A 368196-nucleotide genomic window follows, 5' to 3' on the forward strand; every position below is an offset into this window, starting at 1 on the left:
TCTTGACGCAATTTCGCCGGGCTTAAATCAAAAAGATCCGAAAACATTACTTCAAGAATACTTACAAGCGCGCAAATTATCGTTACCTGGCTACACTGTAATTGATACAAAAGGCCAAGCGCACAATCAAACATTCACGGTTGAATGTATTGTTGAAGGGATGGATAGCATTATCTCAGTAGGTAGCTCACGTCGTAAAGCTGAGCAAAAAGCCGCTGAAAAAGCCTTAAAGATACTTAAAAATGAATCTTGATGATTTAATTAGCAAAGAACCTGCAGAGCTAGATACGCACTGCGGTATGGTTGCCATTGTTGGCCGCCCAAATGTAGGTAAATCAACCTTACTTAACTATATTGTTGAGCAAAAGGTGTCTATTACCTCACGTAAGCCACAAACCACACGACACCGTATCATGGGTATTCATACCGAAGGTAAATACCAAGCTGTTTATGTTGATACACCAGGCTTACACGTCGAAGAAAAACGCGCTATTAACCGTTTAATGAACCGTGCTGCATCAAGCTCAATTGGCGATGTAGAACTGATCATCTTTGTGGTTGAAGGCACACACTGGAACGAAGACGATGAGATGGTACTAAATAAAGTACGTCAGAGTGGTCGTCCAGTATTGTTAGTGATGAATAAAATTGACCAAGTTAAAGACCGTGATTTAGTGCTTCCGCACATGCAGTTTTTAGGTGGTAAATTTGATTTTGTGGCTATTATGCCGGTCTCTGCGAAGCAGGGTAAAAATATTGATTTAATCAAAGATGAAGTGAAAAAGCGTTTACCGCTTTGTGAGTTTTACTTCCCTGAAGACTACGTAACAGACCGTTCAATGCGCTTTATGGCGGCTGAAGTGATCCGTGAAAAGCTGATGCGCTTTATGGGTGATGAGCTACCATATTCAGTCACCGTAGAGATCGAGCAGTTTAAATGGCAAGAAAACGGTGTCTGGCAAATTAATGGTTTGATCCTCGTTGAGCGTGAAACACAAAAGCGTATGGTGATCGGCAATAAAGGCGAAAAGCTCAAAGTGATTGGCCGTGAAGCTCGTAAAGACCTTGAAGACATGCTTGATAACAAAGTGTTTTTAGAACTTTGGGTAAAAGTGAAGTCTGGCTGGGCTGACGATGAGCGTGCGCTACGTAGCCTTGGCTATGGTGAAGACTAAGTAAAGCCTTACACGCCATGGATAGCGAATTCTACACAGCATACCTGCTGCACCGACGTCCATTTAGCGACTCGCAAGTCATGCTCGATATGCTGGTAGAAGGCGTAGGTCAGCTTAGAATGCTGGCCCGTGTTAGTGGTCGCCAGGCCACTAAACATAAAGCACAATTACAACCTTTCCAATCTCTGCTCGTACAATATAGCGGCAAGTCTGATTTAAAATACATCAATCGTTTTGAGCCCCATGGCGGGCAAACTATGTTGCAGGGCACCGAGCTTTATTGCGGCTTCTATATGAACGAATTAACCAATCGTATCGTACCTATCAATGAGCCGATGGAAAGTGTATATCATCTTTATAAACAGCATCTAGACGAGTTATCAACCACTAAAAACCTACAAGCTGTGCTGCGCTCTTACGAGTTTCAACTGTTAGAGATGCTGGGTTATGGCGTTGATTTTACTGTTGATGCCGAAGGTGATGAAATTAACGATGCAGCAAATTACCAGTACTTTGCTGAATACGGTTTCTTGCTGCATGACGACCCCAATAGTGGCTTTTCAGGAAAGCAATTAAATGCCATAGCAGCTCATGACTTTAGCGCCCCTGATGTGTTATATATGGCAAAGCAATTAAGTAGATACCTACTCAAGCCTTTACTTGGTAAAAAGCCATTAAAAAGCCGTGAGTTATTTATTAAGTAGGCTGATGTTCAGCCTTGAATCGTTGTATTAAACAGGTAAAAAAATGAAAGATATTCTTCTTGGTGTAAACGTTGATCACATTGCCACTTTACGCCAAGCGCGTGGCACGAGTTACCCAGATCCTGCGCATGCTGCAGCTGTTGCAGAGCATGCTGGTGCAGATGGTATCACCATTCATTTGCGTGAAGACCGTCGTCACATTCAAGACCGCGACGTATATGTGATGGCAAAAACGATTCAAACACGTATGAATCTTGAGATTGCAGTCACCGATGAAATGATCGACATCGCCCTTGAAGTGAAACCTGCTTATGTTTGTTTAGTGCCTGAAAAACGTGAAGAGCTCACCACTGAGGGCGGCCTAGATGTTGTGGGTAATTTTGAAAAAGTAAAAGCAGCAACAGAAAAGCTAACAGCTGCGGGAATTAAGGTTTCGTTATTCATTGATGCCGACAACGCACAACTTGACGCTGCAAAAGCGTGTAATGCTCCATACGTTGAAATTCACACAGGTGCTTATGCTGATGCTGAAAATGACGAAGAGCTTCACACTGAGCTTGAGCGTATACGTAGCGGCGTACAATATGCTGATAGCTTAGGTTTAATCGTTAATGCCGGCCATGGTCTTCATTATCACAATGTAAAACCCATTGCGGCAATGCCAGAAATTTATGAGTTAAACATTGGCCATGCGATTATTGCCCGTGCAGCGATTGATGGTTTAGAAAAAGCAGTCAGCGATATGAAACGTTTAATGATTGAAGCAAGACTTTAGCTGACGCCTTTAATAAGAGCCAGCAAATTTGAATACTGAACGCGGTGGAGATAATATCCATCGCGTTTTTATTTACTCAGATAAACAATAAATTGTGCAAGCAATGAAGATAGCCAAGGCGAAAGGCAGAGTAGGGCCACTAAATATTGATGTTTTTTCTTAAAGCTTTTTAAAACATCATCATCTACGGCCGACAATTCACCTTTTTTAATTGAATGAAAAACCATCGAGTTAGGTTTTGCCTTCATCAAACGGGCTTGGCTTTCGTATGTTTGCCACTGCTCTGTGTAATTGGTTTTTACGTAATTATTAGCTTCTATACTTAGTTTTTTATAGCGGAGGAAAAACCAAGTGAGTGAAATAGCACTAAAGACGATAAGTAAGATAAAATACAAAGCAAGCTCCCTTTAATACTTCACTACGCGTGTACCCGTGGAATAAATAATATCTGAACTAGGGCATGAATAGTTAGGTTTTAGCTCTTTGCAAGATTGCTCAGGTGTGTCAAAACAAAAGTCAAAGCGAGTTTGGGTTTTCACCGCTTTATCAGTAATATTTTTCGCCAGCTCATTCCAGTGCCAATTAGTGATTACATCTTTTGCTGCGTCGGCAAATACAGAGTTAGTTGAGGCAACTACCTGAATATCTCTAATCTCATTTTGTGGCGTAATGACATACTCAATAGTTGCGCAACCTTCTTTTGCTTGGATAACTGCTTTTTTTGGGTATCTGGCAGGAAAGCGTTCAAGCTGTTGCCATTTTGCTGACTCCATTTCATTATAGCTAACAGCTAAATCCGCATACTCTAATTTTACTGGTTTGTCTGAGGTTGATGCGCAACCAAAAACAAACAAACTGCCAGCTAGTATTAAAGAGTTTTTCATTAATATATTCCTTTATATAATTTATTGGGTGTTCTTTTATCTTTGTTGCTCAACCATACCTGCATCACTTAACAAATTATTCAGCTCATCAACAAGCTCAAATAGTTCAGGCTCAATGTAATTTAAATCGCAATCGCCTTTTAAAGCTGTCTCGAGTGTTTCGGCAAGTGATTTTAGTTTTGGTACGCCTGTGTAACAACATGCTCCATGGAACTTGTGCACTATGCTAAGTACATGTTCACAATCTTCTTTTTCTATAGCTTCATTGAGTAGGCGCAAGGTTTCAGGCACGCTGAGTAATAGCATGTTGAGCATTTCTAGTGCTAGTTCTTCTTTACCGCCTGCGCGTTGAAGTGCCAGTTGCCAATCGAGGCGGGCACTTTCAAATGGAGGTTCTGAGTCAACTGCGGCAGTTTTGCTACGTTCACGATTAATTGGCGATTGCGGGCTATGATCGCTAATTATTTGTTTTAGCATGTCCTCATCAATAGGCTTAGTTAAGTAACCTTTAAAGCCATCTTTAAGCAGTTGCTCTTTTTCACCTGCGAGGGCGTGAGCAGTCACTGCAATGATAGGGGTATCTTCATTGAGAGATGACTCGCGAATAAGTTTACATGCGGTAATACCATCCATAATTGGCATTTGGATGTCCATAAAGATCAAGTCATATTTATGGCTTTTACTTAAACTGTAAGCTTGTGAGCCATTATGTGCGGTATCAATTAGCTCAATTTGTTCTTCAAGCAAGGTGCAAATCAGTTTTAGGTTGGCATCGTTATCGTCAACAACCAGTACTTTAAGTGGTAATAATTTTTCATCACCTTGCTCAATGTTATGCACCGGGTGGTCAAGACGGTAAGGCGCAGCAAGTACCTCACATAATTTACGGTGGTTAAGCGGTTTACTTAAGCAAGCATCTGCACCGCTACCGACAAAGGCTTCACGCATATTATGCGAAACCGTATTAAGCATTATGTATAAATAATCAGTGACAGGGCGGACTGCTTTTACATAACTCTTAAGTTGCTGCATATCGTCAATAGTAGCGGTATGGCCAATAATACAAATATCGTAGCTGAAGTCTTTGTTGATCTCATTTAAGAAGCTTTCTTCATCCATGCAGGCGGTAACGCGAGTTTGCCATTCATGTAGTAGCGATAACGTTGCTTGATGGGTATGCTCATGAGGCTCAAGATACAAAATACGTTTATTGATCAGTGATTGAGTCGGTAAGTCACTGGTAATTGAGTTACTTGGCGTTCTGAATACGGCATTGAACGTAAAGCAGGTACCATTACCAGGTGCTGAGTTTAGGGTAATGCGGCCATTCATCGCTTCAACAATATGTTTAGTGATGATTAAGCCAAGACCTGTGCCACCAAATTTACGGGTGATACTAGAGTCTGCTTGGCCAAATGGTGTAAACAACGCATCTTGTTTATCCATTGGGATGCCCACACCGGTGTCGGTGACAGACACCAAAATCGAGGCGCGCTCTTCATCCAGTAAACGGTAGCCAACATCAACCTTGATTGAGCCTTTTTCAGTAAATTTAATGGCATTGCTTAACAGGTTTATCAAAATTTGTTTAAAGCGGGTCGGGTCGCCAGTTAGATTGTCTGGTACTTGTGGATGGATAAATATTGAAAGCTCAAGTTGCTTTTCGTGAGCACTCGGTGCCAACAAGGTCATAACTTCATTAATATTGTCACGGAGCTGGAATTGCATTGACTCAAGTTCCATGGCACCGGCTTCTAATTTCGAAAAGTCTAAAATATCACTGATAATTGTAAGTAAGCTATTGGCCGACAGTTCAATGGTATCTAGATAATCTTTTTGATGCTTATTGAGCGGGGTTTTATAAAGCTGGCGCGTAAAACCTATTACACCGTTTAAAGGTGTACGTAATTCGTGACTCATTTTAGCTAAAAAGTCTGATTTTACTCGGTTCGCATCTTGTGCATCTTTTTTAGCAATACTTAACTGAATATTTTGGGTTTCGTATTGTTCGAGTGTTTCGCGGTAATCAGAGGTTGCTTGGTCAATGTGCTTTTGCATCTCATCACGTTGCACAACCATAGTTTCTGAAATGGTATTTAAACCTGTGCGTAATAGCTCAAATTCGCCAAACATTTTTTGATCGAGCCCAGTGTCGACTTTACCTTCAATGAGTTTGTCGGTAGCTAGTACTAACTTATTAAGAGGCTGAATAAACATGCGGGTTAATCTGAACGCTAATACGGTGGCAAGTATGAGCGCGAGTAAAATTACCACGCCACTGACTAATAATGCCCGTTGCTGGCCAATAATGGCTTGTTGTTTGTTAAGCATGATCACCACAGTGCCCAGCGATGCTTGGTAGCTGTGATGATTCCAAATCATGTCTTGGCGGCTATGATTAATTATGGCAGTAGAGAATGTTAGATAGTGCTCAGAATTTTGTACTTGAATGCCATCCATGCTGTTTGCATTGCTGCTAACAATTTCTTTGAATTCACTTTGGTATTTACTAAAAATCACTAACTCATTGTTTTCATCAAAAATAGCAATTGATTGGATAGCAGGGGAGTGTTTGTTATGTGTATGACTAACTAAGCGAGTTAATAAGGCTTTATCACGCTTTATTAATGGTTGCTCAACAGCAATGGCGAGGGGCTCAATAATAGTCACGCCCTGTTGATATAAAATTTCATCGAGCTCAATGTAACGATTTATTGTAAAATAACCGCCCAGCAACAAGCCTATGATCACAGTCGGTATAAGTGTAAGGGTTAAGACTGAGTCACGTAAGCCAAATTTAGTCATAAAGAATGTTGTTATCATTATTATCGTTGTTTAAGAGTATATACTTACTCCCGCTTTATCAATAATTAAGGTGTTGCCCGATGGCACAGATTTTCAAAGCCAAAAAGAAATCCGTTTCGCAAAAAATGCTAACCCTCAATGTCACTGCTATGGATCACCAAGGGCGGGGCGTTGCTAAGCAGGGAAATAAAGTCTGTTTTGTTAATGGTGCTTTGCCGGGTGAAGAAGTAAAAGCGTTATTGATTGAAGATAAGGCACGTTTTGCCAGTGCTGATTGTAAAAAAGTACTATCAGCCTCAGCGCATAGGGTTACTCCTTTTTGTCAGCATTATCAGGTTTGTGGTGGTTGTCAGCTACAGCATCTTAATGCAGAGCAACAATTGGTTGAGAAGCAAGCTGCGGTTAGCCAGCTGTTTAGCAAGTTTGCTAAAGCTGATGACTTAAATTGGCAAGCACCTCTGCTTAGTGAAGAGCACCATTATCGTCGCTCTGCGCGTATTGCTGTAATGCATGACAAAGCCGCAAAGAAAATGCGTGTAGGGTATCGAGCTCAAGGCTCTAAACAATTGGTGAGTATTGAAAGCTGTGATGTGCTGAGCGGCACATTTAAAGACGTTTTTTCAGTTTTTGATGTTCTTATCAACAGCCATTCAGGTCTTAGTAGTATTAGTCACTTACAATTATGTGAAGCTGATAATGCGGCCTTTGTGGTTATTAGGCATACCAAAGCTATTAATGCAGAGTTAAAAGCCATAGTCGTAGCGGCGTGTGATGAATATAGCTGGCGTGTTGTGTGGCAATCACAAAGTGGTGAAATTGATCACAGTGACCATCCAATGCCGTACTACCAGATACCAGCTTATGATTTACGCTTTGAGTTTGGCCTTGAAAACTTTATTCAAGTTAACCCACAAGTTAACCAAGCTATGCTACATCAAGCAAAACAGTGGCTTGATTTACAAGGTCATGAGCAGGTATTGGATTTGTTTTGTGGTATTGGTAACTTTTCATTATTGATTGCAAAGTATGCTAAATATGTTATTGGTGTTGAAGGGGTCGATTCTGCGGTTGCATTAGCAAAACAAAATGCGCAAACTAACTCATTGTCGAATACCGATTTTTATTGTTTTGATTTAACAAAATCAATGCAATCAGCTGCTTGGTTTAGTGCCGAACTTGACGTGTTAGTTCTTGATCCATCACGTACTGGCGCAATGGCTATTTTAGAGCAGTTACCACTTACTCAGTTTAAAACGATTTTATACGTCTCTTGTGATCCTGTTACTTTAGCCCGTGACAGTGCAATTATTTTACAAGCAGGCTTTAGCATTGAAAAAATTGGGCTTATGAATATGTTCCCGCATACCGGGCATATTGAAACGATGGCGTTATTTCACAGGAGGTAAAGCGCACATGGTAGCCACTAGACAGTCACATCAGCTAACTAAGCCGAGTGATTTTGCCAGCCGTATCGAGCTGTTAGCGCTAACAGAAGACAAACATACCTTATTAGAGCAGGCTCACCAACTGTGCCTGCATTGCGATGATGCAAAACGTGAAAACACAGCCATTGAAATGGTGGAGATTTTAGCTGAGCTAAATTTAGATGCAGACTCTCTTGCCACTGCTTTTTTAACGCCTTATTTTTTAGCCGAAAAAATTTCAATTGAGACAGTCACCGAAAAGCTAGGTAATCACGTTGCGTTATTACTAACAGGCGTAAGCCAAATGGCTACCATCAGTACCTTAGCCCACCAAGGTAAAGGCACTGTACAAATTGATAATATCCGCCGCATGTTACTAGCTATGGTTGAAGATGTGCGCGCTGTAGTGATTAAACTTGCAGAGCAAGTGTGCCACCTGCGTGATGTTAAAGATGCCAGTGAAGAAGAGCGCGTTATCGCCGCTAAAGAAACACGCGACATTTTTGCGCCCCTTGCGAATCGTTTAGGGATTGGTCAGCTTAAATGGGAACTTGAAGATCTTTCGTTCCGTTATTTGCACCCAGATACCTATAAAAATATCGCCAAACAGCTGGATGATAAGCGCCTTGCCCGAGAAGCTTATATGGAGAACATGGTTGCTTTAGTCAAAACACGCTTGACTGAAGCAGGTATTGAAGGTGAGGTGTATGGCCGCCCTAAGCATATCTACAGCATCTACAAAAAAATGGCACAGAAGAACTACGAGTTCGACCAGCTTTTTGATATTCGCGCTATGCGCATTGTGGTAGAGCGTCTGCAAGATTGTTACGCGGCATTAGGTATCGTGCATACTAACTGGCGCCATTTAAATAAAGAGTTTGATGATTACATCGCAACACCTAAGCAAAACGGTTATCAGTCAATTCATACCGTGGTATTTGGCCCAGAAGGTAAAACCGTTGAAATTCAAATTCGTACGAGCGAAATGCACCAAGATGCTGAGCTAGGTGTTGCTGCGCACTGGATGTACAAAGAAGGTGCATTGCCAGGACGTGGTTCAGGCTACGAGCAAAAAATTAGCTGGTTACGTAAGTTACTGCAATGGCAAGAAGAAGTTGTTGATGGCAGTGACCTAGCGGAAGAGCTTAAAAACCAAGTAGTAGAAGACCGTGTTTATGTGTTTACGCCAAAAGGGGATATTTTCGATTTGCCGCTGGGTGCAACACCACTTGATTTTGCTTATTACATTCACTCAAATGTAGGGCATCGTTGTATTGGCGCAAAAGTGTTTGGCAAAATTGTGCCATTTACTCACCAATTAAGCACCGGCGATCAGGTTGAAATTTTAACTCAAAAGCAACCTAACCCAAGCCGTGATTGGTTAAACCCATCGCTAGGTTATATTAAGTCTTCACGAGCACGCTCTAAAATCCATCATTGGTTTAAGCAGCTTGATCGCGATAAAAACTTAAGTGCCGGTAAAGAAATACTTGAGACCGAGCTGCAAAAACTAGATTTAACAACCAAAGATCTAGCGCCAGCAATCGAGCGCTTTAACCTTAAAGGCCTTGACGACCTTATGGTTGCGGTAGGTGCTGGAGATGTTCGCTTAAACCAGTTATTAAACTTCATTAGTGACCGTGAGCATGACGAACCACAAATTAAGTTTAAAAAGCCAAAAAGTGTCACCGGCGATAAGAACGGTATTGTTGTTGATGGGGTAGGTAGCTTAATGAGCCATGTTGCTAAATGCTGCCGACCTGTGCCGGGCGATGAAATTATTGGCTACATTACGCAAGGCCGAGGGATTGCAGTTCACCGTGAAGATTGCGATTCGTTTGAGAAACTTCGCGAGAAGCATCCTGAGCGGGTGATATCAGTAAGTTGGTCAGACGATGTCAATGGCTCTTACTCATTAACGATTAAAGTTGAAGCGACCGATCGCTCAGGCCTTATTCGAGATATCAGCTCAGTGCTTGCAAACGAAAAAGTGAATGTGCTGAACATGAACGTCAACACGGTTGAAGATAAGCAGCTTGCGCTGTTTTCAATGCAGGTTGAAGTACATGACTTATCAAGCACCAACCGCTTATTGTCTAAGTTACACCAAATAGAAGGTGTACATGATGCAAAGCGTGGTCATTCGTAATGTGTGATAAACAGGCAATTGAGCAGTCGCTTGCTATTATGGCCAAACTACGGGACCCAGAATCTGGGTGCCCGTGGGATTTAAAACAAGACTTTAAGTCAATAGTGCCGCATACACTTGAAGAAGCTTACGAAGTAGCAGATTGCATTGAAAAAGGTGAGCTTACTGAGCTTAAAAGTGAGCTTGGCGATTTACTGTTTCAAGTCATCTTTTATGCTCAACTTGCCAAAGAGCAAGGATTATTTGATTTTACCGATGTGGCTAATACGCTTAATGATAAGTTAGTTCGTCGTCATCCCCATGTCTTTGCAGAACAAAGTGAGCTGACTGACGCTGAGCTTTCTGAGCAGTGGCAGGCTATTAAAGCACAAGAGCGAGCAGAAAAAGCAGCTTCACCACAAATGAGCCTGTGGCAAGACATTCCTGATGCTATGCCGGGGTTATCAAAAGCGAAGAAGATTCAACAGCGTGTAGCAAGCTTAGGGTTTGATTGGCCAAGTTATCATGGTGCGCTCGATAAAGTTGCTGAAGAAGTAGACGAAGTAAAAGAAGCGCTGGCTCACGACCCTTATTCAGAGCACAGTGCAGAAGAGCTTGGTGATTTACTGTTTGCAACAGTGAATGTTGCCCGTCATATTAAGCGCGATCCTGAGCAATTATTACGAAGTGCCAATGCTAAGTTCGCGTCACGCTTTGAAAAAGTGGCTGCTTACTTAGATGAACGTGGCCAGAGTTTAGAAACGGCTAGCCTTGAAGAAATGGACAACGCATGGGAAGCCATAAAAAAACAAGCCAGGTAAGTGCATTGTAGAGCAGTTTGGGTACAGTGTAACCAAGCTCGTTTTTTGTGCACTTATTTGCTAATTTTATCTGGATTGATAGCAGCCCCTTTGCTATAATATCGCCCCGTCTTGATTCTATATTATTCCTTTTAATTCCTGATATTCTAGGGTTCGCATGAGTACAAAATTTATCTTCGTAACTGGCGGGGTTGTTTCTTCGTTGGGTAAGGGTATTGCAGCAGCGTCATTAGCCGCTATTTTAGAAGCACGTGGTCTTAACGTGACTATTTTAAAGCTGGATCCTTACATTAACGTTGACCCAGGCACTATGAGCCCAATTCAGCACGGTGAAGTATTTGTAACTGAAGACGGTGCAGAGACTGACCTTGACTTAGGTCACTATGAGCGTTTCATCCGTACCAAGATGACTAGCCGCAACAACTTCACACAAGGTCGTGTTTATGAAGATGTATTACGACGTGAGCGTCGTGGTGAGTACCTTGGTGCAACAATTCAGGTTATTCCACACATCACAAACGACATTAAGCAACGTGTATACGACGGTGCTGAAGGTCGCGATGTAGCAATCGTTGAAATTGGCGGTACAGTTGGTGACATCGAGTCACAACCTTTCTTAGAAGCAATTCGTCAGCTTGGCACTGAAATTGGCCGTGAGCGCGCATTGTTTATCCACCTAACGCTAGTGCCATTCTTAGGCCCTGCAGGTGAAGTTAAAACTAAGCCAACACAACATTCTGTAAAAGAATTACGTTCGATTGGTATCCAACCAGATATCTTGATCTGTCGTTCTGATCGTAAATTACCAAATAACGAGCGCGCGAAGATCGCACTTTTCACTAACGTTGAAGAGAAAGCTGTTATTTCATTACCAGACGTAGAAAGCATCTATAAGATCCCTGCGTTACTTAAGTCACAAGAATTAGATAACTTCGTCTGTCGTCGTTTCTATCTTGAGTGCCCAGAAGCAGATTTATCTGAGTGGGAACAAGTGTTATACCAAGAGTCTAACCCAACAGGTGAAGTGACAATTGGTATGGTTGGTAAGTACATCGAACTACCAGATGCATATAAATCAGTAAACGAAGCATTAAAGCATGCAGGTTTGAAAAACCGTTTAACTGTGAACATCGAATACGTTGATTCACAAGACTTAGAAAGCAAAGGTACTGAGTTACTCTCTCATCTTGATGCTATCTTAGTTCCAGGTGGCTTCGGCGGCCGTGGTGTTGAAGGTAAGATCTTAGCGGCTAAATATGCACGTGAAAATAAAGTTCCTTACTTAGGCATTTGTTTAGGTATGCAAGTAGCGCTTATTGAATATGCGCGTAACGTTGCAGGCCTTGAAGATGCAAACTCAACAGAGTTTAACGCTAAATCAGCACACCCAGTTGTTGGTTTAATCACTGAATGGCAAGATGCTGACGGTAACGTTGAAATCCGTGATGAGCAATCTGACCTAGGTGGTACTATGCGTTTAGGTGCACAAAAGTGTCATTTAACACCTGGTTCTAAAGTAAGCGAAGTGTACGGTAGTGACGAGATTGTTGAGCGTCACCGTCACCGTTACGAAGTGAATAATCACTACGTAGAGCAGCTTGAAAAAGCAGGCTTAAGTTTCACTGGTTTATCTGAAGATAAGAAACTAGTCGAAATTATTGAGAATAAAGATCACCCTTGGTTTATTGCCGCGCAATTCCACCCGGAATTCACGTCAACACCACGTGATGGTCACCCGCTATTTGAAGGGTTTGTTGCAGCTGCACATACTCACCAAAAAGCGTCATCGTAATTTAAATAGGCCGTGCTTTATGCACGGCTTATTTGTTTTAATAAGCCAATGGCATTAAGGATAATTAATAAAATTGGCACTAACTCACCATTTTCGGGAAAAGAGGAATCAAGATGTCAGAAATCGTAAAAGTGATTGGTCGCGAAATCATGGACTCGCGTGGTAACCCAACTGTTGAAGCTGATGTACATTTAGCTGATGGTTCATGGGGCCGTGCTGCAGCACCATCTGGTGCATCAACAGGTACTCGCGAAGCGCTTGAATTACGTGATGGTGATAAAGCACGTTACCTAGGTAAAGGTGTTTTAAAAGCAGTAGGCTATATCAATAACGAAATCGCTGAAGCGCTTAAAGGCCAAAACGCAGTTGACCAAAAAGCGGTTGACCAAGTAATGCTTGACTTAGATGGTACTGAAAACAAAGAAAAACTAGGTGCTAACGCTATCTTAGCTGTATCTTTAGCAACGGCTAAAGCGGCTGCTAACTCTAAAGGCGTTGAGCTTTATGAGCACATTGCAGACCTAAACGGCACACCAGGTGTTTACTCAATGCCATTACCTATGATGAACATCATCAATGGTGGTGAGCACGCTGATAACTCTGTTGATATTCAAGAGTTCATGATCCAGCCAGTTGGTGCTACAAACTTCCGTGAAGCGTTACGTATGGGCGCTGAAGTATTCCACAGCTTAGCAAAAGTACTTAAAGCTGAAGGTCACTCTACATCAGTAGGTGATGAAGGTGGTTTTGCTCCTAACCTTGAATCAAACGAAGCGGCACTTGCTGCAATCAAGGTTGCTGTAGCAAATGCAGGTTATGAGCTTGGTAAAGATATCACTCTAGCTCTAGACTGTGCTGCATCTGAGTTCTACGACAAAGAAGCGAATATCTACGACCTTAAAGGCGAAGGTAAAAAATTCACTTCTGAAGAATTCAACCACTTCCTTAAAGGCCTTACTGAGCAATACCCAATTGTTTCAATTGAAGACGGCTTAGATGAGTCGGATTGGGATGGTTTCGCACACCAAACACAACTAATTGGCGACAAAGTACAATTAGTAGGTGACGATCTGTTCGTAACTAACACGAAGATCTTAAAGCGTGGTATTGATAACGGTATTGCTAACTCAATCCTAATCAAATTCAACCAAATCGGTTCATTAACTGAAACGCTTGCTGCTATCAAAATGGCTAAAGACGCTGGCTTCACTGCTGTTATCTCACACCGTTCAGGTGAAACTGAAGATGCGACAATTGCTGATTTAGCAGTAGGTACTGCAGCTGGTCAAATCAAAACGGGTTCATTAAGCCGTTCTGACCGTATTGCTAAGTACAACCAATTACTTCGCATTGAAGAAGTATTAGGTGAGAAAGCACCTTACAACGGTCTTAAAGAGGTTAAAGGTCAGTAATCTGGCTTAGCTCATCAAGACTTTAAAAAACCTCCTTCGGGAGGTTTTTTTATAGCTGAAATTGTTGTTTTAGGATTTCGCCGGTGAAGCTGGTTTTAAGATAAAAGCCGCGAGGTAAAGTTTGTACTATCTGGCCATTCGGGCCAATTGCATCAGTCAGCGCTTTGCTATTGGCAGCTTTTGGCCTTATTTGCATTACATCACCTAAATGACCCGAAATTTCATCTACGCGACCAAGGGCGATTAGCTCCATTTGTTCTTCCCAATCACGCTGTAAAAGGGCATCTTGCTCTGCGCTTGGTTGCCATAAAAAGCCACTGCCTATGGTACGGTGAAAAGGCAGTATCTCGCGTTCGCCTAAAATAGGTAACCACAAAACATGATTCAACTTTTTACGAACCGTACTTTGCTGCCAAGTCATTCCGGTTACATTTAATAGTGGTGTTACCGAAACAAAGGTTGTTTCGAGAGGTTTCCCTTTAAATGAGATAGGTAAGGTTTTTAGCTCAATGCCTAACTCTTCAAAATCAGGTGTTGGTTTTGAACCCGCTGTTGCACCAAGTACATATTCGATAAGTTGCCCGGTCCAGCCTTTTTCACGTAGTAAATCGTCAGGGGTTTTAAACTTACATTGCTCGGCTAGCTGCCCTAGGGTTAGGCCAGCAATAGCATCAACACGTTGCATTAATTCGTTTATAGAAGCGGGTTTTATTGGTCGCATAAGGCGTTTATTTGATTGTCTAATTAACCGTATCATGATAGCAAATGCGTGCCTTAGTGGATATCTTTGTGTTTGGGTGTTTTTTGCGCACGTTAAGGGTGGGCTAAAAATAATCAGTTTTACTTTTCGATGTTTTAGTCTAACCAACTGATATTTAATTGTTTTACTGTTTTTTTATGTTGTTTCTATTTCATTAATTAAACAGTTGTTTGTATAAATACAGATATATAAACATGTTTATCCACAGTTTCTGTGGAGAAAGTGGATGTTTCAACTGTGGATTGTGGATTTGTTTGCGATTTAGGCATGATTTATAAAAGTTATGCACAAGCTGTGGGTAAGGTGATAAAAATACGGTTGTAAATAGTTATTTTAATCAAACAGCACATTTTTATAATAATTACTTCGTAACACCTTGATTAAACATGTTTGTTAAAAAATAATTTTTCAATCTAATTTAGGCTTAGGTGTAAAGTGTTTGCTGTATCGCAGGTTATGTGGAACAATCAATAAAAATCGACTTACAAATGAGGCACTAAGGTGATTGATGCCGAAGGTTTTCGTGCCAATGTCGGAATTGTAATTTGCAATAATCAGGGACAAGTATTTTGGGCTCGTCGCTATGGTCAGCACTCTTGGCAATTTCCCCAAGGTGGTGTTGATGACGGCGAAACAGCAGAGCAAACCATGTACAGAGAATTACACGAAGAAGTGGGCTTGCTTCCTGAAGACGTTGAGATCGTCGCAAGTTCTAAACATTGGTTACGCTATAAATTACCCAAACGTTTAATTCGCAGAGACTCAAGTCCTGTGTGTATTGGGCAAAAACAAAAATGGTTTTTACTGAAACTTCGTTGTAAAGATGAAGATGTAGATTTACTTAAAACTCATCACCCCGAGTTTGATGATTGGCGATGGGTGAGTTATTGGTATCCGGTTAGGCAAGTTGTTTCGTTTAAGCGCGATGTATATCGTCGAGTAATGAAAGAGTTTGCTCCGTTTGCAATGCCGTTTAATAAACGAGAGCAACACAAAGATCATTGGCGACATAAACGATAAGGGCAACCTTATTTAAATCAAAGGAGCAGCATCATGTTAGCCACGCTCAGATCAATTGCTGAGGCAGTGTCGCAACAGGCGGACTTGAATAGTGCGCTGGGGTGTTTTGTGCAAATGGTAAAAGATGCCATGCAAACACAGTGCTGCTCGATTTATTTTGCAGATTATAGCCAAGATAACTTTGTATTGATGGCCACCCAAGGCCTCAACCCAGATGCAGTGGGTAAGTTTCGTATAGGTTTTACCGAAGGCCTCGTGGGTCTTGTTGCTCAGCGTGAAGAGCCTATCAATATTGCTTTTGCTAAGTCTCACCCTCGTTTTAAACTCTCACCTGAAGTTAATGAAGAAGGCTATAACGCATTTTTGTCAGTGCCAGTCGTGCACCAGAAAAAGGTTTTAGGCGTTATTGTTGTTCAACAAAAACTAGCCCGTGTTTTTAGCCCTGACGAGGAATCATTCTTAATTACGCTCTCGGCCCAGCTAGCTTCTCAGTTAGCTCATGCAGAAATAAAAGAAATATTACGCGTCGATGAGTTTTCACACCAAACCTCAGTACTAAAAGGGGTATCAAGTGCACCAGGTATTGCCATAGGTGAAGCCTTTGTGGTGATCCCTAAACTTGACTTTAGTTCTATTGAACTGCAAAAAGACGACGATGTGAGCACCCAGCGTAAGCTATTTACCCAAGCTGTGGCTGCGACGCGTAACGAGTTTAATACCTTATCTATGACTCTGAGCGACTCTATTCCGCAAGAGGCACTGGCTGTATTTGATGTTTATCAGCAGTTACTTGATGCCAAAAGTCTTGGTCAAAATGTTGAAGCGCAATTACAACAAGGCTGGAATGCTAAAAGCGCCCTGAAAATTGTAATTGAGAAATTGGTGACTCAATTCAATGCCATGCAAGATCCTTACATTAAAGAGCGTGCTGTTGATGTTAAAGATATTGGTTTACGGGTTTTACATCACTTAGTTAATACTGAGCATGCGGCAAAACCTTACCCTAAAGACACTATTTTAATTGCCGGTACATTAACTCCCGCAATGCTTGCTGAAGTACCTAAAGGGCATCTTGCTGGGGTTGTGAGTGTTAATGGTGCAGCAAATAGCCATGCTTCAATTTTAACTCGTGCTATGGGGATCCCTGCAATTTGGGGCATTGAAGATGTGCCGTTATTGCAGTTTGAAGGCAAGCAAATGATTTTAGACGCCTATGCAGGGCGTTTATATATTTCTCCTTCACAAATGCTGCAAGAGGAATACAGTCAGCTCAAATATCAAGAAGCCTTATTGAACGACCGTTTTGTAGCAGAGCAAAACCTAGATGCCATCACTAAAGATGGCGAACACATTAGCTTATTACTTAACGCGGGTCTTGAATTAAATACCGAGCATGACAATAAGCCATTTTGCGATGGGGTAGGTCTTTATCGCACCGAAGCCTGGTTTATGCAAAAAGGCCAATTTCCTTCACAGTCAGAACAAGAAAGCTGGTATCGCGAAGTGCTTACTAGTTACCATCCTAATCCTGTGGTGATGCGTACACTCGATATTGGTGGCGATAAAGTTTTAGATTACTTCAATATAACAGAAGAAAATCCATTTTTAGGTTGGCGTGGTATTCGCGTGACCTTAGATCACCCAGAGCTATTTTTAGATCAGCTCAAGGCAATGTTAAAAGCCAATATTGGTTTGGGTAATTTAAAAATCATGCTGCCGATGATCAGCGGCTCAGAAGAAGTGGATGAATCGTTAAAATTGCTCGAACAAGCCTATTTTGAGTTAAGTGAGCAATACCCTGAACAAGCCATTGAGCGCCCTGAAATTGGTGTGATGTTAGAAGTACCTTCAAGTGTATTTATGCTTGAAGAGTGGTCGCAAAAAGTCGATTTTTGCTCTGTAGGTAGCAACGATTTAACCCAGTATATGCTGGCAGTTGATCGCTCTAATGCCCGTGTTGCTGAGCTATTTAACCCTTATCACCCAAGTGTACTTAGAGTGCTGTTAAAAATAGCACAAGAGTGTCAGCAACATGAGTTGCCATTTAGCTTGTGTGGTGAGTTAGGGGGCGACCCCGAAGGAGCGTTACTGCTTATTGCGATGGGGTATCGAAGCTTGAGCATGAACTACGCTTCGATTAGTAAAATTAAGTTCGTGCTTAGGCGATTAAATGTCAGTGATATGGAAAAGTTACTTGCAGAGTGTTTATTACAACCCACTGCAAAACATGTACTTAGGTTAACGCGTAACTTTATGATTGAACATCAACTCGGTGAGCTATTTTACACCCCAAGCCAAGGTCAATCATGAGGGAAAATTGTGTTGTGAAGCACTTATACCCAAGCCACCTCAAGATGTAGAATTCAGCGTTTCACAGGTGCTTAATATCAAGGCGTTACTTTGCAAGAATGGCCATCCCTTTTAAGAAGTAACAACGATGAGAGTAAGTGCCTGTGAAACGCCCAAAGGGTTGGTTTAAAAGCGATTTATACTGCGTTATTGATTTTAACAATAGAACCACTATTACTTGCAATCAATGCCTTGCCTAAATCGCTTTTAATTCCAACTGAAACTCGCATCTTGAGGTGGTTTGGGTATATATATTAGTTTAGTATATGTATATAACAAATTGAATATATGAGTGTGCTATGCATGACGTGATACTTTTAATGGTGTACTGCGCAATTTTGGGCAGCGTGGTTGGATTTTTAGCTGGGTTATTAGGTATTGGTGGCGGTCTGATTATCGTGCCGGTACTTAGTGCGTTATTAGTATCGTTCAATGTTGCCGACCCAAGCCATGTATTAGTCATCGCGATAGCAACCTCGTTAGCATCCATTATTTTTACCTCGACTTCTTCAGCCCTTGCTCATCATCGTAATGCTAACGTGCCTTGGGAAATTGCCCCATGGGTTATGACTGGTGTTGGCCTAGGCGCATTGATCAGTGGCTTTGCTGCAAGCTTTATCCCAGAGCAGCTACTGCGCTTTGTTTTTGCCGGTAGCGTGGTGTTTATCGCGATCAGAATGGTGTTATCGACACGAAAAAAAGCAGCCAGTGAAAAGCCGCTTCCATCAGGGCCTATTCTTGGCTTTTTATGTGCCATAATGGGGGCGCTGTCAGGACTAATTGGTATTGGCGGCGGGGCGCTTATTGTGCCGCTACTGCATTATTTTTCTGTTGATATTAAAAAGGCCATTGGTTGTGCTGCTGCATGTGGTATTGTCATTGCCCTGTTCGGCTCGGTGGGTTACGTATCTGCCGGGTGGCAATTAACATCTTTCAGTGATGGATTTGCCGGATTTGTGTATTTACCTGCGTTAGTCGGGATTGTGGTTACCTCGTCGCTTATTGCGCCAATAGGTGCCAAAGCCACGCATTACTTGCCTGTGGCAACAATAAAAAAAGTATTCGCGCTATTACTTGTCATAATTGCGCTTAAAATGGTGTTTAGTTAAAGGTTTTTATTTTTATGGCTCTTCAATTTCCAGATATCGATCCGGTTATTTTTTCGGTAGGCCCGCTCAGCGTACGTTGGTACGGTTTAATGTATTTAATTGGTTTTGCTTTGGCGATGTGGCTTGCTAATCGTCAAGCAGAAAAACCAAACTCAGGTTGGACAAAAGAACAAGTTAGTGACTTATTATTTTACGGCATGCTCGGGGTAATACTCGGTGGTCGTATTGGCTATGTATTGTTTTATCAGTTTAGTTATTTTATTGAAAACCCGCTTTATTTATTCAGAATTGACCAAGGCGGCATGTCTTTCCATGGTGGTACGCTAGGTGTTATTACAGCAATAGCTATATTTGCCTGGACACGTAAAAAATCATTATTTGAAGTGGGCGATTTTGTGGTGCCACTGGTGCCGCTTGGTTTGTTAGCAGGGCGTATTGGTAACTTTATTAATGGCGAGTTATGGGGCCGAGTGACTGATGTACCTTGGGCGTTTATTTTCCCATCAGGTGGCCCAGAGCCTCGTCATCCATCACAATTATACGAAGCCTTTTTAGAAGGTTTGGTGCTGTTCTTAATATTACAATGGTTTATCAAAAAGCCTCGCCCAGCGGGAAGTGTTGCTGGGGTGTTCTTACTTGGCTATGGCGTGTTTAGATTTATTGTTGAATATTTCCGTGAACCAGATGCTCATTTAGGTTTATTCGCAGGCTTTATCTCGATGGGGCAAATACTGTCATTGCCGATGGTAATTGGTGGCCTTGGTTTGTTAATATGGGCCTATAAAAAGCCGCAACACAGCGTGGCAAGCAAAGCATAACAAGAGCAAATCAATGAAACAGTATTTAGATTTATGTCAGCGTATTGTTGACGAAGGTGTGTGGGTTGAGAACAAACGCACAGGTACCAAGTGTTTAACCGTTATTAATGCCGATCTTGAATATGATGTGGCAAATAATAAGTTTCCGCTAATAACAACGCGCAAGAGCTTTTACAAAGCGGCGATAGCGGAGTTACTTGGTTATTTACGTGGTTACGACAGCGCTGCACAGTTTCGTGATATCGGCTGTATGACTTGGAATGCTAACGCAAACGAAAACAAAGCTTGGCTAGAAAACCCACATCGCCGTGGTGAAGATGATATGGGTCGAGTGTATGGTGTGCAAGGCCGCAGTTGGCAACGTCCGGATGGCAGCCACCTTGATCAACTTAAAAAAGTTATCGATAACTTATCAAAAGGGATTGATGATCGCGGTGAAATCGTCACATTTTATAACCCAGGTGAGTTTGAGTTAGGCTGTTTACGCCCTTGTATGCACACGCACACCTTTTCTTTGTTGGGCGATACTCTATACTTAACATCATACCAACGTAGCTGCGATGTGCCTCTGGGTTTGAACTTTAATCAAATTCAATGTTTTGTGTTACTTGCTTTAGTTGCACAAATCACCGGCCACAAACCGGGTAAGGCGTATCATAAAATAGCGAATGCGCATATTTATGAAAACCAACTTGAGTTGATGCGTGATGTGCAGCTTAAGCGTGAGCCATTCGCGTCGCCAGAATTAAAAATAAACCCAAATATTAAATCATTAGAAGACATTGAAACCTGGGTTACAAAAGACGATTTTGAAGTAGTAGGTTATCAGTGTCACGATGCAATTAAGTATCCGTTTTCAGTTTAAGAACAATAAAATTTAAGGAGAAATCAATGAAAGCAGTGATCCCAGTTGCTGGTCTTGGCACGCGTATGTTACCTGCAACAAAAGCAATCCCTAAAGAAATGCTTCCTATTGTTGACCGCCCGTTGATTCAGTACGTTGTGAATGAAGCAATTTCAGCAGGAATTAAAGAAATTGTTTTAGTAACGCATTCAAGTAAAAACTCAATTGAAAACCACTTTGATACCAGTTTTGAGTTAGAAGCAACGCTTGAAAAGCGTGTTAAACGTCAGTTACTCGCAGAAGTACAATCAATCTGCCCGAAAGATGTAACAATTATTCATGTTCGCCAAGGTGAAGCGAAAGGCCTTGGTCATGCGATTAACTGTGCTGCACCTATCATAGGTGATGAACCGTTTGTTGTTATCTTACCGGATGTGATCATCGATGATGTAGCAAGCGACCTTAAAAAAGATAACTTAGCTGAAATGATCCAGCGTTTTGAAACCACCGGCGAGAGCCAAATTATGGTTGAGCCTGTGCCGCAAAACGAAGTAGACAAGTTCGGTGTTGTCGACTTAGGTGATGTAAAAATCAATCAAGGTGAAAGCGCAGCTATTTTAAATATGGTTGAAAAGCCTCCAGTTGATCAAGCTCCATCAAATCTTGCTGTTGTGGGTCGCTATGTATTGAGCAAAAATATTTGGCCATTACTTGCAAAAACCCCAGCCGGTGCAGGCGATGAAATCCAATTAACAGATGCCATTGCCATGCTCATGGAAAAAGAGATTGTTGATGCTTACTCAATGAAAGGTAAAAGCCATGACTGCGGTAGCAAAATTGGTTATTTAAAAGCCATAGTTGAGTTTGCACTGCGTCGTGATGAATTCAAAGGTGAGCTTACAGACTTCATAAAGTCGCTGGTTAAATAAGCAATTCAAATTACTTAGTTGAAAATTATGTAAAAAAAGTGTCTATATGGCACTTTTTTGTTATTTACATGTCCCTCCCAATTGTCGATTATTACCCAATAAAGGATTTTTCTGATATACCTAAGTCTTAACGCATTGTTAAGATTAAAGATCAGTGAGATGCTTATTTACCCCTGTAGGATAGTTAAACTCAGCTATACTTATAAAAATACCTATGTAAAGACGGATTTTTATTGCTTTAGGTTGTCTAATATGAAAACTTAAGTATTAGGGTGTCATTAAGTTTTTATTGCAGTTAGTTAAGCACTGTACTGAAAATATTATAATAACAAATAATGTGTTAGAGTTTTCTTATGCAATGTCGTAAATCACTTTTATGGTTTTTGTATAGGTAAGTGCTAACAGATAGACTTCTTTAAAAAGAAGCAAATTTTTAATGGTACGTTTAAGAATCCTACTTATGAAATATTGCTCAAAACCTTTGCGTTACAGTATATACCTGTTGGTGTTATTGACTGTGTCTGGTTGCAGTAATAAGGCATTTCCTGATATCTCTTTTAACAAGCTTCCTGTTTTCAATGTTGTTCAGTACCTTAGTGATGTAACGCTAATGCAAAACTCATTTTTGTTGGCGCAAACCCAAAGTGAACCTGTCAGTACAGTGCTAGAACAGGCTGATACTTCTCAAGCACTATCAAGCGACTCTAAAGACTCTGTTAAACCTGACTATGCATTTGCTTTGCAATTAGCGTCTGTTAATACGGAACAAGGTCTTGCTTATACATTAAAGAAAATGGCTAAACGAGCACCCAGTATTTTTCAAGGAAAGCCGATACTTAATGTTGAAGTCGCTGATGTAAATGAGCATACCTACTATCGACTTAAGTTTGGTGGCTATAAGTATTTGAAAAACGCGAAAGCTGATTGTGAAGCGATTAAACGACAAGGCATTGATTGCTGGGTAAGTAACTACACTGACAACCGAATTTATTTTTAGCGTCAAATGTTCACTCTAAAGGTGGCATTTTTATTGCTAAGATTTAAGTCTGTTTTTTAGAATTGACGTCACCATGCATTTTTCTATTTTTTCTAAATATCTACTGATAACCATCAGCTTAACTGCTCTAACAGCATGTATGATGAGCCAAGAGCAAGCCCAGCCAGCTTACACTGAGCAGCAAGTACAGCAATTTGCTGCCGAGTGGCAAAATAAACAACCTAGTATTGAACGTCTTGCGTTGATGGAAAAAGACCTTGCGTTGTTAATCGAAGTGCTTTCAGCCAATAGCGATTTAACCGCACAACCATCACAATTTGAGCCACAAAATGATGTGATTATTCATCAAAGCGAACAAACGCAAGTACAGCAAACATCATCCACAGACTCACTTGAGGCGATTATTGCAGCAAACAAAGCGGCTGAAGCGGGTGTGCAATTAGGTTTATATTTAACGCCGAAAAAAGTTAGTTATCAGGTCTTAAAGCTCAAACGTGATTATCCTGCTGTTTTAAATGGCCTTGATTTTCGTTTTAAAACACGAGAGCAAAAAGGCGTAACCGTGTATGGGTTAAGGGCCGGTCCATTTGCAAATTATACTCAGGCTACTGCATTTTGTGAGATAGCCAAAAGAATGGGGCAAACCTGTGTGACGGCACCATTTATTGGAGAGATGCTTTAAGCATCTTTCCTCTTAAAAATTAGGTAATTAATCTTAAAGTATTTGTTCTAGAGGTCGATAAAGCTTAAGATACAGAAAAATGGCTTAGCCATTTAATTATAAGGACTTAATATGAAATTACCTCTTTCTTTACTTTCTCTTAGTGTTATTTTCGCCTCATCAACTGCCTTTTCTGCTACTGAAACTTTTCGTGCTGAAGTTACAGTTCAAAACACTGTTGTTTTGACCAAAGATAGTGACCTTAATTTTGGGACTATTCGTGCTGTTGCAGACCCATCTGGAACCGATCGAGCAAGGCTTACAGTTAATGCGACTCCAAATGCTAGTCCAATTTCAGTAAGTAGCAATAATACAGAAAACGCTTTATTTGCTGTCATTGAAGATGGCGAGCCTGCGGCGTTTACTGTGTCTGAAGCTGTTCCAAATGCTATTTTATCGATTACTGAGCCTACTCAGACTCAGTTAGAATTTGAAGATGGACAAGATACTGACCGTCCTGACTTTGAAATTGGTAATTGGTTATTCGTTATTACTAGCGGGCCAAACGCAAATGCGAACTACAATTCTGGTACACCTAACTTACAGGTTGCGCAAGACGGTACTGTGTCATTCAATATTGGCGCAAGCTTAGATACATCAGATCGTACTACCACAAAGCCATATGCTGATGGTGTTTATGCGGGGACTTTTCAAATCGAAGTCGCTTATTAATTATTTTAGGTAATTTTTATGCGCTTTTTGCTATTGGCCACTGTGCTATTTTCTGTTTTCTCTTTGCCTCTACAAGCAGCGAGCACAGAGCAACAAGCGCTTGATTTTGGCACTCTTGTTATTTTAGCTAATACAAATACCAGCTCTGTAATTGTCAAAGATGATGGCAGTATCAATACTCAGGGCTCAGTTTATGTACTTGAAAATGGCCACCCAGCAGAATTATTACTTACTGACTTTCCTGCCAGAACCCAACTAACTATGAATCTAGTTGCTCCAGTTGACTTAATACATGATGTAGATGGCAACACGAGTGCTGAGTTTTCTGTGCGCCTTAATGGTTTTCCTAAATATGTGATCACCAATGAGTTTGGTGAGGCAAAAGTATTTATTGGCGGTATTTTAACAACAGATCGTAGCGCTAAAGCATACGCAGATGGTCATTACTCTTCTTCAACTTATTTAGAAATATCGGTCGATTACTAAGGATAGATATGTTCGCAAAACGTCTTTTATGTGGACTCTTTTTTGTTTTATTCAGTCAATATGCAACAGCAAATTTACTTATTTCACCAACGCGGGTTTCATTTGATGAGCGCCAACGTAGCGCAAAAGTCACCGTCATTAATAGCTCAGATGAATATAGAACATATCGCGTGGTATGGAGCGAAAAATTAGCGCTCCCCGCAGGTGGTTACCAAACATTGAGTGAGCCTGTAGCAAGGAGCCTTTCACCAATGACGCGTTTATCCCCAAAGCAAATTCGCTTAGCACCGGGCGAAAGGCAAACGATTAAAATAGCAATTAGAAAGCCTAAGAATTTGGCTAAAGGGGAGTATCGTTCTCACTTATTGTTTCAAGCATTACCCAATGAAGTGAAAAGCACTAAACCAGGTATTAAAGTGAACATGATAATGAGTTTTAGTATTCCAGTTGTATATCGTGAGCAAGGCGAACAACCGAATGTTAAAATTAGGGACGTTAAGCTGGTTGAAGACTCTATTAATAAAAAACTTAGTCTTGCAGTTAAGTTAACCGAAAGCCAAGGCTTTAGTAGTTATGGGAGGCTCAGTGCGTATGCAACTAATACAGCGGGTAAACAAGAGAAAATCGCTGAAATTGGTAACTTGAGTTTGTACCCTGAAGTCAATGAAACAACAGCTTACCTAGCTCTATTTACCGATAAAAAACTACCGAAGAAAGGGCCTATTGAGATTAAATATGAAGGTGCTGATGAGTATGAAGGTATAGTTTTTGACTCATATTCATTTGCTATTCGACATTAGGGATTAATGCGAAAAAACTTATGAATCGCTTATTTGCGTTAGGGCTTATGCTATTAAGCCCTATTAGCTTTGCTAATTCGACTGTGAGTACAGAGGATGTACTAGCTAGACTCAATGCCATAAAGGCTAAGCTAAATGGCGAACAGCTTCATGCTCCACAATCAAAGCATACACCTGCTGTCAATCATTCTGCAGACACCTTAGACACCCAGCAGCGAATTGCGACTGGGGAGTTTTTGCTATTTTCAATTTATTTAAATGAAAATTACCTCGGTGAGATTTTTGCCCTTAAGTCTGATCAAGACATATTGCTGGGGCTTTCAGGGCTAGTTGATATCTTACAATTAGCAATCAATGTCGATTTATCAGCCGAGAGTGCAGAAGGTTGGTTCATCAACGCTAATAAAACCTTTCAATTAACAGCTCAAAAAGAGCTGATTACAGATAACAAAAAGTGGCAGCTTACTGAGCAACAAATTAGTGTTGACGATGATATTTATATTGAGGCAGCAGTACTTGCAGAGGCTTTAGAATTTAAGCACCGCTCTGACTACGCAAGCTTAGAGCTACATATTGAAACTGAGTCTGTTTATCCGGTTGTCGCCCAAGCGCAGCGTCATAAAAAACAACTGCAAAGCTATAGTACTCAAAAACAAGCAACCTTACCTTGGAAACCAAGCCCATATCAGGCCTTATCTGTCCCTGTGGCTGACTTACAATTGAATTACACCCAAGATAATGATGGCAGTCAGGCAAGTTACTCATTACTTGGCTCGCAAGATTTTGCATATTTAACGATGGAATACTTTTTATCGGGTCGTGAAAGTGATTTATTGAATAACTCAAGGCTAACTTTCTCCAAGCAAGATGTGAATAATCAATTGTTAGGTCCACTTGCTGCAAGTCTTATTGAAGTAGGTGATGTCACAGCTACGCAAGTTGGCAGCCGTTATAACAACCAATACGGTCGCGGGGTTAAAATTTCGAATTATCAACTAGGGCAAGCTATTGATAATAATCGGGTGAATCTAACTGGTGCAGTACAGCCAGGTTGGGATGTTGAATTATATCGTAATGGCATTTTAATTGATCAGCAGCTGAGCTTGACTGATGGTCGCTATGTTTTTGCTGATATTGATTTACTGTTTGGTGAAAACAGCTTTGAGTTGATCTTTTATGGCCCACAAGGACAAGTAGAGCGAAAAACTGAATATTACTACATTGATGGCACGCAGCTTGAGCAAGGGGAAGCTGTTTATGAGCTATCTGTTTCAGAGCAAGGTGAGCAGTTACTTGGCAGCAGTAACTACAGTGCCAACAAGGGCTGGGTTGCTGCAGGGCGATACCAATATGGTGTGAGTGATAACATTGCCATGTATTCAGGCTTCATGGCGCAAAAACGAGAGCAAGATGAGCTATATCATGTTGCTCTAGGAACGAACCTTAGCTTGTTAGACAGGTTTTTGGTTAATCTGGAATATGAAGAAAACAATCAACAACAAAGAGAATTTGAATTAACAACAAGAACTAAATTGGCTGATCAGTCTTTGCTATTCAGCGCAACGAACCGTACTGATAATCAGAATGGTCGAGATATAACGCTGAAAAGCTATCAGTTTGATATGTCTGGTGAGCTGATGAAAAATGATTTTGGGCGGCTTAATTATCAGAACAACTTTCTGATTCAACATGCACAAAGTGGTGATTTAAAGCAAATTTATAACCGTTTAAATTACAGCTATGCAAACGTCTCTATAAATAATTTATTGCAGTGGCAAGACTTAAGTGTTGGGCAAGAAAGTGTTGATGGTACGACGCGTTTACAAACACGCCTAGGTAGAGTGTATAGTCGATTTGGGGTTAATTATCGACTCTCTCCGGTTAGTGAAATAGTGAGTTATGAAGCTGAGTTTAGCAGAAGTTTAGGCCCAAGCTTACAAACAGAACTAACTTTAAGGGATTCTCTAGATTACGATGTTCAGTCTGCCGAATTAGGATTAACGTGGCAAAATGACAGGATTAACTTAAGCAGTAATGTTAATTACGACAGCAATGATCAATGGCAGATTCGCTTAAATAGTCGATTTAGTTTTGGCTTTGATAGTCAATATAATCAGCCATTTATGAGTAATCGAACATTGACCAATACTGGTAGTTTGATGGTTAATGTGTTTTTAGATGAAAATGATAATGGCCTTAAAGACTACAATGAAAAAGGCTTGGCGGGTGTTAAAGTAAAAGGCTTACAAAATTATCGCCAAGCTATTACCGATGAACAAGGTATTGCGATTCTTTCAGCTATGCCAGCTAATCGCACAACAGATATAGTGCTAGATCGTGACAGTTTTTCTGACCCTTTTATGATCCCCGCCCACGATGGTTTCTCCATAACACCACGAGCAGGTTTTGTTGAGTACATGGATTACCCAGTAAATAATGCCAGCGAAATAGAAGGTACTGTTTATCAGCAAACAGAGCAAGGCTCTAATGTTCAACCTTATGCCCAAATTACTTTAGTGGATGAACAAGGTAATGATGTAGCTACTACGCAAGCGGCTTATGATGGCTATTACTTGTTTACTGATATTAAACCCGGTAAGTATAAAGCGGTTGTTGATAAGCAATACCAAGAGCAAAAATCACTGACCAGTGCTCAAACACACAAAATACAATTATCGCCTAAAGGTGATGTGCTGGTGGGGGTTGATATTACTTTGCGACCACTCGAAAAGCGCCAAGGATATATAGCGAGTATTGGCAAGTTTAATTCACTGAAAATTTTAAAGGTGTATTACTCATTGGTGAAACAGCGTTTGTTACAGCAAGGGTTACATAACGCTTTTTATATACACGATAAAGCAAATGCACACTACACGCTTGCGATAGGCTTTGACCCACAGTCTGCAAACGAGCTTGAGCATCAATGTGTGCGGCTAATATCACAAGCAATTAAATGCCATGTAACAGAACAGCATGTTCAACACTAGCAAGGAGCAAATTATGGTTTTTACTACTTTTCAAAATCTGAAGAAAGTATGGTTAGTCTTACTGGTTACTCCTATCATTGGTTGCCAAAGCATGTCAGAGCCACAAGTGAGTGAAGAAAACTTAGTAAAAATTAGCCAGCAAGAGCTTATAGAGCTGAGGCAGTCGCATCAACAATTCCAAGCGATGAAGCCAGAGCTTGAGCGCTTGCTGACAATAGAAAGTGAATTAACCTTACTCACTGAACAACTTACTTTGCTAAATGCGCAGCAAACTGAGCCTGAAAAGACTAAAAAGTCATCCGTAACCGCACCTCAGTTTATAGCTGAGCCTACAGCCAAATTTGCACTACAACTTGCTTCCGTAACAGAATTACCTCGACTAACAGCTCGCCTTGCTGAAATTAAAAAACAAGCGCCGGCGCTATTTAATGGCCAGTTTATTGCTAATGTAGAGTCAGTAACAGTGAATGGCAGCACTTTTCATCGTTTGAAAATTGGTGCATATCAACAAAAGCAGCAAGCAGCTAATGATTGTAAAAAGTTAGCATCATTCGGGGTGGCATGCTTGGTATCACATTATGTACAGAATCCGCTTGATTTATCCCATCAACAATAATACTTAGGCATAATTATTGCTTTGTACTTACTAAGTTTAGTGAGGATGGCAATTATGCGCCTGTTATTTTATTCAGTTTTTTTAGTGTTGGTGGGTTGTAGCTTAACTGAAGAGCCACAAAAAACGCCCCCTAGAGAAACCCCAAAATCGCCGATGGCACCTTATACGGTGCATCAATACGTTGCTGATTTAAGTAGTCAGCTGAGCCGTATTCAAGGCCCTTACAAAGGCAATGCACGTATTGCTGTGACCAGTTTTTATATGGCTGATGGCTTAGGTACTGATTTAGCTGAAGATCAGGGCAGTGGCTTGAGTCAGCAAATTCAAGAAAGTTTATTAACGCAATTTACTCAGCTTGGTTTTCATACCATTGAGTATCGATTAGAAAATACTTTAAATTTGCAGCAATCGGCCGATAGTGTACTTAGTCGTGATGTAAATACCTTACGTCAACGTCAGAATATTGACTTTGTTATTACCGGCACACTGACGCGGCAACAACATGCCTACATAGTTAACGCCCGATTGGTAAATACCAAAGATCTGCGAATAGTATCAGCAGCAAGCACTGAGATCCCTATCAATGTAATGTGGGGCGCTGAAAAAGTTCAGCAACGTGATGGCCAGTTGTATCGAAGCGAATATTAAGAGGAACTCATTTAATGAAACGTTTAATTTTAACTTTATGTTTGCCGTTTGGCTTTGGTTGCTCGTCAATGTTAACTGGTGATGCAACACAACACGAAAATGATCCTCAGTTAGCTGCGCAAAGAGAAGTCGCCGCGCCACATAGTAACGACAGTGTGTTTCAAACCAATCAGGCGGTGATGAATAATAGCACCTTTACAGCAGCACCAACGCGTAAAAATATTAATCACTATGTGCGTGGCATCATGCAGGATCTTGTTGAAAACTTGCAATATGTTAGTGATAGCACGCCGGTTGCTGTTTCAAGCTTCATATACCTTGATGCAGATTACAACTCAACGAATCTGCTAGGTAATCAAATTGCCGAAAGCTTCATTCATGAACTTCATGCGTTTGGTGTGCCTGTCATTGATTTTAAAACCACGGATTATATGCGTGTTACGCCAAGTGGTGATTATGTTTTCAGTCGTGATTATTTAGAGCTTAGCCAAGACCAAAACTTCAATTATGTATTGGCAGGTACTTTGGTTAATCATCAAAGTGGTGTGCTCGTGAATGCACGTATTGTTGGTTTAGCAAGCAAAGCAGTTGTAGGGTCAGCGCAAGGTTTTATCCCGCAATCAGTGGTTGATGCCCTTGATAGTACCAACCGCAGTGATGGTATTACACTAAAACAAGCAAGTGAGTAAGCTATGAAAGGTTTTATCTTAGCATCGTTAACGCTCGCACTATCTGGCTGCCAATTGCTGCCGGAGCAATCAGCAGAGCCGCAAAATACAGCTCAAAATGTACCTGCATCAGCAAATACTCAAGTCGATTACGTTGCTATGCTACAAGCGCTTGAACAAAATGATATGCAGCAGGATAACGCTAACCATCGTTTATTTGTGCCTTATCAACATCATAAAACCGTTGTTAATTATGTCGAGCAAATGGCCCTTGAGTTAGTGGATACCATGCAACAAGAAAGCGAGTTAGGAATAGCCATAACTAGCTTTGTTGATTTAGATGCGAGCCTAAAAAATAGCTCTCAACTTGGTAATCAACTCTCTGAAACAATGATGCATCAGCTGCAAAAATTTGGCTTTGGCGTTGTTGATTTTAAAGCGATGGATATCATTAGTGTGACATCACGTGGTGATTTTGTGATGTCGCGAGATGTAGAAGAGTTAGCCGAGCGTCGCATCGCGAGCCATGTACTTACAGGCACGCTGATATACCGCCCAAATGGTGTTGAAGTGAATGCTCGAGTAATTAATTTAAACTCAAAGCTGGTTATTGCCAGCGCACAAAAAGTGATCCCATATTTTGTGTTAAAAAATGAGTCAATCAAATCAGCAACGGCTAGCGTTAACTAGCCTCATTATTTTGCCAATCGACTTACTCACAAGTCGATTGGTTTATTCTCTTGATTACCAAAGCCTTAGACCGTTATAATTTTCCGTAAGCTGTAAGCTGTAAGCTGTAAGCTTTACCTCAGCTTTTGAGTGGCCTCTTAGTTAAATGGATATAACGGCCCCCTCCTAAGGGGCAGTTACAGGTTCGATTCCTGTAGGGGCTACCAAGTTTCTTCAGCAGCCCCAATTAAATTAACCCGTTACTTTTTCAAGCTCGCCTGTGCGCCATGGTTCAATGATGATTTTGATATGGTCGTTTGGTTTAAATAAGGTATCAAACGCACCTTGTACGCCGTCTATGCCGACTTTACCAGTACGCATTTTTTGCCATGCAATTTTGCCTGACGCGATGTTCTCAAGTGATTGTGCAAACTCTTCTGGCTGGTAGTAATAAGAGAAAATAAGGTCTAACTCTTTCACTGTGGCATAGGCAAAGTTAACGTTGAGTGGCGCGGTATGTACACCCGTTACAATGATTTTTGCTTTTGCTGGTGCACGTAAAATGTAGTCGTTCAATAAGCGGCTTACACCGGCACATTCAAAAATAACCACCTTATTGTTACCCGCAAGTTCTGCGGCTTTAGCAACTTCATCACCTTCCATAGGGTTAACATATTCTGTGGCGCCAAATTCAAGGGCAATTTGTTTTTTGCTCTCTTGTGGATCAGAGGCAATGATGTGTTTTACGCCTTGAAGCTTTAACGCGGCAATCGCGGCAAGGCCAATTGGGCCACAACCAACCACAATGGCAACATCATCATTATTCATTTGTGCGCGGTTCACTGCGTGCAGGCCAACAGCAAGTGGTTCTGTAATGGCTGCCGCTTCTGATGGAACAGCATCAGGAATAGGTAATATTAAGGCTTCATCAACAATAAAGTATTCAGAATAGGCACCATATAGCCCTGGGGTTACACCTACGCCAGCGCCGCCCGCAGAAAGTAAAATTGGTACTGAGGTGACACGGGTGCCTTTCGCTAATTCGCCTTTAGTATTTGGGCCGTAGCTAACGATTTCAGCCGCATATTCATGGCCTAATAATACTTCTTGGTCATCGCCTGCATCTTTAGCCATGATGCCAAGGTTTTTATAGATATCGAATACATCGCTGGTGTGGCGGGTTATATGAATATCAGAACCGCAAATGCCGCAAGCTAGGCTTTTTACCAGTACTTGGCCGGGTCCAGGTGTAGGGATATCAATTTGTTTTACATGCAGCTTGCCATTTTGCATGGCAACAGAATTCATTTGGCTCATATGTGTGTCCTCAATTCACCTTATTTGTGAATTATTAGACTAAAGTAAAGCGCCTGTCTTAATCTTGACTTTTTGCGACAAAAACACAGCTTATTACGACACTGCTGTTTATAAACTGCTCATTGTGGAATATTTAAAGTAAAAACCCTCAAAGTGATAAGGGTTTTTACTTTATTAAGGTTTAGCCGAAGTAGGCTGTATTGAGGTATAAATGAGTTAATACTCCAGCAAAGTAACCTAGTAAAATGACCGGCGACCATTTTAAGTGGCTATTAAAGGTGTATATCCCTCGCGCTTGACCCATTAGTGCAACTCCTGCCGCAGAGCCAATTGATAACAGGCTGCCACCAATTCCTGCTGTTAGCGTAATAAGCAGCCATTGACCGTGCGACATATCAGGCATCATTTGTAACACTGCAAACATCACTGGAATGTTATCGACTACCGCTGACATTAAACCAAGAATAATGTTCGCACCGGTAGCAGACCAGTTGTTATAAAGTAAGTCAGAAAGCAGCGCTAAGTAGCCGATAAACCCTAAGCCTCCAACACAAATAACGATGCCATAGAAGAACAAGAGCGTGTCCCACTCGGCTCTCGATACACGGCTAAATACATCAAAAGGAACAACGTTACCTAAGCGAGATAAGCGTTCTTTATCACCTTCGCGCTCTGCCATCGCACGCTTTCTAGCAAGAGAGCCGGGGAGTGTCACGCGTAAGAAGTAACCAAAAAATTGTAAATAGCCAAGGCCCATCATCATGCCCACAACCGGTGGTAAACCAAAGGCGGTTTTTAGCACCACCGCGGTGAGTATTGTCAGTAAGAATAAGCACAATATGCGAAGCGCACCCCGTTTAAGTTCAATATCTTCATCGGCCGTATCCGGGTGACGGTTATTGATAAATAAAGACATAACAAATGCAGGAATAATATAGCTGACTAAAGCTGGTAGGAATAAAACAAAGAACTCGGTAAAGGCAACAACATCGGCTTGCCAAACCATCAGTGTCGTGATGTCACCAAATGGGCTGAATGCGCCACCGGCATTTGCGGCTATTACAATATTGACGCACGACATAGCAATGAAGCGGTTATCATTTGCTGCTACCTTCATTACCACTGCGCATAAAAGTAGGGCAGTAGTTAAGTTATCGGCTACAGGTGAAATACAAAATGCCAGTACACCGCTTATCCAAAATAATTGTTTGTAGCTAAAGCCCCTCGCAACCAACCAACTTCTTAGACCATCAAATAAACGACGCTCTTCTAGTGCGTTGATGTAGGTCATCGCAACGAGCAAAAATAGCATTAACTCCGAAAATTCTAACAAGGCGTGACGAAATGCGTCGGTGCTAAGATCAGATAAGTTTTGTGCACTGTACTGCCAAGCAATAAGGGTCCAAATAATCCCGGCTGCAACCAATACGGGTTTTGATTTGCGTAAGTGAATTTTTTCTTCGAGTATGACGAGCACATAAGCAAAGATAAAAATAACAAGGCAGATAATGCCAACAGGGTGGGTAAGTAAATCGATAGTACCAGTTGACGCAGCATGAGCTTGGCCACCGAAACATAGCAAGGAAAGGAGCAATCCTTGTGTTAGTTTTTTCATTGTATATTCCAATTAAATCATCTTAATTTCGTTACGGTTTAAGTAAATGTAGCTGCAGACATTTTAGATTCATTCTTTGCTTTATGTAACAAATTGGTAACTAAGATGTTGGTATTTTGAATATAAATACGGGTGATGGCGAGAGCAGACCAGTTATATAATTTATTATTTAATCAATGTGTTGTGGTTTTAAAATAATAAAGGGCTGCAATTAGCAGCCCTAACTTGAAAATTATGCAAAGTGTTTTTCTAAATCGTCAGAGCCACCAATGTGCTCACCGCCTATGAATACTTGCGGAACTGTTTCACGACCAGAAATCGCTTTTAAACTAGTTAGTGAAGCGTGTTGACCTAATACAATTTCTTCGTACACATAACCTTTGGCCTCTAGTAACGCTTTAGCTTTTGTACAGAACGGACAATTAGGCTTAGTAATAATGCTCACAGATTCTGGTTTTACCTGTGCTGGGTTAATGTATTCGAGCATGGTATCTGCATCAGACACTTCAAACGGGTCGCCAGGCTTTTGTGGCTCGATGAACATTTTTTCGATAACGCCGTCTTTAACTAGCATAGAATAACGCCAGCTACGCTTACCAAAACCTAAGTCGTTTTTATCGACTAGCATACCCATGCCGTCGGTAAATTCGCCGTTGCCGTCTGGCAATAAAGTGATATTTTGCGCTTCTTGGTTTTGTGCCCATGCATTCATTACGAAGGTATCGTTTACAGAAATACAGACAATGTCATCAACACCGTTTTGTTTAAATACAGCCGCAAGCTCGTTATAACGTGGCAAGTGAGTTGATGAACATGTTGGTGTAAATGCACCTGGTAATGCAAATAGCACAACTGTTTTACCTTTAAAAATTTCGTCAGTGGTCATTGATTTCCACTGCTCGTCTACACGTGTTGCGAATGTAACGTTTGGTACTTTTTGGCCTTCAATATTGTTTAACATTGTTTTGATTCCTCTTGATTTGTTGAGTGCCATTATGCGATTAAATTTTCGATAGCTCCAATCGTTTGTTTGTATTAGTATGATAGGTAAAAGCTATTGGGGGTGTGATATGAATTTAAAAGACTTTGAATACGTAAAAGCGGTTGCACAATACAAGCACTTCAGAAAAGCAGCTGATGCTTGCTATGTCAGCCAACCGACATTAAGCGGGCAAGTTAAAAAGCTTGAACAAGAGCTGGGGGTTGTTATTTTTGACCGTTCAACAAAGCAGGTCACGTTGACTGTGCAAGGTGAACAACTTCTTAAGCAGATCACACTGATCCTAGATCAAACCCAAGTGCTTAAAGAAATAGCCGCCAGCTCACATGACCCACTAAAGGGTAAAATCAATGTAGGTATTATTCCTACCATTGCACCTTATTTACTGCCAACACTCTTAACTTCTATGAAGCAGGCCTTTAGTGAAACCCAGTTTTCATTTATAGAAATGCAAACAGCGCAAACGCTGGTGGCTCTTGATAATGGTGAGATTGATATTGCAATTGTTGCTGATGTGGCTGATTTAGCGCCTTATCATGTGTCACCGCTTTATAAAGAAGACTTCTTAGTTGCAGTTTCTGAGCAACACGCTTTAGCAAAACATACTGAAGTTGCGTTGGCTCAATTACATGAATGTGACTTATTAATGTTAAACGAAGGGCATTGCTTTAAAGAGCAAGCAGAGCAATTTTGTTTTTCAGCTGGGGTTGAAGTCTCGAACCAATATAAAGGTAACAGTATTGAAACCTTACTCGCGTTGGTGGCAATGGATGATGGGGTAACCTTTGTTCCTAAGCTTGCATGTACACCACGTGAAGGAGTGAAGTATTTAGCTATAACACCAAATCAGCAACGCCAAGTTGTCATTGCAACTCGTAAACACTACCCACATATAGCAGGCGTTGAGCAATTAGCTAGTTGGCTAAATGCTCATGAAGGCCTACAAGCTCATTTACTCACTAGCAGCTAATTCAACAATATCGTTAATTTGAATGTTAGGCAGTGGTTGCTTATCTATACTCATGGCAACCGCTGATTGCTGATAAAGCTGAGTCACTTTTACCTGATTAAGTGTAGTGATTTTGTGCGGGAGCTTATTACCCTGTGCATCCGTTAGGTAATTATGATGGGCAATATTTAAAATTTGCCCTTGCTCAAGCCCATGCGCCTTACCCAAGTTGATGATTAGCCTGCCGTTTTCTATATGCAGTATTTTACCTTGCGTGGGTAAGCAGGCCATAGCTGCTTGTAAGTCATAGGTTAGGGTTTGGTTTATATCGCTAATAGCTTGGCCATAGTCAGTTGCCCAAAATCGGTCGCTATATACATCGATGATCTCAGTCTTTTTATACGGCCAAATACCTTCTGTTTGGTAGCTTTTTTGCCAGAGCTTTTCGTAAGTGGTGCCATCAAATAAGACGTAATCTACTTTGTATGCACGCTTGAAACTATCATCTTGCCAAAATGCATAATCGTTGTTGATCTTATGGTTAACTGATAAATCACGAATACGGCTCAGTAATACATATTGCGAGTTACTGCGGCTAGTGATCTCTTCAAGTAGCGCATTACTGTAATCGTATTGCTGAGTGAAAAAATGATCTACTCGCAAAGGCATATTGTAATAGGCTGTCGGTTTAGCTGCCATTTGCGTATTACTTAAGCTGGCATATAAGTGTTCACTAATGGCTTTGTTTACGTCAAAAATTTGGCCCATACGCGCTTGCTCGCGATTGGCGAGTTGGCTTTGTGTCACAGCAATAAATTTTGTGTATTGGTTTGCAGGGCATTCTTCTGCTTGAGCAAAAATATCGAGGCGAAGCGTGATGGCATAGGTGTCGTTATGGCGGTCTTCGCTGATCAATTCTATTTTCTGGATTTCACCATGGCTGCTTATTTTCAGCTGATCTTGCGTCAAAACCCCGTCAACTAAGGTCTGTACAGAGGTTACTCGAGCGCCAGAAAACACTAAAGCCTGAGTTATGGCGTCTTTAATGGCGGCAGATTTGGCTTGGCTCGTATCGCCATTTTTTACAACTGCATGGCCTGTAGATTCAAACCACTGAGCTAAGCTATTGTTAGAAAACAAAATTGTAAAGGCTAAGCCAAGGCCTTTTAAGCTGGCTATTGTTTTATTTTTCATGCTGACACCTAGCATTAAAACCAATGAATAACCTAAATGAGCAAGGACTGTACCACAGTGGCATTAAACGTGCATATTTGTAGCCAAAGAGTTTTAAGCGGAAGCAAATTATGCGAGCACTTCTATTCGGTGGGCTGGTTGCCTGCGCAGCATTAACCGGCTGCAGTAGTATTTTTGATAAACATGTAGAATACACTTACATTGAGCCAGATAGCTACCCAGTGCTAAAAGCCGTGGGTTATGCGCCAATTAGTGCTCAACCAGGTAACAATGAATCGCAGCGTACTCTACTTGCGATTAAAGCCTCAAAGCTTGAAGCTTACCGCGAGCTTGCTGAGCAAGTTTACGGGCAAAGAATTTCCGCAGGCACCACAGTGCAAAATAGTATTGCTCATAACGATCAATTACAAAGCCAAGTACAAGGTGTGATTAAAGGCGCACAGGTTATTAAAACCTATGCGGTAGGGGATACCTACGCAACTGAATTACAGCTTGATATGAAGCGAGTGCACGATTTATACATCGGCGAAGTAAAACCGCGCCAAGTGAAAAAAGTAACATATTATTAGGTGCAACTTAGTCTAGTTGTAACCTATTGGCTTGCCGCATAAGTCCAGCAAATTCTGCAAGCATTAAAAAAGCGCGATAACTTAGTTATCGCGCTTTTTTAATGAAATAGTATTTAGGCTTTCAAGTTGTGAACGATTTTCTTATCGCCTTGAATCACGCTGCCGCCTTGGTCGTAGGTCATCGATGATGGTGCACCGATTAAAATATCTTTAAGTTGCTTAACACTCAACTGTGCTTGATGGGCCGCGTGAGCGTTTACATCATTTTTCTTCTTGCAGCTTGCTAGGAGAGTATTTACTTGCTTAATGAGTGCACTTACTTCGTCATCTTGCGATTCGTTGTGCGCAACAAGCTTTTGCACTTCTTTATCAATGGTTTGAATTTGTTGGAGCAAAGAGATTTTTTGTTGGGCAATACTCTTTAATCCGTCACCACGCTTTGCAGCAATGGCTGTCAACTCATCATCTAACAGCGCAGCAATAGACTCCAAGCAAGAAACTTGTTGTGTTAATTTGCTAGCTATTAAATGATTATGATCAGCCATAGACATCAAACTCGAATGCAGCGATGTTCTTTGCTAGCTTTTCAGCATCAATTTGGTATTTACCTTCACTGATTGCCTTTTTCAGCTCAGCCACTTTATTGCTATCAAAGCCAGATGATTGCTCTGCTTTTTCTTGCAAAGATTTTAGCTGCTTAGCTTGAGGAGTTAAGCTCACAGAATCTGCACTTGCTTTTGGTGCGGCCGATTTTGCAGCGGCTGCATTAGCATTATCTTTTTGTAAATCAAGCTTTTTTTGCTTGGTATTTGTCAACACAGAAGGCTGTTGTTGACCATTATTGACATTGCTTACCATAATTTTGACCTATACATTACCCAACATATGCCTATATATCGGCGGGCACAGCGGATACTTTAGCATAAATATAAAAAATTAAATATTTACTTGTACAGACTCGACCCCATCCACACGTGCATTTAATACTTTACCTGATTTTTTGTTTTTTACACGTACTAATTCGTCTAACGTGCCATCTTCTAGAGCAATTCCGGTGGTTTTAATTCTTAAGCCGCGTAATGAAGCATAGATAGTTACATTATCGCCTTTACAAACCATACAAACCTGGCTCATTACAATCGGACTACCATCACGCAAGTTACGCTTACTGCGACTGCCAATAAGTATAGCCTCATCTTGAACATATTGCGTTCTAACAAATTGCTTTGGCTTCATTTCGAGGCGTAAATGTTCAGGGCGAATGACCTCTCCACGGGCTAAATTAGTGGTAACAACAACCACAGGTTCTAGCTCAATAATGCGCACGTGAACGTATTGGGTCCAACTATTTAAATCTTGGCACTTAAGTTGTACAGTTACCTGCCGATTAAAAGGAGGCTCTGTTGGTAACTCTTTGTTAATTGGTGACTCACATAACCTCTCAGGAATGCGACTATCTAATGGTAAAGCACTAATTTGAGGTGTGGTGTCCAGATCAGGGAGCTGCTCGCTAACAAAATCGATGGCGATTTGTTGAAGTTGCTCGGTATTATAAACTTCTGCCTGTAGTTGTGTTGTAAACAACAGGCTAGTAAGAAAATAAAAAACACTGTATCTTCGGCTTTTTTTTAACAAACTCATATTGTTTCGACTATGCTTATGGTTGAAAACAAGGTATAAATATTTTGCGTCAAAAAACAGACGCTTTGTAACCTTATGTAGCTTTAACACAAAGAAGGCAATTATTGTTCCAGCTCTGATTGTTTATCTTTAGGAGATTGAAATGGCAGGCATTTTAGACTCAGTTAACCAGCGTACTCAGTTGGTTGGGCAAAACCGCCTTGAATTACTATTATTCAAACTCAGAGGGCGACAACGCTTTGGTATAAACGTGTTTAAAGTAAGAGAGGTTCTGCAATGTCCACCACTTACTAACATGCCTAAATCAAATGCGTACATTCGCGGTGTTGCGCATATCCGTGGTCAAACTATCTCTGTTATTGATTTATCGATGGCTGTAGGTGGCCCTGCAATTGAAAATATCAAAGACAGTTTTATCATCATTGCTGAGTACAACCGTTCAGTGCAAGGGTTTTTAGTTGGTGGTGTTGAACGCATCGTGAATATGAACTGGGAAAAAATAATGCCGCCGCCTTCGGGAGCCGGACGTTATTCTTACCTAACTGCGGTCACTGAGATTGAAAACGAATTAGTTGAAATTCTCGATGTAGAAAAGATATTAAACGAAATTTGCCCAGTTAACACTGAAGTGAGTGCTGAAGTAGTTGGTGAAGGTGAGATTCAGCGTGACTTAGGTGAGCGTATTGTCTTTATTGCTGATGACTCTGCAGTAGCTCGAAACCAAGTTAAGCGTGCGCTTGAACCTCTAGGTGTACAAACTGAACTAGCTAAAAACGGAAAAGAAGCGCTTTTACGTTTAAGAGAGATTGCTCAGCTCGATTGTCAAAATGATATTACTGAACGTGTTGGTCTATTAATATCTGATGTAGAAATGCCAGAAATGGACGGTTATACCTTAACCGCTGAAATTAAGGCTGATCCAAAATTATCACCTTTGCATGTGATCTTGCATACCTCTTTAAGTGGGGTGTTTAACCAAGCAATGATCGAAAAAGTGGGTGCTGATGATTTTATTGCAAAATTTAACCCAGATGAATTAGCGACAGCTGTGAAGAAGTGGGTTCATTGTGATTAATTATTTATAGGTGGTATTACTTTGGAAAATAAGCATTTACAACAAAGCGAATACGATCAATTCCGCTCTTTTTTAGAGCAACAATGTGGCATTGTGCTTGGCGATAATAAACTTTATTTAGTTAAAAGCCGCCTTGCGCCGCTTATGGCGCGTTTTAATGTTGAGTCTTTATCACAGTTGGTAAGTAAAACACTAAGCCCTCATGAGAGGCAGCTTCGTGCCGCTGTCGTTGATGCGATGACAACCAATGAAACGCTTTGGTTTCGTGACCAATATCCGTTTGAGTTATTGAAAACAAAACTATTTCCTGAGCTTAAAGATGTGCGTAGGCCACTAAAGATATGGTCAGCGGCAAGTTCATCAGGACAAGAGCCGTACTCAATTGCCATGTCGGTTGCCGAGTTCCAATCTAAAAACCCAGGCGTATTAAAGATGGGTGCGCAAATTATTGGCACTGATATCTCTAATACCATGCTTGATATGTGCAAGAATGCTGAGTATGACTCGCTAGCCCTTGCTCGTGGCTTGTCGATGGAGCGTCGTCAAAAGTTCTTCAAGGACAGCGGTAATGGAATGGCTCAGGTAGTTGACCCTATACGTAAAATGGTCAGCTTTAGACATTTAAACTTACTCGATTCATATGCCCTAATGGGCAAGTTTGACATCATATTTTGCCGTAATGTGTTAATTTACTTTTCACCAGAAGTAAAAGCTAAAATCATTTCGCAATTTGCTCAAGCTTTAAACCCGAAAGGTTACCTGTTTTTAGGTGCGTCAGAATCAATGGCGGGCTTAAGTGATAGCTTTGATATGGTTCGTTGTAACCCCGGTATCATCTATCAGAAAAAGTAAACTCTCCTTAGCAACCTAGCCCTTAGGTTGCTAAATTTACCTATTTTTCAGTCTCTTATATAAATTAAATCACTCCTAAATTTTTGGCTTAGCTTTTGCATTAACCACTACAGAGTCAATTTTTTGGAGATGGTTATGGCTATCAGTTTTGATAAAGCATTTGGTGTTCATCCTCATGCGATGTTGATCCGTTCACAACGCGCTGAGTTATTAGCGACAAATATCGCTAATGCTGATACGCCGGGCTATAAAGCGAAAGATATCGATTTTGCCTCGGCATTAAAAGCGGCAAAAAGCAACCAGCAAGGCGGCAATAGCATGGTAAGAACCGATGCTAAACATATTGCCGGGGGCAGTCGTTTTGTTGGCAGTGCAGAAATGTTTCGTACGCCAAATCAAGCAGATACAGGTGATGGTAACTCAGTCGATATACAAGTGGAACGAAACTTGTATGTACAGAACTCATTAGAGTATCAGGCAAGCCTGCAATTTATGAGTAGTAAAATTAAAGGCCTTAAAAAAGCCCTCGGTAGTCAAGGAGCTTAATCATGAGTTTGTATAATGTTTTTGATATTTCAGCAACCGGTATGAGTGCACAAAATGTTCGCTTAAATACCACAGCCAGTAATATCTCGAATGCGAATACGATTAGTTCCAGCCAAGATCAGACATACCGAGCGCGCCATCCTGTTTTTGCTGCAGAGCTGACTAAAGCGTCATCATCACAAAGCAATCCTCAGGGCTCTTCTGTTGGCGTTAAAGTATTAGGTGTTGTAGAGAGCGATAAACCTCTGCAAATTGAATATAACCCGAACCACCCAAGTGCGGATGAAAATGGTTATATCTACAAACCTAACGTTAATGTTGTAGAAGAAATGGCAAATATGATTTCAGCCTCTCGCTCTTACCAAACAAATGTGCAAGTTGCTGATGCAGCTAAGCAAATGTTAAGTAAAACACTGTTGCTTGGGCAGCGGTAACCGAGGATAAGTTATGAGTAACGACATCAGCAGTGCGTCATCAACGTATTTAGATAATTTACGTTGGCAAGACAATCAAAATAAAACAGAAGAGAAAGATGATACTTTAACGCAAGAAGACTTCTTCTCACTTTTAACACAACAGTTGTCGTTTCAAGACCCAAGCAAGCCAGCTGACAACGATCAAATGATTGCGCAGATGACGAATTTCACTATGGCTGAGGGTATTTCAAACTTAAATGAGAAGTTTGAATCACTCACTGCATCAATGACATCTAACTCTGCCTTACAGGCTTCAACGCTTGTTGGTAAGCAAGCGTTACTTGAGTCTGACACCATTGATTTTGATGGCGAAAATCTCGCTAAAGGTTCTGTGGTTGCAGAAACCGCTGTTGAATCTTTAACGCTAAGAATAACGGATTCATCAGGCCAGTTAGTGCGTACCATTGAATTAGGTTCTCAGTCAGCGGGTGCACTTCGTTTTGAATGGGATGGTAAAGACAATGATGGCAATGTGCTACCTGAAGGTGAATATGACATCAGTGCTGAAGGCTTTGTAAATGGAGACTACAGCAGTATGCCAATGGCGACCTTTAAGAATATTGAAAGTGTCAATATTAATGGCGCAAGCGGCATTATCGTAAATACAAAAGAGGGTGCGGTTAGGCTAACTGATATAGCTGAAATCGCATAAGTAAAAAAGGTTTGGGTTAGCTTAGGCTAAGAGATAGGTTAGAGGTGAGTTATGAGCTTCAATATTGCATTAACAGGCTTAGCAGCCGCGCAAAAAGATTTAGACGTTACAGCAAATAATATTGCTAACGTGAACACTACAGGCTTTAAAGAGTCTCGTGCAGAGTTCGCTGATGTATACGCATCATCAGTATTTAGTTCTGGTAAAACAAAAAATGGTGACGGTGTAAGAACGACAATGGTGGCACAGCAATTCCACCAAGGTTCGTTATCTTTCACAAATAACTCTCTTGACTTAGCGATCACTGGTGAAGGTTATTTCGCAATGGCGAATGACCTAGGTGCGCAAGACTTCACATATACTCGTGCAGGTGCGTTTAAATTAAATCAGGATAACTTTATTGTTGATGCAAGCGGTAACTACTTACAAGGTTTCCCTGTTGATGAAGCAACTGGTGATACCACTTCTGTTAGCTTAAGTACATCTTCAGCGTTACAAATTCCTGATGCATCAGGTTCACCTCGTGCAACCACGAATGTTTATTCATCATTTAACCTTGATTCACGTGCCTCTGCGCCAACAGTGACACCGTTTGATCCTGAATCAAGTGCTACATATAATAGTTCAACATCAACAACTGTGTATGATTCATTAGGTGAGCCACATATTTTACAGTTCTTCTTCGTTAAAACTGATGCAGCTGTGACAGGTAATGACAATGAGTGGCAAGTATACGCCACACTGGATGAAAAACCATTTGATGCAAGTGGTGTAGAGCAAACAACAACGCCTTATACACCACTAACTACATTCCAATTTGATTCAAGTGGTTTACCACTTAACACGGATGGTGTTGCTAATACTGATGCATCATTTAACCCATTAACTTTACCAAATGGCGCAGGCGCTGCGACAGGTTTATCTGACTTACTATCTAATGGTGCTAGTTTCCCTGATGATGTAACGATGAACTGGCGTGATGAAGCGGCAACAGCGAATAAAGTACCTACTCAATATGCTAGTAACTTTGAAGTAAAAGCACTGGAACAAGATGGTGCGACTGTAGGTCGTCTATCGGGTATCGATATCGGTTCTGACGGTAAAATTGTTGCTTCATACAGTAATGGTGACACTTCATTCTTAGGTCAAGTTGCCATGGTACGCTTTTCGAACTCACAGGGTTTACAACAAGTGGGTGATACTTCTTGGAAGAAGAGTTTAACGTCAGGTGAGCCTATTGCTGGCGAACCAGGTTCAGGTACCTTGGGTTCAATTAACTCATCTGCGCTTGAACAATCAAACGTAAACCTAACTAACGAACTTGTTGACTTGATTAGTGCGCAGCGTAACTTCCAAGCAAATTCACGTGCGCTTGAGGTTAACTCAACACTACAGCAAAACATCCTACAGATCCGTTAATTTTAACGGCTCTAAGCTTAATCCGACACGAAGGCTGCTCCCTCTATTGGCAGCCTTTTTTCATTCTAATTATTCATTTTTCTCTTCTATTTTAGTGTCAATTTTACTTTGGCACTTTTATTGCATTTCTTAGTTATCGTATTTTTAGTGAGTCAATGTTATGGACAAAATGGTCTACATTGCCATGTCGGGTGCTAAGCAAAGTTTGCGAGGTCTTGAACTCAAGGCCAACAACCTTGCTAATGCTAACACCACTGGCTTTAAAGCTGATTTTGCACAAGCTCGCTCTATGCAAGCCTTCGGTGAAGGTCTGCCATCTAGGGTGTTTGCAATGCAAGAACGCCCTGGATCTAATATGGAATCGGGTGGTTTTGTTGAAACTGGCCGCGAGCTTGATATCGCGATGAGTGACCGTGGTTGGTTGAGTGTACAAGATGCATCAGGCAATGAGGCGTACACCAAAACTGGCACATTAAACATTACTCCAGATGGCGCGTTGATCACTAGCCATGGCCGTCAAGTAATTGGCGAAGGTGGTCCAATCATTTTGCCATTACCTATCGAGAAAGTTGAGTTTAGTGAAGACGGTGCTATTCAGGTTCGCCCACAAGGAGCGCCAGCAAACTTTTTGGAAGTGGTTGATCGCTTAAAAGTGATTGAGGCTGATAACACTCAGCTTGAAAAAGGTAATGACGGTTTATTTCGACCAAAAGAAGACATGTTGGTCAATGACCTTTGTGGTTTTTGTGATATTTCACCAAACGTAAAAGTACTGTCGGGTACGCTTGAAATGTCGAACGTAAACCCAGTGCATGAAATGGTCGACATGATCAGCAATCAACGCCAATTTGAATTACAAGTTAAATTAATGAAAACAGCCGAAGAGCTCGACGAGCGTCAAGATCAGCTGTTACGCATTGTTTAAGATGACTGAGAGGGTAGAGTTATGAATCCTGCATTATGGATCAGTAAAACCGGGCTTGACGCCCAACAAACCGATATTTCGGTGATCTCAAATAATCTCGCGAATGCCAGCACGGTCGGCTATAAAAAAAGCCGCGCCGTATTTGAAGATTTACTATATCAAAACATCAATCAACCAGGTGGTCGTTCATCTCAAGACACTGAAATGCCATCGGGTTTAATGCTTGGTGCCGGTGCCAAAGTGGTTGCTAACCAAAAGAACTTTTCACAAGGTAACATGCTTACCACAGAAAATTCATTGGACTGGATGATTTCAGGCCCGGGTTTCTTTGAAGTGCAATTACCAGATGGCAACATTGCATACTCACGTAATGGTCAATTCACCACTGACGAAGATGGTCGCATTGTAACTTCTGGTGCGGGTTTTCCATTACAGCCAGAAATGAACGTACCAGACGATGCACAATCAATTACTGTTTCGCAAGACGGTGAAGTGTCGGTACGTATTTCAGGACAAGCAGAGAACGTGGTAATTGGTCAGCTAACAATTAGTGACTTTATTAATCCATCAGGTCTTGAGCCAATGGGGCAAAACTTGTACACCGAAACCGCTGTGAGTGGTGCACCTGTGCAAGGGAACCCAGGTATCGATGGTTTAGGTACTGTGGTTCAAGGTTCTCTAGAAACGTCTAATGTGAATGTAACAGAAGAACTCGTTAACTTGATCGAAACGCAACGAATTTATGAAATGAATTCAAAAGTGATTTCAGCGGTTGATGAAATGCTTAGTTACATCAATCAACAGCTTTAATGGGTAGGAGGCAGCATGCGTAATATTATCTTAGTCACATCGGCAGCATTAATGCTGGGTGGTTGTATGACAACGCAAAATCATCATGTGGTTCAGGATGACCCTTACTATGCGCCTATGTATCCGGAGCCAACAACAGAGCCAATGGTACCAACGGGTTCGTTGTTTGATAGTTATTCAGCAGATGACTTGTACTCAGATAAAAAGGCATTGCGCGCTGGTGATATCATCACGGTTAAATTGCAAGAATCAACGCAAGCCACCAAAGCCGCTAAAACCGAAACCGATAAAGAAACGGACGCTAGTTTAGACCCTGTTATTGGGCTTGGTGGCAATCCTGTGAATATTGGTGGTGATAGCATTCAGTTTGGTATTGGTTCTGGGGCATCGTTTAAAGGTGATTCAAAGTCTAACCAATCAAATAGCTTATTTGGTGATATTTCTGTCAATGTGATGCGTGTTTTACCTAATGGAAACTTGGTTATTCGTGGTGAAAAATGGCTTACTTTGAATACCGGTGAAGAATTTATTCGCCTTGAAGGCTTAGTTCGTCCTGAAGATGTGCAAGCAGATAACACGGTCACATCAAACCGTATTGCTAATGCGCGAATTCAATACTCAGGTAAAGGGCAAATTCAAGAAACGCAAAGTGCAGGTTGGCTGTCTCGTTTCTTTAGTAGTTCGCTTTTCCCATTTTAGAGGAATAAAGTCATGAATGGGTTTAAATACATCATCGCTCTTTGCTTAATTAGCCTGCAGTTTTCTGCACAGGCTGAGCGAGTCAAAGATGTATCTATGGTTGAGGGCGTGCGCGCAAATCAATTAGTGGGTTATGGTTTGGTTGTCGGTTTGCCTGGCACAGGTGAACAAAGCCGATTTACTCAACAAAGCTTTAAAGCCATGCTGAATGGTTTTGGTATTACCTTACCTGATAGCTTAAAACCTAAGATTAAAAATGTTGCAGCTGTGGCTGTGCATGCAGAGTTACCGGCATTTAGAAAACCCGGTCAAACCATTGATATTACGGTTTCGTCTATCGGTAGTGCCGGTAGTTTACGTGGCGGTACTTTATTACAAACCTTCCTAAAAGGGGTTGATGGTAATACCTATGCGATTGCACAAGGCAGCTTAGTCGTTGGTGGCCTAGGTGCCGAAGGAGCAGACGGTAGCCGTGTAATTATTAACACACCCACAGTGGGCCGTATTCCAAACGGTGCCATTGTAGAGCGTGCTATTAAGAGCCCGTTTATGCAAGGTGACTACATTACCTTTAATTTAAATCGTCCTGATTTCACAACGGCTAAACGCTTAGAGCAAACGATTAATGATTTAGTGGGCCCTGATAGCGCTCAGGCAATCGATGCAGCTTCAGTACGAGTGTTAGCACCGCGTGATGCTTCTCAACGTGTTGCTTATTTGTCGACACTTGAAAACTTAGAGTTTAAGCCAGCAGACACAGCAGCAAAAATTATTGTGAACTCTCGCACAGGCACAATAGTGATTGGCAAAAACGTGAAGCTACAGCCAGCGGCGATTACACATGGTGGTTTAACGGTCACCATTGCTGAGCAGCAAAATGTGTCACAGCCAAATGCTTTAAGTGATGGTGAAACCACGGTTACCAATCAAAGTATTATTGATGTGAACGAAGATGATTCACGTGCTTTTGTATTTAATCCAGGTGTTAATCTTGATGATCTCGTGCGTGCAATCAATGAAGTTGGGGCCGCACCGGGTGATTTAATGGCAATCCTTGAAGCTTTAAAAGAAGCGGGGGCGATAAACGGGCAACTGGTTATCATTTAAATTAAAACGCGCTTTCGAGCGCGTTTTTTGTTTTAGTAATTCTTAAATCGTTCAGTGTATAAACATCAGCCAAAATCTTGGCTCTGAAGTTACTCCATTCCTGTATAAGTTATTAGCCATTCATTTATAAAGTTTTTTATTGGCGCAATTTTTGCATTTTAATTTTCATTATTAACTATTGTGTCAAAAAGCTGATGGATACTAATCATCTCGACAAGCAAAACTTTTTTGATTTAGGCAACTTAGACTCATTACGTCAAAATGCCTTAAAAAGTGATGCCTCTAGCGATGCGTCAAAAGAGGCGCTGAAAAAAGCGGCGGCACAATTTGAATCTATCTTCACTCAGATGCTGCTTAAAAGTATGCGTAAAGCAAATGAAGCGTTTGAAGACAAAGACAGCCCATTTAATTCAAGCGGCGTTAAATTTTTTGAAGAGATGCATGACCAACAAATGTCGGTTGAGCTTTCATCAAATGGCTCGTTGGGTCTAGCTGACTTGATTGTTCAGCAACTCTCGCCAGACGGTAAAGAGTTTACACCAGGTTCTGTACTAAGAACGACGGCTGACTTTGATAGTGATAAACGCGCAAGCGGTGTTGTTGATAGCACTACTGAGGCTAAGGCTAAACCACAAGCTGTCGAGGATACATCAGCGAACGAGCAATCAGAAAACCGCTTTGAAGATGCTGAGTCTTTCATTAGCTCTGTTTGGGAGCACGCTAAAAATGCGGCTGAGAAAATTGGCTTAAACCCAGCTGTGATGGTTGCTCAAGCAGCACTTGAGACGGGGTGGGGTAAACACATCATCAGTAAAGCTGATGGCACAAGTAGTAACAACTTATTCAATATTAAATCGGATAGGAGCTGGCAAGGTGATAAAGCAAGCAAAGTCACGCTTGAGTTTGAACAAGGTGTGCCAGTTAAAAAGCAAGCAAGTTTTCGCTCTTATCAATCGATTAAAGATAGTGTGAACGACTTTGTGGATTTTTTAAATGAAAACCCACGTTATCAAGAAGCACTTAATAATACCGCAGAACCTGCAGCCTTTTTAGATTCGTTACAAAAAGCAGGCTATGCAACAGATCCAAATTATGCCGATAAAATTAAGCAGGTATTGAAGCGCGTTGAGCTTCAAAGCGTCGCTGCTTCATTGGTACGTTAAGGAGTAGACCCTCATGTCATTTAGCTTATATGACATAGCAAATGCCGGTGTAAGAGCTAACTCTGAGCTTTTACAAACCACCAGTAAAAACATCGCCAACGTTAATACCGAGGGCTATGTACGTGAGCGTACTGAGTTCACAACCATGATCGATAACCAAGTCGGCCGTGGTGAAACGTATCGCTTACTAAATGAATTTGCACAAAAGCAATTAAATAGAGATACCTCTAATAAAGCGTTCTTTGATCAGTTTGTAACTGAAGCAAGCCGTGTAGATAGCTTGTTTTCAGAAGAGTCAAACAGCTTATCAACGAGCGTAAATTCGTTTTTTAACAATGTACAAGAAAGCTTAAACCAACCGTCATCAACAGTAGCTCGTTCACTGGTCATGACGGATGCACAAAATTTGATTGATCAAATGGACAGATTATCGAGCATTGTGGTTGACCAAAAAGCAGTAGTAAATGAGCAGCTAGAAATCTTTTCAGATGAAGCAAATAACCTGATCCAAAATATCAGTGATTTAAATACCAAGATTGCTTCGTTTCATGGTACTGATCGTGAGTCAGTATCAAGTGGTTTATATAATGAACGTGATAAAGCAATTCGTGATCTATCTGAGCTGATTGATATTGAAACACTCGATGGTAATAACGGCGAGAAACAAGTGTATTTAGGCTCTGGTCAAGCACTTGTAATGCAAAGTGGCACATTTAACCTGTTTTCATTCAGTGGCGATCCAGATCCGAACTTTAAAGAATTAAAACTTGATGTAAACGGTGGCAAAGCCGTGCCGCTTGAAGTTGATGTGAGTAAATTGAAAGGCAAAATTGGTGGCTTACTGGCATTTCGTGACGATATTTTAGTGCCAGCGCAAAACCAACTTGGTCAAATGGGCTTAGCATTAGCCGATGCCTTTAACCAACAAAATAGCTTAGGTATGGACGCTAATGGTGAAATTGGCGGCGATATTTTTGCTATTCCAACGGTAGATGCGTTTGGTTATCAAGCCAATACGGGCACATCAACAATGACGGCAACCCTTGAACCTGGTAAAGGCAGCGAATTGCCAGCAAGTGACTTTATCGTTACTTATACCAGTGCCACCACTGTTGAGATTCAGGCAATCGATAATAAAGGTGAACCCATTGGCACCGCATCTACAGCAAATGTGACTGCCGGTGTGATTGACTCATCAACTATTACAGGTGGTGAAGCGTTTGGTTTACAACTCAACGTATCAGGTGCTGCAAATACTGGTGACCAATTTATGGTTAAGTTGAACTCTCAGGCTGCAACTAGCTTAGAGCTTGCAACTGAACGTCCTGAAGATTTAGCGTTAGCATCACCTATTCGAACTGCGAACGATATCAATAATACCAGTGATGCAAGTATTTCTGCTGGCACAGTGTCCGATATTGACAACTCAACGGGTATTACCGTGGGTCCTCCACCGAGTTTGGCGAATGGCGATATCACACTCGTGAAAACGGCGAATGCTAACGAGTATCAAATTACAGATGGTAACGGTACATCGACGTTTACCATAACACCGCCTGCTGAGAATATTCTTGCTCAAGCAGGGGCGCCTTACGATACCTACGGTTTTGACTTTAATATTGAAGGATCACCTGCAACAGGTGACACCTTCACAGTAGAGTTTAACACTGGTGGTTTTGATGATAACCGTAATGGTTTGCTATTGGCCGATTTACAAAATGGTGAGCTAGTACGTCAAAATGTTGAAGCAAGTAGTACAGCCGATAATCATAAAACGTTTAATCAGGCCTATTCAGGCATTGTCACTGATATTGGTGTAGTGACTAGTCAAGCCCAAACGAATGGTGCGGCCTTTACAGCACTAGCTGATCAGTCAGAAGCTTGGTATGAATCACTATCAGGTGTAAACCTTGATGAAGAAGCGGCAAACTTACTGCGCTTTCAACAATCATATGCTGCATCGGCACAGGTACTTTCAACAGCACGTACTATTTTTGACACCTTATTAAGTGCGGCGAGGTAATTATGCGTATTTCAAATAACATGATGTATAAGAATAACCTTAACTCTATTCTTAACTCACAACAAAATGTAAACAAAGCGCAAGAGCAGGTTAATACTCAAAAGCGTGTATTGACTGCTGCTGACGATCCTTCCGCAACGGCTCGCGCGTTACTTTATACAGATCGCATTCAGGGTAATGAGCAGTTCACAAAAAACATTACTATGCTGAATAGCCGCCTAACAACAGAAGAAAGTGTGCTGCAAAATATTAAAGGCGCACTTGAGTCCGCGTATACGTTATCGATTCAAGCTGGTAACGGTGCCTATAGTGATATCGACCGTGAAGGTATTGCTGAAGAAGTTAAAGCATTGCAAAGTACGGTACTTGATTTGATGAATGCAAAGACCGAAGACGGTAAATTTATCTTTTCGGGTTACCAAGATAATACCCCATCTTATAGTTACAATAGTACTTCTGGACGCTATGAATATGGTGGCGATCAGGGGCAACACAAGATCAAAGTAGCTGAAGGTGTAGAAATCAAATCAAGTGACAATGGTTTTGATACATTCGAAAAAGTAAATGCACGCCTAAATGTAGCTTCAAACGATGGCACAGTTTCGGGCGGTATTACAAGCTCAAAAATTTATGTTACTGAGCAAGCTGATTTCGATAAATTCCATCAGGCAAATTACAACGCTGATCCTGCTGCAGCGGCAAATGCCAATACACTAAGCTTTATTACCACCACAGGCACACCTAATACATTTGTTGTGCAGCAAGCAGGTGTAACAATTGACAGCGGCAGCTTTGAAAACGGTAAAATCGAATATCAAGGTATGGAAATTTCTGTTTCGCCTGTTGCAAACGGCCAAATCGACGTAGACCTTGAAGCGCCACAAAAAGAAAATGCGTTAAATACCTTGGACGATCTGATAGCAGGACTAACCAATCCTGATTTAACCCAAGAAGAGTTTGATCAAGTTTTAGCTGATGCCATCGTACAACTCGATAATGCCAAAAATCAGGTTTCACTTGTTCAGGCCGGTTTGGGTGGTCGGTTAAATACGGCCAAAAAAATCGAACAATCTAATAGTGACTTAGATACTAGCAATAAAGCTGCTAAAGCTGAGCTTGTTGAGCTTGATATGGCTGAAGCGATTACTGAACTCACCAAACAAGAAACATCACTGCAAGCTGCACAGGCAACATTTGGCCGTTTGGCTAACCTCTCATTATTTGATTACTTATAATTTATGTAGGTTAAGCTTATTTAATAAGCTTAACCTATAAAACCTTCCTTAAGCTTTCCATTTAAACAGCGGTTTTAACGCACTCTTTGTCGCGTTTTGATCTTCAGTAATATTCACAGAAACGATTTTAAAGACAACCAGGCGCCATCTTTAGCTAAAGTTTTAAAATATTTTTCCTTTAAATACATCGTGTTAAATAAAAAATGAAAAATTGTTTAAAAATTCACTAAAGGATTTTTTGAGCGGACCGATAACTTAATTAACCAAGCAGAGTAACAAATAACAGTTACCGCTTAATTAGAGTAAGTTTGAGAGTAAATGATAAGTTTACTTCGGGAGAAATATCATGGCACTTTATGTAAATACAAATGTTAGTTCATTAAACGCTCAAAGACAATTAATGAATTCTGGTAACTCACTTGATACATCATTCAAGCGTTTATCATCAGGTCTTCGTATCAACAGCGCAGCTGACGATGCGGCTGGTCTACAAATTTCTGACCGTTTAACATCGCAAATCAACGGTCTTAATCAAGGTAACCGTAACGCGAATGACGGTATCTCTTTAGCGCAAACAGCTGAAGGTTCACTAGACGAAGTAACATCAATGTTCCAACGTATTCGTACTCTTGCACAACAAGCTGCGAATGGTTCAAACACAGATGAAGACCGCTTAGCGATTCAAGAAGAGATTCGTTCATTATCAGCAGAGGTTAACCGTGTAGCTGAAGATACAACATTCGGTGGCCAAAACCTTCTTGATGGTTCATACGATGCTAAATTCCAAGTTGGCGCAGATGCTATCCAAACGATTGGTTTCAGTATGAAGGATGTAGGCGCAACGACGAATGGTGCTAATGGTATGTCTGCAAACGGTGGCTTTACTATGTCAGGTATTGCTCAAGTTGCAACTGCTGTAACAGGTAAGGCGATGTCTAGCCTTGCTGCCGGTATTAGTGGTGTCGATTCTGGTTTAGCACAAGCAAGTGTTGGCTTCTCAAGCTTCGGTGCAACGACTATCAGTGTGTCTTCACAAGGTAACGCTCAACTTATCATGGCAGGTATGGACTCTCTAATCGCTGTTGTTGATAAAAAGCGTGCGGAGTTAGGTGCGGTTCAAAATCGTTTCCAATCAACGATTCGTAACCAATCGAATATCTCTGAAAACTTAAGTGCAGCGAAATCACGTATTAAAGACACCGACTTTGCTCAAGAAACAGCTAACTTAACTAAGATGCAAATCTTACAACAAGCTAGCCAAACAATTTTGAGTCAAGCTAACCAACGCCCTCAAGCGGCACTAAGTTTATTAGGTTAATAGTTGGGATTTGAGTTAAAGTGAAGTCAAAACTTTGACTTAAAGAAAAGCGCCTTTGTCTAATGGGGTATTAACAAAGGCGCTAAGATAGGATTATAAAGCGGAGGCGCTCAAAATCCTGACAGTAGTGTTCTAACATTTGTAAGAACATAAAATATAAAGCACAGATTATGCCATAATTTGTGTGATTGAACCCACTCTTAAACTTATCTCTCTTAAGGCTCCTAAATGGAGCCTTTTTTCATTCCTTTTTAATTTCAATTAATAGTTGGCCTATTAATTGCTCTATTTATTTCAAGTTAATTAACTAACAAGCAAAGTGGCAGTTTTTTGCCCCAGGCGACTTAGATTTGCCGCTGTAAGGGTCACTTTGTCAAATTCACTTTTTGAAAGTGACTTTACTTTGACAGATAAGAAGAGAGTTTATTATGGCTTTATATGTAAATACTAATGTTAGTGCATTAAACGCACAAAGGCAGCTAGATAGAACAGGTACAGATTTAGATACTTCGTTTAAACGCCTTTCATCAGGCTTGCGTATCAACAGTGCAGCAGATGATGCGGCTGGTTTACAAATATCTGACCGTCTACAATCACAAATTTTGGGTTTGAATCAAGGTAACCGAAATGCGAATGATGGTATTTCACTTGCGCAAACAGCTGAAGGTGCGTTAGATGAAATTACTTCAACATTCCAACGAATTCGTACTCTTTCTCAGCAAGCTGCAAATGGTTCAAACACCGATGAAGATAGACTCGCAATTCAAGAAGAGATCCGTCAATTATCAGATGAGGTTAACCGTATTGCAGCTGATACCACATTTGGCGGTCAAAACTTACTCGATGGTAGTTATGAAGCTAGCTTTCAAGTAGGTGCTGATGCTGTTCAAACAATTGGCTTTAGTATGAAAAGTGTGGGTGCGACTACGAATGGTCAGGTTTCTATGACGAATAATGGTGGTTTTACCATGTCAGGAATTGCAGCAATCGCTTCTGCCGTTGGTGGTAAAGGAATGTCTTCGCTTGCGGCTGGTATAAGTAGTGTTTCGTCAGCGCTAACAGAAGCAACGGTTAGTTTCAGCAGTATTACTGCTGGTGATATCAGTGTTTCAAGCCAAGTGAATGCTCAGCAAGTATTTGCTGCAATGGATGCAATGATCGCTGTAGTAGATAAAAAGCGTGCTGAATTGGGTGCTGTGCAAAACCGTTTTCAATCAACAATTCGTAACCAAGCGAACATATCAGAAAACTTATCTGCAGCAAAATCACGTATCAAAGATGCTGATTTCGCAGCTGAAACGGCTAATTTAACTAAAAACCAAATTTTACAGCAAGCAAGCCAAACAATTTTAGGTCAAGCAAATCAACGACCTCAAGCGGCGTTAAGCTTGTTACAAGGTTAAAATTTAAAAAATAGTTAAAAAATTTACAAATAAAGCTAAAGCTTTCGCTTTATCAGACGATAAACGTGTTAGAGAACTATCAATCTAGGACTCTATGTCGGTTAAATAGCAGGGTAGGGGTATCCCGCTGTTTAGCTATAAAATGATAAAGCGGAGGCTAATATGGCTTTATATGTAAACACTAATGTGAGTTCTTTGAACGCACAGCGCCAGCTAATGAAATCTGGTAACTCATTAGATACTTCTTTCCAACGCCTTTCATCAGGCTTACGCATTAACAGCGCAAAAGACGATGCTGCAGGTATGCAGATTGCTAACCGTCTTACAAGCCAAGTTAATGGTTTAACGCAAGGTAACCGAAATGCGAACGATGGTATCTCTTTAGCGCAAACAGCTGAGGGGGCACTAGACGAAGTAACATCAATGTTCCAACGTATTCGTACGCTTGCACAACAAGCGTCGAATGGTTCGAATACTGATGAAGACCGTTTAGCACTTCAAGAAGAAATTCGCTCTCTTTCTGAAGAAGTGAATCGTGTCGCCGAAGATACTACTTTCGGTGGTCAAAACCTACTAGATGGTTCATACGATGCTAAATTCCAAGTTGGCGCAGATGCTATCCAAACGATTGGTTTCAGTATGAAAGATGTAGGCGCAACGACGAATGGTGCTAATGGTATGTCTGCAAACGGTGGCTTTACTATGTCAGGTATTGCTCAAGTTGCAACTGCTGTAACAGGTAAGGCGATGTCTAGCCTTGCTGCCGGTATTAGTGGTGTCGATTCTGGTTTAGCACAAGCAAGTGTTGGCTTCTCAAGCTTCGGTGCAACGACTATTAGCGTTTCAACACAAGGTAATGCACAACTCATTATGGCTGGAATGGATTCTCTAATCGCTGTTGTTGATAAAAAGCGTGCGGAGTTAGGTGCGGTCCAAAATCGATTCCAATCAACAATCCGTAACCAATCTAATATCTCTGAAAACTTAAGTGCTGCGAAATCACGTATCCAAGATACAGACTTTGCGACTGAAACAGCTAACTTAACCAAGATGCAAATCTTACAACAAGCTAGCCAATCAATCTTAAGCCAAGCAAATCAACGCCCTCAAGTAGCACTTTCACTACTAGGCTAATATTTGTTTTATAAGTCACTTCAGACTCAGGAAATTTGCTTTGAAGTGGCTTATACTTAACGAGTAAGATATTAAGAGGTGTTACTATGATAGATCTTAATTCAACACAAAGGTCTAACGATAACCTTGCTACCAGTGGAAATTCTGCAAATTTAAAAGCTGAAATCGATGATATTAAAGCAAATAAAGGCACAGAACTTGCTGGAAGAGAGGCGGTGGATATTGAGCTGGTTTCTAAACAAAATGAGCAAAAAGACAAAAAAGATCTAATTGCCGAAGTAAAACAAAACTTAGAAAAGCTTAATAGTTATATCCCAGTTACATCAACAAATTTAATTTTTGAATTTGATGAAAAAGGGGATCCACCCATTATCAAAGTTCTTGATAAAGAAAATGATGAAGTAATTCGAGAGATTCCAACAGAAGAATTTCGCGAAGTAGCTAAAGCTTTAGAAGAATTTGCCGATAAATTAAGCAATAAAGGTTTGTTGTTCGATAGAACAGCGTAGCAATACAGTTTTTTAGGAGTATTACAATGGCATTAATTACATCTGCTGGGGTTGGTTCTGGACTTGATCTAGAAAGCATCATCAGTGCGACACTATCAGCTGAAAATACACCTAAATTACAAGCTTTTGCGGAGAAAGAAGAGACTTTACAGGTAGAGCTTTCGTCTTTAGGTGAAGTTAAGTCTGCAATGTCAAAGCTTCAGGACACTATTGAAAAGTTAGCTGATATAGATAACTTTAACAAGCGTGTTGCTAACATAAAGCAACCGACTAGTGATGATGGTGACCTCATATCTGTAACACCAACTTCAGATATTACCCCAGGGGATTTCAATATTGAAGTGATTGAGCTTGCTCAGGGTAGTCGTGCTACCTCAAATGCTGGTCTATTTACTTCAACAGACGATGTTGTTACAGCTTCTGGCGGTACTTTATCTTTTGCTGCTGGTGATAAGAGCTTTGATTTAACGCTTGATGCAGGTGCGACCTTAGCGGATTTACGTGATGCTATTAATGATTCAGATGAGAACTTCGGTGTCACTGCAAACATCATTAATACGGGCACGGAGTCTAAACTTGTTCTCACATCAAATGTATCAGGTGCAGGTAATGATTTAGTTATTACCAACGATACTGCCGAACTTGATAATGTTTCGACACTCGCTAATGATGGTGTTACTGCAGGTGGAATTGCAATTGCTTCAGGTGATGAAGCTAAAAGTGCAGAAATCAAAGTTGATGGTATTTCAATTGTTAATGATACCAATACTTTTAAAGATGCTGTGCAAGACATGACTATAGTTGCAAAGCGACAAAGTGTTGACGGTGAAACTGCAAAGTTATCTGTTGAAGTAGATAGAGAGAGCGTCACAGCTTTAGTCGATGAATTTATCACAAATTATAATAATCTAATCGGTCAAATAGGCCTACAAACGCGTATTGGCAAACCTTTAAACGCAGATTCAACAATTCGTTCATTCGATTCCCAGCTTGTTAATGCCCTTTCAACTCCAATTTCTGATGCTGGTCCATTTTCAAGTATCTTTGATATTGGTTTAGGTGTTGATAAAGAAGGTTACCTTGAAAAGTCGAGCTTAGTTCGTAGTTTAAACGAAGCTATGGATGAAAATTACGATAATATTGGCAAGGCTTTTGCAGGTGATGATGGGATAGCAAAGCAATTAGAGTCTCTTTTTGACAATTATTTAGACTCTAAAGGAATCATGAATCAACGAGAAACTAGTTTAAATTCTCAACTAGACGATCTTGAAGATGATGTTCTTAACCATGAATATAGAATGGAAGAGTTAGAAGCAAGGCTTCGTCAGCAATATGCAGGCTTAGATGTGTTGTTAGCGCAAATGCAGTCAACTCAAACGTACTTAAGTGCACAACTTTCTAGTCTTCCAGGCTTTACTAAATCTTCTTAATTATAGCTAGTTTCTTTATCGTTTACGTATAAGGTGAACCATGTACAACGCAAAAGTAAAAAATTACCAAAAGGAAGCACTTAAAACTCGCCTTGCAGGTGCTGACCGCTACGAAATTATTCAAATGTTGATGGCAGGCGCTGTTGAGAAGATGGTACTTGCAAAAGTAGCCATCGAAAAAAAACACCTTGAAGCCAAGAGTGAACACCTATCAAAAGCATCAGCGATAATTGAAGCACTTAGAGGGTGTTTAGATTTTGATGCTGGTGGTGAAGTAACTGAAAACCTTTATGCATTGTATTCGTACATGATTGATAGATTGTTAGATGCAAGTATCAAGAATGATCCAACCATTATTGACGAAGTAAGTGGCTTACTAAAAGAAATTAAGTCTGCATGGGACGCAATTCCTCATGAAGTAAGAGAACAAACTTTAAGAGATAATGGCGCTGACGCAAATGTCGGATAGTCAATTTTCCCAACTTGAAAATCAAATTGAGATACTTAACGCTCATTTAGACAAAAACAACCTTGATGCCTTCAACGCAAGCTTTATAGAGTTTGACCAAAAAGTAAGGTCACTATTTGGTAATATCAATAACTTATCACCTGAAAATGTTAGGCGTTGTGAAGAAATTTTTAGTAAATTTGGCGCGTTGCTGCAACGCGCTGAAGGTCAAAAAAAGAATTTAGCAAAGCAAATAGGTGTTCATTTAAGTAATCAAAAAAAGCTTAACATATATAAAAGCATCAAGTAGGTAAAGAATAATGACAACACAAAAATCTGTTGAAGCTCAATTAGAATCACTTTCAGAGCAGCTTGAAGCGAAGTTAGAAAAACAGCAGAAAGAACAAATATTTGCAGAAAAAGCTAATCTAATGTTTGAGCGTAACCTATTGGCATTCAAACAGTTTTTTCCTGAAATTTACGATAGGTTTTTACACTATAATCCAGGCGAAAAATTTCAGCTACTCCTCAATGAAAATGGCACCGCTAATATAATAGATTATGAAACCGGCGTGCCAATGTACTCGGAAGATCCAATAAGTCAGGCAAAAGAACAGGCTGAAAAAAATATAAATGCCCCAATTCTTGGGCGTACAGACCATTCAAAAGTTTCATTAATTGAAAATCCCCTTGATTTTTGCCATATCAAATTAATGAAAAATATGGGCTCGGTTTATTTGGAAGCAAAACAAGAACTCGAATTAAACAATACGCTTGATGAAGTTATGCCTAGCTTGATTGTCTTTGGCATAGGTTTGGGATATCACTTACCGTACCTGCTTGATAGTAAGAAAATTAGCTTTATAAATATTTTGGAGCCAAACGAAGACTATTTTTTTGCAAGTCTATTCGTTACTGATTGGCAGGAAATTTTAGAACATGTCAATCAAAGTGGTAGTTATCTTTATTTAGGCATTGGCAAAACAGAAGTCGAAATTTTTCAAGATATTTATGAGCGCTCAAGAAATGTTGGTGTTGCATCAGTTAGTTTTACTTGGTTCTATCAGCACTACCCATCTGTAACTGTTAATAACTGGATTAATCAATTTAAAGTTAATTTTCATCAATTTTTTACAGGTTTTGGCTTTTTTGATGATGCACTTATGGGAGTTGCCCACACATTGGGTAATGTCGATAATGGCCTCAACCTTATGGTTAATCATTTAAGTCAAGTTAGCGTCCCAAAATATGATAATTTTCCAATTGTTATAATTGCTAATGGCCCATCTTTAGATAAAGAAATTGAAGCTCTTCAAAGTATTAAAGATAAAGTCGTTATCTTTTCATGTAATTCAGCTTCTACAGCGTTGATCCAATATGGAATTATTCCCGACTTTCATGTTGCATTAGAGCGTACAGAACAGACATATCATTTTCTCAAGGATTACCTCCCAGAATCTGCTCGAAGCAAGATTAACTTTTTGACAACTAATGTGATGCATCCTAGCGTATCAAGTCTTTTCCCTTGGACTGGCTTTGGATTAAAAGGTAATGAGTCTGCTACGCAATTAATTCAATTATCACAGGTATTAGGCAAGCATGAATTTACGGGAAGTCTTTCATATTGTAACCCGCTAGTTGGCAACACAGCACTTAGTTTTGCATGTCATTTGAATTTCAAAAATATTTATTTATTTGGTGTTGATAATGGTTATATAGATGAAACCCATCACCACTCTAAATCAAGTTTTTACTACAATGACAAAGGCGAAACAGTCCATCAACCTTTAAAGATGGGTAAGCAAATAGTACTGCCTGGAAACTTTGCACCTTCTGTTTTAACTGATGAATTTATGAGTGTTGGTAACAGCCAAATGGAGAAACTCGTCGATTTATTTGTGCCAAAAGGTACACATTTCTTTAATTGTAGTAATGGTGCAAAAATTAAAGGGGCAATACCTTTAAAGTCAGAGGATATTTTCCTAGAGAATACTCAAATTGATAAACATGAGGTTATTGAATTTATCAAATCCACTAAATTCTCAGCTCCATATGATGCAGAGAAAGTTGAGTCATATTTGCAATACAATGAATTTGAAGAGTTTTGTTCTACGTTTGCAAATATACTAAAAGAAGATGTAAGCACTCGAGGTGATGCGTTAGATGCATTACTTAAAAGTATTCGCTATCTCTATTCATTTAAAGATAATGCAAAATATTTAAATATTTTTCTAATGATGGAAGGGGAAACCTTATACACGACAGCTCTTTTGATATCTCTGTTGTACAACTTTGGGGATGAAGAGCAAATAATGCCTTACTATTTAAAAGCACTCCAGCATTGGATTGAGTTTATTGATTCGGCACCTGAGTACTACAAAGCTAATATTCGCTTGTGCAAGTAAAGTCATTTAAACGAGTAGTTGCGAATTCTTTTTTCACTTTTAGCGGATTTATTAATGAATAATAAAAAATTAGAAAAAAGCTTATCTTTACAAAAAAAAGCAAAGTCAATCATCCCTGGCTTAACCCAATTGCTTTCTAAGCGACCAGATATGTTTAGTACCAATATTTGGCCTGGGTATTTTTCTAAATCAAAGGGATGCCAAGTTTGGGATCTTGATGGTAATGAGTACCTCGATATGTCTATTTCGGGTATCGGTGCAAATATTCTAGGTTATGCGGTAGATGAAGTTGATGATGCGGTTATTAACTCTATTCGCAATGGGGTTAGTTCTAGCTTAAATTGCCCTGAGGATGTTGAGCTTGCTGAGAAGTTATTAGAATTACACCCTTGGTCTGAAGAAGTTAGATATGCCCGTTGTGGCGGTGAAGCAATGACTGTCGCAGTGCGTATTGCACGAGCAGCAACAGGTAAAGATAAAATTGCTTTTAGTGGTTATCATGGGTGGCATGATTGGTACTTATCTGCCAATGTTACAAGTAATAGTAATCTTAACGACCATTTAATTCCTGGCCTTTCACCTAAAGGTGTTCCAAAAGCGCTAGCAGGAACAGCACTCCCTTTTCCTTTTAATGATATCGAAGCGCTAGAGCAGTTAGTTGCAGAAAATGGTGATGAGCTTGCTGCTATCGTGATGGAGCCAATGAGAAATTTTGCCCCATCTGAAGAATACTGGCAGCAAGTTGAGGCGATTGCAGCACGATTAAATATCCCATTAATTATTGATGAAATATCTATGGGCTTTAGGATCAACTGTGGCGGATCGCATTTGAAGCTGGGTATTAATCCTGATATTGCAGTTTTTTCTAAGGCAATGGCTAATGGCTATGCTATGGCTGCCGTAATAGGCAAGTCTAAATGGATGGATGCAGCACAAACTAGTTTTATATCTAGCACTATGTGGACTGAACGAGTAGGGCCTACTGCTGCATTAGCAACGATTAACTATTACGAGCAACACCAAGTCCATGAGCATCTAGCTGTAATCGGTGCAAAAATTAAGGATGGCTGGCTAAGTTTAGCGCAAAAGCATGGCCTTGAAATTCATGTTTCTGGTATTGATGCCCTTTGCCACTTTAGTTTAAAGAATGAAAACTTTTTGACGCTTAAATCCTACTTTATTGAGAAAATGTTAGAGCAAGGTGTATTAGCAACTAATATGTTTTACTGCATGTATGCGCACAAAAAGCACCACGTTGAGACTTATTTAAAAGCGGTTGATAATGCGTTTTCTGCCATAGCCGATGCGATTGAAAACCCAGAGTTACTGGCACATGTTATTCCATCAACCTCGGGCTTTAAAAGGCTGAATTAAGATGAACTTACTGACTTCAGATAGGTTTAAACTAAGATACTTAGAAGCAGCGGATGCATCGGCTAAGTATTTAAACTGGTTGAATTCAGGTGTTAGCGAATTCATCCTAAATAAACCAGAGTCTAGCAGTGGCCTTGTTGCATATATTGAAGAGCAGCTGGCCGATAAAGATGTGTATTTTTATGGCATTTTTACTCTTGATAGTGATGAGCATATTGGAAATATTAAGTTTATCATCAAAGGAAAAAGCCGCGATTGTGTTGAAATGGGGATTCTGATTGGTGAAAAAGCGTGGCATGGCAAAGGGGTTGCAAAGGAAGTAATTGAATGTTTTGCACGCCATGCAAAGCAGCAATTAGGTATTACTAAAATGCAGCTTGGTGTTGACTCAGCTAATACTGCTGCCGTTTCGGCTTATTATAAAATAGGTTTTAAAGTTGTAGATGATGGTCGAAATGATGGCGGTCTAACAATGTTATGGGAGTTTTAAGTTGTTGAATAATTATACTGAACAGCTTGTTTCAAAGCTTCTGAACAACGATTTTTATATTGTAATTCAAGCTAGAATGACGTCATCTCGTTTACCTCAAAAGGTAATGCTACCTCTTGGAACAAAGCCAGTATTAGAAGTGATGCTTGAAAGATTAGCTCCTTTTAAAGAGAAGATCATTATCGCGACAACAGATGATGGCACTCAACGACCGATCACTGAGTTGTGTGAACGACTGGGTGTGAAATACGTTGAAGGTGACACTAACAATGTATTAAGTCGCTATTACCTAGCTGCACAGTTTGTAAAGGCAAACTTAGATACTGTGATTGTTCGTTGTACCAGTGATTGTCCTCTCATTGATTTAACTGAAACCGCACGTGTTATAGACCACTTCTATAGTGTGCGCAGTGAGTATGATTATATTTCGGCTGGCCCTCACTGTGGTTTTCCTAATGGTTTTGATACAGAAGTGTTTACTTTTGAGGCGCTTAAATCAGCCTTTGAATGTGCAACAGAAGATTTTGAAAAAGAACATATGACGCAATATATTTGCAGAAATATGAAAGTGGCTGACTATAAGAACGTTGATGATTTCAGTCATTGGCGTTTAACTTTAGATGAGCCAGCTGATTATGAGTTAATTAAAGCCATTTATAGCTTATTCGATTACCGTACTGATTTCACATTTGATGAATTAAAACAAATGCTAAGCTCTCATCCTGATATACTTAAGATCAATGAGCACGTAGAACAAGTTCAAGTTGGGTAATATGTTTAAGAAAGAATTTAAAATAGCTGATACATGGGTAGGGCACGATCACCCTTGTTATATCATCGCTGAAATGTCAGCTAACCATGGTCAATGTTTAAATAAAGCTAAAGAGTTAGTTCATGCCGCTCATGAAGCCGGTGCTGATGCGATTAAGCTACAAACTTACACCGCAGATACTTTAACCATGGATTGTAAACTTCCACACTTTGAAGCGACGGGTCCATGGCAAGGTCAATACTTACATGATTTATACAAGACAGCTTATATGCCTTGGGATTTTCATGCGGAACTGTTTGAACTATCAGCAAAACTTGGACTTACTTGTTTTTCATCACCATTCGATAAATCGGCAGTCGATTTATTAGCACAATTAGATGCTCCAGCCTATAAAATTGCTTCACCGGAATTAATTGACCACCAATTAATTCGTGATGTAGCGGCTACCGGTAAACCCGTTATTATGTCTACAGGTGGTGCGACGTTAGTTGAAATTGCTGAGGCGGTAAAAGTCGCTGAAGATGCGGGTGTTACTGAACTTGCATTGATGAAGTGTACAAGCACTTATCCCGCTCCTGCAGAGACTATTAATTTGCGAACTATCCCTCATATGCAACAGGCTTTTGAATGTCCGGTTGGTTTATCTGATCACACACTGGGAAATGATGTGCCACTGGCTTCAGTTGCCGTCGGTGCATGCATGATAGAAAAGCACTTTGTATTAGACAAAACAGACAATACTGCAGATAGCTTTTTTTCAATGACGCCATCGGAGCTTCAGGCCCTTGTTCATGGTGTGAGACAAATTGAAAAAGCACTGGGCAAAGTTGATTACCCATCCGTTGCTTCAAAAGCACGTCGCTGTGTTTACATTATCAAAGATATTAAAGCTGGAGAGCAGCTGAGCCCTGAGCATTTAAGACAAATGCGTCCTGGGGGCGGCGAAATTATGCCAAAAGAGCTGCCAAGCCTTATTGGGCGAACAGTTAATAAAGAATTACGCTGTGGCACTCAATTGTCTTGGAGTGATCTAAAGTGAGCGATATGAAACAAGACTTAATCCATTCGGTTCAGCAATTTTTATTAGAACGCGGCGTATTTGTTGAAGATGCTGACATTGCTGAATATGACTTTGTAGCTGCAGGGGCGCTAGACTCATTTGAAATACTGAGCCTTATAATGAGCTTAGAAACCGAATATGGTATTGCTGTTCCTCCAGAGTTAATGGTAGACAGTGAAAATGCAAAAGTAGGAAATTTAGCGACTGCGTTAGTGAAGTTAAATGATAGCAATTAGAGTCGATACACTATGTGGCTTGGGCCACTTTATGCGTTGCAAATGGCTCGCGTTAGAGTTGCAATGTTTAGGTGAAGAAGTTGTTTTTTTAGTCGATACACAATTGTCGGATCATTTAACTAAAGAACTCGGGAATATACATTTATTACCCTATGCAAAAACACAGATAGAAGATGCGGCTAACTGTGTTCAGCTTTTCAACGAGCAACAACTCATCATTGATAAATTACTTGTTGATAGCTATCGTTTTGATATTGAATGGGAATCAGAGATGGCTAAATATGTGCCATCGATTATTGCGGTCGATGATCTTGAAAGAGACCATTTAGCAGAGCTGGTTATCGATAGTAAATGGAATGCTGAAAAGACTTCGTCTCGTTATCAAAGTACAGCACTTGAATCACAAAACTTTTTACTTGGTCCTGATTTTTCGATGCTGTCTAGGGCTTATCGAAACTGCGAACAAACAGAGCGCTCAAATAAAGAGCTTATGTTCTCTCTCGGCGGTGGTGGCGATTGGAAACAGCTTACTGAAATCATACGATTAATTCTTGAAACAGCGCCAGAGTATAAAGTTAATCTAATTATAGGCCCTAATGCTACATCCGTTACTCAGCTACATGAGTTAGCTTTAGGTAACTCGCAATTAAATTTAATTGAAGCACCTCGTTGTTTAGCCAAATACTATAAAAGCTGCACCTTGTTTGTTGGCGCTTTAGGCACGTCCTTGTATGAGCTGGCCGCGACTAAAACCCCTGCGTTAACCTTCTCAATCGCAAAGAACCAAGAAAATCAACAAACTGCATTAGATGATCTGGGGCATTATTTCCATATCGCAAACTTAATAGACTATCCGCCAGAAAAGGTTTTAAAGCTCATTTTAGCAATGCTACAAAATATAGAGCGCATCCACCTAATGCGTGAAAATGTTGCTGTAAAAATTGATGGCGAAGGTGCAAGTCGTGTTGCCAAGTTAATTACTTCAGAGCTAGCTTCTAGCCAGGTTACTCAAGGCAATAGCAACTTAATTGAAAGCCAGCACCAGCATTTAACCGACACAATCACGTTAAGGCGAGTGGTTGATCAGGACATAAACCGCTATTTGGCAGCGAGAAACTTACCGAACAATGCTTGGCGAATGACGATCACAAAAGATATCGATCAACTTGATCATTATTGCTGGTGGTTTGCTAATCGTCGCGACTCTTATGTAATGGAAGTTAAAGGTAAGCCGTTACTTTACGTTTGGCATCAATTGTATGAAATAGAGCAGCAAAATTATTTAATTGGTGGTTGGTTTGCTGCAAGTGACGATGTTAATTTTGCTCATGCTCAACTAGTATTAGATTGGCAACTAAAAGAGACTGAGCAAACATACCCAGATGCAATGTGGGTAGCCGTTATTAATAAAGAAAATAAGTTTGTAAATTTGCTTAATCAGCGAGCAGGATTTAAATCTATTGCAGGGGATGCGAAAAAAATGGCAGTGACCCAACATTTATTTCCAAATGCTTCGATTGATGATTTTAATTTTGTAGGAAAAGGGTGAGTAGGTGGATAAAGGTATTTATGAGTTATTTGCTACGCATGTCGCTAACAACCCCACTAAGGTAGCTGTTGTTTTTCAACAGCAAAGCGTAACGTATGATGAATTAAATCAGCAAGTTATTAAGCTTACTAGCCATTTTTTAAAACAAGGTGTTACACAAGGCCAACGTGTCGCAATATTTGCACCTAACGGTATTGAATTTATTGTTTCATTGCTGGCAATCGCTAAATTAGGTTTAGCCGCAGTGCCGTTACCTGTTAGCTTAAAAGGGCTTGCTCTAACCGTTGCTCTTAAGAAAACCCCCGTTGCTAAGGTGATTGCTTGGCCGACCATTAGCAAATCACTTCTTGCAGATAATCTTATTGAAGCTGAAAATTTAATAACATTAGGCCAAAGTGTTGCTAATGAAACAAATTGGCTTTGTGTTCAACAAGCTGAAGCAGAATGCTTTTTTACTGATACAATTGATACGCAAGCACCTTACATCTTAACCATGACTTCTGGTTCTACCGGTCAACCTAAGCCAATAGTGTTGAGCCAAGCATGTAAAGTAAATAGAGCATTTGATGCGACCATAAACTACTACGGATTAACGCCCGATGACGTTATTCTCGTAGCGACTCCTATGTACCACTCGCTAGCTCAGCGTGGTGTGCTCATGCCGTTGATGCTTGGTGCAACAACGGTTGTATTACCAAAGTTTAATTTGAAGCTATGGCTACAAGCAATTGAACAGCACCAAGTGAGTTTTCTATTTGCCGTTTCATCTCAATTAGTAAGCTTAATTCAAAACGGCGTTGAAGGGCATGATTTGAGCTCTTTACGCTGCCTAGTATCCTCTTCGGCGGTATTAGATAAAGAGAGTAAACAAAGCTTACTTTCTTTGCTTAGTTGCCGCTTACACGAGTGTTACGGAGCTTCAGAGGTTGGTGTTGTGACTGATTTCGCGGTATCAGAACACCCTGAATTGAGCGGCAGTGTAGGCAATGCTTTACCATTTGTTACTGTGAAAATTACCGATGAGCATGGCCAAGAATTAGCTGCAACTGAAGTTGGAGAAATTTGTTGTAAAACAACAACCGGGTTTAGCGGGTATCATAAATTACCGGAAAAAACGCGAGAAGCTTATTATCTTGGTGATTTTTTCAAAACCGGAGATTTAGGTTACCTCGATGAGCAAGGCTATTTATATTATGTCGGCCGTAAAAAAGAGTTGATCTCAAGTGGGGGGATCAATGTATACCCTCAAGATATTGAAGCCGTGATAAAAATGCATAAAGACATTGAAGATTGCGTGGCTTTTTCAATTCCAGACTCTCAGTTTGGTGAGGTAATAAAAGTCGTTTATACGACGCTTTCGGCGTCAGTAAATGAAACAGAATTAAAGAAGCTGTGTTTACAGCAATTGACCGATTATCAACAGCCTAGAGTGTTAGAGCAGATTGATAGTTTTGAAAGAAGTAGTTTAGGCAAAATTCTTCGTCAGAATGTAAAAGAAAGATATAGCTAGAGTTGTAATAACTTTAGCTATACCTCAAAGTCTAATACTTAAAGAGGTGTTAATTTTATAAACCTCATTAGACATGGACGCCTTTCTGATATTAATAGAGCTCTATTGTCATCAGTAAAGTGGCGTAGTTCAGGGTAATTAAAGCAACTTCTATCAACCGGTTTCAATGGTTCAATTTTAAAATGTTTTGCTGCATTCATAAGCAGAGTGCGATATTTATTTATAAAATCATCTGCCCAGTTATGTATTTCAATAATGATGGTGCAATTTTTCAGTACAGCTAGGACTTCAGTAGTTAGTAATTCGAACTCAAAACCTTCGATATCTATTAACACTAGCGCGTTTTGAACATCTTCTTCAGATAGTTTTTCAAGACTCTGTAGATTTGCCTCACCGTAGATTGTTAAGCTTCCCAAAGAACCATTATTTATCCAATTTTGATGAATTACTTCCTGGCCCTTTTGGCTTTGCTCAAAGCATATAGCGTTGTTTATTTTTTTCGAATTTAGAATACCGCACGCATAATAGCCATCAGCAGCACCTATATCTATGAAGTTAGAATACTCATCTTGTTTGATATTAGAAATGATATCGAGTATTTCTTTCTCATATAGCCCAAGTAACATTGAGCCAAGATCTAATTTACCCCACCAAGTGTCCTTATTTAACTTGAGCCCTTTAAATGGACCATAAGAAACTTGGCCTTTCAATAGATCGTAACATTCTAAAGAAATCCGTTCCTGTCTCTGCTGGACGGTTTCGTTTCTCCATATAGCTAAATTGTTATCACTAACTTTAGATTGACTATCTAGAATTGGCTTAAAATAGCTTAGTTCAGTTTCAATTAAATTTTTAATATCCATATGTATCCTATGGTTATAGTCATTAAAAAGCTGTTAATATTGAAATACATAAATAGACTAAACTCCTAGCTGAAGGGTAGCAAAGTGAGATTTAATCAAATTTAGTTTGGCAGTCGATCTTTTCAGGAATAGAAAAGTCTTTAATCTCAGCTAATAGCTCTTTTCTTGACTTATCTTCAGAATATGAACTAAAGTCTCTAACCGTACATTCAGAGCAAATACCCGTTTTCTCACTGAAGTCATATAGTGACCGTCTCATCTGGTTTAATTTTTTCGAAGTATATAGGTCAAATAGATTTTGATCAGAAATATTACCAACATTCTCCAAGTTAAATTTGTTATCGTGAAATGATTCACAACATGGCTGAACATTACCGTCATAAAAAATTGTAAACTCACGAAACGGCCTAGCGCAAGGAGAGACTCTTTTGTTTACTTCAGCACTGTTATTCTCAAGTGTGCCGCCCCTATTTGTACCGTCCTTTCTCCAGTCTGGCCATTGAATCAATATTCTGACACCTTCTACATAGCATGAGAAAGAGTTGTTTAATTCAATGAAAGAAATATCTAATTCATCATCAATGAAATTATATTCAAGCCTTTTCAGTATCTTAAGTAATCTACGCTGAATTATTGTATTATCTTGATTGACATTAGGTAACGGGTGTAATGTAACGCAAATATGATTTAACCCACTATTAGAAAGGTCCTTTAGTAAAGGTAATCGCAAAAAATCACCATTTGAGTTAAACCCAATGTGTGCAGCTGGTAGGTATTTGCGAATAGTACAAATTTTATCAGCTAGTTTCTTATCTAAAAGCGGTTCATTATAAAGGTTTAGTGATATTTTGTTATCGTATCGGATCTCTGATAATTCTTTGCAGACTTTTTCTATCAGGTTCTCTTTCATATAAGACTGAGAGTTTTGTCTATCAGAAAAACTGACAGGGCAATAATCACACTTTCGGTTACACTCGTAAGATAACTCAAGGTTAATGACTTCAACATGTCTTTTAAATAACACTCTTTTATCAATTTCTTTTAAGTTACCTGTACTGGTATCCCCCATAAGCAATTTTAAGTTTTTCTTGCCATTGAACCCTACCATTTGAAAATAGTGCATACATTTTCCTTCAATAACTTTTCTGAAATATTTTTATTGTGTAGAAGAGACATCAATAAACTTTGACCCACGCTTTCTCTTTTACAGAGCTATTTGCTGCAGAAAATAAATTCAAGCCGTCTTTTGCTTGCTCTAAGCCAAATACATAGTCACTTTTTTTATCTGTACCAGCTAAGTAACAGCAAAGTTCTTCGTAAATATCTGTATATAAATTAGAAAAAGCTTCAACAAATCCTGTTGGGTGACCTGGCTTCATTCGGTTATATCTAAATTGGTTAGCATACTCACACTGTCCGGCTCTATCTAAGATTTCTCTGCGCCCGTCATTGTAGTTTAACTCTAATTCATCAGGGTTTAGTTGGAACCAACGCGCGCTTCCTTTGTCACCGTATATTCTGATTTGAAGTCCATTGCGGTGACCTATCGCCGTTTTTGACATCCACATACTACCCTTTATGTTATTTGGGTAGTTCAGCAACATATTTACATCATCAATTAAATTTGGGTATTGAGAATGGTTAGTAAATTGTGCGATTGTTTCCGTTGGCTCCATTTCAAGTAAGTATGTTGATAAGTGGTGTAAATGCACTCCTAAATCCAAGCAAATAGTTGGCACTTCAAAATCTTTTAAACGCCATGCTTGTGGCATCGATGGTTTACCTGCAATATCTGGCGGCCTTCTGAATCCTTCTTGTGGCATTTCAAGGTGAATTTTTTGGATAGTGCCAAGTGCACCTTGCTTTACTAGGTGTTTCAACTCTCTGACCATCGCATAGCCACTGTAGTTGTATGTAACAGCTAGAAAGTGTTTATTTTTATCGTAGCAGGCTTCAATTTCAGCGACTTCTGCAGGGCCGGTAACAAGTGCTTTTTCGCAAATAATCGGTAAATTCGCCTTTAGAAGCGTGGTTATTACCTCAATATGATGGGGTGTTGGTGTCAGTATAACAAATGCATCAACATGGTTTTTCTCTTGCTCTACAAGCTCTTGCCAATCGTTGTATAAGTGCTTTTCTGAAACTCCCCATCTCTGCGCTGTTGCACTATTTTCATCGGGATTTCTTGAAAAGGCACCTGCAACTACTGCAAACTTGTTATCGAGTTGACTTGCGGCGAAGTGAACATAGCCTACAGCTGAGTTATTACCACCGCCAATAAAGGCAAGTTTTAATTGTTTATTGTTGTCATTCATATATATCTGCCTTTTTTGATCATAGCCATTTATCGGCAATCAATCATTTTTCTAAACTATTTATAGTTGCCAATTTGCTGGATTGGTGAGTCTTGGATCATTTACAGTCATTTCATTGAGCACGTCGTGAGAGATTTTGATGCTGCTTTGATAGGCCTCTAAAATTTGCTCTAACTCAGACTCTGAGTTCACACCGACAACTATTTTATCTATTTCATCTTCTTTTAAAGCATATGCAAGGCTGAGTGTTAGTGCCGATACACCAAGATGCTGCGCTAACTGATGAAATGATTCTAAATTTTGCTTCCAAGGTTTAAAGTAACTAGCTAACTCATTGATGGGCATTAATAACAAGCCTTGTAAAAAACAAGATCTAGCGTGCACTTGAGTATTGTTTTTACTTAGTAATGAAAGAGCGCCAGTGTCTTTAAAGTAGGTATCAAATGCATTATAAGGTATTTGCACAAGGTTTATTTCGCTCAACTGTGTGAAGCTATCCATCTCAGCACCTGAATACAAAGAAACTCCTTTACTCGCTAATTGATTTTCTAATTGTCGTTGTTTTAAACACGCTAAAACGGGCGCTACACCTTGTTTCTCAATGTCGCTTGCTTCGTGAAATAGGATTGCGTTTAGTTTTTGAGTTTTAAAATCTGAAAAACATTGCTCAATTAATGCAATGTAATTATCTGCATCCTGATTAGAAAATTGCTCTTTTTGTAGAGGAGGTAACTTAGTAACTATGTTAAAGCTGTCATTAATCGAAGGATAGGATGCCAACACTTTGTGACTTTCGCCGTAACCAAGCGCGGTATCTAATGTTGTAATGCCTGCGTCTTTTGCAATATCTAAAATGGCATGAGCCTTGGCAATGCTTGGTTGACCACGCTTATTACTGACACCGTAATTTAAGCCAAATTGCACTGTACCTAGAGCAAGCTTCATACTAAACCAATCAATGTATCGATAACTAATTGCTGCTCATCTTCTGTCATAGTTGGGTGCAGAGGAATAGTAACAGCCTGTTTGTAGTAAGTTTCTGCATTTGGATAATCACCTTCCGAAAAGCCTAAAGCTTGATAATAAGGCTGTAAATGGATCGGTATATAATGCAAGTGAGCAATAACTCCTTGCTCGCGCATACCTGTAATGACTGACTTGTGTTTTTCTACGTTACATTGGGTTAAACGAACAATATATAAATGGTAGCTAGAGTAACAATCATCCGATTGTGTTAAATGAGCTAGCGTTGAATTTGCAAACGCATGGTTATATGTTGTTGCAATGTCGTTTCTCACTGATACAAAGTTGTCTAGCTGCTTTAACTGACTCAGTCCTAAAGCGGCTTGCATATCAGTCATTCTATAATTAAAACCAAGCTCTAACTGTTGATAATACCAAGGGCCGTGACTTGGCTCGGTCATTTCTTCAGGAATATTAGTAATACCATGGCTTCGCAAGCGGCTCATTTTTTTGTTGAGCTCAGCACAGTTGGTAACCGCCATCCCCCCTTCAGCAGATGTAATTATCTTGACTGGATGAAAGCTAAACACAGTAATATCTGAATAAATACAGCTGCCAACAGGCTTATCTTTGTACTTCGCGCCAATAGCATGCGAGGCATCTTCAATAACCTTAAAACCATACTCTTTGGCAAGTGCTTTGATTGCTGCCATATCGCATGACTGACCAGCTAAATGAACAGGGATCACGACTTTAGGAAGTTGCTGGCTTTGTTTGGCTAACGTTAGCTTTTCTTGAAGCGCTGCAACAGACATATTGCCTGTTTCAAGGTCGATATCAACAAAATCGATGTCTGCGCCACAATACAGGGCGCAGTTACTCGATGCGACAAAGGAGATTGGCGACGTCCATACAATGTCACCTTTACCTACGCCTAAAGCAAGGCAAGCAATATGTAACGCTGAAGTCGCACTGTTAGTGGCACAGGCATAGTGAGCATCACAATATTCTGCAATGGCACTTTCAAATGCTGGAACAGCAGGGCCCTGTGTTAACCAGTCAGACTTTAATACATCAATTACGGCATTGATGTCTTCTTGCGAAATACTTTGTTTGCCGTAAGGAATTACCTTATTCGTCATAATAAATTTTACAATAATGCTTGAACATTGAAGTTTTTAATTTCTTCAATACTCATATATTCAGGGTTATCAAGCGAGTTATACTCGAAACCTTGGGTAACTTTTTTGCCTTTTTCACCAATAGCATTCACAGTAAAATCATTGCTACGACTACTGAATTTTATACCCGGAGCGATAACAAAGTGGTCGCTATATTCGTACGTTTCAAAGCATAAGTCGGCCGGGCACATGACCTCATGTAACTTTTCACCTGGTCGAATACCTATAACCTTAATTGGTAATTCAGGTGCCATTGCTTTGGCAAGATCAGTAATACGAATTGAAGGGATCTTCGGAACGAAAATTTCGCCACCTAACATACGCTCAAAGTTAGTTAAAACAAAATCAACACCTTGTTGCAGGCTAATCCAAAAGCGAGTCATTTCTTCATGAGTAATTGGTATATGGTCGCGGCCTTGGTCGATAAACTTTTGGAAAATAGGCACAACAGAGCCACGCGAACACACTACGTTACCGTATCTTACTACTGAAAAAGTTGTTTTATGGCCGCCAGCAATATTATTAGCAGCAACAAATAACTTGTCTGATGCAAGTTTTGTCGCACCATATAAGTTGATTGGATTCGCGGCTTTATCAGTCGACAGTGCAATGACTTTTTCTACGTTATTATCAAGGGCGGCGTCAATTACATTCTCTGCGCCATTGATATTAGTTTTGATGCACTCCATTGGGTTGTATTCAGCGGCTGGAACTTGTTTTAATGCTGCTGCGTGAATCACATAGTTCACGCCGCGCATAGCACGGCGAAGCCTTTCTTTATCGCGTACATCACCAATAAAATACCGCATACACGGTTGGTCAAACTCTTGCTGCATTTCAAACTGTTTGAGTTCGTCCCGTGAGAAGATAATAATCTTCTTGGGTTTATAACGTTCTAGAAGCGTTTTGACGTATTTTTTACCGAATGAACCGGTACCACCGGTAATTAAAATTGTTTTATTGTCGAACATAGTGTTACCCGAGTTATTTTTCATTGGCGTTTGATACGCAAAGTGAGAATTTTGACACAATTCTCAGTAATTTAACTATTAACTAATACACTAGCAAGTCAGATGCCAAGTTAATTTATCTAAACCATGGTACAAAGTACAAAATTTGGCAAATTAAGCTATAATTTAAGCAATCGGTTTGTCGGAGGCCGCCATGAAAATTCAATCACCCAATACCGGGTTTTTAAACCAAACTCAGCAAACGGGTAATAAGCTTACTGAGCAACTAGCATCAGGTAAAAAAGTAAACTCAGCGGCAGATGATGCCGCTGCACTGCAAATTATTGATCGATTAACATCGCAGCAAGATGGCTACAGTCAAGCAATTAACAATGCTTACGACGGCATTTCTTACTCACAAGTGACAGAGTCAAATCTATCTGGTGTAAATGATGCCGTTTCTCGCATTCGAGAGCTGTCTATTCAAGCGGGTAATGGTGCGCTCACAGACAGTGATAGGGCTGCACTTCAAGAAGAAGTGTCGCAATTACAAACGCAAATATCAGAAACATTCGAAAATGCCACATTCGGTGGTAAACCTCTATTTGATGGTGAGCAAGTGTCGTTTCAAGTTGGTCCTGATGCCAACACCACACAATCAGTGACGCCATCTGATGGCAGTATTGCTTCAGTTATTGCAGGAATCGATATTTCAACCCAAGCAGGAGCTCAAGCTGCGATTGATATTAGCGACCAAGCAGCTGAGGAAATTAACACCCAAAGAGCTGAGCTAGGCGCTTTTCAAAACACCTTGGCGAGTACGATAAAAGGTTTAGGCAACCAGCGAGAGAACATTGCTGCGAGCCAAAGCCGAATAGAAGATACTGACTATGCAAAAGCTGTGTCTGATCAAGTAGCTAATGATATTTTATCGCAAGCATCGATTGCCTTACGTGGTCAGGCAAATCGTTCAGCCGAATCTATATTAGGTTTACTTTAATTCTTTAGTATTAAATTTTAGTGCTAAGTGACTATTTTTTGGCGTTGATGTCAATAAATTGCCGCTTAGCGCTTGCATCCCTCCTAAACTCGCTTACAATTTAGAAATTAACTAACCTCGTGGTAACTGTGGTTCGCCAATAATGATCTTAATTTTAGACAATAATAATAATCGTGCGATAGGTTTACATGCAGCACTTACCTTCATTGGTGAAACTGCACAATTAGTTGATGAGACTACATTACAGTCTTTTTGTGAAAAACATCAACAGCAAGAATGTATGGTCATTCTTGGTGCTTTACAGCAGCTAAATCACGAGGCTGTGATCAAACAGTTTCCTGCCATTCCGTTTTTATTAATTGGTGAAACACTCAAACCGTTACTAAGCATTGCTAATGTAGTTGGTTTAATTTGTGAGCCGTTTAACCATGATGTTACTACTCAGCTATTGCATGATTGTCAGCAATATCAGCGCATGCTACCGGGTGACCATAAACAAGCTAAATCTAACAAATCATTTGATGGTTTAGTCGGTGAAACCGAAGCCGTAAAAGATGTGCGCTTTTTAATTGAACAAGTAGCTAAAACCGATGCCAATGTGCTGATCTTAGGTGAGTCAGGCACAGGTAAAGAAGTTGTTGCACGTAACGTTCATTTACTCTCTAAACGAAATACCGGGCCATTTGTGCCGGTAAACTGTGGTGCTATCCCAGGCGAGCTTCTTGAAAGTGAGCTATTTGGCCACGAAAAAGGTGCTTTTACGGGCGCTATTTCTGCACGAAAAGGGCGTTTTGAATTAGCGCAAGGCGGTACGCTGTTTCTAGATGAAATTGGTGATATGCCTTTGCAAATGCAGGTTAAACTACTACGTGTGTTGCAAGAGCGTAGCTATGAGCGAGTAGGGGGTACTAAGCCTATTCAAGCTGATGTACGAATTATTGCTGCAACCCATCGCAATCTTGAAGAAATGATTGAACAGGGCGACTTCCGTGAAGACCTTTTCTATCGTTTAAACGTATTTCCAATTGAAAACCCTTCGCTTAGTGAGCGTGCCGACGACATTCCTCTACTTTTAAAAGAGCTAATGCGTCGTGTGAACGAGCAAAGTGGCACAACGGCCAAATTTACTGAGCGTGCGATTCAAAGCTTAAAAGAGCATGCGTGGCCGGGGAATATTCGTGAGCTTGCTAACTTAGTTGAGCGCATGGTAATCATGTTCCCTGATAAAGTAGTTGATGTGCCAGACCTTCCAGCTAAATATCGTTATATTGAAGTTGAGGCTTATGAGCCTGAGTACCCAGAAGAGTTGATGGAGCGAGATGCTTTCAACGATATTTTCAGTACTGGCTTTAGTGATTATGATGATGAAGAACCTGATGTACCAGCAACAACGGTTGACTCAGGTTTACTACCAGATGAAGGAATTGAGCTGAAAGAGTATCTTGCTGAGCTAGAAATTAGCTTAATCAGCCAAGCATTAGAGCGCTATGATTACGTTGTTGCACGTGCTGCCGAAATTTTAGGTGTTAGGCGCACCACACTGGTCGAAAAAATGAAGAAATACAACCTAACGCGTGACTAAGCTGCGTTAGGTGTCTTCCTCGGTTTTATCTTTTTAATATTCACTAATTATCTCAGCTTTTCTAAAGCAATCATTGCTATGGTCATTTACCATGCCACAGGCCTGCATGTGGGCATACACCGTCGTCGGGCCTAAAAACTTAAAGCCGCGCTTTTTTAAATCTTTGGCGAATGCTGTTGAGGCTTCAGTAATAGCAGGGTAATCCTCTAATTTATCAAGGTTGTTTACCAATGGCTTGCCACCAACAAACTGCCATTGGTAATTTGAGAAACTACCAAACTCTTTTTGAATCTCAATAAAACGTTGCGCATTATTGATAGTGGCTGCGATTTTAGCGCGATTACGAATAATACCTTCAAACTGCATTAACCTTTCGACGTCGTCTTCGGTCATTTTGGCAACCTCTTCGACAACAAAGTTTTTAAAGGCACTGCGATAGCCATCACGCTTTTTAAGTATGGTATACCAACTCAGTCCCGCTTGTGCTGACTCTAAGGTTATAAATTCAAATAAGCGGTGATCATCATACAATGGCACCCCCCATTCTTGGTCGTGATAGGCCACATAATCTTCTTTGCTGGTATCGAGCCATGGGCAACGGCAATGGTGTTCTTTTTGCATTATTCCCTCGCGATTGTCATTTTTTTGTCAGTGTTATTTGGTCTTTAATTTATTGAAATAAAACAAAAATAAATTTGGTACGGATTGTGCATTTAGCTTGGTAGACACGATTTTTTGAGTATCGATTATGGCCTTAGCAAATGTCCTAAAACCACAATTTATCACAGCCAAACAATATAACCCATGCTTACAACAAGAAGAGTATGTTGGTGAATTGAGTGAGCTGCGCCTACAAGCCAGTTGGTTAGGTCATTTGGTTGATACCATGCCTGCGGGTGTGGTGGTTTTAGATGGCCGAGGCATGATCGCAAAAGCCAATCAAATTGCCATTGATATGCTAGGTGAACCCCTCGAAGGTGAAAAGTGGTTTAGCGTAATTCAACGCTCATTTCGACCACAGCAAGACGATGGACATGAAGTATCACTTAAGGATGGCCGTTTAATTAAGCTTGATATTACTGCGCTTGCTCCAGAGCCAGGACAGTTAATTTTAATGACAGATTTAACTGAAACCAGACGCTTACAAAAGCGAGTTGCACATATGCAGCGCTTAAGTGCGCTTGGCAAAATGGTTGCTTCGCTTGCTCATCAGGTCAGAACACCGTTATCAGCGGCCATGCTGTATGCCGCAAATTTAGGCTCAAAGCGATTGCCTGAAAGCTCGCGTGGCAACTTTCATACGAAGCTAATGTCGCGTTTAAAAGACTTAGAAACCCAAGTGAACGATATGCTGTTATTTGCCAAAAGTGGTGAGCAACAAGTTGTCGAAAGCGTTTCAATGCAACAGTTACTTAATGAAGTAAAAGCCGGTGCTGATGCTATGGTTGCACAAAATAACAGTGAACTTAGCGTGAACTTGCCTGAGCCAGATATTGAAATTATGGGTAATAAAACTGCTCTGGCGAGTGCTATTCAAAACCTGATCCACAATAGTATTCAAATTATTGGCTCTGAGGCTGTGGTAACCCTGAGTGCCGAACGTGACGAAACTAGCGAAAACTGTGTTCGTATAAGTGTCAGTGATAATGGCCCAGGTGTTGATTTACGTCATGCCAACAAATTATTCGAACCTTTTTACACTACCAAAAGCCAAGGCACGGGGCTTGGACTTGCAGTTGTAAGTTCAGTCGCCAATGCGCACCAAGGACGGGTTGAAGTGACTAATAATGCTCATGGGGGAGCATGTTTTAGTTTGATCTTGCCAATTAGTGCAGAACCAATGTCAGCGGAGGCAAAATGAATACTAACTCTATTTTAGTCGTTGAAGACGACGCAGGCTTACGAGAAGCACTGATCGATACCCTTGAAATGTCGGGTATTGATTGCGTTGCTGCAGATAGCGCCGAACAAGCGATGATCTTGCTTAAGCAAAATAGCTATTCATTGGTTGTTAGTGATGTGCAAATGGGCGCTATGAGCGGCCTTGACCTACTACGTAGCATTAAACTTAATTATCCTGAGCTGCCGGTCTTAATGATGACGGCCTATGCCACTATTGATGATGCTGTAGAAGCAATGCGTTTAGGCGCGATTGATTACATGGCAAAGCCGTTTGCTCCAGAAGTGCTCCTTAATATGGTGAGTCGTTATTTGCCTGAAAAGGAAAAAGAAACCGATGGCCCAATTGTTGCCGATCCGTCAAGTATTAAGCTATTAGAGCTCGCGAGCAAAGTTGCCCGCTCAGATGCCAGTGTAATGGTACTCGGCCCAAGTGGCTCGGGTAAAGAAGTCTTGGCTCGTTTTATCCACGATAAATCAAATCGTAGCGATGCCCCCTTTGTGGCTATTAACTGCGCTGCTATTCCTGAAAACATGCTTGAAGCAACCTTATTCGGTTACGAAAAAGGGGCGTTTACCGGCGCTATTCAAGCCTGTCCGGGTAAATTTGAGCAAGCTCAAGGTGGTACCATCTTACTTGATGAAATCACTGAGATGGATTTAGGCTTGCAAGCTAAATTACTGCGTGTACTTCAAGAGCGCGAAGTAGAGCGCTTAGGCGGTCGTAAAACCATAGAGCTTGATGTTCGCGTACTTGCTACAAGTAACCGAGATTTGAAAGAAGCGGTGAGCGAAAACCTATTTAGAGAAGATTTATATTATCGCTTAAATGTATTCCCGCTAATGTGGAAACCATTAGCAGAGCGTCCTGGCGACATTATTGTATTGGCTGAGCATTTAATTGAGCGTCATTGTCTGAAAAGTAAAGAGCCTATCGCTCAACTAAGTGAGGGTGCGAAACAAAAGCTGCTATCGCATGCTTGGCCAGGTAATGTACGAGAGCTTGATAACGTTATTCAACGGGCGTTGATATTATGCGATGGGAATAGTATTCATCAAGATGATGTCTTTATTGAAGAGTTGCTTACGGTTGATATCAAGCCAGTCGCTACGCCGCCACACAACGCACCGGCATATCAAGAACAGCCTGTTGAAGTTAATTTAGATACCGTGCCACAAGTGAGTGAGCAAGGTAATTACAAAGACGAGCTGAAAGACAAAGAGCATCGTATTATTTTAGAAACCTTAGCGCGCTGTAATGGTAAACGCAAAGAGGTTGCAGAAACCTTAGGTATTAGTCCGCGCACGTTACGTTATAAACTGGCGCAAATGCGAGACTTGGGTATAGCCTTACCTGCATAAACTCCTTCCAAAAAGTTGCTCAAACAAGCTCACATTTTTGTGAGCTTGTTTGCTGTCAAAACTCTGACATGCAAAATTAATGATTCAAGCCATTGAATTTAAATGGTTTATTTTGTGGCACGGTTTGTGCTTTATCAGTGTATAAGTAAACTGCATTGTCAGAGAGTATTATGAAAGTTCAAAACAGCGCATTATTTCAAGAAATGCAAGCTATGGCTTCAGAAGTAGGCCGTAGTAACTCAATTAATAATTTACCAACACAAACTCAGCCAACATCGTCGGCACAGTTTGGTGATTTACTTACCAATGCACTTGATACAGTGAATGGCTTACAACAAGATGCTAAGCAAAAAGTAACAGCAATGGAAATGGGCGATCGCAGTGTTTCTTTAGCTGACGTAATGATTGCTTCGCAAAAATCATCAGTCGCGTTTGAAGCTACGGTGCAAGTTCGAAATAAACTTGTTGAAGCTTATAAAGAAATCATGAACATGCCTGTGTAACTAGGTAGTGGAGAATTATTGTGGCGCAATCTAATCAATCAACTGATCTAGCCTTAGCAGGCGGCGGTATCGACTCAACCGATACTGATGATCAACAAGAGCAAAAGTCAGGCTACCTAAGTGCCTTAAACGGTGTAGATGTTTTACGCCAGGTTACTTTAGTGATCGCTTTGGCAATCTGTTTGGCTATCGCAATTTTTATTATTATTTGGGCTCGTCAACCAGATATGCGTCCGCTTGGCAAAATGCCAACGGAAGAGCTTATTCAAACGCTGGACTTTTTAGACGCTCAAAAGATTGATTATGAACTTGATGGTAACGTCATCTCTGTTGAAGAAGGTGAATACCAAAACATTAAATTATTGATGGCTCGTGAAGGTCTAGAGCAAGCGCCAAGCTCAGGTACTGACATCATCATGCAAGACATGGGGTTTGGTGTTAGCCAACGCCTTGAACGTGAACGTTTAAAACATGGTCGTGAGCAACAGCTTGCACGTACCATCGAAGAGCTAAAAAATGTTACTCGCGCCAAAGTACTTTTAGCTATTCCAAAAGAAAACGTATTTGCTCGTCGTGAAAAACAACCTTCAGCGACGGTAGTGCTTACTTTAAAACGCGGTCGTACACTTGACGGTGAAGAAGTTGACTCAGTAGTTGATATTGTTGCCTCAGCAGTCCAAGGTTTATCGCCAGAGCGTGTTACTGTTACCGATCAAAATGGTCGCTTACTTAATTCAGGTTCACAAAACTCACTTGCTGCTCGCTCTCGTAAAGAGTATGAAATTGAACGTAAGCGTGAAGAAGAGTACTTAAATAAAATCGATAGCATCCTTATTCCAGTTGTAGGCTTAGGTAACTATACCGCGCAAGTCGATTTAAATATGGACTTTAGTGCAGTCGAAGAAACACAAAAACGTTATAACCCAGACTTACCAGCAGTGCGCAGTGAAACCACGTTCGAAGAAAACAACATCGGTGGTCTTGCAGTGGGCATTCCTGGTGCGCTAACGAATCAGCCGCCAGTTAACTCTAATATTCCAGAAATTGCAGGCCAAGGTGGAGCAGGCTCAGCAACGAACCCAAGTCGTTCGCATAAAGAAGCAACACGTAACTATGAGCTTGATACAACTATTTCGCATAAGCGTCAGCAAACCGGTGTTATCCGTCGCATCAGTGTTTCAGTTGCCGTTGATTATGTACCGCAGGTGGGTGAAAATGGTGAAACAACCATGGTTCCTCGCTCTGTAGAAGCATTGTCAAATATTCGTCGTTTATTACAAGGCGGTGTTGGTTTTGATATGCAGCGTGGTGATGCACTTGAGGTTGTCACAGTGCCATTTGTTCGTGAAGATGCTGGTGAAGCGATTGAAGTTCCACTTTGGGAGCAAGATTGGTTCATGAAGATGCTACGCTTAGCATTAGGTGCACTGGTTATCATCGTACTGATTGTCTTTGTAGTAAGACCTATGCTGAAACGTCTAATTTACCCAGACGATACACTAGAAGAATATGATGAAGATGCATTAAGTGCAGGTGTAGATATTGGTGATAGCACGCTAGATATGCTAAATAAAGACTTTGACTCTGCTGCTGTAGGATTCTCAAGTGATGGTACACTACAGCTGCCAGACTTACATGGCGATGAAGATTTACTCAAAGCAGTTCGTGCATTGGTTGCAAATGAACCAGAACTGTCTTCTCAAGTAGTGAAAGCGTGGTTAACAGAAGATGACTGATCAAGAACAAAAACAACTACCACCGGCGTTTGATGTTGATAAATTAGACGGTGTGGATAAGGCGGCAATTTTATTGCTGAGCTTATCAGAAGAAGATGCTGCGCAAATCCTTAAGCACTTAGAGCCAAAGCAAGTGCAAAAAGTGGGTATGGCAATGGCTGCGCTAGATGATTTATCGCAAGCGAAAATTAGCGCAGTCCATAATTTGTTTATTGAGCAAATTCAGAGCTTCAGTACCATTGGCTTCCAGTCTGAAGACTTTATCAAAAAAGCCCTTACAGCAGCGCTTGGTGAAGACAAGGCAGCCAGCCTTATTGACCAAATTGTTATGGGCTCAGGGGCGAAAGGTCTTGATTCATTGAAGTGGATGGATTCAAAGCAAGTGGCGAATATTATTCGCAACGAGCACCCGCAAATTCAAACCATTGTTTTATCGTATTTAGAGCCAGAGCAATCAGCGGAAATCTTGTCGCAATTCCCAGAAAAAGTGCGCTTAGATTTAACTATGCGTATTGCAAACCTTGAAGAAGTTCAACCAGCAGCATTGCAAGAGTTGAATGAAATCATGGAGAAACAGTTCGCAGGTCAAGCTGGTGCGCAAGCTGCGAAAATGGGTGGCTTGAAAGCGGCTGCTGATATCATGAACTACCTAGATACCAATGTTGAAGGTCAGTTAATGGATTCAATCCGTGAACACGATGAAGAGATGTCACAGCAAATCCAAGACCTTATGTTTGTCTTTGAGAACTTAATGGATGTTGAAGACCGTGGTATTCAAGCGATCCTTCGTGAAGTACAGCAAGATGTATTAATGAAAGCAATTAAAGGTACTGACGAAGCATTAAAAGAGAAGATTTTGGGTAATATGTCAAAACGTGCTGCTGAATTACTCGCTGATGATCTTGAGGCAATGGGCCCTGTTCGTATTAGTGAAGTAGAAGCGGCACAGAAAGAAATTCTTTCTACGGCACGTCGTTTAGCTGACTCAGGCGAAATTATGCTTGGTGGCGGTGGTGGTGAGGAGTTCCTGTAAGCCATGAGTAAGTCTTCATTTCATACAGGACGCCCAGTGCATGCCAGTGAGGCTGCCGATGAATTATTGGAAAACTGGCCAATTCCTGAAGTGACGCAAGATACAACAAAACTCGCCGGACGTTCAACGGCATATGGCACGCCTTTAGCTGACTTATATCGTAAAGAGCAGCAAAAGCAGCAGGCCGAAGAGCAGCCAGAAGAGCCTGAAATTCCGTCGCTAACAATGGCTGAGCTTGAAAAAATCCGTCAAGATGCCTACGAAGAAGGATTAAAGCAAGGCCATGAGCAAGGCTATATAGATGGTTTTGAAAAAGGCGCACATGAGGGAAAAGAAGCTGGCTTTAAAGAAGGTGTTGAGCTTGGTAAGGAGCAAGGCCAAGAAGAAATAAAGCCAATTTTAGAAGAGCAGCTGACCAACTTAAGAAGCTTACTTGATAGCCTTTCTCAACCATTATGTAAAGTCGATGAAAGTGCCGAAAAGCAGTTAGTGCAGTTAGCTGTAATGTTAACTGAAGTTTTAGTTTACCAAGAAATTAAAACCTCACCAGAAGTCATTTTACATGCTTTGAAGCAAGCTATTGATGCGTTAGGTGAAGAACAAGCGAAAGTACGTATTCACTTACATCCTGATGATATTGCTTTAATTACCGAAAGTTATGGCGAACAAACTATCGCAGATAACCACTGGCAGTTAGTTGCAGAGCCGACTTTAGAACGTGGTGGCTGCGAAATTAAAACCCCGCAATCATCCCTCGACATGACAATAAAAACCCGCGTCAAAGAAACGTTGGAAAACTTTTTGCATAGCAGTGGTATCTAATACTTTTTAGGCTCATTATGAGTGTTCAATCAATGACTCTAAGCGAACGCTTACAGCGCTATGAAAAAAATATCAAGGCCCCAAAACCAGCTGTTGCCGGTATTCTGACGCGTGTCGTTGGTTTAACGCTAGAAGCAAAAGGGCTTAGAGCACCTGTTGGCAGTCAATGTAAAATTGAAACCATTAACGGCTTTGTTGATGCTGAAGTCGTTGGTTTTAATGACCAAACACTTTACTTGATGCCAAATGATCACATCTCTGGCGTACTGCCTGGTGCACGAGTTATCCCAAAGCTAAATGAAACTGGGTTGCCTGTCGGCATGAGTTTACTTGGCCGTGTAGTGGATGGCCTTGGTCGGCCACTTGATGGCTTAGGTGCCATTAATGCTGAGCATCACTTAAAGTTTGCGCAAAACTCAATTAACCCTCTTGCAAGACGACCAATTAGTCAGCCTATGGATGTAGGTGTTCGAGCCATCAACTCCGTTATTACCGTAGGTCAAGGCCAGCGTATGGGTCTGTTTGCAGGCTCTGGTGTCGGTAAATCAGTGTTACTGGGTATGATGACTCGCGGCTCTGAAGCAGATGTAATTGTGGTAGGTCTTGTGGGTGAACGTGGTCGTGAGGTAAAAGAGTTCATTGAAGAAATTTTAGGTGTTGAAGGGCGTAAGCGCTCAGTGGTGGTTGCAGCTCCTGCGGATGCTTCACCATTAATGCGTTTAAAAGGCTGTGAAAGTGCAGTGACCATTGCGGAATACTTTCGCGATCAAGGTCTTAACGTATTGTTATTACTTGACTCCGTTACCCGTTATGCCATGGCGCAACGTGAAATTGCCCTAGCAGTTGGCGAGCCTCCTGCGACTAAGGGGTATCCGCCTTCAGTATTTGCTAAACTGCCTGCGCTGGTGGAACGTGCCGGTAATGGTGGTGAAGGGCAAGGTTCAATCACCGCGTTTTTCACTGTGCTTAGTGAAGGGGATGATATGCAAGATCCAATTGCTGACTCTGCTCGCGCTATATTAGATGGCCACATTGTTTTATCTCGAGATTTAGCTGACAGTGGTCATTATCCGGCTATTGATATCGAAAAATCGATTTCTCGTGTTATGCCACAAGTTGTATCTGAAGCGCATATGCAACAAGCTCGAGTGCTAAAACAAGTGTATTCAATGTACCAACAGAACAAAGATATGATCACACTAGGTGCGTACCAAAAAGGCACCGACCCTATGCTTGACCAAGCAATTAATATGATGCCACGTGTGAATCAATTCCTTCAGCAAGGCATGAAAGATGTGATCAGTTATGATGATGGTCTGCAAGGTCTTGCGCAGTTATTAGGACAAGGTTAATGGCTCAAAGTAAACTTGATTTATTGTTAAAGCTTGAGAGTGATAAAGAAGAATCTTTACGCATGGATTATTTAAAAGCCCAGCAGCACTTACAAAGCAATCAACAAAAACTGCAAGGGCTGAATAACTTTCGCATGGAGTATTCTCAGCAGCTGCATTTGAAAGGTCGCTCTGGTTTGTCTAGTGCTGGGTTTAGTCAATATCATGCCTTTATCGCAAAAATTGAAGAAGCAATACGCCAGCAAGCCAGCACAGTAAATACTGCAAAACAAGTTGTTACGCAGCGCAAAGCATTGTGGTTAAAACAACAAGTGAAAGCAAAAGCAGTAGCGAAATTAATCGAAAAGCAAGCTGAAAAACAAGCAATGCAAGTGGCTAAAGCGGAGCAAAAAATGCTGGATGAATTCGCTTCAAATCAGTTTTATCAACGTCAACTTAAAAACGCACTTCTCTAAAATACTATCTTTTTTAGGCATGTTAATTGCATTTACCTAACCAGTAGCATTAATTTTGGCACTTGCGGCGGCAAATTGCCTCTTTAGTTTTAGGTGAATTATGGCGATCAGTGATATCAATTTGCAGGTTAAAACTGAGCAAGGTACTGGTTTTTCAGGCAAAGACTCAGAGTCTAGCGACAAAGCATCGGGCTTAAGTTTTTTAACTTCACTTACAGAAGCAAGTGAAGCGGCAAACGCGCAAGCAAATACCACCCCTCAAACAAAAAGTGATGCAGATACTCATTCTGTTGATGAAACTAAAGCTGTCAGTATTTCTGAAGAGTCTAAATCAGATGCCAAATTAGGCGACGAAAACACAACTGCTGATGCTAAAGTTGCAACTGCTACCACGTCTACACAGCAGCAATCTAAAACAAGTCCAGATATTCGTAATGAAGCTGTAACTAAAGAGCAAAGCGATGAACTTGCTCTTGTAGAAGATGAAGAAAACTCACTGCTTTCGCAAATTAATGCGGCTCAAGCTATGAGTACGCGTGTTAATAAATTGATTGAAAATAATGATTTTAGTCCTGTAGTTGTTGATAAAAAACCAACCCCAATCGATACCATTACACCTGTTATACCTTCACCGATGACAGACGTTGCACAAACCGATGATTCAAAAGCCGACGCTGAAGGCGACAATTCAATAGCAAGCTTATTACATAAGTCTAAAGTTGCGACAGCGGTAGATAGCCAGCTAAAAGCGATTGGCGATTTACCACCAAAAGATAGCGTGACTCCGATTGTTGATGGTCCATTAACAGACAAAGAAAAGCAGGGTGTTTCAGCTGTTAATACGCCGGATACAAAACCTCAGGTAGCTAACTTTGCCAGTGCAACACAAACAACTGACAGTAAAGAGACCACCGTTGATGTAGACGCTCTGTTAAATAGCGCTCAGAAACAGGCTGTGAATTCAGGCGCTACAAAAACATCTGATGGCAAAGAACTTGGCGTAAATGAGGCAAGTAAAACTGTTTTAAATAAGGTGGTTGCAGATTTAAATAGCGATGCTCAAGTAGATACAAAAACAGCTGAAGTTAATTCAAAACAAACACAAAGCTACACTGACAAAACAGCAGCAAATTTCAGTGCTGAGCAAAGCATTGCTAAAAACATTGAAGCTGGCACGGCAAAAGTGGCAGATAAACCAGCTGACGCAGCTGCCAAAATTGATCAAGCCGTAACAGAAAAACCAGTTTTAGATAAACCAGTAACAGATAAGTCAATCGTTAGCTTGCTGGCCAAAGTACAAAGTGGCGATGGACAGGCTGTAAGTGAGTTCGCTAAAGGTGTATCGCTAACCTCTGATCAACAAAAGCAACTTGAGCAACAAATAAATCAACTTAAAGCTGATAATAAGCTCGGTGCTGATGAGGTGGCAACAATCAAGTCGCTATTGACTGATGTGAACAGTAGTAAGCCTACAACGCAAACTGCACAGAGTCCTGTATCACAACTTGCTGTAGAGCAAGACATTGCTGAAGAAAGCCAGGCAAAACAAGATGCTAAATTAGCTGACAATAAGGCTCTCGATAACAAATTACCTACAGGTGTAGAAAAGCAAATCACGGCGCTGACTAAGGATGAGCAGCAAGCATTGTTAAACAAAGTGAACACTCAGCTGCAAACGTTAACGCCGGGCACTGCTCAGTACGAAAAATTAGCTGCAGCTCAAACTGTGCTGACAGAGGCTATAAATGCCCCTGCAACAGCCAGTACTGCGATGCCAGTAACCGCAGCAACAGTTAATGTTGAAAATAATAAAGCGAAACAAAATAATACCGCGCAAATTACAGCCGATGTGACAAAAGTAGTTGCTAGTGAAGAAGTAACCACAGAGCTTGATACAAAAATTAATACAGAACGTACACAGGAAACTGTTACTGTGCGTGTAGCTCAATTATTTACCCAGCTAACGACTCAAGCAAATGCAACAACACAACCAGGTGCCTATGAGATGGCTCATCAGCAATATGAGCAAGCACTAGAAGTACAAACAATGCATACACAAACAACTGCTCAAACTCAGACTCAATCTAAATCGGTGAATGTTGACCCTGGTGTAATGCAAGCGATTAATATCATAAAAAGTGATGCTGCAAAGATGCTTCAAGAGCGAGTTAGCGCGTTACTAAATATTAATAATAAAGAAGCTGAAATTCGCTTAGATCCGCCAGAAATGGGCAGTATGCAAATTCGTATACGTAGCGATGCGGAGCAAGCTCAAATTAATTTTGTTGTTCAAAATCAGCAGGCTAAAGAAGCTTTAGAGCAATCAATGCCACGCTTACGAGAAATGCTTGCACAGCAGGGTATTGAGCTTGGTGAAAGTAGTATTCAGCAGGGTAACCCTGAGCAACAACAAGAGCAGTCTGGGCAAGGGCAGCTTGCTGGAAATCAACAAGCTGAGGAGCAGCAGCAAGAAGTAACAGCACAAAGCACAGAAACTTCTCGACAACAATCTTCATCATCAATAGATTACTATGCATAAGTCCTGCTATTATAAGAAATAAAATAGTTACAGCGCGATAAACAGCTTGCTGTAACTTTGAGGGAAGTGACAATGGCCGAAGAAGCAAATTTAGAAATAGAAGATACGGGTAAAGGCAAAAAGAAGCTGATTATCATCATTGCTGCTGTAGTGTTGATTGCTGGTGCTGCTGCGGGTTACTTTTTATTTATGGGCGATGATGCCCCTGAAGAAAGCCTAGCAGATGAAACCACAGTGACAGAGGCGGCTGCACCATCTAGCTCTGCACAGATTGGTTCGGCACTGTATGTCGCAATGCCACGCCCATTTGTATTTAATGTACCCGGTGCTAGTCGCGACCGTATTGTACAAATAAAAGTTCAGCTACTTGTTCGCGGTGAAGTGAACGAAGAAACTGCCAAAAAGCATATTCCACTTATCGAAAGTACCTTACTTGGCGTTCTTTCAACAACGACCGCAGATGAATTAGGTACCAGTGAAGGTAAAGAGTCAGTACGTGTTGCTGCACTTGAAAAAGTACAATCAGCATTAAGTGATGTTGAAGGTAGCAAAGTGATAGAGCGGGTATTATTTACCGGCTTTGTGATGCAATAAGGGGTCAGCGTGAGCGATTTATTATCTCAAGACGAAATTGATGCGCTCTTACATGGCGTTGATGAAGTCGAAGAGGAAGATATTCACGAAGGTGATGACTTAGACAGTAATACCTTACAGTATGACTTTTCATCACAAGATCGTATTGTTCGGGGTCGTATGCCGACCTTGGAGATCGTGAATGAACGTTTTGCCCGTCATATGCGAATTAGCCTATTTAACATGATGCGCCGCACCGCTGAGGTGTCGATTAACGGCGTACAAATGATTAAATTTGGCGAATATATTCATACCTTATTCGTGCCAACTAGTTTGAACATGGTACGTTTTCGTCCGTTGAAGGGCACCGGCCTAATTACCATGGAAGCCCGATTAGTATTCATTTTAGTGGATAACTTTTTTGGTGGTGATGGCCGCTATCATGCAAAAATAGAAGGCCGTGAATTTACCCCAACAGAACGCCGTATTGTTCAAATGCTGCTTAAAATCATCTTCGAAGATTATAAAGAAGCATGGGCGCCGGTAATGGATGTGTCTTTTGAGTACCTTGACTCAGAAGTTAACCCAGCGATGGCTAACATCGTAAGTCCAACTGAAGTGGTTGTTATTAGCTCTTTCCATATTGAGCTAGATGGTGGTGGCGGTGATTTCCATATTGCATTACCTTATTCGATGCTTGAGCCAATCCGTGAATTACTCGATGCCGGTGTGCAATCAGACACCGAAGACACTGACTTACGTTGGAGTAAAGCATTACGTGATGAGATCATGGATGTTGAGGTCGATTTATCGACTCAATTGCTTGAGGTTGATCTAACGCTACAACAGATTATGGAGCTTAAAGCTGGCGATATTATCCCTGTTGAAATGCCAGAACATATCACCGTATTTGTAGAAGAATTGCCGACCTTCAGAGCGAAAATGGGCCGCTCTCGTGACAATGTGGCACTACAAATTAGCGAAAAAATTAAACGCCCTGAATCAGTTAAGTCAGAACTACATGTGTTCACAAAAGGTGGCAAAAAACTGGATTCAGATGCAGAATTAGCAGAACTAGAAGAAGATCTACATCTATCTGAAGGTGTAGATTTAGACTGGTAGTCGATTTATAAGGTTAAACATAATGAGTGATGATCAAGATACAATGGACGAATGGGCTGCGGCACTAGCCGAAGCTGAAGAAGCTGAGGGTGGCTCAGGCGATGCTGCTGTAGCGGAGCTTGATGAGTTAAAAGATGAAAGACATGAGCTGTCTGGCGACGAAAAACGTAAACTTGATACCATCTTGGACATTCCAGTTACTATTTCGATGGAAGTGGGTCGTTCAAAAATCAACATTCGTAACTTATTACAGCTTAACCAAGGTTCAGTGGTAGAACTAGACCGAGTCGCTGGTGAGCCACTTGATGTATTGGTTAATGGCACCCTGATTGCGCATGGTGAGGTGGTTGTCGTAAACGATAAGTTCGGTATTCGTTTAACTGACGTTATCAGCCAAGTTGAGCGTATTAAAAAGTTACGATGAATGCTTTAGTTGCTTTAACAAGTGCGTCGAGCACTGCATTTCCTTCGGCATCACCGACGGCAGATTTACTGTCTATGGTGATGTCTTTGCTTTTAGTGCTGGTGGTTATTATTGCTTTGGCTTTTTTGGTTAAAAAACTAAATCCAAATCTTGCTAATAGTGATGAATTTAAAGTAGTGCGCAGTTTGCCTTTGGGCTCTCGTGAGCGCTTGATGGTCATTGAAATCGATAACGCTCAGCACTTAATTGGTGTGACCCCGCATAGTATTAACTACCTGCATAAACTAGAAACACCATTACAAGAAAAAGAACTGCCAGAACTTGCCAAAAAATTTGGTAAGTTGCTGAACCCACAATCACCTTCAAATAAAAAGAATTAACGCTATGATCAAGTGGATACTTATTTTAGCAAGTGTGTTGTTTTTGCCGTCGGTTAACGCTGAAGGCATAGAAGCACTGACCATTACCACCAACCCTGATGGCTCTCAAGATTACTCCGTGACGCTACAAGTGTTAGCGATTATGACGGCGCTGAGTTTTATTCCAGCAGCGGTCATTATGATGACTTCATTTACACGGATTATTGTGGTTCTGGCGATATTACGCCAAGCAATAGGCTTACAACAAACGCCATCGAATCAAATTTTGTTAGGTATGTCGCTGTTTTTAAGTATTTTTATTATGGCGCCAATTTATCAGCAAGTGAATGAGCGCGCTATTGAGCCATACTTGAATGAACAAGTTACCTCAGTGCAAGCATTAGAACTTGCCAAAGAGCCAATGAAAGCGTTTATGCTCTCGCAAGTTCGTATAAAAGATTTAGAGACCTTTGCGAAAATAGCGGGTTATGAGCAATTAGACTCGCCAGAAGACACGCCATTGATTGTATTGATCCCCGCATTTGTTACCAGCGAATTGCAAACGGCCTTTATTATTGGTTTTATGTTTTTCATTCCCTTTTTGATAGTTGATTTAGTAGTGGCCTCCGTATTAATGGCCATGGGTATGATGATGCTTTCGCCGATGATTGTATCTTTGCCGTTTAAGATTATGCTGTTTGTATTAGTAGATGGTTGGAGCCTTGTGATGGGCACGCTGGCGAAGAGCTTTGGGCTCGGGGTGTAACAATGCAATTCAAGACACATAATTAGGTAGGAGAGACAAAATGGAACCAGAAATTTTTGTCGATATACTCAGTGACGCGCTATTTTTAGTTATAAAGTTAGTGTCTGCAATCGTAGTACCTGGCTTATTAGTTGGTCTTGTAGTGGCTGTTTTCCAAGCGGCAACATCAATCAATGAGCAAACCTTAAGCTTTTTACCTCGTTTGCTAATTACCATAAGCGCTCTTATTGTCGGTGGCCATTGGTTCACGCAAGAGCTTATGGACTATTTTACCCGTTTAGTGATGTCTATACCGGAGATAGCAGGCTAAATGGAATTTCCATTTGCGGTCATTATTCAATGGCTCAGCGACTTTTTGCTGCCATTAGTGCGTATTAGCTCAATGATTATGATCATGGCAGGCCTTGGCGCGAGAAACGTACCAACCCGAATCAAGCTAGGTTTAGCGATTGTGGTAACCTTTGTTGCTGTGCCTATGCTGCCCCCTGCGACTTTTAATAACCTATTCTCCTTTGAAATGATTCTCGTGGTCATTCAACAAATGCTTATTGGTGTGGCCATAGGCTTTGCATCAACCTTACTACTCAATACATTTGTCCTTGCAGGGCAAATACTCGCGATGCAAACAGGTCTTGGTTTTGCATCCGTTGTTGACCCGTCAAATGGCTTAAACGTTCCTGCAGTTGGTCAGTTTTATTTGATTCTGGCTACCTTACTATTTTTTGTTTTCAATGGTCATTTAATGATGATTCAAATGGTCATTCATAGCTTTGAAGTGCTACCAATTGATGGCAATTGGTGGGCGGTTGATCATTACTGGGATATCGTTACTTGGGGCGGCTGGATGTTTACTACAGCCTTGGTGCTTGCTTTAGCACCACTGACAGCTATGCTGGTTATTAACATGTCGTTTGGTGTAATGACTCGTGCGGCACCACAGTTAAATATTTTTTCGATTGGTTTTCCGTTTACCTTAGTAGCTGGGCTCGTGATTATTTGGGCAACGCTAGGTAACTTCATGACTCAATTTGAGTTTCAGTGGTTAAAAATGGTTGAGTTAATGTGCAGCCTTGTTGGTTGTACACCTTAGGAGCACGCCATGGCTGAAGATTCTGGTCAAGAAAAAACCGAAGAACCCACCGGGAAGAAAATAGACGACGCCAAGAAAAAAGGCCAGGTTGCCCGTTCTAAAGAGCTAGGCACCATGTTTGTGCTTATCTTCTCGGCAGTGTCACTATTACTTTATGGGCCTGAAATTGGCAAAGGTCTTTATAATGTGATGGGGCGCTTATTAAGCCTTAATCGTAATGAAACCTACGACACCACTAAAATGTTTTCAGTGTGGGGAATTGTTGCGGATGCGTTGTTATTCCCTATGGCTATGTTTGTGTTGATCATCGTGATAGCCGCTTTTGTTGGAAACACTTTACTGGGGGGCTATAACTTTAGTTGGCAAGCGGCAGCACCAAAGGCTAGTAAGATGTCGCCGGCTAAAGGTATTAAGCGTATGCTTGGCCCTCAAGCAGGAGTAGAGTTAGTTAAGTCTATTTTAAAATTTGTAGTGGTTGCAGGTTTTGCGGTGTTCTTAATTAATACTTTCTTTGATGAAATACTGCATCTAAGCATTGAAAGCGCGCCCGGAAATTTTATCCATGCACTCGAAATCCTCTCTTGGATGTTCTTAGGCTTAACCTGTACTTTAATACTCATTGCTGCAATTGATGCCCCTTATCAGAGTCATAAGCACCATAAACAGTTAAAAATGACCCTACAAGAGGTGAAAGACGAATACAAAAACTCTGAGGGTGATCCGCAAATAAAAGCGCGTATTCGCCGTACTCAGCGTGAAATGTCGCAAAGGCGTATGATGCAAGACGTGCCTGATGCCGATGTGATCGTAACCAATCCGACCCATTATGCTGTAGCACTAAAATACGATACAGCTAAAGCGGGTGCGCCTATTGTTCTTGCCAAAGGCGTGGACGAGCTTGCTATGCAAATTCGTAAAGTAGGCAAGGGTAATGACGTGCCAATTGTTGAATCACCAATGCTTACACGTGCGCTGTATCACACCACCGATGTTGGCCATCAAATACCCGATCAGCTATTCACTGCCGTTGCGCAAGTTCTAGCTTATGTTTTCCAGTTAAAACGCTTCCAAAAAGGGCGCGGTAAACGTCCTGTACCACTCAATAAAAAGCTCCCAATACCCGATGCTTACAAATATTAGTAATACCAATCCGCAATAATACTATAATCATTTTGAGGGATTAAACCTGTCGCTATCTGCGTTAAAAATTTCTGATTTAGAACAACTAAATAACGAAATTTTTGCCTTGCTATCAACGAGGTTTTATTGCCTCAAAATTGCTCACTTTATTAAGCGAATTGGTATAAATTTATAACTTGGAATAGTTATTGCAAATTCCATGTAGTGTCAATTTTTTGAAATTGTTGAATTATGGAATTTAAAGCGGTATTACAACAACTTAACAGAGATAAAAAAGAATATGCGAAGGGTATCGGCACGCCGTTAATGGTACTTGCTGCGCTGGGCATGGTGATTTTACCCCTGCCGCCATTTCTTTTAGATATTCTATTTTCGTTTAATATCGCGTTAGCACTGGTGGTGTTACTAGTTACTGTTTACACCATGAAACCACTTGAATTTGGTATGTTCCCTGCGGTTCTACTAATTGCAACCATCATGCGCTTAGCACTGAATGTCGCCAGTACCCGTGTGGTATTGCTAGAAGGTCATAATGGTGGAGATGCAGCCGGTAAAGTTATCGAGGCCTTTGGCTCGGTGGTTATCGGCGGTAACTATGCAGTTGGTTTAGTGGTCTTCCTGATTTTAATCATTATTAACTTTGTGGTTATCACCAAAGGTGCTGGCCGTATTTCTGAAGTATCAGCTCGCTTTACTCTTGACGCAATGCCAGGTAAACAAATGGCGATTGATGCTGACTTAAACGCCGGTTTCATCAGTGCAGAGCAAGCTCGTGAACGTCGTGAAGAAGTCACCCGCGAAGCTGATTTCTATGGTTCAATGGATGGTGCAAGTAAGTTCGTAAAAGGCGATGCGATAGCGGGTATCGTTATTCTCGTGATTAATATCGTTGGTGGTTTATTTGTTGGTATGATCCAACATGATTTATCGTTCAGCCGTGCGATGGAAGTGTACACCTTGCTAACCATTGGTGATGGTCTAGTTGCACAGCTACCTTCACTATTACTGTCTATCGGTACCGCAATCGTTGTTACCCGTCAAAATGAATCGCACAATATGGGCGATCAAGTTAAGACACAGCTAGGTAACGAAAAATCACTTTATATCGCATCAGGTATCTTGATTATCATGGGTATTGTGCCGGGTATGCCGCACATCGCATTTTTAAGCTTAGGTGCATTACTCGGTTACCTTGCTTATTTCACACAGCAACAAAAAGCCAAAGCAGAAGCCGAAAAAGCAGAGCAAGAGGCAAATGGTGGTGCACCAGGTACAGGCGTTGCCAATAAACAAGAACAAAAAGAACTGGGTTGGGATGACGTTCAGCAAGTTGATGTTATTGGCTTAGAAGTGGGGTATCGATTGATTCCACTTGTTGACCAATCTCAAGGTGGTGAACTGTTAAATCGTATCAAAGGTGTGCGTAAGAAATTGTCTCAGGAGCTTGGTTTCTTGGTACCTCCTGTGCATATTCGCGATAACTTAGAGCTCGACCCTAACGCTTACAGAATTACTATGATGGGTGTTTCAAGCGGTGAGGGTGAGCTTAAGCATGGTGATGAGTTAGCGATTAATCCAGGCCAAGTATTTGGTCCAATCAAAGGGGTTGCCACAAAAGACCCTGCATTTGGATTAGATGCGGTTTGGATCAAACCTGATCAAAAAGATGAAGCACAATCACTTGGCTATACCGTCGTTGATTCAGCAACTGTGGTTGCAACTCATATCAGCCAGTTACTTACTAACAGTGCTGCTTTACTACTTGGTCATGAAGAAGTACAAAACTTACTAGATATGTTAGCGAAGAGTCATCCACGTCTTGTTGAGGGACTGGTTCCTGACGTATTACCACTCACTACTATCGTAAAAGTGCTACAAAACTTACTCAATGAAGGGGTGGCAATTCGCGATATGCGCTCGATTGTTCAAACCCTTGTTGAGTATGGCCCACGTAGCCAAGACCCAGATGTACTAACGGCTGCAGTGCGAATTTCACTTCGCAGACTAATCGTTCAAGACGCTGTTGGTATGTCTTCTGAGATCCCTGTCATAACCTTGGCGCCTGAGTTGGAACAGATGTTGCATCAGTCACTTCAGAATGCAGGTGACGAAGGTGCCGGAATAGAGCCAAGCCTTGCAGAGCGACTTCAACAATCATTGAATGAAGCGCATCAAAACCAAGAAATGGCCGGTGAACCTTCGATACTGTTAACGTCAGGAATGTTAAGAACTGTGTTATCTCGCTTCGTTAAGTACACCATCCCAGGTTTAAGGGTGATGTCTTACCAAGAGGTACCAGACGAAAGACAGATTAAGATTGTCAGCTCAGTAGGCCAACAATAGGATAGTAAAGGGGTTGAACCATGAAAATTAAACGTTTTTTTGCTAAAGATATGCGCACAGCACTGAAAGAAGTGAAAGATGAACTAGGTGTTGATGCGGTTATTATGTCGAACAAAAAGCTTGCTAACGGCGTTGAAATCGTTGCAGCTGTTGATTACGACAAAGCAGCCCCGAAAGCCGAAGCTAAACCAGCCGTGGCACAATCAGCACCTGCTCCACAGCATAACTTTGTTAAACCTGAGCCAATGCGTGCTAAACCTGAGCCGCAAGCGAAAGTTGCTGATAGCCTACAAGCGTTACTTGAGCGTCAAGCCCCACGCCCTCGTTCGCCAGAGCTTGCGTCAATGTTTAGTCAATCTGGTATTGATACGAGTGAACACTATCAACCAAAAGAGCCAAGCTTTGAGCAGCAACAGCCTGAATATAAGCAAGCTCCTCGTTATCAACAGCAAGCAGCACCTCGTGTACAAACTCAAGCACATAGCTTAGGTTTTGATGACGACTTAGATTCTGGTTTTGATGATTTAGATTCACCAGCCGAGCACAAAAACTCAGCACCTGCGAATCAATCAGAAATGACGACCATGCGCGAAGAAATGAATGCGATTCGTCAATTACTTGAACACCAAGTATCAGGCCTAATGCAACAAGATATGGCGCGCCGCGATCCGACTCGTGCATGTATGATTGACCGCTTAGCAGGTATGGGCATTGAACGTGATGTTGCTGAGCAAATGGCGTGTTTCATTCCTGACGACGTATCACGTCAACAAGCGTGGCAAGCACTTCTGCAAATGGTTGAAAACCAAATGCATACAACGAATAACGAAATCCTGCGTCAAGGCGGTGTATTCGCATTAGTGGGTCCAACAGGCGTTGGTAAAACAACCACAGTTGCAAAATTAGCTGCACTGGGTGCACAAAAATATGGTGCTGATAAAGTGGCGTTGATCACCACTGATACCTACAGAATTGGTGCCTACGAACAATTGGCTACTTATGGTCGTATTATTGGCTGTGGTGTTAAGCAGGTAAAAGATGCGAATGAATTAGCTGAAGTGTTATACCATTTACGTAATAAGCGTCTAGTATTAATAGACACAGCGGGTATGAGCCAACGTGATTTACGTTTAACTGAGCAGTTAAATACCCTAATGCGTAATCAGCGTGTTGATATTCGTAGTTATTTAGTATTAAGTGCTACAGCACAGATAAATGTGTTGCAAGAAACCGTAAGACACTTTAAAAAGGTTCACCTAAGTGGCTGTATCTTCACTAAATTGGATGAATCTTTAAGTTTAGGTGAGATTATTAGCATAGCGATTCAAAATCGCCTGCCAATAGGGTATCTTACTAACGGTCAGCGCGTTCCTGAGGATATTCGCGTAGCGAATGCTGAAAAACTAGTGAAAAAAGCTGAACAATTGTATTTAAAACGAGCAAAAGCACAACATTCAAGACGTCAAGCAGTAGCGTCGAACACAGTAGGGATGTATGATTAACACAGTATTAGATCAAGCAAGCGGCCTGCGCAAAATGAATCAAAATAATAATAGTGGCGTTAAAGTTATCGCTGTTACTGGCGGTAAAGGTGGAGTGGGTAAAACCAACGTTTCACTCAATACCGCAATCGCATTAGGTCAGCAAGGAAATCGTGTATTAGTATTAGATGCCGATTTAGGTTTGGCAAACTGTGACGTAATGCTTGGCCTTCGTGTTGAACGTAATTTATCTCATGTTTTGTCAGGCGAGTGTGAGCTTGACGAAATTCTTGTTGAAGGCCCTGCGGGCATCAAAATTGTACCAGCAACGTCTGGTTCACAAAGCATGGTTGAATTAACGCCATCTGAGCATGCAGGCCTTATTCGCGCTTTTAGCGAGTTAAATACCGAGTTTGATATTTTAATTGTCGATACCGCCGCAGGTATTTCTGACATGGTATTAAGCTTTTCTCGTGCAGCCCAAGACGTTGTTGTGGTTGTGTGTGATGAACCTACCTCAATTACTGATGCTTACGCACTTATTAAAGTGCTTAGCCGTGAGCATGGCGTATATAAATTTAAAATTGTTGCCAATATGGTGCGCAGTTTGCGTGAAGGGCAAGAATTATTTGCTAAACTTTCAAAAGTAACGGATCGTTTTTTAGATGTTTCAATGGAGTTGGTAGCAACCATTCCTTATGACGAGAACATGCGTAAATCTACGCGACGTCAAAAGGTGATTGTTGAATTATTCCCGAACTCACCAGCAGCGGTGGCGTTTAAAACATTAGCAACAAAAGCAGTTAAGTGGCCGATCCCTAATCAACCGTCTGGCCATTTAGAATTTTTTATTGAAAAACTAGTAAACGGCTAACTATGACAACATCGGTGAATAAAGCGATGGGATATCAATCAGCACAGAACTTAAATGCGATTGTTGAAAAACATGCCTCTTTAGTCAAAAAAGTGGCGTGCCATCTAATTGCTCGTTTACCTGCCAGTGTACAACTCGATGATTTAATTCAATCAGGCATGATAGGCCTAATTGAAGCGTCAAAAAACTTTGATGCTAGCAAAGGTGCTAGTTTCGAAACCTTCGCTGGAATTCGTATTCGTGGTGCGATGTTAGACGAAATTCGTAGAGGTGACTGGGCGCCACGCTCAGTTCACCGAAATGCCCGCCTTGTGGCTGAAACCATTTCCGAATTAGAAAGCACTTTAAATCGTGAGCCCAAAGATACTGAAGTCGCTGAAAAACTTGATATTACGCTAGATGAGTACCATCATATTCTACATGATGTAAATTCGAGTAAAGTATTAGGTATTGAAGATTTAGGTGTAGATGAAGACGTCATCACACCAGTAGGTCAGGATTTAGGACTAGACAAACCGTTTAATAACGTTAAAAATGAGCGGTTTAACCAGTCTCTATTAACGGCTATCCAATCGTTACCAGAAAGAGATGCTCTCGTTTTGTCTTTGTACTACAACGACGAAATGAACTTAAAAGAAATAGGACACATACTCGATGTTAGCGAGTCGCGTGTGAGTCAAATACATGGTCAGGCGATGATTAAGCTCAAAGCAAAAATCAATGACTGGATTAATTAGTAGTAAGTAAATAAAGGTTCAAACCTCACCGGAGGATGTTTTGGATAAAAACATGAAAATTCTTGTTGTTGATGATTTTTCTACAATGAGACGTATCATTAAAAATCTATTAAGGGATTTAGGTTTTACCAATGTGCAGGAAGCTGACGACGGTTCAACAGCATTGCCAATGCTACAAAATCAAGAGTTTGATTTTGTTGTAACGGATTGGAACATGCCTGGTATGCAAGGTATTGATTTGTTACGTGCAATTCGTGCTGATGATAGCCTTAAGCATATTCCTGTATTAATGGTGACAGCTGAAGCGAAAAAAGAACAAATTGTTGCTGCTGCTCAAGCAGGTGTTAATGGCTATATCGTTAAACCATTCACTGCTGCGACACTTAAAACCAAATTGGAAAAAGTGTTTGAACGTTTAGGTTAATCTAAGGGGAGAGGCTTATGTCAGCACTTGCTGCGCCTCAAATAAGTTTAGAGCAAGCTCGTCAACTTGTTGAGTATCTTGAAAATGGTGAACAAGAAAAAGCAGATAAGCTCATTCTTGACGCTGCATCAAAAGAACAATCAGAGTTGTTTGCTGAAGTCGGCAAATTGACGCGTCAGCTTCATGAAGCGTTAAAAAACTTTGACCTAGATACTCGTCTCACTGATTTAACTACCGACGCGATCCCAGACGCTAAGCAGCGCTTAAATTATGTTATGGAAATGACAGAAAGCGCCGCCAATAAAACTATGGATGCGGTTGAAGCAAGTTTACCAATAGCTCAACAACTTGCTGATGAAATTGCCGCAATCAAACCTACGTGGGATCGTTTAATGAACCGAGAAATTGAACTCGGTGAATTTAAATCGTTATGTCATAGCTTAGATAAGTTCATGAATAACTCGCATACCAAAACCGATGAGCTCCAAGGTTTGATGACTAATGTGCTGATGGCGCAGGATTATCAGGATTTAACCGGACAAGTTATTCGCCGTGTTATTGAGTTGGTGCGAGAGGTAGAAGACAGTTTAATTAATCTCTTAACTGTGTTTGGCAGTCAAGAAGATGGTCATCAACAACAAGAAAAACAGGCCATAGAAAAAGCACCTGCAACAAGTGACACACTAGCAGGTCCTGAAGGGCCAATTATTGATAAAGAGTCTCGCGATGATGTTGTCTCAGGACAAGATGAAGTCGATGATCTATTATCAAGTCTGGGCTTCTAAGAGGAGAGTAGCTGCATGAGCTTTGAAGTCGATGAAGATATATTACAGGATTTCCTTGTTGAAGCAGGAGAAATCTTAGAGCTTTTGTCAGAGCAATTAGTCGAGCTTGAAAACAACCCAGAAGACAAAGATCTATTAAACGCCATTTTTAGAGGCTTCCATACTGTTAAAGGTGGTGCAGGCTTCTTAAGTATGACTGAACTTGTAGATGCGTGTCATGGTGCAGAGAATGTTTTCGATTTATTACGCCAAGGTGTACGCAGTGTAACACCAGAACTAATGGACGTAATTTTACAGGCTCTCGACACTATCAACGAAATGTTCGCTACGATTCAAAATCGCGAACAGCCAGAGCCTGCAGACCCAGCCCTATTAGAAGTCCTTCATAAATTAAGTCAGCCACCGACTGCAGAAGAGCTTGCAGGTGAAGATTTATCTGTAGCAGAGGATGTTGCAGTTGCACCTGAAGAACCCGCAGTTGAAGAGCCCGCTGTTGATACGCCTGAAGTCACAGCAGAAACAACAACAGACAATATCGATGAAGATGACCCATTTGCATTCGATATGTTATTTGATGGCGGCGGTCTTGCAGATAGCAGCGCTGAGTCACAAAATATTGACGAAATCACCGAAGACGAATTTGAAAGTCTACTAGATGAACTGCATGGCAAAGGCCAAGGTCCAGCAGCGACTGCTCCTGAAGCAATTAGCAGTGATAGTGACGATATTACCGATGATGAATTTGACAGCTTATTAGACGAACTGCATGGCGTTGGTAACTTTGGTGAAGTAAAACAAGATACTCCTGCTCAGCCTGAAGCTACAAAGCCTGCACAGGCTGCTCCTCAGGCGTCTGCAGCAGAACCTTCAAGCAATGACTCAGACGATGAAATTAGCGATGACGAGTTTGAAGCGCTGCTTGATGAATTACACGGTAAAGGTACTGCTCCTCAGTCTTTAGAAACGGCTGCGCCAGAAAAAGCGCCTGAACCACCAAAAGCAGAACCTGCAAAACCAGCACAGCCTGCAGCACCAAAACCGGCACCTGCGCCTAAATCTGCTGCCGCAGCGCCTAAACCAGCTCCAGCTCCTGCAAAAGCACCAGAAAAATCGCCTGCAGCTTCTGCTGCACCGAAAAAAGCGCCACCACCACAGGCAGAAACAACGGTACGTGTTGATACTAAACGTCTCGATGAAATCATGAACATGGTGGGTGAGCTGGTATTGGTCCGAAACCGCTTAGTGAGCCTTGCTAATAACAGCAATAGCGAGTCAATGGGTAAAGCCATCTCTAACCTAGATGTGGTAACCGCAGACTTGCAAGGCGCGGTAATGAAAACCCGTATGCAGCCAATTAAGAAAGTATTTGGCCGTTTCCCACGGGTTGTTCGTGACTTAGCCCGTAGCTTGAAAAAAGATATTAACCTGCAGCTAGTTGGTGAAGAAACCGATTTAGATAAAAACCTTGTTGAAGCACTTGCTGATCCATTGGTGCACTTAGTGCGTAACTCTGTTGACCATGGTATTGAAATGCCAGACGTGCGTGAAGCCGCAGGTAAACCACGTACAGGTACCGTAACGCTTTCGGCATCACAAGAAGGTGATCACATCCTACTAACCATTCGTGATGATGGTGCAGGTATGGATGCTGAGAAACTGAAAAAAATCGCAATTAGCAAAGGTGTGATCGATCACGACCAAGCAAGTCGCTTGTCGGATACCGAAGCATACAATCTTATCTTTGCACCAGGTTTCTCAACCAAAGAAGAGATCTCTGACATCTCAGGCCGTGGTGTCGGCATGGATGTTGTTAAAACTAAAATCACTCAGTTAAATGGCTCGGTTAATATACAGTCTGAGCTGGGTGTAGGTACTGCACTTGAAATCAAGGTGCCATTAACACTTGCTATCTTACCGACCTTAATGGTTGTTGTGGGTGAGCAAACCTTCGCATTACCACTTGCTGGTGTTAGCGAAATTTTCCACCTTGATTTAACTAAAACTAACGTAGTTGATGGCCAACTGACAATTATTGTACGTGAAAAAGCGATCCCGCTTTTCTATTTACAACATTGGTTAGTAAAAGGTGCCAACCGCCAAGAGCGTAAAGCAGAAGGTCACGTGGTTATTGTACAAATAGGTACTAAGCAAGTGGGCTTTGTAGTTGACTCGTTAATAGGTCAAGAGGAAGTTGTTATTAAACCTTTAGATGCCTTATTACAAGGTACACCAGGTATGGCAGGTGCGACAATTACTTCTGATGGTGGTATTGCACTGATCCTCGATGTACCTAGCATGCTTAAACACTACGTTGGCTAATAATAAATAATAAAGTGCAGCATTTAGCTGCATTTTGAATGATATAAAACAAGAGAGTGCCAATGGCAGTCAAAGTATTAGTTGTTGATGATTCAAGCTTTTTTCGCCGCCGTGTCAGCGAAATTTTAGAGCAAGACAGCAATATTCAAGTGATTGGTTTTGCCGTAAACGGTCGTGAAGCGGTAGATAAAGCCCGTGAACTAAAACCTGATGTAATTACTATGGATGTTGAAATGCCGGTTCTTGATGGCATTAGTGCCGTAAAAGAAATAATGGCAGCAACACCAACTCCTATTTTAATGTTCTCATCACTCACTCGTGATGGTGCAACCGCAACCCTAGATGCACTGGATGCTGGGGCGTTAGACTTTTTACCGAAAAAATTTGAAGACATTGCACGCAACAATGAAGATGCAATCGCGCTTTTACAAAATAAAGTAAAAGAAATTGGTCGACGTCGCCTTTCTCGTTTTTCGCGCCCAGCACCTATTTCGCGACCAACTCCGGCTCCTGCACCAAGGAGCAGTAGTACTACAAATACGAGTAGCGGTATTGTTCAACCTGATCGCAGCTTTAGCCGTCCAGCTCCTGCTAGTTCGCCTGCCGCATCGTCTTCGAGTACGAGTAATATTCGCGCTTCGGGCAAGCAATATCAGTTAGTTGCTATTGGCACATCAACCGGTGGGCCTGTAGCGCTACAAACAATTTTAACTCAGCTGCCAGCTAACTTTCCGCATCCTATTTTACTTATTCAGCATATGCCTGCAGCATTTACACCTGCGTTTGCAGCACGCCTCAATGGCTTATGCAGAATCAATGTGAAAGAAGCGCAAAATGGTGACCGTTTAATGCCTGGTACCGCTTATTTAGCACCTGGTGGTCAACAAATGCTAATAGAAGGACGAGGCGGCTCTCGCACACTGCGTGTGTTTGAAGACGACAGTCCGCGTATTACTTACAAACCGAGCGTTGACGTGACCTTTGCTAGTGCTGCAAAAACCTTTGGTGGTGATGTGCTAGCTGTAGTTTTAACGGGCATGGGCGCAGATGGCCGTGATGGTGCGCGTATGCTTAAGCAAGTCGGTGCTACTATTTGGGCGCAAGATGAAAAAACCAGTGTGGTGTATGGTATGCCACAAGCTGTTGCAAATGCGGGGCTGGCGAGCGAGAGCTTAGCACTCACGGATGTTGCAGCTCGCCTAACGCGTGAGACTGGTTGTGGATAAGCTATCTTTTCTTGGCTTAATTGTCGCGATAAGTGCCATCGCCTTTGGTTATGCATTAGAGGGCGGTGTTGTTTCTGCGCTGTTTAATGGTCCTGCGCTTATCATCGTACTCGGTGGTACGCTTGGGGCTGTGATGCTGCAAACCCCTGCAAGTGTTTTTACTAAAACACTTAAGATCAGTCATTGGGTGTTCTTTCCGCCATACCACGATATTGATGCAGCCATTGAACAAGTTAAGCGTTGGTCACACAAAGCACGCCAAGAAGGTTACTTAGCCCTTGAGTCTGAAGCGCTGTCGCATTCAGACCCGTATGCGGCAAAGGGCTTGAGTCTACTTGTTGATGGGATTGATGAGCAAAAGCTCAGAGATACCCTTGAAATTGATTTAATGCTCGAACGCGAGCGCTTACTCGAGGTAAGCCGAGTTTACGAAGCCATGGGCGGTTATAGCCCTACAATTGGTATTCTAGGTGCAGTACTCGGTTTGATTCAAGCTATGCAATTTATCACCGACCCTGAAAAACTGGGTGCCGGTGTTGCTACTGCGTTTATCGCTACTATTTACGGTGTTGGTTTAGCTAACTTATTATTCTTGCCGATGGCGAATAAACTTAAGCAACAAGTTGAGCAAAAAATGCTGTATCATGAACTACTTGCTGAAGGCATTATTGCTATTTCGCAAGGTGAAAGCCCACTTAATATCGAACTAAAACTTGAGGCGTACCGTGTAGAGCGCCCAAGCTTAGTTGACGAGTAATTTATTATGATGCGCCGTCGTCTGCGTCATAACACGTCAAAAAACCAACATACTGAACGCTGGCTTGTCTCTTATGCCGATTACATGACCATCATGTTTGCTTTTTTTGTGGTCATGTATGCTATCGCAATTAGTAAAAATGAAGACTTTCAGATTCTCTCAGACTCACTGGAGCAGGTGTTCGAAAAATCAGCTCGTCAGCAACAACAGGTTGGCACTGGGGTTAACGGCACAGGCATATTAACTGACAGAGTTAGTCCTGAGAACGACATTCTATACGGTGAGAGCATTCGTAAAAATGAGCAGGGCCCTGAATTACTCGATGGACAAAGCGAAACCAGCAATATTGAGAAAAAACATCTCGGCAAGCCTCTCGACAGCTTACTAACTAAATTACAGTCTGCGCTCATAGATGAAATTCGTGATGGTGAAGCGAGTTTAGAGCTTCACCAAGATTGGCTTATCATCGAATTAAGTTCAGGTATGCTGTTTTCATCGGGCAGTGCTGTTGCACAGCAGCGTGCCAAGCAAGTTGTTGGTTTAGTGAAAGATATTATCGCGCCGGTTGATAACTACATTCGCGTGCGTGGTTATACCGATAACGAAGGTATTCGTAATGAGATGTTTCGCTCAAACTGGGAGCTATCTGTAGCGCGGGCTACATCCGTACTGGTTGAGCTTGAGAGTTTAGGCATTAACCCTGCGCGTATGGCTATTGAAGGTTACGGGCAGTATTCGCCCTTCGCAAGTAATGACACTGAGCAAGGTCGCGCAGAAAACCGCAAAGTGGTTGTTGCATTGTCTAAATATGGTTTACCGCCAAAAGAGCCAGAAAATACTGAACAAGAGTCACAAAACCAACCGCAACAGACGACAGAAATTGAGTTGCCAAGCGATGATAACAGCATTAAAGTGATTCAATTACCACATGGTGGCATTAGGATTACCACGCGCAATGAACAATAATAAGGTGTGATGTGAAAGTTTGGACCGTAGCGAATCAAAAAGGTGGGGTAGGGAAAACAACAACAGCCGTTAGCCTTGCTGGTATTCTCGCTTTACAAGGAAAACGCGTGTTACTTATAGACACCGATCCGCATGCATCATTGACTTATTATTTTGGTATAGATTCAGAAGACTTAGAAGTTAGCGTGTATGATATCTTTGCGCGCGGCAATAACATGGCCAGTGAAGAAATTTTACAGGCCCTATGTCCATCAACACTTGAAAACCTTGATATCTTACCTGCGACGATGGCAATCGCGACGCTTGATAGAAGCATGGGCAATAAAAATGGTATGGGCTTAATACTAAAAAAAGCACTGGCTAAAATTAGCGACCATTATGACTATGCAATTATTGATTGCCCGCCTGTTTTAGGGGTTTTGATGGTCAATGCTCTTGCAGCTAGTGAGCGAATTTTAGTGCCAGTACAAACAGAATTTCTGGCCTTAAAAGGGCTTGATCGTATGATGCGTACGATGGAGTTGATGCAAACATCGCAAGCAAAACAGTACCAATATACAATTATTCCTACAATGTACGATAAACGTACTAAAGCATCACTTGAAGCTTACAAGACTCTGCAGGATAATTACAAAGATAAAGTATGGTCAGGCGTTGTTCCTGTCGATACAAAGTTTAGAGATGCTAGTTTAGCACAACAAGTGCCGATTCAATTTTGCCCGCGTTCGCGTGGGGTATTTGCCTATCGCGCGCTGCTTGATTACTTAGTTGCACAAGGTTAAAGATGAGTAAGCATTTATTTGCCAATGAAAAAGTGATGACCCAATATTTGGGCGCTTTGTTGTGTGAAGATGAGCCTACAGACCAAAATCTTGAGCCAGTCGCAAAGCTGCTGGAGCAGGTTAAAGAGCCTGAAACTAAGACGGAAGAAAAGCTGACAGACGTTCAGCCTACTCCAGAACCTGTTTTACCACCCCCAGAACCGATTAAAGAGCTTGAGAAAACCGAGAACCAAGCTAATATCAAAGATATAGTCGCAGAGCCTAAAGCTGAACTGGTTGCAAAAACCTCGTCTGATCGTCAAGAAGACTATTTTGATGGTGAATTTCAGGCATTATTCTTTGAGGTTGCAGGGTTAACGCTTGCTGTACCGTTAAAAGCATTAGGGGGAATTCATCAGCTGGCTGAGGTTAACCAATTATTTGGTAAACCTAAATGGTTTAAAGGTGTAATGCTAAACCGTGAAGAAAAACTAAATGTTGTTGATACTGCACGTTGGGTTATGCCAGAAAAGTATGATGAAAAATTAGAACAATCATTAGATTATCAGTATTTAATCACCTTAGGTGACAGTCAATGGGGATTATTGGCTGAAAAGCTCGTAAATAATATTACGCTTCGTAAAGAAGATGTAAAATGGCGAGCAAAATCAGGTAAGCGGCCTTGGCTTGCAGGTGTTATCAAAGAGAAAATGTGCGCCTTGATTGACGTTGAAAATTTAAATCAATTGCTAGAGCAGGGCTTAGATAGCCGTGAGCAGTAACTATTTTTACGGAGTAATAGCATGAGTGAAGAAAGACTACTGTCAGCAAATAAAAACGCTGATAGCAACGATGAAGTGTTACAGTGGGTAACCTTTAAACTTGAAGAAGAAACGTACGGCATTAACGTAATGCAAGTACAAGAAGTACTTCGCTATACCGAAATTGCTCCTGTACCAGGTGCGCCTTCTTATGTATTAGGTATTATTAACCTACGTGGTAATGTTGTTACTGTTATCGACACTCGTGCACGTTTTGGCTTAATGGGTGCTGAGGTCACTGATAACTCTCGTATCGTTATCATTGAAGCTGAAAAGCAAGTGATTGGTATTTTAGTCGACAGTGTTGCTGAAGTGGTTTACCTACGTAGCTCTGAAATTGACAGTGCGCCAAATATTGGCACAGAAGAAAGTGCTAAGTTTATCCAAGGTGTATCTAACCGTGATGGTGAGTTACTGATCTTGGTTGATCTTAATAAATTATTAAATGACGATGAGTGGGACGAGCTAAGCGCACTATAAGCGTTTGGAAATTATATGCTGTTATACTCTTTGTTTGGTGCCTCAATCTTACTTGTATTAGTGTGTTTGGGGCTTATTTTTGTCAATAACAATAAGCAAGCGGCGGCGATTCAAGCCAAGCAAAAACAGTTACAAGAAGCTCAACAGCAATTGAGTATTTTACGTAGCGAAGTGGCTGAGATGCGAGCCGGCATGCTGAGTATTGGCAAACGCGTTGTTGCTGTTGAAGAAAAAAGTAAAGAGCTTGAACAGCTACAAGATGCACAAAAATATGATGATCCGAATGCGAAAATTTATTCGCGAGCGGTTAAAATGGTTGAGCTAGGCGCTGATTTAGAAGAAATAATTCGTGAATGCGAATTACCCAGAGCCGAAGCTGAACTACTCATGTCACTTCATAAACAAAAAGGCGCCCAATAAGGCGCTTTTTTATTTGAGTACATTTGAGCACTAGGCTTGAATGTTGAGCTTACCTTGAAAGTCTTGCCAACCCGGTGGAAATTTACCACGCAATACGTACGAAAAAGCAATTAACTCGGCAATGACATAATAGAGCTCTTTCGGGATTTCTTCACCTAACTCAAGATGCGATAAGGTTTGCGCTAAATCAGCATCTTGGTGTATCAAAATACCTTTTTGCTCAGCAAGTTTGACGATTTCTTCAGCCAATTCACCAAAGCCTTTACTGGTTACTCGTGGCGAGCTACCAGCTTCGTAGAGTAAGCCAATTGCTGATTTATGCACCGCTTGTTCACTCATAAGAATTATACCTTAATGTTAATAATCGCATGGGATTTATAAAAAGCTTGGTGGCTTGACGTCCCTTGTTGCAAGTTTAACTCACCTACATTTAAGCCATGGCCTGCTAATTTATGACGAAGTGTTTCTAAATGCGGATGAGCAAGCGCTGTCACTTCTTGTGAAGAAGCGAGCAACTGGCAATCAACTGCTTTATCCATCACCTCTGCGGTAATTTGTAACTTGCCAAGCTGTGCATAATCAAAGTTCAAGCGCACAAACCAGATATTTTTCGCTTCGAGTTTATTTTTACTTGGCTTTTTATACTGTCCTAAGCTGATTTCTGTTTGCCCTGTTTCAGGAGGTAATTTCATCGGCAAGAAAAATTGCGCTAAAGCACTGTTATCTTGTTGCTGATTGATAGGTGTTGTTTGCACCTGAGCCAACGTGTTTTTTAGTTGTGAAGCTTCAGCCGCCATGGCTTGCATCGCTGGCTGCTGTAGCTGCTCGAGTAATTTATTGCCGTTAACGGCTTTAAAGTTGGGCACTAACACTTGCAGTAAGGCATCAAGACCAGTCTGGTTATTAAAACTAAGGTTGGTTGGTGCTTGGTTAATAATTGGCGCGGCAAGTGAAGCCACTGCTAATTGTTCTAACCCTTGGCTAAAGCTCGCTTGCTGAGTCTGGCTGGGTAATGCTGTTGGCCTGAGGATACTTAAAAGCTCTCGTTCAATCGTAGTAGGATGCATGTTTTGACTCGAGATCATGCGATTAAATGCTTGATTTACGAGTCGATTTAAATCTACTGAAGACGATGTGTTTTGCTCACTCAGAGCTACAAGTTTTTCTGTTAATTGCACCGATAGAGGTGTGCTTGCTAAAGGTTTGCTTTCAGGAAGCGGTAATAGCTTAGCAATCAGTGCCGCCTCAATCGCTCTTATCGGCAACAATGGCTGACTCAAGTTGGGTTCTTTCAAAGCTAAGTAGGGGGCGTGTAATTGAGTTTGTTGCTGAGCAACTTTTTGTAACCCTGCTGTTTGCTCAGTTGGCGCTCGAGTCGCTGAGTTATTCTGTTTTATTTGTTCATTAGGCGTTGCCGCTACAAGGTTTTTAGCCACTGTTTTTATTGCTCGCTCAGCTTGTTGTTGCGAAGGAGCAGGTGCCCCTTTTAAATCTGGCTTTGAATTTTGTGCAGTAGGGTTGGGCGCTGAGTTTAATGTCGCTTGTTTAGTTTGTGTAACCTGCTCACTCAGATTTTTAACTACTGAATTAGCAAGGTTATTTTTAGCTTGAGCGAGCTGCTCTGTGGCTGGTCTGTCAGATTTCATGGCAGTAACAGCGCCGCTAACCGCTTTGTTGTCTACAGGTGTTTGTTGTAAAGCCGTATCTTTATTCAAAGCAGGAGTTTGCGCTTTACTATTGATTGCTATTTGAGTGGCAGGGCGCTGCGCGCTAACAAACGGCTCTAAACTGACTTTTATCCGTTGCAGTAACTGTATTAATGGTGGAGCCTTGTTATAACTCACGGGTAAGCTAACTTGCTTTAAAGACTGACTTTCGGTTAATGGCACTGTCTGTTTAGTCGCAGGTAATGGCGTATTTGCTGTAACTGGCCCACTGGTTTTTTGCGATACTTGGGGGGCGGCGTGTTGTGGCGCGCTTTGTTGAATAGCGGCAAACTTTACTATATTGATTTTATTAGCATTAAAGCCCAGTTGGCTAATCGTATTTTTGCTTTCAATCAGCTGATGCGTTGACTGGTAAACAGCCGCTTTGGTGGTAGCAGGGAGCTTTTCAAAATAGCGCACTGCATCACTAATACGCGTTTTTAAATCTGCAAAACTGTCTTTTAGCCAAGAGCTAATGGGGGAATTTGAGCTGCTCGATGGCGCTAAAAACGTACTCTTAGGTTCAATAGCTTGGCTTTTTAATGCTTGATTGAATGTCTCTGACAGCGAGTTCTTTAACAGTATTTGTTGCACAGGCGCTTTATTTATAAGTTCAACAGTATTTTTAACTTGCTGGGGGGTTAGTTTTAATGCATGAGGGTGAAATTGCCACTGCGCTTGAATTTGCTTCGCTTGTTTTGGCGATATTGTAGGTAGCGGTAAAGTTAATTCATTACTTTGCTTGTTTGCAACACTTAACTGTACTTGTTGCCCAGCTAATTTTAAATTCATTTCAGGGGTTAGCTTAGCCACCAACTCGGCTACTTTTTGTTGGCTAACACTTTGCTGATGGAGAGAATCCCCAAAGCGATTAATAATGTTTAAATTAAAGCTATTTTGTTGGTTGGTAGCAGGCAGCAAAATGGCTTTAAGTGGTGCTTCAGCTTTTAAAAGAGCAACCAGGCTATTGTTAAGAGCAAACTCAGCTTTTAATGCCGGTAGTTGTAGCAAAGGTTTACTTGGCGCAATCTGAGCTGGGTGCGGCATATTTGTATTTGCACTCCCTTGTGTTAGCAAGTTCAGTAGTGCTTGTAATTGCTGGCTTTTGCCAAGTGTAATCGTCAGCGGTGCTGGCGTGATAGTCAGCTGTTTTCCATCACTACTTAATTGAATATTGGCTGCTAAAAAGCGCTCAGTTTTGAGGTTTTCTTGCTCTGTTGATAAGCGCAGTGTTTGCCATGAGTTATTGATTAGCACGTCCATTTGCACGCTTTGCTTACCAATCACGATATTACGGGCAGTTAGACTCTGCTCAGCCAGCATTTTTAAGGCATCATTAGGGGATTGCTGTGATGCACTGCTGATTGCTTTTGGGTCTAGATTAAGCTGAGTGCTGAGAGTCAACTGGCTTTGTTTATTCATTATTTTAGATCAAATATAAGTTAATCGTTTTAAAGCAATATTCGTATTACCCTATCATTATGGTAGACTAACGCCTAATTTTGGGTATAGAGAATCGTCATCTTGTTACACATTAAGGCCGTCACCTGCATCAAGCAAGATCGTTGTTTGTTTGCGGATCTTAATTTCAGCTTGAAATCGGGACAAATTATGCAATTAGCTGGTCCGAATGGGGCTGGTAAAACATCATTATTGCGTATTATCGCGGGTTTCGCTATGGCGGATGAAGGCGATGTTTTGTTCCAAGAACGCTCGATTACAAAATACTATGATGAATTTGCACAAGAGTTATTATTCATCGGCCATAAAACAGGGGTAAATACACAGCTTACCGCCCTTGAGAATGTCGCATTTTGGCTAAAAATTAATGGCTACGATAGCAAACAAGACTTGTATCCGATCTTAGCAAAAATAGGCTTAGTAGGTCTTGAGGATGTGCCTGTTCGTATGTTGTCAGCAGGGCAACAGCGCCGTGTCGCTCTAGTAAGACTGTGGTTAAACAGTGCCAAACTATGGATCCTTGATGAGCCATTTACAGCCCTTGATAAAAGCGGTGTGGCATTTTTACAAGAACGCTTTGTTGAGCACCTAAATGCTGGTGGCGCGATTCTTTTAACTACCCACCAAGACTTAACGACACATTTTAGTGACCTACAAACAGTGACTTTGGAGTATCGCCACTGATGGTAAAACAGCATTCGTATTGGCAATTATTCTCTGCGGTTTTTTCTAAAGATCTTAAATTAGCGTTTCGTCAGCGTGCTGAAATCGTTAACCCTATCTTGTTTTTTCTTATTGTTATTACACTTTTTCCGTTAGCAATTGGCCCTGAACCCGGTCTACTTGCTCGTATGGCGCCGGGCATTATTTGGGTCGCTGCGTTACTCTCGACTATGTTGGGCTTAGATAAGCTATTTCGTGATGATTATCACGATGGAACATTAGAGCAATTAATTGCTTCATCATACCCATTACCGTTAACTGTCCTTGCAAAGGTGGCGGCGCATTGGGTGATCACGGGGTTGCCTTTAGTATTAATGACTCCGGTATTTGCTTTGTTATTGAATTTAGAAAGTTCAGCGCTTTTAGCAACCGTTCTGACCTTATTGTTAGGTACGCCTTTGCTTAGCTTCATTGGCGCAATTGGCGCTGGACTTACTGTGGGACTACAAAAAGGCGGCATTTTAATGAGTTTGCTTGTTCTGCCTTTGTATATCCCTGTACTAATTTTTGCAACCTCGGCTATTGATACCAGCTCTATGGAGCTTGCCTATAGCGGACAGCTTGCAATCCTTGGTGCCATGCTAATCGTAGCGATTATAGCGGCACCAATTGCCATATCGTCAGCATTGAAAGTGAGTGTAAGTTAATATGTGGAAGTGGTTACATCCCTACGCAAAAGCAGATCGTGCTTACCAATTGTGTAACACCTTACTGCCTTATTTCGCCGTCGTTACGGTGGTTTGTATGATTGTTGGATGGGTCTGGGGGCTTGCTTATGCCCCAGCCGATTACCAACAAAAAGACAGCTACCGAATTATTTTTATCCATGTGCCTTCAGCTATTTTATCTATGGGCGCTTACTCTTCTATGGCGATTGCAGCAGTGATCGCACTAGTATGGCAATTACGTAATGCAGAACTTGCAGTGATTGCAATTGCACCTGTCGGGGCATGTGTGACAGCGATAGCATTAATTACCGGTGCAGCATGGGGTAAACCTATGTGGGGCGCATGGTGGGTGTGGGATGCACGTCTTACCTCTGAGTTAATTCTGTTATTTTTATACCTTGGTGTGTTATCGCTTTATCATGCTTTTGAAGATAAAAAAGCAGCGGGGCGTGCTGCTTGTATATTAGCCATTGTTGGGGTTATCAACTTACCGATTATTCACTTCTCGGTGGAGTGGTGGAATACCTTGCATCAAGGTGCAACCATTACAAAGTTTGATACTAAAGCCATTGATCCAAGCATGTTTTGGCCATTAATGGTTAACATTGTTGCGTTTGCAGGTTTTGTTGGTGTGGTGACGTTAATCCGTCTTAAAAACGAAATTCTCCAACGTGAAAAGCATCGCCCTTGGGTGCGTGATATGGTTGAGCGAGGTTAATCATGCAGTTTGATTCTTTTGCAGATTTTATTGCCATGGGTGGCTATGGCTTTTATGTATGGTTGTCTTTTGGTAGCTGTGCATTAATTTTACTCGGTATTTTATTTAGTTCGTTAAACGATACAAAACGTATTTTCTCTTCAGTAAAGCAGCAAGCACAACGTGAAGAGCGCATTAAGAAAGCGAAGCAAGAGGCAGGGCAATGAATCCAAGACGTAAAAAACGTTTATTAGCAGTTGTAGCCATTATTTTTGGTGTGGGTGCAACGATTGGTTTAGTGCTGTACGCACTGCAAGAAAACATTAATTTATTCTATACCCCAAGTGAACTTGTTGAGGGTAAAGGACCAAACAAAGAAAAACCGCATATTGGTCAAAAGCTACGTATTGGTGGCATGGTTGTACCTGGCTCAGTTGTTCGTGACGAATCAAGCTTAAAGGTAAGCTTTAAACTGATTGATAAAGGCCCTATGGTGACAATTAATTATCAAGGGATTTTGCCGGATTTATTCCGTGAAGGGCAAGGGATTGTAGCGCAGGGCGTGTTAGTTAAAGCCAATGAAATTGATGCCTTTGAAGTACTTGCAAAGCATGATGAAGAGTACATGCCTGCAGAAGTTGCTGAAGCTGTGAAGGGTATCAAGCACGAAAAACCGACGTATAACTTAGATAACGGCAATTAATATGATCCCAGAACTCGGTTATTTTTCTTTAACACTGGCCATGGTTCTCAGTGTTCTATTGTGTATTTTTCCTTTGTGGGGCGCGCATACCGGCAATTTACGTTTAATGCGTGCGGCTCCATCACTGGCAATTGGACAATTCGTATTTGTACTTTTGTCTTTTGCTGCACTTGTTTATGCCAGTTTAACCGACGACTTTACTGTTTCGTATGTTGCTTATCACTCAAGTAGCACCTTACCTTGGTACTACAAGATAACCTCGACATGGGGTGGTCATGAAGGGGCAATTTTACTCTGGTTAGTAATGCAAGCGGGTTGGACAGCAGTTGTTGCTATGCGGTCGCAATCATTACCTTGGGTATTACGTGCTCGTGTACTGGGTGTACTTGGCTTTTTAGGTGTTGGCTTTATGTTATACACCTTATTAATGTCGAGTCCATTTGAGCGCTTATTGCCGTATTTCCCTGTTGAAGGTCGCGATTTAAATCCGTTATTGCAAGACCCGGGTATGATTATTCACCCGCCATTGCTCTATATGGGCTATGTGGGTTTATCTGTGTCGTTCTCATTTGCTATTGCAGCGTTACTTACAGGTAAGCTTGATAATACCTGGGCTAAGTGGTCTCGTCCTTGGACTATGACAGCATGGGGTTTTTTAACACTCGGTATTACCATTGGTAGTTGGTGGGCATATTCAGAACTTGGCTGGGGTGGCTGGTGGTTCTGGGATCCAGTTGAAAACGCATCATTAATGCCATGGCTTGTAGCAACCGCATTGCTGCACTCATTATCAACCACCGAAAAGCGTGGTGTATTTAAGTCGTGGACCGTATTGTTGGCTATTGCAGCATTCTCGTTAAGCTTACTGGGTACCTTTATTGTTCGCTCGGGTATCATAGTATCTGTGCACGCTTTTGCCTCAGATCCTAACCGCGGTATGTTTATTTTAGCTTTCTTAGCCATTGTAGTTGGTGGTGGTTTATCGCTTTATGCACTGCGTGTATCACAGGTGAAAAGTGAGGGCCGTTACAAGTTTGCCTCACGTGAAGTTGCGCTTTGGTTAAATAATATTTTCTTAGTTGTGGCAACGCTGATTGTATTGCTAGGTACATTATTGCCAATGATCCACAAAGAACTTGGCTTAGGCAGCATTTCGATTGGTGAGCCGTTCTTCAATAAGATGTTTGCTATTTTACTGGTACCGTTTGCCATTTTAATGGGTATGGGTCCGCTGTTACGTTGGAAACAAAATAAATGGTCGATGTTGCAAAACAAGTTTGCACTATCGGCTGTAGTCAGTCTCGTGGCTACGGCAGCGTGGTTATATTCAAGTTACGATGTAATTGCGCCAATTACCTTTATTGCAACTGCGCTAGCGGTATGGATTGTTGTTACTACAGTGGTTGATTTAGCGGCAAAAGTAACTATTCACAAAACCTTAGGCGAAGGCTTTAAACGTTTAGGGCTAAGCTATTGGGCGATGGTTTTAGGCCATGTTGGTTTAGCGTTCGTGATTGCAGGTGTAACGCTCACCTCTGCTTATTCAGTAGAGCGTGATGTATCAATGAAGCCGGGTGACACTGTGGCGTTAAATGAATACCAGTATCGTTTTGATGGTGTTAAGTCTATCCGCGGCGCAAACTATAGTGGCCATGCTGGTGTTGTCACTGTGCTGAAAAACGATAAACAAGTAACCGTTTTACATGCTGAAAAACGCCGTTATGACATTGGTATGCAGTTTATGACTGAAGCGGCTGTTGATGCTGGCTTCACACGTGACTTATATCTAGCGCTTGGTGAGCAATTAAGCCAAGGTGCGTGGTCGTTACGTATTTACCATAAGCCTTATGTTCGTTGGATGTGGCTCGGTGGTATCTTGATTTCACTGGCAGGCTTTTTAGTGCTTGGTGATAAACGCTACCGCCAAAAATCGACTAAGCAGGAGGCTTCAGCATGAACCGTAAACTACTCGCACTAGCACCTTTACTGGTTTTCGTTTTACTGTGTGTGTTTTTATATCAAGGCTTGTTTGCTAACCCGCGTGAGCTGCAAACAGGGCGTATTGGGCAGGCTATGCCAGCTTTTAACCTGCCAGATTTGATGGATGAGTCAAAGCGTTGGACTGATGCAGATTTAAAAGGTGAAGTTTACTTACTTAATGTGTGGGGCACATGGTGCCCGACCTGTTTAGCTGAGTTAGGCTATTTAACCGAGCTTAGAGAGCAGGGCGTTAAGATTGTTGGCTTATACTACGAGCAAGGCTACGACCCTGACTTTGATGGCCAGTTTGATATTAACGCACTACGCGAAGATGTCACTAGCATGCTTAATCGTGCTGGCGACCCATATCAATTTAATATCTTAGATTTAAAACGCACATTAGCCCTTGATTTAGGTGTGTCTGGCGCACCAGAGACCTTTTTAGTCGATAAACAAGGCACTATTTTGCTGCACCATACCGGCGATATTAATCCGCGTGTGTGGCGAGCCAAATTCGCACCGTTAATGCAGGAGTTACAGTAATGAGACTCGTGATTTTTTTAGCAAGTTTGCTTATCACGTTTAGCGCATTTGCAGAGCAAGACAAGTATCAATTTGATGATAAAGAGCAAGCTGTTCGCTTTAGTGAACTTACCAAAGAGCTGCGTTGCCCTAAATGTCAAAACCAGAACATTGCTGACTCAGACGCCGTTGTAGCCAAAGACTTACGTGACAAAGTGTTAACGCTGGTAAAAGATGGCAAAAGCAAAGATGAAGTCATCGATTATATGATTGACCGTTACGGTTACTTCGTACATTACGATCCACCAGTAACACCAGCAACCTTAGTGTTATGGGTATTGCCAGTATTAATTGTAGTACTTGGCTTTGGCTTTATTGTTTTACGCCAACGTAAGGCATCTGTAAAACAAACATGGACAGAGCAAGACGAGGCGCTGCTTGCAAAGTTAATTGAACAAAATCAACGTCAGGAGCAAAGCTAGATGGCATTTATGTGGGCTTCTTTTGTTTTACTCACACTGGTTGCATTGCTATTTGTTGTCGTTCCGTTTTTTAAACGCGAACGTATTCAACGCCTTGATCACAATGCAAACTCGGAGTTAATCCGAATTTATCATCAACGTTTAGACGAGCTTAAAGCTGACTTAGATAACCAGCGTATTGATGCACAAATGCACGATGAGTCAGTTATCGAACAAAAGCGTCGTTTACTCAATGAATTGTCTCCAGAAAAAGCGCTGAATAGTAAAGGTAACAACCGTATTTTTGCCCTTACTGGCGCTGGCTTTTTAATTGTTTTAACGGCTATCTTTTACGGTTACACGGGTAGTCAGCAGCAAATTAAAGGCTGGCATGACGCGATGGCAAACCTTAAGTCGTATGGTGAGCGTGCCGTGATGCAAGATGGTGAGCCGTTAACACCGAATGAGCTTCAAGCATTTGCTTTAGCACTGCGTACCAAGCTTGATCAAAGTGGTGATGATGAAGTGGCGTGGATGCTGCTAGGTCGTGTTGCTATGTCATTAAATGAATTTGATATGGCAATGCAGTCATTTGATAAGGTTCTTAAAATGAACCCAGATAACAAGCAAGTGCTGATCAGCTATTCGCAAGTTCTGTTAATGGAAGGCAGTGATGCGAATATGTCTCGTGCGGCGACTATGTTATCGAGAGTGTTAAAAGCAGAGCCGACCAATATTGATGCTATCTCATTGCTAGCCCTAATTGCTTATGAGCGTAAAGATTGGCTGCAAGCAAAAACTGCGTTTGAAGTACTGCTTGCAAGTATGCAGCAAAACGACCCGCGCTATAGCATGATTGCAGAGCGAATTGCTGAAATTGATGCTCATTTAAATAATGAGCAGCAAGTTACAAATACAAAACTCGCAGAAGCTTCAAACAGTGAAATTAGCATCACGGTTGATTTAGACTCTGCACTTGCAGATTCGCAGCCACAAAACGGCACGTTATTTGTTTTTGCAAAAGCAGCCAGTGGTCCACAAATGCCATTAGCTGTGGTAAAAATGACCGAATATAGCTTTCCGCTAACCGTGACATTGAGTGATAGCAATGCCATGGTAGAAGGCTTGAATCTATCAAGTGTCGATAAAATTATTTTAACTGCGCGTTTATCAAAAGATGCAACTGTGGTAACTTCTAGCGGCGAGTTGGAAGGCAAGTCGGATGTTTTAGAGCGCGCAAACGTAAAAGAATATTCGTTGCTAATTAATGAGTTAATACCTTAAGGATAGCCGATGTTTAGGCACAGTATATTTTTTATCTTTTTTGTAGTGCTTGCAGGATGCGCACAAATACCTGAAGAAAAAGCGGATGAGCGAGACCCATTACAGTCGTTTAACCGTCCTATGTATGATTTTAATATGGACGTGCTTGACGCTTATATTCTTCGCCCAGCAGCTGTTGGCTACGTTACAGTCACGCCAACACCGGTAAGACGTAGCATTGTTAATTTTACCGATAACATCACCGCACCAACGGATATGGTCAATGCTGGCCTGCAAGGTAAACCTGGTAATATGGGTATTAGCCTAGCGCGCTTTTTAGTGAACTCTACGGTAGGTTTACTCGGCTTTTTTGATGTCGCTTCATCGCTGGGTTTAGAAATTGTCGATGAAGACTTTGGTCAAACCTTAGGTGTATGGGGTGTAGGTGATGGCGCATACTTGATGATCCCAGGTATGGGGCCAAGTACAGCACGAAACCTAACAGGTGATGTGGTAGATAACTTTGTGTTACCTGAAATCACGTTAACAACACCACAGACAATATTAGTGTTCGCGCTGAAAGCGGTTGAGGCCCGTGCTTCATTAATGCCACAAGAGAGCCTATTAAATGAGTCGCTAGACCCTTATATCTTCATGAAGGATATTTACTTCCAGCGTCAATTATATGAGCTACATGATGGTAATCCGCCAGTAGAAAAAGAGCCTGATGATTTTGACGAAGACTTCTTAGAAAATCTTTAAGATTATTCAAATAAAAATGCCAGCAATTGCTGGCATTTTTTATAGCATTAATAGATTGATATTCATCAGTCTCCAAACACACTCATTTGGTCATTAGACCAACTTAATGCGTCGTGGTAAGCGTCCGGTACTTCTTCTGGCTTAAGGCCCAACTGTTGTTGGATTTCTTTCGCTTTTTCCCAATTTGCTTGCTCATAGAATTTTACAAGGTTTAGATAGGTAGCGAGTAAGCCTTCATCTTTAAGTAGAGCGTCTTTAATTTCGTTGGTCAGCGGTAACTTATTCATAACGCTTGGCATATCTTCATCTAAGATAGCATCCATTAATGACATCATGCCTGTTAAGAAAGCCATACCTGTATCGCGTAACTTACCATGACTAATTGCCAGTAATTCAGCAAACCGTGCTCGGGTTAGCGACAGGCGGATCAGTTCAGCAGGTTTATCTGCAGATACTTGAGCTGCAAATAACAGCGACAAGAAACGTTTAATTTCTTCGCTTCCTAATACGATAAGCGCTTGCTTGATTGTGCTGATTTCGGCACGGCGTTTAAATGCCGCGGAGTTTGAATAGCGTAATAGCTTATAAGATAAGTTAACGTCACGTTCAAACACCTCAGTGATTTTTCTAAGGTTTAAATCAATACTTGATGTTTCGTATAGGAGCTCGGCAAGAGCCATCTCAGAAGGTGGCAAAGTTTTACTTTGTACCATCTCCGGTTTTGAAAAGAAAAAGCCTTGAAAGTAACTAAAACCCATTTCTAGGGCAAGTTGGTATTTCTCGTAAGTTTCGACTTTTTCGGCAAGCAACTTGATGTGCGGGTGAGGTTTTATCGCTTCAATAACCGCTTCAATCGACTCTTTGTCTGTGGTTAAAAAGTCAATTTTGATCATATCGATATACGGATAAAAATGACGCCAGACAGGTTGATGAATGTAATCATCAAGGGCCAGTGTGTAACCACGCTCTTTTAAATCTTTAACCAGAGCAAGTAAACGTTTACCTGGTTGAATAGTTTCAAGAATTTCGACAACGACTTGTTCTTTACCCAGTAATAAAGGGTAGCCTTTTTGGAGTGTCTCTAAAGTGAAATTAATGTAAGCTGGTTTGTTATCCGTTAAATCTTCTAAACCAAAATTGAACTGACTACCTTCAATGAGTCGTGATGTTGCTTCATCGCCATCAATGTCTGGAAACACGTTATCTACGCCATCCCTAAACAGGAGTTCGTAGCCGACAAGTTTCTTTTCCTTATCTAAAATAGGTTGGCGTGCAGCGTAAAAATACATAGTCCTGGCATGTCCACTTCGGTTAATTCATTTATCCATCAGCAATATATGTCATTGTGCCTGAAATAGCATTAATTAAATGCGAGTATTTGAGGATAAATACTGATTTTATTCTGATCTTAAGACTAGGATAAATTGCAATTGAATTCTATAACTTGCGATTAAATATCATATTTTTGTTATGAAAAGGTTGAAATTGTAAACCCTGCCATTGAACTGCTTGATTGGAGTTGTAGGGGGGAAGCATGTTATAGTCATGGGTGATATCGGTTTTTACCCCAATAATGTCTTAAAATTAAATAACTTGCGAGTCATTATTCGGATTAAAAGCCAACATTAAACAACTTTTGGAGGCTAATTTGGAAACAGGAATGATAATTTCGTTAGCAATGTACTTCATCGTCATGCTGGGGATTGGGCTGTATGCTTATAAGCAATCTACCGACGATGTATCAGGCTATATGCTAGGTGGTCGTAATTTATCACCAAGTGTTGCTGCGCTTTCAGCTGGCGCATCAGACATGAGTGGTTGGCTGCTAATGGGTCTACCGGGTGCAATGTATTTGTTTGGTTTAAGCAAGGTTTGGATTGCCATAGGTCTAGTGCTCGGTGCTTGGGCTAACTACTTCCTAGTCGCGCCTCGTTTACGTGTTTACACAGAAAAGGCGAATGACTCAATCACCATTCCAGATTACTTCGCGAACCGCTTTGATGATAATAAAAATATTCTGCGTGTGATCTCTGCGATTGTAATCATTGTTTTCTTCACCTTGTATACGTCATCAGGTGTTGTTGCAGGCGGCAAGTTGTTCGAAAACTCATTTAATATGAGCTACGAAATGGGTCTGTACATCACAACCGGTGTCGTCGTGTTATATACCTTGTTTGGTGGCTTCTTAGCAGTGAGCCTGACTGACTTTGTACAAGGCTGTATCATGTTTATCTCGTTGCTGGCTGTGCCAATTGCAACGTTTACCATGCTTGATCAGCCAGTTATGGATACACTTGCTAATGCACGCTATGACTTATTATTAAGCTCACCAAAAGAATCAGAAATTCATGCACTTAATATGATGGATTGGTTTGCAGGTGGTTCAACGATAGCGATTATCTCTGCAATGGCATGGGGCCTTGGTTATTTTGGTCAACCACATATTATTGTACGTTTTATGTCTGTGCGTTCTGTGAAAGATATGCCGACTATGCGCCGTGTGGGTATGTCGTGGATGACGCTTTCAGCTATTGGTGCTGTGCTAACAGGTCTATTTGGTGCTGCTTATATGCTTGAAAACCAAATGCCAATTGATGATAAAGAAACGATTTTCCTAGTGTTGTCTGAGCTTATCTTCCATCCTTTAATTGCCGGCTTCTTATTGGCAGCTATTTTAGCGGCGATTATGAGTACTATCTCATCACAGTTATTAGTTTGTTCAAGCTCACTAACCGAAGATTTTTATAAGATTTACTTAAACCGTAGTGCATCGCAAAAAGAGCTGGTTTTAGTAGGTCGTATTAGTGTTATTTTGGTTGCTCTATTTGCTATTTACCTAGCCTATGACCGCAATAGCTCTATCTTAGACTTAGTGAGTAATGCATGGGCAGGTTTTGGTGCTGCATTTGGTCCACTCGTATTACTGAGCCTTTACTGGAAGCGTATGAACTTACAAGGCGCTATTAGTGGTATGGTTGTTGGTGCTGCAACAGTGCTGTTTTGGATTTACGCGCCAATTACAATTGATGGCCAAGCATTAAGTGCAATCATTTATGAGATTGTCCCAGGCTTTATTTTATCAACAATTGCTATTGTTGTTGTTAGCCTTACAACTGCTGAGCCGAAAAAAGAAATTACAGACTTATTTGATGAAGTTGAGTCGTCACTGTAGTTTTTGATTAAACACAAAAAAGGGCAACATCTGTTGCCCTTTTTTATGATCTAAATTTGCGTTTAGCTTGCCGCTTTTTCTTTTATATCAGCAACGTTGTCGTCTGACTTTGCTTTTTTAGGCTTAGCTGGGGCGTCTTTTGCACCTTTAAGTACCGCCATAAATTGGTCTTTTTCTTTTGCCATTTCAAGCGCCAGTGACTCAATTTGTTGCTCGCTTAATGGTACATCAACTTTTTCAAGCATTAGTTCTAATGACTCAGCAATGTCGAGCATTTTGTCATACGCATCAGCTTCTTTCTTAGTAGTAAACGTCATGCGCTCGACTCCGTTTCTTTCTACAACATATTTAACAACAACAGCCATGATTTCTCCTGCATTTAAGCGTGGCATTTGCAGCGTAATACCGCTACTTTGATTACTGTTTTTATATACAGTAATGCTTCGGGGCTTACTTTGCAAGTAACTTGAGAAAAATTTTATTCAGCAAATTTGACAATAATAGGGACATTAGCTTTATTTAAATTGTTACCCAAAGTTAAACACAAGCGATGGAGTGAGTGTTGGGTAATAGCTAACTACCTGTCCAAGATGGACATCATGGAGGAAATTATGAAATTACTATCAAGTATTTTACTTGCCACAAGCATTGCGTTACTACCTGCTACATCGGCATTCGCCGTTAAACCAACCGAAGCAACACAAGTTAAAATGCAAAAGCTCAGTATAAACAAAGCCAGCATAGATCAACTTACTCAATTACCGGGTATTGGAGAGTCAAAAGCTAAAGCGATTGTTGAGCACCGTAAAAAGCAAGGTCCGTTTAAGTCGGTAGAGCAATTAAAAGAAGTAAAAGGAATTGGCGATAAGCTATTTGCTAAACTTGAGGGGAAAATTACATTATAAATAGCGGGCTATACACCTAAACAGGGCGTTATTCGCCCTGTTTAAATTCATCGATAGCTTTGTCTAAATGCGCTAATGCGAACATGTTTTCGATAGGTGTTGTGATGAGTGGGTAACTCAAGCCCGCTAACAATAACCAAGGAATAAGCATCCAGCCTTCAAAGTAGGCCAAGCCTAAAAATAATGGTGCTAAAAAGGCAAGCTTACATACTGATAAAATGATCTTTTTGCTTGGGCTTAAATGAGCCAAAGCAAGGGCAATAATTTGCTGGCGTTGCCTTACTTTAAAGCTTTTTAAAGCAGGGATTTGGCTAGTAAAAAAATAAATCATTATAGCGACTTTTTACTCACTAATCGGCTAACTAGAACAGCCACAAATACCACTGAAAATGCTGCAAAAATCACTTCCATCCATGCTGGCATACTCATAGAAGCAAACTGCCAATCGATATTTCCGCAATCACCAGTAGCGGCAAAGAAGCTAGGGATCCATTCATGCAAAGGCATAAAGCTTGGGAAGTTAGGTTCAAATGCACAGCTAAATGCAAAAGGGTCAGTATTGTTTTGCATTGCAATGTGTTCTTTGGCAATAAAGTAACCCCAAATTGCAGAGACACCCCAAGTGGCAAATGCGACTAAGCGAACAACCATATTTTGTGGGTTAATTGCACCAATCACACCCGCTGCAAGTAAGCCTAAAACAGCGGTACGTTGATATATACACATGATGCATGGCTCAAGGCCCATGTTGTATTGAAAAAATAACGCAGTGATTTCAAATGCGAGGGAAATAACGGCTAATAATAACCAAGGTGTTCTTTTAGTTGCTAATTCTGCTAACCAATTCATGAAAGTTCCAATTTCAAATTGTTTTCAAGATTATGCTTAGACAGGGCAGTGGGTGCAAGTATCTAAGATGAAATTATACGAAAAAGGAGCCAACGAGCTCCTTTTCATTAATCATACCTAGGCTGGCTGTTACACACTAACAGCTTGCAAAGACTCACTTTGATAGCAGCCTAATACACGGGTGTATTGGGTGTGTTCTTTTAGCTCTTCAAGCGCTTGCTTAACATGTAAGTCATCAAGGTTTGCTTCAAGGTCAACATAAAACACCTCTTCCCATGGGTTTCCAGGTACTGGACGAGATTCCAATTTTACTAGGTTAATTTGATGTTGTTTAAAAATCATCAAGGCATCAGCCAATGAACCCGCTTGTTGTTTGGTCGCCATAATCAAACTGGTTTTTGTTGGAATTTGCTTAGATACTTGCAACGGGTTACGCGCGACGACAATGAAGCGGCTATGGTTTTCGCTTTGGTTTGCAAGGCCTGATTTAACGACTTCTAACCCTACATTTTTACCTGCTTGTGCTGAGCCGATAGCGGCGCTGTTTGTAGTTTCAACCGCTGATTGTAATGCATGGAAGGTTGAGTCACAGGTTTCATGTTGAATATCACCTAAACCCTGAATGAAGCGGCTACATTGAGCAAAAGGCTGTGGGTGAGCAAAGATTTTATTAATGTGAGAAAGCTCAGTACCTGGCATTGCTAATAAACAGTGCTCAACGCTGTGAGTGACCTCACCGACAATTGATACTTGTGCATGTTGTAATAAATCGAACACTTCATTGATACTACCTGAGCTGGTGTTTTCAATTGGCAGTAAGCCGAAATCAGCTTGGCCACTTTCAACTTTGCCAGTGATTTGATCAAAGCTCGAACAGCCCATCTCAATCAGCTTACCTGGGCGACGGCTAAAATATTTATGGCAGGCTAATTGGCTATAAGAACCTTGACCACCTAAATATGCAACACGATGACTTTCGCTCATCGCTTCAGGGTTTAGATTCTTTTGTAGCATTGCTTGTTGATTCAAAACAGAATCTTCAAGAATAGTTTGGAACACATTATTGATGTAGTACGCATCTAGACCTAGCGACTTACCATAATTAATAAGCTTTTCTAGTAATGCTTGTTCGCGGGCTTCATCGCGAATCGGTTTGTTATTGGCAATTTTATATTCAACTACGCTGTGGCTAATACGGCGTCTTTTAGCCAGTAACACCAATAAGTCGGAATCTATTTCATTAATATCGTGTCGTAACGCATTTAATGTATCAATGCTCATGTTGGTTTCCTCATTCCAAAACAGTGCACAAACAAAAAAGCCTCCCAAGTGGGAGGCTTTAGCTATTCGGTGAATTTATCTCGCAAACAGTTAAGCCTCCTCTATCTAAAGAAGCTAAAAAACGAAAAATAAGTGCGAGAGATAATTTGTTTCATTGAACTAATGTAAAAACACTTGTATGTAAAGTCAACTGCCTATCGCAGCTAATTTAGAAAACATCGGTGTTTACTCAGAAAATTCATTTATATTTATAAAAAATTTATAAATATAAAAATGAATCTGGTATATTTGTTTTTGCACAATAAATAATAACAATTATTAATAAGGTAGTCCTGTGGTGTATCGACGACCGCCATCACGTTTTGGTGTGAATTCATTAAGTATGAAATTGTCGCTGCTGATCTCTGCGATTTGTTTGATTGCAGGTATATGTGCTGCGGCTTTGATGCTTAAATCTGAAGAAAAACAGCTTGTGTTTGAAGAGCACGAACTTTTAAAGCACTCTAGTGAACGCTTGAGTCGTCAATTTAACCGCTTGATCAAAACCAAAATCAATATTGCTGAGCAGGCGAATAACGTCGTAAGCAGCCAGCTCCTTCACAACGAATCGCATTTACAAAGTAAACGCAGCGCAGAACTCAAATTTGCCCTCGATGGCAGTATCCGTAGTACCTCAGAAGATGGCTTATCGGCTGCATTTCTCCCTCAAGATAAATATTCTGAATTTTATAAACAGCTTATAAACGATTCTGAATCGCTATGGAAAATCGTTTCACCGACCTTAATTCAAGATTTCTTTAATTTTTACCTTGTCACCAAAGATAACTTTATTCGGATCGCGCCACCAAACTGGGCACTCAATGTACCTGGTGACTTTGATTTTACTAAAGGCGAAACCTTCAATTACGCTCAGGCTGCAACTAACCCAAGCCGAGAAGCGGTGTGGTCAAAAGTGTATTACGATACTATTTGGCATAAGTGGGTGGTGAGTGTGCTTGTGCCAATCTACCTTGATAACGATTTTTTTGGTGTCACGGGCAGTGATATCGCGCTTGAAACCTTATTGGCACAGCTACCTATCGGTGACCGTGAGCAGCATCTGTTAGTGTTTGATGCAAAAGGTCAGCTATTAGCTCACCCTGATTTAGATAAAACCACGCTTGAGCAATATGGTCGTGAAGGTAAAAAATTACTCACCGAAGATTTTGTAAACCCTGATCTGCAAAAACTAGTGTCTGAAACCATTCGTTTAAAGTTACCTGAGTCGGCAAATTCATTCGTACAAGATGGCGAAACTCACATTATCAATATTCGTAAAGTCGAGAATCTAAATTGGTATATTGGAATTTATAAAAAACGTTCGTCGGCACTTTCTGCGCTTGAAGAGTTAAAAGTAAAATTCTTTGGCTTGTTTATCTTGTACGCTATTTTAGTTGCTTTGTTATTGCATCAAGCACTTTATCAATTAGTACTGCGTCGCATTCATTCGTTGGTTAATGCGGTAGTTAGTTTTGGCAAAGGGCAATTACAAACTGAGTTTCCAAAGGCTAATAAAGATGAAATTGGCACGCTAAATGGCTCGTTTAGAGATATGGCTATTGAAATTCGTAAGTTGATCGATGGCTTAAACCAGCGCATTAGTGAAAAAGAAATAGCGGAAAAAGCGGCGAATCGTTTATCTAAAGCTGTGGCTTTCTCTGGTACCGGTGTGGTGATCACCAATCAAGACTTTGAGATCAAATACGTGAATCCGAAAATGGTTGAAATGACCGGTTTTGAGGAGCGTCACTTTATTGGCTCGCCGCTGCTGAATATCATTTCACAAGAAATGGCGATTTTAGTCGATGATATTGATATCGATTTGCGAAGCCGTAATTATTGGCGCGGGGATACCTTATTACAAGGGAATGAGCGCCAATCAGTTTGGGTTTCGTTAAGTATTTCACCAATTCGTGAAGATGGTGGTGAGATCACCAGTTATGTGGCATCAGCTCAAGATATTTCGTTTGTAAAAGAAAGCCAGCGTAAGATGGAGCAATTGGCTTACTTTGATACCTTAACGGGGCTTGCTAACCGTACTTTCTTCAGAATGCAGCTGCGTAAATCAATGGCACTGGCTGAACGTGGCCATTATGCATTTGCCTTATTCTATTTTGACTTAGATGAATTTAAACGTATCAACGATACACTAGGGCATGATGCAGGGGATCAGTTATTAGTTGAAGTGGCTAACCGTTTGAAAAAGCGTTTGCGTACGGAAGATACAATAGCGCGTTTAGGCGGCGATGAATTCGCGGTCCTGTTAAGTGGTATTGAGCATCAAACACATGCCATGGAAGTGGCTAATACGATTCAGCGCACACTTAATGAGCCAATCAAATTAGGTAACAATGAAGTGATCATCAGTGCCAGTATTGGTATCACAATGGCACCATTTGATAGCCAAGAAGAAGATCAGCTACTTAAACATGCCGACCTTGCGATGTATGAAGCAAAAGCGAAAGGGCGTAATACTTTCCACTTCTATAGCCAAGAGCTCAATGCTGCAGCAAACGAGCGCTTATTCATTGAAAATGAGCTTCGTACTGGTATTCGCGAAGGGCAGTTTAGGGTTTATTATCAGCCACAAGTTGATTGTAGAAATAACCAAGTGGTTGGCTACGAAGCACTTATTCGTTGGTTCCATCCTAAAGAAGGGATGATCCCACCAACTAAGTTTATTCCTATTGCTGAGGCAACTGGTTTAATTGTTGAATTAGGCGCATGGATACTGCAAGAAGCGTGTGAGTTTGCTGCACGTTTAGCAAGCCAAGACTTAAAGAATAATATTTCAATCAACCTGTCGGCACGTCAATTTAAAGATGCGAACTTGGTGTCGACACTGGATAAGATCATCAAGCAAACAGGTGTTGAGCCCAAACGCTTACACCTTGAGCTAACAGAAAGTATGCTGATGGGGCATGTTGAAGCAGCCATCTTACAACTGCATCAGTTAAAAGCCTTGGGTGTATCAATTTCAATCGACGACTTTGGTACTGGCTATTCTTCACTGAGTTACCTAAAACGTTTCCCTGTGGATATTTTGAAAGTTGATCGCTCGTTTGTGAAAGATATTCCACAAGACAGTAATGATATGGAAATTACCGCTGCGATTATTGCTATGGCACAAAAGCTGAAGCTTAATGTTGTTGCTGAAGGGGTAGAAACCATTGAGCAGATTGAGTTTTTACAAAACAACAACTGTTATATTGTGCAAGGTTACTACTATAGCAAGCCTATCCCTGAAGATGAGTTGCCTGCACTTTATGAACAGCTCAACTCGTTGAATTCATAAAATACAGAACGCAAAAAAGGGGGGTGATTAGCCCCCTGCAATTTTAACTTTAAATTTTAGTCCTTCGAGAATCGCTTTTAGCTTATCTCTGTCATCACCTTGAACTTCGATGATACCGTCTTTTACTGCACCGCCTTGGCCCATTTTACTTTTAATGGTTTTGGCTAATTTTTTTAAATCATGCTGCTCGCTGTCGATACCAACAACTAACATCACGCCCTTACCTTTACGTCCTTTGGTTTGACGTTCAATGCGTAAAAAACCGTCTTTAAAAATTTTACCTTGGCTTGGTTTACTTTCTTTAGGTTGCTCAATGCGACCCGTTGCAGTTGAATAAACTAGATTGTTATCGCTCATGGTAGATCTCGTTATAGAAGCTTGGCTAAATGATAACAAATTTCATCCTAAGTGTTTTAATTTTTGGCTTATTTGTTTTAAGCGGTTATATTTAGTTAAGTATCAGGAAAGATTTGTTTATTAGGAGTTTATTATGAGTTTAACGCGCAGCACTTCTGCTGATGGCGCTATATTAACTGTACAAATCAAAGGAAAATTTGATTTTAATTTGGTGCAATCTTTTCGTCAGGCGTATGCCGATCTCAACGACAATATCGATAAAGTGGTTATAGACCTTAGAGAAACAGATTACATGGACAGCTCAGCTTTAGGCATGTTGCTGAACATGAAAAAAAACCTAACAGGCAAAGTTGAAACAATTCAAATTAGTAACTGCCAACCGCAATTGAAAAAAATCCTGCAAATCTCACGTTTTGATAAAAAGTTCGATATTGATTGATGCTTAATATTCTGGTTGTAGACGATCTTGCCTTAAATCGTCGCTTATTAACCGTGATGTTAGAGCAGCAGGGCTACCGTGTTTATACCGCTGAGAACGGTCTTGTTGCTTTAAATCTGCTCGAAGAACACACCATTGATATTGTGTTACTCGATGTCATTATGCCTGTGATGGACGGCTTTGAAACCGCAGCGATTATCAAAGAGCGCTTTAGCCAAGTTTACTTACCGATTATTTTTATTACCTCATTAGAAGACGAAGCGAGCTTTGAGCGTTGCTTATCGGTTGGTGGTGATGATTTTTTGCATAAGCCGTTTCAAGAAGTGATTCTTAACGCGAAAATTAAAGCGCATAGCCGGATCCGTAATTTAAGCCAAAAGGCAAGAGAGCAAAATCTACAACTTGAATATCATCAAAATCAAGTCGAACGCGAACATGAAATTGTCGAACATATTTTTAATAATGCTCTTGAGAACCAACAATCTTTTCCTAAGCATTTAGATTTTCATTTATCGCCTGCGGCTATGTTTAATGGCGATATGTTTTTGGTCGCACAAAGCCCATTAGGTAGCTTATATTGCATGCTTGGTGATTTTACTGGTCATGGTTTAGCCGCTGCAGTCGGAGCTCTCCCTGCTTCAAGAGTATTTTATACCATGGTGAGTAAGGGCATGTCTGTGAGTGATATTGCCGCAGAAATCAATTCAGTATTAGGTAAGTTATTACCAGGCCACATGTTTTGTGCTGCAACCATCATAGAGCTTAGCAGTACCGGAAAAAGTATCTCGGCATGGCTAGGGGGCTTACCCGATACCTATATCATCAATCAAAGCGGTGAAGTTATTCGTACCCTTGAATCTCAACATATGGCACTGGGTATTTTAGAAGAAGATGAATTTGAACGTGCACTTATTCACATTGAAGTAGAAGACACATGCCGTATTGTCATGGCAACCGATGGTATCATTGAAACGACTAGTCCACATGACGAGTACTTTGGTGAGCATCGCTTTAAAAAAGTGCTAGCCTCAAAACCTGCTATTTCTACTGAGCATGTACTTGAACGAGTCAATAAATTTGCCCGTGGTAATAAACAACAAGACGACTTGAGCCTCGTATTATTAAATTGCTTACCAATGCGCGAGCCTGAGCAAAAATCAGAGCCGCTATCCGCATTACCTTTTAATTTTTCATTGAGCCTGAACTCAAAGCAAATCAAAAGTACCGATCCGGTGCTGGAAGTTGTTGATGTAATAAGCAAAGTAGCAGGGTTGAATGCACATCGCGCTAATATCTTTTTGATACTCTCAGAAGCTTATAACAACGCTTTAGATCATGGGGTGTTAGGTCTCGACTCAGAGGTCAAAAATCAGGAAGATGGCTTTTTAATTTATTATCAACAACGTGAAGAGGCACTCGCAAATTTAACCGATGCCTTAATCATTATTGATATTCGTTATTGCCCAGAAGAACTTGCTTTATATTTTACTGTTTGCGACTCAGGAAATGGTTTTAGTAAAGAACAGGCAAATCAACAAAGCCTTGCAAGAGAGCATGGTAGAGGCTTGTGCTTGCTTGGGGAAGTAGCTTCAAAAGTGACCTTCAATAGTGCAGGCAACCAAGTCGAAATTTATTATCAATTAACAGCAAGCAGTACTAGCTCACACTAAAATCGCATGTTATCATTCTGGCATTATAGATGTTTGGATGGCTAAATGATTTCTAACTACTTATCGACAGCTCAGCTTAAATTACCAGAAAATTTGGTTGCTGAGCAATTATCAAACCTTGAACATTATCTTGCAGAGTCAGCTTTACCAGCAGTGCGTTGGGAGTATCAAATTCCTGAGCTAGGCGAGGGTGGTGCGTGTAGCTTGTTTGGCTACTTACAAGATGAACCATTCAAATTAAATGATTATGTTGCCGATGATGCTACCAATACTGAAAAACTGGCTAAGCTTCAACAAATTATCGATTTTGTTGTTGCCCAAACTCAAGTTGATTGGTTTGGTATTTATCAAGCGACAGAGACTAATGAAGGTTCTCAGTTATTAAAGCTGGTTTATCATGGTGCACCGAGCCGTCCATTATTCCCGCTAACTGAAGCATTTGCTAAAGGTAGTAACAATGTTCAAGTTGCACTTTCTAAGCAAGGGCGTGTGATCAATAACGTAGCCGATTACCTCGCACAAGGTGGTGAGTATTATACTTGCGATCCTAAGGTGAAAGCTGAGACTTGTTTACCATTATTATCAGACAAAAATGAATGCTTAGGTATTATAGATGCAGAAGCATTTAATAATGATTTCTTTGATCAGCAAACCCTTGCATTACTTGTGGCTTGTTGTATTAAAATTCCTCAACTCTTGGTCTAATTTAACTAGTAATCAGGCTGGGTTTTTATGTTAAGCTAGTGGCAACGCTAACCCCTATAAAAAGAGATAGTCAATGTTCTCAGAATTAAAACCATTACCAACAGATCCTATTCTTGGCCTAATGGCGGCCTTTAAACAAGATACAAACCCAAAGAAAATCGATTTGGGTGTAGGTGTTTATAAGGATGAGCAAGGCAATACGCCTGTATTAAAAGCGGTTAAAAAAGCGGAAGCGTTTCGTTTAGAAAACGAAACCAGTAAATCGTACATTGGCTTGGCAGGTAACCTAGATTACTGTCAAAAAATGGAAAACTTATTACTGGGTGAGCATCCAGCACTTTTAGCTAACCGTGTTCGCACTGCACAAGCACCAGGTGGTACAGGTGCATTACGTGTTGCAGCTGAATTCATCAAGCGCTGCAACAAAGATGCGACTGTATGGGTAACTACGCCAACGTGGGCAAACCACATCAGCTTATTTGAAGCGGCGGGCTTAACAGTAAAAGAATACCCTTACTACGATTACGAAAATAAAGACCTTTTATTTGATGACATGATTAATACCCTTAAGCAAGTGCCTAAAGGTGATGTTGTGTTATTCCACGCATGTTGTCACAACCCAAGCGGCATGGATTTAAATGCTGAGCAATGGAGCACAGTTGCTGATCTTGCTGTTGAAGTTGGTTTCACGCCACTGGTTGATATTGCTTACCAAGGTTTTGGTTCAAGCCTTGAAGAAGACGCAGCGGGTCTTCGTAAATTAGCAGCAGCGGTAGATGAGCTAATCATCTGCTCTTCATGTTCGAAAAACTTCGGTTTATACCGCGAGCGTATCGGTGCATGTTCAATCATTGCTAAAGATGCAGCAACTGCTGATATCTCAAACTCTGTATTATTAAGCGTTGTACGTAGCATCTATTCAATGCCTCCTGCACATGGTGCTGATATTGTTAGCACGATTTTAGGTAGCACTGAACTGACGCAAATGTGGCATGACGAGCTTGATGAAATGCGTAATCGTATTAATGGTTTGCGTACTTTAATCAAAGAAAGCTTAGCAGCGAAAGGCATTGAGCAAGACTTCTCATTTATTGACCGTCAAAATGGTATGTTCTCATTCCTAGGTATTAATAAAGAGCAAATCGAGCGCTTACAAAAAGAGTACTCAATCTACATTGTTGGTTCTAGCCGTGTAAACGTTGCTGGTATCAGTGATGCAAACATTGATTACTTTGCAAATGCAGTAGCAGACGTTTGTAAGTAACCAGCTTTATAGCGATAAAAAAAACCGCAGTGACTGCGGTTTTTTTATGCCTGTAATATATGTTACTACGAGTAGGTATTAATGCAGCCAGCGAATGGCGTCATTGATCATACTGTTGTAGCTATCAAGTGGAGCGCCAATACTCGCTATTAAGATAGTATCCGCTCGCTCACCACGGTTGATGTGACCAGCGAAACGCTCATCATTGAAATCGTCAGAGCCAGTGCCAAATGGTTGCTCATCAGAAGGCACAATGAATACCGTCATCGGGCCAAAATCAGACTCAAATACCAAGTGCAGACCTTTTTTGCCTTGAAAGTCACAAAACATTAAATAGGTTACTTTACCTGGTAGCTCATCTAAATGTCCGCCAATGGTGGCAAACTTTTCGTTCACATAGGCAAGGTCTATCGCTTCATGTTTATCTAGCGAGCCTATCTCATGGTATAGGTGCGCAAAGGCATGCTCACCCACGCTGTATAGCGTATGTTGTTTGTTAGTGACAAAGAACACACTAATTGCTACTAAAAACGACGCTGCAGCGGCTAAATACAGGCGATTAAAGGCAAAGCGCGACTTAGCCTCAATAATGGTGTCTAGCGGCTGCTCTGAAGGCGCTTCTTCTGCGGCATAGGTATTATCAATAATTCGCTTTGCTAAATTTTCAGGCACGGGGATGTTAAGCGCATTACTTAGTTCATCATCTAAAGCGCGCACATCATCAATAAACGCCTGTTTATCTGTGTCCTGCTCGGCAAACGCTTCAAGTTCCTTATCAATAGTGCTTGGCTCGGCGAGGATGCGGCGGCGAAACTCGAGTTCATCCATTAATTTGATGCTCCTCTAAGTTGATCATCATCACTGCTTAAAGCCTCTTTAAGCTGGTTTCTGGCACGGAAAAGTCGTGTCATGACAGTATTTTTATTTAAATCGAGGATCTGGGCAATTTCATCGCCAGAGCAACCCATTACTACTTGTAATAGCAATGGCTCTCGATACTCTTGTGATAACTTTCCTATTTGTCGTTGAATCACTGTTTGTTCCATTTCAGCATCAAGGGTTGTACTTTGTTCATCTACAAGGGTGTCGTTTTCAACATCGGCGTAATCAAATTGTTTACGTTCAAAGCGGCGTGCGTTCTCGCGGCGCAAAATAGTTAACAGCCAAGGTTTGACTGCTTGTTGATCTTGCAGTGAATCCAAGGCACGCCAAGCCCTCAGGAAGGTTTCCTGCACTAAGTCTTCAGCAATGTTCTGATCACGACACAACCAATACGCAAAGCGAAAAAGCTCACTGTGGTAGACATGAACCAGCGCTTCATATCGCTTTTGTTTTTCTGTCATAGTAACTAAGACCTGCCTATCAGAAAAAAACTTTCTGAGATTATTATTTTTTTCTTAAAAAAACGGCTAATTCAAGATTAGCCGTTTATATTCAACCTATTAGAATAATAGTTAATCGTAAAGATTTTTTAATTCAGTATCATTACTTGTCGGTTTAGTGTGCTTTGCAGCTTGGCTTAGCAAGCTGACGATTAAGCTTAAATCAACCTGTTCATCTGCTGAACTATAAAGTTTAGTGCGTAATTTAGCAATTTCATCATTAAGTTGTGTATTTTTCAGTGATGCTAGTAAACACTCGATTGCTGCAGCATTTTTACCTGTCTGCTGTTTTGCATAAAGGTTCAACGCGTTATAAAACCCTGAGCTATTGTTTTGCTTTGCAAACTGCTTAAGCTCATTCAACGATACTGATGAACCACTGGTAGGTAATGGCTCAGCTACCGACTGTTGAGTGCGCTTTTTAATGTAAAGCACTAAGGTGATTAACCAAAGCCCATAGCCGACAATTGCCACGATAATAAGCCACACAGGGGTTGTAACTTGCGTAACGGTTTGTACATTAGTTGGTGTATCACTCTGCTCATTAGAGCTTGCGGTTTGCGGCTCTGCGATAGCAGGAGCTGTTGGTGTGAGTGGATTTGTACTTGGCACAACAGTTAATGTACGAGCAGGTATGGTCGCATAGCTAATACGATTGATTTTAGTATTAAACCAAGGCAGCTTTATTTCAGGCAATGTGTAAGTGCCCGGCGTTTGCGGTAATAAAGCATAAGAAGCCGTTTGCTGTGAAATAACACGGCCATCACGTACCAGGTGGTTACTCTCTTTTTCATCAGGGTAACTTCTAAAACCTTGAACCTGCGGCATATCGATATCAGGAAGTTGCTCTTTAGTAACCCCCAATGCGGTTAAGGTGATAGTTCGAGTGATCGGCGTGCCAACTTCAACGGTGTCATCTTTTGGTTGCCATTGCTCATCAAGGTTAACCAGTTCACTTGGTAACCATGCACCTGTGTAGTTTTCTGGAATTGGCTTGATTTCAACATCAACATCTTCGCCCATCGCTGACACAGCCATTTGGCGATAGTTTTGACGAATACGGCCATTGAAAACAGGTGCCGTAATAGTATTTACACCACTTTTTTGTGGCTGCACTAAGTACTCACGGGTGATCACTAAATAGCGTTTGCCATCAATTAACTCATAGTCTTCAGATTGCTTGTTAATTGGGGTTAGCTCAGCGTTTTCCATTTCTGGCGTAGTTAAGTTGCCATCAAGCAATTCTTTGTTGTTGTCTAAATACAATTTAACCGTATAAACACCGGCTTCTTGCACGTATAAGCTACTTGGCTTGATGCTTGTTTTAATGAAGGCTTCTTTATTTTGCTCTGAGGTTTGACTGCGCTTAGCTACCGTTAGCTCAATCGGTTTTGAACTGACACCAGCTACAGTAAATGCAGGGATGGTATAAGTGCCTTCTTTGCGGGTCATCAGCTTTACAGACCAGTTAGTTTGCTTACTGATTTCACCATTAATAATATTAGTGCGCGAGCTAACACTGGTTGGCCCAACAACAAAGTCTTTTAATAGCACCGAAGTGTCTGGTTGTTCGCTGTTAATAGAGTCGTCTGCTGAGATGGTTAAAACAAAAAACTCACCGGCAAGGACAGGGTTTTTATCAACACTTGCCTGTAGCTGGGTGGCAGCCCAAAGCGGCGCTGCCGCGATTAGCAATAAACAACATAATAATCGCATTACCATGATTTTTCGGCTCCTCGTGGACGACGTTGGTAGTTTCGTTTTTGTGCTTCTAATTGCATTTTATTTCTTAATAAGATCGCAGGATCATCGGGAACTTTACGCAGCAACTGGTTAAGTTGCTGAGCTTTTTCTTTCTCTTCATTAGTCAGTTCAGCAGCTTGTGCCTGCATTGCTTGTTGCTCTGCTTGCTGTTTAGCTTGTTCGTCGTTTTGCGATGGCTGTGGCTGAGCATCTTGTTGCTCGGGAGCTTGCTCTGGCTGTTGTTCTCCAGATTGTGACGACTTGTCTGCTTGTGATTCCATTTCAGGTTTGTTTTGCTGATCACTATTTGACTCGCTTTGCTCACCTTTTTGATCTGATTGCTCACCTTGCTCTGACGGTTGTTGGCCATCTTGCTGCTCACTTTGCTCAGAGTTTTCGCCTTGCTGTGAATTTTCACCCTGTTGCTTTTGCTGGTTATCTTGCTGGCCATCAGAGTTTTGTTGATCATTGTTTTGCTGTTGATCTTGTTGCTGCTGTTGTTGCTCTTGCTGCTGCAATAACTGTTCAACGAGGGCTTGGTTTTCTTTTGCCTCAGTGAAGTCATTTTTAAGCTGCTGGGCTTGCTTATACGCTTCAATGGCTTGTTCTAGCTCACCAGCCTTAGCAAGGGCATTACCGTAGTTGTACAAACCCGTCGCAGATTTATCTTCACTAAACGCATCCATCGCAGCTTGGTAATTACCTTGCTGATAAAGAGCAGCGCCTTTTAATCGCGTGTTTTGTGCTTGGGCGGCTTGTTCAAATTTATTTTGCTGATAGGCATCAAGAGCACGTTGGTCTTGGTTTTTAAATACGTCTGGTAACTCAGCAGCGTAAACCTGTTGCTGAGGTAGGAGCATAACAAACAAAAAGCCAAGCACTAAGCTGCTACGGCGAATTAAAAAGAGCGCTAACGGCAATAAAATAATCAGGCCGTAAATACCTGCATCAACTCGCCATAATGCTTGGCTTTGTTTCTCATCTTTGAGTATTTCTGCATTGGCGGTGGGAGCAAATGTTTGAATATCTTGATTACTGGTTTGATACAGTGCAAATTTGCCACCGCTGTTGCGCGCAAGCGAGCTTAAACGGCTAACATTAAGCGTCGGAATCACAATCTGTCCTTGAATGTCTTTTAAAAAGCCACCTTCTGGTAACTTAATCGGCGCACCTTGCTCTGTGCCAACTCCGTAGACATTTAAACGATAATTAGACTGAGCGGTAAAGCGGCTAATATCTTCTTGATCTAGGCTATCAACCCCATCGGTGACTAAAATAATATCACCATCTAAATAGCCAGCTTGTTTAAGTAAATCGTCGGCTTTTTCTAGGCCTTCAATAACATTTGAACCTTTGCTCGGCATGATATCAGGGCTTAGGCTTGGGATAAGGTTAGCCAAAGTGCTAGCGTCATTAGTTAGCGGTGAAATAGTAAATGCAGAGCCTGCATAAGCCACTAATGCCGTATCACCTTCTTTGAAAAGCTCAATCATATCAAGTGCTTTAAATCGAGCCTGCACTAATCGGCTTGGTGCGATGTCGGTACTGAACATGGAGTACGACATATCCATCACAATGACCCGCGCATTCTTTGCTTGAAACACCGGAACCTGTTTCTTTTCAAAGCTTGGACCTGCTGCAAAAACGATGGCTAACAGAGTAAATACAGCAACTAGCCAAAGCGGTTGGCTTTGTTTTTTATGATTGTCGCTCATTACAAACTGCGCCAAATGGGGCGCAATTAAATCAGCAGGGGCGCTTTTTTTGTTGCGTACCAACAGCACACTAAAAATAATCAGCGCGGGAATTAATAACCAAAGTAGGGCAGGGCGAATAAATTCAAAATCCATACTAGTTCTCCTGCTTAAATTGGCGAATAAAACTGACGAGCATTGCTAAGCTTATTAAGCCTAGCGCCACAAGTAGTGGAATATAAAACAATGAAATTTGTGGGCGGAACGTTTGTTCATCGCTACTAATTGGCTCAAGCTTATCGAGCTCTTGATAAATTTGCTGTAAGCCAGCCACATCTTTTGCTCTAAAGTATAAGCCGCCGGTTTGCTCGGCAATACGCTTGAGTAAGCTTTCATCTAAGTTACCGCCACTCATACCACCCATATTAAATAGGCTGAAACCACGCGGGTTATCAGAGCCAACACCTATGGTATATACCTTAATGCCTTCTTCGCGGGCTAACAGCAGGGCATCTTCTGGATCAAGGTTACCTGCGGTATTTTGACCATCAGTTAAAAGTACAACGATACGGTTACTTTCATCTTTATTAGCAAAACGCTTTACAGATAAACCTAATGCATCACCAATGGCTGTTGCTCTACCTACTAGGCCGATTTGCGCTTCGCTGAGCATTTGGCTCACGGTTTTAACATCACGAGTAAGAGGCGTTTGTAAAAATGCGGTATCACCAAATAAGATAAGACCTAGTCGGTCGCCTTGACGCTGTTCAATAAAGTCACTGAGTACAGCTTTTACCATGGTAAGCCTATCAACATATTGATTCTGATAGGCCATATCTTGCTCTGTCATAGAGCCAGATAAATCCACCGCCAGCATAATATCGCGGCCTTCATTAGGCAGCGTGATAGGTTCATCAAGCCAAGTTGGGTTTGCAATAGCGACAACCAATAAAACCCATACTAGCCACTCGAGCAATGAGACTTTTCGGCTATGTTGCTGCACTGCTTGATTATTTAAGCCCAGCTTAGCAAAGCCAGGAATACGTAAACGTAACTGCCCTTGCTGCTTTAACGGCATAAAGCGGCTTAATAACCAAGGCAGAGGTAAAAGCACAAAACACCATGGCCAACTAAACTCAAACATTAATTGGCTCCTTGAGTTTAAAGTTGCTAATAGCATTGCGTAATTTAGCTGCAAGTTCAGCATTATTACTTTGTTGCTGATAAAGCGGCATCAATTCGTCGTAACTAAATTTATCGCCACTCAGTTTCGATAAACTTTCAGACCACTTTGCCAAAGGCTGAGAAGCAAGCTGATTGCTGTAATAATGACGAGTTAAGCGTTTTAAAATAATGTGTAGCTCTTGCGCGTCATCATCACCAAGGGTTTTACTTAGCTTAATCGCTTGTTTTTTGGCTTTTTTAAATTGCTGGTTTTTATATAAAAGCACTAAGCCGATAATTAATAACGAACCAACTAAGGCGATAATCAGCCACCAAATTGGAGCAAGTGGCCACCATGCAACCTCGGTCGGTGCAATGACATCATGTAAGCCATCTAGCGGATTTTTTTGCATTGTTACTTTCTCACTAATTGCAGCTCAAGAGGAGTGGCTGCACTGAATGAAATTAAACTAAGCCCAGATTTTTGTAAGCGTTTTAATCTGTTAGAAAACGACTCTTCAGCTGACTTGGCAAAGCGTTCACGAAATTGCTTATCCATTAATGGTAAAGCAAGCTCTTGGCCATTTGCTGATACAGTCACCGTTTGTTTAAAAGCAGGTAGCCGGTGCTCGAACGGATCGCTAATATGACAGCCAATCAATTCACAGTGCCTGCTCAACATTTCAAGTTGTTTGAAACTTGCTTCATCAAGGGCGCTAAAATCAGAAACGATATAAACCAAGCTTCCTGGTTTTGCTAAATGATTAAGACGTTTAAGGTTTTCGCTAAATAAGCTGGTGGCTGTTTGATCGATATTAGTCAGAGCTTGGCTGTGAATATCACATAAGTTGTGACAAAGCTTTAATACGGCTTTTTCACGTGAGGTGGGTTTTAATTCGTGATGACCTTGCTGATTAAACACCAAGCCACCAATGCGATCACCTCGTTGACACGCCGACCAAGCAACCAATGCGCTAATGTGCGCTGCTTGCACTGACTTCAACAGTAACTTTGAGCCAAACAGCATCGAGTTAGAAAAGTCGGTAAATACAAAAACTGGGCGTTCTTTTTCTTCTTGAAACAACTTAGTGTGGGTTTCGCCAGTGCGTGCAGTAACACGCCAGTCGATAGAGCGTATGTCATCACCGGCTTGGTAATGGCGCACCTCGGCAAACTCCATACCACGCCCCTTGTGAGGCGCAAGGTATTGCCCAGCCAAGCTGTTTTTGATTTTTACTTTGGGCGCAAGTTCTAGCAAACGAGCTTTGGCTTTGTAATACATCAACTCTTTGAGTGATAAATTGACGCCTTGACTATGACTCGCTGCTAACCACGCCGCTGTATCAAATTGGCTCGACATAGCTTATGGTACTGCCACCAATTCTAAAATACGGCTGATCACATCGTCTTTACTGATGCCATCGGCCTGTGCTTCGTAACTTAAGATAATACGGTGACGCAATACATTATGCAGCACTGCTTGAATATCATCTGGGGCAACAAAGTCACGGCCTTCTAGCCAAGCATGCGCGCGGGCACACTTATCAAGGGCAATTGTTGCACGTGGGCTTGCGCCATATTCAATCCAGCGGCCAAGTTGTTCATCAAGCTCTGCTGCTTCACGAGTGGCAACAATTAACTGTACTAGGTATTTCTCAAGCGGCTCAGCTAAATACAAACCTAATATCGCTTTACGGGCAGCAAATAGCTCACTTTGACTAATTTGCTGTGTCGTTGCTTGCTTGTCAGAAATAGCCTCGCCACGGGTTAGGCGTAGGATATCTAATTCGTGTTCAGCACCCGGGTAATCAATGCTCAAATGCAATAAGAAGCGGTCAAGCTGAGCTTCTGGTAGTGGGTAAGTGCCTTCTTGTTCTAGCGGGTTTTGGGTTGCCATAACCATAAATAGATCAGACAGTGGATAGGTGTTTTTACCTACCGTTACTTGGCGTTCAGCCATGGCTTCTAGTAGGGCTGATTGCACTTTAGCAGGGGCACGGTTTATTTCATCAGCCAAAATTAGGTTATGAAATAACGGGCCCTTTTCAAATACGAACTCACTGGTTTGCTGGCGATAAATATCGGTACCAGTTACATCTGCAGGTAATAAGTCTGGGGTAAATTGTACACGTTGGAAACTGCCTTCAACGCCTTTCGCTAAGGCATTGACTGCACGCGTTTTCGCAAGACCCGGAGGGCCTTCAACTAATAAGTGGCCATCTGCCAAAATTGCGATTAACAGTGCTTGAGTTAATTGTGGTTGGCCGATAATTTGCGTGTCTAGGTATGATTTTAATTGTGAAAATGCGTTAACTGCCATAATAAAAAGACTGTCCTAAAAGCGTGAGTCAAAAATTGTTTTTGTTATGCGCCAATGGGTTATATTCAGTACCGATAAATTATTTGCGCGGTACCGTGGTGGGGCGCTATTAACAAGTTATAAGGATTCAAAAGTTATAACACAAGTGTTAGACACAAAATCCTCAAATAGTTCGTTATTTTTTAAGGATTTTTAGCCTACCATATAAATACGGTGTTTTTTTGTAAATAGGCTGAAAAAAGCCTATGGTTGAAAACTTACTATTGGCATTCGTACACGGGTTGTTTTAGAATCAGGAAAAACAAACAGGTCAGACCTGTCAGCGGGAGAGCATAAATGTCTGAGCAAAATATACTTAAAACAGCAAAAGGCGATCGTATCGCTATCGTTAGCGGCCTGCGAACGCCATTCGCAAAGCAAGCCACAGCATTCCATCATGTACCAGCCCTTGATATGGGTAAGTTAGTTGTCAACGAAATGCTTGAACGACTTAACTTTGATAAATCTGAAATTGACCAACTTGTATTTGGACAAGTAGTGCAAATGCCAGAAGCGCCAAATATTGCCCGTGAAATCGTATTAGGTACGGGTATGCCTGTTTCTGTTGATGCTTATTCTGTTTCGCGTGCGTGTGCAACAAGTTTCCAAGCCATTGCTAACGTAGCCGAGTCAATTATGGCAGGCTCAGTGCAAGTAGGTATTGCTGGTGGTGCTGACTCATCGTCTGTATTACCTATTGGTGTTAGTAAAAAATTAGCGGGCAGCCTTGTTGATTTAAACAAAGCACGTACGCTTGGTCAGCGATTAAAGATTTTCTCTAAACTACGTTTAAAAGATTTACTTCCTGTACCGCCAGCGGTCGCTGAGTACTCTACTGGTTTATCTATGGGTCAAACGGCTGAGCAAATGGCGAAAACACATAGCATCAGCCGTGAAGATCAAGATGCCTTAGCACATCGTTCGCACACCCTTGCAAGTCAGGCGTGGGCTGATGGTAAACTTAAAGATGAAGTAATGACTGCCCATGTTGCACCTTATAAGAGCTTTATTGAGCAAGATAATAACATTCGTCATAACTCAACGGTTGAAGGCTACGCGAAATTAAAACCAGTATTTGACCGTCAACACGGATCAGTGACTGCAGCTAACGCAACGCCATTAACTGATGGTGCCGCTGCGGTATTAATGATGAGTGAGAGTAAAGCCAAAGCATTGGGTTACGACATTCTAGGTTATGTACGCAGTTTTGCTTTCTCAGCAATTGGTGTACATGAAGATATGCTAATGGGGCCGGCGCACTCAACGCCAATTGCCCTAGATAGAGCAGGTATCACATTAGCTGATTTAGATTTAATCGAAATGCATGAAGCATTTGCAGCGCAAACACTTGCTAATATGAAGATGTTTGCGTCAGATAAATTTGCACAAGAAAAGCTAGGTCGCAGCAAAGCGATCGGCGAAATTAACATGGACAAGTTCAATGTATTAGGTGGCTCACTTGCATACGGTCACCCATTTGCGGCAACAGGTGCGCGCCTGATCACGCAAAGCTTACATGAACTTAATCGTCGCGGTGGCGGCTTAGCGCTTACGACTGCGTGTGCAGCGGGTGGCTTAGGCGCAGCCTTTGTATTGGAGAGTGCGTAATGACAGATTCAGTATTTAGTTTATCAGTGGCTGATGACGGCGTAGCCGTTGTAACCATTGATGTGCCGGGTGAAAAAATGAACACCCTGCGCAGCAGTTTTGCAGAAGATTTAAAAACCTTACTTAAAGACGCACAAGCGCAAGCAGTAAAAGGCATGGTATTTATCAGTGGTAAAAGCGATAACTTTATCGCCGGTGCTGATATTAAAATGCTTGATAGCGCCAATAGCCGTGAAGATGCATTAGCATTAAGCGAAATGTGTCAGCAAGCATTTTTCGATATGAAAAAGCTGCCTTTCCCAACAGTAAGTGCTATTCATGGAGCTGCATTGGGTGGCGGTTTAGAGTTTGCTTTAGCTTGTGATTATCGCGTGTGTTCAGACAGCGATATCACTAAGCTTGGTTTGCCAGAAGTACAGTTAGGCTTATTACCTGGTGGTGGCGGTACTCAACGTTTACCAAAATTAGTTGGCTTGCAAAAAGCACTTGAGTGGATGCTTACTGGTAAGCAAGTACGTGCTAAGCAAGCGAAGAAAACAGGCTTAGTAAATGACTGTGTACCACACAGTGTATTACTTGACGTTGCTAAAGAGTTTGCTCTGAAAGGTAAGGCAAAGGTCACTAAACCAAAGCTAGACCGTTTAAGCCAATTACTTGAGTCAAACCCATTTGGTCGCAATATTATTTTCAAAAAAGCACAAGAAAATGTACTGAAGAAAACAGGCGGTCACTACCCAGCACCTTTAGCCATTATTAAAGCGGTTCGTGCAAGTGTTGAACTTGATCAGTTAAAAGCATACAAAACTGAAGCTGAAGGCTTTGCCACGCTGGTAATGAGCGATGAGTCAAAAGCATTACGCGGTATTTTCTTTGCAACCACTGAAATGAAAAAAGAGTGGCGTAATGATGATGCCCCAGCAATCGCTAAAGCGGCAGTATTAGGTGGCGGCCTAATGGGCGCGGGTATTGCCCATGTTAGTGCTGTAAAAGCGGGTGTTCCTGTGCGCATTAAAGATGTGGCTGAAAAGGGCATCAGCAATGCAATGAACTACAGCTATAAAATTTTAGATAAAAAGCAAAAGCGTCGTATTTTATCTAAAGCAGAGCTACAACAAACCATGAACCGCATTACCGGTACCACCGATTACAGCGGCTTTAAACACATTGATATCGTTATCGAAGCCGTGTTTGAAGATCTTGCTTTAAAGCAAGGTATGGTGGCTGATGTAGAACGTGAGTGCCAAGACAACACGATTTTTGCAAGTAATACCTCATCATTACCAATTGCACAAATTGCTGCTGATGCAGCACGCCCAGAAAATGTAATTGGCCTGCATTACTTCTCACCTGTTGAGAAAATGCCACTTGTTGAGATCATTCCACATGAAGGTACGTCTGAAGAGACTATCGCACGCGTTGTTAATTTTGCCCGTAAGCAAGGTAAAACACCGATTGTGGTTAAAGATATGGCTGGCTTCTATGTAAACCGAATCTTAGCGCCTTATGTCAATGAAGCGGCTAATTTACTGCTAGCAGGTGAGCCAATTGAAAAGATTGACCAAGCATTGGTTGAGTTTGGATTCCCGGTAGGGCCTTTAGCGTTACTTGATGAAGTAGGGATTGATATCGGTTCTAAAATTGCGCCAATCCTTGAAAAAGAATTGGGCGAGCGCTTTAAAGCCCCGGATGCCTTTAATCGCTTAATCGATTCTAAGCGTTTAGGTCGTAAGACTGGCCGTGGTTTTTATCTTTACGATAAGAAAGATAAAAAAGTGGATGAGTCAGTATACGAGCTACTTGGTGTTACGCCATCACCTCGTTTAAACAAGAGCGAAATTGCTAAACGTTGTGTTGCGCAAATGCTAAACGAAGCGGTGCGCTGTTTAGATGATGGCATTATTGCAAGCCCGCGTGATGGTGATATCGGTGCTATTTTTGGTATTGGTTTCCCACCATTCTTAGGCGGTCCATTTAGCTATATGGATAAACTTGGTGCAGCACAAGTGAGCTCTGAAATGGCGACTTTTGCTAACTACAACCCAATTTTCACACCTTGCGATACGTTAAAAGCAATGGCTGAAAAAGGTGGTCGTTTTTACCAAGCAGAAAGCGAAGAGCCGGCAGTAGTTGAAGCTACGCCTGTCGATCCGGTTGAAGTAACCAAAGAAGTGGTTGAAGACGAGCAAGCGTCAGAAGATGCCGATACAGAAACGACTAAAAGCTAATTATTTAAATTAATTAGTTAATTTTAAAAGCCCTGCTCATTGAGCGGGGCTTTTTTCTTCTGTATTGGCCATAAGTGGTATTTAACTCACGAAATCAGTTTGTTATAACTAGGTTTATTTACAAAGCGATTAATCACCATGACTCTCACCACTGCGCGATTAACATTACGGCTGTTAAATGCCGATGATTGGCCATTGTTTTATACTTTGCATAATGATACCCAAGTTATAGCTAAATGCTTCGATAAGCCCTCAGAGGCGCAGCTGCGAGCTAAGTTTAATGAACGTTTAAAGCCTTGGCAGCCAAATTCGAATTCACCACTTTGTTTAGTTATTGTTGAAACCAGTACAGGTAAAGAGGTGGGGGTAACTGGGTTTACTTCATCAACAGTGCCAGATAGTCAAGAAGTCGGTTATTTGTTGCTGCCTAATTTTCATGGTCGTGGCTATGCCACAGAGTCTTTGCAAGCAGTGCTTGATTACGCCAAAACAGAACATGCCGTACGTGAATTTAAAGCGGTTGTCACCGAGGGTAATATCGGTTCAGAAAAAGTACTTGAGAAATGTGGTTTTCAGTTAGTCGATAAGCAGCTAGATGCGTATGCTATTGGCGGTGTTTTGTATACCGATCATCATTTTCATTTAAGTTGCACTGATCACAGAGCGTGATCAGTGCGCAATTTTACAGATGAAGCTCAATCGCTTTTCTGTCTTTTTCTGGCATATTCGCAACCACTAAATCAAACGAATTATCAATCATTCGTTCAATCTCTCCTTGTGGTACGGTGCCGTCTAAAATAACCGTATTCCATAAACGTTTGTTCATGTGATAACCCGGGATCACCGACGGGAAAATATCACGCAGTGCTTGGGCTTCATCTGGATCGCATTTCAGATTTAGCCACCATACAAGGTTTCCCTCATCGTCTGTTTGGCCTTCTTTGCCCTCGGCAAGGGTGGCAAACATTTTATGATTCACCTTGTAAACGTCGACATCTTGGCCAAATGGTTGGGTGATCATCACCAATGGCTTTTTCATTAAATATTCGTGTACTGTGTGTTGATTCATGATCCAATCCTTGAAGTCATTTTTCGTAGTTATAAAGATAGCAGCTTTTTCGTAGTTTTGAGACAACTATTGTCATAATTTGCTGAAAAATCGAATAAATAACGGCTGCGAGTCAAAACTGTAAATTTTTATTGAACAAAAGCCATTACGTGGTAAATTTCTGTCATCAAAAAACGATAGGAATACACCCATGCCTAAGGCAAGTGAAGTTAAAAAAGGCGCCGCTATCGAGCATAACAGCCGTGTTTTAGTAGTTAAAGATATTCAACGTTCAGTACCACAAGGCCGTGCTGGTGGCAGTTTATACCGCATGCGTTTATACGATGTGGTAACAGGTGGTAAAGTTGATGAAACATTTAAAGACAGCGACATGCTAAAGCTTGCTGATCTCATTCGTCGTGAAGCTATGTTCTCTTACATTGACGGTGAAGAGTATGTTTTCATGGATAACGAAGACTACACGCCATATAACCTAAATAAAGAAGCAATCAGCGAAGAGATTTTATTCGTTAATGAAGAAACTCAAGGTCTGCACGTTATTGTGATTGATGGCTCGCCAGTTGGCTTAGATTTACCATCGAGTGTTGAGCTTGTAGTTGAAGAAACTGACCCTTCAATCAAGGGCGCTTCAGCAAGTGCACGTTCAAAGCCTGCACGTTTAACAACGGGTTTAACGATTCAAGTTCCTGAGCATATTTCAACAGGCGACCGTATTCGTATTAATACCGTTGAGCATAAATTTATGGGTCGCGCAGAAAAATAATTCTGTAACCCCTTTGAAAGCCGGCTTATAGCCGGTTTTTTTGTTTTATTTGTAACGCGCTCATAACAAAATTCATTGAAAAAGGAACGAAAAACGCGCATTATTATTGGCTTACGAAAACAACAATAAATACCAGTAGTAGATTAATGTTGAACCACGGATTGGAAAACAGAGAATACATCAAACTCCCCGAAGGCGTTGATATCGCCATTACTCCCGCTGGCGTTGTTGCCCGAAGCTATGCCTACATCATCGATTTTATTATCCGTAGTTTGGTTTTACTTGCTGTAGGTACTGTATTTGCCTTTTTTGGCGATGCTGGGCAAGGACTTATATTAATTGCTTACTTTTTAATTTCATGGGGTTATAACATCCTGTTTGAAATGGAAAGTGGCCAAACGCCGGGTAAAAAACGCCTAAAAATTCGTGTTGTGCAAGACAATGGTTTACCAGCAAGCTTTTCGCAAATTGTAGTGCGTAACTTACTACGCCCAGCCGATATGCTACCTATAGGCTATTTCTTAGGCCTTGTGGTTATGTTGTTTAACAACCGTTTTAAACGCATTGGTGATTGGGCTGCAGGCACCATGGTTATTTACGACGATGAGTTAGCTACGCGCCCTGAATTATCTCAAGGTGAAGTGCATATTCCTACCATTAGCTTAACCACCGAAGAGCAATTAGCGGTGCTTGCTTTTGCAGAGCGTCATGATGAATTATCTGATGCAAGGCGCCGTGAGTTGGCAGCTATTTTAGCTGCACCGTTTTCTGCTGAAGAGCATGAGATTGAGGCGCAGCTCGTTAGCTATGCACGCCACTTTGCTGGGCAAGTTCAACACGATAACGATTACCCGCAGCAGGAGGGTAAGCAATGAAGCAAGCTCAATTTGTAAAATCAAATAGTGTCAGTTGGGATGAGTTTGAAGCGCTTTGTGAACAAAATAGTGCAGAGTCTTTACCTGTTAATTTCCCTAACTTGTATCGCAAAGTCTGTAATGATTTAGCCATTGCGCAAAGTCGTCAATATAGTCCAGTGTTGATCGAGCAAATAAACAGGCTGGTGCAGTTAGGGCAGAAGCGCCTTTATTTATCTCGAAGCAATCAATTTTCTGAAATATGGCATGTGGCCCGCACGGCATTTCCGCGTGCACTGTATGAAAATCGTTTAATGCTTGGTATTAACCTATTGGCATTCTGGGGATTGGCCTTAATTGCTTTTATTTGGGTGACAATAGACCCTGATGCTGCGTATACATTTTTAGGGCAAGGCACCGTACTTAATATCGAACAAATGTATAACCCTAGTGGTAGCGTTCAATCGGCGGAGCGCGGCGCATCGCAAGATCTGATGATGTTCGGGGTCTATATCTACAATAACATTGGTATCGCATTTCAGATGTTTGCAGGTGGCGTATTGTTCTGTGTTGGCGCTGCCTTTTTCTTGTTGTTCAATAGTTTTTATTTTGGTGCCGTTGCGGCTCACATTGTGAATGTTGGATTTGAAGGGCCGTTTTTCTCGTTTGTAATAACCCATGGCTCGTTTGAGTTAACCGCTATCATTATTGCTTCAGCGGCCGGGTGTCAAATAGGCTACGGCTTGTTAAATCCAGGGCAGTATACCCGTGCATATGCGATGAAACAGGCTGCACAAAAAGCGCTTCCACTGATTGTTGGCGCATTTTTGATGTTAGTCATTGCCGCTTTCATCGAAGCATTTTGGTCACCCCGTGATATTGCTAACGAAGTTAAATATTTAGTTGGCAGCGGTTGTTGGGCTTATGTCATTTTTCGCTTATACAGAGGAATGCGCTATGGAGCTTAATCGTCTTAGCTTCAATCCTCGCAAGCGCAGTGCTTACGAAACCTTTGATTTAACAGTGTTGCTAGTTAAGCAGCATGCTGTGGCATTGGTCTCTTTGTATTTGATGATGGCAGTACCCGTATTTTTGATTGTCGGCTTTTTATTAAGCTGGGGCATAGGTGGCTTTGTTGTTTGGTGGCTTAAACCTGTATTTGAGCGACCTTTGCTCGATTACATGTCAAAAGCGGTTTTCAATCAGCCAGTCAACATAATGAGTAGCTTAAAGTCACTCAAGCAGTTAAAAATCGCTGATATGTTAGCGCATTTAACCGTTTTTAGGCTCAGCCCAAACAGAGCATTTTTAGCCCCCGTAGAGCAACTTGAACGACTATCAGGTGAACGCAAAACTAAGCGTAAGCAGGTATTGTTTGCTTCAACTAAGCCTAAGCAAACATTGTGGATGCTGTTCTGTGTACATTTTGAGTTTATCTTATTGATGGGTATATCTGCGCTGACAATTGCACTTGTGCCCCATTCATTCTCTGCACAAGAAGCCATGTACCAACTATTCGAAGCGCCTATCTGGGTTGAGATAGCGTTTAACTTTATTTATATCATCAGTATCTCGTTAGTGGCACCGCTTTTTGTCACCGGTGGGTTTCTTGCTTACTTACACCGCCGTGTTGAACTAGAGGGATGGGATATCGAGCTGGCATTTAAAAATATTCGCACCCGTCTTGCAGGCGTAGTCAGTGCTGTAGCACTACTTATGCTAACAACGTTTACGCTGCAACCATCAACAAGCTACGCCGAGCAAATCGATAAGCAAGCAGTAAAAGAGCAAGTTACTGCTCTTTATAATGAGCCTAATGTCATCGAAACTGAGACTACTTGGGTGCCAAATATCGAAGCAAAAGCGAGTTCATCAGATAGTGACTGGTCATGGCTTATCGATGTGTTTACTGCCATTGGTGAAGTGTTTGGCGTGTTAGTTTGGGTATTGGTCGGTTTATTAGTTATTTGGCTAGTTTATTACCTGATGCAAAAGCGTGGCTTTTTTGCCAACTTAAGCTTGCCTGAGCGCAGTAAAGTGAATGAAGAGCCTGTTATCCCAACCTTATTTGCAGAAATTAAAAGCAAAGATTTACCTACAGATTTAATTGCCGCAGCAAAGCAGTGTTTTGAGCGAGGTGAGCACCGCTTGGCGCTGGCGTATTTGCTTCATCATGCGCTGAGTTGGGCGCAGCAACAACATGAAGTGCGCTTGCACCGCTCGATGACTGAGCTCGAATGTAAACGTGCAATAGATGCTAGGGTGCCAAATCAAGGGCAAGAAATTTTTGCCCGCTTATTTTCTGCGTGGGTCACGGTTGCTTGGGGCCATAAAACCCCTGATATCGACTTTATCGAGCTGACAGAGCAAATTACGGCAATGACAACAGAGACTAAGGAGCAAGCCCATGAAGCTTAAGGTTGTGCTCATAGCGGCGCTAGTGGTGTTTAGCTTATTTGTTATTGCTGGTATTGCTTCTTTAGATTGGCAGAAAAAAGAAATAGAAATTGGCTTTCATAGTGATGTGGCAAGAGATAACTTTACGATGGCTAAGCGGCTACTTAAAGCCAATGGTATCGATTGGAATAAAAACAAACGCTTGGCAGAGCAAGCACAAAGTGATGAGTTAAACATAGACCCGCAAAGTATCTTAATTTTGGATGAGGCGGTGCTTGCTGACTCTTACCAGTTAGATGTACAACTTGCCGATTGGGTCGCAGAAGGCGGGCGTTTAATTTATGTATTAAACAGGCAACGTGATGAGCTGGCAATAGATAGCACAGTATTTTTTAGTCAGCTTGGCATCAATGTAGAAAGCCAAGAAGATGTTTTTGAATATGATTTTGCGATGCTCAAAGAAGGGAATAAAAATAGTACTTTATCAATTGATGAAAACACTCAGCTTGACCTTGAGCTAAGCCGTGCCTTTTTTATTGAAAACTGCCCCGGTGTGAGTACCAACAATGATAACGGCGATACCTTGATGTGTGACTTTGCATTTGGTCAAGGTAGGGTCATTGTGATGCCATCGCTGTTACCTTTTACCAATTACCGACTTCGCCATCTGGATCATGGCAGTTTATTACTTTGGTTAAGTAAAGGGGCTGAAAAAGTAACCTATGTACCTTACCTGACTTACCCAAATTGGTTTGCCAAATTATGGCACTGGAGCTGGCAATTTGTGGTGACGTTGCTGTTATTAATTGTGCTTGCAGTGTGGCATATCAGTAGTCGTATAGGCCGCTCTTATGCTCCTGACTTCGATATAAAAACCAGCTTTAACCAGCATATTCGTGCAGTGGCAAACTTTTATTCAGAGCATGGTCACGAAGCCGTGCTATTTACTGCACTCAAGAAAGATTTTTACGCCAAAGTAGAGTCGCGAGTGCCTAATTTTAAGATGCTTAGTGCTGAAAAGCAGGCGCAGATCATCGCTAATTTAACTCATTTTGAAAAACACAATGTGGCTGAGTTGCTTGCTAGCAAGTTGCCTGAGTCCAAAGAACAACGAACAGAATATATAAAACGATTTAAACAATTAAGGAATGCCTTATGAGCACGGAATTGGACACTAATCGCATGAGCTTAGTTGAGGCAGCTGATGCAGTAAAACAAGTAAAGCATAACATTTCGCGTGTGTTAGTTGGTCAAGATGCCATTGTTGAAGATGTGCTTACAGTGCTCTTTGCGGGTGGCCATGTGTTACTTGAAGGGGTTCCTGGGCTTGGTAAAACGCTACTGGTTAGAGCCTTGGCAAAAAGCTTAAATGTAGACTTTTCGCGAGTGCAGTTTACACCGGATTTAATGCCTTCAGATGTTGTTGGTCATAGTTTGTATGATATGAAATCAGGTGAATTTAATATCAAAAAAGGCCCAGCATTTACTAATATTTTGCTGGCTGATGAAATCAACCGTGCACCAGCTAAAACGCAATCAGCTCTTCTTGAGGTGATGCAAGAGCAACAAATCACCATTGATGGCGAGTCATTATCTATTGATTCACCGTTTATGGTATTAGCCACTCAAAACCCATTAGATCAAGAAGGGACGTACCCACTGCCTGAGGCTGAATTAGACCGTTTTATGATGAAAGTGGAGCTTGGTTTTCCTTCTCATGAATCGGAAGTTGAGCTTTTAAAACTGAATACACAAATTGTCTCTAATGAAACCAAAGTAGAGCAGCTCCCTGCGGTATTGGATGCTAATCGAATTGCGGAAATTAAACAGCTTTGTGCAGATATCTTAGTAGACGAACAAATACTGAATTATGCCGTCGATATCGTGCGTAGTTCACGAACTTGGCAAGGCGTATTGCACGGCGCAGGGTTACGTGCCTCAATTAATATCATTAAAGCGGCAAAAGTAATGGCATTAATGAATGGCCGTGACTTTGTAACTCCTGATGATGTGAAGTCAGTGTCTGTGAATATCTTAAGACACCGATTAATTTTATCGGCTGATTTGGAGCTGGAAGGGGTGTCATTTGATGAAGTGATCAATGCCATTTTAGCCAGTGTTGAAGCGCCACGCTCATGAATCGCATTAAGCATAGACCTGCAAAACGCTTAGTACAATTAACAGCTTTGTTGCTGTTATTGTTGCTTGTCTGTGCCATTGCATCAGTTGACAGCTTAGTGCTAACGGCCTTGCTCTTAGTGCCTTTATTGCTCGCATTTGTAGATTACATAGCGGCGAAGTCAGAGCCTTTACTTGAAGTAAGTGCACAAACGAGTCTCAACATGGCTTTGTATCGCCGCCAAGCATTGCAGCTAGTGATTAAAAACAAAGCGAAGCATGCGACCATGCTAGATGTCAGTGTTCATTTAAGTAATGCAATTGAGCTACAAAAGCCACAGCAAACGGTGTTTATAGATGCAATGCAACAAGTAAAGCAGAGCTTTACATTACGCGCTCACAAACGAGGTGATGCGCAGATCAGTGCCATTGAACTTAGGGTAGGGTCGCCATTTGGCCTTTGGCAAACAAACTGGTTAGCTGTGCAAGCAATTCAATTAAAAGTGTATCCCGACTTTAGCCGAGTTACTTCAAAGCAGCATTTAAATGGCGTAGTGAATAAGCCTATTTCAGGCTTAAAGCTCACTAAAAAGCGCGGTGATGGTATCGAATTTCAGCAATTACGCGAATATCGCCAAGGTGATAGTGTTAGACAGATAGACTGGCAGGCGACCAGTAAGCGTCGAAAACTCATTTCTCGTGAGTATCAAGAAGAGCAAAACCAACACGTTATAGTGATGCTAGACGCCTCTAAAAAAATGGCCATTGAAGCTAATGAAGGCAGCCACTTTGATCATGCTTTAAATGCATTGCTACTGCTGTCACACACCGTTTTAAAGCAAGGTGATTGGTTTAGCATGCAAAGCTTTAATCAAAACCTGCGCTGGTTACCCGATGTAAAAGGCGCGCAGAATGTATCACGGGTAATGAATCACTTTTATGATCTATACCCAGATAAGAGCAGCAGTGACTATTTAGTGGCTGTAAACCAATTAATCGCCAAGCGCAGTAAGCGCTCTTTAGTGTTATTAGTCACCACACTTGATGAGCAAAGCATTGATGAGTTAATGCCTGCAATTAAGCTATTACAAAAACACCACTTAGTGGCACTTATTAATATTAATAATCGGGCGGTAAATGAGGTGCTCGATGAGCCTATTGAAAAGTACGAAGATGCAACCAGCTATTGTGCAGCATTAGCGTTATTAAATTCACATAAAGCCAATATGGCGAAGCTGAAAAAACAAGGTGTAATAGCTATAGATTGTAACCCTGAGCAGCTACTACCGCATGTGCTTAACACCTATTTAAATGTGAAGCACTCCGGGGCATTGTAATAACCTAATAGCAACCCGCAATAAAAAAGGCATTGAATTCAATGCCTTTTTTATTAGCTAATAAGCGAAACGATTATTTTTGATTATCAATAGCTTCGTTAATTTTGTATTGGAAATAAATAACGTTAAAGAAAAACGTTAAAATACCACCTAAATGAACTGGTTCATTACTGCCTTCATTAATCAACTCTTTAATCGATGTACGAAGAGAGAAAATTAATACAATGGCAACAACAAACGAAATCAGTGACACAATACCACCAATTTCAGGTGAAATTCCTGTAAAAGACAACGCAATATTCACAATGTACAAAGCAACATAGCCATAAACTAAGCCTTGGCTTACCTGGTTTTTTGCTAATGCATTGGCTTTATTGGTTCGGCTTACTAGCCAGTATACGGCGTAGATACCAAATGTGAAAAGACATAAAAAGAACACGCCCCAAGCAGAAAAGCGGTCAAAGTTTAAAATAGGTTTATTACCACCATTATTTTGCTGAGTAAGCTCAGCTTCTGGCGCTTCATAGATGTTAGCTGATTCTTCAGACATAACGATTCCTCATAATTATTTTTGTATATTCCTTTGTGCAAATTGCACGTACCGATAATAGCAGTGAGGCTGGTTTTTGTACATCATTTCAACAGCCTAGAAAGTAAGGTTAACTACCATAAAGGTCAGTATAAATAAGCCTTATAGAGGGTATAGCATGAGAGAAGTTTTAAAGTTTGCTGAAATTATGTACACTGCCGCTGATTTTAATGAGGTGCTGTGTGTTATTTGTATTTTTGAGCTGTGTGTTTATTTTGGTGATGTATTTAGAGTCTTTATCTAAAGGAATGCCGGTAAAGCGTTGGATGCTGTTAGGTGGAGTGCTTGGGCCTATCGCTTGGTGTTTATTTAATGTGCATTACCGCCGCGCATTTGTGCGCCATGTTGGCCGCCAATCTTGTGGCTGGCGACCTTAAATTTCTGCTGTTTTTAACAGGCTAGGCGCAGATTTATCGAGTTGTTTTTGTAGGAAGGCGGTAAATTCAGGCTGAGACAGTGGCTTAGAGTAATAGTAGCCTTGAACCGTCTGACACTTTAACTGTTCTAACATCACAACCTGTTCGGCTTGTTCGACCCCTTCTGCAACCACATGCAAATCAAGGTTATGGGCAATGGTTACAATTGAGTCAACCATATTGCGGCCACGCTCTGATTGCATATCATCAATAAAGGCTTTATCAACTTTTAAGGTATTAAGCGGGAACTGTTTAAGATAGGCTAAAGATGAGTAACCCGTACCAAAGTCATCCATCGCAAGGTGAATACCACGAGCACTGAGTGAACGCATTACTGCAATTGCTTCGTTAGGGTCGTCCATAACCGTACCTTCGGTGATCTCAAGTTCAAGGAAGTAAGAGGGCAGTTCATTCTTTTGCAAAATCACATCAATACGGGTGGTTAAATCAGGTAAACTAAACTGCTTAGCTGATAAGTTCACAGCAACACGACCGTTGAATAAGCCTTGATCTATCCATGCTTTTACATCGCGGCATGCTTTGTTTAAAACAACTTCACCAATTTCGATAATTTGCCCAGTTTCTTCAGCGATAGGAATAAACACTCCTGGGCTGATCACACCTTTTTTCGGGGTAATAAAGCGCACAAGCGCTTCCATACCATCGAGTTTACCTGTACGAATATTCATCTTCGGTTGGTAATACACTTCAAAGTGATCTTCTTTTAGGCCGTAACGCATTAAGTTTTCGATTTGTAAGCGTTTAACTGCTTCACGGTTCATTGTGTCGTTGAAAAACAGATAGCTATTGCCTTTTTTCTTTGCGTGATACATAGCTGTATCCGCATTTTTAAGTAATAGCTCTGGGGTATTGCCATCTTCAGGGAACAGCACGATACCGACACTTGAGGTGATCACCAGTTCATGACCTGCCATATTAAAAGGGGTGGCAATTGCGGCTAAAAAGAGTTTTGCCATGCGAGTGATGGTATGAATATCGTTGGTACCCGACATTACCAGTGCAAACTCATCGCCGCCTAGGCGATAAAACACATCTTTTTCGCGGGTTAACTTATTCAGGCGCATCGCAAGCTTAGATAGCAAGCTATCACCAAGTTGGTGACCCAGAGAGTCATTAATCTTTTTAAAGTTATCTAGGTCAAACACTAATAAAGCGTGATGGTTATCTTGCTTAGCGAGCTTTTTTAGATTGGTGAAAAATAAGTTTCGGTTAGGTAAGCCTGTTGTGCGGTCGCGGTTCGATAAATTATGTAATTGCGATTCGGCTTTTTTACGCTCAGTTTGATCTGAAAACACAACGACATAGTTACATATTTGGTTGTGCTCATTTTTGATTTCATCAATTGAAATTTCAATCGGTAGCAGCTGCCTTTTCGCATTGCGAAGTTTAACCTCTTGCTGCCAATGTTCCGTCGCTTTTACGGTGGCTTTAATTTCATCCACATAGCTTTGGTCATAGCCATTCAAGGTAAAATCTTTCTTTAAATATTGCTCTCGTGTACCACCAAATAGCGTTAAGAAGCTTGGATTTAAGTCAACCAGCTTAAAGTTTTTATCGAAAATGGCGATGGCGTCAGTTAGCGACTCAACGCATTTAGCGAATAGGTTTAAACGGGCTTCTGTTGATTTAAGTTGAGAAATATCTCTTACAGTGCCTGTCATACGCAAAGGGCTTAGGTTTGCGTCTTTTTCGATGATCTTGCCGCGATCCAGCACCCAATGCCAACGACCGAGGCTATCTTTAATCCGGTAACTTGCTTCAAAAAAGGCGGTGTGTTCGGCAAAGTGTTTTTTTAGGGCTGTTTCGACGTGTTGTAAGTCGTGTGGGTGAATCAATTCGCGGTTAGGGGGAAAGCCGCTGCTACTGTTTGTATCTGAGGTGTATTTATCATTTATTCGTAGCACTTCTCCGGTTTTTATATTCCAATCCCAAAGAGTGTCGCCACTGCCTTCTACGGTACTTTTTAAGCGATGTTCTGAAATACGCAGTTGTTTTCGAGAGCGCTTTAATTTGAAAATTATAAATAATAGGTACGGCAATAACAGCATCATAATAGCACTTGGAATAAGCAGCAAGGTGCTCTGTTCAAGCTCTATGGGGCTGGCGGATGCTGAAAAAATCCCAGCCATACTTATTGTTAAAAAAGCAGAAATCATTTTTATTTTTTTTATCATTAATGCATTACCGTAAATCGCACCAATTAATCTAATCTAAGCACGCGTTCGAGTCAAAGAGAATGCGAAGAAAGGGTTGCTTTTGGCTGTTTTTTGGTCTTTGGCTCACTTAAAAGTTCTATTCTTGGCCGGTTATCGCTAAATGTCTCGGTAATATACTGCTGCATTTGAGCAAGAGTTAACTTATCAAGTGCCTCTAAAAGCTGTTGTTGCATATTAAATTCAGTATCGCGATTACCAATTGCTAACCATAAACGTTGCGAACGTAAGCGTAAATTTTTATCTTTCTCAGCAATGTGTGTAACAAGACCTGCTTTGGTATCGAGCCATTGCTGCTCAGAAATGCTGTTTACTTGTGACACATAATTATTAATAAATTGCTGGTGACGCTGAAGTATCTCATCAGCACTATGCTTAGGTGACTGCACATAAAAAGCAATACCTGCACGGGTATTGAAAGGTGCATAGCCTGCACCAACTAAATAGCCGAGCTGTTGCTTGGTTCTTAGCTCATTAAAATAATCTTGATTTATTAAATGATTAAGTACCATCATTTGTACTTTTTCGATGGTGTCATCCGTTTGTGCTTGGTAGTAAAGCACCATCGCATGATCGCTGCAATTTAACGTGAAGCGCTGCTGATCTACTTCAGTTATATCGTTAAGTGGTCGCGTTAAATCAATAATTGTTGTGCTGCCGGCTAGGTGCTCTGTCACTTGCTTTTGGAACTTGAGTGCATCACTACGTTGCCAGTTACCATGTAAAAAAGACTCAACGTGCAAGGCTTTAAAAAACTCATTTCTAAAGCAATTAAATTGATGGAAACTAGTATCCTTTAAAGCCTGTGCTAAGGCATTCGGCTCTGGGTTCCACGGCATAATTTGCGCACCCAAAATACTAAATAACTCACTGACGGGTTTATTTTGATTGCTGTTTCGCCAGTGTCTCACAAGCTGCTTTTTATATTCAGCAAAGCGTTTTGCGCAGATTTCAACATTAAAGAGTGCTTCAAGTAACTCATTAACCAGCTCTAACTGACTCGATGAAAGACCCGCAGTATGTAGGGTTAAGCCACCTTGGTGCGAGGTTAAGTGATAACTAAGACCAGCCAATTCTGCTGGATAAAATTGCTCAGCAACACTGTCCATAAACAGGTCTGCAAATAAGCGGGTAAGGGCCATGTGTTTAACATCTTTAATTGCAAAGGTTGAGTCCATTGCTAAGTAAAAATGCCCTTTAGCTACTCTGAAAGTCGCGTCTTGCTTAAACCAAAAATCAAAGCCGTCTCGTGTGACTAAAAGCTCAGGTGATTTATTTGGCTCGTCTAATGGTAATAGTTCAACATCTTTTGTGAGGTATGGGTTAGCACTTGGTAAGCACATCTGTGGTAATGGCGTGTTTATTTCACTAAGCGCTTCTAACCAACTTGCTGAGATGTCTTCTACTTTATATGGGGTGTTGTACCAAGCTGTAGTGTGCTCAGGCTCAACACCTGGATGAATGAGTACCAAGCGCATGTTATCAGGTGTTAGCCATTGCATGGCAATTTCATGAGCGCAGCGGTTAAAGCCTTCCATTAAATAATCGCCTTGCACATAGTTGGCTTCATCGTAATGCTGCATATTAATGCTTAAGTTACTAACCCAATCAATTAAACGTGCTTTTTCTTGGTTATCAAAGGCAATTTGCAAGAGGTTCTTTTTGTCTTGATAAAGGCGCGGCAATTTATCGCAGTTTTGGTTAATCAAGCAGATATACTCAAACACCATTTCGACGATATCTTCATAGTATTCAATACCTTCATCAGTCAACGCCATGCTTACGTTAAAATCTTTGAAGTTACTGCCATTAATGCCACCACCTGCTGAGAGGGCATTGATCCAGCCTTGCTCTTTTAGAATAGAGTACAGCGAACCTTTGCCTTCGTAGCCAAGTAAGTGAGCGATAAAACTAACGGTTTTGTGACGGTAAAAGTCATCAATATTTGGCATCGCAAAGCTAATAATGAGCTTTTGCATATGTTTATGTGGCTCAATATGCAGCACCTTACCTAAGTCTTGTTTACGGTAAAGTGGCTGCTCTATGATCTCTTTACTTTTTGGCTGACCTTTAATTTCGCTAAATAACTGTTTTACCCAGGTGGTCATGGTCGCAATATCTTCATTGCTACATATCACCAGTGTCATCCACTGAGCCTGATAGTGGCTATCGAAAAAAGCACGTAGCTCATCACTGATACAGCCCTCACGATCCGCGAGGGTTTGCTGGTTACCGACCGAAAATTTTGCAAAAGGGTGCGCTGGGTTAACCGTTTCTTTATGAGCCTGATAAATACGGCGGCCGTCATCTTTTATTTTTAGTTTAAATTCTGCGTCTATAGCATTACGTTCTTTAGTTGTCTCTTTAGGATTTAAGAGTGGGGCAATAAAAAAACGACTGAATTGTGCCAGTGCCTCAGCAAACTGTTGGTTATTAATATCAAAGAAGTAGCAAGTGTGCTCAGTGCCAGTCCAGGCATTGGTGTTACCACCAGATTGCGATACAAAATTAGAAAATCCGCCCGATTCTGGGTACAGATCAGTGCCTAAAAAAAGCATATGCTCTAAAAAGTGCGCGAGACCTTGCCTATCAAGGGGGTCATCGAAATGGCCTGCGTTAATAGCCATTGAAGCCGCTGATTTTGTTGACTCTAAGTCTTGCACTAAAAGTACTTTTAGACCATTGTCCAGTGTTAGGGGTTGATATGTTCTGTTATCATTGCGGCTGATATTCAAAAGATGCTCCTGAAAGAGTGCGTTAATGTCCTAACAACAGATGATATTTTCAGGAAAGCTAAAAAAGACAGAGCTACGAAAATCTACCTGAATATCATAAGCGGATGTTTAATGTATCTAGTGATGATATTCTAATATAGCGAACAATCAAGCAAACTGGCTACTGTTTTATATTCTTTAATCGGTTGATTTTTTATGAAAACAATCTTAATCATGCGCCATGGCGAAGCTACGCCAATGCAAGCAGATGATGCAGCAAGACAACTGACCGAGACCGGTCACCAAGAAGCCAGTCGAATGGGGCAGTGGTTAGCAACACACCATAAACCTGATGCTCTGTTGGTAAGTCCTTACATTCGCGCACAACAAACTGCTTTGGATGCGACGCAACATATTTCGTTACAATTTAACGAAACCTGCAGTGATATTACCCCCGATGGTGTACCGCAAATTGCTGCTGATTACCTAGAAACCTTGATTGCTATGCACCCAGACTGCAATACCTGGTTGGTCGTTGCCCATATGCCAATTGTTAGCTACTTAGTTGACCAGTTAAGCCCTGGTCATATGCCAATCTTCAATACAGGAGCGGTTGCTGTTATCGAATATGATGAACACAAACAGCGCAGTCAGTACCTCAGTATTCACTCGCCAAATAACGTCGAAATCTAACAGTGGATTTGCTAAATTAGCGCCACTGTTAATTTTTTAAGTTCTTACTATGACAATCGAACGTTTACAAACCGGTGCGCGTATGAGCCGCATCGTTAAGCATAACGGCACAGTATACCTATGCGGCCAAGTTTGTGCTGATGCCGAAAAAGATATCACCGAACAAACTCAAACCATGCTAGATAAGGTCGAGGCGCTGCTTATTGAAGCAGGTAGTAGCAAAGAGCACATGCTAAGTGCCACAATTTACCTGAAGAGCATGGAATACTTTGCACAGATGAACGCTGTTTGGGATGCATGGGTGCCACAGGGTCATGCACCAGCTCGCGCTTGTGTTGAGGCAAAAATGGCGCGCGATGCACTACTCGTTGAGATTTCTGTCGTTGCAGCCGTTAAGTAACGAGCAGCGTATCGCGCAGATGATTGCTCGCTTTAATGAGCAATCAGGGCGCGAAGTGATTGAACTGCCAAGTTGGCATTTTTGCGACAATGAGCAAGATGCCAATGACTGCGCATTGCTGGTTTTAAATGGTGTAAAACAAGCAACAACCCCTTCACTTTATTGGTTTAAAGCCAATAATGAAGCCCTTCCTGAAGTTGGTGATTTAGCCATTTTTACCAATTGGCAGGGACAGCCTCTCGGCATTATTGAAACCGTTTCTGTAACTATCACCCCATATAATCAAATAAGCACCGATTACGCCGCATTAGAAGGCGAGGGCGACAAAAGCCTTGAGTACTGGCAGCGTGTGCATTGGGATTATTACCAGCGAGAGCTCGCGGACACAGAGTATCAATGTCACCCTGATATGCCGTTGGTGTGTGAGCAGTTTAGGTTAGTTTTCAAGGAGTCAGAATGAACACGAATCCAGTGGTTCTTATTACCGGAGGAGGCCGCGGTATAGGTGCAGCGACAGCAAAACTGTTTGCTAAACATGGCTATGATGTATGTATTAACTATAAGTCTGATCACGCAAGTGCAGAGCAGGTCGCTGATGAGATAAATGCGCTTGGCGTGAATGCCTATTTGTTGCAAGCTGATATTGCCGATGAGCAGCAAGTGCTCGCTATGTTCGCTAAATTAGATGCTAAGGTTTCGCGGTTAGATGTATTAGTTAATAACGCAGCGATGATGATGCCGCAAATGCCGTTATTAGAGATGGATGCTAAGCGTATCAACGCTATTTTAAGTTGTAATGTTACAGGCGCCTTTCTGTGCGCGCGAGAAGCTATAAAGCGTATGGACAAAGGCTGTATTGTGAATGTTTCATCAGGTGCTTCACGCACAGGCTCGCCAAATGAATATTTAGATTATGCCGCATCCAAAGGAGCACTTGATACCTTCACGATTGGCCTTGCCAAAGAAGTGGCGAGTAAAGGTATTCGAGTTAATGGGATAAGGCCAGGCCTTATTTATACCGATATGCACCGCGATGGCGGTGAGGCAAACCGAGTCGATAGGTTAAAATCTAAGTTGCCGCTGGGGCGTGGTGGTGAGGCAGAAGAGGTCGCTTCAGCAATTTACTTTTTGGCAAGTGAGCAAGCCTCATTCACAACGGGCAGTTTTATAGACGTATCGGGTGGGCTTTAGTAAGCCTCGCTGGTGGTAACTGCGTTGAGGGGTTATTATTTCCTAATATAAACTATAAAAATAACCCAAGGTAGCCCATGGATTCACAAAAGAAATCGACTTTATTTCTGTTCGGCTTATTTATGTTCATTATGTTGGTGGGGCTGTTTGGTGTATCGCAAACAACACGCTGGAGTGAACCTTTAGCTAACAATATATATGCAATTGCGGGCCTGTTTGCTTTTAGTGGTGATTGGACACAAGAGCTTTATAAAACCAATCAAATGAACCCTTTCATTGAATTTGCTCGATTTGCAGCCCCCTTAACGACAGCATTAATTTTCTTTTATCTAATTTTTGATGGTGCAAAGCAGCTCATTGTATATTTACTGAGGCCTCGCTCTGATTTTCAGCTTGTTATTGGTTTGGGAAATAAAGGTTCTGCCATTGCTCTATCTGCATTGGCTGCGAATAAATCAGTTATAGCAATCGAAAGTAACCCTGAAAATAGTCATATTGCCTTACTGAAACAAAAAGGTGCGATTGTGCATGTTGGTGATATTAATCAATCAGTTGCTGATAAGCTTCATTTACAGCATGCTGAGGCGGTATTTTTCTGTTGTGGCGATGATAGCCATAACATTACTATTGCACAGCAAGTACTTACTAACTTACCCAACTTGAAAGCGCCCGTTTTTGTACATCTGCATAGTCGGGTATTAGCGGATCAACTTAAACAACTCCCTCGATTTATTGAAAATACCAGCACTGAATTACGCTTTTGGCGTAAAAGCCAGTTACTAGCAGAGCAGCTTTTCGCCAAGCATTCGCCGTTACCACTGCTTAATATTCAAGGAAAAGACCAAGTTCATTTGGTTATTTTTGGTAGTAATGACGCGGCGTTAGATTTAGCAAGAACTTATGCGAAAAGTGCTATCTACAGTAGTTTAAAGCCGGTAAAAATTACTTTAATCACTACCGAATCTAATGCAGAGTTGAGTGCAGAGCTTACAGCTATTGACGCTGCCGCTGAGCTTAATGTTATTAATAAGCAAATTCATGAATTACTCGCAGATAATAAACTGCTGCTCGATATCATTTCTAATGCAACGCAAATTTATATTTTCGATACACAGCAATTAAACTGTTTCTCAATCGCTTTGACACTTCGCAATAAGATGCTAGTTGAATGCTTATTTATGGCACCCATTTACTACGCGACTAGCTACACCGAATTTAGTGAACAACAACAAGCTAAAACAAGGCAAGTACCTGATAACTTGGTGGCTTTTAATGATAACAGTAAAGATATCAATATTAGCGCAGTGACTCAGCCTCGTGGCTCAGTGTTAGCTAAGCGAGCTCACGAACAAAGCTATCAAGCAAATCAAGCTAATGTTACTTCATGGCAAGATCTACCTTATAGTTTAAAGGAAGCCAATAGAGCTTTTGCGCTGAGTTGGCGTGAAAAACTGGCGATGGTAAATGCACGTTTTAGCAGCAACTCAAACAGCATTGAATTATCAGATAACGAGCTCAATGTGATGTCGTCGATGGAGCATGCTCGCTGGTGCGCTGAGCGTAAAATTGATGGCTGGCAGTTTTCTAGTACTCGCTCAAATATTGCAAAACGACATACACTGATAAAACCTTGGCATGATTTAACACAACAACAGCAGCAAGGTAATAGTGATTTTTTTGCCTCAGCTGTTAACGATTTACTGTTACTGGCAAAAGATACAACGCAACCTTTTGGCATTGAAAAAGTGGTCACCGTGGCAGTCACAGGCCATCGCTTCACAAACCTTGAAAGCCAGCAACATGACACGTTGGTTCGAGACATTGATCAGCAGTTAGATGCGATTAAGCAGGCTCATCCAAATTGTCATTTTCAGTTTGTTTCTGGTCTTGCTGAAGGAGCTGATAGATTAGTGATAGAGCGAGCGCTAACCCATTTAGACGCTAGTTTTATTGCTCTACTGCCCATGGCTTACGAACTGTATAAATTGGATTTTAGTAAACAAGATAGTGAGTTTGAACAGTTGCTCGCCAAAGCACAGTGGTTTGCAGAAATTCCCCCTGTTTATCGAAGTTTAGCCGAGATGGAAGATACAGCTAATGAGTCTCGTGCTTTGCAATATGCCTCTTTAGCAGCGCACTTGGTTGCTATGGCCGACGAGCTAATCGCAGTGTGGGATTCTCAACCTAGCAGAGGAATTGGCGGTACAGCTGATGTTGTAAATTGGTGGCAGCATGGTGTGCCAGAACAGTTTAAGTGCCGTTACCCGTTTACTAGTCAGCGCCCTAATGGTGAAGTGCGTATTGTAGACTTTAAGAGAGATTAGCTAATGAGTGAGAAGTTAGTTAAGCATCAATACTTGGCGTTTATCTCATATCGTCACGCTGATAATAAGCAAACTGGACGGCAGTGGGCAACTTGGTTGCACCAAGCAATCGAAACCTATGAAATCCCGAAAGATTTAGTGGGTCAAAAAAATGCCCGTGGCGAGTTGATCCCAGAGCGTATTTTCCCTATTTTTCGTGATGAAGAAGAGCTCCCAGCCGATGCTGATCTTGGCAATGCAATTACACGTGCACTAGATAATACTCAACTGCTTATCGTGCTATGTTCACCTAATGCTGTGGCATCTACTTATGTTGCAGATGAAATCGATTACTTCAAAAAGTTAGGCCGAAGCGATCAAATTATTGCCGCAATGATTGACGGTGAACCAAATGCAAGCTGGGATAAAACAAAGCAATCGCAAGGGGTTGCGCCAGAGGATGAATGTTTTCCAAAGCCCTTACAATATGCTTACGACGCACAGGGTAACCCAACAACGCAATTAGCTGAGCCTCTAGCGGCTGATTTTCGGGTTAATCATGATGGCAAGCTTGAACAAGGCTGGACCTCAATTGAAGCATATAAACAGTATTTAAAATCGCGCACTGAATTTTCAAGCCAAGATTTAGCTCGATATGTTGAGCAATACCAAGCTCAACAAAAATTGATGCTGTTAAAAATTATCGCAGGCATTTTAGGTGTGCCACTCGGAGCATTAACTAAGCGCGATCAAGCTTATCAATTAGAACTTGCTAAGCAAAAGGCAAAGCGTTTGCGCCAATGGTTAAGTGCCGTCGCTATGCTAGCTGTTATTGCAGTGGTTGCGGGTGTTTTTGCTTATATTAAACAGCAACAAGCCATTAAAAATGAACAGCTTGCGCAACAGCAAACTAAAATAGCAACTGAGCAGCGTGATGCTTCATTGTTAAATCAAAGTCGCTTTTTGCTTGATAGAGCCCGTCAAGCAAACGATGATGGAGAGCATGATACTGCGTTGCTATTAGGCCTCAATGCACTACCCGGTTTATATGGGGGAGAGCGTCCAATGCCCGGTGGAATAGGGCAATTGCGTCGGGCGATTTATGCCAATAACAAACACTTTTATTATCAAGCACAAGAAAAAATTGAACAGTACCAATATGTTGAAAATGAGCAGCTGTTTGTACTTTCAAATGGCAAAGTTAAGCGTTTATCAATAACAGATAGTGACGAAGATAAACTGCTTAAAACTGAACAGTTTGTTCAAGGTTTTAGTTTAAGCCGTGATAACAAACAACTTGCTATAGCGACTCGTGAGGGCGAAGTCAGTGTTTGGGATAGTGATACCTTAACCAAACAACAAAGCACCGAAATTAAAGCCGAGATAAAAAACCTAGTATTTAGTCCTGATAACAAAATCCTTTATATGAGCAGTCATTTTGACCGGCTCATTGCTTGGGATGTCACTAATAATGAGCTTTTATACGATGTTAAACATTCTCAACAATACGGCTTGGCAGACATTCAAATTAGCCCAAATGGTCACTATATTTTAACGACTCCTGAGCTCGTGGGGCCACTTAAACTCTTCAACGCTCAAAATGGAAATGAAATACGCTCATTGGATTTAGCTTATGATTTTACAGCTAAAAATAGCTTAGCTCGACAAACAGGCTTTACCAATGATAGCCAAGGCTTAGTTATTTACGATCTAAATGGTACCCGTGTTGAAGCAGTTGAAAGTGGCGAGCAACAAGGAGTTACTCCGCATATTCATACCTTGATGAGTAAAAATGGAGAATACGTTTATGCAATGGCCACTGTTAACCAAGTACAATCGACAACCGAAAATGCTGATTTTATTCGTAGTTTAGAAAAGGCTCCGACACTTTGGAATATCAAAACAAATCAAGGTAGTCAGCTTAGCCATTTTTCAAATGTTGAAGATGGCGCATTTACACCAGACGGTAAGCTTTTGATCACATTAGCGTATAAAAATGTGCGTGTGTGGGATGTCGCAACTGCTATTGAAGTTAATAACTTTAAAATTAATCAGCGCACAAAGCTTGTTTTAACAAATAGTGAGTTGGTTAACGCCTCGAGTGATGACAAAAGTATTTCAATTTGGTCATTACTGAAAAATAGCCCGAGCATAGCACTTAGCGAAAAAATTAATTTATGGGGCGCTGAATTTAGCACTGACGGGCACACTCTGGCAGCACAGAGCCTTGATAATAAAAACCAGCTTTATATGTTTAATAGCTTGAGTGGTGAGCTTGTTCGACGCATAGATTTGTGTAAACGACATCGTGTTAATATCGCCGATGTAGCCAATGCAAAACGCTTTATAAGTGTGGAATGTGGTTATGGCAATCACCAAGTATTTGATCTAGAAAAGAACAGCTTAATTGAGTTTGGTGACAAATATGATTCGGCTTCGGTTTCATTATTAAATGAAGCACAGCAGTTTGTTTTATTTATTGAAGATTCTTGGAACAAAAAAGCGCTTTACTCCGTTGACTTGATGAGCGAACAAAGCATCGCCGAAATCCCCCTTAGTGAAGATACCATCATGACCGAGCCTAGGCTGAGTGCTGATGGGCGTTATTTATTGCTAGGTAATAATAAAAAAGGGGTGATGCTTTATGATTTACAAGCGAAAAAGCCGCAGTTTAATACAACTAAAATAGCCCGAGTTCTTGATGCCTACTTTGTGTCACAAGCAAACCGTTTGGTAATAAAAGCAGCCAAGCGTAAAGTGGGTATCTTGGATCTGCAAACCGGTGAGGTTTTAAAACAACTGACCTTCCAGTCTGATATTGCAGACCTACTTGTTAAGGGGAGTGAGCTGGTTATTGGATTAAAAGACAAAGCTGTTGTGGTTGTTGACACTGTTAGCTTGCAAGAACTTTATCGATTTAACACCACTGAAGAAGCTGGGGATTTAAGCTTATCAGCATCAGCAGAATATTTAATAATTAACCAAGGTAAGCCTAGTATTTATCATCTTGACACGGGTCAGCTGTTTTATCAGGTTGATGATTATCAACAGCAACAAATAGCGTTTGATGAGCATGCTGACCGCTTAATTATATTAGCTAATCAAGGCAAGCTGTTTAGCTTACCCGCATTGAGTCGTGAAATTAATGATGCTGCGAAAAATGCATTGCCAAAACGACGCAACTGCTTAACGCAAAAACAGCGTGAAGATAACTTTATTTCGCCATTAAATGTTCAGCAAAAACAAGCGCGAAGATGTTTAAAGTAAAATACTTAACCAGATGCTAAAGCTCGCTACACTCAATACAGTTGAAAGCACGACGCTACTTGCCAGTGTCGCTTGGTGTTGCTTAATTTGATTGGCGATTAGATAAGCGTTGACCCCTAAAGGAGAGGCGCTTAAAAGTACTAACACGTTCAGTAATGATTGCTCTAGGTTGAATACGCTGCCTGCAAAAAAGTAGACCCCGCACGGTAATACAACTAGCTTGATGATGGTTGCAATAAGAGAGGCTTGTAAGTTGTCGGCCACTTTATAAAACGCAAGGTTCGCCCCTAATACAAATAACGCACAGGCAATGGCAGGTTTGGCAAGTAGACTCAGGCCATTTGCTAAATTATCAAAAAGTGTAAAGCCAAGTAGGTTAACAGCCAAGCCGCTACTGATGCTTAACACGACTGGATTCAGCAGCATGTTTTTAGCAAATGCTCGCCAAGAGAATGTTTGCTGCGACTTAGCACTGAGCAAAAAGGTAAGGGTAAACAAAAGTGCGCTATGAAAAGTGATGATCATAAACACAATGCCGACCATCTGTTGGCCAAGTGCAGCAATAATAATAGGTAAGCCTACCAGTACTGTATTTGAGTAACTACTGCCAAGGGCAAATACAGCATGACGTGACGGCGCAGATTGCTTGCTAATGAGATAGCGGTCAAGAACATAGCCGAGGGCGTAAATGGCCAATACTGGAATGTAAAAGCTCAAAAAGCCTGCAATAGACACACTATTTTGTAAATCGGCTTGGGCCATATTTAAAAATAGAAAAGCAGGCACACTGATATAAAAAGTAAACTTACTTAAACCTGCTATATGCTCTTTCGATAAAAACGTGCTTCGCGAGCTGATGTAACCACTTAACACGATAAAAATCAGTGGAAAGATAATCGAAAAAATATGCACTTTAGGCCTTATGATAAAAAGACGTTAGCGTCTGAACTCATCACTTTGTGGAAGATTAATTAAAATAAGTACCGCACCTTTACCTCCAAATTCAAGAGGTGCTTGGTGCATAGCAATCACATCAGGGTGTTGTACTAAATATTGCGGTACCTTGTGTTTAAGTATGCGCTCACCAATGCCATGCACAACACAAGCGCAATAGTAATGCTGTTTTTTACACTCATGAATTAAACCCGCCAACTCATCTTTGGCTAATTCTTTATTTAAGCCATGTAAATCAAGGGTTAAATCTGGTGGGTAATCTCCACGGCGAAGTTGTTTTGCTAAAAAGCTATCGTGACCTGGTTTGACATAACTTACGGTGCCATGAGTGTCGATGTCTGGTACATATTCATCAGAAAAGAAAAATTCTGCCTGATGTTGCTTTTTTTGCTGGGAAAATTGCTTCGCTTGTGACACTTTAGGCTTATTGGTGAATCGAATAGTGTCTTGTTTAAATGCTTTGGCACCACTGATACTCTGACGAAATAAGTCAATATCGTCAGTGCTAATGTGGTTGTTGGCGTGGGGATCTTTTTTCATGGCGGCAGTCTAAACAAAAAAACGCTAAAAATCGAGTAAAAACCAACTGAAAAGACGGTACAATACGCGTCAGAACAGACTTTGAAAGTTAAGGAACATACATGAACCATTTCCAGATAGAAGACGCAATTTTAGACGAGGCAATTGCAGAACTTTCAACGTTGCATGATTGGTTACGTTGGACAACCAGTCAATTTGCCAGCAGTGGTATTTTCTTTGGGCACGGCACAGATAATGCGTGGGATGAAGCAGTTAGCTTACTATTACCAGCATTAAGCTTGCCAATCGACGCGCCAAAAGAGCTAATGCATGCGCGCTTAACCAGCACCGAGAAAAACCGCTTAGCTGAACTAATTGCAGAGCGTATTAATGATTGTACGCCAGTACCGTACCTGACCAACACCGCGTGGTTTGCAGGTATGCCTTTTTATGTTGATGAGCGCGTGTTAATTCCACGTTCGCCATTTGCAGAGTTAATTAATAATCGCTTTGCACCTTGGTTGGAAGAGCCAAGCTCAGTAACGCGCATTCTTGATTTATGTACCGGCTCTGCATGTATCGCTATTGCACTTGCACAAGCATTTGAAGATGCACAGGTTGATGCGGTTGATATTTCATATGAAGCGCTCGAAGTTGCTGATATTAATATTAGCGATTACATGCTAAATGACCGTGTACTGCCAATTCAGTCAGACGTGTTTAGTGGTGTTCCAGGTCAAAAATATGACCTGATCGTAGCTAATCCACCGTATGTTGATGCTGAAGATATGGCTGATTTACCACGTGAATTCCATCACGAGCCAGAGCTTGGTTTAGCATCGGGTCATGATGGTCTTGATGTTACTCGCACCATCCTAGCTGAAGCTGCAGAGCATCTAACTGATAACGGTTTGTTATTTGTCGAAGTTGGCAACTCTATGGTACATATGGAAGAGCTGTACCCAGGCGCACCATTTGAGTGGGTTGAATTTGAACAAGGTGGTCTTGGCGTGTTTGTGATCAGCAAACAGCAGCTTGTTAACTATTTCGAAGATTAACAGCAGATTTTAAAAGCCGAGCCTGAGGGCTCGGTCTCAGTAGTCATTAGGAATGAGGAAAATTAATGGCAGGTAATAGCATCGGGCAACTATTTAAAGTGTCCACCTTTGGTGAGAGCCACGGCGTTGCATTAGGCGGCGTTGTTGATGGCACACCAGCAGGTCTTGAAATTAGCGAGGCCGATTTACAAATTGATTTAGACCGCCGTAAGCCGGGGCAAAGTCGTTATACAACACAGCGTCGCGAAAGTGACGAAGTAAAAATTCTTTCTGGTGTTTTCGAAGGTAAAACCACAGGTACTAGTATTGGTTTACTGATTGAAAACACCGATCAACGTTCAAAAGATTACGGCAAAATTGCCGATGTATTTCGCCCAGGTCATGGTGATTATACCTATTGGCATAAGTACGGTATTCGTGATTACCGAGGTGGTGGTCGCTCTTCTGCCCGTGAAACGGCGATTCGTGTAGCGGCGGGTGCAATTGCAAAAAAATACCTAAAACAGTTTCATGGTATCGAAGTGCGTGCTTGTTTGAGCCAACTTGGGCCAATTAAAGCAGAAGACTACAACTGGGATGAAGTGGAAAACAATGCATTTTTCTTCCCGGATCCGAGTAAATTAGATGCGCTTGATGAATATATGCGCGACCTAAAAAAACAAGGTGATTCGGTAGGCGCAAAAGTTAAAGTGGTTGCTAAAAATGTGCCTGTTGGTCTCGGTGAGCCAGTATTTGATCGCCTAGATGCAGAGCTTGCACACTCATTAATGAGTATTAATGCAGTAAAAGGCGTTGAGATTGGTGATGGATTTGATGTGGTTGAGCAAAAGGGCTCTGAACACCGTGATGAGTTAACTCCTGATGGTTTTACATCAAATCACGCAGGTGGTGTACTTGCAGGTATCTCGACAGGGCAAGACATCATTGCCTCTATCGCACTTAAGCCAACTTCAAGCATTACCATACCGGGTAACAGCATTAATACCAGCAACGAAGCGGTAGAGATGATCACCAAAGGACGTCATGACCCATGTGTGGGCATTCGTGCAATACCTATTGCTGAGGCGATGATGGCGATTACCTTAATGGATCACTTATTGCGCCAACGTGGTCAAAACCCACATGTAAGCCACGAACATGGACCAATCAAAGGTTCGATTTAAGCGCGACTTTAAATAAAGTAAACGCAGTTAATGAGCGCGATGATTATGATCGCGCTTTTTTATGTCTTAATCAAATCCACAAGCTGCTTAAGCTGCTCATGACTTAGTGGGTTGTGGGCATGATTACCGTAAAGCAGCACGATATCAATGACAGGCAATACCGGAAGTGAGCTATCGCAGATCTCTTCCACACCCGATTGCATGCTTATTCGTGCCATACTGCCAATTGCCAGTCCTAGTTTAATCAAGCCATGTAACGCTCCCGCTGAGCCACAACAGGCAATAATATTAAAACGACGCTCGGCTTTTAATAAACCCTCAATACTGGCTTGGTGAAACTTACAGTCTCGTTGAAACAAGGCGATAGGAAGTGGGGTTGAATCGTTAATCTCAAAAGCAGGGCTTTTCACCCACACGCCTTGGCTTGATTGCAATAAGTAGCCTTCTTCGCTGTCTGGCGAGCGAGTGGCAATCACCAAATCGAGCATACCTTTGTCTAGTTTGGCTCTAAGCTCAGTACTAGGGGCGCAGCTTATTTGTAAATCCAGTGCATTAAACTGTTGGTGTAAAGCATCAACAAGCTCTGGTAGTAAAGAGTGGGCATAGTCGTCAGGGCAGCCAATGCGCACACGTAAATTGCCAGTGCCTGCTTTTAATTGCTTAAAGGCTTCATCATGAAGCGCTATCAATTGCTTTGCATAGCTTGCTAGCTGGTGGCCTTGATGGGTTAGCACCAGTTGACGACCTTGCTTTTCAAATAGCGGACTTGCAAGGTCTTGTTCAAGCTTTTTCATTTGCATACTTACCGCCGATTGGGTTCTGCAAATTTGTGCTGCAGCGCGGGTGAAACTGCCTGTATCAACAAAGGCACAAAAAGTTCTAAGGGCATCAATATCCATAATGTATCAGCTTTTCTTATAGGTAGCATAAAAACAATTGGCGAGTAATTACCCAATTGCTGTTTTATAGTGAGCTTAATCTAAACGTTAAAGGAAGCACAATGCAATTATTTATTGGCAATAAAAATTACTCAACGTGGTCATTGCGGGCCTGGTATTTACTGAGTAAATTCAATATCTCTTTTAAAGAGCTGCAGTTAGTTTTGGATACGCCTGAATTTTATGAAGCATTAAAAAGTAAGTTTCCAGTGCAAAAAGTGCCGGCTCTTATTGATGCTGAGTTAACCGTGTGGGATTCACTCGCTATTTGTGAATACATCAATGATGCTTATCTAAATGGTGCTGCTTGGCCTAGTGAAATAGCTCAAAGAGCAAGAGCGCGCAGTCTAGCGGCTGAGATGCACTCTGGTTTTGCTGCACTTCGTAATGAAATGCCAATGAATATCCGCGCCAAAAGGCATGTTGAATTATCAGAGCAAGCTAAAAAAGACATTGCACGTATCGATGAGATTTTTTCTGCTCAGCAGCAAAGCTACCCTAATGCATGGTTATTTGGCGAGTTCTCTATTGTTGATGCGATGTTTGCACCTGTGGTGCTGCGCTTCAAAACGTATCAGGTGGAGCTTTCGCATGCTGCGCAAGCTTATTGCCAGCAGGTACTTGCTTGCCCGGTAATGCAAAGTTGGATCAACGAAGCCCTTAAAGAAACAGATATCGTAGATTGTGATGAAGCGGGTGAAGAAATCAGCTAACTGAAATTTAGAGTATTTTCCTACTTAATCTATTGTTTACTATACTTTCATTTGGGGTTTTTTGTCGTATTTTTATACAAAAATACTAGTTTAATTAGTGAGCATACACTCTATACTAGAGTAGTTGCTCTTTAATCTAACACCCCTCACTTCCTTTCGTAGTAGGCATTTATTTATGGGCGCTTTTGCAGCAAAATTATTAAACGAAGATATGTCGATTGAGCGCTATGCTTGCCAATTTAAATCGTTACAGGTTGAGCAAGCATTTTTGCAAAGTAAATTTGCTCAAGATAAAAAAATAGCTCAGTTTCTTACCTGTTTGATTGCAGTTGTTACTTTTTTGGTGACATTCTTTGACAAGATGATCATTCAAGCGAGCTTTTGGCCCGATATTGCCCTGATCGGTAGAGCCGTTACTATATCAGTTTGTTTACTAAGCGCTTTTGGTCTAGGTTTTATAAAAACTCCAGGGCAGTTAAAACCCGTGATTGTCGTGTTTATGGTGTTTTTATTTTTGAATATCCAGTTCATGGTTGTCACCTATGAGCGAAATTATATTTTGCACATGTTTTTTGATGTGATCATATTGATCACCTTTTACTTTTCAACATTGTTATCTTTGAAGTTATCTTTGTTTTTAGGTGTTGCTTACAGTGTGTTCGCTGTGATTGTTATTTACTCCTATAAAGATATATCTATTCACTCATTTTATGTGGTGATCTTAGCGCATGTTGCGGCCAACTTAGCAGGCATGATCATGGCTGCTCATGAGCATATTATCCGTAGGGAGCTGTTTGTAAGGAATACTCAGCTTGCGCAACTCGCTCACGAAATGAAAACCCAAGCACTCAAAGACTCACTCACTCAACTGCCTAACCGCCGCGCTTTTGATAATGCTTTCCCAGAGTACCAAAGGCTCACTCAGCAGCAACAAGGTGAGTTAAAACAGGTCTGTGTTATTTTGGCTGATATTGATTATTTTAAACGTGTGAATGATACCCACGGCCACGAGGTGGGGGATGCTGTATTACAACGTTTTTCTGCTTTTTTAACTCACTCACTACGTACCTCTGATGATGTGTATCGCTTTGGCGGAGAGGAGTTTGTAATTGTACTACCACTATGCTCTGTGCCAGATGCAACGGTTATTATTAATAGTATGATCTCAAGGTTGAATAGTGAAATGTGCGAAGTTGGTGAGTTATCTTTACCAATTCGCGCAAGTTTTGGTTTAACTGTGATGAGAGAAGAGGAGCAAAAATCAGTTATCTCAAGAGCTGATGCTGCACTTTATCAGGCTAAAGATGCAGGACGTAATCAATTAGTTATTAAACTTTAATTGCTTAATTATGCGTTAAAACATGTACCTTATAGTCATTTCGGTATAATCTTTAATCATATTATTTTCTTATATTAGCAAGCAAGGAGTCGCGAATGCTAACACGCCACGATAAAGGGTATAAAATTTCAATTAGAGCCAGTGTCTTGCTGGTATTTGCCCTTGCAAGTTTACTCACAGGCGTGGTGGCGATTAGTTTGCATTATTACTTTAGTGAAAAGCTGATACTGCAAACTAAATCAGAACAATTTAAACAAACTAGCCAGCAAATAGCCGATCACATCACCCGAATCAACCATCGTGCCGATAATACCTTGAGCGTGATGATCCACGACACGCGATTATTTTCGAATAGCCAAGATAATAAAGAGATTTTACAGCATGTATTGCTCGAAATTTTAACGCGCCATCCAGACTTTTATTCGCTTATTCTTGGTCATGCTAATGGCGACTTATTACAGGTTATTAATTTAAAAGGCTATGCCAAGCTTCCTTCATCGTTTCAACTTGATGAAGACGATCATTGGCTGGTGTATCAAATTACAGGGCAGGGCAGCGATCGTAAGCAAGTAACCACGTATTTAGACGAGTCGCTCAACGTTCGTAAAAGAGACACGCAAGCGACAGATTACGACCCGCGCACCCGTGTTTGGTTTCAGGATGCAACCAGTACTTCGGTGACGAAAACTGAGCAGTATGTGTTTAACGTATTTGATGTACCAGGTTATACCTATGCAATTAAATCAGCGCAAACAGGCGATGTATTAGCGATTGATATTGCCAGTGCAAGTTTGAATCATTTTTTAACCGCGCAACAAACTAAAATGAAGCACTTGGTTGAAAGTGAAATGTATGTTTATCGGGGTAATGGCGAAATTATTGCGAGCAGTAAAAACCAAAGCCATCAGCATAGTTTTGCTGACTTATCTCAGTTGGTTAAATTAGATGAGCAGCAATCTGGGCTTGCTAATAAAGCGCATCAATTTGGTAAAATGCTAAGCGTCCATGAAAAGGGCATAGAAAAGTACATGTTTGTGCTGCCTCTGCCGCTCAGTAGCGATATGCAATCTGATGAAGTGGATTATTTCACTGTACTGGTATCTAAAGATGACGTGTTAGCGGTAATTAAAGAAAAAATACGCATTTCAATTTTAGTGACGGGCTTATTTTTACTTTTGCTGCTGCCCGTTTCTTGGTTTTTTGCCTCTTCAATCGTTAACCCAATACTTAAACTAGTGGGTGAGAACAAAAAAATTCAACAGCGCGATTACAATGAGGTATCAACGCTTTCGAGCCATATTTTAGAAATTCATTATTTAGCTAGTTCGATGGTCGATATGAGTCGCTCCATTGAGCAACATGAAAATTCACAAAAAGCGTTGATGGAGTCCTTTGTTGAGCTTATTGCGCAAGCCATTGATGATAAATCTCCCTATACGGCAGGGCATTGTGAGCGGGTGCCAGAGCTGGGTATTTGGCTTGCAGATGCCGCATCAGGTTCAACAGATGAGGCGTTTTCTAAGTTCAGCTTTAAAACCCCTGATGAGCGACGCGAGTTTCGTTTAGCAGCGTGGTTGCACGATTGCGGTAAAATCACCACACCAGAGCATATTGTTGATAAAGGCACTAAGCTCGAAACCATTTATAACCGTATTCATGAAGTACGCACCCGATTTGAAGTGCTGCTGCGTGATGCAAAAATTGCTTACTATGAACAACTATTAGCGCACCCAGAGCAGCAATCTGTGCTTAAGCAAAAGCTTGAGCAACAAACTGAAAAGTTACACGCAGACTTTAGATTTATTGCTGCCTGTAATGTTGGTGGTGAGTTTATGGATGAAGCGCAGCTGTCTCGTTTACATGAGGTTGCTAGCATTAAGTGGCAGCGCCATTTTGACGCAAGTTTAGGTTTATCACCCCTTGAAGAAATGCGTATGGTTGATTTGAAGAGTCAGCATTTACCTGTCGAAGAGTCACTGCTAAGCGATAAGCCAAGTGATTTAATTCCACACGAAAAAGCCGTTGAGTACCCAGATAGTTTGGGCATTAATATGGTCATTCCTGAGTATAAATATAACCTTGGCGAATTGTATAACTTGTCGGTGGCGCGGGGCACGTTAACAGCGGAAGACCGATTTAAGATCAATGAGCATGTGATCAGCACAATTCGTATGCTTGGTAGTGTGCCATTCCCTAAAGAATTAGCGAAAGTTCCGCGTTATGCATCAACCCACCATGAAACCTTAAAAGGCACCGGTTATCCACGAAAATTAACCGCTGAGCAGTTATCAATACCTGAACGTGTGTTAGTACTTGCTGACATCTTCGAAGCATTAACCGCGGCAGATAGACCTTATAAAAAAGCGAAACCTTTAAGTGTTGCTGTTGATATTTTAGCGAAAATGGTCGATGACGATCACATTGACCGTGACGTATTTGAGCTCTTTTTAACTTCAGGCATATACCTAAAATATGCAAAACAGTTTTTACATGAGTCGCAAATCGATTCGGTCGATATTCAAAAATATCTAAGATAATTATTTGCTTATGCTTTAGGCTAATATTGCAGTGTTTTTGTTTGTAATACAAAGTTATTGGTGTATAAAGATTATACAAGCTAATATTATTTACGAACAAAGCATTGCAAGGAGATGCATAAGTGCTGGTATCTGCTTTTCAAAAACTTAAACAAAAAATTCGTTTTTCGATTCGTCTTACCGTTGTTGCGGTGTTCGTATTAGCCACCTCATTAACAGCCCTGATTGCAATTAGCCTGCAATATTATTTCAGTGAAAAAATGGCTTTAGAAGCCAGTGTTAAAAACTTTAATTTAGCCACCGGCTCCGTTGCTGATTACCTTACTGGGGTGAATGAAAAGTCAGAAAACACATTAAGTGTAATGGTACAAAACAGTAGCCTTATCAGTGCCGACAGCGAAGATAAAAGTGAACTGAGAGATGTCATGAGCGAAATCATGCAGCTCAATCCATTGTTTTATGCCTTATATGTCGGCTATGAAAATGGTGACTTTTATGAATTAATTAATTTAGAAAGTAGTGAAATTGTTCGCCAGCAGTTGCAAGCCATCGAAGCGGATCGTTGGGTAGTGATCCATATTAGCGGTGAAGGTGCAGAGCGTGTTCAGCACACTCATTACTTTGATCAGCAATTTAATTTGCGTATCTCTCAAACAAAGAGTACCAGCTATGATCCGCGAGAGCGTTTGTGGTTTAAGCAAGCAAACTCGACCCGAGTCAATAAAACCAAGCCGTATTTTTTCACCCACCTACAAGCTCCCGGGCAAACCTATTCGATAAAGTCGGCAAGAGAAAACAGTGTATTGGCGTTAGACGTGAGCTTATCGAGCATCTCTGAGTATTTAAGTAAACAGCAAAGTAAAATGAGCAGTCAGTATTTAAGCGAGCTGTACATATACAATAAAGAAGGTGAAATTGTTGCCTCTAACCAACAAAAAAATAGCTTACTATTACCAAGGCTTGAAAAACTGCCTCTGACTGAAGAGCAGCAAAGTGTATTGGCAAAGTATCCTTATTTAAGCGTATCAAACGAGACAAACTGGCCACCAATGGATTTTAGTGTGGGCGGAAACCCGAAAGGCTATAGCATTGATTATATTAATGGTTTGGCTGAGTTACTGGGAATCAAGGTGACCTTTATCAACGGTTTTACTTGGTCGGAGTTTTTAACGCAATTTGCAAAAAATGAAATAGACATTATTCAGCCTATTTTTAAAACGCCTGCCAATGAGCCGCTTGGTCTTATGAGCCAAACTATGGCGACCTTACCGTTCAGTATCATTACAGCAAAAGGCACCACACCAGTTGTTACCATGAAGCAGTTAGCGGGCAAACAGTTGGCAATAGGCGAAGGCTGGTCGGTCATTAAAGTGATCAAAGAGCACTTTCCCGACATCGACATTGTTGAGCTACCAAGTACAAAAGCGGTGCTTGATGCAGTAAGCCAAGGACGCGTCTATGCTGGTTTAGATAACGAGGCGGTGTTCAAATACACTCAAAAGCAGTTTTTTATCGATGGTATTCAGTACAATCAGCTTGATAGTTATAGCCACGAGCTACTACCCGATACCCTGCATTTATTGTTTCATCCAGAGGATGCAGCGCTTAAAGACTTAATCGATATGGCAATCACTCAGTTGCCAAATTCGTACATTGCTGCACTCGAGCGAAAATGGTTAGGGAGCGACCCCAGTCAGCAAACACAAGTTATTGGCACTGTGCCATATCCTGAGTTTCTAACTTTAATTACAGATGAAACAAACTTTGCCCATTTACGTTTGATGACCCTAAATGGCATTGAAAAGTATGTGTATATTACTCCGCTTTCAGAAGGGGGCATTAATAGCGATTACTTAGCGATAGTAGTGCCGAAAGAGGGGGTACTAAGCTCTACCCGTGAGAAAATTAAGCTCTCTATTTTTATCACTGCCGCATGCTTAATTATGGTATTGCCGGTGTCGTGGTTTTTTGCCTCACCCATTGTTGCACCTATTAAGACCTTAGAGGGTGAAAACTTAAAGATAAAGCGCCGTCAGTTTGACCAAGTTTCAACGTTAAAAAGCAGTATTAAAGAAATCAATAATCTGGCCAGCTCTATGGTGCAAATGAGTCAATCTATTCAGCAGCATGAGCAAAAGCAAAAAGCCTTAATGGAGTCATTTATTGAGCTTATTGCGCAGGCCATCGATGATAAATCGCCCTATACAGCAGGGCACTGCGAACGAGTACCAGAACTGGGCATTATGTTGGCCAAAGCGGCTTCAAGTTCCAATGAACACGCTTTTAAAGAGTTTGCCTTTAAAAATAAAGACGAGTTAAGAGAGTTTAGCCTCGCGGCTTGGCTACATGACTGCGGTAAAATCACCACCCCAGAGCATATCGTCGACAAAGGCACTAAGTTAGAAACCATTTATAACCGTATTCATGAAGTGCGTACACGTTTTGAAGTACTGTGGCGAGATGCAGAAATCGCTTATTTAAAAGCATTGCAAAGTTCACCAGAAAAGCAACCTGAGCTTGAAGCTGAGCTTGCCAAACGCCAAGCACAATTACGCAGTGATTTTTCGTTTATCGCAGCGTGCAATGTGGGGGGCGAATTTATGGATGAAGCAAGTCTTAAGCGTTTAGAGGCGCTAAGTAACATAACGTGGCAGCGACATTTTAACGATAAGGTAGGCCTTTCTCCAGTTGAAGAGCTGCGAGTTCACAGCAGCGATGAGCAGCTGCCTGTTACTGAAAAGCTACTTTCAGATAAGCCTGAACATCTGATCACCCATGATAAACCTATTGAGTATGACGAGCGCTTAGGCATTAAAGTAAGCATTCCTGAATACAAGTATAATCTAGGTGAGCTGTATAACTTGCAAATTCAGCGCGGTACGTTAACAAATGAAGATCGCTTTAAAATTAATGAGCATATTATCAGCACTATTCGAATGCTCGATAATGTGCCGTTCCCTGAAGAGTTAGCACGGGTGCCACGTTATGCCTCGACCCATCACGAAACACTCAAAGGCACGGGGTATCCGCGTAAGTTATCTGCAGATGATTTATCGATACCTGAGCGTGTGCTGGTGCTGGCTGATATCTTCGAGGCATTAACCGCTGCCGATAGACCTTATAAAAAAGCCAAGCCACTCAGTGTTGCCATTGATATTTTAGCCAAGATGGTAGCCGATCAGCATGTTGATGAAGATGTGTTCAAATTGTTCTTAACATCAGGTATTTACCTTGAATATGCAAAACGCTATTTAAACCCAGAACAAATCGATGATGTTGATATCGCAAAATACCTGTAACTGAGGGCGGTTGCTTTTACTTTAGAGTGAAAAGTCCGTACAATTCGCCTCGTTTTTAGTGACGCTTTTAACGAGATGAATTCAAGCCGTATGCATCAGATTGCTGACTTAATCGCTATTTTTGAAAGCACTTTTTATCAAAGCCATAACACGCGTTTGATCAAAGGTGATGATGAACCTATTTACCTGCCTGCTGATGAGCAAACGCCTTATCACCAAATTGTGTTTGCCCACGGTTTTTATGCCAGTGCTTTGCACGAAATTGCCCATTGGCTGGTGGCTGGTGAGGCACGTCGGTTAAAAGAAGATTATGGCTATTGGTATTGCCCAGATGGTCGTGATAAGCACCAGCAAGCTGAATTTGAAGCAGTTGAAGTAAAGCCCCAAGCTATTGAATGGGCGCTCAGTACTGCAGCAGGTTTTGATTTTAATGTATCGGTTGATAATTTAAATGGCGAGCAAACCTGTCGATTCGATTTTCAAGCGCGAGTTCACCAGCAAGTGTTGAGCTTTTTAGCATCTGGCTTTAATCAGCGCACAACAGCACTTCTTAAAGCATTGAGTGATTTCTATAAAACCCCATGGCCACTAACGGCTGCTCAGTTTACGTGGCAGCGCGATTTTCATGGCAACCCAGGAGCTTTATCTGATGCAGTTTAAATTAGGTTTGATTGTAAATCCGGTTGCCGGCTTAGGTGGCAGTGTCGCACTAAAGGGCAGTGATGGCGCAGATACCGCAGCAAAAGCAATGCAACTTGGTGCTGAGCCAAAAGCAAACTTACGCACTCGAGCGGCACTTGAAGTGCTGCTTGCCCATCAAGATGACTTAATCATTTACACTGTAAACGGTGAAATGGGCGAGCAAACGGCAAAGCAACTAGGCTTTCAAAGCCAAGTTATTTACCAAACAAACGATATCACCACCCCAGATGACACAGAGCAGGCTGCCAAGCTATTAGTTGAGCAAGGTGTCGACCTTATTTTATTTGCGGGTGGCGATGGTACTGCCCGCAATATTTGCCATGCGGTTGGCGATAGCACTCCTGTATTAGGTATTCCTGCAGGCTGCAAAATTCATTCTGGGGTTTATGCTATTACCCCCAAAGCAGCTGGACGTGTTGTTGAGATGCTTGTTAAAGGTGAACTTGTCAGCCTTGGTGATGCAGATGTGATGGATATCGACGAAGAAGCATTTCGCGAAGGCACGGTAAAAGCTAAGCGCTATGGTGAAATGCAAGTGCCTAGTGAAGTACGTTATGTACAGGCAGTTAAAAATGGCGGTAAAGAAACCGATGAGTTAGTGCTTGCCGATATAGCTGCCTATGTTGTTAGTGAAATGGATGAAGACTGCTTATATGTGATGGGCAGTGGTTCTACAGTCGCGGCAATTATGGAAGAAATGGGTCTTGAAAATACCTTGCTGGGTGTAGACTTAGTGGCAGACCAAGAGCTTATCGCGCAGGATTTAACTGCTCAGCAATTACTTGAACTCACACAAGGTAAAGAAACCAAATTGGTGATCACCTTAATTGGTGGCCAAGGCCATATCTTCGGCAGAGGTAATCAGCAATTAAGCCCTGCACTTATTCGTGCTATTGGCCGTGATAACATTATTGTTGTAGCCACTAAAACTAAATTACAGGCCTTGAATGGCCGACCACTGATTGCCGATACGGGTGACAGTGAGTTAGACGATGAATTAAGTGGTTATATTCGCGTAACCACAGGTTTCAATGACCATATTATGTATGCAGTGGGTCATCAAGATGGGCTGCACCCAGAGGAGAAGTAACAATGAGTTTAGTAAGTTATATTGATGCAGCGCAGCAATATTTTGATGATTTAGTCGATAAAGCAACTGACGACGAGCTATTTGCTGGTGGCTATTTACGCGGTCACTTTGACTTAGCTGTAGGCTATGCACAAGTAGAAGAATTAAACTTATCGATTGATGAGTTAAACAATCAAGTTGAATCTAGCCTAGTTAAAGCTTACCGCAACGGTGAGCTAAACGAAGAAGATAAAGAGCTTGTTGTGCGTCTATGGGATGAAGTGAAAGCTCTTGCAGCCTAATCTAATTAAATAAAACTCTGTAAAGCGACCTGTGTCGCTTTTTTTACATTATCAATTTACCTTTATCAGGTAATTCCATTAACTTAAAATTTACCTTAGTAGTTAGATACGTTAAGGTTAACGAGATATTTTTCCAGGGAATTTGAAAATGAATAACAATAATGATGTGCAGGCACCAAGTGGTGCAATCGCACGTTTTCTAAATACCATAGAAAGGGTAGGTAACAAGCTACCTGATCCGGCGATTATATTCTTAGTCGCAATGCTACTTATTTGGTTTTTATCTTGGCTTTTCTCGGGCACTACATTTGATGCAATCGACCCGCGCACCGGCGAAGCCATCGTTGTAAATAACCTATTAGCAGGGGACTCCCTTGCCACCTTCTTATCTTCAATGGTGAAAACCTTCACTGGCTTTGCACCGCTTGGTGTAGTGCTGGTTGCTATGTTAGGTGTTGGTGTTGCTGAGCATTCTGGCTTTATCAATACCGGCCTTAAATTAATGTTAAAAGTAACGCCTAAGCAGCTTTTAACACCGTCTATTATTTTAGTGGCGATTGTCAGCCATACCGCAACTGATGCCGGTTATGTACTAGTTATCCCTCTTGCTGGGGTTATTTTCTATGCGATGGGGCGTCATCCGCTTGCTGGTATTGCAGCTGCGTTTGCTGGGGTTAGTGGTGGCTTTAGCGCAAACTTTATTCCGTCAGGGATTGACCCGTTACTGCAAAGCTTTACCCAAAGTGCGGCGCAAATTATTAACCCAGATATGGCGATTAACCCGCTTAATAACTGGTTTTTCACCTCAGCTTCGAGCTTATTTATTATCTTATTAGGCTGGTATATTACAGATAAAATCATCGAGCCGCGTTTACAGAACACGCCACTTGATGGAGATACCGAAGACCTACCTGCCTTTGATGAAGCACGCAGTGATGAGAAACGTGCGTTCTATATTGCAAGCACAGTGATGATTGCTGGCCTTGCTTTACTTTGGTTTGTTTCGGCCCCAGCAGACTCCGCGATGCGAAGCAGTGATGGCTCGTTAACTAATTTCCGCTCACCGTTAATGCAATCAATTGTGCCACTTATCTTCCTATTGTTTTGGATCCCTGGTGCCGTCTACGGTTTTGCCGTGGGTACCTTCAAAAGCTCTAAAGATATGATAGATGCAATGAGCAAAGCGATGAGCGGTATGGCTTACTATATTGTTATGGCGTTCTTCTGTGCGTTATTTATTGCTGCATTTAGTAAATCAAACCTAGGTGCATTACTTGCAATTGAAGGTGCACAACTATTAAAAGCAATGGCTCTGCCAAGCTCAGTCACAGTAGTAGGCATTATCTTCTTAACGGCGTTCGTGAACCTATTTGTTGGCTCAAGCTCAGCAAAATGGGCGCTATTAGGGCCAATCTTTGTTCCAATGCTGATGCAACTGGGTATTTCACCTGATTTGACGCAAGCTGCGTACCGTGTAGGTGACTCAAGCTCGAATATCATCACGCCGCTGATGCCATACTTCCCACTGGTTGTTGTGTACTGCCAAAAGTATGTAAAAGGAACCGGTATCGGCACTTTAATCGCGATGATGTTACCGTATTCAATCGCCTTCTTAATCGGTTGGAGTATCTTCTTACTCGCGTACTGGGGCTTAGGTATCCCTCTTGGCTTACAATCAAGCTATGCATACCCTGCCATCGGCTCATAACGATTAGAGTAACAAAGCCTCAGCCATCCAGCGTGAGGCTTTTTTGATTTGCGATTACTTAGTCTTTATTTAAGGAAAATAGTTGAAACTTAACAAACTTAACATAGGTACTGAATCATTATCTCAAATTGATTTCCGACCATACATGATTGAATGTGCTTATGATTATTATATGGTAGCTAAAACCGCATCACATCAGAGAATGGGGCTGCAAAGTGTGTTATCGGTTTTATCAATCGAAATACTTTTTAAGAGTTTTAATGCTCTTGCAGTAGATAACATAGGTCAACCAAATGAAACCTATATCTTTGATAGGAATAGCTTACCTAAAAAGTCTGATCCACATGATTTAATTACTCTATACCATTCATTACCTGATGATATTGCAAAGTTTTTAGTCAGTGAAAATGAGCTTGAAATACTTCACAAATATAGATCTTCTTTTAAATCAAGCCGATATACTTACGAGCCTAGTGCTAATAAATCACATAGAGACGACATAATTAAGTTAACAGCAAAATTGTTATGTTATGTAGTGCTTTTATACAAACAGCAGGGATGTAAAGATAGTTTTATTCAATATTTTGATGTTGAAGAACTTTATTTTAAAGATGTTCAAAAGTTTCTAGGAGTTTATTAACTTAAAGCTGATAGCTGATAGCTGATAGCTGATAGCTGATAGCTGATAGCTGATAGCTGATAGCTGACGGCTTTACTTTAGACACAAAAAAACCTTGTCACTCTCATGACAAGGTTTTTTTATTGCTTACAGCTACAATTAGTTCGCAGTGAAGCTCACTGGACGACGCTCTTTACGAGGGCCACCACGTTTTTCGCCACGGTCTTTGAAGTTACGCTTCTTATCGCCACGATCACCACTTGGGCGCTCAGAGCGAGGAGCCGCAGGACCTTGGTCTTGCGTTAGCGTCATATTCATAGGACGTTTACAGATAAATACCTTTTGGAAGTGATCAAGCACATCTTTTGGCATGTTCTGTGGTAACTGTACCGTACTGTGATTGTCATGTAAGCGAATATCACCAATGAACTTGCTTGAGATATCAGCTTCGTTAGCAATCGCACCAACGATATTTTTAACTTGTACACCGTGCTCACGACCTACTTCGATACGGTAAGTATCCATAGGACCCATGTTACGGCTGTTGCGCTCACGCGGCTCACGAGGTTTACGCTCGCGTCCTTGGCGGTCGCCACGATCACCACGTTCATTGCGACGACGCTCATTGCGTTCGCCACGTGGTTGAACTTTAACTTCTTCAACCTTGATTGGTGATTGTTGCTGCGCTAAACAAAGTAATGCACCTGCTAAATCTTCAGTACTTAGCTCAAGTTTCTCTGCCATGTTAGCAGCAACTTGATTAAAGAAAGTGATGTCTTTGTTTTCAAGAGCAATTGTAAGCTTGTCTTGAAGCGCTTTAATACGCTTTTCTTCAACAACTTTAGCTGTTGGTAAATCAACTTGTGCGATATCAGATTTCGTATGACGAATGATATTTTTAAGTAAATAACGCTCGTTATGTTTTACGAAAAGAATCGCTTTACCTTGACGACCCGCACGACCAGTACGGCCAATACGGTGAACGTAGGCTTCTGAATCTTGTGGAATATCGTAGTTAATTACTAAGCTTAAACGGTCTACATCAAGACCACGTGCAGCAACGTCTGTTGCAATAACGATATCAACTAGGCCGTTTTTCAAACGATCTACTGTACGTTCACGTGCTTGTTGGTTCATGTCACCATTAAGTGGTGCCGCAGAGAAACCTTCGCGCTCAAGTAATTCAGCTAACTGTACCGTGTCGTTACGTGTACGTACGAAAACAATTGCACCATCGTATTGTTCTGCTTCTAAGAAGCGAACGATTGCTTTGTTTTTGTGTACGTGTGCATTCCAAAATACTTGCTCAACCGTTGATACAGTTGAGTTACGCGCAGAAATATGAACTTGCTCAGGCTCATTCATGTACTTGCTGCTGATATTTTGAATTTGCTTAGGCATGGTCGCCGAGAAAAGACATGTTTGCTTTTCACGTGGCGTTTTCTCCATGATGCTTTCTACATCATCAATGAAGCCCATGCGTAACATTTCGTCTGCTTCATCAAGAACAAGGGCTTGTAAGCTCTCAAACTTGATTGTGCCACGGTTAATGTGGTCAATTAAGCGACCTGGCGTTGCAACAATGATTTGCGCGCCACGACGAAGTGCACTTAGTTGGATGCTATAGCTTTGGCCACCATAAAGGGCTAAAACTTCAACACCACGAGTATGCTTAGCATATTGTTCGAATGCCTCAGCTACTTGGATCGCAAGTTCACGCGTAGGCGTTAAAACAAGGATCTGTGGCTGCTTCACAGACGGGTCAATATTATTTAGTAACGGCAGTGCAAATGCTGCTGTTTTACCTGTACCCGTTTGCGCTAGTCCCAGTACGTCCTTTCTTTCTAGCAATAACGGTATACATTGAGCTTGGATTTCAGATGGAGTCTTGTAACCCAACTCTTCAACTGCTTTAAGGATTGCAGGAGAAAGATTTAGAGATTCAAACGTGACTGGTTCTGACATTAATACGCCTCAACGAATTTAAAGAGGCGCGCATTGTATAGGAAATACAATGCAATTGCTTGTATAAATTACAACTAATTTGTATGTGGTTGATGTTGGTCATAATTTAATCAGTTTAAAATTACCAAAATCAACCACGTTTACAATTTATTGATATAACCCTAAATTTTCTTTAGCGTATGCTTCGAATTCAGTGAAGCCACCAATGTGGGCTTGGTCAATAAAAATCTGTGGTACGGTTGGGCAAGGTTTGCCTGCAGACTGTTCTAAATCTGCTTTGCTGATGCCTTCTTTAATGATGTCGATATAACGGTATTTAAAATCGTCACGCTCATTTGCTAGTTTTTCAGCAACGTCTTTTGCACGAACACAGTATGGGCAGCCTTCACGGCCAAAAATTACAGTTAACATATCGCTCTCCTCGATGGTTTATCTGGTTATCATCTTAACGGATTAAACGAATAAAAACAGCGCATAAAATCGATTGCACTGTTCTGTTTTTTCTCACTAAAAGCGATTGAGCTAATCAAGTGTGCGCATCCTGAGGCCAAGTTCTGTTGTGTAACCCATAGAATGAGCAGTAATTGCCAACTGCTCATCAATAACATAATAAGTTGGGTAGGCACTGATTTTATAATCTTGGCCTGTACTTTTACTGCCAAGTAACACCGGCATTGTTAATTCGAGTGAATCAGTAAACTGTTTAACTTCAGCAATATTTTGGTAATCGAGGGCAATTGCTATGGCATTTAACTTACCTTGCTGATGAGCCTTTTCTAAATTTGGCATACTGTAACGACAAATTGAGCACCAAGGCGCAAAGAAATACACCACTGTTTGCTTTCCTTGTAATTGTGCAATGGTCATCCGCTCAGCCGGGTTTTTTAGCGTGGCTAAATTAAAATAGGGGGCAGGAGTTTTATCAGTTGAGAGTAAATTACGTTGCTGAAATGCGGTTACGGCATACACAACGACTGCCATTAACACGACATTTTTTAGCACACTGATAAATTTTTTTAAAAAAGTTGGATTTTTTTTCATTGTTATTTTGTACGTTGTTAGCCCTTTAAAATCAACTAATTCAGACCAGTTTGAGGGGGTTAAAATTTCAATTTATTTAAAAAAATTACAATTTTTTTTGCTAAAAATCTTGAAAAGATTTTACCCGCCCATAAATAGTTTAGTGAGGACGCCTGATGGGTCCCAAACAAACTAAAGTAATTGAAATATATAGTATTAATTTAACTTTGTTAGCACTGGTTCAATAGAAGAGTACTAACAAAATATCGCTTAAATATGAGGATATAATTATGCGTACAGTAGACTTATCACCACTTTATCGTTCATTCATCGGTTTCGATCATTTAGCATCATTAATGGATGCGGCAGCTCGCACAGACAAGCAGCCAAGTTTTCCTCCGTACAACATCGAAGCACTCGATAAAGACAAATATCGTATCACTATGGCTGTAGCAGGTTTTAGTGACAGTGAATTGACCATCGAGTCAGAAAACAACACATTGAAAGTCAGCGGTACTAAAGCTGATAAACAAGATAATGCTGAACGTAAGTTCATTCACCAAGGCATTGCAGAGCGTAACTTTGAGCGTAAGTTCCAATTAGGTGACCACGTTAAAGTGCTTGGTGCAGACCTTGAAAATGGCTTACTAAGTATCGATTTAGAGCGTGAAATTCCAGAAGCTTTAAAACCACGTAAAATCGAAATTGGTAATGGTAAATTACTCGAAAACAAGTAATACCCAACAGCATTGTTTCCCCTAGTTAGTTTTGCCGCCTCATTTGAGGCGGCTTTTTTATTGTTAAAGCTTTTCTAAATTATCCAAGCACCAGTTAGCCCGTTTGAGAGTGGCTTGCTGTACAGATTCATCCTGTTTATACCAGTTTTTATAAATCATACCGATACGTGGGTTTTGTGAAAGCTGCTGTTCGTGCTCTAACATAAAATGCCAATATAGGCTGTTGAATGGGCAAGCATCCTCAGTGGCTTTTTCTTTAATGTTGTAGCTACAATGTTTGCAGTAATCACTCATTTTGTTGATGTAATTTCCACTGGCTGCATAGGGCTTAGTGGCAATTAAGCCACCGTCAGCAAATTGGCTCATACCCCGAGTGTTGGGCATTTCTACCCATTCTATGGCGTCGATATAAATACCTAAATACCATTCATCTACTTCACTTGGCTCAATAGCGGTTAATAAGCAAAAGTTACCCGTGATCATCAAACGTTGTATGTGGTGTGCATAAGCTGTCTGCAGGCTTTGTGTAATGGCATGGTGCATGCAATTCATGTTTGTTTTGCCATGCCAAAAATAGTCGGGTAGGGTGCGCTTTGCATTTAAGGCATTTTTGCTGGCGTAATCAGGCATATTTTGCCAATAAATACCACGTACATACTCGCGCCAACCGAGAATTTGCCTGATAAAACCTTCAACTTGCGCAATATCAATAGGTTGCTTATCAAAGCTAGTTAACACTTGCTCGATGACCTGCATCGGGTGCAGCATTTTAGTATTAAGGGCAAACGATAAACGGCTGTGATACAAAGACCATTGGTACTGGGACTGGCATGTCATAGCATCCTGAAACTGACCAAAATGAACCAGTAAATGGTCGCAAAAAAAATCGAGTAACTGCTTTGCTTCAGCGCGTGTGGTTGGCCAAATTAACGTATCGCTGCACTCACCAAAGGTGTTTACTTTGTGCATTTCTACTCGTTTAAGGATGTGGCTAACATCGTGACCGAAACATAAAGGTTCTGGGATTTCTTTAAGATCGTTCGGTTTTAACTTGTTTCTATTTTGCTGATCAAAATTCCATTTGCCGCCACGAGGTTGATTATCATCGTCCATTAAAATATTAAAACGTTTGCGCATAGCACGATAAAAAAACTCCATTTTTACCGGCTTATTTGGCTTAAAGTGCTGGCCAATATCATTAAAAGGTAGTAGAAAGTGTTCCGAATCAACTGCATTGACATTAAATTCGCTCTGCTGTGAAAAGTCTGCAAGTTGCTTTTTAAGGCGGTATTCGTCTGGATATTGGTACTCAATATTCTGGCATTGATAATGCTTAGCTAACCGGGTCAGTAGCTCTGGTAGTGAGTCATCATCTTGTGTGTCATCGAGTGTCAGATGCAGGCAGTTTAAATTCGCTTTTGTCAGTGCATTAGCAAAGTTTTCCATTGCAGCAAAGAAGGCGACCACTTTTTGCAGGTGGTGCTTTACGTAGTTGGTTTCTTGTTTTAATTCGGCGATGACATACAGCGTGTCTGGTTGTGATTTTTCTTTAAACCAGCTGTGGCTTGCATTAAGTTGATCGCCAAAAATAAATCTTAAGGTGGTGTATTGCACTTCTAATAGCCTTTACCGCAAGTAATCTAGGTAATTACGAAGCAATCACTAAGATAGATCGATCAATATAGTCTATAAAAGGTACATTAGTGGCATTTTTAATGGGTCATTACTAAGGAAGGATCGAAATGAAAATTAACTTACATTTACTGTTTATAAGCCTGTTAGTTTGTCCTTTGGCCCACAGCACTGTTTATCACTGTGAGAAAAACGGTGTTGCTGAATTTAGCCAACAGCCCTGTGGCAAAGATGCAAAGTTGATTACCATTAAAGAACAAAATCCACACCTTTCGGGCGCGTCAGATAATGCTGCACAAGCATCAGCAGGTAAAGATACCGCAGAGGTCGACCGTTATATCCGCTTAAAGCAAATTGATGCGCAAATAGCAGAACATAACAATAAAATTGATACATTTAAGCTCAAAATGGACAGGGAGATAGTGGCTTTATCTGAGCAATCAGATGCTCAGCTACGTAACTTGGTGGGGGCTAAAAAACAAGCTGCAATCGCTAAGCAAATGACCGCGGTATCTGAGCGTTACGGCGTGCTAATCGACAGTGAGCAGCGCAGTATTGATAGACTCACGGCTGAAAAATACTCGTTAACTTCATCTGCAAATACGGTTGCTAATAATGAGGTTGCTAGTTTTATTCGCTCAAAACAAATTATGCGTAAAATTTCAGAGCATGAAAATAAAATAGATACTTATCAAAGTGAGTTAAACATGCAAATGTCAGAGCTTGAGCAACAAATAAGTAGCCGCCCTCGTAATTTAGCTGATGCGAATAGCGATAACGCACTAGCTGACAAAATGACAGCTTTAACGAGTCGTTTTAATACCTTAATCGCCATTGAACAAAAACAAATAGATAGGCTCAACAGCGAATTGACCAAACTATGAGCTTAAGCGTGCTGGGCAATAGGCGCTAAACGACACCACATTTGAATAAGCAAACAAGTAACTTTTTACGATGTTGGCAAATATTCTCGTAGCTTGCAGCCAAGCTTGATGTAATTGCGCACTAATGTGGTGAATATACGATTTGCGCGTATCAATAAAGGCATCGCAAAGGGTATCGATATCCTCAAATGACACATTTAAAAAGCTGAGGTTATTCGCTAAATAATGAATAAACGGCGTGACTTGCTGTAAGTCATCGAGGTGGCTTACTACTTTGTTGAGCGCACAGTAAAGAATATAGCTGCGCTTAGTTATGCTTTCTTGCTCAGGCACTGTCATGGTTAATTGACGAGTACTAAGACTGCGATGATATGCGCTTGTAAACTGATGGAAATCCGGTTTTAGCAATTCAATATCTTGTAGTAACAGTCTTTTTTGAAATGAAGATAGACTCATAGTAAATCGCTTAATAGCCAAGGCTATAGGTTGTTCTTATTATATGACTAAATATAGACGAGAATTTTCAGTTATGGGAAATTTTATGACAAGGTTGTCATAAAATTTTTAGGCAAAAAATAGTCTAACTAATTCATGTAGGAAGGTTGCTAATTGAGCGCTACATGCTTATAATAGCCGCCATTGAATTGAGGTGTTTAACACTCGATTAAATGATATTAAGTTACTTTTAATATCTATTGGCGCGGGATGGAGCAGCCTGGTAGCTCGTCGGGCTCATAACCCGAAGGTCGTCGGTTCAAATCCGGCTCCCGCAACCAAATACATGCTAAGGCATTGTAAGTGTACTTAGTATGCACAGTAATTTTTACTGTATGAAGTCGCGCATTCTGGTAATGCGCGTTTTGCGTTTAGGCTATCTAGTTTAATTTAGTCAGGTGACTGACTCGCAACCAAGCTTGGCCCTAGGCCACACAGTTTTATGCTTTAGGTGTGACGCCCCGCTTGGTTCGGGGCGTTGTTGTATCTGCTTGGCGGTGATTTTAAATCATTATTAAACTCAGTATTTCAGGGCTATATGCCCTTTTTTTGTTTGTATGGAGGATTTTCGTGACAAAACTTGAGCAAGATTTAGTAGCCATGCTCTCACCGGCCGTTGAAATGTTAGGCTTTGAGTTACATGGTCTTGAGTTTGTGCAAGCTGGTCGCCACTCTACATTACGTGTTTATATCGATCACGATGCAGGGATTACGGTTGACAATTGTGCCGACGTTAGTCGTCAAGTTAGCGCAATTTTAGACGTCGAAGACCCAATTACAAATGAATATGATTTGGAAGTTTCGTCTCCTGGTGTTGATCGTCCATTATTCAAACAAGATCACTACGAGAAGGCGCAAGGAGAAGAAGTACGCGTGCGTACAAAGCTTCCGCAAGATGGTCGTCGTAACTTTAAAGGCGATTTAGTATCAGTTAGCAGTGATATGATCACACTTTCAGCAGATGGCGCTGAGCATATGATTATGCTTAGTAACATTGAACGTGCGAACATCATCGCAAAGTTTTAATTCGAGTGCGAAGGAATAGGGCAAGCGAGGCATAACCCATGGCAAAAGAAATATTATTGGTTGCTGAAGCCGTCTCCAATGAGAAAGCGGTTCCAAAAGAAAAGATTTTTGAAGCGTTAGAGTTCGCATTAGCGACTGCAACAAAGAAAAAACACGATGGCGAAATTGAAGTTCGCGTATCAATCGACCGTAAAACAGGTGATTACGACACATTCCGTCGTTGGAAGATTGCTGAAGTTCTTGAAGATGGTTCTTTAGAAAACCCTTACAGCGAAATCACACTTGAAGCGGCTCAGGTTGAAGACGAAAGCCTACAATTAGGTGATTACGTTGAAGAACAAATTGAGTCAATCAAGTTTGACCGTATTACAACACAAATGGCTAAGCAAGTTATCGTACAAAAAGTACGTGAAGCTGAGCGTGCATTAGTGGTTGAAGAATACAAAGATCAACAAGGCGAATTAGTAACAGGTGTTGTTAAAAAAGCAACCCGTGATGCAATCGTACTTGACCTTGGTAACAATGCTGAAGCGGTTATCTACCGTGATGATATGTTACCGCGTGAAAACTTCCGTCCAGGTGACCGTATCCGTGGTCTTCTTTACGAAGTCAAGCCAGAAGCACGTGGCGCGCAGTTATTTGTAACGCGTTCTAAGCCAGAAATGCTAATGGAACTTTTCCGCATTGAGGTGCCAGAGATTGGCGAAGAGATGATTGAACTACGTGCAGCTGCACGTGATCCAGGTTCTCGTGCAAAAATCGCGGTAAAATCTAACGACAAACGTATCGACCCAGTAGGTGCGTGTGTTGGTATGCGTGGTGCACGTGTACAAGCAGTTTCAACAGAGCTTGGTGGTGAGCGTGTTGATATCGTTCTTTACGATGACAACCCAGCGCAATTCGTTATCAATGCAATGGCGCCAGCAGAAGTTGCGTCAATCGTAATGGACGAAGATACACATTCAATGGATATCGCTGTTGAAGCCGATAACCTAGCACAAGCAATCGGTCGTAATGGTCAAAACGTTCGTCTTGCTAGCCAGTTAACTGGTTGGGAATTAAACGTAATGACAGTTGATGACATGCGTGCGAAGAACGAAGCTGAATCAGATAAGCTAATCAACTTATTCACTGAATACCTAGATATTGATGATGAGTTTGCAACATTACTTATCAACGAAGGTTTCTCAACACTTGAAGAAGTGGCTTACGTACCGGCATCAGAATTCTTAGAAATCGACGGTTTAGATGAAGAAACAGTTGATATCTTACGTTCACGTGCAAAAGACGCATTAACAACGAAAGCGCTTAAAACTGAAGAAAGCCTAGAAGGTGCAGAACCTGCAGAAGACCTACTAGCGCTTGAAGGCTTAGAGCGTCACCTTGCATTTGTTATGGCAAGTAAAGGTGTAGTAACACTTGAAGACTTAGCTGAGCAAGGCATTGATGAGTTAGTAGACATCACTGAACTTTCAGAAGAAGAAGCTGGCAAGCTAATTATGGCTGCGCGTAACATTTGTTGGTTCGCAGACGAGTAATTTATTAACGGAGGTATTACACACTATGGCAGAAGTAAATGTTGAAAAACTAGCCGGAGATATTGGTACAACTGTTGATAAATTACTACAGCAGCTTGAACAAGCCGGTATTTCTAAAAAAGCAGGTGATATGGTAACTGAGTCTGAAAAGTCGACGTTATTAGATCACTTGAGCAAGCAGCACGGCGGCACGGGCTCAGAAGGCCCAGCTCGCATGACTTTGCAACGTAAAAGCAAAAGTACGCTAAGCGTAACTGGCTCTACAGGTAAAGCGAAGTCTGTGCAAGTTGAAGTACGTAAAACACGTACTTACGTTAAGAAAAGCGCCATTGAGCAACAGCAAGAAGAAGAGCGTTTAGCTGCAGAAGAAGCTGCACGTAAAGCAGCAGAGCTTAAAGCCCAGCAAGAAGCTGAGGAGCTTAAAGCGAAACAAGAGGCAGAGCGCAAAGCGAAAGAAGAAGCTGAGCGTAAAGCCAAAGAAGAGGCTAAACGTAAAGCTGAAGCTGAGCGTAAAGCGAAACAGAAGCAGATGACCCCAGAGCAAAGTGCTAAGTCTGAACAAGATCGCGCCGAAGCTGAGCGTCTGCAAAAAGAAGCAGAAGAGGCCGCATTGAGAAAAGCTGAAGAAGAAGCGAAACGTCAAGCAGAAGAGGCAAGAAAGCTAGCTGAAGAAAATGAAGCTCGCTGGAAAAAGGAAGAAGAAGAGCGTAAGCAGCGTGAAGAAAACGCTGATCACCACCTTACGACTTCAACTTACGCACGTGAAGCAGAAGATGAATCTGATGCACGTGAAGAGAATAGCGCTCGTCGTAAGAAAAAGAAAAAAGGACCTCAAAAAGATAAACAGGCTGCCGGTCCTAAAGGTAAGAAAGGCAAGCTTAAAGCACCAACGTCTTTACAACATGGTTTCCAAAAACCAACAGCTGACGTGAAAAACGAAGTTCGTATCAGTGAAACAATCACTGTTGCTGAGCTTGCATCACGCATGGCAGTTAAAGGTGCTGAAGTTGTTAAAACGATGATGAAGATGGGTGACATGGTTACCATCAACCAAGTGATTGACCAAGAAACAGCGCAGCTTGTTGCTGAAGAAATGGGTCACAAGGTAATTATCGTTAAAGAAAACGAATTAGAAGAGAAAGTTCTAAACGACCGTAGCGAAGAAGGTAAAGCGATTCCTCGTGCACCGGTTGTAACAGTAATGGGTCACGTTGACCACGGTAAAACGTCAACACTTGACTACATTCGTTCAGCAAAAGTTGCCTCTGGTGAGGCCGGTGGTATTACTCAGCACATTGGTGCATACCACGTTGAAACGAATGGCAACATGATTACTTTCTTAGATACTCCAGGCCACGCCGCGTTTACATCAATGCGTGCACGTGGTGCTAAAGCAACGGATATCGTAATCCTAGTAGTTGCTGCGGATGATGGTGTAATGCCACAGACTAAAGAAGCGGTTCAGCACGCGCGTGCTGCAGGCGTTCCTTTAATCATCGCAGTAAACAAAATGGATAAAGAAGGCATCGACCCAGATCGCGTTAAGAACGAGCTAGCACAATTAGACGTTATCCCAGAAGAGTGGGGTGGTGAAACACAGTTTGTACACATCTCTGCGAAAACTGGTTTAGGTATTGATGACCTACTTGAAGCGGTATTAATGCAAGCTGAGCTACTTGAGCTAACTGCGCCAGCTGAAGGTATGGCTGCAGGTGTTGTAATTGAATCGCGTCTAGATAAAGGTCGTGGTCCAGTTGCGTCAATCCTAGTTCAGTCTGGTACACTTAACCAAGGTGATATCGTACTTTGTGGTCTTGAATATGGCCGTGTACGTGCGATGAAAGATGAGAACGGTAAAGACATCAAGTCTGCGGGTCCATCTATCCCAGTTGAGATTTTAGGTCTGTCTGGTATCCCTGCTGCTGGTGATGAAGCAACAGTAGTTAAAGATGAGCGTAAAGCGCGTGAAGTAGCACTTTACCGTCAAGGTAAGTTCCGTGAAGTGAAGCTTGCTCGTCAACAAAAAGCGAAGCTTGAAAACATGTTTACGAACATGGCTGAAGGCGATGTATCAGAAGTTAACATCGTTCTTAAAGCTGACGTACAAGGTTCAATTGAAGCAATCGCTGATTCATTAACTAAGCTTTCTACTGATGAAGTTAAAGTGAAGATTGTTGGTTCAGGTGTAGGTGGTATCACTGAAACTGATGCAACTCTTGCAGCGGCGTCAAACGCAATCGTTGTTGGCTTTAACGTACGTGCTGATGCATCAGCTCGTAAAGTAATTGAGTCAGAAAACCTAGACTTACGTTACTACAGCGTAATCTACAGCCTGATTGAAGAAGTTAAACAAGCGATGTCAGGTATGCTTGCACCAGAATTCAAGCAAGAGATCATTGGTCTTGCTGAAGTTCGTGACGTGTTCAAGTCACCTAAGATTGGTGCAATCGCAGGTTGTATGGTTACTGAAGGTATCGTTAAGCGTAGCGCGCCTATCCGTGTACTTCGTGATAACGTGGTTATCTATGAAGGTGAACTTGAGTCACTACGTCGCTTTAAAGATGACGTTCAAGAAGTACGTAACGGTATGGAATGTGGTATCGGCGTTAAGAACTACAACGATGTTAAAGTTGGCGACCAAATCGAGGTATTCGAGACGGTTGAAGTACAACGTTCACTTTAATTTCGTTTAAGTTATTGCTTTAAATGGGGGCCTAGCCCCCATTTGTGTATTCGTAATTAAATTAACTTATTCTTTAACATCAATAAGTTATTATTTTAGAGTGAAATGAAATGAGAGAATTTTCTCGCACTGATCGTGTTGCACAGCAAATTCAAAAAGAGATTGCTGTTATTCTGCAACGCGAAATTAAAGATCCACGCTTAGGCATGGTGACAGTGTCTGCGGTTGAGGTATCTCGCGACTTATCTTACGCAAAAGTATTTATCACAGTGTTTAATACTGATGATGAAGATAAAGCCAAGCAAAGCGCTAAAATATTAAATGAAGCAACGGGTTATATTCGTTCTTTATTAGGTAAACGTATTCGTGCGCGCATCATGCCTGAGTTACGTTTTGTGATCGATAACTCGCTTATGGAAGGTATGCGTATTTCAAACTTGGTTGATTCAGTTATTCGTGAAGACAATGCCAAGCATGTAGACGAAGATGACAGCGAAGAAGGCACTAAAGACTAATGGCTAGACGCAGTAAAGGTCGTGCTATTGACGGCATCTTATTACTTAATAAGCCGCAAGGTATTTCATCAAACAAAGCATTGCAGCAAGCAAAGGGAATTTACTTTGCTCAAAAAGCAGGCCACACCGGTGCGCTTGATCCGCTCGCGACGGGTATGCTGCCTATTTGTTTTGGTGAAGCGACTAAGTTTACCCAGTTCTTGCTTGATACTGACAAAACCTATGTTGTACGCGCCAAACTTGGTGAGCGAACCACTACCTCTGATTCAGATGGTGAAGTGGTTGAAACGCGCGACGTATCGGTCACCCGTGAACAATTAGCTGAGCAAATTGCCAGTTTCTTAGGTGAGTCGGATCAATACCCTTCGATGTACTCTGCGCTAAAATACCAAGGTCAGCCTTTGTATAAATATGCTCGCGAAGGTATCGAAGTGCCGCGTAAGTGTCGAAAAATTAATGTATTTAGTTTAACGCTTGATGAGTTTGATGAAGCTAATAATGAAGTACAAATGACGGCACATGTGTCTAAAGGCACTTATATTCGTACTATTGTAGACGACTTAGGTGAAAAGCTTGGCTGTGGTGCGCATGTCATCATGTTGCATCGCAGTGCAGTTGGCCATTATCCAAGTGAGAAAATGGTCACTCTTGAGCAACTTGAAGAAAAGCTACAGCAAGCAAAAGCAGACGATGTTGCGCCTTCAAGCTACCTCGATGAGCTATTACTGCCAATGGATACTGCTTTGGTTGATTTACCTGTGATTGAGATTACTCAAGAGCAGGGCGTGGCATTTAGTCATGGTCAAACAGTCGTGATTGGTAAGCCTGTACCAGATGGTGTGGTAAAGGTAATGGCTGATGGGGTGTTCATTGGCACTGGTGAGCGTCATAAAGACGGTCATTTAAAATCAAAGCGTGGCTTATCAAATCAACTGCCTGAGTAAAGATTACCTTGTAGTTATTAGCAAAGCTGGGTAGAATACGCCCCGCTCAATCGTTTTGGCTGAATTAGTGATCGGCTAAAACACAATTTAAATTAATTTTTGGAGTTACTATGTCACTAAGCAATCAAGAAAAAGTTGAAATCATCGCTAAATTTGCACGCGCTGAAGGCGACACTGGTTCACCTGAAGTACAAGTTGCACTTCTAACTTTCGATATCAACAAGCTTCAAGGTCACTTTGCTAGCCACAAGCACGACTTCCACTCACGTCGTGGTCTTCTTCGCAAAGTAAGCCAACGCCGTAAACTGCTTGACTACCTTAAAGGTAAAGACATTGCACGTTACACTGCGTTAATCCAAGAGCTTGGCCTACGTCGCTAAGAACTAGATTACGAGAAAAGGGGCTATTTAGCCCCTTTTTTTGTGCGCGCATGAAAGGTATACTAGCGCACACCTAGGTAGTGGATACTGCTTAGATATCAAAAAACATCATTGCCAATTGTAGTACTTAATCGTGTTTTCATAAGCACAATTAAGTACTGTAATTGGTACTTTGATGGACTATTTTTTACCAATTCGGAGCACAGCTCTGAGTTGCTTTTACATTTAAAGGACATTTTTAAGTGCAAGCAATTATTAAAGAATTTCAACTAGGTCAACACACTGTGACTCTAGAAACTGGTGCTATCGCTCGTCAAGCTGACGGCGCAGTACTAGCAAGCATTGGCGATACTTCAGTATTAGTTACTGTTGTTGGTAAGCGTGATGCACAACCAGGTCAAGACTTCTTCCCACTAACAGTAAACTATCAAGAGCGTATGTACGCTGCAGGTCGTATCCCTGGTGGTTTCCTTAAGCGTGAAGGTCGTCCTAACGATGGCGAAACACTTATCGCTCGTCTAATCGACCGTCCAATTCGTCCACTTTTCCCAGATGGTTTCGTAAACGAAGTACAAGTAATCGCGACAGTTGTTTCTGTTAACCCAGAAATCCAACCTGACATGGTTGCTATGATTGGTACTTCAGCAGCACTTGCTATCTCTGGTATTCCATTCAATGGTCCTATCGGTGCATCACGTGTTGGTTTCATCAACGGTGAATACGTACTTAACCCAACACTAGCTGAGCTTGAAGAAAGCCAATTAGACCTAGTTGTTGCTGGTACTGATAACGCAGTACTTATGGTTGAATCAGAAGCTGAAACACTATCTGAAGACGTAATGTTAGGTGCGGTTGTTTATGGTCATGAGCAATCTCAAGCTATCATCAACGCAATCAACGAGTTCAAAGCTGAAGCGGGTAAACCAGCTTGGGATTGGACTGCACCAGAGAAAAACGTAACACTTGCTGAGAAAATCTCTGCAATTGCTGCTGATAAAGTAGGTGAAGCATACCGCATCACTGACAAAGTAGCGCGTAAAGAAGCACTAGGTGCAGCGAAAGAAGAAGTTGTTGCTACATTAACAGCTGAACTTGCTGAAGGCGAAGAGCTAGATACGCAAGAAGTTGGCAAACTATTCGGTTCTTTAGAAAAAGAAATCGTTCGTGGCCGTATCATCGCTGGTGAAAAACGTATCGATGGTCGTGAACCAGATATGGTTCGTGCACTAGACGTAATGACGGGTGTTTTACCTCGTACTCACGGTTCTGCAATCTTCACGCGTGGTGAGACGCAAGCACTTGTAACTGCAACGCTTGGTACTGAGCGTGATTCACAGTTAATTGACGACTTAACAGGTACTAACAAGCATCACTTCATGCTTCACTACAACTTCCCTCCGTTCTGTGTAGGTGAAACAGGTTTTGTAGGCTCTCCTAAGCGTCGTGAAATTGGTCACGGTAACCTAGCTAAGCGTGGTATTGCTGCGGTACTACCTACACTTACTGACTTCCCATACTCAATCCGTGTTGTTTCAGAAATCACTGAATCAAACGGTTCATCGTCTATGGCATCAGTATGTGGTACGTCACTAGCACTTATGAACGCAGGTGTTCCAATTAAAGCATCTGTTGCTGGTATCGCGATGGGTCTAGTTAAAGAAGGCGACGATTTCGTTGTTCTTTCAGATATCTTAGGTGATGAAGATCACTTAGGTGACATGGACTTTAAAGTAGCGGGTACTTCAAACGGTATCACTGCACTACAAATGGATATCAAGATCGAAGGTATCACTAAAGAAATCATGCAAATCGCTCTTAAACAAGCGAAAGCAGCACGTCTACACATCTTAGGTGTTATGGACGAAGCGATTGCAGCACCTTCTGAAGAGTTATCTCAATTCGCACCACGCATCTACACAATGCAAATCCCTGCGAAGAAAATTGCTGAAGTTATCGGTAAAGGTGGCGCAACTATCCGTCAACTTACTGAAGAAACTGGCACAACGATCGAAATCGAAGATGACGGTACAATCAAGATCGCTGCAACTGATGGCATCAGCGCAAACGATGCAATCAAGCGTATCGAGCAATTAACTGCTGAGCTAGAAGTAGGTACTATCTACACTGGTAAAGTTGTACGTATCGTTGATTTTGGTGCGTTCGTTAATATCCTTCCGGGTAAAGACGGTCTAGTGCACATTTCACAAATCAGCACAGAGCGTGTTAACAACGTAACTGACCACCTAAGCGAAGGCCAAGAAGTTAAAGTTAAAGTTCTTGAAGTAGATCGCCAAGGTCGTGTACGTCTAAGCATCAAAGAAGCAATGGAACCAGCTGCTGAAGAAAAAGCAGAAGAGTCTAAAGACGCTTAATGATGATTGAATAACCAGTTATTTGCTGGATATAAGAAAAAGGGGCTGTTTAGCCCCTTTTTTTATGCTTTAATGAAACCTATCCGCTTCGCCTTTGTCTACAGAGAATTCAGGTATTAAGGAATTTAATGATTTTTAAACACTTAGCATTGACCGCTGTGGCTATTTTTTCTTTAAGTGCATGTCAAACAACTTCACAACCTGAGTCAGTCCCTATTGTTAATGTGCCTTTTACTGCACCATTAGCGCCTGATTTTCGTAACGAAATTACGATTGCTCGCTATTCTGAACTACTAAACCGTGCTGATTTAAGTGCCGAGCAACAAGCCAAACTTTATTACGATCGCGGTGTATTATTTGACAGCTTAGGTATGTCGACTTTAGCGCGTATTGACTTTAACCGTGCGATTAAGCTCAAACCAGACCTAGCAGAGGTGTATAACTTCTTAGGCATTCATCACACACTAATGCAGCAGTATGAACAAGCTTATGAGTTCTTTGATTCGGCACTTGAGCTTAACGAGCAACACGAGTATGCCTATTTAAATCGTGGTATTGCCCTTTACTATGGTGACCGTCCATCACTTGCACAAGATGACTTACAGCAGTTTTTAAATCGTTCGCCAAGCGACCCTTACCGTGTGCTATGGCTTTATTTAGCTCAATCAGAAGCTAATAAAGCGCAGGCCTTAGTTGATTTAAAAGCTAACTCGCAGGGTGTTGATGAGTCTCAATGGGGTTACCAACTGTTGGCACTTTATTTAGGTGACATCAGTGAGTTCGAGTTTTTATCTGGAATTATTGAAGGTGTAACTTCAGAGCAAGAGTATGCGCATCGCTTATGCGAAGCTTATTTCTACCTAGCGAAGATGCATCAAGCGGCGGGTGATAACTATCTTGCTGCCGATTACTTTAGACTTGCCCTTGCCACCAATGTGCATGAGTTTGTTGAATACAAATATGCCCGCTTAGAGCTTGAGTTAATGGCTGGTGAAAACGCAAGCTAAGGTTTCTTTTACTGCTATTCTATTACTGAGCTTGGGTTCCGTACCAAGCTCAGTGTCTCGTTATATTCCCGCTTATGCTTATTACGCAAATACTACTCCTTCACAAGCAACAGCTATCTATTATTTAGCACCCAGTGCCATTAATTTGCAGCATTTAGTGCTGAGTAACTCACAGCTTCGTCAGTTAGCAAGGCTTAATGATAGTAATGCTGCGTATCAACTTGCGCTCAGATTTTTGCTGCAACATGATTACACTGCAGCAAAATTATGGTGGCAGCCTTACTTTGCTACATTCAATTCAGCTCAGCAACAAACCTTAGCGGAGCAGCTAGTCAGAGCAAACCAGTGGCTCGATATAAGTTACCTAGGTAAAGCTGGCAAGTTACCTGAGGGAAATGCCAAGCAAGCTTGGCTGTTGCAACAACAAATGCCGCCAGCTCAAATTGACCCAGCTTATGCGCAGCAACAGCAATTAGCCTTATCAACATCAAGTATACAAGCAAGCAGTCAGTGCCAATTTAATGTTTTAATGATGACAGATCATTACAAGGGCATTGATACTTTAAAGCTGTATAAGCAGCAATACAGTAAAGCGCCTGAGCCTGCAAAAGGCAGCTTTTGTTTTACTGACGTTGTTTATGTTGCTGATAAGTTTAGTTGCGATGATAGTAGTGGGGCGCTTAAGTGTAACTGGCAAAATGCGGCAGCACATCCGTGGCCTGAAGGTTTTGACTTTATTGTGATGATGTCAAAGCAAGGGGCTGCTAATGTGCTTGGCGGGATTATGCATATCAATTCATCGCAATCTTATGCGGTATTTTTACATGAGCTAATGCATTTCAATGGCTTTGAAGATGAGTATGTTTTAGCAGAGCAAAAACAACAGTGGCTGTGTAAGCAACAGGGGCTGGTTGCGCCAAATCTGTTTATTGCAAATAAGGTTTCCCCACCAAAAGGCTGGCAAAAAAGTATCGCTTGTAGCAATCAGTTAGCCTATAAACCAAGCCCTAATTGGTCAATAATGCAATACCAAACTATGAGCCTGTCTGAGCAATACCGTGAGCTTTGGCAAAAACAAATTAACCAGCCCTTAACAAAGCCGATTCGGTTTTCTGAATATTTTGCCTTTTTAGGCTTAAAGCCAGTGTTTACAACAGCTTCCAAAGAGCAGAAATTTTCTGACTAATCGTCTATTTATTGCTATTTTAGTATGCAAAGCGGTTAAATGTTGTGCAAATAGGTGTGTCTCCTATAGACAAAATAGCACCTGATCAGTATAACTATACGCATTGTAAGCTTTTTTTGAAGCCAACTTTTAACCATCCAAATGAACAGTACGCAACTAATTAAAACTAGAGCGGTATTGATATTCTTATGACACTAAAAGGCTCCTAATTATGACTTTGCTCTGGATACCCCTGTTATCCTTAATCGGCAGTGTTATTTCATCCTGCACTTCAAAACTAACACGTAACCAAAGCACTGCTTTGACCATGTTAGCGCCTTTGATTGCCCTTGGAATTGTATTTTCGTATACCCCTGCAGTCTTTTCTGGTGAAACAATTCGCTACACTGCTGAGTGGATCCCTCTTTTAAACATGCAAGTCTCGTTTCGACTTGATGGTTTAACGTTACTTTTTCTATATATGATCTTGGGTATCGGTACCCTGGTGATTTTTTATGCGCGTTATTACTTGAGTAGTAGCGACTCAATGCCAAAGCTATACTGCTATTTAATGCTATTTATGACCGCAATGGTCGGCATCGTGATGTCGAATAATGTGATCCAGCTGTGGTTTTTCTGGGAGCTCACAAGTATTAGCTCGTTCTTATTGATTAGCTATTGGTGGCATAAGTCAGAAGCTCGCAAAGGCGCGCGTATGGCACTTGCTATTACAGGTGCCGGTGGTCTTGCGTTACTAGCAGGTTTATTACTAATTGGTGATATTGTTGGTAGCTATAATCTTGATGTGATTTTAGCAAGCAAAGCGCTTATTCAATCTCATGCACTTTATGAAGCTGCGCTGGTATTAGTGCTTTTAGGTGCATTTACCAAATCTGCACAATTTCCATTTCATTTTTGGTTACCACATGCCATGGCAGCACCGACACCAGTCAGTGCCTACTTGCACTCCGCAACCATGGTTAAAGCAGGCATCTTTTTATTAGCGCGTTTTTATCCAGCGCTATCAGGCACAGATACTTGGTTTATCTTAGTGGCAATGACGGGTCTGGCGACTTTATTGGTTGGCGCTTATATCGCGTTATTTAAGCATGATTTAAAAGGCTTGCTGGCTTATTCAACAATCAGCCATTTAGGTTTAATTACCTTACTGCTTGGTTTAGACACTGAGCTTGCTACAGTGGCTGCTATCTTCCACATCATTAACCACGCAACCTTTAAAGCGTCGTTATTTATGGCAACGGGTATCATTGACCATGAAACTGGCACCCGTGATATGCGTAAACTTAATGGTATGTGGCGATTTATGCCGTATACCGCCACACTTGCTATGGTAGCAGCGGCAGCCATGGCGGGCGTGCCACTGTTAAATGGTTTCTTGTCGAAAGAAATGTTCTTTGCCGAAACACTGCATCAGCAAGTGCTTGGCTCTATGTCTTGGTTAATTCCAGTGTTAGCGACTATTGCTGGTGCACTCTCTGTCGCGTATTCAGCACGCTTTATTCACGACGTGTTTTTTAACGGCGACCCAATCGATTTGCCAAAACAGCCTCATGAGCCACCACGCTATATGCGTGTACCAATCGAAATTTTGGTTGTGCTGTGTTTACTCGTCGGTATGTTCCCGCACTTTGCAGTAAGTGATATTTTAGCTTCGGCGTCTTATGCAGTGCTTGGCGATGCAGCCCCAGATTATAAGCTATCTGTATGGCATGGCTTTAACTTACCTCTGTTAATGAGCTTTATTGCAACAAGCGTGGGTGTGATGATTTATGTGCAGCGTAAGCACCTGTTCCACTTCCAAGCGTCATTGCCAACTTTAAATGCTAAAAAAGGCTTTGAGCGTGGCTTATATAGCTTAATTAAATGGTCACAAGAAAAGATTAAACGAATCGAAAATGGCTCGTTACAGCGCTATGCCTTTGTAATGATTGCTGTGGTGCTTATGTGTGCGGGCTGGCCTTTATTTGAAATGCGCCAGTTAGCAGGAGCAAGTGAGTTAACCCCAATTGATTTCCATAATGCTATTGGTGCTGGCTTACTAATAATTGGTGCGCTGGCAACGGTTATTTGGCACCGCTCACGAATGATATCTTTGATTATGATTTCAATCGTAGGCCTGATGGTATCTGTTGCATTTACTCGATTCTCTGCGCCAGATTTAGCGCTGACTCAGTTAACCGTTGAAGTTGTTACCGTAATGCTACTGATGCTTGCACTGTTCTTTTTACCACAGCGTACTCCGAAAGAATCAAGCTCACTGCGTATTCTGCGTGACTTGGGTATCTCATCGGCAATAGGTGTGGTTGTGGCAAGTATTTGTTATGCGCTTCTGACAAGACCACTTGAGTCAATTTCTGACTTCTTTGTTGCTAATGCAAAAACTGGCGGTGGTGGTACTAACGTTGTAAACGTTATCCTCGTTGACTTTAGGGGTTTTGATACCTTAGGTGAAATTACCGTACTAGGTATTGCTGCATTAGGTATTTATAAGCTTCTTATTAACTTGCCGCTGTTTATGCCAGCAAGTGATAGTGAAGGACGCCCATGGGCAAGAGAGCGTTACCCAATTCTATTATCGAGTATTTCACAAAGCTTGTTACCACTGGCATTACTTGTGTCTGCGTATATTTTCTTACGTGGTCATAACTTACCAGGTGGTGGTTTTATTGCAGGACTAGTTACCGCGATTGCATTTATTTTGCAATATATGGCTAATGGTTCGCACTGGATTGCAGACAGATTTGACGTGAATTATCGTAAGATTATTGCGTCAGGTATTGCTATTGCTTTGTTTACAGGTCTTGGAAGTTGGTTCTTCGAACGTCCATTCCTAACAACCTGGTTTGATTATTTTGATATTCCGCTAGTCGGCAAGACAGAACTTGCTAGTGCTATCGTATTTGATTTAGGTGTGTATTTAACTGTTGTAGGTGCAACGCTGATGATTTTAGCAAGTTTAGGTAAATTAACTGCTGATACACCCAAGCAAGAGGTAAATATTTAATGGAAGTATTGTACGCATCATGCGTCGGCGTGCTGGTTGCATGCGGAATTTACTTAATATTGCGGGCTCGTACCTTCCCGGTGGTACTCGGCCTGACTATGTTGTCGTATGCAGTTAACCTGTTTTTATTCTCTTCAGGTCGTTTAACTATTAACAAAGCGGCTGTACTTGGTACAGGCAGTGAGTATGCCGATCCACTCCCTCAAGCGCTGGTTTTAACAGCCATTGTAATTGGCTTTGCGATGACCGCTTTTGTGGTTATTTTAGCGATTCGTGGTCGTGCTGACTTGGGTAATGACCATGTTGATGGCCATCTTGTTAAGTCATCGAAGGAGCAAAAATGATTCAGCATTTAGCTTCTTTACCAATTTTAATTCCGATGTTGGCAGGGGTTATTTTACTCATGCCGCCATGTGGAAAAAACTTACATATTCGTCGTGTTTCGTCGGTTATTTTGTCGATTGTCACACTATTGGTCAGTGCTTATTTATTATTTTACGTAAATAGTACCGCACCGCTTGTTTACGCAATTGGTGATTGGTCTGCACCATTTGGTATTGTGCTGGTTGCCGATAGGCTAGCAACGCTACTGGTGCTACTTACCAGTTTCCTTGGTGCAGTTGTGGTGCTTTATAGCTGTGCAGGCGATGATAAAAAAGGGAGCTTTTTCCATCCGTTAGTGCACTTTTTAGTGTTAGGTGTAAATGGCGCATTTTTAACTGGCGATGTATTTAACCTGTTCGTATTTTTTGAAGTGCTGTTGATTGCTTCGTATTCATTATTGATGCATGCCGGCAACAAACATAGTACCCGAGCTGCACTGCAGTACGTCATTTTAAACCTGATTGGTTCAAGCGTATTTTTAATTGCGCTGGGTGTACTTTATGGTGTGTTAGGCACATTGAACATTGCTGATTTAGCGCAAAAAGTACCACAGCTGACGGGTGATGATGTTTACCTTGCTAAAATTGGTGGCTTGCTGTTAATCGTGGTATTTGCGTTAAAAGGCGCGTTATTACCGTTACATTTATGGCTACCGAATACCTACGCCAGTGCAATGCCATTAGTTGCTGCATTATTCGCGATTATGACCAAGGTCGGTGTGTATGCCATGTTGCGCGTGTATACCGTAATATTTGGTGATAATGCTGGCGAACTCGCTCACATGGCACAGCCTTGGTTATGGGGCTTAGCACTAGCGACCATAGTGATGGGTGGTATTGGTGTGTTAGCAAGCCAAGATTTTAGAAAGCTTATTGCGAATCTGGTGGTTGTTTCTGTAGGTACTTTAGTGGCATTGGTTGCGATTCAAAATGTTGCTGCAACCGCGGCATTACTTTACTACTTAGTGCATTCAACCATTATTTGCGCTGCACTATTCTTAATTGCGGATTTAATTGCTCAGCAACGTGGTAAAGTTGCCGACCGATTAGTCGCAGGACGCGCCGTTGCACAGCCATATTTACTTGGTACTTTTTTTGTAGTGGCTGCGCTTGCTGTTGTTGGTATGCCACCGTTATCTGGCTTTGTCGGCAAAGTATGGATTTTAAAGAGCACGCTAGATAGCGAAAAAGCCATGTTGTTTTGGCCAATCTATCTAGTTTCGAGTTTAGCGTTATTAGTGGCTGTTTCACGAGCTGGTACCAGCTTATTTTGGGATCACACCCATAAAGACAGTGAAGCAATTGAAGGCACTAAAGCACACCCTGTTAAAGTGATAGCTGTAGTTGCATTACTTGCGTGTTCACCATTAATGGTTGTATTTGCAGGACCGATTTCAGACTATATGTTAGCAACGTCAGAGCAGTTGTTTGATATCAACACTAGCATCAACGCTGTATTACAAGGAGGCCAATAATGCGTTTAGAAGCTCGCTTTCGTTGGTTGCCAACACCATTTCGCAGTGTTTTATTATTCATTGTATGGCTGTTGTTAAATAATAGTGTGTCGCCAGGACACCTATTTTTAGCTGCATTTTTTGCTATTACTATTCCGTGGATTACATTCCCATTTCGTGATCCACAGCCTCTTATTGTAAGGCCGGGTCTTGCGTTTAGGCACTTATTGTTAGTGCTGTACGATATTGTCACTGCCAACTTACAAGTTGCCCTGTTGATCCTTGGGCCAACGAAAAAGTTACGCCCAGGTTTTATCAAAGTACCATTGGATTTAAGTCATGAAATGCCAATCACTATTTTGGCCAGCACAGTATCTTTAACACCGGGTACAGTGAGCGCAGAGGTTTATCCTATTCCTGAGTCACTCGAAGAGGACGAAGAAATTCAGCAGCGCTACTTATTGATCCATGTACTCGATTTAGCTGATGAACAAGCGTTAATTAATACTATTAAGCAGCGCTACGAAGCACCGCTTAAGGAGATTTTTCGATGCTAGATACCGTTTTTCTAATTGTTTTTGCAATGATAGCCATATCTTTATTGTTAAACCTATGGCGTTTAATTGTTGGGCCGTCGGTACCTGATCGTATATTGGCTTTAGATACTATGTTCATAAATACCATTGCTTTAATTATTCTGTATGGCATGAGCATGGGCACCGATTTATATTTTGAAGCCGCATTATTAATCGCCATGCTTGGCTTTGTGAGCACTGTAGCTGTATGTAAATATCTGCTGCGTGGCGATATTATTGAATAAGGTAACGAATGATGAGTGAATGGATTGTATCAATCTTATTATTAATTGGTGGTTGCTTTATTCTTATAGGTTCAATCGGACTTGTGAAAATGCCTGACTTTTTTATGCGCCTGCACGGTCCAACTAAAGCAACAACGCTTGGCATGGCATCATTGTTAATTGCTGCCATGGTGTATTTTAGCTACACCCACGATGGCATCAGTGTGAAAGAAATTTTGATTTCGATTTTCTTACTGATCACCGCACCTATTAGCGGCTATATGCTGATCAAATCAGCCATCCACCACAAGCTTCGTGCTAAAGATGGCACTAAGGGCCTCGATAACATCGAAGAAGATTAATACCTTCTCGCAATAATAGTTAAGCGAATTGGTGTGATATCTGAGTAACCAGAACAATGTGATCTACTACTGTGGCTTTTATTGCGCTCGTAGATCGCATAAAATGCCCCGTCATTTAGTACAGTAGGTAAATAGAGCATTATGCGAGTAGCACTTGGAGTAGAGTACAACGGCGCGCGTTACAGTGGTTGGCAACGTCAATCACACGTCAATAGCGTACAACAAGAAGTAGAAACGGCGTTGTCGCGTATTTGTAATCATCCAGTCGAAATAGTTTGTGCAGGCCGCACCGATGCGGGTGTACATGGCACCGGGCAGGTGATCCATTTTGATACTCACGCTGAGCGTGAAATGGTCGCGTTTACGATGGGTATGAATACCTTACTGCCAAAAGATATTGCTATTCGTTTTGCCAAGCCTGTAAGCGAAGACTTTCATGCTCGTTTTAGTGCCACAGCACGTCGCTATCGTTATGTGATTTATAATTACACCTATCGCGGCGCTATCATGAGTGAAGGGGTGACCCATTTTCATCACCCATTAGACGAAACTAAAATGCAAGAAGCCTGTCAGTATTTAATAGGTGAGCATGATTTTACTTCGTTTAGAGCACTACACTGCCAAGCAAATACAGCAAATCGTACTATTCACCATTTATCGGTAAAACGCCAAGGTGATTATGTGATCATTGATATTAAAGCCAATGCGTTTTTACATCACATGGTACGAAACATCACCGGGTGTTTGATGGACATTGGTCTTCATAAGCATGAACCTGTGTGGTTAAAAGAATTACTCGATTTAAAAGAGCGCGCTAAGGCAAGTGCAACAGCAAAAGCCGCTGGCCTTTACTTAGTTGACGTGGATTACCCAGAACATTTTGGCATTCCTAAAACACCATTAGGGCCTTTGTTTTTACCTGATTCAGACAGTTAGTCTTAAGTCCACGACTACTAAGACCAGTTTTTTATATCGTCTGCGGGTAATTCATGTTTTAATTGAAAAAATCTGTCTGTTTATTTGTTATCAGAAACACAAGTGAGTGTTTCCAATTAAACAGACTGCGACACAGAACAGCATTAAGAGAGTTGCAAATGAGTTGGTTAGAAAAAATCTTACCTAAAACGACTAAATCGTCAGGTCGTAAAGAAATCCCTGAAGGGGTTTGGGCTAAGTGTACAGACTGTGATTCAATTTTATATAAAGCAGAATTAGAAAAAGCACTCAACGTGTGTCCTAAGTGTGATCACCACATGCGTTTAAGTGGCCGTAAACGTCTTGAAAACTTTTTAGATGATGCTGACCGCCAAGAAATTGGTGCAGAGCACGAACCAAAAGACGTATTAAAGTTTAAAGATTCTAAAAAATACTCTGACCGTATTACCCAAGCACAAAAAGCAAGTGGCGAGAAAGACGCACTTGTAGCAATGAAAGGCCGCCTAAAAGGCATTCCTGTTGCTGCTGTTGCTTTTGAGTTCTCGTTTATGGGTGGTTCAATGGCGTCAGTAGTAGGTGCTCGTTTTGTTGAAGCTGTAGATCAATGTTTAGAGCACGACATGCCACTTATTTGTTTCTCTGCATCAGGTGGTGCACGTATGCAAGAAGCACTTATGTCATTAATGCAAATGGCTAAAACAAGTGCTGCACTTGCAAAAATGAGCGAAAAAGGCTTACCGTTTATTTCAGTATTAACTGATCCAACAATGGGTGGTGTATCTGCATCACTGGCAATGCTTGGTGATGTAAACGTTGCTGAACCTAAAGCGCTTATCGGTTTTGCAGGTCCTCGCGTAATTGAGCAAACAGTACGTGAAACGCTTCCTGAAGGTTTCCAACGCAGTGAATTCTTGCTAGAGCATGGTGCAATCGACATGATTGTAGACCGTCGTGAAATGCGTGACACCCTTGCACGTATCTTAGCGAAATTTATGAACTTGCCTTCTACTGAACAAGAGCATAGAGTAGCGTAAATTTCAGCTTAACTGATTAAACGCTATGACAGAAATCCTTCCTAGCCAATCATCAAGCCTTGATGATTGGCTTTGTTATTTAGAAAGTGTCCATCCTGCTAATATCGAAATGGGTTTAGAGCGCGTAGAACGCGTGGCAAACCAAGTCGGCTTACTCGATACATCAAGCAAAATAATCCTAATTGCAGGCACCAACGGTAAAGGGACTACAGCCCGTTGCCTAGAAAGTTTATTACTTGCACAGGGTTACAGTGTGGGTACTTATGCTTCGCCGCATCTTATTCGTTATAACGAGCGCGTACGTATTAATGGCCAAGAGCTTGACGATCAATTCCATGTTGATGCTTTCGATATGCTTGAAAAAGGCCGTGGTGACACGCAGCTTACTTATTTTGAGTACGGTACCTTAGGCGCACTGGCTATTTTCAAACGTCACGCCGTTGATTATGTGCTGCTAGAAGTGGGGCTGGGTGGCCGTTTTGATGCGACTAATATCGTGAATCCGCATGCTTGTGTGATCACCACCATAGATTTAGACCATAAAGAATACCTAGGTGATACTCGTGAACTTGTTGGGTATGATAAAGCCGGTATTTTCCGTACCAATACACCGGCTATTGTTGGCGATTTAGCTATTCCGCATACAGTGACTGATTATGGTAATGAAATTAACGCTGATATGGTGCTATCAGGCCAAGACTTCATATTCACAGAAGACAGTGAAGGCTTTAACTGGCAGTACCAAGATAACGATTGGCGCTTAGCTAAGCCTGCTATCCCTTGTCAAAATGCAGCAACCGCGTTGACCTTACTTGCAAAGCTTGAGCTATTGCCAAGCGAGCAACAAGTGCGTGATTGCTTGGCGAATCTAACTGTAGAAGGGCGCTTTCAGCAGTTAAGTCAGCAGCCGCTTGTTTTTACCGATGTTGCACATAATCCTGAGTCAGCTCGATATTTGGCACGCAAATTAAGCGTGTATAAAGATCAAGGGTTTAAAATTCATGCATTAGTCGCTATGCTTGCAGATAAAGATAAAGTGGCTGCAATGTCTGCCGTGGCAAATGTTGTTGACCAGTGGTCGTTAGCAAGCTTAGATTGTTTTCGTGGCGACAAAGTTGAGAATCTTGCTAAAGCACTAGCCGAAACCACATCAACAGCGCCTAGTACGCACTATGAGAGTGTTGAAACTGCGCTAGATACGTTATTACCAAATGTTGATGAAAACACGTTAGTGATTGTGTTCGGTTCGTTTATAACTGTGGCTGCAGCCATCAATTACTTTAAAAAATAGAGAGGAAATCGGTGAACGCAGGGTTTATTAATCGCTTAGTAGGCACCACGATTGTGGTTGTGGCGGCTATTGTCTTCATTCCAAACATTTTGGATGGTGAGAAGGTTCATTATAAAGAAGGCTTTAAAGCTATTCCTGAACGCCCTGAGTTCACTACGATAGACTTGCAAGAGGTGATTGATAATAAAGTCGCCTCTGCCGAGCAACCTTCGCAAATCCCGGTTGAAGATACGCAAGCAAACGATGCTGATCTTGTCGCAAATGAAACCCAGCAAATTGATACTGCACCGCAAATGGTTGAAGCTTCAACTGATGAGCCAGTAATTAACAAAGCTGAGCCGAAAGTTGCAGTGCAAGAGCCAGCCAAGCCAGCTGCTAAAACGCCTGAGCCAACCCGTAAGCCAGAAGAGAACCTCACACAAATGGCTTATGTTATTCAACTGGGCAGTTTTTCTCACGCACCTAATGTGAAATCACTACAAGAAAAATTAAAAGCGAATGGTTTCAAAACCTTCACTCGCCCAATCAAAACCCCGAACGGCACACTGACAAAAGTCTTTGTAGGTCCTTCACTTAGCAAGAAAGAGTTAGAAAGTAAGCTTCCTGAGTTAAAGCAGTTAACCAAGTTAAACGGCAAAGTTACTCAGTTTGAAATTACAAAATGATCTGGCAATTCCAAATACCCAAACCACCTGTAGATCCATGATTCAGCGCTATCACAGGGTTTTCAATACAAGGCGTGGCGATGCAGGAATGTAGGTACCTTTCAAATTGCCACAACACAGTAGTGGAAGCCCCGTGAAGCGCCCGAAGGGCATGGCTAAAACGCATTTATTCTGCGTTATTGATTTTGACAAGGGGACACCATTCCCTACAATCAATGCCTTGCCTAAATGCGTTTTATCTCATGCTGAATTCTTGCATCCACAGGTGGTTTGGGTATAGAATGCGCCCCAAATTAACGACTAGTTGGTTCTTATGATCTGGGTTGATTACGCCATACTTGGCATTATTGCACTATCCACTATCATCGGCTTAATACGTGGCTTTGTAAAAGAAGCAATGTCATTAGCTGTATGGGCTGGCGCATTTATCATCTCTAGTTTGTTTTACCAATATTTAGCATCCTTCCTAACAAGTATTTCAGAACCCCTTTTAAGAAATGCAGCCGCAATAGCCATATTATTTTTTGCGACACTCCTGTTGGGTGGGTTACTAAACTATATTTTAGGTGAACTTGTACAACGTACTGGTTTATCTGGCACAGACCGTGTTTTCGGCATAGTGTTTGGTGCTCTTCGTGGCGTGTTGGTCGTAAGCGCGTTACTCTTCTTTCTTGATGCTTTTACCGGTGCACCTAATACGCATTGGTGGGGCAACTCTATTTTGATTCCAGAATTTGGCTTTGTTGTTGAGTGGTTCTTCTCGTACCTCGAAAACAACTCGAGCTTTTTAAATTCTGTAAACCGTTAATCGGCGAGGATAAATTTAATGTGTGGTATCGTTGGCATAGTCGGAACTTCTCCTGTTAATCAGGCGTTATATGACGGCTTAACTGTTTTGCAACACCGCGGTCAAGATGCAGCTGGCATCATTACCATTGAAAACAACACGTTTAGCTTACGTAAAGCCAATGGCCTTGTAAAAGATGTATTTCATACCCGTCATATGAAACGTCTGCAAGGTACAATTGGTATTGGCCATGTTCGCTACCCGACAGCTGGTTCTTCTAGCTCGTCTGAAGCGCAACCTTTCTATGTTAACTCGCCATTTGGTATCGCACTTGCGCACAATGGTAACTTAACAAACGCAGAAGCATTAAAGCAGCAATTATTTTCAGAAGCTCGCCGTCATGTTAATACAACATCTGACTCTGAAATTTTACTTAACATCATGGCGCATGAATTAAGTAAATCGAACAAGCTAAAACTTGATGCTGAAGATATCTTCACAGCGGTAACTGAAGTGAATAATAAAGTAACCGGTGGTTATGCAACAATTGCAATGATCATTGGTCACGGTATTGTTGCGTTTCGTGATCCGAACGGTATTCGCCCATTAGTATTTGGTAAGCGTGAAACTGCAAATGGTACTGAGTACATGTTTGCATCAGAAAGCGTTGCTTTAAAAACAGATGGCTTTGAGTTTGTTCGTGACGTTGCACCAGGTGAAGCAATTTACGTAACTGAAGATGGTCAACTTTTCTCGCAAGCGTGTGCTGAAAAAGCAACTTACTCGCCGTGTATCTTTGAGTTTGTTTACTTTGCGCGCCCAGACTCAACAATTGACCGTATGTCTGTTTATGCAACACGTGTAAACATGGGTACTAAGTTAGGTGAGAAAATCGCACGTGAATGGGCTGACAAAGACATCGACGTGGTTATTCCAATCCCAGAAACATCATGTGACGTAGCACTAGAGATTGCATCAGCCCTTAACCTGCCATACCGCCAAGGTTTTGTTAAAAACCGCTACATTGGCCGTACGTTTATCATGCCAGGTCAAGAAATGCGTAAGAAGTCAGTTCGTCAAAAACTGAATGCCATTGACCGTGAGTTCAAAGGTAAAAACGTATTACTTGTTGATGACTCAATTGTGCGTGGTACAACGTCAGCGCAAATCGTAGAAATGGCTCGTGAGTCAGGTGCGAAGAACGTTTACTTCGCATCAGCAGCGCCTGAGATTCGCTTCCCGAACGTTTACGGTATTGATATGCCATCGGCAGCTGAGCTAATTGCGCATGGCCGTGAAGTTGAAGATATCAACGCAAGTATTGGTGCAGATGGTCTTATCTATCAATCGCTAGATGACTTAATCTCAGCAGTAAGCCAAGAAAACCCAGAAATCACCCGTTTTGAAACATCAGTATTTGATGGTCAATACATCACAGGTGATATCGACCAAGATTACCTAAACCACATTGACCGTTTACGTAATGATTCAGCGAAATCAACTCGTGAAAATGCGATGTCAGCAAGTTTAGAGTTACATAACCAAGAAGAAAACAGCGCTGATTAATCAGCCTTGATTTGATTGGTATAAAAAAGGAGCTTCACAGCTCCTTTTTTGTTTATGGAAAGAAAGGAAAATAACAATGAACTTAAGTAAACATAGGGTGGACAATTCCGTTAGTCCATAAAATAGCTGTCGCAGCTAAAATAATTACCAGTAAGATCAGCCCACAAGTGACTACTGAACTGGCATAGATAAAACCTCGCTCTTCAGGAATGTGCATTAAAATTGGCACCCCTGTGTAGAGTAAGTAAACTGAGTAGGCTAGTGCTACAAGGCCTACGCACACCACAAACCACAGCTCAGGTAAAAATGCCGCAAATGAAGACATAAATACTGGCGTTGCTGTGTAAGCTGCAAGCTCTAGGGTTTGTGTAAAGGTGGGTTTTGCACCAAAGGTCACTGCCATCCAATGAGCTAAGTATGCCAGTGCAAAAACGCCCGCAATTAGTGCAAAGTACATCGCAACCGCGATAAGTAATGCACTATCATGGGTTAAATATACAGCCTCACCTGCGCCAATACTCCAGCCCAAATAAACTGATGAATAGTAGCCCATTAATGAAGGAATACAGGCGATTAATAAAATGTGCGATAAGCTATAGCGCAAGCTTTCGTGACGGTTATCAATTGTTTGCCATTCTTCGAGTGGGTGAGCGTATAAGCCCCATAAGTGGTTTAGAATCATAATCATTGCCCCTGTAAAAAAGGAATATGAGCTGTTTTATTTTTGTACAGCTTTGATTAAGTTATGGTTCAGTAATTAAGTCTTGTCAAGAAGCTGAAATAATCGTTATAGCCGATTAAATGTAACTCTTTAGTGCATATAGAAAATTACTTTGCACTGATGTGGGTCATGGAACGTGGGCTAATTTATGTGATAAAATCCAATTAAGATTTTTGATGAGAAGTTATTCAGTGCCTTATTCTGATTTATTAGCGCCCATTCATTCTTTTTTAAAGTGCGAAACGCCTGATGAGTGGATTGCTGCGGCAACCAAAAAAGAAAACTTAGATGTGGTTTTAATCGACCATCTTATCTGTGAATTAAAAGCAGCTCAGTCTGCCATGTTTTTAATTCGTAAGTACGCGGTTGATAAAGAAAGCAGTGATGCGTTGCTTGAGTGGTTAAAACCATTTGAAACACTTATTTATAAGCGAGAAGGGGATTGGCGTGAGCTTGCAGATAAAAACAAGCTGACTAAATCAATGATCCCAAAATCGAACTCACCTTATGGGCAAGACCTTATCGATAAAATGGTGATGCTTATTAAAGAAGAACTACATCACTTTTATCAAGTTCTTGAGATCATGGATGAATACGGCATTGAATATAAAAGCATTACCCCATGTCGTTATGCCAAAGGGATGCTGCGCCACGTAAAAACTTACGAGCCAGATGCCTTGGTAGATAAGTTAATTATCGGTGCTTACATCGAAGCTCGTTCATGTGAGCGCTTTGCTAAATTAGCCCCACATGTTGATAAACGCTTAGGTGATTTTTATATCTCACTACTGCGCTCTGAAGCGCGTCATTACCAAGATTATTTAACTCTTGCGCAAGAAATCAGTGAGTTTGATATTACTGAGCGTGTTGAATTTTTTGGTCAACTTGAAGCTGAGCTTATTTCAACCCCAGATGAAGACTTTAAATTTCACAGCGGTGTGCCTGCATAATATATTAAATCAGAGCGCCTGTTTGGCGCTCTAGTTCATTTATCTTGCCAAATTTAGTGGGTTTTACCCCTATTCAAATTAACTAATTTTCATTACTTTTCTAATACTTATTCATTTATTGTTTTAGTAAATAATTTGTACCTTTTAAAATCTTGCACTACCTTTGACCTAGGTTGCTATTAACATTCGTAAAATAGAATCATAAGTTGTTAAAAGGAGAAGTCATGCGTGATTCTAATGTGCCTTTCGAGTTTAAAGAAGATGCTTCTGAACAATCGTATGCCCAAAAAACATGGAAAGTTTTAACGGTTGAAGATGACTTAAACTACCAACAAGCATTACTAAACAGTTTTAATGCCATATCTCTAGATAACAATGAGTCTCTTGAGGTATTAACGGCAAATTCAGTGTCAGAGGCATCGTCTGTGTTATCGCGTCACAAAGACATCGCTATTGTATTTCTTGATGTGGTAATGGAAGAAGATGATTCAGGCCTACGACTTGTGAATACTATTCGCCACGTATTAGGCAACAATGATATACGCATAGTGCTTTTAACAGGGCAGCCAAGCTTTGCCCCTGAACCGCAAGTAATGCAATCGCTTGATATTGACGAATATTGGAATAAGTCAGATATGACGGTAGATAAGCTTAAATCTATCGTTAGTAGCCATCTTCGTACGTATCAATATATTTCGCAAATCTCAAATGCCAAACAAGGACTGCAGTTAGTACTTGATGCGGCAAGAAGCATTAATAGTAAACACGACATACGTGCATTTTCTCATGCGGTGCTAGATGAAATAGGTAAAATTTTGCATCTATCTAAGGGAGGCGGCGTATTATGCGTTGGCAATGAAAAGCACGTTGATAAACACCCAAAAGTTCTTACTAGTGTCGGTTGTTACAGAGGCCTTGATGGTAAAGAGCTCAGCACAGATGTGCTCAGTGAAGAAGCACAGCAATCGTATATTTTAGCCAGAGATAAAAAAGAGCATGTGTTTTCTGAGCATTACAGTGTTTTTTATTTTGATACCGCTGATGTTGATGTTAGCTATTACATCACGATTGTTAAATCAGATGTTCCCATCGACGAGCATAATGTATTTTTACTAAAGGTATTTAGTGAAAATGTCAGTACAGGCTTTTCGAATATTGCACTGATGAACCGGCTTACTGAGCTTGCTTACACCGATATAACGCTAAACATGCCCAACAGGAACTGGCTCCAGCGCGAAATCGATAATATGAACAAATACGAACAAGCTGAAACTCAGTTAGTGGTGTTTGAGATACTTCAGTTTGACGAAAAGTCTTTTCGGTTTGGTCATGAATTTTGTAAAAAAACACATCTAAAAATGCGCGAGAATATTTTGCAAGCCTTAGCGCCGTATCACCCTCGTATCGCTGTTTTTAAAAGTGATTGTTTAGGTGTTTTAGTGTCAAGCCATGCATTTGAAGATGAAAGCGTTGTTGACTCTTTAAAACGTCAATCTTTTGAAATTGATGGGGTAAAACAGTTTTTAGATGTGCGTATTTTAGTTATGCAGCTAATCGCCTTTGAAGATCATAACGCAGAGCAAATATTCAATTTAGCAGAGTCTACTCTTAATGATGAAAACACACAAAGAGCTGAGCTTCTCTATTATACGTTAGATAATACCAAAGCGATTACACGGCGCTATGAATTGATGCAAGAGCTGCGCACCGCAATACGCAACAAAGAGCTCCAAGTAGCCCTACAACCCAAGGTTAATTTAACCACTAATGAAGTCATTGGTTTTGAAGCACTGGCGCGATGGCAAAGAGGTGATGGAACATTTGTAAGGCCCGATGAGTTTATTGAACTTGCCGAAACCGCAGGACTTATTAGTGAGTTAGATAAGTTGATTTTTGACAAAATAATGCAAACGATTAACCAATTTGCAGAGCAAGGCGTTAGTTTGCCAATCGCGTTTAATGCATCGACGTTTGATTTGTTAGCCGATGATTACTTTGTTGAGGTTGCAGCACGCATTGAGGAATATGGCATTTCACCTTCGTTACTTGAGCTTGAAGTAACAGAGACCCAAGCAATTTTTAACTATGAAAAGATCAATGCATGTTTATGTCGTTTTGCGGGCTTGGGTATAAAAATTAGCATTGATGATTTTGGTACAGGTTATTCATCGCTCGCCCATATTAGTGAAATACCAGCCCAAAATATAAAGATAGATCGCTGTTTTGTAACCAATATCCAAGAGTCAAAATCTAACCAACATATTATTGAAATGATTATGCTTTTAGCAGAAAAATTTGGCTTTGAAGTAACAGCCGAAGGCATTGAAACTGAAGCTGAGTACACTTGGCTTGTAGAAGCTGGCTGTAGTGTTGGACAGGGCTATTATTATGCAAAACCCATGTTTTATGATGATGCATTGCAGTGGCTAAAGGGCAGGTATAATTAACTATTATGGTAGAAGTAACAAGCCAATATAAGTCACTAAAAAAAAGTCTACTTCTTAAATTTATGGTGATGGTTGCTGTTAGCTTATTAATTAGCTTGATGGTTTATGTGATTCAATATCAAATACAAAAAAGTAGTGTCACGCTTTTGCAAGATAACACCTTACTTGCCGCTCACAATACCCTTAGCAGGGAGCTTGGTGATGTACGTAAAGTAGTTAAGTTGCTGGTGGCCGATGACATATTAAAGCAAACTGGTGAAAGCGCATTACTTGAGCATCAAATACAAACCCATTTTGTGAACTTTGGTTTAGCCGCTGAAAATATATCTCAAATACGTTGGCTAGATAGTGAAGGCCAAGAAAGGTATCGGGTTAACTTTAAAGCAGGGCAAGCGGAGCTAGTACCAACACAACAGTTACAAAATAAAAGTAGCCGTTATTATTTTACCGAAGGGATGGATCATAGCGAAGATGAAGTTTATATCACGCCAATAGATTTAAATGTAGAGCGTGGCGCAGTTGTTACACCACATGAACCAACATTAAGAGCATCTTACCGAACCACAAGCGATAGTTACGTGTTAGATGGGCTAGTGGTTGTCAATTTTGACCTGTCGAAAACCTTACAGCAAATAAAGTCACTCAGCAGCTTACAAGCACAAATACAATTAATTAATGGTGAAGGTTATTGGTTGTTACATCCACGCAAAGATAAAGAATGGGGGTTTATGCTGGAGCAACCTATGCTGACACTCGGTAACGAAGATAGCCAATTATGGCAAGTAATCACTCAATTGCCGAAATCTCAGGATCTTATTGCATCGCATAGTCATACAACTAGCTTTTTAAAAATGACCTTAGGTAATAATAGCGTAAATGGTACAAACGATATTATTGTACTGGTAAAGGCAGATGATTCGGTGCAAAACGAGATTATCTTACGATCTTTTATTATCGCTTTAGCTTGCGCTGTCAGCCTGATATCAATTTCTGGCTTATATTTGCAGCGCAGTTATCGAGATCAACGTAAGATTATTAAAGCCAGAGCGCACTTAGAGCACGAGCAGCAGGAGTTGTTAGCAGCCAATACTAAATTACAACGTTACATAAAACAGCAGCATCAACTACAAGGTGAACTCATTGAAGCACAAAGGTTGTCATCACTGGGTTTAATGGTGGCAGGGGTGGCCCACGAAATGAATACGCCACTGGGTGGTGCTGCTATTTCACTATCGAATGCGCAATTAATTAATCAACAACTCAAAGATAAAATAGACCAAGGCTTCACTAAGCAATTTTTAGAATCAAGCGTAGAAAAAGTTGCTGATAATTTAAGGCTCTCTCAAGTAAACTTAGAAAAGGCCATTGATCATGTAAAAAGCTTCAAGGAGATGGCCCATGATCGGTCAAACGATCAGTATGTTAGCTTTAATATTGAAAAAGTCATCGATGATCTACTACTTGGTTTAAAATCCCGCTTTAAAGCTTCAAAAGTAACCATAGAAACTAAAATCGATGTCAAAAAAGACATTATTAGTCGCCCTGGGATTATCTCTCAGGTTATCGAGAGTTTAATCGTTAATGCAATTTCTCACGCCTTTGACGAGCTTGATAACAAACAAATTCAATTGCATGTACATTTAAATCAACAAGGTGACCTTTGTATTAGCGTTTCTGATAATGGTTGTGGGATTGATGACTCTTTGCGTAGTAACTTATTTGACCCCTTTGTAACTACATCTAGAAACCATGGTCATACAGGGTTAGGTTTGTACCTTGTGCATGAATGGGTTACGAGTGTTCTTAACGGAAAAATCCAGCTAGTTGCAAGCAAAAACCTACCTGAAGGAATAGCAACCCAGTTTAAGATAACCTTGCCACGCTTGAAAAAGAACAAAATTAGTTAGCATAGGTTTTTTCATATAGTTGCTTGATGTGGCTAACTTCTTTTTCATTCAGTTCATAGCGCTTCAGTATCTCTAAAAGCTTGCCTGACGCCGTAATTGCTTTAAGACCTAAAGATAAACTTTGCTGAAAAAGCTCAGTCTGAGGGTGATTTTTATCAGTAATCACATGTAAGTGTTGAGTAGCAAGATAGGGGGTAACTATTTCTAATTCTGTTTGCTTTGCTTGCTGTAAGCGCTCGCTATTATCGAGCCAATACAAGGCAACCTCTTTTGTGCCTGCAACTAAATCAACACGACCATGCTTTAATAGCAATAAGCTCTCAATCAAGCTACCTGTGGTCGTCATGCTAAGGTTTGGGTGGTGCTCAAATTGCTCACTAACCACATAGTCTTCACCTTTGCTAATTGTATATGGCTTTAATGAATACAAAGAGCCAGTGTAAGTTATTTTGCTATCAACACGCTTGAATAACACGGTATGTGCGGTAGCTAATGAAGGTGAATATGTAAAATCTCTCGCTCTTTGCTTTGTATAAAAAGCACCTAGCACTGCGACACGTTTATGGCGTTTGGCAAGCTTTAGAGCACGTCCCCAGTGGGTGTATTCAATGGTGGCTTGATGTTTTTGTGTTTTCAGTGCTGCGATGATGACTTCGTGCAGCCAGCCTGGCTTGTTTGGCTTATCAATGAAATAAGGAGGAAACGGCTCTGTGACCAATTGCCAAGTTTGGCAATTGATTGAAAAGCTAATTAGTAAACAACAACATAAAAGGCTTAACCGACTCATCATAGATAATGCATTTTTTGACAATACTGGTTAAAGCATAGTTAAAAAATTGGTTATTTAAAGGGAGTGTGGACTAGTTTTTGCTGCTCTGGAGTAGCTCTTAAGTATGAACCTTGCTCATACCAGTCACCCAGTACAGTGCGGGTTAGTGTTTTTCCATTTTGCTTATAGTGATGCACATTAGGGCGGTGAGTATGACCGTGGATCATATTAGTAACCTGATGCTTTTCAAACATGGCTAAAACTGCATCTTCGGTCACATCTAAAATCTCTAATGCTTTGCCAGCTTGGCTTTGTTTTGATTTTTCGCGGGCGTTGCGGGCAATTTTCTTACGATACCAAAGCGGCATAGCAAGCATTAGTTTTGGCCACCACCAACCACGGCTTTTTTTACGAAACTTTTGATATTCAATATCTTGAGTGCACATTTCATCACCGTGCAAGATAACTGTTGGAGTACCGTATAAATCAATAACAACTTGTTCAGGTAGTAAAGTCATACTTGCGCTTTTTGCATAGTCTTCTCGCATAATGAAATCGCGATTACCATGAATAAAAAACACCTCAGTACCACTTTCACTGACTTGGCTTAAACGTGCGGCAACAGTCTTTGAAAGGTCAGTTTGATAGTCATCACCTACCCATACTTCAAAAAAGTCACCCAAAATATACAGTGCATCAACGTCATCATTAATAATCTTGCTATCAAGAAAATCAAAAAATGCCGCAGTGATGTCTGGGCGGTTTTCTGTTAAATGGAGGTCGGCAATAAAATAACTTTGTTTCATGGTTACTCGCAAAAAAGCGGGCAAAGGCCCGCTTAAAAAGACTAAACGATTAAATTAGCTAACCGTTACTTTTTCGATGATGACATCTTCAAGAGGTACGTCTTGGTGGAAGCCAGCGCTGCCAGTAGCAACACCTTTGATTTTGTTTACCACGTCCATACCTTCAACAACTTCTGCGAACACGCAGTAGCCCCAGCCTTGTGATGTTTCACTGCTGAAGTTTAAGAAGTCATTGTCGTTAACGTTAATGAAGAACTGCGCAGTCGCTGAATGTGGATCCGGCGTACGTGCCATTGCTAATGTGCCCACTTTATTTGCAAGGCCGTTGTTTGCTTCGTTTTCGATTGGGTTGTTTACTTCTTTTTGAACCATACCCGGCTCAAAACCACCGCCTTGTACCATAAAACCATCAATTACACGGTGAAAAATAGTGCCGTTGTAAAAGCCAGCGTTTGCATACTCTAAGAAGTTTTTAACAGTGTTTGGTGCATCGCTTTCGTGCATCTTGATAGTGATGTCACCAAAGTTTGTGTGTAGTACAACCATGAGGTTTCCTATATTCAGGTTTAATAATGGGGCTATTTTATAGTAGTTGCCTTTGATTAACAAAGAGCTTGTTTAAAACGTTTAACAAAGTGCTTATTCAATTGATAAAGCGCTAGAGCAGCGGCTTTGCAAGTGTTACCATAGAGAATCTCGAAACACCGTTAAGGACATTTTATAAATGGTACAAATTTACAACACACTTACGCGACAAAAAGAGCAGTTTAAACCCCTTGTTGATGGCAAAATCGACATGTACGTGTGTGGTATCACCATTTATGATTACTGTCACATCGGTCATGCTCGTACTTTCGTTGGTTTTGACGTGATTGTGCGTTACCTACGCCACATCGGTTACGATTTAAAATACGTTCGTAACATCACAGATGTTGACGACAAAATCATTAAACGTGCTAACGAAAATGGTGAGTCAATTAATGATCTAACGACTCGTATGACCAAAGCCATGCATGAAGATTTCGACAGCTTAAATATGCTGCGTCCGGATGTTGAGCCAACAGTAACAAACCACATGGATGAAATCATCGCTATGGTTGAGCGTTTAATTGCCAAAGGCCATGCGTATGTTGCTGCAGATGGTGATGTATTATTTGATGTATCAACCTTTGAGCAATACGGTGCTTTATCGCAACAAGACCTAACCATGCTACAGGCTGGTTCACGTGTTGAAGTTGCACAAGATAAGCAAGATCCACTTGATTTCGTGCTTTGGAAAAAAGCCAAGCCAGAAGAGCCGTCATGGTCTTCACCATGGGGTGAGGGTCGCCCTGGTTGGCATATTGAATGTTCGGCAATGAGCTCTAAGCACTTAGGTGAGCACTTTGATATTCACGGTGGTGGTTCAGATTTACAGTTCCCGCACCATGAAAACGAAATTGCTCAGTCATGCTGTGCAAATAACGGCAAGTACGTTAATACGTGGATCCACACAGGTATGGTTCAGGTTAATAAAGAGAAGATGTCTAAGTCTTTAAACAACTTCTTTACCGTACGTGACGTATTAAAAGAGTACGATGCTGAATCAGTTCGTTACTTCTTAATTTCAGGTCATTACCGTAGCCAGCTTAACTATTCGCAAGAAAACCTTGAGCAAGCACGTTCGTCACTTGAACGTATTTACACTGCATTGCGTGGCGTAACGCCAATCGAGTGCGATTTAGCTAGCAATGAATATGTGGCTAAATTCAGAAAAGCGATGGATGATGACTTTAACACCCCTGAAGCACTACCAGTATTATTTGAATTAGCAAAAGAGCTAAACCGTGTTAAAGATAGCGATACAGAGCAAGCAGGTAAGCTAGCTTATGTACTACGCAGTGTTGCAGAGGTACTAGGCGTTGCACAACAAGACCCAGAAACCTTTTTACAAGGTGGCCAAGCTGACGACGAAGTAGCACATATCGAAGCGTTAATAGCAAAACGTAACGAAGCCCGCGCAAGTAAAGATTGGGCGGCAGCTGATGAAGCGCGCGATGCATTGAATGCGCTAGGTGTGGTACTTGAAGATTCAGCTGGTAAAACAACATGGCGTAAAGCCTAACTATTCATCGAATCATGACTCATTAAAAAAGGTTGCCAACGAGGCAACCTTTTTTGTTATTAATCAATATAGCTATTGACCTCAACTGTACTTGAGCTTTTACCTTGCCATCTCTTCGTATTAACAAGGACAGACATTGAATATTTTACTTGCCATGATCCCCGCCTTTTTATGGGGCACCACCTATGCAGTGACCAAATATGCCACACCTGATTGGCCGCCACTTTTATTAGGCGCATTGCGTGCATTACCTGCAGGGTTATTACTTTTATTGCTTAAACCTAGTTTGCCAACCCGTTCGCAGTGGCCAAGTTTGTTAACGCTAGGTGCTGTGAATATCGCGCTGTTTTTTGCCTTTATTTTTATCATGGCGGTAAACCTTCCTGCAGCTATAGCAGGGGTAGGGATGGTGTCTGTGCCGGTTGTGGCTTTACTATATGCTTGGCTTACTAAAGGGCAGCGCCCCGCAAAAATTCAAGCATTCTGTGCTATGGCGCTGGTGGTGTTGGCGTGGTTGTTGTTCGACCCAGCACACGTGGCATTAAATGTATTGGGAGTGGCTGCTTTATTTGGGGCCTTACTGACTATTGTGATTGGTAGCACCTTGGTACAGAGTTTGTCGGTGCATATTCATTGGTGGGTTGTGCTTACCTGGCAGTTAATCATTGGCGGCACTATTTTATTATTGGCTGCGTTTATTGATGGCAGTTTACTTCACCCAGAGCAATACCAAGTGATATTTAAGCCTATCTCAGCACTGCAATATTCTGCGCTATTTTGGTTAATCGTGCCTAATACCGCTATCGCCTATATTCTGTATGTTTGGTTATTAGGACGCATGACTGTGGCTGAGTTTTCATTCGGCACTATTGCTAACCCAATCGCGGGAATCGTATGCGCTGTTTTACTGATAAACGAACAATATCAAGACTGGCAATACCTATTAATGTTTTTGATGATTGTGTTTTCAGTGCTCCCCCAGATGCTAAAGCTTAGGCTGTTCAAACTACATTGATTTTAAAACCAAAAAAAGGCTGCCAATTGGCAGCCTTTTGCAATAATTTAGCTCTTCTTAGCTGTGGTACTTTTCACACGCTTCAAGGGTGTTTTCGATTAAGCTTGCCACAGTCATTGGGCCAACACCACCTGGTACTGGTGTAATGAAATGTGCTTTTTGTTCAGCGATATCGTATTCAACATCACCAACAAGCTTGCCAGATTCAAGGCGGTTAATGCCTACATCAATTACGATAGCACCTTCTTTAACCCAATCACCCGGAATGAACTCAGGTTTACCAACCGCAACAACTAATAAATCAGCGCGGCGAACATGCGTTTCTAAATCTTGAGTAAACTTATGGCACACCGTTGTTGTACAGCCTGCAAGTAAAAGCTCAAGTGACATAGGGCGACCAACAATGTTTGACGCACCAACAACAACTGCGTGCATACCTTTGTAGCGAACACCGGTAGAGTCGAGTAGGGTGATAATACCCTTCGGCGTACAAGGACGAAGTGCCGGCATACGCTGAGCTAAACGACCAATATTATAAGGGTGGAAACCATCAACATCTTTATGTGGTGTGATGCGTTCAAGAATTTTTTCAGCATCAAGACCCTGAGGTAAAGGTAACTGTACTAGAATACCGTCTACTTCTTTGTCTTCGTTTAGTTGATCTATTAATGCAAGTAAATCTTGCTCAGTTGTGTCGCCAGGTAAATCGTAAGACTTAGATACAAAGCCGACTTCTTCACATGCTTTACGTTTAGAACCAACATACACTTGGCTAGCTGGATCTTGACCAACTAACACAACTGCTAGTCCTGGAGCGCGTAATCCATTCGCTACACGCTCTGCAACTCGCTCTGCTACATTGCTGCGTACTTGTTTAGCTATTGCCTTACCATCGATGATGTTTGCCGTCATGGGTGACCTTTAATTGGGGTTAGTTAACTTGATACTGATACATCTAAATATGATTATCCAATAAAGGGGGCGTGGATACACAAATCATGTTTGTTTGATCATATTTATTTATGTTGCGTATTTTCGCAGAAAAGCATCATAGCGCCAAGATGCAATCTTATATAAAGCGCTACTTTATAAAAAAGAGTTCAAATTTTAGCTTATATTTGCAATATTTAACCATTATGAACTAAAAGTGACCGATTGAATTATTTTCTTAAAAAAATGTTTGACCTGACTCGGTCAAATCACTATTATGCACCCCGTTGTTAACGAGGTCACTCGCAAACAACGGTAAGCATCGGCGATTAGCGCAGTTTGGTAGCGCACTTGGTTTGGGTCCAAGGGGTCGCAGGTTCAAATCCTGCATCGCCGACCACTTCTTCTTTAAGAAGCGGCGCTTACAGGCAAACTTATGAAGTTTTCGATGCGCCCGTAGCTCAGCTGGATAGAGCAACGCCCTTCTAAGGCGTTGGTCGAAGGTTCGAATCCTTCCGGGTGCGCCATTTGAAAATATGTAAATGCCGTGGTGATTGTAGCTCAGTTGGTAGAGCCCCGGATTGTGATTCCGGTTGTCGTGGGTTCGAGCCCCATCAGTCACCCCAATTTACTCTAAGATATCGGCGATTAGCGCAGTTTGGTAGCGCACTTGGTTTGGGTCCAAGGGGTCGCAGGTTCAAATCCTGCATCGCCGACCACTTTTAAAGATTTATGGTCAAAGAACGATTGGTTTGGGTATATCCAATTCAGTCGAAGGTTCAAATCCTGCATCGCCGACCACTTCTCAATTTCTAAATACATCCTTTAATTCAGCTTAATTCTACTTTGTTATTTTGTTGCGTTCGTTTTTTACGCATTTAAACGCTGATTGCTGCTATATACGCCAAATAATTGCCCCCCAGACTCGACTATAATAAATATTAGGTTATAATGCCGCGTCTATTGTTTAACATAGTGCCCATAGAGGCAAAGCAGCAATGGTATCTCATGGTTACAATGCGCCGTTTTAAGTTGAAATATTCAGCGTTAAAACTTGCTATCACTCATGGAGATCACCTTGTTTGTAAGGAAGGCGAACAGTCGCCAAAATTGAAGATTGAGGTAAATCATGCAAGTTTCTGTTGAGACGACTCAAGGCCTTGAGCGCCGTCTGACCATCACCGTTCCTGCAGAGAACGTTGAGACTGAAGTAAAAAAACGCTTACAACAACTGTCTAAAACCCAGCGTATCGATGGTTTCCGTCCTGGTAAAGTACCAGCGTCTATCATCAACAAGCGTTACGGTGCTGCAGTACGTCAAGAAGTTGCAGGCGAATTAATGCAACGCAACTACATCGAAGCAATCGTTTCTGAAAAAATTAACCCAGCTGGTTCACCTACTTTCGCTCCTAAAGCGTTAGAAGCTGGTAAAGATTTAGAGTTCGATGCAACTTTCGAAGTTTACCCAGAAGTTGAAATCCAAGGTTTAGATAAAATCGCTGTTGAAAAGCCAGCTGTATCTGTAACTGACGAAGACCTAGCTAACATGCTAGAAACTCTACGTAAGCAACACGCTTCTTGGGCTGAAGTTGACGCAGCTGCAGGCGAGAACGACCGTGTAACTATCGACTTCGTTGGTTCTATCGAAGGCGAAGAGTTCGAAGGCGGTAAAGCTGAAGACTTCCCACTAGAACTTGGTCAAGGTCGTATGATCCCAGGTTTCGAAGACAACATCGTTGGCAAAAAAGCGGGCGAAGAAGTTGTTGCTGAAGTAACTTTCCCTGAAGAGTACCACGCTGAAAACCTTAAAGGTAAAGCAGCTACTTTCGCAATCACTGTTAAGAAAGTTGAAACTCAAGAGCTTCCAGAGCTTAACGACGAGTTCGCAACTAAATTCGGTGTAGCTGAAGGCGGTGTTGACGCTCTTAAAGAAGAAGTTAAAAAGAACATGACACGTGAGCTTGACCAAGCAGTTAAAGCTAACGTTAAAGATCAAGCTATCAAAGGTCTTTTAGCTAACAACGAAATCGAAGTGCCAAAAGCGCTAGTAGATCAAGAAATTGATGCACTACGTCAGCAAGCTGCACAACGTTTCGGTGGCGACGCTAAAAACATGCCTGAGCTTCCAGCTGAATTATTCCACGAGCAAGCTGTAACTCGCGTTAAGACTGGCCTATTACTAGGTGAAGTAATTAAAGCGAACGAGCTTAAAGTTGACGACGCTAAAGTTGAAGAGTTAATCGCAACTGTAGCTTCTGCATACGAAGATCCAACTGAAGTAGTAGAGTACTACAAAGCAAACGATCAGCTTATGCAGCAAATGCGCAACGTAGCGATGGAAGAGCAAGCAGTTGAAGCTATCCTAGCTAAAGCAAACGTGACTGACGTTGAAAAAGCATTCGACGACATCATGAATCCACAGCAAGGTGCTTAATAAGTCATTGACTTAAGCTCTCGCTAGCGATTAAATGGCTCGTGTTACCCTGTATTTATACAGCGTACTCGGGCCATTTTAGTTTGTGGTATCAGTTTCAAAAAAACCAACAATACTGATGTTATTTCAGAACTTTTTTCGGCGAGGATTGAATTTGTTCTGATAAGTTCCTATATAGTTATAAAGATTGAATAGACAGCTTAATTTACATTAGTATAAATGTGCTTTCCTTATAGTAAGGATGAGTCGCAGCGGATAAGGAATTAAATAAGAATGAATAGCGGTATGATAGACCCTCTAAACGCACTAGTCCCTATGGTTGTTGAACAAACAGCTAAAGGTGAGCGCTCATATGATATTTACTCACGTCTTTTAAAAGAGCGCATTATTTTCTTAACTGGCCAAGTAGAAGATAACATGGCTAATTTGATTCTTGCGCAAATGCTGTTTTTAGAATCAGAAAACCCAGAAAAAGATATTTATCTTTACATTAATTCGCCAGGCGGTTCTGTGACTGCGGGTATGGCAATTTACGATACAATGAATTTTATCAAGCCTGATGTAAGCACTATTTGTGTTGGCCAAGCGGCAAGCATGGGTGCATTCTTGCTATCAGGTGGCGCTAAAGGTAAGCGTTTTTGTTTACCTAACTCACGTGTAATGATCCACCAACCATTAGGTGGCTTCCAAGGTCAGGCATCTGACTTTGAGATCCATGCCCGTGAAATTTTATCAATTAAAGATAAGTTAAACCGTTTAATGGCTGAACATACTGGCCAGCCACTCGATGTGGTTTCTCGTGATACAGACCGTGATAACTTTATGACTGCTAGCGAAGCAGTTGAATACGGCCTAGTTGACTCAGTATTTTCAAGCCGCGATTCGAAGTAATCTGAATAGCTAATAATAACGTATTGTTAGCTATCACCCTTTACTATGCGAAAACTGATATTCTTTGATATAGTTAAACATAGTGAATTAGCAGTAGCCCAGTGCTACTGCCAACGTAATAAATGAGGTAGCTGAATGTCTGACACTCCTACAGACGGCGACAAAAGTAATAAATTGTTATACTGCTCTTTCTGCGGCAAAAGCCAGCACGAAGTTCGCAAACTAATTGCTGGCCCTTCAGTATATATTTGTGATGAATGTGTAGAGCTGTGTAACGATATTATCAGGGAAGAAATCAAAGACATTGCGCCGAAGCATAATGCGTCTGATAAACTGCCTGTGCCGAAAGAAATTCGTGATCACTTAGATGATTACGTGATTGGCCAAGACCACGCGAAAAAAGTGCTGTCGGTTGCGGTATACAATCACTACAAACGTTTACGCAATCAAACAATCAATGCAGATATTGAGCTTGGTAAGAGTAATATTCTATTAATCGGTCCTACAGGTAGTGGTAAAACATTACTTGCTGAAACAATGGCTCGTTTACTTGATGTACCATTCACGATGGCCGATGCAACGACACTAACTGAAGCAGGTTATGTAGGTGAAGACGTTGAAAACATCATTCAAAAGCTACTGCAAAAATGTGATTACGACGTAGAAAAAGCACAACGTGGTATTGTTTACATTGATGAAATCGATAAGATTTCTCGTAAGTCTGACAATCCATCGATCACCCGTGACGTATCGGGCGAAGGTGTACAACAAGCCTTACTTAAGCTAATTGAAGGTACGGTTGCATCTGTGCCACCACAAGGCGGCCGTAAACATCCACAGCAAGAGTTCTTACAAGTTGATACTTCTAAGATCCTATTTATCTGTGGCGGTGCGTTTGCTGGCCTAGATAAAGTGATTGAACAACGCAGCCATAAAAATACCGGTATTGGTTTTGGTGCTGAAGTTAAGCAATCATCAGGTAGCCGTAGCTTAAGTGAAACATTTAAAGATGTTGAACCAGAAGATTTAGTGAAATACGGTTTAATTCCTGAGTTCATTGGTCGACTTCCGGTTGTTGCGACACTAACAGAGCTAGATGAAGCGGCGCTTATTCAAATTCTGAGCGAACCAAAAAATGCATTAACTAAACAGTTCTCTGCATTGTTTGCGATGGAAGATGTTGAGCTTGAGTTCCGTGAAGATGCACTTAGCGCAATTGCTCATAAAGCAATGGAGCGTAAAACAGGTGCTCGTGGCTTACGTTCAATTGTTGAAGGCGTATTACTTGATACTATGTATGAATTACCTTCAATGGATGATGTTAGCAAAGTGGTTATTGATGAAACCGTTATTAAAGGTGAATCAGACCCAATTTTGATTTACCAAAGCGGTAACCAAGACAAAGCTGCATCAGAATAAAGCTGTAATAGTTTAAAAGTTAAGCAGTTGAACACGAAAAAGGAGCCAAAGGCTCCTTTTTTTATAAATATGTTGAACTTTCCCTTACATATCCCCATATACTTGAGTAATCTTTAAAATAAATGAAGTGCGAAGAGAATATAATGACGCTTGAGAGAACAGATCGAGTCGAAATCCCCGTGTTGGCACTGCGCGATGTAGTGGTTTACCCACACATGGTGATCCCGCTATTTGTTGGTCGTGAAAAATCAATAAAATGCCTAGAAGCGGCGATGGACAAGGACAAACAAATTTTCCTAGTGGCGCAAAAAGACGCCTCTGTTGATGATCCGCAGCAAGATGATATCTACCGTGTTGGCACCATTGCCACAGTACTTCAGTTATTAAAGTTACCTGATGGCACCGTTAAAGTGCTTGTTGAAGGCACACAACGTGCGAGCGTTGAAACGTTTTTAGATAACGATGATTTCTTTGTGGCTGAAGCACAGTTCATCGAATCAGGCCATATCGACGAGCAAGAACAAGATATCTTTATTCGCAGCGCAATTAGCCAATTTGAAGGCTATGTAAAGCTTAATAAGAAGATCCCACCTGAAGTACTTACTTCTGTGTCTGGCATCGATGAAGCTGCACGCCTTGCTGATACCATGGCAGCACACATGCCGCTTAAGGTACCTGAAAAGCAAAAAGTACTTGAGATTGCCGATGTGACCGAGCGTCTTGAATACTTAATGGCACTGATGGAAGGCGAGATTGACTTACTGCAAGTTGAGAAAAAAATCCGTACCCGCGTGAAAAAGCAGATGGAAAAGTCGCAGCGTGAGTATTACCTCAACGAGCAAATGAAAGCGATTCAAAAAGAGCTTGGCGAACTTGATGATGTACCCGATGAATTCGAAGCAATTAAAAAACGCATCGAAGAGTCTGGTATGCCTAAAGAAGCGCAAGAGAAAGCAAACGCTGAGTTATCTAAATTAAAAATGATGTCGCCGATGTCGGCGGAAGCAACCGTCGTGCGCTCGTACATTGATACCTTAATCAATGTACCTTGGAAAAAACGCTCTAAGGTGAAAAAAGACTTAGCTGGCGCACAGAAGATTTTAGATAGTGACCATTACGGCTTAGATAAAGTTAAAGAGCGTATTATTGAGTATCTAGCGGTGCAGCAGCGCACTAATAAGCTTAAAGGCCCAATTTTATGCTTAGTTGGTCCTCCTGGTGTAGGTAAGACTTCACTTGGTCAGTCAATCGCACGCTCTACAGGTCGTAAATATGTGCGTATGGCATTAGGTGGCGTTCGTGACGAAGCGGAAATCCGCGGTCACCGCCGTACTTACATTGGTTCTATGCCTGGTAAGTTAATCCAGAATATGACTAAAGTTGGTGTAAAGAACCCACTATTCTTACTTGATGAAATCGATAAGATGTCATCAGATATGCGTGGCGACCCTGCATCAGCATTACTTGAAGTACTTGATCCTGAGCAAAACAGCCATTTTGCCGATCACTACTTAGAAGTTGATTACGACCTATCTGACGTAATGTTCGTGGCAACATCAAATAGCTTTAATATTCCAGGTCCGTTATTAGACCGTATGGAAGTGATTCGTTTATCGGGTTACACCGAAGACGAGAAGCTAAACATTGCTAAGCAACACTTGATTCCAAAACAAGTTAAGCGCAATGGCTTAAAAGAGCATGAAGTTGAAATTGCTGACAGTGCAATTATTGGCATTATCCGCTACTACACACGTGAAGCGGGCGTTCGTAACTTAGAACGTGAAGTGTCAAAACTATGCCGTAAAGCAGTTAAAAACATCCTGCTTGATAAAGACACTAAAAAGGTACTTATCGACGATAACAACCTTGAAGAGTTCTTAGGCGTACAACGTTTTGATTATGGTAAAGCTGAAGACGGTGACCGTATTGGCCAAGTAACGGGTCTTGCGTGGACTGAAGTAGGTGGTGATTTACTGACTATTGAATCTGCAGCTGTACCAGGTAAAGGCAAGCTAACTTACACAGGTTCGCTTGGTGATGTAATGCAAGAGTCAATTCAGGCTGCGATGACGGTTGTTCGTAATCGTGCTGAAAAACTTCGCATTAATAGCGACTTCTATGAGAAACGTGACATTCATGTTCACGTGCCAGAAGGTGCAACACCAAAAGATGGCCCAAGTGCTGGTATTGCCATGGTAACTGGTTTGGTATCGAGCTTAACGGGTAACCCTGTGCGCTCAGATGTAGCAATGACAGGTGAAATCACATTACGTGGTGAAGTATTACCAATTGGTGGCTTAAAAGAGAAGCTACTGGCAGCGCATCGTGGTGGAATTAAAACCGTTATTATTCCAAAAATTAACGAACGTGACTTAAAAGAGATCCCAGACAACGTATTAGAGGGCCTTGAAATTCACCCAGTTACATGGATTGATGACGTTTTAAAACTGGCTTTGAAGCACCCAGTAGAGAGTTTTTCTGTCGAAACTGAAAAAAACCAGTAAAAAACCGCAAAAAAGTGCATTTAGGGGCTTTTCAAATACAAAGGGTATGATAAGTTAAGCACTAGTTTTCAAGCCTAGGCCTTATGTGGCCTAGGGTTGAGAAAAATATAATAAACTGAGCATAAACTTAATTTGCTCATAAATTTTCAAAACAGTGATGTTATTTTTTATAAAAACAATCGCTCTTGATAATAACAATGAAAGAGGATGATATTGTGAATAAATCTCAATTAATCGATCAAATCGCAGCTGACGCTGACATTTCTAAAGCGGCTGCAGGTCGTGCACTAGATTCATTCATCGAGGCTGTTTCAGGCGCTCTTAAAGATGGCGATTCAGTAGCGCTAGTTGGCTTTGGTACTTTCTCTGTACGTGAGCGTGCAGCGCGTTCAGGTCGTAACCCGCAAACTGGTGAGACTATCCAGATTGCTGCAGCAAACATTCCTTCTTTCAAAGCAGGTAAAGCGCTGAAAGACGCAGTAAACTAATCATTAAAGATTAGTTGGTGAGAGATACCTAATCACACTTAAATTGAATTTAGGTAACTTATCACCAGTTACTTCAAGTGAAAAAGCGTATCTGGTAAGATACGCTTTTTTTACATGAGCAGGGTTAATTTGTACCTGATCAGAATAGAGATAGATAAATGCTTGAGAAAATCAGAGAAGGTTCGCAGGGACCTGCAGCCAAAATTATTTTAGGCGCGGTGATTTTATCTTTTGCTTTAGCTGGGATCGGTGGTTATTTAGGACAAACCACAGAGCAACCCGTTGCAGAAGTAAATGGAGTTAAAATTAGCCAAACCGAATTCAGCCGTGCATACCAAAACGAACGTAACCGTTTAGAACAACAATTTGGTGAATACTTCGCACAAATCGCTGCTGATCCAAATTACATGGCACAAATTCGCCAAGGCGTAATCGACCGTTTAGTACAACAAGAATTGCAAACTCAACTAGCGGCAGAATTAGGTCTTCGTGTAAGCGACGAAAGTGTTCGTAAAGCAATTTTAGAAATGCCTTACTTCCAAGTAGGCGGCCAGTTTAGCAACGACCGCTACTTACAAGTTATTCGTCAAATGAATTTCCAACCAGATGCTTTCCGTGAATATTTACGTGAAGACATGACACGCAGCCAATTAGTAGGTGCTGTTGCTGGTACAGATTTCATCTTAGAAAATGAATTAAACAACAGCGTTGCTCTACAACAGCAAACGCGCAGTATTGATTACTTAGTTGTTGCTAAAGAATCATTACAAGAAGGTATCGAAGTAACAGAGCAAGAAATTGCTGATTACTATGAGTTGAATCAACCGCAATTCTTAGCACCAGAGCAAGTGTCTGTAAGCTACATTGACTTAAATGCAGCTACCTTAACGCTTGATTCAAGTGTTTCAGAAGAAGATATCAAAGCTTACTATGATCAAAACAGTGCACAATATGTTGAGCCTGAAAAACGTCGAGTATCGCACATCTTAATTGATAACAGCGAAGACGATGATGCAGCAAAAGCGAAAGCTGAAGAGCTACTAGCGCAGTTACAAAGCGGTGCTGATTTTGCTGAGCTAGCTGAGTCATCTTCTGATGACGTAGTGAGTGCAGAAATGGGCGGCGACCTAGACTGGATTGAACGTGACATGATGGACCCTGCGTTTGAAGATGCAACGTATGCACTTGAAAGCAAAGGCGACATTTCTGACGTTGTAGAATCAGAGTTTGGTTATCACATCATCAAACTTACTGATATTCAAACACAGCAAGTTAAACCATATGCTGACGTAAAAGATGAGCTTCGCGCTGAACTTGAGCGTACTAAGAAAATTAATGCGTTCTATGAAAAGCAAACTCAAATGGGTGAGCTTGCGTTCGAAATCTCAGATACTTTAATTGATGCAGCAGAAGCAGCAGGCGTTGAAGTACAGAAAACAGAACTTGTTACTCGCAATGCATTACCTGAGCCGTTAAACAACCCACAAGTTGTTACTGCTATTTTCTCACCTGAAGTGTTAGAAGACCGCATGAACTCAGAAGTAATTGAAGTAGGCGATGAGCATGCTGTTGTTGTTCGTGTAAACGATCACAAAGCTGCTACAACGAAAGCACTAGCAGATGTTTCTGAGCAAATTAAGGCGACGTTAGTTTCACAAAAAGCATCGGAGCTTGCTAAAGAAAAAGCACGCACTCTATACGCTGAGATCGAAGCTGGTAAGAGCCTAAACGAAGTTGCACAAGCTGAAGGCCTAACAGTACGCCAAGAAGCTGCACTTGCTCGTCAAGCTTACACAGTATCACCAGCGATTGTTCAACAAGCTTTCAAAATGGCTCACCCACAAGGTGCACCAGAGGTTGAAGTTGTTGACCTAAACAATGGCGATGCTGCAATTGTTGCGCTAAAAGCAGTTAATCCAGCGACTGAAGTTGAGATTAATGAGCAACAAAAGCAAAACATCACTATGGCTCAAGTGAATAAAAACTACATGGTATTTATTGCAGCACTAAAAGCACAAGCTGAAGTGCAAGTACCACAAGCGACTCAAGCTGCTGAATAATTAGCAAACAGAGTTAAATAAAAGGCGCCTATTGGCGCCTTTTTTGTTACCGTTAAAGCTAATGCAAGTTACAAAGAGCTTTTATGGAGTACAGTCTAATAGAGCAGCTACCAAGCGCAGAAGAATACTGTGACATGCGCCTTAAAGCTGGCTTATCAGCACGTTCATTAGCGGCTGCAAAGGCGGGGTTACCAAACTCTCTTTATGCTATTTGTATTCGTAAAAACGATGAGTTGATTGGCATGGGCCGCGTTATTGGTGATGGCGGTTGTAATTTTGAAGTGGTTGATATTGCTGTATCACCTGAATATCAAGGGCAAGGGTTAGGGCGTGTCATTATGGAACATGTTGACCGCTACATTGAATCTGCCGCCTTTGAAGGTAGTTATGTCACTATGGTCGCTGACAAACCAGGCTTTTACGAAAAGCTTGGCTACAAGTTTGTCGCACCACAAAGCCAAGGGATGTATAAAAAGTTTTGATAAGAGTAAAGCTGCAAGGGGAAAGAGTAAAGTTTCGAGGGGAAAGAGTAAAGTTTCGAGGGGAAAGAGTAAAGTTAATTGAGTGATCAAACCGCTCGCGTAGGAGGCGTTTTAACGCCGAATCAAACTGACAGCTTACGGCTGATAGCTGACAGCTCACTATCAGCAGTTCAACAACTTCTGCGTCACGTTTGATTGTGGGTTTTGGAAAATCGCTTCGGTTTGGCCGTATTCAACAATCTCACCGTGATCAAGTACCACAAGTTGGTCGCTAATATGACGCACTAAACTTAGGTGATGCGTAATAAGCACATAGCTAAGGCCAGTATCTTTTTGTAGACGCAGTAATAAGTTTACCGTTTGTGCACGCACAGACGGGTCTAGAGACGATAATGCCTCATCGAGCACTACAACCTTAGGGTCTAAAATTAAAGCCCGTGCAAGCGCTATACGTTGTAATTGTCCACTACTAAACATATGAGGGTAATAGTGCTGATGATCTAACAGCAAACCCACTTTTGCGAGGGTTTGTTTAATTTTATCTTCACGCTCTTCTTTGTTTAAGTCAGTGTTGTACTGTAAACAGTCATTAAGCATGTCGCCAATGGTTAAACCTGGGTTCAACGACGCTTCAGAGTCTTGGAAGATCATACGAATATGGCGACAGTCGTTATCACGCAAGCCATCATTTTCGATGATATTACCATCGAGCAAAATTTGCCCTTTATCAGCGTTGTCGGCTCCTGAGAGTAATTTAGCTAAGGTACTTTTACCTGAGCCGGTTTCGCCGATAATTGCAATGGTTTCACCTTGTCCTAAGCAAAACGAAATATCTCTTAAAACAGAGAATCGTTTGCGTGAGAACAAGCCTGCACGCAGGTTAAAACTCTTTGATAACGCTTGAACTTTGAGCAGTGGTTGCATTATTTCATCGCCTTAATTAATGGGAAATGGCAGGCATAACTATGACTATGATGCTTGGTCAATTTCGGGGTAACCACACATTCTTTTTGTGCTTGTGGGCAACGAGGACCCAAGCGGCAGCCTATTGGCAAATGCTGCAAGGTCGGAATGGTGCCTTTTAAAGCATAAAACGGCTCTTTGTGGGCAAGCCCTTGCTCGTAGTCAGGCAAGCTTTTTAACAGTGCTTGAGTATACGGATGATATGGCTGACTAAAAATACGATTAGTTGGGCCAGCTTCAACCATTTGTCCGCAGTAAAGAACATGCATGCCATGAGACCATTCAACAATTTCTTCAAGTTCGTGAGAAATCATCAAAATCGACATGTTCTTTAGCTGGTTCAAGCTTTTTAACAGTCTAAATACTTGTGCACGCGTGGTGCTTTCAAGGGCGGTAGTTGGCTCATCGGCAATCAATAGTTTCGGAGTACGCGCAATGGCCATGGCAATCATTACTTTTTGACAAATCCCTTCAGAGAGCTCATGAGGGTAGCTGTCGAGTACCTTTTTATGATCTTTAATACCGACCTTGTGGATTAACGCTTTTACTCTGTCTTTACGCTGTTTATTTCGCTTTAAGAAAAAGCCACTGGTTGCTTGCGCAGGCAGGGTTTCGGCAATTTGGTCAAATATCTTGGCAGTTGGATCTAGGCAGCGACTCGGATCTTGGTAGATCATAGCAATGTCTTGACCTACTAGTTTACGGCGTTGCTCGTTAGATAAGCGCATTAAATCAACACCACGCCAATGCATGCGATCAGCGGTGATATGCCAGCGTTTATTTAAAACCCCAACAATGGCTTTTGCAATTAAGCTTTTACCTGAGCCAGACTCGCCAACTAAAGCATGCACTTCACCTTCTTTTAAGGTCATGCTGACTCTATCAACCGCACGAATAACGGTATCTGAGGTGCGTAACTCTATCGTGAGATTGCGAATATCGAGTAATTGCATAATTAGTCGGCCTTACGTTCTTTAAGCACTTGGCGTAAACCGTCACCTACTAAATTGGTAGACAGTACTGCTAAAAATAATAATACGCCCGGTAAGCCAACAGTCCAAGGGGCAAGGTAAATTAAACCAAGGTTTTCAGCCAAAATAGCACCCCATTCTGTGGTTGGGGGCTGTGCGCCCAATTTTAAAAAGCCAAGTGCCGAGATATCCAAAATAGCGGTAGAAAGCGCCATGGTAAAAATAACCACAATATGCTCGTAAATATTCGGGAAGATACCACGGGCGAGAATATGCCAGTTTGACGCACCATCCAGTTTAAATGCCGTGATGTAATCTTTGTTAAGCTCTTCAACAATTAAGTTACGTACCGAGTGAATAAATTGAGGCAGTAAGGCTAAAATAATCGCCCATACTGTATTCATTAAGCCCGGGCCAAGAATCGCAATAATAATGATGGCTAGTAACAGCGATGGAATAGATAACGTAATATCAAGCAAGTGATTCAAAAAGCTTGAGCGAATACCCCGACTGATACCAGCAAAAGTACCTACTAATACCCCAATTACTGTGGTGATCAAAGCGGCGACAACCGACAAACCAAAGGTGTAGGTTGCACCATTCATCAAGCGCGATAACACATCTCGGCCTAAATCGTCGGTGCCTAATAAAAAGCGTACGTCACCTGCATCATGCCACGATGGCGGCAACAGAAGTGCATCGCTGTGTTGTTGGTTCACGCCATAAGGTGCAAGGAGTGGTGCAGACACAGCCAGTAACACTAAAGCAATAAATAACCATAACCCCACAAGAGCAGGGTGATTAGTTTTAAATTTTTTCCAAAATCGCGCTAACGGCGATTTATTCGACTCTTCAGAGAATAAATTAAACTTTGCCATGAGCTTGGTTCCGCGATAATGGGTCGAATAAGGTATAAGTGAGCTCAGCAATAATCGTAGCTAAAATAACGAACATAGAAACAGCGAGTAAGCCACCTTGAATTGCAGGGTAGTCGCGCTGATAAATACTATCGATAAGCCAACGACCAATGCCCGGCCATGAGAATATAACTTCGGTGATCATCGCAAGGGTGATCAAGGTACTAAACTGTAAACCTATTTGTTTAATAACCGGTAGCAGCGCATTACGCAGAGCGTGGTGAAGGATCAGCTGTGCACGGTTTAAGCCTTTAGCGCGTGCTGTTTTAATGTAACTCTGATCGAGTACTTTCAGCATAGAGTCGCGGGTAAAGCGAACCAATACTGTGGTCGGATACATGGCAAGTACAATGGTCGGCAAGGTTAGATGGTGTATTGCATCTAAAAATGCCATGCCATCATACGGAAAGTCACCTAATATGATATCGATTAAAATAAAGCCGGTAATAGGTTCAATTTCGTAAAGTAGACCCATACGGCCCGACATCGGAAACCAACCGAGTTGCAGTGAAAACACCATGATCAACAATAGCGCTAACCAAAAAACAGGCATCGAGTAGCCAATAAGCGTGCCTGAGTTTATAAATTTATCTGGCCAACGTTTGTAGTAAGCAGAAGCTAAAATACCACCCGGTACGCCCACAGCAACAGAGACAAATAATGCGTACAGGCTAAGCTCTAGCGTTGCAGGAAATAAGTCTTGAATATGCTGAAATACGCTTTCGCCGGATGCAAATGAAATTCCCCAATCACCCTGAATAATACGCTCTAAAAAGGCAAAGTATTGCACTACGTAGTTTTCAGTAAAATGGAATTTTTCTTCTAAGGCACTTGTTTGTGAGAAAGTACTATTGGTAATACCGCTTAAGTTAGTTAGTGCATCACCCGGAAACAAAAAGCTCAATGAAAAGGTAAAGATACTCAGTGTCAGCATCATAAACATCAACAGTGCTAAGCGGCGTAGAATATAATCAAGGATCATTATTCTTTCCTCGCGTTAGCTAGTGAAATGCCACCAAAAGGGCTTAAGCTGATGCCTTTAACATCACTACTTGCTGCTTGAAAGCGCATACCATGGGCTATCGGTAAAATAGGCAGCTCTTGCACTATGATCCGCTGTGCTTGATTGTAGTATTGTTTACGCTTTTCAAGATCTGTTGTGTCTAAGGCTTGAGTAAGTAATAAATCAAACTCAGGGTGACACCAATTTGCTGGGTTTTTACCACTGAAAGTCGCAGTACAGCTTAATAATGGGCTCATAAAGTTATCTGGGTCTGGTGTATCTGCAGCCCAACCAAGTAACACGCTATCGTGTCTATGTTCACCAATTCGTTGTAAAAAGGTATTCCACTCGTACTCGACGATATTAACGTTCACACCAATCTTGCGTAAATCACTTTGCATCAGCTCAGCCATTTTACGGGCATTGGGGTTATAAATACGGCTTACTGGCATAGCCCAAATATTCATATCAAAGCCATTTTTGTAGCCAGCTTCTGCGAGTAATGTTTTGGCAAGTGCAGGGTTAAATTCTGGCATGGCTTTTTGCGCTTCAAATGCCCAAGAAGCCGGAGGCAGTAATGACTGCGCTTTAATGCCGTTACCGTAATATACCGCTTGCATGATTTTATCGACATCGATGGCGCTTGCGAGTGCTTGGCGTACACGTACATCATCAAAAGGCGGGCGTTCAGTGTTAAAGGCCCAATAACCAATATTTAAGTTTTGCTCTTTTTGAACTTTAATATCTTCACGTTGCGATAAAATACTTAGCTGCGCGCTGCTTGGGTGCGCAGTCACATCACACTCTTTGGTGAGCATTTTCGCAACGCGTGTGGTGCCGTTTGGCGTAATGTCATATACCAATTGCTCAAGTACAACAGGGTGTTTCCAGTAGTCAGGGTTACGGTAATAGCGAATTAAACGGTCGCGACGATATTCTTTATATACATAAGGGCCAGTACCCACAGGGTATTGGTCAAATAAGTTTTCTTGGTTTCGCGCTTTAAGCTGCATGGCGTATTCTTCCGATAACACCACGGCAAAGTCGGTTGCAAGGTTTGCTAAAAAGCTGCTTTCAGCATTATAAAGCTCAAACCGTACTTGGTAATCAGAAACACGCACAATGCGACGAATAAGCTGATCAATACCCACACTTTGAAAATAAGGGTAACTGGCATCACCAACAAAGTGATAAGGGTTATAAACGTCGAATAAGCGGCTGAAAGTAAAAATTACATCATCAGCGTTAAAATCACGGCTTGGGGTAAAGTATTTTGTGGTGTGAAACTTAACCCCTTTACGCAGGGTAAAGGTAATTGCTTTGCCGTCTGGGCTAATTTTCCAATCAGTTGCCAGCTCTGCTTTAAACTCGGCAGACACCGGATCAATACTTAATAGGCGATCATATAACTGGTTGGCGATAATATCGATAGTCGAACCTGTCGTCGTCACTTGCGGATTAAACGACACAGGGTTTGCTTCAGCGCAATAGACTAAGCCCTGGTTTTTTTGTTCTGTGGTTTTTTCTTCGTTATCTAGGCAGCCTACTAAGCACACCAAAGACAAAGCAAGTAACGGTTTAAACACCTGATTAGCCTCTAACTATTGCTGCTGATCTAATAAATTGTATTTTTTCAAATAGCCACGTAATTGATGATACGTTAATTCTAAGTGTTCTGCAGTTTTCTTTTGGTTAAATTGGCTATGTTCAAGCGCTTTTTTAATGACATCAATTTCAAAGTCGTTAGACAGCTGCTTTAAATTACAAGGAAATTGAATGTCGGGCTTATTAAGTGTTACAACGTCTTGATTTTGTGTCGTGGCGATAGGCGCAGCTTCTACGTTTGCAACAGGGGCACTGCTAACTGCTGCTTTTACGCGCTGTTTAGGTCTAAACTTACTCGCGAATGGGTCTAAAATAATCTGGTGAACGGGAATATGTTCGTTACCATGGCGATATAAGCTACGTTCAACCACATTCTTTAATTCACGAATATTACCTGGCCACTCATAAGATTGCAGCGTTTCGATGGCGCTACGCGTAAAGCCACTAAATAGCTCCCACTCAAGATCGCGAGCCATGTTAATTGCAAATTGTTCTGCCAATAACATGATATCTTCTTGGCGTTCACGCAGCGGGGGCAGGGTAATAACATCAAAGGCGAGGCGGTCGAGTAAGTCGCTTCTAAATTCGCCTTGCTCAGCTAGGGTTGGTAAGTCTTCATTGGTCGCACAGACTAAACGGGTATCGACTTTAACGGTTTGCTTACCACCAACGCGTTCAAATTCGCCGTATTCAATAACGCGTAGTAGTTTTTCTTGTACCATCGCCGAGGTATTGGCTAATTCATCAAGGAATAGCGTACCGCCATTAGCACGTTCAAAGCGGCCTTCGTGGCGTTTGCTAGCACCGGTGAATGCACCACTTTCATGACCAAATAATTCGCTTTCGAGCAGGTTTTCGTTAAGCGCTGCACAGTTGAGCTTTATATAGTTTTGATCCCAACGCTTAGATAAAAAGTGCAAACGCGCAGCAATAAGTTCTTTACCCGTACCGCGCTCACCAATAATAAGAACTGGCTTTTCTAAACTGGCTAGTTGCGAAACTTGATCAAGTACACTTAAAAAACTGTCAGATTGGCCGAGTAAATTATCCTGCTGGCGAAATTGGCTCATATTCCCTAACTCTTAGTCATTTTTACTAAGATCTAGTGTATTTCATTATCTATGAGAACTAAAGAAATTTATAAATTTAGTTTAACTGTTTGAATATATTGAGTTATTCTAGGTTTATAAAAGTTGGCAAGCATATTGATACTAGATATACCAACTGATTAAGTTAAAACACCAAAGAGGTAAATGTTATGGGAATTTTTTCACGTTTTGCAGACATCGTTAATTCTAATATCAATGCCATCTTAGATAAAGCAGAAGACCCAGAAAAAATGGTTCGCCTGATCATCCAAGAGATGGAAGATACATTAGTAGAAGTTCGCTCTACATCAGCAAAAACACTTGCTGAGAAAAAAGAGCTAGTACGTCGCGTTGAAACTTTAAAAGTTCAAGTTGCAGACTGGCAAGAAAAAGCTGAATTAGCACTAAATAAAGACCGTGATGATTTAGCACGTGCAGCACTGATTGAAAAGCAAAAGTCAGCAGATGCAGTCGCAGCGGTTGAAACTGAGCTTGAGCATGTAGAGTCTCACATCGAGAAACTACAGCAAGAAGTCAGCACGTTACAAGAGAAGCTAGCTGATGCAAAAGCGCGTCAAAAAGCAATCATCTTACGTCAACGCTCTGCTGAGTCACGTCTTGAAGTTAAAAAAGCACTCGACAGCTCTAAAGTTGAAGACGCTTTAAACCGCTTCGAACGTTACGAAACTAAGATCGATGGTCTAGAATCACAAATAGAATCTTATGATCTTGGTAAAAAATCATTAGCTGACGAAATTGCTGGTCTTCAGCAAGACGAAAAGATTGATGATGAGCTAGCTGAGCTTAAGAAAAAACTAGCAGATAAAAAATAATAAATGGGGGCATGTCCCCCAATGCTTAAACACATACCGGATTGACAGGAGAGTACCATGTTCGACGCAGAAGTTTTGATGGCACCGATTATTGTTTTTATGGTGGTTGTTGCCCCACTTTGGCTAATTTTACATTACCGTAGTAAAAAACAAGTGAGCCAAGGTTTAAGTGAACACGAGCACCGCCAATTATTAGAGCTTGCACAAAAAGCAGATAAAATGGCAGAGCGTGTTGAAACATTAGAAGCCTTACTTGACCAAGAGGCTCCGCAGTGGAGACGTAAAGTATGAGTACCAAACGCGAATTATTTAGAGACGCAGAGCGTGGCAAAATAGCAGGTGTGTGCGCAGGTATCAGCGATTACTTTAACATGGAGCTTTGGCTGGTACGTATTTTAGTCGTGACAGCAGTGCTATTATCAGGTGGTCCATTTATTGTTGTTGCTTACATTGCTGCTTGGTTTATTTTAGATAAAAAACCAGCAGAAAAAACAGAGAAAAGCACAGACAGCATTCACCAAGACCCGCTTGAAGTAAAATTTAAAGTATGGCAAAAAGGGGAACCACCTCGCCGTGCATTGCAAGACTTAAAAGATCGTCTTGCACGAGTTGATGGTCGTTTACAAGAGATGGAACGCTATGTCACATCAACAGAATTTACGGTTAGCCGTGAAATCAACAAACTTTAAAGGATATATACGCACCTTGTTTGCATCGTGATACCCAGCGCAAATAAGGTGCTAGACACTTTATGAGCCAATCATTTGCAAAGAACACCTTTAATTCGTTAAAAAATAAAGCGGAAAAAGCCCTTCACCGTAGTTTAGATCAACACGTGAAATTAGCCGTTACAGGGTTAAGTGGCAGCGGTAAAACCGCTTTTATTACCGCCTTGGTTAAACATTTAACCAGCCAAGCTGACGATAAAAACTTACCTTTTTTTGATGTGATGCGCGAAAAGCGTCATATCGCCACAAAAATAGTGCCGCAGCAAGCACTGACAATACCGACATTTGAATACACAAATGCATTATCAGCGTTATTACCTATTGAAGGTGAGCCTGCATGGCCTGCCTCTACCGAGCGTATAAATACGCTACGTTTAGCAATTAAATACCAAAGTAATTCGGGGTTACGCGGTCATTTTGCACCGCAATCAACACTCTATTTAGACATTATTGATTACCCAGGTGAATGGCTACTTGATTTGCCAATGCTAGAGCAATCATTTGCTGATTGGTGTGAATCACAATACTCACTCTTGCAGCAAACCGCACGCAACGAAAAAGCGAAGCCATTTTTAACAGCCCTTGCTGAACTTGATCTATCAGCCAGTGTTGATGAAAGCAAACTTGCTGATGTCGCTGCGCTTTATCAGCAGTTATTAGTGGGCCTTAAAAAAGACACCAAACTTGCCATGCTGCAACCTGGTCGCATGCTGATGCCAGGTGAGCTTAAAGGAGCGCCGCTACTACAGTTTTTTCCGGTTGCGAATGTGCCAGACGACATAATCGAAGGGTCCAATTTAGCGCATCTTAAAAAGCGCTATAAAGCCTATGTAAAAGAGGTTGTAAAACCTTTTTACGAGCAGCATTTTCGTCATTTTGACCGACAAATTGTGCTAGTGGATGTGCTCAGTGCCTTGAATGAAGGAAGCGAAACCTTGCATGAGCAAAGTCGTGTTATTAACCAATTGCTGGCGCACTTTAATTATGGTGAAGCAAGCTTCTTTAAGCGTTTGTTTAAACCAAACATCGACAAGCTACTGTTTGCGGCCAACAAGTCAGATCATATTAGTGCGCAATATCATAAAGATTTAGCGTTATTGCTTGATTCAATCGTGCATGACCAAACGAATCATTTAAAGTTCGAAGGCGTGCAAATCGAAACCATGGCAATGTCATCTATCTGCGCTACAGAGCCGCGCCAAGTGGCTGAGAAAGGCCAACAGTTAGCTTGTATTTATGGCAAGCCTTTAGGCGAGCAAGAATGGTTAACGTATTTACCGCCGCAGCCACCGTCACGCCTTCTCAACAAACAAGAGTGGCCAAAACAGGGCTTTGAGTTCTTATCGTTTTCGCCACTGCCATGCCCTGATAAACGGTTAAAGCATATTCGTTTAGATCATGTCATGCAGTACCTGATAGGAGATAAACTAACATGAGTGAGCAACCAAAGGAGATGAACTTTCAGGCAGGTCGCCGTATTTCAAGCTCTGCAAGCAACGAAGCTCCTGCAGAGGAGTTAACAGTTGCTAAAGTGATAGAAAACGCCGAATTTATCGACACTGAAGAAGATCAGCAAGATAGCATAGAGCTTGAGCCTGTGTATAAAAAGTCGAAATGGCAAACCCTAAAAGGGGTGTTTGTTGTTAGCTTTTTAGCGTTAGTGTTACTTGAGTTTGCGATGTCATTGTTTGTGACGTTTCAGCAATCAATTATTTTAGGTTCGCTGTATTTAACGGCTGTTCTCAGTGGTGTGCTACTGATTGCCCGTGTTATTTGGCGCGAGTACCGTATGCTAAGAAGTTTGAAGCGTAATCAATTGCATCGCACAGAGGCCGACCGCTTACTTAATAGCGAGCAAGTAGGTGAAGCATTACCATGGCTAGAAAAGCTTAATAAACATCAAACGCTTACTGGGTTTGAAGAGTTTAAGCAACAAATAGCAAGTCACCATACCGATAAAGAAATCATGACCTTATACGCCGATAGCTTATTGGTAAGCCAAGATCAGCAAGCGAAAAAACTGATTAACCGTTTTGCCACTGAGTCTGGCTTATTGGTTGCGCTAAGCCCGTTGGCTTTAGTCGATATGATGGCGGTGCTATGGCGTGGCACTAAGCTCATTGAGCAAATTGGCCGTATTTACGGTATTGGTTTTGGTTATGCAAGCCGTATTAAATTGTACCGCTTATTAGTGAAACAAGTATTGTTTGTTGGTAGTGCAGAGTTAGTTTCAGATTTAGCAGCAACGGCACTAAGCGCTGAATTACTCGGGAAATTGTCGGGCCGAGCAGCGCAAGGGCTAAGTGCTGGTATTTTTACCGCGCGTATAGGGTATAAAGCGATGGAGCTTAGTCGCCCGTTACCTCGCTTAGAGCATAAGCGCAGCTTGCTAAAAGAAACCGCCAATAGTATTGCCCGTAAAATTGCCTCACGTACGAGCGACAAAGAGACCGAAAATACAAAATGACAACTTTTGTGTACAGTTAATAAAAACGGCTGAGTGATATTTAGCCATCTGAGCATCCGGCATGCTTGTGCATTGTGGGTATCTACGTTTTATTTATGAGTATGAAGTACTGATAATAAAAACGAGAACACACAATGACTAAGCATCACTTACATACACAATGTATTCACGGTCCAGAAAAACCAAATGATCCACATGGCGCACTGAGTGCGCCACTTTACCAAACCTCTACCTTCTCTTTTGCTAATGCAGCCCAAGGTGCAGCCCGATTTGCCGGTGAAGAGCAGGGCTTTATTTATACCCGTTTGGGTAATCCGACAACCCAAGAGCTAGAACAAAAAGTGGCTCAGTTAGAAAACTGTGAAGCAGCGGCTGCCACAGCGACCGGTATGGGGGCTGTGTCTGCGTCTGTGCTTAGCTTTTTACAACAAGGTGACCACCTAGTGGCATCAAGCGCGTTATACGGTTGTACTTTTGCATTTTTTGCTCACATGTTGCCGCGCTTTGGTATCGAAGTTACTTTTGTTGATATGACCAACGAGGCTGAACTTCGCGGCGCGGTTAAAGCCAATTCAAAAATGATTTTTGCAGAAACGCCAATTAATCCGACCATGGCGGTGCTTGATCTAAGTTTGATTGCCGATGTTGCCAAACAGCATCAACTGATAAGCGTTATCGACAATACCTTCTTAACGCCTCTGCTCCAGCAACCTACCTCGTTTGGTATTGATATTGTGGTACACAGCGCAACTAAATACCTAAATGGCCATGGTGATGTGGTGGCTGGGCTTGTATGCGGCACAGAGGAGCATATCAACCTAGTCAAAATGACGGTGCTAAAAGATATTGGTGCAACGATTAGTCCTCATGATGCATGGTTAATTAATCGCGGTTTAAAAACCCTTGCTGTACGCATGGAGCGCCACTGTGCAAGTGCACAAGTAGTTGCTGAATATTTAGAGCAACACCCGTTAGTAAGCCAAGTTTATTACCCTGGGCTTAAATCACATCCGGGTCATCAATTTATTGGCTCACAGATGAAAGCCGCTGGTGGTGTTATTGCCTTTGAAATAAAAGGCAGCCTTAAAGATGGCGAAACATTTATAAATAACACCCAGCTTTGCACGCTTGCTGTCAGTTTAGGGGATGCAGAAACCCTCATTCAACATCCTGCATCGATGACACATTCGCCTTATACACCCGAAGAAAGAGCAGCTGCAGGGATCAGTGATGGCTTAATTCGATTATCAGTTGGTCTTGAGGATGTTAACGATATTATTAACGATCTTAAAGCTGCATTTACATTCGTTGGTTAGGTTGTAATTTTAAGTTTACGACAAAGGCTGGTTTTAACCCTTTAAAAACGTGGTCTGTAAACTTTTTGATCTTTTAGTGTAATTTTATGTTTACGTTAGGGCTGTTTCTGCAAACCTTAGAAACAGCCTTAACTATTAAAATTTCGCTTACTTTTACATAGTATCGGCTTAACAAGTTAATGAGATTCTGATCAATGCTGATCAAGATTTAACGAAGAAGGTTATTATGGCTAAAGCAAGTAATTACACCTCCAAGCAACCTGATGAAAATGGGGTTATCCATTGGAGCGAAGAAGAAAATAAAATATGGTCTGAGCTAGTTGCTCGCCAACTCGCTTGCATAGAAGGTAAAGCCTGTGATGAATATTTAGCAGGCCTTAAGAAAATTAATTTACCAACAGATCGTATTCCACAACTTAGTGAACTCAACGAAGTGCTACTCGAAACAACGGGCTGGCAAGTTGCGCCTGTTCCGGCACTGATCGATTTTGATGAGTTCTTTCGATTACTAGCAAACAAGCAGTTCCCAGTAGCGACTTTTATTCGCAGCCGAGAAGAGTTTGACTACTTACAAGAGCCAGATATCTTCCACGAGATTTTTGGTCATTGTGCGATGCTTACCAACCCAGCATTTGCTGAGTTTACACACAAATATGGTCAGTTAGGTTATGCCGCTGAAAAGAAAGATCGTGTTTATTTAGCACGCCTTTACTGGTTTACTGTTGAGTTTGGTTTAATGCAAACCGAACAAGGTCTGCGAATTTATGGTGGTGGTATTTTATCAAGCCCAGGCGAAACACAATACGTGTACTCAGATAAGCCAGAAATCAATGCGATGAACGTGCTTGATGTATTACGTACACCTTATCGTATTGATATTATGCAGCCTGTGTACTACACCATTAACTCAATCAATGACTTATTTGATATTTCACAAATGGATATCATGTCGCTGGTGAGTAAAGCAAAAGAATTAGGGCTACATGAGCCAAAGTTTCCTCCTAAAGAAAAATTAGCAAGTTAAGGATTTATAATGTCTTCATTAAGCACACAAAAGTGTGAATCGTGTCGTGCGGATGCGCCTAAAGTATCTGATGCTGAATTAGCAGAATTGATCAAAATGATCCCAGACTGGGTTCCTGAAGTGCGCGACGGCATTATGCAATTAGAGCGTGTTTACAAGTTTAAAAACTTCAAGCAAGCACTTGAGTTCACTAATAAAGTGGGCGATATGGCTGAAGAAGAAGGTCACCACCCAGGCCTGTTAACCGAGTGGGGCAAAGTAACCGTTACTTGGTGGAGCCACTCTATCAAAGGGTTACACAAAAATGATTTTATCTGTGCTGCTAAAACAGACGATGTATTCGCTGCACTGTAAATTTTAAGTTCTGCCCAGAACGATAAAAGGCGTAACCTCAGGTTGCGCCTTTTTGCTTTTTTAGAGCCCAAGAATTAACATTAGGCTCTTATCTATGCGAGAACACTAGAAAAGTAAATAATGAAAAACAAAGCGCTTATTCTGCCATTCCTACTCATTTTGCTGCCCTTAATTGATAGCTTGTTTATCCCGCAAACATTTGGCATTCAATGGCATAGCCCTAAGCTGATGTATCAAATAGGCGTAGCACTGATGATTGTAAAGCTAACTATGGTTGCCATTGGGCTTTGGTTATTACTCAAAGCAAAGCGCCTTTATATGGAAGCTAGTAAATCGACTCGTATTGTTAAATTTTCAGTATTTTTACTCGGCGGCTTACAAGTGGTGATAATGACAGCAATATGCTTTTGGTATTTAGTAGCGGGCACGCAAGCGAAACATTTTATGCTGCAAGACAACATTGCTGTATTTACCGCTGATTATGGCGTATTTGCACCGGTACATCATGAGTTCTCATTTATATGCTTTGATGCCAATGGTTTTTACCACATGCAACCAATTGCTCAGCTTCCTTGGCTCGGAACCTTTACCTTTACTAGCCAAGATTCACGTTTGATCATTCAACATAAAAACCAAAGTGGCGCGAATACTCAAGAAATTTCATTAAAAGGGTTTGGCTGTTTGCTGTGAGAGCTGTTGGCCTTGTGAAAGGAGGCTGCGATTATAAGTGGTTTTCTGAATACTTGCTCTGCAGAAGCCATTATCAGCCATTTTTAAATCATGATTGTGACATGACACATGGAGACAAATTGAAAAGTTTAAGGATAGTAAAATACACTTTAGCCATGCTGGCTTTGAATACCGTATTAAGTACTTTTATCACTCTAATAATTGGTAGTGATAATTTAGCTTCACTCTCATTCGGCAAATATTTTACATACCAGTTATTACCCTCTTATTTATTGAGCGCAGCAATTTATACCGTTATGGCTAAGCGCAATGTTGTAAAAGCTTGGAATTATGCCCTAAGTGTATATTTACTGAGCTTTATAGTGGGAACAGTAATTGTATCGATACTATTACAAACGTTATTTATCCCACCTTTATGGTTTGTAGAAGTGCCTTTGAGTATAGCCTTTGCGATTGTTGGTACTGTCATCGGAATTAAGTTAGGTACTCTGGATAGTAAGGAAGTCGAAGGCCCCTGATCTTGTTTTTTCTTTCATAAGGCAAAAAACAAGACTTGACCCTCTTAAAACTTTAGGTTGGGAAATATGAATATTACAAAAGCATCAGAGTTGATGGCCCTTCACAGAGCCATTGTTGAGGCAAAGTTCAAAGAGTCGCACTTTGATTCCGCCATTCCATATAGTGGGATTATTGCAGATTTATCATCAAGGATTCTTGCGGATATTGTTCATACTCTGTTGGAAAACGACGAGCACGATGAAGCGATTGGTTGGTCGTCATTAATTAAACTAAATGAAGATTGGCATGGCTATGAGTGTATAAAGAACTGGATACGAGAAACTAGAAGTTGGATTGATATGGATGAGGAAGATAAATCACAATTCATTAAAGTTTTGTGCTCACCATACCAACCATCAAAACATCAACTAAACAACTTAATTAAGTTTGGTGATACAAATTGTAAGGTTTAACTTTCTTGTATCCTGTAGCTGGTAAAAATAATGAATTGTTTAATTTTGAAGGCTTAGGTCTTGTGCCTATTGAGTAAAAAGTCATAAGCAAAATCTAACCCAATAGATTGAAAAAATTAAAGGTTATAGATAAATGTCAGGTACAAAGTTGTATACGTTTTTAATGGATTGGAATGGCGGTACTTTCATATCTCAGTCTAGGGGTGACAATATTCAAGAAGCAACGAAGGGTTGGTTAAATCAATTAAGTATTAAAAAAATAAAAACATCTGAAAGAAGTCTTTCTTTGTTTAAGAGTAGCTTACAGGACGATTTGCAGCCAATTGCAATAGAGGGTAATACATCTGTTTGGTGTCTTTCTGAATTCATAAGTGGTGAGTTAGCAATCATTAATATAATCGCCACCCTCGAAAAATAAAATTACTCTACTGGTTAGAGCAAATGGAGGGTGGAGCTACCTTTCGGCTTCTAAAAAAGTCTAAAACTAAGAGGCAATAGATTTATGCCAAAGTTAAGTCAAATAGAACTTTACCTTGACGGTAATTATTCGGAAGAAGATAAAAAGGTGTTTCTTTTTAAGTCTCGTTGCTTGTGTAATTTTTGGGAAAGGGAAATCGGTAAACTCAAGTTTACCTCTAAATACTCACGAATAAATGTTTATGTGACAGATGGCAGTACAGAGATAAGGGTGCAGCCAATGAAAGTTGTGCCTTTCCTCGAAGTTGTAGTTCATTACCCGTTAGAGAAAATAAGCCATTTAAAGGATTCTCAGTTTCAACAGCATTACATAAGGATATTAGAAAAAGCTTTGTCGGCTGCTATATCTGCAATGCCAATTCCTCTTGAACAAAGCTTGGATATACTGCAACGGTTCGAAGCTAACAATTATGAGAATGAATGGGTTCAATCTGAAAAAGTATCGGCCAAGAAATCAATAGAATCTAAAGTCATTGCTACACTCTCAATGCATGAATTTAAATTAACTCAATTTGTTTATTTGGATTGCAAATTAGCAGATCAACTAATTATTGTTAAGACTCTACCAAGAGAACTCTTGTTTAATAGTTATCTAGGCAAGCTTTCTATATCAAAGGGCAATATTCTTGAATATAAAAAAGGAAAAAGTACATTGTCACAATTTGATCTTACATCAGCTAAATTTATTTAGTTTGTTTAACTAAGCGTATATGAAGTGGGCTGCCCTATCTTTTTTACTTTAATAAGTAAAAAAACAAGACCTGCTCCTATCAGTGGAATAGATATGTTTTAGATTAGAGTTGAGGGATTTTCTCAAGTTCCTAGTGTAGGCAAAGTTTTTCAAATTGCACAAGACTATGAATGCATAGATGAGCTATGGATATACTAAGCTCTGCATTAAGTTCGATTGATGACATAAAATTTGTAATCGAAGGGGTTGGAATAAAGTGGCCTGTTGATGTAACGTCGGATTTAGTCGGTAATCCTGCGTCGAAGATAGTTGACTCTAAGTTAAATAAAAAGAAGCAACTCTAACTTGTCGTATAGGAAATTGATTAATGCTTAAAGAAAAAAATTTTTTTAGACGCCCAGTTAAACATGCATTATGGGCCACGGTACTTATTATGATATTTGTAACTATTAGACTCGCTATAGGGGAAAGAGTCGGTACAAATTTTGAAATAGCCATAAGGTATATTTTTGCTTGGCCTTTTGTTTATGCTTGCGTTTACATCTTACTAATTGTTTACCTGTACTTTAACCCAGATGCAGATAAACCAAGGAATTAATAGGATTTCTTTGAAATACTTCTCAAAGCAAATAGGATCTGATTTGTGCCGTTCTGCCAGCAGGTAGCGGTGCCGCTGGAGCAATAGGGGATGCAGTCAATGAATCATCAAATAGTAATACACCATCTATTAGAGATACTTTGGTAATTGGGCTGATGTATGTAACTGGACCTAGAAAGCAGTTGGTAATGCTATTGGCAAAGTCGCTGAAGCAGCAGAAGGTTCGTTTGGAGTATTAGACAACCAAGCTACCGATATTGCGACACAAATAACAAAGGATATCGTAAGAAAAACTGTTGATGAAGCAATGAAACCAAATAAAAAGTAGTATATGAAAAGTAAAAATATTTTTATAAGAGCAATAAAATATAGCTTAATCTCTTCAAGTATAATTTTATTACTTGTGCTGTACCGGATGCTCACATCCGAAGTTGTGGGAGAACCCTTAGAAATATTTTATCGACTTCTGATCACCTGTTGCGGGGTTGTACTTTCTATGTATTTTATATTTGTTTTATATCTGTACTTTAACCCAGATGCAGATAAACCAAGGAACAAAGATTAAAGTTATGTCCCTGCCTCCAAGTAACCAATAGGGTCAGTTCTAACCAAAAGGAGAAAATGAAGGACCATGTTTTGCTTTTTGCCCTTGGTAAGTCTTATGTGGCAACTTATTAGTGAAACGAATGGCTCTGGTTCAATTGTCGCTACGCATAAATATGGCCCATTTGGAGAGCCAATTAATACCAGCTCATCGCGTTTCCGTTATACTGGGCAAATCTTAATCCCAGGTACTAAGCTTTATCACTACAAAGCACGGGTTTATCAACCTGAATTAGGGCGTTTTATGCAGACTGATCCCATTGGATATAAAGATGGAATGAATATGTATGCGTATGTAGGTAATGATCCGGCTAATATGGTTGATCCTAACGGTCAAACTGGGCAGCGTATTTCGTTTTCCTATAAAGTAGGTCCGCTAACGCGAAAGGAGGCCGAGAGAATAAATACAAATGCTGGGCATGTTAACAATCTTACGGCTACCGCAGCCGGAGTCATTGCAGCTCGCATTCATCCATACTTAGCGCCTACTGGACTGGCTGTCGACTCCTATCTTACTGAAGTTGAGTTTGCTCTTTCTGAGGGTGATACAATTGAAGTAATAACAGAACTCGAAATTACGTCAACTTTTGATAACGATTCTGGCTACAAAGAGGTGGGGAACTCATATAAAGTTATCAACTCAGGTGGTGAAACTATTTATCACTCTATTCACGGCGATATAAACAATCAGGAGAGAAATGAATCGCCCGACGAAACTACAGACCGAGTGCCATTTAAGGATAAGGTCAGTTGTACTGGGACGAGGATAAAAAGAGAAAGTTGTTAAATTAAAAATGGTGCTTTAGAGGAATTAAGTTTATGATCCGAGAATACTTTAAAAAAATTTATAAAATATATTCTAGTAAATATATTTATATAAGTGTATTTATATCAACGTTGATAGTTCTATACTTGTTTGATGAAAATCATATTCTTGTTAAATTAGTTATATTTATTGGATTAATCTTATTGTTTAATTTTACCTTTATTAGGTTTGAGAAAAAGAAAAGTGATAAAGGGTCAACTAAATAGGTCGCCTCTTATAATTCAATTCCATTAAATCTAAAGTGTTGTTTACAAAATTATCGTCATAACGTTTACCAAATTATTTATCATAAAATTTGGCAGGGTTATGACGGTTTTTCCCACGCTTTTATCGAACGATTTTTTAGTCAGGCCAAATTTCCACTATACGTTATCTCTTACCCGGTCATAACATTTACCAAAAAAATAAAGGGGTCTTGTCTTGCTTTTTGCTTCCTAGAAAGTCAAAAGCAAGCGCAACTCTTAATAATCATTACTACCCTTTATTAGAACTGCCAGCTCTTAAAATATTTGATAGCTGGCAGTCATCTCAAGCCTAACAGTTATTGCTTTACCTGAACTTCGACTTCTTGCCCGGTTTGTAGTTGCTCGGCGCCGCGTACTGCCACTTTATCGCCCGCATTTAAAGCGATGTTAGAAGTCGGAGTGACTTCAACAAGTTTATCTTTGCCATTACCTACTTTTACGGGAATTTGCAGGGCTTTGTTGTCGTTGTCGATTTTGACGATATGGGTGCCTTTTTTGCGTAAAATCAGCGCATCGCGATTCACCAGTAGTACATCTCCTTTGCTTTTTAGTGGCACGGCTACATCAACCAGTTGGCCAATTGCCCATGTTTGCTCGGCATCATTTGCTAGTAGGGCACGTACTTCTACGGTTTGTGAACGCGGATCGGTTGATGGGATCACCGCTGTTATGGTGGCTGTTGTCATATCAGGGGCTGATAAGTCGCCGGCTTGAATTGGTAACTCTATGCCTTTGTGTAAAAACTTTAAGTATTTAACAGGTACATACAAACGCACTTCTAAGTTATTAATATCGAGCAGAGTGACCAGTTCATCTGCGCGATTTATTTCGCGACCAGCGCGTTTAAAACGCTCGCTGATCACGCCATCAAATGGGGCGCGCACGGTTGCACGCGAAAGTTGATCGTCTATCACTTTTAATTCAACCTTAGCCAGTGCGATATCAGATAACGCAAGGTCATGCTTATTTTGCATATCATCGACTTGGCTTGCTGCAGCACTACTGGCTTTGGCGAGTTTTTGTAAACGAGCGAGCTCTTGTTGATATAAGCGTAGGTTTATTTTGGCGCGGTTGAGCATTTCTTGCTGGCGTGCTTTTTCAAGTTCAAGCGGTAAGGTGTCCATACGAACTAGGGTGTCGCCACTTTTCACCAGAGTACCTGGCTCAACAACATATAATAAACGCCCGCTAACGCCTGCTGTTAGGGTTACATCGTCTTTGCCATACAAAGTGCCGCTTACTTCAATTTCGCTTGTCAGTGGAGCTTGTGTGACGGTTTCTACCGTAACCGGCACGACTGCAAAGGCGTTAAATGCGATAAGACTGAATAGCGCACAAAAGCGAGCGGTTAATTTACGAAAAGGTGTGTTCATTGTTTTAATACTCATTGATTCGATACCAAGCTTAAAGGCATTTTTTCTGGTTGCTGTTTGTTATTAACAGGCGGCAGTTGTCTGCCAAGTTGCAATAAACTTGGCATTAATATCAGGGTGAATAGGGCGCTAATAGCCATGCCGCCGACAATCACAGTGGCAAGGCCACGGTAAATTTCTGATCCGACCCCCGGCATTAGCATCAGTGGCAGCATGCCAAATAAGCTGGTTAAGGTACTTAAGTAAACGGGTCTTGCGCGCAGTAGCACTGCTTGGCGAACAGCGTCTTCTCGGCTGAGCCCTGCGGCCATCGCGACACGGGTTTGATCAACCAATAAAATGGCATTATTTACCACCAGACCCAGCAAGATAATAAAGCCAATCATGGTCAGTAAGTCGAGCGATTGAAAGGTAAATAAGTTAAGTACAAATAAAGCCAGTACACCGCCTGCAATTGCCAGTGGCATAACCAGTAAAACTAACGCGCTGTCTTTGGCTGACTTAAACAATGCGGTCATTAGCAAGAATAAAATAAACAGAGCCAAGATAAAGTTGATTGTCATTTCTTGCATGGCCGAATTCATCTTTTGTGCGTTACCCGCCAAAATCGCGCCAGAGCTGTCAGGCAAGCTTGCACGAACTTTTGGCATAACTTGCTCAGAGAGAATAGTTTGCGCTTGTTGCAAGCTCATGTCTGCTGGTGGCGTGACAACAATACTCACGGTACGGCGGCCATTAACACGTCTAAGCTGTGTTGGGCCTACGGTGCGCTCAATATTGGCAAGCTCACCTAAGGTTTGAATACCTGATTGCGGGGTCACAATAGGCAGTGCTTTAAGCTCCTCTGGAGTTTGCCACGGTATACCGCGCAAAATCACGTTCATGCGTTCGTTGCCATCAAAGTATTCATTAACAAATAACCCACCTGTATAGGCTTGCACTGCTTGAGATACATCACGACGAGTTAGCCCTGCTTGGGTTATACGGCGGTCATTGGGTGTGAGCCTAAGTTCTGGCTCTGCCATATCGAGTCGTGGTTGTGGCCTTGCGGTGGCATTCGGCATTGCTTCAGTAACAGCTTGCAGCGCCACATTAGCACCGGCTATTAGCTCGTCCATATTCGGACCCGTTAAATCGATATTGATATTGCGACCATCACCGCCATTAGCAACTTGGATCATCGACCCTCTAAAGAAAAATACTTGGGTGTCGGGCAAATCAATGAAGATCTCTTCTCGGGCTACCTTCATTAGTTCTTCAACACGTTGCGGATCGGCAGAATAAATAAAACCGCCAGCGTTCGAACCAAAAGCATAAAAGTTAAAATCTTTAATTCCCGGCTCTTTTTCACCTGTGTAATAAGGCATTAAACGCTTTTTAATACGCATCAGCAGCTCTTCTTCCATAAACTGCACATTGCCGCCAGGCGGGGTATTTAAGTTAAAGAAAAAGCCATCGGTTGGTGCGCGCGGCATAAAATCAGTTTTCGGGAGCATGGTCATGGTCGCGACGAGTGAGCCACCCAATAACGACACTATCCATACTATTTGTTTAACGCGGGTATTGGTAAGCGCCATGATGAAGTTAGTTAGCTTATGCCAATATTTACTATAAGGATCCGCTTTTAGCTCTTTGTCTGGCCAAAAGTGGTTAGCTAACGGAATAAGTGTAATTGCGCAAATCATAGAGGCAATAACTGCAATGGATAAGGTAAGCGCCAAGTCCGAGAATAACTGCCCCTCAATACCTGCCATAAATAAAATTGGCAAGAAGATAGCAACGCTGGTGGTGGTTGAGGCAAATAAAGCGCCTGTTACTTGAGCTGCGCCTTTTAGCGCGGCTTTTTTAGTATCAAAGCCTTCGCTTCTGAGCCTTGCGATGTTTTCTTGCACTATGATGGCGGCATCAAGTACTAAGCCAACAGCAAAGGCAAGGCCTGCCAGTGAAATAACATTTAAACTGCGATCAAAAATATTCAACGTTAAAAACGCGACTAACAAAGAGACAGGAATTGTCGCTGCAATCACAAACGTGGCCTTTAAGCCTCTAAAGAACAGCCACAAGATTAAACACGACAGCAGAACACCTAGGCCTAAGTTACTTTTTACCAACGACAAAGCATTACGAATATGCACAGAGGCATCAAAACTTAATTCAATCGATAAGCCATTCTCAGCCAGCGGCCCTTCGTTTAGCTCTTTAATGGCAAGGTTAATTTCGTCGAGTAGGGCAACGGTATTGGCTTCGTTAGCGCGCGAAATACGAATGTAATACGCGGGTTTACCATTTCGACCACTCATCCCTAAACGGTCAGAAAAAGTGCGCTCTACACTTGCGATATCGCCAAGGTAAATGGGTCTATCGCCTGAATAACCAACGCGCATTTGTGCCATGCTCGATAAATCATATTGCCCAGTAAAGCGTACGGTATATTGACGACGGCCAACATTGGCAAGGCCACCAGAGGTATCGCGTGAGCTGGCTAATACGTTACTGATTTGGTCAAGGCTGACGCCAAGTGCGGCGGCTTTGTGAGGGTCAAAGGTGATACGTAATTCTTTTGGTCGCTCACTGGCTAAATCAACGCGGGCAACACCAGGAATACGTGCCAAACGGGGCTCAACAAATTCATCGATTTGTTTTTGGAACTGCGCCATGTCTAAATCAAGGCTGTCGCTATTAAAATCTTTCGGGGTGACCAGTAACGTTGCTGCGGCTTCCCCATTATTACCGCCAGCAAATACAACAGGATCAAATGCATCTAACGGCAGGGGCGGCGCTTGGTTAAGGCTAGTTAACACATCAAGCATAGCCTGTTGCATGTTTTGCCCAACAGCAAAAGTCAACGTGATAGAGCCATTACCACGGTTAATGTAAGTATTAACCTCTAAGGCACCCGGGGTGTTTTTTACTGCGTTCTCGAGCGGCTCAATGATCACCGATTCAATCTCTTCAGGTGCAGCTTGGCGCCAGCCAGAGAAAATAGTGATCTGCGGTTGCTCAATATCTGGTGTGAGCTGAATTGGCAGCTTAAAAATGCTCAACATGCCAAACAACATAATCAACACCAAGATGACAATAACACTCGCAGGGTTTTTCAGCGAACTACGTGTCAGATTCATTGTGTGTGTTCCAAAATCAGTTTGTGTGCATTGTAGTGCGATGTAAAAAAAGTGCCAGTGAGGTAAATGAAATGTGTTTCAGAAGTAACGCTGAATAGCCGTAATTAAGCGATAAAGTGTGTATTTGAAATAAGATGTAACAATTTAGCTGAGGAGCTTTAAGTTAAAAGCATTAAGTAATAGCGCCTGAAACTAGGGAGTAGTATCTTTTCGGCTAAGGGAAGCCACATTTTGCTCAAACACACGTTTTACTTCTGCACTGTAGTGATTGTGGTCGTTAATGGTGATAAATGGGTTCGTAAAACTAACATCACAGAAAACCGTATAACATTGGATTGTAACTGCAACTCGATCTGGGGTTGCAAGGCCATCTAAGGTTGTTTGCAATGCTTCAAAAACATAATCTTTATTAACGTGCGATGTTAAAGCAACTTCAAGTTCTTTAACTTCTATGCGATGTGAATTCATATCAGTTACAAAAAATTCGTATAGGTAACTACGTGATACAAACAGCAAGATTGCCACAAGATAGAATAACCCTGTGTAATAAAATAACTCCGTGTGGGTAAAACTCCGAAAAGACTTAAACATTTTTACTATTATTTTTGTTTGTTTTTTATACTAAAACATATTTGTGAGTATATCTCAACAAACTAGCTAAAAATCATTGCATTACAGATAATAAAAAAGCGCGAAACTAGTTAGCATCGCGCTTCTTATCTCAAACTTAAGCTGACGGCTGACAGCTGACGGCTTAAAGCTCCGCTTTATTATTCATCAATCGAGCGAAGTAGGGCATTAATACCTACTTTTTCGCGAGTTTGCTGATCCACTTTTTTCACGATGATGGCAGCATATAGGCTGTGCGAACCATCTTTTGACGGTAAAGAACCAGGAACAACAACCGCACCAGCTGGTACTCGGCCGTAATGGATTTCGCCAGTTTCACGGTCATAGATACGTGTGCTTTGGCTGATGTAAACACCCATCGAGATAACGGCGCCTTCTTCAACTACAACACCTTCAACAATTTCAGAACGTGCGCCAATGAAGCAGTTGTCTTCAATAATAGTTGGGTTAGCTTGTAGTGGCTCAAGCACACCACCAATGCCTACACCGCCAGATAAGTGAACGTTTTTACCAATTTGTGCACATGAGCCAACCGTTGCCCATGTATCAACCATGGTACCTTCATCAACGTAGGCGCCAATGTTGACATAAGATGGCATAAGCACCACGTTTTTACCTACGAAGCTGCCTTTACGTGCCACAGCATTAGGCACAACACGCATGCCGCCTTGTTGGAATTGCTCTGGTGTATAGTCGCTAAATTTAAGTGGTACTTTGTCGTAAAACTGATTAACACCATCGCTCATTGGTTGGTTATCACGAATACGGAAAGACAGTAGCACCGCTTTTTTTAACCATTGATGTACAACCCACTCACCACTGATTTTTTCAGCAACACGTGCAGCGCCGCTATCAAGTAATTCAAGCGCGTCGATAATAGCTTGTTTTACTTCACTTGATACCGTGCTTGGGCTGATGCTATCGCGGTTGTCCCAGGCGTTTTCGATCATGGTTTTTAAATCTGACATAAGATCCTCTTATTCGGTTTCTGCGTTGAGTTTTTTACGCAATGCTTGATGAATTTTAGCCTGCTCTTCGTCTGTTAATGCTTGGTATTCGTTATTTGATACCACGAAGAAATCTTCTGCACGCTCACCAACTGTGGTGATCCGTGCGGCATGAATATGTAATAAGTGCGCTTGAAATACTTCCGCAATTTTTGTTAATAGACCCGGAATATCCACCGCTTGAATTTCAATTAAGCTGCGGTCTTTACGGGCATGCGGTCTAAGCACAATTTTTGGTTTGATATTAAAGTCTTTGAAGCGCTGAGAGCGATTCTTTTTAAGGCGAATTTTCTTTTTCGGGTCGCTAATTGCAAGATCTAAAGCACGTTTAATGCCTTGCGAACGGTTACTCGCAATCGGGTCACCATTGACCTCTAAAATAACAAAGCTAAATAGCACGTAGCCATCTTTTGTGGTCAGTACCTGCGCATGTTGAATCTGTGCTTTTTTCGAACCAATCACACTAACTAAACGTGAGAATAAACTGCCCGAGTAAGGGCTATAAGCAAATACTTGTGTACCACCATGCATTGCGGTGTTAGACACGGCAACGCTAGGCTGGCTTAAATCGTCACAGCTTAGTAAGTGCTCTGTGTGCCACGAAATCTGTTGCTCGCTAAAAGCAGTAAAATAATTGGCTTTAAAGCGACTCCAAATTAAGTCGATTTGATCTTCGTTACAACCGTGGTTCAGTAAGCGCTGTTTGGCTTGCTGTTTTTTATCACGTATTTGATCACGTTGGTCCATTGGATTTTCAAGCCCTAAACGAAGCGCGCGCTGGGTGTGTAAATACAGCTCACGTAGTAGGGTATTTTTCCAATCGTTCCACAGGTTATCGTTAGTTGCGCGAATATCGGCCAAGGTTAAGCAGTATAAGTAGTCAAGCTGGCGCTCATTTTTCACCTTACTTGCAAAGTCTTTAATTACATCTGGGTCATTAATATCTTTACGCTGCGCTGTAACCGACATAAGTAAGTGATTAGCCACTAACCACGAAATAAGCTTGCCATCTGAGGCTGGGAAGCGGTGTAGCTTAGCAAACGCAATTGCATCAACTGAACCAAGCTCAGAGTGATCGCCACCACGGCCTTTAGCAATATCGTGGAAAATACCGGCTAAATAAAGTAACTCAGGCTTATCCATACGAGTGACAATTTCACTACATAACGGAAATTCGCTGACTTTTGATTTATCAAAGTACTTATAAATATTGTTGATGAGTTTATGGGTATGTTCATCCACAGTGTAGGCATGGAATAAATCGAACTGCATTTGGCCAAAAATATTACGCCACTGTGGTAAGTAGGCAGCAATAATGCCGTGCTTGTGCATCAGCGTAAATGCGCGGCCCATACCGTTAGGGTGTTTGATTAAACGCAAAAATGCTTCGCGACAGGCGGCGTAATCTTGTAAATCACCCAATAAACGACGGCGAACTTGGCGCATTGTACGTATGGTACTTGGGTAAATATGGGTGATCTCTGGGTTATCAGCAATATGCTCGAACAACACAAATAGCTGATCACGGCGGAAGAACACCGACGGATTCTTAACACGAATTTGATGACCAATACGCTCAAAGTTACGGTCAAGCTCAATCACAGGTAACTCACCAGCACCCGGTAAAATGCTTTGCTCAAAGTATGAAAGCAGCATTTGGTTAAGCTCACGTACGCGGCTCATGATCCTAAATAAGCGTTTCATCATGCGCTCGACCGAGGCTTTACCGTCACTACCAAAGCCGAGAATTTCTGCGGCATGAGGTTGATGATCGAACAATAAGCGGTTTTCAGAGCGACCCGCAGCGATGTGCAGCGCAAAACGAATGTTCCAGAGGTTTTCTAAACATTCAGACAGCTCTTGGTATTCTTCGTGAGTAAGATAGCCGTGATTTATAAGTTCTTGTAATGTTTCGGCTCTAAAGTGCTTTTTAGCAACCCAAATAATGGTCTGTAAGTCGCGCAGGCCACCTGGGTTTTCTTTGATATTCGGCTCAAGGTTATAAGCCGTACCATGGCATTTTTTATGGCGTAAACTTTGTTCTTGTACTTTTGCCAAAAAGAATTCGTCTGAGCGCCAAATAGGCGTATCTATTAAATGATTTTTTAATTTTTCGAATTCGATATGGTTACCGAAAATTAATCGGCTTTCGAGTAAGCTGGTGGCAAATGTCACATCTTCGCGTTTTTGTTCTAATGCTTGTTCTATAGTGCGAACGCTGTGACCAATTTCTAAATTAAGATCCCAAAGCATGGTAACGAACTGACCAATTTTTTCGCACACGGCTTCGCTTGGCTGCTCGCTTACTAGCAACATAAAGTCGATATCGGAATAGGGGTGTAGTTCGCCACGACCATAACCACCCACAGCAATCAGGGCAAGATCACTTTCGTGAGCAAGGTCGTAATCGTGAAACAGTTTAATTAATAAGCGGTCGATAAACTCAGCGCGGGCATTAATTAAGTTGCTAACGGGTTGTTTTGAGAATTCGTTCTGTAGCCATTTATAAAAATAACTAGAACAATCGCGATAATCGCTAAGTTGCTCAGCTTGGCTGAGCAACTTTTTTACTTTATTGGGTAATGCCACTGGGGCTGGCTCCTAGTGTTCGATGATCCTGTCAATAGTATCATCTGATCGGAGCGTTAAAATTTCAACACCATTTTCAGTCACTAACAGTGTATGTTCCCACTGCGCAGACAATGAACGGTCCTTTGTTACGACAGTCCAGTTGTCTTTAAGTAGCTTACATTGGCGTTTACCAGCATTAACCATAGGCTCGATTGTTAAGCACATACCTGCTTTTAATACTTCGCCAGTACCTGCTTTACCATAGTGCATTACTTGAGGTTCTTCGTGGAACTCAGCACCAATGCCGTGACCACAATATTCACGAACGATAGAATAGCTAAAGCTTTCTGCGTATTTTTGGATTGCAGCACCAATATCACCTAAGCGTACGCCTGGTTTAACCATTTTAATTGCAAGGTATAGGCTTTCTTGTGTGATATCAGCAAGACGCTTGCCTTGAATGTTAGGCGTACCAACGTGGAACATCTTAGATGTATCACCGTGATAGCCATCTTTGATCACAGTCACGTCGATATTTACGCTATCGCCTTCTTTAAGTGGTTTGTCATTTGGAATACCGTGACAAATTACATGGTTCACTGAGGTGCAAATTGATTTTGGGAAACCGTGATAATTAAGCGGTGCTGGAATAGCATCTTGAACATTAACAATATAATCATGACAAATTGTATTTAGTTCATCTGTGGTTACACCTGGCACCACATGCGGTTCTATCATTTCTAGTACCTCGGCGGCTAAGCGCCCGGCAACACGCATTTTTTCGATTTCTTCAGGGGTCTTGATCACAGCACTCATTGAGGCTCCAAAGTTGTTTTTCAGGTCAGTTTTTAGTGCACAAATTTTGCACTAGACGTTGAGTTTTCAATTTTAATATGGTATAAAGCGCGCCGTCTTTTTACAAATAAATTCTTAACTGATTTTTTGTATTTAAGGCAAACACAATTTTATTTTAACACACACACGTATCGTCACATACACTTGGGTGCACTTAAGTTACAAATTAACTGCGGTGTTGGTGCTATGGGATATGTGGAGGCCTAACCCTAAATTATAGAGGATTATACAAATGGCAAACGTTTCAATGCGCGATATGCTTCAAGCTGGTGTTCACTTTGGTCACCAGGCACGTTACTGGAACCCTAAGATGAAGCCTTTCATCTTCGGCGCTCGTAACCGTGTTCATATCATCAACCTAGAGCAAACTGTACCAATGTTCAACGAAGCACTTAAGTTCTTATCGAACGCAGCTTCTAACAAAGGTAAAGTACTTTTCGTTGGTACTAAGCGCGCAGCAAGCGAAGCAGTTAAAGAAGCAGCGATCCAAAGCGAGCAGTTCTACGTAAACCACCGTTGGTTAGGTGGTATGTTGACTAACTGGAAAACAGTTCGTCAATCAATCAAGCGTCTTAAAGACCTTGAAGCGCAAAGCCAAGACGGTACTTTCGAGAAATTAACTAAGAAAGAAGCGTTAATGCTTACTCGTGAAATGGAAAAGCTTGAAAAGAGCCTTGGTGGTATCAAAGACATGGGCGGTCTTCCAGACGCGCTTTTCGTTATCGATGCAGACCACGAGCACATCGCTATCCGTGAAGCTAACAACCTAGGTATCCCAGTTGTTGCTATCGTTGATACTAACTCTAACCCAGACGGTGTTGATTACATCGTACCTGGTAACGACGATGCGATCCGTGCTATCCAACTTTACACTGGCGCTGTATCAGCTGCGATCACTGAAGGTCGTGAGAACAACATCGTTGCTCAAGCTGAGAAAGACGACTTCGTAGAAGCTGAGTAATTAGCTGTCATCAAGTCTTCATCTAATTAAGATGAAGACTTGTTATTCTTGTTAAGCGGCCTATACCGCTTCCCTATAACAGAATTCAATTGAGGATATTCTAATGGCTGTAACTGCTGCCCTAGTTAAAGAATTACGCGAGCGTACTGGCGCTGGCATGATGGATTGTAAAAAAGCGTTAACTGAAACTAACGGTGACATCGAGTTAGCGATCGAAAACATGCGTAAGAGCGGTGCTGCAAAGGCTGCTAAAAAAGCAGGTAACATCGCTGCTGAAGGTACAATCTTAATCAAAGAAGGTAACGGTTTCGCTGCACTTCTTGAAGTTAACTGTCAAACTGACTTCGTTGCTAAAGACGCTAACTTCCTTGGTTTCGCTAACCAAGTTCTTGACGCTGCTGCAGAATCTAAAGCAGACATCGAAGCACTTAAAGCACAATTCGAAGAAACTCGTGTTGCTCTAGTTGCTAAAATCGGTGAAAACATCAACGTTCGTCGCGTTGAGTACATCGACGGTGACAAGCTTTCTTCTTACCGCCACGGCGACCGTATCGGTGTTGTTGTAGTTGGTGAAGCTGACGAAGAAACACTTAAGCAAGTTGCTATGCACGTAGCTGCGTCTAAGCCTGAGTTCGTAAACCCAGAAGACGTACCAGCTGACGTTGTTGAAAAAGAAAAAGCAGTTCAAATCGATATCGCGATGAACGAAGGCAAGCCTGCTGAAATCGCTGAGAAAATGGTTATCGGTCGTATGAAGAAATTCACTGGTGAGATCTCTCTTACTGGTCAAGCTTTCATCATGGAACCTAAAAAATCAGTTGGCGAAATTCTTAAAGAGAAAGGCGCAACTGTTTCTAACTTCATCCGTTTAGAAGTTGGTGAAGGTATCGAGCGTAAAGAAGAAGACTTCGCTGCTGAAGTAGCTGCTCAAATCGCTGCTGCAAAAGGCGAGTAATTTTCTAACTTAGTGACGTAGGGCAATAAGATGAAATTAATCTGCTATTAGCTTTTGCGTCACTGATGAAAATTCTTTAAAATAACCGCGTTTTATGTGTAACCATAGCGCGGTTATTTTTTATCTCATTACTAAGGCTGGCCCAAATATTATGACTATCAATCGTAAACCTATTTTTAGACGTGTTCTTCTTAAACTTAGCGGTGAAGCATTAATGGGAGACGAAGGCTTCGGCATCGACCCAAAAGTACTTGACCGTATGGCTCAAGAAATTAAAGAACTTGTAGAGCTCGACGTAGAAGTAGGTTTAGTTATCGGTGGCGGTAACTTCTTGCGTGGTGGTTCATTAGCAGAAGCGGGTATGAACCGCGTAGTTGGCGACCACATGGGTATGCTTGCGACTGTAATGAATGGCTTAGCAATGCGTGATGCACTGCACCGTGCATTTGTAAATTGTCGTTTAATGTCTGCTATCCCACTGAACGGTGTGTGTGATGCTTACAACTGGGCAGAAGCTATCAGCCTATTAAAATCTGGCCGCGTTGTAATTTTCTCAGCGGGTACAGGTAACCCATTCTTCACGACTGACTCAGCAGCGTGTTTACGTGGTATTGAAATTGAAGCAGATACTGTAATCAAAGCGACTAAAGTGGATGGTGTTTACTCTGATGATCCAGTGAAAAACCCAGACGCTACACTATATCGCCACTTAAGCTACAATGAAATCATTGATAAAGAGCTTAAGGTTATGGATTTAGCTGCATTTACGCTGGCGCGCGACCACAACATGCCATTAAGCGTATTTAACATGAATAAATCAGGCGCGCTTAAGCGTGTTATTATGGGCGAAGATGAAGGAACGCTTATCTCTTCACAAGCCTCAGATGAAACTAGCAAATAGATTAGGATTGAACCGTGATTAACGATATCAAAAAAGATGCGTCAGAACGTATGCAAAAAAGTGTTGCGGCACTAGGCAGTCAATTATCTAAAATTCGCACAGGCCGTGCGCACCCAGCATTACTTGACGGTATTCAAGTGTCTTACTACGGTGCTGACACGCCATTAAACCAAGTTGCTAACGTAACAATTGAAGACTCTCGTACACTTGCAATTAGCGTGTTCGATAAGTCACTAGCGCAAGCAGTAGAAAAAGCGATCATGGCTTCAGATTTAGGTTTAAACCCAATGTCTGCAGGTACTGTTATTCGTGTTCCACTTCCTCCACTTACAGAAGAGCGTCGTAAAGACCTTATCAAAATCGTACGTGGCGAAGTTGAAAGCGGTCGTGTTGCTGTACGTAACATCCGTCGTGACGCAAATGGTGACATTAAGAGCTTATTGAAAGAAAAAGACATTTCTGAAGATGAAGCACGTCAAGCAGAAGACGAGATCCAAAAGCTTACTGATAAGTTCATCAAAGAGATGGACGCACAACTAGCTGCAAAAGAAGCTGAGTTAATGGAAATCTAATCGCTGCTGTTTATCTTTCAGACACTGATTCTGTAAGTAAACAGGCGTAACTAAATTTATTAGTTTTGAAACGCCGTCTAGGGTATACTAGACGGCGTTTTTTTATGGAATACTCGATATTTATGGTTCTTAACGCTGATAAAATTTCCCAGCAAAGTTTGCCTAAGCATGTCGCTATAATCATGGATGGCAACGGACGTTGGGCACAAGCGAAAAATCGCCCACGTGTTTATGGGCACAAAAAGGGCGTTGATGCGGTTCGTCAATCAGTGCAATTTTGTACTCGCTTAGGTATACAGTCGTTAACACTATTCGCATTTAGTAGCGAAAATTGGCGACGTCCAGAAGACGAAGTAAATACGCTCATGGAGCTATTTTTATTCGTACTGGGCAAAGAAGTTAAAAAACTTCATAAAAATAATGTAAAGCTAAACATAATTGGTGATTTATCACGCTTTTCAGAAGGTTTGCGCAATAAAGTTGATGCAGCCCATGAATTAACTCGTAATAATACGGGTCTACAGTTAAACGTGGCAGCTAATTATGGTGGACGTTGGGATATTACTAACGCTGCAACAACGCTTGCGAAAAAGGTCGCAGCCGGTGAAATGGCCGCAGAAGATATTACTGAAGAGCTAATGGCTGAACAAATGAGTATGGCCGACCAAGGTGAGCTTGATTTAATGATCCGCACCGGTGGAGATTTACGCATCAGTAACTTCCTTTTATGGCAAGCGGCTTATGCTGAGCTTTACTTTACCGATACGCTTTGGCCAGACTTCAATGAAGCTGCATTTGCTGACGCTATCGCATGTTACGTTGCCAGAGAGCGACGATTTGGTTGTACAGGCGAACAAATAAAACAATTACTCGCCGAGACCTAATTACTAGTTGAAGGTACACACATTGCTAAAACAACGAATTTTAACCTCGCTCGTGTTGGCACCACTTGCACTTATTTTGGTTTTTTATACCCCATTAACACTATTTAGTTATATCGCCGCTGGTATTGTTTTGCTCGGTGCGTGGGAATGGTCTGCATTTATGGGCCTATGCGATAAAGTTAAACGCTTTGGATTTGTAGCCGCAACGGCTGCATTTTTGGCATTACTGAACTGGCATTGGCCCATTGAATCACTTTGGCAAAATGGTCAATTAGTGGGTGATGCAAACTACCTATTTACCTTATCATTTGCATGGTGGATTGTGGCAACTTACTTAGTTTGGCGCTACCCAGCTATGGCAAAGGCTTGGAATGAAGGCATTGTAATGCGTGCCATTGCTGGCTTTTTAACGTTAGTGCCACTTTGGCTTGCACTAAATACACTACGTAGCGCAGGGTATGGCGAATCTACTCACTTTGGCTCAATGCTTATCTTGGTTGTACTTGGTATCGTTTGGAGCGCAGATATTGGTGCTTACTTTACTGGTAAAAACTTAGGTAAACGTAAACTAATGCCAAAGGTAAGTCCTAATAAAACGATTGAAGGTTTATTAGGTGGTGTAGTGGCTTCGGTTGTTTTTGTTTTAGCATTTTGCCATTTCACTAATGTTGATATGAGTGTTTGGCCAATCTATGCCGTGATGACTGCATTTATCGCGTTGTTCTCAGCGGTAGGCGATTTACTCGAAAGTATGTTTAAACGTGAAGTTGGCTTGAAAGACAGCGGTTCATGTTTACCAGGTCATGGCGGTATTTTAGACCGTATCGATAGCTTAACTGCAGCTGCGCCAATTTTTGTACTTTGCTACGCATGGACACTGAGTTTATGAGCAAAGTAGAGCAACTTGTTGTACTGGGCGCAACTGGTTCAATCGGTTTAAGCACCTTAGATGTTGTTTCTAGAAACCCGGAGCGCTTTGCGGTTTTTGCATTAGCGGCGGGTAAAAATGCCGAGCAAATGGCTGAGTTGTGTATCGCACATCAGCCTAAGTTTGCAGTTATGGCTGATCAACAAGCCGCTAGCGCGCTTTCGACTTTACTCGCTAAAAGCTCATGCAGCACACAGGTGCTAGCAGGTGTTGATGCGATGTGTGAGCTTGCTGCACATACAGATGTTGATGTAGTGATGTCGGCGATAGTAGGTGCAGCAGGTCTGTTACCGACTTTAAGTGCAGTTGAAGCTGGCAAAAAAGTGTTGCTAGCGAATAAAGAGTCGCTAGTTATGTCGGGTCAGTTGTTTATTGATAAAGTCAAACAACATGGCGCCACTTTACTGCCTATCGACAGCGAACATAATGCGATTTTCCAATGTATGCCAGCATCATTACAGAATGCATCAGGCCTACTTGCTGATAATGGTGTAAGCAAAATCTTGCTTACAGGTTCTGGCGGTCCTTTCTTAAAGCGTGATTTAGCGACATTACCATCAGTGACTGTTGCTGAGGCAGTGGCACATCCAAACTGGTCAATGGGACAAAAGATTTCTGTTGATTCAGCGACTATGATGAATAAAGGCCTAGAGTTTATAGAAGCCAAGTGGCTGTTTAACTGCTGTGCCAGTGATATTGAAGTGGTGATCCACCCACAAAGTATTATTCACTCTATGGTGCAATATCAAGATGGCTCAGTGCTTGCGCAAATGGGTAATCCAGATATGCGCACACCAATTGCTCATGCTTTAGCTTTTCCTGAGCGTGTCGATGCGGGTGTCAAACCGCTCGATTTTTCACAAATGGCAGATTTTACTTTCACTAAACCAGATTATGCTCGTTACCCTAATTTAAAACTTGCCATTGATGCGTGTGAAATGGGGCAAGGTGCAACCACCACAGTAAATGCGGCGAATGAAATAGCGGTTGCAGCATTTCTAAATGGTCAAATCGGCTTTACAGATATTTATCGAATTAACGCTGAAACGCTCAATGCAACACAAAACATCAACGTGCAAACTCTCGACGAGATTTTAGCTTGCGACCAAGCTGCACGTGTAAAAGCGACTGAGTTTGTAAAAAGAGGCATCAACTAGCATGTTTGATTTTTTCTGGAATCTTGGCTCATTTATTCTTGCTCTGGGTATTTTAGTGACTGTGCATGAATATGGTCATTTCTGGGTTGCGCGAAAAGCCGGCGTGAAAGTGCTACGTTTTTCAATTGGCTTTGGTAAGCCGTTGATCAAGTGGTACGACAAACACCAAACCGAATATGTAATTGCAGCAATCCCACTAGGTGGTTATGTCAAAATGCTTGATGAGCGTGTTGACGAAGTGCCGCCAGAGCAGCGCCATTTATCATTTAATGCTAAATCAGTAAAAGCACGCATTGCGATTGTGGCTGCAGGCCCGATGGCAAACTTTTTATTTGCCATTTTTGCCCTTGCTGTAATGTATATGGTGGGTGTTCAGTCATTAAAACCTGTGGTGGGTGAGGTGACTCAAGGCAGCCGTGCCGCAGCTGCTAATATTGAGCCAAACCAGCAAATTATTAAAATTGGTGAGGACGATATCAATACTTGGCAAGATGCCACATTCTCGCTAATGAGCCGCTTAGGTGAGCAAAGTGTTGTGGTAACGCTTCGCGATCAGAATTATCAAAAGCATGTGCGTACTCTTAACTTAGATGGTTGGAAATTAGATCAACAAGACGTACCACCATTAACCTCTATAGGCATTGTGCCATTTCGTCCTAAAGCACTTTTAGAAGTGGCGATGATCAGCAAAGGCTCGGCGGCAGAAGCTGCAGGCTTACAGGTTAACGACAAAATTCTTGCTGTAAATGGTGAAAATATCAGCAGTTGGACCCAGTTAGTTTCACTAATTCAGCAATCACCTAACAAATCCTTACAATTTAGTGTACAAAGGCAAGATAGTATAAAAGAGCTGTCAGTGACGCCACAAAGCAGAACCAATGATGCCGGCGTTGCTCAGGGCTTTTTAGGTGTGTCTCCGGTGGTTGAGCCATGGCCAGAAAACTATATTGAAACTAGACATTATGGCCCTGTCGATAGTATTGTGCTGGGCATACAAGAAACATGGCGTTTAATTACCCTTAGTTTTGACATGATTGGTAATTTAATTACCGGTCAGGTGTCGGTTAAAAATTTAAGTGGCCCGGTGGGCATTGCAGTTGGCGCGGGAACTAGCGTAAGCTATGGCTTGGTTGCATTTTTAAGCTTTTTAGCATTAATTAGTGTAAACCTTGGCGTATTTAACTTATTACCGCTGCCAGTGCTAGATGGTGGGCACTTAATGTATTACATAATTGAACTTTTTCGCAAAAAGCCGGTCTCTGAAAAGACGCAAGAATTTGGTTTTAAAGTGGGGGCCTTGCTGCTTCTGTTTTTAACATGTTTCGCTTTGTTCAATGATGTATCGCGTTTATAACAAGTAAGCGAAAAATTCCAATTTGAACACGATTGTAAAACACCGCAAAAGTTAAATTTATAAGGTGTTGAGCGGTAATACAGTTGTAAAGGATAAAGATAACAAAATGGCTATAAAAAAACATTTGGCAGTTTCAAGTTTATTAGGTGCTAGCTTTGCAGCCCTAGGCCAAAACTCCTTTATTGTAGATGATTTAAAAGTTGAAGGCTTACAGCGTGTTGCACTGGGTGCAGCGTTAACGCATATTCCGATCAACGTGGGCGATAATATTGATGAGTACACAATTTCTAGAACCATAAAGGCTCTCTATCGTTCAGGTCACTTTGACAATATTAAAGCATTACGTGATGGCAACAGTGTTATCTTCCGAGTGACTGAGCGCCCAACGATCAGCATGATCGAATTTGATGGCAATAAAGACATCAAAGATGAGCAACTTAATGAGTCGCTAGACCAGCAAGATATCCGTACTGGTGAGCCGCTTGATAAAACGGTTCTTGATAACATTGAAAAAGGCTTAGTTGAATTCTTCCACAGTATTGGTAAATACAATGCAAAAGTGGATGTAAGCATTACTAAGTTACCGCGTAACCGTGTAAAACTTTTATTCAAATTTGATGAAGGTGACGCAGCGTCAATTCGTCAAATCAACTTGGTTGGTAACGAGCTTTTCTCAGATGAAGAGCTACTTAAATTAGCCGAGTCTCAACAAGATTTGCCTTGGTGGCAGTTCATGTCGAGTGACCGCTACCAAAAGCAAACTATCGAAGGCGATTTAGAGAAAATTCGTAGTTACTACTTAGACCGTGGTTACCTACGTTTTAATATCGATTCGACACAAGTATCAGTTAGTCCTGAGCGTGATTCTGTTTATGTAACAGCAAATATCACCGAAGGTGTTAAATACAAAGTGAAAGGCTTTGACTTTATTGGTGACTTGTTAGGCCGTGAAGAGCTTATTAAGAGCGTTATCCCGCTAAAAACTGGCGAGCTTTATAACGGCTCTGTGGTGACATCATCAGAAGAGTTTATCAAAAGCTACTTAGCACGTTTTGGTTATGCCAATGCTGAAGTACGTACCATCCCTGAGATTGATGACGAAAACAAAGAAGTTCAATTAACGCTTTCTGTTAATCCGGGCAAACGTGTTTATGTTCGTCGTATTATTGTGGGCGGTAACCAAAATACTTCTGATGAAGTGGTTCGTCGTGAAATGACACAGCTTGAAGGTGCGTGGTTATCAAACCAAAGCCTTGAGCGCTCTAAACTGCAAATCCAGCGTTTACCTTACATGGAAAGCGTTGATTTTAATGTTGTGCCAGTACCAGGTGTAGATGACCAAGTTGATGTAGATTTCACTGTGAAAGAACAATCTGCAGGTAGCTTTAACGCAGGTCTTGCTTATGGTTCTTACTTGGGTCTGCAATTTAACATTGGTGTGAGTGAATCAAACTTCTTAGGTACCGGTAACCAAATTGGTTTCAACATTAATACCTCACGTGGTTCTGAACGTATTAGTGTGTCTTATACTGACCCTTACTTTACGCCAGATGGTGTATCGCAAGGTAGTAGCATCTTCTACAGTAACTATGATGCAAGTAAATTCAGCCTAATCGACTATAAATCGAAGAGTTATGGTATTGGTACAAACATTGGTTTCCCAATCGATGCAGTAAACCGTATTAACTTTGGTGTTCGTTGGGTGCAAGAAGAGCTGTCTGATATTGCAGAATATGAGCAAACACGTGTTATTCGTGAAACATTCTTAGACCCTGAAAATCCAGACGCAGGCTTTGACTTTACTAAGTACGAGTTAAGCGCAGGTTGGTCACGTGTTACTGTTAACCGTGGTTTATTCCCAACAGCAGGTTCGCGCCAATCTCTTAACTTAACTGCGACAACGCCAAACTCTGATTTACAGTACTTTAAGCTAAATTATGACTCGCGTTTCTACTGGCCAATCAGTAATGACCACCGCTGGGTGTTCTCAACGCGTGCGGCACTTGGTTACGGTAATGGTTACGGTACAACCAATGGTTATGACCAAACACTGCCGTTCCAAGAGTTCTTCAGAATTACTGAAATGGAACTACGTGGCTTTGACCGTAATACGATCTTACCACGTGCCGTATCACGTTTTCCGCAAAGCGTTCCTGGTACACCATTACCTGATGGTACAACAACAGGTAGCATTGGTGGTGCATCAGAATTTGACCAATTACAAACAGCAGGCCGAATTGGTGGTAATGCCAAAGCGGTAGCAGGGATGGAGCTTATTGTTCCAACACCTTTCTTAGATGAAGAAAACACCAGCTCTGTACGTACTAGCTTCTTCGTAGATGCTGCAAACGTATGGGATACAGAGTTTAATATTGACCGTTATCAAAACCTTTCAACAGATGAACGTGCAAAATTGGATGATTACTCAGATCCGATGCGCTTTAGGGTTTCAACCGGTCTTTCTCTACAATGGATCTCTCCGATGGGTCCAATGCTGATCAGTTTTGCGTATCCATTGCAAAAAGAAGAAGATGACGATACGAAGACCATCAGCTTTAACATTAGTAATACATTCTAAAGGAGTTTTTTCGTGAATAAATCAATTAAATCAACAGCTTTTGCACTACTTGCTACTTTATCTATGGGTCTATCTACTAACGCATTCGCGCACAAAGTAGGTATCGTTGATATGCAAGAAATCTACAAGCAAATCCCACAAATGGCTAAAGTAGAGCAAACTTTAGAAGCTGAATTCTCAGAGCGTCGTCAAGAACTAGAAAAACTTCAAGGTGATATCCGTTTTGAAGCTGAAAAGTTCAAGCGTGAAGCAACAACGATGAGCGATAAGCAAAAAGAAGAATTACGTACTAAGATTCAAGGTATGCAGCAGCAACTTGCTGAAAAAGGTCGTCCTTTAGAGCAAGAAATCAAAATGCGTCAAAACCAAGAACTAGCTAAAGTTCAAAAGCTAATCTTAGATGCAATCGAAGAAGTAGCGAAAGCTGGCAAATTCGATGAAGTTAAAGTTAAAGAAACAACGATTTATGTTAACCCTAAAACTGTCGATGACTTATCAAGCAAAGTTGTTGAAAAAGTAAGTAAGCAATAGAAATCATATATGCAAAACTACACGCTTTCGCAGATAGCGGATCTTCTGGGCGCCGAGCTTCAAGGTGACGGCGCCACAGAGATTAAAAAAATATCTACACTTGCAAATGCCCAACATGGGCATATTGCATTTTTAGCGAACAAGAAATATCGCTCGCAATTAGAAGATACTCAAGCAAGTGCGGTGATTTTATCACCAGCAGATGCTGAGTACTTTTCGGGTAATAAGCTCATTGTTGCTAATCCTTATGTTTGTTACGCCAAACTTGCTCAGCTAATGGATACCACACCGCGCTCAGCAGTGACGGGTATTCACCCAAGTGCAGTCATTCACGATTCAGCCTCTATTGGCGATAATGTCGCGATCGCCGCCAATGTGGTGATCGAAGCGGGCGCTGTAATTGCAAACGATGTGCAGATTGGCCCAGGCTGTTTTATTGGTGAGCACGCAAAAATTGGCCAAGGCACTAAGCTTTGGGCAAATGTAAGCGTTTACCATGAAGTAGAGATTGGCAGCGACTGTTTATTCCAAGCTAATACGGTAGTGGGCAGTGATGGTTTTGGTTACGCTAACGAGCGTGGCGAATGGGTGAAAATACCGCAACTTGGCCGAGTAATCATCGGTGATAAGGTTGAGGTAGGCGCGTCTACTACAATTGACCGTGGTGCGCTAGACGATACTATCATCCATAGTAATGTAATTATCGATAATCAATGTCAAATAGCGCATAATGTTGAGATCGGTTCGGGTACAGCGGTTGCTGGTTGTACGGTATTTGCTGGCAGCACAGTGATCGGTAGGAATTGTCAGATTGGCGGTATGGTTGCAATTAATGGTCACATTAGCGTATGCGATGGTGCTATAATCACCGGCATGAGTATGGTGACTAAGGCAATCACAGAACCTGGAATTTATTCTTCAGGCTTGCCACATCTAACCAACAAAGAATGGCGACGTAGTATTGCCCATATCCGTAACCTTGGCGATATGAAAGACCGCATTAAAGCACTTGAGTCACTGACTAAGTCACTCAATATTGAAGACAAATAAGGATGCTATTTTGGCAAATGAATTAAATAGTCTTGATATCCAGGATATCTTGAGTTTACTTCCGCATCGTTACCCGATGCTACTTGTTGACCGTGTACTTGATTACACGCCAGGCGAGTCGTTACATGCGATTAAAAATGTAACAGTGAACGAACCTATTTTTACGGGTCATTTTCCTAATCAACCTATCTTTCCAGGTGTGTTGATTTTAGAAGCAATGGCTCAAGCAACTGGCTTACTTGGTTTTAAGACAGTTGAAAATCGTAGCGATAACGAACTATATTTATTCGCAGCGATCGACAATGCGCGATTCAAACAGCCGGTATTACCTGGCGATACTATGCATTTGCATGTAGAGTTTGTAAAAGAGCGCCGCAATATATGGAAATTTGCAGCAGAAGCAAAAGTTGACGGCAAAGTAGTGTGTACTGCCGAAATCATGTGTGCGAGAAGAGAGTTTTAATAGTGATCCATCCTACGGCGATAATCGAACCAGGTGCAAAACTTGGAAATAACGTATCAGTTGGCCCTTACAGCTATATCGGTAACGATGTAACTATTGGTGATAACTGTATCATCGAATCTCATGTGGTTGTAAAAGGCCCATCGACGATTGGTTCTGGTAACCATATTTTCCAATTTGCTTCGGTTGGTGAAGCTTGCCAAGACAAAAAGTATGCGAATGAGCCAACGACTTTGATCATTGGTGACAACAACGTGATCCGTGAGTGTGCGACAATTCACCGTGGTACGATTCAAGACCAAGGTGTAACAAAAATTGGTAGCAACAACTTATTTATGGCTTACACACACGTTGCACATGATGCAGTTGTGGGCGATAACGTTATTTTTGCTAACAATGCCTCTGTAGCTGGCCACGTACACGTAGGTGACTGGGTGATCCTTGCAGGTAATTCAGGTGTTCACCAGTTCTGTAAAATTGGTTCACATGCCTTTGTAGGTATGTACTCAGGCGTTAATAAAGATGTACCGCCATTTGTAACTACTATTGGTACGCCGGCAGGCCCTGTAGCAATCAATACTGAAGGCATGAAACGCCGTGGCTTTGAAAGCGATGAAATCATGGCAACACGCCGTGCATATAAAACGCTTTATCGTAAGAGCTTAGGTGTTGAAGAAGCAATCGCTGAGCTAAGTGAAGATGCTGCGAAGTACCCAGCTGTTCAGCTGATGATAGACTTCGTGAAAAGCTCAGAGCGCGGAATTATTCGCTAATCATAAGCGAACTTCTATAAAAGCCACCGTAAGGTGGCTTTTTTGTTTTTATACTCATTCGCTTAATTAGGTAACTTGATATAGTTCAGGTTTTGCTAAGTCAGTGCTTGCTATCTTCATGGCAAAAAAGGATCTAGTAATATGAATAAACTCATCATTTTTGCATTGTTAAGCTTAATTATAAGTGGTTGTAGTAGTGCGCCTTCGGTATCTAAAGGAGCAATAGAAAAAGGCAAAGCCAGTTATTACGCTGATAAATATCATGGCCGAACGACAGCAAGTGGTGAGGTGTTTAATCAACAGGCATTGAGCGCGGCTCATCAAACGCTTGGTTTTGGCAGCAGAGTAAAAGTTACTAATATTGCTAACAATAAAAGCGTGATTGTTACCATTAATGACCGCGGCCCATTTATCCGCGGTCGTATTATCGACTTATCAAAAAAGGCGTTTTCACAAATTGCCTCAGTCAAGCAAGGTGTGATTGACGTCACCGTTGAGCAGCTCGATTAAAAACGGGTAATAAGTTCTACGTAGTCGGCCTCATTAGCCATTAATTCAGCATGACTTGCAAGGGCTCTTACATGTCCTTGCTCTAACCAAATAACCTTATCAACACGACTTAGCATTGCTGGGTCGTGAGTAATGGTCAGCATGGTTTTATCTGCCCATATTTTCTCAAGTGTAGTCAGCAAGTTTTGCTTAGTGTGATTATCTAGGCTCTCTGTTGGTTCATCAAGAATGATTAAATTACCTTGCCTTAATAGAGCTTGGGCAATGGCAATACGACGTGACTGACCATGAGAAAGCTTTCTGCCTGCTGTTCCTAAGCGGGTATTAAGGCCTGCTTTTAAGTTCTTAAGCCAAGAGCCAAGTTCAGCTTGTTCACAGGCCTCAATAAGCATTTCATCTGTCGCATCAAAAGCTGCATAGCGAAGATTTTCACGTAGCGTGCCATCAAAAATATGATGCTGCTGGGCAACTATCGTTAGCTGCTTAAAGCGTGTTGCAGTGCTCAAGCTTTCAAGTTCAAAGTTATCTTGCTTGGTGGTGAGCTTTAATGAGCCTGATTGCAGCGGCCAAAGGCCCGTGAGTAAGTTAACTAGAGTGGTTTTGCCACTGCCACTGGCACCGACTAGAGCAACTTTACTGCCGGGTGTAATCGCAAAATTGATATTGCTAAGGGCTTTACTTTTTGCCCCCAAGTATTGGTAATTGACCTCGCTTAGCTCAAGACCAAGCCCTGATTTGTCAGCTAATTGGTTTGCTAGCTGATCATCTAAGTTGTTTGGCTTTTCGGCTAAGCTGCTGTGTTTATCTTCAAGATCAAACAGTTGCTTTGCGGCACTTAAAGTAAGCGGCAATTCAATAAATGCCGTAGGCAGGGTGAGCACGGTTTCAAAGCTTGCTAATACAAATAACGCGAGCATCGCCAGTTCAACGTTTTTCATAGTCCCCATTGTAACCAGTGGAATTATCATAAATACACTGGCCAGCATGGTGAGTTGGATCACCAAAGTGCTTAAACCATTACTGTTTGCCACGGCTTTGTGGCGATTATAGAGCTGGTTGTTGTATTGTTTACTGAGTGAGTCACAATGCGCTAATTGCGCCGCCTGTGCTTGATATACAGCAAGCTCTCTGGCACCTGATAGTGTATCGGCAAGTTCAGCTCTTAACTCGGCTGAAAGTTGGGTTTCGGTATCCGCTTGTTGATGAAGCTTATGGCTTAACAATGCGGGAAGCAGCACGCCAATAATCATCAGTGAAGTAAAGCAAACTAATGCAACCTCAGCGTTATACATGGCCATGAAGGCCATTACGATAGGAATGCTGATCAAGGCGACAATAATCGGCAGCAGCACATTGAGGTAGAATTTATCCAGCGCATCGACATCATTCTGTAGCCGGTTAAATAAATCGCTACTACGACTCATTGCTAAGTCAACATTGTTTAGTTGGCTCAGAGTCTTGAACATGTTTACGCGAATTTCGCTCAGCAATAAAAAGGTAGCATTATGAGTTATCATCCGCTCACCGTAACGAGACGCTGTGCGCACGATAGCTAAAAAGCGGATCACTCCAGCAGGGGTAAAGTAATTCATCTGCACACCCGCAATGCCCGCCGCTGCCATAGCTGCTAAAAACCACCCAGATATAGCGAGCAAGCCCACATTAGCGAGAACCGTTAAGCTTGCTAAAAAAGCCCCTAAAAGCAACATGCCAGTATGAGGTTTGCACAGTTTTAATAGACGTATAAAGTTATGCATGGGCGTCACCATGGCTTACCAGTTTAGCAAAAAGGCCCGCTTGCTCAGTCAGTTGCTGGTACTGACCAGATTCAACAATGTGACCTTGTTGCATAACGTAAATCTTATCGGCGTGTTTAACCGTATTCAGTCGGTGAGCAATAACCAGCACTAAATGGTCTTTTGCATACTCTCGGATAGCTTGATTGATTAAATGCTCTGTTTGGCTGTCTAAGTGAGCGGTAGGCTCATCTAACATCAGCACTGGGGCATTCTTCAAAAATGCACGGGCAAGGGCTATGCGCTGCTTTTGCCCACCAGAGAGGCCTTCGCCTTGTTCACCGAGCAAGGTGTTAAAGCCATCAGGTAAGGCTGTAATAAATTCAAGTGCACCTGCTTTACTCGCTGCTTCATCGAGTTCTGCTTGGCTTGCATCAGGTTTAGCTAAACGCAGGTTCTCTGCAACGGTCCGATAAAATAACGTGGCTTGCTGTGGGATCCACGCCAGCTGTGCTTGCCAATCAGCTAATACCGTATCACTCAGTGGTTGCCCGTTAATGCTAATGGCACTATTGGCCTGATGATGAAAACCTAATAGGCAATCAAACAAGGTACTTTTACCCGAACCACTTTCACCTACAAAGGCAATTAAGCCTGTGCTTGGCAGGGTTAGGTTGATATCAGTCACCCCCTCGTTTGTTTCTGGGTAGTGAAAGGTAAGTGCATTCAGCTGTATGTCTTTTAGCGGTAACTCAAGTTTAGATGACCCGACATGTTCATCAGCATCGCTTTGATTGATTATGTCGACCATATCAGCAGCGGCGCTGATCCCTTCAAGTTTTGCATGATAGTGAGTACCCATTTGTCGAAGTGGTAAGTAAAACTCAGGGGCCAGTAGTAACACCACAAATCCAGTGGCAAAATCGAGCGTTCCAAAAAACAATCTAAAGCCAATGATCACAGCAACAAGGGCGACACTAATGGTGGCTAAAAACTCAAGGGCGAAAGACGATAAAAAGGCAACTTTCAATACCCCCATAGTAGCACCACGGTAATCATCAGAAATCTGACTGATGCTATTTAGCTCACGCTTGGTTGCATTAAAGAGCTTGAGTTGAGTCAGTCCTTGTACTCGGTCAAAAAAGTAATTACCAAGTACCGCGAGTTGTTGCCAACGTTCTTGGTTTAATTGCTCCGCTTTATGGCCCACTAAAATCATAAAAAAGGGGATAAGCGGGGCTGTTAAAAGGAAGATGAGGCCTGCTTTGTAATCGGTTGGAAAAATCACCACCAATATCGCTAATGGAATAAGCGCGCTATAAGCCACACTCGGAATGTAGTTTGCGTAATATTGATGCAGTGCTTCCACCCCATTATGTAAGGTGTTAAGTGTTGCGCCGTGACCTTTTTGTTCACTGTAGGCTGGCCCAAGTTTGCTGAGCTTTTCTAGCAGTGTATTACGCATCACGTTTTTTATTTTTAATGCGGCGAGGTTACTTACGCGTTCACTTAGCGTAACCAACAAAGCACGAACTAAAATTAGCCCTGCCAGCGGCCATAATAATGGGCTTACGGCTTGCAAGTTTGCTTGTTCAAACATGACTCGATGAGCCGCGTTTGCAAGAAGATAACAAGAGGCAATCATTAATAGGGCGTTGAGTGTGCCCAGACTAATGCTTAATTTAAGAAGCCCTGAAGCGGACTGGCTATACTGCTTTAAAAAAGCGCGCAGCGTTTGCTGCTGCGCGCGATTTGGTCGGGGTTTAGTTGTCATCGGTGTTTTTGAGTCTCGCGTACAGCTCTAGCTCATCATCAGCAATCGAATCTTTATGTTGGTGAAATTCGTACCACATTACGTTGATCACCCCAAGTGTACAGGCTAATAGAACACCTAAAATCCAGGCAAAATACCACATATTTAAATCTCCTTAATAGCTACCGTGAGTGTTGTTTTCAATTTCACTAATCGTTACTTTGCGCCACATCTTCACATAACACCATGTTGTGTAGATAAGAATAAGTGGTACAAAAATAACCGCAGCGATAAACATCACGTTAAGTGTCATATGGCTCGAAACCGCATCCCACATAGTTAAACTAATATTTGGGTTGTTGCTCGAAGGCATCACAAACGGGAACATTGACATACCCGCTGTTAAAATCACGCCTGCAAGCATTAAGCTTGACGCAGCCAATGCCATTGCTGGTTTTTGTAATTTAGATAATACAATTGCCAGTGCCGCCATCACGAATGCAAGGGCAGGGAACAGCATGGTTAATGGCATTTTTGTATAGTTATCAAGCCATGCACCCGGTGCCTGAGTTACTGTTTTAGCAAGCGGGTTTGCAAAACCTTGAGTATCGCCCATGCTAACGATTTTATATCCGTCAATTTGCGATACCCACACACCTGCTAAAGCAAACAGCACAATAAACGCCATCAGTGCATATTGACCATATTGTGCTGAGCGTTTAGCAACCTCTGCATCAGTACGAAGTTGTAACCACATGCCTGCATGACCAACCAGCATTAGTACACTCACTAAGCCAACAACAATGGCAAACGGGTTTAATAAAGCAAAGAATGAACCTTGATAACTTACACGCAGTAGGTCGTCGATATGATAAGGCACGCCCAGTAATAAGTTACCAAATGCCACACCAAATACTAAAGCCGGAATAAAGCTGCCAGCAAATAGACCCCAATCCCAGTTATTACGCCAGCGCGGTGAATCTATTTTTGAGCGATAATCAAAACCAAGCGGTCTGAAAAATAACGCAAATAACACCAGCATCATAGCAAAGTAAAAGCCAGAGAAAGCGGCCGCGTATACCATAGGCCAAGCTGCAAACAGTGCACCCCCAGCGGTGATGAACCAAACTTGGTTACCATCCCAGTGAGCGCCAATGGTGTTAATAACTGTACGGCGTTCAACATCGGTTTTACCAACTAGGCGAAGCAAAATTGCCACACCCATGTCCATACCATCGGTCACTGCAAAGCCAATCAGTAAGACACCAATTAACAGCCACCAGATTAGTTTTAGTGTTTCGTAATCAAAAATCATGACTGAGCTCCTTGGCTTGCAAGTGAATCCGCTTTAGCAAGTTCATGGTGATATTTACCGGTATGAAGTGAGCTTGGGCCTTGTTTAATAAAGCGCAGCATCAGCCAGCCTTCAACCGCAGCAAGACCTGTATAGAAAACTAAGAAACCAGTAATACTAATCAATAAGTCATTCACCGTGAGTGACGAGGTTGCCAAGAAGGTCGGTAAAATTTCCGAAATTGCCCACGGTTGGCGGCCGTACTCCGCAACAATCCAACCAAACTCAATGGCAATCCAAGGCAGAGGAATACTCCATACCGCAGCCCATAATAACCAGCGCTTTTGTTCAATAATGCGGTGTGCGTTGTAATAAAATGCGAGGACGAATACACCAAGCATGATCACACCACAGCCAACCATGATTCTAAATGACCAGAACATAGGGCCGACTTGAGGGATTGAGTCTTTCACTGCTTTTTGAATGTGCTCTTCTGTTGCATCTACCACGTTAGGGGTGTAGCGCTTAAGTAGCAAACCATAGCCAAGGTCGTCTTTTAAGGTATCGAACTTTGCAATGTTTTCTGGTGTGTCTTCACCGCCACGAAGCTTTTCTAAGTATTCGTATGCAATCATGCCATTGCGAATACGTTCTTCGTGCTGCTTTTCAAGATCTTTAATACCCGTTACTTGCTCGTCAATAGAGCGAGTAGCAATGATGCCAAGTGCATAAGGGATTTTTACAGCGGCATGGGTGACTTGTTCTTCTGAGTCAGGAATACCAACTAAAGTAAATGCGGCAGGGGCTTCTTCGGTATGCCACTCAGCTTCAATAGTTGCGAGTTTGACTTTTTGCACTTCGCCAACTTCGTATCCAGATTCATCACCAAGTAAAATAACACAAAGAATAGACGCTAAACCAAACCCTGAAGCAACCGAGAACGAACGCTTAGCAAAAGCAAGGTCGCGACCTTTTAAGATGTACCAGCTACTAATACCAAGTACAAACATAGATGCTGCAACATAACCTGCTGATACGGTATGAATAAACTTAACTTGTGCAACAGGGTTAAATACTAATTCAGCAAAGCTAGTCATTTCCATGCGCATGGTTTGGTAGTTAAATTCAGCACCGACTGGGTTTTGCATCCAACCATTTGCTACTAAAATCCATAGCGCAGATAAGTTAGTCCCTAATGCCATTAAGAAGGTAGCACCTAGATGCTGACGTTTACTCAAACGCTCCCAGCCTAAAAAGAACATACCGACAAAGGTTGATTCTAAGAAGAAAGCCATTAAGCCTTCAATCGCTAGCGGTGCGCCAAATATATCGCCCACATAGTGAGAGTAATAAGACCAGTTGGTACCAAACTCAAACTCCATGGTTAGACCTGTCGCCACACCAATCGCAAAGTTAATACCAAACAACTTACCCCAGAACTTAGTCATATCACGATAAATTTCGCGACCTGTCATCACGTAAACGGATTCCATGATCACTAAAATCCACGTCATACCTAAGGTAAGGGGAACAAATAGGAAGTGAAATAGGGCAGTGATTGCAAATTGCAATCGCGATAGATCCACAAATGTTTCATCTATCATTGTTTAGCTCCTTGTTAGCGGGTGCGGTAGACACGACAAATATTGATTATGAAGTTTCAGTAATTATTGAAACTTTGTGAATATTAAACCTGTATTCATTTTAGTCAATAGGAAAATACGAAATAAAGATGAATAAGTCCTGCTCACCTTTTCTACAGATTAGAGATAAAGCTCTAAAGTTTCAAATATTTAATCGTTATAAAAAGCCGTTTTGCTATGGCTTATTTTATTCTTTTTTAAGCTCTTTTTAGATAGTGGCCAGTAAACCTGCAGGCTACACACGCAAATAAATGCTCAACCAATGAGCAAGTAGGCAGGCTAATTTCGATTTCTAGTATTTATTAACTCTGTGACATTTATCCGACTGCTAAAACACGGTAAACTCGTTTTTATTAGTGCCAAAAGTTGCGAATTATCAACGAATGAAAGAACAAACAAAGCCGTTACGTATTGCCTTGGTGGCAGGTGAGTTATCAGGTGATATTTTAGGTGAAGGGCTAGTAAAAGCACTTAAACGCCGTTTTCCGGATGCCATATTTGAAGGGATTGCAGGCCCGCGTATGCAAGCGGCTGGCTGTAAAACATTATTCGATATGGACGAATTATCTGTAATGGGCCTAGTTGAAGTACTTGGCCGATTACCGCGCCTACTAAAAATACGCAAACAATTGGTGCAGCATTTTATCGACAACCCACCAGATGTATTTATTGGTATTGATGCCCCTGACTTTAACTTACGTGTCGAAAAGCCGCTAAAAGAAGCGGGTATTAAAACAGTACAATATGTTAGCCCATCAGTGTGGGCGTGGCGCGAAAAACGTATTCATAAAATCAGTGCCGCCACTAATTTAGTGCTGGCACTTTTACCGTTCGAAAAAGCCTTTTATGATAAGCACGATGTACCTTGTACCTTTGTGGGTCATACTCTGGCTGATGATATTGCCCTTGAGCACGACCAAACCGAGGCTCGTAATCAGCTTGGTTTAGCACAAACAGATAAAGTGCTTGCATTACTACCAGGTAGCCGAGGTTCTGAAGTAGGGCTTTTAAGCGAAACCTACATTGAAACAGCGGCTAAACTTCAAGCGCAAAACCCTGACCTTAAAATTGTGGTGCCGTTAGTCAATGAAAAACGAAAAGCACAGTTTTGTGAAATTTTAGAAAAAACAGCCCCTGATCTAAAACTGCAATTATTGGATGGTCAGTCAAATCTTGCAATGCAAGCCGCTGATGCCATTTTACTTGCCTCAGGAACCGCAACGCTTGAAGGTATGCTGTACAAAAAGCCGATGGTTGTGGGTTATAAAATTAAGCCACTGAGTTACTGGATTTTCAAAACCTTATTCACTTTTAACATTAAGTATTTCTCGTTGCCTAATTTATTAGCCGATGAAGAACTCGTTCCAGAGTACTTACAAACTGAATGTAATGTTGAAAACCTATCGGCTGCGCTAACACCAATGCTTAATACTGATAACAGCGAACTAAAAGCGCGCTTTTTATCCATACATAAAGACATTAGATTAAATGCCAATGAACAAGCTGCAGCAGCAGTCGCGGAGTTACTAAATGCAAATTGAACGACCGAATGTTAATTATATTGCTGGTGTAGATGAAGTTGGCCGTGGTCCATTAGTGGGTGATGTTGTTACCGCAGCGGTAATACTTGACCCAAATAAGCCTATTGCAGGGTTAGCTGATTCTAAAAAGTTATCAGACAAAAAACGTCAATTATTAGCCGCAGAAATAAAAGAAAAAGCCCTGTGCTATGCTATTGGTCGTTGTAGCCCAACTGAGATTGACGAGTTAAACATTTTACACGCTACTATGCTCGCGATGAGTCGCGCGGTTGAAGGCTTAAGCGTAAAGCCTGAGTTTGTTTTTATTGATGGTAACCGAGTGCCTAGTCAGTTAGCTGTACCAGCACAGGCGGTAGTAAAAGGCGATAGCCTAGTTGAAGAGATTTCGGCGGCATCTATTTTAGCGAAAGTTGCTCGTGATGATGAAATGATTGAGCTTGATAAGCGTTACCCTGACTATGGTTTTGCTGGCCATAAAGGCTATCCGACTAAAGCACACTTTGCAGCGCTTGAACAATACGGTGCTATTGCAGAGCATCGTAAAAGCTTTAAACCTGTTCAGCGCATTTTGGCGTTAAAAGGAGAGCAACTGTAATGCCTGCGCCACAATTTGTTCACTTACGTGTTCACTCAGATTTCTCAATGGTGGATGGCCTAGCTAAAACTAAGCCAATTGTCGCTAAAGCAGAAGAGCTGCAAATGCCTGCGTTGGCTATCACCGATCAGATGAACTTATGTGGTTTGGTGCGTTTTTATGGCGCTGCCCATGGCGCTGGTATTAAACCTATTGTCGGCGCAGACTTTTGGTTAAGAAGCCCTGAATTTGAAGATGAACCTAGCCGAATTACCATCTTAGCGAAAGATAACGAAGGTTATAAAAACCTTACTTTATTGATCTCTAAAGCATACCAGCGAGGACATTTATTTCACCGCCCAGTGGTTGACCGTGAATGGCTGGTGGAGCACAAAAATGGCCTAATTTTATTATCTGGCGCTAAAGATGGCGACTTAGGTAAAGCCCTATTAAAGGGTAACCCTGGGCTTATTGAATCGGTTGTTAGTTTTTATAAGCAACATTTTAGCGATCATTATTACATTGAGCTTATTCGTACGGAACGTGCTTTAGAAGAAGACTATTTACACCTAGCTGTTGAGCTTGCTACAAAAGAGCAGTTACCTGTAGTGGCAACTAACGAAGTGGTGTTTTTAAAACCAGAAAACTTTGAAGCCCATGAAATCCGCGTGGCAATCCATGACGGTTACACCTTAGAAGATAAACGTAGACCAAAACGTTTTTCTGAGCAGCAATATCTTAAAACAGCAGAGCAAATGGCTGAGCTATTTAGCGATATTCCTGAAGCGTTAGAAAACACCGTTGAAATTGCTAAGCGTTGTAATGTGACCGTACAATTAGGAACTTACTTCTTACCTGATTACCCAACCGGTTCGCTGAAAATTGAAGACTTCTTGGTTAAGGTCTCTGAAGATGGTCTTGAAGAACGTTTACAGTTTTTATTCCCAGATGAGCAAGAGCGTAAAGAAAAACGTGGTGAGTATGATGAGCGTCTGAAAATAGAGCTCGACGTAATCAACCAAATGGGTTTCCCGGGTTACTTCTTGATCGTAATGGAGTTCATTCAGTGGAGTAAAGATAACAATATTCCGGTAGGTCCAGGGCGTGGTTCTGGTGCCGGTTCATTGGTTGCTTATGCACTGAAGATTACTGACCTTGATCCGCTTGAATTTGACTTACTATTCGAACGTTTCTTGAACCCAGAACGTATCTCAATGCCCGATTTCGACGTCGATTTCTGTATGGATAGGCGTGATGAGGTAATTGATCACGTAGCGGCGCTTTATGGCCGTGACGCGGTATCTCAGATCATTACTTTTGGTACCATGGCTGCAAAAGCGGTTATCCGTGACGTAGGCCGTGTACTTGGTCACCCTTACGGCTTTGTTGATCGTATCTCTAAACTAGTGCCGGGCGATCCGGGCATGACCTTGGCTAAAGCGTTTGATGTTGAGCCGCGTTTACAAGAAGCCTACGACGGTGATGAAGAGGTCAAAGAGCTTATTGATATGTGTCGCATCCTCGAAGGCTGTACACGTAACGCCGGTAAACACGCTGGTGGTGTTGTAATATCACCAACCACTATCACTGACTTTGCTGCTCTTTATTGTGATGATGAGGGTAAATTCCCGGTAACGCAATTTGATAAAAACGACGTTGAAACGGCGGGTTTAGTTAAGTTTGACTTCCTAGGTCTAAGAACACTTACCATCTTGCAATGGGCGCTTGATATGACTAACGAGCGCTTAGCCCGAGAGGGTAAAGAGCCGGTTGATATCAACGCCATCCCACTTGATGATAAGCCAAGTATTGAGTTACTGCTACGCGCCGAAACCACCGCGGTATTCCAGTTAGAATCTCGTGGTATGAAAGACCTTATTCGTCGTCTAAAGCCCGACTGCTTCGAAGATATGATCGCACTGGTAGCGCTATTCCGCCCTGGTCCATTGCAATCAGGCATGGTAGATAACTTTATCGACCGTAAGCATGGCCGCGAAGAGTTATCTTATCCTGATGTACAGTGGCAACACGATAGCTTGATACCCATTCTAGAACCGACTTACGGTATCATTCTTTATCAAGAACAGGTAATGCAGATTGCGCAGGTACTGGCTGGTTATACGCTAGGTGGCGCTGACATGTTGCGTCGTGCGATGGGTAAGAAAAAGCCAGAGGAGATGGCAAAGCAACGTTCAACCTTCGAAGAAGGAGCTGTTAATAACGGAGTTGACGGCGAACTTGCAATGAAAATCTTCGACTTGGTAGAGAAATTCGCAGGTTATGGTTTTAATAAATCTCACTCAGCTGCTTATGCCTTAGTATCGTACCAAACGCTGTGGATGAAAACCCACTACCCAGCAGAATTTATGGCTGCGGTAATGTCGGCGGATATGGATAACACCGATAAAATTGTTACCTTGGTAGATGAATGTGAAAACATGAAACTGACCTTGTTACCGCCGGATGTAAATGCCGGTGAGTACAAGTTTACGGTTAATCTACAAGGTGAGATTGTTTACGGTATCGGTGCCATTAAAGGGGTTGGTGAGGCGCCTGTTGAAGCTATTCTAGAAGCCCGTAGCGAAGGTGGCCCGTTTAAAGACTTATTTGATTTTTGTGCCCGTGTTGACTTAAAGCGTTTAAACAAGCGAGTTGTTGAAAAGCTTATTTATGCCGGAGCGCTTGATCAACTTGGCCCAGATAAAACCCAACCTGGCCGTGCAACCTTATTAGCAAGTTTAAAAGATGCCATGCGAGCGGCCGATCAGCATCATAAGGCTGAGTCATTAGGGCAGGCAGATTTATTTGGATTACTTGCCACAGAGCCAGATGAAGTTGAACAAGCATTTATCAAAGCCACAGATTTAACCGACAATGAGTGGCTAGATGGTGAGAAAGAAACTTTAGGGCTGTATTTAACTGGCCACCCAATTAATCAGTATCGTAAAGAGTTAAAGCATTATACATCAGGAAGGCTGGTCGATTTACAACCTACTAACCGTGATGTGCAGTCAACGGCCGCAGGCTTAGTGATTTCTGCCCGTACCTTGATAAACAAAAAGGGAAATCGATGGGGTCTTGTAACTTTAGATGACAAGAGTGCCCGTATTGATGTACGCTTATTCCCAGAACAGTTTGAAATGTACCAAGATTTGCTGCAAGTAAACAATATCTTGGTAATATCTGGACAGGTCAGCTTTGATAACTTCTCTGGTGGCATTACAATGACCGCTAGAGACATATGCACCATCGCTGAGGCGCGAGAAAAACGTATAAAAGCGATTAAAATGACCTTGAATATGGTGCAGATCGAGGCGAACTTCTTCGATAATTTACAAAAAGTACTGGAACCTTATAAGTTTGGTACTTGTCCTATTAAAGTATTCTATCAACGTCCGGATGCGTTGGCTGAGATTACCTTAGGAACCGAATGGTGTGTTACGCCGAGTGATGACTTAATTCATAAGTTATCGCTGATGGCGGCGCAAGATGTAGAACTAGAATTTAATTAATTAGGTAGTTTAGAGCATGAGCCTCAATTATCTTGATTTTGAGCTTCCAATCGCAGAATTAGAAGCAAAAATTGAAGAATTACAAAATGTAAGCCGCGCTGGCGAATTAGACCTTGGATTAGAAGAGGAAGTCAGTCGATTAAAAGAGAAAAGTGCTGAAATGAAAGAGAAAATTTTCTCTGAATTAGGTGCTTGGCAGGTTTCTCAGTTAGCCCGTCATCCGTTGCGTCCTTATACTCGTGATTACATCGAGCGCATTTTCACGGAATTTGACGAACTAGCAGGCGACCGTACTTTTGCTAACGACCCAGCTATTTTAGGTGGTGTTGCACGTTTTGAAGGTCAACCAGTGATGGTTATTGGCCAACAAAAAGGGCGTGACACGGCTGAAAAAATTAAACGCAACTTTGGTATGCCAAAGCCAGAAGGTTACCGTAAAGCATTACGCTTAATGGAAATGGCTGAGCGTTTCAAAATGCCAATCATGACATTTATCGACACTCCAGGTGCATACCCAGGTGTTGGCGCTGAAGAGCGTGGTCAAAGTGAAGCAATTGCGCGTAACCTTAAAGTTATGGCCGCGTTAAAAGTACCAACTATCTGTACTGTTATCGGTGAAGGTGGTTCTGGTGGTGCATTAGCAATTGGTGTGGGCGACCGCGTTAACATGTTGCAATACAGCACTTACTCTGTAATTTCACCAGAAGGTTGTGCATCAATCTTATGGAAAAGTGCAGACAAGGCACCATTAGCTGCAGAAGCCATGGGTGTAACAGCTGCACGTGTTAAAGAGCTTGATTTAATCAACAACGTAATTGATGAGCCACTTGGTGGCGCACATCGTAATTACGATGCGATGGCGCGTAACCTTAAAAACCAACTTAAGCGTGACCTAGCTGACTTACAAGGCCTTTCACTAGATGAAATGCTTGATCAGCGTTACAAACGTTTAATGTCGTTTGGCTATTGCTAAACACAGCTTAAAATTGAAAAAAGCCGCTTTTGCGGCTTTTTTTGTTTTATAATGCCGATAACAAAGACGCTTGTATACTCATTGGTTTTAAATGCAAACATCAGATTTATACCACCATTTTTTAGCACAATTGCAGCCTTTGCTGAACGCTCAGCAAAGTAGCTTTAGCGTTGCCTTATCTGGCGGTGTTGATTCTGTTGTATTGTTACATTTAATGAAGCAAGCTCAACAGCAACACTCAGAACTTAAACTTGAAGCTGTGTATGTTAATCATGGTTTGAGCAAGTATGCTGATGAGTGGCAAGGGTTTTGCCAATCGCTGTGTGAAGAGCTCGATGTCGCATTTAAAGCGGTGCATGTTGAAATTTATGAGCGCTCGCGTACATCACTTGAGGCACAAGCAAGAGAGGCTCGGTACCAAGCACTCGACGAAAACTGTATACCAAGTAGTGTAATACTGCTTGGTCAGCACTTAAATGATCAACTTGAGACCTTCTTACTTCGTTTAAAGCGTGGTTCTGGCTTGCAAGGCTTAGCATCAATGCCACAAACGCGATTGTTAGCGTCTGGGCGTGTATGTTTTAGACCGCTGATTAATATCACTCGTGAGCAAATTGAACAATTTACCAGTGAATTTGCTATTACCCATATCACCGATGACTCAAATATTGATGAACGCTTTGACCGTAATTTTTTACGTCATCAGGTTATGCCGATTTTAACGGAGCGTTTTCAAGGGTTTGAAAAAAGTGCAGCGCGCAGTATTCGGCTGTTACAAAAGCAGCAATCGCTGCTCGATGAATATACTCAAAACGACCTTACACACTGCCAAAATTCACAGGGTGGTTTAAGCTGCGAGGCAATAGCGGGGTTTAGTAAGCCCAGACAAGCAAACCTTGTACGTGCGTGGCTGAATCAGTTTACCCATCAACTACCTTCAGAGAATCAGCTACAGCAAATTATTGAACAAGGCTTAACAGCAAAAGCCGATGCCCAGTTAAAAATTTGTTTGCAAAGCGGCGATGTTCGTCGGCATCAGCAACATTGGTACTTTGTAAAAGAGCAGGCAATACCTGAGGCGATGAATATTGCTTTACAGAGTTTTGAACTGACAGATGGCCGAAAACTAATAGTGAAAGCGGGCAAGGGTATTAGAAAACCAAAGCCCGATGAGCAAGTAAGGGTTGAATTTAATAAGCCTCAAGCGCGTATAAAACCGTTGCATAAACCTGGTTCAAATACTTTAAAACATTGGTTTAAAGATGCCAAAGTAGCTCCTTGGTTACGTGCGCAGACACCACTTATTTTTTATAACGATCAACTTGTGCAAGTTGTTGGCTACTTTATTAGTGAGCAGCACAGTGTTGAAGATGGCATTCTTTGGGAGACAATCTATGAGTGAACAACCACATGTTGGTTTATCACTAGTTAATAAGGCACCACTTGGCTTTGCGTTGTCGGTGCTAGTGGCTGTAATTGCTGGTTTTGCTTATGCAGAGCTGACAATAAATACACTTTTTTATGCGCTAGCTGGCGGCCTAGTTTGCTCATTATTGCTGCTAGGTTACTGGTCAGGCAAAGGCGGTATTTTCTTTATTCTGGGCGTACTTACGCCGCTGGCTCTAGTGATGGTATCGCCCCTCACCACCATGGCTGCCTTGCTTTACTTATTAAGCGGCTTCTTCGCTGGTTTTTGGTTAGTATTACTGGGTTATAAATTTATAAACAAAAAAGCCTAGCGGGGGATGCTAGGCTTTTACTCAATTAGTAAGCTCTTGCGCAGTTTCTTCCTGCTGCTTTTGCCTTATAAAGGCCCTTGTCAGCACGGGCAAACACTTCGTTTTCGCAGTCTTGGTTATTGGCGAGCGTATAACCAATACTTGATGTTACATCATATTGAGCCATCAACCCTGAGCTAGCAACCAAACTCATAATACGATCAGCAATTACCTTATTAGTGGTGAATTCAGGGTCGTCGATTAATAATGCAAATTCATCTCCACCAAAGCGGAAAATAGAGTCTGTGCCGCGCACACTAGTGCGTAATACATTAGCAAATTCTTGCAGTACATCATCGCCAATTTTATGACCAAAGTTATCGTTCACTTGTTTAAAGTTATCTAAATCAAGCAGCATTAAACTAAATGGACGATGCTGACGGCGGCAACGTTCTAGCTTTTGTGCCAAGCTGTCATTAAATTGACTACGATTATTTAAGCCTGTTAAAGCATCTTTAGTCGCTAAACGTAATACGCGGGTGTACATAAGCGCATTACGTAATGGGTAAACGAGTGCTGTATGAAGCTGCTTTAATTTTGCTTCAATCGCTTTACCCATAGGGAACTGACTAAAATAAATTAACTGCCCTAAGCGTTCACTTTCGATATCTAAATCAAAAGAGTACGGTGTTTGACTGGTATCGCTGCCAGCACTTTGTGACACTCCGAGTGCAGATTGGAACTGTAATCCAGATAAATTGATCAGTTGTTTTGCGTGTTCGGCAAAAATTGTCAAAATTTCTTCGATTGATAACGTAGTTTGTAACCTTGCGACCAAATCGTGTGGACTATTTGTTTCATTTATTCGGTAATGCTCTGCCGAAAACGGCAGAAACTCGCCTCGCGCAGACACCCGCTGCGTCAAAATATGGACATTTTCCATGATAATTCTCCCCCCGGAGTGTTTAGATACTCATACTTAGCGAGATTTGTGCCACATTTTTAAACTGGCTGAAAAACAGATGGTTGCTATATTTAAGGTAGGGTACAGCTTTATCATCAAGTAGAAGGGAGTTTATTGCTTGCAAAATGTGCTGATTCAAGTGTTTGGCTTGCTCGTCGCTGCCGTATTATTTGTTTGGTTCTTCAAACGAATTGGTTTACCACCTATTCTTGCTTATCTTGCCACCGGCGTGTTGGCGGGGAGTCATGGTATTGGCTGGATGGCGCAAAGCCACGAAATGCACTTTGTTGCCGAACTCGGCATTGTATTTTTACTGTTTAGTTTAGGGCTTGAGTTTTCATTGCCGCGTTTAATGGCAATGCGCAATATTGTGTTTGGTCTTGGCTCCTTACAGGTTGTGGTGACCAGCATTGTATTTATGCTGATTTTACTGCTGTTAGAGCACAGCCTTTTAAATAGTTTTACCATCGCCAGTTTAATGGCGCTGTCTTCAACGGCGGTGGTGGTTAAGTTACTTAAAGAATCAGGAGACTTAAACCAGCGCCGCGGCCAGTTGGCAATAGGGGTGTTGCTATTTCAAGATATTGCTGTTGTCCCTCTACTCATTGTTTATCCTTTACTAGCACAAAGTGGCTCTGAAGAAATTGCTGGAGCATTGGCTTTTGCACTTACTAAAGGCGCTTTAGTATGTATTTTATTGTTCGGCATAGGTAAATGGATTTTGCCTAAAGTGTTTAGCGAAATAGCGTTGGTAAGAACCGATGAGCTATTCATGCTAACGACTTTATTGGTTGCCTTGTTTGCCGCAGGCCTGACTTACCTATTTGGTTTATCGATGGCGTTAGGCGCCTTTTTAGCTGGTATGATGTTAGGTGAGAGTCATTATCGTCACCAACTAGAAGCAGATATTCGGCCGTTTCGCGATATATTGATGGGGCTCTTTTTTGTTACCGTCGGTATGCAGTTAGATGTGCTTTATGTACTTAATAGCTGGTACTGGATCATCGCAGTATTAATTGGCTTATTGCTATTTAAAATTGCGGTGCTCGCGATTTCCGCTCAAGTGATGGGTGAGCGCAAGCAAGATGCGGTTTCGGCGGGTATTATGCTTTGGCAAATGGGAGAATTTGGCTTTGTGTTAATTGCACTTGCTTCGCAGCATTTGCTGATAAGCTCAGAGCAAGCTTCGTTTTTAATTGCAGTTGGCGTACTTTCAATGGCACTAACGCCTTATCTTATTGAAAAAACACCGCTTATTCTTAAAAAGCTTGGCCTTTTAAGCCATGCAGGGCAGTATTGGCAGCAGCCTGCGACAAGTAGCCCTTTATATCAAAATCATATTGTGATCTGTGGCTTTTCTCGTGTTGGGCAAACCGTAGCACGCTTTTTAAAACCAGAAGCTATTGAATACGTGGCGGTTGAAAGTAACCCTATCTTATTGCAAGAAGCAAAAGCGGCTGGTGAGCCAGTTATTTTTGGCCATGTAAATCAAAAAGATATTTTAAAATCAGCGGGTGTAGAGCGGGCAAGGCTAGTCATTATTACTTTTACTGATTTTGAGCAAACGCAAATTGTTGTTGATGCCATCAAGCAAATAGCTCCTGACGTGAAAATACTGGTACGGATGCGAGATGATACCGAAATGGAAACGCTTAAAGAGCTTGGTGTTACTGAGGTAGTGCCTGAAACACTCGAAGCAAGCCTAATGTTGGTTTCGCATGTGCTTTATATGTCTGGCGTGCCGATGACACGGATCATACGCCGAGTAAGTAAAGAGCGGCGTAATCGTTATAAGTTTTTAAATGGCTTTTTCACTGGCGATAAACTCGATGGCGAAGAGGCAAGTTCAGATAGGCTTGAGTATTTACATGTTATAGCTCTGCCAGAACACGCTTATGCGGTTAATCAGAAAATTAGTGAGCTTAAACTTGAGCAGCGCCGTGTGTCGGTTAGAGCGCTGCGCCGACAAGACCGAGAAATTGACGCACCTTCATCACAAACTATTTTATTGGCAGGTGATATTTTAGTGTTACAAGGCAAGCCTCGCCGAGTAGAGCGGGTAGAGAGATTTTTACTCGACGGTATGGAGTAGCTATTAGCTACTCCAGTTCTAAGAATTTACGAATTTCAGGTAGCTTTTTAAGGCCATCTTGGTAGCCAATTTCAATAAGCTTTTGGGTATAACGTTTTTCAAACAGTAAGTAGCTCGTTAAACTCGATTGCGAACGTTTCTTCACGCCTATCATGCGTAGTAACAGTTTGATTGCCATAGGCATGTCATCATAAAACTGAGCTGCGATTGCATTAAAGTTTTGCGATGGGTTGATCACGCAAGTTTCGATTTGTTTTAACTCTTGGTGTTTGTCGCGGGCAGGTAACAGGCTTAGCGTGCGATTGATACGCTGTAAACGCTCTAAATCAGACTGTAGCGTGTCGGTAAATACGCTATCGAGTAAGTGACCAGCAATATTAGAAAGACCCGGGTAATGAGGCTGGTAACCCGGTGGGTGCAATTCTTTTGGTTCATCAACACCAATAATAAAGATTTTTTCAGCACCTAAGTGAACCGACGGACTCAGTGGCGAAAGTTGGTGAATAGAGCCGTCGCCAAAATAGTGGTTATAAACATTCACGCTCGGGAACACCATCGGAATAGCGCTCGATGCCATTAAGTGCTCAACATTAATGCGGGTTGCTTGCCCTTCACGCTTTGCTCTGCGCCACGGTTTTTGTGTCAGTGACTGAAAAAATGCGACAGAGTCACCAGTTGTATAGCTCGAAGCAGTAATTGATACTGCATCTAGGTAGTTTTTATGTAAATTCCGTTCGATACGCGATAAATCGAGTATTTCGTGCAACAGTTTTCTCAGCGGTTTATTGTTCAGTAAACTCGCTGGTGGGTGATTAATATGTTCAGATTGAAAACTCGTAAGCATGTTGCGAGTAATATGCAAAAACACACTTAAAAAGTCGCTTTTATAAACCTGAGAAGTCGAAAAATTCTTCCACACCCATTCAAGTTTTTTGCATGCTAAATGCGCACAGGATGCATAACATGCTAACGCTGCGGAATTAATTGCGCCAGCTGATGTCCCATTAATAATAGTAAAGGGCAGTGGGGCTGTACGAGGCATGCTTTGCGTTATCGCTTTAAGCACACCAACTTGATAAGCCGCTCGCGCGCCACCACCTGTTAGTAATAAAGCGATTTTAGAGTGTTGTGTTTTTTTTAACTTACTGCTCATGGTTGCATTTAAATAGTTGTGCGTCTTTACTTTATTTATCAACTGTAAGTCTTTAAGCTAGAAGAAGCAAAGATTAGCTCAAGGCTAAATGGTTTTTTCGTATTTTTATCTGTTTTATTTTTAAGGGAGTGTCTATGTCAGAGCATTCGTCAGAACCTGAAGTACAAAAGGGTTCATCAAATAACAACCTGATTTTTGCGGTGGTTGTGCTTATTCTTGTTGCTGGTGTGGCAGCGTTTATTTTATTGAAGCCTGAAGATAAACCAGTGCAAGTTGTTGAAGACATTGTTGCAGAAGAAGCGCCAGTTGTTGAGTATCAAGAGCCTGAACCAGAACCTGAAGTGACAGAGCCTGAGCCAGAACCAGTTGTAGTCGATACTGCTCCAGAGCGCACTCCAGAGCCAGTTCCAGAAGTCGAGCCACTACCAACGTTAAATGAAAGCGATGAAGTGGTTGTTGCTCGTATGGATGAGTTACTAAGTGACCAAGTGATGAGCTTAATGGTGACCGATGACCTTATTCGTCGTGGTGTTGTGTATGTTGATAACATCGCAAAAGGTAAAGTGGCATTAAGCCATGCACCTGTTGAGCGTCCTAAAGAGTCGTTTAAAGTTATTGAGGGCGACATTTTAACAATCGACCCAAATAGCTATGAGCGCTATACGCCATACGTAAAACTATTTACTAGCCTAAGCGCTGCTCAAGTTATTCGTATGTATGATGAATACAAACCACTTATCAACGAAGCTTATGCAGAAATTGGCTACGAAGGTGATGCATTCACAGGCACGCTAGAAGAGGCTATTGACGTACTGCTTGATACGCCAGAGCCAAAAGGTGATATGCCACTTGTTCGCAACTCAGTCACTTATCAATATGCATACTCTGAGTGGGAAAACCTACCTGATGCGCAAAAACAATTACTGCGTATGGGCCCAGAAAATATGAAAAAAGTGAAAGCTGCATTACTCAACATTAAAGCTGAACTTGAAAAGTAAGCGATAACCCCCTTAATGACAGTGCGATTGTATACCAAGTATGCAATCGCACTTTCTTTTTCGAATACCCCTTGAATAACAGGCTAAAAGTAGAGATAATCCCTCCCGCGCCAAACAAGGCCCTCAATGGTAGTCTTATTGGTCCTCTCGCAACACTAGCAGGTGAACCTGGTCAGGCCCGGAAGGGAGCAGCCACAGCGTGTGACGTGTGTGCCGAGATGCGGCTGGTAAGACTGCCACCCAAAATCTTCTTTGGGTGACTTTCCTCATATAAATTCTGTTTTAAAGCTTTCTTTAGAAACAATCTTTTATTCCTGTGTTAATTAAACTTAACTTTAAGTATGTTTATTCTCTAAGTTATCTAGACATCCACATTAACAATGTAAATTTCATCAATTTATCAAGACATCCATTTTATTTAGAATTATCAAGACACCCATATTAAAAATGTAAACTTCGTCGTTATGCACATGATTGAATTGAAGGAGACACAGCTGGTGAGGTACAGGTTACAAAAATTAAAAAGACACCCATTTTAGGCTACTTTAGTAGATTTTTTAATAGCTGACTTTAAATAAGGCTACCCAGTCGTTCTAAATTAATTTACTAAATTTATTTATAAATCGAATGTTCTTTTTACATGATGCTGTAGTTATTCTCTGACTAGTGCCAGATTTCGGGCAAGCTTAGTCCAAATGCAAGGCTACTCTAAATATTTTCGAGTTTCGGTTTAGGCAAATAGTGCTCGACTAGTGCTAATAGAGCTTCTTCGTTTTCGTTTCATGTGATTTGTATAAGCAGATATAGCCTGTTCTTTACCAGCCGTATTTTTAAATGAGCGTGTAAATGAGGTTGTGAGTGTAAGCCAGTTGTCAGTACAAATGTTTAATCTTTCAAGTATTGGTAAAGCATCTTCTGGGATTTTCCCTGGCTTATCTTGTCGTATTGAACGGCCTGTCCAATCTACAAGTTGCAGATATGTCTTGAGTTCAAATGGTAGTCCCTTAGGCATATGTTTACGAGGTTTACCTGCAAAGCGCATAAGTGATTTCGGTTGCTTATTATTTTGAGCTGCATTAATTCTAGATTTAATACTGGTGTAGTCAGATTGCTCAGGTAAATCAGCCGCTTTTGCTCTTACTGGGTTTAAATCAACATAAGCAAGGCATGCAGCAAGTGCAGCTTCATCGAGCAAGGCTTGCGATTTAAAGCGACCTTCCCAAAATCGTCCTTTACATTCATCCTCTAGATTCGCTTTTCGTGCAATACCCTCGTTAAGAACTCGCATAAACCAACTAATGCTGCTGAGCCTTTCTCTATATAAATTTACTCTGGCATTAATTGCAGCGAGCTCGGTTTGTGTTAGCAATTCGCCATTTAAGAATCGTTGGCATAGGAATGTACTTTTGAATAATTTGTGCCACCTAATTAGAATCGCTTTATTATTTAGACGCTTAGCTTTTGCTATATTGATGTGTAGGACTAGATGAGTGTGATTACTCATAACCGCGTAGGCACAAATATCAATACAAAATATCCGGCCAAGTTGAAGTAGTTTGTTTTCAACCCAACCCCGCCTATGTTCATATGAACGACCCGTCAGTGGGTCTTGCCCGCACAAATAAGCGCGACGAACGCAGCGTGAAATACAATGGTAGTAAGGCGTGTTTGAAACGCTAATTAAGTTTCTACGTGGGGTTGCCATGCTCTTCTCCTCCATGAGTTGAACAATTTAAGTTTAGTCATAATTTTGAGAAGTGAGAAATTTTAAGTTGGGTGTCTAGTTAGAGGTTTTTTTATAGGTTTAACTCTGTGAAGTAATAGAAATTAATATGGGTGTCTTGTTAGTAAAGTAATTAATTGATTATTAGACCCCATATTTTAATTATGGGATCAAATTTGGTTACTGGGGGAGTAAGTTAAGGCGGTGAGCTATTCTACAAACACTCTAAATCCCCATGCTGGAATTGTAAGTTCTGTTGTTTGAGTAAATTCCATTGCCTGTTTTGAAAAAGCATCTGTGTATTTACCTAAAAACAATGGCTCGTTAAAGTTAACTGTTTGAGGCTCTTTCGATAGGTTGAACACAGCAAATACTTTATCGTTGCCTTTTGCTCGAACAAAGCTAAGTACCTGTTTTGGTGCGGTGTTTGGTACATGCACCATGCGGCCGCCAAATTGGCCATTCCACAGTGCTTCATTATTATGTTTGAGTGTAAATAATGATTGATATAAATCACCGATAGGGTGCTTTTGCCATTTGATTGGGTCTCGTTCGAAAAAAGCGAGGCGTTTATCGTTACCTGCTTCTTGACCGTTATAAATCATCGGGAAGCCTTCACCAACGACAGATAATGCAATAACGGCTTCAAGTGCATCGCCATAGTTTTCGAACATAGTGCCTTCCCATGCATTTGTGTCATGGTTGGCAACACCCACTAGGCGATAAGCTTCTTCTGGAAATGCACTTTCGTTCCATGAGTAATAAACGAAGAGGGCGCTAACATCAGCATGACCTTTTACAATTTTATGCATGTGCTCAGACCATGACCAGGCGTAAGTCATATCAAAGGCTTCGGCATGTAAATCGCGAGACTCCCACTCAGCAAGCATTAAAACAGGCTTTATGTCATCAAGCTCACGGCGGACGTTATTCCAAAAGTCTACGGGCACAAAGCCTGCCACATCACAGCGATAGCCATCAATACCGACTTCTTTTACCCAGTACTTCATTGACTCTGTCATGTACTCACGTAGAGCAGGTTTTGAATAATCAAAATCAATAATGTCAGACCAGTCCCACCATGGTGTCGGTCTAAATTGGCCTTTGTAGTCTCGGTCGTACCAATCGGGATGTTCAAATCGAAGCCAGTTATCCCAAGCACTGTGATTTGCTACCCAATCTAAAATGACATACATCCCCATATCATGGGCTTTGTTCACAAAGGCTTTAAGGTCTTCAAGTGTGCCAAACTCAGGGTTTACTTTACGGTAATCTTTTACAGAATAAGGGCTGCCTAAACTGCCTTTTCGGTTTTCTTCACCAATCGGGTTTATGGGCATAAGCCAAATAATATCAACGCCTAACTCTTTCAAGCGTGGCAATTGCTGCTGTGCTGCATTAAAGGTGCCTTCTTTGGTGAATTGGCGAGTATTGAGTTGATACATCACCGCATTTTTTGACCACTCTGGGTGAGTCAGTTTTACGTAGGGTTTGGGCTCATAGGCACTGTTTGAAGTTTTAGTGTGTGTACATGCAGTAGTTAGGCTTAGTAATAAAATAAGCAAACTTTTGGTTAGCAATGAATTCATATCAGGCCTTGTTGTCGAATAAAGGTGTTGCATGAAAAAACAACACTTCGACTAAATATATACCCTGAGCTAATATTTACAATTAAATGCATACGTATTCACAGCGTGGTTACATAATCGATTAAGTAGCAATATTACGCTTAATTATATTTGGATGGGGGCTAAATACTTAAAGGATTAAATAGGATGTGAGGGAGTATGTAAAACGACAGCAAGAAAAAGCTAAGCTGTCGTTTAAATATGCCGAGCTAGGCTGAAATCATAAAAGTAGATTTACTGGCATCCCAGCTGATCAGTTTTTTAATTTCTAGCTCTTTTATAATGGTTAGTAATTCAGAGTCACTTAGGCAGCAGCCTTGTTTTAGTTTATCGAGTGATATCTCTTTATTACGGCTATGAAGCTTAGAGTCCAACATAATACGGTAGATTAATTTTGACTTACGGTTCATAACGCATCTCCTCCACATTTTTGTTGATAGCATTTTAGTTGCTACTTGGTTTTATAATTTGGTCTAATGTGTACTGATGATTTTTTCGACTATGAGGGATCTTTTTAGCCAAGTCAATTAATATTGGATAAAAATTATACGATTTTGAATCAGCAGGAGAAACGTAGAAGTGAAGTTGTAAGTCATTGAAAATAAAGTGGAGATAAAACTTTTCTGCTTGGGAAGCCTAGTCTATGAGCTCGTCACGGCTAACCGCAATCACATCATGCAGCGCTTTAAATAGTAAATGTTTTTCAATGGGTTTGCCTACGTGGCCATTAAAACCACAATTCATGTATTCGATGATATTTTCTTTCATCACGTTGGCAGTCAAGGCAATAACAGGCACCTCTTTATCAATACTACGAATATGTGAGCAGGCTTCTATTCCCCCCATTGTGGGCATTTGTATATCCATTAAAACTAAAATGGGGTTGAGTTGTTTAAATAGCTCGACTGCTTCGGCACCATCTTTTGCAAAGTGAAGGTCAGCGTTGGTTTCTGCAAGCATTGACTTGATGATCATGGTATTGAGTGGGTTATCTTCAGCAATCAACAGTGTTTTAGCCGATAAGTCAGGTGCAGTCACATCGGTAAAGCTATCATGTAAGTGTTGCTTTTCAGATACTTTGAGCGGTAAATAAACGGTGAAATGGGTGCCTTTACCGAGCGCGCTGTCAACATCAATAGTGCCGTTCATGCGGTTAATAAGATTCGCGGTGATCGACATTCCTAATCCTGTCCCGCCAAAACGCCGCGTTATGCTGTTATCGGCTTGCTGAAAACGGTTAAACAGGTGCATTAAACCCTCTTTGCTCATACCAATGCCGGTATCAATCACTTCTATCTCAACACCTTGCTTTTGGTTTTGGCTTTGCAAAGACTTATTTATTTTTACTTGCACGCCACCTTGCTCGGTAAATTTAACGGCGTTAGAAACCAGGTTTAAAATAATTTGCCGAACTCGAACTGGGTCTCCTATCCATAAATCTTCAACGTCATCGTCTATATCTATGTTTAAATCAATTGCTTTTTCGTTACAAAGCGGCAGAAAATCAGAATTGATTGACTCAACGACCTTCGACATCGAAAAGTCCACCTGTTCAATCGAAAGCTCGTTCGCCTCCATTTTCGAAAAATCTAAAATATCGTTGATAATGGTAAGGAGTGATCGACAAGAAAACAGCGCCTTAGAAACAACTTCTATATTCTTCGGTTTTTGAATATTTGGTTGCAAAACCTGCAACAGCCCCATAATGCCATTAAGTGGGGTGCGTATTTCATGGCTCATATTGGCTAAAAATTCTGATTTTATTCTCGCTCCTTCTACCGCACGCTCAGTGAGCTCAATCTGTTGTTTATAAGAGTTAGAAAGCTTTCTAAAGTAAATAAGCAATATGCTGGTGAGCAATATAATCGTTAATACATGCACGATGTAAGCAATTTGGAAGTTTTCATCAATGGCGATGCTTTTATCTTTAAGTATGAAGTTTACATGTTGCTCGAACGCGGCAAGTGCCTTTAGTGCTGCTTTGTCATCTACCTTTACTGTAGAGTCTATTTGCTCGCTTGTTGCGCCATCGGCAATCATCGTTAAAACAATATTGACTTTACTTTCATACTCAATAACCGTTTTTTTAACGTCAGTAAGTGCAGTTTTGTCGTATTCTTTGATTGCGCCAAGCTTGGCAAGGATCTCTTTTATTTCGGTGAGTTCACTTTCAATGGGCGGAAGATACAGTTCTGTATTTTTTCTAAGCACTAGGTTTTTAAAATGGTGAATAAAGCCACCATAACCAAGTCTTTGAATGAGCTTGTCGTGAAGTACATAAACGTGTGCGGCGGTTTTTGAATAGTCATGCCATTGTGAGTCGACATTTTTGTAAAAGAATAATGAGGTAATGGTGAGTGACGTTACTAATGCAATCACGATAATTGCATTCACTTTCAACTTGTTTTTAGTTTGCTGCAACGCTTTTGTCATCTGTTTACCGCACCTATCTAGCTGTTAATTTAAGCATAGCGCATTTTTATTTGTTCACATAAGAAAGGCTTATATCAGAATGACTTTTTGTGAGGATAATAAAAAACCTTAACAACTAAGGTAAAAATAACTTAGAGCGAATAATTAAGTTTTTTTATAAAAAAGTTTGAAATCAATTGCACTGTACTTTTTTCGCACTTGCTGTATCTTAAGTTGGTACGCAATTTTTATGATTTAATTGAGTGTAAGCCACACTCATTTGTTAGGTGGAGAAAAGGATATGCACGCGCAAACAGTCAAAGAATCAATAGCAACTATTCAATCGGGTGTCGCAAAAGCGGATGGTAAGCTTTTAGTTACTGAGCAAGAGATTGTTTTTGAACCGTTTAATAAAGAGTTAGGCTTAGGTCCATACACGCTTCCACGAGCGCACATCAATAACGTTGATAAGTGTTCAGGTAAAGGCGCGGGTATTTTGCCAATCACAGCAGATGGAATTCGTATTACTTTAAATAACAACGATGTATTTGAGTTCATTTTAGCAAACCCTGATGAGTGGCTAAGCGTACTTGCTCACTAAGTAAATCCTTCAAAAAGACGGCATATTATTATAGCAACCTGCCATAATGTGCCGTGTTAGCTTTTTACTAATTAATTTCCTTTCTTCGCAACACATTGATCTCAAACAATACTAAGGCAAAGTTCTTAGGGTATTTTACCCATCTAAACTATTAAATTGCTCGTTGCTTATTAACGGAGGCTCTTGGGCAAATGATCAACTTAGATGAACAACGCCTAGTTTCGCTTGAACGCGGTTTTCATATTCCACCTAAACCTGAACTATTGAGCCAAATTGCCGATGAAGTGCAAAAATCGGATGCAAGCTTAGATAAAATAGCTCAGCTAATATCAAGAGACATCAGTCTTTCAGCTTTATTATTAAAAACAATAAACAGCCCGGTGTTTGGCTTACAACGCACCATTAGTGATATACGCCAAGCGGCGATGTTTTTAGGGTTAGATCAGCTTAACCAGTTGGTAACTTTGGCGCTGCTTAAGCAAAATTTTAAAGGCAATGCCTGTATTAGCCTAGAGCGCTTTTGGGATGAGTCGGTTGAAGTTGCGAATGCCTGTGTGCAGCTTGGTAACAGTTATAAGTCATTAATGCCAGTGGACGAGCTTTATTCATTAGGGCTTTTTCATAATGTCGGTATTGCGGCTATGGCATTAAAATTTAAAGACTATGTTGAGGTTCTCAAGCAAGCAAATTTAGCTAAAGAGTATGCGATTACCGACCTAGAACAAGCACGTTATCAGTGCGACCATGCGGTGATTGGCTATTTTATCTCGGTATCTTGGCACCTACCTAAGCCACTTTGTCACGTTATTTTAAATCATCATAACACGCACTTTTTAGAGCAAAACAATGATGAACAACAACGTATGGCGTACGCCATCTTAAAATGTGCAGAAAGTGCTGTAGACTATGCCCGTCACCAACAATATTCAAGCGAGTGGTTTAAGATTAAAGAGCTGTGCTTTGCAGAGCTGGGTATTGTTGACCAAGATTTTGCCGATATGGTCGAAGATTACGTCGACAATGCGATGGCAAGTTAAAGCCGATTAGTTTTTATTTCCTATCATCTTAACTTCGATGAGTTTGCGAGTGGTGAGTTATCATCACTCGCTTTTTTTACATCGAAAGAAAGTATGCATTACTATACTTTCCTGCTGTAGCAAGGCATCATAACTTTTTCTAGGGAGAGGTTACGATGCTTAAATTGCTGTTACCATTAGTTTTATGTTCAAGTTCTGCGATGGCTGCAACAAGTCTGCCGGATAATCGTCATATTGTTGTTAAAGGTGAGGCAGTTGTGCGTACAGCCCCCGATAGGGCTGACATCACGTTAGAGTTTGAAGCGGTAAAAGCTGAAAGCGTGCAGGCTAAGCAGCAAGTCGATGCGCAAGTTAATGAACTCCTGGCGGGCTTAAATAATTTCTCTATAGACGAGAAAAGTATCTCTGCGGGGCGGATATTTTTAGAGCCCAATATGCGCTATGACGAAAACGATAACCAAGTTAAAGATGGCTTTCGAGCCACGCGCAAGGTCAAAGTCAGCCTTAAAAAACTCTCCCTTCTGGACGGCTTTTTAAACTTTGCGCTTAAAGTGGGTGTCAATCAAATCGAGCAAATTCAACTTTTATCAACCAAAGCCTCAGATTACGAGCAAGCCGCTCTTGATAAAGCAGTTGCGAATGCCAAACAGCAGGGAAGTAGCCTTGCAAGCGCATTCGAAGCGAAACTTGGTCGGGTGTATAGTATTCAATCGCAAGAGATAGGTAGTCACTTTGGCTATGGTAGCAATACAAATATTGAACGAATCATGGTCACGGGCTCACGTATTAATACAGTCCCAGAAGGTAAGTATTTACAAGAATCGATTACCTTCAGAGCAAGTGTCAATGTTGTGTTTGATTTGGTGGTCGAGTAATTAATGAGATTTTTTAAGTACTGTGTTTATCTATTCCTTTTGTTGATGGCATTCAGTGGTCTTGCCGCAACAAAGCACATAAATATTGTCAAACCTGTGGTTGCGGCATTTAAGGCAGGTGATAAAGCTGCCATTGCTAAGCGAGTGCATTATCCACTGCAGCGCAAAGAGCCGCTGCAAGCAATTGAAAATGAGCAAATGCTTATAGAAAACTTTGAGCAAATTTTTGATAAAGAGTTTGTCGAAAAAATCGTGAACTCAAATATTCGCCATGATTGGGAGATGATGGGGTGGCGCGGCATCATGTTTGATTCAGGCAAATTGTGGTTAGACTTTGATGGCTCTATTTGGGCTGTGCCTTATGAATCAGAGGCAGAAAAAGCACGACGTGAAGCATTGATTGACGAGCAAAAACAAGCATTACATAAAAGCCTCCGTGAATTTATAAAGCCGATATTAACGTGGCAAACAAAACAGCATTTAATTCGTATCGATGAACTGGCTGATAATCAGTACCGTTATGCAGCATGGGGGATTGATCAATCTATGCAAGATGAGCCAAGCCTTGTGATCACAGGGGGCACATTAAGCTTTGATGGCAGTGGAGGGAATCATTTTTATACCTTTACTAACAATGGCTATCGTTATGTCTGTCATGTGATAGTGCTTGGCACTGAACACTCACCGCCGGGGCTTTTAGAGGTATTTAGAAATAATGTACAGATATTGTCTGAGCCTGTTTTAGCTTTTTAGGTTGTTTTTCTTATTTTGTACTACACTTCTTCTTTCTAAGGAGCCTCGTTTAAAGGAGTAAGTTGTGAGTACAAAATTTTGGATACTAAGAACCACTAAAGTTTTTACGTTAGTGGCTATTTTATTATTTATGGTGGAAATTCTAAAAGGTCACGAGACAATGGGCGCGTTAGGCTTTGCGCTACTTTGGTCTTTTATTGCCACGGCCATTTTTATCGCAACCCGTTTATATCATTCATCAAAAGGGCGCCACTGTGCACTTTGTAATGACACCCCTGATGATAAAAAAGCGAGTTAGCTTAGGTTATTAACAAACACGCCGCCCCATACCAACGCACAAATCGTTAAAGCAATCAGTACGGCTGCGGATCCTAAGTCTTTAGCTAGGCCTGATAATGGATGAATTTCAAGGCCTATTCGGTCAATGGCGGCTTCAATTGCCGTATTGACGACTTCAGCAAACATCACAAATAGCACTGATACAAGCAGCATAATTTTCTCATACAGACTAATCTGCCATACAAAAACCACCGCTATGGCAAGCACCAACATTACCAGCTCTTGTTTAAAAGCAGACTCATGCTTTGCTAACCACGTGAATGCTCGTTGGGAGTTTTTGAATGCAAGGCGAATACGTTTAATGCCAATGGGTTTGTTAGTGCTATCAAATTGCATAGTATGAAATCTCTATTTCGTTAGCTTTGTGTTGAGCAAGCATTAAAGATATCTTGCTCTGGGTGATATTCAGTGCTTTGTACATGGGTTAAGCCTAGTAGGGTGTCAAAAATGTTATCGTGCGAAAAAGCATGGTTACGCTGCTGTTCGATACATTGATTAAAGCGGGTATCGGCTAGTTTATTACTCCAAAACAGCATAGGCACTTGGGTTTGCTCTTTAGGCGCTAACGCATACGGGAAGCCATGTAAGTACAAGCCTTTTTCACCCAGTGATTCACCGTGATCAGAAACATACAGTAGGGCTTTGTCATCCGCCTGACTGCTTTGCAGTAAATTAATAAGTTTACTCAGCACTAGGTCGGTATAAGCAATGGTATTATCATAGGTGTTTGTGAGTTGCTCACTGCTACAATTTTGGATATCGCTACGTGGGCAATCAGGCAAAAATTTACTGTCTTTTTCTGGATAGCGGCGATAGTAGGTTGGCCCGTGTGAACCAATCATATGTAATACCAATAGTTGGTGTTTCGCATCACTTTTGGCAAGCTTTGCAGCTAATTCTTCAACCAGTACTTCATCAAAACAATAGCGTCCGTCACAAAGTGGGTTGCTCTTTGTTGGTTCTACCGTTTCTGAGTTTACCCGCACACAAACCCCTTTACAGCTGCTATTGTTATCAATCCACGTTACTTCTACACCACTTCGTTGAATGATATCTAGGGCATTTTCTTGGCTTTGCGCGATGCGCGAATCATAGTGATTGCGGTCTAAGCGCGAGAACATGCAAGGTACAGAAATGGCCGTTGCGGTGCCACATGAACTAACATCACTGAAATATTTAACGCCAAGTTTAGGGGTATATTGATTAGTTGGCTTGTCGTAACCTTGCAGTGAGAAATTTGCTGCACGCGCTGTTTCACCTACCACCATAATCGTCAGTGAACTTTGTTGCTTAGCTAATAGGTGCGGTGTTTTATCTAAGACTTTAAATGGTAAAGGTGGATAAAAATAATTATCGCGCAGGTACTTATAGCCCGCAGTATAAAATGCAAAGGGGGTAATGTAGCTGGTTAATTGACGATTATTACGCCCTACAGAGGCGTAATCTTTATAAAAAGGAACGGCAATAACAGCTACAGCAATAAACGCTGTAACGTTAAGAAGCGCAAAGCTTTTAAGACGAACACGAAAGTTTCCGACAATTTCAAAGCGAGAAAACAAGTAAGCAGGCAGTACGCCTAGCACAGTAATAAAAGCGATAACTTGTACATTAAGGTATGAAAAAGCCTCACCTGAATTTGTCTCTAAGATATTTTGCAGCATGCTTTTATCAAAGATAACACCGTAATTTAAGGTTGCATAAAACAACAACGATGAAACCACGACGCTTGTTAAAAGCACGGGTTTAACAAAGGTGATTAGCGATAACCAACTTAACACCATTGCCGTCAGTGCTAATAAGAAAAACGGTACGCTTGCTATAAATAACCAATTGATATGTTCAGGTTTGCTGGCTGCTTCAAGCATGTTAAATAAAAACAGGCCATTAAATGCAATAACCAAGTACAACGACACCAGCCAGACAAATTGGCTGTAGCTAACGTGCCATTTTTTAGTAAAGAGTTGTTTAATTTGCATGCTCATAATCATTCCTCATCGCTACGATTTATTTGGTAAGCGATACAACTGTTCGGTATAAGCTAAATTGCTAAATAAGACGTGTGCTAAGGCTTTTTTGGCAAGCTCAACGCTGCTATCTGTGTTATCGATGGCAACTTGCGTTTTACTTGTAGAGTCATAGCGCCAATAGCTCACTTTTTGGTTTGGCATCAGGATCACGGCTTCACCATTTTCTACGTAAGCAAAGTTGTCGTAGTACTGCATCATGGCGCGCTCAACAGGGTATTGTTGTGTTAAATCATAACCAAGCATGGGGGTTGCTTGCTCAACGCCTAATAACGACAACAAAGTAACAGGTAAATCAATTTGGCTGACTAAGCGAGTATCGCGCTTTGCATCCATATCACTATTTAGGATCACAGCAGGGATGTGAAAAGATTTAAGCGGCACAGGCTCTGAGCCAAACACGCGCACATCATGATCTGCAACCACTAAAAAGACGGTGTCTTGCCAGTAATCTTGCGTTTTTGCTTTTGCGATGAATTTACCGAGTGCATAGTCAGCATATTTAATTGCTAGATCGCGTTTGTAGTTTTCTGGGTCGTGGCCTTCAGGCAGTGTTACTTTACCCTCTGGAATATCGAATGGGTCGTGGTTACTTGAGGTAAACACAAGGCTGAAAAATGGTTTGCTTGATTTATTTAGCTCACTTAGCTCTATATCAGCTTGATTAAACAAGTCTTCGTCACTTACTCCCCAAGATGAGATAAACTCTGGGCTTTGTATGTCATTAATATCGACAATATCGCTAAAGCCATTGCCTAAGAAAAAGCTTTTCATGTTATCGAAATGACTTTCACCGCCGTAGATAAATTGGGTGGTATAACCGGTGCGGGCTAATACATCAGCAAGAGAGAAAAAGTTACGCTGAGATTTAGAAAGTTTGACCACCGAGCGCGAAGGTGATGGGGGAAACCCGGTTGTTACCGCTTCAATCCCTCGAACAGAGCGTGTGCCAGTGGCGTATAAGTTATCAAACCCCCAGCCTTGTTGATAAAGCTTATCTAGTTCAGGAGTCACACCTATGCCACCTAGTTCGCCAACAAAGCGTGCACCTAAGCTTTCTTCTAAAATGATCACTAAATTCTTTTGTTTGCCTGTGTTAAAAGGTGTGTTGTTGGCAAGGGTAGGGATTTTCTCAGTGATAAACTGCTGTTTATAGGCTGCTTGCTTTACTGTTTGTAAAATCTCATCACGTGGCATGGTACCGTATAAACTACTGGCATTTTTTTCATTGCCCATACTCTTAATAGCAAAGGCAACACTGTAAGTTGAATTAAGTGCCAAGGAGTTAATCAGTGAGTCACTTGAAAAGTACACTAATGCAGGGTTTAACGGGCGATGGCTTGCAGTGCCTCTTGCGCTAATTAAGCAAACTAATAAAGTAGTAACGAGTATCACCACTTGGCTAACCGTTTTAGCATTTTGCTGTTTGCTAAATGCTGCATTTATAAAACGATACGCAAACACACAACTAATCGTTGCAATAATTAAGGTGCTTATCATGGCAAATAGGTGGCCATGTAATAGCATAGAAAAGACTTCTTGAGGGTAGTCTAGGTATTCGACAAATAAACGATTTGGTCGTACATCGTATTGGGTAATGAACGCGGGGGTCGAAGCCTCTACAACCACGATTAAAGTCACAACTATACTGCTATAAAGAGTAAAAACATGCTGAAAAAAAGCAGTTTTGCTGCGCAAAAGTACATCAGCGACTAACATTAAAACAGCCAAGGCTGACAAGTAGCCTAAGCTGCTTAAGTCGACTCTTAAGCCTCCTAATAAAACGGCTAGGCTATCGCCATCAGCTAACCTTTGGTGTTGCCATACAAGCAAGGCTATTCTCGACAGTATAAATACTGACATTAAAATTAATGAAAAACGGAACAAAGGTTTTAAAACAGAAAGTTTTGTTGTCATAGTCGTACTTACTTAATCGAAACTACGGCAATACTAGGAATCGAAACTTAAGAAATCCTTATGGTAATCTTAATATTTTCTAAACTAGAAAAACTTCAGTAAATCTTAAGTGAATCTTAAGATTTAAAGCGTAAGCTGATGACGCTAAAGCGGTTTTTATCTAAATGAGTAACATATGAAATTGTTGATTATAGAAGATTCGGTGTCATTAAGACGTAGTCTACGAATTGGCCTTGAGAACCTAGGTTTTACTATTGATGAAACCGGCGATGGCGCTGAAGGGTTGAGTATGGCAATGACAGGTGAGTACGAATTAATCATACTCGACATTATGTTACCCAGTATTGATGGCATTACGTTATTACAAACCATAAGAGCAAAGCAGCTCGACGTGCGTGTACTTATTTTATCTGCCAAACAAGAACCAGAAGACAGAGTGAAAGGGCTACTCACCGGGGCCGATGATTACCTGACCAAACCATTTTCGTTTGATGAGCTGCATGCAAGGTTGTTAAATTTAATGCGTCGCGGCGGCCTGAAAACAATCAGTGATGTGATCCGCATTGATAACTTGGCTTTAAATTTACAATTAAAACTTTTGCAAGTTAACGACACCGTTATCGATTTAACCCCTAACGAATATAAAATAGTTGAGTGCTTGTTTAGTAATCAAAACAAAGTGATCACAGCTGAAAAGTTAAGTACCTATATTGCTGGGCAATATGACTTAGTTTCGAAAAACTCCATTGAAGCGCACCTATCATCAGCGCGTAAAAAGGTGAGGGCAGCAGGTGGCGAGTTACCTATTCAAACAAAGCGTGGTTTTGGTTATATCATTCAAGGAAAATAATGAAATCAATTCGCAGTAAGTTAGTAACCACATTATCGATTACTATAACTGGGCTAGTGCTGAGTATTTTAGTTGCTACCGATATCGCCGTTGATAGTTGGATTGATAACGAATTTAATCGTGGTTTGAAATCAAAAGCTGGCATGCTTATGTCATTGATTGATATTGACGAAGAAGAAATTGATTTTGATTTTTCAGGGCAATTCATGCCTGAGTTTTCTGGCAGTACAGAAACTGAGTATTTTCAAATTTGGTCGCAGTCTGGGGTTTTTGCGCGTTCAGAAAGCTTGCACCTTTTCTCACAAAAGAACCTACCTCTAGAGAAAATAAAGCTTGGAGAGACAAAAATCATCAATACCGAGTTACCTGATGGTCGCAATGGGCGGGTTATTTATACTCGCTTTATACCGCCTTTAGACCTAGACGATGATGAAGACTTTATTGAAGGCGTTAACACCTCTTTGCAACAACCCATAACCTTAGCTTATGCGGCTTCATCAGAAGAAGTTGACTTTGTTTTATGGCTGATCGACGTTATTTTTGTTGTCTCTACTGTGTCAGTAATCGTATTCATTCGTCTATTTGTGCGTAAATCGGTCGACAGTTCTTTAGCGCCGCTGAATAAACTAAACCGGGATATTAGCCAGCTCAGTATAGCTGATAAAAATGCAGTGATAACAATAAAAGAGCCTGTTAAAGAGCTGCAACCCATTGTTGATAGCTTAAATGCCTTTATACGGGAAAACCGCCAGCTTTATTTTCGTGAAAGACGCTTAACCTCGGATATCGCTCATGAGTTAAAAACGCCTATAGCTGAGCTTATTAATATGGCTGAAGTGGCCATTCGTTTTCCAAATGAAAAAGAGTTTGAGGCAGACTTTAAACCCGAAGTGCTAAAAATTAGCCAGCGTTTAAAGAGTATTGTGTCGAACTTATTACTACTGCATAAGTACAGTGATGAAGCACTCCCAAAGCAAGATGCATGCGATTTAAATCAGGTTATTTTACGTACCTTAGAAAAACATGATTTAGAGCGAATTAAGTTTGAGTTTCAAGATGATATTCCTGCCATTGTCAGTAATTTATTTGCACTTGAATCAATCATCACCAACCTTGTAAATAACGCAAAGCAATATAGCCCCGACAAGAGTGATGTAACTGTAAGTACGCTACTGACGAAAGAGGATAAGCTGCAATTCTCTGTTAAAAATGAATTAAAAGTACCTTTAACAGAAGACGATTTGAGCCAGTTATTTGATCCACTCTGGCAAAAAGACAGTGCCAGAACCTCTAATGATAACTTTGGGTTAGGCTTATCTATTGCCAAAGCGTTAAGTAAAGCAATTGACGCTGAACTTCAGGTGTCGTTAAGTGGGCAAAACATAACCTTTAGTTTGATTATTTCTTAATGCTTTGCAGGCGTTTAATATGTGTGCAACACTGAGGTTATCAAAAAGAAATTAATAACAATAAGGAACAACACGATGGGAAAAATTATAGGTATTGCTTTAATCGTTATTGGTGTGGCGCTAGCTGTATGGGGATATAACGTTTATGACTCTGCAAGTGCGCAAATTAGCCGCACGTTTAGTGGTGATACACCAATTGAAGCTTGGCTCGGTATGGTCGGGGGCGCAATTTGCGCAATTGTGGGTATTTTAAAAGTTAAATAACCGCAAACATTGAAATCAATTAGCTAATACCTGATACTGTATTTATATACAGTATCAGGTTTGGCTATGAAAACACAACTACCAGCAAAATATTATTTAAGTCACTTCTTTGAGCTTGCTGAATTTATTCAATCTCAGTGCAGGCATCTGCTTGTAGAAGAGCAGCAGTTATTTCTTGAAAAACTCCTTCAGCTTGATGAGCAAAGTTTATGTACTTTGCTACGTATTTTTTCTCGAAAGCCAAAAATCGTTGCTTTGTCATCATTAAATTATGAAGAGATCCCTAATCTGCACGGTGCTATTTTTAAGCTAAAGCAGCAAGGGCTGGTGGCACATCCTAGCAGCGATGAATTAGATCTATTGCTTGAGCATTTAACCAAACCAACCCTGTTAACCTTATTAGCAAATGATGAGTTAATGGCGACTTATCCTGATTACAAAAAGTCAGCCAGTAAACAGCGCTTGACCCAACTGTGTAAAGAGCATATTGATCGTAACCACAGTGAATTAGTGGCGTTGTTTAGTCAGTTCGTGGTCAATAGCCGTGGTCAGTATTATGAATACTTCGAGTTTTTACATAGCGGTCGGCTAAGTGGTGGTGATATAAATCATCAAAATCGTTTTGTGATGCGTGATTTAGGAATTGCAAAAGTACGTGGTGATGTTAATGAGAGCATATCGCGTTTTCAAACACTAGCCGAAGCACAAACGCATTATCAATTAAATAAGCTGCGAATGCAGTTCAAAGAAAGCGAGTCAGAATCTCAGTATCAGAACTTAGCCCAAGCACTTTTAGCCATTAGCTCTGAAGATGAATTAGCCCAGAGTATCAAAAACAAATTACTGATCCGCTTATATAAGCAGCTTAAAGAGCATGACTTAGCATTTGCATTTGAATTACTTGAGCACTGTGAAGGTAGCAGTGAAGCGCAAGAGCTAGCAATTCGCCAGCGTTACAAACAAGGTGATAAAACCTGGGTAGAACAAAAGCTTGAACAAGTTATTCTAGACCCACTAGATGATGGCATTTTGTATTTTGCAGAGGACTTTTTACAGCGTAAATATAATAAGCAACAACGCTCACGCCTAACACAAATGCTCATTGATACAGAGCATCAATTAGAGGTTGATGATATTTATCGTGGCGATGTAGAGCAAGGAGTGTGTGAGCATTATCAACAGCTTGGTAATACGGTATTTTTTACCGAGAATAATCTTTGGCTGAGCTTCTTTACCTTAACGTTTTGGCAAGAACTCTTTATAGAGACCCCGCACCCGCCGTGTAATGAATTTGACCTTTATCCAAAGGTGTTGCTGGCTGATTGTTTTTACACAGTGCAACAAACACAAATTGAGCAAAAGCTTGCCAAATTCACTAGTAATGAAGCCTTATATAAATATGTTTGCAAAAACGTAGGGCAGTTTTATGAAGCCCACAATAGCGTGTTCGTGTGGCACAGCGACATGTTAGAGCCGCTAGAGGTATTAATAAAACACAGCCCGCTTACAAATTTAAAAGCGCATTTACTACAAATGACAAAAACCTTTAAGCAGCTCAAAGATGGCTATCCAGACTTGATGGTGCTTAAAGGGGATAAGCTCACCTTTGAAGAAGTGAAAGCCCCTGGCGACAAACTAAGACGCAACCAACTTGTCAGTATTGAGGTATTAAAGCAACATGGCTTTGCAGTGAATATCGTTGCGGTAAATTGGTTTAATGATCCGAATCGTATTTATAGTGTGGTGGATATAGAAACCACCGGTGGCGTACAAGGTAATAATAAAATTACTGAAATAGCCGTTGTGCAGTTACAAGCGGGCGAAGTAATCAACCAATGGGCGAGTTTAATCAATCCTGAGCGCAGTATACCTGCTTTTATCACCAAGTTAACGGGGATAAACGCCGCTATGGTTCGTGATGCGCCGCGCTTTGAAGAGGTTGCTGATACACTGCGCTCACTATTAAAAGGCAGCGTATTTGTTGCCCATAATGTGAATTTTGATTACGGCTTTATTCGCAAAGAATACAGTGCAATCGGGCAGGGCTTTAAAATGCCAAAGCTATGTACCGTAGTTGAATCACGCAAGGCATTTCCAAAGCTTAAGTCATATTCGCTCGGTAACTTAGCGGCACATTTTGAATTGAATTTAACGAATCATCATAGAGCGTTAGCTGATGCAACTGCCACAGCAGAACTGTTAAATCTGATTCAACAAACACAATCAAAAAAGGCGAGTTAAACTCGCCTTTTAAACTTAACCTGCCCCATTCTAAATAAGGTTATTCGTATTCGATAGGGTCAGTAACGTTATTTAAAGCAAAGGCTTCTAAGCGCTCTTGGCAAGCACCACATTTACCACAGGCTTTGTCGCGGCCGTTGTAACAGGTCCATGTTTGGCTGTAATCAAGACCCATTTTTAAACCGTCTGTCAAAATGTCGATTTTGGTATTGTTTAAGTACGGGCTGAAAATTTCAACAGCGTCGTAATTGGCAATACGGCAAACATCATCCATTTTTTGTACGAACTCAGGGCGGCAGTCCGGGTAAATAGCATGATCGCCTGAATGGGCACCGTAATAAACTTTGCTGGCTTTTAAAGACACCGCATAACCCACAGCCAGTGATAGTAAAATCATGTTGCGGTTAGGCACAATTGTGCTCTTCATGCTTTCTTCTTCGTAATGACCTTCTGGTACTTCGATATCATCAGTTAGTGATGAGCCACCAATCAACTGGTTGATCGCTGAAATATCAACAATCTTGTGAGAAACTCCTAACTTTTCACATACTTGAGCAGCTACTTTAAGCTCTTTAACATGACGCTGGCCGTAGTCGAACGACAGGGCATATACTTCGTGGCCTTGTTGCAGGGCTTTATTTAATACGGTAAATGAGTCCATACCGCCGGAATAAATCACAACTACTTTTTGCGTCATATCTGTTTTGCTCTTACTTTTGATAGAGGTTTACTTCAGGGCGCGATATACTACACGGCTCGGGCCTAAATAACAATTTTTGCGCGTGTTTTTGGTTTTTTTGATGGTATGTATTTTATACTGTTGCGTCGTAAGTGAGATGTCTTTTGTACAAAATTAACGAAGTGTTTGAAACAATTCAAGGTGAAGCGAGTTTTACGGGTACACCTTCAATCTTTTTACGTTTACAAGGCTGCCCTGTGGGCTGTGCTTGGTGTGATACAAAACAAACATGGGACGTTGATAACGTATATAAAGTGTCACTTGATGACACCGTTGAGAAAAAAGCAGACTCAGATCATTGGGCTGAAGCAACAGCGGATCAAGTGTTAGCGCTATTTAAAGAACGTGGCTACAACGCAAAACATGTGGTGATCACCGGTGGTGAGCCTTGCATGTACGACCTAAATCCAGTGTGTGAATTATTACACGCAAATGGCTATTCGACTCAAATTGAAACCAGCGGTACATTTGAAATTTTAGTCCCTGAGCAGACATGGGTGACTGTATCACCAAAAATTAATATGCGTGGTGGCTATAAAGTATTACGCAGTGCAATGCAACGCGCTGATGAAATTAAACACCCAGTGGCAATGCAAAAGCATGTGGAAGAGCTCGAAGATTTATTCTTAAAAACGGGTGTGAATCCACGTTTAGTGTATCTGCAACCAATTAGCCAAAAAACCTCAGCAACCAAACTTGCCATTGAAACCTGTATTGCAAAGAACTGGCGTTTATCGGTTCAAGTACATAAATATTTAGGAATTAGTTAGGATTAAGCCGTCAGCCGTCAGCCGTCAGCCGTCAGCCGTCAGCCGTCTGATCTGTGATCTGACCCCGATAAAGTAGACTCGGGGTTTAATATTTCTAGTTAAAAACAAAAAAGCGTTGCACCATGGCAACGCTTTTTTACTATGTTCTCGTAACTCGTAACTCGTAACTCGTAACTCGTAACTCGTAACTCGTAACTCGTAACTATCAATTCTGCGCTAAATAGTCCAACACCACCTGATGATGGTCTTTAGTTTTGAACTTATCAAACACATGTTTGATTTTACCGTCTTGGCCTACAAGGAAGCTAATACGATGAATTCCTTCGTATTCTTTACCCATAAACTTCTTATAGCCCCAAATACCAAAGGCATCAGCAATCGCGTGATCTTCGTCGGCTAGTAAATCAAAGTTAAGCTCTTTTTTGGTTTCAAAATTCTTTAAACGCTTGATTGGATCTGGGCTGATACCCACAACACGCGTATTTAATTTAGCAAGCTCAGCTTTTTCATCACGTAAGTTCTCTGCTTGTACAGTACAACCTGGTGTTGACGCTTTAGGGTAGAAATAAACCAGTACTTGCTGCTCTTTTAAAAGATCAGCTAGCGCGATAGTTTCGTCATTCTGATTTTGTAAGCTAAAAGCAGGGGCTGTATCGCCTGCTTGTAATGGATTAATTGTTTTCATGCTTTGCTCCTTAGCGAATGCGTCTGAAAATATAATCTACGTTCAAACTACGAGAAAGATCTTCAAAGCTCACTTTAAAGTTATCAATATCGACTTCAACAGGAATATTAAACTCGAGTTCGCAGCGCATTTTAAGCTCGTCATCTTCATCATAAGTGTCTGACTTGAGAGAACAAATGCTGATGTTGTTATCAGCAAAAAAGCGCGTAACTTTACTTAATGTTCCTGGTGTATCAATACCTGTGTATTCGAGGGTGTAACCGGCACAAAATTCACATGCAACATGGCTTGCGGTGCGTTTCATCATGGTTAAAAGACCAAGTTCCATACCTTTAGTTGGCAATGTATGTTCAATACGGCTAATTGCCGACATATCACCTGCTAATAGCATGATAAAGGTAAATTCGTTGCCCAAAATAGCAATGCGACTGTCAATTATATTGCAATGGCAATCACTCACTAACTGAGTTAATTCGCTAACGATACCGGGTCTATCTTCGCCAATCGCAGTGAGCACTATCTGATGATTTGTAAAAGCAGTCATGGAATTTTAAATACCTAGTAAATAACAATACCAATGGATATAAGCTTAAATAAGCTTTGATTTCACGTGAGTTTAATACCGCACGGCGGCGAAGTTTAACATAATTTGCTCCGTTAACGATAGCGGCGATTAATTAAGCCGTGAATAAAGTGCGCTCTTTCTTGTTTTTAGGGGCATCAGAAAGTACCATAGTTAAAATTTTGCAAGGCGATAAGCAATCAAATACGTTACGCTAGCCCAATCTATTCGGGTTTTTTGCATAAAAACAATAAATGTAAAGTTAAAAGTGATTTTACAGTGAACCAAATCGGCATTACCCACTCATATATTTGTTAAAAAAATTAAGGGTTTGCTAAGGAGAAATATCTGTGCAGTATTGGATCTCAAAGGCGCTTGCTGTAAGCGTAATGGTAAGTTTAACAGGGTGCGGTGTTTTTACCGATGAAGCACACCACAAACGCAATTATCGTGCTAACGAAGCGGTGAAAGCTCCAGCAGGATTAGCGCAACCAGCTCAAGATCCAACTTATAAAATGGATGTTGCGCAATACGACAACAATCCTGAAGCTAAAAACTATCGTCCGCCAGCGCAAGTAATTACCATTGCTCAAGGTACTTGGGTTGAAGAAGGTGACACAGAAGCACGTGTCTACTTTGATAAAAACGATGGTATCGAAGATTTAGATGTATTTATTTGGGACTCTATCAAAGCTGTTCTAGCTGAAAAAAATACCGCCGCTTTAAAAGAAGACAAAGCCTCAAATTCAATTGAAACAGGTTGGTATGCCATTATTAAACCTGAAGAAGGTTGGTTCTGGGAAACTGAAACTGAAGTATCACAGCAGCGCTTTATCTTCACAATTGAAGAAAAGTCGCATCAGCGTACAGCTTCGTTAACCTCTAAGCTGGCTGATTATAAAAGTGACTCAGTACCGTTAACACCATTACTACAGCAACAGCTTGAAGTTCGTGCGTTAAACCAAGTGATTGCAGAGTTTGATTATCGTTACCGTCAACTTGAAGTTGATATGCGTAAAAAGCAAGGCATTATTTCATTAGAAATGGGCTTTGATAACAAAGGTAATGCGGCACTGGTTACAGAGCAAGATTACAACATGGTGTTTGATCGTTTCTCAGGTTTCTTAGAACGCTTATCTTTCACTATCGTAGAGATTGACCAAGAGCGTGGCTTGATCACGGCTGATTACAAAAAGCCTGAGTCAAGCGTATGGGATTCAATTTGGGGCGAAGAGTTAGCTGAGCTGCCAATTGAAGATGGCCAATACCAAATTCTTGTTAGCCGCACCAATGATGGCGGCACAAGTTTAACTTGGATGGACTCTGAAGGTTCGACATTAGAGCCTGGTACAATGAATGACCTCCAGCAAGCATTAGAAAATGCACTGCGTCAGCGCGGTATCAATATTTAATAATTAAAAAAGTCAAAACCACCACAAAAAGAGCTTAGCCGCTCTTTTTGTGGTTTTTACAGGTTGAAAATATGTCTAACTTAAACACAGCAAATCGCAGTGACTTGCGAACCTTGTTTACCTTTTTCGTTCCTTCACTTATAGGTGTCTTCTTGTTTATGACGCCGGTACCCATAGGTGAAGCAATGACCATTCCGATTGCTGTTATGGCAAAAGCAGTGCAAGAATGGATTGGCCCATTTGCACTGGGTTTAATTACCAGCATTGTTTGCATCACCGGTATTTTATCTTTAGTGATAAAGTTGTTTAAACCGCAGCCATTACTTAAGTTCTTTATAATTAAACATTTATTTGATGTTAGTTGGCTTTGGCTGAGTGTTCGATTACTGGGTATGTTTTTTATCGTTTTGACCTACACCAAACAAGGGCCAGAAATGATTATTTCCGGTAATACCGGTGCACTGGTGTTAAACGACTTGTTGCCAGTATTGTTTTCTGTGTTTGTTTTAGCGGGCTTACTATTACCGTTATTACTAAATTTTGGCTTGTTAGAGCTAGTCGGTACCTTATTAACTAAAGTTATGCGCCCGCTTTTTGGTGTGCCAGGCCGAAGTGCGGTTAACTGTGTGGCATCATGGTTAGGCGATGGCAGTGTGGGTATTTTGATGACCGCTCGTCAGTATGAAGATAAACATTATACACAGCGCGAAGCGGCCATTATTGGTACTACTTTCTCAGCTGTATCAATTACCTTTTGTTTAGTTGTGATTGGCCAAGTAAAGCTTGAGCACCTTTTCGCACCGTTTTACTTAACAGTGTGCTTAGCTGGTTTAGCCGCAGCACTAATTGTGCCTCGTTTACCACCACTACGCTTCAAAAAAGACCTCTATGTAGATGGAACAGAGCCTGATAAAGACGCAGAATCAGTGCCTGAAGGTAAAACACTGGTTTCTCACTCACTTGATGTGGCACTTGCTAAAGCGCGCACCGCGCCGGGCTTTGCTGGTACAGTAAAAGAAGGCTTACATAACGCATTTGATATGGTATTTGCAGTATTACCTGTGGTTATGGCTGTGGGCACATTTGCCTTGATTATTGCTGAATATACGCCAATTTTTGAATATATGGGCAAACCGTTTGTACCATTCTTAGAGCTATTGCAAGTACCAGAGGCTGAAGCTGCGGCACAAACAATTATGGTTGGCTTTGCAGATATGTTTATTCCGTCGATTCTTGCGGCTGGTAGTATCGAAAGTGATGTAACACGCTTTATCGTTGCTGCAATGAGTGTGACGCAATTGATTTATATGTCGGAAGTAGGTGCACTGCTTTTAGGTAGCAAAATTCCGGTTAATATTATCGAATTGTTCTTCATCTTTATTTTAAGAACCTTAGTAACATTACCGGTGATTGTCTTAATGGCACATTGGTTAGTGTAAACTAAGCTGAAGTCTAAAATAGAAAAGCCCTGATTATTCATCAGGGCTTTTTTTATCTTCATTATCATCGCTTTTAGGCACTTTGAAGTCCATTTTTGCTGCATGCTTTAGCAACATAAGGTTACCAATTACTACACCAAATACGGCAACAACAATGGCTATAATTTGCCAAGTTTCCATCATGAAATCCTGCCGATATACACAGCGATATAGTAGCACTTAAAATCGTCTTGCATAAGACAGTGAAATAAAATCAAGGCCAGGATTAGGGCTTTTGAACCCCGCATTTGAGTAATGTAAATATCTAAGTGCTAAGGTTGAGTCGTCACCTAAGTCTGTAACTAAACCTAATCTATCCTCAAACTGATAGTGAGTACTAACGTTTTTGCCAGCAAAATGGGTGTCATCTAACAGTGAAACGCCAATCCCAAACTCCACATAAACAGGCATGTTTTTCACATTAAACACAGGGTATTGGATCACCGGAGACATAGCTAACACGATATTCGTTTGATGTTTGTTGTCTTTGCCATACTGCCAAATATTAAAACTAGACTCGAAGTACAAACGGGCGTGTTGAAAGGGCAGCTTTTCATTGGGTATGTGGTACTGGTAGGCCAGTTTTAAGCCTTTTACATCCCCTTCACCTTGAATGTAATCAACGGCATAGCCATGATTTGAAGCAGCATAAGTTGGTGTTGCTAGTAGGGCGGCTACACTTAACATAAGTGCTTTTAGTGGGTGTTTTAGTTTCATCTCGGTACTTCTGATTATGACTGTGAGCAAGTAGATAAGGGCGGGGGTAAGAACTTTTCAATGTGCGTAAAAACACAGAAGCTGTGCACATTCTCATATTTTTTAGCAATTAACTGAAAACTATGGGAAAAATCGATTGGTGCTTAATTGGCATTAAAACGGTGTCGGATTGTTTCTTTTTTTATGGATTTAATATCGGTATATTAGCGAAAATTTTCGTTGAGAGGTGAATACGATGACCAAACTAGTTAACTCATTTTTGCTAATTGCTGCGCTTTTTACTGCAACTGCTTTTGCCAGTGAAGACCGCTCGCCTAAGCAACTATTAGAATCAGTCACAGCAGATTTATTTGTTGATATCGCAAATGTAAATGCAAAAGGCGATGCAAGCTCAGAAGCAATGGCGAACATTGTAGAAAAACGCTTATTGCCGCACATGGATATTAAGTTTGTATCGTATAAGCTTTTAGGTAAGCACATTAAAGGCCTACGCCGTGACCAAGCCGTTGATTTTATTGCTGCGGTTGAGCATTACTTAACAGTAACTTATGCCGGCGCACTAATGAAATACACAGGCCAAAAAGTTATTTTTGATCAATCACAGCTAATCGACGATGGTTATGCAACTGTTAAAACGCAAATTGTTGATGACAATGCGCCAGCCATCGATCTGCACTTTAAATTACGCCAAGGCAAAGATAAGCAGTGGAAAGTATACGATATCGTTGCTGAAGGTATTTCACTGTTAAGCGCGAAGCAAAAAGAAGTATTGCAGCGCATCAGCCAAGTTGGCATTGATGAAGTGACACACGAATTAGCAAGTAAGTAAGTTAGCTTAAAGCTCGATTACCTTCACCTCATCGAGCATTTTAGCTACTTTCAGTCTCCAACCAAGCAGTGAGTACCGTCCATGTGCCGCTGCTTTTCTATTTTCTTTAAAAATCACCTACTTTGCGCTAGCACCTGTAACCCTCTGTGGTAGAATCATGCTACTTTTCTTGTTTACCAAAGTATCTGTTCAGATACTGTGTTATTGGTCGCAATATTAAGCAAACTGTCAGTTAAATTTTGCTATAACTAGTTGCTTAATAAGACATCGAATAATGTGCAGCGGAGTTGTGTTTTTTTAATGGAAAATGTACTGATTTGGCCAAAGGAATACCCGTTACTAATCAAAGGATTAGCTGAGCAAAACGGGGCCTATATTTTAGATGCTTTAGAAGCTTGGCCGGCATGTCGTTCTACTAATGAAGATGACGGTGTGTGTACGACGGTTCTTCCGCCTATTTACTACCTTACTTGGTTGACTCCTCTTGAACCGTTTGAAGAGTGTTATTTCCAACATATTTCTGAGTTTGATGAAGCTGCGTTGCATTATATTAATGCTATGAAAACGCATTTTTTAGAAAACGACTACACCCCTGAAAGTCTTGTTTTAATGTTATGCCAGCGCTTAGAGAAGTATGCTAGCGCATTTGCTCAATCGGCTGTTAAAACGCCTATAACTCTCATCCACCAGTTATTTAATCGTCGCTATTTTACTGTGATTGAACATGTTCTTAATCACGGTGCAAAAATGTCTGCGGACGATGTATTGGAGCTATGGACCGAAGTTGACTTTAGAGAGCGTTTTAGTGGTTTTATTCCTGATTCAGTGGCCGATCTTGAACCATTAACAGCGCTTGCGGCTGAAAAAGTTGCTCACGGTGAAGATTACTTCACCTTACTAAAACTTGTATCACCTGATGTTGATTCAGCATCGTTGCTTGAACAAGCTTTACTAGCCCACTTAAGCCACGAAAATGCTAAACAAACCATGGCAAAGCGTTTTATTGAGCAAGGCGCAACCGGTGCATTAGCTGACGAAAATGGTAAAACTGCGTTTATGTGGGCTACTGAAAAAGGCTATGTGAATGTTGTTGAAACAATACTTGAACATCAAGATAAAAAAGCCCAAGACAATAAAGGGAATACAGCATTACATTACGCTGTATTAGCCGAGAATGGACCTTTACTGGTATTGCTTTTAAAAGCGGGCTATGACTTTAGAGTTCGTAACAACGACGGTCTAAGTTGCTACCGACTAGCAGTTAGCATTAAAGCGGATAACTTAGTAAAGTGCCTTGAGCATGACTTTGGCATTAAAGAGCTTTCGCCAGAAGGGCAGTTTGATCGCGTTAAAAAAGTGCACTTACTACATGCGATTGTAACTGTGTTACTACCTGTGCAGTTGTTCTTCTTTTTTGACGATAGCATTGCTATTAAAAGTGAGTTAACGCTGAGCTTTACGTTGGTTTCGATCTTATGTTTTTTCTTTGCCACAAGCTTGAAACGCTGTGCGCTTTACCCGCATATTCGCCATCCATGGGGGCTGTTTATTTTAAGGTTGTTCTCATTATTTAGCTTAATTGGCCAAGTGGGTCTGGCAAGTATTGTCGCACTAGCCACCTTAGCAGAGTTGGTGTGAACACATAAAAACTATATAAAGTGGCATAAAAAAACGGCAACCTAGGTTGCCGTTTTTTGTTTCATTTTTTGATAAACGAATCGGTATTATTTATCGTGTTCATGAGCGGCTTTTTCTTCGGCCAGCTCTTCTTTTAATTTGCGTATCTTAAGGCCAAGCTCTTGTCCGCGATGGCGAGCATAATAGGTGCAGCCAATAAACATCAGACTGGCAAAGAGTAACTCAAGTAATACCCAAATCAGCTGCTCTTGTGCGACCCATAGTAATGTAAAACCATGAATAAAATAGAACATCACGATAAAGTTCGCCCACGCGTAGGTGTAAGGTTTATCTTGAATGATGCCCTTAAGTGGTAACAGTAGAGGCAGTATATAAACAACAAAGATAAAGGCGTTACTGTGGCCTTCTCTTGGGGCAATTAAAAACAGCCAAATTGGCATTAAAACTAATAAGCCGATATAGCCAATCAGCGCAAAACGTTGGAATCGTTTTGTAATTGGCTTTTTGGCAACAGGCTGATTTAGCTTAGGTTCCAAGCTCATTGTAATTTACTCGCAATCAGTGCCAAGCGTTTTCCAACACTTTGGCAAATTTTAATTTCGTCTTTACTTAACACATTGCTGTTATTGCTACCGGCCACATGAGTCGCACCGTATGGTGTACCACCGGTTTCAGTTGCTAATAACTCAGGTACCTCATAAGGCACGCCAAGCAACATCATGCCGTGATGTAACAACGGCAGTGATAGATTCAACAAGGTGGCTTCGTTACCACCATGCATACTGCTTGATGACGAAAAAACGCAAGCAGGTTTATCTATTAGCTGACCTTTGAGCCATAGATCACTGGTGGTTTCCCAAAAGCTCTTAGCTTGTGAGGCCATCATGCCAAATCGGGTAGGGGTGCCAAAGGCTAATCCATCACAATTAATTAGATCATCTTTGCTGATCACAATATCGTGTGGCTGGCGCTTAACAAAGGTACGCAATAAGGCAGTTGCACCTTGTTGCTCAATCGACTCGGCTATCTCATGAGCCATTGCTTCTACAGAGCCATGGCTTGAGTGGTATAGCACAACAATGTTTATAGCCATTAAAGTACGCTTAATACGTTTTCTGGTGGACGACCTAGAGCAGCTTTGCCGTTATTTTCAACAATTGGGCGCTCGATTAGTTTTGGGTTGGCAGCCATTGCAGCAATTAATTTGTCTTCGTTTTGTTCGTTTTTAAGCTCAAGCTCTTTGTAGATGTCTTCTTTAGTACGCATTAACTCACGCGCTGAAGTGAAGCCCAGTTGGCTAACTAAAGTCGAGATTTGTTGTTCATTAAGCGGTGTTTTTAGGTATTCAATAACACTTGGCTGTACGTTATTGCTTTCTAATAGGGCAAGTGTTTCACGCGATTTTGAACAACGTGGATTATGATAAATAGTCACAGACATGGTGTGTTCTCACATTTAATAATTTGGCTTATTTTAGGGCAAGCGCCGCGAGACTTAAAGTCTCGCAAGCTCTTTTTGTAATTGACGGTATTGTGTAAGTAGGGCTTTTAAACGTTGTTGTTTAACTAGCTCTTCAGGCTCAACAAAGTTTAGTGCTTTTTGAATTTCATCAGCAGCTTTTAAATAAGCGCCATATTGGGCAAGCACATCGGCATGCGCTTCATGGTAGGAAGCCATATTTTCTTGCTTTTTATAGACATCAGCAATGAGCTCTTTGGCAAGATTGTTCTCAGGTTTTGCTAATAAATAAGATTTTAAGATACGTTCAGCAAGCTCAAATTGTTTAGCTTCAATAGCGGCATTTGCAAAGTTTAATGCAATCACCTGATTGTTAGGTCTATCGATATCTAGCTTAGCTAAAAACTCTACTGCTTCATTCGCTTTACCTTGCGCAATGAGTAAGTCGGTGTGGGTATCAATATAAAATAAGTTCTTTGGAGCTTGCTCAAGCAATGGATTCAAAATGCTAGCTGCTTCATCAAGCTTTTTTTGGTCCAACAAGCTAATACCCAAACCATATTTAAGTGCAGTGTCGTTATGAACGGTGTTTTCACGCATTAATTTACGAAATAAATCTTCCGCGGCTTTTGACTTTTGCTGATAGCGAGCAATAACACGGCTCTTAGCTAGGTTAAACTCTAGGCTGTCGGAGTAGTGTTTTTTTGGATACTGCTCGGCACGTAAGCGTACATCAGAGACACGGCTTTCAGGCAATGGGTGAGTGAGCAAAAAGGCTGGCGGCTTATATTTGTAGCGAATTTGTGCAGCAAGTTTAGTTAAAAACTCGCTCGATTGGCGAGGATCAAACCCTGCATTGTTTAAGGTCTGCATACCAATACGGTCAGCCTCTTGTTCAGCAGCACGGCTATGAGTTAATTGACTAAATGCCGCTTGTGTTTGGTTTGCTGAGATAATGGCTATGCCGGCATCAGGTGCAACAACGGTTGCTAAAATACCTGCAATCATACCAGCGATAGTTAACGCGCTGTTATCTTGCTGCTGTTGAATACGACGGGCTAAATGGCGCTGCGTTACGTGAGCAATCTCGTGCCCTAGTACTGAGGCAAATTGGCTTTCGTTATCGGCTTGTGCGATAAGACCTGTATGCACACCTACATGGCCACCATAAAAGGCAAAGGCATTAATTTCAGCGTTGTTTAACCAGAAAAATGAAAATGGAAAACGGACATCGTTGGCGTTTGCGACTAAACGACGGCCCAAAGTGGTCAGGTACTCATCAAGAACAGGATCACTTACAACGGGTGATGAGCCACGAATTTGCATCATCATCACTTCACCGATCGCTTGCTCTTTTTCAATCGGCAAAGCTTGTAAAGCTGAGGTCCCTAAATCGGGCAGCTTAAAGTTTGTTTGTGCCTTCAACGGCTCACTATGCAATATTGAAAATGTCAGCAATGCACTGCACAGTGTAATAAAGGCTGATTTTAGTCGCATCTTATTCCTTGTTGATTTGCTCACCTAACATGACTTTTGCTAAGTCTATTTCGTCGCTGCATGCTCGGCTGTCTTTTTCGCACAATTGATAGAAATCTTTTATTGTGACTCCATCTAGCTTAACAACGTTCAACTCTCGTTGTAAAAAAGTTATGATTTTATGCGCTACTTTATGGGCATGAAGAATTAAGGCTTTGTCAGCTTTATCGCCTCTTTCAAAGTAAAAAGCGATGAATTTATGAAGCTGGTTAAAGCGAATAAGGTTTTTCATGGTGTGCGGGTCCCACACCTTAAATTCCATAAAGCGATTGTCTTTGATGTATTGGTCTACAATAACATCTTTAGCATAAGGGTAGGCCCATAATTCGAAACCTCGGTCCGTAAAGCTTTGATGCAAAGCAATGCGCGGTTTTTGCTTACAGACAATTTCGCCCAAGTCGGTTTCATGACCACCTAATAAATCAAGGTTCCAGTTGCGTGGATCAATTAATTGTTTAACGGCATTATCAAAACCGTGGTCTAAAATCCCTTCAGATTCGCTAACCGATGATGCCACCATATGATAAAAAGGCGGTAGCTCGCCCCAGTTTATTTGTTTTTTATACCAGTTTATCTCTTTAAGAGTTGGATTCGCAGGTAATTGCGCTTTATTATGCGAGCCAGGCATGGAGTTTCCTTTACTACCAGTTATAGATTAAGGATAAACTATTGTTTTGCGTGTTTTAAGAAAAAAATGAGTTGTTTCTCGTTATAAAGACTTATTTTCGCAAACGGCCTACACCTTATACTTATTATTCATATTAATAACGCAGTTGATTCGCTATGTTAACGGTTGATTTAAGAGGCTATAAGTGCCCTCAACAATTTATTCAGTTTAAATTAGGGTTGAATAAGGCAACATCAATTAAACAACCCGTGACTTTTACATTTAATGCTGCTGAGGCAACGGACGATATGCAGCGATTTTTAGAAAAACATCATTACCATTTTAAAATTGACCTAGAATTAGGTGTACTAACTGTGGAGCCCATTCGTGTTTGAGTATGTAAAAGCCTGGTACGAAAATAAATTTTCTGATCCCCATTCAGTAACCTTGTTGTTACTGCTTATTGCAACCTTTGCATTTTTCTACTTTTTTGGCTCGTTAATCGTGCCAGTTTTAGTTGCCTTGGTGATTGCCTATTTACTTGATTGGCCTGTTGCTCACTTAGAAAAGCTGGGTTTAAAGAGGTTTACCGCAACGATTCTTGTTATGTTGGTATTCAGTGGCTTGATGATTATGATTATTGTCGGCATGGGGCCTGTGCTTTGGCAGCAAACCAGTAACCTAGTTCAAGAAACCCCTTACATGATTGAAAAAGGTAAAGCGCTGCTTTTACATCTTCCTGAAGATTACCCAAGTTTGATTACTGAAGATCAGGTTAAATCAATTGTTACCAGTGTAGAGACCAAAGCTATTGAGTTTGGTCAGTTGGTGCTATCGGTGTCACTTACCTCGATAAAAGATGTGGCAGCTTGGCTGATTTATCTGATCTTAGTGCCGCTCCTGGTGTTCTTTATGCTTAAAGATAAATTAGAACTCACACAAAGTGCCGAACGCTTATTGCCTAAGCAGCGCCGCTTGATCATTCAAGTTTGGCAAGAAATGAATCAACAAATCATGAATTATATCCGCGGTAAGGTATTTGAAATTTTAATTGTTGGTACAGCATCATTTATTGCTTTTGCAGTACTTGATCTTCGCTATGCGGCTTTACTCGGAGTGTTGGTTGGCTTATCGGTGCTTATTCCATTTGTTGGGGCTGCTTTGGTGACCATTCCTGTCGCTGCGGTGGCGTTATTCCAATTTGGTTTAGAAACACAATTTTGGACCATATTAATTATCTATGGCGTGATCCAAGCACTTGATGGCAATGTGTTAGTGCCGTTACTGTTCTCTGAAGCGGTCGATTTAAACCCAGTGTTTATCATCGTTGCGGTATTGTTTTTTGGTGGTTTATGGGGGTTTTGGGGCGTGTTCTTTGCAATACCGCTGGCTTCATTAGTAAAAGCGCTTATAAATGCCTGGTCTTCTAAGCAGGTTGAGCTAATAGAAGGTTAGCTTAGTCTTAAAAAGTATAGAAAACGCACTTTACTGACTAATTGATTATTATAATTTAGCCGTGAAAAATGTAAAATAGGTTATAAGATATATCTTTTAGTAATATGGTGCGTTTTACATGGCAAATTTTTACCTTCCTGACGATGCTAATCAGCAAATTTATTTAGATGCGAATGCAACGACTCCTGTACTTCCTGAAATTGCCGATGTGGTTTCGCACACGATGCAAGTCTGTTTTGGTAATCCATCAAGCTCTCATATTACGGGTATTCAAGCAAAACACTTATTAGAACAAACGCGTAACAAAGCACGTGAAGTCATTGGCGCAACTGACGGCGATATTTTATTTACTTCAGGTGCAACAGAAGGTATTCAAACAGCGGTTGTTTCTACGCTTATTGCTGCGAAAAATCATCAAATCGAGAATCCGGTATTACTTTATGGGGCAACAGAGCATAAAGCGGTGCCAAATACCCTAAAACATTGGAACAGCGTGCTTGATATCAACGCACAGGTATTAGCTATTCCAGTAGATAAAAACGGTATTTTAGACCACGAGTTTATTCGCAAACATGCTGCGAATGCACTGATGATTTGTACCATGGCAGTAAACAACGAAACCGGTGTATTCCAAGATTTAAGCGCTATTGAGCAAGTCATTCGTAGTGAAAATACCCATGTGGCTTGGATGGTTGACTGCGTGCAGGCATTAGGTAAAACCAACTTAGCGCTAAGCCAAACAACCATTGATTATGCTCCATTCTCTGGCCATAAATTGTATGCCCCTAAAGGTATTGGTGTACTTTATATTCGTAAAGGCAGTGCGTATACACCATTTATTGCTGGTGGCGGCCAAGAAAGTGGTATGCGTTCAGGCACCGAAAACTTACCAGGCATTGCTGGCTTGAATAAGTTGTTCTCGTTATTACTTGATAAACAAAACCAAACATTCAAGCCAATTGAGCAGCTACATGCTTTTCGCGAGCAATTATTAGCTGCATTAACAGACACCTTTGGCAGCATCACGTTTAATCACAGTTTTGAGCATTCAGTGCCAACAACATTAAACTTTGCAGTTAACGAATTAACCAGTAAAGAAGTGATGGATTTATTTGATGCGGCGGGTATCCGTGTGAGTGGCGGCTCTGCATGTAGCTCAGGTGCAAATCGTAGCTTTGTTTTAGATGCGATGGGAGCCAGTGATTGGCAAAGTGAAAACGCGATACGTATGTCGTTTGGCCCTGCTGTGAATCAGCAAGAGATTGACTTTGCTTGCGATAAAATTCGTTCACTAAAACCGATTCTAGAGGCAAATTGTCTTGTTGTGTCTGATAGTACATCGCCTCAACACGAAGTTTGTGCGATTGGCTTAACACAGCTACGTCATCAAGCAGCGTGCTGTTGGCTATATGTAGACAGCGATAAAAACGCAGTGGTGATTGATCCTATTATCGAGCTTATTCCGCGTATGGCGAAAATTGTCGCAACACAAGGTTTAACAGTAAAAGCGATTTTAGATACCCATAATCACCAAGAGCGTTTATCGGCTCGTTGTTTATTATCAAAAGAGCTCGCAGAACGTTTTGTTGCTAATGAAATAGATGAACTTGGCTGGCCTAAAGATTCAGCAACCATCGAATTAAGCGATGCACGCTTAACTAAAGTAGCGACACCGGGTCATAGTGACGATAGTGTTAGCTATTTATTGTCAGATACACAAAGCGGTGATATCAGCTATTGCTTCTGTGGTGATTTAATCTTACCAGGTGGCTTAGGTAACACAGCAATTAGCGGTGGCGATGCTGCGAAAATGGCTCAATCATTAAAACAGCTTGCTATGGCAGTGCAAGATTCTACGGTAATTTGTTCAGGGCATGATTATCAGCAATGTTTTGCTATGGATTGGCATGCTCAAAAGGCAACGACGCCGTTATTAGCAAAACTATTAAGTGAACAAGTATCAGATGATGAGTTTGTTGAATTAAAGCAAAAAGCGGATGAGCAAAAGCATACTGTAAGTCATTCTCTTTGTGGCTATGTTGAAACACTTGAAAGTGCGCCAATGAAACAGCTTGCTGCAAGTGATGCTAAAGTAATGCTAAACGATAAAGCCACTTACTTAATTGATACTCGTGAACCGTATGAGCATGGTGCGAATAATTTGGCTGAAATATTCACAGTTGCTGATAGCAAAGTGATCAATATTCCACTCAGTCGTATGGCAAACGCCATCGTGCAAGGGCAGCTTGAGAAAGACCATAGTTATATTTTGGTTTGCCGAAGTGGTAATCGTTCAAAACAAGCGGCAAACAATCTGTCGCAGTTAGGGTTTGAAAACGTTTATAACTTAAATGGCGGTTTAGCATTGCTTTAATAAGTAATACCAATTCAGTCATTAAAAAAGCCGCTATAGAGCGGCTTTTTCGTAACTTGTATAAACTAGGCCGTTGTAGGGCCTGAGCTTTCCCGTACCACTAATGAAGGGGTAAAGGTCGTGATGATGTCTTTATCTTGATTACGTGCACCACGGGTTTTTCTAAACAGTAAACGCGCTGCATGCTGCGAAATCACATCATTCGCCTGATGAGCTGTAGTGAGTTTAGGCCAAGTCTGACGCGAGAACGGTGAGTCCTCGAAGCCGGTAATTGATAACTGCTGTGGAATTTCGATCCCCATTAAGCGTGAGGCGAATAACGCGCCTGCTGCCATTTCATCGTTACCGCCAAGAAGGGCAGTGATGTTTTTCGGGTTATTTTCACCCAGCAATGCTTTTGCACCTTCTACACCTGATTCAAAAGAATACTGGCCTTCATAGATCAGCTCATCATTCATCGAGATGCTGTGATCTTTTAATGCGGCCTGATAACCCTCTAAGCGTTCAGTTGTTGATTTATGCTCTTTGTCACCACATAAAAAACCAATATTCTTATGGCCTAGCGAGAGTAGGTGAGAAGTAATTTCGTACGCAGCGGCGTAGTCGTTCACATAGATACAAGTGTCTTGGTCTTCTTCTGTAGGGCGACCAGAGAGTACGCGTACATAATGAATGCCCATTTCATCTAGCATATCGATAATGCTATTTTGCTCTGACAGCGGTGGCGTTAATACAAGGCCTGCTAAGCGAGAGCGCTTGATCATGGTTTTAAAGTCTTCTTCCATGTTGCCATCAAGGTAGTTACATGGATGAATCACCAGCTCATAGCCTTCTTCTTTACAGCGCGACAACACACCATTTTGCATATCGATGACATAATAAGCATTCGGGTTGTCATAAACTAAACCAACAGTAAAAGACGATGTGCCTGCTAGGTTACGAGCTGCAAGGTTTGGTTGATAGTTCAACGTGTTAACAGCGTCCATCACTATGTCGTACGTTTTTTTTCTGACCGATGGCTCTTTATTAATTACTCGCGAAACGGTTTTCATTGAAACACCAGCGAGCTTGGCTACATCATTTATGGTTACTTTCATACTGTTACTTTATAGTTAGTTATATTTGTATTATAATAATATCGAAAAGTGTTCACCAGAGCGCTTTTTCTTAATAGGTACATTAATATTTAATATAAGTTAGTTAGTGTATCTAATGTTCTACCAAATTAGCAGTAAAATAATTGAGATAATTTTTATGATACCGGTGTCAAAAGAGAAAAATTGCGCTATTATCTCGACTATAAAATGTAAAAGTAGAACATTGACAGCGTTGTCATTTTAACTTAGTGTTAATTTTCATCGTATTTTTAATTGCTGTCTTTATTCAACATTAATAAAAAGATAGTTAAAAATCAGTTTGTTGCAAGTTTTGAGGGGATTATATATATGAGCAGCCGTTCGCAATTAGCTAGTTGGCAAGCACTATCTGAAAGTGCCAAGAAGATGAAACAAATTCATCTTAAAGATTTATTTGCCAAAGATAGCACGCGTTTCGAGCAATTCTCTGCTCAGATCCCAGGTGTATTATTCGATTACTCAAAACAACAAATTGATAAAACTGTTTTTGAAAAATTAATTGCTTTAGCGAAAGAGTGCGATATCAGCGCATGGCGCGACAAGATGTTCAGTGGTGAGAAAATTAACATTACTGAAGACCGTGCTGTACTTCATACTGCTTTACGTAACCGCGCTAACACAGCTGTAATGGTTGATGGTGAAAACGTAACAGACGCTGTTAACGCTGAGCTTGCTAAAATGAAAGCCTTTGTTGGCAAAGTACGCAGTGGCGAGTGGCTAGGCTACACAGGTAAAGCTGTAAAAGATGTTGTTGCTATTGGTGTAGGTGGTTCAAACCTTGGTCCGCAAATGGCAACCGAAGCACTTGCTGCTTATGCTGACGACACATTAAATGTTCACTATGTATCAAATGTTGATGGTGTTCAAATTGCATCTGTTTTACAAGGTTTAGATGTTGAGACAACATTATTTGTTATCTCATCTAAAACATTTACAACCTCAGAAACCATGACTAACGCTAAATCGGCTGTTGAGTGGTTTTTACAAACAGCACAAGCGCAAGAACATATTGCTAAGCACTTTGTAGCTGTAAGCACCAATTTAGAAAAAACAGCGGCCTTTGGTATCGCTGATGAAAACGTATTCACAATGTGGGATTGGGTAGGCGGTCGCTTTTCTTTATGGAGTGCGATAGGATTACCAATCGCCCTGTACCTAGGCTTCGACGCGTTCGAAGAGATCCTAGAAGGTGCGTTTGAAATTGATGAGCATTTTAAAAATGCTGAATTTGAAAATAACGTACCATTGTTAATGGCGCTTTTAAGTGTTTGGAACACTAGCTTTTTAGGTTATACGGCACAAGCTATTTTACCGTATGACCAAGCACTACACATGTTACCTGCGTATTTACAGCAAGGTGAGATGGAAAGTAACGGTAAACACGTTACCTTTGCTGGTGAAACGGTTCCTTACACGACGGTTCCAATTATTTGGGGTATGACAGGTATTAATGGCCAACATGCTTTTTACCAATGTCTGCACCAAGGTAATGTAATCGTACCTGCTGACTTTATTGCCTCAATTGAGCCGCAAGTCAATGTTGGTAAGCACCATGATATTTTATTATCAAACTTCTTTGCACAAACCGAAGCAATGATGGCCGGTGTTGATGCAGAGCAAGTAACTGCAGATTTAACCGCAAAAGGTAAATCTGAAGCAGAAATTGCAGAATTATTGAATCATAAGATTCACCAAGGCAATCGCCCAACAACGTCAATGTTGTTAGATAAAGTTGATGCGAAAACGGTAGGACGTTTAATTGCGCTTTATGAGCACAAGATCTTCTGCCAAGGCATTATCTTAGAAATCTGTTCATTTGACCAATGGGGTGTAGAGCTAGGTAAGGGACTTGCCTCTAAAATTGAAGCTGAATTATTTGATGACGAAGTAAGTCATCCACACGATAGCTCAACCAACGGACTGATCGCTTACTATAAAACACATCGTAAGCAGTAATAGATTCGCAGCAACAGCTGCAAACCGAATACCTTTGAACGGGTAGCGCTGGAGTTCTTAGGGCCTGTATTTTTGTGAGAGGATTTACAGAGCCCCTAAGACTCATTTACTTCAGCCAACATAAGAATAATGAGTAAACTACTTACAACAAATTCAACAGGCTTTGTTAAAGGGATCATCTAACACAGCCAATCAACCAGATAACAACACGCACTGCCATACTGCATGAGTCGATTAACATGGCATTGCCAATGTAGAGAGTGATATATGTTAAATCCATTTGATATCGTAATTTTTGGGGGCGGCGGTGATCTTGCGTTACGTAAGTTACTTCCTGCAATGTATCGCGCTTATCAAGAGGGCAACCTTCCTCAAGGTTCTCGTATCCTTCCTACGGTACGTGAAGAAAGCAAACGTAAAGAATACATCGAAACAGCACATAAAGCGTTACAAGACTTTTTAGGTAAAGGTGAGTACAACGCAAAAGATTGGAAAGCATTTTCAGCTTATCTTGTGCCAGTTGTAACGAATGTAACTGAAGCTGATGACGACTGGGATAAACTAAAAGATATCCTTGATGAACACGATGCTGATAAGTCTCGTGTTTTTTACCTTTCATTACCACCTGCAGTGTACGGTAGCTGTTGTGAAATCTTATCTAAGAAAGGTCTGATCACAGAAACGTCACGTGTTGTTGTTGAAAAACCGATTGGTTACTGTGGTGAGTCTGCTGAAGCAATCAATGCAAAAATTGCTGAATACTTCAAAGAAGAGCAAGTATTCCGTATTGACCATTACTTAGGTAAAGAAACAGTACAAAACTTAATGGCACTGCGTTTTTCAAACTCACTGTTTGAAAACCTGTGGGATGCAAAATCAATCGATAACATCCAAATTAGCTTATCAGAAACAGTGGGCCTAGAAAGCCGCGCTGGTTTCTACGATAAAGCGGGTGCATTACGCGATATGGTACAAAACCACTTGTTACAATTACTTTGCTTAGTGGCAATGGAATCACCAAACAAATTAAACGCGAACAGCATCCGTACTGAGAAATTAAAAGTACTTGAGTCGTTACGTCCGTTAGTGGCTGAAGATGTTGATGCAAACATTGTACGTGGTCAGTATGTACCAGGTAACTTAGACGGTAAAATCGTCCCAGGTTACTTAGAAGAATTAAACGAAGGTGCGAGCAAAACAGAAACTTTTGTTGCTATTCGTGCGCACATCGATAACTGGCGTTGGGCAGGTGTTCCTTTCTACCTTCGTACTGGTAAACGTATGAAAAAGCGTTGTGCTGAAATCGTTGTTGAATACAAAAAAGTATCTCACAACGTTTATACCGACAACGTAGGTAACATTGAGCCAAATCGTCTTGTTATTCGTCTGCAACCAGAAGAAACAATTCAATTAACACTGATGTCTAAGCGCCTTGATAACCTTGAGATGCAATTAGAACCAGTAACCATGAACATTGAGTTATCGCAAGCGTACAGTAATGGTTTCCATTCAGATGCTTACAAGCGCTTAATGTTAGATGCCGCAGCAAATAACCCATCACTGTTTATTCACCGTGATGAAGTGCGTCAAGCATGGAAATGGATTGACCCAATCATTGAGCGTTGGCAAGAAAAAGGTGCACCATCGTTATACCGAGCTGGTACATGGGGCCCTGAAGATGCCGATGAGCTTTTAGAAGAAAACAACCACGTTTGGTTTAACACAGGCGATAAGGCGTAATTAAGATGGCAACAATTGTTGAAAAATTCTTTGCAAACAAAGACGAATTAACAGCTGAGCTTTCTTCAAGCCTTGAACAAAGCCTTGTTGCTGGTATTAAAGAAGATGGTCGTGCGGTACTAATGGTATCGGGTGGCTCATCGCCAGCACCTGCTTATAAGCACTTATCGAACCTTGAACTTGATTGGGCAAACATTGATGTTGCTATGGTTGATGAGCGTTGGGTTGATGCTGATCATGAAAAAAGTAATGAAGCATTTATCAAAAGCACGCTATTACAAAACCATGGCGCTGCAGCTAATTTCGTAACAATGAAAAATGACGCATTAACGGCACAAAATGGTGTAGCAGAATGTGAAGCTGCATACAAAGCATTAAAGCGTCCTTTTGATGTGACAATTTTAGGCATGGGTCCAGATGGTCATACGGCTTCTCTTTTCCCTCATGCTGAAGGTTTAGAACACGGTCTTGCGACAGATGATTTAGTATGTGCAATTAACGCCATTGAAAGCGACGTGACGGGTAAAATCACTGAGCGTATGACGTTAACTTTAGCTGCTATCGCAGACTCTAAAGTAGTGAAGCTTTTAATTAGCGGTGAAGAAAAACTCGCTGTTTACAAGCAAGCGAAAGAGGGCGGTGCAGTTGCTGACATGCCTTTACGTGCTGTATTGAATCACCCGCATATCAATATTGAAGTTTATTGGGCGCCTTAATCGCCTGATTAAAGTCAATGTCAAAAGCGAGCTATTATGCTCGCTTTTTTGTTTTAAATTCTCATCTTTAACAAATGATTTTGCATAAATACGCTTTTTTAAATAGCTCGATAAAGTGTTAGACAAGTACAAAATGGCTCTATATAATTAAAAATGACAACGCTGTCATTGTTATTGATTGTTATTCTCAATATTCCCTTTAACTCATTCTGCCCAGAAAAAGTTAAAAATAATTTGTACATGACAGCGTGCTTTTAGGAATAGGTTAGTTTTTTAGGCTAATTTATTGTTAGATAACAGGTTTTATATAACTTTTAGTTATGGTTAATAAATACCCAGTGGAAACTAAAGCTTACAAAAACACATGTAATTTTTAGCAAATTTCAAAAACTCATCCTTTTGATCTTTTCATCTGCAATATCACTCATGCTATATTTGCGCCGTTTATTTGTAACAATTCTTAAAAACTCAATATTAAATATTAGTTATATCAATAGCTTGATTATTTCGTTGTAAATTTTTTGCACAAATTAACCAAAAAGATGTAGCACAAATGTAATTTAGAGTGTATGGTTTGTTACTAGATGACAGCGTTGTCATCATCACTGGGCAGAAGTGATATAAAAAACCAACAAAATGATTCAAGGGGAATCCTGTGTTAGCTAAAAATTTTAAGAAAAGCTTATTAGCAGTTAATATCGGCCTCGTAATGAGTGCTGGGTTCACTGGCGCTGCATACGCAGCAGAAGAAACTAAAGTTCAAGAAGATGTTGAAGTAATTGAAGTTCGCGGTATTCGCCGTTCACTTGAAGCTTCAATGAATACTAAGCGCTTTGCTGACAGCGTTGTCGATGCTGTTTCTGCAGAAGACATCGGTAAGTTTCCTGATGGCGATGTAGGTGAAGCACTTGGTCGTATTTCAGGTGTTGCTGTTAACCGTCAATTCGGTCAAGGTCAGCAAGTTTCTATTCGTGGTGCTTCAAGCCAATTAACACGCACACTTTTAAACGGTCAAACTGTTGCATCAACAGGTTGGTATGACCAACAATCAATCGACCGTAGCTTCAACTACACGCTTTTACCACCTGAATTAGTTGGTGAAATCCAAGTTTATAAATCTTCTCAAGCTGACGTTGTAGAAGGTGGTGTTGGTGGTACTGTTATTGTTAACACTCGTAAGCCACTTGATCTTGACGCTGGTACAACTTTCTTAAGTGCAAAAGGCGATTACGGCACAATCTCTGAAGAAACAGACCCTCAAGTTTCTGGCTTATTTAGCTGGAAAAATGACGAAGAAACATTCGGTTTATTAGGTTCAGTATCTTGGGCTGAAACAAACTACCAACGTAACGGTATCGAATCACTGATCGGTTGGGGTGATATTGTTCCTACTACGTTCCAACAAGAGCGTGAGCGTACAGCATTAAATGCAACTTTCCAGTATCGTCCTACAGAAAACCTAGAGCTAGGTTTAAACATCATGAGCCTTGAGTTAGATGCAAACAATGCAAATACCTCAAACTTCGTAATGTTCCCTGACGACAAAGAAGCAGCTTGTGAGCAAACAAATGCATCAGGTACATGTACTTTCTACCGTCGTACTGGTGAAGGTGTAAATCCAGGTTGGACTCAAACTTGGGCACGTATCGCAAGCATGTCATCTGACACTGCTGATTTCAGCCTTAAATACGAAGGTGAAAACTTCACATTAAAAGGTCGTTTCGGTACAACTGAATCAGAAGGTGGTACAGACCTAACAGCAAACTACGGTAACTTCATCGGTGTTCCATCTGATTACGCTGGTACTTATGATGCTACTGGTGATGTAATCAAAATTGATATCAATAACAAATACTTTGAAGCATCAGATTTTGCAGGTCCATTATCTCCAGCTGGTTGGGCACTTAAAAAGCAACCTAACACAGATGAAGAAACTTACGCACAGTTAGACCTTTCATTCCCTGTTGATTTTGGTGCTATCACAGCAATCAAAACAGGTTTCCGTTGGGCTGACCATGAAGTAAAACAAGAGACTTACTCAACTACTTTAGTTGATACATTACCAAGTGGTGATGGTGAGACTTACTACTCAGGTACAATGTCATCAGGTGCAGGTTTCACTTTACCTGAGCCAGATTTTGACAAAATGGTAGCTGATGCACGCGCTGCAATTGCAAGCTTCGATAATGATTCAGCTGTATACCGCTCAGGTTACGGTACAATCGAAGAAGAAAACTTCGCAGTTTACGCAATGGCTGAGTTCTCTGCAGAATCTATCCGCGGTAACTTCGGTTTACGTTATATCTCTACAGATGCAGAATCAGATTACTACGGTTTTGCAAATGGTGAGTACGAAAGTTCACTAAGCACAGATAAAGCGAGCTACAACGACGTATTACCTAGCATCAATATCGCATTCGATTTAGCTGAAGATGTAATTTTACGTACCTCTGCTGCTCAGGTTATTGCACGTCCTAACTACACAGATATGTTCTCTGCATCATCTTTTGCAGGTTACGCTGATGGTACAGCAAATAACGAAGTACTAACTAAAGGTAACGTAGGCCTTAACCCATTCAAAGCAACTCAAGCTGATTTAGGTATCGAGTGGTACTTTGATGGTGACGGTATGGTAAGTGCAACTTACTTCTTCAAAGACATCACATCATTTGTTACTTCAAGCCAAATCTTGAATCAACAAATCGGTGTTGTAGACCCAGATACTCAAGGTGATAACTGGACGCTATCTACTAAGCTTAATGCAAGTGGTGGCCAAATCGAAGGTATCGAGCTACAAATTCAAGATGGCTTTGACAGTGGCTTTGGTTACTCAGCAAACTACACATTCGTAGATGCACCATCAGAAGCTGAAAACTACCCAGATATGATCCCATTATTCTCAGATTCGTCTAAGCATACTGTGAACTTAGTGGGTTACTATGAAACAGATACTTACTCAGCACGTTTAGCTTATAACTGGCGTTCAGAGTACATGATCCGTGAGCTACCTGGTTTCTACGGTAACCGTGAGCACCAATCATACGGTACGCTTGATTTCAGTGCTAACTACAGCGTAACTGATAACATTGACGTAACGTTTGAAGCTGTTAACTTAACTGAAGAAGACAGCGTACAAATCGGTGTTGCTCCTTCTGATGCAGAAGTAGTTCCTGAGCTTCGTAACGGCTACCCAGCATGGAGCTTTGAAGGTGAAGCACGCTACAAGCTAGGTGTATCACTACGTTTCTAATCTGATTTAGATAACGAAATTAAGAAAGCCCAGCTCGCACTGGGCTTTTTTGTGAGTAATACCAATTCGCAATAATACTTAGTCATTTTGAGGGATTAAACCTGTCGCTAACTGCGTTAAAAATTTCTGATTTAGAACAACTAAATAACGAAATTTTTGCCTTGTTATCAACGAGGTTTTCTTACCTCAAAATAGACTATTTAATTAAGCAAATTGGTATAAAAGTGGGCGAGTAAAAATGATAAAAAAAATCGCAATTGTTGGTGGCGGAACAGCAGGTTGGTTAGCCGCTAACCATTTGGGTCATGCGCTTTTGCAAAGTGGCATTGAGATCACGTTAATCGAGTCTCCTAATATTGCCAGCATAGGTGTCGGTGAAGGTACTGTTCCTTCGATGCGCAACTCTTTGCAAAAGTTTGGTATCAGTGAAAGTGACTTTATCAATGAATGTGATGTTACTTTTAAGCAGTCAATCAAGTTTGTAAATTGGCTAGATAAACACAAACATGGTGCTAACTTTTACCATCATTTATTTGATCACCCACATATATTCGGTGAGGAGTTAACTCAGCAGTGGCTAGCTGAGGGTAACGGTAATGATTACGCAGACTTTGTTTCTAAGCAACATGCGTGTTGTGAAAATAACCTAGCACCGAAAACAATTGCGACACCTCAATATGCAGGTATAAACGGGTATGCCTATCATTTTGATGCTAAAAAGTTTGCTGCATTCTTAGGAAGCCATGCCACGCAACATTTTGCTGTAAAACACCTGTTTGCAGAAATTAAAGATGTCAGCTGTGATGAGCAAGGTTTTATTACACACCTAATCGACTCAGAAGGTAACGCCTTAGAGTTTGACTTTATTATTGATTGCTCCGGTTTTTCGGCTGCCTTTATTGGGCAAAAACTAGGGGTGGGCTTTGTTGATAAGTCAGATAGTTTATTAACTGATACTGCAATCACATTGCAAGTACCGACACAAAACGATGATGAAATACCGCCTTACACTATTGCTACGGCACACCAAGCCGGTTGGATCTGGGATATTGCGCTCACAGAGCGAAGAGGAGTGGGGTTTGTTTATTCATCTAAGTATATGAGCGATGAGCAAGCACACGCTAAATTGCATCATTATTTAGGTAATAAATTTGAGCACTTAACGCCAAGAAAGATCCCGATGAAAGTAGGGCACAGAGAAAAAATGTGGCACAAAAACTGTGTCGCTATAGGGTTGTCGCAAGGATTTGTTGAGCCACTTGAAGCAACTGCCATCTTAATTGCAGACTTTTCTGCGGGGTTATTAGCAAAGCGTTTTCCGCGTACCCGAGATGACATTAACTTAGTTGCTGATGATTATAATCAGCAGGTGAATTATGTATGGCAACAAACGTTCGATTTTATAAAAATGCATTACTGTATTTCGGATAGAACTGATTCAGCCTTTTGGCGTGATAACAAAAAAACCGAGCAGTTATCAGAAAAACTAAAAAATAACCTAGCACGCTGGCAGCGCTTTACACCGGTACGAGAAGACTTTGCCAGTAAGTTCGATTTGTTCGACTTAGAAAACTACTTATACGTACTGTTTGGTATGCATTATGTACCTGCCAAACAGCAATCTAAGCAGAGCAACAACCAACAAGTTGCTGAATTTAAACAGCAGCGCGTCAATCAGCTATTAAGCGAGCTACCTAAGCACAGAGAACTGTTAGATAAAATAAAGAAATTTGGCTTACAGAAGTACTAACTTTATTAACTGAGCTGGCTAAAAAAGTATTAGCCAGCTTAGCTAATTCTAAAAAACGAAGAGATAGATAAACGGCTGTTGCTTAGATCATTACTGTACTTTTTGTGATTAAAAAGAGCTGCGCTATGCAGTAGGTTGCTCTTATAAATTACGAGCCTATTGATCTTGGCTTCAATATCCACCACTTTTTCAAAAAGCGCTGTTGTTTCATTTAAATAGCCTTGATGAGTTGCGCTGTGTTTTTCTGTATCAGCAATCATGTTATGCACGCTATTTTGGTTATAAGCTGTCACTTTAATAATATTCTCAGGCAGGTATTTGTATATGCCTGTGCCGCCCCATTCTTTAGGAGACAAATAATGCACTGCTGCAAATGTTTTATCATCCGTTGAATCAATATGTGGCATACGCTGCAAGGTATTTAAATCATCCGCATTTTGAGTAACTAATGAAAGCTTACAGCGGTGAAGATATAAATTATTTTCACCGCTTGTAATGATCCCTTGCTCTAAAAGCTCGTTAAGTAGCTGCTCAAAAGCTCTGTAGTAAGGCGCAGGCATTTCATCTCGCTTACCGGGGTAGAGTGTTCCATCACTGCCAAAAGGCTGGAAATAGGCCGTATCTGTGGCAAATTGATAAATAGGCTCAAGGCTGTGTAAAAAGTCATCAACAATAATGACAGTCTCATTAATTTCATCAATAAACACTTGGCTTACTTTATAGTCTTTATTTAATTGATAGCTTTCCATTATTTGCCTCAGTCATTCCGTGTTTGTTGAATATACTAACAAAAATAGTGGCTTATGCGTGATAATATTTACTTGCTTATAGCTTGTTTTTTCATCATTTGGGGTTGATTGGTAATGTAGGTAAATTTGTTAATTTATAATGTACAAACTGCCACAAAATTTTCACTTCCTTTTTGTTGCCAAAACCTATAGGCTTTGGGCACTAACAGCAAAAACATATTATAAAATTAATGGAGCAGTATCATGGCGGAGCAACAAGTACAGCCTTTACATAACGAAAAACATGCCAACACTAAAATTCAAAATGGCATCAACATTGAGTTCATGAAAACTCAGCACTTAGTACCTGTGGTTGCACACGAATTTGCACGCATCGCAAATGAATTCCCAATGGCATTTGTTAAAAACAACGAATCAGGTCAATTCCAAGCAGTTGCTTTATTTGGTCTAGAGCCAGGCGAGAACCTTTTCATTCAAGACGACAAATGGACAGCTGCATTTGCACCTATGTCTATGACTCGTTACCCACTAGGTCTTGTTAAGCACCCAGAAGCTGACCAATTTGGTATCGTAATCGACGAAGCAAGCCCACTTGTAAGCGAAGAAACAGGTAATGCACTTTTCGAAAACGGTGAAGAAACTGAATACCTTAAGCGTCGTAAAGAAGCACTTGTTTCTTTCATCGAGTTCTCTCAGGTAACTGAAGCATTCACTAAGTACCTTGCAGACAAAGAACTACTAGTAGCTCAAACGCTAACTGTAGAAATCAAAGGTGAGAAAAAAGACATCAACGGTATCTACCTTGTTGACGAGAAAAAACTTAACTCACTAAGCGATGAAGAGTTCTTAGACCTTCGTAAGCGTGGCTACCTAGCACCTATCTACTCTTTCTTAACGTCTACTCATCAAGTAGCACGTTTAGCACGTTTAAAAGCAGCTAAAGCTTAATTTTAAACAGCTGAAAAAAAGCGCCATTTGGCGCTTTTTTTGTTTCTTTCGTCGGTTAAAGCTTGAAATGCAGCGCCGAATTATTCACATTGGGCTTACAAACTAAAATAAATATAAGTGCCCCTATGTTAAAAACATTACTCACCTCAGCCATTGCGCTAAGCGCATTATCATTTAGTACTTTAAGCTACAGTAGTGATCAACCTTTTGCTATCGCCATTCATGGTGGTGCAGGAACGATTGAAAAGAGCCGCTTCACGCCAGAGCAAGAAAAAGCTTACCGTGCAAAACTAAAAGAAGCCGTTGAAACAGGCTATGCCGTGCTTGAAAAGGGCGGTGAGAGCCTAGATGCTATCACTGCGGCAATTAATGTGCTGGAGAACTCGCCGTATTTCAACGCTGGTCGCGGTGCTGTATATACTTATGACGGTGCACATGAGCTTGACGCATCGATTATGGATGGTCGTACACGCCAAGCAGGAGCTGTTGCTGGGGTTAAACACATTGAAAACCCAATTAACTTGGCGCGCTTAGTGATGGAAAAATCAGTGCATGTTATGCTCAGCGGCCAAGGTGCTGAAGAGTTTGCAAAAACTCAAGGTATGCCGCTGGTTGAAAACAACCTATTTGATACTGAGCACCGTTATAAAGCCTTATTAAAAGCAAAAGAAAAGCTCGATAAACAAAAAGTAACTAGCAAAGACTACCAAGCTGCACACAAAGCCCTGCCGGTTAATTACAAAATGGGCACTGTCGGTGCAGTTGCACTTGATAAAAACGGTAATATCGCTGCAGGTACTTCTACAGGTGGTATGACAGCAAAACGTTTTGGCCGTGTGGGCGATTCACCTGTGATTGGTGCAGGTACCTTTGCTGAAAATGAATCATGTGCAGTATCTGCGACAGGGCATGGTGAGTACTTTATTCGCTACAATGTGGCAGCTGATATTTGTGCTCGCGTAAAATACCAAGGTAAAACCATTGTGGAAGCAGGTAACGAAGTGATCCACGATGTATTAATGCCTATAGGTGGCACAGGCGGTGTGATCATTATTGATGCTAAGGGTAACATTAGCTTGCCGTTTAACACCGCTGGTATGTACCGTGCGAGTAAATCAAATACATCACCAACGTATGTGGGTATTTTTAAAGACGAGTAATTATCTGTAACGAATCTTCAGACAATAAAAAACCGAGTTCACAACTCGGTTTTTTATTGTCACCAAAGTTATTGGCGATTAATTTTTACCTTGAAGGGTGTTTTATCTTGATTCGTTGAGCGATAAGGGTTGATATCTAAACCACCACGGCGTGTATAACGGGCATACACTTCTAGCTCTTCGAGGTTTAACTGCTGCATTAAATCGCAGTAGATACGCTCTACACATTGCTCATGAAACTCATTGTGAGTTCGAAACGAAATTAAGTATTTTAATAATGCTTCATAGCAAATTGCTTGGCCTTTATAACGAATAATCACACTCGCCCAATCAGGCTGTGAGGTGATCAAACAGTTCGATTTTAGTAAGTGACTGTGTAGGGTTTCTGAGACAATCTCATCACCATTATGGCGAAGTGAGCTTGCATCAATATCATAGCTGGTGATTTCGATATCCAGATCATCAATACATTCGCCCGGTAACGCTGAAAATGGCAAACAATTGAAATCATCTGCTTGGTATAAAGTAACGACCACCGGTGCATTAACTGCAGCGGATAAGTCTTTACTCAGTGCTTGGTGAACGTCATCTAGCGTCTCAAAGCGTGTTTGATTAAAGCTATTTAGGTACAGTTTGAATGACTTTGACTCAATGATATGGCTGCTCTGACAAGGAAATACAAATGTTGCCACAGCGACCATTGGCTTACCCTTGCTATTTAGCCACGATAATTCATAGCCAGTCCAAATATCTTGGCCTTTAAACGGTAAGTTATCTTCGCTAACACCTAATGCATCACGGTTTAATTTACGGGCAATAGGAAACAGTAAACTTGGTGTGTAGGTATCTACATACTCTGTGCTTTTACCAAGAACACTGTTTTTCAGTTCGGGTGAGTTGCTGTAATCTGTCATCTTTACACTTTTGTAGTTACAATGGCGGCATTATACCTAAAGCCAATGAGTTTCGCAGTATGTCTGTTTCTACAAAACTAGATAAGTTACATCAAGCATTTAGTGAAAAATGCCTAGAACGCACAGGAAAGCTTCCTGTTATTGAACATGATACAGCATGGCCAAGTCCATGTGAGCAGGGCGAAGTTGATAATCAGGGGCTTATTCAGTGGTGTGCAGTTCCACAACAGCCTTCTGGCAGTTTAGAAGACTTAGCCAAGGCGCTAGAGCTATCGTTTCCTGAAGATTTAAGCCCATTGTTTGGTCATGTCTATGCGGGTAATTTGTTATTGAGTGTTGATGATCATCACATTGAACTGCTACAAGCATGGAATGAAGATGATTTTAGCCGCTTACAGCAAAATATTACCGGTCATGTGTTAATGAAGCGCAAGCTAAAGCAGCCAGAAACCGTATTTATTGGTCTTACAGAGCAAGATGATCTGCTGATCACTGTATTAGTCGAAAGCGGTGAGGTTTGCTTAGAGTATGTGGGTAAAAAACCACATCATGTGCTAGCGAATAGCATCAGTGAGTTTTTAGACAAAGTAACGGTGTAAATTCAATAAGTAAAAGGGGCGGTTGCCCCTTTCGTGTATCTGGTTATTACCTTTATTAGGTTATTGAAAGTCCCACGAGATATTCGAAACAATGCCACAGGGCTCGCAACGAAAATCAAATAAGCCAAACCATGGCTCTGGTAATTTCCACTCGCCATCGCAGCTTGGGCAGCGACGTTTAAGCTCTGACTCTTTGTCAACGCCGCCTACACGGTATAAATAGTAATAAACCGGCTTCTTGGTTAGAAAACTAATACGTTTAGTGATATCGCGACCACGGCGGTATAAGTCACTCTTGATGCTAGTTAGTTCTTCAAGCGCAGGAAATTCACAACGGGTTGCACCATTGATCTGAATTTGATCGCACGCTTGCCAGTCTTCTTGCCATTTAATGAGTGTTTTGTAATCGCCATTGGCAATTGCTGGAATGCGAAATAACGGTACTGGTAAAAAGTCATCACCACAATAAAGCGGGCTACAGGTGTGCACGTACGTGGTATACAAAATATAGCACGATGGATCATTGCACATGTCAGCGCCATTTGAGTGAATGTCTTGGCCGACCACTTTAACTTTTGGTGCCAGTAAGCCTGCAGTGTTTAATTGCTCAATGCTATGTTTTACAAACGGGCTATGGTTGAGCGGATGCATCGCATCTTCGGTTGGGCACATTACACGAGTAATGAAAAATCCATCTTTTAAAACCGTTGGAAATTCATCACCAATTATTTGGCCGTTAAAACGAAGCGCATTCACTAGGCGGTTTATCGCCTGCTCAGCAAGCTCTAAGGTAGTATCTTGGTAGCAATCAAAAGTCAGATCGACAACAAACATTATTTTTTCTCAAGCAGTGCTAATAACCTATCTAATTTAGCTTCAATACGATCCAATTGACTTTCTTTTGGTGTACTCAGTTGTTCATTTGACGGGTTATTGATGAAATTATTAATTGAATCCGGATTGTTTTTATATTGGCTAACCGCAGCGATGATCACAGGCATCGGCATTGGTTGGGCTAGCTTACTTTTAGTTAAGGCAACTGTCGGGGTTTTACCTTCATCAAGAAGGGTTTTAATTGCATCAAATACAACGGCATTCATTTTTGTATAAACTCTTTTATAAAGACTAAAAAGCACCGCAGTATATGGGCTGCAGTGCGCGCGTATGGTAGCAATAATAGATGTGGAGTGAAATTACTTTCCTAATCTACGAGCTAAAAGAATGTTATTTAAGCTCGTAAATTAGGTCGCAGGCGTTACTGGCGTAACCTTGCGTCTAATTCATCAATCACCTCGCTCCAAGCACCATCTTCTGCAAGTGATTCTGCTAAAAAGTGTTGCTGAGCTTCATCCCAAAAAGGCGCTTCCTGCAATAGGGTTGTATCAGACAGTTGATGGGATGCTATAAAAGCATCTATTTCACTTTCTTTGCTCGGTAAACCAAGTTGTGCAAATAGGGTCGAAATATCATGTTTTGTCGTATCCATAGTTCTGCTCCTTGTGTATGGCGATAATTATTACTGCTTAAACTTAATGATGATGAACCGCAGTTTAACTTACGCTGAATTTGTCTTTAATCGCTGTTGGGTATATACCTTATAGTCTAGTACGAAAATAATAAAACAAATAAAAGGATGAGTATTTTGACAGTTGCTGAACCCGAAACCTTAAGTGTGCAATACCTTAGTGCTGAAGATATTAGCACTGCCGCAAGCCTTATTTATCAAGCCTATCATGATGATCCCGTTCTTCAGAATGTATTAGGTTTTCAACAAGATAACCCAAGTAAATATGAAACTAAACTACGTGCCTTAGTGCGTGAAGAGCTAGCAAGTTTCTGGCAAGAAAAGCAGCCTCTAATAGGCCTTTACTCACAAAGTAGATTAAAAGCTATTGCGTGTGTATTTGATTCGGCAAGTGAACTGCAAGCTGAGCGATACTGGCATTGGCGATTAAAGCTGATGCTTAGTGCGGGTTACTTGCAAACCAATCAGCTTATAGAAAAGGAGCGCACTATTCGTGAAGCGCTCTCGAGTAAAGGCCATTATCTGTTTTTAGCCTTTATAGCCGTTGACCCACATTTTCAAGGGCAAGGTTTAGGCAGATATCTGCTACGAGGGCTTGATGATTTAGTTGAGTCAAGCAATCAAGCAAGTGGTTTAGCCGTATTTGTTACCCGCTCTGAACAGCGCGAATTCTTTAGCTCTGAAGGGTTTGAAGTGTTCAAAGCATTAAGCTTTAACCAAGTTGAAGGTGACTTGATGTTCAAAGCAGCAAATTGACAAAAGGACGTTTTGGAAATAGCAATGTGAGATAAATCTCACATTGCTGTGCGTTTTATCAGTTTAATGCCTTTAAATTTGTACCCATAATTGCTTATTGTAATGATTTTAAAGGATTTATTGTTTTTGTCATTTTTGTGACTTAGAAAAAATTACTTTTTATGCCTACCAAGATATCCGCATTTCTCTAAACTTAATCATGTCAAGAAGACGCAGGTTCAACGATTGAACTGATGCCAAGGATTAGGATTATGGCAACTAAGCAAGAAGCTTAGCAGGAAGCAAAGGGACAAGAGCTAGGGAAGCAAGGAAGAACGAGGACACTGCCAGGATGCAGTACAATCGCGGAGCGATTGAAAAGGACTGACCAAAGGATGATTTTAGCAGGAAGCTAAAGGAGCGTTTGGAAAACGAAGTGGATAGCCATTGACGGCAAGAGGACGGCACTAGGATGTGTTAAATGTTACATGAAGTAGCATGGTGGGTGTATCGGATGTATACCCGTTCAGGGGAAAGATAAAAAGGCAGCTTCGGCATAAGTAAGGATACTTAATCATGGAAGTAGCAAGATTGGGGCGTGGCTATTAGCTACGCCTTAGTTCTTTCTGGAGGTCGCACTTCTCAAACAGGCAATTATTCTTGTAAAACTCGCAACTCGCAACTCGCAACTCGCAACTCGCAACTCGCAACTCGCAACTTAAATCTTATGCGGCGGTATTACTACGCTTTTAAGTAATTCGTTTTCCATGATCAAAACGCCTTGATACACGTTTTGTCCATCACTTGAAAACTCAAAAATAAATTCGCTTTTTATACCTGGTTTACCGCTTTTTAAAATGCCAAGTCGGCGCTTATTGCAAGCAACACTCATCAATTGCACATTTAATTGCTCAATTTGTCTTTGTGCATGAAGATTAGCTGCTTCGGCCACTTTTCTGTTTAACCAAAAAAAGTAGATGATGCTGCCAATGATGATGAGTGTCCACAAGCCTGCCATTTACGAAAATAACCTTCCTATTGCTCGAGCGAGTGTTTCGCTACGATTTTCTTTTCTTAATAAACCTAGTAGGTGAGGGCGAATACTAGGAATTGCAACTAAATCGGTGAAAATACTCACAAACAGTTGTTCAATTTTAGTGTGGTGTGCACAGCAATCCATAAACACGTGTAAGCGTTCTGGGTCTTCAAGTGTGCTAAAACAGCGCCCAGCAATCGTTAATAGTACATCTGATTGGGTGTTCATATCAGAGCGTAATACAGCATCAACAAGTTGCGCAGTTAAACCTTGTGCTGGTGTTTTTGATAGGCTTCTAAGGGCTGCAACAAGGGCGATGTCGTCTTTATGCTCTATGGCGTTTAAACCATAGGCTAACAATTGCTCTGCAAACACGGGTTCGATTGCAACATGTTCAAGCATTGCACTTAGCGGCTGTAATACTTCGACTGGTAGTTGCCCCCAAGCGGCTTGTAGATTTGCTAAATTGTTGTCGTTATCTAAACGCATCGCAAAGTCTGCAATACCTTGTACTGCAACACTTTGCCAATTATCAAATCCTAGTTTGCCTGAAAAATACAGCTGCGCATATTCGTAATACTGTGAAGCACTTTGTTTAAGCAAACATTTAACCTGTGCATTAAATGCCGCTAACTTGTTGGCGTTTGGTGTAAATACATACGGGTTGTTGTCTAATTTGCCTTCGGCATTTTCACCGGTAATTTCTGTACCAAGCGCTTCAATTACCATATTTGCGAAGTGATCGCGGCTTGCGCTTACAAGACGGCTTTGCTCATCTAGGGGGAATTTTAAAAACCATACATAAGGTTCTTTAGACGCTTTCACATCCCAAAATTGAATAGCAAGCCAAGCATGACCAGCAAGCGGGTATGGGTAAGGGATTTTTGTTTCTTCAATGGCAAGAAATTGTTTTTTGTCTAATTTCGTGATGTGTCTGCCAATATCGAAGGCACGCCAAGTGGTACCTGCTGCATCCAGAAGTTGCCCTAAAGTGGCGATCTGCTCAGTCATAAAATCTCAATTACCGTAATTAATCTATATCAGCCGCGAATTATACGCCATACCATGGCGCCTTGGAACAGGGTATACTAAGCACAAAGGTATTAAGAGTTTTACAATGCATCAACAGACTTTGGCGCTGCTGCGCGAATTAGAATCCACATTACAACGCCATTCACTTTGGCAAACAACGCCGATTGACCCAAGTGCACTCAATTCTAGTGTGCCGTTTTGTCATGACACCATGGCTTTTGAGCAATGGCTGCAATTTGTTTTTCTTAAAAAAATGCATGCCTTAATCACGCACGCTCAGCCATTACCCCGTAATTTTGCAATTGCGCCAATGGCTGAAATGATGCTGGCACAACACAGCGGCGGTAATGATGTGATTAACGTTTTACAAAAACTCGATCAACTTTTGAGTGATGACTAAGATGCAAGAGAGTGTTAAGCCACAATTTGATGAGTTAACGATTCTGTACCGCGATGAAAATTACATTGCGATTGATAAGCCATCCGGTTTATTGGTTCACCGTTCGTTTTTAGACAAACACGAAACCCAATTTGCAATGCAAATGCTGCGTGACCAAATTGGTCAACACGTGTTTCCTGTACATCGGTTAGATAGACCAACCTCAGGCGTATTACTGTTTGCGTTAAGTTCAGAAGCAGCCCGTGATATGAACCAGTTATTTATTGATGGGCAAATTGAAAAGCGTTATTTAGCTTTAGTAAGAGGCTTTTTAAACGAATCAATCTTCTTAGATAAACCTTTAAAAGAAGAGCTTGATAAAATTGCTGATAAGTTTGCTGATCAAAATAAAGCACCGCAAGAAGCACAAACGCAATTTCATTGCCTGCACCAAGCAAGCTTGCCTATTCCAATTGGTAAATACCCAACAGTTCGTTATTCGCTGGTGGAATGTTTTCCAAAAACTGGCCGCAAACATCAAATTCGTCGTCATTTAAAACATTTATCATTGCCAATTATTGGTGATGTAAATCATGGTGATAATCAGCATAATCAATTTTTTAGAGAGCATTTTCAGCTTCGTCGTTTAATGTTATTTGCCTCTGAATTAAAGTTTGTGCACCCTTATAGCAAGCAACCAATAACAATTAGAGCGCCATTAGGCGATGCAATGTTAACGATTTGCCAGCAACTTGGCTGGCCAACAGAAGAAAAGGATTATTATGGCAACCATTAGTATTTTTGTCGGCAGTGTTTACGGCGGTGCTGAGCGTTTAAGCGAACAAGTTATTGAAGTTATTGAAAAGTCTGAGCATCAAGCGCAATTAGTTGAAAATGGCACGGTCGATGACATGCTGGCTGCGTCACATATTTTAGTGATCACTTCAACGACGGGTCAGGGCGATATTCCTGACAATTTAATCGCTTTATACAGCCAATTAAATGATCAATTCCCTATGTTAACAGGCAAGCAATACGGCATTATTGCTATGGGTGACCGCAGCTATGGCGATACGTTTTGTGGTGCAGGTCGCAGTTTTGATGAGCTGTTTCGCGATTTACAGGCAAAACCTGTTGGTCATCGTTTAGAAATTGATGCCTGTGAAGATTTTGAGCCTTGGCCTGTTACTGAGCCATGGTTAAATGAGTGGCTGACAAAAATTAGTTAATACCTCTTATCAGCTAGTGTCTCTTAAAAGTGCTGATTGAATAAGCAATTGGCACTTCCCCCTTGGTTTTTCGAGTACAGAATCTGTGACCTTGGTGATATACTAATGAATCATTTTATGAGGCTGTTATGATTTCAAAAAACCAACTGAAACTAATTCGTGCATTAGGTCAAAAGAAATACCGTAAGCAATATAACCAGTACCTTGTTCAAGGCGAAAAAAATATACTTGAATTACTAAACAGTGGGTTAAGTATTGCTCATATATTTGCGACTCCTGCATTTATTTCTGCGCACCAATCAGCGCTTGCAGCCCATCAAGTCATTGAAGCAGACGAAGACAGCCTAACTAAAGCCAGCACGCTCGTGAGTAACAACGCCGCCATTGCTGTTGTTGATATGCCAAGTCAGCAAGCATTACCAATATCAGGACTTATTTTAGCCCTTGATGGTGTGTCGGATCCGGGTAATTTAGGTACCATTATTCGTGTTGCAGATTGGTATGGTATTAAGCATATTGTTACCAGCACAGACAGTGCGGATGCTTATAACCCGAAAACCATCAGCGCAACCATGGGCTCATTTGCTCGCGTGTGTGTCTCACAAACTGATTTAACCAGTTACTTACCTAGCTTAAATCTTCCTGTGTATGGTGCATTTTTAGAAGGTGAGAACATTCACAAAACTGCTCTTAAACAAGATGCCGTATTACTAATGGGCAGTGAATCTCATGGTATACGAACTGATTGCGAAAGCTTAGTTACTGATAAAATAACCATTCCGGCATTTGGCCAAGCAGAATCGCTTAATGTAGCGATGGCAACGGGTATTATTTTAGATAATTTTAAGCGCCACGCTTAACCTTTTACCCTAAAATGGGTTAAATTGAAGAATAACAATAAAAATCGGTAAAACAATTAGATGCGCTTAAGCACCATAAAATTAGCGGGTTTCAAATCGTTTGTTGAACCCACTAAGATCCCATTTCCTGATCAGATGACATGTGTTGTCGGCCCGAACGGCTGTGGCAAATCAAATGTCATCGATGCAGTGCGTTGGGTGCTAGGTGAAAGCTCAGCTAAAAACTTACGTGGCGATGCCATGACCGATGTTATTTTTAACGGCTCAACTAATCGAAAGCCAATTTCACAAGCCTCTGTTGAGTTGGTGTTTGATAACACCAGTGGTCATTTACCGAATACCTTTGCTGATCGAAACCAAGTGGCGATAAAGCGCTTAGTGACTCGAGATGGCCAGTCAATTTATTTTCTAAATGGCAGTAAATGCCGTAAGCGTGATATTACCGATATCTTTTTAGGCACAGGTCTTGGCCCGCGCAGCTATGCGATTATTGAGCAGGGCATGATCTCGCGTTTAATTGAGAGCAAACCGGCTGACTTGCGTGTTTTTTTAGAAGAAGCCGCGGGAGTTTCAAAATACAAAGAGCGTCGTCGTGAAACGCAAACCCGCATTAAAAGTACCCGCGAAAACCTTGAACGATTGCTTGATGTAAGGCAGGAGTTGCAAACACAGCTTGATAAGCTTGCAGTGCAATCAGTCGATGCAAAAAAATACCGAGAGCTAAAAGCCACAGAGCGTACCTTAAAAGGGCAAATTGCGGTTTTAAAGTGGCAGAAGTTACACCAACAACAAATTGATAAAGCTGAGCAAATTAATAAACTTAAAGAGCAAATTCAGTTCTTTAGAGAAGCGCACTCTGGCCACGATGACGTTTTAGCAAGCCTTGAAAATCAGGTGCAGCTTGAGCAGCAAAAACTGCAAGACGCACAGCAGGCTCAGCATCAAACTCATACTGATTTAACCCGCAAAGAGCAGCAACAGATCAGCTTAAAGCAGCAACAGCAAACACTTAGCCAAAACCTTATCAAACAGCAACAACTGCAGTTACAAAATAAAGAGCTGCAAGAAGAGCAACACGCCTCAGCCGCCATTTTACAAGAGCAGCTACAAGAAGCGATTGAGCAAAGTTTACTGTGCGCCGAGCAGGTTGCAGAGGTTGAAGAACAAGTCGCACAGCAACAGCAACAAACGCAAAGCGCCAATGAGCAATATCAAAGCACCTTACAGAAAAGCCAAGCTCATAGCAGTGATATTAATGTTGCAAAGAGTCAACAGGCTCACTTTGCCCAGACTGTTGCGCAACTTGAGTCTCAGCAGGCACAACTTGCCTCTGAAATTAATGAACTTGAAGCGACTCCAGTTGCAGCGCAAATTGCTGAGCAACAACAGCAAATTCAATCACTGACGAAAGAGCTTGCGCAGCAACAAAGTGCGCTAAATAAGCTCACTCAAAATCTAGAACAAGCGGATAAAGAGCAACAGCACTTAGAGCAGGACTTAAAGCGGGTTCAGCAGCACAGTAATGAAAACAGAGCCAGCATAGCTGCGCTTAATTCTTTGCTATCAGAGCAAACCGACAGCGAAAGTGTCTCTCTATTGGCGCAGTTAAAGGTGGCTTCTGGCTTTGAGCCGCTAATTGAACAAGCCCTACTTGGCCTTGAGCATCTAAAGGTCAGTCAACATAAAGAGCCTAACAGTGTTTGGCCTGCATCTGATGATGAGTTACCAAAAGAGTCATTAGCTAATTATATCGAATCGGGTGCTTACCCTGATTTATTAGCACGGTTTGCATTTCAACCTTGTTTTGATGACGCTATTTTGGCGGATCCATATTGGCTGGCTGTGATTGATGAAGAGGGCTGTATGCATGGTCGTAACTTTCATACCGATGCCAATAAAGACGCCGACAATTCTTTGCTTTTAAAGCATGCTCAGCTAAGTGATGCACAGCAGTTAGATGAAGAACTCAACGAGCAATTAGAAACTAAGCAGCAATTGCTAAATGAGCATCTAGCTCACAAGAAAACACTTATCGCCGACAAAGAGCAATACAGAGAACGAATTCACCAAGCAGCTCAGCAGATTGCATCGGCCAGCACTCGACGCGATATGTTATTAGAGCAGCAAACCCAGTGGCAAAACCAGCTTATTAAGTTGCAACAGCGTCAAACCTTACTGGCTGAACAAAAGCAAAGTGCTGACGAACAGCAACAAACGCAGCAGACTTTACTTGAGCAATTATTAGAGCAGCAGTTAGAACTTGAAACTGAGTTAGAGCAAGCAAAACACCTACAAGTTGAGGTAAATAACAACTATCGCCAAGTGGCTTCTATGCTTGAGCAATATAAAACGCAAGCACATCAAGCTAATTTGGCTGAACAAAAAGCTCGCAGTGAGTGTCAACTTAGCGAAACTAAACTACAGCATGCTAATGCCGCACAAAGTGCTGCCAGTGAAGCTGTATTAGAGCTCAACGAGCAACTAGAAGAGCTAGTGATCCCGCTTGAAGAAGTAGCAGATCAAATTATGCTATTGCTTGAAAAGCATCAACAAAGTGACGTTGAGCTGAAAAACTTGCAAGCGGCCTTGAGTCAAGCTAAAAAGGAGCTTGCTGATAAGCAAACAGCGTTGAAATCATCGCAATCTGAGTTGGTGACGTTACAAGAGCAGTTGCAAGCATTAGCGCTGGATGAGCAAAGTTTAATCGTTAAGGCGCAAGCTGCGTTAGAGCCACTTGAAGAACTGGAACAAAATTTAAAAACAGTACTTGAAGAACTGCCTGACAATGCCAATTTAAATAGCATGCAAACGAGGCTTACAAAAACCACGCAAGCTTTAAATGAACTTGGCGCGGTGAACTTAGCGGCAATAGATGAGTTTGAGCAGGCTAAACAGCGCAGCGATTATTTAAATCAGCAGCTTGATGATTTAACACAAGCATTAAATACCCTTGAAGGGGCGATTCAAAAAATCGACCGAGAAACAAAAAATCGTTTCAAGGCGACCTTTGAACAAGTAAATACAGACTTTGGGGAGTTATTCCCAAAAGTGTTTGGTGGCGGTAGTGCTTACCTTGAATTGACCAGTGATGATCTACTTGAAAGTGGGGTGAGCATCATGGCAAGGCCACCAGGCAAGAAAAATTCGACAATTCACCTGCTTAGTGGTGGAGAAAAAGCGCTGACCGCATTATCATTGGTGTTTTCAATATTCAGGCTCAATCCAGCTCCATTCTGTATGCTAGATGAAGTGGATGCGCCATTGGATGATGCGAATGTGGGTCGTTTTTGCCGTTTGGTAGAAGAGATGTCACAATCAGTACAATTTATTTATATCAGTCACAACAAGATTGCTATGGAAATGGCAGGCAGATTGACCGGTGTAACTATGGCCGAACCAGGTGTATCACGAATGGTCGCTGTAGATATAGAACAAGCTGTGCAAATGGCACATGCATAAAATTTAGGCATATCAAATAATAAAGGTGAGGGGATGGCCGAAGAATTAAGATGGGCTTTAATCGTAATCAGTGTATTTGTCATTGGTGGTTTATTAATTCACGGCTTATGGTCGGTGCGTAAAAAGGACAGCCCAGATACGCCTTCAGTTGAACGGGTTGAACCGAACGAAACAACCAGCGAGGTTCAAGAGCCTGCAACTGCAAAACCGCAAGAACGTGATGAGCCAGAGTTTGGTGATTTAAGCTTTTCAGCAGAAAGTCACGACGAACCAGCTGTTTCAGAACAGGTTGTTGAAGAGCCTGAAGCTAAGCAACAAGAAGTTGAAGAAGAGCCAGCAGATGCACAAGCTCCAACCGATTTCATTATTGTGCATTTACAAATGCCAGAGGGCTTAACAATGGATGGCAGCCAATTATTGCCAGCCGTTAATATGTTAGGCTTTAAGTATTCTGAAGAAGGTTTCTTTAACCGTCACTTAGACCCAGCAGGCACAGGCCCGGTGTTATTCCGTTTAGTGAATATGTACAACCCAGGCACGTTCGATATTGATAATATGGAACAGTTTAGTACGGCAGGTGTTAGCTTATTTATGACCTTACCATGTGATGGCGACGGTCTAAGTGCATTCAACATGTTGCACAGTGCAGCTAAAAAGCTAGCCGACGAATTTGGTGCAACGATTTTAGATAGCAACCGTGAAGAAATGACGGTTGAAAGCGTTCGTGAGTATGTTGAGAAAGTACGCAGCTTTTCAGCTTAGTCGCACACACAGAGTATAAGTATTAGGCCACTTGGCGTTAAGTCGTCGAAGTGGCTTTTTTATGTAGATTTTTGAGGTTTTCATGTCCAGCCCTATCTTTGAGCAAATTAGCCAACTTCGTGCCCAGTTAGAAGAGCATAACCATAATTATTATGTGCTGGATGCACCTAGCATTCCTGATGCTGAATATGACCGTTTAATGCGCGAATTAAGCGCCCTTGAGCAAGCTAATCCTGAGTTTCAAAGCCCTGACTCACCAAGCCAAAAAGTCGGTGGCGCTGCACTTGATAAGTTTGAGCAAGTCACTCACCAAGTGCCAATGCTGTCACTTGATAATGCCTTTTCAGAAGAGGAGTTTGCCGCCTTTAACCGCCGTATCAAAGAGCGAGTAATGGATAACAAGGAGCTGACTTTTTGTTGTGAACCAAAGCTTGATGGTTTAGCGGTATCAATTATTTATCGTGATGGTGTTTTAGTTCAAGCAGCCACCCGTGGCGATGGTATGGTAGGTGAAAACATCACCCAAAACGTGAAAACAATTCGTAATGTGCCGCTTAAGTTACGTGGCGATGACTTCCCGGCAGAGCTTGAAGTGCGCGGTGAAGTATTTATGGATAGTGCCGGTTTTGCCAAACTAAACAGTGAAGCCGAAAAGCGTGGCGACAAAGTTTTCGTTAACCCGCGTAATGCTGCTGCCGGTAGCTTACGTCAGCTTGACTCTAAAGTAACAGCAAAACGTCCACTGATGTTTTATGCCTACAGCACTGGGCTTGTTGCCGATGGGCAGTTACCAGAAGATCATTACCAACAGCTTGCTAAACTTACCGATTGGGGTTTACCACTTTGCCCAGAAACAAAGCTCGTTGAAGGTCAGCAAGCTGCACTTGATTATTATCAAGATATCTTGACGCGTCGAAGTAGCCTTGCCTACGAAATTGACGGTGTGGTTATTAAAGTAAACGACAAAAAACTACAAGAGCGTTTAGGCTTTGTGGCACGTGCACCGCGCTGGGCAATTGCTTTTAAATTCCCAGCACAAGAAGAAATCACCCAATTACTTGATGTTGAGTTTCAGGTAGGGCGCACAGGTGCAATCACCCCTGTAGCACGATTAGAGCCAGTATTTGTAGGTGGCGTAACGGTATCTAACGCAACGCTTCATAATGGCGATGAAATTGCCCGTTTAGGCGTTAAAATTGGCGATACCGTGATTATTCGCCGTGCAGGTGATGTTATTCCGCAAATTACCCAAGTTGTCCTTGAACGTCGCCCTGACGATGCTAAAGACATTGAATTTCCTGCTACTTGCCCAATTTGTGACTCACATGTGGAGCGCATTGAAGGTGAAGCGGTTGCCCGTTGTACTGGTGGTTTAGTGTGCCAAGCGCAGCGTAAGCAAGCAATTAAACATTTTGCGTCACGTAAAGCCCTTGATGTTGATGGCTTGGGCGACAAAATTGTTGATCAACTTGTTGATCGTGAGCTTATCAAAACGCCTGCTGATTTATTTATCCTTAAACAAGGGCATTTTGAGTCCCTAGAGCGAATGGGCCCTAAATCTGCTAAGAATTTAGTTAATGCACTACAAGATGCGAAACAAACAACCTTAGCTAAATTCCTATATTCGTTAGGTATTCGTGAAGTGGGTGAAGCAACCGCGCAAAACTTAGCAAACCATTTTTTAACTCTAGAAAAAATCACTCAAGCAAGCGTTGATGCGTTAACTGAAGTAAGTGACGTAGGTGAGATCGTTGCTAAGCATGTACGTGGCTTCTTTAGCGAAGAGCACAATATGGCAGTTGTAAATGCGTTAGTTGAGCAAGGTATTCACTGGCCAGAATTAACAGCGCCGAGCGCCGATGCGCAGCCATTAGCTGGCTTAACTTACGTACTGACCGGCACATTGAGTGAGCTTAATCGTAATGATGCAAAAGCACGTTTACAAGCGTTAGGTGCAAAAGTGTCGGGTAGTGTATCGGCGAAAACAGATGCACTGATTGCGGGTGAAAAAGCAGGCTCAAAATTAACCAAAGCACAAGACTTAGGCATTGATGTGTTAACTGAGGCTGACCTCATTGCACTTTTAAGTGAGCACAATGGATAGTCTATTGCAGGCATTGTCGTCAGTTGCTCTAACAATTGGCAGCTGGCTGCAACCACACCTTTACAATATTTCATTATTGCTGGTGGTGTGTTTTATATCCTTGTATGCAAACGATATTATTAAAGTGACCAAGCGCTTTGTCGCGCGTCGTCACTTTATTATTCGCGTGCTTTGCTTTGTGTTGGTCACAGGGTTTGGCATGGGCTTACTTGTGGTGTTTGTAACTCCATTTTTAAGTAAGTTGCTACTGCTACTCGGTGTTAAATGGCTGGCGCTTACACTTACAGCTGCGTTTTTTGTACTTGGCATCATTGCCGATAAGAAGAACCAAATATGAATCGCTACGGTCCAGAATACTGGGATAAACACGGCGCTTATCGAACCCCAGTGGCGTTTCATTTAACTTTGTTAGTGTTGTTACGCAGTTACTTTATATGGATTATGGCGGCGCTCAGCCGTCGCCCTGATTTAGATATCATGTCGCTGTTTTTTAAGTCGAAAAGCGATTTCTTTACAGCCATTGCCATTGCGGCAATCGCCTTATTACCGGCGGTGATCTTTTGTTTACGCCGACCTCAAGAAAATGCTGAAAGTGCGAAACGTCTGGCGTCTATATGGCGTTTTATGCGCTGGCCATTAATTTTGTGTGCAATCACAGATTTAAGTTGGTTAACCTATCAGGCTGCGCACAGTCACTATCAGTTTTCGTTTTTCTTAGCGTGCCAAATGGTACTTGTGTTATGGGTACTGTTATATTTATTAAAAAGCAGATATCTGTCGGTCTTCTTTAATGATTGGCCAGATCCAATTGAAAAGAAATAGGGCTGCAATATGTTGGCAATTAATAAGCTTTTAGCAAAAATTTCACTCACTATCGCGCTGGTATTAATTGTTTTATGGGTATTTACGCCACTTTGGCAAAGTGCTGCATTTTCGTTGTTTGTGATGTTATGGGGCTTTATAACGCTATCAAGCCTCTATCGAGTCACGCCGTTATTTGTAGCGCGTAATCCCATTACTGATTTACTAAAGCGTGATGTAAATCAGCTAGCGCTGATAAGTTTGGCTGGTATATTCGATTTTAAGCGCAAAGCTGAGTTTGTATTAATTGGCCAAATTAAGCAGATTGAAATCGGCGAAGGGATAATCCATGTAACTGATGTCAATGACCAGCTGATAACAGCCGTATTAAGTGTTAACAGCAGCCAAATAAATAGTCATTTAGCACAGCTACTTTCTGAGCGTGAACGTGCACAAATAGATATTCGGCTGCAAACACAGTAATTACTAGACGCACGTTGCTTGCCCTTCGTAGTGCTTGTGATGTACTGTGCAACTGTTGTATTCAACCCTGAGGGAGCATTATGTTAACTTGGCAAGATATTTTAGAGTTTGCCCATAACGGTAACCCAACACCTTCACGTCGAGTCGAAAAATCGCCATCGGAATGGCAAGCTGAGCTCGAACAAGATGCATTCTATGTAACCCGTTTAAAAGGCACCGAACGTCCGCACAGCTCTGATTCATGTACGATATTTGAACCAGGTCAATATGCGTGTGTATGTTGTGACAACTTACTTTTTGATGGCGATGAAAAGTTCGATAGTGGCACAGGCTGGCCGTCATTTACTCAGCCTAGCAGTGTTGAAAGCATTGCCTATATCGCGGACTCTAGCCATGGTATGCAGCGCATTGAAGCCGTATGTAATGTTTGCGATGCACATTTAGGACATGTATTTCCTGATGGTCCACCGCCAAGTGGCTTACGCTATTGCATGAATGCTATAGCGATGAAAAAACGCGACTAAGGCGTGTTTAATCTCTATCTAATTATTACCTAATCTAAGTATTGAGCAATGATGAAAATAAGGTGCTCACGGTGAATTGGCTTACTGATTATGTAGTCTGTCAAAATACTGGATTGCGCCTTATCATCTTTTAATACCGATGCTGTAACCGCAATGATTGGAATATGCTTGAAGCGATCATCACTGCGAATTAACTGACTTGCTTCTAATCCGCCCATTACCGGCATTTTTAAATCCATGATGATTAAATCAGGCTGATGCTGCTCAATTTTTTTAAGGGCATCTTCACCATTGATAGCCGTGTCTACGGTAAAGCTCCAGCGCGATAAAAAGGACTCTAAATAGTCACGGTTGTAGGGAATATCATCAACAATCAAAATTCGAGCAGGATTAAAGTGGTAGCTCGAAATAGCGGGGTAGTTACGATGTTTCACTTCATTTTTAGACTCAGCTAATTCAACATTTGGTAAAGACACGATAAACTCACTGCCTTTATCTTTATCGCTGATCACCGATAACTCACCACCCATTAGCTTGATAAAACGCAGTGAAATCGCAAGACCTAATCCCGTTCCACCAAACTCCGAACTACGTTGGCCTTGTACTTGTTCAAAATCATTAAAAATAAGATCTTGTTGATCTTTAGGAATACCCTTACCTGTGTCTGTGACATGAATTTTGATATCAATATTGCTGTTGTCATCGTGGGCTTTAAAATCGAAATACACTTTAACACTGCCTTGTGCAGTGAACTTAATGGCATTACTGATTAAGTTGGTTAGTACTTGGCGAACTTTATTGCTATCAAGTAACACAGGGGTTGTTAACTCTGGGTGAGAGCTTATTTGTAAGTCGAGATCTTTTTGCGCACTGAGTTGTAAAAACATCATATTAAGCTCATGGCACATTTTAGGGATTTCTACACGCTCAATATCGAGTTGCATTTTACCAGCATCGATTTTTGATAAATCGAGAATGTCATTCAAAACATTAAGCAGTGAATTACCAGAGATTGATATTGCTTCTAAGTAACGACGCTTATTTTTATCTGTTTCGCTATCTTGTAGTAATTGGCTAAAACCTAGCACTGCATTGAGCGGAGTTCTTAACTCATGCGACATATTAGCTAAAAAGCGACTTTTAGCCTGATTTGATTGTTCAGCTTGCTCTTTAGCGTCAAGGTACTCTTGAGTGCGCTTTGCAACGGTGTCTTCAAGTAAACTATGTTGTTCATGCATGCTGTTTATCTGCTGTCTAACCGCAGCGCGCATCATTTTAAAGCCACTGGCGAGAGTACCTATTTCATCTTGGCTCTTTATATTAATAGGGCAGTTTAAATCACCCGTGGTCACGGCATGAGAAAACTCCACGAGCTGATCAATGGGCTGCAAAATAATTCGGCGAATAATGATATAGGCGATGATAAGTGCGGTTAACAGGTAAATAGCAAACAGCGAAACCGCATTGCTAATAATCGATTTGGTCTTTAACGCTAAGTCTTTATCTGAAAAACTCACCATAACGTAACCGATATTTTCGCCCTGAAAGTTGCTAATTGGCACAGCAACAACATATTGCTGCTCCATGGCTACAATGACATTATGCTTAGGATTGAGCTGTTTTAGCAGCTCTTGGTTAGTTTCTAGGGTATCTACTTTACTGTTATCCGGGTGGGCGGCGATAAAATTATTTTGGTCGATAAAGTAAATCGTTTTTAAATCATCAAAAGTATTATTTTTTAATATGTTCTTTAGGGTAAGACCCTGAATTTTAAGCACCCAACTCCCCACGGTATTATCTTTTGTGAGGCTATTTATTTCTGACAACATGGGCGAGACAATCGCATCAGCTTTTTCACTCATGTTCAAAAGTGTTTGCTCTTTAAGCTCCATTACATGCAACGACGTACTTGCCCCTAAAATAAGGGTAATGGTAAAGCCAATGATCATTAAAATTTTGTGGGCAATACTAATTCTCATTGCTCAATATTGCTCCGTACTTTTAATGCTTGCATATTAGCGTTGATTTTTGCGTCTGTGCTTTTGATTGATTGTTTTATATCTGCACCATAGAAAATTTGGCTAAAGGTTTGCGAAATAATTTCGCCAATAACTGGAAACTCGACCATGCCAGCCTGAAGGCGATCAGGCGTTGCATGCTCAAACACCCATAACATGGCTTTATTAAAGCCAGGTTTGTTTACTAGAGTAAACAGCTTTTCGTGCCACACTTTTTGTCTAGGCGGTGAACCTCCTGTACTAAGTAGTGCGGCGGTCTGCTCACTGGTTGCCCATTGAATAAATAACCATGCAGCATCTTTGTTAGTTGATTTGCTATTAATTGCAAATGCCCATGCCCAAGGAGATGTTTCTCTGGCGATTGGACCTGCAGGCAAGGGGGCTGCTTCCCATTTATTCCAAATATCTGACTCTTCGGCGGTATCTATTTCATTATAAAAATGAGAAGCCAAAAAGGCCGAAGCAAGGCGGCCTTCTTTAAACAGGCGACGAATTTCATAAAAATGCAGTAAGCGGCTGTTATCTGGATTGCCGAACCCTGTTACTAGGTCGCGATACACTTGTAGGCTTTGTGCCGTTTCAGGGCTATTAAAAACAGACTGGCCCTGCGCGTCGATAACTTCAGCGCCATAAGCACGCATAACAGGTAACACAGTCCAAGTGTTTAATCCTGCCCCCGGCAGCGTACGTGAGGCAAATGCATGCATACCATTTAAAGAAGGAGTACGGTCGATTTCTCGTTGTAACTTAACCTTGGTTGCTTGTAGTTGCTCGTAGGTATCGGGAACTGCTAAGTTAAAACGTTCGAAAAGATCTTTGCGATAAAAATAAATTGGCGCAGAAAAATCAAATGGTAACGAATATAGCGTGTTATCAATTTTACAAAGCGCTAGGCTACGCTCACTAATGTCTTCTAACTGATACCAAGTTTTGTCTGTCAGTTTTGGGTTATCAATGTAAGGCTGCAAGGGCTCAATCCAGCCTTGGCTTTGCGCTTCACCTAAAAAGGTAATCCCCATCGGCAGTACATCGTAAAGCCCAGAAGCCTCGCTTAAATCTTGATGGCGACGAACACGCATTTGTGATTGTTCTAAAGCATGAAAGCCAACAGAAATTCCTGTTAGCTGCTCAAATAAAGGAATGTAGGGTTTTAACGCCATAAATGCAGGCTGCTCATCAGCCAAAATATTGATATGGCTGCCTGCTTTACTTTGCCAATTGATACTGGCTTGTTGCCAATGTTGTAATGTTGCTGAGGCAAAGCTGTATTGGCAAAATATTAAAAGCGCAACGCTTAGGAGGGGCTTTTTAAATTTAAACAAAGAAGATGCCATACGCAATTACTCAGCAAGCTTAATTTTTAACTTTGCAGCCAGGGCTTTAATTTTTTCAAAGCGGATTGCTTGTTCATCTTCTAATGTTTGCGCATCGAGCAAGGCAAAACATTTTTTCGCCAGCGCTAAATTAAATGATTGGCCTTGGTTATTTGTATCGAATAAACATTGCAGTAGGTTTAAAGCGATGCTGGCATTTTTAGGCATGATCCTAAATGCTTGGGTGAAGGCTTCTAGCGCCGTATTGAGCTGACCTTTATTAAATTGTGTTACAGCGTGATTATTGAGCTCTTTCGGACCGAGCTTGATATCTCGTCGTTCAGTTTGTTGTTGTTGAATATAACGTAAATACACCGGATCGCTAACTGATGGGTGGCGTTCACAGTGAGTTATTATTTGGTTAAATAGCATCTGTGCTTTGTGGTGAAAACCAAGCTCATGAAACGCTTTCGCCTTATCGAGCGCACCATCTACTGAACGAATTTGAGTGTCACTTTCATCAAGTTGATTGATAAGTGCTTTAGCCTTTTGATGTTCATCCTTTAAATAATGCAAACGCGCATTGAGAACATCAATTTGTGTTTGATTATTACTATTCGGAAACTGCTTTTTTAAATCACTTAAGTACTGGTTTGTCTGTCTTGAAATACGATTAACTTGATCGGTTTGATCCGTCGTTAAAGCAAAATCAATCCCTGCGCGCGCCGCATTTAAATATATATCAGGGTTATCGTGAATTGAGTGTTTTGCGTAACTGGCAATGTCTTTTTGCGTTAAATAATTCTTTTCATAATCGTGATTAAGCAGTGATACATGACTTAAGGTTTTCTGGCGGTCAATGTTACGCGGGGCAATTTCAACAGCTTTACTAAAAAAATCCTGTGCCTCATCAAATTTATTGAGTTTTATTTCTAATCGACCCAGTAAATCAAGCGCAACTAGTCTAGTTTCACTGCGCTGCAACATCGTCTTAAGCATGCGGTGTGCTAGGGTATGTTCATTATTAGCAATAAGCGCTTCGACTAAACCAACTTTTGCCCAAGTAAATTTTTGAATATCGAGCACTGATTTAAAAAAGGTTTTGGCATCTTCAAAGCGCTTAAGGCGAAGTAGGGCGTCGCCTTTTAATCTCAATAGAATGGCGCTGTAACTATTACCTTTGTTTTGCAGCAAGGTATCAATTTGTTTAATTGCTTTGGAGTCATTCCCATCATCAATAAGTTGATAAATTTGATGTAGGTTACTTTTGCGCAATAACACTTTTTCAATACGATTTTTTAATTCGTTAATTGTAAAGGGTTTAACTAAGAAATCATCTGGTTGTAGCTCGAGTACACTGTGAACTAACGAGCCACTTGTTTCAGCTGAAATAAAAATAAAGCCGGTAGAGTTTTTTATAAGACGTTTAGTTTTCAGCTCTTCATAAAGCTGATAACCATCTTGATGTTTACTAAGGTTAAATGAACAAACGATGAGATCGAACTGCTCAATTTGACATTGTTCTTTTGCTGCAATTGCATGCTCAGCAAAACGCAACTGACGAAACCCCAATCCCTCTAAGGACTGTTTCATATAGCTTTGAGCAAGTGGCTGCTCTTCAACTATTAAAATTTTGGCTTTCGAAAAAATCTTTGCAGGCATTGGACTTGCGACTAAGTGACATTAACGATGACTATAATAAACAGTCTAGCTGCTGACAAGGCAAATTACAGCTTTTGCAATGATTTAAAGTTTAGCTTTGGGTTATATCAATAAAGGGAGTAGTGAGTGATAGATATTAGAAGTTAGATATTAGAAGTTAGATATTAGAAGTTAGATAGTAGAAGTTAGATAGTAGAAGTTAGATAGTAGAAGTTAGATAGTAGAAGTTAGA

Annotated in this window: 337 protein-coding genes, 6 tRNA genes, 1 other RNA gene and 4 pseudogenes (1 of these 348 running past the window's edge); 249 read left to right on the forward strand and 99 right to left on the reverse strand. The window is 41.4% G+C overall.

Translation table 11 applies throughout. From position 1 onward, the window contains the following. The 4 genes in view from rnc to pdxJ are tightly spaced (at most 43 nt apart) and all read left to right on the forward strand, a layout consistent with a single transcriptional unit that may run on beyond the window. On the forward strand, nucleotides 1-253 hold the 3' end of the coding sequence (gene rnc / locus VRK28_RS12495; RefSeq protein WP_054554337.1) for a ribonuclease III. It extends 425 nt beyond the left edge of the window; 253 of the gene's 678 nt are visible here — the last part of the coding sequence; its start codon lies off the left edge, out of view; its stop codon occupies nucleotides 251-253. Further along, a complete protein-coding gene (gene era, locus VRK28_RS12500) occupies nucleotides 243-1175 on the forward strand; it encodes a GTPase Era (RefSeq protein ID WP_054554338.1) in 933 nt (310 codons plus the stop codon). Before rnc ends, era begins: the two co-directional genes overlap by 11 nt. A 17-nt stretch (nucleotides 1176-1192) precedes the next feature. Next, the gene (gene recO, locus VRK28_RS12505; RefSeq protein WP_062566753.1) at nucleotides 1193-1879 is read left to right on the forward strand and encodes a DNA repair protein RecO; all 687 of its coding nucleotides are present in this window, start codon (nucleotides 1193-1195) and stop codon (nucleotides 1877-1879) included. Between the two features lie 43 nt (nucleotides 1880-1922). After that, complete coding sequence (gene pdxJ, locus VRK28_RS12510; protein WP_054554340.1) at nucleotides 1923-2654, forward strand: pyridoxine 5'-phosphate synthase; 732 nt, start codon at nucleotides 1923-1925, stop codon at nucleotides 2652-2654. Between the two features lie 68 nt (nucleotides 2655-2722). On the opposite strand, the gene VRK28_RS12515 is transcribed toward pdxJ, so the two are convergent. Genes VRK28_RS12515 through barA form a run of 3 tightly spaced genes read right to left on the reverse strand, consistent with a single transcriptional unit; the run spans nucleotide 2723 to nucleotide 6343 of the window. Then, entirely contained in the window at nucleotides 2723-3049 is a 327-nt protein-coding gene (locus VRK28_RS12515) for a hypothetical protein (protein ID WP_062566754.1), read from the reverse strand. A gap of 12 nt (nucleotides 3050-3061) precedes the next feature. Continuing rightward, nucleotides 3062-3538, reverse strand: a complete 477-nt coding sequence (locus VRK28_RS12520; protein ID WP_062566755.1) for an energy transducer TonB — start codon at nucleotides 3536-3538, stop codon at nucleotides 3062-3064. A gap of 36 nt (nucleotides 3539-3574) precedes the next feature. After that, nucleotides 3575-6343 carry a two-component sensor histidine kinase BarA gene (barA, locus tag VRK28_RS12525; RefSeq protein WP_058586457.1) on the reverse strand — a complete coding sequence of 923 codons (2769 nt, stop codon included), beginning with the start codon at nucleotides 6341-6343 and terminating at the stop codon, nucleotides 3575-3577. A gap of 80 nt (nucleotides 6344-6423) precedes the next feature. Between barA and rlmD the strand changes: the two genes are divergently transcribed. From rlmD to eno, 5 genes are all read left to right on the forward strand, one after another. Then, complete coding sequence (gene rlmD, locus VRK28_RS12530; RefSeq protein ID WP_062566756.1) at nucleotides 6424-7749, forward strand: 23S rRNA (uracil(1939)-C(5))-methyltransferase RlmD; 1326 nt, start codon at nucleotides 6424-6426, stop codon at nucleotides 7747-7749. A gap of 7 nt (nucleotides 7750-7756) precedes the next feature. Then, nucleotides 7757-9916, forward strand: a complete 2160-nt coding sequence (gene relA, locus VRK28_RS12535) for a GTP diphosphokinase (RefSeq protein ID WP_062566757.1) — start codon at nucleotides 7757-7759, stop codon at nucleotides 9914-9916. After that, complete coding sequence (gene mazG, locus VRK28_RS12540) at nucleotides 9916-10716, forward strand: nucleoside triphosphate pyrophosphohydrolase (protein ID WP_062566758.1); 801 nt, start codon at nucleotides 9916-9918, stop codon at nucleotides 10714-10716. Before relA ends, mazG begins: the two co-directional genes overlap by 1 nt. 157 nt (nucleotides 10717-10873) lie before the next feature. Continuing rightward, on the forward strand, nucleotides 10874-12508 hold the full coding sequence (locus VRK28_RS12545) for a CTP synthase (RefSeq protein ID WP_062566759.1): 1635 nt from the start codon (nucleotides 10874-10876) through the stop codon (nucleotides 12506-12508). Nucleotides 12509-12621: 113 nt separating this feature from the next. Then, nucleotides 12622-13920, forward strand: coding sequence for a phosphopyruvate hydratase (gene eno, locus VRK28_RS12550; protein WP_062566760.1), 1299 nt, complete (start codon nucleotides 12622-12624; stop codon nucleotides 13918-13920). A gap of 49 nt (nucleotides 13921-13969) precedes the next feature. Here the strand turns inward: eno and mutH are convergent, their stop codons facing one another. Next, on the reverse strand, nucleotides 13970-14641 hold the full coding sequence (mutH, locus tag VRK28_RS12555) for a DNA mismatch repair endonuclease MutH (RefSeq protein WP_062566974.1): 672 nt from the start codon (nucleotides 14639-14641) through the stop codon (nucleotides 13970-13972). 540 nt (nucleotides 14642-15181) lie between these two features. Between mutH and rppH the strand changes: the two genes are divergently transcribed. The 17 genes from rppH to VRK28_RS12640 all read left to right on the forward strand — a co-directional run bounded on the left by rppH (nucleotide 15182) and on the right by VRK28_RS12640 (nucleotide 31240). After that, nucleotides 15182-15700, forward strand: coding sequence for an RNA pyrophosphohydrolase (gene rppH / locus VRK28_RS12560; RefSeq protein WP_054562240.1), 519 nt, complete (start codon nucleotides 15182-15184; stop codon nucleotides 15698-15700). A 33-nt stretch (nucleotides 15701-15733) separates the two neighbouring features. Then, complete coding sequence (gene ptsP, locus VRK28_RS12565) at nucleotides 15734-18010, forward strand: phosphoenolpyruvate--protein phosphotransferase (protein WP_062566761.1); 2277 nt, start codon at nucleotides 15734-15736, stop codon at nucleotides 18008-18010. Between the two features lie 338 nt (nucleotides 18011-18348). Then, entirely contained in the window at nucleotides 18349-19158 is an 810-nt protein-coding gene (locus VRK28_RS12570; protein WP_062566762.1) for a sulfite exporter TauE/SafE family protein, read from the forward strand. 14 nt (nucleotides 19159-19172) lie between these two features. Then, entirely contained in the window at nucleotides 19173-19976 is an 804-nt protein-coding gene (gene lgt / locus VRK28_RS12575; RefSeq protein ID WP_054562237.1) for a prolipoprotein diacylglyceryl transferase, read from the forward strand. 13 nt (nucleotides 19977-19989) lie between these two features. After that, entirely contained in the window at nucleotides 19990-20841 is an 852-nt protein-coding gene (locus tag VRK28_RS12580) for a thymidylate synthase (protein ID WP_054562236.1), read from the forward strand. A 26-nt stretch (nucleotides 20842-20867) separates the two neighbouring features. Beyond that, a complete protein-coding gene (gene galU, locus VRK28_RS12585) occupies nucleotides 20868-21749 on the forward strand; it encodes a UTP--glucose-1-phosphate uridylyltransferase GalU (protein WP_054562235.1) in 882 nt (293 codons plus the stop codon). A 460-nt stretch (nucleotides 21750-22209) separates the two neighbouring features. Beyond that, on the forward strand, nucleotides 22210-22746 hold the full coding sequence (locus tag VRK28_RS12590) for an SPOR domain-containing protein (RefSeq protein WP_062566763.1): 537 nt from the start codon (nucleotides 22210-22212) through the stop codon (nucleotides 22744-22746). Between the two features lie 73 nt (nucleotides 22747-22819). After that, nucleotides 22820-23428 (forward strand): SPOR domain-containing protein, encoded by a 609-nt coding sequence (locus VRK28_RS12595; protein ID WP_130166610.1) that lies wholly within the window; start codon nucleotides 22820-22822, stop codon nucleotides 23426-23428. 111 nt (nucleotides 23429-23539) lie between these two features. Next, nucleotides 23540-24139: a DUF4402 domain-containing protein gene (locus tag VRK28_RS12600; protein WP_062566765.1), complete on the forward strand. Its 600-nt coding sequence runs from the start codon at nucleotides 23540-23542 to the stop codon at nucleotides 24137-24139. Nucleotides 24140-24157: 18 nt separating this feature from the next. Next, complete coding sequence (locus VRK28_RS12605; RefSeq protein ID WP_062566766.1) at nucleotides 24158-24625, forward strand: DUF4402 domain-containing protein; 468 nt, start codon at nucleotides 24158-24160, stop codon at nucleotides 24623-24625. Between the two features lie 8 nt (nucleotides 24626-24633). After that, entirely contained in the window at nucleotides 24634-25425 is a 792-nt protein-coding gene (locus tag VRK28_RS12610; RefSeq protein WP_062566767.1) for a fimbrial biogenesis chaperone, read from the forward strand. 20 nt (nucleotides 25426-25445) lie between these two features. Further along, a complete protein-coding gene (locus tag VRK28_RS12615; protein ID WP_253108989.1) occupies nucleotides 25446-28412 on the forward strand; it encodes an MSCRAMM family adhesin SdrC in 2967 nt (988 codons plus the stop codon). A 13-nt stretch (nucleotides 28413-28425) separates the two neighbouring features. Then, nucleotides 28426-29028: an SPOR domain-containing protein gene (locus VRK28_RS12620; protein WP_062566769.1), complete on the forward strand. Its 603-nt coding sequence runs from the start codon at nucleotides 28426-28428 to the stop codon at nucleotides 29026-29028. 54 nt (nucleotides 29029-29082) lie between these two features. Continuing rightward, complete coding sequence (locus tag VRK28_RS12625; RefSeq protein WP_055020737.1) at nucleotides 29083-29676, forward strand: FlgO family outer membrane protein; 594 nt, start codon at nucleotides 29083-29085, stop codon at nucleotides 29674-29676. 14 nt (nucleotides 29677-29690) lie between these two features. Continuing rightward, the gene (locus tag VRK28_RS12630) at nucleotides 29691-30365 is read left to right on the forward strand and encodes a FlgO family outer membrane protein (protein ID WP_062566770.1); all 675 of its coding nucleotides are present in this window, start codon (nucleotides 29691-29693) and stop codon (nucleotides 30363-30365) included. Between the two features lie 3 nt (nucleotides 30366-30368). After that, nucleotides 30369-31034 carry a FlgO family outer membrane protein gene (locus VRK28_RS12635; RefSeq protein WP_062566771.1) on the forward strand — a complete coding sequence of 222 codons (666 nt, stop codon included), beginning with the start codon at nucleotides 30369-30371 and terminating at the stop codon, nucleotides 31032-31034. A gap of 131 nt (nucleotides 31035-31165) precedes the next feature. After that, nucleotides 31166-31240, forward strand: a tRNA-Arg gene (locus VRK28_RS12640). Between the two features lie 25 nt (nucleotides 31241-31265). Here VRK28_RS12640 and VRK28_RS12645 read toward each other — a convergent pair. The 3 genes from VRK28_RS12645 to VRK28_RS12655 form a co-directional block, all read right to left on the reverse strand. Then, nucleotides 31266-32330 (reverse strand): zinc-binding dehydrogenase, encoded by a 1065-nt coding sequence (locus VRK28_RS12645; RefSeq protein WP_062566772.1) that lies wholly within the window; start codon nucleotides 32328-32330, stop codon nucleotides 31266-31268. A gap of 181 nt (nucleotides 32331-32511) precedes the next feature. Next, entirely contained in the window at nucleotides 32512-33945 is a 1434-nt protein-coding gene (nhaD, locus tag VRK28_RS12650; RefSeq protein WP_082422933.1) for a sodium:proton antiporter NhaD, read from the reverse strand. Between the two features lie 232 nt (nucleotides 33946-34177). Beyond that, nucleotides 34178-34906, reverse strand: a complete 729-nt coding sequence (locus VRK28_RS12655) for a glutathione peroxidase (protein ID WP_062566773.1) — start codon at nucleotides 34904-34906, stop codon at nucleotides 34178-34180. Nucleotides 34907-35015: 109 nt separating this feature from the next. On the opposite strand from VRK28_RS12655, the gene VRK28_RS12660 reads away from it, so the two are divergent. After that, nucleotides 35016-35915 carry a LysR substrate-binding domain-containing protein gene (locus tag VRK28_RS12660; protein ID WP_062566774.1) on the forward strand — a complete coding sequence of 300 codons (900 nt, stop codon included), beginning with the start codon at nucleotides 35016-35018 and terminating at the stop codon, nucleotides 35913-35915. Here the strand turns inward: VRK28_RS12660 and VRK28_RS12665 are convergent. Further along, complete coding sequence (locus VRK28_RS12665; protein ID WP_062566775.1) at nucleotides 35898-37088, reverse strand: flagellar assembly protein FlgT; 1191 nt, start codon at nucleotides 37086-37088, stop codon at nucleotides 35898-35900. The genes VRK28_RS12660 and VRK28_RS12665 overlap by 18 nt on opposite strands. Nucleotides 37089-37198: 110 nt before the next feature. On the opposite strand from VRK28_RS12665, the gene VRK28_RS12670 reads away from it, so the two are divergent. Continuing rightward, the gene (locus tag VRK28_RS12670) at nucleotides 37199-37657 is read left to right on the forward strand and encodes an LPP20 family lipoprotein (RefSeq protein ID WP_062566776.1); all 459 of its coding nucleotides are present in this window, start codon (nucleotides 37199-37201) and stop codon (nucleotides 37655-37657) included. A 113-nt stretch (nucleotides 37658-37770) separates the two neighbouring features. Here VRK28_RS12670 and flgN read toward each other — a convergent pair whose 3' ends face one another. The 3 genes from flgN to flgA form a co-directional block, all read right to left on the reverse strand. Next, nucleotides 37771-38202, reverse strand: a complete 432-nt coding sequence (flgN, locus tag VRK28_RS12675) for a flagellar protein FlgN (protein WP_054562224.1) — start codon at nucleotides 38200-38202, stop codon at nucleotides 37771-37773. Beyond that, nucleotides 38195-38515: a flagellar biosynthesis anti-sigma factor FlgM gene (flgM, locus tag VRK28_RS12680; RefSeq protein ID WP_054553314.1), complete on the reverse strand. Its 321-nt coding sequence runs from the start codon at nucleotides 38513-38515 to the stop codon at nucleotides 38195-38197. The genes flgN and flgM overlap by 8 nt, the downstream gene beginning before the upstream one ends. 78 nt (nucleotides 38516-38593) lie before the next feature. Next, nucleotides 38594-39298: a flagellar basal body P-ring formation chaperone FlgA gene (gene flgA / locus VRK28_RS12685; RefSeq protein WP_058586425.1), complete on the reverse strand. Its 705-nt coding sequence runs from the start codon at nucleotides 39296-39298 to the stop codon at nucleotides 38594-38596. Nucleotides 39299-39440: 142 nt separating this feature from the next. On the opposite strand from flgA, the gene VRK28_RS12690 reads away from it, so the two are divergent. The 28 genes from VRK28_RS12690 to VRK28_RS12825 all read left to right on the forward strand — a co-directional run bounded on the left by VRK28_RS12690 (nucleotide 39441) and on the right by VRK28_RS12825 (nucleotide 67918). Beyond that, entirely contained in the window at nucleotides 39441-40373 is a 933-nt protein-coding gene (locus tag VRK28_RS12690) for a chemotaxis protein (protein WP_054562222.1), read from the forward strand. Nucleotides 40374-40394: 21 nt separating this feature from the next. Next, the gene (locus tag VRK28_RS12695; RefSeq protein ID WP_054562221.1) at nucleotides 40395-41225 is read left to right on the forward strand and encodes a CheR family methyltransferase; all 831 of its coding nucleotides are present in this window, start codon (nucleotides 40395-40397) and stop codon (nucleotides 41223-41225) included. Between the two features lie 135 nt (nucleotides 41226-41360). Next, a complete protein-coding gene (flgB, locus tag VRK28_RS12700; RefSeq protein WP_054562220.1) occupies nucleotides 41361-41771 on the forward strand; it encodes a flagellar basal body rod protein FlgB in 411 nt (136 codons plus the stop codon). 2 nt (nucleotides 41772-41773) lie between these two features. After that, complete coding sequence (gene flgC, locus VRK28_RS12705) at nucleotides 41774-42205, forward strand: flagellar basal body rod protein FlgC (RefSeq protein WP_058586423.1); 432 nt, start codon at nucleotides 41774-41776, stop codon at nucleotides 42203-42205. Between the two features lie 13 nt (nucleotides 42206-42218). Then, nucleotides 42219-42899: a flagellar hook assembly protein FlgD gene (locus VRK28_RS12710; RefSeq protein WP_062566777.1), complete on the forward strand. Its 681-nt coding sequence runs from the start codon at nucleotides 42219-42221 to the stop codon at nucleotides 42897-42899. A gap of 51 nt (nucleotides 42900-42950) precedes the next feature. Next, entirely contained in the window at nucleotides 42951-44318 is a 1368-nt protein-coding gene (flgE, locus tag VRK28_RS12715; protein WP_058586421.1) for a flagellar hook protein FlgE, read from the forward strand. A gap of 160 nt (nucleotides 44319-44478) precedes the next feature. After that, complete coding sequence (locus VRK28_RS12720) at nucleotides 44479-45243, forward strand: flagellar basal body rod protein FlgF (protein WP_054553307.1); 765 nt, start codon at nucleotides 44479-44481, stop codon at nucleotides 45241-45243. A gap of 21 nt (nucleotides 45244-45264) precedes the next feature. Further along, nucleotides 45265-46053, forward strand: a complete 789-nt coding sequence (gene flgG, locus VRK28_RS12725) for a flagellar basal-body rod protein FlgG (RefSeq protein WP_054553306.1) — start codon at nucleotides 45265-45267, stop codon at nucleotides 46051-46053. 15 nt (nucleotides 46054-46068) lie between these two features. Further along, nucleotides 46069-46752 carry a flagellar basal body L-ring protein FlgH gene (gene flgH / locus VRK28_RS12730; protein ID WP_054562216.1) on the forward strand — a complete coding sequence of 228 codons (684 nt, stop codon included), beginning with the start codon at nucleotides 46069-46071 and terminating at the stop codon, nucleotides 46750-46752. Nucleotides 46753-46764: 12 nt separating this feature from the next. Continuing rightward, nucleotides 46765-47859, forward strand: a complete 1095-nt coding sequence (locus tag VRK28_RS12735) for a flagellar basal body P-ring protein FlgI (RefSeq protein WP_054562215.1) — start codon at nucleotides 46765-46767, stop codon at nucleotides 47857-47859. A 194-nt stretch (nucleotides 47860-48053) separates the two neighbouring features. After that, nucleotides 48054-49022, forward strand: coding sequence for a flagellar assembly peptidoglycan hydrolase FlgJ (flgJ, locus tag VRK28_RS12740; protein WP_253108990.1), 969 nt, complete (start codon nucleotides 48054-48056; stop codon nucleotides 49020-49022). 13 nt (nucleotides 49023-49035) lie between these two features. Further along, nucleotides 49036-51045 (forward strand): flagellar hook-associated protein FlgK, encoded by a 2010-nt coding sequence (gene flgK, locus VRK28_RS12745; RefSeq protein WP_332394024.1) that lies wholly within the window; start codon nucleotides 49036-49038, stop codon nucleotides 51043-51045. 2 nt (nucleotides 51046-51047) lie between these two features. Continuing rightward, nucleotides 51048-52280, forward strand: a complete 1233-nt coding sequence (gene flgL, locus VRK28_RS12750; protein ID WP_062566779.1) for a flagellar hook-associated protein FlgL — start codon at nucleotides 51048-51050, stop codon at nucleotides 52278-52280. 346 nt (nucleotides 52281-52626) lie between these two features. Next, the gene (locus tag VRK28_RS12755) at nucleotides 52627-53598 is read left to right on the forward strand and encodes a flagellin N-terminal helical domain-containing protein (protein ID WP_062566780.1); all 972 of its coding nucleotides are present in this window, start codon (nucleotides 52627-52629) and stop codon (nucleotides 53596-53598) included. Nucleotides 53599-54026: 428 nt separating this feature from the next. After that, nucleotides 54027-55001: a flagellin N-terminal helical domain-containing protein gene (locus VRK28_RS12760; protein ID WP_062566781.1), complete on the forward strand. Its 975-nt coding sequence runs from the start codon at nucleotides 54027-54029 to the stop codon at nucleotides 54999-55001. A gap of 162 nt (nucleotides 55002-55163) precedes the next feature. After that, nucleotides 55164-56135 carry a flagellin N-terminal helical domain-containing protein gene (locus tag VRK28_RS12765; protein WP_062566782.1) on the forward strand — a complete coding sequence of 324 codons (972 nt, stop codon included), beginning with the start codon at nucleotides 55164-55166 and terminating at the stop codon, nucleotides 56133-56135. 86 nt (nucleotides 56136-56221) lie between these two features. Next, nucleotides 56222-56644 (forward strand): flagellar protein FlaG, encoded by a 423-nt coding sequence (locus VRK28_RS12770; protein WP_062566783.1) that lies wholly within the window; start codon nucleotides 56222-56224, stop codon nucleotides 56642-56644. 26 nt (nucleotides 56645-56670) lie between these two features. After that, nucleotides 56671-58074: a flagellar filament capping protein FliD gene (fliD, locus tag VRK28_RS12775; RefSeq protein WP_062566784.1), complete on the forward strand. Its 1404-nt coding sequence runs from the start codon at nucleotides 56671-56673 to the stop codon at nucleotides 58072-58074. 40 nt (nucleotides 58075-58114) lie between these two features. Next, nucleotides 58115-58543 (forward strand): flagellar export chaperone FliS, encoded by a 429-nt coding sequence (gene fliS, locus VRK28_RS12780; RefSeq protein ID WP_062566785.1) that lies wholly within the window; start codon nucleotides 58115-58117, stop codon nucleotides 58541-58543. Further along, the gene (locus VRK28_RS12785) at nucleotides 58533-58832 is read left to right on the forward strand and encodes a hypothetical protein (protein ID WP_062566786.1); all 300 of its coding nucleotides are present in this window, start codon (nucleotides 58533-58535) and stop codon (nucleotides 58830-58832) included. Before fliS ends, VRK28_RS12785 begins: the two co-directional genes overlap by 11 nt. A 10-nt stretch (nucleotides 58833-58842) precedes the next feature. After that, a complete protein-coding gene (locus tag VRK28_RS12790) occupies nucleotides 58843-60927 on the forward strand; it encodes a motility associated factor glycosyltransferase family protein (RefSeq protein WP_062566787.1) in 2085 nt (694 codons plus the stop codon). Between the two features lie 54 nt (nucleotides 60928-60981). After that, nucleotides 60982-62301, forward strand: a complete 1320-nt coding sequence (locus VRK28_RS12795; protein WP_062566788.1) for an aminotransferase class III-fold pyridoxal phosphate-dependent enzyme — start codon at nucleotides 60982-60984, stop codon at nucleotides 62299-62301. A 1-nt stretch (nucleotide 62302) separates the two neighbouring features. Further along, the gene (locus VRK28_RS12800; RefSeq protein WP_062566789.1) at nucleotides 62303-62791 is read left to right on the forward strand and encodes a GNAT family N-acetyltransferase; all 489 of its coding nucleotides are present in this window, start codon (nucleotides 62303-62305) and stop codon (nucleotides 62789-62791) included. A 1-nt stretch (nucleotide 62792) separates the two neighbouring features. Beyond that, on the forward strand, nucleotides 62793-63563 hold the full coding sequence (locus VRK28_RS12805; protein WP_244269416.1) for a glycosyltransferase family protein: 771 nt from the start codon (nucleotides 62793-62795) through the stop codon (nucleotides 63561-63563). Between the two features lies 1 nt (nucleotide 63564). Beyond that, nucleotides 63565-64602 carry a pseudaminic acid synthase gene (pseI, locus tag VRK28_RS12810; RefSeq protein WP_062566790.1) on the forward strand — a complete coding sequence of 346 codons (1038 nt, stop codon included), beginning with the start codon at nucleotides 63565-63567 and terminating at the stop codon, nucleotides 64600-64602. A gap of 5 nt (nucleotides 64603-64607) precedes the next feature. Beyond that, nucleotides 64608-64859, forward strand: coding sequence for a phosphopantetheine-binding protein (locus tag VRK28_RS12815; protein WP_229677543.1), 252 nt, complete (start codon nucleotides 64608-64610; stop codon nucleotides 64857-64859). Continuing rightward, a complete protein-coding gene (gene pseG, locus VRK28_RS12820) occupies nucleotides 64846-66408 on the forward strand; it encodes a UDP-2,4-diacetamido-2,4,6-trideoxy-beta-L-altropyranose hydrolase (protein ID WP_332394025.1) in 1563 nt (520 codons plus the stop codon). The genes VRK28_RS12815 and pseG overlap by 14 nt, the downstream gene beginning before the upstream one ends. 4 nt (nucleotides 66409-66412) lie before the next feature. Then, nucleotides 66413-67918, forward strand: coding sequence for a class I adenylate-forming enzyme family protein (locus VRK28_RS12825; protein WP_062566793.1), 1506 nt, complete (start codon nucleotides 66413-66415; stop codon nucleotides 67916-67918). Nucleotides 67919-67956: 38 nt separating this feature from the next. Here VRK28_RS12825 and VRK28_RS12830 read toward each other — a convergent pair whose 3' ends face one another. The 6 genes from VRK28_RS12830 to pseB all read right to left on the reverse strand — a co-directional run bounded on the left by VRK28_RS12830 (nucleotide 67957) and on the right by pseB (nucleotide 74211). Next, the gene (locus VRK28_RS12830) at nucleotides 67957-68781 is read right to left on the reverse strand and encodes a hypothetical protein (protein ID WP_062566794.1); all 825 of its coding nucleotides are present in this window, start codon (nucleotides 68779-68781) and stop codon (nucleotides 67957-67959) included. A 91-nt stretch (nucleotides 68782-68872) separates the two neighbouring features. Then, the gene (locus VRK28_RS12835; protein WP_062566795.1) at nucleotides 68873-69904 is read right to left on the reverse strand and encodes a radical SAM/SPASM domain-containing protein; all 1032 of its coding nucleotides are present in this window, start codon (nucleotides 69902-69904) and stop codon (nucleotides 68873-68875) included. A 52-nt stretch (nucleotides 69905-69956) separates the two neighbouring features. Next, a complete protein-coding gene (locus tag VRK28_RS12840) occupies nucleotides 69957-71096 on the reverse strand; it encodes a Gfo/Idh/MocA family protein (RefSeq protein ID WP_062566796.1) in 1140 nt (379 codons plus the stop codon). Between the two features lie 60 nt (nucleotides 71097-71156). After that, on the reverse strand, nucleotides 71157-72041 hold the full coding sequence (locus VRK28_RS12845; protein WP_062566797.1) for an aldo/keto reductase: 885 nt from the start codon (nucleotides 72039-72041) through the stop codon (nucleotides 71157-71159). Further along, on the reverse strand, nucleotides 72038-73201 hold the full coding sequence (gene pseC / locus VRK28_RS12850; RefSeq protein ID WP_062566798.1) for a UDP-4-amino-4,6-dideoxy-N-acetyl-beta-L-altrosamine transaminase: 1164 nt from the start codon (nucleotides 73199-73201) through the stop codon (nucleotides 72038-72040). The genes VRK28_RS12845 and pseC overlap by 4 nt, the downstream gene beginning before the upstream one ends. Before the next feature lie 8 nt (nucleotides 73202-73209). Next, nucleotides 73210-74211: a UDP-N-acetylglucosamine 4,6-dehydratase (inverting) gene (gene pseB / locus VRK28_RS12855; protein ID WP_062566976.1), complete on the reverse strand. Its 1002-nt coding sequence runs from the start codon at nucleotides 74209-74211 to the stop codon at nucleotides 73210-73212. Nucleotides 74212-74404: 193 nt separating this feature from the next. On the opposite strand from pseB, the gene VRK28_RS12860 reads away from it, so the two are divergent. Together VRK28_RS12860 and VRK28_RS12865 are read left to right on the forward strand one after the other, a co-directional pair. After that, on the forward strand, nucleotides 74405-75190 hold the full coding sequence (locus VRK28_RS12860; protein ID WP_062566799.1) for a flagellin N-terminal helical domain-containing protein: 786 nt from the start codon (nucleotides 74405-74407) through the stop codon (nucleotides 75188-75190). Between the two features lie 142 nt (nucleotides 75191-75332). Beyond that, a complete protein-coding gene (locus VRK28_RS12865; RefSeq protein WP_062566800.1) occupies nucleotides 75333-76772 on the forward strand; it encodes a sigma-54 dependent transcriptional regulator in 1440 nt (479 codons plus the stop codon). A 33-nt stretch (nucleotides 76773-76805) separates the two neighbouring features. Here VRK28_RS12865 and VRK28_RS12870 read toward each other — a convergent pair whose 3' ends face one another. Next, nucleotides 76806-77393, reverse strand: a complete 588-nt coding sequence (locus VRK28_RS12870) for a DNA-3-methyladenine glycosylase I (RefSeq protein WP_062566801.1) — start codon at nucleotides 77391-77393, stop codon at nucleotides 76806-76808. Between the two features lie 127 nt (nucleotides 77394-77520). Here VRK28_RS12870 and VRK28_RS12875 point away from each other — a divergent pair, with 127 nt between their 5' ends. The 31 genes from VRK28_RS12875 to VRK28_RS13025 all read left to right on the forward strand — a co-directional run bounded on the left by VRK28_RS12875 (nucleotide 77521) and on the right by VRK28_RS13025 (nucleotide 108341). Continuing rightward, on the forward strand, nucleotides 77521-78633 hold the full coding sequence (locus VRK28_RS12875) for a sensor histidine kinase (RefSeq protein ID WP_062566802.1): 1113 nt from the start codon (nucleotides 77521-77523) through the stop codon (nucleotides 78631-78633). Next, the gene (locus VRK28_RS12880) at nucleotides 78630-80033 is read left to right on the forward strand and encodes a sigma-54-dependent transcriptional regulator (protein ID WP_062566803.1); all 1404 of its coding nucleotides are present in this window, start codon (nucleotides 78630-78632) and stop codon (nucleotides 80031-80033) included. Before VRK28_RS12875 ends, VRK28_RS12880 begins: the two co-directional genes overlap by 4 nt. 170 nt (nucleotides 80034-80203) lie before the next feature. Next, nucleotides 80204-80536 (forward strand): flagellar hook-basal body complex protein FliE, encoded by a 333-nt coding sequence (gene fliE, locus VRK28_RS12885; protein WP_054562183.1) that lies wholly within the window; start codon nucleotides 80204-80206, stop codon nucleotides 80534-80536. Between the two features lie 20 nt (nucleotides 80537-80556). Continuing rightward, entirely contained in the window at nucleotides 80557-82272 is a 1716-nt protein-coding gene (fliF, locus tag VRK28_RS12890) for a flagellar basal-body MS-ring/collar protein FliF (protein WP_054562182.1), read from the forward strand. Beyond that, nucleotides 82265-83305: a flagellar motor switch protein FliG gene (fliG, locus tag VRK28_RS12895; RefSeq protein WP_054553274.1), complete on the forward strand. Its 1041-nt coding sequence runs from the start codon at nucleotides 82265-82267 to the stop codon at nucleotides 83303-83305. The genes fliF and fliG overlap by 8 nt, the downstream gene beginning before the upstream one ends. A gap of 3 nt (nucleotides 83306-83308) precedes the next feature. Beyond that, complete coding sequence (gene fliH, locus VRK28_RS12900; protein ID WP_062566804.1) at nucleotides 83309-84127, forward strand: flagellar assembly protein FliH; 819 nt, start codon at nucleotides 83309-83311, stop codon at nucleotides 84125-84127. Nucleotides 84128-84144: 17 nt separating this feature from the next. Beyond that, complete coding sequence (gene fliI / locus VRK28_RS12905) at nucleotides 84145-85479, forward strand: flagellar protein export ATPase FliI (protein ID WP_062566805.1); 1335 nt, start codon at nucleotides 84145-84147, stop codon at nucleotides 85477-85479. Beyond that, nucleotides 85479-85934, forward strand: coding sequence for a flagellar export protein FliJ (gene fliJ / locus VRK28_RS12910; protein WP_062566806.1), 456 nt, complete (start codon nucleotides 85479-85481; stop codon nucleotides 85932-85934). The genes fliI and fliJ overlap by 1 nt, the downstream gene beginning before the upstream one ends. 100 nt (nucleotides 85935-86034) lie before the next feature. Then, nucleotides 86035-88473: a flagellar hook-length control protein FliK gene (locus tag VRK28_RS12915; protein ID WP_062566807.1), complete on the forward strand. Its 2439-nt coding sequence runs from the start codon at nucleotides 86035-86037 to the stop codon at nucleotides 88471-88473. Nucleotides 88474-88545: 72 nt separating this feature from the next. Then, entirely contained in the window at nucleotides 88546-89067 is a 522-nt protein-coding gene (gene fliL / locus VRK28_RS12920) for a flagellar basal body-associated protein FliL (protein ID WP_054562177.1), read from the forward strand. 9 nt (nucleotides 89068-89076) lie between these two features. Then, nucleotides 89077-90168, forward strand: a complete 1092-nt coding sequence (gene fliM, locus VRK28_RS12925) for a flagellar motor switch protein FliM (RefSeq protein ID WP_054553268.1) — start codon at nucleotides 89077-89079, stop codon at nucleotides 90166-90168. 22 nt (nucleotides 90169-90190) lie between these two features. Then, nucleotides 90191-90592: a flagellar motor switch protein FliN gene (gene fliN / locus VRK28_RS12930; RefSeq protein ID WP_054553267.1), complete on the forward strand. Its 402-nt coding sequence runs from the start codon at nucleotides 90191-90193 to the stop codon at nucleotides 90590-90592. Next, entirely contained in the window at nucleotides 90589-90972 is a 384-nt protein-coding gene (fliO, locus tag VRK28_RS12935) for a flagellar biosynthetic protein FliO (protein WP_062566808.1), read from the forward strand. Before fliN ends, fliO begins: the two co-directional genes overlap by 4 nt. A 4-nt stretch (nucleotides 90973-90976) precedes the next feature. Further along, nucleotides 90977-91717, forward strand: a complete 741-nt coding sequence (fliP, locus tag VRK28_RS12940) for a flagellar type III secretion system pore protein FliP (RefSeq protein ID WP_054553265.1) — start codon at nucleotides 90977-90979, stop codon at nucleotides 91715-91717. A 40-nt stretch (nucleotides 91718-91757) separates the two neighbouring features. Next, nucleotides 91758-92027, forward strand: coding sequence for a flagellar biosynthesis protein FliQ (gene fliQ / locus VRK28_RS12945; protein WP_058586388.1), 270 nt, complete (start codon nucleotides 91758-91760; stop codon nucleotides 92025-92027). Continuing rightward, nucleotides 92028-92807 (forward strand): flagellar biosynthetic protein FliR, encoded by a 780-nt coding sequence (gene fliR / locus VRK28_RS12950; protein WP_058586387.1) that lies wholly within the window; start codon nucleotides 92028-92030, stop codon nucleotides 92805-92807. A 9-nt stretch (nucleotides 92808-92816) separates the two neighbouring features. Continuing rightward, nucleotides 92817-93947, forward strand: coding sequence for a flagellar biosynthesis protein FlhB (flhB, locus tag VRK28_RS12955; protein ID WP_062566810.1), 1131 nt, complete (start codon nucleotides 92817-92819; stop codon nucleotides 93945-93947). A 231-nt stretch (nucleotides 93948-94178) separates the two neighbouring features. Then, nucleotides 94179-96290: a flagellar biosynthesis protein FlhA gene (gene flhA, locus VRK28_RS12960; RefSeq protein WP_054562175.1), complete on the forward strand. Its 2112-nt coding sequence runs from the start codon at nucleotides 94179-94181 to the stop codon at nucleotides 96288-96290. Nucleotides 96291-96310: 20 nt separating this feature from the next. After that, entirely contained in the window at nucleotides 96311-97792 is a 1482-nt protein-coding gene (gene flhF / locus VRK28_RS12965) for a flagellar biosynthesis protein FlhF (RefSeq protein WP_055020706.1), read from the forward strand. Next, nucleotides 97785-98645, forward strand: coding sequence for a MinD/ParA family ATP-binding protein (locus VRK28_RS12970; protein ID WP_054553259.1), 861 nt, complete (start codon nucleotides 97785-97787; stop codon nucleotides 98643-98645). The genes flhF and VRK28_RS12970 overlap by 8 nt, the downstream gene beginning before the upstream one ends. 26 nt (nucleotides 98646-98671) lie before the next feature. Beyond that, nucleotides 98672-99382: an RNA polymerase sigma factor FliA gene (locus tag VRK28_RS12975; RefSeq protein WP_054562345.1), complete on the forward strand. Its 711-nt coding sequence runs from the start codon at nucleotides 98672-98674 to the stop codon at nucleotides 99380-99382. 40 nt (nucleotides 99383-99422) lie between these two features. Beyond that, complete coding sequence (gene cheY, locus VRK28_RS12980; RefSeq protein WP_016708035.1) at nucleotides 99423-99806, forward strand: chemotaxis response regulator CheY; 384 nt, start codon at nucleotides 99423-99425, stop codon at nucleotides 99804-99806. Nucleotides 99807-99823: 17 nt separating this feature from the next. Further along, nucleotides 99824-100591 (forward strand): protein phosphatase CheZ, encoded by a 768-nt coding sequence (locus tag VRK28_RS12985; RefSeq protein ID WP_054562173.1) that lies wholly within the window; start codon nucleotides 99824-99826, stop codon nucleotides 100589-100591. 15 nt (nucleotides 100592-100606) lie between these two features. Next, nucleotides 100607-102910, forward strand: coding sequence for a chemotaxis protein CheA (locus tag VRK28_RS12990; protein ID WP_062566811.1), 2304 nt, complete (start codon nucleotides 100607-100609; stop codon nucleotides 102908-102910). A gap of 62 nt (nucleotides 102911-102972) precedes the next feature. After that, the gene (locus VRK28_RS12995) at nucleotides 102973-104136 is read left to right on the forward strand and encodes a protein-glutamate methylesterase/protein-glutamine glutaminase (RefSeq protein WP_062566812.1); all 1164 of its coding nucleotides are present in this window, start codon (nucleotides 102973-102975) and stop codon (nucleotides 104134-104136) included. Next, nucleotides 104129-104893 carry a flagellar motor protein gene (locus VRK28_RS13000; protein WP_054562170.1) on the forward strand — a complete coding sequence of 255 codons (765 nt, stop codon included), beginning with the start codon at nucleotides 104129-104131 and terminating at the stop codon, nucleotides 104891-104893. The genes VRK28_RS12995 and VRK28_RS13000 overlap by 8 nt, the downstream gene beginning before the upstream one ends. 6 nt (nucleotides 104894-104899) lie before the next feature. Beyond that, the gene (locus tag VRK28_RS13005) at nucleotides 104900-105859 is read left to right on the forward strand and encodes a flagellar motor protein MotB (protein WP_062566813.1); all 960 of its coding nucleotides are present in this window, start codon (nucleotides 104900-104902) and stop codon (nucleotides 105857-105859) included. Between the two features lie 11 nt (nucleotides 105860-105870). After that, the gene (locus VRK28_RS13010) at nucleotides 105871-106641 is read left to right on the forward strand and encodes a ParA family protein (protein ID WP_054562168.1); all 771 of its coding nucleotides are present in this window, start codon (nucleotides 105871-105873) and stop codon (nucleotides 106639-106641) included. 2 nt (nucleotides 106642-106643) lie between these two features. After that, entirely contained in the window at nucleotides 106644-107402 is a 759-nt protein-coding gene (locus VRK28_RS13015; protein ID WP_062566814.1) for a chemotaxis protein CheW, read from the forward strand. Between the two features lie 21 nt (nucleotides 107403-107423). Then, nucleotides 107424-107921 carry a chemotaxis protein CheW gene (locus tag VRK28_RS13020; RefSeq protein WP_054553251.1) on the forward strand — a complete coding sequence of 166 codons (498 nt, stop codon included), beginning with the start codon at nucleotides 107424-107426 and terminating at the stop codon, nucleotides 107919-107921. A gap of 15 nt (nucleotides 107922-107936) precedes the next feature. After that, nucleotides 107937-108341, forward strand: a complete 405-nt coding sequence (locus VRK28_RS13025; RefSeq protein ID WP_055020709.1) for a DUF2802 domain-containing protein — start codon at nucleotides 107937-107939, stop codon at nucleotides 108339-108341. Between the two features lie 30 nt (nucleotides 108342-108371). Here the strand turns inward: VRK28_RS13025 and VRK28_RS13030 are convergent, their stop codons facing one another. Beyond that, nucleotides 108372-108680 carry an EscU/YscU/HrcU family type III secretion system export apparatus switch protein gene (locus tag VRK28_RS13030; protein ID WP_054562165.1) on the reverse strand — a complete coding sequence of 103 codons (309 nt, stop codon included), beginning with the start codon at nucleotides 108678-108680 and terminating at the stop codon, nucleotides 108372-108374. A 5-nt stretch (nucleotides 108681-108685) separates the two neighbouring features. Further along, nucleotides 108686-111469 (reverse strand): flagellar hook-length control protein FliK, encoded by a 2784-nt coding sequence (gene fliK / locus VRK28_RS13035; protein ID WP_062566815.1) that lies wholly within the window; start codon nucleotides 111467-111469, stop codon nucleotides 108686-108688. Nucleotides 111470-111571: 102 nt separating this feature from the next. Here fliK and ccmA point away from each other — a divergent pair, with 102 nt between their 5' ends. The 10 genes from ccmA to VRK28_RS13085 are packed head-to-tail and all read left to right on the forward strand — an operon-like array spanning nucleotide 111572 to nucleotide 119287. Continuing rightward, entirely contained in the window at nucleotides 111572-112192 is a 621-nt protein-coding gene (gene ccmA, locus VRK28_RS13040; protein ID WP_156426507.1) for a cytochrome c biogenesis heme-transporting ATPase CcmA, read from the forward strand. Continuing rightward, a complete protein-coding gene (ccmB, locus tag VRK28_RS13045; protein WP_054553246.1) occupies nucleotides 112192-112878 on the forward strand; it encodes a heme exporter protein CcmB in 687 nt (228 codons plus the stop codon). Before ccmA ends, ccmB begins: the two co-directional genes overlap by 1 nt. Before the next feature lies 1 nt (nucleotide 112879). Beyond that, nucleotides 112880-113617: a heme ABC transporter permease gene (locus tag VRK28_RS13050; protein ID WP_054553245.1), complete on the forward strand. Its 738-nt coding sequence runs from the start codon at nucleotides 112880-112882 to the stop codon at nucleotides 113615-113617. Nucleotides 113618-113619: 2 nt separating this feature from the next. Then, nucleotides 113620-113823 carry a heme exporter protein CcmD gene (gene ccmD / locus VRK28_RS13055; RefSeq protein ID WP_054553244.1) on the forward strand — a complete coding sequence of 68 codons (204 nt, stop codon included), beginning with the start codon at nucleotides 113620-113622 and terminating at the stop codon, nucleotides 113821-113823. Then, complete coding sequence (ccmE, locus tag VRK28_RS13060) at nucleotides 113820-114299, forward strand: cytochrome c maturation protein CcmE (RefSeq protein WP_054562161.1); 480 nt, start codon at nucleotides 113820-113822, stop codon at nucleotides 114297-114299. The genes ccmD and ccmE overlap by 4 nt, the downstream gene beginning before the upstream one ends. Before the next feature lies 1 nt (nucleotide 114300). Continuing rightward, nucleotides 114301-116256, forward strand: a complete 1956-nt coding sequence (locus tag VRK28_RS13065) for a heme lyase CcmF/NrfE family subunit (RefSeq protein ID WP_062566817.1) — start codon at nucleotides 114301-114303, stop codon at nucleotides 116254-116256. Continuing rightward, nucleotides 116253-116822, forward strand: coding sequence for a DsbE family thiol:disulfide interchange protein (locus VRK28_RS13070; RefSeq protein ID WP_054562159.1), 570 nt, complete (start codon nucleotides 116253-116255; stop codon nucleotides 116820-116822). The genes VRK28_RS13065 and VRK28_RS13070 overlap by 4 nt, the downstream gene beginning before the upstream one ends. Then, nucleotides 116822-117283, forward strand: coding sequence for a cytochrome c-type biogenesis protein (locus VRK28_RS13075; protein ID WP_054562158.1), 462 nt, complete (start codon nucleotides 116822-116824; stop codon nucleotides 117281-117283). Before VRK28_RS13070 ends, VRK28_RS13075 begins: the two co-directional genes overlap by 1 nt. Further along, nucleotides 117284-118546, forward strand: a complete 1263-nt coding sequence (gene ccmI, locus VRK28_RS13080; protein WP_062566818.1) for a c-type cytochrome biogenesis protein CcmI — start codon at nucleotides 117284-117286, stop codon at nucleotides 118544-118546. It begins immediately after the preceding gene. A gap of 9 nt (nucleotides 118547-118555) precedes the next feature. Continuing rightward, nucleotides 118556-119287, forward strand: a complete 732-nt coding sequence (locus VRK28_RS13085; RefSeq protein ID WP_058586371.1) for an MlaA family lipoprotein — start codon at nucleotides 118556-118558, stop codon at nucleotides 119285-119287. A 65-nt stretch (nucleotides 119288-119352) separates the two neighbouring features. Here the strand turns inward: VRK28_RS13085 and VRK28_RS13090 are convergent, their stop codons facing one another. Then, entirely contained in the window at nucleotides 119353-120576 is a 1224-nt protein-coding gene (locus VRK28_RS13090; protein ID WP_054562155.1) for an EAL and HDOD domain-containing protein, read from the reverse strand. 371 nt (nucleotides 120577-120947) lie between these two features. Between VRK28_RS13090 and putP the strand changes: the two genes are divergently transcribed. Beyond that, nucleotides 120948-122459, forward strand: a complete 1512-nt coding sequence (putP, locus tag VRK28_RS13095) for a sodium/proline symporter PutP (protein WP_062566820.1) — start codon at nucleotides 120948-120950, stop codon at nucleotides 122457-122459. Nucleotides 122460-122521: 62 nt separating this feature from the next. Here the strand turns inward: putP and VRK28_RS13100 are convergent, their stop codons facing one another. Then, nucleotides 122522-122824 carry a YebG family protein gene (locus tag VRK28_RS13100; protein WP_054553324.1) on the reverse strand — a complete coding sequence of 101 codons (303 nt, stop codon included), beginning with the start codon at nucleotides 122822-122824 and terminating at the stop codon, nucleotides 122522-122524. A gap of 246 nt (nucleotides 122825-123070) precedes the next feature. On the opposite strand from VRK28_RS13100, the gene VRK28_RS13105 reads away from it, so the two are divergent. Beyond that, the gene (locus VRK28_RS13105; RefSeq protein ID WP_054562153.1) at nucleotides 123071-123364 is read left to right on the forward strand and encodes a ComEA family DNA-binding protein; all 294 of its coding nucleotides are present in this window, start codon (nucleotides 123071-123073) and stop codon (nucleotides 123362-123364) included. 28 nt (nucleotides 123365-123392) lie between these two features. Here the strand turns inward: VRK28_RS13105 and VRK28_RS13110 are convergent, their stop codons facing one another. The 3 genes from VRK28_RS13110 to VRK28_RS13120 form a co-directional block, all read right to left on the reverse strand. After that, nucleotides 123393-123695, reverse strand: coding sequence for a DUF6170 family protein (locus VRK28_RS13110; protein ID WP_055197970.1), 303 nt, complete (start codon nucleotides 123693-123695; stop codon nucleotides 123393-123395). Then, nucleotides 123695-124213, reverse strand: coding sequence for a disulfide bond formation protein DsbB (gene dsbB / locus VRK28_RS13115; protein ID WP_054562151.1), 519 nt, complete (start codon nucleotides 124211-124213; stop codon nucleotides 123695-123697). The genes VRK28_RS13110 and dsbB overlap by 1 nt, the downstream gene beginning before the upstream one ends. Nucleotides 124214-124342: 129 nt before the next feature. Beyond that, nucleotides 124343-125494 (reverse strand): chorismate mutase, encoded by a 1152-nt coding sequence (locus VRK28_RS13120; RefSeq protein WP_054562150.1) that lies wholly within the window; start codon nucleotides 125492-125494, stop codon nucleotides 124343-124345. A gap of 334 nt (nucleotides 125495-125828) precedes the next feature. On the opposite strand from VRK28_RS13120, the gene VRK28_RS13125 reads away from it, so the two are divergent. Continuing rightward, nucleotides 125829-128828: a bifunctional diguanylate cyclase/phosphodiesterase gene (locus tag VRK28_RS13125; RefSeq protein ID WP_105181454.1), complete on the forward strand. Its 3000-nt coding sequence runs from the start codon at nucleotides 125829-125831 to the stop codon at nucleotides 128826-128828. Nucleotides 128829-128855: 27 nt separating this feature from the next. On the opposite strand, the gene VRK28_RS13130 is transcribed toward VRK28_RS13125, so the two are convergent. After that, the gene (locus VRK28_RS13130; protein WP_054562149.1) at nucleotides 128856-129185 is read right to left on the reverse strand and encodes a translation initiation factor; all 330 of its coding nucleotides are present in this window, start codon (nucleotides 129183-129185) and stop codon (nucleotides 128856-128858) included. A 133-nt stretch (nucleotides 129186-129318) separates the two neighbouring features. On the opposite strand from VRK28_RS13130, the gene VRK28_RS13135 reads away from it, so the two are divergent. From VRK28_RS13135 to VRK28_RS13150, 4 genes are all read left to right on the forward strand, one after another. Further along, entirely contained in the window at nucleotides 129319-129624 is a 306-nt protein-coding gene (locus tag VRK28_RS13135; RefSeq protein ID WP_054562148.1) for an STAS domain-containing protein, read from the forward strand. Then, entirely contained in the window at nucleotides 129624-131294 is a 1671-nt protein-coding gene (locus VRK28_RS13140; protein ID WP_062566821.1) for an ATP-binding SpoIIE family protein phosphatase, read from the forward strand. The genes VRK28_RS13135 and VRK28_RS13140 overlap by 1 nt, the downstream gene beginning before the upstream one ends. Nucleotides 131295-131339: 45 nt before the next feature. Beyond that, nucleotides 131340-131999, forward strand: a complete 660-nt coding sequence (locus tag VRK28_RS13145) for a GAF domain-containing protein (RefSeq protein WP_055197972.1) — start codon at nucleotides 131340-131342, stop codon at nucleotides 131997-131999. A 73-nt stretch (nucleotides 132000-132072) separates the two neighbouring features. After that, on the forward strand, nucleotides 132073-133263 hold the full coding sequence (locus tag VRK28_RS13150; RefSeq protein ID WP_054553227.1) for an amino acid aminotransferase: 1191 nt from the start codon (nucleotides 132073-132075) through the stop codon (nucleotides 133261-133263). A gap of 78 nt (nucleotides 133264-133341) precedes the next feature. On the opposite strand, the gene VRK28_RS13155 is transcribed toward VRK28_RS13150, so the two are convergent. From VRK28_RS13155 to VRK28_RS13190, 8 genes and pseudogenes are all read right to left on the reverse strand, one after another. Further along, the gene (locus VRK28_RS13155; protein WP_055197974.1) at nucleotides 133342-134091 is read right to left on the reverse strand and encodes a DUF3379 family protein; all 750 of its coding nucleotides are present in this window, start codon (nucleotides 134089-134091) and stop codon (nucleotides 133342-133344) included. Further along, nucleotides 134091-134639, reverse strand: a pseudogene (locus VRK28_RS13160) (sigma-70 family RNA polymerase sigma factor); the annotation flags it as partial. The gene VRK28_RS13155 and the pseudogene VRK28_RS13160, both read right to left, overlap by 1 nt. Nucleotides 134640-134717: 78 nt before the next feature. Further along, nucleotides 134718-136367 carry a BatD family protein gene (locus VRK28_RS13165; RefSeq protein ID WP_062566823.1) on the reverse strand — a complete coding sequence of 550 codons (1650 nt, stop codon included), beginning with the start codon at nucleotides 136365-136367 and terminating at the stop codon, nucleotides 134718-134720. Further along, nucleotides 136361-138238, reverse strand: coding sequence for a vWA domain-containing protein (locus VRK28_RS13170; protein WP_062566824.1), 1878 nt, complete (start codon nucleotides 138236-138238; stop codon nucleotides 136361-136363). The genes VRK28_RS13165 and VRK28_RS13170 overlap by 7 nt, the downstream gene beginning before the upstream one ends. Before the next feature lies 1 nt (nucleotide 138239). After that, nucleotides 138240-139226 (reverse strand): vWA domain-containing protein, encoded by a 987-nt coding sequence (locus VRK28_RS13175; RefSeq protein WP_062566825.1) that lies wholly within the window; start codon nucleotides 139224-139226, stop codon nucleotides 138240-138242. Next, nucleotides 139219-139659, reverse strand: coding sequence for a DUF4381 domain-containing protein (locus VRK28_RS13180; RefSeq protein ID WP_062566826.1), 441 nt, complete (start codon nucleotides 139657-139659; stop codon nucleotides 139219-139221). Before VRK28_RS13180 ends, VRK28_RS13175 begins: the two co-directional genes overlap by 8 nt. A gap of 2 nt (nucleotides 139660-139661) precedes the next feature. Then, on the reverse strand, nucleotides 139662-140606 hold the full coding sequence (locus tag VRK28_RS13185; protein WP_062566827.1) for a DUF58 domain-containing protein: 945 nt from the start codon (nucleotides 140604-140606) through the stop codon (nucleotides 139662-139664). A gap of 3 nt (nucleotides 140607-140609) precedes the next feature. Continuing rightward, complete coding sequence (locus tag VRK28_RS13190; RefSeq protein WP_054553219.1) at nucleotides 140610-141566, reverse strand: AAA family ATPase; 957 nt, start codon at nucleotides 141564-141566, stop codon at nucleotides 140610-140612. Nucleotides 141567-141902: 336 nt separating this feature from the next. Between VRK28_RS13190 and fadI the strand changes: the two genes are divergently transcribed. The 3 genes from fadI (at nucleotide 141903) to VRK28_RS13205 (ending at nucleotide 146107) form a co-directional block, all read left to right on the forward strand. Continuing rightward, a complete protein-coding gene (gene fadI, locus VRK28_RS13195; protein WP_054553218.1) occupies nucleotides 141903-143213 on the forward strand; it encodes an acetyl-CoA C-acyltransferase FadI in 1311 nt (436 codons plus the stop codon). Next, nucleotides 143213-145438, forward strand: coding sequence for a fatty acid oxidation complex subunit alpha FadJ (gene fadJ, locus VRK28_RS13200; RefSeq protein ID WP_062566828.1), 2226 nt, complete (start codon nucleotides 143213-143215; stop codon nucleotides 145436-145438). Before fadI ends, fadJ begins: the two co-directional genes overlap by 1 nt. A 138-nt stretch (nucleotides 145439-145576) precedes the next feature. Further along, on the forward strand, nucleotides 145577-146107 hold the full coding sequence (locus VRK28_RS13205; RefSeq protein ID WP_062566829.1) for a GNAT family N-acetyltransferase: 531 nt from the start codon (nucleotides 145577-145579) through the stop codon (nucleotides 146105-146107). A gap of 13 nt (nucleotides 146108-146120) precedes the next feature. On the opposite strand, the gene VRK28_RS13210 is transcribed toward VRK28_RS13205, so the two are convergent. Next, nucleotides 146121-146507, reverse strand: a complete 387-nt coding sequence (locus VRK28_RS13210; RefSeq protein WP_054553214.1) for an MmcQ/YjbR family DNA-binding protein — start codon at nucleotides 146505-146507, stop codon at nucleotides 146121-146123. 190 nt (nucleotides 146508-146697) lie between these two features. Between VRK28_RS13210 and efpL the strand changes: the two genes are divergently transcribed. The 7 genes from efpL (at nucleotide 146698) to VRK28_RS13245 (ending at nucleotide 153976) form a co-directional block, all read left to right on the forward strand. Then, nucleotides 146698-147270, forward strand: a complete 573-nt coding sequence (gene efpL / locus VRK28_RS13215) for an elongation factor P-like protein EfpL (RefSeq protein WP_332394026.1) — start codon at nucleotides 146698-146700, stop codon at nucleotides 147268-147270. Nucleotides 147271-147416: 146 nt separating this feature from the next. Continuing rightward, the gene (locus VRK28_RS13220) at nucleotides 147417-148145 is read left to right on the forward strand and encodes an RDD family protein (RefSeq protein ID WP_062566830.1); all 729 of its coding nucleotides are present in this window, start codon (nucleotides 147417-147419) and stop codon (nucleotides 148143-148145) included. Further along, nucleotides 148142-149092, forward strand: a complete 951-nt coding sequence (locus tag VRK28_RS13225) for a stage II sporulation protein M (protein WP_058586348.1) — start codon at nucleotides 148142-148144, stop codon at nucleotides 149090-149092. Before VRK28_RS13220 ends, VRK28_RS13225 begins: the two co-directional genes overlap by 4 nt. Further along, nucleotides 149082-150542, forward strand: coding sequence for a hypothetical protein (locus tag VRK28_RS13230; protein ID WP_062566831.1), 1461 nt, complete (start codon nucleotides 149082-149084; stop codon nucleotides 150540-150542). The genes VRK28_RS13225 and VRK28_RS13230 overlap by 11 nt, the downstream gene beginning before the upstream one ends. Next, nucleotides 150532-151680 carry a DUF4350 domain-containing protein gene (locus VRK28_RS13235; RefSeq protein ID WP_062566832.1) on the forward strand — a complete coding sequence of 383 codons (1149 nt, stop codon included), beginning with the start codon at nucleotides 150532-150534 and terminating at the stop codon, nucleotides 151678-151680. The genes VRK28_RS13230 and VRK28_RS13235 overlap by 11 nt, the downstream gene beginning before the upstream one ends. Further along, entirely contained in the window at nucleotides 151677-152660 is a 984-nt protein-coding gene (locus VRK28_RS13240; RefSeq protein ID WP_062566833.1) for an AAA family ATPase, read from the forward strand. The genes VRK28_RS13235 and VRK28_RS13240 overlap by 4 nt, the downstream gene beginning before the upstream one ends. Beyond that, a complete protein-coding gene (locus tag VRK28_RS13245) occupies nucleotides 152657-153976 on the forward strand; it encodes a DUF58 domain-containing protein (protein ID WP_062566834.1) in 1320 nt (439 codons plus the stop codon). The genes VRK28_RS13240 and VRK28_RS13245 overlap by 4 nt, the downstream gene beginning before the upstream one ends. A 73-nt stretch (nucleotides 153977-154049) precedes the next feature. On the opposite strand, the gene VRK28_RS13250 is transcribed toward VRK28_RS13245, so the two are convergent. Further along, nucleotides 154050-154526 carry a DUF4234 domain-containing protein gene (locus VRK28_RS13250; protein ID WP_062566835.1) on the reverse strand — a complete coding sequence of 159 codons (477 nt, stop codon included), beginning with the start codon at nucleotides 154524-154526 and terminating at the stop codon, nucleotides 154050-154052. Between the two features lie 221 nt (nucleotides 154527-154747). Here VRK28_RS13250 and VRK28_RS13255 point away from each other — a divergent pair, with 221 nt between their 5' ends. Then, nucleotides 154748-154942, forward strand: coding sequence for a hypothetical protein (locus VRK28_RS13255; RefSeq protein ID WP_054562126.1), 195 nt, complete (start codon nucleotides 154748-154750; stop codon nucleotides 154940-154942). Here the strand turns inward: VRK28_RS13255 and VRK28_RS13260 are convergent. Together VRK28_RS13260 and VRK28_RS13265 are read right to left on the reverse strand one after the other, a co-directional pair. Beyond that, a complete protein-coding gene (locus tag VRK28_RS13260; RefSeq protein ID WP_442961234.1) occupies nucleotides 154939-157053 on the reverse strand; it encodes a sensor domain-containing protein in 2115 nt (704 codons plus the stop codon). The two genes, VRK28_RS13255 and VRK28_RS13260, sit on opposite strands and share 4 nt — an antisense overlap. 176 nt (nucleotides 157054-157229) lie before the next feature. Then, nucleotides 157230-159950, reverse strand: a complete 2721-nt coding sequence (locus tag VRK28_RS13265; RefSeq protein WP_332394028.1) for an insulinase family protein — start codon at nucleotides 159948-159950, stop codon at nucleotides 157230-157232. 195 nt (nucleotides 159951-160145) lie between these two features. Here VRK28_RS13265 and sixA point away from each other — a divergent pair, with 195 nt between their 5' ends. From sixA to VRK28_RS13295, 6 genes are all read left to right on the forward strand, one after another. Then, a complete protein-coding gene (gene sixA / locus VRK28_RS13270) occupies nucleotides 160146-160622 on the forward strand; it encodes a phosphohistidine phosphatase SixA (protein ID WP_054562123.1) in 477 nt (158 codons plus the stop codon). A 49-nt stretch (nucleotides 160623-160671) separates the two neighbouring features. After that, the gene (locus VRK28_RS13275; RefSeq protein ID WP_054562122.1) at nucleotides 160672-161022 is read left to right on the forward strand and encodes a RidA family protein; all 351 of its coding nucleotides are present in this window, start codon (nucleotides 160672-160674) and stop codon (nucleotides 161020-161022) included. Continuing rightward, a complete protein-coding gene (locus VRK28_RS13280) occupies nucleotides 161006-161482 on the forward strand; it encodes an ASCH domain-containing protein (protein ID WP_062566838.1) in 477 nt (158 codons plus the stop codon). The genes VRK28_RS13275 and VRK28_RS13280 overlap by 17 nt, the downstream gene beginning before the upstream one ends. Then, nucleotides 161479-162213: an SDR family oxidoreductase gene (locus VRK28_RS13285; protein ID WP_062566839.1), complete on the forward strand. Its 735-nt coding sequence runs from the start codon at nucleotides 161479-161481 to the stop codon at nucleotides 162211-162213. The genes VRK28_RS13280 and VRK28_RS13285 overlap by 4 nt, the downstream gene beginning before the upstream one ends. A 77-nt stretch (nucleotides 162214-162290) precedes the next feature. Beyond that, nucleotides 162291-164537 (forward strand): NAD-binding protein, encoded by a 2247-nt coding sequence (locus VRK28_RS13290; protein WP_332394029.1) that lies wholly within the window; start codon nucleotides 162291-162293, stop codon nucleotides 164535-164537. 3 nt (nucleotides 164538-164540) lie between these two features. Then, nucleotides 164541-167783, forward strand: a complete 3243-nt coding sequence (locus VRK28_RS13295) for a toll/interleukin-1 receptor domain-containing protein (RefSeq protein WP_062566841.1) — start codon at nucleotides 164541-164543, stop codon at nucleotides 167781-167783. Here VRK28_RS13295 and VRK28_RS13300 read toward each other — a convergent pair. Continuing rightward, nucleotides 167775-168695, reverse strand: a complete 921-nt coding sequence (locus VRK28_RS13300; RefSeq protein ID WP_062566842.1) for an AEC family transporter — start codon at nucleotides 168693-168695, stop codon at nucleotides 167775-167777. The two genes, VRK28_RS13295 and VRK28_RS13300, sit on opposite strands and share 9 nt — an antisense overlap. Before the next feature lie 24 nt (nucleotides 168696-168719). Next, nucleotides 168720-169277, reverse strand: a complete 558-nt coding sequence (gene smrB, locus VRK28_RS13305; RefSeq protein ID WP_054562116.1) for an endonuclease SmrB — start codon at nucleotides 169275-169277, stop codon at nucleotides 168720-168722. Between the two features lie 101 nt (nucleotides 169278-169378). Here smrB and prmB point away from each other — a divergent pair, with 101 nt between their 5' ends. Both prmB and aroC read left to right on the forward strand, forming a co-directional pair. Then, on the forward strand, nucleotides 169379-170314 hold the full coding sequence (gene prmB, locus VRK28_RS13310) for a 50S ribosomal protein L3 N(5)-glutamine methyltransferase (RefSeq protein WP_054562115.1): 936 nt from the start codon (nucleotides 169379-169381) through the stop codon (nucleotides 170312-170314). Between the two features lie 65 nt (nucleotides 170315-170379). Then, nucleotides 170380-171477: a chorismate synthase gene (gene aroC / locus VRK28_RS13315; RefSeq protein WP_058586334.1), complete on the forward strand. Its 1098-nt coding sequence runs from the start codon at nucleotides 170380-170382 to the stop codon at nucleotides 171475-171477. 59 nt (nucleotides 171478-171536) lie between these two features. Here aroC and VRK28_RS13320 read toward each other — a convergent pair whose 3' ends face one another. Next, nucleotides 171537-172376, reverse strand: coding sequence for a LysR family transcriptional regulator (locus VRK28_RS13320; protein ID WP_332394030.1), 840 nt, complete (start codon nucleotides 172374-172376; stop codon nucleotides 171537-171539). A gap of 101 nt (nucleotides 172377-172477) precedes the next feature. Between VRK28_RS13320 and VRK28_RS13325 the strand changes: the two genes are divergently transcribed. From VRK28_RS13325 to VRK28_RS13365, 9 genes and pseudogenes are all read left to right on the forward strand, one after another. After that, complete coding sequence (locus VRK28_RS13325; protein WP_062566844.1) at nucleotides 172478-173128, forward strand: glutathione S-transferase family protein; 651 nt, start codon at nucleotides 172478-172480, stop codon at nucleotides 173126-173128. 175 nt (nucleotides 173129-173303) lie between these two features. Further along, a complete protein-coding gene (locus VRK28_RS13330) occupies nucleotides 173304-174467 on the forward strand; it encodes a GGDEF domain-containing protein (RefSeq protein ID WP_062566845.1) in 1164 nt (387 codons plus the stop codon). Between the two features lie 944 nt (nucleotides 174468-175411). Further along, nucleotides 175412-177004: pseudogene (locus tag VRK28_RS13335) on the forward strand (HD-GYP domain-containing protein); the annotation flags it as partial. Between the two features lie 122 nt (nucleotides 177005-177126). Beyond that, nucleotides 177127-180303 (forward strand): HD domain-containing phosphohydrolase, encoded by a 3177-nt coding sequence (locus tag VRK28_RS13340; RefSeq protein WP_062566847.1) that lies wholly within the window; start codon nucleotides 177127-177129, stop codon nucleotides 180301-180303. Nucleotides 180304-180393: 90 nt separating this feature from the next. After that, nucleotides 180394-180963 carry an elongation factor P hydroxylase gene (locus tag VRK28_RS13345; protein ID WP_058586361.1) on the forward strand — a complete coding sequence of 190 codons (570 nt, stop codon included), beginning with the start codon at nucleotides 180394-180396 and terminating at the stop codon, nucleotides 180961-180963. Continuing rightward, nucleotides 180953-182095 carry an ATP-NAD kinase family protein gene (locus VRK28_RS13350; RefSeq protein WP_055198023.1) on the forward strand — a complete coding sequence of 381 codons (1143 nt, stop codon included), beginning with the start codon at nucleotides 180953-180955 and terminating at the stop codon, nucleotides 182093-182095. The genes VRK28_RS13345 and VRK28_RS13350 overlap by 11 nt, the downstream gene beginning before the upstream one ends. A gap of 2 nt (nucleotides 182096-182097) precedes the next feature. Continuing rightward, nucleotides 182098-182376 carry a YfcL family protein gene (locus VRK28_RS13355; protein WP_054553188.1) on the forward strand — a complete coding sequence of 93 codons (279 nt, stop codon included), beginning with the start codon at nucleotides 182098-182100 and terminating at the stop codon, nucleotides 182374-182376. Between the two features lie 148 nt (nucleotides 182377-182524). Beyond that, on the forward strand, nucleotides 182525-184084 hold the full coding sequence (locus VRK28_RS13360) for an AbgT family transporter (RefSeq protein WP_054562105.1): 1560 nt from the start codon (nucleotides 182525-182527) through the stop codon (nucleotides 184082-184084). Between the two features lie 82 nt (nucleotides 184085-184166). After that, nucleotides 184167-184724: a hypothetical protein gene (locus VRK28_RS13365; protein ID WP_062566848.1), complete on the forward strand. Its 558-nt coding sequence runs from the start codon at nucleotides 184167-184169 to the stop codon at nucleotides 184722-184724. A gap of 138 nt (nucleotides 184725-184862) precedes the next feature. Here the strand turns inward: VRK28_RS13365 and VRK28_RS13370 are convergent, their stop codons facing one another. The 3 genes from VRK28_RS13370 to VRK28_RS13380 all read right to left on the reverse strand — a co-directional run bounded on the left by VRK28_RS13370 (nucleotide 184863) and on the right by VRK28_RS13380 (nucleotide 187649). Further along, nucleotides 184863-186668: a DEAD/DEAH box helicase gene (locus tag VRK28_RS13370; RefSeq protein ID WP_054562104.1), complete on the reverse strand. Its 1806-nt coding sequence runs from the start codon at nucleotides 186666-186668 to the stop codon at nucleotides 184863-184865. Nucleotides 186669-186815: 147 nt separating this feature from the next. After that, nucleotides 186816-187079 (reverse strand): GrxA family glutaredoxin, encoded by a 264-nt coding sequence (locus tag VRK28_RS13375; protein WP_054553185.1) that lies wholly within the window; start codon nucleotides 187077-187079, stop codon nucleotides 186816-186818. A gap of 111 nt (nucleotides 187080-187190) precedes the next feature. Then, nucleotides 187191-187649 carry a TlpA family protein disulfide reductase gene (locus tag VRK28_RS13380; RefSeq protein WP_244269418.1) on the reverse strand — a complete coding sequence of 153 codons (459 nt, stop codon included), beginning with the start codon at nucleotides 187647-187649 and terminating at the stop codon, nucleotides 187191-187193. A gap of 329 nt (nucleotides 187650-187978) precedes the next feature. Between VRK28_RS13380 and VRK28_RS13385 the strand changes: the two genes are divergently transcribed. Next, nucleotides 187979-188425: an Hsp20 family protein gene (locus VRK28_RS13385; protein ID WP_054562102.1), complete on the forward strand. Its 447-nt coding sequence runs from the start codon at nucleotides 187979-187981 to the stop codon at nucleotides 188423-188425. A gap of 63 nt (nucleotides 188426-188488) precedes the next feature. Here the strand turns inward: VRK28_RS13385 and VRK28_RS13390 are convergent, their stop codons facing one another. After that, nucleotides 188489-190039 (reverse strand): cryptochrome/photolyase family protein, encoded by a 1551-nt coding sequence (locus VRK28_RS13390; protein ID WP_332394031.1) that lies wholly within the window; start codon nucleotides 190037-190039, stop codon nucleotides 188489-188491. A gap of 128 nt (nucleotides 190040-190167) precedes the next feature. Here VRK28_RS13390 and VRK28_RS13395 point away from each other — a divergent pair, with 128 nt between their 5' ends. Beyond that, the gene (locus VRK28_RS13395; RefSeq protein WP_332394032.1) at nucleotides 190168-190941 is read left to right on the forward strand and encodes a hypothetical protein; all 774 of its coding nucleotides are present in this window, start codon (nucleotides 190168-190170) and stop codon (nucleotides 190939-190941) included. On the opposite strand, the gene VRK28_RS13400 is transcribed toward VRK28_RS13395, so the two are convergent. Beyond that, the gene (locus VRK28_RS13400) at nucleotides 190936-191397 is read right to left on the reverse strand and encodes a globin (protein ID WP_055021725.1); all 462 of its coding nucleotides are present in this window, start codon (nucleotides 191395-191397) and stop codon (nucleotides 190936-190938) included. The two genes, VRK28_RS13395 and VRK28_RS13400, sit on opposite strands and share 6 nt — an antisense overlap. Nucleotides 191398-191640: 243 nt before the next feature. Between VRK28_RS13400 and VRK28_RS13405 the strand changes: the two genes are divergently transcribed. The 22 genes from VRK28_RS13405 to purF all read left to right on the forward strand — a co-directional run bounded on the left by VRK28_RS13405 (nucleotide 191641) and on the right by purF (nucleotide 215368). Beyond that, nucleotides 191641-191717 (forward strand) — tRNA-Met (locus VRK28_RS13405). Nucleotides 191718-192006: 289 nt separating this feature from the next. Next, a complete protein-coding gene (rimP, locus tag VRK28_RS13410) occupies nucleotides 192007-192462 on the forward strand; it encodes a ribosome maturation factor RimP (protein ID WP_054562099.1) in 456 nt (151 codons plus the stop codon). Nucleotides 192463-192500: 38 nt separating this feature from the next. Then, nucleotides 192501-194000: a transcription termination factor NusA gene (nusA, locus tag VRK28_RS13415; protein ID WP_054553176.1), complete on the forward strand. Its 1500-nt coding sequence runs from the start codon at nucleotides 192501-192503 to the stop codon at nucleotides 193998-194000. 25 nt (nucleotides 194001-194025) lie between these two features. After that, nucleotides 194026-196683 (forward strand): translation initiation factor IF-2, encoded by a 2658-nt coding sequence (gene infB / locus VRK28_RS13420; protein WP_054562097.1) that lies wholly within the window; start codon nucleotides 194026-194028, stop codon nucleotides 196681-196683. 110 nt (nucleotides 196684-196793) lie between these two features. After that, nucleotides 196794-197198, forward strand: a complete 405-nt coding sequence (gene rbfA / locus VRK28_RS13425; protein ID WP_054553174.1) for a 30S ribosome-binding factor RbfA — start codon at nucleotides 196794-196796, stop codon at nucleotides 197196-197198. Beyond that, a complete protein-coding gene (gene truB, locus VRK28_RS13430) occupies nucleotides 197198-198142 on the forward strand; it encodes a tRNA pseudouridine(55) synthase TruB (RefSeq protein WP_054553173.1) in 945 nt (314 codons plus the stop codon). Before rbfA ends, truB begins: the two co-directional genes overlap by 1 nt. Nucleotides 198143-198252: 110 nt before the next feature. After that, on the forward strand, nucleotides 198253-198522 hold the full coding sequence (gene rpsO, locus VRK28_RS13435) for a 30S ribosomal protein S15 (RefSeq protein WP_054553172.1): 270 nt from the start codon (nucleotides 198253-198255) through the stop codon (nucleotides 198520-198522). 242 nt (nucleotides 198523-198764) lie between these two features. Further along, nucleotides 198765-200894 (forward strand): polyribonucleotide nucleotidyltransferase, encoded by a 2130-nt coding sequence (gene pnp / locus VRK28_RS13440; RefSeq protein ID WP_054562096.1) that lies wholly within the window; start codon nucleotides 198765-198767, stop codon nucleotides 200892-200894. 128 nt (nucleotides 200895-201022) lie between these two features. Next, nucleotides 201023-201901 carry a lipoprotein NlpI gene (nlpI, locus tag VRK28_RS13445; protein WP_062566852.1) on the forward strand — a complete coding sequence of 293 codons (879 nt, stop codon included), beginning with the start codon at nucleotides 201023-201025 and terminating at the stop codon, nucleotides 201899-201901. Beyond that, the gene (locus tag VRK28_RS13450; protein ID WP_062566853.1) at nucleotides 201885-203087 is read left to right on the forward strand and encodes a hypothetical protein; all 1203 of its coding nucleotides are present in this window, start codon (nucleotides 201885-201887) and stop codon (nucleotides 203085-203087) included. The genes nlpI and VRK28_RS13450 overlap by 17 nt, the downstream gene beginning before the upstream one ends. 211 nt (nucleotides 203088-203298) lie before the next feature. Next, on the forward strand, nucleotides 203299-206091 hold the full coding sequence (locus VRK28_RS13455; protein WP_062566854.1) for a monovalent cation/H+ antiporter subunit A: 2793 nt from the start codon (nucleotides 203299-203301) through the stop codon (nucleotides 206089-206091). Continuing rightward, nucleotides 206091-206435 carry a Na+/H+ antiporter subunit C gene (locus tag VRK28_RS13460; RefSeq protein ID WP_054553167.1) on the forward strand — a complete coding sequence of 115 codons (345 nt, stop codon included), beginning with the start codon at nucleotides 206091-206093 and terminating at the stop codon, nucleotides 206433-206435. Before VRK28_RS13455 ends, VRK28_RS13460 begins: the two co-directional genes overlap by 1 nt. Beyond that, a complete protein-coding gene (locus tag VRK28_RS13465) occupies nucleotides 206432-207949 on the forward strand; it encodes a monovalent cation/H+ antiporter subunit D (RefSeq protein ID WP_062566855.1) in 1518 nt (505 codons plus the stop codon). The genes VRK28_RS13460 and VRK28_RS13465 overlap by 4 nt, the downstream gene beginning before the upstream one ends. Further along, nucleotides 207949-208485: a Na+/H+ antiporter subunit E gene (locus tag VRK28_RS13470; protein ID WP_062566856.1), complete on the forward strand. Its 537-nt coding sequence runs from the start codon at nucleotides 207949-207951 to the stop codon at nucleotides 208483-208485. Before VRK28_RS13465 ends, VRK28_RS13470 begins: the two co-directional genes overlap by 1 nt. Beyond that, nucleotides 208479-208748: a K+/H+ antiporter subunit F gene (locus tag VRK28_RS13475; RefSeq protein WP_054553164.1), complete on the forward strand. Its 270-nt coding sequence runs from the start codon at nucleotides 208479-208481 to the stop codon at nucleotides 208746-208748. Before VRK28_RS13470 ends, VRK28_RS13475 begins: the two co-directional genes overlap by 7 nt. A gap of 8 nt (nucleotides 208749-208756) precedes the next feature. Then, nucleotides 208757-209089 carry a Na+/H+ antiporter subunit G gene (locus tag VRK28_RS13480; RefSeq protein WP_054553163.1) on the forward strand — a complete coding sequence of 111 codons (333 nt, stop codon included), beginning with the start codon at nucleotides 208757-208759 and terminating at the stop codon, nucleotides 209087-209089. 141 nt (nucleotides 209090-209230) lie between these two features. Further along, nucleotides 209231-210025: a tRNA pseudouridine(38-40) synthase TruA gene (gene truA, locus VRK28_RS13485; protein WP_054553162.1), complete on the forward strand. Its 795-nt coding sequence runs from the start codon at nucleotides 209231-209233 to the stop codon at nucleotides 210023-210025. A gap of 158 nt (nucleotides 210026-210183) precedes the next feature. Beyond that, nucleotides 210184-211059, forward strand: a complete 876-nt coding sequence (accD, locus tag VRK28_RS13490; RefSeq protein WP_055021719.1) for an acetyl-CoA carboxylase, carboxyltransferase subunit beta — start codon at nucleotides 210184-210186, stop codon at nucleotides 211057-211059. 25 nt (nucleotides 211060-211084) lie between these two features. Next, nucleotides 211085-212350, forward strand: coding sequence for a bifunctional tetrahydrofolate synthase/dihydrofolate synthase (gene folC, locus VRK28_RS13495; protein WP_062566857.1), 1266 nt, complete (start codon nucleotides 211085-211087; stop codon nucleotides 212348-212350). 11 nt (nucleotides 212351-212361) lie between these two features. Continuing rightward, nucleotides 212362-213015, forward strand: coding sequence for an SPOR domain-containing protein (locus VRK28_RS13500; protein WP_054562088.1), 654 nt, complete (start codon nucleotides 212362-212364; stop codon nucleotides 213013-213015). 313 nt (nucleotides 213016-213328) lie between these two features. After that, the gene (locus VRK28_RS13505) at nucleotides 213329-213823 is read left to right on the forward strand and encodes a CvpA family protein (RefSeq protein ID WP_036969851.1); all 495 of its coding nucleotides are present in this window, start codon (nucleotides 213329-213331) and stop codon (nucleotides 213821-213823) included. Nucleotides 213824-213841: 18 nt separating this feature from the next. After that, on the forward strand, nucleotides 213842-215368 hold the full coding sequence (gene purF, locus VRK28_RS13510) for an amidophosphoribosyltransferase (RefSeq protein ID WP_054562087.1): 1527 nt from the start codon (nucleotides 213842-213844) through the stop codon (nucleotides 215366-215368). Between the two features lie 82 nt (nucleotides 215369-215450). Here the strand turns inward: purF and VRK28_RS13515 are convergent, their stop codons facing one another. Further along, nucleotides 215451-216050, reverse strand: coding sequence for a Yip1 family protein (locus tag VRK28_RS13515; RefSeq protein WP_054553157.1), 600 nt, complete (start codon nucleotides 216048-216050; stop codon nucleotides 215451-215453). Nucleotides 216051-216280: 230 nt separating this feature from the next. On the opposite strand from VRK28_RS13515, the gene miaE reads away from it, so the two are divergent. The 3 genes from miaE to VRK28_RS13530 all read left to right on the forward strand — a co-directional run bounded on the left by miaE (nucleotide 216281) and on the right by VRK28_RS13530 (nucleotide 221393). After that, the gene (miaE, locus tag VRK28_RS13520) at nucleotides 216281-217039 is read left to right on the forward strand and encodes a tRNA isopentenyl-2-thiomethyl-A-37 hydroxylase MiaE (RefSeq protein WP_058586359.1); all 759 of its coding nucleotides are present in this window, start codon (nucleotides 216281-216283) and stop codon (nucleotides 217037-217039) included. Between the two features lie 224 nt (nucleotides 217040-217263). Continuing rightward, a complete protein-coding gene (locus VRK28_RS13525) occupies nucleotides 217264-219486 on the forward strand; it encodes a GGDEF/EAL domain-containing response regulator (protein WP_062566858.1) in 2223 nt (740 codons plus the stop codon). Between the two features lie 5 nt (nucleotides 219487-219491). Continuing rightward, a complete protein-coding gene (locus tag VRK28_RS13530; protein ID WP_062566859.1) occupies nucleotides 219492-221393 on the forward strand; it encodes a sensor histidine kinase in 1902 nt (633 codons plus the stop codon). Here the strand turns inward: VRK28_RS13530 and VRK28_RS13535 are convergent. The 3 genes from VRK28_RS13535 to VRK28_RS13545 are packed head-to-tail and all read right to left on the reverse strand — an operon-like array spanning nucleotide 221386 to nucleotide 223514. Continuing rightward, entirely contained in the window at nucleotides 221386-222183 is a 798-nt protein-coding gene (locus tag VRK28_RS13535; protein ID WP_130166699.1) for a transporter substrate-binding domain-containing protein, read from the reverse strand. The two genes, VRK28_RS13530 and VRK28_RS13535, sit on opposite strands and share 8 nt — an antisense overlap. Nucleotides 222184-222233: 50 nt before the next feature. Continuing rightward, the gene (locus tag VRK28_RS13540; RefSeq protein WP_062566861.1) at nucleotides 222234-222968 is read right to left on the reverse strand and encodes a UDP-2,3-diacylglucosamine diphosphatase; all 735 of its coding nucleotides are present in this window, start codon (nucleotides 222966-222968) and stop codon (nucleotides 222234-222236) included. A 54-nt stretch (nucleotides 222969-223022) separates the two neighbouring features. Then, on the reverse strand, nucleotides 223023-223514 hold the full coding sequence (locus VRK28_RS13545) for a peptidylprolyl isomerase (RefSeq protein ID WP_054562080.1): 492 nt from the start codon (nucleotides 223512-223514) through the stop codon (nucleotides 223023-223025). 178 nt (nucleotides 223515-223692) lie between these two features. Between VRK28_RS13545 and cysS the strand changes: the two genes are divergently transcribed. Both cysS and VRK28_RS13555 read left to right on the forward strand, forming a co-directional pair. After that, nucleotides 223693-225072, forward strand: coding sequence for a cysteine--tRNA ligase (cysS, locus tag VRK28_RS13550; RefSeq protein ID WP_062566862.1), 1380 nt, complete (start codon nucleotides 223693-223695; stop codon nucleotides 225070-225072). A 136-nt stretch (nucleotides 225073-225208) separates the two neighbouring features. Then, nucleotides 225209-226087, forward strand: a complete 879-nt coding sequence (locus VRK28_RS13555) for a DMT family transporter (RefSeq protein ID WP_062566863.1) — start codon at nucleotides 225209-225211, stop codon at nucleotides 226085-226087. A gap of 57 nt (nucleotides 226088-226144) precedes the next feature. On the opposite strand, the gene folD is transcribed toward VRK28_RS13555, so the two are convergent. Next, a complete protein-coding gene (gene folD, locus VRK28_RS13560) occupies nucleotides 226145-226999 on the reverse strand; it encodes a bifunctional methylenetetrahydrofolate dehydrogenase/methenyltetrahydrofolate cyclohydrolase FolD (protein ID WP_054553151.1) in 855 nt (284 codons plus the stop codon). Nucleotides 227000-227340: 341 nt separating this feature from the next. On the opposite strand from folD, the gene VRK28_RS13565 reads away from it, so the two are divergent. The 11 genes from VRK28_RS13565 (at nucleotide 227341) to VRK28_RS13615 (ending at nucleotide 237295) form a co-directional block, all read left to right on the forward strand. Next, a tRNA-Pro gene (locus VRK28_RS13565) sits at nucleotides 227341-227417 on the forward strand. 50 nt (nucleotides 227418-227467) lie between these two features. Then, nucleotides 227468-227544: transfer RNA gene (locus VRK28_RS13570), tRNA-Arg, on the forward strand. A 23-nt stretch (nucleotides 227545-227567) separates the two neighbouring features. After that, a tRNA-His gene (locus VRK28_RS13575) sits at nucleotides 227568-227643 on the forward strand. A gap of 16 nt (nucleotides 227644-227659) precedes the next feature. Then, nucleotides 227660-227736 (forward strand) — tRNA-Pro (locus tag VRK28_RS13580). A gap of 410 nt (nucleotides 227737-228146) precedes the next feature. After that, complete coding sequence (gene tig, locus VRK28_RS13585; protein ID WP_054553149.1) at nucleotides 228147-229451, forward strand: trigger factor; 1305 nt, start codon at nucleotides 228147-228149, stop codon at nucleotides 229449-229451. 273 nt (nucleotides 229452-229724) lie between these two features. Beyond that, nucleotides 229725-230342, forward strand: coding sequence for an ATP-dependent Clp endopeptidase proteolytic subunit ClpP (clpP, locus tag VRK28_RS13590; protein ID WP_054562075.1), 618 nt, complete (start codon nucleotides 229725-229727; stop codon nucleotides 230340-230342). 135 nt (nucleotides 230343-230477) lie between these two features. Then, entirely contained in the window at nucleotides 230478-231761 is a 1284-nt protein-coding gene (clpX, locus tag VRK28_RS13595) for an ATP-dependent protease ATP-binding subunit ClpX (protein ID WP_054562074.1), read from the forward strand. A gap of 143 nt (nucleotides 231762-231904) precedes the next feature. Beyond that, the gene (lon, locus tag VRK28_RS13600; RefSeq protein ID WP_062566865.1) at nucleotides 231905-234265 is read left to right on the forward strand and encodes an endopeptidase La; all 2361 of its coding nucleotides are present in this window, start codon (nucleotides 231905-231907) and stop codon (nucleotides 234263-234265) included. Nucleotides 234266-234462: 197 nt separating this feature from the next. Next, complete coding sequence (locus tag VRK28_RS13605; protein ID WP_175580427.1) at nucleotides 234463-234753, forward strand: HU family DNA-binding protein; 291 nt, start codon at nucleotides 234463-234465, stop codon at nucleotides 234751-234753. 158 nt (nucleotides 234754-234911) lie between these two features. Next, nucleotides 234912-236813, forward strand: coding sequence for a peptidylprolyl isomerase (gene ppiD / locus VRK28_RS13610; RefSeq protein WP_062566866.1), 1902 nt, complete (start codon nucleotides 234912-234914; stop codon nucleotides 236811-236813). Between the two features lie 83 nt (nucleotides 236814-236896). Next, a complete protein-coding gene (locus VRK28_RS13615) occupies nucleotides 236897-237295 on the forward strand; it encodes a GNAT family N-acetyltransferase (RefSeq protein ID WP_054562071.1) in 399 nt (132 codons plus the stop codon). 162 nt (nucleotides 237296-237457) lie between these two features. Here VRK28_RS13615 and VRK28_RS13620 read toward each other — a convergent pair whose 3' ends face one another. The 6 genes from VRK28_RS13620 to pspF are packed head-to-tail and all read right to left on the reverse strand — an operon-like array spanning nucleotide 237458 to nucleotide 243824. Next, on the reverse strand, nucleotides 237458-238219 hold the full coding sequence (locus tag VRK28_RS13620; RefSeq protein ID WP_054562070.1) for an ATP-binding cassette domain-containing protein: 762 nt from the start codon (nucleotides 238217-238219) through the stop codon (nucleotides 237458-237460). Further along, on the reverse strand, nucleotides 238219-239211 hold the full coding sequence (locus VRK28_RS13625) for a peptide ABC transporter ATP-binding protein (RefSeq protein WP_054562069.1): 993 nt from the start codon (nucleotides 239209-239211) through the stop codon (nucleotides 238219-238221). Before VRK28_RS13625 ends, VRK28_RS13620 begins: the two co-directional genes overlap by 1 nt. Before the next feature lie 2 nt (nucleotides 239212-239213). After that, nucleotides 239214-240107 (reverse strand): ABC transporter permease subunit, encoded by an 894-nt coding sequence (locus tag VRK28_RS13630; protein WP_054562068.1) that lies wholly within the window; start codon nucleotides 240105-240107, stop codon nucleotides 239214-239216. Continuing rightward, complete coding sequence (locus VRK28_RS13635; RefSeq protein ID WP_062566867.1) at nucleotides 240094-241128, reverse strand: ABC transporter permease; 1035 nt, start codon at nucleotides 241126-241128, stop codon at nucleotides 240094-240096. Before VRK28_RS13635 ends, VRK28_RS13630 begins: the two co-directional genes overlap by 14 nt. Beyond that, nucleotides 241128-242735, reverse strand: a complete 1608-nt coding sequence (locus tag VRK28_RS13640; protein ID WP_054562066.1) for an ABC transporter substrate-binding protein — start codon at nucleotides 242733-242735, stop codon at nucleotides 241128-241130. The genes VRK28_RS13635 and VRK28_RS13640 overlap by 1 nt, the downstream gene beginning before the upstream one ends. Before the next feature lie 15 nt (nucleotides 242736-242750). Next, nucleotides 242751-243824, reverse strand: coding sequence for a phage shock protein operon transcriptional activator (pspF, locus tag VRK28_RS13645; protein ID WP_054562065.1), 1074 nt, complete (start codon nucleotides 243822-243824; stop codon nucleotides 242751-242753). A 188-nt stretch (nucleotides 243825-244012) separates the two neighbouring features. Between pspF and pspA the strand changes: the two genes are divergently transcribed. The 15 genes from pspA to VRK28_RS13720 all read left to right on the forward strand — a co-directional run bounded on the left by pspA (nucleotide 244013) and on the right by VRK28_RS13720 (nucleotide 255381). Next, nucleotides 244013-244675, forward strand: a complete 663-nt coding sequence (gene pspA / locus VRK28_RS13650) for a phage shock protein PspA (protein ID WP_054562064.1) — start codon at nucleotides 244013-244015, stop codon at nucleotides 244673-244675. A gap of 57 nt (nucleotides 244676-244732) precedes the next feature. After that, nucleotides 244733-244966, forward strand: coding sequence for an envelope stress response membrane protein PspB (pspB, locus tag VRK28_RS13655; protein WP_036969793.1), 234 nt, complete (start codon nucleotides 244733-244735; stop codon nucleotides 244964-244966). Continuing rightward, complete coding sequence (gene pspC, locus VRK28_RS13660; protein ID WP_054562063.1) at nucleotides 244963-245364, forward strand: envelope stress response membrane protein PspC; 402 nt, start codon at nucleotides 244963-244965, stop codon at nucleotides 245362-245364. The genes pspB and pspC overlap by 4 nt, the downstream gene beginning before the upstream one ends. A gap of 62 nt (nucleotides 245365-245426) precedes the next feature. Then, entirely contained in the window at nucleotides 245427-246839 is a 1413-nt protein-coding gene (locus VRK28_RS13665; protein WP_062566868.1) for a YcjX family protein, read from the forward strand. Continuing rightward, on the forward strand, nucleotides 246836-247870 hold the full coding sequence (locus VRK28_RS13670) for a TIGR01620 family protein (RefSeq protein WP_062566869.1): 1035 nt from the start codon (nucleotides 246836-246838) through the stop codon (nucleotides 247868-247870). Before VRK28_RS13665 ends, VRK28_RS13670 begins: the two co-directional genes overlap by 4 nt. A 134-nt stretch (nucleotides 247871-248004) precedes the next feature. Further along, on the forward strand, nucleotides 248005-249186 hold the full coding sequence (gene megL / locus VRK28_RS13675) for a methionine gamma-lyase (protein WP_062566870.1): 1182 nt from the start codon (nucleotides 248005-248007) through the stop codon (nucleotides 249184-249186). A 226-nt stretch (nucleotides 249187-249412) separates the two neighbouring features. Beyond that, the gene (phhA, locus tag VRK28_RS13680) at nucleotides 249413-250210 is read left to right on the forward strand and encodes a phenylalanine 4-monooxygenase (protein ID WP_054553132.1); all 798 of its coding nucleotides are present in this window, start codon (nucleotides 249413-249415) and stop codon (nucleotides 250208-250210) included. 9 nt (nucleotides 250211-250219) lie between these two features. Then, nucleotides 250220-250564: a 4a-hydroxytetrahydrobiopterin dehydratase gene (locus VRK28_RS13685; RefSeq protein WP_332394035.1), complete on the forward strand. Its 345-nt coding sequence runs from the start codon at nucleotides 250220-250222 to the stop codon at nucleotides 250562-250564. 120 nt (nucleotides 250565-250684) lie between these two features. Continuing rightward, complete coding sequence (locus tag VRK28_RS13690) at nucleotides 250685-251254, forward strand: hypothetical protein (RefSeq protein WP_062566871.1); 570 nt, start codon at nucleotides 250685-250687, stop codon at nucleotides 251252-251254. Between the two features lie 101 nt (nucleotides 251255-251355). Beyond that, on the forward strand, nucleotides 251356-251772 hold the full coding sequence (locus VRK28_RS13695; RefSeq protein WP_156426508.1) for a hypothetical protein: 417 nt from the start codon (nucleotides 251356-251358) through the stop codon (nucleotides 251770-251772). Between the two features lie 66 nt (nucleotides 251773-251838). Continuing rightward, nucleotides 251839-252225 carry a hypothetical protein gene (locus VRK28_RS13700; protein ID WP_062566873.1) on the forward strand — a complete coding sequence of 129 codons (387 nt, stop codon included), beginning with the start codon at nucleotides 251839-251841 and terminating at the stop codon, nucleotides 252223-252225. A gap of 133 nt (nucleotides 252226-252358) precedes the next feature. Next, on the forward strand, nucleotides 252359-252643 hold the full coding sequence (locus VRK28_RS13705; RefSeq protein ID WP_062566874.1) for a hypothetical protein: 285 nt from the start codon (nucleotides 252359-252361) through the stop codon (nucleotides 252641-252643). Between the two features lie 84 nt (nucleotides 252644-252727). Then, nucleotides 252728-253393 (forward strand): hypothetical protein, encoded by a 666-nt coding sequence (locus tag VRK28_RS13710; RefSeq protein ID WP_062566875.1) that lies wholly within the window; start codon nucleotides 252728-252730, stop codon nucleotides 253391-253393. 185 nt (nucleotides 253394-253578) lie between these two features. After that, nucleotides 253579-253737 (forward strand): hypothetical protein, encoded by a 159-nt coding sequence (locus VRK28_RS13715; protein WP_156426509.1) that lies wholly within the window; start codon nucleotides 253579-253581, stop codon nucleotides 253735-253737. 915 nt (nucleotides 253738-254652) lie between these two features. Beyond that, nucleotides 254653-255381: an RHS repeat-associated core domain-containing protein gene (locus VRK28_RS13720; protein ID WP_208855501.1), complete on the forward strand. Its 729-nt coding sequence runs from the start codon at nucleotides 254653-254655 to the stop codon at nucleotides 255379-255381. Nucleotides 255382-255961: 580 nt separating this feature from the next. Here VRK28_RS13720 and VRK28_RS13725 read toward each other — a convergent pair. The 6 genes from VRK28_RS13725 to map form a co-directional block, all read right to left on the reverse strand. Continuing rightward, nucleotides 255962-257038, reverse strand: a complete 1077-nt coding sequence (locus VRK28_RS13725; protein WP_062566979.1) for an efflux RND transporter periplasmic adaptor subunit — start codon at nucleotides 257036-257038, stop codon at nucleotides 255962-255964. A gap of 11 nt (nucleotides 257039-257049) precedes the next feature. Further along, on the reverse strand, nucleotides 257050-260160 hold the full coding sequence (locus VRK28_RS13730; protein ID WP_062566879.1) for an efflux RND transporter permease subunit: 3111 nt from the start codon (nucleotides 260158-260160) through the stop codon (nucleotides 257050-257052). Between the two features lie 192 nt (nucleotides 260161-260352). Beyond that, nucleotides 260353-260628 (reverse strand): hypothetical protein, encoded by a 276-nt coding sequence (locus VRK28_RS13735; protein WP_253109031.1) that lies wholly within the window; start codon nucleotides 260626-260628, stop codon nucleotides 260353-260355. A gap of 302 nt (nucleotides 260629-260930) precedes the next feature. Beyond that, complete coding sequence (gene dapD / locus VRK28_RS13740; RefSeq protein WP_054553126.1) at nucleotides 260931-261758, reverse strand: 2,3,4,5-tetrahydropyridine-2,6-dicarboxylate N-succinyltransferase; 828 nt, start codon at nucleotides 261756-261758, stop codon at nucleotides 260931-260933. Between the two features lie 9 nt (nucleotides 261759-261767). Then, on the reverse strand, nucleotides 261768-264386 hold the full coding sequence (gene glnD, locus VRK28_RS13745; protein ID WP_062566881.1) for a [protein-PII] uridylyltransferase: 2619 nt from the start codon (nucleotides 264384-264386) through the stop codon (nucleotides 261768-261770). A gap of 12 nt (nucleotides 264387-264398) precedes the next feature. Next, nucleotides 264399-265208 carry a type I methionyl aminopeptidase gene (map, locus tag VRK28_RS13750; RefSeq protein ID WP_258536709.1) on the reverse strand — a complete coding sequence of 270 codons (810 nt, stop codon included), beginning with the start codon at nucleotides 265206-265208 and terminating at the stop codon, nucleotides 264399-264401. A 247-nt stretch (nucleotides 265209-265455) separates the two neighbouring features. Between map and rpsB the strand changes: the two genes are divergently transcribed. From rpsB to VRK28_RS13820, 14 genes are all read left to right on the forward strand, one after another. Next, the gene (rpsB, locus tag VRK28_RS13755; RefSeq protein WP_054562046.1) at nucleotides 265456-266184 is read left to right on the forward strand and encodes a 30S ribosomal protein S2; all 729 of its coding nucleotides are present in this window, start codon (nucleotides 265456-265458) and stop codon (nucleotides 266182-266184) included. 103 nt (nucleotides 266185-266287) lie between these two features. Next, entirely contained in the window at nucleotides 266288-267139 is an 852-nt protein-coding gene (tsf, locus tag VRK28_RS13760; RefSeq protein WP_062566883.1) for a translation elongation factor Ts, read from the forward strand. A 151-nt stretch (nucleotides 267140-267290) separates the two neighbouring features. After that, a complete protein-coding gene (pyrH, locus tag VRK28_RS13765) occupies nucleotides 267291-268040 on the forward strand; it encodes a UMP kinase (protein WP_054553317.1) in 750 nt (249 codons plus the stop codon). 14 nt (nucleotides 268041-268054) lie between these two features. Next, nucleotides 268055-268612, forward strand: coding sequence for a ribosome recycling factor (frr, locus tag VRK28_RS13770; protein ID WP_054553121.1), 558 nt, complete (start codon nucleotides 268055-268057; stop codon nucleotides 268610-268612). A gap of 104 nt (nucleotides 268613-268716) precedes the next feature. Further along, nucleotides 268717-269496, forward strand: a complete 780-nt coding sequence (locus tag VRK28_RS13775; RefSeq protein ID WP_054553120.1) for an isoprenyl transferase — start codon at nucleotides 268717-268719, stop codon at nucleotides 269494-269496. A gap of 22 nt (nucleotides 269497-269518) precedes the next feature. Further along, entirely contained in the window at nucleotides 269519-270385 is an 867-nt protein-coding gene (locus VRK28_RS13780) for a phosphatidate cytidylyltransferase (protein WP_054553119.1), read from the forward strand. Beyond that, the gene (gene ispC / locus VRK28_RS13785) at nucleotides 270382-271581 is read left to right on the forward strand and encodes a 1-deoxy-D-xylulose-5-phosphate reductoisomerase (protein ID WP_062566884.1); all 1200 of its coding nucleotides are present in this window, start codon (nucleotides 270382-270384) and stop codon (nucleotides 271579-271581) included. Before VRK28_RS13780 ends, ispC begins: the two co-directional genes overlap by 4 nt. Nucleotide 271582: 1 nt before the next feature. Further along, complete coding sequence (rseP, locus tag VRK28_RS13790) at nucleotides 271583-272935, forward strand: sigma E protease regulator RseP (RefSeq protein WP_062566885.1); 1353 nt, start codon at nucleotides 271583-271585, stop codon at nucleotides 272933-272935. A 106-nt stretch (nucleotides 272936-273041) separates the two neighbouring features. Continuing rightward, entirely contained in the window at nucleotides 273042-275513 is a 2472-nt protein-coding gene (bamA, locus tag VRK28_RS13795) for an outer membrane protein assembly factor BamA (RefSeq protein ID WP_332394036.1), read from the forward strand. Nucleotides 275514-275525: 12 nt separating this feature from the next. Then, on the forward strand, nucleotides 275526-276044 hold the full coding sequence (locus VRK28_RS13800) for an OmpH family outer membrane protein (protein ID WP_054553115.1): 519 nt from the start codon (nucleotides 275526-275528) through the stop codon (nucleotides 276042-276044). Between the two features lie 9 nt (nucleotides 276045-276053). After that, the gene (gene lpxD, locus VRK28_RS13805) at nucleotides 276054-277094 is read left to right on the forward strand and encodes a UDP-3-O-(3-hydroxymyristoyl)glucosamine N-acyltransferase (protein WP_062566887.1); all 1041 of its coding nucleotides are present in this window, start codon (nucleotides 276054-276056) and stop codon (nucleotides 277092-277094) included. A gap of 10 nt (nucleotides 277095-277104) precedes the next feature. Continuing rightward, on the forward strand, nucleotides 277105-277557 hold the full coding sequence (gene fabZ, locus VRK28_RS13810) for a 3-hydroxyacyl-ACP dehydratase FabZ (RefSeq protein ID WP_054562040.1): 453 nt from the start codon (nucleotides 277105-277107) through the stop codon (nucleotides 277555-277557). 2 nt (nucleotides 277558-277559) lie between these two features. After that, nucleotides 277560-278330, forward strand: coding sequence for an acyl-ACP--UDP-N-acetylglucosamine O-acyltransferase (lpxA, locus tag VRK28_RS13815; RefSeq protein WP_054553112.1), 771 nt, complete (start codon nucleotides 277560-277562; stop codon nucleotides 278328-278330). A gap of 141 nt (nucleotides 278331-278471) precedes the next feature. Further along, nucleotides 278472-278840, forward strand: coding sequence for a septal ring lytic transglycosylase RlpA family protein (locus VRK28_RS13820; protein ID WP_062566888.1), 369 nt, complete (start codon nucleotides 278472-278474; stop codon nucleotides 278838-278840). On the opposite strand, the gene cydC is transcribed toward VRK28_RS13820, so the two are convergent. Genes cydC through VRK28_RS13845 form a run of 5 tightly spaced genes read right to left on the reverse strand, consistent with a single transcriptional unit; the run spans nucleotide 278837 to nucleotide 285227 of the window. After that, nucleotides 278837-280597 (reverse strand): thiol reductant ABC exporter subunit CydC, encoded by a 1761-nt coding sequence (gene cydC / locus VRK28_RS13825; protein ID WP_062566889.1) that lies wholly within the window; start codon nucleotides 280595-280597, stop codon nucleotides 278837-278839. The two genes, VRK28_RS13820 and cydC, sit on opposite strands and share 4 nt — an antisense overlap. Continuing rightward, entirely contained in the window at nucleotides 280590-282350 is a 1761-nt protein-coding gene (gene cydD / locus VRK28_RS13830; RefSeq protein ID WP_062566890.1) for a thiol reductant ABC exporter subunit CydD, read from the reverse strand. The genes cydC and cydD overlap by 8 nt, the downstream gene beginning before the upstream one ends. Next, nucleotides 282340-282492 (reverse strand): cytochrome bd-I oxidase subunit CydX, encoded by a 153-nt coding sequence (cydX, locus tag VRK28_RS13835; protein WP_054553108.1) that lies wholly within the window; start codon nucleotides 282490-282492, stop codon nucleotides 282340-282342. The genes cydD and cydX overlap by 11 nt, the downstream gene beginning before the upstream one ends. 12 nt (nucleotides 282493-282504) lie before the next feature. Beyond that, the gene (gene cydB, locus VRK28_RS13840; RefSeq protein WP_055021939.1) at nucleotides 282505-283644 is read right to left on the reverse strand and encodes a cytochrome d ubiquinol oxidase subunit II; all 1140 of its coding nucleotides are present in this window, start codon (nucleotides 283642-283644) and stop codon (nucleotides 282505-282507) included. Further along, entirely contained in the window at nucleotides 283641-285227 is a 1587-nt protein-coding gene (locus tag VRK28_RS13845) for a cytochrome ubiquinol oxidase subunit I (RefSeq protein ID WP_058586269.1), read from the reverse strand. Before VRK28_RS13845 ends, cydB begins: the two co-directional genes overlap by 4 nt. Before the next feature lie 422 nt (nucleotides 285228-285649). On the opposite strand from VRK28_RS13845, the gene lpxB reads away from it, so the two are divergent. The 6 genes from lpxB to VRK28_RS13875 all read left to right on the forward strand — a co-directional run bounded on the left by lpxB (nucleotide 285650) and on the right by VRK28_RS13875 (nucleotide 293605). After that, on the forward strand, nucleotides 285650-286807 hold the full coding sequence (lpxB, locus tag VRK28_RS13850) for a lipid-A-disaccharide synthase (protein WP_062566891.1): 1158 nt from the start codon (nucleotides 285650-285652) through the stop codon (nucleotides 286805-286807). Beyond that, entirely contained in the window at nucleotides 286797-287402 is a 606-nt protein-coding gene (gene rnhB / locus VRK28_RS13855) for a ribonuclease HII (protein WP_062566892.1), read from the forward strand. Before lpxB ends, rnhB begins: the two co-directional genes overlap by 11 nt. Continuing rightward, entirely contained in the window at nucleotides 287402-290893 is a 3492-nt protein-coding gene (gene dnaE, locus VRK28_RS13860; RefSeq protein WP_062566893.1) for a DNA polymerase III subunit alpha, read from the forward strand. Before rnhB ends, dnaE begins: the two co-directional genes overlap by 1 nt. Nucleotides 290894-290909: 16 nt before the next feature. Next, nucleotides 290910-291866: an acetyl-CoA carboxylase carboxyl transferase subunit alpha gene (gene accA / locus VRK28_RS13865; protein ID WP_054553102.1), complete on the forward strand. Its 957-nt coding sequence runs from the start codon at nucleotides 290910-290912 to the stop codon at nucleotides 291864-291866. Between the two features lie 91 nt (nucleotides 291867-291957). Beyond that, a complete protein-coding gene (gene tilS / locus VRK28_RS13870) occupies nucleotides 291958-293268 on the forward strand; it encodes a tRNA lysidine(34) synthetase TilS (RefSeq protein ID WP_332394041.1) in 1311 nt (436 codons plus the stop codon). After that, nucleotides 293261-293605, forward strand: a complete 345-nt coding sequence (locus tag VRK28_RS13875) for a hypothetical protein (RefSeq protein ID WP_062566895.1) — start codon at nucleotides 293261-293263, stop codon at nucleotides 293603-293605. Before tilS ends, VRK28_RS13875 begins: the two co-directional genes overlap by 8 nt. A 25-nt stretch (nucleotides 293606-293630) precedes the next feature. Here VRK28_RS13875 and VRK28_RS13880 read toward each other — a convergent pair whose 3' ends face one another. After that, nucleotides 293631-294527 carry a GGDEF domain-containing protein gene (locus VRK28_RS13880; protein WP_054562029.1) on the reverse strand — a complete coding sequence of 299 codons (897 nt, stop codon included), beginning with the start codon at nucleotides 294525-294527 and terminating at the stop codon, nucleotides 293631-293633. Between the two features lie 139 nt (nucleotides 294528-294666). Here VRK28_RS13880 and VRK28_RS13885 point away from each other — a divergent pair, with 139 nt between their 5' ends. Next, nucleotides 294667-296640, forward strand: a complete 1974-nt coding sequence (locus VRK28_RS13885) for a monovalent cation:proton antiporter family protein (RefSeq protein ID WP_062566896.1) — start codon at nucleotides 294667-294669, stop codon at nucleotides 296638-296640. 7 nt (nucleotides 296641-296647) lie between these two features. Here VRK28_RS13885 and VRK28_RS13890 read toward each other — a convergent pair whose 3' ends face one another. Further along, nucleotides 296648-297793: a patatin-like phospholipase family protein gene (locus VRK28_RS13890; protein ID WP_054562027.1), complete on the reverse strand. Its 1146-nt coding sequence runs from the start codon at nucleotides 297791-297793 to the stop codon at nucleotides 296648-296650. A gap of 134 nt (nucleotides 297794-297927) precedes the next feature. On the opposite strand from VRK28_RS13890, the gene VRK28_RS13895 reads away from it, so the two are divergent. Next, the gene (locus VRK28_RS13895; protein WP_063528892.1) at nucleotides 297928-298791 is read left to right on the forward strand and encodes a DUF3014 domain-containing protein; all 864 of its coding nucleotides are present in this window, start codon (nucleotides 297928-297930) and stop codon (nucleotides 298789-298791) included. A gap of 136 nt (nucleotides 298792-298927) precedes the next feature. After that, nucleotides 298928-299024: signal recognition particle sRNA small type (ffs, locus tag VRK28_RS13900), an RNA gene on the forward strand. Nucleotides 299025-299521: 497 nt separating this feature from the next. Here ffs and VRK28_RS13905 read toward each other — a convergent pair. The 4 genes from VRK28_RS13905 to VRK28_RS13920 all read right to left on the reverse strand — a co-directional run bounded on the left by VRK28_RS13905 (nucleotide 299522) and on the right by VRK28_RS13920 (nucleotide 304575). Then, a complete protein-coding gene (locus VRK28_RS13905; protein ID WP_062566919.1) occupies nucleotides 299522-300496 on the reverse strand; it encodes a transposase in 975 nt (324 codons plus the stop codon). A gap of 227 nt (nucleotides 300497-300723) precedes the next feature. Then, a complete protein-coding gene (locus VRK28_RS13910; protein WP_062566920.1) occupies nucleotides 300724-302103 on the reverse strand; it encodes an alpha-amylase family glycosyl hydrolase in 1380 nt (459 codons plus the stop codon). 248 nt (nucleotides 302104-302351) lie between these two features. Beyond that, entirely contained in the window at nucleotides 302352-302552 is a 201-nt protein-coding gene (locus VRK28_RS13915; protein ID WP_062566921.1) for a hypothetical protein, read from the reverse strand. Between the two features lie 226 nt (nucleotides 302553-302778). Continuing rightward, complete coding sequence (locus VRK28_RS13920; protein ID WP_062566922.1) at nucleotides 302779-304575, reverse strand: ATP-binding protein; 1797 nt, start codon at nucleotides 304573-304575, stop codon at nucleotides 302779-302781. A 280-nt stretch (nucleotides 304576-304855) separates the two neighbouring features. Between VRK28_RS13920 and VRK28_RS13925 the strand changes: the two genes are divergently transcribed. The 5 genes from VRK28_RS13925 to VRK28_RS13945 all read left to right on the forward strand — a co-directional run bounded on the left by VRK28_RS13925 (nucleotide 304856) and on the right by VRK28_RS13945 (nucleotide 308118). Next, nucleotides 304856-305155: a hypothetical protein gene (locus tag VRK28_RS13925; protein WP_062566923.1), complete on the forward strand. Its 300-nt coding sequence runs from the start codon at nucleotides 304856-304858 to the stop codon at nucleotides 305153-305155. A 191-nt stretch (nucleotides 305156-305346) separates the two neighbouring features. Continuing rightward, nucleotides 305347-306192 (forward strand): HDOD domain-containing protein, encoded by an 846-nt coding sequence (locus VRK28_RS13930; protein WP_062566924.1) that lies wholly within the window; start codon nucleotides 305347-305349, stop codon nucleotides 306190-306192. Nucleotides 306193-306347: 155 nt separating this feature from the next. Next, nucleotides 306348-307067 (forward strand): SIMPL domain-containing protein, encoded by a 720-nt coding sequence (locus VRK28_RS13935; RefSeq protein WP_062566925.1) that lies wholly within the window; start codon nucleotides 306348-306350, stop codon nucleotides 307065-307067. A 3-nt stretch (nucleotides 307068-307070) separates the two neighbouring features. Continuing rightward, a complete protein-coding gene (locus VRK28_RS13940; RefSeq protein WP_130166727.1) occupies nucleotides 307071-307820 on the forward strand; it encodes a hypothetical protein in 750 nt (249 codons plus the stop codon). Between the two features lie 64 nt (nucleotides 307821-307884). Beyond that, complete coding sequence (locus tag VRK28_RS13945) at nucleotides 307885-308118, forward strand: hypothetical protein (RefSeq protein ID WP_062566927.1); 234 nt, start codon at nucleotides 307885-307887, stop codon at nucleotides 308116-308118. On the opposite strand, the gene VRK28_RS13950 is transcribed toward VRK28_RS13945, so the two are convergent. Genes VRK28_RS13950 through VRK28_RS13960 form a run of 3 tightly spaced genes read right to left on the reverse strand, consistent with a single transcriptional unit; the run spans nucleotide 308115 to nucleotide 312100 of the window. Then, nucleotides 308115-308495: a diacylglycerol kinase gene (locus VRK28_RS13950; protein WP_062566928.1), complete on the reverse strand. Its 381-nt coding sequence runs from the start codon at nucleotides 308493-308495 to the stop codon at nucleotides 308115-308117. The genes VRK28_RS13945 and VRK28_RS13950 overlap by 4 nt on opposite strands. Before the next feature lie 20 nt (nucleotides 308496-308515). Next, complete coding sequence (locus tag VRK28_RS13955; RefSeq protein WP_332394045.1) at nucleotides 308516-310141, reverse strand: phosphoethanolamine transferase; 1626 nt, start codon at nucleotides 310139-310141, stop codon at nucleotides 308516-308518. Between the two features lie 15 nt (nucleotides 310142-310156). Then, the gene (locus tag VRK28_RS13960; protein WP_130166728.1) at nucleotides 310157-312100 is read right to left on the reverse strand and encodes an LTA synthase family protein; all 1944 of its coding nucleotides are present in this window, start codon (nucleotides 312098-312100) and stop codon (nucleotides 310157-310159) included. A gap of 175 nt (nucleotides 312101-312275) precedes the next feature. Here VRK28_RS13960 and VRK28_RS13965 point away from each other — a divergent pair, with 175 nt between their 5' ends. The 4 genes from VRK28_RS13965 to VRK28_RS13980 all read left to right on the forward strand — a co-directional run bounded on the left by VRK28_RS13965 (nucleotide 312276) and on the right by VRK28_RS13980 (nucleotide 316864). Then, entirely contained in the window at nucleotides 312276-312950 is a 675-nt protein-coding gene (locus VRK28_RS13965) for a response regulator transcription factor (RefSeq protein WP_062566930.1), read from the forward strand. Next, on the forward strand, nucleotides 312950-314359 hold the full coding sequence (locus VRK28_RS13970; protein ID WP_130166729.1) for a sensor histidine kinase: 1410 nt from the start codon (nucleotides 312950-312952) through the stop codon (nucleotides 314357-314359). The genes VRK28_RS13965 and VRK28_RS13970 overlap by 1 nt, the downstream gene beginning before the upstream one ends. A gap of 75 nt (nucleotides 314360-314434) precedes the next feature. Further along, complete coding sequence (locus VRK28_RS13975; protein ID WP_054553751.1) at nucleotides 314435-314623, forward strand: DUF3185 family protein; 189 nt, start codon at nucleotides 314435-314437, stop codon at nucleotides 314621-314623. A 66-nt stretch (nucleotides 314624-314689) separates the two neighbouring features. Beyond that, nucleotides 314690-316864 (forward strand): exonuclease domain-containing protein, encoded by a 2175-nt coding sequence (locus VRK28_RS13980; RefSeq protein WP_130166730.1) that lies wholly within the window; start codon nucleotides 314690-314692, stop codon nucleotides 316862-316864. 40 nt (nucleotides 316865-316904) lie between these two features. Here VRK28_RS13980 and queC read toward each other — a convergent pair whose 3' ends face one another. Then, nucleotides 316905-317585: a 7-cyano-7-deazaguanine synthase QueC gene (gene queC, locus VRK28_RS13985; RefSeq protein WP_268795049.1), complete on the reverse strand. Its 681-nt coding sequence runs from the start codon at nucleotides 317583-317585 to the stop codon at nucleotides 316905-316907. 122 nt (nucleotides 317586-317707) lie between these two features. Between queC and queE the strand changes: the two genes are divergently transcribed. Then, nucleotides 317708-318373, forward strand: a complete 666-nt coding sequence (queE, locus tag VRK28_RS13990) for a 7-carboxy-7-deazaguanine synthase QueE (RefSeq protein ID WP_130166731.1) — start codon at nucleotides 317708-317710, stop codon at nucleotides 318371-318373. A gap of 205 nt (nucleotides 318374-318578) precedes the next feature. Here the strand turns inward: queE and bcp are convergent, their stop codons facing one another. Further along, a complete protein-coding gene (gene bcp / locus VRK28_RS13995) occupies nucleotides 318579-319058 on the reverse strand; it encodes a thioredoxin-dependent thiol peroxidase (RefSeq protein WP_062566935.1) in 480 nt (159 codons plus the stop codon). Between the two features lie 10 nt (nucleotides 319059-319068). Continuing rightward, nucleotides 319069-319602 carry a glycine cleavage system protein R gene (locus VRK28_RS14000; RefSeq protein ID WP_054553746.1) on the reverse strand — a complete coding sequence of 178 codons (534 nt, stop codon included), beginning with the start codon at nucleotides 319600-319602 and terminating at the stop codon, nucleotides 319069-319071. Nucleotides 319603-319970: 368 nt separating this feature from the next. Here VRK28_RS14000 and bamC point away from each other — a divergent pair, with 368 nt between their 5' ends. Next, nucleotides 319971-321032: an outer membrane protein assembly factor BamC gene (gene bamC, locus VRK28_RS14005; RefSeq protein ID WP_130166733.1), complete on the forward strand. Its 1062-nt coding sequence runs from the start codon at nucleotides 319971-319973 to the stop codon at nucleotides 321030-321032. 71 nt (nucleotides 321033-321103) lie between these two features. Continuing rightward, nucleotides 321104-322471: a YjiH family protein gene (locus VRK28_RS14010; protein ID WP_130166734.1), complete on the forward strand. Its 1368-nt coding sequence runs from the start codon at nucleotides 321104-321106 to the stop codon at nucleotides 322469-322471. A gap of 33 nt (nucleotides 322472-322504) precedes the next feature. On the opposite strand, the gene VRK28_RS14015 is transcribed toward VRK28_RS14010, so the two are convergent. Beyond that, nucleotides 322505-322651 carry a DUF2897 family protein gene (locus VRK28_RS14015; protein WP_082389286.1) on the reverse strand — a complete coding sequence of 49 codons (147 nt, stop codon included), beginning with the start codon at nucleotides 322649-322651 and terminating at the stop codon, nucleotides 322505-322507. A gap of 39 nt (nucleotides 322652-322690) precedes the next feature. Continuing rightward, the gene (locus tag VRK28_RS14020; protein WP_171037171.1) at nucleotides 322691-323227 is read right to left on the reverse strand and encodes an acyloxyacyl hydrolase; all 537 of its coding nucleotides are present in this window, start codon (nucleotides 323225-323227) and stop codon (nucleotides 322691-322693) included. A gap of 235 nt (nucleotides 323228-323462) precedes the next feature. Here VRK28_RS14020 and VRK28_RS14025 point away from each other — a divergent pair, with 235 nt between their 5' ends. Further along, a complete protein-coding gene (locus tag VRK28_RS14025; RefSeq protein WP_054563598.1) occupies nucleotides 323463-324056 on the forward strand; it encodes an MlaC/ttg2D family ABC transporter substrate-binding protein in 594 nt (197 codons plus the stop codon). A gap of 300 nt (nucleotides 324057-324356) precedes the next feature. Further along, a complete protein-coding gene (locus tag VRK28_RS14030) occupies nucleotides 324357-325694 on the forward strand; it encodes an ankyrin repeat domain-containing protein (protein WP_054563599.1) in 1338 nt (445 codons plus the stop codon). 86 nt (nucleotides 325695-325780) lie between these two features. On the opposite strand, the gene VRK28_RS14035 is transcribed toward VRK28_RS14030, so the two are convergent. From VRK28_RS14035 to VRK28_RS14055, 5 genes are read right to left on the reverse strand one after another with little or no spacing between them, the layout of a single operon-like run. After that, nucleotides 325781-326236 carry a DUF2069 domain-containing protein gene (locus tag VRK28_RS14035; protein ID WP_063528400.1) on the reverse strand — a complete coding sequence of 152 codons (456 nt, stop codon included), beginning with the start codon at nucleotides 326234-326236 and terminating at the stop codon, nucleotides 325781-325783. Beyond that, complete coding sequence (gene wrbA, locus VRK28_RS14040; protein ID WP_063528399.1) at nucleotides 326233-326787, reverse strand: NAD(P)H:quinone oxidoreductase; 555 nt, start codon at nucleotides 326785-326787, stop codon at nucleotides 326233-326235. The genes VRK28_RS14035 and wrbA overlap by 4 nt, the downstream gene beginning before the upstream one ends. Next, complete coding sequence (arsC, locus tag VRK28_RS14045) at nucleotides 326787-327134, reverse strand: arsenate reductase (glutaredoxin) (protein ID WP_062566941.1); 348 nt, start codon at nucleotides 327132-327134, stop codon at nucleotides 326787-326789. Before arsC ends, wrbA begins: the two co-directional genes overlap by 1 nt. A 54-nt stretch (nucleotides 327135-327188) precedes the next feature. Beyond that, nucleotides 327189-328649, reverse strand: coding sequence for a M48 family metalloprotease (locus VRK28_RS14050; protein WP_130166735.1), 1461 nt, complete (start codon nucleotides 328647-328649; stop codon nucleotides 327189-327191). Nucleotide 328650: 1 nt separating this feature from the next. Next, nucleotides 328651-329316: a hypothetical protein gene (locus VRK28_RS14055; protein ID WP_130166736.1), complete on the reverse strand. Its 666-nt coding sequence runs from the start codon at nucleotides 329314-329316 to the stop codon at nucleotides 328651-328653. Nucleotides 329317-329471: 155 nt separating this feature from the next. On the opposite strand from VRK28_RS14055, the gene VRK28_RS14060 reads away from it, so the two are divergent. The 3 genes from VRK28_RS14060 (at nucleotide 329472) to VRK28_RS14070 (ending at nucleotide 333124) form a co-directional block, all read left to right on the forward strand. Next, complete coding sequence (locus tag VRK28_RS14060; RefSeq protein WP_054563605.1) at nucleotides 329472-329690, forward strand: hypothetical protein; 219 nt, start codon at nucleotides 329472-329474, stop codon at nucleotides 329688-329690. Then, a complete protein-coding gene (locus VRK28_RS14065; protein WP_062566945.1) occupies nucleotides 329683-330750 on the forward strand; it encodes an AI-2E family transporter in 1068 nt (355 codons plus the stop codon). Before VRK28_RS14060 ends, VRK28_RS14065 begins: the two co-directional genes overlap by 8 nt. Before the next feature lie 118 nt (nucleotides 330751-330868). Continuing rightward, on the forward strand, nucleotides 330869-333124 hold the full coding sequence (locus VRK28_RS14070; protein ID WP_130166737.1) for an aminotransferase class V-fold PLP-dependent enzyme: 2256 nt from the start codon (nucleotides 330869-330871) through the stop codon (nucleotides 333122-333124). Between the two features lie 65 nt (nucleotides 333125-333189). Here the strand turns inward: VRK28_RS14070 and VRK28_RS14075 are convergent, their stop codons facing one another. Next, a complete protein-coding gene (locus VRK28_RS14075) occupies nucleotides 333190-334221 on the reverse strand; it encodes a LacI family DNA-binding transcriptional regulator (RefSeq protein ID WP_054563608.1) in 1032 nt (343 codons plus the stop codon). Nucleotides 334222-334569: 348 nt separating this feature from the next. Here VRK28_RS14075 and pgi point away from each other — a divergent pair, with 348 nt between their 5' ends. The 5 genes from pgi to VRK28_RS14100 all read left to right on the forward strand — a co-directional run bounded on the left by pgi (nucleotide 334570) and on the right by VRK28_RS14100 (nucleotide 343672). Beyond that, a complete protein-coding gene (gene pgi / locus VRK28_RS14080) occupies nucleotides 334570-336216 on the forward strand; it encodes a glucose-6-phosphate isomerase (protein WP_130166738.1) in 1647 nt (548 codons plus the stop codon). A gap of 267 nt (nucleotides 336217-336483) precedes the next feature. Beyond that, a complete protein-coding gene (gene zwf, locus VRK28_RS14085; protein ID WP_054563610.1) occupies nucleotides 336484-337956 on the forward strand; it encodes a glucose-6-phosphate dehydrogenase in 1473 nt (490 codons plus the stop codon). A 5-nt stretch (nucleotides 337957-337961) separates the two neighbouring features. Further along, nucleotides 337962-338672 carry a 6-phosphogluconolactonase gene (gene pgl, locus VRK28_RS14090; RefSeq protein ID WP_058586230.1) on the forward strand — a complete coding sequence of 237 codons (711 nt, stop codon included), beginning with the start codon at nucleotides 337962-337964 and terminating at the stop codon, nucleotides 338670-338672. Nucleotides 338673-339381: 709 nt separating this feature from the next. Then, on the forward strand, nucleotides 339382-341922 hold the full coding sequence (locus tag VRK28_RS14095; protein ID WP_062566983.1) for a TonB-dependent receptor: 2541 nt from the start codon (nucleotides 339382-339384) through the stop codon (nucleotides 341920-341922). A gap of 238 nt (nucleotides 341923-342160) precedes the next feature. Continuing rightward, nucleotides 342161-343672, forward strand: a complete 1512-nt coding sequence (locus VRK28_RS14100; RefSeq protein ID WP_130166739.1) for a tryptophan halogenase family protein — start codon at nucleotides 342161-342163, stop codon at nucleotides 343670-343672. Between the two features lie 38 nt (nucleotides 343673-343710). Here VRK28_RS14100 and VRK28_RS14105 read toward each other — a convergent pair whose 3' ends face one another. Beyond that, nucleotides 343711-344421 (reverse strand): DUF6445 family protein, encoded by a 711-nt coding sequence (locus tag VRK28_RS14105; protein ID WP_063530410.1) that lies wholly within the window; start codon nucleotides 344419-344421, stop codon nucleotides 343711-343713. A 243-nt stretch (nucleotides 344422-344664) separates the two neighbouring features. Between VRK28_RS14105 and VRK28_RS14110 the strand changes: the two genes are divergently transcribed. After that, entirely contained in the window at nucleotides 344665-345369 is a 705-nt protein-coding gene (locus VRK28_RS14110) for a SapC family protein (RefSeq protein WP_062566951.1), read from the forward strand. 125 nt (nucleotides 345370-345494) lie between these two features. Further along, nucleotides 345495-346529 carry an isoaspartyl peptidase/L-asparaginase family protein gene (locus VRK28_RS14115; RefSeq protein ID WP_063528531.1) on the forward strand — a complete coding sequence of 345 codons (1035 nt, stop codon included), beginning with the start codon at nucleotides 345495-345497 and terminating at the stop codon, nucleotides 346527-346529. A 68-nt stretch (nucleotides 346530-346597) separates the two neighbouring features. On the opposite strand, the gene queF is transcribed toward VRK28_RS14115, so the two are convergent. Beyond that, the gene (gene queF / locus VRK28_RS14120; RefSeq protein WP_130166740.1) at nucleotides 346598-347443 is read right to left on the reverse strand and encodes an NADPH-dependent 7-cyano-7-deazaguanine reductase QueF; all 846 of its coding nucleotides are present in this window, start codon (nucleotides 347441-347443) and stop codon (nucleotides 346598-346600) included. Between the two features lie 59 nt (nucleotides 347444-347502). Here queF and syd point away from each other — a divergent pair, with 59 nt between their 5' ends. Beyond that, the gene (gene syd / locus VRK28_RS14125) at nucleotides 347503-348042 is read left to right on the forward strand and encodes a SecY-interacting protein (RefSeq protein WP_130166741.1); all 540 of its coding nucleotides are present in this window, start codon (nucleotides 347503-347505) and stop codon (nucleotides 348040-348042) included. A gap of 60 nt (nucleotides 348043-348102) precedes the next feature. On the opposite strand, the gene VRK28_RS14130 is transcribed toward syd, so the two are convergent. The 3 genes from VRK28_RS14130 to VRK28_RS14140 form a co-directional block, all read right to left on the reverse strand. Then, on the reverse strand, nucleotides 348103-348876 hold the full coding sequence (locus tag VRK28_RS14130; RefSeq protein ID WP_063528532.1) for a Zn-ribbon-containing protein: 774 nt from the start codon (nucleotides 348874-348876) through the stop codon (nucleotides 348103-348105). Beyond that, nucleotides 348876-349142 carry a hypothetical protein gene (locus VRK28_RS14135; protein ID WP_055021916.1) on the reverse strand — a complete coding sequence of 89 codons (267 nt, stop codon included), beginning with the start codon at nucleotides 349140-349142 and terminating at the stop codon, nucleotides 348876-348878. The genes VRK28_RS14130 and VRK28_RS14135 overlap by 1 nt, the downstream gene beginning before the upstream one ends. A 155-nt stretch (nucleotides 349143-349297) precedes the next feature. Beyond that, a complete protein-coding gene (locus tag VRK28_RS14140; protein WP_036969581.1) occupies nucleotides 349298-349528 on the reverse strand; it encodes a DUF2789 domain-containing protein in 231 nt (76 codons plus the stop codon). 147 nt (nucleotides 349529-349675) lie between these two features. Between VRK28_RS14140 and VRK28_RS14145 the strand changes: the two genes are divergently transcribed. Continuing rightward, nucleotides 349676-350323 (forward strand): GNAT family N-acetyltransferase, encoded by a 648-nt coding sequence (locus VRK28_RS14145; protein ID WP_054563618.1) that lies wholly within the window; start codon nucleotides 349676-349678, stop codon nucleotides 350321-350323. A 697-nt stretch (nucleotides 350324-351020) separates the two neighbouring features. Here VRK28_RS14145 and VRK28_RS14150 read toward each other — a convergent pair. Beyond that, the gene (locus VRK28_RS14150; RefSeq protein ID WP_054553721.1) at nucleotides 351021-351320 is read right to left on the reverse strand and encodes a DUF3301 domain-containing protein; all 300 of its coding nucleotides are present in this window, start codon (nucleotides 351318-351320) and stop codon (nucleotides 351021-351023) included. Beyond that, nucleotides 351321-352349: a DUF3549 family protein gene (locus VRK28_RS14155; RefSeq protein WP_253109196.1), complete on the reverse strand. Its 1029-nt coding sequence runs from the start codon at nucleotides 352347-352349 to the stop codon at nucleotides 351321-351323. Nucleotides 352350-352455: 106 nt separating this feature from the next. Between VRK28_RS14155 and VRK28_RS14160 the strand changes: the two genes are divergently transcribed. The 10 genes from VRK28_RS14160 (at nucleotide 352456) to VRK28_RS14205 (ending at nucleotide 362447) form a co-directional block, all read left to right on the forward strand. After that, complete coding sequence (locus VRK28_RS14160) at nucleotides 352456-352770, forward strand: YqcC family protein (RefSeq protein ID WP_130166743.1); 315 nt, start codon at nucleotides 352456-352458, stop codon at nucleotides 352768-352770. 1 nt (nucleotide 352771) lies between these two features. Continuing rightward, entirely contained in the window at nucleotides 352772-353545 is a 774-nt protein-coding gene (gene truC / locus VRK28_RS14165) for a tRNA pseudouridine(65) synthase TruC (RefSeq protein WP_063527466.1), read from the forward strand. After that, nucleotides 353532-353978 carry a flavodoxin gene (locus VRK28_RS14170; RefSeq protein WP_054563623.1) on the forward strand — a complete coding sequence of 149 codons (447 nt, stop codon included), beginning with the start codon at nucleotides 353532-353534 and terminating at the stop codon, nucleotides 353976-353978. Before truC ends, VRK28_RS14170 begins: the two co-directional genes overlap by 14 nt. A 128-nt stretch (nucleotides 353979-354106) precedes the next feature. Then, nucleotides 354107-354838 carry an RNA methyltransferase gene (locus tag VRK28_RS14175; protein ID WP_332394046.1) on the forward strand — a complete coding sequence of 244 codons (732 nt, stop codon included), beginning with the start codon at nucleotides 354107-354109 and terminating at the stop codon, nucleotides 354836-354838. Nucleotides 354839-354898: 60 nt separating this feature from the next. Further along, nucleotides 354899-358297, forward strand: a complete 3399-nt coding sequence (locus tag VRK28_RS14180; RefSeq protein WP_332394047.1) for a chromosome segregation SMC family protein — start codon at nucleotides 354899-354901, stop codon at nucleotides 358295-358297. 33 nt (nucleotides 358298-358330) lie between these two features. Further along, nucleotides 358331-359059 (forward strand): cell division protein ZipA, encoded by a 729-nt coding sequence (gene zipA, locus VRK28_RS14185; protein ID WP_062566961.1) that lies wholly within the window; start codon nucleotides 358331-358333, stop codon nucleotides 359057-359059. Between the two features lie 82 nt (nucleotides 359060-359141). After that, nucleotides 359142-361163, forward strand: a complete 2022-nt coding sequence (gene ligA / locus VRK28_RS14190) for an NAD-dependent DNA ligase LigA (RefSeq protein WP_062566962.1) — start codon at nucleotides 359142-359144, stop codon at nucleotides 361161-361163. Further along, on the forward strand, nucleotides 361156-361500 hold the full coding sequence (locus VRK28_RS14195) for a DUF3392 family protein (RefSeq protein ID WP_058586219.1): 345 nt from the start codon (nucleotides 361156-361158) through the stop codon (nucleotides 361498-361500). Before ligA ends, VRK28_RS14195 begins: the two co-directional genes overlap by 8 nt. After that, complete coding sequence (locus tag VRK28_RS14200; RefSeq protein ID WP_054553711.1) at nucleotides 361497-361985, forward strand: DUF2919 domain-containing protein; 489 nt, start codon at nucleotides 361497-361499, stop codon at nucleotides 361983-361985. Before VRK28_RS14195 ends, VRK28_RS14200 begins: the two co-directional genes overlap by 4 nt. Before the next feature lie 9 nt (nucleotides 361986-361994). Next, nucleotides 361995-362447: a hypothetical protein gene (locus VRK28_RS14205; RefSeq protein ID WP_253109198.1), complete on the forward strand. Its 453-nt coding sequence runs from the start codon at nucleotides 361995-361997 to the stop codon at nucleotides 362445-362447. Nucleotides 362448-362508: 61 nt separating this feature from the next. On the opposite strand, the pseudogene VRK28_RS15940 reads toward VRK28_RS14205, so the two are convergent. Further along, nucleotides 362509-362589, reverse strand: a pseudogene (locus VRK28_RS15940) (hypothetical protein); the annotation flags it as partial. A 19-nt stretch (nucleotides 362590-362608) separates the two neighbouring features. Between VRK28_RS15940 and msrB the strand changes: the two are divergent. Continuing rightward, a pseudogene (gene msrB / locus VRK28_RS14210) lies at nucleotides 362609-362971 on the forward strand (peptide-methionine (R)-S-oxide reductase MsrB); the annotation flags it as partial. 29 nt (nucleotides 362972-363000) lie between these two features. Here msrB and VRK28_RS14215 read toward each other — a convergent pair. From VRK28_RS14215 to VRK28_RS14225, 3 genes are read right to left on the reverse strand one after another with little or no spacing between them, the layout of a single operon-like run. Beyond that, nucleotides 363001-364950, reverse strand: a complete 1950-nt coding sequence (locus tag VRK28_RS14215; protein ID WP_062566965.1) for an ATP-binding protein — start codon at nucleotides 364948-364950, stop codon at nucleotides 363001-363003. Further along, complete coding sequence (locus tag VRK28_RS14220) at nucleotides 364947-366323, reverse strand: extracellular solute-binding protein (RefSeq protein ID WP_130166749.1); 1377 nt, start codon at nucleotides 366321-366323, stop codon at nucleotides 364947-364949. The genes VRK28_RS14215 and VRK28_RS14220 overlap by 4 nt, the downstream gene beginning before the upstream one ends. Nucleotides 366324-366329: 6 nt before the next feature. Then, nucleotides 366330-367964: a response regulator gene (locus VRK28_RS14225; protein WP_062566967.1), complete on the reverse strand. Its 1635-nt coding sequence runs from the start codon at nucleotides 367962-367964 to the stop codon at nucleotides 366330-366332. Between the last annotated feature and the right edge of the window lie 232 nt (nucleotides 367965-368196).

The organism is Pseudoalteromonas sp. P80D2 (genome assembly GCF_036680945.1).
In the GTDB taxonomy this organism is placed as follows: domain Bacteria; phylum Pseudomonadota; class Gammaproteobacteria; order Enterobacterales; family Alteromonadaceae; genus Pseudoalteromonas; species Pseudoalteromonas shioyasakiensis.

Excerpts from the sequence above, each read along its gene's own strand:
- VRK28_RS14025 (WP_054563598.1), top strand. The coding sequence starts at position 323,463 with ATGACCAAACTAGTTAACTCATTTTTGCTAATTGCTGCGCTTTTTACT.
- VRK28_RS13540 (WP_062566861.1), bottom strand. The coding sequence starts at position 222,968 with ATGAAACAAAGTTATTTTATTGCCGACCTCCATTTAACAGAAAACCGC.
- era (WP_054554338.1), top strand. The coding sequence starts at position 243 with ATGAATCTTGATGATTTAATTAGCAAAGAACCTGCAGAGCTAGATACG.
- VRK28_RS13915 (WP_062566921.1), bottom strand. The coding sequence starts at position 302,552 with ATGAACCGTAAGTCAAAATTAATCTACCGTATTATGTTGGACTCTAAG.
- VRK28_RS13940 (WP_130166727.1), top strand. The coding sequence starts at position 307,071 with ATGAGATTTTTTAAGTACTGTGTTTATCTATTCCTTTTGTTGATGGCA.
- pgi (WP_130166738.1), top strand. The coding sequence starts at position 334,570 with ATGAGCAGCCGTTCGCAATTAGCTAGTTGGCAAGCACTATCTGAAAGT.
- folC (WP_062566857.1), top strand. The coding sequence starts at position 211,085 with ATGACAGAAATCCTTCCTAGCCAATCATCAAGCCTTGATGATTGGCTT.
- VRK28_RS14130 (WP_063528532.1), bottom strand. The coding sequence starts at position 348,876 with ATGTTTGTTGTCGATCTGACTTTTGATTGCTACCAAGATACTACCTTA.
- VRK28_RS13820 (WP_062566888.1), top strand. The coding sequence starts at position 278,472 with ATGAATAAACTCATCATTTTTGCATTGTTAAGCTTAATTATAAGTGGT.
- flgC (WP_058586423.1), top strand. The coding sequence starts at position 41,774 with ATGAGTTTGTATAATGTTTTTGATATTTCAGCAACCGGTATGAGTGCA.
- VRK28_RS12690 (WP_054562222.1), top strand. The coding sequence starts at position 39,441 with ATGGCAGGCATTTTAGACTCAGTTAACCAGCGTACTCAGTTGGTTGGG.
- flhF (WP_055020706.1), top strand. The coding sequence starts at position 96,311 with ATGAAAATTAAACGTTTTTTTGCTAAAGATATGCGCACAGCACTGAAA.
- VRK28_RS14060 (WP_054563605.1), top strand. The coding sequence starts at position 329,472 with ATGTTAACGGTTGATTTAAGAGGCTATAAGTGCCCTCAACAATTTATT.
- VRK28_RS12875 (WP_062566802.1), top strand. The coding sequence starts at position 77,521 with ATGGCCTTAGCAAATGTCCTAAAACCACAATTTATCACAGCCAAACAA.
- VRK28_RS13620 (WP_054562070.1), bottom strand. The coding sequence starts at position 238,219 with ATGCAACCACTGCTCAAAGTTCAAGCGTTATCAAAGAGTTTTAACCTG.
- VRK28_RS14170 (WP_054563623.1), top strand. The coding sequence starts at position 353,532 with ATGGCAACCATTAGTATTTTTGTCGGCAGTGTTTACGGCGGTGCTGAG.
- rpsO (WP_054553172.1), top strand. The coding sequence starts at position 198,253 with ATGTCACTAAGCAATCAAGAAAAAGTTGAAATCATCGCTAAATTTGCA.
- rlmD (WP_062566756.1), top strand. The coding sequence starts at position 6,424 with ATGGCACAGATTTTCAAAGCCAAAAAGAAATCCGTTTCGCAAAAAATG.
- VRK28_RS12835 (WP_062566795.1), bottom strand. The coding sequence starts at position 69,904 with ATGCACTATTTTCAAATGGTAGGGTTCAATGGCAAGAAAAACTTAAAA.
- pdxJ (WP_054554340.1), top strand. The coding sequence starts at position 1,923 with ATGAAAGATATTCTTCTTGGTGTAAACGTTGATCACATTGCCACTTTA.
- VRK28_RS12765 (WP_062566782.1), top strand. The coding sequence starts at position 55,164 with ATGGCTTTATATGTAAACACTAATGTGAGTTCTTTGAACGCACAGCGC.
- VRK28_RS12755 (WP_062566780.1), top strand. The coding sequence starts at position 52,627 with ATGGCACTTTATGTAAATACAAATGTTAGTTCATTAAACGCTCAAAGA.
- accD (WP_055021719.1), top strand. The coding sequence starts at position 210,184 with ATGAGTTGGTTAGAAAAAATCTTACCTAAAACGACTAAATCGTCAGGT.
- VRK28_RS14105 (WP_063530410.1), bottom strand. The coding sequence starts at position 344,421 with ATGGAAAGCTATCAATTAAATAAAGACTATAAAGTAAGCCAAGTGTTT.
- VRK28_RS13630 (WP_054562068.1), bottom strand. The coding sequence starts at position 240,107 with ATGGCAAAGTTTAATTTATTCTCTGAAGAGTCGAATAAATCGCCGTTA.
- VRK28_RS13875 (WP_062566895.1), top strand. The coding sequence starts at position 293,261 with ATGAGTGAACAACCACATGTTGGTTTATCACTAGTTAATAAGGCACCA.
- VRK28_RS14150 (WP_054553721.1), bottom strand. The coding sequence starts at position 351,320 with ATGGCAGGCTTGTGGACACTCATCATCATTGGCAGCATCATCTACTTT.
- VRK28_RS13110 (WP_055197970.1), bottom strand. The coding sequence starts at position 123,695 with ATGATTTATTTTTTTACTAGCCAAATCCCTGCTTTAAAAAGCTTTAAA.
- VRK28_RS13325 (WP_062566844.1), top strand. The coding sequence starts at position 172,478 with ATGCAATTATTTATTGGCAATAAAAATTACTCAACGTGGTCATTGCGG.
- folD (WP_054553151.1), bottom strand. The coding sequence starts at position 226,999 with ATGACGGCAAACATCATCGATGGTAAGGCAATAGCTAAACAAGTACGC.
- VRK28_RS13605 (WP_175580427.1), top strand. The coding sequence starts at position 234,463 with ATGAAAGAGGATGATATTGTGAATAAATCTCAATTAATCGATCAAATC.
- VRK28_RS12880 (WP_062566803.1), top strand. The coding sequence starts at position 78,630 with ATGAATACTAACTCTATTTTAGTCGTTGAAGACGACGCAGGCTTACGA.
- VRK28_RS13130 (WP_054562149.1), bottom strand. The coding sequence starts at position 129,185 with ATGAGCGATAACAATCTAGTTTATTCAACTGCAACGGGTCGCATTGAG.
- ppiD (WP_062566866.1), top strand. The coding sequence starts at position 234,912 with ATGCTTGAGAAAATCAGAGAAGGTTCGCAGGGACCTGCAGCCAAAATT.
- flgE (WP_058586421.1), top strand. The coding sequence starts at position 42,951 with ATGAGCTTCAATATTGCATTAACAGGCTTAGCAGCCGCGCAAAAAGAT.
- VRK28_RS14000 (WP_054553746.1), bottom strand. The coding sequence starts at position 319,602 with ATGACTGCTTTTACAAATCATCAGATAGTGCTCACTGCGATTGGCGAA.
- wrbA (WP_063528399.1), bottom strand. The coding sequence starts at position 326,787 with ATGGCTATAAACATTGTTGTGCTATACCACTCAAGCCATGGCTCTGTA.
- VRK28_RS13690 (WP_062566871.1), top strand. The coding sequence starts at position 250,685 with ATGAAAAACAAAGCGCTTATTCTGCCATTCCTACTCATTTTGCTGCCC.
- VRK28_RS13295 (WP_062566841.1), top strand. The coding sequence starts at position 164,541 with ATGAGTGAGAAGTTAGTTAAGCATCAATACTTGGCGTTTATCTCATAT.
- VRK28_RS13165 (WP_062566823.1), bottom strand. The coding sequence starts at position 136,367 with ATGGTAATGCGATTATTATGTTGTTTATTGCTAATCGCGGCAGCGCCG.
- dsbB (WP_054562151.1), bottom strand. The coding sequence starts at position 124,213 with ATGAATTGGTTAGCAGAATTAGCAACTAAAAGAACACCTTGGTTATTA.
- pseB (WP_062566976.1), bottom strand. The coding sequence starts at position 74,211 with ATGTTCGACAATAAAACAATTTTAATTACCGGTGGTACCGGTTCATTC.
- tig (WP_054553149.1), top strand. The coding sequence starts at position 228,147 with ATGCAAGTTTCTGTTGAGACGACTCAAGGCCTTGAGCGCCGTCTGACC.
- VRK28_RS13350 (WP_055198023.1), top strand. The coding sequence starts at position 180,953 with ATGCAGTTTAAATTAGGTTTGATTGTAAATCCGGTTGCCGGCTTAGGT.
- bcp (WP_062566935.1), bottom strand. The coding sequence starts at position 319,058 with ATGAAAACAATTAATCCATTACAAGCAGGCGATACAGCCCCTGCTTTT.
- VRK28_RS14145 (WP_054563618.1), top strand. The coding sequence starts at position 349,676 with ATGAGTATTTTGACAGTTGCTGAACCCGAAACCTTAAGTGTGCAATAC.
- flgK (WP_332394024.1), top strand. The coding sequence starts at position 49,036 with ATGTCATTTAGCTTATATGACATAGCAAATGCCGGTGTAAGAGCTAAC.
- nlpI (WP_062566852.1), top strand. The coding sequence starts at position 201,023 with ATGATTTTTAAACACTTAGCATTGACCGCTGTGGCTATTTTTTCTTTA.
- VRK28_RS13290 (WP_332394029.1), top strand. The coding sequence starts at position 162,291 with ATGGATTCACAAAAGAAATCGACTTTATTTCTGTTCGGCTTATTTATG.
- bamA (WP_332394036.1), top strand. The coding sequence starts at position 273,042 with ATGGCTATAAAAAAACATTTGGCAGTTTCAAGTTTATTAGGTGCTAGC.
- flgN (WP_054562224.1), bottom strand. The coding sequence starts at position 38,202 with ATGGCTGATCATAATCATTTAATAGCTAGCAAATTAACACAACAAGTT.
- VRK28_RS13920 (WP_062566922.1), bottom strand. The coding sequence starts at position 304,575 with ATGACAAAAGCGTTGCAGCAAACTAAAAACAAGTTGAAAGTGAATGCA.
- fliE (WP_054562183.1), top strand. The coding sequence starts at position 80,204 with ATGAAAGTTCAAAACAGCGCATTATTTCAAGAAATGCAAGCTATGGCT.
- VRK28_RS13360 (WP_054562105.1), top strand. The coding sequence starts at position 182,525 with ATGAATAACAATAATGATGTGCAGGCACCAAGTGGTGCAATCGCACGT.
- VRK28_RS13145 (WP_055197972.1), top strand. The coding sequence starts at position 131,340 with ATGATTTCTAACTACTTATCGACAGCTCAGCTTAAATTACCAGAAAAT.
- VRK28_RS14070 (WP_130166737.1), top strand. The coding sequence starts at position 330,869 with ATGGCAAATTTTTACCTTCCTGACGATGCTAATCAGCAAATTTATTTA.
- VRK28_RS14050 (WP_130166735.1), bottom strand. The coding sequence starts at position 328,649 with ATGCGACTAAAATCAGCCTTTATTACACTGTGCAGTGCATTGCTGACA.
- zwf (WP_054563610.1), top strand. The coding sequence starts at position 336,484 with ATGTTAAATCCATTTGATATCGTAATTTTTGGGGGCGGCGGTGATCTT.
- VRK28_RS13845 (WP_058586269.1), bottom strand. The coding sequence starts at position 285,227 with ATGATAGATGAAACATTTGTGGATCTATCGCGATTGCAATTTGCAATC.
- VRK28_RS13020 (WP_054553251.1), top strand. The coding sequence starts at position 107,424 with ATGAGTGAAGAAAGACTACTGTCAGCAAATAAAAACGCTGATAGCAAC.
- VRK28_RS13950 (WP_062566928.1), bottom strand. The coding sequence starts at position 308,495 with ATGCAATTTGATAGCACTAACAAACCCATTGGCATTAAACGTATTCGC.
- VRK28_RS12630 (WP_062566770.1), top strand. The coding sequence starts at position 29,691 with ATGAAACGTTTAATTTTAACTTTATGTTTGCCGTTTGGCTTTGGTTGC.
- VRK28_RS12665 (WP_062566775.1), bottom strand. The coding sequence starts at position 37,088 with ATGAAAAATAAAACAATAGCCAGCTTAAAAGGCCTTGGCTTAGCCTTT.
- lpxB (WP_062566891.1), top strand. The coding sequence starts at position 285,650 with ATGAAAGAACAAACAAAGCCGTTACGTATTGCCTTGGTGGCAGGTGAG.
- VRK28_RS13185 (WP_062566827.1), bottom strand. The coding sequence starts at position 140,606 with ATGTCGAGCCAATTTGATACAGCGGCGTGGTTAGCAGCGAGTCATAGT.
- fliK (WP_062566815.1), bottom strand. The coding sequence starts at position 111,469 with ATGAATAAACAAAGCCAGTTGACTCTCAGCACTCAGCTTAATCTAGAC.
- flgB (WP_054562220.1), top strand. The coding sequence starts at position 41,361 with ATGGCTATCAGTTTTGATAAAGCATTTGGTGTTCATCCTCATGCGATG.
- pseI (WP_062566790.1), top strand. The coding sequence starts at position 63,565 with ATGTTTAAGAAAGAATTTAAAATAGCTGATACATGGGTAGGGCACGAT.
- VRK28_RS13330 (WP_062566845.1), top strand. The coding sequence starts at position 173,304 with ATGGGCGCTTTTGCAGCAAAATTATTAAACGAAGATATGTCGATTGAG.
- smrB (WP_054562116.1), bottom strand. The coding sequence starts at position 169,277 with ATGAAAAAAGATCCCCACGCCAACAACCACATTAGCACTGACGATATT.
- queF (WP_130166740.1), bottom strand. The coding sequence starts at position 347,443 with ATGACAGATTACAGCAACTCACCCGAACTGAAAAACAGTGTTCTTGGT.
- pspC (WP_054562063.1), top strand. The coding sequence starts at position 244,963 with ATGAGTACCAAACGCGAATTATTTAGAGACGCAGAGCGTGGCAAAATA.
- VRK28_RS13370 (WP_054562104.1), bottom strand. The coding sequence starts at position 186,668 with ATGTCAGAACCAGTCACGTTTGAATCTCTAAATCTTTCTCCTGCAATC.
- rbfA (WP_054553174.1), top strand. The coding sequence starts at position 196,794 with ATGAGAGAATTTTCTCGCACTGATCGTGTTGCACAGCAAATTCAAAAA.
- VRK28_RS13180 (WP_062566826.1), bottom strand. The coding sequence starts at position 139,659 with ATGCAAAAAAATCCGCTAGATGGCTTACATGATGTCATTGCACCGACC.
- fliO (WP_062566808.1), top strand. The coding sequence starts at position 90,589 with ATGAATGCTTTAGTTGCTTTAACAAGTGCGTCGAGCACTGCATTTCCT.
- VRK28_RS13155 (WP_055197974.1), bottom strand. The coding sequence starts at position 134,091 with ATGGATGAACTCGAGTTTCGCCGCCGCATCCTCGCCGAGCCAAGCACT.
- fliL (WP_054562177.1), top strand. The coding sequence starts at position 88,546 with ATGGCCGAAGAAGCAAATTTAGAAATAGAAGATACGGGTAAAGGCAAA.
- VRK28_RS13735 (WP_253109031.1), bottom strand. The coding sequence starts at position 260,628 with ATGAATTCACATCGCATAGAAGTTAAAGAACTTGAAGTTGCTTTAACA.
- VRK28_RS14020 (WP_171037171.1), bottom strand. The coding sequence starts at position 323,227 with ATGAAACTAAAACACCCACTAAAAGCACTTATGTTAAGTGTAGCCGCC.
- VRK28_RS12620 (WP_062566769.1), top strand. The coding sequence starts at position 28,426 with ATGGTTTTTACTACTTTTCAAAATCTGAAGAAAGTATGGTTAGTCTTA.
- tsf (WP_062566883.1), top strand. The coding sequence starts at position 266,288 with ATGGCTGTAACTGCTGCCCTAGTTAAAGAATTACGCGAGCGTACTGGC.
- VRK28_RS13465 (WP_062566855.1), top strand. The coding sequence starts at position 206,432 with ATGATTCAGCATTTAGCTTCTTTACCAATTTTAATTCCGATGTTGGCA.
- VRK28_RS13085 (WP_058586371.1), top strand. The coding sequence starts at position 118,556 with ATGTTTAGGCACAGTATATTTTTTATCTTTTTTGTAGTGCTTGCAGGA.
- VRK28_RS13980 (WP_130166730.1), top strand. The coding sequence starts at position 314,690 with ATGAAAACACAACTACCAGCAAAATATTATTTAAGTCACTTCTTTGAG.
- VRK28_RS12845 (WP_062566797.1), bottom strand. The coding sequence starts at position 72,041 with ATGAAGCTTGCTCTAGGTACAGTGCAATTTGGCTTAAATTACGGTGTC.
- VRK28_RS12600 (WP_062566765.1), top strand. The coding sequence starts at position 23,540 with ATGAAATTACCTCTTTCTTTACTTTCTCTTAGTGTTATTTTCGCCTCA.
- VRK28_RS13460 (WP_054553167.1), top strand. The coding sequence starts at position 206,091 with ATGGAAGTATTGTACGCATCATGCGTCGGCGTGCTGGTTGCATGCGGA.
- flhB (WP_062566810.1), top strand. The coding sequence starts at position 92,817 with ATGGCTGAAGATTCTGGTCAAGAAAAAACCGAAGAACCCACCGGGAAG.
- fliR (WP_058586387.1), top strand. The coding sequence starts at position 92,028 with ATGGAATTTCCATTTGCGGTCATTATTCAATGGCTCAGCGACTTTTTG.
- VRK28_RS13470 (WP_062566856.1), top strand. The coding sequence starts at position 207,949 with ATGCGTTTAGAAGCTCGCTTTCGTTGGTTGCCAACACCATTTCGCAGT.
- VRK28_RS13240 (WP_062566833.1), top strand. The coding sequence starts at position 151,677 with ATGAGCACGGAATTGGACACTAATCGCATGAGCTTAGTTGAGGCAGCT.
- VRK28_RS13960 (WP_130166728.1), bottom strand. The coding sequence starts at position 312,100 with ATGACAACAAAACTTTCTGTTTTAAAACCTTTGTTCCGTTTTTCATTA.
- VRK28_RS14225 (WP_062566967.1), bottom strand. The coding sequence starts at position 367,964 with ATGCCTGCAAAGATTTTTTCGAAAGCCAAAATTTTAATAGTTGAAGAG.
- VRK28_RS12760 (WP_062566781.1), top strand. The coding sequence starts at position 54,027 with ATGGCTTTATATGTAAATACTAATGTTAGTGCATTAAACGCACAAAGG.
- pgl (WP_058586230.1), top strand. The coding sequence starts at position 337,962 with ATGGCAACAATTGTTGAAAAATTCTTTGCAAACAAAGACGAATTAACA.
- VRK28_RS13975 (WP_054553751.1), top strand. The coding sequence starts at position 314,435 with ATGGGAAAAATTATAGGTATTGCTTTAATCGTTATTGGTGTGGCGCTA.
- efpL (WP_332394026.1), top strand. The coding sequence starts at position 146,698 with ATGCCTAAGGCAAGTGAAGTTAAAAAAGGCGCCGCTATCGAGCATAAC.
- VRK28_RS13505 (WP_036969851.1), top strand. The coding sequence starts at position 213,329 with ATGATCTGGGTTGATTACGCCATACTTGGCATTATTGCACTATCCACT.
- ccmB (WP_054553246.1), top strand. The coding sequence starts at position 112,192 with ATGGTAAAACAGCATTCGTATTGGCAATTATTCTCTGCGGTTTTTTCT.
- VRK28_RS13260 (WP_442961234.1), bottom strand. The coding sequence starts at position 157,053 with ATGATGCTGTTATTGCCGTACCTATTATTTATAATTTTCAAATTAAAG.
- VRK28_RS12970 (WP_054553259.1), top strand. The coding sequence starts at position 97,785 with ATGATTAACACAGTATTAGATCAAGCAAGCGGCCTGCGCAAAATGAAT.
- VRK28_RS12795 (WP_062566788.1), top strand. The coding sequence starts at position 60,982 with ATGAATAATAAAAAATTAGAAAAAAGCTTATCTTTACAAAAAAAAGCA.
- VRK28_RS14055 (WP_130166736.1), bottom strand. The coding sequence starts at position 329,316 with ATGCCTGGCTCGCATAATAAAGCGCAATTACCTGCGAATCCAACTCTT.
- flgM (WP_054553314.1), bottom strand. The coding sequence starts at position 38,515 with ATGGTAAGCAATGTCAATAATGGTCAACAACAGCCTTCTGTGTTGACA.
- VRK28_RS13720 (WP_208855501.1), top strand. The coding sequence starts at position 254,653 with ATGTGGCAACTTATTAGTGAAACGAATGGCTCTGGTTCAATTGTCGCT.
- VRK28_RS13615 (WP_054562071.1), top strand. The coding sequence starts at position 236,897 with ATGGAGTACAGTCTAATAGAGCAGCTACCAAGCGCAGAAGAATACTGT.
- VRK28_RS13235 (WP_062566832.1), top strand. The coding sequence starts at position 150,532 with ATGAAGCTTAAGGTTGTGCTCATAGCGGCGCTAGTGGTGTTTAGCTTA.
- VRK28_RS13905 (WP_062566919.1), bottom strand. The coding sequence starts at position 300,496 with ATGGCAACCCCACGTAGAAACTTAATTAGCGTTTCAAACACGCCTTAC.
- VRK28_RS13250 (WP_062566835.1), bottom strand. The coding sequence starts at position 154,526 with ATGTCTGAAGAATCAGCTAACATCTATGAAGCGCCAGAAGCTGAGCTT.
- VRK28_RS12815 (WP_229677543.1), top strand. The coding sequence starts at position 64,608 with ATGAAACAAGACTTAATCCATTCGGTTCAGCAATTTTTATTAGAACGC.
- lgt (WP_054562237.1), top strand. The coding sequence starts at position 19,173 with ATGGCTCTTCAATTTCCAGATATCGATCCGGTTATTTTTTCGGTAGGC.
- VRK28_RS13685 (WP_332394035.1), top strand. The coding sequence starts at position 250,220 with ATGTCTTCATTAAGCACACAAAAGTGTGAATCGTGTCGTGCGGATGCG.
- VRK28_RS13535 (WP_130166699.1), bottom strand. The coding sequence starts at position 222,183 with ATGATGAGTCGGTTAAGCCTTTTATGTTGTTGTTTACTAATTAGCTTT.
- VRK28_RS13715 (WP_156426509.1), top strand. The coding sequence starts at position 253,579 with ATGGATATACTAAGCTCTGCATTAAGTTCGATTGATGACATAAAATTT.
- phhA (WP_054553132.1), top strand. The coding sequence starts at position 249,413 with ATGGCTAAAGCAAGTAATTACACCTCCAAGCAACCTGATGAAAATGGG.
- tilS (WP_332394041.1), top strand. The coding sequence starts at position 291,958 with ATGCAAACATCAGATTTATACCACCATTTTTTAGCACAATTGCAGCCT.
- truC (WP_063527466.1), top strand. The coding sequence starts at position 352,772 with ATGCAAGAGAGTGTTAAGCCACAATTTGATGAGTTAACGATTCTGTAC.
- fliN (WP_054553267.1), top strand. The coding sequence starts at position 90,191 with ATGAGTGATGATCAAGATACAATGGACGAATGGGCTGCGGCACTAGCC.
- dapD (WP_054553126.1), bottom strand. The coding sequence starts at position 261,758 with ATGTCAGATTTAAAAACCATGATCGAAAACGCCTGGGACAACCGCGAT.
- VRK28_RS13965 (WP_062566930.1), top strand. The coding sequence starts at position 312,276 with ATGAAATTGTTGATTATAGAAGATTCGGTGTCATTAAGACGTAGTCTA.
- cydD (WP_062566890.1), bottom strand. The coding sequence starts at position 282,350 with ATGACAACTAAACCCCGACCAAATCGCGCGCAGCAGCAAACGCTGCGC.
- VRK28_RS14075 (WP_054563608.1), bottom strand. The coding sequence starts at position 334,221 with ATGAAAGTAACCATAAATGATGTAGCCAAGCTCGCTGGTGTTTCAATG.
- VRK28_RS13140 (WP_062566821.1), top strand. The coding sequence starts at position 129,624 with ATGCTTAATATTCTGGTTGTAGACGATCTTGCCTTAAATCGTCGCTTA.
- VRK28_RS12545 (WP_062566759.1), top strand. The coding sequence starts at position 10,874 with ATGAGTACAAAATTTATCTTCGTAACTGGCGGGGTTGTTTCTTCGTTG.
- VRK28_RS13050 (WP_054553245.1), top strand. The coding sequence starts at position 112,880 with ATGTGGAAGTGGTTACATCCCTACGCAAAAGCAGATCGTGCTTACCAA.
- VRK28_RS13395 (WP_332394032.1), top strand. The coding sequence starts at position 190,168 with ATGAAAATTAACTTACATTTACTGTTTATAAGCCTGTTAGTTTGTCCT.
- fliD (WP_062566784.1), top strand. The coding sequence starts at position 56,671 with ATGGCATTAATTACATCTGCTGGGGTTGGTTCTGGACTTGATCTAGAA.
- VRK28_RS13170 (WP_062566824.1), bottom strand. The coding sequence starts at position 138,238 with ATGGATTTTGAATTTATTCGCCCTGCCCTACTTTGGTTATTAATTCCC.
- VRK28_RS14175 (WP_332394046.1), top strand. The coding sequence starts at position 354,107 with ATGATTTCAAAAAACCAACTGAAACTAATTCGTGCATTAGGTCAAAAG.
- VRK28_RS14205 (WP_253109198.1), top strand. The coding sequence starts at position 361,995 with ATGTTGGCAATTAATAAGCTTTTAGCAAAAATTTCACTCACTATCGCG.
- eno (WP_062566760.1), top strand. The coding sequence starts at position 12,622 with ATGTCAGAAATCGTAAAAGTGATTGGTCGCGAAATCATGGACTCGCGT.
- VRK28_RS13205 (WP_062566829.1), top strand. The coding sequence starts at position 145,577 with ATGACTCTCACCACTGCGCGATTAACATTACGGCTGTTAAATGCCGAT.
- megL (WP_062566870.1), top strand. The coding sequence starts at position 248,005 with ATGACTAAGCATCACTTACATACACAATGTATTCACGGTCCAGAAAAA.
- VRK28_RS13890 (WP_054562027.1), bottom strand. The coding sequence starts at position 297,793 with ATGAGCAGTAAGTTAAAAAAAACACAACACTCTAAAATCGCTTTATTA.
- VRK28_RS13070 (WP_054562159.1), top strand. The coding sequence starts at position 116,253 with ATGAACCGTAAACTACTCGCACTAGCACCTTTACTGGTTTTCGTTTTA.
- flgJ (WP_253108990.1), top strand. The coding sequence starts at position 48,054 with ATGGATACTAATCATCTCGACAAGCAAAACTTTTTTGATTTAGGCAAC.
- VRK28_RS13955 (WP_332394045.1), bottom strand. The coding sequence starts at position 310,141 with ATGAGCATGCAAATTAAACAACTCTTTACTAAAAAATGGCACGTTAGC.
- fliS (WP_062566785.1), top strand. The coding sequence starts at position 58,115 with ATGTACAACGCAAAAGTAAAAAATTACCAAAAGGAAGCACTTAAAACT.
- mazG (WP_062566758.1), top strand. The coding sequence starts at position 9,916 with ATGTGTGATAAACAGGCAATTGAGCAGTCGCTTGCTATTATGGCCAAA.
- infB (WP_054562097.1), top strand. The coding sequence starts at position 194,026 with ATGGCAGAAGTAAATGTTGAAAAACTAGCCGGAGATATTGGTACAACT.
- VRK28_RS13230 (WP_062566831.1), top strand. The coding sequence starts at position 149,082 with ATGGAGCTTAATCGTCTTAGCTTCAATCCTCGCAAGCGCAGTGCTTAC.
- relA (WP_062566757.1), top strand. The coding sequence starts at position 7,757 with ATGGTAGCCACTAGACAGTCACATCAGCTAACTAAGCCGAGTGATTTT.
- VRK28_RS13345 (WP_058586361.1), top strand. The coding sequence starts at position 180,394 with ATGCATCAGATTGCTGACTTAATCGCTATTTTTGAAAGCACTTTTTAT.
- prmB (WP_054562115.1), top strand. The coding sequence starts at position 169,379 with ATGAACCATTTCCAGATAGAAGACGCAATTTTAGACGAGGCAATTGCA.
- VRK28_RS12605 (WP_062566766.1), top strand. The coding sequence starts at position 24,158 with ATGCGCTTTTTGCTATTGGCCACTGTGCTATTTTCTGTTTTCTCTTTG.
- VRK28_RS13925 (WP_062566923.1), top strand. The coding sequence starts at position 304,856 with ATGCACGCGCAAACAGTCAAAGAATCAATAGCAACTATTCAATCGGGT.
- VRK28_RS13220 (WP_062566830.1), top strand. The coding sequence starts at position 147,417 with ATGTTGAACCACGGATTGGAAAACAGAGAATACATCAAACTCCCCGAA.
- mutH (WP_062566974.1), bottom strand. The coding sequence starts at position 14,641 with ATGCGACCAATAAAACCCGCTTCTATAAACGAATTAATGCAACGTGTT.
- VRK28_RS14220 (WP_130166749.1), bottom strand. The coding sequence starts at position 366,323 with ATGGCATCTTCTTTGTTTAAATTTAAAAAGCCCCTCCTAAGCGTTGCG.
- VRK28_RS13970 (WP_130166729.1), top strand. The coding sequence starts at position 312,950 with ATGAAATCAATTCGCAGTAAGTTAGTAACCACATTATCGATTACTATA.
- fliJ (WP_062566806.1), top strand. The coding sequence starts at position 85,479 with ATGGCTCAAAGTAAACTTGATTTATTGTTAAAGCTTGAGAGTGATAAA.
- VRK28_RS13005 (WP_062566813.1), top strand. The coding sequence starts at position 104,900 with ATGATGCGCCGTCGTCTGCGTCATAACACGTCAAAAAACCAACATACT.
- truA (WP_054553162.1), top strand. The coding sequence starts at position 209,231 with ATGCGAGTAGCACTTGGAGTAGAGTACAACGGCGCGCGTTACAGTGGT.
- VRK28_RS13700 (WP_062566873.1), top strand. The coding sequence starts at position 251,839 with ATGAATATTACAAAAGCATCAGAGTTGATGGCCCTTCACAGAGCCATT.
- nusA (WP_054553176.1), top strand. The coding sequence starts at position 192,501 with ATGGCAAAAGAAATATTATTGGTTGCTGAAGCCGTCTCCAATGAGAAA.
- VRK28_RS13545 (WP_054562080.1), bottom strand. The coding sequence starts at position 223,514 with ATGGTTGTACTACACACAAACTTTGGTGACATCACTATCAAGATGCAC.
- VRK28_RS13015 (WP_062566814.1), top strand. The coding sequence starts at position 106,644 with ATGAGTAAGCATTTATTTGCCAATGAAAAAGTGATGACCCAATATTTG.
- VRK28_RS12790 (WP_062566787.1), top strand. The coding sequence starts at position 58,843 with ATGACAACACAAAAATCTGTTGAAGCTCAATTAGAATCACTTTCAGAG.
- fadI (WP_054553218.1), top strand. The coding sequence starts at position 141,903 with ATGTCTGAGCAAAATATACTTAAAACAGCAAAAGGCGATCGTATCGCT.
- VRK28_RS13475 (WP_054553164.1), top strand. The coding sequence starts at position 208,479 with ATGCTAGATACCGTTTTTCTAATTGTTTTTGCAATGATAGCCATATCT.
- truB (WP_054553173.1), top strand. The coding sequence starts at position 197,198 with ATGGCTAGACGCAGTAAAGGTCGTGCTATTGACGGCATCTTATTACTT.
- dnaE (WP_062566893.1), top strand. The coding sequence starts at position 287,402 with ATGCCTGCGCCACAATTTGTTCACTTACGTGTTCACTCAGATTTCTCA.
- pspF (WP_054562065.1), bottom strand. The coding sequence starts at position 243,824 with ATGAGCCAATTTCGCCAGCAGGATAATTTACTCGGCCAATCTGACAGT.
- VRK28_RS13670 (WP_062566869.1), top strand. The coding sequence starts at position 246,836 with ATGAGTGAGCAACCAAAGGAGATGAACTTTCAGGCAGGTCGCCGTATT.
- VRK28_RS13380 (WP_244269418.1), bottom strand. The coding sequence starts at position 187,649 with ATGGCAGTCGTTGTGTATGCCGTAACCGCATTTCAGCAACGTAATTTA.
- VRK28_RS13515 (WP_054553157.1), bottom strand. The coding sequence starts at position 216,050 with ATGATTCTAAACCACTTATGGGGCTTATACGCTCACCCACTCGAAGAA.
- VRK28_RS12860 (WP_062566799.1), top strand. The coding sequence starts at position 74,405 with ATGAAAATTCAATCACCCAATACCGGGTTTTTAAACCAAACTCAGCAA.
- VRK28_RS13135 (WP_054562148.1), top strand. The coding sequence starts at position 129,319 with ATGAGTTTAACGCGCAGCACTTCTGCTGATGGCGCTATATTAACTGTA.
- VRK28_RS13375 (WP_054553185.1), bottom strand. The coding sequence starts at position 187,079 with ATGTTAACTGTAATTTTTGGCCGTGAAGGCTGCCCATACTGTGTTCGT.
- lon (WP_062566865.1), top strand. The coding sequence starts at position 231,905 with ATGACGCTTGAGAGAACAGATCGAGTCGAAATCCCCGTGTTGGCACTG.
- VRK28_RS12800 (WP_062566789.1), top strand. The coding sequence starts at position 62,303 with ATGAACTTACTGACTTCAGATAGGTTTAAACTAAGATACTTAGAAGCA.
- VRK28_RS14015 (WP_082389286.1), bottom strand. The coding sequence starts at position 322,651 with ATGGAAACTTGGCAAATTATAGCCATTGTTGTTGCCGTATTTGGTGTA.
- VRK28_RS12865 (WP_062566800.1), top strand. The coding sequence starts at position 75,333 with ATGATCTTAATTTTAGACAATAATAATAATCGTGCGATAGGTTTACAT.
- VRK28_RS12995 (WP_062566812.1), top strand. The coding sequence starts at position 102,973 with ATGGCAGTCAAAGTATTAGTTGTTGATGATTCAAGCTTTTTTCGCCGC.
- VRK28_RS13525 (WP_062566858.1), top strand. The coding sequence starts at position 217,264 with ATGCGTGATTCTAATGTGCCTTTCGAGTTTAAAGAAGATGCTTCTGAA.
- VRK28_RS12985 (WP_054562173.1), top strand. The coding sequence starts at position 99,824 with ATGTCAGCACTTGCTGCGCCTCAAATAAGTTTAGAGCAAGCTCGTCAA.
- VRK28_RS13665 (WP_062566868.1), top strand. The coding sequence starts at position 245,427 with ATGAGCCAATCATTTGCAAAGAACACCTTTAATTCGTTAAAAAATAAA.
- fadJ (WP_062566828.1), top strand. The coding sequence starts at position 143,213 with ATGACAGATTCAGTATTTAGTTTATCAGTGGCTGATGACGGCGTAGCC.
- VRK28_RS12520 (WP_062566755.1), bottom strand. The coding sequence starts at position 3,538 with ATGAAAAACTCTTTAATACTAGCTGGCAGTTTGTTTGTTTTTGGTTGC.
- VRK28_RS12840 (WP_062566796.1), bottom strand. The coding sequence starts at position 71,096 with ATGAATGACAACAATAAACAATTAAAACTTGCCTTTATTGGCGGTGGT.
- VRK28_RS13695 (WP_156426508.1), top strand. The coding sequence starts at position 251,356 with ATGACACATGGAGACAAATTGAAAAGTTTAAGGATAGTAAAATACACT.
- pseG (WP_332394025.1), top strand. The coding sequence starts at position 64,846 with ATGATAGCAATTAGAGTCGATACACTATGTGGCTTGGGCCACTTTATG.
- VRK28_RS13355 (WP_054553188.1), top strand. The coding sequence starts at position 182,098 with ATGAGTTTAGTAAGTTATATTGATGCAGCGCAGCAATATTTTGATGAT.
- arsC (WP_062566941.1), bottom strand. The coding sequence starts at position 327,134 with ATGTCTGTGACTATTTATCATAATCCACGTTGTTCAAAATCGCGTGAA.
- pyrH (WP_054553317.1), top strand. The coding sequence starts at position 267,291 with ATGACTATCAATCGTAAACCTATTTTTAGACGTGTTCTTCTTAAACTT.
- VRK28_RS12785 (WP_062566786.1), top strand. The coding sequence starts at position 58,533 with ATGTCGGATAGTCAATTTTCCCAACTTGAAAATCAAATTGAGATACTT.
- VRK28_RS14200 (WP_054553711.1), top strand. The coding sequence starts at position 361,497 with ATGAATCGCTACGGTCCAGAATACTGGGATAAACACGGCGCTTATCGA.
- VRK28_RS13725 (WP_062566979.1), bottom strand. The coding sequence starts at position 257,038 with ATGAACACACCTTTTCGTAAATTAACCGCTCGCTTTTGTGCGCTATTC.
- sixA (WP_054562123.1), top strand. The coding sequence starts at position 160,146 with ATGAAAACAATCTTAATCATGCGCCATGGCGAAGCTACGCCAATGCAA.
- VRK28_RS12720 (WP_054553307.1), top strand. The coding sequence starts at position 44,479 with ATGGACAAAATGGTCTACATTGCCATGTCGGGTGCTAAGCAAAGTTTG.
- accA (WP_054553102.1), top strand. The coding sequence starts at position 290,910 with ATGAGCCTCAATTATCTTGATTTTGAGCTTCCAATCGCAGAATTAGAA.
- VRK28_RS13090 (WP_054562155.1), bottom strand. The coding sequence starts at position 120,576 with ATGTATTTTTACGCTGCACGCCAACCTATTTTAGATAAGGAAAAGAAA.
- rseP (WP_062566885.1), top strand. The coding sequence starts at position 271,583 with ATGTTTGATTTTTTCTGGAATCTTGGCTCATTTATTCTTGCTCTGGGT.
- flgG (WP_054553306.1), top strand. The coding sequence starts at position 45,265 with ATGAATCCTGCATTATGGATCAGTAAAACCGGGCTTGACGCCCAACAA.
- VRK28_RS14100 (WP_130166739.1), top strand. The coding sequence starts at position 342,161 with ATGATAAAAAAAATCGCAATTGTTGGTGGCGGAACAGCAGGTTGGTTA.
- VRK28_RS12610 (WP_062566767.1), top strand. The coding sequence starts at position 24,634 with ATGTTCGCAAAACGTCTTTTATGTGGACTCTTTTTTGTTTTATTCAGT.
- VRK28_RS12625 (WP_055020737.1), top strand. The coding sequence starts at position 29,083 with ATGCGCCTGTTATTTTATTCAGTTTTTTTAGTGTTGGTGGGTTGTAGC.
- pseC (WP_062566798.1), bottom strand. The coding sequence starts at position 73,201 with ATGACGAATAAGGTAATTCCTTACGGCAAACAAAGTATTTCGCAAGAA.
- flhA (WP_054562175.1), top strand. The coding sequence starts at position 94,179 with ATGGAATTTAAAGCGGTATTACAACAACTTAACAGAGATAAAAAAGAA.
- VRK28_RS13775 (WP_054553120.1), top strand. The coding sequence starts at position 268,717 with ATGGAATACTCGATATTTATGGTTCTTAACGCTGATAAAATTTCCCAG.
- fliP (WP_054553265.1), top strand. The coding sequence starts at position 90,977 with ATGATCAAGTGGATACTTATTTTAGCAAGTGTGTTGTTTTTGCCGTCG.
- VRK28_RS12915 (WP_062566807.1), top strand. The coding sequence starts at position 86,035 with ATGGCGATCAGTGATATCAATTTGCAGGTTAAAACTGAGCAAGGTACT.
- VRK28_RS14195 (WP_058586219.1), top strand. The coding sequence starts at position 361,156 with ATGGATAGTCTATTGCAGGCATTGTCGTCAGTTGCTCTAACAATTGGC.
- pspB (WP_036969793.1), top strand. The coding sequence starts at position 244,733 with ATGTTCGACGCAGAAGTTTTGATGGCACCGATTATTGTTTTTATGGTG.
- pspA (WP_054562064.1), top strand. The coding sequence starts at position 244,013 with ATGGGAATTTTTTCACGTTTTGCAGACATCGTTAATTCTAATATCAAT.
- VRK28_RS14135 (WP_055021916.1), bottom strand. The coding sequence starts at position 349,142 with ATGAATGCCGTTGTATTTGATGCAATTAAAACCCTTCTTGATGAAGGT.
- fliQ (WP_058586388.1), top strand. The coding sequence starts at position 91,758 with ATGGAACCAGAAATTTTTGTCGATATACTCAGTGACGCGCTATTTTTA.
- clpX (WP_054562074.1), top strand. The coding sequence starts at position 230,478 with ATGTCTGACACTCCTACAGACGGCGACAAAAGTAATAAATTGTTATAC.
- cydX (WP_054553108.1), bottom strand. The coding sequence starts at position 282,492 with ATGTGGTATTTTGCCTGGATTTTAGGTGTTCTATTAGCCTGTACACTT.
- VRK28_RS13635 (WP_062566867.1), bottom strand. The coding sequence starts at position 241,128 with ATGATCCTTGATTATATTCTACGCCGCTTAGCACTGTTGATGTTTATG.
- VRK28_RS13455 (WP_062566854.1), top strand. The coding sequence starts at position 203,299 with ATGACTTTGCTCTGGATACCCCTGTTATCCTTAATCGGCAGTGTTATT.
- cydC (WP_062566889.1), bottom strand. The coding sequence starts at position 280,597 with ATGCATAACTTTATACGTCTATTAAAACTGTGCAAACCTCATACTGGC.
- VRK28_RS13175 (WP_062566825.1), bottom strand. The coding sequence starts at position 139,226 with ATGTTTGAGTTTAGTTGGCCATGGTGTTTTGTGCTTTTACCTCTGCCT.
- purF (WP_054562087.1), top strand. The coding sequence starts at position 213,842 with ATGTGTGGTATCGTTGGCATAGTCGGAACTTCTCCTGTTAATCAGGCG.
- VRK28_RS13065 (WP_062566817.1), top strand. The coding sequence starts at position 114,301 with ATGATCCCAGAACTCGGTTATTTTTCTTTAACACTGGCCATGGTTCTC.
- VRK28_RS12975 (WP_054562345.1), top strand. The coding sequence starts at position 98,672 with ATGGGATATCAATCAGCACAGAACTTAAATGCGATTGTTGAAAAACAT.
- VRK28_RS12590 (WP_062566763.1), top strand. The coding sequence starts at position 22,210 with ATGAAATATTGCTCAAAACCTTTGCGTTACAGTATATACCTGTTGGTG.
- VRK28_RS13245 (WP_062566834.1), top strand. The coding sequence starts at position 152,657 with ATGAATCGCATTAAGCATAGACCTGCAAAACGCTTAGTACAATTAACA.
- VRK28_RS13895 (WP_063528892.1), top strand. The coding sequence starts at position 297,928 with ATGTCAGAGCATTCGTCAGAACCTGAAGTACAAAAGGGTTCATCAAAT.
- VRK28_RS13705 (WP_062566874.1), top strand. The coding sequence starts at position 252,359 with ATGTCAGGTACAAAGTTGTATACGTTTTTAATGGATTGGAATGGCGGT.
- VRK28_RS13025 (WP_055020709.1), top strand. The coding sequence starts at position 107,937 with ATGCTGTTATACTCTTTGTTTGGTGCCTCAATCTTACTTGTATTAGTG.
- aroC (WP_058586334.1), top strand. The coding sequence starts at position 170,380 with ATGGCAGGTAATAGCATCGGGCAACTATTTAAAGTGTCCACCTTTGGT.
- VRK28_RS13385 (WP_054562102.1), top strand. The coding sequence starts at position 187,979 with ATGCGTACAGTAGACTTATCACCACTTTATCGTTCATTCATCGGTTTC.
- VRK28_RS13075 (WP_054562158.1), top strand. The coding sequence starts at position 116,822 with ATGAGACTCGTGATTTTTTTAGCAAGTTTGCTTATCACGTTTAGCGCA.
- VRK28_RS13225 (WP_058586348.1), top strand. The coding sequence starts at position 148,142 with ATGAAGCAAGCTCAATTTGTAAAATCAAATAGTGTCAGTTGGGATGAG.
- VRK28_RS13910 (WP_062566920.1), bottom strand. The coding sequence starts at position 302,103 with ATGAATTCATTGCTAACCAAAAGTTTGCTTATTTTATTACTAAGCCTA.
- VRK28_RS13320 (WP_332394030.1), bottom strand. The coding sequence starts at position 172,376 with ATGGATATTGATGCCCTTAGAACTTTTTGTGCCTTTGTTGATACAGGC.
- VRK28_RS13100 (WP_054553324.1), bottom strand. The coding sequence starts at position 122,824 with ATGGCTGTTGTTGTTAAATATGTTGTAGAAAGAAACGGAGTCGAGCGC.
- VRK28_RS12735 (WP_054562215.1), top strand. The coding sequence starts at position 46,765 with ATGAATGGGTTTAAATACATCATCGCTCTTTGCTTAATTAGCCTGCAG.
- VRK28_RS13120 (WP_054562150.1), bottom strand. The coding sequence starts at position 125,494 with ATGAGCATTGATACATTAAATGCGTTACGACACGATATTAATGAAATA.
- VRK28_RS13710 (WP_062566875.1), top strand. The coding sequence starts at position 252,728 with ATGCCAAAGTTAAGTCAAATAGAACTTTACCTTGACGGTAATTATTCG.
- VRK28_RS14215 (WP_062566965.1), bottom strand. The coding sequence starts at position 364,950 with ATGAGAATTAGTATTGCCCACAAAATTTTAATGATCATTGGCTTTACC.
- VRK28_RS12645 (WP_062566772.1), bottom strand. The coding sequence starts at position 32,330 with ATGAGCCAAATGAATTCTGTTGCCATGCAAAATGGCAAGCTGCATGTA.
- galU (WP_054562235.1), top strand. The coding sequence starts at position 20,868 with ATGAAAGCAGTGATCCCAGTTGCTGGTCTTGGCACGCGTATGTTACCT.
- lpxD (WP_062566887.1), top strand. The coding sequence starts at position 276,054 with ATGCAAAACTACACGCTTTCGCAGATAGCGGATCTTCTGGGCGCCGAG.
- VRK28_RS13190 (WP_054553219.1), bottom strand. The coding sequence starts at position 141,566 with ATGGCAGTTAACGCATTTTCACAATTAAAATCATACCTAGACACGCAA.
- VRK28_RS14110 (WP_062566951.1), top strand. The coding sequence starts at position 344,665 with ATGGCGGAGCAACAAGTACAGCCTTTACATAACGAAAAACATGCCAAC.
- fliG (WP_054553274.1), top strand. The coding sequence starts at position 82,265 with ATGACTGATCAAGAACAAAAACAACTACCACCGGCGTTTGATGTTGAT.
- VRK28_RS13930 (WP_062566924.1), top strand. The coding sequence starts at position 305,347 with ATGATCAACTTAGATGAACAACGCCTAGTTTCGCTTGAACGCGGTTTT.
- ligA (WP_062566962.1), top strand. The coding sequence starts at position 359,142 with ATGTCCAGCCCTATCTTTGAGCAAATTAGCCAACTTCGTGCCCAGTTA.
- VRK28_RS14030 (WP_054563599.1), top strand. The coding sequence starts at position 324,357 with ATGGAAAATGTACTGATTTGGCCAAAGGAATACCCGTTACTAATCAAA.
- rnhB (WP_062566892.1), top strand. The coding sequence starts at position 286,797 with ATGCAAATTGAACGACCGAATGTTAATTATATTGCTGGTGTAGATGAA.
- ccmI (WP_062566818.1), top strand. The coding sequence starts at position 117,284 with ATGGCATTTATGTGGGCTTCTTTTGTTTTACTCACACTGGTTGCATTG.
- fliH (WP_062566804.1), top strand. The coding sequence starts at position 83,309 with ATGAGTAAGTCTTCATTTCATACAGGACGCCCAGTGCATGCCAGTGAG.
- VRK28_RS13730 (WP_062566879.1), bottom strand. The coding sequence starts at position 260,160 with ATGAATCTGACACGTAGTTCGCTGAAAAACCCTGCGAGTGTTATTGTC.
- VRK28_RS13150 (WP_054553227.1), top strand. The coding sequence starts at position 132,073 with ATGTTCTCAGAATTAAAACCATTACCAACAGATCCTATTCTTGGCCTA.
- VRK28_RS14010 (WP_130166734.1), top strand. The coding sequence starts at position 321,104 with ATGTCTAACTTAAACACAGCAAATCGCAGTGACTTGCGAACCTTGTTT.
- VRK28_RS14140 (WP_036969581.1), bottom strand. The coding sequence starts at position 349,528 with ATGGATACGACAAAACATGATATTTCGACCCTATTTGCACAACTTGGT.
- VRK28_RS12770 (WP_062566783.1), top strand. The coding sequence starts at position 56,222 with ATGATAGATCTTAATTCAACACAAAGGTCTAACGATAACCTTGCTACC.
- flgA (WP_058586425.1), bottom strand. The coding sequence starts at position 39,298 with ATGAGTTTGTTAAAAAAAAGCCGAAGATACAGTGTTTTTTATTTTCTT.
- VRK28_RS13625 (WP_054562069.1), bottom strand. The coding sequence starts at position 239,211 with ATGCAATTACTCGATATTCGCAATCTCACGATAGAGTTACGCACCTCA.
- VRK28_RS12870 (WP_062566801.1), bottom strand. The coding sequence starts at position 77,393 with ATGCAAAAAGAACACCATTGCCGTTGCCCATGGCTCGATACCAGCAAA.
- clpP (WP_054562075.1), top strand. The coding sequence starts at position 229,725 with ATGAATAGCGGTATGATAGACCCTCTAAACGCACTAGTCCCTATGGTT.
- VRK28_RS13210 (WP_054553214.1), bottom strand. The coding sequence starts at position 146,507 with ATGAATCAACACACAGTACACGAATATTTAATGAAAAAGCCATTGGTG.
- VRK28_RS13285 (WP_062566839.1), top strand. The coding sequence starts at position 161,479 with ATGAACACGAATCCAGTGGTTCTTATTACCGGAGGAGGCCGCGGTATA.
- ispC (WP_062566884.1), top strand. The coding sequence starts at position 270,382 with ATGAGCAAAGTAGAGCAACTTGTTGTACTGGGCGCAACTGGTTCAATC.
- VRK28_RS12570 (WP_062566762.1), top strand. The coding sequence starts at position 18,349 with ATGCATGACGTGATACTTTTAATGGTGTACTGCGCAATTTTGGGCAGC.
- VRK28_RS14035 (WP_063528400.1), bottom strand. The coding sequence starts at position 326,236 with ATGAGCTTGGAACCTAAGCTAAATCAGCCTGTTGCCAAAAAGCCAATT.
- ccmD (WP_054553244.1), top strand. The coding sequence starts at position 113,620 with ATGCAGTTTGATTCTTTTGCAGATTTTATTGCCATGGGTGGCTATGGC.
- flgH (WP_054562216.1), top strand. The coding sequence starts at position 46,069 with ATGCGTAATATTATCTTAGTCACATCGGCAGCATTAATGCTGGGTGGT.
- VRK28_RS12670 (WP_062566776.1), top strand. The coding sequence starts at position 37,199 with ATGCGAGCACTTCTATTCGGTGGGCTGGTTGCCTGCGCAGCATTAACC.
- VRK28_RS12710 (WP_062566777.1), top strand. The coding sequence starts at position 42,219 with ATGAGTAACGACATCAGCAGTGCGTCATCAACGTATTTAGATAATTTA.
- putP (WP_062566820.1), top strand. The coding sequence starts at position 120,948 with ATGATAATTTCGTTAGCAATGTACTTCATCGTCATGCTGGGGATTGGG.
- VRK28_RS13880 (WP_054562029.1), bottom strand. The coding sequence starts at position 294,527 with ATGGAAAATGTCCATATTTTGACGCAGCGGGTGTCTGCGCGAGGCGAG.
- VRK28_RS12635 (WP_062566771.1), top strand. The coding sequence starts at position 30,369 with ATGAAAGGTTTTATCTTAGCATCGTTAACGCTCGCACTATCTGGCTGC.
- syd (WP_130166741.1), top strand. The coding sequence starts at position 347,503 with ATGTCTGTTTCTACAAAACTAGATAAGTTACATCAAGCATTTAGTGAA.
- rpsB (WP_054562046.1), top strand. The coding sequence starts at position 265,456 with ATGGCAAACGTTTCAATGCGCGATATGCTTCAAGCTGGTGTTCACTTT.
- VRK28_RS13530 (WP_062566859.1), top strand. The coding sequence starts at position 219,492 with ATGGTAGAAGTAACAAGCCAATATAAGTCACTAAAAAAAAGTCTACTT.
- barA (WP_058586457.1), bottom strand. The coding sequence starts at position 6,343 with ATGACTAAATTTGGCTTACGTGACTCAGTCTTAACCCTTACACTTATA.
- cysS (WP_062566862.1), top strand. The coding sequence starts at position 223,693 with ATGGTACAAATTTACAACACACTTACGCGACAAAAAGAGCAGTTTAAA.
- VRK28_RS12615 (WP_253108989.1), top strand. The coding sequence starts at position 25,446 with ATGAATCGCTTATTTGCGTTAGGGCTTATGCTATTAAGCCCTATTAGC.
- VRK28_RS13105 (WP_054562153.1), top strand. The coding sequence starts at position 123,071 with ATGAAATTACTATCAAGTATTTTACTTGCCACAAGCATTGCGTTACTA.
- VRK28_RS12830 (WP_062566794.1), bottom strand. The coding sequence starts at position 68,781 with ATGGATATTAAAAATTTAATTGAAACTGAACTAAGCTATTTTAAGCCA.
- VRK28_RS14180 (WP_332394047.1), top strand. The coding sequence starts at position 354,899 with ATGCGCTTAAGCACCATAAAATTAGCGGGTTTCAAATCGTTTGTTGAA.
- VRK28_RS14160 (WP_130166743.1), top strand. The coding sequence starts at position 352,456 with ATGCATCAACAGACTTTGGCGCTGCTGCGCGAATTAGAATCCACATTA.
- ptsP (WP_062566761.1), top strand. The coding sequence starts at position 15,734 with ATGTTAGCCACGCTCAGATCAATTGCTGAGGCAGTGTCGCAACAGGCG.
- VRK28_RS12595 (WP_130166610.1), top strand. The coding sequence starts at position 22,820 with ATGCATTTTTCTATTTTTTCTAAATATCTACTGATAACCATCAGCTTA.
- flgL (WP_062566779.1), top strand. The coding sequence starts at position 51,048 with ATGCGTATTTCAAATAACATGATGTATAAGAATAACCTTAACTCTATT.
- VRK28_RS13400 (WP_055021725.1), bottom strand. The coding sequence starts at position 191,397 with ATGAGTCTATCTTCATTTCAAAAAAGACTGTTACTACAAGATATTGAA.
- fliI (WP_062566805.1), top strand. The coding sequence starts at position 84,145 with ATGAGTGTTCAATCAATGACTCTAAGCGAACGCTTACAGCGCTATGAA.
- cydB (WP_055021939.1), bottom strand. The coding sequence starts at position 283,644 with ATGATTTTTGATTACGAAACACTAAAACTAATCTGGTGGCTGTTAATT.
- VRK28_RS14155 (WP_253109196.1), bottom strand. The coding sequence starts at position 352,349 with ATGACTGAGCAGATCGCCACTTTAGGGCAACTTCTGGATGCAGCAGGT.
- VRK28_RS12655 (WP_062566773.1), bottom strand. The coding sequence starts at position 34,906 with ATGTTAAACAATATTGAAGGCCAAAAAGTACCAAACGTTACATTCGCA.
- VRK28_RS14115 (WP_063528531.1), top strand. The coding sequence starts at position 345,495 with ATGTTAAAAACATTACTCACCTCAGCCATTGCGCTAAGCGCATTATCA.
- VRK28_RS12660 (WP_062566774.1), top strand. The coding sequence starts at position 35,016 with ATGAATTTAAAAGACTTTGAATACGTAAAAGCGGTTGCACAATACAAG.
- VRK28_RS13935 (WP_062566925.1), top strand. The coding sequence starts at position 306,348 with ATGCTTAAATTGCTGTTACCATTAGTTTTATGTTCAAGTTCTGCGATG.
- VRK28_RS13275 (WP_054562122.1), top strand. The coding sequence starts at position 160,672 with ATGACAATCGAACGTTTACAAACCGGTGCGCGTATGAGCCGCATCGTT.
- zipA (WP_062566961.1), top strand. The coding sequence starts at position 358,331 with ATGGCCGAAGAATTAAGATGGGCTTTAATCGTAATCAGTGTATTTGTC.
- recO (WP_062566753.1), top strand. The coding sequence starts at position 1,193 with ATGGATAGCGAATTCTACACAGCATACCTGCTGCACCGACGTCCATTT.
- VRK28_RS13480 (WP_054553163.1), top strand. The coding sequence starts at position 208,757 with ATGATGAGTGAATGGATTGTATCAATCTTATTATTAATTGGTGGTTGC.
- ccmE (WP_054562161.1), top strand. The coding sequence starts at position 113,820 with ATGAATCCAAGACGTAAAAAACGTTTATTAGCAGTTGTAGCCATTATT.
- VRK28_RS14095 (WP_062566983.1), top strand. The coding sequence starts at position 339,382 with ATGAGTGCTGGGTTCACTGGCGCTGCATACGCAGCAGAAGAAACTAAA.
- VRK28_RS12580 (WP_054562236.1), top strand. The coding sequence starts at position 19,990 with ATGAAACAGTATTTAGATTTATGTCAGCGTATTGTTGACGAAGGTGTG.
- VRK28_RS13030 (WP_054562165.1), bottom strand. The coding sequence starts at position 108,680 with ATGAGTGAACAAGCGGTGCATAAATCAGCAATTGGCTTACTCTACGAA.
- nhaD (WP_082422933.1), bottom strand. The coding sequence starts at position 33,945 with ATGAAAAAACTAACACAAGGATTGCTCCTTTCCTTGCTATGTTTCGGT.
- VRK28_RS12990 (WP_062566811.1), top strand. The coding sequence starts at position 100,607 with ATGAGCTTTGAAGTCGATGAAGATATATTACAGGATTTCCTTGTTGAA.